This is a genomic window from Chryseosolibacter histidinae, from assembly GCF_018598225.1.
Classification (GTDB): domain Bacteria; phylum Bacteroidota; class Bacteroidia; order Cytophagales; family Cyclobacteriaceae; genus Chryseosolibacter; species Chryseosolibacter histidini.
In genome coordinates this window covers 1-332,450 of sequence record NZ_JAHESF010000003.1, presented here as the reverse complement: position 1 = coordinate 332,450, position 332,450 = coordinate 1, and the positions used below count along the sequence as shown (strand labels likewise).

The window sequence follows — 332,450 nt, the reverse complement described above, 5'->3', positions numbered from 1 at the left end:
TTGCTTTACAGAAACAATCCCTTCACACAGAGGGGTCAGCTTGCTGGATTAGGGGGTCAATCATGCTGGAATAGTAACAGAGCGATCCAAAAGCTGGATCGTGATGATATTCTTGCGATCGTAACCAAGGTCCTTCTTATTCATATACTGGAGCTGGTGATGGATAACCAGGCTGCCGATGACGAGCGTAATGGATACAGTATACTGTGCTACAATAAGTATACGCTGCAAGGGTAAGGCAGAGGTTCCTCCCGTTTTACCCTTGAGCACAATTATCGGCCGTAAAGACGACAGGAAGAGCGATGGATAACTTCCGGAGAACAAACCTACCGCTACGAGCAAAGCAAGAAGCGCAGGTAATAGCCAGGCGTTTTGAGTGAAGTTTAGTGTAATGGGCCGATCCATCCAATGACCGACGGTCGGTAGGAGAAGCGCTGCAAGAATAAGCCCAAGCGCCATGGCAAAGAAAGTAATAAGTACCGATTCGCCGAGAAATTGTGCAATGATCTGGCTGCGTTGCGCACCGACTACTTTGCGTATGCCAATTTCCCGTACACGCCGGGCGGACCTGGCTACCGCAAGACTCATATAATTCACACAGGCAAGTACCAGCACAATGACTGCCACCCAGGAAAACAAATGTATGTATTGCCGGTTGCCTTTTGTGCCCATGTCAAAGTTGATGCCAGCGTGCAGGTGCAGATCTTCGATGCGTTCCAGAAAGTATTGATCTTGAAAAGGATAATTAGCATACGCTTCGGGGTCACGGTATTTCTTGATGATGCCCGCAAACTTTTGTTCGAGCGCAGCAACGGTGGCGTTAGGCTTGAGAAGCAGAAATGTTTGCGCGTTATTGCCACGCCAGGTAGTGCGACCAAGGTCTTTGGCATAAGCATCGATAGAACGTATGTCTACGATATATGTATACTGAAAAGATGAATTAAACGGTGGATCATTTACTACTCCAGTTACGGTATATGTGTTATTGTTCTGATAAGTTATGAGCTTCCCAACAGCATTTTCATCGCCAAAGATCTTTTCTGCCAGCGATGCGGTAAGAACAATGCTCCTGGCATGGCCGAACACATTCTGTGACCCGCCCCTGATAAATTCAGGCTTGAATATCTTAAAGAACTGGTCATCGGCCGCAAGGCCGTATTGCCAGTAATGGTTGTTGTCATGGCCGAGCAGGGCGTGCTGATCTTTTAACGTCGTGGCGACCTCTACTTCGGGACATTCCTCTTCCAGTACACCGCCTAGCCGCGTCGGCGTAACTGCAAAGAACTCCGATCCAAGAAACGTATTGCCTGTTTGCTTTTGATAAACGCGGTAGATGCGTCCGGCGTGGGAATAGAATCTGTCATACGAGAGCTCGTGCTGCACGAATAACATTATAATAGTGAAGCAGCCTATGCCGACAGCAAGCCCTCCAATATTAACAGCGGCATAAAGCTTGTTATGAACCAGGTTCCGAAACCCGATTTTAAAGTAGTTTTTAATCATACAGCCCAGGTTATAAGCTGTCTACCGGCGTTGCCGATAAAGGTTACAGGACCCCTGTTAACGCATTTTCAACGACGTTGTTGCTTACTGTAATGTAGTGCCCCTCAAACTCACGTTAGATCTTCGAAAGAATACGCTCATCTTTAAGCTCAAGGATCAACTTTGCTGAGTGTCCATTTCGCACCTACAAAATCTCTCTCGGCCGCTTCTCCATAGCCAAGGCTGAAAACATCGTTAAGCGTTTTGTCGCGTAAGACCAACTGTTCCAGTGCCACGATTTTTATATCCTCCGGCATTTGATCGCCCGTAAGAAATTGCCAGTCACCATCATGGTCATGGACCACTCTCAGTATCGGTTTCTTTAATTCAAGCCATTGACGAGTTGTAAAGGTTGCGAGGTTCCTGAGCTCCCTGAACTTGAAGTCGGCATTTCTATCGAGCAGGGGTTGTTTGTAAATGAATTCTTCTTCAAAGTCTTTTTCCCAGGGATATCTATCGTTTCGGTCTGGCCACACTAATTGTAAAGCAGGAAACTCCGTGGTGCCATAAAAGTCAATTGCATATCCGAAATAGTCGCCAATGTTGGATGGATCGACTTTAACAAATCGCGCCATTCCCTTTTCAAAGATGCTATCGTAGTCCCTTTCAGTTTCAAGACTTTCTCCGGCCTTGATAATGTCTGCCGCGGCATTGATGATGCCATGAAGTGTCTGGATTGTAAAGCCGAATGAGATTATTTCCGGATGTTTGTATTTTTTCCAAAGTCCAATGCTATAGGCAAAGGAAGGGAGATAGTCAGTTGCCTCAATTGCAATGATCGAAAGGCCATATTTTTCAATGTGGGAATTTGTTTGTTCGTCGTTGCGGCAATTGTGATCTTTTGCTGTCATGATAGTATACTTCAGATTGTGTCTTTTCCTGTGAATAAGTTATTTCCTATTTAACACAGCCAATCCCCTGGTTAAGTATTTGTATTTTGATCGTATCAACTTCTTAAGTTCTTTCTTTTCACGTTCACTAAGGTGATCAATCTCATATTCGATCATAAGATCAGCGGGGTAAGCGTTCAATCCCGCGTCACCGGAGTATTCGAGTATTTGCGTTGAGTCTTTTAAATTGTCAACGATTAAAGGAAATAGGTTCTCAGTCTTACGAAATGAAAGCGCTCCAAATGCATAGGATCGAACGTACGGATGCGGGTCCAACATCAGTTCTCTTAGCTCACTTAACGTGACAGTATCCCGAAGGTACAAATAGGGATGAGGCCGCCGGCTCAAGGCCCAATCAGTAACACAAGTGTCTGGTCTGTGTCCTCTTGTGCTATCGGTAAGTACCCTGTAAAGGCGATATTTATACCTGGCCATGTCATCTCGATAATATGTTTCTGCTGGTTTCCAGTATGGGTAGTCGAGGTCGTTATATTCAATGCTGTCGATCTTAACAACAACCTTATTGTCGTAAAACTCCGACCTTCTTATCTGGTCAAGCCGTAACGAGAGTGTCTCGCTGTATTTCGTCTGTGACAAACATTGTCCGTAGTTGATGAGTAGTATTAATATCGTGAAGTATCTCATTTAGAAATAGGTTACTTGGAGCCTTCTATTATTCATCTATAACGACATAAAGCCATATCACTTATTCCGGTTTTTGCCCAATGCGCTGGCTGTTGTCACGGATTAATCCGGAGATTTTTTCAACAACCAGAAATAGCCCTTGACCATAATTTTTTTCCCGGAACTTCGGTGCTAGCTCCTCTCGAATGATTTCGGCTGCTATTTCGTCTTTGATGATATTTTCTAATCCCGTGCCGACTTCAATTCTTGCCATGCGATCTTTAAACGCTATCGTGATCAGTATGCCATCGTTATAGATAGGGCCGCCAAGTCGTAAGGAATCGGCCATGTCTATAGAGAATGCTTCAATTTTTTCACCGTAAAGGCTATCAATGGTGATGATGGCAATTTGCGATCCGATTTGTAAATCAAGTTTCTTGATAAGACTAAATATGCTGTCTTTTTCATTCCTTGTCAGGATGTTGGCATTGTCTATAATTCTGCTTTCTAAGGTAAGATCACGATCAACGGGTTGTTTTGTCTCACACGAAACGCAAGCCAATAAAAAGATCAATGACAATACTTTATGCATAAAATCCATTCAAAGGGTGATTTTATAACAGCGCCAATAATCAGCAGCAACGTTTATTTTTAGTCATCTATCTAATAAGGATTAAATCTGATGATGCCGGGATATTTTATCTAAATCCATTCTCGCGTTTATGTTAAAATTGTTCAAGAAATTCATCCATCACATCTTCCTCTAGCTCCATAATCGCTTTGCCTAGTTTGATTCGGCCCGAACATGTGGCAAGTGCGGCGCATGCCATTCGAAAGATTGTGTCATCAGTTTCTTTATTAATGTTTGCACTTATATAACCCCTTAATTCAGATAAGCCGTTGGTATAGTATTGCTTGTATTGATCTGGCAATGCTGGGTTGTTTCCTAAATGCCGCTGCTGTTCTATCAGCGCACAAAGGCCCAATATATTCCACTCAAATAATCCTTTCTTTTTCGCAATCCGAATAAGCTGCGGCACTGCCAGATAAGAGGCTAATCCGACATCGCCCTGATGATGCAATTCATCCCAGAGCTCTTCGAAAATTTCCTGTGTTTGTTCGATAGTGATTGAATTTTCAAGCCATTTCAACGGCACAGAGGCGTCATATTCAGTCCTATAACCTCCTTCGAGGTCTTTCCATATTGGATCATCTAAAGTCATATTCTTTTGCTATTAAACCTGGTTAGTTCAAAATCTGAATAATTGCTTGTTCAAGCATTAAACAAGTCTCAAGGATTTATATAGTCATTGTCAAAATTGGATTATGCGCCATGGAATCTGGTGATCTAAGAGTGGAATCTACATCCCGTCCCTAACAGTAACAATTCCCAGTGATTTTAACTTTGCCTCGAACTCATCAATTCGATCATTCGATGCTTCAATTCTATAACTTTCACTTTTCTCAGACGACAATATTGTCAGATGCCGCCCGCCAAACCTACCTTTAACCCTTATGAATTTAACTTCTTTTATGGTTGAAATTTTGAATCTTTCTTCACCTATTGGAAAAGGGAAAAGAGGGTGTTTAATGATCAACTCACCTTCCGTGAGGGTGAATATTTTGATTTTTCGGATTAATTGAATGATTCCAAAGATCACAAATCCCCATCCTATCACAAGGAGTGTCATGCTTACGGAAGGCTTGGAAATTAAAAATAAACCCAAACCAATTTCAAACACGCTATCAAGTATAAATGGGATGTTTCTGGTAAAGTCAACCCTTAATTCAAATTCTCCTGTCATGGTACCAAATTACTTAAATCGGCTTTATGTCCCAGTATGGGCTTGGCCGACAATTTTCTTGCTATGCAATAAATAGGTTTTTATATACTATTGTACTTTAAATATCCTTTAGGATTTCTGTAATTAGTTCTTCGGAGCTGTTTCTGTCAATTTCATGGTCATCGAGGAGACGTTTAACACATAGCAATTGCTTTGAAGTTAAATCATACTTGCTCTTCAGTTTCATAAGCGAGGTGTTCCTTTCCTTAACATCGGCCAACATCTGATATATTTCAGTAAGCTCCACTTCCCGCCTTTTCAAAGCTCCTAAGTCTCCAAGAGAAATAGTTTTGGCTTGCTTGTCGTTCTTGGAAACAATGAAGCCTGGCGCACCCGCAACAGGTGGCTCCTTGTATTCCTGGTCATTTGCATCCAGCAACCGGAAATCAAAATAATAGCACGTCAAAAACTCAGTCATTTCACCAATGCCGAACTTAATTTGCGCATGGGGAGGCGAGCTTCCGTTCAATCCGGCGACGTGCGCTTCAGCGATAGTTCTCAATTCCTCAGCGGTCATTTAAGTGATAATTAATCATAACGTTGTTCCTGTGGATTTACTTTTGCAGTACTCGCGTGTTTTATCCAGATTCATTTTATCCGCTGCCTCAGCAAGACCAAGCCAAAATGTATCGGAAAAAGCATACCCCGGTGTCTCATCGGCTAGTTCAATTAAACTGTCAAGAGCGAGCTCCCACTCACGGTGCTCTAAGAACTCAAGATAATTTTTAAATTGATGGTGAGCGGTATAGGAGGTTGGTATGTGCACCGCAAGATGCCGAAGTATCTGCGCTGGCGTTTTTGATCTTTTTTTAATGAAATTGAAGAGCTTCATTCGACACGTTTTGTCAAGTATATATCGTGGAACTCGCAATTAATTTATCGTAGCTGCCTCAATACATTCTACTACTTTTGCCGGATCACATGAATTTAAGCCCGCACCCCAGCATGAGTTGAATTCGACAATAAACCAGCCATCATTGGTATTATATCCTATATCCAGTACTAACGTTGCCGGTAGCGCTTCCGTATAGTTCGTTAGGAACTCAGCTGCAAATTGCTTTCCATCTTCCAGGTCTCCATTGCCTTCATAATACGCAATGTCACAAACTGTTCTGTGCAATACAAATGACCGAGCTTCTTTAGAAATGCTAATAATATCCGATACGATTACCTGGTCATTTGGCTTTACTCCTTTTATAGCCGTGACAAATTCTTCTTCGGTATGGTATACTTTAGAAGGGATCATTTTCGGCATTACCGATTTAATGAATTTCGGAAACACTATATGCCGGACCTGGTCAATCGACATCAAGGTTATCGCTCTCTTTGTCCATTTGTGCTCTAGCTGTGTAATTAATTCATCTTTTACGGTTACAAGCCTTTTTCCTAATACCTGGGCCAATACCTGACTGAATGTTTCATTTCCATAAATTGCTACGCTGCTGTTTCCGGTTTCCGGTTTAATCCAGAATTGTTCAACACGTTGTACCTGACCTCCCTGTTCTATCCAGGTCGAAGCGATCGCATCTCTTTCAGGGTCGGGCTTGGAAGGAATCAGGAGCAGCCCTTTAATTTTACTCATCTGGCTAATTGGAATTCACACTAATCGATTCTTTTCCTTTAATATGGTTTTAAGGATGCTCCATAGTGTTTCTGTTTCGTATTCATTGTAGCTCACTCTAAAATGAATTCGTGGATCGTCCTTATGATAGATTGCAAAATACCTATAGTATTCTTTAATGCATACATCACTCCATGAAAGGTGCTTTTTGATATTTGGCAATTCGATTCCATTGTGATCTATTTTGATCCCTTGTACAATTAATTCTTCACGGTTGTAATACCTTGTCGAGGTGCTTGTTCACAATATCCTGGTGATAGGATTGCCAGATGAAGTCAACTACTTCGGCGTAGATCTGATTGTAGTGGCTTTTTGCACCGAAGTAGCTTTTAAACACTATCCTTAACTCTTTGTTTTTCCTGTCCTTGAAAGTAATTGAAAATTTCCGGGCAATGGCAACCGAATTTGGAAATCAGTAGGATGTTCACAAAAATCCATTGTTCACGTTTATTGAACGAAGCAAAAAAATGAACAATAGAAATCTGGCTCAAGTTGATAATGAAAACGTAATGGGGTTTAGAGGATATCGGAGCAACCTATGTGTGGATATTCAAGGCTTGGTATAGCGTTCTACACTTTTTGCCTGTATCCGTATGTTTTCCCCATGCCGGCGACCGTGGGCCGGGATTGGTCTTGAAAGAGAATCGTTTCCAGGTTCTTCTACGTATCGCTTCATGAGGTTGGAAATGTGCCCTCAACTGCGACATTTACACCCTCACTTTTCCCGTTTATACCCTTAGTCTCATGGCTTATTCCTTCAACTGACCGGAATAGTCACCCTAGGAGAGCTATTGAGGTAGGATTACAAGCGGTATTTGGTAAAAATTAAAAAAAACAAGCAATCATTCCTTGATGCAATGACAAGGCATTATTTCCTTCTTTTGATGTAAGTCTTTTTACCATTGCTATTTATGTAGTATTGGCCACCTCTTGGCCCAGTACGAATGGTTTTTGAAGAGTTACCGCTATGCGTTTGTTTATGGGTGCTGTTATGTGCAGGTAATGATATTGGTTTTGCTTTGGAATCTAGCAAATCTATTTCGTTGAAGTACGGATAATAAACGTAATAGTCGGAATGATTATAGCTTACCTTATAATACCCATTGTCATAATGCTCAAACACCGAAAACTTTTCACCGGCCTGAATCACAAGACTGTCATTGAATGTTGCTTGGTTCATTTTCTTCAATAAATGCGTTTTCCGTGTAGCAGTAACTTCTATCTGCGAAAAGGCGGTTAATGAACTTGCTGTTAGGTATAGGGTGACGAGCAGTTTCATAAACAAGGTATTCGGTTTCATATGGATACGTTTTTGGTTTATGAACACAACATAACAGCCGCGTACATTAAAGCGAAAGTTCCTTTCCTAACGGACCTAATTTCTTGCCGAAATTTGACTTGCGCATATTGATGGGGAGACGAAGAACAAAAAGTAATAGCTAGACCATTGCGATATTGCGGTGGGATTCGTTAGAAACGAACCTGAGACCACTACTCAATACCCAGGAATTTAAGTACAACTTCGGCTATTTCAGTCTTCGTATCAGCTACAGGCCGAATATCAAATCTCGTTACGCCAGATTTCCTTAACCAGTCAGACCAAAATAGTCTTATTATTTCCGAGTCAGAGGGGTGCACAGTAGCAGTTCCTCCGCTGGTCAGTGATCGATCATAAATTTCCAAAATGAGCACTTCAGTATCCTTTAAAAGGTCATTATTTGCTTTCGCTATACCCCAGCCGCTGGTTTTGAAAAATTCGTCAATGCTAGAGGCGGCAGAATATTTGTGAGCATTCCGGAACTGCTTTATGCGTGACGTACTTAAATAATAACATTGACGAGGGTTAGTAGAAAGGCAGGCATCTTTTCCATACATGTCTGCTTCGATATAACCATCAGTAAGTATAATCAGGATGTTCCTGAAACTATTTTTATACATCTTTCCCAAGAACGTCTCCACCTTCGTTTCCGTCTTTATCATTGTATCATCAACGCCTGAGTTGAGAAAAGACCAGATGTCTGACCCGGATGTTCCATTCCTCGCTAACTTGTCAATCTTGCGGTATTCAGCCATAAATCGCGCGGTGTCTGTCTCAAATTTCTCTTTACTGCGACCTTTTAAATAGTCTATTCGTTTCTTCTGATTTTCAAATCGACTAAAGTCTATTATCAATTGCTCTTCGTTTATTTGAGCTGATTCTGTCCAATTCTTATTAATAAAGGCTATCGATAACTTGTCTTGTTGATTTTCTTGCCTTCGATGATTTAAAATTGCAGGAAATTTCTCCATAAGCGTGCTTATAATATCTCCATCCTTCAATGGCCTTGGATAGAGCTTATAATTCTGTCGATTTGAAAGGTCCGGGGCAATTATGATATTGAAATGTTCGATACCCGTTGTGTCTGGTGTCGATTGGGCTGAATGCTCGTTTGAAGCTTTTGTTATACAGCCGACCAAGGTCAGTATCCAGAAAAGGCGAAGGGGTTTAAGCATACACACTAGTTAGATGTGACAATTCTTTTGTCAATATTGTTTTGTTTCATTTTTTCGTCCAGCCAACTGTTTGCGGCATCTACAGCTTGGGCACATTTCTCTTCTGCAAGAGTTACTGCAAAATGTCCATAAAGCCAATCGGTCCATCCCTCCAGGAATATGTTGATCCTATCCTTCATTGAGTGAATGGAAACCGGCACATCGTCGTTCTCAACGTGGCTCTTGTAAATAACGGATGATGACTCTATGCCATGTACTTTTATTGCTTGTTCGGCCCTTTTATTTTCAACCAGCTTTGCTTTCTTAGTTGGTAACACTTCCAATTCTTTTTCACAAGCAGCAATTTCTGTTTTAAGAGAGATATTTTTGTTATTCATGGTGCTGATTTCAGTATTCAGCTCTAGGATTTTTTGAATGTTGGAACTGATTTCATCCCTCGTCAACTTAATTGCGACTCTTTTCTTCCTTGAGTTCTCATCGGGGCTTCTTTCATCAAGGATCTCAATAAGTCCAGTATATGCAACTTTGAATAAGATAAGACCCATTGCCCCTAAGATGAAAACCAAATAGAAATTTGGATCGTACAAGATCATATTGAGCGACCACGCATCGTCAGTTTTTCCTGTCAAATAGGCAATTTCATGTACAGATTTAGCAACCTTATATGCTAAAAAAGTATCCAATAAAAGAACACCCAGAAAGGCACTTATTATATAGGAGATGACTTTATTTCTGCTGATTCTTATCACCGCGAAGGATACGGGTAACACTACAAAGAGAAATACATACAAAGTCGCCATCGAACCCTTTTCTATCACTTTTGAAATTGCTTCCGGATCAAAAACCTCAGGAGGAGGAATTTGAATTCCGTTCATCCTTGCTTGTTTAGCGTCCGCCTCCCCGAAAAGAAGAATGTAGGCAGCCGACGAATAGAATAATACCAAATACATGAATAAGAAGAAATTTAAGAAGCTGATCGGCACGATTTCATGTAATTTCCATGCAGGTGAAATGTGATTCTGTTCTAACTGACTTATTTCTTGAAGTAGTCTTTCATTCTTATCTTCAATGGCAGGAATCTGAACGGTTTTTATTTTGTTGATTTCATTGTCTTGGACGGAAACGTCTGACTTAAGTCTCAATATCTTGTTTGATAGACCGGATTGCATATTGTCTTGCTCGAGATTAATGGTGCTTATTTCTAAGTCTGTAGTTTCATTAATGGCTTGAAGGCTACGGTTTTTTTGTTCTTCAATTTTAGTTAGCAATCGCTTTTTCTTGTCTTCAACAACGTTAATTTCATTTATAAAAACGGAGTAGACAGTATCATACGCCTTCCCTAATACTTGAGCGTCTCCGTTATTTGATTTGGCACGTTCGTAACCCTGTTTTCTTAATAAATTCCGGTCAAAATTACTTACCTCTGCTGCAATCATCGAATCTAACACTCGCGTGAACTCATTAACTATGTCCAATTCTTTTCGAATAACGTTAGTCGGTTCTTGTTTTTTATTATCATTCTCTGCAATAGTTGAGGGAACTGAAGGCGAACCTCCATTTAATACTTCTATTGATCGTTCCTTTATCTCAAAGAAGGTTTTAACCAGGCTATCTACAGTGGCTTTATGAGTAGTCGCAATAATGCTTTCATGGTTATTTTTTCTTGCGTTTACAGACCAATTGTATGATCCGTGTAAAGCTAAATGGCGATCGATAATGCAGAATTTTTGGTGCATTATACCGTACCCAACATTTCTAATTTTTAGAACGTCCGCTCCTTTATCAGTTAGTTCTTGAAAGAACAGCTTGTCATTTTCTTGATTGTCACCTAAAATTAAATCTACTTTTACTCCGTCGCTACATTTTCGGGAGAGTGCATTAAACAACAAGTCATCAGTGAACCAAGAGGTTGCGACTAGTATTTCTTGTTGGGCATTATTTATGCTTTGCAGAATGCGCTCAAATATTTGTTGGTTGTCCGAAATTAGTTCTTGGTGAAAAACTTCCGTTCCGTTTACAGCTGATTGATTCATTGTTGACTCAGTTTAAGTTGATACTCCTATCACTTTGATGAACTCCGTGAACTTATCCATTCCATTCCTTTTGGACGTTGTTATCACTTCGTTTAAGCCGCTATCAGATTCGAATTCATAGTCTGTATACCGACATATAGGTATTCTTGGATTATAGTTGAAACGCATATCTGGATCCCCGTTCTTGTTCAGGTATTTCCAAGTATGATCTACGATCGTGGCATCCGCAGGAACTATTTCTTGTTCTATGAATCTGACATCTGATTTTGTAATTTTTAGGTTTTTATAAGGTACTGTACCGAATTCATGTTCGCGTTTGAGTATTATCCGTTCTGGAAAAAAATATATTTCGGTGTTTCTGAGGATTATCGCGGGTATTGAGATATTCGTTTTGAAATGTGGTAAAGGGTTTTTGCTTAGATAAACACCGAGCACTGGTGCCCTGGAAACAAGTTGCAATGCGCCCGCATGATATTTAGTGTCATGAACATTTCTTTTGTGAAGCTTTTGCCAAACCTTGTCAGAGTCAGCGAACTCTCGAAAGAATTCCAAGAATTTTTTGTGTAAGGCTTCAATTTCACGATCAACCGAATAGTAGATCTCAAGCGTCTTCCTTCTTAGATCATTTTTATAAAGAGCCACGCACCACATAGTTAATCCTATGAAAAGGATGATATTATCGATCAAAAACTCTTTGCGTATAGTACTTGATATATATCCTCTTTTTTTGAGTTGCTTCCTTAGCTTGCCTAAATTGCCTCTGACATAGCCGAAGTTTACTTTGCTATCAGTCAAGTAGACTTTCTGCCATCCCAATGTATCCTTGCCTGCAACTTCAAGTATATGACCTTGCCGCGCTTTGTAGAGAATGGCACCCTGCTTTGATGGAAGATCTCTAATAAGGACACTTTTCTTTGTTATTTGAAATACCTCCTTGTATTGGTCATCAACTTTTGCTTGCTCCCTAGAGTTGATAAAGGAATAAGCTATGAGTATGATTGATGGCCAAAGACCGAGTATCTTAAATAAAGGCCTCTTTTTCGCCTTTGATTCAAGTTCATTGATGAATGCTTGAGAGTCGACGTCTGTTACGTTGTCAAGGTCTGCTGTGGTTATGGTGTGAGGCTGTAAATCGGATTCAACCAGGTCATCTGGCGGACGAATGTTTTGAACTCTGTTGTAAGTGCCTTTGTTTGAAATTTTTTGCCGGTAATAGATTCCATTGGAACCGAGGCTTACAAACGTACCTCTTCTGCCGGCGCTTATTCGCAGTCCTTTAATACCAAAAGATGCGCTAATGCCCGATTTTGAAAAATTTAACCTGAATGGTCCGAGCTTCGCATATTTTCTAAATGACCACCCCATAAATCTCAATTAGCCAAAAAGGCAACTTGCCTTGAACTCACCTGCACTTTATTTACGGTCCGTGTGCTCCATATTTGGTTTACCTGGATGGCCGTAATGCGCACATGTACATCAATGGCCTGAAGAATATTGTCATTTAACAATCCGAGATAGATTTTACCGGTCAATGGATTTTTCATTTGCGCGGCGTCGTTAACAACATCGCCCTGTTTGTATTGCATAAACTGGTTTCCGGCTTTAAAGGCAAGCACGTTGTTCCAATCTGAAATAAACCAGTACTTGACGTTGTCCGCCCCGCCCTGCAGGCTCACAAACGTATTGATGCCGTGTAGTGCCAGGGCCGCCATAGCTCCATAACCTGAGATAGTGGCCAATTGGGCTGCCGCCGTATTGACGAACTTATTTTTTGCTCGCTCATACTCTGCCTTCCCGGCATTTCCAACGCCTATGTAGTAGCTCCAACTTGTAGTTCCGGGAGGTAATTCATATTCAACAACATTATTGTTCCGATTTCCATTAAGCGCGTTTTGCGACGATACTTTAGCAAGCTGCTCCATAGTTGTTGCGATGGTGTCACTTTTCGCTAAGTATCTTTCCTCAAAGGGGATGTAGGTGGTGTCGTGGATGGTCTTCCAGTAAACACTTGTGTTAAAGTTTTTCGTGCTATCGTGGGTGGGAATTCTCTGAAGTCTGAATCTGCAAATCCGGCCTACTAGCGCTGAGTTTGCAAAACGGAATTTGTATATGCCCGTCCGATTGATATGGAGTATTTTGTTGCTTATTCTTTTGGCTTTGTAATCCATGAATTTCGAAGTACCTGGTAGTTCTATAATCTCCAGTTCCTTCAGTTCTTTCCCTTTCACTTCTTCAAAGTTGAAGATGAGCTCGTCTCCTGCGGCAAAACCATAGTAGAACACTTCTTCACTGAGTGCCCCCACTTTTATTGTCGATTCCGCTACATCTAATGGCGTCTGGCCGACAGCGAGCAGCTGTAGCATGGAAAAAACAGATGTTAAAGTAATCTTGCTCATGGCACTGGTTGAAGTGATTATTGATTCTTTAAAGCGTTCAGAGATCGTTGCAAATCGTCGCGCAAAGCCATCGCCTGCTGCGCTGTTGCCTGCAGTTCGATGATTTCGTTTTCCAGCATAGAGATTCTGATGTTCTGACTTCGGATTTGAGCTTCCCTCTCGGATGGAGTTCGAAGAAATTGAGGTTGTTTGATCATTTCGAGTTTGTCTTTCGCAGCTTCAAGGTCGGCACGAATGACCATGGCCCTGTTCTTCATGCCGTCTAACTGGGCCGTGATTACACTAATGGAATCTTGAAGCAGCAACTTTCGTTCGAAAAGCCTTTGCGTGGTAAGCTGCACGGCTTTGATCAACGAGTCCTGTTTTGCTTTTTCACGTGCGGCTTGTAGGGCTTTCTCTTTTTCGCTAGGTCCGCAAGCGAAGAGTATTATAGTTGATAGGAGTAGAGCTACTTTTTTCATATCAGGTTACAGATTTTGATCAATCCAATCAAAGTCAACGAGGTGCCCCAGGTCATCGGTTAAACTGTTACCCGGATTCGACCTTAAAAATTTTCCATTGGCGCCATTAACGACCTGCACACTTTCGCCAACATCCCAGCCAGCCCGGGAGTAGTTCCATATGAGGGTAACAGCCGAATTTTCACTTGTTTCCAAAAGACTGATTGCATTTTCTTTTGAAATTTTGGAAGCTTTTAATGTGACGTTTTCATTTTCTGCATGAAGGGCATAGTGGGTGATCACATTATTTTCATCCTTCCATACACCCGATATCTTGTGCTTCGCCATAATACCCGATGTTTGTAACGTGGCTTCATTGAAATGCAGACGGTTATGTTCATATGTGTTATTTGCACCGACATCCTGTACCAACAACCCACTTGCAGCAGGCGCCTCCGCATTGATCTTTATTTTTCCCGGAGCAACCGCAGTTTGACGTTGTGGGGCAGTTCGTACCTCCACTACCTCCTGCTGATAATTCCTCGCACGCTATTTTGTCGTTATCATTATCGAGGGCATCCATACACTCCGGATCTGCGTTGTACGCTGCTTGCGCTGCGGCCTGAGTGCTGTAGTTGGCGCACTTCGCATCGGGGCAGGCGCCGGCATCGCTATCTTTGCCGCACTCCTGGAAAGCCGTGGCGATCAGGAATAGACAGAAGAATGTTTTTATTGTGGAGTATCTCATATACGCAGACAATTAAGTGACGTCGGGATTGTTCTTATAATCTATTTTCCGGATGGAGGTGGAATGTTTCCGGGATGCTGGTATGGATTTCCTCTTATGTATCCTTTATTCATGTTGCCAGCATCTTCCGCTTACGCTGGTGGTTATACGTTTGCAGCGGGATCCGGATTTGGTGTATGCTGCACATTGCCTAGAGCCTGTTGTCTTTTGCTGTGTTTGACGGACAGTATTTTGTGAAGGTGCTTGGGTTGGTGCCCTTTCAACGCCTGCGGAACTGGCTGGCTCTTCGTGTTCTTTCGTCGCTCCGGGACGGCATACGCTGCATGCCGTGTAACCACGTTTGGTGGCCTCATTCAAGCTTATCTCAAAACTGCTTAGACGCAGATACCGGCATGAACACCGGTGATATTTTTCGCCCGTGCGGGTAATGCATACAGTATCCTGGCGAACGGTTTGGCTGTATCCGCATGCCTGTAGCATGACGAGAAGGAGTGCGATAAGCCAGAGGCGATGGCCGTGGTTGAAAAGTAATTTCATGGAGGAGAATTTTTCTCCAAGTGAAATCTTTTAGAGAGGCTATTGAAAGTTTATTTTCCCGGTAGTCGTTTTTTCTTTCCGAACAATATATGATCCTTTCCCGGTTGTGCTATTCCACTGACTTCAGCTCCCAGGTGTTGCCAATTTTCAGAAAAGTATACTTCTCTTCTGGGGCAAAACCCGCGAACGTTACTTTGGTTTTCTTGGGTGCACTCCGCTCTACCGGGTAAGAGAGGTTGACTGTGACATGGCGCAGGTTCTCTGCCCAGGAAACATGAACTACAAAGGCCCCATCGTCGAGCAGATCAGTACCGCTGATCCTGTAGGTGGCCGGCAAAGTATTAACAAATAGATAGGTTGTATTTTCAGTTTTGTTATTGCTGCTGCGGTTGGCCAGGAAGATCGAAGGTTTGGCCAAAGTATAGGCGTTGTAGGGGCCGGCAGATTCCAGGTCGAGGTTCAATGCCGGGCCCACGTTTTTTTTGAACCTGATAGTGGCGAACCCATTATTGAACTCGTATTCGTTTCTGAAATAAGATCGGAAATTCGTAAACCGGACGTGGTCATCCCTGATGTCATTAAGAGAAACGGCCTGCGCATTCAGCGATTGGAGCATTAATGCATGATCGTGCAAGATCTTGTCCTCGAGATTCTTTTGTCTTTGCAGGATACTCGTCTCGATGAGCCTTGTTGAGGGTGGAGCAGGTATGAGGCGTAATACGAAATACAAAGCCACCAGCGACACAAGAAGTATCCCCCAGAATCTTAATGCGTATGCGTTTTTGCGAACCCATTCTGTAAAAGACCTTATTTCTATTTCTTCTCTCAGTGCCTGAACAACGTGATCGATTCCTTTTTCATAATAAATAGCCCATTTGTCTGCGATAATGATGTCTTTTTGTTTGAGTGATTCGATAGACGTTTCATGTAGCACTGGCAGGATGACTTTCACCTTTTTGATGCTTTCGCGCGATTGCAGGGTGTTGAACTCCTTCATCGTCCAGTGCTTTTGCAGATATGTTGGCGTAAGAATGGCCACGCCGTAACGTGAACGTGCCATGTTTTTTTGAATGGTCGCCTCAAGGCTGTCTCCTGGTTTGAGCTCTTTCCCTGAATACCAGATGTTGAAGCCGGCATTTTCGAGCCTTGCACACAATTCTGCGCTGATGGGTCTGTCCTCTACTGCATGAGAAATAAAGACATCGTATTTGTATCGGGATGGCCACATAGGTATAAGCTTTGGCCGGCAATAAATGCTACAAGTGATCGTAACACCACCTTATTTTCCGAAGAACCTAAAATACTTTCCTGCGCTAAATGAATTTGAGCTTATCGATAAGCTTATCACGCATACCCTTGCTCATTTCTACGTGATGCTTTCCAAGCCTGATGATATTGCCTTCTATCTCAGTAATCTTGTTGGTGTTGATCACGTAAGAGCGATGAACCCTGATAAAATCCTTGTGACTGATCTGGTCAAGGATCTTGCCCATATTGTTGGATTGTGTATAGGTTTTTGTTTCGGTTACGATCCGGCAATACGCACGCCCCGCCTCCAGGTAAACAATATCATGATACGATACCTTTACGTGTTTGTCTCCATCTTTAATAAAGAAATGGTCTTTTAATACAGCCGCGGGCTTTGTTGTGTGCCGGTCACGCCAATTGTTGAAGGCGATTTGTATAGTTCTGATAAGGTCACCTTCACGGAAAGGCTTGCTCAGGTAAGTTTGTGGCGAGGTCTTGATCGCCCGGTTTACTTTGTCATTATCTTCGTAGTCGGATAGATAGACAATAGGGATATCGTTCTTTTCATGGATCATGTGTGCGGTAGAGATCCCGTCCAACGCACCTGACAGTTGAATGTCCATCAGGATGACGTCAGGCATTCGTTCTTCCAGTGATTGGATTGCATCTTCGCCACTGTTGCAGATGGCGGCAACGTCCATGTTGTGTTTCTTCAGCTTATTGGCGATATCCTCGGCCACTAGGCCGGCGTCTTCGACGATGAGCACATTTATCTTTTCCATTATGCCAGTGGTATGTTTAGGGTATAAGTTGTTCCGGATTCCGCTTCAATCGAATATTTTCCTTTCAGGTCTTTGATCAGAGTATCGACCATCTTTGTGCCGAACTTACTTTCTCGGCCTTGCTCGGAGATCACGATGCCATCACCGTTGTCTTGGATCATGATCCGCATCTCCGCGCTGCTCTCGCAATTGAGGCTTACCAGAAGTTCGGGGTGGTTTTGGTTAGCGTAGGCGTATTTGAAGGCATTGCTCACAAGCTCATTCAGGATGAGCCCAAGCGGAATGGCCTTGTCTACGTCTACCTGGATGTCCTGAATATTCAGGTTCAGTTTCAGATTCTTCTCATGGAAACCATAAGAATCCACAAGGGATTCTACCAGTTCTGTAACATACTCTTTGATGCTGATGTTGCGGTTCTCATTTTCATTGTAGAGGCGGCGGTGGATCAATGCCATCGCTTGTACCCGGCCCTCGTTGCTTTTTACGGCATGGATGGCGTTTTCGTCAGTGAGGTATTGTGATTGAAGGCTCAATACGCTAGAGAGGATCTGGAGATTGTTTTTTACACGATGGTGCAATTCCTTGAGAAGCATTTCAACGCTTCTTTTTCCCTTTTTTGCGGTGAGAAAGTTCTTATAGACCAGCAGCGCAATGATCACTAGCAAGATAAGACCGATCACAAGCGCTGAAATGAGTATTTCTCTGGCTTCGATCTCTGCCTGGTTCACTTTTTCCCGTTGCTCTAATAAAGTGATCTGTTGTTCCTTTTTTTCTGTTTCATAAGCAAGCTGCATTTCCAGCAGGCTTTCCATCTTTTCGACGGAGAGAAGGCTGTCCTTAATGACAAAAAGCTCATCTGCGTAACGAAGAACCTTTGTATTGTCACCCTTAGCCTTATATAGTGTTATCTTCAGCTCCAGAGTCTGGCGTAAGCGATCGAGGGCGCCAGTCTTTCGTACCAACGTCTCGGCCTCATCCAGGTAGCGTTCCGCTTGTTTAAGGTCTTGCGCCGATAATTTTAACCTGGCAAGACTGTTCAGTGTGATGACTTGCCCCGTTCTGTCATCGAACTCTTTTTTTATGGCTAGTGACTCTATAAGATAGGGTTCAGCCGCCTCCGGCCTGTTTAGAGAAAGTAGGGCGTCACCAATATTGCTTAACGTGCTGGCTACATCATCTTTGCCGTCATTGTTTCGTTTTATCTTTAGCGATCTATAGAGATTCGCCAATGCACTGTCATACAATTGCATCTCAAGGAAAGTCTCCCCAATATTATTATATGATTGGGCCACACCTTTCTGATAGTCAATTTGCTTTCTTACGGCCAATGCCATGCGGTGATATTCCAGTGCGTCCTGGTAGTCCTTGTTCTTTAGAAAGACAACGGCAATTGTAGTGTAGCAAGAAGCAAGGGCTCTATTTGGCTTTTGCTTGTCAAGCTTTGATAATTGGCTAAAACCGGCTTCGAGTGCTTTTTCATATAATCCGAGATCCTTGTAAATAATGCAGAGGTTGGCCTCTACGTTTGCCGCATTGATTGTATCATTAATAAGCATGAAGCTTTTTAACGCTTTATCATAGAAGCGAATACTGCTGTCGAGCAAGCTGGTTTTACTGTATACCACTCCCAGCCCGTTAAAGACACGCGCTTTAACATCTTCTTTCAGAGCGTCTTTTGCACTGATGGCCTGATGGTAATAGTATAGCGCGCTGTCGTATTTTTTTTGCTGCGAGAAATGGTATCCTATGAGGTATTGGTAGTAAGCCGTGCTTGCGGGGTCGCCCGCCAATGTTGAACTGTCCAACTTTGTTTTCAACATATCCAATGTCTGTTGGGCATGGCAATAAGCAGGCAAGCCAACAGTTAGCAGAAGCCAGCAGACAAATTTCATCGTATGAGGGGTATAGGGTGGGAGGGTCGATTGAATTTAATAAAAAAAATGAAAACGGTGAAGTCTGGTATAGCTTCACCGTTAAAAACGCTAGATTTTCAAGGAATCCAAGGGCACAGTGTTACCCCCCGGGCCAGGTGGAGGCGGCGGCGGAGGCGGAATGTCTATGGGATCGTCATCCTCGTCGCCGTCGTCTCTGAGAATCGGCTCTTCTGAACAGCTGAAGGCGGCAAGGCCTAAAAGCATAATGAAAGTATATCTCAATATTTTTTTCATTGTTTTTAAAAGTTTAGTTGTGAAACATTGTCCAGGCATGACTGTGAGGGCAGCACTTTTCCATGCGGGTCCTGGACCAGCAAGTGGAGTTTTGCTTGTTCATGCAGAAGCCTGTGACTTCAGATCATGGGTGGGGTGTCTAATGGTACGATCCACAATTGCGCTACCCATGAAAGCGCTTTCATGAATCGCCACCACTCAGACTGTTGATCGATCGATTATCAATTGATGGTTCAAAGATGCAGCACAACCGGTAGGAGATCGATGCCGAAACTTTCCCAAATGGCCTTGCGACTTTCCCAAATGTTCCCGAAATGTTCCCGTTATTTTTAGCTTCGTATATGAAGATCAAGGTCAAATATTTGAACAGAATCATTGATGCGCTCGTCACGAAGCACGATGAGACATATGAGCAAAAAGCAATGGGGCGTATAGCTGAGAAAATAGATGGCCTAGGTGATCAATATCTTTATAAAAAAATTTCTCAGCCTATTTCGAAGATGAAACCGGAGCAGGAAATTGGTTTGAATGAAGCTAAAGTGATGGCTTTGGTCAGACACCTGGGTTATCAAAATATAAAGGCCTTTACGAATGAAATGGACAACCCCTATAGCAGTCAGCTTAAGAGTTGCATCGGCACCTATTACACATACCTGAGGAAAAGCTCCAAAGAGGGCGCCTTGCTCCGTTCACCAGTAAGGGTCTTTGAAAAGAAGAATAAAATATGGATGGAGTTGCAGGGTAAAAGATTGAACTACCTGGGTGAGATGAAACTACAGCATGGCTATCTGTCTGTATTGCTTCAAAATGAAAATGGGAAACAATTCTATCACGGGTATAAGATCGGTGCAATGGAGGAGCCACTGGTGCTCCAAGGAATCTTTTCAGGTGTAACCTCAACTTTCGATCCGATAGGGGGGAGGGTAATATTGGTACGGGTAGAAGGAAAAAAATTTAATGAACTGAAGATTGGTGAGTTGAAAATAAGCGCCATGAAAAGGTCGGACGACACAGGTGAAGTGGCTCTCGCTGAATACCTTGAAGATATCGCTCGAAATAATTTAAGCATTAATAAAACGACGTCGTTCGGTTTTGGGGATTTGACGTGAAGAAAGCGACAAGAGAAGTGAATGTTGAAGACTGGACCGCTATTCTGGGAAATCAATATAAGTCTTTCGGAAATAAGAATTGTTACATACATCCGATCGTGTGAAATTGATCGATCATTAAATTAAAATGGAAATATATGGCACACGAAATTTCATGTATCAATAAGTCGGACCGTCAGAACGCGCACGAAAGAATATTGAATATAGGAGGAAGAAATGCGGATGGTACGTCTTGGAAAATAAGCCAGGCTGAGGCCATCGATGGCATTGAGTCAGGTAAATGGCAGTTTTATGTTTACCGGGCGGGTTCTCGTGTAAATGTGATTGTAGCTACAAGTAGATACGGGAACAAATACATCAAAACTGAAAGCGATGGCGAACAACCTAATAATCTGCTTAGCCTTCCGGAATGTGTCTAGTTTTCGCAGAATGATTTTACCCATTTCAATCGTAATCATAAAAAATCATAACGCTTCAATCCCTACATCACCCGTGTAGGCAAAGAGGTGTTCTACATTGTGAAGTTGCTTGACGATTTCCAGAGATTTTTCTTTGCCGCAGAGCACGCCGGTTGTGTTAGGCGCAAACGCGGCGAGGTTGTCGCCTAAAATAGATTCAATGGTTGGTATCTGGACACTAACAGGTTCACCTGAAAGAAGAAGCCAGCTGCATCTAATTGGTATGGCGCTGGTTTTTGGATATTGTGCAATTCGAAATCCTGTTTACTGCGGAAAGATAAGCGTGAATTGATCGGTTCATCTATCCTGAAAAACTCACTTTTGACGGAACTGCTTTTCGAACCACTCGCGTGAACGAAGCGGTGCAGATAATTAATATGATTGACAGGGAGTTAGATCAAAATAAACAAGACAAGATCTGAAATCTTCAAACTTGTCCTGTCAAGTCGGGATGACTGGATTACCTTCGGTGATCCTGGAAGGGGTGGCCTAAAACCATCAAGCCTTCGTTCGCTGCGCTCACTTACGGGCTTTTTATTTCTTCATTCGCTCAAGCGAGGCGCTTGGCTCTTTACGAAATAAAAAAGCCCGTTCCGCTGTCGCGGAAGGGCTTGATGGTTTTGTCGGGATGACTGGATTCGAACCAGCGACCTCTACGTCCCGAACGTAGCGCACTACCGGGCTGTGCTACATCCCGTTTATCCCGGCTGCAAAAATAATCATTCTGACAAATTCTCATCACAATCCGCATTTTTGAATCAAATTTTAGTGCAGAATTGGGGTTGGGCAGCTCAAAAAATAGGGTTATCTAGCATTCAACTGTATAATTAATGACTGACTTTAAACTATTCTTACCCGGCAGCCATCCTGTGAGGACGTATTATAGTTTTTTGTCCTAAACAACCTCAACCTCATGAAAAAGCACATCCTGTTCTTCGTATTGATCATAGCCGCTGTTATGAATCACGCCCAGGCTCAGACCGCGCCCGTGAAGGTCGGCACCGCTGATGTAAACTACATCCTCAGCCAGCTGCCCGCCATCAAAAAAGTGGAGGCCGAGCTCAAGGACATGGAAGGCAAGCTGACCACCCAGATAGAAGCTAAAAATGAGGAGCTCAAGAAAAGATACCTGGCCTTTATAAATGAGGGCGGCAGCCTGGCTGACCCTGTTAAAGAAAGCACCCAAAATGAGCTTCAGCAGGCCAGCGAAAACCTGGAACAGCTTAAGCGCGACGCCCAAACCAGCCTTCAGAACAAGCACCAGCAGCTGATGCAACCCATTTATAAAAGTGTGGGAGAAGCTATTACGGCTGTTGGCAAGGAAAACGGCTTCACCGTGATACTCAGTCAGCAGGTAGGCGGCCTGGATGTAGTGCTTTTTGCCGATGCCTCCATCGATGTTTCAGACCTGGTGCTGAAGAAAATGGGCGTCACACCCACACCACCCGCGGCCAAAACCGCTGCCGGTAAAAGCCAGCCTAAACAGTAAAACGTTATCCAAAGCCCGTTTTTGGGTAATGGAACGTGTTATTGGCTAACCCATTTTATACGATTTTTTCGGTCATTGAATTAAAAAACAAGTGCAACTCTGCACCAGAAATGCGGATGCGAATATCTTTGTTTTTGCTTCACAAGAGATGATGGATAAAGTTTCTCCCCGCATCAAACAGATTGATCTCCACCTCAAAGACCGTGTGTTCTACGTCGAATATTTTATCAGGCCCGGCAACAAAGACACCATCCTTTTTGTACACGGGCTGGGCGGTGCCAAAGAGAACTTCTGGGAATCGTGTAAAAGCAGTGCCCTGGCAGATTATACCCTGATCTGTTTTGATAACCCGGGCAGCGGCAACTCTACTTATTATGACGACCTCTCGCTGAATGTAGACGACCTCGCCACCATCACCGCACAGTTTGTGGACAAGCTCAACCTGAGGGATTTTATTCTCGTGGGCACCAGCATGGGTGGCCTCATCACCATGTTGTACCTGCGCCTTGGCGGCGAGCAGAAAGTGAAAGCTTACATCAACATCGAAGGTAATTTTATGCCTGAAGATTGTATGTTCTCCAGCAAAGTTGTGGTTCATGATTACGATAACTTCAGCAAGAACATCTTTCCAGCCGTGGTGCGTGAAATGAAAAAACGGAAGAACGCAGGGTATCACATCATTGCCAACAACCTCGAGATCAATACACACATCAGGTCATATTACGATTATAGTTTTCAGACGGTGCAGTATTCCGCCAGTGGCGAGCTCCTGACCCAATACCTGGCCATGCGCATCCCCCGGCTCTTTATCTATGGCGATGAGAACACAAGCCTGTCTTACATCCCTGTGCTCGTTGAAAAAGGAATGAAAACAGAGATGATCTCTGGCAGCAACCACTTTATTTTTTACGACAACCCGAAAGAGCTTTACGAGAAGATCGCCACCTTTGCCGAGGGGTTATAACTGAATTTAGTTACGCTGAACGGCACATCATTCCAAAAGTACAATGCACGACTTTGAGAATAAAGAATTGGATCTGAGAGGTAAGATCCAGGGCCCGGCGCCCGTTCAGGCAGAAGGAACTGTGAACGGTTTCCCATTCTATTTCAGAGCGAGGCACGACCAATGGACATTTGCGATCTCCGAAAATCCGGGGATGGATCCTGTAGACATACAGATGGATGAGCAGGGCAAAAAATACGGTTTTTTCGCAGAGGGACGCGTAGGCGGTGAATGGGACTATGCAGCCAGTTATTTGGATGATAACAGGGCGATAGTCATAATAGAAAGATGTGCCCGTGAATATCTTGACGGCAAATAAGCGAGAAGTTAGCACCCCGGAGTTCCGTCAAAAAAAAGAGGTTGCCATAACAGCAACCTCGTTCAGTGAATCAGCTTATTATTTAGATAGAGCAGCTACTGCCATCCCTTCCATAATAAGTCATGGTGCCAGACATGTATGGATTGCTGGCATTTGCCGCTAATCGATAGGGGAAGGAGTAACTGGTGCTGAGCGTAGTTTGCAGGTCGCCTCCTGTGCCAACATCTACTATGAAAGAACCCCAGTCAGGACCTACATCAACACTTCCATAGATATACAGCTGACTTGTTCTCTTGCCAGACCAGATGCCAAGCCTTTTCTCCTGGTTGGTAGCGTAGATGTTTACGTAGGCCGACCAATACAACTGACCGTCGGTCACCATCTGAGCAAGATGCAGGTCAATATTTCCCTTTACACGTTGCCCGCCTCCGGAGGTGTAGCCTGTGCAGCTTGAGTTACCGGTAAAGGCTATTTTGATGTCTTTGGGATTGATTTTTATTCTGGTAAATGTTATCACCAGAATTTTTTGAGACGGATCGCTCACAGAATATTTTTCCAGTTGTGCGATCTTCGACTCGTCACCATCCTGTATTTCTTTGATCGAGCCACTTCTGTATTCGAAAATTGAGTTGCCGATCTTGACGAAGCCTTTCTCATTCACAAATGAAGATAAATGTCTCTCTGTGTGAGGCGGTAAATTGGGCTGCATAACGTCTTCACGCACAAAAGCGAGTGCTTCGGCATGCTGCTGAACAAATGCGGAATGCTCACCTGGCTTTCCTCCATTGTCAAGGAATATCTCCTCTTCAAGGGTGGCTTTTTCATAAATCGAACGTATGGAAATAAATCCTGGTAAAGACTTTTCCCATTCGTTCAATTGATCTGGTGACATTGCATCGAGTTGCTGACTGACCTTGTTGTAAGCCAGCTTGTCGGCGAATTCGAGCATACCATTCCGGACCTTTACGGGACTGACATCGGTACGTTGAAGATTGGGTTCATCCGCACAGGAGATTGCTACAACAAAAGCGAGGAGCAAAATTGATTTTGTTAATGTTTTTGGGTTCATTTTTTGTGAATTTTAGTTAGTAATAAAATCAATGGAAATAATTTATGAAAAGAAGTTCAAAAATGAATACGCCTGACGACGATTGAACTTCTGCGTCGATCAAACCCCGGAGCTTTGATGACACAACCCCATGGGTACTCCTTTTTGAGTACGTAGTGTAGGACATCAAACCCACTCGCTATTGGCCAGCAATGGTATTATCTGGCAGGTACGTAATTCCAGCGGAGCTCTTGTAATTGCCGAAGTCGTCCCGCCCCGGGCTGTGCTGCGGGGTGTTGGGGTAAATATCCCGCTTGTGAGCATGGCGGAATGGGGCTTTTTTATTAAAAAAATTATCCCCGGAACTGTATCTTTTCGCGACTCCAGTCATTATAGCTTTAAAAAAAGGATATCCCTTGAATTCAGACACCCGAATCGATCGAGAACCACTTTCCGAAGAGGAGGTCATTCAGAAGGCGAAAAGCGACCCTGAGGCCTTCAGGAGTATCTATGAGAAATATTTTAAGCGGATATTTCTCTTTGTGCTCCACCGGGTGGGTGATAAGGACCTTTCGGCTGACATCACCTCGCAGGTATTCCTGAAAGCGCTGCAAAAACTTCATCAGTACCAACCGAGGGGATTGCCGTTTTCATCGTGGCTGTTCCGGATCGCGGCCAATGAATGCCTCGACTTCTTCCGTCGCCATAAAAGAGTGCGCTGGATCGTGCTGGAAGATAAGCACGCAGACCTGCTGTATGAAGAGATGTTTGGCAACGAAATGATCAACGAATTGAAGAGTCGGCTTCCGCTGATCCTGGAAAAGCTTACACCCGATGAGCTGCAACTGATCGAGCTGCGATTTATGGAAAGCAGACCTTTTAAAGAAGTGGCGGAGATCGTAGGCGTATCTGAAACCTACGCCAAGGTGAGAACTTACAGGGTGTTGGACAAGATCAAAAAATTGTTCATCGGGTCGCGAAAGGCCTGACCGATATATGCCATAAAAACAGTCCCTGCCGGGATCTGATTCAAAAAAAATTATTCACCTCATGAACAACAAAATAAGGATCATGAATGCAAAGCCGGAGATCACAGATGGAGAAATTCAGTCCTATATGGATTTCGATAAATTGCTCAGGCAAAAGGCGGAAGCTAAAGATTCTCATAAGCGCCGGCTTATCAAACGTATCGGCCTCGGTGCATCAGGCGCGGCGTTGCTGGCGATCTGGTTTTTTTATCAACCTTTAAAGGAGACCCCCTCCACGGACGAGACAGGCAGTGAAGCACAGCAAAGTGTTCAGGCACCCCTGAACACAGCGCACGACTCTGTCTTCTCTTCCGGTGTTGATCAGCCATCTTCCGGCAATGTCCGTCAGCAGAAGAAGCCCACGGCGAACAACAATAAAACAGGGACAGCAGAAAAAGTGAACACGCCGGCAAAAGTGGAAGCAACGGTGAAAGCAGACTCAGCTACTAAAATAGGCGACATGGTCAGGCCAATGCCAGTCTATGCACAGCCTGAACCCGTGGATGGATACCCCGCCCTGTACACGTATTTCAGTCAGGAACTGACCTACCCCGCAGAAGCTGTTGCCGATTCCATCCAGGGAGTGGTCACGGTTGTGTTCTCGATCAACCCGGAAGGCCGGCCCGAAAAGATCACCATCGAGCAATCTCTGGGCGTGCCTTTCGATCGGGAGGCGATCAGGGTTATCGAAAACATGCCGTTGTGGAAACCCGCCACCTATAACGGTAAACCCGTTGCCAGTAAGATCTCGCTCCCATTGACTTTCAACATTAAAAAAATAAAGACCCCTTGATCATGAAAACATTTATTCTCATTGCAGCCCTGTCGCTCAGCAGCCTGCAGCATTACGCCCAGCAGTTTGAGCTACGATCGCAGGTAGCCTTGCCTCCCTCTGTTGTTGGCAGTGAGCTGGTGTGGGCCGATATCGATAACGATAGTTTATTGGATGTACTGGTGATCGGCACCGCACTCGATGAAAAGCAGTTCATACTGTTGTACAAGGTCGATACCATACCCTCTGACACCATACCGAGGGCGATCCTGAAAGACAGCCTCGACGCGGCCGTGAAGCACCTCTCTTATTATCTGACAGACGCAGACCTGGATAACGATATGGATATCCTTTTATCCGGAGAATGGGATGATGGACCTGCAACGATGCTGGCCGTGAATGAAGGAGATTTCAATTTTGTGCTGGAGCCCTTTCTCGAACGATCGGGCCGTATTTTGAAGATGGCAGACCTGGACCAGGACGGCCGCCACGAGCTGATGCTGGCGGAAGGATGGGGCGACACTACAACGGTATCCATCTGCAAGCAGACACCCACGGGATGGGAGACCGCCCGTGAATGGACCGATACCGATCTCGCTTCGCTGGAAGTATTTGATTTTGACCGCGACGGATTCAATGATCTGTTCATCAGCGGCACGGCGGGCGACAGCATTGTCTGTCAACTGTTCCTTGGCCGGGGTGATCTCACTTTCGCCTCCACTGCTGTGGATTACCGTGTAGCCGGAAGAACATCCCTGGCCGATGTAGATGGCAACGGATATTTTGATCTCCTGCTTGCCGGAAAAGATGCATCGGGCCGTGATACCACACTGGTGGTGTTCAATGATAAGGGTGTGCTTGTAGCAGGTGATTCCTTGCCGGCATTAAATAACACACAAGTCTTTGCTGCTGACCTGAATTCAGATGGCAAATGTGACATCCACCTGTATGGCACGGATGCATTTGGCAACAAAGTGAATGTGATCCGGTACGACAACGCAGCCTACGATACACTCAGCATCGATGGCCTGCAGGCGCAACGTTTTGGTGACCTTGACCGTGATGGCGACCTTGACCTGGCACAAAGCATTACCACCACTACGGGGTTGGCACTGGTGCTCTATGAGAATATGGCATCCACTGTCAACGAGCCTCCGCAGGCACCGCACAACCCCATTGCGTTAACGATCTTCAACCGGCTCTTTCTCTATTGGGATAAACCGCTGGACGATCACACAGACTCTGTATCCCTTACGTATGATCTCATGGTACAAGTGCCCGGGCAGGAACTGATAGCGGGTGAGTTCGACTACGCCTATCTCAAACGCCTTACTGTAAGCCATGGCAACAACGGCAACCGGAACTTTGCACTGCTGCGTGCGCCGGCGTCGCCAACCTATTTGTTCGGTGTAATGGCGGTCGATAATTCCTTTCATAGCGGCGGCGATGGCGGGGGCATGTGCAATGGTGTGTCGATCCATTGTACTGCATTGGAATACGAGCCCGTCGAAGCCTGCCGCAATGAGGTCCTGACTCTCAGCGCTCCCGGCGATGCCCTCTGGTTTTCTTTTTCGAAAGGATACCTGGCCCAGGCAGATCATCTCGACTTCAGCACCGAAACCTCGGATACAGTGTTTTACGTGCTCCCTCAACGCGGCGCGGGGTGCTCTTCCATAAAGGCTTACACTTTTCAGATCATGGAGAAGCTTGCTAAGAAGACAGAGACCACAAAAGTTGTATGCGAGGGGCAACCCGTGACCTTTGATACCGAACCAGGATGGCAGCATGTGGAATGGAGCAGTGTGGCGAAAGGTTTCATCTCGAACAAGCCTTCCATTGTTTTTACACCCACCTTGAATGATACGCTCAGGGTTAACCTGGATAACGGCACAGGATGTTTGCTGCAACGAAACACCATCTTCAAATTCAGCAAACCTTCCATCTCACTGAACGGTGAAACGTTCCAGATCCTGAGAGGGTCACAGGTACAGCTCGGCGCAACAGGCGGGGATGAGTATCTTTGGTCACCGTCAGCGGGACTGAACTTTCAGAATATTCCCGACCCGGTTGCCTCTCCGCGCGCCAATACAACGTATAACCTCACCGTTAAGGATTCTTTGGGCTGCGCTGCCCAGGCAAAGGTGGTGGTGATTGTGGAAGTGGCCGCTTTTGTGCCCAACCTTTTTACGCCCAATGACGACGGCAAGAATGATGAGCTCAGGATCTTCGGACTGGAGCAGGTAAAGGATTTTACGTTCACCATCCGGAACCGCGAAGGGAGTCTTGTATATGAGACACGCAACATCACCGATGCCGCCAATATTGGCTGGAATGGTACACTGCATGGTAATCAGCAGCCCGCGGGTGTCTATCACTGGAAGGTGAACGGCCAGTACCCCAGCGGAAGAAAGCTGCTGCTGAATGGAAAAAGTTCTGGCTTCATTGTGCTCATCCGCTGATGATGGCGCGCAGCATCATATTGGCATGCCTGGTCATGACCGCGGAATGGGCGTGCGGGCAGTATTTCCAGTACAGTCAGTACAACTTTGCCTCGCAGCGGATCAATCCGGCCATCGTAGCTTCGTCCAGCTATGCATCGCTGGGATTACTCTATCGCCAGCAGGCTACCGGTGGCGATGTGGACCTGAAGAGCAGCTTCGTTTCGGCAGTGTACCCGATGCTCAACCGGAGAACGGGCCAACGGTGGGCAGGTATTGGCGTGACCGCGATGGACGACCGGGCCGACGCTATTTTTAAAACACAGGAAGCGTCGCTCTCGTATGCCCTGAATATTCCATTGAGCCGTTTCACCACGCTCTCGCTTGGTATGAAAGGCCTTTACCTGCAAAGAAGGATCAACCTCGATGGATTATATACCGGCGAGCAGTTTATTTCCGACCGCGGGTTCGATCGCTCCATCGCCAATGGAGAAAACCTTCATTACCTCCGTTCTGATTTTTTCACGTTCAGCACTGGCATGTACTGGCAGCAGACCGACCGCGCGGGAGACAGGGTGGCTTATTTTGGACTCTCCTTATTTGACTTTAACAGACCCGACGATTCGTTTGCAGGCGTTCAAAGCCAGCTCAGCTCAACAATGGTGTTCAACGGCGGTGTCAGGATCTATCATGATGGGCAGCTTTCGTTTTCACCCGAGCTACTGTTTACGAGAAGTGCCTCCAACAACGTGATCAACATGGGTGCTGTTACCAGCTACGTCGTCAATCCTACAGCCAAAGTGCAGTACGTACGCATCGATATTCTTACCAAATACGTTGCAGGACGATCCGGTATCCTGGGATTACAATGGCACAGTGAAAATTTTTCCATCGGATGCAGCTATGATTTTCCTGTGGGGCAGAAAAATGCCGGCAATACCAGCGCCTTTGAAGTAGGACTTGAGTTGAGAAAGCTGGTAGACCACAAGTTCAAGCGCAAGGTTATTGCCAGGAAGAAAAATCAACCAGTGCCGAACCGTGCCAGGGCCGGCACCAGCACAACAGCGAAAAAGACAGTTGCAACGAAGATCACGCCACCAGGTTCCCGTGCAACAGCAGCACTGTCGGGTGTGCAGGCTGAGTACAAAGCAGATTCTGCCATCAGCACACCCTCGCAAAAAGTGCAGGCAGATATCAAGACCACCCTGCGGCATAAGCAGGATTCGGTGCTGACCCACGCCGAAGCCGGTGCGGTAGATCATGAACCTTTTGTGGTTGAAAAGGTGACGTTGCATTTCAATTTTGAGTTCAATAGCAGCGATCTGGACGAACCTTCCGGGCAGTATCTGGACGAGCTCGCCGAAGCGTTAGCAGAGAACGAACACCTCAGGATCAGGCTCACAGGCCACACTGACAATATAGGCTCCGCCAAATTCAACCAGCGCCTTTCGTTATTCCGCGCGAATACCATCAAGCAGTACCTCGTAGAAAAAGGTCTCGACCCTGAACGAGTCGAGACCGAAGGCAAGGGGTTAACGGAGCCCCTCAATGAGAACAAAACGGATGAAGAGCGCGCCCGCAACAGGAGGGTTGAGCTGACCATACTGTACGAGGATTAGCGTGCGGCCTCTTTACAATTTGAAAGTGTAGGACCCCTGCCAACGGTAGGGGTCCTGCCATTTAAACAGTTATCTTTTTTAAACCTCTCGCCTGCAGCACCGCCATGGTTGCCACCCAGAGTGCTACACCGCTGATCAGCACATAACCGATCATTGAAAGATTGAAGAGCTGCAGCACCACAATGATGAGGCTGCCGGCAACCCACAACGTATCGAGTGTGGTGATCAGCATCACGCGACCCGGACGTTGTGTAGCCCGAACACCTTCAGCAACCACGAGGGCCGCAAAGGCGATCAGGAAAACGCCAACAGCCCAGAAGGGTGCCGGCGCTGAGCTGCCAAACAGGGTAGCAACAAACCGTCCGAAGACAAGGAGGATCAAACCTGTGGCGCCAGAGCTTACGCCGTTGACCAGAAGCACGTTTTTTAAGGATGTCATATATTTATTTTTTAGTGTTTGAATGATGCTTCAAAGGTAGGGTAGGGGTATCGCGCGGCGTTTATCTTTCCGCGCCAATGCCTTACCAATTCACGACAGGCACTACTTTATCCGGAAGCGGTGATGTTACTTTACAGCATGGAGGAATACAGAAAACAATTTGTGCTGAACATGCTGGCCTACGCCGTTCAGCGCTACCTGGCGCCGGATCAATTGTGCCGCATGTCGGGCCTTGATTTTAAGCTGCTGAAAGGGCGGTCAGGTCCGGCCATAACACCGATGCAGCTCAATGACCTGTGGCGCAACGCCGTTCACCTTTCGCATGACGCTGCTTTTGGGCTGCATTTCGGCGAATCGTTGCAGCTGTCGGCCCTGGGTGCTGTCGGGCAGATCATTCAAAGCAGCAGAACAGTGGGGGAGGCGTTGACTTTGGCAGCCCAGTCCATTCATCTTATCACAGACCTCTTTTCGATGAATGTCACGCGGGCAAACAAGATCATCTCCATCCGTTTCATTCCAAACGAGTCGGCATCAGTGGCAAATCCCGACGCCTTCCGGCAGATGATGGAGCTTTTTATGGTCTTCACCATTCACGAGCTCGATGGATTGATCTTCGAAAAAACGGCGCCGGCGAAAGTGAGATTCCCGCTGAATGATTCCGTGGATGTAAAAGAATATGAGCGCGTGCTGCGTTGCAAGCCGAGACATTCGCAGGATGAGTGGGGTATGGAATTCAAAGACGTGTTCTGGGATGAAGCCATCATCACCGCCAACCACGAGCTGCAACGCCTGCTGCTGGAGATGACCCATAGTAGCTCAGTGGCCTCTCAGAAGGAGCCACCGCTGAGTGAACGTATTGTCAATTACCTCACGGCGAATGCATACCTGGGTATTGCCAGCCTCGAAGAGATCGCGGCCAATTTTAATACAAGTGCCCGTACCCTGCAACGCAAGCTCCAGGAAGAAGGTGTAAGCTTTCAGCAGCTTGCCGACTCGGTGCGCAAGACCATAGCGTTGCAATACCTGAGCGCGGGAAATCATCCGCTGAAAGAGGTCTCTTATATTTTAGGATACAATGAGCTCAGTGCCTTTACACGGGCTTTCAAAAGATGGACGGGAACAACGCCGTTCGATTATCAGAAGAATAAACAATAACCAACACTACTTCAGCGGCTGCACCGTGCACGCCATGCCTATAAATTTGCTGTAACGTTTCACAGCGGTGGCGATGGTGCTGTTTTGTTTTGGGCTGAAGGAGGTAAAAGACTTTGTTTCCAGCACAACCTTGTTTTTGTTAACAGTTCTGCGCCAGATGCCTTCTATTCTTCCATTGATCACAATGGAGGAGGTCATAAAATTTCCGATCTTCTTGTAATGTAGCGGATCGATGATGGTGCTTCTTTCCTTGTAAGCGATACCATACTCATCATAGGTGGGTAGCAGGTAGGCCGTTGAAGCACTGATCCTGGGTGCCGCTGCCGAGGGCGACAGCCAATATGGTTCTCCCTCAACGGTTTCGCAGGCAAGCTGATGTTTTACCGACTCAAGGGCGGCAACAGCATCGGCTTTGGTCAGGCCTGCCCACCACATGAAATCCGCGACAGTAGCCGGGCCGTGGCTGGTAAAGTAACGCAGGGCCAGCTCGGCCAGTGCCTCATCTTTATCGGGTACGCTGGCGGGTGGCACCCATTCTTCCAGCAGCGCAAAGGTCTGCTGTTTACCTTTTCTTGCGCCGAAGCAGATGAGACCTTTCTGTGCCAGGTTTCCCAGGATGTGCAGCCCGCGCGTATCCCCCGTAGAGATCTTGTTCCGTTCCAGCACATCGTACATTTCGTCGCGGGTGAGCTGCTTTCCGCCTTCGAGCGCTTTTTCGAACAGCTTCGCGCTTTTTGTAAAATCTTTATTCTCCAGGCCGCTCTGCCTGTATATTCCGGCGGCACGGGTCATTACCCTTGGTGTGAGGTACTTGAGCATCCACCGGATATCTTTCGGGGCAACGAAGTGTAACGTGCCACGCATGGGCCATGTGCGGATGATCGACTTGTCGGCAATAGCCTGTTCGATGTCTGCCTCAACAGCCTTTTTCATCCGCTGGCCAATAGACCACAACGCGCCAAGATAGTCCTGCCCCTGAACAGCACCCAGCCACGACACGACTTCGCCGGCGGTGGCAAATTCAGGTTTGGCAAGCTGCTGGCGGTACAGGCGATGGCGGATGATGTCTTTCATGGTCATGTTTTAAAATTAAACATCAGGCGGCTTTTTGCAATTGTTCTGTCATGCTTTGTTTGGCCATGATCAGGTAAAAATTGTAATCGGTCATCGGTGCATCCGTGAGACCCAGGTTGCGGCCCATGGTCACCATCTGGCCCCGGTGATACGTGCTGTGGTTCATGCAATGTTGAATGAACTCGAACCGCGGGCTGACCGACTCTGCATAAGGGCTTGTAAACACAACTTCTTCAGCGATGGCATCCTCATCCAGGATGTTCACATACGCCGCAAACAGGTAAGACTCTGCGATGAAACCATTCATCAGCTCTTCCAGGGAGCTATCCGGGTTTACCGGTGCCGGCGGAGGGGTTTGCTGTAAAACGGAAAGCCAGAACCGCTGGCAATCCCAGATGTGCAGCAGGGTGGCTTTGAGCGTCGGGAAGCTTGACGGAACGGTCTCCTCCATGACGGCCGAAGGTTTGGATTGCAGCCATTCCACCAGGGTTTTGTTTGCCCAGGCGTTGTAGACCACATAATCCCTGACAAGGGTTCCCAATGTTACCGTTGTTTTTGCAGTTGTGTGTTTCATAGGTGCTGTGTTTGATGATACGAAGAAACAACCACACAGTGACAGCCCTATGTCAGCACAAAAACGAGCGGTAAAATATTTTTTGACTTTTTTTCGGCGATCAATGGAACCAGGACGACAGCTCAAAAACCTGCTTCTTGCTTTGCTGAACATATTGTTCGATGCGAAGCGTTTCAGGCACCTTGTGGTCTATGAACCACTCGGTTTTGTACAGCATCAGCAGCAGATAGATCACGGGGATCGCCGAAAAGATGAACAGCAGCCGGGGCACCGATTTGGGATTGCGCTTGCTGAGCAGCAGGTAAACGTAAGCGGCTACCAGGAAAATAAAGATGGCGATCAGAATATAGATAGGAGGAATGCTCTCGAGCTCGTTCCTGAAATATTTCACACGGTCAACGCCACCCTCTATGATCAGCGGGGCATCTTTGTTTCCTTCAAAGATCACCTGGCCCACAAAACCATCGTCTTTTTCGAGGGCGCTGAAATCGATGTCCAGTGAATTTTCGAGCGTATCGCGGGTCACCTTGATGCCCGAAATATCGCGGGCTGTTTTCAGCATCTTGAAATACAGGATCTCGCTTTTGTCAACCTTGATCTTCAGGGGCGAGTAGATGTTTTCACGTTTGATGGTCTCTTTGCCCTGGTTGAAGAAATAAAAATAGGCAGATACCACATCGGCGTCTACCGTGTCGTGGTTGGGTTTGAGCAATTGTAAAGGTGCCTCTCCCACGTTGGCCTGATCGATGATGACCGTGCGCACGGGATCGACATAAAAAGTGGGCTCCCGTTCCTTATCGCCCACGTATAAAAAGTAATAACCGAAAACGATCGTGATCAGGATAGACAGCACGTTACTGATAATCAGATCCATGACGCGTTGCGACATGCCTTCAGGGGATTTAGATGCAGGTTTCAATGGGGTTGAAAAGTTAGTAAAAGTCAGGGCTTAAAAAAGTGCAGTGTACAAACAAAACCTTCACCGTCTTAATGCTGCTGAAAACATTCTTAATGCCCTGGCCCCACTCCACGTAAGCACGGTTCAAAGACCCAAACCACACTTCAGCGCCCAATGCAACCACGCAAGGCATTTACGTCCCTCGCGTACCTCGTACTTCACTAGCGCGGAAGTTTCTTCCGTGCGCCTTTTAACCCTTCGTTCGACAGCAAACCCTCCCCTGGGAACTTAGTTCCCACACCCAGAACACCCTTGCGTACCTTTCTAAACCTCGTTCCTCCTCCGGACATCATTGTCTGATATCGAACGGTTGTTATTGGTACACTTCCATAAAAAGCCCTTTTTCAGCCTGATTTCTTCGTTTTTGATATGGCAAACAATTTGATCAGCAAAAATGGAAGTAATATCTCTTATAAACTATGAAACGGGCTTACCTGGGCGAATTTGAAGAGCTGGTGCTGCTGACCGTGGCGGTGCTTTCCGCGAATGCGTATGGCGTGGCCATCACCCACGAGATCATCCAGCAAACCGGGCGGTCGGCAAGGCTCAACCAGGTTCATGCGGCCTTGCAACGCCTGGAAGACAAAGGTATGGTGACCTCGAAGATGGGCGATCCCACAGCCGAGCGCGGCGGCAGACGCAAACGTCTTTTCAGCATTTCGGCTTATGGCCAGCAAACGCTGAACGACATCCAGGCAGTGCGCAACCACATGTGGAGCTTATTACCAAATGCGAATTAACATGAAGTCGATATGGCTGTGAGTTATGATCCCAAAGTACGGCCACCCCGTTGGGCCCGCGCGCTGCTGCGTTACTACTGTGCACCCCACCTGCTGGAAGAAGTGCAGGGCGACCTGGACGAAGAGTTCTACTACCAGGTTCAGAAGGCCGGCGCGCGCAGGGCACGGCTCGATTACATCCGCAATGTAATGGGGTTCATGAAACCATTTGCCATCAAACGAAAACCAACCGCTACACCATCCTCACCTATGAATATGAACATGTACAGGCACTACCTCACCGTAGCCATGCGCAACCTGGCGCGTTACAAAGCTTTTTCTGCCATCAACATCACCGGGCTCGCACTGGGCATGACGTGCTGCCTCTTTATTTTTCTTTGGGTGCAGGATGAGAAACGCGTCGATAATTTCCACACGAATGGTGAAACACTTTACAATGTGTATCAGACCATTTATGCCGATGGACAGGTGAACGCAGATTATAGCACGTCATACCGAAACCGCGAGGGGCGTTCACGTATTCTGATCGACGGCGTCAGGCAGGCTGTTCCTGAGATCGAGCACATGAGTTTCTATGCTACAGGGTATGAGCTGCCGTGGGGCCACGCCGAAACCTTCCAGGTGGGAGACAAGCTTTACAAGCTGGAGGGCTCGCGTGCCAGCGAAGATTTTCTGACCATGTTCAGCTATCCGGTGATCGCAGGCAATGCGAAAACTGCGCTGAAAGACCTGAGCAGCATTGCTATCTCGCGCAAGATGGCCGAAATGTTCTTTGATACACCGGAGAAAGCCATCGGCCAGAGCATGCGGTATGAGAACAGGCTTGACCTTGTGGTGACGGCCGTGTTCGAAAATGTGCCGGCACACAGCACGCTGAAGTTCGATTTTCTGCTCAACTGGGAGTCGCACATGACGCGGCTGGAGTGGGCTACCGGCAGCATGCGCACCATGGTGCAGCTTTCCAAAACAGCGGATATCCAAACCGTTGAGACCAAGATGAACCGGTTTCTGCAGGCGCAGCTTGATAAAAAAGAACCCGTTAAGATCCAGCTGGGACTTCAGCCTTACCGTGACCAGTACCTGGTTTCGAATTTTGTAAATGGCAAACCACATGGTGGCCGCATCGAGTACGTGAACATCTTTACCGGCGTGGCCATCTTCATTCTCATCATTGCCTGCATCAATTTTATGAACCTCGCCACGGCGCGTTCGGTGAAACGTGCCAAGGAGGTGGGTGTGCGTAAAGTGGTGGGCTCATCGCGAAGCAGCCTCATCGGGCAGTTTCTGGGAGAGGCCATCGTGCTTTCGTTCCTGGCGCTCATTGTGTCGCTGGCACTGGTACATCTGCTGTTGCCGGCTTTCAATACTTTCACGGGTAAGCAGATCGTATCTCCTATCACATCACTTTCTTCATGGATCATCCTGGCGGCGCTCATGCTCTTCACAGGATTTGTAGCGGGAAGTTATCCGGCGCTGTACCTCTCTTCGCTGAAACCTGCCCGCATCCTGAAAGGTGTGATGAAATTTTCAAACGGCGCATTGTGGTTCAGAAAAGGCCTTGCTGTTTTTCAGTTCGTGATCTCCATCGTGCTGCTGATCGTTACCGTGGTGATCTCGCGCCAGACCAGCTATGTGCAGCATACACACCTGGGCTACAACCGTGAGAACCTCATCTACATCAGGGTGGAAGGTGAGCTGAGCAAATATGACAAGTATCTTGCGTTTAAGGAGCAGGCTTCGCACATGCCCGGCGTTGCCCTGGTAGACCGCAGCAGCGAAGCACCCCACGCCATGGGATTTGTGGTGGATGTTAATGACGGGCAGCGGGAGACCATTGATGACAGCGATGCTATTAAATGGGAAGGCAAGGAGAGAGGCGCCTCCATGGGCTTTAAACCCGTATCGGTAGGATTCGATTTTCTAAAGATCATGAACCTGCAGATCGCGGAAGGACGGGATTTCTCCAGAGACGTGTCAACGGACTCGGCAGATGCATTCATGGTGAACGAGGAGGCGGTGAAACAGATGGGCATGAAAGACCCTATCGGGAAGTGGGTGTCGGCCTGGAATAAAAAAGGACACATCATCGGGGTGCTGAAAAATTATCACACGCACTCCCTTCATGAGCCTATCAAACCGCTGATCGTTGATGTGAAAGAATACGAATATTTCGGCGTGATCATCGCGCGCACAGAACCGGGCAAAACCCGCGAAGCCCTGGCCAGCCTGGAGCAGGTGTACAAGGCAATTAATCCCAATTACCCGTTCGACTACCAGTTCCTGGACCAGGAATATGAAAAACTGTATCGCAACGAAGCTGTTGTGGCCCGGCTCTCCAATGTGTTTGCCGTGCTGGCGATCCTGATCTCGTGCCTGGGATTGTTAGGTCTTGTGATATTCGCCGCGGAGCAGCGCACCAAAGAGATCGGCATCCGCAAAGTGCTGGGTGCCACTGTTGGCAATATTGTAACGTTGCTGTCGAAAGATTTTGTGAAGCTTGTCGCGATCTCGTTCATCATCGCGGCCCCGGTGGGTGGCTTCCTCATGCAACAATGGCTCGATGGTTTTGCCTATAAGATAGACCTGGCCTGGTGGATCTTCGTTTTCGCCGGAGGTGCCGCGTTGCTGGTGGCGTTATTCACCGTGAGCTTCCAGGCGATTGCCGCAGCGCTGACAAATCCGGTGAAGTCGCTGCGCTCTGAGTAGGCGAAGAGTCTACAGTCCACGGACGACGGTCCACGGCATTTGGTAGTACAGTCGACCAGTTACCGATCAGTTTGACTCGTTCACGACTCACACTGTACCTGCTGTGGACTGTGGTCTGTGGACCGTGGACTCTCCGAAACAAAAAATCCTCTGATACAGAGCCGTACCAGAGGATTCTCCACCAATCAAAGATCAGTGCTTACTTAATTTCAAATTGTGCAGTGATCTGCGACTGAAGTTTGATCTTCCTGAAACCGATCTGGCTTTCTTCTGCAGCATCGCCGGCATAGTTCATCCTCACGTTGGCGGCTTTCATTTCCATCATCGGTTGGATGGGGTCTACTTCCCAGTCGCGCACCATTAACGGTTTGCCGATCTCGGCGCCGATGGACTTCAGCAGGGTTTCAGCTTTTGCTTTTGCGGCCTGCAGCGCTTTGGTCTTCAGGTCGAGCTTGATCTTCTCATAATCAGAGTGATAGAGCCGGGTGATGTCTACTAAATCCACTTTCACGGGTTCGAGCTTTTCGAGGAACTTCTCCAGCTCGGCAGCGCTGGTAAGTTTGATCTGGTAAGTTTTTTCACGGAAGGCATCTTTGTCTTTTCTGCCGAACTTGCCGATGCTCGATCCGGCGTCGGCCAGCTCCAGGCGCTTGCGGTCGATGCCGGCATTTTTCAAAGCGTTCAGAAAATCGGCATCCAGCTTTTCAAGTGTGGTCTTCTGACGGTTCTCTTCAAATTCTTTCAGCCTGATCAGGGTATATATTTCGTTGGGCTCGATCTCCAGGTGTGCGGTTCCCGTTACTTCAATAAAATGTTCGCCTTTAAAAACCTCATTCTGTGCCGAAGCGAACAACGGAAGCGCCAGGAATAAAAATGCAATAAGTTTACTTTTCATACAGTTCAAATGGTTTGGTCATTAGACACCAAACACCGGGCCAATCGTTGGAGCAGGATTTGAGGATTTTCAGGATTTTTTTCAGGATGAGGGGAACAGAACAGCAGGATGACGGGATTGGGTGTATGTGACTCAATCCTGTTGATCCGTTAATCCTGTTATATAATCCTGGTTTAATCCTGGTCAAAAAAAGAAAACGGGTCCGAAGGACCCGTTTTCGTTTAAGCGTACAAAGTAGTTGCCAACTTTCTCAGTACAAAATCTTGGCTACGCTGGTGATAACGGCGGCCAGGCGTACGGCTTCGAAGATCCGCTCTTCTTTGCTGCCGAGCTCGATGAGGGAGTGCTCGTGTGATTTAACACACATCTCACAGCCGTTTACGGCGCTCACAGCCAGGCTCATGAGCTCGAAGAACTCTTTTCCGGTCACGGGCCTGCCCATGATATTCATTTTGATGCGGGCCGGTATTTCGTTGTACTTTTCCTTGTTCACGAAATGCCGGAAACGGTAGAACACATTATTGGCGCTGAGCAATGAAGCACAGCCGGTAGCCTCTGCGATCTCTTCTGCAGTGGCGCCTTCAGCCTGGGCATTGCCTTTGAAGAATTCACGAAGCAGGGCGTTGCCGGCATTCACCGCCAGTGACACGCCCAGCAAAGCGATCTCCTTTTTTGAAAGGTGATCGCTCTCAAATGAGTTCTTGAAGTTCAGCTTCAGGTCTGCCAGGTAACGCGACTTCCCTTCCTCCAAAAGATCGAGCGCATCGCTGCGGTAATCTTTACTTACTTTCAGAAACTCCAGGAACTCCTGCGTGGTCTCCGAATATGTTTGCGTTAACTCCATCTAACTTTAAACTTTAAAAAACTTGAAACTTCTAACTTGAAACTTTAAACTTTAAACTTCGAACTAGATCTTGATCGTTTCTTTTCCTTTTTCCCAGTTGCAGGGACACAACTCGTCTGTCTGAAGCGCATCCAGCACACGCAGCACTTCTTTAACATTCCTGCCCACGTTCAGGTCGTTCACGCTTACCCAGCGCACAATGCCCTGAGGGTCAATGATGAAAGTGGCGCGGTAAGCAACTTTTTCGTTGGCTTCCAGCACACCGAGGTCTTCGGCAAGCGACTTGGAAGTATCGGCCAGCATCGGGAATTTCAGGTCGCGCAGGTCGTCGTGATTTTTTCTCCAGGCCAGGTGAACAAATTCTGAGTCGGTTGAAGCACCGATGAGGTTGGTGTTACGATCGCGGAACTCTCCGAAGTTCTTATTGAACTCAGCGATCTCTGTGGGGCACACAAAAGTAAAATCTTTCGGCCACCAGAACATCACGGTCCAACGCCCCTCGTCGTTGACAAGCTCGTCAGACGAGATGTCAAAAAATTCCTTTCCTTTCTCGAGTGATACTACAGCAGCTTTTTTGAATTTCGGAAAAGCTTGTCCTACAGATAAGATACCTTTTGTCATAAGTGGTTAAAAAATGTTTTTCGTGCCGCGAAAATAGAATATTCATTTTATAAATCATATCGATATTGACTATGTATTTATTAATTTTGTCTATTACAACGATTTAACAATTTTCTGCAATCGAATGAACCTTCAGCAACTGGAATATATTGTGGCCCTCGATATTCACCGTAACCACGTGAAAGCCGCGGAGCACTGCCACGTCACGCAACCGACGCTGAGCATGATGGTGAAGAAGCTGGAAGACGAGCTGGGGGTGAAGATCTTTGACCGCAGCCAGCCGCTGAAGCCCACACAGTCGGGCGAGATCATCATCAGCCGGGCGCGGCAGATCCTGCAGGAGGTGAAGAACCTGAAAGAGTTCATCCGCAATGAAAAAGACTCCATCGAAGGTGAGTTCAGGCTCGGGGTGATCCCCACCCTGGCACCATACCTGCTGCCCAGGTTCCTGAACGAGCTGCTGGATAAGAATCCCGGCACCTCTTTCACGGTGCTCGAGCTGCAGACCGAAGACATCATCAAACAGCTGAAGACCAACCGGCTCGACCTGGCCATTCTCGTTACACCGCTGGAAGACAAAGAGATCAGGGAGATCCCCGTATTTTACGAGCCCATTCTGCTGTACACGTCAGAGAACCTGAAATACTTTCAGCAGGAAAAAGTGAACATCAAATCGCTCACCACCGAAAACCTGCTGCTGCTGGAAGAAGGCCATTGCTTCCGTGGCCAGGTGATGAATCTCTGCACCACCAAAGCAAAAAAATCGCATCATCAGCTCAACTACCAAAGCGGCTCGTTCGAAACCCTGAAGGCCATGGTCGATAATAACTATGGCTATACGCTGATCCCCGAGCTCGCCGTGAATGCCAAAAGCAAACACGTAAAACATTTTACGTCACCCGAGCCTGTGCGCGAAGTGAGCCTCGCCGTGCACCAGGGATTTGTCAAAGAAATGCTGCTCATCAAGCTGCGCGAAGCCATCCTCAAGGCCATCCCGCCACACTTCAAAAAGAACGACAAGTACATGCGCGTAAGGTGGAATTGAGTCGTCTGACCACTGACAGGTGCGTTGGCGTGTGCGCAGTGGTCTGACGACTATCCTAAATCTGTGGTCTGTGGATTCAAACTGTAGACATATTCTACACGTTGACTGCCCGCTCATCCTTCGTTAAAAATTTAATCTCCTGACCTACAGCTGTTTTCACCTTCTGCCTGCTGGCCGGCATCGTCATTGTAACAGGCAGCGCAAAACGTTTTAAACCAAACTTAATAACATGAAAAAAGTTATTCTTTCTCTTGTCGTTGTGTTCTTCGCAGCCGGAACTTTCGTTAACGCCACAACCATTAGCACTACCGTTGTTGCCGTGCAACAGGATGACAAAGTGAAGATCAAAACTGAAGAGCTTCCCGAAGCCGTAAAAACTGCCCTTCAGAGCGCCGACTACCAGGGCTGGACGATCAGCGCAGCGTATCACCTGAAATCAGCTGACCAGTATGAAGTGGAGCTGAAGAAAGACGCCGAGACAAAAACCGTAAAGCTTGACAAAGACGGCAAAGAAGTGAAATAAGAGAACACAGGCCTTTGATAGCCGTGCCCGGGTGGTAGGGTGATAAATGCGGCCCGGCTATCACAACTACAAACCTGTAAACGAAAGGGTGCCTCAAAAGGGCACCTTTTTTTATCCCCCAGCTCACGTGGATTTGCACGAGCGGTTACCGGATGGTGACGCCATTTTGTATTTTGATTAAAAAAACATATGAGGTGCTTATCTCCACTGTTCTTCTTTGCGCTCTTCAGTTATGCACAGGCCCAGAGTTCCGCGAAACAAACCATTCCCGATTTTAAAGAGAAGCCCTCCGTGCACTGGACCTTCCGGGTCGCTACCCCCATCATCGCCTCGCCCCTGGTGAGTGATAACCTCGTTTATTTTGGTGCGCTCGACAGCACGTTCTATGCGCTCGATACCCGGTCAGGAAAGATCAGCTGGAAACTGAAGACCCGTGGACAGATCCGCTCGACACCCCTCGTAACAGGCAACATACTGTACCTGAATGGTGGCGACGGAAACCTGTACTGCCTCGATAAGATGACAGGCAAGATCAAATGGACCTTTGCCTCGAACGGTGAAAAGAAATACGATTTTGCGGACTATCACCAGTCTTCTCCCATCCTCTATAATAATACAGTGTATTTCGGCTCGGGCGATGGCAACGTGTATGCCGTGAAGGCTGATAATGGAACGAAGCGCTGGAGCTATCAGACCGGCAACATTGTGCACACAACCCCGGCGATCGATAACAACAAAGTGTTTGTGGGCTCATTTGATGGATACGTGTATGCGCTGGATGTCGCCAGCGGAGCGTTGGTGTGGAAGTTCAAAACTTTAGGCCATCGCTTTTTTCCTGCAGGTGAAGTGCAGGGCTCACCCGTTGTGGCGAAGGGCCTGGTCTTTATCGGTGCGCGCGATTACAATGTTTACGCCATAGATCAGAACAAGGGCTACTGTCATTGGAACAAAGCTTTTACGCGGGGATGGGGCCTAGCCAACACCATTCACGACTCGGTATTGCATATTGGCGGCGCCGATGAACGGGTGCTCATTGCCGCCGTACCCGAGACCGGCAGGGAGTACTGGAAAAAACCGATGGAGTTCCTCATCTTCGGAAGCAATGCCTACAGTGAAAGTATGTTCTATGCAGGCACAACCATCGGCAAGCTGCACGGCATCGATGCCCGGACCGGTGAAAAAGTATGGACCGTAACAACGGAAGGATACAGCAAGAACCGGCTCAAATATTTTAAACCCGATGACGCTTATCGCGATGATATTTACACCATCATCAAATCGAACGAACATTTCCTGGAAGTTGAATACGAGCTTGGTGGCATTTTTTCAACCCCTGCCATCACGCCTGACCTCCTGATCTTCACCACCACGGAAGGCACCGTGTATTGCCTGAGACGTTAAATTCATGTTAGGCAGCAGCGCGACTCTTAGGTACGAAGTACGAATTACGAGGTACGCATAAGGCTGGCTTCGGGCGACCCCTGGCTCCTTACTCCTGGCTCCTGGCTCCTTTTTGCCGCTTCGCGGCCCGAAAAATCCTTAAATTCAACTGTAACCTTTACTTTACCGTCCGGTAACTAACACGAAAATTGACAAAAAACGAGGTCCTGATGACAGACGAATTGATAATGGAGGCCGTAAAGCGTGGAGAGCTTCAACAGGCGACCTTGCTATTTGAGCGGTACCATAAACGCATATTCAATTTTCTAGCCCGCATGACAATGGACAGGGCGCTGGCTGAAGACCTTACCCAGAACGTTTTTTTACGCATCATCAAATACAGAACAAGCTACCGCGAAGGCAATAAGTTTCAATCGTGGATCTACCAGGTAGCGCGGAATGTGTTTTCGGATCACTACCAGGCGAACAAGAACAAGTTCTCGGATTTTGTTGACGTAGAAAAAATAAGCGACCATATGGCTGACCTCGAGGAACATGAAGCGCAGGACGAAAAGGAGAAGCTCCTTCACCAGTCCATGGCAAGGCTCAGCGAAGAACAGCGCGAGCTGCTGGTGCTTACCCGGTTTCAACAAATGAAATACGAAGAGGTTGCCGCCATTATGGACACAACGGTAGCCAATATAAAAGTGAAAGTGCACCGCGCCATCCTCAAGCTGCGGGAGTACTATTTTGAAATGGAAAAGATCTAACGCCCTGAAAGCATAAAAGATATGGAAAAGCAAAAGCTGGAAAGTATGCTCATCGACTACATCGACAACCGCCTCAACACGGTTGATAAACGGGTGGTGGAGCAGGAGCTGGTGAACAACGCAGAATCGTACAAGCTTTATGAAGAGCTGAAGGAAGTGATGCACCTGATGGACAGGTCCGCACGCATCGAGCCGAGCGCAAAACTGCGGGCGGGCTTCGATGACCTGCTGAAAGAAGAAATGACCTCGGCACGCCAGACCAAAACCGTATTCTTCCAGCCAGCCCTGTACCGTGTGGCAGCAGCTGTGGCGTTGCTGATCCTGGGCGGTGGCATCGGGTTCTGGATCAGCCACCAGCGTGAAGAAAGACAACTGGCAGAGAGAGAAAGACTGGAAGCATTGGAAAAACAGATGCAGATCACGCAGCAGATGATGGCCATGCTTCAGAACGGCCAGTCGGCAAGCCAGCGGATCCAGGGTGTGAATGTAGCCGTCAGCATGGGCAAAGCCGACGACGAGATCGTGAACGCGCTGGTAAAAACCATGAACGAAGACCCCAACTCGAACGTGAGGCTCGCAGCTCTCGATGCGCTCAGCAAGTTTTCGGATGACGCTGCCGTGAGAAAAGCGTTGGTGACTTCGCTGCAAAAACAAAAAGACCCAGTGGTGCAGATCAGCCTGATCCAGCTGCTGGTGAAGATGAAGGAAAAAAGTGTGGTGAACGACCTCAGGAAGATCGTGGATGACGAGAAGACCATGCAGGCCGTAAAGGACGAAGCATACTCAGGAATATTGAGACTTTCATGAAGGAAATAAATATAGGTTAGGTTTTAAGTAACAAATCAAAGAAAGGAAATGAAAAACAAGAAAATAATAACAGGGATCGTGTTGCTGCTGATAGCGGGGTGTGTTCAGGCCCAGGAGTTCAAGGTAGCCAAAAACTCCGGCAGGCTGGAGCTCTATGTAGGCAAGGTAACCGTGGAAGGTTATGACGGCAACGAGATCATCTTCTCAAGCAAGGATGGCGGAAAAGATAGAGACGAACGTGCTGAAGGCCTGCGGTCAGTCAATAGCCTGGGGCTTAGCGATAACACCGGCCTCGGCATCAACGTGACTGATAAAGGCAACGTTGTGGAAGTGCGGCAATTGAAAAAGACAAACGCACCCAACATCAGGGTGCAGGTTCCCAAAGGTGTTATTGTATCGTTCACCCACGAATCGCAATACGGCGGCGAAGCAGTGTTCAAGAACCTGACGAACGAAATAGAAGTGTCGGCACAGTACAACAGCATCGAGCTCGATAATGTTACAGGCCCGCTCACCGTCAAAACCATCTACGGTCATGTGGAAGCCACGTTCAGCTCCACCATCAAAGATCCCATCTCCATCGTTTCGGTTTACGGTTATGTGGATGTTACACTTCCGCAGGCAACCAAAGCCGACCTCAAGCTGAGCACATCATACGGAGAGATCTTTGTGGCGCCTGAGTTCGATATCAAGATAGAAGCCACCGGTGGCATGGTCCACTACAGCGACAAGGTTGTCGGCAAGATCAACGGTGGTGGTATCAATATCGACCTCGCCTGCAACTATGGGAAGGTTTATCTCAGAAAGAAATAGTGCGAAGAGCCAACAAAATTAAATCAGATCACAATCGTAAACGACATAAGTAATGAAAAAGAAATTGTTAATGGTGGTACTCGGCGCAATGATCTCCGGTATCGTCTGTGCGCAGGATTACAAGGTTTCGAAAAGCTCGGGAACATTGGACATCAGGGAAGTGAATGACGTTTCAGTAGAAGGGTATGATGGCAACGAGATCATCTTCAGCGCCAGGGGAAACGATCGCTCGAGCGATGAACGCGCCCAGGGATTGCGTGCTGTCAGCAGCCTGGGACTGGAAGACAATACAGGTCTCGGCCTGTCAGTGGTAGACAAAGGGCAGGTGATAGAGGTCCGCCAGCTGAAGAAAATGGGTGGACCGGATGTTACGATCAAAGTTCCAAAGGGTGTCAAGGTATTTTATTCACACAATTCACCTCATGGCAGTGAAGTGCAGTTCCGGAATGTTGAAGGCGAGATCGAAGTTTCTACTGTCCATAGCGGCGTCAGGCTGACGAATGTGACCGGGCCGATGGAAGTGAAAACAGTGCATGGTGGAATTGAAGCGGTGCTGGGTGCTGCGTTGAAAAACCCGGTGTCGATCCAGTCGGTTCACGGCCATGTGGACGTAGCCCTTCCGGTAACAACGAAGGCAAACCTGAAACTGGCTTCTTCGCACGGCGAGATCCTCGTAGACCCCGATTTCAAGATCGAGATCGAACGTACCGGTGACCTGGTAAGGTACAGTGACAAGGTGAACGGCAAGATCAATGGCGGCGGCATCAACATCACACTGTCAGCTTCGCACGATAACGTATACCTGAGAAAAATGAAATGATCTCTGCTGTAGATCTCCGGCTCCTGGTCTCGGTAATACTCAATGATTAGGATTCGGAGATCACAGATCTGAAATCGAAACGATAAAATATCTGCTATGAAAATAACAATAGCCATATTGATCATTGCGATGACAAGTCCCGTCAAGGATTTTGCGCAGACGCAGCTCAACAAAACGATCCCGGTCCAGCCAGGCCAGAAGATCAACATGCACTTCGATTATCCTGAGCTGGTGCAGGTAAGCACGTGGGACAGGAACGAGATCTCGGTTCAGGGCACGGTGAGCATCAACGGCGGCGAGAACGATGATGCCTTCATCTTTGAAAACGCGGTGAACGGAAATGTGATCGATCTTCGCTCCTTCATTAAAGACCTGAAGAACCTGCCGCAGCGGATCACCATTATGCGCGATGGCCAGAAGATCATGTTCAGGACCAAAGCCGACCTTAAAAAATACCAGGAAGAACATGGTGGAGGCTATAATACCATGTCGTGGGGCGCTGACATTGACATTAAGCTGGAGATCAAGGTTCCGAAGAACATAGAGACCCGTGTTGAATCGGTCTATGGCATGGTGGAGATCAAGAACTTCAATGGCCCGTTAACCGTGGAGGCAACCTACGGCGGTGTTGATGCCGCGCTGGCTGAGCGTGCCGCAGGCGAAGTCATTGCCGAAACCAACTACGGCGAGATCTATACCAACTTCGACACAAAATTCTCGGGCGGTGGTTTTAAGGAAAGGGATTTTCACACCTACGTTACAGCCAAGCCCGGCAGCGGTCCGAAGTATACCTTTGAGTCGAAATACGGCAACGTTTATATCAGAAAAGCCGGTCAGTAATATCAGGGTAGAGCGTTAGTTGACAACGCTTCTTTGAAGCCTGCAGGTAAACCTTGCGGGCTTTTTTTTGTGGGGCAGGCATAAGTGGCTTTGTTTTAGACACTTCAAACCATTGCGATGGACTAACCAAAATTTCTCAAAACTTTTTTTACCAAACAGTTGCACGTTACAAATTTGTAATGTTACATTTGTCTATAGATTTAGTAGACAAATCAATTAGCCACCAAATTGATTTTATAAAGAAGAAGGGAGAGAATAGGCTCGATGATCTTCTAGCAACCTGTTTCCACCAGACAAGGTGCTAAGTCCTACCAAATAAATTTTTGGGACTATAAAATTTTAAACAATGAAAACGAAATTTTTTTCGGGCCTGATGGCTCACATGAAACAATGCAATAACGTCAACCCTCAGCACGCTTGCTGTTGCTGTATGCCTTCTGCTGATGAAGGTTGTTGACGGATGGTGCCGCGTTCCCTCGTGCGGCGAGTAACAACTACATGGCTTTCGGATGCATCGATCTTGTTGATCTTGGTGGAATTTCAATAAGATAAGATGCATTCCGTAGCCGCCTAATTACAATTCCCAAATATTTTACAATTACTGACTTGACCATGAAATCATTCATTTCATTTATACTCATTTATTTTCTGCTGCTCACGGCAACATCGCTTTTTGCGCAGCAGGCCCCCGACAAAAAAGTAGTGATCACCGGCGTACGGTTTGCCTATCCGCTGGTACAGCAATGGATCGCCGAATACAAGGAAGCGAATCCCTCTGTGGAAGTTGTGATCGACTCACGTACTGCTACAGATCCCGCGCACTATGATCTGCTCATCGAAGCTTACGAGCCCGAGAAGGAAGTGAAGGAAGAACGCGAGTACCTCTACCTGGCAAGGTATGCATTGCTGCCGGTAGCCAACGCAGGGTCGGAGTTCGCCAAAACTTTCACAGAGAAGGGATTGACCAAAGACCTGATCAAACAGATCTATTTTCACGACATCTATGCAGACAAGGAAAAACAGCAGGAGATCAAAGCACCTTACACGGTGTACACCAGGCTTCAGAAAGCAGGTGCTCCTGTCACGTTTGCAAAGTATTTCGGATTTGAGCAGCAGCAGATCACCGGCAAAGCCATCGCCGGCGCCGATGAGCACCTGATCAAGGCGCTGCTGAAAGATCCTACAGGAATCTCGTACAGCTACCCGGGACTGATCTACGACCTCACATCGCGCAAGGCGCTTCCGGGACTCGCCGTGCTGCCAGTGGATGCCGACAACAACGGCCGTGTTTCACAGGATGAGCGCTTCTACGCCACCCTCGACGATGCCATCAGCGCCATTGAAGATCAGAAAACGGAGAACATTCCCGTGGAATACATCCACATCTCCCTGCGCAAGCACAACTACAAACCCGAAGCGCTGAAGTTCCTGCTGTGGGTCATTTACAATGCGCAGGATGATCTGCATCACTATGGCTTTCTCAAACCCGAACAGAAACGTTTTGAGAATGAAAAACAAAAATTTGAACAACTCGCCTCGAAGTAAAACCTATGAAAAAACTGTTACTGATCTTAGTATTTAAAGTATCGATCATATTCTCTGTTGCGGCCCAGGAAAATGTAAAGGGTATCGTGAAGGATGACACCGGCGCACCGGTGCCTGGCGCTACCGTTGCTGTAAAAGGCACCGCGAGCTTCGCCGTAACAGATGCCGACGGACAATTTGTGCTGGCATCGGCGAAAGAATTTCCTTTCTCCATCCAGGTGAACCTTGTGGGTTTTAGGCCGCAGGAAGTAGAAATATATGAGCTGCTGGGCGATCCCCTGGAAGTAACGCTGAAGACTGACAACCTGCTCGATGAAGTGGTTGTGGTGGGATACGGAACGCAGGAACGTAAGAACCTCATCGGCTCCGTTACCAAAGTAGATCCCGCCGCAATAAAAACGATCGCCGCAGGAAGCTTCGACGCGCAGCTCCAGGGAAAAGTTTCAGGTGTTCAGATCTCGAGCAACACAGGTGTGCCCGGTGAAGTGGTCAACGTGCGTGTTCGTGGTGCTACGTCTATTAACGCTGACAACGACCCGCTTTATGTCATTGACGGTGTGTTCATCAACGGCAACAGCCTGCAAACCATCAGCACGGGCGGTAAGGCAACGTCTCCCATCGCAGACATCAACCCGGCTGACATTGAAAGTATCGAGGTTTTGAAAGATGCGGAAGCCACCGCGTTGTATGGCTCACGGGGCGCGAACGGCGTGGTGATCATCACTACCAAACGTGGAACGTATGAGCAGAAGCCCACCGTCAATTTCAACGCCTCTTACGGATGGGCAAAGGCCGCGAAGCTCTGGGACCTGGCAACCGGTCCTGAGCATGCTCAGCTGGTGAATGAATGGTGGATCAATACAGGCATCGACAACCCGGCGCTGAACAGGACCTTTGCCAATCGTCCGTTCAGACCAGTGAGCGAGGTGATCAACGGCGAGGCTGGTCGCGGATTACCGGAAGAACAGCAAACCTATGACCGGTTGAGTCAGGTCTTCAGGACTGCTGTGTCGCAGAACTACGACCTCTCCTTATCCGGTGGTACAACCAACACCAAGTATTACATCGGTGGTGGATACAACAAGCAGGAGTCCATTCTGAGGCCCATCGAATTTGAGCGGGGAAGCTTCAAGCTCAACCTGGACCAGAAGATCAACGACAAGATCCAGGTAGGTACCAGCAACACGGTGACGAGAACTTTCAGGAACCAGGCCCGTGCCGGCGATGGCCCGCGGGGAGGATTGTTACAGGCAGCGCTTCACACGCCAACGTACCTCTCGCCTTATAACGAGGAGGGTGTGCTGGTGGGCCGCGCAGGTTTCGACAACGTGGAGCTGCTCCTTGAAAATTATGATGTAAGCTCCGTGAGCCTGCGGTACATCGCCAACCTTTATGGCGAGGCGGAGCTGTTGCCCGGACTTACCTTCCGCACCAGCTTTGGCGTAGACTACAATAACTATGATGAGAAAGAATACTGGAATACATTCCTGCTCGAAGGCGCACAAGGTGGACTGGCCACTTCAAGCGTGAGCCAGTTCTCATCGTTGCTGAACGAGCAAACGCTCGCATACAAAAAGGATCTCGGCAAACACACTTTCGGTATCCTGATCGGCAACACGCTGCAGAGCGACGTGCTCACCCGTACGTATGCTGAAGGCAGGGGCTTTGCGAGCAACGACCTGAAAACCATTTCATCGGCTGCGAGCTCCACCAGCACCCAGAGCTGGTCTAAGAGCAACCTGGCTTCATTCTTCTCGAAGATCAACTACAGCTTCAATGACCGTTACCTGATCGATGCCAGCCTGCGTGCAGACGGATCTTCGCGGTTCGGCGCAGAGAACAAGTGGGGTTATTTTCCTTCTGTAGGCGCTGCGTGGCGTGCCAAGCAGGAAAGCTTTCTGAAAGATGTTGACCTGATCACCGACCTGAAGCTCCGCGCCAGCGTAGGGCTTACCGGAAACCAGAATGGCATTGGCAACTTTGCCGCGCAGGGCCTTTGGTCTGGCAGCGCGCCGTATCAGAACAGCCCCGGCATCTCACCGCAGCAGCTTTCGAATCCCGATCTGAAATGGGAGACCACGAAGCAGTTCAACATCGGTGTGGATGTGGCCGTGCTGAAAGACAGGGTTGCCCTGGAGTTCAATTACTACGACAAGTATACTACCAACGGTTTGCTGCTGGTGGCCATCCCTTCAAAGACGGGCTTCAGCAATTATTGGAAGAATGGTGCCGAGATCAGCAACAAGGGTTTCGAGTTCACGCTGAATACGGTCAACATTTCGAATAATGATCTCTCGTGGACCACGAGCCTGAACATTTCGCGCAACGTCAACAACATCGAAAAGCTGGAGGATCCTCTCCGCTATGGAAGCAGGGACCTGATCCTGCAGCAGCAAGGATCTCCCCTGTATTCCTTCTGGGTTTACAAAGAGCGCGGCGTAGATCCGCAGACGGGAAATGTGATCTACGACGAAGTGGTGGAAGATGGCAAGATCACTACGGATGACCGTCAGATCTATGGCAGCATCTGGCCCGATTTCTTCGGAGGCATTACCAACAACGTCAACTACAAAGGTTTCGACCTCGGTGTATTCTTCGCTTTCTCGTACGGCAACGAGGTGTACAATCACAACCGTTTCTTTGGTGAAGGTGGTGGTGCCCGCGATGCCGCGCGTGTGATCTTCAAATCGAACGTGGCCCGCTGGCAGCAGCCCGGTGACATCACCAATGTGCCCCGCCCCGATGGCGTTAACGTGAACAACTATCGCGATGGCGGCAGCCGCTGGCTCGAAGACGGGTCTTTCCTGCGCCTGCGCTCACTTACCCTGGGCTACACGCTGCCATCACAGCTTACGCAACGCCTCAACGTTTCATCGCTGCGATTGTACCTGGCCGGAACCAACCTGTTGCTGTTCACGAACTACACAGGCCTCGATCCCGAATCAGCTTCCAGCAGCGGCCAGAACGAACAGGGCATAGACCTGGGCACGCCACCACAGCCGCGCAGCCTGCAGGTAGGTGTCAACATCTCATTATAAATTTTAAAAGCACAGAAGACATGCTTATAAATACTGCAACAACAAAATTGAAATATATACTGATCCTCACACTGATCACGCTTGTATCGTGCGACGAGTTCCTCGATGTGAAGCCGAAGGATTCATTGTCTACGAGCGACGATGTGATTGTGGATAAGGCATCGGCGGAAGCGGCTTTGCGCGGCGTTTACAGTGCGCTGGGCGCCGGTGACTACTACGGCACCTCGTTCCAGTCGATCGCGTACCTCTCGGGTGACAACATCGCCTGGACGGGTTCACAATCGCAGGTACAGGAGTTCATCAACAAAAAAGTGAACGCAGACAACGCTACTGTCAGCGCTGCATGGAATGGCATCTACAGGGCGATCAACCGCGCCAACAATGTCATTGCCGCCGTACCGCTCATCCAGGATCCGTTGCTCACCACGGCTTTGCGTGACCAGATCCTGGGGGAAGCTTATTTCGTGAGGGCGCTCGCGTACTTCGACCTGGCCAGAACCTGGGGTGGTGTACCGCTCATTACCAAACCTACGCTGGTGCCGGGAGAGAATGAAGACATTGGCAGGAGCACCGTGGAAGAAACCTATGCACAGGTATTGAGCGACCTGGAATCAGCGGAGCCATTGCTTCCGGAAACCACCGATCGCTACAGGGCTACACGCAAAACGGTGTGGGCGCTGAAATCGCGGTTCTACCTTTATCAACAGAACTGGAGCAAGGCTGAAGAGTTTGCTTCGAAGCTGATCAGCGACACACGCTACAAGCTGCTGAAACCTTACGGTACTTTTTTCCAGAGCAATGCAAGAGGAACGGAGGAGTCGGTGTTTGAGATCTTCTACAACGGTACTACGGAAACGAATGGTCACCGCAACCAGTGGCAGCCTCAGACCAACGGAGGAACCCGTCAATGGGCACCTAACACGGCCTTTCTTGCACTGATCAACGATCCGGCTGTGGGTGGAAACAGGAGTGTGCTGGTGGCACGCGATAACCAGAACCGCTGGTATGGTAACCTCTACTACCGCACGCCTGCGTCAGATCCGTCTTACATCATCCGCATCGCCGAGCTTTACCTGATCCGCGCGGAAGCAAGAGCGCAGCTGGATAAACCTGTGGACGCGCTCAGTGACCTGAACGCCGTTCGTGACAGGGCTGGTATCGCGCTCAGCGTTGCTTCAACCAAAAACGATCTTCTGCTGGCCATTGAAAATGAACGCAGACTTGAGTTCGCCCTGGAAGCGCATCGCTGGTTCGACCTGGTGAGAACAGACCGTGCGGATGATGTGCTGGGCGTGACTGAAAAATTCCGCTACCTGCTGCCCATACCTGCAGACCAGATCCTGGTAGACGAGACGCTGGCGCTGGATCAGAATATCGGCTACCGATAAAACAAGACTTAAACTTTTGCCTATGACACTGATAGAAACTCCTGTTGCCCCCGCTGAACGCAAAACGGTATCGTCCCAGGTGAATGGAACGGTAAAGCGCGAGCAGCAGCCTGATCTCCGGCCCGCCGAGTGGAAGGGTTATGAGAAGGTGCTGTTCCGGTTCTTCTTCGTGTATTTCCTGGTGCAGGCCGTGCCGCTGGACTGGAAGTACTATCGCGATATCTTTTCGCTCGATTGGTCATCGCTGCACTTCAGCAACTTTTTTTACCTGGCCCGCTATACGCCGCGGTTCTTCTCTGAAGTTCCGGAGCTTGCCGACTGGTTCGTGGTGGCAGTGATCGCATTGATCGGCACCATTACCTGGGGCATTGTAGATTCGAAAAGCAAGGAGTACAATAATTTGTATTACTGGCTCCGGGTGGTGCTTCGTTACAGGCTAGCCGTGGCGTTGCTCGCGTACGGGTTCATCAAGTTCTTCCCGCTGCAGATGCCCTATCCATCTATCAGCAACCTGAACACGAACTACGGCGACATCGAGGCGTGGAAACTGTTTTCGATGAGCACCGGTATTGTTCCAGGATATGAATCTTTCCTCGGGTTGGTGGAGCTGCTGGCGGCGTTGCTGTTGCTCTACCGCAAGACGGCATCCATCGGCGCTTTCATTGTGTTGCCCTACACGGGTAACGTGGTGATGTCTAACCTGGCGTATGAAGGTGGTGAATATGTATATGCGCTCGTGCTGGTGACCTTTGCGTTGTTCCTGGTGGCGTTCGATGCGGCGCGACTCATTACCCTCACTTCCCTGGAGAAACCCACAGCGCCCAACCGGTTCAATCCCGTGCTGAAAGAAGGCTGGCAGAAGAATGGAAGACTGATCCTGAAGAGCGCCTTTGTGCTGGTGTTTGTTGTCTTTTATGGATACAAGACTTATGCGGGATCTCGCAATGATGTTTATCATTATCCTCAAACGCCGGGGCTTGCCGACGCGAGCGGGATCTACAATGTAAAAGAGTTCAGGATCAACAACAACGTGCTGCCGTACTCCCCAACGGACGCTGTGCGGTGGAAAGACGTTGTGTTCGAGAAGTGGGCCACGCTGAGCATTCGCGCCAACAGGCCGGTGACACTCACGGCGGCACTCACCGAAGAGATCTTCCTGGACGACGAGAAAAGAACGTACGAGCTGTCGGGCTCCGCCGGAAGGCACTACTACAGCTACGAGATCGACGCAGCTAACAAAACACTTACGCTTCAGAACAGGAATAAGAATTACGTTTCAGACCGCCTTGTGCTGCACTATGACAGACCGGATGCCAATACCATTATCCTGTCAGGCATCGATCAGCATAAAGACACTTTGTATGTGGTGCTGGAGCGGATCGATAAAAAATACCTGCTGGAAGAAGCCGCGAAGGGTGGAAGACGCAGGGGCCTCAAATTATAACCTTGAAAAATAAGCAACATTATGGCCAATGATCAAACTTCCGGCAATGCCAGGCCGGTACAAGATGAGAATACTCCGGTGGCATTGAAACCATGGACGGAATGGCAAAAGATAGCATTCAGGATCGCCTTCATCTTCTTCATCAGCATCTGCATCCCGAACAGTGCCGAATGGTACAAACAGGTTGCCGGCATCGACTGGACAAACCTTCATTACCGCGACCTTTATGACATTGCACGTTTCGGCTCCGGTCTGAATATTTTTGGCAACACCATTTTCGGTAATCCGCTCGCCGGTTACGCTAACTGGATCATTACGTTGCTGGTGGCGATTGCCGGAGGACTTCTCTGGACCGTCATCGACAAACGCAGAAAACCGGAGCCGCAGGATTACAACCTTCTCTACTACTGGCTGCGGGCCATTGTGCGCTACAGGGCTGCGATAGGCATCATCGGTTTTGGTTTCACCAAACTTCTCCCGGTGCAAATGCCGTATCCTTCTATCGGTTTGCTGAATACTGACTTCGGCGATTTTACAGCGCAGAAGATCTACTGGCTCTCCATCGGCATTGTGCCATGGTACCAGGTGTTTGCCGGTGTGGTCGAGATCGGAGCGGGCACGTTGTTGTTCTTTAGAAGAACGACGTTGCTGGGCGCGGTGCTGCTGTTTGGTGCGTTGGGTGATATTGTCTACGTCAATTTTGCTTACGATGGTGGCGTGCATGTGTACAGCTCTTACTTTGTGCTGCTCTCGACGTTCCTCATTGTGCATTATGTGCCGCAGCTGTACCGCCTGCTGATCCTCGAAAAACCGGCGCGGCAGCTCAGCTACTATCCTGTATTTTCAACACCGTGGCAGTTTACGCGCATCGGTGTGAAAACGGCTACCATCGGTGTGTTCCTCGTGCTGTTGTTCTACCTGCAATATGTGAACTTCCTCTATGATCCGTACAAGCAGCCTGCCACAAAAGGTATTTCGAAGCTTCGCGGATATTATAATGTTACAACGTTCAGGCTGAACGGCAAAGAGATTCCGTATTCACCTGTGGATACCGTGCGCTGGCAGGAGGCAACTTTTGAAAAGTGGACCTCGCTCACGTACAAGGTGAACCGCCCCACACCGCTGGACCTCTCGAACGGTGGGGGTGATCCGCAGCGTGATATCAACAGAACTTTCGAGCTCACAGGCACTGCCGGCGGAAGAAGGGTATTCCATTACCTCGCAGACACGGTGGACAACGTGCTGTACCTGCAGGACAAGTATAAAGCCATTCCTGACCGGAGAAACGTTGTGGCTGGAGCGGGAGGTGACGGCAGTGGCAACGGAGCGCCGCCGGAACAACGCATCGATACCGAGCCTAAAAAGAAAGGTGGTATTTATGACGATCAATGGATCAGCAAAACGGCCTGGGAACATATTGGCGATGAAGTGGAGAAGATCGATCCCCGTGCCGCATCAACGCGCAGGGATCGTGAGTTTGCCAGCGCAGGTAAAAAATTCGACAAGCGGAAACGCATGGTGCTGAAGTTTACCACCACCGATGGCTCACGGGTGGTGCTCGAAGGACTGGACGAAAACCAGGATTCGTTGTATGTGGTGCTCGACAGGGCAGAACGCAAGTATGCATTGTCTGAAAGCACGCTCGTTGCCGGAAAGTATGAATGACCAGTTACCTCACTGCGCGTTGGTGTGCAGTGAGGTTTTTTCCACCATAGTGAAATGCGAAACCGATACACCGACCAACCTGATAAAACCCCTTTATACATTATTCTGCTGGTAGTTCTTTGCGCTTGTAAGGGGCAACCTGATTTTAATAATGAAAATATCTCTCTGAAGGACACGGCAAGCTGGCCACAGAGCTTCGGCTTTGGACGCCTGGCTTCGTCGCATGACATTGATACGCTGGATATAGACATTCGTCCCGATGGCAAAGGATTGCCGTACGGATCAGGTACTGTTTCGCAGGGCAAAGCGATCTACGCCGCCAAGTGTGCCTTGTGTCACGGCAAAACAGGTACCGAAGGACCTTTTAATCCGCTCGTAACAAAGACAGACACTGCATCATCCTCGAAGGAACCTGGAAAGGAGAAGACCATCGGCAACTACTGGCCTTATGCCACCACGCTGTACGATTACATCAACCGCGCCATGCCCTTCAACACACCGGGCTCACTCACGCCGGATGAAGTGTACAGTCTCACCGCTTTTTTGCTTCACGCCAACAATATCGTCGACTCATCCGCAGTGATGAACGCACAAACCCTGCCGCAGGTGAACATGCCTGCCCGCGCTCTTTTTGTTCCCGACGACAGATCAGGAGGTACTGAGATCAAATGAATCAAAATCAGAAAATAAAAAGAAGAACATGGCTGGGAGGCGCTGCCACGGCGGCGGTGGTGCTTGTGCAGACCAGCTTCGGCAAAGTGATGCAGCGGGCCGTTACGGAAAAAGAAACCGCCACCTCTGATCCTACAAAAAAGCTGGGACCCCTTCCGGGTGAAGTAGGTACACGTTCACCGTTTGAGAAACTACAAAAGAAACCCAGCGACACATCATCGCGCACACCGTTACAGGACCTTTACGGTACGTTGACGCCTTCCGATCTTCATTACGAAAGGCATCACGGTGGTGTGCCTGCCATCGACCCTGAGAAATATGAGCTGCTGATCCATGGCATGGTGAAGAAGCCGATGGTTTTTAAGCTCCGTGATTTGAAACAATTCCCTTCTGTGTCAAGGATCATGTTCCTCGAGTGTTCGGGTAATTACAGGGGAAACAAGGAAGAGCTCAGTCCCCAGGAGATCTGCGGGTTGACGAGCCAGAGTGAATGGACAGGGGTGATGCTCTCAACGCTCTTTCGCGAAGTTGGCGTTGACCCCAGGGCAACCTGGTTCCTCGCAGAAGGCTCTGATGCTGCCGTGATGACAAGAAGTATTCCTCTGCAAAAAGGTTGGGAAGACACCATGCTCGCCTATGCGCAGAACGGGGAGGCCATCCGTCCGGAGCAGGGTTACCCGGCGCGATTGGTGTTGCCGGGCTGGGAGGGCAACACGTGTGTGAAGTGGATCCGGAGAATTGAAATTTCAGATCAGCCCTTCATGACGCGGGAAGAAACCTCAAAATATACCGAGGCCATTGGCGGTGGAAAGATCAGGCAGTTCAGCTTTGTGATGGATGCGCGCTCCATCATCACGTATCCCGCCTATCCCAACCCTGTTGAGAAGGGCTGGATCGAGCTCAGGGGCATTGCATGGAGCGGTCGCGGCAGGATCGTTCGTGTAGAGATCAGCACCAACGATGGAAGATCGTGGAGTGCTGCCGAGCTTCAGGGGCCGGTGCTGGACAAAGCGCACACAGGCTTCCGGTATTTGTGGCACTGGAACGGAGACGAGACCGCCATCATGAGCAGGGCTGTGGATGAGACGGGTTATGTGCAGCCGACGTTGAAACAACTTTCCGATGCGCGCGGCGGAAATACAGGAGGGTACCATTTTAACCCGGTGACGGCCTGGATAATAAAACGCGATGGCCGGGTATTATTTAGGCCGGAAGCAAAAAAGTAAGTTATTTTTACAGGAACACTTTTGATCAATGGCTCAGCTGGAACGACGAGATTACGATGCTGTGGTGGTGGGGTCGGGACCCAACGGGCTTGCCGCGGCCATTGTGCTGCAGCAGGCTGGTTGCTCCGTTTTGCTGCTGGAGAGCAAGAACACCATTGGCGGTGGACTGCGTTCCAAAGCGCTGACATTGCCGGGATACATCCACGACGTTTGTTCAGCGATCCATCCCATGGCGGCAGGTTCGCCTTTTTTCTCCAGCCTTCCCTTGAAGAAGCATGGTCTTGAGTTCATCTATCCACCAATCGCTGCCGCGCACCCGTTCGACAATGGTACGGCAGCAGTGCTCGGTGAGTCGCTCGAAGCCACCGCAGCATTGTTGGGCGCAGACGAAAAAAAATATCTTGACCTGATCGCCCCCATCATCCAGGATTGGCCATTCATCGTGAACAACCTCCTGGGGCCCCTGCGTTTCCCCGCGCATCCCTTCGCACTGGCGAGCTTTGGATTGAAGGCACTGTTGTCTGCGGAGACCGTCGCGAAACGTTTCACCACTGAAAAAGCAAAAGGTTTGTGGGCGGGTATGGCGGCACATTCCATCATGCCGTTGAGCAATCTCTCCACGGCGGCCATCGGTTTTGTGCTCATGGCGGTGGGTCATCTGCGCGGCTGGCCTCTTCCGAAAGGAGGCTCACAGCAGATCGCCGATGCGCTGGCATCTTACTTTGTTTCCATGGGCGGAAAGATCGAAACAAATTTTCACGTGCATTCGCTCAGTCAGCTCCCGTCGAGCCATGCTGTGCTCTTCGATACAACACCCAAACAATTGCTGCAGATCGCCGGTCATAAATTCTCTTCTGTTTACAAGTGGCAGCTGAACCGCTTCCGCTATGGCATGGGAGTCTTCAAAGTAGACTGGGCGCTGGATGCACCGGTACCTTTCAAAGCTGCAGAATGCCGCACGGCGGGTACCGTTCACCTCGGCAATACCTTTAACGAGATCGCTACGTCGGAGAAAACAACCTGGAGCGGTAAACACGCGGAACGACCTTTTGTACTCATGGCACAGCAAAGTTTGTTCGATCCGTCGCGGGCACCGGAGGGTAAACATACTGCATGGGCCTACTGCCATGTGCCGTCGGGTTCCACAACAGACATGACCGACGTGATAGAGAGGCAGGTAGAGCGGTTTGCACCGGGATTCCGTGAGCGCATCCTGGCGAAGCACGTGATGAACAGTGCGCAGCTGGAAGAATACAATCCCAACTACATTGGCGGAGACATTACCGGAGGCGTCAATGACCTCGGTCAGCTTTTCACGCGGCCTGCCCTGAGATCTTCACCTTACCGCACTTCAGCGAAAGGAATTTATCTCTGCTCTTCATCAACGCCGCCCGGTGGAGGTGTGCACGGCATGTGTGGATACCACGCCGCGGTGAGGGCCCTGAAAGATATTTTTCACAAGTCGCCGTCCGTACCATTATAATTCGATAATTCTTTAAAAAAATTTACATTTAGCACATGAGCACGAACACAGCAGTAGCAACTGAAAAATCAAAACTGATCCTCACAGAAGATTGGGCCGTAGTGGTACTGGGCTTCCTGATCATTTTTCTTTTTATCGCGGGTGTCATTTTTCCGGCGCCTGCGTATTCATGGAGCACAGGTGCTGATCTGGCTGAAAAGATCTTTTCATTGGGCAACCTCGCGCGCATAGCCACGCAATTCGCTGTGGTGTTTGTGTTCTCTATACTGGGAGCGGTCGCAACGGGCAAGCCTGTGAAAGCAACCATCACTGTGTTTCCGCTATTGTATGTGATCAGCGTGGTGGCGCTCATCCTCGCCGGCAACAGCGAGGTGAAGTATCTCAACCTGGAGGCTGTGATCTTCAGTCTTTCCATCGGGCTGCTCATCGGCAACCTGATCATCCTTCCGAAATGGTTTCGCGACGTACTTTCTGCAGAGATGTTTGTGAAGATCGGCTTAGTGCTGTTGGGCACAGGTGTGATCTTTGGCGATATTCTGAAAGCCGGCTCTCTGGGATTGATCCAGGCGCTGGCCGTGGTGCTGTCGGTCTGGTACTTTGCTTTCTGGATCTGCCGCAAGCTGAAGCTCGATGACGAATTGAGCATGATGATCTCCAGCGCTGTTTCCATTTGTGGTGTTTCCGCAGCGATCGCCACGGCAGGCGCTATCAAGGGAGACTCCAAAAAATTGTCGTATGTGATCTCGCTGGTGCTGGTCACCGCCATCCCCATGATGATCTTTATGCCTTACATCGCCCAGTATATCGGACTTTCGCAGGAGGTGACGGGCGCATGGCTCGGAGGCACCATCGATACAACGGGCGCGGTAGTAGCTGCCGGAACTTTGGTGGGCGACACGGCGCTCAAGATCAGCACCATTGTAAAATTCTCACAGAACGTGTTGCTGGGACTCGCTGCCTTTGCCATCAGTGTTTACTGGACCTACACACGCAAGGCTCCGGAAAGTGCTGCTGCTGTTGGCAAGCCCAGCCTCGGGTTGCTCTGGGAGCGCTTCCCCAAATTTGTGCTCGGTTTTATCGCAGCTTCTTTGCTGTTCTCCTTTATATTAAGTCCGGAGATCATAGCGCCTGCCAAAGACGGGCTCAAGAGCATTCAGACCCTCTGGTTTGTGCTGGCCTTTACGAGCATCGGGCTGGAAACCCGCTTTTCCGACCTCTTCAACGCCTCTAACAAAAAGCCGTTGTATGCTTTTCTCGGCGCGCAGCTTTTTAATATCCTGATCACGTTGCTCATTGCCTACCTGCTGTTCAACTAGGCGAATTCTTTAGTTTGTTCAACGATGAAAAGACATTAATGGAGTTAAATAGCAATAGGGGTCGATGAGTGGGTATTTGTGGAAATTATTACATGGTGCAATAATGGCCTGGCCCGCTCGTTAGTAAAGCGGCTTGCAACCATTCTGTTACCCACAATAACTGGCTGAAATCCAATATCAGCCGGTTGTCCGTTTGATTTGGCCTTTTGTGGATCAGCCCATGGCCAACACTGTTACCTAAGAAATGCAGGCCCGGTGCAATTATCTTCTATGAAAATCACTTTTGCCCGCCAAAACATACTTTTTTAATGCTACTCCTTTTTAAGTAATCAGGATTTTCGGTGCTCCGCTATTGCGCATCCGATTTCATTGCAAATCCTGGCGGGAATCCTCAAAACGACAGTATTCATACCGTGGGCGGCTTTTTTGAATTTATGGCTTTCACTTGTACACACCCGCATGATGCCTCCGGATTGCGTGACAATTGAAGTCTGTAATGATTTATTTGCTGCAAAAAAACCTTAACGTGCCAACCTATACCCCCGCCAATAAGCTGCGACCCGGCTTGTTAACGGTGTGCCTCCTGGTAACTTTTGTGCCCGCCCTCATGGCGCAGCAGAAGTTGCGCATCTCTGGCTCACTGAACGGCTCGGCTATTGGTTACACTGCCTCCGGTATCGAATCACGACGCGACCCGCTCTACTGGATGCTCTCCGGCAACCTCACGTTAAGCTACTGGCAGATCTCGGCACCTTTTTCATTCACGCTCAGTCAACAGGACCAGACCTTCCGTTATCCCCAACCGTTCAATCAATTCGGCATCAGCCCTACTTATAAATATGTGACCCTGCATGCCGGTTACAGAAGTATGAACTTTTCGGAGTTCACACTGGCGGGAACCATTTTCATGGGACTCGGTGTGGAGGTAGCACCACCCAACGCGATGGTGAAAGTAAGCGCTATGTACGGACGTTTTGCCAAAGCGCGCCTGGTGGGTGGGTTGAACGATCTGGAATTCGGCATCCCATCGTATGAACGGTGGGGCTATGGTACCAAGGTGACCATCGGCAAAAATGGCCAGGAGGTTGACCTGATCCTTTTCAGGGGCCGCGACGATCCTGCCTCCATTCCCGATACAGTAGCATCAGCGTTGGACATCGCACCCGCCGAGAATTTCGTGTGGGGTGTCAATGTCAGGAGAACACTGGCGAAACGCATCACCATCAACACAGAGTACGCCCTCAGCGCGTACACCAAAGACACCCGCGATCCGGAAGCACGCCTGACTTCTTTCAGGTATGCCAACTACCTCGGAAACCTGTATACACCTACACAATCGTCGCAGTTCAACGGCGCGTTTCAGGCACAGCTCGGCTACCGCGCAGACCGGTACCAGCTCAATGCGAAATACCGGAGACTCGGCCCGGAGTACAAGACCATGGGCTCACCGTTTATGAACAACGACTTCGATGACCTCACAGGAGGAATTGCCACGGCCTTCTTCGAAGGCAAGTTCAACGTGGCCGTGAACGCCGGGCTGCAGCGCAACAACCTGAACCATACGGAAGAGACCCGCGTGGAAAGGTTCATCGGCTCTGTGACCACTTCTTACATGATCAGCGAGAAGTTCAACCTCAACGCGTCATACAGCAACTTTAACAGCACCACCAAGCTTGACCGCTTCTACCAGCAATCGCAGATCGACGAGATCGATTCGCTGCTGTTCCTGCAGGTGACAAACAATGTGACCGCTGGCGTGAATTACAATTTCGGGCAGGGTGATATTGCTCGAACGCTTGCTTTCACGTCCAGCTACCAGGTGGCTTCCGGCAACCAGGGCAACAAGTCGGTTTTTTATAATGCCAACGTCGCCTATCAATCCAACAACACACCCAGGGATCTTACTTTCAATGTGAACCTCAACGCCAACTCCAACCAGGTGGCGGCGATCAATAATTTTTCGGTAGGGCCGACCGTGTCTGCGTCGAAGCTTTTTTTCACACGAAAGCTGCGATCGACATTTTCGTCAAGCTACATCAGGTCTTATCAGACAGCCGTGCTGTTGAGTGATAATACCACGGCCAGGCTGGGGTGCTCGTACAGCACCAGGACCCGGCACACTTTCGGGGTCGATCTTTCTTACCTGAACCGGTTAAACCACCAGGGCGATATGCCGTCATTTTCCGAGTTCAGGGGAGGAGTGACCTATAACTACTCATTTTCAAATTGATTATGAAGGGAAAAGTTTACGTACCGTTCAGTTCATTCCTGTTGCTGCTGGCATTCAGTCTCGTCAGCTTCTGTGCTACGGCGCAACAGCGTTTCCCTGTAACGGCCAATACCACGCTTACACCTCCCTATTCTGTTTACTTCAGCGATTACCTTGCACCCGGCTCGACTCTGCTCCGTTACAATTTCGTTTTCAACGATTTCAGGGAAGCCAGCTGGCGTGTACGCCTCAGGTTGCGCATCGAAAGCATCGACCTCAAGCTGGAGACACGTGCTGATTTTATGCCGGCGGAACCCATTGTGGTGACACCCGGTGTTTCTGTTTCATTGTCGGCCGCAGACATGGCCCAGTATCTCGACCTGAAGAACATGGTAGTGCTGGGGTCCGGTGCTCCGCTGTTCCTACAAAACGGAAGATTCCCCGAAGGGAACTACACTTTCTGCATCGAGGTGCTGGACTATCCTACGGGTGTGCTCTTGTCTAATACTGCCTGTGCCTCTGCGTGGATCAGGCTCAACGATCCTCCGCGGGTGATCAGTCCTATGTGCCGGTCACTCGTCGATCCGTTCATACCACTCAATATTCCTTTTCAGTGGCAGCTGATCAATTCCATGTCGCCCAACGCCACGGCAGGCATCGAATACAAGCTGGTGGTGTATGAGCTCACGGACCCGCGCGCCGATCCTTTTACGGCGATCATGAACAGCAAGGTGCTTCCCATATTCGAGTCGCAGGGGCTGACGCAAACTTCTTTTCTTTATTCGCCATCAGCCCCGGCGTTAGACCGTGGCAAGACCTACGTCTACCAGATCCGTGCCCGCGATATCGGGGGACGTGACCTCTTCAAGAACAACGGATTAAGCGAGGTGTGCTGGTTCCACTACGGTTACCCGGAGAATGCCAACACAACACTCACCTCGCCTCAAAACGATAAAGCATATAAAAAAAATGAGCTTCCATCTTTCCGGTGGTCGGCGCCTGATCTCCGGTTGCTGAACCAGCCCTTTGTTTACGAGCTGCGCGTTGTTCAGCTGAACGATGGCCAGAGCAAGGAGGAAGCCATGAGTACAAATCCCACCTGGCACATGGAAACTACCCAGCAGACTCTTTCTGTGCAGGGTATGCAGGTGGTGATCAGGAAACCGCTCAAGCCCGGTGCGGAATATGCGTGGCAGGTGACCACGTACAGCGGTAGGCAGACCGTGGCGAAGAGTGAAGTACGCAAGTTCAAAGGCCCACCGCTTATCGACAGCTTTTACGCCGGCAAACACCTTGTGAACGTGGTGCAGGCCGACTCGAAAGACTCCCTCAACTTTTCAGGCGTGGCGAAGGTCAGGGTAGGATTATCCGACAGCCTTGAAGTGCCTTTCCGCAGCCTGAAGTTACGACGTGTTGCCAGCTATTGGGTGCTGACAGAGGGCGCGCTCACCCGTGAGCTCCCCAATCCGGCACCCCTTACGCTGCAACCGAAGAACACCGTGAACGGCACAGCGAAATTTTATCCGCGCGCGGTCAGGTTAAGCACAACGCAGCTCGAGCTTGAAGGTGAAGTGCAGTGGGCGTTACCCCATCCGGTGAAGACCGGCGAAGTTGCCTACGTAAAAACGGAACGCTGCTGGCTCAACTATGATAAATTCAAATTGCTCGGTGCCGCCAAGCTGAGCAACGAAAACAGGTTCGATCTGCTGGAACCGTACGATTTTTCGATCCAGCTCAGCCCCGCATCAGATTTTCTCATCAGCAACGATATCTTCGATCTTCGTTTTGAAGGCGACCTGCAGCTGCCGCAAAAAGTGAAAGGCAAACAACGCGGGCAGATCAAGGTGCCCTTCCCGAGGATCAACCAGCTCTTTTATTTCGAGAACCTGCCGGTGATCATGGAGAACGATGTGGCACTGGTGGAGAACACACGGATCTATCTTCACCCTACTACTGTTACCATCGATCTTTCGGAACAGGCCTCCCCCGGAAACCAGCAGGGCAATGCCTTCTGGAAAGGGGTTTACCTGCATGCGTATGAGCTCCACTACAACAGTTTTACAGACCGCTATTCGCAGCTGAAATTCAAGAACGATATCAAACACGTCTTTGAAGGAGATGTTGCCGCCGCCACAAATGCGTGGATCGATGCACAGGGCACCAACCTGAAGCTTGTGAAAGATTTCAGCAGCGATGGGCTCGAGTTCAATTCATTCAACGGCATCGCCGGACGCCTGACGCTCACCATCGAAAAGAACAGTGTTTCCAACAGCACGTTCACGGGCGGCATCCTGGTGCCGGTGTTCAGCTCCACAGACCATTTCGACTTCACAGTGCCGGTCACCGACCAGGGTTTTCGCCCGGGATACCTGAATGAGATCGACGGCAGGGAGTTCAGCTTCAACAAAGGAGCTGGCGAGCAGGAAGTAAACCTGACCGTACGGCGCGGTGTATTTGTGGATCAGCGGCTCATCGACATGGTGATAGACCTCGAGTGGCCCTCGCTGGGCATTACAACGCTTGGCGTAACAGGTTTTAAGGCCTGGGGCGATTACCGCATCGGCTTCGATAAGCCCAATGGTGTGAAAGCCCTCGATCGCCAGCTGCAAGGCTCCCTCAGTGGTTACGAGATCACCGCAGATGCCATCGCCGCAGGAAGCAACTCCGGACTTTACTCGTTTGTGATCTGTGCCAAAGCGCTGATCGGCGACGATGTGACCGGCGATGAAGGACCGCCCTCCATCAACGTGTACACCATCATGCCCAACGCGCTGCTGCCCAAGACGGGTGAAGTGTCGTCAGGGTTTCAGTATCCGTCCAACACAAACCCGCAAACCGTTCTCGAGCAGATCCAGTCGCAATATGCCGGTGTAGGCCAGAACGCTTCTGACAAGCTCAAGGAACAGGAGCAGGCCATCAAAGGTAAAGCGAATGAAACACTTTCGAAGCTGACGTCAAAGGTGCCCACAACCACATCGCTGGAACAGGCAACGAGCAACGTCACCACTACTGCAGGTACACCGGCGGACCCTACGGCATCTCCGGCAAGTGGCGGTCTGCTGGCCAAGCTCAACCCCCGGCAGCGTGAGCTTGTCAGGGAGATCATTGAAACGGTGGTGACTGAGCTGACCAGTCCGCTGACCGACTCGATCAGCGCTGTCGCGGATTCTTTGAATGCCCGCATCGAACGCGAGATCGAAGCCATTATCGTGATCGCCCATGAGCAGGTTGAAGAAAAAGTGGCGTCGCTGGTGAACGCCGTGGCACAGGAGGTGATCAATGTCACGAGGAACGACAGGATCGATGTTTCGCCCCAGATCACAGCGCTGGCCGATGTGGTGACACAATCGGTGACCAACGAGGTGATCGCTTCGCTGGAGGCTTCCATCAACAGGAACATTGGTCTGCCCATCACCACGCTCATCAAGGATCAGATCGCCGGAAGGATCAACACCTTTATCCGCGAGGCGTCGGTGAAGATCGTGATCGACGCCCTCGAAGGAAGGACACAGCTCGACCAGGTGCCTCAAACACTGCTGCAGGGCATCGATACGGTACTGCGCAATGTTTCCAATGCCATCTTCGAGCAGATCAATTTTTCGAACATCTCGTCGATGGTGTACAATACGGCCAACGATGCGGTTCGCGGCATCAGCACGGACAGGATCTTCAACGAGATCAGGGCAGGCGCCACGGCGGTACTTACCAGTGCCGTTAACGAGCAGGTAAACCAGCTGGTGTCACAGGCCACGAACGACCTCATCGGCGATGCAGTGGGCATCCAGATCCCGGTAGATTTTACTACGCTTGTATCCAAGATAGCGGACGGCGACATCAAGGATATTTTTAAGCTCGATCCCGTGGCGGTGAAGCTGCGCACCAAAGTGCTCGACCTCAATGGCCTCACCTACTATACCGCCGACGAGCCTACCTATGGCGATGTTTGGCTCGGCAGCATCGATATCAGGGTGAAGGTGCCCAAGCCTTTCGACCTCAACGCCATCTATATCAACGGTAAAAAAGACGGCTTCACGTACTGGTTTGCGCAGATCACGCCTTCTGACGGAACATCGGTGAAACTTGGCGATGTGATCCCGAAGAGGGCGAAGCCGCTGACCTCGCCCATTAACATGGGTCCTGCGGATATTGTGGGCGTTGCGGGCAGGGTGTATCACCACATGCGTGACGAGAAGGGCAAACCCATTGTGCCCGACGCCAACAACAAATATGGCGCGTACATGAACCTGGTGTTCTTCGACAAGTCTAACGGTGGCAAAACCATGCGCCTCGATGTTGCCGGCGAGATCAATACCGCTGTGAACGGCGACTATGTGATCACCTTCGAAGGTGACCTGCAGCTGATGAGCACGGCACCGAAAGTATCTGAAGTAGATAAGAACGCCGCTGTTCAGGGGATCTTCAGGTTCAGCTACAACTCTGCCGAGAAACACTTTCTCGGCTATGGCCGCGTGGAGGTTAAGAAGCCCGGCCAGCTCTGCGCTTCCGGTTCCATCCTGGTTGATACGAAACCTGGCAAATGGAAAGTGGAGATCGGCTCGCGCGAAGACCGCATCACATTCATCCCCACCTGTTACGGATGGTCGCCTACAGGATGGTTCGGCATCTCTGAAAGCGAGGCGGAGCTTGGACTGGGCATCCAGTATTCGCTCTACGCCAAGTCGCCTACGTTCAATTTTATCATTGTCAAAGCCAACGTGGCTGTGGATGCAGGCGTGGCTTTCGGTATCCAGGCTGCCGTGCGGTATAAGCCTGACTTCGCTTTGTTGCGCGCCGGTGTGTGGGCCGACCTGTGGGCGGATATCGTGATCAACTACAAAAAATTCGGTCCCTTCTCCGACTGGAAAAGCTTCAGCCTGGTGTCAATTTTTGCGCGGGGTAACCTCATGATCATCTTCGAGCCGAGTCCTTCCATGCTGAAGGGCGATGTGAAGGGTTACGTGCGATTGTTAAGTATTGTATCGATCAATTTTGCCGCGGAATTCGAGAAACCACTTTAGGTGAACGTTCATGAATAAAAGAATCATCATTCTGCTCATCGGTATCTCCGCCTTCAGTCAGGGCGTTGCGGAGGCGTTGACCGCGCCCCGGTACGAGACCGTGGCGGCAGACTCCGTGCCCGACAAGAACACGGTGCGCAAGCTGCTGCACTGGGTAAGCATCTTTACCATGTTCTCCGGCGTGGACCTTTCCGACAAGGTTGACCTGAAACAATATGCGGACGCGGCAGACCTGGCTGCGTCGTTCATCACCAACCCGGAGCTGAGCGTGAAGCTCTCCGAGTTCAGGACCGCCACGTTTGTGAATGTTTATCCCAAAGGCCTTGTGTACAGCAACGAGTGGCTGTTCAAAAAGCTGAATGATGTTTCTCACGCGCAGTACAGCGTGATGAATGCGCCGTACGTGATCACGGAGGTGCTGTTCACACCTGTGAACAATAACACAGCCTACATGGTGACGATCGTTTTCAAGGGAAGTCCCGAGATCACGCAAAGCCTGTCGGACGCCAACAAAGCGGCGAGTGACGTGCTGCATGGCCTGCAGTTCAGCAACCCGCGTGAAGGAAAGGCAAAGATCAACACGGCGATCTTCGCAGGCCTCGACAAGCTTCAGCAGACCTTTGGCAGTACCTATGCACCCGACATTGCCGTGAAGTACGACGAGGAGCTGTATCTGAATAATCAAACCCTGGAGGCGTGGCAAAGGGCGAACGAGCCGATCATGTTAAGCGCGGTTGACAGGAATGGTATACTCCTCACAGGCGTTACGTGGACCAATGCTACCGGTAACAGTGACGGAACAGCACAGTTCCCGGTTACGGCTACAGGCATAACCAGGGTAACGGTGAAGCGGGGCAGCACCCAGATCAATGTGAATGTAAAAGTTAAAGAGTTCACGCTCGACTGGAAAGACATCCTGAGGCAGGTGCTGCAGGAAGTGATCAATCAATTACTGACGGAAGGAGAGCGCGCCATCACCGAAGCTATTGAAAAGAGGCAGGCGGCAAGGTTGCAGGCCATCCAGGATTATCAGCGCCTCAAAGCATTGCTGGAGCAACAGTATGCCTCGTCAAGCCTTCCCACAGAGACAAGCTTTACAAGAGAAGCACGGCCACAGGCGCCGGCAGATGCACTGACCATTGCCCCGCCCGACGACGAGCGTTACAGAACATCGATATTGAGCTTCGCCAATTTTAAACAGTTGCTTGTGAATGAAGAGCTCAAGGAGATCCGAAAGCTGGCGTTGATGCTGTTGCTGAACCCCGATAATTTCGACAAGCTGATAAAACTGGTTGAAGCAGACCTTGCGCAGGTTGCAGCACAATTGATCGTAGACCTGGCCAGGGGAGCAGGCCGCGATGAGCTGAAGACCTTTGCCACCCAATATGTCAACCAGAAGCTCGATCAGGTGATTGTGCAGCAGTTGGGCAGTGAGATGGGGCAGTTGTATACACTGATAGACCGGGGTGCCACGCGGGCTGAGATCAGGGAATGGCTTTCGGCAAAAGCAAGTGAAAAAATAGTGAACGCGCTTAATTGATGGTTATGAAAATTAATCTCTTCATGATAAGAAATCTCTTGCTGGTAATGCTGGTAGGATTCTGCATGAATAGTTTCGCAGACCGCCCGAAAGACGATGACCAGTGGAAGCTTGTGCAAAAGCTCCTCGATGAGCGGATCCGGCAAAACACGTTGCTCATAGAACAGGGAAGGCAGGATGAAGCCAACTATGTTATCGATATGCACAAACTGCTGTTGGGCGATTCGAAACGATTTATCCCGGCAACAATGGAGAGCTCCCTTCAGCGCGAGCTGGGCGACGTGTTTTTAGGTGGCAATAAAACAGATCTTACCGGACGCATACAACCCTATCTGATCATCCTGCTGCCGGCGTTCGAGGCAGCGGAGTACCTTGAGCGCGGCGATGAGTTGCAACCGTTAAAGGTGGATTCAGCATCCTACACGCTCGGCCTGAGAAACACCCATCAGCGTTCACTGATAGCCACCCTGGTGATCACCGGTTATATCACATCTACCGCTAACCCCCAGGGTATTTATGTACCCATCGCAGGTTCGACTTATGCCCTGAACCAAAAGCTTGGTTTCGATATGTACAACAGGTTCGCTTCCGTTCCCCCGAGGCCACGACAGCAAACAACAGAAGCGTTCATCGGCGAGGTCACCGAAAGGTTTATCACCATACTCGAAGGGCCAGCGACTCCTCCACCCTCTCCGTTTGAGATCACTTGTGATGTTACGATCGAACAATTGACAAGACAAACACAGACCATACGTGAAAGCGAATACGAATCTGCGCTGACCGGTTTTAAGAACCTGCTGCAGGACGCCTCGAAGAAAGTGAATGGATGTGAATACATGTTCGCCGATCGGGACCTCGCTTTTGTCAAGGACGATGTTTTCTCCGGTCAGGTTATTCCTGATAAGCTTGTAACCCTGGCCAAGTACAGCGGCTTCAAGATGTATGTGGTGTACAAAGAAGTGAATTTTGCCATGTCCAGCGCAGACTGGGCTACGTTTGCGCAAAGCGTATATGAAGGTTCTTCTCTTCTTAACGGGAGTAATAGCATTCTTTTGATCGTGCCTTATCTGATGCTGGATATAGGATGCTCGCACACGAACCGGTGGCTGGGAGAAAGGGAGAATGATAGAACGGCAATAATCCAACCGGTGATCTACAGTGCAGATGCAACCGTTAAAAATGCCATGAACCTTGCGTTTGCAACGGCAGCCGAATGGAATGCCAAATTTTTGAACGCGTTCGCGAAGATACCCAAGGACCATGTCATCTATTCGTATTATTTCCGGGCCGACGGAAAAGTACTGAGTGTTACATCGACAAAGCACAACCAGACGGATAATGAATCGATTGTCGAGCTGAACTTCTGGTACGATAAGGAGGCCATGGAATATTTGGCCCACACGGTCTATAATCCCCATAATGCATCGGATTATGCCACCAATAACCCGCTCCTGGCGTCGAGGTCTGTAAGCACATGGGATAACTTTAAACAGGAGATTGCTTCAAGATTGAAGAATCCCAATCCGCAGATGCATCCGCATAACCTGAAAGAGCAATACATTGAAATGTACCATCAGGCATATGCTTTTAATTATCTTAAAAGAACTTATCCAAGATACTTCTCCGAGGGCATCAGTGCGCAGGAGCCGCTTCCTGACGATGCCCTGATCGAGGTGCCGCAGGATCTTGTACTGGTCGCTATCGATGCAGCCAGCCTCATTCTTTCTCCCTGGGGGCTTGATGCAGCGGCGGAGGTTGTTGGTTTCATGTACTGCACCTTTCAGGGCGACTATGTCAACGCTGCCCTATACGGAACATCATTGGCTCTTGTTGCTGTTACACCTGCCATTGTCAGAGGGTTTATCAGGGGTGCTGACTTTGCGATCACAGCTGAAAAAAAGATCGCGGTTGAGCTTGTTGAGGGGGCAGCACAAACTGCTGCAAGAACCATGCGTGACGGCTACGACGCGGCAGCCAAGCTGTTGATCCTTTCACCCAACGATATCGATAATGTGGTAGACGCCATGCCTCCGCTCGATGTGCCTTCTGTAGACATCAGAACCATACGCATCAACGGCGTTGACTACGACATAGCCACAACAGGAAAGTTCTTCATGGATGGCAATGTGATGAAATGTTATATCGATGGGGGATATTGTTTTGCTGCCGGCACCCCCGTTTTACTTGCCGATGGATCCAGGGCAAACATCGAGCACATCACGAAAGGGCAGAAGATCCTGTCGTACGATCACCACGCCGGAGCGTCATGTGAAAATAAAGTTGTGAGCGTGGTCAAAAGAACTGCCAGGAGGATCTCGCGGTTGTTGCTCGCCGGCGCTGCCTTGTTCGTCACACCGGAGCACCCGCTGTTTGCGAACAACGAATATACCCAGGCTCAACACCTGCATCCGGGCGATAGCATTCTAACGGCTGAAGGCAACTATAAGAAAGTTGAGGCGATTGTTACATACGATAGCGCCGTAACAGTTTACAACCTCGAAGTTGAAAATGCGCACAATTATTTTGCCGGCGAACGTGCGCTGCTCGTGCACAATTCCTGCGGTTGGCTCACCATCAAGAATGCTGTTCAGGAAAGCAGCTTCAGAATATTCCATAATAAAGTTATCAGTGCAGCGCTTACGGCTCCCGAACGTAAGGCCTTTTATGACTTCCTGGCTGCCATGCCAGATCAAACCCTGTTCAACAGGATTGTTGGTAATGAAATTTCTCCTGGCGCATGGGCTGCCCTGCATCGGGCGGGAAGGGATCTCCTGAAGGCCGACCCGGAAATCCTTGCCAAGGTCACAAAGGTCCTGGAGCACGGTAACCTGGCAAGGTACATACCTATTCAAACGGGAACACGCAACATCACTACCAGGATAGAGCTGCTCGAGCAGATCGCCAGGTTGCAGGACGAGGCAGGAACGCTCAGCAAGGCCCGGATGTCGCCCTTGGCAGATCTCATGGACAACCTGGAGCACTTTCTTATCACACATGCAAGTAAGCCAGGGGCTGTGGATTTTATGAGGGAGCTGACAGAAAGCGCCCGGAAGATGGTGGGCGGGTCTTTTATCCTGGATGTATTGAAGAACAATCCTGATAAGATCGGAACCGTCATCCGTTTTGAGGCCACAGTGACTACACAGGTTGACGACATCGGTGATGTTGTAGTAGACATCGTTTCAACCAAAGGTAACATCACGAACATATTCAATGAATTTAAGAATTGGGGCAGTATGTCACCCAATTATCATGAATCATTCGTCAGGCAATTTTCGGCCTACCTCATAAGCAAAGACGTGGGAGGTTTTTACTATTTCTTTAAGAAAGATGCACAGGGTTTTAATTCCCTTGGTGACCTGAGATCGGCTGTGGCTACCGCAATGGAAAGTCATAAAAGTATACTTGATGACCTGCCTCCGGAAAAATTACGGCTGTTTGGTGAGATAGAAAATCAGACATTAAAGAATAGCAACATTGATCATTTTCTCAATAATAATTTTGCGAAAATTTTTGACCTTGTTGAATGATGAAAGTTGATTTGATACATAGGATCGAGGGTGTACGCAATTTTGCGCTCAACGGCGAGGATATCTTTTTTTCAGTTTCCAACAGGCTGGCATACTGGAACAACGGCGTTATAAAGGAGCTTAAGACGTATACCGACAGCCGGCGAATTGATGTTTTTAACGCCGGGCCTTATGTGATCGCAGAGGCGCTTGCTTCTTTAGATGTGTGGAACCGGGATGACCTTACACTAGCCAGCACACTGCCACCCGCTTATCAGAGCTTTTATGCCGGTGGCAACACCGTTCTGCGGTATTATAGAAAACAAAATGACACACCGGCCATGTTTGCAGCTGTTGACCTGCCCTCAGCTCAAAACCGGTGGGTGGTGGAAATAGCTTTCATGCCACAACTGAATGGTTGTGTGAACCCCGATTTCTTTGCCTTTGCCGATGCCAATGACCAGGGTCAGGTTTTTGTATTTGATACTGTATCAGGCCGGACTCTTCAGCAGCTTAATCTCAATCGACTGTTGACAGGCTTGTATGCGCAGGATGAGGGATCGTTTGAGGTATTCGGCAAGCCCGCCTGTTACGGAAATACGCTGATCATGCTGCTGCAAAAATTTGCGAGCAGCTGTCGCTATATCATCGCTGTTGATGTTAGAACCGGTGTGTTGAAGTGGCATCATCGGGGTTGGAATAATTTTGCGATCCATGGTGACAAAATCTTCAACCTTGAATATGACGGATGGTGCAGAAGGGTGGATGGCAATACGGGAGTGGTAGAAGAAGAGATCAATCTTAAAAAAGAATTTAACAGGAGTAAGGCTGAGACAGAGGGAGCGTTTACGGTCACCGATAAACATATCTTTTTCAAATACGCCCCGAAAAATACATTCGGAATAATGGACCTGAACACCAGGAAAATAGTGGCAGCTTCATCCTTGCCAGCACAAAAAACCATCATGGATATTAACGAGCCGCCCTTTGTTTCGGCCGGCAGGTTATACCTGCGCAGTGCGATGGCGGATAATTTATTTGTTTACAAGTTAAATGGCGAGTAGATCATGGTGCGCATTTTAAATACGATAATGTCTTCGGTCAGATTGTGTGTGCAGATCGTGATATTACTGATCTCAGGTTTAGCTTTTGCCCAATCCCCCACCGCGAAAGTTCTCGTTCACAATGCCCGTGGCAATTCCGCTGCACGCGCCATAGTGGAAGTGAAGTGGTACAGCCAGCGCTTTGTCTATCCGAAAGGTGTGAACCTGTATCGCAGAGAGAGCGGTGAGAGCACCTGGACGAAGCTCAACAAAACGCCCATTTTGCCCCAGCGTACCGTGCCCGCACCGTTGCTGCAGCGCGATGGCGACCTCGATACCTTTCTGGATATGGCACGCAACATCAACTCGATGGAGAACAACGGATTCATGTTGCTGAACCTCTTCGCCAAAAGTTTTCAGAGCGGCGATTTTTCTAAGCTTGCCGGTATTCAATTCGATGATGTCACGGCACAATGGAGCAAAACATACGAGTATCGTGTAACACTGGTGAACAATAACGGTGAAAGCGAGCTTGCCTTGTCGAATCCCGTGACCGTGGGCAACTACCGGCCAGTGGCTGCCGTGGCTGACTTTACCGTGAAGCTGGAAAAAGCCACCGCTAAAATGACCTGGCGCGAAGAGCAGGAGCGATTCTATGGCATCAACGTTTACCGGAGCGCCCTGCCCGACAGCGGCACCTGGAAAAAGATCAATAAGACCCCTGTAGTGCTCACCGAGACCGAGGGTGCGCCTGATTCGGATGTGATGTACCAGGATGCGGACCTTCAGCAAGGCATGACCTATTATTATCGCATTGCCGGACTCGACTTCTTCGGCGGCGAGACGCAGTTGTCTCAAAAAGTGGAGATCACCATCGGTGACATCACACCACCACCACCTCCGCTGAACCTCGAGAAAAAAGTGAACGTGCAGGAAGCCACCATCAGCTGGGATACACAACCCGTGGAAGACCTCGCCGGCTTTCACCTCTACAGGAGCGCAAAAAGCGACGGACCTTTCGAAAAGATCACAACGCAGCTGGTGGCCAAATCGGATACATCTTATACAGACCTTGTTCCACAGCCGGGCTTTTATTATTACGAAGTGGCGGCTGCTGACGAAGCGGGCAACGAGCGCCATTCAAATCCCATCATGGTTGAAGTGCAGGACGTGATCCCGCCACAGGCCCCGGCGCAACTTACCATTGAAGCCGATACCGGCAGGTTTGTGTTGCGCTGGGCAAAGAACAAGGAGGCAGATATCAAAGGGTATTACGTATACCGCACCATTGCCGAAAACAAGAACAATAGTTTTCTGCTGGTCAACGCAGAGCCCCTGACCGATACAATGTACGTGCAGGTGCTGGCGAAGAATGCATCCAACAAATTTATGTTCAGGGTTGCAGCCCTGGATACTTCGTACAACAAAAGCGAGCCTTCAGAAATTGTTTCGGCGCGGTTGCCCGATGTTACACCACCCATAAAACCGCTGATCAAAAACATAGTGCTGCGCAATGATACGATAGTGGTGATGTGGCTGGACAATCCTGAACCTGATCTGCGAGGCTTCAATGTATACCGGTCGCGTGAAGGAAGTGATGCCAGGATGAGGGTAAACGGCGATAGCCTTGTGCGGGCTTCTGCATCTCAATATGGTGATACCGTAAAAGCCGCGGGTGTTTATGCTTACCAGATCGAAGCCGTGGATGAAAGTGGTAATGCTTCTGAGCTGTCGGATCCCTTTCCATTCACGAAGAAGGAAACTTTCAACTTCGCGTTTGGAGAGATCGAAGCAAAATACCACAAGCGGAAAAAAGCCGTGATGCTGGAATGGTCTCAGCCACGCAAACCTTCGGGTTATATGGTGCTGCGCCGCTCGCAGGATGAGCCTGCCTGGAAGCCGGTAACGGGAATGATCGCCGATGCAGGCTTCGAAGACAAAACCGTCAGTGAAAAAACAGAATACTATTACCAGGTGCGCGCTTATTCCAACAGCGGTGAAGTGGTGGCATCCACGCCGGTGATGGTGCGCACAGGTAAATAACAAAATTATAGTCGAACATCTGAATTCTGAAATAGAAAAAACGTCCCTGATATGAAAGCACTTGTACTGGTATTACTCACTCATATTTCGGTGGGCATCGCGTATGCGCAGGTAGGATTTGGCAACCCTTTGCCGGACCCGTCTTCCATTCTCGATCTCACCGCCAATGATAAGGGGTTGCTGATACCACGTATGCCGAAAAGCCTGCGGGAGGCAATTCTGAATCCTGCACAAGGCCTGCTGGTATTTGAGACGCCAGGCAACTCGGGTGCGAATGACAATGGCAATCGCGGGGGCTTTTATTATTATATCGGCACGCAATGGTATTCACTCAACGAATGGGACCGGGTGGCGGGAAGCAACAATGTATCGTTGAGCGGCAGCGTTTCGATCACCGGTACAATGACAGCATCAAACTATACCCTGAATACCAATGGCAACGGCCCCATTCCTGCTGGCGGCATCATCATGTGGTCGGGTTCAATTGGTTCGATCCCTACAGGTTGGGCGCTTTGCAATGGATCCAACGGTACCCCTGACCTTCGCGACCGGTTCATTGTTGGCGCGGGTTCATCTTACGGTGTAACCGCCACGGGTGGACAGGTCGATGTTACACTGACCACCAACGAACTACCTTCCCACACCCACACCATGAATTCGGCCGGAGCCCATACGCATACCGTTACGGGTCAGTGGGGCGGTGATAACGGTGACCATAGCAATACCAATACGCTTGGCGCGGGTGATAAAGGACCAACCGAGACAGGCTTCAATTTTTCACATACTTCAAGCTCTTCGGGTACGCACTCGCATACTATTAACAGCACGGGAAGCGGCCAGCCTTTTGACAACCGGCCCCCTTACTATGCCCTGGCTTTTATAATGAAGTTGCCCTGATCGGTTAATGTAAATGAGAAGACGGATATATACTAAAATGTAATTGCGATGAGAACATATTTATTGATCTTGCTGGTAGTTGTTTTCCGGACTGCAACACAAGCGCAGGTCGGCTTCGGCAATCCCGCGCCAGACCCATCTTCCATTCTCGATCTTACCGCCAACGATAAGGGGTTCCTGATCCCGCGTATGACCCAGTCGCAGCGTGAAGCCCTTGCGTTGAACAATCCGGCACGATCACTTCTCGTCTTCGATACCACACTTGGCTCCTTCTATTTCTATGACGGCGGAAGTTGGTACTCGCTCAACGAATGGGTGCGCACCGCTGGCAGCAACACAGTATCGCTGACGGGAAACGCCTCGGTTACGGGTACAGTTACTGCGGCAACCGTTACAGCAAACAATTACACCTTGAACAGCACGGGCAACGGGCCTGTACCTCAGGGAGGCATCATCATGTGGTCAGGCTCGGCAGCTGCTATTCCTACAGGGTGGGCGCTGTGTAATGGTGCTAACAACACCCCTGACCTTCGCGAACGGTTTATCGTTGGCGCCGGAGGTGATAACCCTTCTGTGGCAGTGGTTGGTGGCTTCGGCGGACCTTACAATCCAGGCGATAAGGGTGGAGGCAATGGTGTAGCGTTGCTCGTTTCCCAAATGCCTTCACACAGCCATACGATGAATACTACAGGCAGTCACCAGCACACGGTCAGAGAGGTGAACAGGGGAGACGAAGGTAGTTCTGGTGTTGATCAGTCTGTGGGAAGTTATACCGAAACCGGCGTGGATAAATATACATCCTTCGCCGGAGACCATAGCCATACCATTGACCCGACCGGGGGTGGAAATGCCCATGAGAACCGCCCGCCGTATTATGCGCTGGCGTTTATTATGAAACTGTAATGTGTAATCACGCTTTTTTGACGATATGAAGAGCTTCAGTTATTACCGGTACATTTGGCTTTGCCTGTTGATGCTTGGCACGTCAGCAGGTTTTGGCCAGGTCACCATCACCAACAAGGGCGAACAGATCTATATTCTGAACGGAGCCAATATCTACATCAACGGCAACTATGTCAATGATGCTAAATATGCCGACCTGCCCACGGAGCCTTATCTGGTGCACAATGGCTCGCTGTTCATTTCAGGTGACATGACCAACAACTCACCGGCTAACCTGCTGCTCAACCCCGCCGTAAGCAGTTTGGGCACTATCGAGTTCATGGGAGGCGGTGACAAATCGATCAATGGCGGCACACTCTTCCGCGTATATGACCTTGTGGTGAACAAATCTTCTTCGAACCTGGTGCTGAACAGGGACCTGCACGTTACCAATAAGATCACGTTCACTTCAGGAAAGATCAACCTGAATGGTAAGACCATCGACCTGTCGGGGGGGCTTGACCCGAAGCTGGTGAATGAAAGCAATGCCAGCAGGATTATCGGACCCGGTGGCGGATTTGTTCGCTACGCCGTACAGGCAACACCTTTTCTCGCCGACGTGCAAGGCAATATAGGCCTGAGGTTGGAGGCCGATGAGTCAGACATCGTGATCTACAGAGGTCATGCCGTTCAAACCAATGCCGGCGATGGAAGCGTAGGTCGTTTCTTCGATGTGGTGGTGAACAACGGAACCGTCAGCAAACTGGAGTTCCATTATTTCGACGACGAGGTCGCTGGTTTTACAGAAGGCCAGCTGGTGCCGTACATTTCGCTCGACAATGGTACTACATGGAGAAAATATCCTGGTGCGGTTGATCAGGGAAACAATTATGTCAGCGTCACAGGCCTGACTTTTACCAGCAACTTCCGCATCACGCTGGCCCACGGCACCTGCAGCGCTCCCCCGGTGGTGAGTGTTACAGCACCTACCACTGACCTGTGCCAGGGTAGCAGTGTTGTACTTAATCCCGGCGTTTCGTCAGCTTATTACGAGTGGTCTACCGGAGCGACCACCGAGACCATTACCGTGAATACAGGTGGAACCTATGGTGTGAACGTGCGGCATGCATCGGGTTGTGACGCCAACGGTAATATTGTGATCACATCACGGCCGAACCCGGTAGCCAACTTTAACTTCGGTGGCATCATCTGCCCCGGTACCAACGTTGCCTTCACCAACGCCACCACTATTGGTTCAGGCGGTGGATCAGTATCGTATAGCTGGGATTTTGGCGATCCTTCCACCACAACAGATAATTCAACGGGCAACAGCCCTTCTTACGGTTATGCGGTAGCAGGCGATTACACCGTTACACTGGAAGCGGAATCGCAGTATCAATGCACACACACAACAACCAAAACCGTTACAGTTACGCCGTTCCCGTTGCCGGGTTTTAGCTTCTCCCAGGTTTGTCTTGGTCAGACCACTGATTTTCAGAACAGCTCCATCATCCCTGCTCCTTACGGGATGACTTACGAGTGGGACTTTGACGATGGTTCAACACCCTCTACCGATGAGAACCCGCTCCACGCTTACAGCAGCATGGGAACGTACGATGTGAAGCTCACCGTAACTTCCAATGCAGGTTGTGTTAAGGATATCACAGAAACCGTGAACATCTATTACACACCGGTAGCAGGTTTTACGATAGACGATGCCTGCCAGGGCTCTCCCGCCAAGTTCACCAACAGCTCCACCATCGTAGCCGGTACGCTGACCTATGCGTGGGATTTTGGCGATGGCACAACCGGCAGTGGTTTGGCATTGTCAAAGACCTATAATGCTGCGGGTAACTTCGATGTTACCCTCACGGCCACCTCAGAGCACAACTGCAGCAACACGGTTATTATGCCGGTGCAGATCTATCCGAAGCCCATCGCAGAGTTTTCTGTGAAAGACGATTGCCAGGATCAGACCTTTGTGTTTACGAATACATCGAAGTCGACCATGGGAACGTTGACCTACTCATGGGATTTTGATGATGGCACTACGTCAACGGATGTATCGCCGCAGAACTTCTTTAATAACGCCGGCACCTATGATGTGTTGCTTACCGCCGAGAGCAGCCTTGGTTGCAAGAGTACAGTGACACGCCTTGTGACGGTGCACCCGATGCCAGTCGTAAACTTCTCGTTTGCCAACGATTGCCAGGATCAAAACATAGTGTTCAACAACGGAACCACTGTTTCATCAGGCAATCTTTCATACAACTGGGCTTTTGGCGATGCGAGCACGTCAAACGCTGTAAGCCCTTCGAAAAGTTACAACACCGATGGCACCTACGTTGTTACGCTCACGGCCACTTCAGATAAAGACTGCGCCGTGACAGCCACGCAGCAGGTCGAGATCTATCCGTTGCCGGTAGTGAACTTCGGCGGCACCATTGTTACCTGCGGCACCAGTTATACCCTCGATGCAGGTAATGCGGGAAGCACCTACGTGTGGTCGAACGGGTCAACAAACCAGTCTGCAACTTTTACGGCCGATGGAAATTATTCCGTTACCGTTACTACGGCCCATGGCTGTATCGATGTGGAAGCAGTCAATATCACCCTGAACGGTAACGTTACACCGAACCTCGGAGCCGACAAGGTTGTGTGCGGCGGGGTTGTGTTGGACGCAGGATATCCCGGCGGCACTTACGTGTGGTCTAACGGATCCTCTGCCCGTACATTGAACGCGGCATCAACAGGAATTTATCGTGTCACAGTCACGGACCAGAACAATTGCGTGGGCTCCGATGAAGTTTTTGTCACGGTGAACCCGGTGCCAGTAGTCGATCTTGGTGCCGACATCGTTGTTTGTGCCAACCAGCCTGTAACGCTGGATGCCGCCAACCCGGGCAGCGCCTACAGGTGGTCTGATAACTCCACCGGAAGAACTTTGCTGGTGACCAGCAGTGGCCTTTATAATGTGGAAGTCACGAATACATTTGGCTGCCGCGAAGATGACCAGGTCAGCGTCACCATTCATGCCATGCCGGTGAACAACCTGCCATCGGCCATCACGGTGTGTGACGTTGTTACGCTCGACGCGGGCAACCCCGGTGCAAGTTATACATGGTCCAATGGCACCGGTAACAAAACGCTGGAGGTGCGGTCTTCCGGAACGTATACGGTCAATGTGAGCACGCCCCAGAGCTGTGCACAACAATTTACGAGCAATGTTACGGTAAATGCCAGCCCCCCCGTTGAGCTTGGTCCCGCCAGCAACCTTTGCTTCGGGCAATCCGCATTCCTGGACGCCGGCAACAGCGGTGATACTTACCAGTGGTCCAGCGGCGCTACAAGCCAAACGCTGATGGCAACGACAAGTGGCCTGTATAAAGTGCAGGTGCGGCGCAACAATGGCTGCATCACACGTGACTCGGTGCAGGTTACTATTTATCCACAGATCACTCATAATCTCAGTGCAAGTTATCCGCTGTGTCCCAACGTTTCTAGGACGCTCAATGCTACCTCACCGCAGGCCGTGGCTTATCAATGGTCTGCCGCCAGCGGTCCTGTGAGCACAAGCCCTTCGATCACCGTCAGCGAGCAGGGCAAATACTGGATCACACTCAGCAACGCCGTCGGCTGTACGCGCACAGATACCGTGACCGTGCAGGGCGATCCTGACCCGATCACCGCGCGATACCTTGTCTCCACCTTTGTGGATGTTGGCGACTCGGTGCGCTTCGTGCAGCTGTCATACCCCGATCCGGTTTCTTACAGCTGGAATTTTGCCGATGGCATCACCAGTACAAAAAGTAACCCGGTGCATATCTACAGGCGCCCCGGCGACTTCAATACCTCGCTTGTGGTTGCGGATCCCAACAATTGCAAAGACACCATGACCAAGATGATCACGGTGAGGCTGCTGCGCGACGAAGGCGAAGTTGAGATCGAGCTTCCTTTTGTGGAGATGATCAGCTCATCGCTCTATCCGAACCCGGCAAGGGATAAGATCAACGTGGGCCTGGAGTTCAATAAGGAAGCAGAGGTCGTTATGGTACTGTACACCATGAATGGCAAGGTGATAGAGATGCGGGCTGTGAAGCTCAGCAACGATGTTGTTGAATTCGATCTGCGCAATGTATCGTCAGGCCTGTACATCCTGCGCATCTTTATGAACAACGAAGTGAGGTCCATGCGTTTTGTCAAGCTGTAGTATGCAGTGCCGTAAAGCGCTTGTGACGGTGCTGGTGCTTCTCTCAGCGTGGAGAACATCAAACGGTCAGTTCAACAGGATCTGCCGTGCCGATCGCCACCGTGTTTCACCTCCGGAGCTTCACGTTGGCAGAGTGCAGGCCTTGAAGGAAGACACAGGCCAGGAGATCGCGATCCCGGTTGTTTTTCATATCGTATATAATGGCATCGGGCAAAACATTACCGATCAGCAGCTCCACGCACAGCTGCAGGTGTTGAATGACGACTATAACAGGAAGAACCCTGACTCGATCAATACACTGGCCGCGTTCAGGCCGGTAGCTGCCAACTGCAGGATCAGTTTCTTCATCGCTGAAAAGGATGCGGCGGGCAATCCAGCCACGGGCGTTACACGAACTGCTACCACGCATGGCCCATTCGCCAATGACGACATCCATTTCAACAGCAGGGGAGGCCATGATGCATGGGACACTCGTCAGTTCCTGAACATCTGGGTCTGCAATCTTGCCGACGGTATTTTCGGATATGGCTCGCCTCCGGGAACAGCGGAAGCAACGGATGGTGTGGTGATCGATTACCGGTATTTTGGCGTCACGGACACACCTCCCTATAACAAGGGAAGAACAGCAACACACGAGATCGGCCACTGGCTTGGATTAAATCACCTGTGGGGCGATACCGGCGGATGTACCAGTGACGATGGCATCGAAGACACGCCCACGCAGTTCGGGGCCAGCACCGACTGTGACCTCACCCGCGTCAGCTGTGGCGGACTCAACATGGTGCAGAACTACATGGATCAGTCGCATGACGCATGTATGAACCTTTTTACCCGTGGACAACGCGCCGTGATGAGGAACAACCTGTTTGTTCATCGCAGTGGCGTCATTCACGACAAGTCCCTGATCACAGGAGTAGCGCCAGAACAACACCAACTCTATGTACAGGTTTTAAACACAAACACTCTTGTCGTCGCCAGCACTGATCCGTCAGCAAAAATATGCCTTATCGATGTGCTGGGCAGAACCATTCCTTTTACCGAAACGCAAGCCTCAGAAGGAGCCAGGACCCTAACCCTTCACGGAGACGTGAAAGGTGTTTGCATGGTGGTGCTGGTACAAAAGGGGAGAAGGTTTGTGCAGCGTGTGATGGTTGATTAGCCAACGCCGTCGTCCGACCAATGCAGGTGCGCGGGCCTTGCGCGTATTGGTCCGACGACTTTTTAATCCCATTTCAAACGATTTAAATAGTTATAGCCTAACGATTGGAAGGCAAAGGACTTTATTTTATTTTTCCTGAAATACTATAAGTCTATTGACTTTGTAGATAAAAGCGAGTTCTTTTGTAGAACTCTAGTAAAAATATAGAGTTATAGAACTATGAAGACTTTCCACCGCTTCAATGTCATGATCCTCTTTGCTATTCTTGCTGCAACCAGTGTAGCACAGGCGCAAACCAATATTACCCTCTCGGGCAAGGTGCTTGATAGCGACAACAATGAGCCAATCGCCGGCGCCAACATCACCATTAAGAATACTGTGCTGGGCACCATCAGCGATGGCGATGGAAAATTTACATTGTCATCCAAAGTGCAGCTGCCCCTGACGCTGGTCATCTCCTTCCTGGGATACAAGACTCAGGAGGTAGCAGTATCATCCGCGGAAGCGTTGGACGTGAAACTTGTGCCGGGTGCATTGTTGGGTGAAGAGGTGGTGATCTCGGCTTCGCGGGTGGAAGAGTCTGAGCTGAAGTCGCCGGTAGCCATTGAAAAGCTGGACCTCCGTGCCATCAAGGAAACACCGGCACCGGGTTTTTATGATGCGTTGGAGAATGTAAAAGGTGTGCAGATGACTACTTCGAGTCTCACCTTCAAGGTTCCCAATACACGGGGCTTCAACATTCCGAACAACTTCCGTTTTGTGCAGCTGGCAGATGGTGTGGATATGCAAGCGGCAACCCTGGGTGTTCCGCTGGGCAACGCTATCGGGCCAACCGAGCTCGATATTGAAAGTGTGGAGATCACACCGGGCGCTGCTTCAGCGTTGTATGGCATGAACGCTATCAACGGCATGGCTAACCTCACGTCGAAGAGTCCTTTCCTTTACCAGGGCCTCAGTGTATATCAGAAAACCGGCGTGAACCATGTGGATGGTATTGATTATGACCCCAGCCTTCTATCAGAGACCGCGATCCGCTATGCAAAGGCCTTCAATAACAAGTTCGCGTTCAAGATCAATGCAGGCTATTTACAGGCTACCGATTGGAGAGGTGACACCAAAACAGACCAGAACCCCAACAGTGCGGCCAGCACAGGCAACCCTGCTTATGCAGAGCTCAACGTGGCCGATCACCCTGCTTACGATGCCTGGAATAAATACGGTGATGACAGTGGCAGCAACGCCGTTACTGTAACCGGTATCAACTACAACGGCAATACCAACCGTTCATTTGTTGTGAGAAGAACCGGATACTGGGAGAAAGACCTTGTGCCGGGAAAAGTTGACAACTTTAAATTCGATGCAGCGCTTCACTATCGCCTGGGCCGTAATGCAGAGCTTTCTTATGCTTACCGCTTCGGCATCATGGACGGATTGTTCCAGCGTGGAAACAAGATCCAGCTGGACAACACCACCGTGCAGAACCACAAGGTGGAGCTGAAAGGCGCCAATTATCTTGTGCGCTCATACCTGTCGATCGAGAACACGGGCGATTCATACAACCTGAAACCGCTGTCAGATAACCTTGACCTCACCCACCGCTCCAACAATTCGTGGCGTGACACTTTCAAGGCTGCGCTGCAAAGCGAGATCAATGCCGGTGCTGACCTCGCCGAGGCCATGAGACGTGCGCGGGTTGCCGCCGATGCAGGCCGCGCCGAGCCCGGAACGCCGGAATTTCAACAACTGAAAAATACCATTGTCGGCATCAATAACTGGGATCATATCAGCGCTGTGCCTACTACCGGTACAGCAACGGGTGGCGCATGGCTTCACCAGAAGAGCCGCACCTATCATACAGACCTGCAATATGACCTTACCAACAAGATCAGCTTTGTAGATGTGCTGGTGGGCGCAGACCTGAGGATCTACGAGATCATTCCCGATGGAAATAACTTTGTGGACTTCTCCAGGCCCATTGCAGAACGCACCACGCCGCTCGACGATGGCAGCTTCGGCAACAATGTGCACTACACCAAGTTTGGTGTGTTTGCCCAACTCACCAAGAAGCTATTTGCAGAGAAGCTGAAACTGTTCGGCTCCCTGCGTGTGGACCAGAACCTCGAGTTCGATCCGAAAGTGAATCCCAGGATAGCAGTGGTATACACCGCCGCGCAAAATCATAACTTCCGTGCTTCATTCCAGAACGGCTTCAGGTTCCCTGCGTTGTTCGAAGCCCTGTCGTTTGTGAACAACGGCAACATCCGGCGCGTAGGTGGGCTGCCTTTTATCAATGACGGCCTCAACTACCTCGACAACTCTTACACGCTTGCCTCTGTGAACGCCTTCAATGCTGCCGTAAATGCAGACGTTGCTACAGGCATGACCACGAATAATGCTGCGGTCAAGAACAAAGGTGTGCTGCAAGCCACCGCGTTGGCACCTACACGCCCTGAGCGCATCAACTCGTTTGAAGTGGGTTATAAGAGTGTGTTGCTGAACAGCACGCTGGTGATCGACTTCGATGCCTACACCAATGAGTACGACGGATTTTTAGGACAGGTTGAAGTTTCTGTTCCCTATGCCCTGAACAGCGCCGAGCCGCTGAACCCCAGCACACAGCTCGAGGTTGGCTCTGACGAGGCTGCTGTGGCCATGGTGCAGGCCAATCGCAATCAGCAGCAAAAACGCTACAGGGTTTACACCAACGCCAGGAACAAATACAACAATTACGGATCGTCGCTGGGCATCACGTACAACGTCTATAAGAAATACACCGTCGCAGGCAATGTGAACTACAACGCCATCAGCAAGAACAAACAACCCGATGTTTTTGTGACAGGCTTCAATACACCGAACTGGTTCACCAATATTTCATTCGGCAACCGCGAGGTGGCGAAGAACATAGGCTTCAACGTTGTATACCGGTGGCAGCAATCGTTCCTGTGGGAGAGTCCGCTGGCCAACGGTAAGATCCCCGCGTATCACACTTTCGATGCGCAGGTTACCTACAAGGTGCCACACCTGAAGTCGACCCTGAAGGTGGGTGGCTCCAATATCTTCAACAACCGGTATATTCAGTATGCGGCCGGCCCTACCATCGGCGGTTTGTATTACGCGGCCATCACGGTTGATGGATTGTTCAACTGATCGTACATCGATCCATAAATTCTTATTCCGATGTTAAAGATCGTTTTATGTATCGCCGCCATCACCCTGGCTTCTGCGGAGCTCGCTTTCGCCCAGAAAGAAACGGAAGTGCGTGAGCAGACATGGCTCGGCTATTTCAACCAGACAAGGTTCACAAAGAGGTCAGGACTGTGGGTGGATCTTCACTACCGGCTCACCGGCAACTTTACGGATGAAAGATCGGTCAACATCGCCCGCGTGGCCTACATCTACTACATCTCGGACCAGGTAAGGCTGATGGGTGGATATGCCTACGCCAAACATTTCTCCCATGGCACCGCAACGCCTGATGTGCCCGAGCATCGCCCGTGGCAGCAGATCCAGTGGTTCGATAAAAAGAACGGCTTCAACCTCATGCAGTGGTTCAGGGTAGAGCAACGGTACAGAAGAACAGTGGCTGCCGGCGAGCTTACCGACGATTACAATTTCAACTGGCGCCTGCGTTATAATTTTGCGCTCACCCTTCCGCTGAAAGGCAAACAGGTGGTCGCCAAAACACCTTTTCTCTTTTTTAACGACGAGATCCACATCAATGCGGGCAAAGAGATCGTCAACAATTACTTCGATCAGAACCGGGCATTTTTAGGTCTGGGATATCAGTTCACCTCTCATTTGAATGCACACCTCGGCTACATGAACGTGTTCCAGCAGCTGCCCGCAGGCAACCGCTACGTAAACATCAATGCCATCCGGTTGTTCGTATTCCATAACATAGACCTGAGAAAAGGCGATTGACCTTTGCGACCGGGCGCGGTTTTTACACCTCCATATTTTCTTATATCTTCGCGCACCTTTAAACCGGCAAAGGCATACGATTTTTATTTCATATTGAATGGCACTATTAGAGAAACAACTGTTTGTCAAGAGGTCGACAATCCCCGATTCAGGTAAAGGTTTATTCACCAAGAAGTTCATTCCCAAAGGCACGCGCATCGTGGAGTACAAGGGAAAGATCTCCAAATGGAAAGATGTGAAGGATGAGGACGGAAAGAATGGTTATATTTTCTTCATTAACCGTAACCACGTGATCGACGCCCTGCCCGTAAAATCTGCCCTGGCGCGTTATGCCAACGATGCAAGGGGCCTTTCCAAGGTTAAAGGCATCACCAACAACTGCGACTACATCAGCGATGGCCTGAAGGCTTATATCGAATCGAAAAAAGACATTGCCGCGGGAAGCGAGATCTTTGTCGATTACGGCAAAGATTACTGGAAAGTGATCCGTGAGAACATCAAGCTCAGGGCCAATGAAGAGAAGGAGCGGCTTAAAAAGCTTGCGAAAGCTAAAAAGCTGAATGGTGTAAAATCGATGAAAAAGGGCGCCAAAAAAGTGAACGGCGTCAGGCACAAGCGGGCTTCAGGCGCACGCTAACACTGATCAGTGCCTGCCTTGTTCCAGCTCCGCCAGCCTTTGTGCAGCGCTGGCGGCATATTCGTCCAGCCCTTGTTTGATAGCCTCATCAGCGTAAGCCTTTAGCAGTCGCACAGACATGGCATTGATCTGGATGGCTTCCGCCAGGATGTTGTATGACTTCACGCCCGAGGTATCCTGCTTCCGGAAGAACGCCGCCGCTGCCAGTATACCATCTTCGAAGTAAGGATTCCACGTGCCAAGTATGGTATAATTTTTCTCCGCGTTTTTCACGTCACCGCTGAACTCGCTGATCAGCGCCGTATAGAGCATCTTTTCAAGCAGGCGCGAATTGTCGAACGTGATGCCTTTATTGATCAGGTTGGCAAGTGTTCTTACTTCGTTTCGCGACGCCAGCATGCGTAGCTCGAAATGCCGGATCTCGTCATATAACCTTTTGTCGGTAAGCTCCAGTCCACTGGTCTGCTGAAAGAACCTGATGGCGGGCACGACCCTGCCGGCCTCGAATTGTTTCTTCGACATATCGAGCAGCGCCTGTGCCTTGTAGTTGGGGTTATCGAAAGTGTTGCTCAGCTTCGAGAAATAAACGGTGTCGTTGGCGGAGAGGATGTAGCGCGTGTACTGGTATTTCTGCGCATCGCTGGTGGAGAGCACCTGCTCGGGTGTTACCGTCAGCACCTCCTTCATGTTGGCGGCGATGGCGCGTTCGGCCTGGTCATCACTTCTCAGCACCGTATCCCAGGCGATCAATGCCTCCTGCAGGTGGCCGGCTTCCGTCAGCGCAATGGCATCGTACATTCTCCCCCGCTTATAGTTGGCTTCAACCGCATAAGCGAAACTGGTGTGTGCTATCTCAGGACTTCCCTGCTCGAGCGCCCACAGTCCCATGATGTAGTTATATTTTCCCCTGTAGCTCTGTGTGAGATAACCCAGCTCGCCAAGGATGGCCTGCGCGCGGTAAACGTTTCCCTGGTGATAATAGGCATAGGCCAGTGAAGCTTTCAGTGCTTCGCTGAAGTCAGCGTTGACAGGGTTTGTGGCAAGCGTATCAACCTTGCGGGTAAAAGCTGTATCGAGTGTACGGGCATTCCTGATCAGGTAATTGTTCAGCAGTGTTGCCGTATAGAGGTTGAGCCGCGGTTCGTCGGGAAGTTTATATTCGAAGCTGAAATCCTGACCGAAGAGCGTGGCAGCAGCCATGGCGTTGCCCACCACGGTCGGCGACGTACTGTTAAAACCTTTCAGGATGGAGTCGGTTTTCACAGGCAGGTACTCCGTTGCCACCATCGCAAAGAAGTTAGCTTCGGCTGACGACTTTGTGAACTTATCCTTGCGGGCTTCCCCGAGATAATGGGCGGCGGAGTCGATGTTGTGGACCTGCGAATAGGCAAAACCGAGGTTGTTGATCAGTGGCGCCGAGCTTTGAATCTTTTCCGCCTGCCTGTATGCGTCGATAGCAGGAAAATAATTCTTCACCCATAAGTACATATTGCCGTTGTTCACCAGCGAGAAGTCAGTAGCCCCCACGCTGCTGGCACGTTCAAAATTTTTGTGCGCTTCTTCAAACTCCAGGTTCGCCGCGTTCATCATCGCCAGCGCATAGTTGGCCCGGTGATTACGGAAAGCATGGCTGCGGCTTTTCTCGTAAAAGGCTCTGCCGAGTGTTTCGTCACCTTCCATCATGTAGAGGTCAGCCACATAGTTGTAAAAACCTGCGGTGCTATGGAATACGTAGTCGCGCCAGTAGGAGACGAGCACAAACGCCAGCATCACGATGAGGCCTGCAAAACGGAATGTGAAGTACGGCATGCGGGTGGGCTTATACAGGATCCTGTATACCGGCAGGTTTTGGGCCATCATCACCATGAAGTTGGAAAAGATGTACGTGAGAAAGATGATGCCGAACCCGGCGTGAGCGAAGATGATGAAGTCACGCACCACCTTCAGGGCGGCGTCGTTGTCATTGCCCAGCAGCTGGCTGAGGGTGGCGAAACAGATACTGCCGAGGGCGATGAAAAAAAGAGCACCCAGCGGAGAGAACGGCAGAATGTTGTCATACAACGGCTCGCGCAGCCTGAAGCCCCAGAGTCCGAGTATGGCCGACAATGAGATGAGCAGGTACAGGTTGATGTAAACGAAATTCCATTGAATGGTTCCCATCTCGTGCAAGCAGGTGATCATCACGTTTGCCATGTAGATCACGCTGATGATGGCAAAATGCCGGAGACCTTTGGAGGCGCCCTGGCTTGTGACGTAAACGAACGACACCAGGATCTCATGCGCCACCATGATGATGAACAGCACACTCAATATCAGCGCAGGGATGTAGGCAACCATGGCCAGCTGAAGGATGGGAAAAGGTACTTCGGCAAAATAAAAGATCACCACACCGGCGATGACGGTGATCAGCAGGAACGTAAGCAAACGGGCGATGAACGATGTTTCAGGCCTGAAGCTTTTAAAATAGAAGCTCACCGCCAGGTACACCACCAGTATGGCTGCGGGCACGGCGATGCCACGGAGCCCGAAGAGCTGCAGCGCATCGATCCGGAGGCTTACCCCAAAGAGAATGAAGAGACTGATGCCAGCAAAATACCAGAAGCGCTCCAGTGATGTGATCACGGTGAGCAGCATCATGGCGCTGAACATGAGTATGGCCAGGAAAATATAAGAAGCGGTGGTATTGTGGTGAAGAACGCCACCCTGGAGATATTCAAAGATCACGTAGCTTTCTCCGGGAACCGTCAGTGTGAAGGGGCCTAGCTTGAAGCTGTGAACCGTGGTCTCAACGATCTGTTGCTCCTGGAGCTTCTCCCATTGAATGATGCCATCTGCTCCCTGAAAATAGGAGAACCACATGAACAGCAGCGAAAAGATAAAGATGCCTGAAGCGGCGAACCAGAGCTTTCGGTAGGAGGGTGTCCAGTCTTTCCAGAATGAGATCGGGGGCATGAAGGCTTAACGTTTAAAACTGCCAAAGCTAAGCCTGAATAGGGTAATTTGAAAATGCAAGTACCCGGGTTTTGGGCCGGGTACTTACATGAATTGGTTAAGAGAAATATTTGGTAACGCCCGGGGTGGCTATCGGATAGAAGCCATTGCTGTCAGGCAGTACTGGCGGCTGCGCATCAAAGCTGTATTGCGCAGGCTGGATGCTGATGCCGGAGTTGAGGGTTTTATCCCAATCGATCACTTCTCCTGAATAGGTGGCCATCCTTCCTACGATTGAGGTAAGCGTTGAGTAAGCGCCGTTCTCGGCATCGGTAAACTTGAACTCACCTTTGGCGATGGCGGCGAAAAGCTCGTCGTGCTCCGTCTGGTAAGGGTTGTTCTCGCCCTTCTTGTCGAACTTGTAAAGCGACTTGCCTTTGCTGGTGATCTCCGCGGCACCGCATTTTACAACGCCCTTGGTGCCTACGAACATCTCGTCTACCTTGGCATAAGTACCTTTGATATGGCGGCACTGGCTGTTGAGGATGGAACCGTCGGCGTATTCGAATTCAACATAGTGGTGATCATAGATCTCGCCGAACTCCTTGCCGGTGCGCACCTGGCGGCCACCCATGCCCTGGGCTTTCACCGGATATGCGCCCTTGAACCAGTTCATCACGTCGATGTTGTGGATATGCTGCTCCGTGATATGGTCGCCGCAGAGCCAGTTGAAGTAGTACCAGTTGCGCATCTGGTATTCCATCTCGGTTTGTCCGGGCTGGCGCATCTTCACCCAAACACCGTCGTTGTTCCACCATACCTGGCCTGAAGTGATGTCGCCGATCATGCCGTCTTTTACGCGCTTGTACAGCTCGCGGTATGAGTTCTGGTAGTGACGCTGGAGACCTACCACTACGTTGAGTTTTTTCTTCTTGGCTTCGGCTGCCGATTCAAGCACTTTTTTAACACCGGCCGGATCCGTGGCCACCGGTTTTTCCATGAACACATGTTTGCCCTGCTTGATGGCTTCCGCGAAGTGAATGGGCCTGAAGCCCGGAGGTGTTGCCAGGATCACTACGTCGGCCAGCGGAATGGCTTTCAGGTAAGCATCAAAGCCCGTGAACTTTGCTTCTTCTTTTACGGCCAGCTTGTCTTTTACACCGTTCTCTTCACCTTCTTCCATCAGACTCTTGTAGCAGCTGTCGAGCCGGTCGCGGAAGGCGTCGGCCATCGCTACCAGCTTCACGTTCTGCTTGCTGAGCATGGCCTGCATGGCCGCACCCGTGCCCCGGCCGCCGCAGCCGATGAGCGCAACTTTGATGGTATCCTGCACCGAGCTGTTATAACCCGCATGGGAGAGGAACGGCATCGCTACCAGGCCACCGGCCAGCATGGAAGATTGTTTCACAAACTCCCTGCGCGACTGCACTGATTTTTCATTTTCCATAACTAAAGGTTTAGATCAATTGGATAGATATTATTTCAGGTAACTGTTGAAAAACTTTTCAATCGCTTCTTTCGAAGGCTGCTGGCCGGGGCGTACAATGCGGAAGCCCACGAACATACCATCCGTCAGCCACCACTTGCTTTTGGGGATCTGCGGGTCGCGCACATTCCACGAAGCATCGGAGGCGATCCGGTTGGCACACCTCAACTCAACGGACTCATCCATGTACGATCCACCCCTAACCACCTTCGGATATTTTGATGCCGGTGGCACCACGGGATCTTTAGCGCCGTCGGCAAGCTTCTGGTAAGCTGCGGGATCATACTGATCGAGGGTCCACTCACTCACGTTGCCCAGCATATCGTACAATCCCCAGGCGTTGGGCTTCAGCTCGGCCGTCTTATGAAATTTGTCCTGGCTGTTGCCTTTAAAGTATCCGATCGCCGTAAGGTTCTTCAGGTCAGGGCCGCTTCCCGCGCGACAGGCATATTCCCACTCGGCTTCGGTGGGGAGCCTGTAAAACACGCCGGTCTTTTCATAAAGCCACTTGCAGTACATAATGGCCGCCTGCTGGCTCATACTGTTGGTGGGCTGTTTGGCGTCACGGCCCATACCCCACGTGAGGTCTATGTACTGCGCAGTGGGGCGTGATACGGCATCAACCTCGATGCTTTTGGTCTGTGGCACATCCATGTTCTTGAAAAACGTATCCCACTCGCCGAAGGTCACTTCACGTTCACCCATCCAGAAAGCCGATACCGTTACCTTTTTCTGCGGCCCTTCATCCGCATCCCGTCCTTTTTCCGATGCCGGACTTCCTATGGTAAAGCTTCCTGCGGGAATCGGCACCATCTTGAATTTTACAGCAGTTCCGGTAATGGTCTGTTCATAAGGTTTAGTTTCCTGGGCTGAAAGCGCCGTTGCCAAAGCCAGGAAAAAGATCGTCACAAAAGTTCTCAATGAAATAGAAAATTAATAGCGGCAGGAATTTAAACAATAATCAAGCCCACACCAACCAAATTTTGCCGGAAAGACATGATTTACCGTCCTGTACTATTGGGTGTTAGGCATTCGCCCGATCCCTGTGTTCGGGAACATTTTTTTCAGGTACAAGCGTGATTGGACCCTGCTAACGAACATGAAGATCCTTTTTGTAGTCAATCCCGCTTCCGGTAATACAAGCAACAATAAAGCTGTGCTTCGTGTGCACGAGATGGCCGTGCAAAAGGGCTTTGATTTTAAATTCCTCTACACCCGCGGCAGGAACGACGATGAGGCAATCCGGCATCAGATCTCAGAATATAAGCCTGACAGGGTGATCGCCGGAGGAGGCGATGGCACGGTACAACTGGTGGCCCGAAACCTCATCAGAACAGAAACGCTGATGGGCATCCTGCCATTAGGGTCTGCCAATGGCCTGGCTACAGCACTGGGTTTTCCGCAGAATCCGGTCAGGGCAGTGGACGCTGTGATCGAAGCTACGCATTTTATCAGGATCGATCTGCTGAAGTTCAACGGACAGCACCTTTGCATTCACCTCGGCGACATCGGGGTGAACGCCCTGATGGTGAAAAAGTACGACGCCGAGAACCGGAAAGGTATGATCGGTTATGCCAAGCACCTGCTGAGCTCCATCAAAGAAAGCCCGCTGCGGAGCTACACCATCAAAACGCCTGAAGGCACCTACGAAAAAGAAGGTTACATGCTGGCCTTCGCCAACGCGCACAAATATGGAACAGGCGTTCATATCTCCGAAGGTGAGGTCTGGGATGGCAAGTTCGAGATCTGCAATGTGCCGCGGATCGCGCTGGACGAAGTCATCAAAGCGGGATTGACCATCGTCAACGTGTTCATCGATAAGAATATGTTCTCGGATGTGATCACCTGTACTTCTGCGGAGATCTCCATCAGCGGCGAAATGGATTTCCAGATCGATGGCGAATACATGGGTGCTGTCGATTCGCTGAAAGTGGAGATCATACCTGCTGCCGTCAAGCTGCTCATACCATGACACAACGGCTTCCCATACTGCTCAGCTTCCATGCCCTGGCCGGCAACAGCGCCACGCTGATCTCCGGGCAGCTCACCTATACCACGATCAGCGACTTCAGCTTCCGCGATTACAGTCGCAGAAAAACATTGCGCACACTCGTAAGATTGTACAGAACAAAACCTTATGCCGATCAATACATTGTGCTGATCTTCGATAAGGCCGAGGTTCGTGCCAAAACGGATGCTTATGGCTCGTTCTATATGGCCACACCCGTGATGCTGAAGCAGTCGGTGCTGCGGAAAGTAGTGCTGGCCTCCGGCGCGGAGGTGAAGATGGTGGAAGACCTTTACCCGCTCGAGGTGCAGGAGGTAGCCAAAGATGTGATCGTGGTATCCGATATCGACGACACCCTGATGCACTCGTTCATTTACCGGAAGCTCCGGAAATTCAGAACGTTGATGTTCACGGCCGTGGAGAAACGAAAAGCGGTGCTGCACATGCAGGAGGTGTTGTACGGTTTCACCCGCTCCGGAGCCGCCTCCATTTATCTCTCCAACAGTGAACAAAATCTTTATCCGCTCATCTACCGGTTTTTGATGTACAATAACTTTCCACCAGGACCGCTGTTCCTCAAAAAAATGCGGAGGTTATGGGATGTGCTCTGGAATGTGAAGTTCCCCCTGCGCAACGTTCACAAGCAGCAAACATTAAAAGATGTGATCGTACTTTTTCCCGACAAGAAATTTGTGCTCATGGGCGACAACACCCAGCAGGACCTGATCATTTATCTCGAAGCAGCAGAACAATTTCCACAAAACATCACCGACATCATCATCAGAAAAGTGATCGATAAAAAAGAAGATCGTGTGCTCCTGAAGAAGTACGAACAAATGCTGAAGGCAAACAACATCAACCTGTACTATAGCGACAGCTTTCCCACCTCACCCTAGCCCTCTCCTCCCAGGAGAGGGTTGGGTGAGGTGGTCACCCCACCCACTGCTTAAACGCTACCGCTTTCTCGCGGCTGATATCGATCTCGTTATTGAAGGGCGGCTTCAATTTCACCGTAAGGCCTTTGTGTGTGGTTGTGATGCGCCCGATAGACTGGATGTGCAGAATGTATTGCCGGTTTACCCTGAAGAAAAGCGCTGGATCAAGCAGTCCTTCGATCTCGTCCATGGTCTGGTGATCGCTGATGTACTTTTCGTTGGCCAGCGTATGCAGGTAGATCAGCTCTTCTTTGTGGAAAAAAGCAACCTCCTGCTGTGTTACAGGAATAAGTGTGTTGCGATGGAGCGTGAGGAAGCGCTCTTTGTATTTTTTATGCGGTTGCTGGTTCCAGTTGCTCATGAGCGACTTCAGCTGCTCGGCGATGATGTTCTCGGAGCTCAGTGCCCTGTATTTGGCAAGCGCGGCAGAGAGCTCGTTGCCGTCAATGGGTTTCAGCAGGTAGTCGATGCTGTTGAGCTTGAAAGCGCGGATAGCGTAGTCATCGTATGCCGTGGTGAAGATGATGGGGCAGGCGAGGTACAGGTTTTCGAAGATGTCGAAGCTGATGCCGTCAGAGAGTTGAATGTCAGACAGGATGAGATCGGGGAACGTATGATCCGAAAACCATTTCTTCGCAGCATCCACACTCGAGAGTGTAGCTTCGATCCTGGCAGAAGGTTCAATACGTTTGAGCAGGTTCTCCAGATCCCTTGCTACGAGGGGTTCGTCTTCAATGATGAGTAGTTTCATGGTAAATAGATCAAGAGTCCACAGTCCACGGTCGACGGTCCACGGCATGTTGTGTGTTAGTCGACAGCTGGTTTAGTTGATGGTTCTGCGTAGTGCCTGTATACGCTTTACAATCTTATCAGTAAAATTATAGATTTCCTGAAAGTCTTCATTGGAAATGATCTTTCTTCTTTTGGCAATGTAGATACAACCGATGATCTCTACTGCAGAACGGATCGAATACCCGAGGAATTTCTGAAATTCTGGATTGGATTGACCAGTCGATCCTTCGGCAATATTCAGCGAAACAGAATCCGCAGCACGTTTAATCTGCGAAGTTAAAACGTACAACTCTTTGTTTGGAAACTTTGAAGCAACATCGTCTACTAAACCTGTTAACCCCACTGAGTCTTTCCAGACTTCAAGTTTTTCAAATTTGAATGGCATAGGAGGTTCTTTGTTTAATGGTCCATAGTCCACCATCGACGGTTCACGGCATGATACCGTGATGCTCCATGATGGACTGTTAACTAATTTACTGAATTAATTTTGACTCATCAACTCCTTTACTCCACCTGCCGTGGTCCGTGGACTGTGGACCGTCGACTCTTCAATCGAATTCGAAGTTGGGATTCTGCCACCCCATGGGAATATCGGCTTCGTAGAGACCATCTGCCGTTTTAAGGCGCATTTCCAAGCGGCCTTCGATGCGGAAGCCCATGGACTGATAGAGCGCGATGGCCTTGGTATTGCTTTCCCTGGCGATGAGCTCTACTTTGCCGATGTCGGGGCGATGTAAGCCCACTTCTTCGAGAAAAATGGTGAAGATGGTGCGGCCCAGCTTCTTTCCCTGGAAATCGGGGTGCACGGCGATGGTGAGCTCGGAAAGAACATGATCGAACACCTTGATGCCAGGTTTGTAAGCATGTATCTCTGCCACGATCTCATTTTTGTTTTCCGGATGTTCCGCCACAATGATCAGGCCTGAGGAGAGACTGCGGGTGATGAAGTTGTGAATGTATTCGTCGGTGACCTCGTGTTCCAGCCTGGCAATGCCGGTGCCGGCGAGGGCAACAGCCTGATACAGTTTTTTGATAGCGGCAAGGTCGGTCAGTTCGGCGGTACGGATATACATAAGTGGAAATCAGATCAAAGGTATCTTGACGTAGAAACGATCGGCGGTAGGTTCGATGATCACGGGTTTGTCAGTGAGGAACCTGTAAAGCGAACGCAGGTTCTCGAGGCCTTGCTTGTTCGATGTTTCAACCGTTTTACGCACCTGCAGGTTGTTGCTTACAATGAGGTAATCGCCTACAGTGAGCACATCGATGGTCAGCTTCTTGTCTTTGTCAACGATGTTGTGCTTGATGGCATTTTCGATGAGCACCTGCAGCGTTACTGGAACAATAGCTTTCTCCCGGGCTTCGTCATTCACCTTGAAGTTGATCTTCAGGGCGCCCTGGAAACGCGTCTCGAGCAGCATCACATAGTGAGAAATAAAATCGAGCTCCGTAGACAGCAGCACAAAGTTCTTGTCTTTGTTCTGCAGCACATAGCGGTATACTTTCGAGAGTTGTTGCAGGAATGCGGAAGCCAGCTGCTGGTTTTCGAAGATGAGGCTGTTGAGCGACGTGAGCGCGTTGAAAAGGAAGTGTGGGTTGAGCTGGTTTTTGAGGTTGTCGAACTGCACCTGCGATTTTTCCTTTTCGAGGCGTTCGGCTTTTATGATCGATTCTTTCCATCGTCCGATGAAATACACGGTGAAGAATCCGAGGTTCACGCCCATGGTAAAGATCGCGTACAGCGGCCAGGTTACGGCGGCGAACATTTTGTCGAGCTTGAACGGCAACAGCGGCTCCGCCCATTTGTAGATGATAAGCCTTATGCCGAGGCCGATGGCTGCACCGATGATCAGCTGCAATGCGATGCGGCCTGTGAGGTTGCGCTCGAACGGATATTTAACATTCAGCCAGTTGTTCACCAGCCGAAGCGATTCCCAGAAAACAATGGTCAGCGGGATGGACGTGAAGAACAGGAATGTGTGAAACCGCGTTCCGAATTCCGGAAAGTTAAGCCATCGCACAAAGCCGCCCCAAAAAAGGAGCACCGTAATGATGCCATACGTCCTGAAGAATTGCCAGCGGTCTTTGTATCCCAGCATATTGCGTAAACAGGATGCAATATCACAATTTTTGTGATGCGATCTTCTCTTTTTAGGCACGCTGATCTAAGTAAACGAAACATCCGTAAGGAACTTCACCTGCTTTTCGGCGACAGCCGGTGGTGTGAGCTTCACCAGCGTGTTGCGCAGCCGGGTGAGCAGCGGATTTTTCCAATGCGCGATCTTTCCGATGGCGCGCGAAGTGTTCACGATCTTGGTGGTGCGGGCGATCCTTTTTGTTTCAAAGGCTACAAAAGCTTCTTCTACCGCATTATACTGCTCCAGGCAATTCGAGAGCACGGCAGCGTCTTCAATGGCCATGCAGGCGCCCTGACCCAGGTTGGGTGTGGTGGCGTGTGCGGCGTCACCGATCAGCACGATGTTACCGAATGCAAATTTCTTGAGAGGCTTCAGGTCCAGGATATCGCCCCAGATGAGCTGTTCTTTTTTTGTTTTCTTCAGGATGTCGGCCACGGGAGAATGAAATCCGCCGAAATGAGCGAGCAGTTCAGGAATACCGAACGAGCGCATGGCCGGGTCATTGGCGTGGGCATTGAGGCATGCGTACCAGTAAACGCGGTTGCCTTCCAGCGGTGCGATGCCGAACCTGCTTCCCTGGCCCCAGCTCTCGGAGGTCTCGTCCATGTTCACATTTCCGGGAATGTCGTCGATCACGGCACGCCAGCAAGTGTAGCCCGCATACCGTGGCTGACTTCCGGGTAATAATTTTTTACGCACAACGGAGTGGATACCGTCAGCGGCGATGAGATAGTCAGCGTTTGCCTGCGAGCCGTCGTTGAAGGTGAGGGTAATGCCGGATGCGTGTTGTTTGAGATCGGTGCATCCTTTGTTGAGCTGGAGGGTGCCCGGCTTCAGTTGCTCGATCAGCGTACGGTGCAGGTCAGCACGGTGGATGGTGAAGTTGTTGATGATACCGAACCGCAGGCTGAGCTTTTCGGCATCGGTGGCGGTGAGAAGGCTTCCCTGCTCGTCTTTGATGCAGACGGCTTTCATCACTTTTCCGGCCCGCAGCACTTCATCACCGATACCAATTTCTATCAGCGCTTTTACGGCATTGGCTGCCAGCGCGAGTCCCGCACCCAATGGTTTAATGGTGGGAGCGTTTTCATAAACAGTAACATCAAATCCTTTTTTTTGAAGCGCGATGGCCGTGGTCAGGCCTCCGATGCCTCCGCCAACAATGGCAAATTTTTGCGTTGTCATGCAACTTTCAGATGGTTTTTGTTCTTCCTTCTTCGTTTTAAGATCCGCTCCTCCCTGATAAACAGGTTGAAATTGATCTGGGCCACCTGAAAATGGTTTAAATAGGAAACGGTAACAGGATTCGGTCGCAGAGAAATATTGTTTACCATAACTTTTTCATTTGTATACGAGACAATTGAAGAGTCGTTTACCCCTATGTATTATTTTCAGGTTTTCTGCAAATTTTTATCGTACAATATGGCCGTCGCTCATTTCCACGATCCGGTCCGATTTCCGGGCAAACTCTTCATCGTGCGTTACAGCAATGATGGTTTGTTTGTAGGTGTGGGTGAGCTCCTGGAAAATATCGAACACCACGTGTGTATTGTATGAGTCCAGGTTACCCGTAGGCTCATCACCCATGATGATGTCCGGGTCGTTGATCAGTGCCCTGGCAATAGCCACCCGCTGCTGCTGCCCTCCCGAAAGTTTCGACGTTGGCTTCAGCGCATGCTCTTTCATGCCCAGCATCTCGAGCTTGGCGTAAGCGCGATCCTCCACTTCTTTGCGCGAATATTTTCCCAGCTTCAGCGCGGGAATCATTACGTTCTGAAGTGTAGTGAATTCCGGCAGCAGATAATGGAACTGAAATACAAACCCGATATGCTTGTTGCGAAAAGCCGCCAGCTCATTCTGTGTTTTGTCTGTGAGCCTCACACCGGCGATCTCAAGCTCGCCCTCATAATCAGTATCCATCGTTGATAACACATACATCAGCGTAGATTTGCCACAACCCGATTTTCCTACCAGCGACAGGAACTCACCCTTGTGAACCGTAAGGTCGATCTCCTTCAGCACCTGGAACTTGTCAGGTTCGTAGAAATACTTCGTGATCTTGTGGGTGTGGAGCACGTGTGGCTCGAAGGCTGTTGTGTTCATTTGACTGCTTGTGTAAGTAATTCAGTTGTTGTTTGGTTCAGTCCATGGTCCATAGTCTATGGTCCATGGTAGTGGCAGCTAATTGTCGGGATTCTGCGCTCCGCATCCACACCTGACAATTGCTCCGCGTACAGATTCCGGGGACTACGGCCATGGACTATGGACCATCGACCATCGACCCATCGACTCGTTCACCCCCGCAAGATCTCGATCGGATCTATCTTCGAAGCCTTTCGCGAAGGCATGTATCCCGCGAAAGCGGTAGTGGTTACACCGAACACGATGCCGATGATGTAGTACTTCGGGTCGAAGTTCACAGGGAAGTGGTCCAGGCTGATGAAGTCGCCCCCGTTGAACGGCGCCTGCGCGATCAGCAGCGACAACCCATACCCTATGGCCAGGCCTAACAGGCTTCCTATGAAACCGATCACCAGCGACTGGATCATGAAGATCTGCTTCACATCCCTGCCGGCGAAGCCCATCGCTTTCAGGATGGCGATGTCTTTCATCTTGTTGTAGATGGTCATGTTCAGAATGTTGTAGATCCCGAACCCTGCTACGATCAGCAACGTGATGGACACCGAATAAGTAAGGATATTCCGGATGATGTTTCCCGTCAGGAAAGTAGCATTGGCGGTTTCCCAGTCTTCGGCCTTGTAGCCGTACATGCGCTGGTAGCCAGGCGCAATGGATTTTGCCAGCAGAAGATCTTTAAGCTTGATATTGATGTCGGTCACGTAGAGGTGATCCTGTTGTAAAATGGTTTGCACGGTCGAGAGGTTAGCGTAGCTTCTCACATTGTCTATGGAGCCGAGTCCCATCTGGAATACGCCTACGATCTTTAGCGTCATCGTGTAGCCCTGGGGTGTGGTGATCACCACGCGGTCTCCCGTACGGGCGTTGAGCTTGCGGGCGAGACCCCTGCCCATGATGATGCCGTCGTGATTGGCTTTCAGGTCTTCGATCCTGCCTTCCTTCATCTTTTCGCGCAGCTCGAACAGCTTGTCTTCTTCAATGATATCCACACCCAGGATGTTGCCACTGAGCTGCACTGGACCGTAGTTGTAAAATACCTGCGACGAGATGGAAGGTGCAACGCCGGTCACACGCGGATCCCTGCGGATGAGCGCGGCGATCTGGTGCGCATTGCGGAGTCTCGGCGTCTCGTTCTTCGGCTTCTGATGATGCACTTTGTTGATGCCACCCACATTCACCTGCTCGATGACGGAAGGACGGCTCTCGGTAACATCGTGATAAATATGGATGTCAGGCGAAGAGGTCATGGTGAGCTCTTCCGTGAAGTTGTTCAATCCCGTCATCAGACTCACCATGGCAATGAACATGCCGATGCCGAACGTTACACCCAGCATGGCAATGATCGTCTGCCGGGGTTTGCTGATCAGGTGAGTCCTTGCAATGTCAATTACTAATCTCATAGCAGGATTTAAGGATTATTGGATATAATTCACTTTTGATTAACCGGAGAGACAGGATTAGGAAAAGCCACGGGTTAATTCTTTAATTCTGTAACCCCTTCAATTCTGGCCCCGGTATCAAGCCCTTCGACGATCTCGACTTCGTCCAGTGTTTCGATGCCTTTGGTCACTTTTACTTTTTTGGATCCTTCGTCAGACTGAATGATCACCGAGTCCCCGGGCAGCAGTTTATTTTTCGGGATCACGATGGCCTGGTCTTTTTTGCGGATAATGATGTTGGCTTCGAGCGCCAGCCCGGAGAACCATCCCGGAAGGGTTTCATTAAGTGTTGCATCGGCGCGCACCGCCTGCTGGCGGCGATCCACCATAGGGTAAACTTTGGTGAGCTTTGCGTTGAAAATTTTACCGGGGTAGGCATCGATCTTGACCAGCACCTCCTGGCCTTCGCGCACCCGCTGCACATCGAGCTCATCGATGTTCAGCTGGAGATAAAAAGCATCTTTCTTGCCCACCACGGCAATCGCTTCATTGCGCCGCACCATTTCTCCTTTTTCTTTGGCGGTCATGAACACGAGCCCGTCAACATCGCTGCGCACAATGTAGCGGCCCGATTCGTCGCCGGCGATCACAAGCTGGTTTTTAGCATTCTGCCAGTCGAGGTATGTCTGATTCTTCGTTCTTTCAAAGCGGCTTTTCTGCAGCACATATTCGTTGCGTGAGTTCTCATACAACAGCTTGATGCGGTCATACTCGCTCTGGGATGTGGCGTTGCCTTTCAGCAGGTTCGCGTACCGTACAAAATTCAGGGAGTCGAACTGCATCTTTGAGCGGGCCGTCTCTGTTGCGGCTTTCAGCTCGGCGAGCACAGGAGAGCCGTCCCGGTAATTTTTTGCTGCCAGGTCAAAGGTCTCTTTCGCCATCCGGTAACGGGCCGACTGCTGGCCAGCCTCGATCACAAAAAGCGGCTCGCCTTTTTTAACAGCGTCGCCGTCATTTACAAGCTTGTCCGCGAGGTATCCTTCCACCTGCGCAAAGATCTCGTATTCATCTTTGGACACCACAAACCCTGAAGCGTACACAGCTTCCATCAGGGGTTTCACTTCGGGTTTCACACCATTCTCCTGCTGGCACGCGGTGAGTGTTGCACTGAACAATGCGGTCGAAAAGATGATCGTTGCGGCCCTGGGCCTGTTGATTGGTTTCATATTCGTTTTACTTCAATGCGTTCCTGGATTGTACAATGGATTCATACACGAGGTAGCTGGCAAGCTGACCCAGATATTGGTTCTGCGAGCGCACCATCTCCTGGTAGATGGTCACGTACTGGTCTATGGTATAGATCCCTTGGGTATATTTTTCACCCGCGATCCTGTAATTGATGGCGTTGAGCTGATAATGTTCCTGGTAACGGCCCACGCCATGCGCTGCAACTTGTTGGTTGATATTCAATTCCTCGAGCTCTTTTTCGGCTTGCACCGTATAGTTGTCAAGCTCATAACGGGCGATCTCTGATTGCATGGCCGCCTGGCGTACGGTAGACTGGCGGTTGAAGCCGGTGAACAATGTCCACTCTGCCCGCAAGCCCGCCACGGCTACATCGAACCAGGGTTGCCCGGAAGAAAAGAGGTTGAACTCATCGCTGAAGGTTTGCCGCGACACCCGTGTAAAGAGCGAAAGCTCCGGCAGTGCTTTGGTACGCTGACGTTGTAAGTCTTCGCGTGCCTGCCGTTGCCGGGCTGATAACATGCTGTAGCGTGGCAGTTGCTGTGCCGTGATCTCCAATGAAGCTGGCGTGTGGTTTTGCTGCATGAACTGGGCGATGTTCTCCTGAAGTACCAGTGTGTCGTTTTCGTGAAGGCCGCAGAGTGACTTCAGCGTGTTGAGGTTCCTGGCGTAAGCTCCCTGGCTTTCGCGAAGTTGTTGCAGGCTCTCAATGTACAGAGACTTCACACGATTAAATTCCAACGGCTCGATCAGTCCATTGCCAAGTCTTATTTCGGCGGCGGTGACGAGGCTGTCGCCAGCGTTCACCAGGTCCTGGTTCAGGGCAATGGCTTCGCGGCTCAGCAGGGCAAAATAATACGCGGTGATGATCTGCTCACGAATGGTGAGCGCATGGTCTTTGGCCTGGTATGCTGCGGCCTGCTGCCCATGAACGGATGACCGGATGTTCTTCCAACTGGAAACATTCACCAGCGACAGGGAAGCCTCTGCGCCATAGCTCGCGTTGTATTGCGTGCCGAACTTTAGCCGCGCATACTCACCTTCAGGTCCACCCAGGAATTGAGCGGGCACAAGCTGTACAGGCAGGTTCAGGTTGTTGTCGAGGTTGCCGAAAACTTTCACCTGCGGCAGCAGCGCAGCCCAGGCCGCCTTTACCTTTTCGTGGCTGATCTCTTCGTTCAGGTGATCGATCTTCAGCGAAGCATTGTTGTGGCTGCTGTATTCCAGGCACTCGTTCAGGGAGTTGAACTGCGTCTGGGCGTACAAACAGGTGCCGCCAAGGATCAAAAGCAGATAAAGAACAGGTTTCATGCCGTAAGCTTTTGATCTAAGGTACGGGCATAACCTGCTGCGGGATGAGATTAAAAAAGCGAGGTGTGGTTAAGGGTTGGTGAGGTGTGGGAAAAGAAGATTGAACTGGTTGCCGGTTACCGGTTGCCGGTTGGGTTGGTTTCAAGTTAAAAGTTAAAAGTTTAAAGTTGGGATGGGCACACCCTCAACTTTAAACTTTAAATCTGAAACTTTAAACTTCGTTATTAGAGATTCGGTTGAGGTGTTGTCCTCAAATACGGTTTAATCCGCTTATGCCCTTTCGGGAATTTGGCCGGGATATCTTCGTCTTTTACGGCCGCGGTGATGATCACGTCTTCACCTTGTTTCCAATCGGAAGGTGTGGCCACGCTATAGTTGGCGGTGAGCTGCAGGCTGTCGATCACCCGTAAGATCTCGTTGAAATTCCTTCCGGTAGAGGCGGGGTAGGTGATCATGAGCTTTACCTTTTTGTCGGGGCCGATGATGAAGACCGATCTTACCGTGAACTTGTCGATGTTGGGGTGAACCATGCCGTAGAGGTTGGCCACCTTGAACTCGGGGTCTGCTATCAGGGGGTAGTTTACCGTTGTGTTCTGTGTTTCGTTGATGTCGCCGATCCATTTCTTGTGTGAATCGAGCGGGTCGGCGCTGATGGCAATAACCTTCACGTTGCGCTTTTCAAATTCAGGCTTAAGTCTGGCTACTGAGCCCAGCTCTGTGGTGCATACGGGCGTAAAATCGGCGGGATGAGAGAACAATACACCCCAGCTGTTGCCCAGCCATTGGTGAAAATTGATCTTGCCTTCGGTGGTTTCAGCGGTGAAGTCGGGTGCGAGATCGCCTAGTCTGATTGACATAATGGTATGATTTAAAGGTTTAACAAAGTTGTTATAGATAAACTGATCCGATCCGAAATTAGTTTTGGGCAAATGTAGGCCTGGAGGCCTCAAAAAGCCATGAGATCGCGCATCGGAGCCCAATTATACTAAATGACTACTAAACTAGTAGATATTAATTGAGAAATATTAAGTTCTAACGGAAAAAGATCATTTCCGTTTCCTGGCTTTTAGCTTATTCTCTTTTTTAACGAGGTCTTCGAGGGTGCTGGCTTTCAGCATTTCAACGGTGGCGTTCCTGACCTGCAGGAAGGCGTCTCTTACGGCGCAGGTATCTTCGTCCACGCATTCGGTGCAGCGTTCGTAGAATTTGAAGGTAGCGCAGGGCACGGCTGCTATGGCCCCATCAAAAAGGCGCACAACTTCGGCCAGGTTTACCTGAGATGGCTCCCGCCGGAGGAAATAACCGCCTCCCTTGCCCTGTTTGCTGCCCAGCACACCGGCCCTTTTCAGGTCGAGCAGGATGGCTTCCAGGAATTTTTTGGGAATGCAGCAGGCATCTGAAATGTCTTTGATCAGGAATTTCTCTTTCGGGGTTTTGGCCATGTGCACCAGGGCATGCACGGCGTATTTACATTTCTTTGAAAGCATAGATCGGGATGTAAGTTATAGCTTTGTCTTTACATTCCAGCAATATAACTTTAGGAGCGGCCGCAAAGCCCGCCCGTTGCCGAGATAGCTCAGCGGTAGAGCAGCTGATTCGTAATCAGCAGGTCGTGGGTTCAAATCCCATTCTCGGCTCAATGACTTTTTATAAACTTCTGCTGGTGGCCATCGGAGGCATGTTCGGAAGCGTCGCCCGTTATGTAACGGCCAGGGCAGTGGACGAAAAAATTGGCGCCCCGTTCCCTTATGGAACACTTACGGTAAACATCGTGGGCTCATTCATCCTGGGGGTGCTTTATGCCTGGTTGATCCGTAAAACCGCTGACAGTGAAAGCATGCGGCTGCTCATTGGAACGGGGTTTTGCGGGGGATTCACCACTTTTTCGGCGTTTGCCCTTGAAAACGTGAACTTCCTGCAGCAAAAGGTCATTACTTCATCGTTGGTTTATACGGCCGTAACACTGGTTGCCGGATTCCTGGCAGTAGTTGCCGGCCTGGCGCTCGGAAAGAACCTTTCATAGATCCCATGTAGGGCAGGAAAAATTTAAAAACAACGAAGTTTGAAGCGGGTTTGTGAAAATTGGCAAACCTTTATACATTTGTCGCCCGTTGAAAAACGGTCACCCCAATAGCCCAGGTGGTGAAATTGGTAGACACGCTACTTTGAGGGGGTAGTGCCTTAACCGGTGTGCTGGTTCGAGTCCAGTCCTGGGCACAGGAAGTTGAAAGTTTGAGGTTACAAGTTTAAAGTTGGGGAGCCACTCAACTTGAAACTTTAAACTTTAAATTTGAAACTCAGGAACGCCGAAGTGGTGGAATTGGTAGACACGCACGTTTCAGGGGCGTGTGTCGCAAGACGTGAGGGTTCGAGTCCCTCCTTCGGTACAAGAAGAGCCATCCCGATATCATCGGGGTGGCTCTGTTGTTTTTAGGGATTTTCGTCTATCTCCCCACTTGATTCTCTAATGATTCACCGCAAAACGTTTGGAGATCCTTTCCTTGCCGCGGATTATTTCGGCGATGTAGATGCCATTTTGTATCTGCTGCGTGTTGATGGTCACTTTTCGGTCTCTGCTTTTTGTGGTGAACACTGGTATCTGCTGGCTATTGTAAACGGTGAGCTGGTACCACTCGCCCGCGTCTTCAGATGACGTGAGGCTTACGCTGGCTTCCTTCATCGAGGCATCTTTGCTTTTTTCACTGCCGGTTTCAATATCAATGTAATCCTTCGCCGGGTTGGGCGATGCGGACATGGACCACCCGCAATATGGATTCGAAGTGTCTACATAAGCAAAGGCAATGGCTACGTTCGTGCCTGGCGCAGGTTCGCAGCAGGTGCTCGGGTAGCTGGAGCACCAGACGTTGGCACTTACCTCGATCGTTCCGCTTCCCCCGGATCCGGTGCTGAATGACATCGAGCCTCCTGATGTCCAGTTGACGGTGAATCCCGGTGGCAGCGTATAAGTGAACCCTGAGGCCACGCATGGGGCACTCACATACATGGTGTAGCTGGTATACGGACAGAGCGTTGAGTTATCCTGCGAGCCCATGATATAATACGAGCCTGGAACGTATCCACTGTTTTCGCCGAAGCATATTCTCCTGAAACTTTTGATCGTGGTGCCGGAGAGCGGGCACTGGATCTCCACGCTCAGGTGTTTAATGGTATTGGGTGTAAAGAAATGTTGTACCGATACCGAGCTTGAATTGCCGCCGACGGGTGTGCCTGACAACTTCCAGGCATAGCTGGCGCCAGGTATGGATGACGTTGTGGAATACGTTGGCGTTGAGCCGAAACCACACACCTTCTTGCTGCCGTTCATGGCCACGCGATACCAGCCCTGCTCATAACTTGCCCAGGGGTGCTCCTCCAGCTTATGTTTGTATACTGCGCCGTACCACCATTTTGATCTCACAAAGCCGTATTCACTGGTCGTGACCGCAGAATGTACCGGCACGCTCATGTTTTTACCAAACACGATGATCACGCCTTCTTCCCAGTTGTCTTCTGTCATGGGCGCGATCTCCTCCACAGCGTCGTTGGTGAAATACTTTCGTACATCGCCGTTGATCTCAACCGCGGGACCGCCGGCGTAAATAGACCATGCCCAGCCGTGACACTGCGAAGTGGTTGTAGGGGCGCTCTCGAGCTGCACCTGCCAGTTGTGCTGTGTGATCTGTTGTATATTACCGTTATGGGCATAATCTCTGATATCGGCGTTCTCAGGATTGGTCAGTGCATCGACTGCCTGTCCCATCGGTGTATAAATGGTTCTATTGGTGGCGCCTGGAACCTGCGCATGAACCTGGACTGAAAGGATCAGTAATAAGACAGCGAAAAGAACTTTTGCAGAATGGTAAACACGAGGAGTAGCGCTGATTTTCATAAACACGGCTTAAGATTCATTTAACGATTCAATACCATCGCACCGGTAAGGCTACCTGCATAACCATGGCTACAGAAAATGCCCGGACAGCCTCCGAATCGCATGAAAATGAAGATACAATAATTTTTGATGTTGCAAGAATCAATGTCGGGTTTTGGCGCCACTATTCGCCGAAGCAACGGAATGGGTATGCACAGAACCTTTTTTGGCACTCCAGCCGAGTCTTTAAAATGCGCATCGGTTCTTTAAAAGAACAGCGCCCTATTCGTTTCGCAGAGAATCCACAGGATTGGCAATGGCAGCTTTTAATGTTTCTGCACTCACGGTGACCAATGCAACAAATGCAGAAACTGCCCCGGCAGCGGCAAACACGTCCCAGTTTGCGTCTACCCGGTATGCAAAATTCTGCAGCCACTGGTTTGCTATGTAAAACGCCAGCGGAAGCGCGATGGCAAGCGCAATGAGGATGATGAAGATGAAGTCTCTGGAGAGTAGTATAACAATGGTATTGGCGCCGGCACCCAGCACTCTCCGGATGCCGATCTCTTTTGATCTTCGTTCAATGACAAAAGAAACAAGACCGAACAACCCGATGCAACAAATGAAGATCGCAATGGCTGCGAAAGTAAGGGATAGCGTTCCCATCACATTCTCGCTTTCATATTCGCGATTGAAAGTCTCACCGAGAAACTGGTATTGAAAGGGAGAATCAGGGTCGTGCTTTTTGTGTAATTGCTGAAGTTGTGCTATGGATGACTCTGCTGCCTTGCCGGTGATCCTTACAAAAACAAATCGGTTGTTGTCTCTGTGACTGATCAATAATGGGCCGATCTTCCGGTGTAGACTGGTGTGATTGAAATCCTTTACTAGTCCAATGACCTTTCCTTCATCGGACCCTGTGAAAATGGAGGCGCCGATGGGATCTTTCAATCCCATGATAGCTGCCGCCGTTTCATTGATAATGAAGTTCCTTGAATCCTCCCGGTCTTCAGGTGTAAAATTCCGCCCTTCTATAAGTTGTATTTTCAACGCTGGTATAAAGCCTTCGTCGCAGGTTAATACATCAAATGAAATCGTTTGGTCTTTGGATTTTCCCGGCCATGAAATATCGTTCCAGAACCGGAGCACCCGGAAGGGCTGCTGGTTAGCAAGGCCAATAGCTTCAACACCGGGTATCTGTTTCACTTGTGTTTTAAAACCGTCGAGACTGCTGGCCACGTTTTCACTCAATGTAAATGTCAGGATGTTCTCTTTTTCAAACCCCAGGTTTTTGGAGCGGACGAAAGCTATTTGTTTGTGAACGGTGAAGCTGCTCGCTATCAGTATCACCGAAAGAGAAAATTGAAAAATGACGAGGCTCTTCCGCAACCCACCCAGCTGGCTGCTGTAAGACATACCCTTCAGCGCATGAACCGGTTTTACAGATGACAGATAGAATGCGGGATAAGTGCCGGCAAGGAGGCCGGTAAAAAGTGTAACGCCGGCGAAGCTCATTAGGGTAGTGGTGTCTTCAAAAAGCGAGATATTCTTATTGGTGAGTCCATTGAAAAAAGGCATTAGCAGCTCAACGACGACAATGGCGAAAACGAAGCTGACCGTTGAAAGGAATACGGATTCTCCTAAGAATTGCTGGATGAGCATTCTTTTATGTGCTCCGGCAACTTTTCTCACACCCACTTCACGCCAGCGGGTAGTTGCCTGTGCTGTGGCGAGATTGGTAAAGTTGGCGCACGCCATGAACAGAATAAAAAGAACTGTAAAAATGAAGATCCTTACATATTCAATACGGCCACCCGACGCTTTCCCATCCTTGAACTGTCCATAAAGATGCAGGTCTTCGAATGGAAACAGGAATGATTCATTCCTGCATGAAGAACAATTCTTTTTAAAGATGGCGTTTAACTTTTGGTTGACTGTTTTTAACGACGTGCCTGGTTTCAATTTTATGTAAGTGAACAGCGAATTGTTTTCCCACCCCTTCAATCCGGGCTGGTCATCGAGCAACACTTCAAAAGGAATGACGAATGAAAATTTCAACGACGAATGTGCCGGTGGGTCTGCAAAAATGGCCGTGACCCTGAGGTCGTGGAGCTTATCGACTTTCAGAATTTTGCCGATCGGATTTTGACCTTTGAAAAGCTTATTGGACAACGATTGTGAGATGGCTACTGAATTTTTATCGGGAAGCGGATCAGTAAGATTGCCATTAACCGGAGGAAAGGTAAACATTTCAAAGAACGGGCGATCAGCATAGTATCCTGACTCGCTGAAGCCAACATTTTCAAATTGAAACAAAGACTGAAAAAGAGGTGAGACGCGGATCGCCTGTTGCGCTTCGGGTATCTCATTCAACACAGCTTCGGCCAGTGGGCTCTGGCTTAGATACCCGGTTGTGATGGCTCCGTCTGAGTACGTATAATTGTTGAACACGCGGTATATCCGTTCACCTTCATGGTGAAATTTGTCAATCCGTGACTCATCCGTGATCCATAATAAAATGAACATGCTCAAGGCCAGCCCCATGCTTAACCCGGCGGTATTGATCAATGTATATTTTTTGTACCGGCTGAAGTGCCTGAAGGCAATTGTCAAATACTGTTTGAGCATATTTCTTATGGTTAAAAGATGCCGTCGCTTAACCATTGAACGCATGCCAAGATTGGTCCAGAATAAAAATGCTATTCTGGCATAATACGCGGGTTTGAGATCACATCGCTGTGCGCTGGAGGTCGAAATTGTTCGGAGCCGGGCGGTAGACTCCAACCTACTTACATATGCTTCCTCAAAAACGATCTTGCAGTTTCCAGCTCAGCCCTGCCTTCCGAAAGCTTTGCGGTTTCTATCAGCTCCTGATAATATGTGATTGCTTTTTTTGTGTCGCCCGATTTTGAAGCTGCAAGGCCGGCACCATATAACCCATTGAATCTCCGGCGGTGTGTTTTAAGATCTGCCTCGTATGCTTCCAGCGCTTTGGTTGGCTCGCCTATTTCCAGGTACAGATCTCCCAGCAATTCCCTGGCAGGTACAACCTCTCCCGGTGTTACAGAATCTTTTTCAGTAGCGTCTTCACGCTCCGCGGCTTCTGTCATCAGCCTGACGGCTTCTTTTTTATTGCCTTGTAAAAACTGGATCCAGGCTTCTGATGCCAGCATCTGCACCTGCACCTGTCTTGCCTGATACGTCTTACCTTTTTCCAACAGCGTGGCATGGTTGGCTTTTAATTCTGCCAGTGCCGCCCTGGCTGAATTGAGATCGCGTGTGTGCACGGCCCCCAATGCTCTGCCAAAGGAAATGATCGATCTTTCCCACGGGTAGTTATCCCAGGGGAAATTAGCAGGCCTCAACTGAAGGGCTGCAGCTTCTTTCCAGCTTCTGCGTTCCAGGGCATACCTTGCGGGAACCGCGGCAAAAGAATAGGCCTCCTTATTGTTGATGGGAAAGACTTCGCTGATCGTGCTCATATAGGCAACCTGGTCTCCGGCGATGCTGTCTCTTCCCTGCTGCAAATAAGCGTATACGATGTAATCGATGCCGTGAAGCTCCTCGTCCCAATGGCCTTTTATACCAGAGCTTTCTGCATAACATTGTGCCGCTGAGATCATTTTTGAATTCGATTGAATGGATTCATCCCACAAGCCAAGCCGTGTGAAAATATGAGACGGCATGTGCTGGGCGTGGGCCGATGCTGCAGCGATGGAGGCATACTTCCTGGCGGCAGGCAAAGCCAGCTCTGCCAGCTCGGGATAATCGAATGTGTGGATCAGGTAATGGGCAATGCCTGGATGATCGGGCTCGGCGGAAAAAAGGGCATTCAATATTTCACCGGCCTTGCGTTGTTTGGCGAACGACTTGTCTTCAGGACTCGAGGCTGCGCGCAATGCAAGCGCGTAGAAGATGGCAGCTTCCTTGTCGTCAGGATATTTTTGATAGATCTTCTCGGTTGCATTTTCAAATTTCTGGAGGCGTGTGGTGTGGTCGATCTTATCCCAGTCGGTAAACATCACTGCCACGGCTTCCAGGTAATCCGATTCTTTTTGGGATTTGCTCTCGAGCGAACGGGCGAGTCCGATGATCCGGGTGCCTTTTTCAAGCTCTTCTTTTGATGGCGGTGCCCACAGGGGATGAAAGTTACTCATCGCCACGCCCCAGTAAGCCATGAGACAGTTGGGATCTTCATCGATCACTTTTACGAAAACCTTTTCTGCTTCCGGATACTCGAACGAGTGAAGCAGCGCCGTGGCCAGGTTGAAATCAGCCCTGACTTTCTCCAGGCACGACTGGGCGAATTCTACCTTGCCGAATTCGTCAGCGCCGGAACCGCAAAGGGTGACCTCACCTCGCATCAGGTCTATGGACTGCAATTCGCGCTGCAGTGTCTCCCGGTTTTTGCTCCCGCTGCAGTCACACATCATGGCGATCAGGACTAAGAAACAGAAATATTTTAGAAGGGTTCTCATAGTGATTGGGTTATGGATTGAATGATGTCTCCCAATGATAGTAGTCCAATGAGCGTGATGGACTTCTTGCAAATACTACCGACTATGATCTAAAATTACCTTAAATTTCATCAGGTTCAAATGCCCTGACGGATTCTGAAATGGATGAAGGGCAGGAAGCAAGCCGCTGCAGGTCTTGTGCAACGGCTTGCAATAATTATTTACCGGTGAGCTTTTTGATCACGGCAACTTCTTCTTTTTTATAAGGTGTGCCGTCTTTGCGGAAAATGTCGTGGAACCATACGGGTGGTTCTTTGCCATCGGGACGCGGATCGCTCCATGCGAAGATCGTATTGGTCTTGCCTGACACGAGGCCCCAGTTGTAGGCGCCGATGTTCTCCTGTTTCAGCATCGGCATGATATTGTCGAAACGGCTGCCACGGGTGCGGGCCATGTACTCGGTACAGATCAACGGACGTCCATAGGTGCGCAGGCTGTCGATCCATTGCTTGTGATCGGCGGGATCACTGTAATTGTGATAGGTGATCACGTCTGAGTTTGCAAGCTGATAGTTGTTCAGGTCTACCAGCTCTTTGTTCCACACGCCGGCCGACAATGGCTGTGAAGGATCTATTTCGCGGCCCCATTTGAATACGGCCTGCAGTAAGGGCATAGATTTGTTGCCATACTTCGAGTTGCCGGGCTCGTTGTAAACATCCCACAACACAATGCGCTTATCGTTTTCAAATCGCGTAAGCACATCTTTCACATACTGCTCCAGCGTAGCCATCAATGTTGTGTCGCTGTGAAGTTTATCACCGGGGTCACGCACCCAACCTGAGTTATGAATTCCTGGTTTCGGATCGGGTTGCTTGCCGGGCTGGTAGGTGGGGTTCCAGCAATCGTCGAAGAACACGAATAAGGTAGAGATGTGATGACGGTCAGCAATGGAAAGATATTGGTCCATGCGGTTCTTGAAACCTTCGGGGTCTACTTTCCATGCCAGGTGATGGAGGTATACGCGCATGGAGTTCATGCCTATGCCTTCGGCCCAGCCCAGCTCGCGGTTGATGGTGGCGGTATCAAATGTTTCGGCCTGCCACATTTCAAGCTGGTTGATGGCAGTGCTGGGAATAAAGTCAGCGCCCCGCAGCCATCCCCACTGTTTGTACCAATCTGCCGCTTGTTCTTTCGTCCATATCTCGCGGGCTACCGGTTGTGGCGCTACCTGGGTTTCTTTCTGTGCTTCCTGCCTGCAGCCGGAGAACAGCGCGACCGACACGAGCAATATCAGCCACAGTTGTTTTACTTGTTTCATATAGTATTACGGTTTTTGGTTTTGTTATTTGATCACAGGCGCGGGCTGCGGCGTTGTAGCCGGGCTCTGCGTCTTTATATACGGCCAGTCATCCCGGTATTGCAACCGGTCGATGAGCATAACGCGGCCCTTGTTTTTCAGTGCAGCACTTGCACCGATAGCGTGATACACGATCCAGTCGTTGCCGCCATCATCGGTAATCACTGAATTGTGCCCGGGTGCGAGCCAGGTTGTATTCTTTGCCAGGATAGGAGTGCCTCCTTTTCCAGGTACATTGCCGAATGCTTCGAACGGACCGTCAGCTTTCCGCGCACGCGATACCATCACGGCGTAGTTGGCTTTGTCGCCGCAGCAATTATCGCCTGAGTAAAAGAGATAATAGTATCCATTGTGGTAGTGTAACCAGGCACCTTCGATCAGCTTACTGTATTCAGAGTTTCTGTAAGCCGACACAACGTCAACGGGCCGGGTACCTGTTTTGAAGGATACACGGTCATCCGCCAATTCTTGTAAATGAATGGGCAGGTGGGCCGAACCCCAATACAGCCACTTCTGCCCTGTAACGGGATCATCGAAAGCCATGGGATCGATGTTGATAAAACTCTCCCCACAAACGAGTGGTTTGCCGGTGTCCCTGAAAGGCCCTTCGGGTTTGTCGGAGACGGCTACTCCGATGCACTTTCCGGTTTTTTCATCGGGTGATTCGCCGGAGTAATAAAGAAAGTATTGCTTTCTGACGGCGTCATACAAAACATGCGGTGCCCAGAAATCACGGTCGGCCCATACCGGTTTTAGCGGAAGTGCATCGCCCACCAGCCTCCACGTGACAAGGTCGTCTGACTTCGCCACCTGGATGTTGCGGAATGCCGAGCCGCTTCCCGAGTTGGTGGCATACGCGTAGAATACACCATCGTGGCCGCGGATCACGGTAGGATCGGCAAAGTCCGAAGCGTATACCGGGTTAGTATACGTGTTCTGAGCACTGGCTGTCGCAGCGGTGATGATGAGCCAGGTGAAGAAACAATATCTTACTCGCATGCAATTATCTTCCTGAGGGTATGGGTAATGCTTCTCCCTCCCTCACAGGTGTACCGAAATCGGGAGTGCCATCAGCTTTCCAGGTAAACTTCTGTGCGCGGGGTGATCGATGCCCGCCACATCCCTGGCCGGCTTCAGGATTGGCATGGTACAGTATCCAGTCTTCTTTGCCGTCGGGCGATTTGAAAAACGAATTGTGGCCCGGTGCATACACCTGATTTTCGGGAACAGGTTTGAACACAGGCTCGGCTGATTTTGTCCACGAGGCTGCCTCTAGCAAATTACTTTTCGCCGAAGCCGTGAGCATGCCGAGTGTATAATAATCTGTCCAGCAGCCGCTGGCCGAGTAGATGAGGAAGAGTTTGTCGCCGTGCACCAACACCTGCGGGCCTTCGTTCACGTCTACGTGTGGGGGATTGTTAGGATCGTTCAGGTCGCCATGACGCTCCCATGCGTATTCCGGCTGTGATATTTTTACCCGCTGCCCGTCTATGGTCCAGGGATTCTTCAGCCGTGCGATGTAAATATCCTGGCGACCGTTGGTGTTGCCTTCCCATCCTGACCACACCATGTATAGTTGTTGCTGATGTTCGAACACGGAGCCATCGATGGCCCATTTATCCGAAGCATCGGAAATTTTTCCTTTGAATTCCCACGTTCCGGTCATCGGATCAGCGGATGAGTTCTCCAGTACATACAACCGGTGGTTGTCATTTTTGCCATCGTCGGCTGCCACGTATACATACCACTTGCCCCGTAGAAAATGGATCTCAGGTGCCCACAGCTCTTTTGAATACGATGTACCGAAAGGTGGTGTAAAGATGGTTTTGCGTTCGGCTGCTTTCAGGTCGGCAAGACTTTTTGTTTTCCAGAGATCGACGCGGTTACCCAGGGTATGCGTGTAATAATAATATCCGTCTTTGTGAATGCTCCACGGATCGGCGCCGGAAGGCAGCAAAGGATTGGTAAAGACCGCCCGCTGGCCGGACGCAGGTAAAACCAACGTGCCGGCTACAAGCAGTATCAAAAGGAATCGTCTCATCATGTGGTGATCGTTTTTGTGATTGTCTGTCAATTTTTCTTCTGGTAATTTCGTGATAATACTAGTCATTCCGAGTGGGTGCCGTTAATACGGAATCGATTTTTACAGGCACACCGAAGTCGGGCCGGCCATCTTCTTTCCATAAGAATTGTTGCAGGCGGGGCGATCTTCGGTGGTCGCATCCCTGACCGGCACCTGTATTCGCATGATACAGGATCCAATGCTCTTTTCCATCCGCTGACACGACGAAAGCATTGTGCCCGGTAGCAAATACGTTATGCTCCGGTGACTGACGGAATACAGGCGAAGCTAATTTTGTCCATTGGTGTGGATCCAGCAGGTCGGCGGAGCTTTTGGCGACTAGCATGCCCAGGGCATATTCATCGGCCCAGCAGGCGCTCGCTGAATAGGCGATGAACACCTCGTCCTTCTTGCCTGCCAGGAATTCCGGACCTTCCAGTATTTCGCGGCCGCCGAATTTTTCCCACGGCAGGGTAGGAGAGGCGATGATGGCCTGTGTTCCTTCCAATGTCCATGGGTTTTTCATTTTAGCGATCACCAGCACACTCTGAGGACCGACATAGGCCGAGTACATAAAGTAACGGATGCCGCGATGTTCGAAAACAGAACCGTCAAGTCCGGAGTATCCGGTGTTCACTTTCCCTTTGTCTACCCAGGTGCCTTCCAGCGGATCGGCTGATGTATTTTCAAGCACGAACACATAACGGTTGGCGTCACCCTTGTTTGCCTTATCAGTAGCGGTGTAGTAGATATACCATTTGTTGTCGAGCAAATGAAGCTCTGGTGCCCATATAGCCGCTGAATTAGGACCCGCGGCCGGTGGCGTCCATATCGTTTTGGGTGCGACATCTTTCAAGGCAGAAAGATCTTTTGTTTTCCAGAGCGCGATGCGGGTGCCCAGCGTGTGGGTATAGTAGTAATATCCGTTGTGATAAATGGCCCAGGGATCGGCACCCGAGGGAAGGAGCGGATTGGTAAAAGTCTGCTTCGTTTGTGCTTTCAGGCCGGTCACGCAGATCAGCAACGCCAGGATTAGCAATATTTTTCTAGTCATTCAAAAACACGGGTTTAGGTTGCGCTGTCTCACTGGGTTCGCTAAGTTCGATCTTAGGCCAGTCGTTCACCCATTCGATCCTGTCGATCATCAGAGGCCGCCGTGTGGCACCATTGGGAAGAAGCGGCCGGCCCTTATCAACGGCATGATAGAGAAACCAGTCAGTGCCATTGTCATCAGTGACGATCTCGGCGTTGTGCCCTGGTCCTGCAAAACCGGTAGTGACTCCGGGGGAGGGATCGCCCTCGAGAAAAAGATTTCCCTGGTTTGTGATCAAACTTTGCCCCTGTTGATTGACGTACGGTCCTTCAATAGACGATGACCTTCCGATCAATACTTTATAAGGTGTCTCCCGGCCCAGGCAGCAATGGCCGTTGGAGCCGAAGAGATAATAGTAGTTGTTGTGTTTAAAAATGTAGGTGCCCTCCATCCAGTCGCCGGCCACCTGGAACTTGGTGCCTGTGATCGCGGTGCCGTCATCTGTTAACGCAATGCCATAGATGCCGCGGAAGCTTCCCCAGAAAAGATACTTTTTGCCGCCTTCCTCGTAGTAAAATGGATCGATGGAATTGCCCACACCCACCTCGTTGCTCAGCAGTATTTTTCCCTTGTCCACAAATGGACCGACAGGCGAGTCGCTGACGGCGAGGCCAATGCCGGGGTTCGGATCTTCCCACAACGAAAGAGAGTAGTAGAGATAATATTTGCCATTGACCAGGTTGATATCGGGCGCCCAGACAAAGGCGGGACTTTTCCACGACGGTTTGGTGACAAAAGCATCGTTCATGAACTCCCAGGTCACGAGGTCTTGCGACCGGATCACGGGAACGATATGTGCCGGTGCGCCATAATCCCATCCGTCTTCCGTGGCGTAGGCATAGAAGAATCCGTCGCTGGCTTTGATCACCGTAGGATCGGCAAACGTGGGTATGAACACCGGATTTTTGTAATATCCTTCCGGGATCGGTTCCTCTTTTTTGTCGGTAGCAGGGTCGTCATTTTTGCAGTGAACGAAAACCGTCATCACCGTCAGTGCAATACAAATATTTTTTATGATCCAGGTGCGTTTCATTTTTTTAAATCGATAGGTTTATCGTCGAGCATGGGCAGGACGTTGTACATAACCCTTGATCATCCAAACGCCCGTCTTATCAGAGAAGGCGTTGGTGGAGCTGAGGGCGATCACGGTGGTGTCGTTTAAAACTGTTATGGAATTCCACAGGCAGGTTTTTGTTGAATCGGAAAAATTGAATGGCCTGGACTTGTAGTTGAAGTTCCTTCCTTCTGAATCACCGATTGCCACTACCATGTCGCTGCGATCCCACGGGGCATTGTTACGCCACTCAGTGCTTTGATACGATAGCAGGGTCTCCCCTGAGGGCAGCTGGCGGATGTAGGGTGCTCCGGCATACGCGTCGGTGGGTACACGGTTTCGTGTATCCAATGCATGCGAGCGGTCTTTGCTGTTTGCCAGCACCGGTGCATTCTTCCAGGCCCCCGTGGCCGGCGTGCGGATGATCACGGGTTTGAAGGTGCCATCTATACCATTGTCTTCGATGGCGATGATGATCTCCTTTCCATTCTTCAGTTGCAACGGCACGGGCATGCCATCGCGAAACCCGCTGCGAAAGCTCACCTTCTCACCGGCGGTCCAGCTTGCTCCATTGTCCTTCGAGCGGAACAGGGTGATCTCCTGCTCATCGCTTTGCGTGTAGGGCGCTTCGTTGGCGATGAACAGCTGGATCTCACCTGAAGGAAGCTGGATCTGTGCGGGCTCCCAGCAGCCGTTGATAAATTCATGGCCTGCCGTATACACACGCACCGGTTCAGACCAGCGCACACCGTCAACGCTACGCCGGACTTCAATGGCGAACCGTTTTGAAGGATCGGTGTTGTTTCCCCCCGGGCGAAGGTTGTAGGATACCAGTAGGCTACGATCTTGCAACTGCAACACTTCGGGCACAACGCGGTTGATCTCATTCTCCGGCGCTGCGATGATCACCGACTTGGTCCAGGAAACAGCGTTGTCATAGCTGCGGATCGCGTGTGTTGCACCCTGACACTCGTAAACACAAAACAGGCTGCCATCGTGCAGCACGATCATGCGGGCATAGCCGGCGTAACGCGCGTCTTCAGGCGAGAGATGTTGCAACGTGGTCCGGTCCCACGCGATGCGGATGGTATCAACAGGCTTTTCTCTTTTTACCGGATCACCGGGGTCAGGTGTCAGACACGCCATCAGCCAAAAAAAACAATACAGTGAAATACCCGCCACGTTATACGAAGTTTGTTTGGTAATATAATGTTTGATGGGAAGTCAGAAAAGAGCAGGAAGTGGCCAGTTTCCCGGCGCACTCCCTGTATAACTGATCAGTACGGTTGGTTCTGGTCAAGCTTGGTGTTGTTGTCTACCTCGATCTGCGGAATGGGCAGGCGATGATGTTTGCCCAGCGTAAAGTTGTCGAAGTCCACATCGCGTGAACGCAGCTCGTCAAGCCCGGCCTGCGTGGTAAGCAGTCCCCACCGTTTCAGGTCCATCCACCGCACGGCTTCGAAACAAAGCTCGAGGCTGCGCTCCATCTGAAGACGCTTTTTGAAGAGCACCGGATCATTGCCGATGGCCGGATACGCCACCTCCAGTTTTTGCAGGTTGGTGCTGGGCCGCTCGCGCACCATGTTCACATACTGGTAAGCAGCAGCAGTCTGACCGGTTTCGTTCAGCGCTTCGGCATACAACAGCAGCACGTCAGCATACCGGATAAACCGGAAGTTGTTGGGTGCGTGATAATCTTCACGATCGCGATAGTAGTATGTAGAATACTTTTTAATAAAGGTCTCGTTAGCCCAGGCTCCTACATCCCATTTGCGGTTATAGACCAACGTATCATTGTTGGCGGCATCCGGGAAATCTTTGTAAGCCTGCCGGTAGAAAATGTTGGTCAGCAGGCGCCGGTCGTACTTGCCATCTTTCGTCAGCTCTTTTTTGTACTCGGTGATCAGCCATGCGCGTGCCTTTCCATCCTGCCAGCCGATACCGCCGGGTGCAAAGAACTGTGTGCGCTGGAAGCCCATCGATGCGCTGAGGTTGTCTCCATCGTTCCCTTTGTTACGATCGCTGAACTGGATCTCGAACACCGACTCGATGTTGTTCTCGTTGGTGTGCGTGAAATTGTCGCGGTAGTCGGCCACCAATCCATAATACTGTTTGCCATCACCGGTCACAAGCCAGTCGAGCTCTGCTTTTGCCTGGGGATATTTCTTTTGTTGTGCATAGGCGCGGGCCAGCAACGCTTTTGCGGCACCTTTTGTGGCACGCCCAACGTTGGCGTCGTCCCATTGATCGGGCAACTTGTCTTTGGCCCAGTTCAGGTCTTCTTCCACCAGGGCCCAGATCTCAGCTTCTGTGCGCTGCTCAGGTTCATCGTCGGGCTCCGAAGGTTCCGTCACGATCACGGCATCCTCCCACAGCAGGGCAATCTGGAAATAATACAAGGCGCGGATGAAACGGGCTTGTGCCAGTATCCGGTCTTTCTTCGCAGCATCGGCAAAGGTGATCGACGGTACATACGCCAGCACCTGGTTGGCCCGGAAGATAGCTTTGTAGAAATCACGCCAGTGCCAGTTGTTGCCATCCCAGAAATTGTAATTAAAATAACGGAAACGTGTCCAGTCGGCCAGCTCTCCCCAGGGACTGGTGCTGTGGCCTTCGTCTGACGAAAGGTCGTAGCGGAAGTAGATCCAGCGCGTCCAGGTGGAGGGCTTGTAGAACATGTTGTAGGCGGCGTTGAGCCCCATTTCGGCATCCAGCTCGGTCTTCCATGCCTGGTCAACGGTTGGGGTATTGGGATTGTCGACGTCCAGCAGGTCTTCGCTGCAACTGAAGCCGATCATCATGAAGACGGTGATGAAGAAATATATTTTCAAGTTTTTCATATCGCGTTAGCTTTAAGATCAGAAGTTAAACTGCAGGCCAACCAGGAATGTGCGGGCATTCGGGTATCGTACTTCATCGTGCCCGCGACGCCACAGGTCGGGTGCTGTAAAATCAGGATCGAGTCCTGTGTAGCCGGTGAACGTTACCAGATTTTGTCCTGTCACAAATACACGTGCGGTGTTCAGGTGCACACGTTCAGCGAATGCGCGCGGTAAGTTATAGCCGAGTGTAACATTGCGCATGCGGAAATAGGATCCGTCTTCCAGCCAGCGGTCCGTATCGCCACGGGCATTGCGGTCATCGCCATACAACAGGCGGGGGAAGTTGCTGTTGGGATCTTCCTGGTAAGGCTTTTGATCTTTGAAGGCGAAGTAGTTGGAGTTATCATCGAAGCGCTCCACTGCTGCGCGCGAGCCGTTGTAGACATCCTGGCCAAAGGCGCCATACCAGATCAGCGACAGATCGAAGTTCTTGTACTCGAAGTTGGTGATCAGGCCCAGGTCGAAGGTAGGCCAGGGGTTGCCCACGATGTGGCGGTCTGCATCGTTGATCTCGCCGTTGTCATCAAAATCCACATAACGGATATCGCCGGGTTTTGCGTTGGGCTGGATCACCTTGCCTTGTGAGTTCACATGGTTCAGCACGTCTTCTGCGCTCCGGAACAGTCCGTTGGTCTCACGCAGGTAGAACATGCCGATGGGCTCGCCGATCTGTGTGCGCGTCATCCAGGTGATCACGTCGTTGCGTCCATAACCGAGCTTGAGCACTTCGTTCCGCAGCGTTGATACGTTGGCGGTGATGCTGTACTTCAATCCCTGCACCTGATCTTTCCAGGTGGTGGTGATCTCCACACCTTTGTTACGGATGCTGGCTGCGTTTACCCACGGGTTGCCGCCGTCGTTACCGGTTGACATCAGGATGGGCATTTCCGTGAGCACGTCTTTGGTGGTCGAGATAAAATACTCGAAGGTCAACGCCAGGCGTGAATTGAGGAATGCGAGGTCAGCGCCGAAGTTGATCTGCTCTTTGGTTTCCCAGCGCAGGTTGGAGTTTGCCAGCTTCACTTGTGTGGCGCCATTCACCAGGTGCTGATCCCTGCCAAGCACCGATACGATGGTGGCGTTTAGCAGCGATTGATAATCCCAGTTGCCAAGGTTGTAGATGCTGGAGCCGTAGAAGCTGCCACCATAGCCGATCCAACGACCGATGCTCGAGTTGCCGAGTGAGCCGTAGTTGGCGCGGATCTTCAGGTCATCGATCCAGGGAACATTGAAGAAGTTTTCGCCACTGATCCGCCAGCCTGCGCTCACTGAAGGGAAATTGCCCCAGCGATTCTCTTTGGCAAAACGCGATGAGCCATCGCGGCGGATGGTGCCGGTGAGATAATACTTGTCGTCATACGAATAGTTCACCCGGCCGAGGTAAGAGATCAGCACATCTTCGTTCATGAAGCCACCGGATTCGGGGTCAGTGGTTCCGCCGTCGAGCACATCGTAATATTTGCCACCGATGTTGATGAGGTTGCGCTTGGTGCCCCACACCTGCTTGTACTCCTGGCGCTGGAATGTTGTGCCGGCAACAACATCGATCTTGTGTTTGTCGAATTCTTTATTGAAGTGAAGGGTGTTTTCCACGAGTGAAGACAGGTACTGTCCGCGATTTTCATTCACAGCAGAGGGATCGAAGGGTTGGTTCAGTGTCCAGTTGCCGACCCTGCGCACGTACTTGTAATTTTCGTTGCTGGCTTCGATGCCAACGTTGAGGCGATAGGTAAGCACATGCTGCTTCACGAGCTCTGCTTCTGCATACAGGTTTCCGCGGAAGCGAAGGTTCTGGTTAGTGGTTTCTTCCAGTGTTTCGCGGGCAATGGGGTTTACACCGAATGTACGGGCTTTGGCTTCATTGCCGTAGCCGAAACCTCCGGGATTGGCGGGATCGCGTACCGGGATGGTTGGCAGCATGCGCAGCATATCCCAGAAAGGATTGGTGATCAGGTCTTCTGAAAATCCGCGCGCGATGGAAAGGTTCTCGCCGATCTTGAAGCGGCCGCGTTTGCCTTCGGTGTTCACGCGGAAGCTGTAACGATCGAACGATGATCCGAAGCTGGTGCCGGTGTTGCCAAAGTAGTTGCCGGAAACAAGGTAAGTACCGAATTCATTTCCGCCCGAGAAGGTAAGGTTGTAATCGTGGGTTTGCGCGGTGCGGAAAGTCTCTTCCTGCCAGTCGGTGTCGATGCCGTCGGCGTATTGCTGATATCCCTGCGCGATGATCCACGGGAATTTCTCCACCTCAATGGCTTCCTGATAAGCCATCGTGTTATACTTTTTGAAATCGGAGGCGCTCATGAACTCATAACGCGGCAATGCCTGCACGCCGAAGCGCCCGCTCACATCTACTTTCATGGGCCCCGACTTTCCTTTTTTGGTGGTGATGATGATCACACCATTCGCAGCACGTGATCCGTAAATGGCGGCAGCCGAAGCGTCTTTCAGGATCTGGATCGACTCCACATCACTGGCGTTGAAGTCGCGCGTGGCGATGGTGGGAATACCGTCGATCACGTACAGGGGCTGGTTGTTGGAGAAGTTGCCGAGGCCGCGGATCTCGATGGTGGATTCGCTTCCGGCGCGCCCGCTGTTACGTACATTCACACCCGGTGCCAGGCCCTGGATAGCTTCCGCTACTGTAGTGGCCTGCATCTTCGACATGTCTTTGTTATCGATCACGGAGATCGCTCCGGTAAGGTCTTTCTTTTCCTGCTCACCGTAACCGATCACCACTACTTCCTGGATGGTGGTTACGTCAGCTTCAAGCTGCACGTTGATGGAGGTCTGCGAGCCCACGGTGATCTCCTGGCTGCTGTAGCCGATGAACGAGAACACCAGCACACTGCTTTCGCTGGCAACATCAAGTGAATAGTTGCCTTCTGCATCGGTGCTCGTGCCATTGGTGGTTCCTTTTTCCAGCACATTCACACCGGGAAGGGGTACACCTTCATTGTCTTTTACCTGCCCGCGAACATTGATGGCGAGAGGCGGAGGCTTTACAGCTTTTACTTCCCGCGCGGTAACAGAGATGGTCTTGTTCACACACCGGAACTCGATGGAAGCTTCTTTTGCCAGGTCTTCCAGTACGCGGCGCAACGTGGCGTTCTTGTAATGAAGGTCGAATGTGCCCGAGATATCGAGCTGCCCGGAATAGGCGAAGACGAAGTCTGTCTTCTTTTCGAGCGTCCTGAACACCGTAGCCAGGTCGGCATCCTTCAGTGAGAGGGAGACCTTTACTTTTTCAAAGCTCTGGCTGCTGATGTCAGCGGCAAAGCCCAGGTTCATACAGATGACCTGTATGATGAAAAGACGCCAGGTGTATTTTGAGATAAGCATGAACAGCTTACGTAAAAATTTCATAGGTTTGTTATGGTTTGAATTATGCAAATAAGTCTCAGACTATAGTCCGGGATTGCATCGGCCAAAATGTCTTTTCCCGGACTATTCTATTTCTCGTATTCAGGAGAAAACCGTAGGCAGATCAGGGTGGTATGGCTTCGAATGTATTCCAGTGTTTCATATGCTTGTTTTTAGTTTGGGCTTCGTTCAATTCGCCTGGCATCCGCTTCCCAACAGCACGATCTTGCGACCATCCTGCCGGTACTTCACTTTAAGGGTATAGCTCAAGCTGGCGAGCACGTTCTTCAGCGTTTCCTTGCGGTAGGTGGCATTGAGCGTGCAGTTTGCCAGCGCAGCATCTTCAAGCGTGATGTCTACATCGTACCAGTCTTCCAGCACGGCGGCTACCTGATCCATGCGCATGTTTTCGAACCGCAGAATGTTGTCTTTCCATTCCACAAAAAGTGAGATGTCAACTTCGCGTACTTCAATGGTATCGTTGCCATTTCTTACGAGCGCCTGCTGGTTCGGCAGCAGGGTGATGTGTTGTGCAGGTGTGCTCTTATCGGGGAGTGTGGCAACATCTACCTTTCCTTCTACCAGGGTCACCTGGGTGCCTTGGCCCGCCGTGAGCTTGATGTTGAAGGTTGTGCCGAGCACTGTAGTGTTGGACTCGCGTGTATGAACAATGAAAGGATGCGTGGGGTCATGCGCTACTTCGAAGTAGGCTTCTCCTTCCAGGTAGACCTCGCGCCGGTTGCCGGTGAATTGTTCAGGGAACTCAAGTGAGCTGTTGGAATTCAGGGTCACCCGTGAACCGTCCAGCAACTCCACCTTCATCTTCTGACCACGATGGGTCGTTACCTGCCGCATCTGTGCTACGACAGGCTCTGGTTTTTGTCCACCATCCGCGCTATTGAAGAAGAGCAAGTAAGACACTGTCACGAACAACGCCAGCGCAGCTGCTATGGAATACCACGTGGCAGGGGAGAGCATTCTGCGACTATTTTGTGTGGCGGGTTCAGGAAGCTTCGCTGCCAGCTTTTGCCAGATAGCGATGCGGGCCGCCTCGTCGGCGCTGAACGATTGCCGCGCTTGCGGATATGTATCGAAAAAATCGTCCAGGAGTTTCTTCTCTGCCGGCGACGCCTTCCCCTCCAGGTAGGCATCGAGGAGCCGTTTGAAATGTTGTTCGTCTATGTTCATCTTATCCGTAGTTGCACACGATTGCATGATCCCCTACGGCCAGCGAAAAAAAAATCTGAAAATTTTTAGAAGAAGGTCAGCAAACGGTGATGAACAGGACCACGGAGATCATCTTGTTAACGGAAAGCCGGAGGATGCGGAGGGCTTTAGTGATCTGGTTCTCAACGGTTTTGGGAGAGATCTGCAACTGTTCGGCGATCTGTTTGTTGGGCAGGAATTCGAAGCGGCTCATATAAAAGATCTCCCGGCATTTTTCAGGCAGCGTGGCCATGGAGCTGTTGAGCGCTTCCTGGAGCTCCTGTACGTAAAAGTCTTCTTCGGTGCTGTTATCGAACGCCAGCCGGTTGATGTGGTCGAGGTGTTTTCGCGAGATGGCTCCGGACCTCAGGTGCATGAAGCAGGCATACTTCACCGATTTGAAAAGATAACCACCCACGTTGTCGATGTGCTTGTGCGCGCTTTTCTCCCACAGCGAGATAAAACAATCCTGAACGATGTCTTCGGCGGCATCGCGGTCTTCCACCACATTCAACGCTGCATGATACAGTTTCTTCCAGTGGCGATCGAAAAGAACGGCAAAAGCCCGCTGATCTCCCGCTGCGATAGCATGGAGCAAGTCGTGGTCGCCTGGCACTTTGTCGTCTGGCAAATGCATGGTTTTCGGTAATTCCCGATCCCAATCCCGATAGCTATCGGGATGGGATCGGGAGGGCTCTCTGTACCGAAAATAAAGATTTAATCTAAAACGATTGCAACGGGTCAAGAAGATTATTTCAGTTTTAAGCTGTTTCGGGTTGATGAAGGGTGTTTGTACTGAAAAAGCGAGTGAAGAAATACTTCCACGGCATCGCTATGATCGGAAGCCAGATCCACAAGAAAGTTTTGGTCATTTGCTCCACGTCAGAGCCAATGAGGGTGCCGTTGCGCCACAGTGGATAGGCGACGATGCACAACCAAATTGCTTTGTAAAAGATCTGGAAGGCAATGAGCGGCAACATCCTCAGGGGCTTGAAGATGCCCAGCACTGATAAAGTGGAGTACGCTGCCCACACGCTGAAGGCCACCGCATTGAGCGGCTTCCACTCACCGGTGTGACCGGCAATAGTGGACCAGGAACTTGTGCCGACGAACACAAAAGTTAATGTGAACACCAGGCGGAGAAGATAGATCTGAATGGGACGCACGCCATCATAACGCACAAAGTCCCTGGCCAGTAGCCTTGAAAGAAAAGTAGCTGTTCTCATAAATTTTTTTGTTCAAATCTGGCAGTGAAAGCTGAAAGGGAGAAGTTTTTATGACGGAAGCAATGGAAGTCGTGACCGAACGTGTTTGCGCACGGATGAACAAATTCGTCAGGCGAAAGGGCAGGTTCGACATTGGTTGGTCTATTTCCGCCATGAAAGCTTGGCGTGAGGCCTGTAAATAATCACCTTTAAGGAGAATAAAGGGGACTATGGGCAAGCAGCTAAAAACCATTTTTTGGATCGTACTTACCTTGTCACTGTTTGGATTCTTCCGGTGGCTTTTTCTATTGGCGATTCCCGAGATCGCGCTTGAATTTTCCCTGGGCACAACGTTCATCCTCGTGAGCGGCCTGGCCGTGGGAAGGGCAGTTGTTAAGATGCTGTTTCGTTCTCATGCGATCTCCCATCCGGCGTCTGTGAATGTATTTCTTGGCGTCTTTATTTTTTCCAGCCTTCTACTGATCGCGTTCCTGCTGAATGCCATGGTAGAAAAGACCACGCTTTTTTCATTTGCAGTCACTATATTGTTTTTATTTCTCGTTGCGGCTGCATCGGCAGGTCTTTTTACGAACATGCGCGAACAGTACAAGGCGAAGGTCACATCAGCCCAGGCAGCCATGGCACAAAGCAGGAGCGAGCTTCAATTATTGCAGTCGCAGCTGAGCCCTCACTTTCTTTTCAACACACTGAACAATCTTTATGGACTATCGCTGTCAGAAGCAGAACGTATACCACCCCTGTTGTTGAAGCTTTCGGCGTTGCTCCGGTATTCTGTCTATGATGCGAAGGAGGCGTTTGTGCCGATCCAATATGAGGTGGATTATTTGAAAAACTACGTGGAGTTTGAACAGCTTCGTTTAGGCGACAGGCTTCAGCTGAAGATGGAAATAGATGCCCAATTTGGTCCGGACTGTAAGATCCCGCCCCTGCTGCTGGTTGTGTTTGTTGAGAACGCCTTCAAACATTCGAGAAATACGAAGGGTGATCAGGTTGTTATTGATATTCAGCTGAGAAAGCGGGATCATTATATCGTATTTTTGATCAGCAACTCCACTTCGGCGGAAGAGGCGCATGAAAGGCATCCCGACAAACATTCGGGGTTCGGCCTGGAGAGTGTCAGAAAAAGACTTGGCCTGCTGTATGCGGGGAAACATACACTTGACATCCGCAGAACAGCCAACAGCTACGAAGTGGAATTAACATTGAACTGTCAATGACACTGGAATGCCTCATTGTTGATGATGAACCGATCGCCCGGCAGATCGTGGAGCGGTATTGCTCTTACCTGCCGGAGCTTCACGTTATTGGGTTGTGCGGAGATGCGCTGACCGCCAAACAGATATTATCGGAAAAAGATGTGGATGTCTTGTTCCTGGATATCAACATGCCGATCCTCGATGGCCTCGCGTTTGTGAAGACACTCAAAAAACAACCACAAATTATTTTTACCACCGCCTATAAAGAATACGCCCACGAGGCATTTAATGTCAGCGCGTGCGATTATTTGTTAAAACCATTTTCGCTGGAGAGATTCATCCAGGCTGTCGACAAGGCAAAGGCGCAGCTCGCGCAATCGAACCCGTCACAAATGGTCTCGCAGTCTTCAGACCTCAACTCTTTTTTTATCAAATCAGAAGGAAAGATCCTGAAATTCGATGCGGATGATGTGCTGTATGCGGAAGCGCAGGGCAATCATGTGAAAATTGTCGCCGGACAGGGCACAGTCACAACTACCATTACATTCGCTGCCTTTGAAGAGCAACTTCCGAAACCTGATTTTATCCGGGTTCATCGCTCATTCATCATCAATAAGTCTAAGATCCGCATGATCGAGGGAAACCGTGTTATGATCGGCAAAATTGAGATCCCCATTGGCGCCAATTACAAAGAGCAGTTCTTCAAAGCTATCGGAATAAAGTAGCGTTGCATCTTCCTGGTCACAAAAGATCTTATTCAACAACAATGGTTTTCACAGACCGGGAATAAGCGCTGAAATAACCCAGCGCACCATTGTTGATGTTGCTGGTAGGATTGGCCGACAATGCGGTTTGCCCGAGAACGCCTTCCTGCTCGAGCTCGAACAGCATTCTCATATACTCGTAAACATTTTTATCGATCGACTGGAGCATAACGGTAACCTGATCGCCCGGTCGTGGCATGATGCTGCCGCTGCGTGTGACTACCGGCGCAGAGATGGTGATGATGCCCCCATCCTGTAACCGGTCATCATCTACAATGCCATTGGGTGTGATGTTCCCGTCGGCGATCTGCGTTAGCCGGTAATAATTGTCTATGCCTGCGGGATCGCGGAATGTCACACTGGCTTCGATGGGTATGTCTTGTCCTCTTCCAACGGTTACTGAATCGATCTCCACGGGTAAAGGCATTGTTGAGATGGCTTTGTGTGTTCTTCCCTCCACGGTGACCTCGAGTGTATAGGTTCTGCCGGGCACACCTTGCAGCGATGTGGTGCTGTAGATGCCAGGTGATGTTTCAGTCAGTGTTTCAGCATTGCCGGCGTCATCGCTGATCGTCACCAACGCACCGGATACTGTTGGAAACTCGTTGGCTTCATCGAAGTTCACGGTCTTCGTGATTTTAACGGTATGGCCACCCGAAACATCTGCGATCGATCCAACGATCACAATTTTAGGATCTGACGAATTGAGATCTATGGTAATCGGTATCTCGCACGCAAACAAAAGGCAAGAAGAAATAATGGCGAACAATGCGCTGCTTTTCATACTTAGAATTTAAAATTGTAGGAAATGGATGGAACCCAGCGGAACAAGGTGGTCTGAATGGCTTGCATTCTGTCGGCATCCAAGGGCTTGAAGTTGATGGCGTAAGCGTTTTGCCTGCCGTAGGCGTTGTACAATGAAAAATTCCAGCTCGACTCGAATTTTTCTGTTTTCTTTCTCAGCCACGTTACCGCGATGTCGAGCCGGTGATAGTCAGGCATGCGGTAGCCATTGCGTTCTGTATAATAATTGTAGACCCGCCCGTCTATCTCGTATTTTCCACTGGGGAACGTTACCGCATTGCCAGTATAGTATACCCAGGTTGCCGAGAGGGTCAGTTTTTTTGAAAGCTCGTAAATGCCCACCACGGAGATGTCGTGGGTGCGGTCTTGCTTGGCGGGATAATATTGCCCGTTGTTTATTCCTGCGATCTTCTTTTCTGTACGGGCTAATGTATAACCGATCCAGCCGTTTAAACGGCCGACCCGTTTCTTCAGAAAAAATTCTATTCCATACGCCCTGCCCTCGCCGAACAGGAGCTCGGCCTCTACGTTCTCATTGAAGTTGAGCTCTGCGCCATCCTTGTAGTCGATCTGATTTTGAAGATGCCTGTAGTAGACCTCTGTAGAAAATTCATACGTGTTGTTACGGAAATTCCGGAAATAACCGAGGGACACCTGGTCGCCGATCTGAGGTTTTACATTCAGGCTGCTGGGGATCCAAAGGTCTGTAGGGTTATCGGATGTTGCGTTGGAGATCAGGTGAAGGTTTTGGGTATTCCTTTCATAAGCAGTTTTGATCGAGCTTCTGTCGTTGATCATAAAACTGGCCGACACACGGGGCTCGACATTGAAGTATGTTTTTGCAAACTCACCCTTGCTGTAAGAAGTGGAATCGACAGCTTCTCCGGAGGCGTTGTAAGTATAAAAGGTTCCAGGACCTAAAATGCTGAATGACGAAAGCCGCACGCCGTATTCCAGGCCGAAGATGTTTGATGGTTTCCATTGGTGCGAAATATAGGCAGCGTTGTTCCAGGCAAGCTTGAGCGGGATGTCAAACCCCTTGGCTTCCTCGGTGCTTGTGGAAGTGATGGTGCCGGGGGTGATCCGGTGGTAAACGGAGTTGAAACCGAACTTTAATTCACTTTGGGTGTTGGGGAAATATTGAAAGTCTTGTTTGAAGTTATAGTCCTGGATCCGCGAGATCACTTTTCCTTTCACGCCGCCCAGGTCTGTATCGATGTCGTAATGATAGTTGCTGAAGATCAGTGAGGTGTTGGAGAACATCTTTTCGCTGAACAGGTGATTCCACCGAACCGTGCCCGTGGCGTTTCCCCACTTGATGTATCCGCGGTCATCCGGATCGCCCAATACATCTTTTCCGAAGTAGCCTGACAGGTAGATCCGGTTGTTGTCATCGATGCGGTAATTGGCTTTTGCATTGAGGTCGTAGAAATAGATGGTGGACTGACTGACGGAAGTATCCGGCGAAAGCCCGAGAAACAGGTCTGCGTAGGTTCTTCTGCCGGAGATCATAAAAGAACCTTTTCCTTTTGCGATGGGTCCCTCCAGTTTCAGGCGTGAAGCGATAACGTCGATGCCGCCTTCAACGCCAAACTTCTTATCGTTGCCGTCTTTCATACGAATGTCAAGCACCGAAGAGAGCCTTCCGCCAAATTCAGCGGGCTGGCCACTTTTATAAAGGGTTACATCTTTTAGCGCATCGCCGTTAAAAACAGAAAAAAATCCCAGCAGGTGAGAAGCATTGTAGACGGTGGCTTCGTCCAGCAGAATGAGGTTTTGATCCGCAGCACCTCCGCGCACATGAAACCCGCTGTTGCCTTCTCCTGCAGATTTGACGCCTGGCCGAAGCTGGATGATCTTCAGGATATCCTTTTCGCCAAAAATGACGGGAATTTTGTCCACTTCTTTCATATCTATTTTGGTAACACCCATGGTCAGGTCGGTGACGTTAGCGTCTTCCTTTTCTGCGGTTACTTCAACAACATCCAGTTGTGTGACATTTTCCTGGATCTCGAAATCCACTTTTACATTTTGTGTCAGCTCAACAGCGACAGACTTTGTCTCATACCCGATGAATTGTGCAGCAGCGGTGTAGTTGCCGGCGGCCACCGTGATGGAATAGAACCCGTATGCGTTGGTGGTTGCACCTACCGAAGCCAGCTCCTGGATGATCACGTTCACACCAATGAGCGCTTCGCCGGTCTTGGCATCTTTGACGTAGCCGCTGATGGTATGAAGGTTGCCCGTACTTTTTGCTTTATCGCGGGGGCGTAAAATGATCTTGTTCTGGCTCACCACATAATCAATTTTGCCTGCTCCGAAGATCCTGTCGAGCCAGGTGCGCACCGTCGCGTTTCCTGCTTCTATCGTCACCTTTCGGCCAATATCAATGTGGTTGCTGTGGGCAAAAGTAAATCCACCCTGCTTACTGATCAGGTCGAGGATGTTACCGGTGGTTCCTGTAAAATGATCGAGCCGGACCTCTTTGTCGAGCAAGGTCTGGCCATAAAGAAGTGTGTGTGAGACAGACATCAAAACTAAAAAGGCAATCCTTATATACATACACTATGTGAATTTTCAACGGGCACGACATAAGATCACCTCATGCTTTGTCAACAACCGTTACCCTTCAGGATGATCGTGTCGTCACTTCTGTCAATTTCAATCGAGAACAATACCTGAAGCTCCCGGAGGATCTCTTCGAGTGTTTGATGCTGGAATGTGGAGGTCAACGTGCAATGCTCGAGCGTATCCGATGCGATCCGGAGCTGCCGACCATAATGACGGTTGAGGTCATCAACCACTTTTGTTAAGGGTGTATTCTGGAAAGTGAGAATGTTGGTTTTCCACGACAGGAAATTGAGATCCGTATTGATCCTCTTTTCCAGGATTTTGTCGTTGTAGACCCCTTGCTCACCTGCGATCATGGCAATGGCTGAATGCCTGTCTTCATAGAGCATCACTTTGCCTGTTACCACGGTGACCACGACACGGCTTGTGTTGCTGTTCACGCTAAAGGAAGTGCCAACAACTTCAGTGGTAACGTTGTCCGTTCTTATCAGGAAAGGTTTTTTAACGTCGGGCGTGATCTCGAAAAACGCTTCGCCTTGCAGTGTCACTTCCCGGTTTTCGGTGTCGAATGTTTCGGGATAGGTAAGTTTTGCGTTGGTATTCAGACTCACTTTCGAGCCGTCGGGCAGGATTAGCGTTGTCATCCCGGCAGAAGCGATAGTTTTTTGTAAGGGCGTTTCGCTGGATAGTTGCCGGGCAAAGAAGTAAATGCCGATACCCAAAACAATAACTGCGGCCAATCGCGCCAAAGTGTAGACGAGACTTCTTTGTTTCGCGACCTTGTTCGGCAATTTGATCCGTATCTCATCGATGCGTGACTGAACTTTGCGCCAGTCCTCCTTCAACCATTCTTTTTGAAAAGATCCCGGTGGCTCGCTGGTATTCCACAACGTTGAGAGCTCTTTGAAATAAGTTCTGTTCGCAGGATCGGCCTCTAGCCAACGGTCTACCGTTTGCCGCTCCTGTTCCGTGCATTCTCCTGCAAGAAGACGAACCAGCAGCTCGGGATCGATATGGCCAAAGGAATTATTCATTTCTGTATTCATAAGCAAGACAAGTGAGTGAAGCGTTACACGTACGCAGATAAAAAATATTTTTCAGACGATCAGTGATATTAAAATCAGTGATAAGTAGTCGACCAGGTTGGCGCGCAGCATGTTCAGGGCTTTGCTGATCTGCGTTTCAACGGTGCGGATAGAAATGCCAAGCTCGGTGGCGATCTCGCTGTTCTTTTTGCCCTCGTAGCGGTTCATTTTGAATATCCGCTGGCATTGACCGGGCAGCGATTCCACGGCTATGCGGATCCGTTCTTCGAGCTCGGCTTTTAGCAGAGCGTCATGGTCATCGATGAAGGCCGTTGTTTTCTTCAGGTACTCGTGGTGATGCGCGTATACGGTCTGTTGTTTGAGGTTATTCAGGCAGGCGTTATACACGCATTTGAACAGGTATGATTTAAGCGAGGTGTTGATCTGCAGTGTTTCTTTGCTGGCGTACAGGGTGACAAAAACATCCTGCGCTACGTCTCTTGCCTTGTCCATATCGCCCAGCATTTTTTTGGCGAAAAGGCACAATGCTTCGTAGTACGCATGGAAGATACTTTCGTACGCTTTGAGATCACCGCTCCTGATCTGTGCGATGATGGTCATGTCGTCAGGTAACAAGCTCTTGTGGTTTTAGACGTAAAAATAGGAAACGCAGGAAGATTTCAATTCTTTCATTGAGCGCAAAGAGAATGGATACTTCTTTCAGGAACAATTGTGTCTCGTTACTTACAATAATCGTTGGACCAGTTAAAAAGATGCATTTCAGTGCTGATGATCCTAAACTCAGCGCTTAACTTAGGTATAAAGCCTTGCCAGCATGCACCTGGAACGATATAGTTTTTTTGCGATAGAGATCCACAGGTTGAGGTACGATTTACACGTGACTGCTGTAGCTTTAGCGGAGGCGGGAGGTACGAAGTACGATGGCTGATGATCCTAAGTTATGCAACAAACTTCAAATGTTTATATGCAACAATTGGAAGTGTTGCATAAACTTGCTCAACTTTCGTGTCATTCAGACACTTTTTACGAAAGTATATTTATATTGTCATCGGTGATCCGGAGAGATCGATCCGCACAATCGGTATCCCACCGGACGTCTAGTCATACCGTGCTGCAACTGATCTTGGCGGGAGCGCCTGTGACGATATTATTTAAAGCGATAATTTACACCTAAATACCTATGACACCGACCCAGCAAACCAGCGCACTAGTTTTAGCGGGCCTTCTGCTTCTGAATGCCTGTGGTACAAAAACAGAAAGTACTACCGAGGCAAAAAGTGATACGGTAAAAGTAGCCGCAAAACCGCAGCCTATCTCGCAACCACTGATAAGCGACATTTATACGGCCGATCCTTCTGCGCATGTGTTTAACGGTAAAATTTACATTTATCCTTCGCACGATATCGAGGCAGGTGTGCCTGAGAACGACAACGGTGATCATTTTGATATGCGCGATTATCATATCCTTTCCATGGATTCTGTGGGAGGCGCTATCACCGACAACGGCGTTGCCCTGGGTATCAAAGATATTCCCTGGGCAGGAAGGCAGCTTTGGGCTCCGGATGCTGCGTTCGCAAATGGCACGTATTACCTGTACTTTCCTGTAAAAGATAAGCAGGATGTATTCCGGATCGGCGTGGCTACAAGCAAAAAACCTGAAGGTCCTTTTGTGGCTGAAAAAAATCCTATCAAGGGAAGCTATAGTATCGATCCCGCGGTTTTTAAAGACGATGACGGAACGTTTTACATGTACTTTGGCGGAATCTGGGGCGGACAGCTGCAGCGCTGGAACAACAACACCTACGACGCGAACGGCGCCTTGCGGAAAGGGGAGGAGCAGGCTATCCTTCCCCGGGTGGCAAAGCTCTCCAAAGACATGAAGTCATTTGCGGACGATGTGAAGGAGATCAAGCTGGTGGACGAGAATGGCAAAACTTTCACGGAAGCACAAAACGACAAACGTTTCTTCGAAGCAGCATGGATGCACAAGTATAACGGCAAGTATTATTTCTCCTACTCCACCGGAGACACCCATTTTATCAATTACGCTATCGGCGATTCACCCTACGGGCCTTTCACGTACAAGGGGGTGGTGCTGCATCCCGTAGAGGGGTGGACCAATCACCATTCCATTGTGGAGATCAAGGGTAAGTGGTACCTGTTCTATCACGATGTTCAGCTTTCTGGCAAAACACACCTTCGCAATGTGAAAGTGACCGAGCTTCATTACAACCCCGATGGAACGATCCAGCCTGTGACGGCCTATGTAACACAATAACGGAGGTCACCTGTTCGTTCGAAGGTTTCCCGGAAACGGGTCAGAAAACGCCGGAGCAAGGCATAAAATGATGTTTTTAATCCCCGGAAGGGTAGAAGGACTGAATAATAGTCCTTTAAAGGCACCATTATTGTATAGATCGCAGTGTCTGCGGGTAAATAAGTTCAGAAAGCCCGGAAATACTGACATTGTTAGTTGCCGGGGCCCTTTGATCAAAAAGTATCCGGGAATTACTTGTTATCTTTACTTTGCTTAAAGTATATAAGACCGGGCAATCCCTAAATCAAAACCAACGAATGAAGCTTTCCAGGCACAGTGTATCGGATTACCGGTTTGTACTCGCCCTTTCGCTGGTGGCTTTAAATCACGTTTGTTTCTGCCAGCTTGCCAAGCCGGGACTCCCTGGGATGGCTCCCTCGAAATTCCTTACCATCAGGCATACACAGGCGCCAGGGCGATCGCTGCAGACGAGCAATGGTTCGCTGGCGCGGTATAACCAGGAAGACCTCTATTTCAAGGCGTGGGTGCCCCTGATGCTGAAATCCGGGTTTTATATTTTAGCGGCTCCCCAATACAGAACGGAACAACTGGAGTTCAACCAGAGCCCTTCATCGGAGGTCAATGCTGTATCGCATTGGAACCTGCGGTCTATGGCGCTGGATCTTCGCACCTGTTACCATTTCGACAGCGCTTCATGGTTCGTTGGCAATATCAATATTAACCGCAGCGGAAACCTGGCCGATGTGCCGGACAGTCGCATTCCTGTGAGCGTTACTGCCACGGCACTGTTCCTGAACAAAAGATCGGCGCGGAAAGAGGTGGGCTACGGGTTAATGGTGAGCAAAGGATACAACCGTTTCAATGCGCTGCCGGTGCTGGTGTTCAACTACAACTTTTCGGCTACTTCGGGTGTGGAGATCAGCCTGCCGCACAAAATTGCCTGGCGCCGGAACATTACCCCCAACGATATCTTTTACGTGAAGGCCGACGCATCGTCAAGAACGTATACCCTGCGGGATGCCGAAAACCGGTTGAATGATTTCAGGAGAACGGATGTGGATCTCGGCGTTGCCTACAACAGGTCTCTCGGCAAATATGCAGGCCTGGAAATATCTTCCGGATACCGCCGCAACCTGAAGCTCGAGCTCCCCTGTAACTCCCTCCCGGTGAATAAATCAGGGCTGACTTTCATGGCCGAGTTTTATGTGAAACCCCCTTTGAAAAGTAGTAAGAAGTAAGAATTAAGGAGTAAGGAGGGTCTTCGATCGGAGATCGGCTACGTACTTCGTATCTCGTACTTCGTACCTAGTTCGCCCTATTGCCTATTGCGATTTCGCCTACTGCCTACTGGTTTTTTGTGCTGCTGCCATTCTATTAAATCGGTCGGCATTCCAGAAGAGGAGGGCATAGAACATGACGATGCTGGTAAAAACAACGATCATAGGCAGATAATTATAGTGGCATTGTAAATATGCCCCGCCTTACGTTATCGTATGAGCAAGAGAGCGGCCGGTAAGCACAGAAGTAATATTTCTTGCCTTTTTTAAGGTATTTTCGTGCAAAACCCCCCGTGTAAATTATTCAGGAATAATTTTCGCTACGCTTATATTAGCAACAAATTAAATCAATCGAAAATATGATGAAAAGAGGCGCCGGTATTGTCCTTATTCTACTGACAATCTTACTCAACTTCCAGATACATTCTGTTCAGGCCCAGGAAGAAGATACAACAGCAGCGGCCGTTCCCCAGGACTGGTTCCTCAAAGACCCGGAAACAGACCACGTGCAGGGTGTAAGCGCTGAAAAGACCTACACCACACTGCTCAGCGGAAAACCTTCCCGCACGGTGCTGGTGGCGGTGATCGATTCTGGCATCGACATCGATCACGAAGACCTGAAAGATGTGTTGTGGGTGAATGAAGACGAAATTCCCGGCAACGGCATCGACGATGACAAGAACGGTTATGTAGACGATATCCACGGCTGGAATTTCATCGGCGGCAACACTGGCAACGTGAACGAAGATACGTATGAAGTTACCCGCGAGTATGCCCGCCTCAAGTCCAAGTATGAGTCCATGGACGAAAAGAACGTTCCCAAGAAGAGCAAAGCGGAATATGAATACTGGAAGAAGGTGCAGGCCAAGTATGACCGCGACTACAAGTTCAACAAAGAGCAGTATGACCAATATAACGAGCAGTACCAGTTGTACGCCAACGCCTACATGACCCTGAACTACTGCGACAGCATTCTCGAAAAAGCTTCCGGAAAACCTATCTCAAAATCGTCGCTGGCCAGCATCACCACCGACAACGACACGCTCACGTTCGCGAAGCAAACGCTGACCAAGATCCTCGAAAGCATCGAGGGCGATGTGGAGGTCGGCGCTTTCCTGAATGAGCTTTCGTTCTACCTCACCCAGCTGCAGGAAGGCCTCAACCATTACCGTGTAGCCGTAGAGTTCGGTTACAACACCAGCTTTAACTCAAGATTGGTTGTTGGTGACGATCCGGCCAACCTCTACGAGAAAGGATACGGTAACAACGACGTTGAAGGACCGGACCCGAAACACGGAACACACGTGGCCGGTATTATCGGCGCCAACCGCAAGAACAACCTTGGTATCAAAGGTATTGCCGACAACGTGCGCATCATGTCGGTGCGTGCCGTGCCCAATGGCGACGAACGTGATAAGGATGTTGCCAACGCCATCATCTATGCTGCGGATAACGGCGCACAGATCATCAACATGAGCTTTGGAAAAGCATTCTCTCCTGGCAAGGAAGCTGTGGACAAGGCCGTGAAGTATGCCGAGTCGAAAGGTGTGCTGCTCATTCATGCGGCCGGCAACGACGGTGACAACCTCGATGTGGAATCCAATTTCCCGAACAGGAATTTCGCCAACGGAAACCAGGCCAAGACCTGGCTCGAGATCGGCGCTTCTTCATGGGGAGCTGATGAGAATTTCGTAGGCTCTTTCTCCAACTATGGCAAGAAGTCTGTAGACCTTTTTGCACCCGGTGTAAAGATCTACTCCACAACACCTGACAATCATTACGAAGACCTCCAGGGTACCAGCATGGCCTGCCCCGCCACCAGCGGCGTTGCTGCGATGCTCATGTCTTATTTCCCTGAACTGAGCGCCGCGCAGGTGAAAGACATCCTGAAGCAGTCTACCCGCAAATTCGACGGACTTAAAGTGACCAAACCCGGCACCAAAGACGTCGTTCCCTTCGATCAGCTCAGCGCCACAGGCGGTTTGGTGAATGCACAGGAAGCGGTGAAGCTGGCGATGCTCATTAAGGGGAAGAGTGCGGTGAAATAGGGTGGTGTTAGTTTCAGGTTTGAGGTTTCAAGTTTCAAGTTGGTTGCCGGTTGCCAGTTTCCGGTTGCCGGTTCGACCCGGTGTAGTTATCACGTTCATTCTCGATTCGAGGACTCCTCGAACTTTAAACCTTAAACTTTTAACCTGAAACCCACCCAACCGGTAACTGGCAACCGGCAACCAAACTCAGACCTTCACCAACGCCGCGATATTCTCCACATGCATGGTATGCGGGAACATATCCACCGGTTGTACGGCGGTGATCCGGTATTTTTCGGAGAGGATCTTCAGGTCGCGTGCTTGTGTGGCAGGGCCGCAGCTCACGTAGACGATCCGCTTGGGTTCAGCTTTCAGGATCATACGGGTAACGTCTTCGTGCATGCCGGCGCGGGGTGGATCGGTGATGATCACATCGGGCCTGCCATGCTGCTGTAAAAAACTGTCGTTGAGCAGATTTTTGATATCGCCTGCATAAAAATCTGTATTGCCGATGTTGTTGATCTGTGAGTTTATCTTGGCATCGGCGATAGCCTCCTGCACATATTCAAGTCCGACCACTTTTTTAGCATGGCCTGCCACGAAATTGGCAATGGTGCCGGTACCGGTGTAAAGGTCATAGACCAGCTCGTGCGGCTGCAGCTGCGCCAGCTCCCAGGCGAGGCGGTATAGCTCGTAGGCCTGGTCTGAGTTGGTTTGGTAAAACGACTTCGGGCCAACCCTGAACTGAAGGTCACCGGAACCGTCGGGCCTCGGCATCTTTTCAGTGATGTAGGGGTTTCCTTTCCAGCATTCGATGTTCAGGTCTGCGAAGGTGTCGTTCTTCTTTCCATTGATCACGTACTGGAAAGAGGTGATCTGCGGAAAATCTCTTTCGAGTCGTGTGAGGATCTTTTCGATCCATTCCATTTTGTCGTACGTCACCTGCAGGATCACCATCACCTCACCGGTATTGGCCGTGCGGATGGTGAGCGTTCGCAGAAACCCGATCTGTTTGCGCAGGTCGAAAAATGGAATGTTGTGCTTCAGTGCTTCATCTTTGGCAGCCAGCCTGATGGCATTGGAAGGATCGGGCTGAAGGTGGCATTCCTTCACATCAAAAACACGGTCGTATTTACGCGGTATGTGGTAGCCCAGCACCGGCTCGGGTGGGATGGGATTGCCATTCGCCGCAGCCAGCTCTTCTTTGGTAAACCATCGCTGCGCCGAGAATGTGTAATCGAGCTTGTTCCGGTAGAACCTTGTTTTTGCCGAAGGAAAAATAGGCGTGACCGGAGGCAGGGTGAGGCCGCCGATGCGCTCAAGATTATCGGTCACCTGCTTCTGCTTGTACTGAAGCTGTTCCTGATATTGAATGTGCTGCCATGAACAGCCACCACACAGGCCGAAATGCACGCAAAAGGGCTCGAACCTGTTGGGGGAAGGTTTCACAATGCGCGTAACGGTTGCTTCCAGGAAGCTGCTTTTGATCTTGGTAAGCTGAGCGTCTACGATGTCGCCGGGCGCACATCCCTCCAAAAAGATCACCTGGCCATTGATCCTGCCCACGCATTTACCCTCCGAGGCCATGGTTTCAACCTCAATATTCTCAAGTATCTCACCTTTTTTCATCCAATCGTATCCGGTTTTGCCAGTTATATCTACAGAGATCACTGGAAATGTTACATAAACCTGCAAAACTACATATAATTGAGTGTTTTAAGCGTTTGCGGCATTTCTTATATTTAAGGTTCGTGGGAGCGTATGAAAAAGATAATTCTGATTGTTTTTTGCCTGCTTGCTTTTCCCGTCGTAGCGTCACACATCGTTGGAGGAGAGTTTGAGCTGGTGCACCTCGGCAACTACCGTTTCAGGCTGAGCCTCATCTATTATTTTGACCTCAACAATAATACTTTTACCCGGCCTCCGGAGGTAGAGGAACCGACCATAACCGTGGCCATTTTCCGGAAATCCGACAATGTGTTCATGCGTTTTGTCACACTGGCGAACCCCATAAAAACAAGGGTAAGCTACACGCAGCCTGAATGTTCCAGCGGCGAGATCCGCACCGATAAGCTGGTGTACTCCGCTGAGCTCACACTTCCGGCCAGCCAGTATAACAGCCCTGATGGTTATTATGTGATCTGGGAGCGCTGCTGCCGGAACTATGTGATCCACAACATTGTGAGCGAGCAACCACCGAATGTCAATAACCCTAACTTCCAGAACGCTGCCGGCCAGACTTTTTACCTGCACTTTCCGCCCGTAGTAAAAAACAACACGGCTTTTATTAACTCTTCGCCCAGGCTTTTTCCTCCGCTGAACGATTACGCCTGTCCTTACAAACCGTACTACGCAGATTTCGGGGGTACGGACGATGACGGTGATTCTCTGGTATACAGTCTGGTGGTGCCCCTCAGCACCCATAGTTCGGAGAGCTTTCCGCCTTTGCGTCCCGCGCCCTATCCGGAGGTAAGATGGAAACCCGGATATGGCATGCAAAACATCATGAATGGCAACCCTGACCTCAGGATCAGCCGCGATGGTATGCTCACGGTTACGCCAACCTCGCAGGGGCTTTATGTTTTTGCCGTGAAGTGTGACGAATACCGCGATGGTGTGAAGATCGGCGAGATCAGAAGAGATTTTCAGATGCTGGTGGTGGATGGATGCCCGCAGGCAGATCCCCCGCAGATATTGGGAAAAAGATCGGCCGACGCTGGTTTTATATGGGATGAGAACATGAACGTCACATTCGCCAACGATGTGCCTGATGGCGACCGGTGCATCCAGGTACGGGTATCAGATCTCGACTCTTCGAAACCATCGACAAATCCGAAAGATAATTATCGTGAGCGTGTGACCATCAAAGCGATTGCGCTGGGATTCAAGAAAGACCTCACCAGCATTCTGCCTTCAGTTAAAAATGCAGTGCTCCTCAACGGCAGCACGGTAGATTTTAATATCTGTTTCGATAAGTGTCCGCTCACTGCAGGAGGAGGCCCCTACCAGGTAGGTATCGTTGCATACGATGATGCGTGCAGCCTTCCGCTTACCGATACTTTGAAGATCACGGTGACCGTAGAACCTCCCGACAACGCCAAGCCGAGGTTTGTGATCACGAATGATGTATCAGCCACCTACCCTGAAGGGTCGCCAAAGCAGACGTGGGCTGTTGACGCAGTTGATGCCGATGGTGACGCCATGGACATGTTTATGGTGATGCAGCCGCCCGTATTTAATTTTGCACAGGCGGGCATGACTTTCAAAACCACGCCCCAGGTAGGCAACAGGTTGCCCGCTGAATTTACCTGGGACCCTAACTGTACCGTGTTTGATTTTACCAATCAGACAGAATTCAATCTCCGCTTCCTGGTAGAAGACCACGACCTCTGCGACCTGAAAGATCCTGACACGCTGAATTTCAAGCTCAACATCACGCTGCCGCCCAACGCCGACCCTGTCATCAGCACAGACTTGCCACCCGGTCAACTTCCTCCCAATACCATTTCGCGTAAAGTTTTTGAATCGTTACACTTCAATGTTTCAGGAACTGATGCCGACAACGATAAGCTTGTGCTCAAGGCTGAAGGTGATGGATTTACGCTCGCGCAGTATAGCATGATCTTCCCGGGAGATACAAAGCCTGGCAATGTTACCTCTCCCTACGACTGGAGCATTCTCTGCAACAACGTGAATCCGTTGCAGAAGCAGGACTTTCCCCTTCGTTTTATTCTGGTTGACGACAACAACAAATGCCGGGTCTACAAAGCCGATACCCTCACCGTGAATGTGCATGTGGCGCCACCCGATAACCTGAAGCCGCTGCTGACGGTGACCAACACCAACCCCGACCTTACTTTCATCAACCGGGAGCAGAGTATTATTCTCGGTCAGCAGATCTCCCTGGCGCTCACAGCAACAGACGATAATAACCAGCCCGTTGACGGCGTGCGCATCGAGCTCGTGGAAGCTACCGGAAACGTTGAGCCCCGTGGATATCTGTTTGCCCCGGCAGAAGGCATCGGATCGGCCCAGACCACTTTCTCGTGGCTGCCCGACTGTTCCATCTTTGAAAATGCCTTATATCGCAACAGCTATACGTTTGCGTTCAGGGCCGTAGACGACCGCTGCTTCAATATAAAGGCCGATACCCTGGAGGTTAATCTCAACATCGCCGACATAGAAAGCCGCAGCGAAGATTTCATACCACCCAACATCATCACCCCGAATGGCGATGCCTATAATGAATTTTTTGCCATGGTGCGCGAAGAAACTGACTCAGGAGCGCTGGTAAGCATTCTCCCGCCCGACAACTGCATCGGAAAATTCGTGAGCGTGCACATCTACAACCGCTGGGGTAAGGAAGTTTACGAGAGCAAGAGCCGCGATTTCAGGTGGTACCCGCAGAGCGAGGCCGCGGGTGTGTACTTCTATACCCTGAAGTACAGTCACAAGGAGTACAAGGGAAGCATTACCCTGCGCAACTAGGTTTACAATTTCACGGGCAGCAGTGAATTCTCTTTGATGTAGCCGATGTTGCCATCCCAGCTCACTTTCAGCCATACGTCTTTCTGGCCCAGGATGCTGACGCGGTGTCCGTCGCCGATAACCTCCAGCACAGAGGAGGCGGCAGAGGGTCCGCTCATAACGTAGGTGGAGGGGTTGGTGACGATAGCCGTTTCAAGGCTCTGGCCGAAATAGAGATGGCCTGCCAGCACAATCACAAGAATGGAGAGGATAGAAAATGAGGCGATGGGTCTTCGTTTCAGCCTGAGCCTGGTATAAGCGGAGAGGCTGAGCATCAGGATCATGATGGCGGCCAGGGCCATGCTGATGTGCACATGGTAGTCGTGGTAGAACGACAGGAAATTATCGGTATCGGAAGTTTCGTAACCTTCGAGGTTGTACTTGGTGGCCAGCTCTGTCATCTTCTCCAGCGCCGAATTATCGTGCGAGGCTGTATAATAGAGGTTGAGGTAGTAGAGCGACTGGCCGGTATGCCCGAGGCCTTCCTGGATATAGGCCATTTTGAGCAGCATGGCGGGGGTATATTGTTTTTGTTTGAGGATTTCCTCGTAATGTTCAAAAGATTGGGTGTATTGTTTGGCCTGGAAGAGCGAATCGGCTGTTTTGAGGCGGAAGGAGGAGGTTTGAGCGAAAGAGTGGGGCAGCGAAGCAGAAAGAATGATAAAACCGGCAAGAAATTTTAAATACCCCCTTTGCATTTTTTTCATATCCTGTTACCTTTGTGGCCTCAATTACGGAAAAGCCCATAAATAAGGCAAGGATTGAGGTCTCTAAAGCACACCAGGGCGTTAGAGAAAGTTAAAACAAGGTTAAGATCTCGTAGCTCAGCTGGTAGAGCATTACACTTTTAATGTAAGGGTCCTGGGTTCGAATCCCAGCGGGATCACAGGTTGACAAACCAAAACACTCGAAAGCTCACAAAACAATGTTTTTGTGGGCTTTTTTGCTTTTTACGCATACCGTTTTATTCATCTGTTCTCAATTGAATCGAGAGCAAATCGAGAGCAGCATGCATTCGGAAAAATCTGCTCTCGATTGAGGTATCAATTTGTTCAGTGTCAACTAGTTCACTCAGTGAACATCTTGAAAGTGCAGGAACGTCAGGCGAAATTTATTATTAACCTTAAAAGTTTCTGTTATGAACAAGACACTGAAAATTCATTTCTACCTGAAGAAGCGTGGAACGTATGTGAGTGGCGATCTTCCAATTTATCTCCGCCTCACGGTTGATGGAAAAAGAACTGAGTTCAGTACACAACGCGAGTGGGACCCTTCGAAGTGGAATCAAAAAGCCGGTCGTGCAACAGGCCTCAAGAAAGAAGAAACGCGACAGCTCAACAGCTTTCTTGAAACGCTGCAATCAAAGATCTATGAAGCACAGCGCGAACTGCTCAACAAAGGAATTGATGTAACGGCCAACCTGATCAGGAACAAGCTGCTTGGAAAAGAAGAGATCGGTAAAACACTTCTGGAAGTTTACAGTCATCATGTGCAGCAGGTGGCTGCGCTTGTCGGGAGAGGCTATGCACAAGGAACGCTTAAAAGATACAAGGCGGCGCTCTCTTCGCTCGAAGCATTTCTAAAGCATCAGCAGAAAGGTGATGTGCCACTCCGCGATCTGAAGTATCAGTTCATCACCGACTATGAGTTCTTTTTGAAGACAGTGAGGAACGTTGATCACAATACCGCGATGGGGATCATCAAGAAGCTGAAGACGATTGTGCGCCAATGTGTAGCCAATAACTGGATCGAGAAAGACCCGTTCATCAGCTTCAAGATCAGGATACATGACACCAACAGGGCGTTTCTCTTGCAGGATGAACTGGACCGCATCATAGAAAAAACTTTTCTATCGGATCGCCTCACCAGTGTGCGAGATATTTTCGTGTTCAGCTGTTATACCGGCCTGGCTTATGCCGATGTAAAAAAGCTGACAAGAGCTGATATTGTTACTGGTATTGACGGTGAGCAGTGGATCTACACCGAGCGCGTGAAAACGGAAGCCACAACGCGGCTCCCGATCTTACCTGCAGCGCTCAGGATATTGGAGAAATACAGGACTCATCCGCAGTGTGTGAACGAGGGAAAGCTGTTGCCCGTGATCAGCAACGCCAAGATGAACGAGTATCTGAAAGAGATTGCTGAGCGATGTGAGATCAACAAGGAGCTAACCTTCCATTGTGCCAGGCATACTTTTGCCACAACTGTAACGCTGACCAACGGCGTGCCCATTGAAACGGTGAGCAAGATGCTGGGCCACCGGAGCCTGCGCACAACGCAGCAGTATGCGAAGATTTTGGATAGAAAGATCAGCGATGATATGAAGGCGTTGAGGAATAAGCTTGATTCGAGGTCGGGCGACGCTGCCACGGCATGAATACAGTCACAAGCAATCACCTAGCCAATACATAACAGAATTAACACTTATCTTGAAAGCAAGGATGTGGTTTTCCACGGGGCCTTGTGCTTTATCATACTTTATGTGCCCCACGCGGGGCACCTCTTCAAGCACTGGAGAATCTTGGAAGAAATGCTGTCTCAGACTGGCATACCTCTGCTCGTCCGATTGAAACGGTGAATAGATACTTAGACATAAGACGCTACGGACAACGCAGCAGTATACGACGATTTTGGACTATGGATATGAAAAACTCAAAATTGGTTTGGACAATCAATCGTAGATATTCAGATATTCATAAAGAAGAACTCGATAATGATTTTTCTTTCTGCTTAATCTTAAGAATTTGCTTTTCTATGTAATAATTGTAAAGTAATAAAGTGTCGTTCTTTACTTCTCTGTTTACTTTTTGCACAATTTCGGTAATATGGTCAATAAATAACTTTAATTTCTTAGTCCCGATTGCAAATAAGAATTCAATAAGTGCTTCACTAGTATATATATCCTTATGTCCTTCTATCATCTTAAAGATAATATTTTTCATTCTGTCACTTGATTGAACATCTAATTGGTAGTTGATTTCCTCAGGTTTCGAAGTCCGCAGGAAAGAAGCTTGGATTACTCCATCATCAAATCTTGTGAAATTGTCAGGGTCCAAGAGCACCCGTTTGTATTCCTCTTGAATTATACGTCTCTCTTTATCATCACTGGATCGCAAATTATTCAGGATACAAGAGATGGTAAAATAAATGTCCGCCTGGCTTGCTTTCCCATGGTATCCATCAAAATTAAAGAAAGCAAAGTTTTTTGCAATCTCCATCCTCTGATTCGTGATCGGGTTTTTCAAGAAGACATCATTGACTAGCCCCCTAGTATTTAAGTCAGTCGCACTTTGTAGAAGGCGAAGCCTTTCGTTTACATACGTTAAACACCCTTGAAATTCCTGATTTTCATCGATTATGCCTTTAAGTACTTTTAGCATTTCCATTTCTTTTAGCCAGCTGATTTCAGCACTATCATTTGTGTTTTCGGAATAGTCGGAACAAAATATCTTTTCAACAAACTTTATCTGGGTAACACCCATGTCCCCTTGTGAGATATTTTTGATTACAAAATCGAGTTTAGAACTACTGGCGGGTCTGGCAAAGCCAATGAGAAATGTTTTAGTTAGCTTTTCATGTCGTCTTAGAAATTTGTTGACATATAGTAAGTTGGAGCCACTGACTAAGCAAGAACATGCGATTATGAGTGCGCCAACGGCATCGTTTTTTATTGGATAATCATCTTTCAATAAATCGGTGCTCGCGATTAATGTTGGTATATTGTTACTATTTTTTTGGTGTAAGGACTTGATTCGTTCAGCAATCAGTTTTGATGCCCTGTCAGGCAGATGAATAATATAACTCATCTGCGATGGAATATTCTGATGAAGTATTCTGGCATATTTTTGTCGGTAGTTTGAGAATAAGCCATCAGTCTCGAACCCTTCTTCATCGATGAGTTTTTCAATGATTGAAGTGTCTATAAAATGTTCAAAGATTCGACTAGGCTCTTCCCCGAAGAAACAGCGGATCGCGCTTTTATTGGCCCTTGAATGAAATTCTTGCATGAAAGCGCTAAGCTTCACTGGTGCATCTCTCACTCCAATTAAAATTTTTATTATCTGCGGTTTCTCTAACAAGAAAACGTCGCCAGAAATTTTTACTTTGTAAGACCCATCTTTGCAAAGATCGCAATCAAGCTCGTTGGGATAAATGTCTTTAAGTGAGATGCCATCTGGATTGGATGGTGATAGAGTTAAATCGCAGATTACTCTTGAAATGAACTCGCGGTCGTCTGATAAGTAGAATAGTATCAAGATATTGTCCAACAACAAGTTTGGATGATATTCCATTAATCGCCGCAATATATTTCCTGATGTTGATGCGGAAATTAGTATTAGCGCATTTCTTGAATCACTGAAATCAAATTTTTCAAACTTGTCATATGATCCAAAGCTGAGAATTGAAGGGGAGTGATTAATTCTTTTGAATCTTTTTAACAATTCGATCAATGCAAAAGCCAGCGAGTTTATCGATGAAGTATCACAATAGATTTGTGTGTAGTTATCCTTAAAGTATCGCAATAATGTAGTCGCTATAAAGAAAATTTCTGATCCGTCAACCAGGACATTCCCCGCGCGAATGAACTTCGAGCTATGTTTTCCGGACGGGAATATGTAGTGGTATGAATCAGAAGGTGAATTTATTAGGCCGCCACGGGTGTTAAAGATTTCTACAATTCCCTGCTTGAATATTGTATCTCTTTCTGTAGAATCTATGAGATTGTTTTTCAAATCGAGCATATTTCCCTCTGAACTGAAGCATAGAATTTTAGTTTGCTTTCCCGTTGTTTCGAAAGATCGGATAACGTCAAAGATCTCACTTCGTTTAGAGATAAATTCAGCAGTTAACTCATCTTTCAAATAGTCTCCACCAATTATATAGATCTCGTTCGGTGGTAAGTTTTTAGAGAAGAATTCTCTCAGTTGCTTTTTAAGCTGTTTAATATATAGTTGGGTGCCGGCACAGAAAATCACCAATCTATGTTGATTCGACATCGCACGAACAGGGTACTGGAAGAGGAAATATTGTTCCATGTTTAGAACATTAGGTAAGGAAGAATAATGCTTATTGAGGTTCCTTCGATCATTGGTCTGTTTTCCGGTATCGTCGAGTTGGTGTCCCAGTCTTGAAGGGAGTAATTTGGGTTCGACGATTCTTTGTTAAGGAAGGGAAATTTCAAAAAGTTTCTATACAAATGCATCCGGCCGGACCTAATTCGAAGAAAGCCTTTTTTACTGTCTAGGAGTTCCATTGTTCGATGTAAGCCAATTCCTCGTCCTTGTGCGTCACTAAATTCCTTGTGGGAGGTTTTATTCTTCATTAGGCATTCTTTGAGAAATTGGTATTCCTCGGAAACTGTCATCGAGTCAGCGTCACGCTCAGCATATCTTTGCGCCAATCCAGATCCGCTGTCGATTACTGAGATCTCTAGGAATGTTAGGTATTTATAGGACTGGTCAACCTTAGATGCAAGGCTTTCGAAATAGGATAACAGACCAGGGGAATTGAGATAATCTTTAATGTTTTTCTTTTCCAGCTTATAAAATGTCGTGTAAATTCCGCGGTAACTTGGGTCCAAGAACTGTTCGGTGTAGGATTTCCTTGCCCATTTGTGTGTGTTCTCAAATAATTCGAAGACAATCGAATTGATATCATCCTTGATTTCACGGAACTTTTCAATCAAAATGGAGTTATTTTTTAAAGCAGTGTTGAGAAGCACTTCGGTCAGGTTCAAGAAGTCTTGCTCGGTGCAGAGCTTTTGATTTTTGTAAACGATAGGTAGCAAACCACGTTTGCTTTCAAGATGATCAAAGAATGGGAAATTAATACTATCACCCCGAGAAGCACTTACATAGTCCTTGGAATGGAGAAAATGCATCAACTTTGCGTTCTCATTGCGTAACAGATGTTTGAGATCTTCACCGTTTGAATTGATAATGCCACTTTCCCAAGATAATGTAGACGCAACTAATCCGTATTGCCGCTTAACAAATGACTCAATATCTTCAATGCTTATGCTTTCATTCGAGCCTATTATTAGACGCCCACTATTGTCTTGCCGTTTCCAAGTAATAAGAAACTGTATTAGCGATGTGAATGCGGAGAATCCTATAAACCTGCATTTCACTGGAAGTCTAACATCGATGTGATTGTTAGCCTTTTTAGATTGAAGTGCTAGAAGGGCTTCCTCCATTTTCTTTACATCGATCTCTGGTTGTATATTGATCACAATATTTCTAGTTAAAGTTCGATGTGACTTTTGATTTCAATTATCATTATATTTGATAGTTGGAGAGAATGAATGTCGTTCTTACGGAGCCATTGGATACAGTCTTCTTTATCAAGATTATCGTCTGCTATAAATTCAGACAATGTTATTGATGTCTGACGACTTAACCCTAATGCGATAAGAGAAACTTGAGTTTGTTGCGATACGCCCAATTCAAGCCAAATTGATAAGTTCGGAATTTCATTAGCTTTGTTTTCTTGTCCTGACTGTTGGAGGAAAAATCGAAGGATGTCAATATAACAAGATGAGTATTTTGCAAATTTGAATCTTGCGAATTCTTCGACATCTCGCATAGTTTCCCTTATCACGCTATCAAGTGATTTCTTAGGGTTTTTTTTGTATTCGTATTCATAGTTTTTGTCAATCAATGCTGGGAGAGGATAGCCGCGCATCCAGTTCACGACTAACAGTGCTTGATAAAAGTTTCGCTTTTCGGAATCTCCAGATAAGAATCTGTTGATTATGCCCATTATCGTCACATAAGAATTTGAAACGGCATTTTCACTTTCAGGATAGTCTGGAATGTATTTGTCGATTGCGTCTGCCTTAGATCTAAAGTGTTCGAGTAGATTTTGCTGTGCAGCTGGGCTTATTCCTGGATTTCTAAATAGAATTTCATCTGGTAGGTCAATTCGTGAAGACAATCCATCAAAAAATGGTTTCAACTGCGCTAGAACCTGGGAATTATCGAGCTCATTTTTCCGGTATTTGCTATAATAGTAAGCAAACGCCCACTCTAGGGTGGAATTGGTCTTCCCTTTTTCAATTTCATCAGAATTTAAATAGGCCAGCAGGGTTTGCATTTTACTACTAATTTGATCAAGAGCTTTTACGACATCTTGCTTTTTGTGATCGATGTCAGGAATTGAATCCCATGAATCGGGATCAATACAGATGATGTTACCTTGAAATTCTTTGCCTAAACGGCCAGCCCGACCAGCCAGGTTCCAAAATTCGGTGTCATTCAACGGATGACCAGCGCCTTTAGTAGGCTTTCGCAGAAAAATATTCTTCGCAGGAAGATTTACTCCTTCCAGAAGAGTTGACGTGCAAATTAGATACTTGATAATTCCTCTTTCGAATAAGTTTTCAATCTGCTCGCGAACCAACAGAGGCATATTTCCATAGTGAAATGCAATTCCTTTAGTTAAAACTTTATTTAGTAAAAAATTTCGATGGATGGATTTGCGTGACAATTCGATTAGAGATTTAATTTCTTGGTTCTCTGAGTAGTCTTCGTTAGTCAAGGCAAAAAGTATATTTGATACCTTCTCAGCGTAGGCAGGCTTATTCATGTAGATGATGTTTCCACTGTCCTTCGAAGCGAGTCTACTGGCAATCAAGGCCACCTTTTTGAGGTCGGACAGTGGCCGACTTTCAAGCTCTACACTTCCTAGGTCAATACGTTCATTCTGCAGGCACAGTTCGAGATTCCAAATGCGCGTCGCCTTCGGTCGTTGTGATACGTATATCAAATTTTGGTTTACTGCGACATATTCGGTGTTGACAGGTGCCTTTTTTTTGCCAACTTCTAAATCCTGAAGGAGAATTTCTGGATTGCGTGTTAAAGGGCTTGAGAAAATTACTTTAATATCAGGCATTAGACGCATTACTTCTTCAATTTTTTGCTGTAAGAAAATGCCCCTACTGCCTTCTGCGATTTTTTGCGCTTCGTCGACTATCATATAATTGAAGCTCACGTTTGGATGATTGACCATAAGCCAATGGAGACGTTCTTGCGTAAATACACAGATAAGATTCTTTTCAAAATCTACAGCATCAAGCTTGGGAACAGAAGTAACTAGAACATCTGAAATCTTCTGGCTACTTAAAATGGTTTGAAAGTCTTTCTCGACTTGACTTATCAACGCTCGTGTTGGAACTATATAGACTATACGTGTAGGTCTAGAACGGCTCGAAATAAAACTCATTAAGGCGTGATATAAGATGAAAGACTTGCCCGCCGACGTTGGGGCGGAAACGCTAACAACATCCGCCGACGAGAATTTGTCAAATGCATCCTTCTGAAATGCGTTCAAATAGATTTCTGACTCCTTTAAGAAGATCGTGTGTTCTACTCTCCGTTTTGTTACATCAAAGAGGAGCGGCAATGGAATGTCTTCAGTGAAATCGCTTTTTAAAAGATGCCTTTTGATTGCCAGTTTTATAGCCGGCTGATTTGTTAATGAATCTAATATGACGCCCGCAGCGGTCTTATGAGCGGTTGAAAGGTCCTTATTTTCGAGGCAAGTGTGCGCAATTCTGAGCGCCGCCTCTAGATGATCATGTTTGCTTGAGTTGCCTAACATTGATGCGCATGTCAGAAGATTGCTCCAGTCAATGGGCTCACGATTGGAATTTGTTGTACTTAAATTATGAAATGAGCTACTGCATGAGTCAATGGTAATTTGTCTAAGCTGACGCTTAAAACTCGGTAGACTAAAAACTTTGTCTGGTAGGCTCATTTCTTAATGCCAAGTTCAATTAAAAATGCGTCTCGAAAACTTTGTACCGATGGGAATGGGATAAGGAATAAATGGAGTTCAAATGTATCAAGAGTTTCAATTGCCTTTATTTTTTTCTTTGCATCAACTTTCCAATCTATGATGACTTTCTCAATCTTTTCTTTTAGCGTTGCATCATTGACGCCTGAGTTTGCTGCCTTCGGATAGTCCTCGTAATCAAACCCAATTAGACACGCGCCTTTATATTTGACTTTGTTGAATTTTTCATTGTCCTTATCCAGATACTTGACGATTGCATCTTCAATTTTTTCGTCCTTTAAGTCAATGTAGCTTCTCACCAACTGGATATCACGTTCTTGTGAACCTGAACTGCCGCCGTTGTCCAATAAGAAGCCTTTTAAACTATTGAAACAATTTGTTAACGCGCTACCTATGTCTTTATAGAGCTTAGATTCTCCCCAATAGAGGGACAAAATGTCATCTGTTTCGTCGTAGTTAGCATGTATACCATCACACCCATGTACATGCATTTCACTTGATGTCTTTAGCGACATTTTGCACAAAATCTGCGGTACCTTTAGGATGTCTTCAATTAACAGATAAAGCAGTATTTCTCCGCCTTCTCCTGACTTTTTAAGGGAAGAGAACAGCTGTGTGGCTTTATTATTTAATTCAACGATTTTGGAGGTGGAGCCAGTTGTATTGTAGAACTCGAATGCTTTCTGAATCTCAGACCGTGGTATTGCAAAGTCTACAATTTTAGATGCTAGATAGCGTGCAAAATCATTGAATCTTACCTGGCCATTTGCGTTGATTCGAAGGGAATGACAATTTGTAACGGCCAGTGTCTCATCTAATTTGAACGACAACTCAATATCTTGCAAATAAGTCTTTAATTCGCCTGCATTGCCACGAAGCAGTGATTGGAAATCATTTTCGGAAATCATAGTGGGTAGTTAAGGGATTCCTAGCGGGCTGGCGATCGAGTGGATCAGGTGGGTCAAGGAATCGTTACTAAAATATAAAAAAACGATTTAAGCACCAAGGGGCAGACCCCACAATAGCGGACTTCAAGGCATCTTAAGCTCTACGTTCAGCAGATAATAATTTCCTCAATGGTGTTTAAAATAGTAAGATTTTCAGAAGTGCCTTTCCGAAGACGCTGGATTACTTTCCCTGCTATAAAAGCTGCACCCAGGCTACTCACTCAAATTTTCAATAATCGGGGTATTATAAGACCGTTATAAGGCGCATCCAAATATTCATACGGATCCCAAAGAACGGATTTGTTACTGATCTGATACTTTACCGGGCACACACATACCCATGGATTCGGTGCTGGGCCCGGTATTTTCAAAACTAACGCTTCAGGTTAGAGAACGGAAGTCAATGAAACAACATTCCTCTTTAAGCCATTGGATATCGACTTGATACTTGTAGCTTGAAGTGTAACCACAATATTCACATTGGTTGTGGTAGATTCAAGGCTCGCTTGCAGCCACGTTAAAGAACCTTGATGGATAACGTAGGCATCAATAGAACGAAGCTTTGAATAGGAAGGACGACACGCCTGATCATCCTTGTAATTTGATGGCCTGATGAGTTACTCATGCTAGCGTCGCTTTTATTAGATAAATGTCGCGAATTTTCTTGGTGTGGACATTACATCATCTTAAACAACCCGCCGCTTTTAGGTAATTCTAAAATAAACTCGTTAATGTCGTATGGTATTCCAAATTTTTCCCTAGTGCTGGATTTAACTTTTGGATTTATTATAAGTTTTGAATTGTTCAGTTCAAAAAAGGTTGCAATGACAAACATTCCAATTCCTTTGCCATTTAGATTGAGTTTCTTTGCAAAGAAACCTGACTGGCCCTCTTCAAGAATTTTGTCCTTTTCATCCTGATTGATTCGTAAACTAATCATCTCTATGTGAACACATATTTTTGATCCTGCGTCAGCGAATGAGATGTCAACTGAACTCTCTGGAAACACATACTTGGTAGCATTGTCAAAAAAATGAATCAACGCGCAGATGAACGTAGGGTAATCAACCGCTATTTCGAGCGAACTGTCTTGTAGATTTATCCTTATGTTCTTCTCTTGGAAGTCCTCAAAGAAGATCATCAATACCCCTTTTAGTAGCCGGTGGATTTGGTGATTACCGATACGGAAGTTGCTGGTATCTGATTTAAATAGAGAATCATAAATAGATATCTCTGATTGAATAAGCTTTGAATTTTTAAGTAGGTTAATTAATGATTTAGCGGCTCTTCGTGGATTTTCTAGTATGTGTGCTTCTATTGATGATATTTGTTCATTAATATGCTTTCTTGCTATAGACGGATCTAGCATTAATTCGACGAGCTGAATGCAATGTGCATTGTATGTTTTTAAATTGTGAATTAATCGTTCAACCTGTTTGAACGATTGCTGTTGAATAATTTTTTTACTCCCGTCAATTTCGATTGCAAAATTTGTAATGATTTCAATCGAATCTGAAAACAATCTTTTAGATTTAATATTCTCCCTCGAACAGAGATAAATTTCGAGGCCGCCTTTATGATAGACTCCGCATCGCCTTTTCTCGTTAAATGTTGGGCAATCCACTACCTTTGATTGGTTGATGGAGGAACACGATTCGATGCAAGATTCCTTAAACGGTATATTTGAAAAGATCTGTTCTGTGAGCTTTTTTATAATGTACTTCATTACAACAATAAATAGGCTCTGAGAACATGGTAAATCATAGCGGCCGAGTTTTTCGAAATTGAAAACACCTTTGCAATTTTGTCGATATCAATTTCTGTGGGTTTTCTCCCAAGCTTTGAGATAATCTCCTCGATCTTAGTTGGATTAATTGAAATGCCTAACTCGTTTTTTAAGTGCAGTTGTATTCTGGAGACGCATCCGTCAAGTGAGAATGTTTGTGTTGCGTACTTCTCAACTAGCTTAATGAATTCATATGAATCAGCGTTTTTTCGAATAGTATCGTCAACAATAGACAAAGTTTTGTCAAATCGATCTCCGGTTGGTTGTGCCGAGTATAAGATAACAAATTTTTCAGGATACTTTTCTTTTAATGCTCTTGCTAAGCCAAGTCCTTCATCTGTAAAACCCATCTTTTTCCCGACACCTTGGATGTCAATAAAAAATATGTGATTTTCCGAAATTGAAGGGTGAGTTATATCATCAATATCTTTGATGCGTTTAGTTTGAATCCATCCACAAGTATTTAAATATTCTACTATTTCAAACTTAAAATCATCAACGAAAAGAATCTTTGTTAATGGCCTTGTTTCTGAGGTATCTCTTATTGGTAATTTTTCCGCTTTCTTTGCGAAAGCATTAAATAATGAACTTATCATAGCATATGCAGTAAATTTAGTGACGATTCCAAGTGGGCTAGCGATCAGATTGGATCAGGTGGGGCGAGGAATCGTTACTAAAGTAGAGAATTATCACCTATGCAGCAAACATACCGCGCCGCGTAGAGTAGCACGCGTCAATGCCTATCACTACTATGTTGCTAGACATTACCTCTTCCATGAATTAAGACAATAGCGCTTGCAGATATTTCTCAATATCGACATTGATATATGAACTACCGTGCCCGCAGATAAAGGAAGACTAAAGACCAAAATAAGCATCTTTCCCCCTGGCTTATTCGCCGAAGAGAATTGAGAATATCGTTTTGATAATGACATTGGATTAGACTAGGCCCCGACAAGTAGAGTTTGGTAGACTTGGGAATGCATCCACCTTAATAAAAATAAACGCTATGTGTGTCAATTGGGTCCCTTGGTAATGGGGATGGCTTCGGAAAAAGCAGCTCCCTTCAAGAAGCTTGCTTACCAAACTTACATCACACCTTCGCCGTCGACTTCTCTGCAATCCCCTCCGGCACCAGCTGGTACCAACAAAACGTCAGCGAAGCAGATGCCCGTCCTGTTGGCAACGTCCGCAACATGATCCCATAACCGAAAAGCTCCGCCGGGCGGAACGTCAGCATCGATCCATTGCGCGTTGCCTTCCATGGCGTTCTCGCGCACGATGCCACGACGCATGTCCAGGTCTGCAATGGCTGCTCCGGTATATTCCTCAGGCGTGAGGGTGCGGGGGTGCACCAGGGGATCAGAAGCAGGGCCAATCTTTCTCCGTAGCCTGCTTGGCTGTTTCTTTGTTCCGAAGGATTGTAACTTTTGAAAGCGGACTGGGGCTACTTGATGGCTAGATAGCGTGGATGAGACGAGGCGACATTGCGGGAAGTCAATCAAAGAAGTAACGGTGCCTTCTAGAGAAAGCGTAGATTGATAATGTGAATGGATTTTCTTAACTATACCGTTAAGGACAACGTCGGAGATACTTCGTGCATAGACGGTATTTCGAAGTTCGTGTCTTATCAGCTTGAAGCGTCGTGAATTTCACAGAAAAAGAACACCTGTTTCATCAAGAGCTTGAACGGCTTCTGCCAGGAATTGTGATCCGATCAGTCAGGGCAGGCAATGAAAAAGAAGTTAATCATTGCCATTATTGCATTCTTCCAGAAATTGCTAACATTTCAAAAAGTCAATATTATTACAAAAAGATACCTCTCGAATTTATCCACTTCAGCAGCCTTCATGCGGTTCGATCAATCATCTCTTCTAAAAAGCTGCGCTTGTATAATCTGTATAATTTGAATGATCCGCGAGAATACTCTTTTGCCGGCGACCTTTTAACTTTTAATGCCGACAATAGAGAGGACGCCAAGAAGAACATGTTTCTCCTGTCTATGTGCATGACTGAAATTCTCACCATGCATACACAGTATGAGTTCAATATGTGGAGGTTGTATGGTGGGAATGGGACTGGAGTTGCAATTCAACTGGATTTCTCCAAAAATCCATTAACTGCTTGGAAGCACTATTATCTAAGTCAAGTATTTTATGGTGGAAATTCCCGGACAAATTTGATGGAATTAAATGCGCTGCTTGTTAAGTATCAAAATGAGAAACCAAGCATGACCATCGATCTCGGTCAAATTGTGGCTTTTCATAAATCAAATCTCTATAAACTGGAAAAGGAAGTTCGCTTGCTTTTTGATAATAGGCAAAAGCGGGTACATGGGCCAACCGTTTATTCCGACTATCGGGGACAATTGTCACCCTTGCTTTCTAAGGATATTCCTAAATCTCATGATCTGGGGAAAGATATTTTTTATTTGGAATTGCCGATTTTCTCCAGAGAATTCGAGGTAATCTCCGAACAAATACCAGTCCCAAGGATCAAAAAGCTCATTCTTGGTTACGCTTATGGTCGAGACTATAAGGATACTGCCTTAACATTGCAAGAGTTGTGTTCTAATCAGTTAGGTTATGACGTCCCGGTCGAGCAAACACGTCTAGCCAAGTACTATAATGAAAGGTGATAGTGGTCCATATTCTTCAAACTGTCTAGTAAATCATCAATAATCAATTAATATTCATAACGTTTTTCCGGTTTCGCGTGTGCATCAAAAACAACCATTGCCATGGAGTTCAGCAGTGTCTTAGAAGCAGAATTTTACAGACGTATCACAGTGTACTTAGAAGCGAACCAATTGGATGAAAAGTACACAATAGAGTATCAGCCCCGTCTTCAGGAGCTCTCATTAGAGGGTACCAAAAGAAGAAGAATTCCTGACTTTTTGATTTTAAAAGGAGGTTTCCCTTTCGTAATTGTTGAGATCAAGGGCGAACGTTTGCAACTTGAAAATGCCTTATCCATGTATGTAGAGTTGGCAGAAATTGGTGTTGATTGGATAATAGCTACGGATTTAGAAGGCCTGCTTCTTTACGAAACCTCTACTAAGATTTCTGAATATCGGTCGTTTGATTTCGTTTATAATCTTTTCCGTGATGAGAGGGATCAAGGAAGGAAAATTGACGATACAATTTTGTCCATTGAAAATGAGATAAATGAAATTTTGTTCGGCGATAAAGACATTGATCTTAAGCCTTTACTTCAAAGCGGTGCGTGGAGTGATTTTATTGAGTATAATAAAGATGGTCGTTTTTTTAGCTTTAAGGACAATAGAGAATTGGGATTGCAGAACTTTGAGAATCGTTTGTTTAGCCACCTCTTAAAACCTGTAACAAGCCAAGTTGTGTGCAGGTACACGACACTCGAAGCGACGTTTCAGATGATTAATAAAAAGACCTTCAGAATGGGATCGAACATGGCCATGAACGATAGAGGTGAAATTGACTATGCTGATAAGTATCTGGGCATTTATTATAAGCCGCTGGATAAAATGTCATTAAAGGAGATGCAGCGTCTGAATTTAAGCTTCATTTCTTCTTGTACAACACAGCAGAAAGAGGACGATCTTACAATGTATCGCCTTTATGGGGAAGATAGCCGCGGAACGTGTCTTTGCTTTAATGTCGTTAACGGAGTGCAAGATCAGCATATGTTGATTCGTGAGGTTTCGTATGGACGTTCCCGAAATGATCATCCGGAGCTAACCATACTGAGAAAGATCATTGATAATTTGCATGCAAAATTTAAAGTAAGGTTTAGGTTTCTTTTTTTAGACACATGGAAACATTTCTTTAAGAGCCACGATTATGAAAGTGAGAAGGAAATTAGGTTGCTATACTTGGATAATAACAAATATCCTCCGAAAGAAATGGGGTGGGTTCTTACGCACCCTGACAAAGTATTAAGTAGGTATGTGTTTTTTGAGCTAAACTCAAGACACTTCCCTCTTCAATTGTATAAAATAATACTTGGACCAAATTGCCCAGATCCCGTACTGAACCGAAAGCAATTTGGTGTTCTACTTGAGGAGCGTAACCTAAAAAGAATTGAAGTAGCTAATTCTGATATTGAAAGCTACCGGAAATCATAATCCCCTATTAACAAATACCCAGGCCAATTTCTTAGAATGTTCTTGGCCTTAAGAAAGTTGGTTGTCTTATTAGACATTTCGTTTTAAAGGCTGGATATCAACAATCTCGATCTGTGTTCTTTTCGACTTGCTGCCATCCTTATTGATTCCTTTTGATCTTTTAATCTTCACCTTGACCAGATCATCATCAAAGGGCTCTTTGGGCAGCAGATCCCAGAGCGTGCAATCCAGCGACTTGGCCAGGAGATTTAAATGACGAATATTGTATTTCGCTCCAAGCGTTGGGTTTTCAACACTGCCAACAAATTTTTCCGAGAAGCCCATTCGAACAGATAAGTTATCCTGTGAGATATTTTTCTTCTCCCGCAGCTCCTTTACTCTATTAATGATATAGAGGTCCAGCCTGGATATTATGACTTCCTTTATCTGCTCTTTTGCTCCCATTGTTGGGAGAAAGAAATGCGAATAATGTAAATTATTTACCTAACTATAATTAGGTGTTCTGTTTTATGCTTATATTTGTTTTATTATAAAGACAATAGGTACTGCCTGACCGGCAGTATTTAAATATTATTTTGCGAATCCTTAAGCATTCGCACTTAGCGTCTCGCCTGGAAAACTGGTAATTTTCAACGGAAGCGAGGCAATAAGTGAAATGCTCACGCTATTGGCGTGGGCTCACTTATTCGTTTCCGGGTATACCAGTACCTCCAGGCGGTAAGTTGGGCACCACGCCATCTTTTTGGTTCCCATCTTACCCCCAGCGACGCTCATATTTCATGTACTATTAAAACGTACAAAAATGAGCTGCGAAAAACACATCTCTTTATTCTGCAACAGCCCACCAGGCTAACAACGTCATTCCTGGAGCCCACCTGGTTTTCATGCCCGGCACTGCTCGTTTTGCATGCCGGTGCATGATTAACTCTTCTTTATTGGATTGTCACAACGAAGCAAAACGGCCTCGCAGGAAAGCTATTTCCTTTTTTGAACGAATTACTCAATAACTCTAAACACAATACTATGAACATTGGCATTGCACCTGACCAAGGTTTTGAAAAATTCATGCAAAACGTAGGCAGCGGCCTGCGTCACGTACGGGAAGCTCAGAAGCGAGATATACACACCGTTGCAGAAGCTGTCGCGATCCCGCACGAGCAGCTAGACCTGATCGAGCAAGGGAAATTCAACTGGGAAGTGCAGCTGATAGCACGCCTGTGTAATTATTATGAGGTAACGGTGAAGGAGGTGATGTCGCATGGCAAAACCACTTTATGAAACTCGGTTCAATAGCGTTGTTAATGATCGCTATGCTGTCGCCAGCGTCTTTTAGGGATGACATCCTTCAAAAGGATGTCATCCCTGGGATGGAAGTGAAGACAAAATGGATTCGGGCATTAGAAGACAGTGATGTAGTGCTTGATGGCCGAGTCAAAGCCACTCTTAAGAAAGGCAGCAAGCTGATCCATCCGGAGAACTTCAATGGAAGGGATATGGATGTCACATTGATAGGGCAGGGGAGCTTTGAAGTTCCGGATGGCTATCAGCTTGGTGTGATCTACGATGAAGTCATTGTAGTGACTTCAGGAGCAAGTTTCTCCTTGACGAAGACGCCGGAGACAATTGAAGTAACCGTGCACGATAACCAGGTGGTTGTATCTGCGGGTGATCGGCAGGTTGTTGTTTCGCGCTGGCAGAAAGTGATATATGATACATCAAAGAAACGGCTTAGCGTGATCGATGTACGGATTCAGATGACTTAAATGAAATGTTATGGAAGAAAAAGTAATCTATACCGAAGAACTGAAAAAGCAGCTTTACCTGATAAAACGAACTACCACTGAACTGGTGAAAGAGGTGCCTGAAAAATCTCTTGAGCAATTTCTGGCGGAGATAAAGTTTGTTGAGGGGCAGTTGGAGGAATTGAGGCAGGCTGCTAACCACTAATTCCCCTGAAACCTGTAAGATTCTAAAAAGAATAGTCGGTGTGCATCCGATTATCCTTTGATTTTTTCGCATACTGGTTTATTTGCAGGTCTACATTTTCAGCGAAAGCTTCATGATGCGGACTGTGGGATGGTTTTACAAAGGTTTTAGGATTGTGGGGGAAATTGAAGCGGACTGAAAATTGATGATTATTGATGATTATTTGTGATTCCCTAATCCCGTGTCTGATCCGGAAAAAACTATACAGTTTTTTCCTAATCCGGATAGGGCTATACAGATGATTTTAATCGGCCTGGGCTATACAGATGTTTGATCCGCCAGTGAGCTCAGAATGCAACAAGAATTCGGTCCATTATAAAGCAATAACCTCGTTTTCGGGCCTCAAAATCCACAAATTTTGATTTCAGAGGCTCATTTCGCAAATTTGCATATCGCGATTCGCGAATCGCGAATTGAGAATTATAGCCGGTTATTTATGAAAAAACACACAGGAATGAGGCCTCAGGATATTCCGATCCTCCTGAAAATCATTGCTTATAATAGAAGAAACGAGGAATGGCAAATGAAAAACCTGGCTTTTCACCTCGGTATCAGTCAATCGGAGGTTAGTGAATCTTTAAACAGGTCAATGGAAGCCGGCCTGATCGATGAATCCAAAAAAACCGTCAACCGGCTTGCTCTTGTCGAATTCCTGATCCATGGACTCAAATATGTTTTCCCACAGAAACCGGGTGCAATCACAAGGGGAGTGAAAACTGCTCACAGTGCACCGCCCCTGGATAAGATGATCTCTTCCGACACCATCTATGTATGGCCTGATGCTTATGGGCAGGATAAAGGTCAGGCTGTAGAGCCATTGTATCCGACACTCGTGCAGCCTTGTCGTGTAGATGATGATTTGTATCAATTGCTGGCGTTAGTAGATGCAATGCGCGTTGGTAAAGCCCGGGAACAAGCGCTCGCCAAACAGGAAATTGAACGATTGATATTGGGCGATGGAAAATAAAACGGTCAACATAGGCATAGTCAAAAAGATTGCAATGGCCTTGAAACACCTTAGACCCAAAATGGCTTTTGTAGGCGGGGCAATGATCAGCATTTATGCAGATGATCCTGCAGCCGATGACGTGCGCCCAACCAAGGATATCGATCTGAGTTTAACGCTGGAGAGCTACGGAGCCTGGGCAAAGCTTCAGGAAGACCTTGCCGCATTGGGATTTTCACCAGATCAGCATTCAAAAGTGATATGTCGTTTTACTTATGAGGATGTAACTGTAGATATCATGCCTGACGATGAGAAGGTGATTGGCTTTTCAAACCCATGGTATAGGCCAGGATTACAAAAGGTCAAAGCTTATTCATTGCCAGATGGCCCGGATATCAATATACTACCGCTTCCTTATTTTATTGCTACGAAATTTTCTGCTTTCCATGGCCGAGGGAAAGGAAACTATGTTACAAGTCACGACTTCGAAGACATCATCTACTTAACTGATAATGCCAGAGCCATAGTTGAGCAGATTAGTGAAGCGGATGCAGATGTAAAGAATTATTTAAGAGGGGAATATCAGGCCATCTGGGACAACGGCAATCGTACTGAGATTATTTCTTGTCATTTGCCGCCACTCATACGGAAGGTTCGGCTGAAAGTAATTCAGGATAAGATCAAGCGGATCATTGAAAAATAGGTATGCTAATCCAGTATTGCTCCGACCTGCATTTGGAATTTCCCACAAACAAACGCTACCTGAAGGCAAACCCAATTAAGCCCAAAGGTGAGATCCTTTTGCTGGCAGGCGACATTGTGCCGTTTACTGAGATCGAAAAAGAAAAAGACTTCCTTGATTTTCTCTCGGGCAGCTTCGAGCACACCTACTGGATTCCTGGTAATCATGAATATTATCGTTCTGATCTCACCGAAAGAACCGGTGCCTTTGATGAAAAGATCAGAAGCAATGTGTCGTTGATCAATAACAGCATAGTACAACACAAAGACGTTCGGCTTATCTTTTCAACATTGTGGTCAAAGCTTGATCTGACGAAGGAATGGGTTATTAAAAAGACGATGGCTGATTTTCACCTGATCAGGAAGAACGGTAACAAGATCAATGTGGATGACTACAATGCGCTTTATGATGAGGCATTAGCCTTTATCAAAAGTCAACTGCCTATAGCGGACGGAAAGAAAACAATTGTGGTTACGCATCATATTCCAACATTCTATAATTATGCTGAGAAATACCGGTATAGTGAATTGAACAGTGCGTTTGCTACGGAGCTGTTTGATCTGATCGAGGCATCAAATGTCGACTACTGGATATATGGGCATAGTCATGAAGTGGTGCCGGATTTTAGGATTGGAAAGACTACCCTGACGACCAATCAGCTTGGATATGTTGAGTATGGAGAAAATGGAAAATTCCAGCGAAATTTAATCCTAGAACTTTAAGAGTAAAAATGCTTATGATAGCGACACTGAGCGTTATTGGCCTTTAACCTCTAAATCATTTTATGATAATACCTTTCCTTTTCAAAAATTCCAATCGGAATGAGGTGAATGATGTGCCTCATCCTAAGATATTTCAAATAGAGGGGTATGCTTATACCATCCTGATTAGACCTAAGTGTGAATTTTGGCGAATTGGGTTGAGATTTTCAAATGATATTAGAGGGAGTGGCTGGTCCACAACACATCGCTATAACAATTCGGAAATTAAACACATAGAGGTATGTGTTGGAGTTCGACCCGATGGCTCGTGGCAAAATCCAAACTCAATACAACTTCAACAATACAATATTCAGGGTGTTGATGACACATTATATACTTGTAATGAATACCTGGAACAGGCAGAGGTCCAACTAAAGATAGAATCGAAGCCATTCGGTAAAATTCAAGTTCAGATTTTCTCTGGTAATTGTTTTTCTGCGACTGAAGTTGATCTAGGATGGTCAAAAACTTTTCAAATTTTTGGATGGTCAGATTTTACAGATTTTGAAATAGATATGGACGTTACTCCAGGGTTAGTGCCATTAACGCTTGATTTGAAGGACATAAAGGCCCTTTCAAATCGAAGGACTTCAATTACTATTGAGAAATTGGCTGTCTTTTTTGGTGGCAATAATTGTGGTAAAACTTCAGTATTGGTAGCAGCATGCAACGCATACCATGATAAACATTATTCTTCTATGGATTATCTTGGTCTGAATAGAATTCATTCTGCTTCGGAGTTCGACTTCGAAATAGATGCACTCTCCGAAAACGACAAACAATCAAAGCAGGCCGAGAACAGAAGACGTAGAATTGAGAATTCATTAGGTCAGAATGAGATATTTGACTGGATGGAGGAACTCGCGCTGCAGGACGAAGAAACGCGGTCTAAAGTCTTTACATGGATTAACACACATTTCGAACGCTGGGAATTTGAAGAGCAAAAAACTGGCAAATACGTCACTGGTGTTCGAGCGAGGGTGAATCAAAGGCATCCACTCGATCAAGGAACTGGCGTGCGTGCCGTTCTTCCTATAATAACTCAGCTATTCAATCCACAAGTTGAGCTATTAGCAGTCGACGAGCCAGAGTTTGGACTTGAGCCCCGGATGCAAAAAATGGTATTCCGGGCAATAAAGAATGCGACTGAGGGTGTTAATGGTTTTCCACTTAAGCGCGTTATATTAGCCACTCATTCTCATCTCTTTCTTGATCGCGCCGATGTAACCAATAATTTTTCGATTACGAAGAATGAAGGTGTTGTCCATGTCACGCAGCTAGCCAATATAGAGGAACTGCAAAACTCAACATACAAGTTGCTTGGTAGCAATCCGAACGATCTCTTTTTTCCAAGTAATGTCGTAATCGTTGAGGGGCGGAGTGATCAAATATTCTTGAACGGCATTTATCAACTCGGTAAACATAGCAACCTATTTGAATCGGAGGGGTTAGTTTTTCATTACTTGGAAGGATTTGATAAGCTTGCAATAGGCTCCGAAGCAATCGCGCAAATGCTTAAGACACAAAGCTACATCCCAGTTTATAAAGACAAATTTTGTGGATTGTTTGATCGGCCGCATCGTAATGGTAAACTAATTGAGGACGTGCGGGAGTATTTTAATGATAGTGACAAACGTAGATTTGTGTTACTTGAAATGCCTGCAATAGAATTCTACTATCCTGTTGCCATTATTAACAAAATTTTCAGCGTAAAACTTACTAAGAGTGAATATGAGTCCATAGTCCAAGGTTATTTGGACACAATTCGAGGATCTCGATCTCCTTTAGCTGAATTTTTAGGTACTCCTATTTCAAAGGTGGACTTAGCGGAGGCTGTAGTAAAGAAAATGGCGCCAGAGGACTTGCAAAGTATAGATCCAAATATTTTATCTCTCCTTAAGACAGCCGATGAGTTAGCGTACAAATAACGTTTGTCGATATGATGTATGGATACTTTTAACGAATCAAGAAATATCATCAAATAATTGCACAAGGTGGGCCTCACAAAGCTACTCTATATCATAGCAACCACTTTCATTTGCCTTGTTTGGTTTATTAACGGGCTTCTCTGTAAAGTCCTGACCCTGGTGCCAAGGCATCAGGAAATAGTATCGAGGATACTGGGAGCAGAATATGCCTGGCTTTTTACGAAAGCGATCGGTGTTGCTGAAATCTTAATGGTGGTCTGGATTGTCAGCCGAATTCAAAGGCGCTTCTGTTCCTTATTTCAAATAGCTGTAGTCGCCACAATGAATATCATGGAGTTTATTCTCGTTCCCGATCTGTTGCTTTTCGGAAGAATGAACATTGTATTTGCATCCTTGTTCATTGGACTCATTTATGTGAATGAGTTTATTCTTTCAGGTAGTAAGCAGCTAAAGATAAAGCAGGAATTGAATGCTTAATTTTCTGAAAGACCACCCATTTGCTGTCGCGAGCCATTTTGAAACCTCTTTGGTGCTAACTTATGCGGTGCCGAAAGAAGAGCTGCAGAAGTTTATTCCTGAGTGTCTGTTGTTGGATACCTTTGAGGATACCTGGGCCTTTATTGCGGTCGCCATGGTGAAAACCAGGCACCTTCGCCCCAAGGGCTTTCCAAAATTTATCGGAAACGACTTCGTTCTCACCGGCTATCGAATTTTTGTTCAGTACCATACCAGTTATGGCAAGCGGTTACGGGGCCTTTACATCATCAGATCCGAAACCGATAAACCGAAGATGACTTTCCTGGGAAACATTTTTACGCACTACAAGTATCAGAAAACAGATATTGCCTTTGAACGACAAAACGGAATCATCACAGTGCAGTCTGCTAAGTCAAATCTTTTTGTAAAAGTGAAAGAAAGCAGTCACGAGATTGGCCTGCCAGAACACTCTCCGTTCAGGGACTGGAAAGAAGCGAGACGATTTGCAGGGCCATTGCCTTTTACGTTCACCTACAATCCGAATAAGAAAGAAGTGCTGGTCATTGAAGGTGTGAGGGAAGAATGGATACCACAACCCGTGGAAGTCATCGAAGGCCGCACAGGTTTTATCGATGACTTGGGGCTTAAAAGTGCAGTACTTGCAAATGCGTTTGTAATCAGTAATATTCCTTATTACTGGAAGAAAGGAAGAAAAGACCCATGGAAGCCGTAGTCAGAAAACCCTATCAGGGTGTGCTTAACATTGTGCGATTTAACTGGCACTTCTATGTGATTGCAGGTGCGATCATACTGGCTTTACTGGCAACCGGTGTTTTTGCCGATAAGATTTCGTTCTGGATTATCATTTCGTTGGCCGCAGGGATACTGATGTCGGTAGCCGTTTCCCTTTCCGTCTCATATTATATCTATGATCTTTCTCACCTTTATGATTTAAGCTGGTTGAAAGGCGTCACTTTAAAGAAACCTCAAACGGTTATCAATATTCACGCGGGTTTTGATGAGACAAGTGCCACATTGCAGAAGATTTTCAATGAGGCCACACTTCATGTTTATGATTTTTATGATCCTGATAAACATACGGAAATTTCGATCGAGCGTGCCCGCAAGGCTTATCCATCTTTTCCCAGAACGCGAAAGGTGATGACAGACAGGTTGCCCACTGCGGATGAATCGGCAGATCTTATTTTCAATATTTTTGCCCTGCATGAAATCCGTTCACGGGCCGAGCGAATCGGATTTCTGAAAGCACAGGCAGCAACCCTCAAAGACGGAGGGACGTGTATTGTTGTCGAACATTTGCGTGATGTGCCCAACTTCCTGGCCTACAATATCGGGTTTTTGCATTTCTTCTCTCAAAAAGAATGGAAGGCCAATTTTTTACAAGCAGGATTTACTATTGAAAGTAAATTTCATGTCACTCCCTTTGTGTCGATATTCATTTTGATAAAATTTGATGGAACTACACCTTAAAATAGTTGGCGCGCTTCTTATCGGGCTTGCCCTGATGCACATTATCATTCCTAAATATTTTAAATGGGAGCAGGAACTGACTTCTTTGACTCTCATTACACGCCAGATCCTTTACGTGCATACGTTCTTCATTGCATTCATCGTATTGCTGATGGGGTTACTTTGTTTGAGCTATTCGCATGAGCTCATTTATGATCCATTCGGAAGGGTGATCTCTTTAGGGCTGTTTGCATTCTGGCTTACAAGGTTGATCTTCAATTCCTGGTCTACTCACCTAAGACATGGCAGGGAAAGCGGTTTGAGACAGTCATGCATATCGTGTTTTCTGCCGCGTGGTTATATTTTACAGGTGTTTTCTTAATGTGCTATCTTGAAACAAGGTGATTACTGTTCAGAATTGATGATTACTGATAAGAACTGTTAACTCAAGGTGAATACACAGGGGTGTCTGGTCCTGTGTCTGATCCGGAAAAAACTAGACACTGGACGATCCATTAACCATCTCTCGAAAAAAAAATAATCTGTTTGGTAGCGCGTACCCTTATAACACGAGGATTTCAGCGGCTGTAGTATTGGAAAATGGATCTGCGGGCATTTTAATTTTATGCCTTCCTATCAAAAGACATTATTATGCATAAACTGGAGCCGCTTCAAACAAATCATGAAAAAGAAAGAGAATCAGGTGTTTCAGTAAAAGATACCGGAAGCGATAAACACAAAGCAACCGGAAGTGCTGCTCGCGCCGTTTACAGCATCGATGAAACGTCTGCCGAGGCCGCGTATGCTACCATCGTGCTCGCTTTTACCAGCGATCCCGCTGCCCGTTGGTCCTGGCCCCGTGCAGATGACTATCTTCGCAACATGCCTCTGCTTGCGCGGGCGTTTAGCTGGAAGTCTTTTGGCCTGGGTACTGCGTTTGGGATGGATGGACTTGCCGGTGCGGCGTTGTGGCTACCACCGGGCGCTTCCTCCGACGAGGAATCACTTGCCAGTTTATTCGAGTGCACGACACCTGCTTCTATCCACCAGGACTTCGCCGGTGTTTTCGAGAAGATGGCGAATTTCCATCCCCACGAGCCGCATTGGTATCTGCCGCTCATCGGGGTCGACCCCGCGTGCCAGGGGCAGCGCCTCGGCGACAAGCTTATGGCTCACGCACTCGCCCGCTGCGATGCCGACCGATTGCCCGCCTATCTTGAATCCAGCAATCCGCGCAACATTCCTTTCTACCAACGGCACGGATTCGAGGAGATGGGAAAAATCCAGGTTGGATCGTCGCCCACGATCGTGCCTATGCTCCGCCGTCCACGCGCGCCGCGGTGAAGCGCGAGGGACCGGCTGGACAGCTAGACAATCGCGCAATTCAATTTAGGAATAGGGTCTCGGCGATTGAACAGAATCTGATTAATTGTTACTCCTTGAATAGCCTGTGTATCGTGATCAGGCCTGGCGCTGATTTTATTCTTACAAAATAGAGGCCGTTATTAAACCCTGATAAATCGAAGGAAAAATTGTGATCACCTTCTTTCAAGGACTGGAGTGCCACCGGAATCAATACTACCTCACCAGAGGAGCTCAGCACAGAGATTTCGAGCTTTTGTGCCTTCGAAACTACCGTTTTCACTTCTACCCGACCCGTAGTAATGGTTGGATACAGCTCGATGTTTATGGTGGCTTTTTTTTGCTCCAATCCTTCCTTATACGGCCTGGGCGAGTTCCCGGCATCAACATTGGCAGCGGATTCGAGCAGGCTTAGCAACTTCGGCGTTGACGAAAACCAGAAAATTACTTTTTTGAAACCATCGCGCTGTATCTGAATAGGGATCAGGTCATCGATGGCACTGTAAAAAAAGGCATTCGTCATTTTCAAAGCAGGTTCATTATCGAAACGATACCGTACAGTTTGGTGGCCGACTTCATCTGATAGAAACCAAGGGTAGAAGTCATATTCTCGTATGCCTGCCTTTTGGTTGTCGTCAATTATTACTGATTTTCCGTTGCCAGTTATGGCAGGGCCTACGTTAAAAGCAACATAACCTGACCCTTTTACATTCCCTTCATAAGTGATCCGATCAACATCAAAAGTGATTCCTAGAAGCTTGAGCTTCTCTTCCGATAATTCAAAAGCGGACCCTAAATGCGTTGGTATATGCTTATTTGCTTTTGCCTGACTACCTCCGATTGGCTTTAGTTGTATTGAAGGATGTGTTGAATTTTCTGACAGGTTATTGACTAAGCGGGTAATCCGTTTTTGAGATTCTGGTATAAAAACCTCCTGCTCGGCTTGTTGTTTAAATGTGTCTTGCAAAAAGACTAAAGAAATGATGAAGAATGTTAACATGGTAAAAGCGATTAGGGATGGATACAATTTTTTTTCCTTTCTAAAGAGGTTAAGAAAGGCTTCAGCCCTGGTAACAAATGGTGCATGAGACTTTGAAAGCAGGTTTTCTACCTCTCCGATATTCATTAGGGGTTCCTGGTCTTTTGCTTTTTGAAAGTAGTCCTCAAGTTTTTTCATCGAATAGTGCGATTTGGTTGGCGGACCTAACTCATTATCATTTTAAGCGCATGATCGTGGTTGGCAACGAGCATCTTAGCTAAACGTAGTTTTCCACGCATCACCCTCACCTTTGTAGCGGCGAGGCTTGAACGCTGAATATCCGCGACTTCCTGTAACGAGAACCCGGAAATAAAATGAAGCACAACGGACTCCTGGTAAACCGGAGGAAGCTTCTGGATAGCCTCATACAGGAAGGTGACATCCATGTCTCTTTCAGGATTTACATTTGGGTCCTTGATTGATTCAGCCTTAAGCCAGTCAAACGCACCCTTGAACTTTGCTCTTCTGTACTGCCTTTTTAGAATATTCGATGCAATCCCGAACAAAAAAGATAGAAATGCCTTTTCATCTCTTAGGTTTCCTAATTTTTCATAGGCTTTCAAAACCGTTTCCGAGATGAGGTCCTTAGCCTCCTCTGCCGATCGGGTCCTGGCCCGGCAAAATCGCTGGAATGGAAGGTGAACTGGCTCGTATAAAACCATAAATCTCTCCCGTCTTTTTTGTTCGGTCATGGCAAAATCCGGATTGCAAAAGGTAGGTTCCACCAAAGGCTAAAAGGTTACAAATGTTTCGTGGATAGTTTTTTTACGATGCTCGTCGAAGGTACCTGTTGAAATTCACTTTCAAATGGCGATATGTGCGCGGCAAAGTGCACTAAAATGCGCTTATTACGCAAAATAAGGACGATAGGCTTAACTATTGGAAAAAAGTGCATTTTAATGCACTTATTAGTTGAAATAGCTAGTTGAGACGGCAAGTACGGGTGTTTTTGCGGATAGCTGACAAGTTGTGGAATGAAGTTTCAATAGTCCAGTATATACTTCTGTACAGGGATGTTGTACACTGATCAATTTCCTGGAGCAAACCGACTCAGCCGAAGCTTGATACCGGATACTTTTTAATTGAAGCAAGGTAATTACTGTTCATAACTGATGGTTACTGATAACAACTGTTGGCTCAAGGTGAATACACAAGCCAAAAATTTATTGAACATAGGGATGAGGCCTTTGATAGTATGCATACTGCTCTCGCTTTGGTCTTGTTCAACGGACGAGACGATTAAAGTAGGAATCCAGCCATTCGAAAATTTTGACAGATCATTGACTGACACTGTTCTGAATGCACTGGCCAATGCTTACGAGGCAAAGGTGTATGTTCTGGATCATAAGCCGCTTCCCGAAGAAGCTTTCATCAATGTTAAGTCACCCAGGTACCGCGCTGACAAACTCATAGCCATAATGAAGATGCAGAAGCCGGATTCATTAGACTACATCATTTCATTGACCGATAAAGACATCTCTACAACGAAGTGGGACTACCTCGGCAGAATAAAGGAGCCCGAAAGCAAATACAGCGATTGGGGTGTATTTGGGCTGGGCTATCGGCCAGGGCCAAGTTGTATTGTATCCACGTACCGACTGAAAAATACCGATCAGCGCAAGTTCATTGAAAGACTAAAGAAGGTTGCCATACACGAGCTTGGGCACAACCTGGGATTGGACCATTGTGAATCGGAACTGTGTGTTATGAGGGACGCGGTGGAGACGATTAAGACTATTGATAGGGTGGATCCAAAGCTGTGTGGGCAATGCAAGAAACGGATTGGATTTGGCCGGTGAATGGATGAAACATATAGTTCATGCCCGCAGCGTTTGACGACTTATTATTAATTTGGTCTGCGGGTACGTCTTATATGCAAACTTTAGATACAATGCTCTTATGACAGGTCGAGATTTTTTTGTTACAACAATGCCGGCTTCCCGACCGGCTGACTATTATTTAGGTTATTTGGACGGTTGCGTATTTTTGGATTTTGACAACGTTGGAAAAGATCAGATTTGCTTAAAGAGAATTTCCTTTGACGGATACGGTTGTTGTACGTTGGCGAAAGGGGCCATTCCGCTGGACGAAGAGGACTCCATGGTTTTCAAAAAAATCTTTAATGATGAAATCATAGACCAAAGTGTACTCCGGGCAATCGTGACAAAAACTATTGGGCTAAATAAAAAATTAATCTGGATGGACGCGTTGGAACGCTATAAACTGATTTGAAGATTGCTTGGTGGCTTCGGCTTCACAAATAAAGGTGCCTTAGCTATGGCGATTTAATCGCCGTCAATGCTCCTCAAAATATGGTCTATGAGTTGGATGAAAACATGTTTGTGAAAAAGGTTATTCAATCTGCTTGATGATACCACTGTTCGGTTTGATTGTAGGATTTCTGCTTTGGTGTATTTGAGAGTGCTGGTTAGTTGGGGCTTGTCACACCCTTTGATTGCATTTCTTATGTCTTCTTCCCAAAATGAGTAGGCGTCAATTCCACAGCAAGCGGCCATACATTGAGTTTCGAGTTTGTCCCAGAAATCGAATGATGGTTTGAGCAGATCGTCAATCTCAAAGATATCGCTGTCGTTACATGCATCAAACCCGATCCATTTGATGACCTTGTCTTTTCCGGTACTAATATCTTTCGCCGTAGTCATAAAAGAATCTGAATATTTCCAGGATGTTAAAATTTTTAAATGCCAGTCGAATAACAGAAGGAGGGCGTGTCTTTGCCAAAAACGTAAGTCAGATGGTAACCAAACGTTTTAATGTTTTCGCCGACTTTCTCGAAGTAGGCTTTAATTTCCTCATCCGTCATTATTTTCAATTTACAATTTCCCCTTCGCCAATGGTGCTGATTTTATTCCGAATTGACAGCTTTAGATTTTATAAATTTTGTGCAATCTTCTTTAAAGTCGTCATAACTATCGATCAGGATGGCAGCACCGTTACTCCCGATGTGACTTTTAACTAAGTTATATACTTTCTGTCCACCTACCGGATCAACTCCGGTAAGCTCAAAGATAATGTTGTTTGTCCAGGAAAAGGTTGCGGCCACCGTCAATAGCTTTCTTGGGGTTCCGGCAAGCGTGTTTATTTTGCGGCTTGGTTCGGCTCCCATCAATTCGTAAATCTTTTGTGGGAGCTCGCCAGCCGGGTTTACTGCTATTTTGATGTATCGCTGAACGGTTAGTGGCTTAAGAATTCTAGTTAGACGCCATCTATCATCTATTATGGGCCTGGCGAACCTAAAGCTTTCTTCAATCTGAACATTGCTATTTTGCTCTTTTCCGGTCAATATGTCAACCAGTCTGAAAAAAAGTTCTGTGAAATATGTGCCGTTAGGTAATTGTATTATTACAATGTCCCCTTTGACCACGGTAAATGGTGGGATGTAAAAGTCGTTGATTCTAATTCCAGTGGAGTGGATCACTTGCTATGCTGTTTGACTATGTCACGGACGTTCAGGTTCGAGGGAAGGATCTTTAACCATCGCCCAAAATTTTTCTACGGCTGCGTATCCCTCCAATTGCCAAGGCATACCAAACGCTCGTTCTAGTTCCTGCAGTATTTCAACCATATGTTTTGCTTGCCAGAACTCCTTTTGAAATTTTTCCGGAAGGTGATACCGGTACGAATAGCAGGAATTTTTATGCTGTAGCTCTACGTGATAACTCGATCCATCTGTCCAGCCATCTTCAAGGCCAGGTATGGCATCCATATCTGGAAGGGTGTATATTTTAAGGCTATCCAGTTTATTATGCAGCTTTTTCCAATTTGTTTTCGACGTAAGCTTTTTTCGTTTGACTTCTTCTACGAGCATACTATCATTGCGAAGGCCGACAGTAACTACCAGTAATTCAGCACTCCATTCTTGCTTCGATGAGCGCCTCATGGAGATCATCGGAATAATGTTTAAAAAAGAATGCCGATACCAGATGCGAATGTGCGTCGATTCACCTTTCCCGGAAAGAGGCTCAAGTCCAAATCTTTTTGCATCAAAGCAAGGTTTTTGATCGCGGTGGTTTATTGACTCGGCTTTTTTAGTCTGACAACCGCAACTTATGACTATCAAGAGAATTAATAACGGGTTTTTCATTCTTAATTTATTCTGTCAATGATTAGGCTCAACACAATCGGTAATGCCATCCATCTGGTAAAGGCAAATTCCACGCCGTTTTGCCGTCACTAACATAATAGAGGTTTTTCCGGTATTGAAAAAGTTGTCAGTTGCCAATTGTATACGCATGAAAGCCATTTGTTCATCAGCGTGGATCAAAATAATAGGCGCCGTTACAGCCCCATCGTGCACATTTGAGACAGTTATTGCCTGCCTATCGCGATTAAGCCAGGCGTTGTTTAGCACACCGAAGGATAAAGTGTGGCTTTTTTTTCTGCGTTGTATTGTTAAAGCTTTTTATATCAGCTAGTTTTGTTGCTTTAGCCATAACGTTGCCCTCGCAAGATTATCATGAGTGGAAACTTTCTATTCAATCCAAAATTGACACAAGTTGTCTTTCATCCCTAATATTTTTGCCAAGCTCTGGCATCCTGGCCTTGCGTTGGATGAGCACCGAAGAGGTCGATAAACAAATAAAAACTATCATGCGATAAAATAAAGTCCCACTAGTCTTCAATATTTTATGGAACAGAAACAAATTGCGCGTTCGCGGTGCTTCTTCATAAGCACAGTAAATGCCTCAGTCATTCGAAAAAGAACCGTTATCTTTGGGTTATCTTTTCTTCTAGGTCAGTTTTGTTGGATGGCCGGCCCTGCGTGTGCACAAAATGGCAACGCCAATCCCAACCCATCTCTTAATAATTTTACACCGCCTTCACCGAATGCCGCCTCTCTTGGCAAATTTGGTGATGTACCAGTTGGATACACTACTGGTATTCCGCAAATAAGTGTCCCTATTTATTCCTATAGCAACCCCGATAATACGCTGGGTATGTCGATCAGCCTTGATTATCATGCTGGAGGCATTAAAGTGGACGAAGTTGCCTCTAACGTGGGGATCGGGTTTGCGCTGAATGCCGGAGGGGTTATAACCCGTACGCAACGGGGTATTGCCGACGAAATACCAGTTTATGGTTTTGTAAACAGGCCCTCTATACCAGATGAGACGGAGGGGAACCGGTATAATGGAGCCACCACTTATCTGCGAATGAACGTCAATGAGATCGATTCCCAGAACGATGTTTTCAATTTTAACTTCAATGGGCAGAGCGGAAAATTCATGTTTGGCAAAAACGGAGATTTTCTGATGCTCACCCCGAGCAAGATCAGGGTAGAAAGTGAAATGGGAGCCACGCCTATGTCAGCTTCTGTTAATTTTAAAAAGTTTACTATCACTGATGAGCAGGGCGTAAAATATATTTTCGATGAAATGGAGATCACCCGGAACCCAATGGGGTATGGTGTCTTTAATTCATTCGTCTCTTCCTGGTATCTGACCAAGGTGATCGCTCCTTTTTCTACAGACAGTATTGAGATCCAATACGACCAGGAAAAATATCGATATATCCCGTCCCTGTCGGCTTCAGAGACGATTGGAATAGTTCCTTTCCCCGGAACGAGGTCAGGAGGCGGATCTGAGGTAGACATCGAGGGAAAACGGGTAAAGAAGATCATTTATCCGAATAAGGTGACCGTGAATTTTATATATGATGAAACACAACGAACCGATCTGCCTCAGACTGGTTTGGGAATGGGATTATATCGTTTAAAACAAATCACCATTACCGACGGCGTTACAACCCGGGGCTATAATCTGCACCACAACTATTCCTTAAACCGGTTGACGTTGTCAAAAGTAGTGCCATTCAGCGGGGCAGAAGAATCCAGGGGTTATACCTTTGATTATTTCACGGAGTCTGGTATATCGCCCGCGGCATTACCCAACCGGTTAAGTTTCCAGCAGGACCACTGGGGATTTTATAACAACAATCCCGGCGGATTAATACCACATGAATACTTTAAGATCTCGAGCTATAGAGAGCTGCCTGGTGGGAACCGTGAGGTGCATACAGAACGTGTCAAATACGGTTCGCTGTCCAGAATGACCTACCCTACAGGCGGGTACACTGAATTTGAAATGGAAGCCAACGTGGCGGATGATTTCCGGCTCAGGCGTGATATCACATTGAAGCATACGCATGTCAATGGGTCGCTCAGTATTGCTTGCAGCAATACAACCCCGGGAAGTGAAAGTTTTACTTTTAACGGCGACCCCGGGTCGTACACGAAATTTTCTATCAGCTTTTATCCAGGAAGCTACGCCTGTGCCGATGTGAATAATTGCAAGCTCATTGCAGAGATCAGAAACAATTCGAATACCCCTGTCACTACACAGCAGATCCCGTTCACCCAGGATCTCAGCGTTTATCACGAATTTTCGCTGCTGAACCTTGCGCCGGGTACGTATACCTGCCACCTTCAGACCCAGGGCGTAACAAATTTCCAGGATTATGTTTCTTTGGAATGGACCGAGATCAGGGAACAGAACCCGGATTCGACGGTGATCAATGATTACCGTCCCTATGTGGGAGGCTTGCGTGTTAAGGCTATCCGGGACTATGACGGAATAAAATCAACTCCCGTTACGTCCAGGTTGTATGATTATGTGAAGGAAGATGGGACATCGACCGCGGGTGGGTTAGGTACTTACCCTGTTTACACCCATGGCGTATATTACGATGACCGATTAACGTGTGATTCATGGTCAGCTGATGGAATACAACTTTATTTTGATAATGGCGGTATACCGAATGCCATTGTAAGGTCCAGCTCAGCTGTTCAGTCCCTCGCCATGATCAACGGAAGCCCGGTGAATTATTCAAGAGTGGTGGAGAAATTCACGAATAACGGCGTATCTAATGGAATGATCATCCGCTACTTTGATTCTTATGTAGAGAGCCCGCTTCCCGAACAGATCAATTTCCCTTATACGCCCCCCGATTATCTCGACTATGGTTATGGGCAGTTGAGAAAGGAGATCATCCTTGATAAAAACTTAGACACGCTGAAGGTTACCCGCAATGACTATGTGATCACTCAGGATAACTATTATACTTCACCGCAGCGTTATGATAATTTCCGGTCTATCAGTCTTGTGCCTGTTAAATATGAGCTAAATTTTGCTCCCTGTCCTGGCGGGCCGCCCCTGGACATGCGGTTGTTCTGGCAACAGGTGGTAAGACCCATTTATTTCCTGGGAAACAGTTTTGTGCCTAACACCGGAAGGAAGGATCTTTCCCGAACCCTGATTACAGAATACAGTGGCACCGAAAAACTCACAACGGAAATACTGTACACGCGTGACGATCATTATAACTTAAAAACTACCACTACCAGCAACAGTAAAGGTGAATTAACAACGCAGCGCCTGCATTATCCTTACGAGTATACAGTTCCCGTGGCCGTAAGTATGGTCCAGGAAAATATGCTTGCGTTGCCGGTTTCCGAAGAAATCTGGAAGACAAAAGGAACTGCAGAGTATCTGGTCGGAGGGCGCATCAATAACTATCAGGAGGTTAGCAGTGGTATCAGGAAATCGTCTATTGATGATTTTGAAAGCGCAACGCCGGTGCCAGCGTCCAGCGTGCCGGCATTCAACGCTGCATCTTTTAACCGCTCTCCATCGCTGTTCAAAGAGTCAGTGATTTTCAGGCACTATAGCGAGAAGGGATTTATCGCCGAGCAGGCAAAGAAAGATGATGTGATCCAGTCGGTGATCTGGGATTACAACATGCAGTTTCCCGTTGCTGTGGTCAATGCCCTGAACCGGGATGTGGCCTTCACCTCTTTCGAGGGTGATGGAACCGGAAACTGGACCATTAACAACACTGTCCGCAATAGCACGGACGCATTAACCGGCAGGAGCTGTTACCAGCTTTCGAATGGCGCTATCAGCAAGACCAATCTTCCAACTTCGGCCCGCTATGTTGTCTCTTATTGGAGCAAAAATGGCAGTTATTCGATCGGTGGCGGCACAGTAACTACCAGGACAGGGAGATCATTGAATGGATGGACACATTATGAACACCAGGTTCAATTGACCGGGACCATGCTTTCTGTATCGGGAAGTGGCCTCATCGACGAGCTCCGGTTATATCCCGTCGGTGCGCAGATGACCACTTATACTTATGATCCTGCAACAGCAGTCACCAGCATGACAGATGCAAACAACCTCACAACTTTTTATGAATATGACGGTTTGGGCAGACTCGTATTGGTCAAAGATGCCGCCCGGAATATCGTGAAGAAAATAGAATACAATTACAAAGTTCAATAAAGACCCAGCCATGAACCGTATACCCCACTTTTCCCTGCGGAAATATTTTTGTGCGCCCTCACCAAGTCCTAGGATACCTCTGACGTCGAATTCCTGGTTTCGTTTAGCGCTGCTCTTCTTTATTGTTATGCAGGCTTTATCGACAGCCAGGGCTCAATGTGATTTCCTGGAGCCCCAGTTATACACAGGCTCCTGTGCAGGCTCCGAGGTTGCACTTTATTCATATGAAGACAATGTGACTTATTATCTCTATAAGAATGGCCAGTCGATTGCTTCCGTCCAGGGAAACGGCCAGCTTAGTTTTGGTGTACAAAATGAGGGTAGCTATGCTGTGTGGGTCGGAAAGGGGTCTTGCTCATTGGTACAGACCGGTGAGAGCTTTACCATTTCGTCTCTGCCTTCCAACGTTTCTGTTTCTTCAGAAAACGGTTTCGCGCGGTGTGGGTATGTCGATTTGTCAACCCGTTATCAAAGTGGCGAAACGTATCAATGGTATAAAAATGGCAGCCCTGTAAGCGGAGCGAATCAGTCTTACTTCCAGGCCACGCTCAGTGGCAACTACAGTGTATGGGTATCCAATGGTAGCTGTTACCGGTTTTCTGATCCGGTGACTGTCACGGTATTTTCTTATCCCTCCGCTGTAATCGCGGCTAATGGAAGCACCTCCATTTGCACCGGCGAAAGTGTTACCTTGCAGGTTCAGTCGCCTGTTGGGGGAAATACATATCGCTGGTACAGGGCAGGAGTTGAGCTCGGGCAGGGTACGAGCTTTTCCGCTACTGAAAGTGGTACTTATATCCTGGAGGCATCCAACGGAAACTGCAATGCTGCTTCCAATACCATTTCAGTGACCGTCAATCCGCGCCCTGATGCAACCATCACTCCATCAGGAGCACAAACAATATGTTCTACTTGCTCGGTAACGCTGACTGTTGGAACCGGCTCGGGTTATACGTACCAATGGAAAAGGAACGGTGTCAATATCTCCACCGCGACCGGCTCATCGTATACTGCGGCACAATCCGGAACGTATACCGTTGAGGTAACATCGGGAAATTGTAAAAGTACCACCAATACACCATTTGTATTAACGGTCAATGCTGCCCCCGTCGTCAGTGCCGGCGCCAATGCAACGCTTATGCTTCCGCAGAATTCAACAACCCTTCATGGTTCTGCTACGGATGCAGATGGCACTATCGTTTTCCGGTCGTGGACAAAAGTGTCAGGACCGACGGTTACAATGGCTGGAAGCTCTACGCCAGACCTTGCCTTGACCAACATGAAGGAAGGCGCGTATGTATTCCGGTTCGAAGCCCGTGATAACTTTGGAGAATCACGTACCAGCGATGCTACGGTTACTGTCAGCGCTCCGCCGAATAATCAAAATTACGTGCGTGAGATTGTCATGCAGCAGCCTTTTCAGACAATGCCTTCCGGTTTAACGGCGTGGCAGAAAGTTGAGACCACCACTTATTTTGACGGCTTGGGCCGAGGTATTCAAACGGTGACTACGCAAGGGGCGCCATCTCTGAAGGATGTTGTCACGCCTGTAGCCTATGATATGTTTGGCAGGGAAGAGCTAAAATATCTTCCGTATACGTCAGCGGAAACCAATGGATGGTACAAGATCAACGCACTGGCTGACCCTGCCACGCAAGCCGCAACGGAACAGGAAAAGTACAGGTCAGGCAAGCAATACCAGTTTTATCAAACCGGTGGTGAGCTGCCTTCCGATCAGTATCCTTATTCTAAAATTATTTTTGAGCCCAGTCCTTTGAACAGACCTGTCAAACAAGGCGCGCCGGGATCATCATGGCAGCCCGATAACGCACATAGTTACTCATCTAATGATCATTCCATAAAAAGTGCGTATGATTTCAATGGTTCGGGAGAAGTCTTATGCTGGTCGTATATCCCGCCAACGGCTGTTCACCCGCTGGGATTAATAGACGCAGGAACATCAGCTGCAAGGAACTATTATGGAAAGAATCAGCTCAGAAAAAATAAGCTCAAGGATGAGCAACAGCATGAAGTCATTGAATACGTTGATAAGGAAGGCCGCACGGTGCTGAAGAGGGTACAGGTAAATGGAGGGATCCTTAGTGACAGCAGCTATGCGAGCACATACTACATCTATGACGACTTTGGAAGCCTTGTTTGTGTGCTTCCCCCTGAGGCCGCACGCCGCATCGCTAAAGTATCGTCGGAATACTTTGACAGGTCTGCAGGAGAAAAGGAGACTTTTCTTGGCAAGTGGGCGTTCCGCTACCGGTATGATCCACGGAAAAGACTATGTCTTAAGCAGGTTCCCGGGGCAGATTCAGTGAGAATGGTATATGATAACCGCGACAGACTGGTCTTCTCACAAGACGGCAACCAAAGAATCGCGAATCAATGGTTGTTTACCAAATACGACTCCTTAAACCGGCAGATCATGACAGGCGTTTATACGCACAATGCTGCGGTGACGCAAAAAGGTATGAGCAGTCTTGTCAGCACTACGAAGTTCTTCGAGACATTCGATGCAAACGCCGCTCACGGATATACCAATACCGTTTTTGCAAGCCCCAACTTTATTCCAGGTAACCTTGACGTACACACGGTGACTTACTACGATCACTATGGTTTTAAAGTATTGACCAATGACGCGACCTATAACTATAAAAACAATGAGATCACCGGCCAGCGTTCTTCGGCCTTTGATTTCGTATCAGGGCAGGTAACAGGAACCAAAACGAAAGTGCTGGGCGAAGCGACCTACCTTTGGGCTGTCAGTTATTATGACGACAAATACAGAATTGTTCAGAGCGTGACCAGCAACGCGGTAGGTGGCTACGATCGGGCTACTAGCATACTCGATTTTACCGGCAAAGTGGTTCTTTCAAAAACGACACATCAGAAAGCCGGAAGTGTTGCACGGACTGTTGGACGCCGGTTTAAATACGATCATGCAGGAAGATTGCTGAAGGTCTGGCATCATGTGAACAATGCTGTAGATTCGGTGTTGCTCCTGGAGAACACGTACAACGATCTTGGTCAATTGGTCACCAAAAAGCTTCATAAAATTGATTCAGACGCTCAGTACGTAACGGCTGACCCGGCCGTAGGGCAACCAGGCGTTGTATACGGAACCGAAATCAATTCAGCAAGCTACAACAGCTCGCAGCACACCTATATTGCAACCAAGAAAGTTCGCCTTCAACCAGGATTCCTAGTTCAACCCGGCAACATTTTTAAAGGGCGGATCGGCTACTCACAACAGGATGCTGACGCCCATAACAATGCGATAAACGGCGGGATGCAGCACAGGCAGGTACTGAACTATCGGTATAACATCCGCGGCTGGCTAACCCGTATCAATAATAGCGACCTGTCTGTTACCGAAGGTGGCCCGCGCGACTATTTTGGTATGGATCTCTATTACCATGAAACTGCCACCGGACTTTCCGGCTATCAGCCGCAGTACAATGGTAACATTTCCGCTATGAAGTGGAGCAGCAACCTGGGGCTTGGCATCACGGCACCGGAGCTCGGTCTCGCTGAGCCAAAAGAGAACGCATACACCTTTAATTATGATACGCTTAACAGGTTAAAGTCGGCATCGTTCCACACAAAGGCTTCTGCGTGGAGCGCATCAACGGCATATCATGAGAAAGGATTGAAGTATGACCTTAACGGGAATATCAGGACGTTGAACCGGACCACAACCGGAGGTGTGTCCATGGATCAACTCTCGTATACCTACACCGGCAATCAGCTGCAAAAAGTGAGTGATGCTTCCGGCAACGCCAAAGGATTTACCGATGGCACAAACCCTGGGAGCGACTACGTTTACGACGCTAACGGCAACCTGATCGTTGACAGGAATAAGGACATTGAGACCATCACCTACAATCATCTTAATCTGCCTGATACAGTCAGGAAAAATTCCGGTGACTACATCAGATATATCTATGATGCTGCTGGCATTAAGCTACGTCAGGAAGTCTATGATGTTGCAGATGTACTAAAAAAGAAGACGGATTATTCCGGGGAGTTCTTTTACGAGAATGATACACTGAAGTTCATTAACCATGAGGAAGGAAGGGTTGTTATGACGGGCATAGTTCCGGAGTACCAGTATCATTTGAAGGATCATTTGGGTAATGTGAGAATGACGTTCACTACAGTGCGCGAAGTGGATGAGTACAATGCTACTTTAGAAAGTTCTCATATCACAGAAGAGCGTGCAAATTTTTCCAATTATGATAATGTGTTCCTTTCTACAGCCAGCATGTATAACCATACCGTTGAAGCCAATGCTACCAGGTCGGTTGCTTTGAATGGTGCCAATGGCAAACAGGTAGGGCTCGCAAAAAGCCTGCAAATTGTGCCTGGTGACACGATTAACATGAAGGTGTTTGCCAAGTATTTTGTGCCGAATCCTAATGGCCAGCCTGCTGTAGGTACCTCGATCATATCTGCCATCACCGGTGCATTTGGGTTAAGCGCAAATTCAACGGGGCCTGAATATTCAGCATTTGAGTCACTGAGCGAGATATTTGAAACTGGCTGGTTTATCGGTCCGGGTGAATGGGAGGATGACAATGCTCCCAAGGCTTACCTGAACTATATTTTATTCGATGAGGATTTTGTACCTTATGATATGGGCTGGGACCAGATCGATGCTCATGCGAATAGCACTTCTCCTCACGACACGTTGAGGCTACAGGCCGTGGCGCGTAAGCCCGGATATGCGTATATTTATTTTTCAAACGAGGATGACGAGATCATAGAAGTGTATTTTGATGATTTGAATATCGGGCATGTACATAGTCCTGTGGTGCAGGGGGATGATTATTATCCCTTTGGCCTCACATTTAACTCCTACCGACAAGGAAACTCGATTGGACAAGAATACCTATACAATGGAAAGGAAAGACAGGATGAACTTAGCCTGGAATGGTTGGACTACGGTGCAAGGGTGTATGATCCTACAGTAGCCAGGTGGATAACTGTTGATCCCCTGGCTGAAATATCAAGGCGATGGTCTCCATATAACTATGTATATGGTAATCCCATCATCTTTATAGACCCAGATGGAATGCAAAGTCAAAGGATCCAAGATTTTGATGGCAATTGGCATTCTGTACAGAGTGACGACGTGACAAATGCTTATACAAGCGAGAGTGACGAAGGCGGCGAAGAATGCCCTGGTGGAGACTGTGGCGGAAAAAAGGAACGCGCAAGAGAGGCAACATCACATGGTCTCTTAAGTAAAAAATATTGGAATTGGTTTATGGTTTATGGCTTTGAATATGTCGTAGACGAGCTGTACCCGTATGCGGGCTCTGGTGAATTGGACTACGAAGCGCCGACGTACCAAAAGATGGAGGACATGGCTCTCGTTTATGCCTCTGGAAAAATTCTCTCCATGATAAGGCTTCCAAATATGAAGTCAAAAATCAAGGCAGTAAAAAAAGGAAACGATGTCGTAGTTAGAAGTTATAAGGAAGCACAGGAAGTTCTCTTCGGAGCTTTCCCGAACGCTGTTAAAACGGTCGGTTCCGGGCCAAGAAGCGAACAAGCAACTTCCGTTCTGAAAAAGTCGTTTAAAATGAATGCAAACGGCAGCTACCATATGGATTACAAGCTGGACGAAACTGGAGTGCTATTCGGTCATGGATCTTTGCCTGATGGACATCCACATAAAACAACTCCCCATATTAATTATATGACCCCGGAAGGAAATAAAGGAACAATTTATATCTTAAGAGAATAGAACTGATATGAAAGCAAGGAATGAAGACACTGTAATAAACTATCTGTCGAATGGGAAATACCTTTATTTTAACATAGAAGATAGTTCAGAGTATAATGAGCCTGCAACTACTAAGCTTACTATTTGGAAGACAAAAAGCAATAAATTCAATTTGTCCGTTCAAAAATTTTTAGACAAACATTTTTTTGCGGAGGACCTTTATATCCGCGATGAAGTACTCAACTTCAATAGTCTGGATGAATTACGAGTAGCCTTGATTGATCAATTTGGAGTGCAGCTCCAAAGTTTTCACGGCTAACTTCATCCAATCATGGTAAGAAATTTTTTTGCTATCTTTCCCCATACAATTTGACGTTCTTTGCACCAATTTAACGGTGAGCAAACCGAGAGCAGTAAAAATGCAAGCAGAGCAACAGCCTCTGCGTTAATTGTTTAGATAGTCATATCAGGACCCCAGCGGGATCACGTAGAAAGCCCTCAGATTGAAAAATCTGGGGCTTTTATTTTTTGGTTTAACACGGAGACGAGAAATCCGAAGATGAGCATCATTTGGCTTAATGTCGCTCACTCCTTAATTATTCATCTCATACATTAATATTAAGAGCAGCTAAAAACTTTGTCATTAACCCTATGATGGCATTTCATTTCAACCACATTGGCTTGGCCTTTAAAATCCTTTTATGAATTTCACAGTCAGCAGAATGCGCACCAGGTAAAAACCCGATGCTCATCAAAAATTCATTCACGATTTCACCCCCTGTGAAATGGAAAGTTTTCTTAAAAACTTTTATCCATTCCTCTTTTGTTTTTGGATGGTTCGCTTCCAACCACTTTTCAAATGAACCAAACTGTTTTTGTAGCGTGAGTATTGTTTTGGCGTTCTCTATGGCAGCGTTTACCTTTAACCGATTGCGGATAATTCCCGGATCTGCTAACAGTCGCTTGCGGTCTGCTTCTGTATAGGCGGCCACTTTCTTAATGTTGAAATTGTGATACGCTTTTCGAAAAGTATCCTCTTTCTTTAAAATCGTCTCCCAACTCAACCCTGCCTGGTTAATCTCCAGAATCAATCTTCGAAACAGTTCATTGTCATCGTGAGTTGGGAAACCATAATGATTATCGTGATATTTTTTATGGAGCGATTTTCTATCACCCGGTTCCATTTGGTCTATGGCTGAGCAGTAGCTCATGACATTATTTGGTTAGGAGGTGGCGTGAAACGAGTTATTCTGTCACTTTCAATGATTGAATAATTCCCTCATTTATTTCAAAATGAAATTTCAGCACTAAGGGGCTGCCTGGGAATGTTCCTGAAACGTTCGCTGTTAAAACGCCCTTGTTACCCTTTTGGGTATACTCAATAGGTTCCATGATTGATTTGTATTTTTCGTTAGCCTCAGCAATCCACTGTTCAACTTCTTTCCTGCCGTTATGCGTTTTACCCTCATCGTGAACTACACTGGTTTCTGAAAAAAGATTTGCATACGCTCCACTGTCAAAGTTGTTTTGTGCTTTGATCAATTCTTGTACTACGTTGGGTAATTTCATGTTGTTTGAATTTTAATTTACTTATTACTTATTGATGAAGATTAAATGGTTGAAATTGTCCCCCCGTCAACCACATACTCCGTTCCGGTGAGGTAATTGGCTTTTGGAGAAACCAGGAAACCGACAAGCTCTGCGATCTCTGCTGGCATCGCAGGTCTGCCAAATGGAATACCACCAAGAGCATCCATAACACTCTTTGTTGCTTCTTCAATTGTAATGTTTGCATTTTCTGCAATACGTTCAAGAAATCCGGTGTTTGTAGTGGTGGCTATCCAACCTGGTGAAACTGTCAACACCCGCACACCTTTCGGAGTAACTTCCTTCGATAAACCTTTGCTATAATTGATTAACCCTGCTTTTGCGGCTGCATAAGGCAAGGTGGACTCGTGCAGCGGGAGCCTTCCTTGAATTGAGGCAATGTGAATAATAACGCCAGTTTTACGTGTTAACATTTGAGGTAAGAAACCTCTGTCTAACCGTACTGACGCGATCAAATTGGTTTGAATAGTTTTCTCCCAGTTTTCATCTGTTAAAGCTGCAAAACCCCCTGCTGGTGTATCGGAGCCACCCATATTGTTTATCAAAATGTCTAAGTGACCGAATTTTGAGAGAACCTCTTTAATCACTTTTTCTGTACCAGCCGCAGTACTTAGGTCTGCGGAAATGAAGTGCCTGTTTCCACTGTCTTCAGGCTTTCCCCTGGCTACGATTGTAACTTTTGCACCTGCATTCTCTAAGCGATCTGCAATTGCCTTTCCCAATCCCTTTGTCCCACCAGTTACCAAAGCGATCTTGCCCGATAACTCATTGTTGAAATGATTTTCCATTTTTCTTTGTTCGTTTTTTATTGAAATTTATATGGGCAAAAGTGGCTTGTATGATCACTTACCACAAGTAGGGATATTTTTATTGCATAGGGATAATTTTATCCCCTATGCCACATTGCAAAGCATTAGGTTAATTTTGATCTATGAAAAACAGAAAAATTCCATTGAATCTGAACTGTGGGCTGGACCTGGTAGGCGAAGTGCTGTATGGCAAATGGAAAATGCGCCTGTTATGGTTTATTAAACAGGGTCACAAGCGGCCGAGCGAATTGCAACGCAAAATCCCGGATGCTTCACGAAGAGTATTAAATGTTCAATTGAAGGAACTGGAGGATCATGAATTGATTTCAAAAGTTGTTTACGCAGTTGTTCCACCAAAAGTGGAATATAATCTCACCGAATTTGGTGAAAGTTTAATACCTGTAATTGGTGCCATTGGCCAATGGGGTGATAGTAATGAGGAGCGGTTGCGCTCACTGATTTTGGCGAAGCCAGTATTGAATGTTGAAGGATTGGATGAAGGATAAGATTTGGATCATCAATGAAAATGCATCAAAAAGTATTTTATTTAAGCCTCAGGCGCGTGTCCCATTTAGTAAACACATCAAGAGCTACTATGATTGAGCATGGATTGGTTGTAATCGTTGACATTAGCGGATTGACCAAATTCGTGTTTGAGACAGCATTAACTGCCAGGCGGAATATTGTTTCTGACTTACTCCTTTTTGGTTATCAACGCTAACGTTAATCAGTGCGAGAGTATGCTAAAACAGTATTATCTTTAGAAAACGGACAATACTATATAAGCCTTTTACCTAGGCTTTATTAGTGTAATAATGAGCTAGATATGCGACAAAAACGAGTCAGACTTGAAATACTTGATGGCATTATTCATTATAGTTTGGCGATCTACGTTGCGCTGCCAGTGTTAATTCTCGGCTTGTACTTTACATTCGCAAAACTTGGGCTTTTTGGAGTTAATTCTTCCATAAACGAAATGATCTTCATCATTCCGGCACTGACTCTGGCACCAATTTCGATTATAATATATCTGATTCAGCGTGATAAATTGAAATTTCAATTCATTCGAACTTCCGTTGATAAGGAGGCTTTCAGAGATTGGGTAACCGACGTTGTTAGAGAATATAAGTGGTCAATTCGTTCGTTTAAAGACAACACTTTTATTATAAAAACGAATCCCGGTTTTGTGAATCAATCGTGGGGGCAGCACATTACGATCATGTTTGTGGAAGGAGGAGTGCTGGTAAACAGCATTTTTGACCCGAACAAAGGAAGCTGGATAATAACATTTGGGAGTAATAGAAGAAACATAGATGAAATAAAAAAACTGCTTGTAGCAAAGACGCGTGAAATAGAAATTTACAAGAGTGGGGTGTAGTCTGCAAAATTCCCCGGATCTTTAATACATCTGACGTTCTTTGCACCAATTTCACGGGAGAGCAGTAAAAACGCAAACAGAGCAACAGGCTCTGCGTTAGTTGTTCAGATTGCCATATCAGGACCCCAGTGAGATCGCTGAAAATGCCCCCTGGATATTCCGGGAGGCATTTTTATTTGTCGGTGTATCAAATTCTGTTTCGTTGCTAGAAACAAGACCTTATGCCTTCAAAGGCTGTCGCATAATTCTGTTAGTAGAATCTTCCCGGAATTAACATTTAAGCGTGCGGCTCATTTAAATTGATATTTATGGGCAACCCTTCTGATGAACTTTTCGACAGGCTACTTCCGGTTGCGTACGAGCCCTTCTTTTTCAAATGGAATTCATGTTATACTCGCATTGATCACCACGCAGATATGGATTCATCTTTTCTGGGCCAACTGAGAAAACATTAAGCAGCTGATGACTAAGCATATCAATTTGCAGCAGCCGGCTTCATTTCTTCCACGAGTTCTGATACCTGTATATTCGCTACGAGTTTAATATCTTCTCCTAAGCCTAAGTTACCAGCATCGGTCACCACATTCCATGCCATTCCGAATTCTTTGCGATTGATAATGCCCGTTACTTCGAAGCCATGCTTCACCACGCCCTGAAGACTTCTTTGAGAACCACCATACTCAACATTCAACTCCACAGGTTTCGTTACGCCCTTCATGGTCAGGTTGCCTGCCATTTTAAATTCGTTACCGCCTTTATTCACAAATGATGTAGACTCAAACGTGATTTTCGGATAGAGATCAGCTGAAAAGAAATCACCCTCGCGCAAATGCTGATCGCGCTGGGCCTGATTCGTGTCGATACTCGCAACATCAATCGAGAAGTATACTTTAGCATCATCAAACCCTTCTCCTTGTGAAACCGCGCGGCCTTCAAATTTATTGAAAGAACCCGTGACGGTGGAAATTACCAGGTGCTTTATCTTGAACAGCACTTCCGAATGCAGCGGGTCTATTGCCCATGTTGTTGTTTTATTCTTCATATTTTTTAATTGATTTGAAGACGTAAAATTATATACCTTTACTATTCAAAATATAGTAGTTACCCAATGGTAAGTAGTTACCTTCGGGTAACTCGATGAATTGCAATGAATCAGAAAACACATTCATGCCAGCAAAAACTCCGAATATCGAGAGATGCACTGGAAGTAATACAAGGAAAATGGCGACTGCCTATTGTGCTGGCGCTTACGTTCGGTAATAAACGGTTTGGTGAACTTCAGCGTGACATTTCAGATATCTCACCAAAAATGCTTTCGCAGGAATTAAAGGCACTTGAAGAAAATAAGATTATCACGCGCACGCTCTATGATAGCATGCCGGTGGTTGTTGAATATTCATTGACGCCTTTGGGACATTCCATGAAGAAATTGCTGGACGAGATACTAATCTGGGGCGCTCATTTCCGGAAGGAAGTACTGAAGTCATGAACGCCGTACCAGGAATAAGCCCGGATCATCAAGATGATACCATTGTTGCGATTAAAAAACTACGGGCAGGTCTGGAGTAAAACAAATACGCCCCTGATTACGTGGTAATACCCGAAATACATCAAGAAAATGGTACCCAACAATACATTAAAAGCAAATCACCTTTTTCTCGTCCTCTTTACCATGGTAATCTGGGGAATGAACTTCATTGCCATATACTTTGGTTTAAAAGGCTTTTCGCCATTTTTGTTGTCTGCGATTCGTTTTGCGCTTGCAGCATTGCCCTGGGTTTTCTTTCTTCCCAGACCTAAAGCTCCTGTGAAGTATATCCTGGGCTATGGAATTTTTACATTCGCTTGTCAATTTGGATTTCTGTTCAGTGGAATTTACCTTGGCTTATCCCCTGGCCTTTCATCGCTCGTCGTCCAGGTTCAGGTGTTTTTTTCGATGGCACTTGCAGCACTGTTCTTTAATGACAGACCAAGTCTCTGGAAGATCATTGGATCATTGATTTCATTCATAGGAATCGGGATTGTAGCGGCTAACGTTGACACAGGCACTTCATTGGCAGGGCTTATATTTACTTTATTAGCTGCTTTGTCCTGGGCTGCCGGAAATATGTTTTCAAAAAAGGTTGATGCGCAATCACCCCTCGCGCTGGTGGTCTGGGGTAACCTTGTGGCGCTGCCATTCATGGTTGTGATGACATTGGTGATCGATGGGCCAAGTGTGATCTGGAGCTCGCTGCAGCACGTTTCCATCCCCACTATTGCGGCAATTATTTACATCGTTTATCTGTCCACGCACCTCGGATATGGTGCGTGGGGTGGGCTATTAAACTCATATCCTACTGCGATGATCGTTCCTTTTACACTACTGGTACCAGTTGTTGGTTTCTTAAGCTCGGCAATATTTTTGGGAGAGGATCTGACCTCATGGAAACTTGCAGCATCCTTCTTTGTCATGGCCGGCCTTGCATTCAATCTCCTTGAGAGGCAAATTTCAACATTAACAAAAAAACTCACACGTAAAGCTAATCAATAGGTATATGGCCGAACAGGGCTTGTCCAAATTGCATAGAACAGACATTTAACTGGATCTATGACCATCAATCAATACCTTCTACCTATTGAATTGTAATCGTTAATGTAGCCTTATTCGGCCAACCACTTCAATGCTTCTTGTGTCACTCCGGTGAACCATTCCTTCTCATCACGGGCAGTTTTTGCCAATTCAATGGAACGTTCAAAAAAACGTTGAATATGTCGTGGCTCAGGAGCATAGTTTGCGTTGTATGAGTCCTCAACCATCTTAATGAATATAGTCAGCGGTAACGGGACAATGGTGGACGTGCCTCCGTAGTAACTGATATTCACTTTGTGCATGGCATAAAAGTGTGCAATGCACGCCTCGTTAATCGTCGGTGCAATGAAAAGACAGTAGGCTGGTTTATTGGTTTCTCGTTTTACCTTGGCAAGGTGTCGCGTAACAGGTTCGCCTTCTGTTTCATATTGTCGTTGCCCGTTTTGCATTGTAACTTCCACCGCTAATCCAAAATCACCATAGTCACAGATAATATCGGCCATATTTCCTTGCGCGGTTGACATCGGTTTGCCAAAATCATCAAACTTTAGGTTGGCTTTGATGTTTCCGCCGTCCAACATGGTCATTGCGCGCCAGGTATTCCATTCTAACATTAAAGGCGTGTCATACAGCGAATTGTCAAGTATCTGGTTAAAAGTTGTGTTGATTTCTTCAAACAATCGATAATCTTTGATTGCCGTCACCTGCTCTTTAAGTATCGCTTCTTTTCTCTTTTCTAATTCGTCAGAGAAAATGTCTTTGAGTTGCTGCAAAGACGATATTTCGCTTATGTCGATCTGCGGAAATTCGGTTCGGATCTTGGTTTCAAGGAGCTCTCTGTTGTCGGTTAAAAGCATTGGACTTCCCGCACTACCAAGCCAGGAAACGTATTGCCTTTCGTCGTCTACAAAGCAAGGATCCCTGTCAGTGTGCTCCAGGAAGTAATCGACTTCCTGAATTTTTTCCTGGGTAATTGAGACTGATTTTCCGATGTGTGAAATGTTTACCAGGCCTGTAGCCCGTAAATAGCGAATACAGGCATCCGCATAGTCACGAATGTTACTGGCTTTGGTTCTTAGGAAATTTTCAACGGACCTATCGTTCGTTTCTCTTGTTTTAGTATTGCCTGAACTAATGTCATCAATATAAATTTGCGTCAATTCAGTTTTTAAGTAGCCAGCGCGGAATTCTTTGTAATTACCTTCATGCCGGGCCTTTGCAACTCTGAAATTGTCAATTTTTGAGACCACGTCGTCGAATCTGTGATAGTCGACCAACTGAAGTCCAAAAATCATTAGCTCATCAAATTTTAGGGAGCCGAAATGACGAATGAGCCGAAATAATTCAAGGTATGGCTTTACCCAAAATTTGGCAGAATTGTCAGTGGGCTGGTGATACGGTGATGGAAGTTGAAATTTAATTAACTGCCTCAAAAATATTTCTTCTTTTCGCCTGGATGTAACTAATTCTAAACCCGCAGGAGTTAAGCGAATAGTAGGGGATAGTACAACAAAACCAAGGGATTTAGGTGCTCGATTTATCCTGTCTCTGGCACTAAAAGCAGGGTCATTTGCTCCTTCACCATTAAAAAAGTTCTCCTGTCTCAAGCGTTCCATGAACTCCCTTTGTGTATGGGTATTCCATTCCTGGCCTGAAAAATGAGTGTTCAGTAACTCAATTTCCGGTATCATTTTGGCCGGCGTTCGTGGTGAAGTTGTGACGAAAATTACTTTGCTGTCAATTCTTGCCATGAAGAATCATGATGTTAATTCTTGCTGAAGCTCCAATTCTGACAAATTGGCCTGCGTGTTGTTTCCATAGTTTGAAACTAAAATATGGGTGGCTGCGGACTTAAATCTGTTTCTGATGTTTACTGCATATGATTTTCCGTATTCATCTACGATCATATCCCCATATAGTTTTTCGGTCAGCGGTGTCCTTCCAATTACCATTAACGCTTTGCACCTAAGGTTCTTATAACTTTCGGCTAATTCAGTATGATTCTTTTCATCAAATCCATCTTTATATTCGACATTGCCATAGTCGGAAAAAACACAATCATAGGGTGGATCTAAAAACATGAAATCGTCCTCTTCCGCCATATTGAAAATCTGCTTGTAATCAAGATTGTATATTTCTGCATTGGCAAGTAATTCACTGTGTGCTCTGGTGATCAAAGACGTATTCAGGTTGGGATATCTGCCATAGGGAACATTGAATTCTCCTTTGGCGTTATAGCGAATCATTCCTGAGTAAGCCGTTTTATTGATGAAAAAATAAAGCAGGGCATCTGAATATTTCTTGTCAGTCAGGTCATTGAACATATCCCTGATTTGATAATATAATGTTTCGTTATTATCATTTACGCGCTTCTCGGGCGTTCTACTTTTTAGTTTCTCGAATTTCTTGCGATTGGACGTGTATGTTTTTTCAATTTCGTCGAGCTCTTTTCGCAACAAGTCAAAGTTTGATTTTACGCCGGAATAAAAGGCTATCAATTTTGAATTGATGTCATTTATAATTGCTTTTTTAGGCTCCAGATAAAAATACAAAGCGCCGCCACCAAAAAACGGCTCAATGTATCTGCCGCCAAATGGGGGGATATGTTTTTCAATGTGTGGAATTTCTTTCGACTTCCCACCTCTATATTTAACTAATGGCTTCATGTCTTAGTTTATTTTATGTTGATACTTGCTGATATTTTCTGCTACTACGTTTAAGATTTTAGCAGCTTCATCTTCGCCAGCAATAATATCATACACTTTGGCTGCATACCACAGTCTAAGAAGTTCTTTGGAGTTGGCTTTTAAGAATTTGGAAAGGACGACTACTTGCTCCCTCTTGGCATGCCTGTCACCTTTTTCTATTTTGCAATAGGTGGCGGTGTCAATTTCTAACACTGCGGCTAATTGCCTTTGAGGGATCTGTTTACGCTCGCGTAATTGTTTCAATTTATTGCCAAAAATCATTGACATAGTTTTGTCTTGACATTATTTGGCAAATGTAGCGATTGGTTTTCGCCCCACCAACCCATTCGTATCCCCAAAATAGCTTATTGCAAATGACAACTCCTGTCAATTATATACTAAAAGGCAAGCTTCCCGAAAACAGGGGCGGCCCTGCTATTTTTACCTGGTTTTATACAAATGAAGTTAGGCAACCATGCCCATATGCCATGGGACATTTGCCCCTATGATATTTGTATTGAGATCCCGGGATCAAAATGAAATTCTTTATCTTGCCCATACCAACTGACATTCTTTGCACCAATTTGGCGGTAGGCAAACGGAGCGCAGTAAAAAACGCAGGCAGCGCAACGGGCTCTGCGTTAATTGTTTAGATTATCATACCAGGACCAGCGGGATCAATCGAGCTTCATTACGGCATGTTTGTACATGACAACGGGCAGGGTAATCCCGACAGGCACTATTATTGAACGTTGTGAATGCGTAAATGGTATTTACAATGCAGCAAGACTTAACGAGATAGCATGACATCAGCAGACCGGAAACGCAACTCAGAAAAAATACTTTTATCACTGGGTATATCTCTTGCAGATGACCTTCCGCCCATAGAAGAAGAAAATGCTGTTACGTTGCGGTCGGCGCAGGAAATTGCCGAGCGTATCGTGATCCTGACTTACTTAAACTGTGTTGCCAGCGACCCGAGCCTGCGGCAGCAGATAATGATGTTCCTCATTCAGGAACGCCTTTGGGATAAAGTCACAACGCAGGAAAAAGCACTCTTTCATAAATCACCCCTTACTGAAGATGATCTCGCGGTGATATTTTGGCGCGGCGAATCCATATGGTTATTGCTTTGGGTGATCAATAAGATCGATCACCTTAACCTGCCGCAACAGGAAGTAAACCTCCACGACATATTTCCCCACCTGCCCGGTTTTTTCGAACCCACGAGTGATTTTATAGACAGTGCCACACTGAGGGGCGTTTCAGAGATCCTCGATCAATGCGATTTCATCTTCAGGCTCAACTGGGCGTTACGCGAACCTCATCTTCATGGTTCTGCAGCTATGACATTAAATCCAGCTATAGCCTACGAGCGATATTTTGCCATCACCTGGGTTGCACGAATGCGGCCGGGGTGGGAAGATGCTTCGTGATGTCGGCAGAAATCATAGAAGTCGACCAGATCAAAATCACCATGGAATGGCGAGATATCTAAAAGGGATAAATTTTTCAGGAATGTGGTGGGTAATCTTTTTTCCAAACGTGTGATAAATGTAATTAACTTACAGACTTAGATATGCCTTCTTCCAGTCAGTAAAACACCTATCCTGTCGAATTTGATTACCTTGTCCATAGTTGAATTCCAAACTTGAAAGCTTTGCTGTCCTAAAAGATCATGGATTGCCTTGACTATTTCCGTTCGTTTAATCGTCTTGGAATTTATTCGGTCATGAACAAGTTGGAGTGTATCATCCTTCAGAAATTCATCAATTAACTCCTGAACAAGCGAAAGTTTTATATCACTACCAGTGCCGAAATGAAGCCATTCCTTATCCCAAGTCACAATTTGGCTGATGTGGCTGGCAGCGTGATGTAGTTGTCTCGAGTCCATTGATCATTTTAATTCTAATCGATTAAATTCTGCCAAATCCAACAGTAGAAACATCTGTGCTCGGTGTCTATTACTCGTGAATTTACGGCCGTTGGAAATGCTCTGCAACATTGTGTAATACACCCAGTATGCCCTCTTCAATATATATTATTTTCCGATTCCCTTAATCAGGATCTTCCTTTAAGGCGATAGTATCTAGCGCCTCTGAGCTTACTGAACTCACATCGTTCAATGGAAGATCATGGCTAAAACCATATGAAGGTTAAGCATCATGAAGATCACGCCGAAGGCCACACCCAATGCTCTGTTTTTTGACAAGATCAAGATTGTTGTGGCCAGGAGCAGGGCGATGGCGGGAATGTTGAACAGAGTGCCCGTCAACGATTTTCAGTTATTTGTCAATATTTCACTCAACGGTGTGTAAATAAAAACAGGCTCCCTTTCGAGAGCCTGTTTCACAAAATCCACATCACGCTCTTGCCAGCACTTTCTCTGCAATACCTTCCGGCACTAACTGATACCGGCAAAAGGTGAGTGAAGCAGATGCCCGTCCTGACGACAGCGTTCTCAGCGTGGTCACATAATTGAACAGCTCTGCCAGCGGAACTTCGGCATCGATCCATTGCGTGTTGCCTTTCAGCGTGATCTCGCGAATGATACCGCGGCGCCGGTTCAGGTCGCCGGTGACTGCTCCGGTGTACGCTTCAGGCGTGAGGATGCCGACACGCATCAGGGGCTCAAGAAGCTTGGGCGAAGCCTTCTTCGCGGCCTGCTTGAATCCTAATGATGCCACCAGCTCAAAGTCCTGCGCGCTGGAGTCTTCGTCGTGGATGCTGCCATCGAACAGGCGCACACGCATCGCCTCGAGCGGATATCCCGCCAGCACGCCATTCTTCATCGCTTCCTCAAAACCTTTCTTCACTGAAGAAATGAACTCTTTGGGGATCGCTCCACCTTTGATGTCGTTGACGAACTCCAGTCCCGCCACGCCATTGGCTGGGGGCGACAGCTCGAAATGGATGTCAGCATAGCTTCCGTTGCCACCCGTCTGCTTTTTGAGCAGTTCGCGGTGCAGCACCGGTTGGGTGAGCACTTCGCGATAGGCAACCTGGGGCTGTCCCTTGCTGATCTCAACACCGTAACCCGACGCCAGTTTTTCCAACACCACTTCCAGGTGCAATTCGCCCATGCCGCGAAGGATGGTCTGACCTGACTGGGCATCGACCTCCAGCTTCAGTGTTGGGTCTTCATCCAGTAACCGTGACAATGCTACGCTCAGCTTGCCCGATTCTTTGGCCGACTTCGCTTCAATGGCATACCCGATCACCGGAGCCGGGAAGTCCATACTTTCCAGGTGTATCGGGTGGCCTGGAGCAAACAATGAGTCGCCTGTTTTCGCGTCTTTCAGCCCCACGAGCGCACCGATGTCTCCCGCGTGGAGTGTTTCGAGTGGCTCAAGCCTGTCAGATAGCACGCGCAACAGCCGGCTCACGCGCATGGTTTTACCGGTGCGACTGTTCACCAGGGGGTCGCCACCTTTCAGCGTACCTGCGTAGATCCGTGCCATTACAAGCTTGCCAACATAGTCGTCGCTGATCACTTTGAACACCAGTCCCGTGAAAGGAGCTTCGTTGCTCACTTTGCGTGTGATGTTTTCACCACTGTCGGGATCCGTGCCCCTGATCTCATTAATATCAGCCGGTGAAGGCAGGTAAGAAACGATCGCGTCAAGCAGCGGCTGCAGGCCTTTGTTCCTGAAGGCAGCGCCGCACAGAACAGGCGTAAGCTGCAAGCTCAGGGTAGCCTGTCGCAAAGCTCGGTTGATCTCAGCTTCGCTTAAGGGTTCAGAAGCCGTATACTTTGTAAAGATGGCATCGTCAACCAGCGCGAGCTGCTCCAGCAGGTGCCGCCTCCAATGCGTTGCTTCGTTCAGGAGCGTGGCAGGGATCTCTCTGCTTTCGTAAGTCCTGCCATCGGCATCATTCCATAACAGCGCTTTCCACCCGATGAGGTCGATCACACCTGTAAAGGTGTTTTCTGCTCCGATCGGTAGTTGCACCGGCACGACTAACGTATTCAGTTTTTCCTGGATCTCCTTCACCACGCCGATGAAGTCAGCACCCTGTCTGTCCATCTTGTTTACCATGATGATGCGTGGCACGTTATATTTGTTGGCCTGGTGCCACACCGTTTCTGATTGTGGCTGCACACCAGATTTTGCGCAAAATACAGCGACCGCACCATCGAGCACACGCAATGACCGCTCTACTTCAGCCGTAAAATCCACGTGGCCGGGCGTATCGATCAGGTTGATCTGGTAGCGCGTTTGGTCTACCTGCCAGAACGTTGTAATGGCGGCAGAAGAGATGGTGATACCTCGTTTCGCTTCCTGCGGATCGGTGTCCATCACAGTGTTGCCATCGTCTACATTACCCATTTTATGGATCAGTCCGGTGTAGTAAAGGATGCGTTCGGTGACAGTTGTTTTGCCGGCGTCGACGTGCGCCATGATCCCTATATTTCTTATTTGTCTTAACGTTGTCATATCTGAATGTTTAAAAGCGTGAGGTGATACAATAAAAAAAGCCCCTCATCACGGAGATGAGAGGCTTTTAGTAAGCACGTAGCTTGCCCGTTGCCTTATGTCTCCGGCATTTTTATAATATCACTTATTATTAATTTCAATTGTTGCATGATGAATTTGTTTTCAATGCTTTTAATGGTTCTCACCGGGAGGCAACAAAAAAGCCTTTCCGGAGTGGAAAGGCTTTGATATGATTAGCTCATGATCAGTTAAACCTCTTTCATCCGGAACGTATTGTGCCTCCCGCCTTCTATAAAGACGATGTGGCTGCTGGCAATGATGGCTTTGATGCATCCTTTGCCTGCAGTGCTGTTCAGATTGTTGAAGTTCGTTGTCATGGCTTCAAGTTTAAAATTTGAAGTTTAAGGTTTAAAGTTGGAGTCCGAACTTTAACCGGGGCAAAGGTAATAAGAAGGTTGGGTTGGGAAATGATTTTGTGTAGATTTTTTATGGAATGGTCAATTGTTATCAGTTAGCATCACTGGTGAGCAGTTATGATTTTTTTGTCCTGGACAGGAGAGATAATTCGCGAAATCATTTGATCTTTAAGATCTGCGATCACTACTGTGCAATCTTTACAGAGCTTAAAAATTTCTCCTCATCGCTGGCGGCCCCGGCATATTCTTCGTCCGCTAACCAGAAGTCGAAAATGTAGACATTTCCGGCCACACATATAGCAAGTTTGGTGGACTTTGCCTCAACCTCGGTGCCAGGGAAATAACCTCTGAAGGAAGCACTTCTGCCCTTTACATTTCCGACGGAGAAGTCTTTCTTCACAACCTCTTTGGGTTTATTGTCTTTCATTGCCCCGTCTAAAATACCATCGAGAAATTTTGATGCCTTCTCCTCTTCAGCCGGAATCTGCATTTTGCCAGGCAATGGACTTACCGTTGCAATGAAAGCACAAGCATCGTTGTCGCCTACGAAAATCACTGCACCGCCTGATTTTTCCTTGTCGGCTTTTCTGGGCATATCGACGGATACCTTTTTGTCAATAGTATTAGTAACCCATTCCTGGGCGTAAGCAAAAGAAGTGCATAAGATCAAAAGTGCGAAAATGAGTTGTTGTTTCATGATTCTTGTTTATTCTGAAGGTAAGCCTAAATGTAAGGGAATAGCCGTGTACGGAACGTGGGATTGTATAAGAAAGCTTACAGTACTACTGCTACTGCTTTTTAACTATCGGTCTGGCCTGCCTGGGTGTCGGACTCCGGCTTTCACAAAGCTATGATTGGAAATTCAACGACTAAATCCGATTGACGAAAAGCAGAGAATAATTGAGGAAATGTCTCATCAGGCGGATTTAAGCACCTGTCGGCCGTTATCGCATCTCTAGGTGCGATTTTGATCAGTTGATCAATCGAATCGTATTGTTAGTCAAGTATTGTTTTAGCGTATGCCATGAACTGTGATTTTTGGGAATGTTCCACATCAAATCACGAACCATGAAACAACAATTTTTATTACCAGCGATCTCCATGAGCCTGGCACTTTTGTGGGCAGGTAACAACGTAAACGCTCAAACTAAAACATCAACCATGAAAAACCTAACAGCATTCAAAGTATCTGTTCCTGAACAAGTGCTGGTGGATCTGAAAAATCGTTTAAAGAACACCCGTTGGCCTGGCGAAGCCGAAGGTTCGGCCTGGAATTTTGGTACCAGTGAAACTTACCTGAAAGATCTGGTTGGTTATTGGCTTAACACATACGACTGGCGCAAACATGAGGCGACCCTTAACCAATACCCGCAATACATTGCCGATGTAAAAGGTGTGAAGATCCATTTTCAGTACATCAAAGGGAAAGGTAAAAATGCAAAGCCCCTCATCCTCACGCATGGATGGCCCGATAGTTATTATCGCTTTCACAAGATCATCCCATTATTGACCGAGGGTGAACAGAGCTTTGATCTGGTAATTCCATCCATACCTGGATTTGCATTCTCGGAAAAAATTGCCCTGTCTAATGAAGCTGTTGCGGACCTGTGGAAGGTGCTGATGACAGAAAATCTTGGCTATGAAAAGTTCTATGCCGCGGGTGGCGACGTGGGCATGGGCGTCACTAAAGCGCTGGCGTCGAAATATCCCGAAGCAGTTGCAGGTGTGCATTTTACCGACCTTGGTTATCCCATGGGCCAGGAAGATCCCAATACCATGACCGAAGCAGAGAAACAATTTGCACAGTTCGTACAGCAGTGGTGGTACAGTGAAGGCGCCTATGCCATGGTACAGTCCACCAAGCCCCAATCAGTGGCCTATGGGTTGAACGATTCGCCTGTTGGGCTGGCAGGTTGGATCCTTAGCTTTGTTAACGCAGGTGCTTCGCCCGAACTTATCGAGCGGGCATTTGGTGGTAAAGAAGAGCTCCTTACCAATGTAATGATCTATTGGATAACACAAACCATTTCAACCTCCGTCAGAACGTATAAAGTAGATGCCATTGCCCAGTGGGGCTCACAACCTTTACCGAAAAGTAATGTTCCTGCCGGGGTCGCGGTCTTTCCGAGGGAAGCACAGTTTCCAAAAGAATGGGCGAATCGTTTTGTAAACGTGGTCAGCTTCACGAAGATGAAAGAAGGCGGACACTTCGCGGCCCTGGAGGTGCCAAATGTTTTCGCGGAAGAGCTTAAAGGTTTCTTCTATAGTCTTAAGTAGTGCAGCCACCTGGGTGTTGCCTTCAAATTGCAGAACGACTTTAATTGACTTTTAAAACAATCCCCCTCCGGACTGCGCTGCGGTGCGGAGGGATTGGCCGGTTAGACACGGGGAACCCGGGCATTTCGTTTTGGCTACAACAAACATCGGATTGGATACGTCCGGTTTTTTAAGGTTGCCCAACTTTGCATCAACAACAAAATAAAAAAATGAAAATATTTGTAACAGGTGCATCGGGCTTTATTGGCTCAGCCGTGGTCAGGGAATTAATTGATGCAGGACATCAGGTCATTGGTTTAGCGCGTACTGCAGAGTCAGCAAAACAGATCAGCAATGCGGGCGGAGAGGTATTAATGGGAAGTCTGGAAGATTTGAATATTTTAAAACAAGGTGCTTCAATGGCTGATGGTGTTATTCACACCGCTTTTATCCATGACTTCACCCAATATGCCAAAGCAAATGAAGTCGAAAAAGCTGTGATCAACTCCATGGGCGAAGCGATGATGGGAACCAATAAACCTATCGTAGTAACCGCCGGAATTTTAGGATTGCCTGTCGTCAATGGAATTATTACGGAAGAAAGCAGGGCGCAAAATTCGCCACGCAGTTCGGAAGCCACGGCTATGACATGGGCAGCGAAAGGCGTCAATATTTCCGTGGTGCGTTTACCACCGTCGGTTCACGACAAAGGCGACAAGGGCTTTGTTTCGTTTATCATTCAACAAGCCCGCAAGAATGGAGTGTCTGCTTATCCAGCGGACGGCCACAATCGTTGGCCTGCAGTACATCGTCTGGATGCCGCGAAGATCTTTCGGTTGGTAGTGGAAAAGGGCGTAAAGGGGGCGTTGTATAATGCAATAGGTGATAGCGGTATTGAGATAAAGAAAATAGCAACATTGATCGGTGAAAAATTGAATTTGCCGGTTGCCTCGGTGACAGGAGAAGAAGCTATCAAACATTTCGAATGGATGACCGGTTTCATCGGGTTTGACAGTCCTGCCACGGGTTTAAAAACACAAGCGCAATTGGATTGGAAACCGGTACAAATCGGACTATTGGAAGATTTGGAAAAGCACTATTTTTAGATGCAGGCATGTTGATGTTTTAAAGGGTATGATGACAGAACCGGTACGAATAAAAACGATCAGCGAGTTTCATAAGCTGCGTGGTTTGCCGCCGCCAGAGCACCCGCTTATCAGTGTGGTCGACTATTCGCAGTTTAATAAGTCGCATGTAGACGATGCGCCGGGTTTGCTGTTTGATTTTTATCTTATCTCCATCAAAAGAGGAATGGAGGGGAAAATGCGTTACGGTCAACAGTCATACGATTTTGATGAAGGCGTGATGTTCTTTATGGCGCCCAATCAGGTGTTAAAACTTGAAAAGGACCAAAGCGCGAGGGCAAAACGCCAGGGCTGGTTATTGCTCATCCATCCCGATTTTTTATGGAGAACGCCGCTAGCCAAAACGATCAGGCAGTATGAATATTTCGAGTACTCGGTAAACGAAGCACTTTTTCTTTCTGAAAGAGAAGAGGAAACGCTGAATGAGATCGCTGCGAAAATTCAGCAGGAGTATCGTTCAAATATTGACAAATTCAGTGAACACATCATCATTTCTCAAATTGAAGTATTGTTGCGCTACGCGGATCGTTTTTATCACCGTCAGTTCATCACACGAAAAAAATCCAACCATAAGATCCTTGAACGTTTGGAACAACTTCTGACCGATTATTTCAATGGTGAAGACCTGGTAAGCAAAGGTTTGCCGACAGTCCAGTTTATTTCAGACAGCCTGAACGTTTCACCGGTTTATCTACGGAGTCTGCTCAAAGTATTGACGGGACAAAATACACAACAACACATACATGAAAAGCTAATTGAAAAAGCAAAGGAGAAGTTGTCAACAACAGATCTTTCGGTAGCTGAAATTGCGTATCAGTTGGGTTTTGAGCATCCGCAGTCATTCAGTAAATTCTTTAAAGCAAAGACCAAACAATCACCTTTGGAATTCAGGCAATCATTTAACTGACAGGATCTTGCTTCGCACCCACTACCGCCCCGCTTCCCAGATCACTCACTACGCCGAAATAATGTCGCAAGTAACCCCGTAGATCGCCGCATTCACCACCGCTATCAAGTATGGCGCTTCTTTAACTTTGTATCATCATACAAACAAAAAAGGAACGTAAAACTTAAACAATAGCGTTATGACAACAGCAACTATCGGATCAACAGTGGCCGTCCCAACATCCAAAGGAAAATTGTGGACTGCCCGCATCATGGGTGGACTGGTTATCGCCTTCATGCTCATGGACAGCATTTTTAAACTTATTCCGAACGACATGGTTACGGCAGGAACTGTAGAACTTGGTTACCAGGCGCACCACATTCCGGTAATGGGTGTGTTGGGATTCATCTCAGTCCTTCTCTTTGCCATCCCCCGTACGCAGATCCTGGGGGCCATCTTACTGACCGGCTATTTTGGCGGCGCGATTGCAACACATCTCCGTCTTGACAATCCGTTGTTTTCTCACCTTCTGTTTCCCGTATACCTGGCAGTGTTAGCCTGGGGTTCTCTCTGGTTAAAAAATGAAACCCTTCGCAAATTGATCGCAGGAAAGAAATAGATCTTTTAGTTCGTAGTTTGTAGTTGGAAATGTTCACTACAAACTACGAACTCTTTTAGGGACACTGTATCAAGCGAGCTCTCCTGAGCTGACCAAAAAAGTAAACCTCCATGAAAGACGGAAAATCAAAAACGGTAGACGCACAAATCAAGAAATACATTGCCAGTCAACCCGAGCCAAAACGCAGCGAAATGCAGGCGTTACATGAGCTCACACTTCAGGTATCACCCACGTGTAAATTATGGTTCAGCGACGGTAAAAACAGCGATGGTAAAACTGTTGCCAACCCTAACATAGGATACGGATTTTATACCATAAAATATGCCGATGGGTCAACCAGGGAGTTTTATCGAATTGGTGTGAGTGCAAACACAACCGGCATCTCTGTCTATGTCCTCGGTCTCGATGATAAGACGTACCTGGCTAAAACGTATGGTAAAAAACTCGGAAAAGCAAGTGTGACCGGGTATTGCATTAAGTTCAAGACTCTAAAAGATATAAATGTTGACGTGCTTGAGGAGGCCATCAAATATGGGCTTGAGGCAAAGCATTGATAACATGAACTGAGTGAGATACAGCGTTCGGTTGATCGCGAATTCTTTAGTAATATTGGTAATATGAAACACCTCTCCGTTCTGTTATCAGCCCTTCTTTTTTGTACCTGCAGCAAATCGCCGAAAAAGGAAACACCTGAAATTGCTCAGCCTGTACCTGATACCGCGCGCGGGATTATTGCCCGATCTGTGCCAGCGCCGGAAGAAGAAGAAAAGTTCGCTTCAGATTTTTCCGGCTTCCTCAAGGTTAAATGGTCTACGGCCAGACGGGAGAAGAATTATTCGCACAAACTTTGCATCATCAACAACTTGGTGTTGCCAGACAATCTCGCTGACGGGTGGGACTTGGTCGATCTTGATTCAGCAAGAATTATTTACCTGAACAATCCCAACCACCTTGCCCAGGTCAGAAGCAGGCTGGCAGATTCCGTTTACTGGCTGAAATACAAATGGGCGGGCAGTATGGTGGATATTTTTAACCAGCGATCTTTGCAGGCGGGCAAAAATCCCGAGGCAGTCACACCGCAGCCAATGACACATGTTATTGAGGTAATTGAGTACAACCGGAATACGCTGGCCGCGCTACAAACCGACGACCCGGCGAAGGTGCGCTGGACCTATGTCTTCGATACCGACGCTGTTTGGGAGATCTTCAACATGAATACACTTGCCCTTGTGGAAACAAAAAACGGTATTCATCTTTTTGATAAACAAAGTGGCGATAAAAAGTGGAGCATGTCACGGCCTGAAAATGTTTTTATACGTGAAAAATTTATAACCGAATCAGCAATTGGTATCGTCAGCGGCAACACTTTGGTGAAGCTTGAGCCGGCATCAGGCGATACATTGCTTATAGAAACCTTTAAGGGTAAAATAAAGGACGGCGAGATCGTCAGGCAGGGTGATGACGTTTTCTTTGCCGTTGAGAATGAAGGCGTCTTCCGCTATAATTTCGAAAATGGAGAAAAGAAATGGCGTTATAGCGAGGGAGACCTCGATTTTTTACATGGTGTAGCCATGCATGGCGAGCACCTTTATGTATTTCAAGGCGGAAAGATAGTCAAGTTGCGAGCCGATAACGGTGATAAAATTTGGGAAACGAGAAAGGCAGACTACGGATCTCCCTATGTCATCACCGATCTTTACATACTTACCAGCGCCGGAGGTTACCAGGAGGGAGGTATTCCGGCGCTTATCGATGGGAAAACCGGCAAGCTGTTAGCTGTCCATTTCAACAACATGTTTTACAAAAGTGAAAGCGATCACACGTTTATCAGTGATATCAATGTTGGTATGTCGCGACTACACTATGCCGGCAATCATCGTATTCTCGATGTGTGGCAGTCGGGTGATAGCGCCATCTATCAGGTGCTGGAGGAAATCCACTAGCAACCATCATCCAGTAAGTTCAAAATTCTTTTCGCAGGACCATCCTCTTTCCTGACCGGCTCAATCACGAGTTGATCATAGGGTTGTGCATATTGTAAGATCTCCGATATCTCAACTTTGATCTGGTTTACATCAGGTCTTTCCCTGCCAGGGATCAGAACTTTGCTTCCAAGTCTTCTCAAGTACACATAAAAGGGAACTTGCGTTGTTTGACCAGTTATAGCCGCTCCTTTGAGCACCGTCAGCTCACCTTTTGTTTTAAGGCTGAACACCGTATAGTCTAACGACATTCCGTCTAACATGAGTGGATTGTCGTAAAAAGTTCCCCGTTCACAGCCCGTGTAAATGTATTCGTTGTCTTCCTGTAGCACCTTCTTTTCCCATGCCGGCCTGGACATTGCATTTAAACTAAGCCTTGTGTTCGATCTCAAATAATACTGGGCAAATGTCCGTGACCCCATCAATACCATTAGAAGCATCAATAGGGTGAACGATTTTTTTAAATGTTTCATAAAGCAGTACTTTGGTTTTGTTTAACCAACGTACGCACCGAAGGTGTGAAAAAGTGTAAACGCCTTGTAAAAACAGTGTAAATGATTGTAAATCCTCTCAACAGGGCCTTCAAAAGCCCAGGACCTGAACTTTTATTCTACGTTTTCGATAAGCCCTTGATCCGTCAGCCTGTATTTTTTGTGTGTTACCGAAAGGGAATCGGTGCCAGGGATCTCATCAGTGCCTTCGGCGTTGATTTTTCGGGTTGTAGTACTGTCAGTAAACAAGATCTGCCGGTCGGGCGTTATGGTTACAATATTGGTAGTATAGTGCCCCATGTCTCCCATCGCGTTTTCGTAAATGGCGTGTGAACTCAATTCATTCCCGCTATTGTCATAAGTGATCAAGATCGGTGTTCCGATATCATCTGGCACGTAGCCTAAAATTGTAATGTTGTTGTCCGTTTCAAATACTTTTCCAACCAATGTGAAGTAGCTCTTCTCCTTTAGTTTTTTGATCAGCTCATTATCCGGCAGCTCAATGGATCTTAATTTCATCTTTCTGTCAGAATTGAAATTCAGTGGTGGCTCGAGCTTGGGAAGTTTTTCTTTTAGCTCAGCGATGTCCTTGTTTATTTTTTCCTGCTGTCCACAGCAACTCAATAGCAATATCAGTCCAATGATCCTAAGCTTCATCTTCAGGCTTGTTGTTAAATACGAATAATAAAATTGACTTATGTATCCTGACTGGATCTATGATTTCAATCTTTTCAGGAGCTGCTCAACGCCTTGTTTCCAGGCTGGGTAATCTTCATCATTTTCTGACCAGAGCTCGTTCAGCTCGGAGGTGTCAGAAAGAACTTTTTGCAGTGCTTCAATGGCTGGCTTGCGCAGGTCGGACAGGTCAACGTCCGGATTCCTGTCCGGAAAAGTATCTACATCTAATGGTTCGTCATGACCTGCTTCCGTGAACTTTGTGCCATTGACCTTCCGGTCCACATAGGTTGCCCCAACGATCACGGCACTTCCTTCATCGGACTCCAGGTATTCGGCTTTGATGGCAGTTTCGAAAGCCTGCCGGATAACCTTCTTTGGATTGTCAGAATCTTCGATGTCGGCCATAAAATCCAAGGCTGCATCGTCTTCAAAATATCCATGTCCCCAGGCACCCATATTGTATTTTTGTTTGATGGTTGTTGAATGCAATAAAATACATTTCTACGGATATGACAATGCAGTTTTTGACGATACCCTACATGAGCTTCCGCCTCTTACTCGGTATCTACCTTCACATCTTTGAACATGAACGGGTTGTCACTAAGCCTTAAAGATTGGCCACTCGCAATTGTTACGTTCCTGAGAATAACTTCCCTGGTTCTGACGTAAGGATATTTCTCCACGTAAGAGTCGTCTTTCATGTCTGCATTGAAATTTCCAAAGATCGCGGGGCCATTGTACGCCTCAGGGTGCTTGGAGTCATCAATGCGGAGTCCTTCGATGGTGATGCGTTCAGGCATGTAACAAGTGTAGCCGAAGTCATGCTGCCCGGAGTAGCTTCCTCCGATCAGGCTGGCGCTGATGGGTTTGCCACCTGCCGGTATGAAAGTGCAGTTGCGGATCAGGAGCTCTCCCTGCCACGTGCTGCCATAGTCGGAGCGCAGATTGACCAGGCTCCTTCCACGTATGGTTGTGTTCTCCACCGTGAAGATGCCGCTGCCGATAGCGTTGATTCCCTGATGCCCCAGCGTTGAGTTGCGGATGGTGGCATTGGCTACGCCCATATGGGCATCGAACCGCGAAAAGACGCAACCATCGTAGAGAAGATTCTTGGAGTAGTTGGATCCCATGATTCCCCAGTAGCGGCTATCGTTGATATCATTCGTCTGGCGGCAGTTCACGAACGACACATTGAGGGCCCGGTTGACGGAGAGGTCGTACGTACCCATAGAAACTGTAACGCCTGCTCTGCCAATGGTCTCGTACACTTTGTGGCCCGTCAGGATCGCGTCCCGAACAGTAACATAGGAACAATCGCTGACTAAGAGGAAGCCGCCGTAAGGTGCGCCGTGATCTCCTTCGCCGGTGACGCGATGTTCAAGTCCTTTTACAACAACATTAGAGCGCTTGATAGCGATGCCCCGGTTGTAGTAAGTGTATTTCGATTCGGCGTTGTTGGCAATGGTGGTGAAACGTCCTCCGGTAATGGTCAACGTATCCTTGTCAATGGGAAGGGCCGTGATGTCTGTGATCTGATCGAAGTCCCAAATGATCGGCGCATTCATATCGACATTGCCGTCTTTGTCAACAATGAAGATGTCTGTCTGCGAGGCTCCGTTGTTCTGATTTGCGCCAAAGCGGATGTAACGTTTTACATTTGAATCAGTGACGGTGATGATGCAGGTGCCGGGCAGGGAAACATCAATTTTCTTTTGGTTTCTCTTGAGAGAAGAGATGCCCTCGAGCTTGTAGGCCTGGAGGCTGGAGCTAACAAGGAAAACCTGTGCTGTGCGATCTTCGACGCCTGTGTCGTCAATGATAAACTGAGCCTTGCCAAAATCGGTGTCTGTTTGGATGACTGCCGTGCGGTTTTTTCCGCTGATGTAATACGAGGCGTTGTCGTCTGCTTTGACCTGAAGCTTATGTTGATTGGCGAACGCATGGGTTGCTGCAATGGCGTCTATGTCATCGGTTTTACCGTTACCCCTGGCACCGAAGTCGCGATAGCGCACCACACCCCTGGCTTTAAATTTCTGTACGTCTTTTTTGGATACATTGATGATCAGCTCACCTTTCTCATTGGTGCGAACTTCCGTTTTCTTCCCGTCAGATGTGATCACCACATTTTCAAGCGGGGCTGTCGGCTGCCCCTGAGCCATCGTAAATAATGGAGAAAATGATAAGAGGAATAAGCGTAAGTATTTCATCAGCAATTTTTTTATGCTAGTACCGGCATGAAGCTAAGGACATTTTCAATCACGTAAGCTGATATTGTGATATTTTCAATGAACGGCGATAGTAGGGGAGTTTTGCCGTTGCTAGTTGTGTGGACAATGCAGGAAAGATTGGCGATCAATACTACTTTGTCTCATTCCTTCTCTTCAAAAAAGCTTTTACGCAAAGTATCAAATGCCAGGCTGAACATAATCAAAATCGGTAACGCCATCCATCCTGTAAAGACAATTTCAAGACCATTTTGCCCATCAGTAACATAACAGAGGGTGTGCCCGTTGGTAAAAAAAGCTGCCAGTGCGCACTGTAAAAAGATATACTCAAGGAAGTTGAATAGTAAAAGTTTGCCCGTTATCAGGCTATATTCTCCTGAAAGCCATTTGTTGATTTTCCTTACGAAAACAATGGGTGCTACCACCGCCCCGACTGCCGTCAGCGTCCATAATATTGTCCAGCTGTTCGAGCATTCGATATTCAAAAGCGTAAGGCCTTTTTGGAGTGCAAATATGAAAATTGCTGTAAAGCCGGGAATAAACACGCCGGCGATGCAAAACTTCAGTGTTGGGGTTATGAAATTATTTTTTCCTGTTGTTGTCACTTGATTGAAAGAATATTTATTCGTCGCTAAGGACGTTAAGTTTTTTCAGGGCTTTACATTGTTCTATATGGTACTCATAATTCGCGGACGCATTTTCACCCTGGAACCGACCAGATTTCCGTGGTGCCCGATCCGTCGTTAGAACACTCCAGTCTGTTATAAATTCGGTGCTTGTTTGAATGTTTGACTCGTATGGTTTGAATTCAACAATTTCCAAAAGATCTGTAAACAACGATTGATTTTCATTTTGCTGATGGTCAACCTCATAGGTTACAACCATTCTGAGGGAATCGCCTGTCTTTAAGAAAACGGTGTTTCCGAAGCCATGCTCGCCACAACTATGCTTGTCAATTGTTAAAGTATCTCCGGCAAGCACAAACCTTCGAACTTTACCCCAGCAATCGCCACCTCCATAAGGTTGTTGGGCCATTTCTGTGCCCTGCATTCTAATGACCTTTATCCGCTTCTTAGTGGCAACAGGCAACAGCAAACTATCAGATTCGGAGTCGCCATAAATTTTTAAAACTGAATAGAAGTCGTCTGGGTTAGGGGAGATCATGGCGGTGTCTCGTTTAGGATGCGCGGGCTGACTTGTTTGTTCGCGTGCGGTACAGCACGCTAATGCCAGGAGTAATATTAACGCAGCAACTTTTGGCATATCAATTCCGTTTGTTCGATTTCATACTTTCCTCATTCCGCCAACTGATATCCGTGTAAACATAGTACGACACAAAACCAAGCAGTGGGAGTGCCATTAGTAACGCGCCTTCAATAATCAGTAATACGCTTACGGCTAATAGACCGGCAGAACAAAAGTATGCGATGTAGCGCATGTACTTCTTTGCATACCATTTTCGCGCTTCTTCCTCTTCATATCGTGTGTTTCGCGGAATGTTACGGAGAACTTCTGTCAGGTGTAATAAAAACACATTGATGTTTTTCTTATCCCAGCTAAATGAGAAGAAAGCAGGCTTCTTGTTGGGATCGCTGATGCTGTTCAATAAAAGCGTATTGCCGTCGCGAACGATGGTGATCATGTCACCCCAGTCGCTGATGAAAAATTGCTGAGACCTGAAAGCCCGCAGAAAATCTGGCCGGACTGTCTCCACGGTCCATTGGAGCGTTTCACAAGTACGCATCACAGCTTCGTGAAATTCGTCGTCACTATTAAGAATATGGATGACACGGAATTTCAATCTGCGTCTTTGAATGAGAAACGCAATGATCGCCAATGCAACAAATGGCAGGCTTTCAGTGATCAATTCGGTGGCAGACTGATCGCTGTCATATACGCCAAAACACATTTTAACGAAATCCCATAAGGTTACCAGTGGCACAAGGCATAAAAAGAGCACAACAAAATAGTGCGTGAAAGTTTGTGAGACGGTGAGCTTTAACCTTCTGGTTTGCTTCATTAATCCGATGTCAGCTTTTCTCAACGATTTGTGCTATTGATGGTAACTACTTCCGCGGTCTCCCGGTTGACAATGCGCTGTCTTTCCCGCTTCAGAAATTTGTCAAAACGCTTTCGGAATTTTGCCTGGAATGCCCTGTCAAATGAAAATTTTCCCAAAGCTTGTGACCAAACCGGCAATTAAACGCCGGTTTGCAGAACTTCAACCTGTCAAACTGGTATTTTACGTTAAAATAGGAAGTATGATTCCGAATGGGAACTAAAATGCCTATTTTAGCGTATAGTGTCATGATTTAGTACATTATTAACGGGAAAGCAGCAATTAATTGCCTGATTTAATGAATATGAATGACGGGAAGGAGGCTATTGGAGGTATAATACACTCCAGACGGAAGGCTCGAAAAATATCACAAGAACAGTTGGCGGATATTGCCAGCATTTCTCCACGGACGCTGCGAGATATAGAAAAAGGCATCGCTAATCCTGAATTGGAGACACTCATGAAAATCTGTAATGTGCTGGGAATGGAAATTAAAATTGAGGTGATTCAATAAAATGGGACGGAAGGCAGCGGTGTATAATAACGGAGTGCTTGCCGGCATTCTTGAAAAGTCGGATCGTCAGCAATACATTTTTCGATACGTTGATGATTATTTTAATAATCCCGCTGGTAGTGCCATTAGCCTATCGATGCCCAAAACACAACAAGAATATCGCTCGCATTTTTTATTCCCGTTTTTTTATGGTCTGCTGTCGGAAGGTGTAAACAGGCAAACCCAATGCAGATTGTTGCGAATTGATGAGAATGATCATTTCAGTCTGTTACTTGCAACGGCTCAATCGGATACGATCGGATCAATTACCGTGGAGGAGATAATGTCATGAACTGCTCAGGATGCTTAAAACAAATTGACAACGCAGGCTTTTGTAGAAAGTGTTTGCAACAGTTATTCGAAGGCAAGAAGGTCGAACATGTTCTGCCTTTCAATTCACCTGTGACAGAACATTCGGATCTTTATGCAAATGCGGTAAAGCGATTATCCATTTCCGGTGTACAGTTAAAATACAGTCTGAGACTTGAGAATAATGAGCTTATACTAACCAACACCAATGCGCAGTATATTTTAAAACCCATACCAGTGGGACAGTTTAAAAATCTCGATCAGGCACCCGCCAACGAACATTTAACGATGCAAGTTGCCGGGCAAATTTTCAAGATCACCATTCCACCGAATGCCATCATTCATTTTAAGGACAATGCACCGGCATATCTGGTAAAACGATTTGATGTCAAAGCGGACGGATCAAAAAACGCTCAGGAAGATTTCGCTCAGATTGCGCAGGTCACAGCAGAAACACACGGAAAAAATTATAAGTATGACCTTTCCTACGAGGAGATCGGCCTATTGATCAAACGTCATATCGCCATGTATGCTGTTGAGTTGGAAAAATTCTTCAGGCTGGTGATATTCAATTATATTTTTTCAAATGGAGATGCGCACGCCAGAAACTTCTCTGCTGTAAAAACCGATGATGGTGACTATATCCTTACGCCGGCTTATGATCTTCTTTGCACACGGATACATTCATCTGGAGAAGCGGATATGGCACTCACGCTTTTCAAGGACCGGTTTACCGAAGCGTATGATGCGCACGGATTTTACACTTATGACGACTTCTTAGAATTTGGCAGCGTGCTGGGAATAAAAGAAAGTCGGGTTGGTAAGATCATTGACGAATTTAATGGCAAAGAAGAGCGTATCGATCAACTGGTTGATGCGTCTTTTTTAAGAGATGACCTAAGGGCTTTTTATAAGCAAACTTATAAGGATAAATTGACGCGGTTGAAAGTCGCGTATTCAAAAGCTAAGTGAAGACTGGCTCCATATCTGTGACAAATCAGCATATTTCCCCCGACGTTTACTATCTATCTCTGAGTAACAAAAGAAAAACCCCTGAAACACCAGGGGTTTTTATATTCATCTCCGACTCACTACTGAACCACTATTTCCTGTGAATTCTTGTGCGCGTCTGGCGTTTTCTGAAGCGTGATCTTCAAGATGCCCTCTTCGTGGCGTGCGCTGATATTGGCGGTGTCGACCTTGCCATGGAGCAGGATCATCCTTTCGAAGGACCTGATCGGGTACTCCTGCTGAATGAAGTTCGGCAGATCACCTTCATCAATCGTGCGGGTTCCGCTGATGTAAAGCACATCATGGGCTACACTCACTTTTATTTGTGCCTTGTCAAATCCCAAAGCGTACACGTGCACTTCGTAGTGTGTTTCTTTCTCAAGTATGTTCACCGGTACATTGTATTTTGGCCTCCGGTGATAGGCCATGCGTGAAAATCTTTCATGCAGTGGATGGGCGTGCCGCTTCATACCAGGAGGGCAGGCGCCATAATTGAAATATTGATGCATAGTTTGTTTTTTTTTGTTGGATTGAGTCGATCACTTGGAGGAGGGATCCTGATCCGGCGATTTTGCGTTTGGATCATTGTCTTTTGGCTCCTTGCTGTTGTTATCGCAGGGATGATGGTCGTTATACGAACCGTACGCATGGCGGTAATGGTTGCGCCATCCAAATTGCTTAGGGCCTATCGCCAGGTGGAGTGTGCCGAAAGTAATTATTGCTGCCGCAAACGCGACTAGAAAATTTGTGCTTCGTTTCATTGTATTTAGTGATTAAATCAACGTTTTGAGTCCTGGTTCCTGCCTTCGTCATCCGCCGACATCCGGTAACCGTCGAATTTTTTCTTGAATGTTTCGTACTCTTCATCGCTCATTTTGCGGATGGTGTCGGCGAAAGCGGGATGGATGCTGTTATGCCCGTAGTATCCTCTCCAGCCCCTGAACGGACCACCCCACCGTCCCCAAAAGAGGAAACGGATCAGGAAGAAAACGACAATGAAGAAAAAGAATCCCCTGAAGAAAAAGAACGGAAGCACATAAAAGGCCACACCTATCAGGATGCCGGCCAGTATCGGTTTTACAAGTTGCTTTGTCATGTTTTTATTTTTTGTTTGACTTCAATCAGGAAGACGGATGACCTGAAGAAATACGCTAAACCACAGGAGTTATTTTGAGAAGACGCCAATACCGCTTTGCTGTACGCTCACCGACGACCACAACGCGCGCGCCACTCCTGCCGGAATTTCATTCGCTCTTCTTCGCTCATGTTCATCCATTTTTCACGAATGTGTGGGGGAGGACCAAAGCCCGGCCGGCCTCTTCCTGCAAAGCGAAAGCCGCCGAACAGGATCCGTGATAAAATGAATAGTCCCATGGCCTGCAGATAGCTGATCCTTTCCACATGCACTACTTCGGGGAGAATACTGTTCCATAAGAGCATTATCACCGCGGACAAAACGAGCACCAGCAGCGGAAAAAAGAAGAAAAAGGGAAACCTTCTTTTCATACCATATCGATTGGAATAACGAAACATTTTATGCACTAATAATTTAACAGATCATTGTACAACGATTCAAGTTTTTCGCGCAGGTGTTTTACCGCATAACGCTTTCGCGAGATGATGGTTTTCAGTTTCTCGCCGGTCTTGTCGGCTATCTCCTGCATCGTCATGTCTTCCAGCTCATTCCACACGAATACGTTCCGCTGATTTACCGGAAGCTCGTCGAGGGCGGAAAATAATTCGATCCAGAACACTTCCCGCAGATATTCCTCTTCGGGGTCGGTGTCGTTCATCAATAAAATATCTTTGTAGAAATATTCACCCTCTTCAGTGTCAGCGCTGAAGTCATCCAGGGAAACGGTGCTTTTTTTTCTGTGCTTGTCGATGATCTTGTTACGGGCAACTTTAAAAAGCCACCCGCTCATCTGGCCGATATCCTCTGCGTTGACGGCATGGCTTAGCTGGTACCACACATCCTGTAAAATGTCTTCGGCATCCTCATCGGTTTTTACACGGCCACGGATAAAGCCAAAGAGGCGATTGCCGTAATCTTTTACAGTTTGAATGACTTTTTTACTGGGGCTGTCGGTTTTCAATGTGGTCAGAGCCTCATCCATCTATAACCTGAAGACGCAGTGAAGAAGATTTTACTTTAAAGATCAGGATGTTTTTTGCGAAGCTTTTTGGAATGTAGTGACCTTGGGGAATCTTTTAAGGTCAGAATGGGTATCCAGGCAGATCACCTGCACGCCCGGTCATGAAGGAAAAGACAGCTCACTAAAGAAGGAAAAAGCTCAGTAATTTTTTACTGAGCTTTTGTGTTCGAATCATGCCTTAGGCATCCGGTATCGTAGGCTCTACCAGCTTCGCCAGCTTTTCGAGCGATTCCTGCCAGCCTAAATAACACATCTCGGCCGGGATGGCAGCGGGAATTCCCTCCTGTGAAATTTTTATTTCGGTACCGGCAATGGTATTCCGGAGCGACACCGAAGTGATCATTTCCCCGGGCAGATTGGGGTCGTCGAACTTAGCGGTATACTTCAGGAATTCATTGGGCTTTACTTCCAGGTATGTGCCGCCGAATGAATGACTGCTACCGGTTGAAAAGTTTTCGAACGACATCCTGAAAGTACCACCTTTCTCTGCACTCAATTGATGCACGGTGCATATAAATCCGTAAGGAGGTAACCATGATGCAATGGCTGAGGCTTGCGTAAAGGCACGGAATACTTTCTCAGGAGATGCTTTAAGTATTCTATGGAGTGAAACACTGTTAGACATAAGAATTTTCTTTTTTTTTGCTTCCTACTCGTCAGGCTTTTCGGATTCGCCCGTTTTTTGAGTGGTTGCTGCTCCACTTAACTTTGTGTGTTGGTTAACGTCAACAGTACAAAGGTGGTAAGAACATTGAATCCACGCACAGGCTGAATGCGACAGTTTAAAGGTGATTTTGCGACATCAAAACGGATGATGACGCATGCCGCCATCAACAACCGCCACGGTGCCGGTAATGTACCGCGCGCGGGGTGATACCAGGAAAGTGGCCATGTCGGCAACATCCTGTGGTTCACCAAAATCTCCCAGCGGGATCTCGCGTCCGGCAAATTTCTTCCGTTCATCACCAGGGAAGAAAGGGCGGATATTCTCCGTATCGATGAGGCCCGGCTGCAGACAGTTGACCCTGATACCGTAGGGGCCCAGTTGTGCGGCAAGCTGCTTGGACCACACTACCACCGCCGCTTTGGCAACTGCTGAAACATTGATCGATCTTAGCTCATACGTACTGGCGAGGTTCAGGATGGCGCCCTGCCTGCGTTCCATCAAGTGTGGCAAAAATAACTGCGTGAGCTGCCGGGGACGGTCGAAGTCCAGCGTCACAGATTCCATCCACGGCGCTTCGGGTGCAACAACGTCTACCGGGCGACTGCGGCCCGCATTGTTTATCAGTATATCGACATGTTCCAGGCTGGCCAGCGCTTGCGTGGCGATCTTTTCCGGGCCATCGGGTGCAACGAGATCCTGGGCGAACGTGACCGGCTCAACGCCACCGGCAGCGCGAACCTCTGCTTGAAGATCATTCAGCAGATCTTCGTTTCTGGCGGTTGCAAAAACCTTGACACCCTCCATGGCCAGCTGTTTTACGATGGCGCGGCCAATTCCCTGGCTGGCACCGGTAACCACCGCCGTTTTTCCTTTTAAATACAAATCCATACTATTGATGCTTAAACTTTGGTCGTGAAAATTTCGTTGGCAATGTATCCTGTGACTTTTGATTTTACAGGACGTTCGATCAATTGTAGGGAACTATCAAATATGTAAGTAATGGCAGCCAGAAAGGAAAATTCGACTTATAGCCGCAACGAAAAAAACCTCGTTGAATGTGATCTTACCTATGCTATTAACAAGATCGGCGGCAGATGGAAACTGCAGATACTAAGCGAATTGGAAAGCGGGAAACAAAGGTTTGGCGACCTCAGCAAGAAGTTCCCCTTTGTTACCGAACGTATGCTTACCCTGCAGCTGCGCGCGTTGGAGCAGGATGGCCTGGTGAAGCGAACGGTTTATGCTGAAATTCCTCCCAGGGTGGAGTACGCGCTCACTGAAATGGCCATTGAGCTGGGGCCGCTCTTAAAACAACTCAGTGACTGGGGGAGCAGGCATCGCCATCACATACTAAAAGTTGCAGCGATGTAATAAAATCCACCAATCGCCGGGCCGCCAATAAATGAATAGTAATATTTATTCGTGAGGTTGGTGGAACCCAGTTTTAATAACAATGTATTCTCCAGCAGGTCAGCCGTAAGTTGCAGATCCAGCGTAGCATAACCATCCACATTCCCTGTAGCGAGGGCTGATTGCCATAAGTACGGCGGCTGTTGCCTGAAATTTATATTGAAGCCAATGGTTTTATAAAAATTCGGGCTGGCAACCGATAGATTATAAGTCCATTCGGGTGTATTGAATCCGTCTTCAAGTCCGTCGCTCTGATCTTTCCGTGAGAGTTTTGCATAGGTGAAGTTTCCACCGATCCTTAATTTTTTAGATACATCATAGCTTGCGCCGAATGACGCGCCATAGTTGTAACTTATTGTTTTGGAGTTGGTCCATAACCGGTAGAGGTTCTGCCTGCTGTTGCTCTGCAGATAATAGCCTATGCTATCAGGATGCTGTCGTTTGGGAATGTTGGCATCGATTTGCGCCATCAGGTTCCTGTAAGTGTTGTAATAGAAATCCATGTCCAGCTTTAAGCGCTCATTGAAAAGGGCTGCACGGTAACCTGCTTCAAAGCTTGTAACGTGCTCGGGCTGCAGATAGGTGTATGGATTTTGTTTCAACAGTCCTTCTTCTTTTTGAATGGCATCGTTCAACGTCATGCCCGAAGTATTCACATCGGTTTGCACGGCACGTTGGAATGCGGTAATGGACGCCTGGGTATAACTGTTCTCGAAAATCCCATTCGACATGATCGGCAAACCTCCCACACGTTTTCTGCCGCCACTATTGATGTTTGAAAAGGCTTCGAAGATACTGGGGAACCGATAACCGTTCTGGGCCGAAACCCGGATGTTATGCAGGGGCGTGGGAGAATAGACGATGGCCAGGCGTGGATTTATCTTCGGATCGAAATATTGATTTTTGTCAATCCTCACAACGCCATTCACTTTCACTTTGTCATTCAACAAACTGACCGATGACTGCACAAATCCGCCGACCTTCCAATAGTTGAGGTTGTCTCCCGTCTCTTCGGGATTGATGAAGTAATTGCCATCTGGCACGATGATATATTCTCTGAAATCCAGCCCATACATGAACGTTACCCGGGAGTTCTTGTCAAAAAGTAAATGGGTGATGTCATGTTGAAATTCTGAATGTGCCAGGTTCGCTTTTACCCGGAGGGCTGCGCCATAATCCCAGTTGTTGATGTCCCGCAAGGAATCGATCAGATGATGCATCTGCGCTGTGTGAGGCACGTACCGTCCGTTGTCTGCAAAGGCCCGCGCAGCATGCATAGCATCAGCAACACTCATGCCGCCCGAAGTGCCCGAATTGAATCGATTGGTAAAATCAGAAAACCAGGCATTGTCGCTTTTAAATGTCCTGTCGATATTCTCCGCCATGGAACGGATGTTATAAGAATCGCCTGTATTCTCCTGCGTGAGATAAGCCCTGAACTGGATTGACGCGGACTTAAACTGCAGTGCGTGCTGTTGTGTGCGGTAGTTGCCGAACCTGAACCGGTTGGTGCGTTGATAAATATTATTTTGATGCGCTGCCCGGTAAGTGTAGCTCACTTCCAGTTTTTCATTCGGCCGGAAAAACAGTGAGACGTCGCCTTTCAGGTTTTGAATACCATAGCTGGCAACATCCATTTCAGCATAACCCGTTCTGCTCACCACATATTGTTTTCCGCCCAGGGTCAAGGTTCGCCTGTTGGCCGATTCGTCTGCATAGACATTTACATGGTCGCTTCCGGGGTTCAGGTCTCCGGTTAGCCCGGTAGAAACATTTGCGGCTGGGTTCAGATCGGTTCGGTTATTGGCAAACCAATCTGTTCCTTTCATGAATGTGCCGTTGATCTTGAATGCCCATCTGTCATTGATAGCTTTTGCAAAACGAAGATTTGTTTCTGAGATAATAGTCGCATTTGTTTCCGGAGACTTAACGTTATTGAATCCCGTCTTTTGGTTGATGCTGAGGCCCTGATATTGAAAAGGATCTTTTGTAACGAAGTTAGCCAGTCCGTTGATGGCATTCATTCCGTAAACCGCAGACGCTGAACCGGGCACAACTTCCACGCTGAGAATGTCGAGGTCGTTCGGGCCAAGGGTGTTGGCGACCGGAGCTCCAATGTGGGGCGCTTGATTATCGAGCCCATCTACCATTTGCACGAACCGCACGTTGGTTGTATTGGCAAACCCCCGTGCATTAATCACCTTGAAGCCCATGCTCGGCGTAAGCACCTGGATCCCTTTCAGGTTTTGGATCGCATCGAAAAAACTAAAATGAGCTGATTGCCGGATAGCCTGGAGGGACATGGTCTCGATGCTGACGGGTGCGCGTAACAGGCTCTCCTGCGACCTGGAGGCCGTGACCACGATCTCCTGCAATACCCTGGCGGATAAACTGTCATTGTTTTGTGATCCTTGTTGTGCGAATGAATGAAAGGAAACGAATACAAAGAACACGGCGTATGATTTGCGTGCCGCGAATTGATATTTCCGGGTGAAGCTCAAAGAATGCAGCGGGTGTAAAAGTCTTTTCATAACCGTATCGATATGTACAGACGGAAATATCGCTCAATATAAAAACCCGGGCGCTGAATTGTAAGGATTACCTGCATAAAACGGGCTTCTACCGATAAAAAGCGATTGTTCCATGAAATGACCGTTACGGTAGCTTGGATATAATGGAGATCAAGGCACCCTCTGGGGTGATTGGATGGCTGGGATCAGAAAATGGGGCTTAGAAGGTGTTTTTTGCGGCCTTTTAGGTGAAACGCGGGGCTGGGTTCACCGCCTGTTTTCCGTCATTTACCTACCCGGTGCCGGAGACAGCCTTTTTGCCGTGGCCGGGGCGACAGCCAACTGCGTTATTTACATCATAAACGCAGAACACATGAAAACTTCATATATCAATACCACCAATACCGCTTCATACACCGGCGTAGGTTTTCACGCGCTGATGGTTGTTGCAGGGATCATCACCGCCGTTGTCTGCTCCCTGGTGCTGCTGAAAGATGCCAACGCTTTACAACACGTGCCCTTCTGATAAAAGTTTATAACGCAATGTTTGATCAGCATTCAACAGAACGAAACATGGCACTAACCGCAAACGATAGAGAGATAGTAGTGGTACGTTACAACGCGGAGCAAAATTGGGATAAGGACATTCCCAATAAAAACTGGTTATGTGTTTTGGTGGACAACGACAGTCCTGTGACCAACGTAAAGGAGGTGATCTCTAAAATTCTGGATAAAAATGTTTGCTATGTATGTACAACCGGTGAAAGCTGTGTAAAAAACCACGACATCCTGGATGACGAGATCAGCAGCCGGGAAGTTGACCTGGAAGGCCCTTCTTTACCTGAGCATTTTATTATAACAGCCTGGCGTAAGGACTTCGATCAGGGAGTGCTGTTCGCGATATTCGAAGCCGGCAATGATGACGTACCTTCCATCGAAAAAGTTGTTATCCTTGATATGTCCGGAGGAAGACTGAGAGGATGATTCAATGACCCATAATCTTACTGTGCCCACGCTCCGATGCTGAAATGATCTTCAGTAGTGATCTCTTTTTCTGAAAAATTAGAACCCAAAGGCCTGTTTCACGTATATTTACTTTGAATTACAAAGTACTTTTCTGTTATTGGGGCATGTCCCTTTGAATGTAGAGACTTACATTACCTTATGAAAGACGCGAAGAATCTGCGGCGTGAAGTGCGCATCCTGTTATATGTATTCGTCGCAGGACTGATCGTGAGTGGCATAACCGCCTTTCCGATCCATACAGGGCTCACCTATGCGCATGACCAAATTGTTTACTTTAAGCTTGATAATGGATTGTCGCGCTGGATCGAAACGGTATACCAGGGTATCACTGAGGTTGATTCGAAGTATCCATTCATAGCGTATGGCACCGACTGGCTGGCATTTGCGCATCTTATACTGGCGGTGTTATTCGCCGGCATCATTAAAGACCCTGTCAGGAACATCTGGGTATTGAAGTTCGGACTAATATCATGCGCCGCGGTTTTCCCTTTGGCGTTCATTGCAGGAGCTGTCCGCGGGATACCCTTTTTCTGGCAGCTGATCGATTGCTCTTTCGGATTATTGGGTGGAATAATACTTTGGATGTGCTATAGCAGGGTGAAGAAGCTTGAGTCCACATTCTGAGATCCTGTAAATCCTGTTATTATTTCTTCAAGTAGGCACACGGTACATTTTTGGGTTTATAATCAATGCCATACGCTTGCTTTAAGAGCGTGGTCACGATGCCTGAAATGGTCTCTTCACGTCTGTGCATCTGCGGAAGCAAACCCATCATGGCATAGCTGATCGGGTTTACGGAAGGGATCAAAGTTTCCCATGGATAACCCTTTCCCCAAATGAGCCCAGGCACCGTGATCTGCAGGTCAGCTTTCATCGACAGCAATAAATTCAACATGTCGATGCTTTGGTTCTGGTTTTGATTGACGGTGTGGAAAACAGGTGTCTGGCCGCCGAAACCATTCTCGTCTGTTCCAGCCCTGGTATTGACGTCGGCCCCATGACTGATCAGCACCTGTGCGGTAGCCACGTGGTTGAACTCCGCACAAATATGCAGTAAGGTAACTTCATCCATCGGTGTGTAGGCACATTTAAGGCTGTATCGTTTGGTGACAGTTTCCGGATATTGAGTGATATGCTTGTTCAGGGAATCACCATCGTCGAGCAGCACAGCCAGCAAAGCTTTATCCTCAAATACCAGCCCGTGATCTACAAAAGCTCTCACACACTCTTTGAACAAGGGAGAGCGTGCGTATTCGCTTGTCAGTTCATAGATGAGCGGTATACCGTTAAAGAGATCATTGGGATCCACACCCTCTGAAAAGTATTTGCGTAGATCTTGTACCGCGTGAAGCTCTATTGCTTCGATGACATCGCCTAAGCTGCTCATATTTTTTACAGGTTGTACCCGAATTTATGAAAATATTGGCGTATGCTGAAGATACCTGGAATTGCAATGGTTGAAAAACACCTGTCAATCATTAACTCCAAGCTTGAACCGCACCACGCTTATCTTCCACAGCAATCCGTTGCCAACTTCATGGTTATACGGATGCTGAGGTGCAGCCATTATTTTTCTGAACAGGATCTCTGCTTTATCGGGCTCGTTGTTTTGCAGATACGCCAGGGCTAAAAAATATTCGGAGTCTTCATAGTATCGCTGGTCTTCGGCAGCACGTTTTTCATTTTCGATCATTACCTGCCGGAAGCATTGGATCGCCCGGGCGGCATCTGCTTTGATGAGGTATACGTTTCCAGCGAGAAAAATTTCCTGTAGAGATTTTACCTCCCGTGCCTGGTATGCTGAAAGATAATGGTTGTAGTCATGATCCCTGTATAGTGAGACAATATCCGCCGGAGCGGAAGAACCCCGCGTGGTACGGATTGCATAGGGTTTGAACTCATCGTTGAAAATGCGCTCTGGAGAGAGGTAGGCATAGTACCCCAGGCCAATCGCCGTTAAGGCTATCACAACACAGGCCGCCATCAGCAGCGCCCGTTTCCTGGTCGCTGGCCTCGAACGATTTTTAAATGACCTGCCTCTGACTGTCGCTTCGCCTGAAATGTCCTGAGAAGACGTCGCCTCTGTTTCATGAATGATCTGCTGATGGTATTGCTTGAGTTGGGACCTGAGCGCATGACGGCCTGCCCTGGTGATGTTTTTAATAATGGTGCGCTGCAGCTCCACTTCACGTTTGAACGCATCATCCGTGGCAAGCCTGGCATTGAACTGTTCCAGGTCCTTCGCGTCAAGCTCACCCTGAAGGTAACGCGCGATCATCTCTGTTTGACTCAATTCACTCATTGGTGTACCGGTATCGTCTGTGCAGAAATAGTTTCTTTAACCGCTCCACGCACCTGAATTTTTGTTGCCGTGCCACACTGGCGGAGGCATATTTTAATTTGTCAGCGAGTGTATCCAGTGACAGTTGCTGGTAATAAAAACCAATGAGCAGTGTGTGGCAAGGATCTCCCATGGAGCCAATGGCTTCCACGATCTCCTTGTCTTCAGGAAGCTCGTGTGTGTCGTCATGAGGTTCTATGCTGATGGCATCGTATTCTTCGATATCGATTATTGTTTTCCTTCCCTTGAGCTGATAAAGCCACTTGTTGCGGCAAATGGCATAAATATATGTTTTGATGGAGCAGGTTAAATGGAAATCTTCGGTCCGCAATTTCTCATACAACGCGATGATGCTCTCCTGGTATAACTCTTCGGCATCTTCCATGCTGCCGCTGTTGCACCTCACAAACCGTGATACCATTGGCCAATACGTTTTATAGACGTACTTCAGCGCTTCGTTATCTCCGTTCTTGAGTGCGCCGATCAACCCTTCGTCCGTTGCAGAGACTGTCATACCAGGATTAAAGGATTTAAGGATTAACTGGATAATAGATTGACAAGTTACTTAATTTAACTCTTCTTCGGAGAAGGCCGGGACGGGTCGATGCTTTTTTTTGACTTTGAGGAAAACCATCACGAGTAAAAGTATCAGCGCAACGATGGCACTGATGGTGTAGATCGTGCTGTCGTTATACAAGGCGCTGGCATCTCCAATGCATATGAAGTTTGCCCAGAATACGGGTGATCTCAATCGATGATCCTGGCCTGCGTGGAGAAATTCCAGTTTGGCATTTCGCAGGGCTTCATCTTTGGTATAACCTTTTTTCAAATTCCGGTAGAAGCTGATCATCAGCGTGGCGGTGAGTTCATCATCCGCTTTCCATAAGCTGGTGACAATGCTAGGGCAGCCGGCGAAGGCAAATGCACGTGACAGGCTGATGAGTCCTTCGCCATTCATGAGCTTGCCGCTTCCTGCCTCACAGGCGCTGATCACGATCATTTTGGTTTTATCAAGATCAAGGGCATAGATCTCCGGCATGTATAATTTGGAATCGTATGCTTGTTGCAACCCGGGATAAAAAGAGATAAATGAGCGCAACGGATCTTCGCTGAATGTTTCGGCATGGGTGGCTAAATGAATGACGTCAAAAGCATTGGCCTGTTGCAGGAATGCAGTCTTTGTTGCCGCTTCATTATAATAAAGTGTGCCCTGCAGCGCACCGATCTCTTTGCCTGACCCTTTCAGTGGATGAATATCCGGCATTTTTTTAACATGATCGAACGGCGCGAAGGCAAGTATGCTGCCGTCCGATGAAGTCTCATCCGCCGCGGGCAAAAAAAGGCTGGAATAGGTATACCGCACCGCGTGCTCCTCGATCACAAACCGGCTCGCGGCAGTATCAGAAACCAGCGCTTCTATGGGGATATAACTGAGCATACCATCGGGCACAACAATCCAATTTTTTTTATCATTGATAAGACCTGATACAGGCTCAACCAGGTGTTTGTACACGGTATAGGAAGGACTGGCGCCTCGATAGGCAACACCCTCTCCGGCAGCATACAGTGAAGCTTTGAGCTTTTCAAACGAATCGAAGAACGAAGATGAGAGGGGCACACGATGAAGGGTAAAATCATCGGCGGTCAATGTGAAAATGAAAGCATCATGCTGCGCGAGGTAATATTCTATAAGGGCTTCATTCTTTTGAAGGCGCAACCGGATCTCTGAAATGCCCAATGGCTTGCGATCGTATTTAAGGTTTCGGTATCTTTTATTCTTTTCCAGCTGATCTTCTATTTTAGACAGGGCGATCTCGCTGGCAGCAAGGTCGCTCCTGATTTTCAGGCTTACGGCGCTGTCTCTGGTATCGCCTAACCTCACGAGCAACCTGCCGATGTTCCGTTTGTATTGCGCTTGCTCGCTGATCAGGTCCGTGGGCAGGCCGGGTAATTTTTTAAGCTTCAGCGCCCCCAGTGCTTCGGACAATACCGTCATTTTGGCTTTCTCTGAAAAAGCAAATGCAGTCTCTTTGTACCGCTCTTCCTTTGTGTGTTCATACAATTCGAAGGCGGTGGCAATGGCTTCTTCATAAACCATATGCGTATGGTTGCTGAAAAGCAATTTTGCCTCTTCCGAAGAATAACTTTTCCGGATAAGATCCATCATCTTAGCCGCCTTCTCATAGTGGATAAATGAAGCCTGCAGGTGTTGGTGTTGTGGCGATGTCTCGTAAAGCTTACGCAGGGCAATAGCCTTGTTGTGTAAACATTCAAAAAAGTAGGGGCGTGACACCACATTGTTGAGATCATCCGGGGCAGTGTAGAAGCTGCTATCGTTAAAATCAAAATGAAGCACCCTGATGGCAGCCTGGTATTCCTTCAGGGCTTCAATGATCTTATGCTGCTGCTCGCAGATCCTGGCCTTGTTCATATAAGAGTAGGCCAGTGCTGCATTCTTTGTTTTGTAAAATCTCCGGTTCAGCAGAATTGCGTTGTCCAGGCAACGGAGGGCCTGGTCGTAATCTTTCAAACCGATATAGGTTATTGCCAGGTTATTGAAGAGTTTTATTTTGAGTACGTCGTCCGATGCCAATGACTCTGCTTTTTTTAGATACAGCAGCGCGCTGTCATATTTTTCAACACGCTGGTAGGTCTTGCCAAGGTTATGGAACAGGATGGGGAGGGTGTTGCCATAGGAGATCAGCGTATGGTATTTCCGGATCGCTTCGTGCGGCCGATCGAGCCTGAGCAAAACAGCAATGATGTTGTTCTGCACCATTACGATTTGTTCTGCTTGCGGCGGAAATACGGAAAGGCCATTTTGCAGCGCCTGCTGATAATAATTGAGCGCCAGCTTGTGATCGCCATAGTTATAATGCAGCACACCCAGCTCATTCCATAATCGGTGCAGCTCGTTTTTACGCAGCCCGCGAAATTGTGCCAGGCGATCTTCGATGTAAGTGAAGTGGTATTCTGCCGAATCATAAGCATATGACTTCATGAACAGATTACCGAGCGTTAAGTAGATGTTGAACAGACTGCGGTCGGGCTTTTTATTTTTCCGCAGCGCTTTTGCTTTCCGGAGGCTTGCCACAGCATCTTCATCCTTTCCCAGGTCCTGGTAGCAAATGGCCATTTTGCCGTAAAGATCAGATAGCAATGTATCGGCGCCCGGGTATCGCATGGTAATGTCCATGATCTCCGTCAGCATCTGCATCATGGGGCCGGAGGTAAAATTGAAATTATCGTCAAACAGCGCATTCACTTTGGCATACAGGACCCTGCATCGCAGCATGTCTTTATGCATGGCGCTGTCGTTAGGGTGGCTGGAAGATATTGTGTATTCCGGTGGTGTGTGTGCCTCGCCCGTTGCGGAAGGTGGGCAAAATGCAACGATCGTGAAGATCAAACAGCTGACCTTCAGGCCGACTGTCTTCAGGCAAATTGCATTTACCGCCCTTGTCATCAGTTACATGATTTCACGATCACTACGGTTCCGCCTCCCGGACCATCATCAGTAATCCTGGCATTTCCCGCTGAGGAATCGTATACAAAAGTTATGTCTGTGTAATTGAGGGTATAGTGACTCTCGTCATTGAGCTTGTAATAAATGCGGATATTACGTTCACTTCCATGCTTCGGTACAACCCCAAAAATGCCATTCGCTACGGATTGATCGATGTTGATCTTACCCGTCTTACTGTCAATGGCCAGTCCCTGAGCGCTCGCGGTGGGCCAGCCTTGTGGTGGTGTATCGAACTGGCTGCCCTGCGGTACTGCTTTGCTATCGCCATAGTAAATGGGCTCGATTGTTTCATTTTTACCCGCGCAATGAGTTTTGTCTGGATACTCCACACCGCTGATCAAAACGATCACGGTTAGCGTATCGCCTTCGTTGATGCACCGCCATGGATAAGGCGTGGCGGAGCAGCTTGTTGCGAACAGTTTTCCAACATTGCAGTCGATGTCGATGCAATTAACGGTATCACAACCGTAAGTCCCGGCACAGTAGGGTAGCTCAAAAAAATCTACGTCTGGCTGCCGGTAATAGACGAGTGTGTCACCTGAGGCCTGTGAGCTTGTACTTTGTTGTGTGGGTTCTTCCTGGCAGGCAATCAGAAAAAGCGCTACCACAGCGGTGAGAAAGATCTTCATGGGGGGTGATTAATGGATGTCTAATATAATGTATTGACGAAGGTTGTCAGGCAGCTCCTCCTGTAAAATTCATGCTTTGCCCGTTAAAGACGTCTGGTGATCGGCAGAATGCTAAAACGAAACAGGAATATCCCCGCCAAGGGGGGACATTCCTGAGATAGTACCCGGGTCTTTTAGCGGTGGTGATTATTTTTTGATGAACTTCTTTTGATATTGTTTGCCATCGCTGCCAATGAACCGCACCACGTACAGATCGTTGGGGAACGTTTCAACCGGTATGCGCACGTCACCGGAATCAATAAATGTCTTGTAAACAATTTTCCCACTCCGGTTGGATACGATCAGCGTCCCACCCTTTCTGGGTATGGCGATATCGTTGAATAAAACCTGCACCGTGGTGGATGTCGGGTTGGGGATCACGGTCAGGGCATCGGTTGATCCTTCGCGGGGCTCGGCCAGGGATCGAAGTGACTCACCGCCGGAGCAAACGCGCGCCTGGTAGTCCACTTTTTCGTATTGCGTGCACGCGAATTTGATGTCGTAAACATCCACGTCCTGGAAGTTTGCAAAAGTACAGGGGGTGTGCGATTTCCATTCACGTGTAAATTCTCTTTCACAGCCACCGCTAATTCCATCAGACGTCAGGTTGACGAGGTAGTAATCGCGGTTGATCGTATAGGATGATTCGGCAAAACCGGTGAAAATGTATCCGCTGCCTCCGTCGTTCGTGATCTCAGCACCCTGCTCCCCATTGCCTGACGACGCTCCATAGAGGTTACTCCAGATGGGATTGCCAGCCATATCGGTTTTGAAAATAAAGGCATCTTTATTGCCACCGCCATCAATGGCATAACCTGAGACCACGTACTCGCTGCCGCCACCGCTCAGGTCTATGCTGATGCCCTGCTCGATCTCTTTTGTTCCATAGGTTCTCATCCAGTTCACGGCGCCGTTGGGTTTCAGGTTTAATAAAAATGCATCCTGGCTGTATTCCAGTCCGAAGCTATTGGTGAAGCCTGTGACCGTGAGCGATCCGTCGATGGGATTTTCGACAATGCCGTAGCCCACCTCTGTATAAGGCACGTCGCAATGCCGGTAAATGGACTGCCAGACCATGTTCAGGTCCTTATCGAGGCGTACCACAAAAATATCGCTGTTCGCGCCTAAGCGGGTCGATCCGGTTATCACAAATCCTCCGTCTTTTGTTTGCTCCACCCAACGAGCGATATCATTTGCCGCGTTGCCCATCACCTTGGCCCTGATCAGCGCGCCGTCTTCATCGGTTTTTACGATCAGTATATCGGTTGAGTCTCCATAGTAGTGGTACGAATCGGTCTGCCCCACCATGATGTAGCCGTATTTCCCGGTGGAGAAGTCTTTAATATACTGCAGGCAATGTCCGCGGTCATCACCTTCTCTTGTGCCGAAGGTGAAGGAGTATAAAGGTGTTCCTGAAAGGTCGGTCCTTACAAAGTAAAGATCTTCGCTGCCATTAAAGGTGGTGGTTGTTCCCAGCGCGGCGTAGCCATTCACCGGAAGCGAGGAGAAAGCGTAAACCTCACGAAGGGAGCTGAACGATTCATTGCCAACGCCGCCATAAACCATAGCCCATACGGGAGCGCCGCTGGGTTTTGTTTTAACGATAGAGGCTTCTGTACCCCCGAAAACGGTAAGCCCATCTTCACCTGCTGCAATAAATCCGGGATCAACCTTAGCACGTTGCACAGAACGCCCCACCTGATCTTTGTAGGTGCCAATGGCCTCATTGAACTGACCGAAAGCAATCAGGGGCAGCGAAGCCATAAAAAATGAAAGAACTCTCTTGCTCATAAAAATGATTTTTAAGTGAAACTGTAAAAAGAACACGTCACTTCGGGGATTCCCGGAGTTTTACAGTTTATGGCAGCATTGGCCAAACGTTAACATGCTGCGGGAAGAAATATTTTAAGAAAAATGATGCTCTTTACTATCGCACCATTTTTGAGATAAAACAGAAATGAAGGGTGAAAAGCGTAAATTATGGTCTGCGTAGGCTTTTAATTAAATCTGCTAACCCATGGCAATTCATACACCCAAAACTGTCGCCGGTATTAAAATACCCGACAGCACAATAGCAAGTCAGGCTACAGAATTGTTGTTGCAGCATGGAACTGAGTTCCTTTATAATCATTCATTGCGGTCGTTTGTATTCGCTTCGCTGAATGGCGTGCAAAAAAAGGTTAAATACGATCCGGAGATCCTGTATGTAAGCGCAACCTTCCACGACCTCGGACTGATGCCGCATTATAGCAGTGCTGATAAAAGATTTGAGGTTGACGGAGCCAACGCAGCGCGTGATTTTCTGAGGAGCCATGGACTTTCACAACAGGTGCTTCAATTGGTATGGGACGCGATAGCCCTGCACACATCGCCGGGAATAGCAGAGCATAAAGAAGCCGAAGTGGCCTTGTTAAATTACGGCGTGGCGCTTGACGTGGTGGGAAGAGGTTTTGATCAGTTGTCTGAGAAGGACCGTGATGATATTGTTAAACAATTTCCGCGTACCGGTTTTAAGAATAAGGTCATACCAATTTTTTTCGAAGGATTTAAACATAAAGTGGGTACGACGTACGGAAGTATTAACGCGGATATATGCGCTTTTATGATCCCTAATTTTCAAAGGAAAGACTTTTGTGAATCTATTCTCAATTCTCCGTGGAGTGAGTAAGCGATTGTTTATGCGACTGGACAAATCAACTCGAAAGAAGATTGGCGCAGTTACCTCCAAAAGCCACCATGTATTTAAAGAGAAAAAATGCCACAACGTCTAAAATACTCCACGCCTTATGACAGCACGCAAGGCCTGCCGGATTGGCTTTTCATAGGTGTCTGGATCGTGATCCTGCTGTTCGGTCTGAGGTTAGCCTGGGAGTACAGGGACAAGATCTTTAAGAAGAAGTAGCAGTGCGCCTGATCAGACCGGAATCATTCGAAAATGATCGTCCGGTTTCCGTAAACAAAAACCCGTTCGTTCAGCACCAGTTTGAGGGACCTGGCCAGCACAATTTTCTCCACGTCTTTGCCTGCGAGGGCCATTTCTTTGGCGCTGTGGGTGTGGGCTACCGGTATCACACTCTGGGCAATGATGGGGCCTTCATCGAGACTATCGGTAACAAAATGGGCTGTGGCACCGATGATCTTTACACCCCTTGCATAGGCCTGATTGTAGGGACTGGCGCCGGCAAATGCGGGAAGAAATGAATGATGGATGTTGATGATCCGGTTGGTGAACTGACCTACAAAAGCAGGAGAGAGCACACGCATGTATTTGGCCAACACAATGAATTCAGGATTGTATTGTTGAACCACGCTGAGGATGGCAGCCTCATGGTCTTCTCTGCTGACCCCTTCATGTGAAATATGATGAAAGGGAATGTTGAATTTAGATACAAGATCCTGCAGGTTCTGGTAGTTGCTGATCACACACCTGACGTTATAGTCGAGCTCCTGGAAATGATGGCGGATCAGCAGGTCGCTTACACAGTGATGCTCTTTGGTGACAAGAATACAAATGTCCCTTTTTTGATGCTCGCTTAATTTGATATTCGCATCGGGCGGCAGAATATCCGTGAGCTCCTTCATCATGGTAGTTTTTTCAAAGGCACCTGAAAATTCGGTGCGCATGAAAAAGTGTCCCAATGTACGCTCCACAAATTCATCGTTGCTGATGATGTTCAGGTTATGTTTAAAAATGACCTGCGTTACTTTGTAAACCAGTCCGGCCTGGTCTTTACAGTGTATGAGGAGAATGCTCGAGCTCATGTATCAAATACCCATGTTCTTTATTCTATGATATTTCGCGCGAAAGCGGGCCGTTTGCAACCGTTTCGTCCGGGTAATCAATTTAACCGAATTGCTTGCGACAAGGAACGCCCATCCATAAAAATAATTTCCTGAATCAGAATATGGCCAGAGAAACTCCGCCATTCATAACTTTTTATCCGCCAAACGTAAGTACATGGCTGTGTTTTAACGCCGGGGAGTTGCCCTGCTTTTTTTTGACAGTGTGGATATGGAATTTCTTGTCTGCCATCATCTTCCTTTAAAATCTCAATCTATGAAAGTGCTTCTACTCCTGCCTTTGTTGGTCATGTGCGGCCATGCTGCATCGGCTCAGTCAACAGAATTCACCATCCATAGCAACGGCCTCATCTACAATGAACAAACGATGAACCGGTTAAGTCACATCGTTGACTCTATGCACATCAGATTCAGAAACTGCGAGCCGCATGAATACAAAGCACTGGCACAAGGGCCTGCCACCTATTTTCATCTGAATACGAACTTGAGCCAGGCCCGCGAAGCAATAGACAATAACATTACCCCGGAAGCATTTTTAACAAGGTTCCCGGAGGCCACAATGGAAAAGCTCCCATGGATAGCCAAAGACGGATATAGAGATTATGAGGACGTCAGGTTCGTGCAATATTTTTCCATGCCGTTGCAAAATGACGAAGAATTCGAGCTTGACATTCCATACCATTCCTCGCAGGACAAAATAAAAGGTTGGGTATACCAGCAGGACGATGACGGTCTCAGCGCGCTGTACCTCGACCTGGAAGAGCAGCCCCTTCCTTTCAGTTACGCACATCTTGTTCAGTATGTCGACTGCATGATAGATTCCACGGCCACACTTTACCTCACCAGGGCATCGGATATGGATCATGAACAACAGGATCAGGGAACGAAAGCTTCGGAATTTCTTTCCTTTGCCAACAACTTCGAAGGAATGCCGAAAGAGCCTGACTACGATTGGGACAAAGAAAGGGAATCGAGAGTGAAGTACAGGAAATATCAAAAACAATACGAAGAATGGGACCAAAAAAGGCTCCAGGCCCTGGATCTAAAAATGAAGGCTGACCCCGTACACCTTGGATTGTTGAGATCGGCAGTTCAGGAAGCCATTTCAGGAAGGCGTGCCAATCCTGCGCTTGAGTTTTACGTTGAACGTTACCTCTCACCCGTACAGGCGCTGCAGATGAAACGTCTTCGCCGGGTAATGGGGCTTTGCAGTATGGACCGTGCCCCGCGGTTGCATGCGGTCAGTATTTGCAGGCTGGCAGCGGAGACGGCGCAATGGGATATTTTTCTCCGCGCTCACCTCGATATCATGAATGACAATTTCTCACGCGCTACCGATGGGAGTTATGCCTGGGCGGGAAGGGGTACGTATCTGAAAGAGCTTGAAGCGCTGAACATCCAGGCAACTGACTTACTTCTTGGTACGTGTTTGCTTGCTTCCAATACCGGTGACAATCATTACTACGGCGACATTGGCCGTATAGGCAGGGCGCTAGCAGAAACCGGGAACAAAACCGCCCTCGAAAACCGCTTGCTGAGCATGATACAAGACCCAACGCTGGATCGTTACAACAGGCTCAGGATGGCTTACCTTTTTGATAATTATAATTACCACCTCAAGGATGAGGGCCGGAAGAAAAATAACATAGAGAATTTCTTAAAAGCGGTTGATTCGTTACCGGATAAGATAGGGGCAAGCTTCAGGAAGTGATCCCGCCCTTATTCATGCCGCAAGGTGTCTACCGGGTTGGCCGCTGCCGCCTTCCAGGTTTGAGAGGCAATGGTGGCGATGCCGATGGAAAAGAAAACACCAAAGCTGCTGATGAGATCCCAGGCATTAAGGCTTACGCGGTAATACTGAACGGCCGAGAGAAAATTGTCGAATAACAGCAGGCTCGCGGGAACAGCAAAACCTGTGGCCCATAGCATGAGCTTTAAAAAATCCCTTGAAAGCAGGTACACAATACCGGTTTCGCTGGCGCCGAGCACCTTGCGGATGCCCACTTCCTTTATTCTCGTTTCAGTGGTGTACACCACCATTCCCAGTAACCCCAGAAGGGAGATCGCCACTGCTAACAATCCCATGTACCCGATGATCTTGAGAAGTGCCCAGTAAAAATCATACGCTCGTTGCATATCGTAATCGTGGAAACGGGCTTCGAACTTTCGGTTGCTGCTGAGCTTGTTCCAGGTTTTTTCCATCAGGGCTAGCGTTGCCTGAATATCGGCGGAAGCCACTTTAACATTACCATATGTGAATTGCGATGGGTCGGTGCGGAGTATGAAACTTTTGATCGGTACCTGCAACGGCCCGAAATTAAAGTTCTTGAGCACGCCGATCACTTCAAGCTCTTTGCCATCTACCACAAACGTCTTTCCAAGCGCTTCTGCCGGTGTGGCGATTTTCCAGGTACGAAGAAATTCCTCGTTCACGACCATGCAGCGTTCCCGTTGCAAGGAAGCCTCTGGAAAATTCCGGCCCGCCAGCAATGACAATCCCAAGTTGCCAATGTAATCCGTGTCAACGAAATGTTGGAATACGCTCAGCGAATCACCCCCGCGCTGCTCGCGGATCATTGTGCTTGAATAAGATAACCCCAAAATGCCGGACGACATCGACAGTTCCTGCACCGATGCGAGCCGTGAAAATTCAGATTTGAAAGTGACCGGGTCTACTCCCTGAAGCTCGACGTTCAGGATGTTTTCGGTGTGGAAGCCAAAATTGAAGTTCAGGTTGTAACGGTACTGCCGGCTGAACACGAACAGGGAAACGATGAAACAAAAAGAAAGTGCAAATTGAAAAATGATCAGCGCCCTTCGTATCCGCACGCCGTAAAGAGATTTTGACCCCGATTGACCCTTGAGTGACTGGATGGGGTTAAGGCCCGCGAAATGCAATGCAGGAAAAACACCTGCCACCAGCCCAGTAGCGATTGCAAACAGCAGGAATATGCCCGCCGCCTCCCAGGTCAGGCTCAGGTCCAGCCACGATGCCGCCATCATCATACTTTTGAATTCAGGAGCGATCACCATGAATATCAGGATGCCTCCCGCCAGCGCGATCACCGTGATGGCAATGGTCTCGATGGTGAACTGGATGAAGATCTGGATCCTGGCACCGCCCATCGTTTTCCGCAGGCCGATCTCCTTTGAACGTTTCAACGCACGCGCGATGGAGATATTCGCGTAATTGAAACATGCCGGGAGAAGAATGAGCAGGCAGATGGTGCCAAAAACCACAAGAAGTGTAGTGTCCGTGTCCGGCGCGGTGGCATCCTCCAGGTCGGGCCCTGGTGTGATGTCGCCGAGCGCCTGAAGCTTGAACGATACCTTTGCCTGCTGTGAGGGATCTGATACGTCGTGCGAAATACGATCCAGCGATTGTTGCAGCTGGCCTGCAGTCACTGCATCGTTGAGCAGCACGTAGAGGTATTGACCGCGGAAAGATACCCATTGGTTCGGATCACTCTCCTCACCGCGTACGGCGGCAGAAAGTGTACTGAAAGAAACGAGCGTCTCGAACTGGAGATGGGTTCGGTTTTGGTCCCTGATAACACCGGTCACTTCAAAATTTCCGACACCTTCAATTTCAACGGTATGGCCCAGCAGATTGCCTGTGGCGTCGATCTTTTTGGCCATCGATTCGGTCAGCACCATGCTGTTGGGCTCAGACAACGCTGTGGCTGGGTTTCCTTGCATCATCTCGAAATCGAAAACCTTGAAAAAATTAGCGTCGGCATAGTACCCCCGTACCGGCAGGTTCAACTTGTTTGAGACGATGTCTCCCCCGAACGAGGTATTGATGCGCACGATCTCCCTGATTCCGGCAGACCGGTCCTGCAGGCTTTTTGCAAGGGCTGCAGGGGCAGAAGCAAAATCTTTCGGGTCGGCGGTCTTTTTCTGCAGCGTGGAGATCACCCTGTAGATGTTTTCTTTCTTCGTATGGAAGTCGTCAAATGAGCTGATAAAAATGTAAAAAGTAATCAGCAGCAGGCTGAACGACATACCCAGTGACAGGCCCAAAACATTGACGATGGAAAAGTACTTATACTTAATAATGTTCCGGATAGCAACTTTCAGGTAGCTTTTGAACATGGTGGCGAGTTTATACCAAGACTGAATACCACCCGCATATGTTACACTTCCTTCTTTTGCTTATTTTTATTTTTTTTGACAGGCAACGCCTATAGCAAACAAACCTCACCTATGCTACTGAACCGATTTAAAACAGGTCGTATTCCCAAACTACTTTTAACGTACCTGGTAGAAGTGATCATTATTTTTCTTGGGATCACGATCTCCTTCCTGTTTGAGCAATGGCGCGAGGAACAGGCACAAAAGAAAGAGATGATCGAGCTATCAGAGTCCCTTCTCACAGACATCGATGCCTTAAAAGCAAGACTTACGGAAGATCGGAGTGGCTCCTCGGCGTGGATCAGTCAGTTAGACTCCCTTCGCATACAACGGACCTCAGGAAAAATGTCGGAACGCCAGCTCACCTGGTTTTATAAAATGATAACAGGTCAGTTTGTTTTTCTTTTCGACCCTTACTCGCCCACCTACATGTCCGCAGCCGGTAGCGGTTTGGTTCATGAGCTGCCGGACTCTATCAGGAATCAACTTTATGACTTGTACCGGGTACAACTACCTTTCTTTCAACTGCTGTATAACCAGCAGCAGGAGAACATCACCAATTTCAGGAATCATACTTTGATGCCGGCCAATGCCTATCTGTACCGTACGGAGGCATCTCCGATCAGCCCGGATCTGACCATGCTTGCCAAAGAAATTCAACGCCCCGTTTATGGCAATTTCATCAACCAGATCATTATTACAGAAAAAAAGGTTTATGCAATGAATGAGGATGCCTTCGATACGTTAAGTGATCTGCAAGGCAGCTTGCGGAATTATATCGATGAGGTTGGGAGATAAGAGTCCTTCAGTTCCCCTTTTGTGGAGCTCTTTCATTGGTGAGGCTAAGGCCGTTCTTGGGGATGCAGATCACCGCCACTTGAATTCTCATCTGACGCAGGTTTCATGGTTTGGTGGATAATCAAAGCAACAACTGCTCCTGTTACCAGTCCGCCAATGTGTGCAGCATTGTCTATACCTCCTGCGAGTCCCATCAGCAGATTGATCACAACGTAAGGACCAAAAAATAGGAGAATCAGCCTTTTTCCGTCTTTTCCCATAGCTCCCGAGAGAACTGCGGCAAGCACAGCACCGAAGAGTCCGAAGATCGCTCCGGATGCGCCTACGCTGACCGTGTTTTCATACCACATGATACTGGCAATGCTTCCGGCAATCCCTGAAACGAAGTAAAGGATGGCGTACCGCACAGTGCCTATCACCGGTTCGATAAATATAGATGCCAGTACAAGCGCGTATATATTGAAAATAAGATGCATAATGCCTCCGTGTAAGAACATACTTGTGATCAACCGCCACCAGTCACCTCCGGTTGTTTCTGTTCTCCGGTTGGCACCCCATTCCAAAAGCTCTAAGCCGTTCGGGGAAAATAATGTGAACACCGGCCAGTATCATGACGATAAAAACGAGAATGTTCAGATCAAGAATAACAGACGTTACGAAATGAGGATGTTTGGGTATGAGGAATTTTAGCATATCGACTACTTCGTCTTTTTGTGGCTTTTTTCCGCGCCACTGTCTTTCCAGTTCAACTTTGCTTAGCCTGGGCCAGAGCAGTAGCAGAAGAATAACGGTTGTGCCTATGAGATAAGATCCAAAGATCCAGGTCAGCTTATTGCCGTTCCTGTTTTCAAAAGATCCCTGCTTGGGTTCCAGGATGACCACGTTGTTATCTTCACGCTTCGTGATGTTGGCGACTGCGCCTAAATACCCATCTCTGTCTTCATTGTTTGGAAGTCGTTCGAAATAGCTGACATCGTGAAATTGAAATGCGTTCATCTTTTGAATACACTCTTTCGTAAAGGAATTATATTCGAGTTCTTTTTCATCGGCGCTGAGCCGATTGCTGATCTGCTTCTTGAATGATACGCCATACCAATATTTAAATTCCTCAGGTGGTCTGACTGTGTCGCGCACGATCGGGCATACGAAATACAAGTGGAAATTGAGATATTCGTTGTGTTTTCCGCTGGCGTGTATGTCGGCGTCGTATGAGCCATAAGACGTTAAAGTTTCAAATGACCTGATCCGGTAGTACCTGCTCCGGTCCATGCTGTCCAACTCTTCGATGTATGACGCATCCTGTAACGTGCCGCTCGCCGTGGTTAGATACATTTGTGATATAACCATGGATGCTGCCATTGTGATCCAGGTTAGCATCTGGAACAGGAACTGCTTCCGGTCACTTTCTTTTCTAAATATTAGAATCCGAAACCGGGGACGGAGCCAGATCGTGATCGGGATCCATGGAAAGACTATGGGTATCCAAATCTCCCAGACTTCCTGCTTGAAGTCCAGGACCTCGGTCTGGATCGCAAAGATATACCTGATCATGCACAGACCGATCAATGATCCAATGGTGACATATAAGAACACAGGCATGATGTGCCTCATCTTAACAGCGTAAGCGTTCATTGTCCGTTGATGAAGGTTTCTAAAAATTCTGGTAAAATACGAAATCTTCGAAAGATGCTTTGATGAAAGAATTTTTTGATAGGAAATGATCGCAATTTAAGTTTCTTTGCCAGCTATGCGGATCGTGTTACTTACAATCGTTCTTATTCTGCCATTTCATTTTTTGTTTTCCCAGCAGGAAAGCGGTGGAATTGTCAACGCGAATGAATTTGCTGATGTGTTTTCTGGGCCTGTTCCTAAATGGCGTCCACGGGGTGATGGCTATGCTTTTATTGCGCGTTCAGGCCTTGTTATAAAAGTGAATGATTCGACGCGGGTCATTCAAGAAGCACAGAACACATTTACTTGGTCACATGACGGTGAAAGTATAGTATACACTGCCAAAGACAGTTCAGGTATTCTTAAAATATTCAGGTATTTTTTAAATGATGGAACAAGCAAATTGTTGTCACTTGAGTCAGGCTGGGCAGACTTTTATCCAGATATCTCGCCTGATGACAGTATTGTTGCCTACTATAGTGCCAAGGGTGAACCCTATAAGCTTTACTATTTAAAAAATGGTGTTACACGTAAACTTCTAGCGCGAGATCCGTTGGAGGAATATCTTCATCCCAAATGGTCTCCCGGCAGCAATTACCTGGTATACTTTAAACATTTACCCACGGATGAGGTGATTCTTGAGATAATGGAGTTTTTCTCCAAAAGAGTAGTTTTTTCGTTGGATGGAAATAGATTCGACTTTTATGCCTGGTCACCGGATGGAAAGGAGATCCTAGCAAGAGAGGTGGTTGAAACAACGGTTTATCCAGACTACAACAATGTTGTACTGGTAAGGTTCAACATAGAAACGGGTAACAAGACTGTATTGACCAGGAAGCTAAAAGATCTATCAAGCGCAGAGTGGTCGAAGGCAAGCAACAGGATCGTTTTTGTGGCGAACGAGGAATTGTACGTAATGGAGGAAAATGGAGCGAATCTAAAAAAAATATTTTCAGGAGGTCATGCACCTAATATTCACCCGAATGGCAAGAAAGTAATTTTCTTCAGGAATCGAAAGAATTTGCCTGTTTGCGAAATTGATCTCACTGGTGATAATTTAAAAACACTAGAGCGAAAGACTTTTAAAATCAGTGATCTTGAAGAGTAATTTGAATTCTCAAATCTAACTTCAGGACTGAGTTGCGTTACCGCCTGAGCGGGTAAAGAAGAAAAAGTAACTTACTTTATAATCCCATCCAACCAGTGAATTGTATTCAGCAGGAATTGTGCGTTCTGCGATGCGCTGGGGGCGTTCATTCCCATTTTATTTTTACCACGTTGTAGCTGGGCGGTGAACATCGCAGCTTCACCAAACACCACCACTCTTCCGGCACCGTATTTCATGTAAGCTCCCTGAACAAGATTCTCTGCTGATACAACCTGTGTATTCTTCTCAAACTCCCAGGCTGTTTGGGGCAACTTGATCTCATAGTCAGACGACAGCACCACAACGGGTGTGGCGTTTTGAGGGATCTCAAAAGCCTGGCCCGTGAACGTCTGCAGGGATGCGATTTTTTCGGTCTTGTCTCTGCCATTCGTGAGGGCGTTTGTCATCAGGCCTTTTCCGGGCGTGAAGAGATCTTTGCCTGCTTTCTTTTTCATGGCAAATCCATTCAGGAACCTGAATCCAAACGAAGCCGCCAGTTTTTCGGCAGCACCGGGAAACGGCATGTGATCGGCTATGAGAAACAGGGCGCCACCTTTTTTCACCCAGGCATTCAATGCTTCTATTTCGGCATCTGTAAACGCTGACGGTGTCGGCAAGCTCCAGTTTTCACCGTTATCGGGGTGTAGTGCATTGGCGATGACAAGGATCTTTGCCGCTGTAAGGCCTTCATTTGTGAACGGCTGAGAAAAGCCGCCCACCACGTAGCCATCTTTCTCCAGCACACGTGCAAACGGTTTAAACCTTCCTTTCACCGTATGAAAATTGCTATGCGCCTCGTCTATGAGCACCGCGGGGCCTTGTGCTTTTGCGTATGCAGGTCGTACAATTTCAGGGTTGAACAACGTGTCGGCAACCTGTTGTGCGCTGGCGAGCGTTGTGTACGCGACCGCGACCAGGAGAAGGAGGGTAACTTTTGGGTTTTGCATGGTTTCCGAAGCTAATGAGAAGCATGAGAAAAAACAATAGTGAGGCTACATCCGCCAGGAGGAAAATAGGGCGTAACACATTCATTTTAAAGGCCATACCCCGGTGTATGCATCCATTAGGCGGCAAGGAGCCTCTACGTTGATCATGGCGTACCCTTTTTCGAGCAGGTTTCAATAGCACCTGCGTGGTTTCAAAACTCAACCGGGGTTTACATTGAGCACTAACGGAACGTCACACCTTGCTGATGTAAGGTTTCGCCCTGTTGGTAACGGAACCATCCTGCAGAACTTCATAAAATTGCCAGATGATTGCCGTGCTATCATTCGTGTAGCCGGCCAGATACTATTTTACCTTGGCAGACGCGAGATACTTTACGTTCATTTTTTTCTTCTTATTCGGCCTTATGATCCCGGCCAGGAGTCAGCAGTCATCACAGGTGGCCGAGCTGGTGAAGCTTTATGAGCAGGCGATAAAAAATAAGGATCACAAAAGATCGGCGCAGTATGCATACGAGCTGGCGGGTCTTTATAAGGAGGCGAAAGACCTGGATAACGCCCTCGATTACCTGGATCAGTCACTGACCTATACAAAGAAAGCCGGCGATGCTTCGATGCAATATACGGTCTTCGATCAGCTCGGAGCCTGTAACCTGGAGCTTAAGAAATACTCAAAAGCTGTGGAGCACTACCAGGAGGCCCTGCTTATTGCACGACAACGAAAAGAGAGCGCACACATCAAGGAGCAACTCATCAATGTTGCTGCAGGTTATGGATTACTTGAGCGTTACAAGCGATCGATCGAATATGGGGAAGAAGCCTTGTCTATAGCGATCGTTGAACATGATCCCACGCTCCAGCAAAAGTGTTATCAGTTGCTGGCAGGGTATTATGAAAAGCTGGGCAATCATAAAAAAGCCGCCGAGTATTACACACAGTACAACGTTCTGATCACGGCGAAGTATAATGAAGAGCTCAAGAAACGTGAGGTAAAGGAGCTGAAGCAACGCATCGAAAAAGAGGGCTTGGAAAAACGTTCCACGCAGTCGAAGCTGTCAGAGCAGACAAAGAAGCTGGCGATCTTCAACGATTCGCTGCGCAAGATCGAAGGTTCGCTTCGCGCTACGACTGATTCCCTGAAGATCACTGAAGAGATCTCCCGAAGCCGCCAGATGGAGATCGACCTGCTACAAAAAGATAAAGAGCTGGCTGACACGCGGATCAGGGAGCAGGAAGTGAAGCTCGAGAACGAAGCACTGGTCCGGAATTTTGTCGCCACGGGAATTTTGTTGTCGTTGGCGTTGATTGCCGTATTGATCATCAGCTATCGCAAAAAGAGCAACGATAATAAAAAGATAGCGCAGCAGAATAAGAACATCCGGAGCAGTATCAACTATGCCAAACGGATCCAGGAGGCTATGCTGCCGAAGACGGAACAGCATCCCGGGATCTTCGAAAACGCTTTTGTGCTTTTCAAACCACGCGATACCGTGAGTGGTGATTTCTACTGGTTTTCGGATATCAGGACCACACAGTCACGCCAGGCTGACATTGCCTTTGCTGCCGTGGATTGCACCGGGCATGGTGTGCCCGGCGCCTTTATGTCGATGATCGGCATCAATGCGTTGAACGGTATCATTAACCGCGGCATCACAGAAACCAATTTGATCCTGGATGCGCTCGATCTCGAGATCCGCACAGCGCTCAAGCAGGAAGTTTCCGGGAACAACGATGGAATGGATGTGGCACTATGCATCTATCGGCCCGGCAGAAGAACACTCGAGTTCTCGGGCGCCAAAAATCCCCTGGTGTATATTCAGAACCAGGCGCTGCACCAGGTCAAAGGAGATATCCATTCCATAGGAGGCAGGAGGCACAAGAAACAATTCCTGTTCAGGAAAAACGAGATCGTGATCGACAAGCCTACGGTGATCTATCTTTTCTCGGATGGTTATAAAGATCAGTTTGGCGGTAAAGACGACACAAAGTTCATGTCGAAACGTTTGAACCAGCTGCTGCTGGAAATCCACCACAAACCGATGTACGAGCAGATGCGCATTCTTCAGGACACGATCGAGGGATGGAAGGGCAATCGCGAGCAGACCGATGATATCCTGGTGATGGGATTGAGATTGGAACCGATGTGATGTGTTGTGTCCCGCAGATTCCGCAGATTTACGCAGAAATGATCTTCAAAGGGATCTGCGAATCCCGATAGCTATCGGGACAGCGTGATCTGCGGGAAATGCATTTAGGACTCACAGAAGATTTTCGAGGCAAACAAGCAGCTCGTTGCCGTCGGGGTCGTCAATTTGAAGCACCTCGTAGCCCCACCATGATCTTTTGGTTGGGATGGAACGCTCGGCCACTTCCTTCAGCAGCTGATCCACCGCCGCGCGTGATAGCTCGAGGAACACACGGCTCCGGTCATCGCGTGTAGCATCCTGGCATAAAATGATCTCGCAGCTCCCTCGGTCTACCTGGCATACGGTGCCCTTGCCGTCTGCTTCGTGCCATTTCTTTTTGAAACCCAGCTGATCGACATAGAACTCAATGGCGCGTTGAATGTCCGCGACAAAGAACACGGGACGCATATACCAGAAGTGGTCGATCGTTTGTTCGTCAGGTTGTTCCATATGTCGAACGTGGCAAAACGTCTTTTGAAACCAGACTATAATTTACTCAAGCGTACTGTGACAGCGATCCCTTCACTGTTTCATTGTTGTCGAATCTTTCGATATTTTTCTAAATATCATCATCAATGTGTCTGCGAGTCTATAAGCCGGGTTATGCTTTACAAGGCTGTCCCACTCTGCAGCGGTCAGTTTTCTAAATTCCGTCGAGTCGGGCGGTTGAACATAACCTGTTTGAATTTCGTCAGTGTCCATAAGCTCCTGACTGTCTGAAAGGCCGATTTCAATGTGTTTTTCCAAGATCTCTGAGTGTATTGTGAAGGTCGAACCTTTTGTCAGTTTAATACCTCGCCCGACCCAAATTGTTGCTAACACTTTCTTTTCATTGTCAATTACCAGGTCCTTTACCTGGCCAACTTCAAGTCCTTTCAGAATCACTTTATCGCCCTCTGTTAACTGGTCGACATTGTCAAATTGAACTTTGTAATATTCAGAATCCGAGCAGCTGATCAGCGTTAAAAGTAAAAAGTATGTCAACATCTTTTTCATTATCCGTAAGGCGATAGGTGTATATCAAATATAGGCAAAACCAGGCTGTCGTCTGATGAACATTCCTGAATGAGGAGAGAATTCTGCATTTTTGTCCCAAATAATGATGACAGAAGCCAGGCCTGCAGAAAAAAGATGTTTCAGGTCAGGTGTTTATACCAGTGGAGACGGGGATGGTGTTGCCCGTGAAATTCGGTGCGCGTTAGTGGGTTTATAAAGTAAAAAGGTGCGTCAGTTACCTTTTTGGATCTGCTCAGCAACAATCCTGCTTCCTAAAATACAGGCAACCGTTCCGAGGCCAGGCCATGTTGTGTCACCCACAAGCCGGAAGTTCGGGATGCCGATATCATGAGGAATGGCCCTCAGGTTTGAATTCGTTATGGTTTGTTTGATGCCGCCCACAGCTCCATCTCTTCTTCCGGTGTATTTGTAATAAGTGCGTGGCGTTCCTACTTCATAAACAACAGGTCGCATTCCGAGGTCCGGATAAATTTTTCTGGCCAGGTTAACCAACTGTTCACCTGCCTCCTGCTTTTTGATGGAATAAGAAACATCATCGAGGTTCTGCCATTCATCCAGGTTGCAATGGGTTGATATCATAACGGCCCGGTATCCGTCGGGAGCGCTTTTAAGATCACCAGGCGATGACACGGAGACGAACATATTATTGCCGTCTCCCAACGGCGTGTTGTAATTGTACATTAGCTGATGGTGCGTAAGCTCCTGGTTTGTTACTTCTTCTTCCGGTACACCGAGAAAAACAACAATGGCACCGCCGCGTTTTTCCGCTGCTGCCGAGAGATATTTTTTAAAACGTTTCTTCAGCTGTCCCTTGACAATATCATGTGTAACGTCTAAAGGCAACGCGCTCACTACTTGCGCTGCCCTGTATCTACCTTTATTACTCTGAAGATCATACACACCTTTGCTGAGGCCGATCTGCATTACACGATTTCCGAGCAGGAGCCTGCCACCCATGCTGTGATACGCTTGCACGAGGTGATCCCATAAACCTTTCATTCCACCTTGTGCCCTTCTTAAGCCAGCACCTCTGATGGTGATGCCGAGCGCCGCATTGATCAACGGCGCCTGTTCCACCGAGCTGTGAACGGTATCTTCAATCAGCATACCCATGGCGGAACGCAGGGGGACATCATGTTCGAGATTGAATTTCTTCAGCGCATCAAGAAAGGTCCAGTTGAGATACCGGGTGAGCGGTAAGTTCCTAGCACCAACGCAGCGAACGCTATTCACGATATCGGCCAGGTTTTGAACAGGTAACTTGATTCCTGTACGGCTTGCATTCCAGAACACGTCAGCCAGGTGGTCGATGAACTTCCAGAAAGCTATGTGGTCGGTACTGGTTCCGAATTTGGCTAACCGCTCGCGATTCCATTTTTCGCGATCGTGATACATGTGAACCTCCCTGTCTGGAAGCCACAGCTTATAGTCGAGCTTTTCGGATTCAGGAATCGATATTCCCACAGATTGGAACAGCTCTCCACCCACGCCGTTAAGCTCAAAATCAACCAGCGTGGTGGCACCCACATCGAAGGAAAAACCCTTTTTTGTATAGAAGCCTGCACAACCGCCTGGCTGGCCATGTGCTTCGAGAATGATGGTTGCATATCCCTTTGCTTGTAATCGCAGCGCAGTAGCCATGCCTGCAATTCCACATCCCACAATGGCTACATCACAAGTGGCATCACTCATGACCAGTATTATGGATTTTTAGGATGAACAGGCTGGGCATTGAGAGGCCTGCCACTGATGCTTTTGTATGTGATCCTGACTCCTTCAACCTGATCTTGCCGCTCAAAGGTATTCGCAAGAATATCGATGTAAACCGTGAGCTCTGTGCTGCTCCGCCACTCGATCTCGATCTGCCCATCATTTACTATAAAGGTGTTGCCATTTTCGTTTTCCAGGCTTTTATCTGCTTTCAGAATTGACAACTGCGTTGATGCTGACGTGGTGGCGCCACAGTCTCTTGAGAAAATTACGGCCTTCAACGCCTTGTTTGGAGAATATGTTTCTTCGATCACCTCATTGCTACAAACATCTTTTAGTCCGCAAGAACCGGCTGTTAAAATGATGATGATAATTGACAGTCTGCACATTTGGTTCATTGTTACAATTACGTAAATATTCAACGTAAAGCCGTCTGATTTTTCCGGTAAGTTTGCTTTTTACTGTGCTTCCTTGCTCTGGTTCCTCCATCGGTATCAATTCCCTTGCATCATTGCCTGCGAATCGCCATTTTGAAAGACCCATTGAAAAGGTCTTCGTTTGTAATAACACGCTGTAATGGAAAAAGAAATTGCTTCTGTGAACGTCAATGCTGGTGGCGTGCAAAAAAATATGTACGACGCCATTGTGATCGGCTCCGGGATCAGCGGGGGATGGGCTGCCAAGGAGCTGTGTGAAAAGGGACTGAAGACACTGGTGCTGGAACGTGGCCGCAATGTAGTGCACAACAAGGATTACCCGACGGCCACGAAAAATCCGTGGGACTTCACCTACCGCGGACGACTCACGCGCGAGTTCCGGGAAGAGAATCCGCTCATCACCAAGGCAGCAGGGCTCGGAGAAGATACAGCGCACTTCTTCATCAAAGATAAAGACCATCCCTATGTACAGGAGAAACCGTTCGACTGGATCAGGGGTTATCAGGTTGGCGGAAAATCGCTGACATGGGGCAGGGCCACGCAACGTTGGAGTCCGTATGAATTTATCGCTCCCGCCAGGTTCGGGTATGGCATCGACTGGCCTATCCGCTACAGCGACATCGCTCCCTGGTATTCATATGTGGAGGAGTTCATCGGTGTCTGCGGCAGCCGCGATGGAATTGAAGCGATGCCTGACGGCGAATTTCTTCCGCCGTTCGAGTTCAACTGTGTGGAATCTGCCATGCAGCAGCGCATCCGCAAAAATTATAAAGACCGCCACCTGGTGCATGCACGCTGGGCGCACCTTACACAACCGAAAGACATCCACCTGCAGCAGGGGAGGGGAAAATGCCAGGCGCGGAATCTTTGCATGCGCGGATGCCCGTTCGGAGGATATTTCAGCTCCGTTTCGTCCACACTGCCCTGGGCCGACCGCACCGGCAACCTCACCATCAGGCCACACGCCGTGGTCCATTCCATCCTCTACGACGAGAAGAAAGGAAAGGCTACCGGCGTGCGGATCATCGATGCAAACTCGCATGAAGTGACGGAGTATTTTGCCCGCATTATTTTTGTGAACGCTTCCGCGCTCAACAGCAACCTGATCCTGCTGAACTCCACCTCGCAGCGGTTCCCGGCAGGTTTTGGCAACGACAACGGACTGCTGGGTAAGTACATTGCCTTTCATAACTATCGCGCCTATGTGGGTGCAGCCATGGATGGTTTTGAAGACCGTTATTATTCGGGACGCAACCCGACAGAACCGATCATTGCCAACTACCGGAACCTTGGCCGCCAGGAGATGGATTACCTGGGCGGGTTCACAACGTTCACGGGCGCATATCGCCTGCGCGGTGACCAGAAAGCCGTAGAAAATGCCTGCGGTGCCGAATTGAAATCTGCCATGGCTAAACCCGGTGAATGGAGAACCTATATGTACATGCAGGGCGAGACCATCCCCAAAGAAAAGAACCACGTGCGCCTGAGCGAAGACAAAAAAGATCCCTGGGGAATTCCCCAGCTGGTGATGTCAGTAGAATATGACGACAACGATGATAAGATGACACGCGACTTCATGGAACAAAGCGCTGAAATGTTTGAGAAAGCCGGCTGCAGCAACATCGAATCATTCGATTCAAAACAACCTCCAGGCCTGGACATTCATGAGATGGGAGGCTGCCGCATGGGGCGCGATCCGAAGACCTCGTTGCTCAACGAATGGAACCAGCTTCACGCCTGCAAAAATGTTTTTGTTACCGATGGCGCGTGTATGACCAGCACGGGCAATCAAAGTCCTTCTATTTTATACATGGCGCTGACGGCACGCGCGGCTAACCATGCGGTGGAGGAGTTGAAGAGACAAAATCTATAGCTATTTTGATTTGTTCCAATTCTCCAAAATCAAACATGCGCTGTTCGGCGCCGGACATGCTTTGAGTGATGCAACGGTCTCATGCATCTGTAGACGCGGTTTTTCTTTGGCATGATTTCGGACATAGCAGATTCTAAACGTGTTATGAGAATCCTTGTTGTTTTGCCCGTTGCGTTGATCCTGCTATTTGTGGTGTACAATGTTTTCTTTGCACCCAGACGGCCGGTGTGTGGGCTGGGAAGAGCGCCAATATTAAGCATCGCTACCGTTCATTATGGCAATTTCCAGGAACTTATACCAGCCACTGGTACAGTGATATTAGACTCTGTTTCAAACACAGCATCCGTTAAGGTCCCGATCGATGAATTGTATTTTTCACGGATAGTGCCGGGATTAAAAGCTTCAACCACTATCAACAACCAGGACTATGTGCTCACGTTGATCTCTCTCGATAGTGTGGTGACGGAAGGCAGATTCAATACCATACTTCGGTTCGATGGGGAAGTTCTTCCGTCTTTGAAACCGGATCAAAGCTTACGGATCCGGCTCAGCTTGTCACCTGCCCGTGATGCCATTCAACTACCAGTCGGCGGATTTTATAAAGACACAGGAGGCAGCTATGTATACGTTGTAAAAAACGATCTCGCCATCAAAAGAAATGTTGTTCTCGGAAGGAAGAACATGGATTGCTTTGAAGTGCTTTCAGGGCTATCGCCCGGGGAAGAGGTGATCACATCATCTTATGAAAAATTTGACAAGGAAGATATTTTAGAACTTAGCGAGATAAAAGCATTGTATGAATGAGGATCAGTGCCTGATGCTCAACTTTAAACTTTAAACTTGAAATTTTTACCCCTCCCGGCTGCCAATCCTGAGTTTTTTCTTGATCTCGCTCAGGTACTCCGGCGTGATCCCCAAATATGAAGCAAGCAGGTATTGGGGAATGCGGTTTGCAAAGCCGGGAAAGGCGTTGATAAAATGAAGATAGAGGTCTTCACCTGATAAATTATACCGGACCTTCATACCCTGCTGTGACACACGATACGCAATCTCGTACATCCTGCGGAAATATCGCTCCATGCATGGATGAGCCTGGAACATGGGCTCCTGGGCGTTGAACTCGATGGCCAGGATCTCGCTGCGCTCTACCGCCTGAATGAAGAAATCCGTTTTCTGTTGTGTTGAAAAGCTGAGGTGATCGGTGAGCCACCAGTTCTCGATGGCAAATTGCACCGTTTGCTCATTGCCTTTTTCATTGACGAAGAACATGCGCAGACATCCTTTGCCAACGAAGTAGTGATGCCGGCAAACCTGCCCTGCTTCGAGCAGGTTCGCTTTTTTAGCAACAGTGATTGGGCGGAAGTAAGCCAAAACAGACGGGAGCTCTTGTTCCGGTACTTCGGTATACTGCCTGAGGTGTAACGCCAGCTGTTTTCTGATCTCCATTCCCGGTTAGTTTAAAGTTACAAGTTTCAAGTTTAAAGTTAAACCCGATTCGGCTCCGGCTCAACTTTAAACCTGAAACCTCAAACTTTAAATTTTTAACCTGAAACTCCCAACTTCAATACGGAGGGACACCGAATTAAAAGCGAGAAGAATTTTGTTTTTTACCGGGTTGTGCCGTTTGAAAGATCATGCGCAATGCCTGGTCGGAGGTGATGTAAGCTACGCCCCAGTTGTAAAGTGTCTTGATCTTGTTGTTGTAGTTGACCAGCGAGATCACGTGAATGAAAAGCCAGCTGACCAACCCCAGAAGACCACCCAGGTGAAGTTTATGTTTGAAGAGATCGGCTACGGCAAATTTGCGCCCGATGATGGCCATGTCGCCCCTGTCGAAATATTTGAAGGGCTTCGGCTGTTGGCCTTTCGCCATCCGCAACAGATTTAAGGCTAACGTTTTTCCCTGTTGAATGGCAGGCTGCGCGAGTTGCGGGTGGCCATTGGGATAGTCCTGATCTGTGAACTGAATGCTGATATCTCCGATGGCAAAAACATTGTCATAACCCTGTACACGGTTATAAGCATCGGTGATCATCCTCCTGCCCTTGCCTAAACTTGTTGCTGCTATTCCGTCAAAAGTTCTGGCCACAACGCCGGCGGTCCAGAGCAGGGTTTTGGCGTGGATCACGGCGCCGTCTGACAAATGCACCTGCTCATCTTTAAAACTTGTTACCAGTGTGTTCAATTTTACCTGCACGCCTAACTGTTTCAAAGCTTCGGCAGCCCGCTGATGTGTTTTATTGCTCATGGCAGTCAGCACGGTCGATGCGCCTTCGATCACGTGAATGTTGATGGGAGAATTTTTGAGCTCCGGATATTCTTTGCCGATCAGGTATTTTTTCATCTCACCTAACATGCCCGCCACCTCCACACCGGTGGGGCCACCTCCGGCAATAACGATGGTGAGCAGCTTTTCACGTTCAAGGGGATCTTTTTCAATGGCGGCCTTTTCGAATAACCGGATCAGCTCGTTGCGCATGAACAGCGCATCATCTATACTTTTGAGAAAGACAGCATTTTGTTTGATGCTTTCGTTCCCGAAGAAATTTGTTTCTGTGCCCGCGGCAAATACCAGAAGATCATACTGAAGCTGCTCGCCATCGCTTAAAAACAACTTGTTTTGTTGGGTGTCTACTTTTGATACCGACGCTAAACGGAATTGCACACCTTTTCCGGTAAACAGTTTTCTGAATGGGTAGCTGATGCTGGAAGGCTCAAGAAAGCTGGTAGCCACCTGGTAAAGGAGCGGCGTAAAGTAATTGTAATTGTTCATATCGACCAGCGTGATCCGGTAACGTTTGCTCTTAGCCAGATGACGGATAAAATTCAAACCGGCAAATCCACCACCAATTACCACAACATGTTTCCTGTTTTCTTCCGGGGTATTCATAGTCATTACGTTTTAAAAAGATGGCTCTAAAAACTTGCGAGTAGTGCGAAGTTTCTCAGGTAGGTGTAAGCTCACTTCTTATATCGATAAAAGCACCTGAAAGGTTATGCAAACGCTTAAACTGGTTTAAGAAATTAGAAAATAGAAGTCAGAAGCCAGGAGTAAGGAGCCAGGAGGGCTGTCGCTCAGGAATTGCATGTGTTTAACATAAACCATCCTTCGCTTTAGAGGCCGCGAGGACACTGAACGCAGCTGATAAATTCACTTAATTTTGACGTAAGGGTTCTTATGGAAAGACGGGTCTTGTGCATCTTTATTATATTGAACCTTTTACCTATGCCGCGCCTGTACCTTTCCGCCCTACTCTTCATTTCGATATTTCAATTGAATCATGTTCGCGCCCAGAACCTCGCCGATAGCCGTACAAGCAGTTACTATACTTTTATATACAAGATCAGCAATGAGCAGGCGCAACGGCTTTACAAAGACATGTGGAACCTTGAGAATTCCTATCTCAATACCTTATATGATTTTTACCCCACGGATTCTGTTTACAGGAAAAAACTTCCCACCGGCCATTATCTTTTTGTAAGCGCCAAAGACGGAAATTTTAGCGGAACGCTTCGGTCGGAGAATAATCTTGACTTAAAGCTGTTGAATAATCATCGCGACCTGATGATGATCTTTTATGACTCAACGGGGAAGGAGATCTCCGATGCTACTGTGGCCGTCAAACGCAGAAACGTGCCCTTCCATTCGCGGACGCAAGGTTATCGTTTAAAAAAGTCGAATAAACGCGGACTTGTTACCGCTCATTATCAGGGACACACTTCCTATTTCGAGATCGAAAGGCAGCACAACAACGGCTTCTTCGGGAGAACGGGCCGCAAGATCATTCACTCCTTTCCGGTGAAGGATATTATATCACCTGTGTTCTACATCAAAAACAATGTTCAGAACATCGTTAACGGAGGGAGGCCCTACCTGCCACCGATCATTTATAAAGCAACACGTTCCCTGAGACCGAAACCCTACAAGGGATTTGTTGTGTTCAACAAGCCTGCGTATAAACCCGGCGACACGGTGAAACTGAAGGCGTTCATCACCAGCCTCAAAGGGAAACCATTTCGGAAAACGGTTACCATCAGCTTACAGCAATATCGTTCGCAGCGTGACAGAAAGCTCGGAACCATCGAGCCCTTTCACGATGGCGCTTACAAGTTTGAGTTTAAACTTGTGGATACCCTGAAGCTTCAGCTCGATAACAACTATACTGTTGCGCTCAGTAACAGGAAAGGTCACAAGCTCCTCTCAAATAGTTTTCGCTTCGAAGATTATGAATTAAAGAACAACGTTTACGCGGTAAGGAGCGAGAACAATAAAGACGGGCGCCCCGCTGCCTTGTATTTAAAAGGTACGGACTCGAACGAGATGCCTTTATTTGATGTGCGTGCCGAGATCCTGTTAAAGCCATCGGTTGTTGAAAAGTACTATCCGAAAAATGTGTTCGTCAAAGACACGCTCTGGTTTTATCAAACCAGGCTGGAGACCATTGGGGAGACCACAGTAGCCATTCCCGATTCGGTCATGCCCAACGTGGAGATGGAGTATACTGCCGTGGTTTCGTTTCTCAACAGTGAAAATGAACGGGTTGTTAAAGAAGAGAAGCTTTCATTCGATCAGGAACAGCTGCCGATCGCCATGGCTTTAAAAAATGATACGCTGTTGGTCAGTTCTACGATCGCTGGTAAAAATTTCCCGGGTATCAAGTTAGACGCGCATCAGGGCGACAGGCTGCTCACAAAAATTATAACCTTGCCCTACAAGGAGAGGATCGACAATTTTGTTGACTCTTATTGGGTGGACTACAAGAAGAAGCGCAGATCGATTGTTGTGAGCGATGAGCCGGATCAATTGCAGGTGCTGGCAACCAGAACGAAAGACTCACTTTTTATTGCGACGGAGAACCCGAGAAAAATAACGTTTCGTTACTTTTTGTTCCGTAACCGGAAATTAATGGCTGAGGGGCAAGGCAATCAGCTTGCGATCAGAAGAAGATCTAACGTCAATGACTCTTACAACTTAAGCATTCAATACGTCTGGGCCGGTCAGGGGCAAACCAGGGAATTCCAGATCCCATTCGACAAAAGAAACCTGGACATCAGGATCGATCACGCACCGATCGTTTACCCGGGCGAGAACACAGCATTTACAGTGTCCGTGAACGATGCGTTTGGCCAGCCCGTTGAAGAGGTTGACCTGACGGCCTATGCGGTCACAAAAAAGTTTGCTTCACCGCAGGTTGCTGCTGTGCCTGATCTGTCCAAACACCCCAGGAGCCGGATGATCTTTAATGAGTTCAATACAAAGCGGAGCGAGACGGATATTCTTAAAGGGCTCGAGTATTCTTATTGGAGAAAAACGTTGGGACTGGATAGCATCACCTTCTACAAATTTATGTTTCCGGATTCCGGATATTTTGAAGACCGCTCGAAATCACCGATCACGCAGTTTGCACCGTTCGTCATTGGCTATGGAATTGAACCGGTGGCCCTGATCTATGTGGATGGGCAGCCCGTGTATTATAAAGAAGTGGGCACGACGGAGCCGTATTCATTTGCCGTTAAGCCAGGTGTTCATAAGATCCAGTTAAGACTGAGAAATGCCCTGCTGACGTGTAATAAAGTGAAGATCGATTCTGCCGAAAAACTGATCTTCTCTGTTAACCGTTATAAGCTTCCGAAACACTGGACTTCCGTTGAAATGCCGTACCAGTTTACAGATGACGAGCTCAATAAGCTGGGCCGGCATTTTGTTCTTATGCGGCGCCATCCTCAGGCCTATATTGTACAGGGAGACCGATACCATGTGTTTGGAGAATCGGAAAATTATTATGGCAATGACCGGTTGGTGGGTCCGTTCTATCCTGGTAAGGCCACCTATTTCCAAAAAGATGGATTCCATTTAACGTTCGATTACGAGCCATTCAACAAATACGAGTTCAAAGAAAATATACTCAAGCTGCGTGAGCACAATGTTCGTAACCTGTTGAAGAACGAACGCTTTGGATGGTATGGATCAGCACCACGTCCTTTTACGGACGAAGTGTTCACGAAACAAACAATAGAAAAATATTGGAAAGATCATCAGCGTGTGCGTCTCAATACATTCAGCAGGTTCCCGGATTTTAACCCAGGCTCATCACGGGTTGGAAAATTAACGCTGGATCCCTTTGGTGAAGGGATGGATGAGGTTCTTACCAGGGCTACATTCATTGTCAATATCGATCGCCCTGACGAATACTATGTTTTACCTCAAGTTGCAAAGTTTGAACAATTCAACGAAGGAAGGTATCAGGCGGTGGTGCTGCTTTATGATGATACCTATGTGAAGGCCGATTCAATTGTTGTAAAACCTTTTGGAACCAACTATTACGATCTTTCGAAGTATAAGGTACACGAGCCTGATTCATTCAGTACGCATGTTCTTCAATTGATAGAGAAGTGGTCAAAGCCTGAAAATTACCTGATACGTGAGAGGGCGATGGAATTACACCGGCTGCGCAGTTTGTATTCCCGTGAATTTTCAGTGAGCGATGCATTCACCCATACTGTGTCCGGAAGAATTACAGACGACACAGGAGAGGGGATACCGGGTGTGAATGTGGTTGTGAAAGGAACAGCGGTTGGAACGGCCACCGATATGGCGGGTTACTACTCGCTCAGGTGCCCGCCTGATGCAGAGCTGGTATTTTCATTCATCGGATATAACACAGAGGAGCAATCTGTCAATAATAGCGCTGTTGTCAACGTGAAGTTAAACGAAGACGTAAAACACCTGAGTGAAGTAGTGGTTGTTGGATATGGAATAGAGCGCTCACGAAAGCAGCTTAGTGTATCTTATGCGCTGGCAGGACAGGTGGCCGGCATGTTTATTAGTGGTAACAGACCGGGGGCTGCAGACTCAGTTTCTATTCAGATCCGTGGATTGACGAGTGTCAATGGCAACCAGGAACCATTGGTGATCCTCGACGGAAGGATTGTGCGACTGAGCGACGTCAATAGAAACCTGGTAACCGCCATAGACGTTATCAAAGGTTCAGATGCTGTGGCATTGTACGGTGCTCAGGCAGCAAGTGGTGTGATCCTGATGTCAACCAAAGCAGGCGCCACAAAAGCGTATCTGAAAGAAGTGAGCAGAAATGTTACGCCGGTGCCGGTTCTTGAAGAAGTACCTGGCAACGCGTTGCGCAAGAACTTCAGGGACTATGCGTTCTGGCAACCGGATCTCAGAACCGATGAAAACGGCAAGGCAGTGTTCCGTGCAACGTTCCCCGATGATATCACTGGGTGGAACGCCTACGTGCTGGGCATGGCAACAAAACGCAGAACAGGCCAAACGTCATCCAGCATACAATCGTACAAACCCCTTGTGGCGCAGATCGTGCAACCGCATTTTCTTATCGAGGGCGACCACGCAACTGCTTTGGGTAAGATCACCAATTACGGCCAGGAGAAAGTGCAACTCAACCGCAGTATCAAAATAAATGACCGGTTGGTTAATGAAGACGCGATCGAAGTGCAGAATTCCAGGATCGATAGCATTGCCCTTCATGCTTCGGGCCGTGACTCGATGTCGGTAGAATACGCGGTAGCCTTCAAAAATTATAAAGATGGCGAGCTCCGGAAGATCCCCGTATTGCGAAAAGGAACCCTCGAAGCCAATGGCCAGTTCTTTGCGCTGGAAGCTGACACGACTTTTACATTGAACTTTCCAAATATCAGGGAGTCGGTAAAACTATACGCGCAGGCTGACTTGCTGGAGGTTCTTGCAGATGAGATAACCTACCTGAAGCAATATGCTTATGAGTGTAATGAACAGCTGGCATCCAGGCTGAAGGGACTCTTGCTGGAGAAAAGCATCAGTGAATTCAGAAAGGCTAAATTTTCCGGAGACCGTGAGATAATGAAAGTGATCAAAAAGTTGATCGCACGTCAAAATGCCGATGGAAGCTGGGCGTGGTGGAAAGATGGGCCGGGTGAAATATGGATCACGTTGCATGCTGCCAAAACTTTGCTTCAGGCTGAAAAGGCAGGATACAACAAGACTGTTGACAAAGATCTGCTGATCGACTTTCTCGAAAAACAACTTCCGTCGCTACCGGTCAGCACAAAGCTTGCGGTAATGAACTTTCTGGCGGAGCAGGGACAGCTATTGACAGTGGCGGACCTGATCGATAGCATAAAAGCGTCGGCGAAGTCGACATTGCATGAGAAGTTGCTGGCAGAGCGGTTGTCACAAACCACGGGCAATAAGGTTGACTGGAAGTGGCTGAATGCAATGCGCTCGCAGACGATCAAGGGAAATTATTACTGGGGCGAAGATAAATTGCGTGTATACGATAATTCCGTACTGAACACGCTCCTGGTGTATCAGATGGCAACGAAGGATAATTTAAAGGGAAAGGATGTTGGCAAGATCAAAAACTATTTTCTGGAGCAACGCAGGGAACACTGGCGTAATACCTATGAGTCGGCATTGATCCTTGAGAACCTGCTGCCGGAAGTGATGAAGAATGGGCAACAGAATGAAAAGCCCCGTTTGCAGTTAGGGGGCAGCGTGACACAAAACATCACTGCTTTTCCGTTCGAAGCGTCAGCCGGATCGGGTGCCCTGACGGTGACCAAAACCGGAAGCGCCCCGGTATATTTCACGGCCTATACCGAAACCTGGAATGCAACCCCCAAACAAGCAGATAAAGACTTTACCATTCGCACTTCTTTTGATAAACAAGACAGCACCTTAACGGGTGGTAAGCCGGTGAACCTGAATATTGACGTTGAAGTGAAGAACGATGCGGAATACGTGATGATCGAAGTGCCCATTCCCGCCGGGTGCTCTTATCAATCGAAGCCACAGAACAGAATGAACGGCGAAGTGCACCGGGAGTACTACAACCACAAGACAAACATCTATTGCCAGTATCTTAAAAAGGGCAAATACAATTATTCCATCGAGCTGCTGCCCAGGTATTCCGGAAAATATTCCCTGAACCCTGCCGTAGTTGAATGTATGTATTTCCCCACGTTGTATGGACGGGAAGGCATGAAGGTGGTGAACGTAAAGAAACCGGAGTAGTTTGAAGTTTCAAGTTTCAGGTTTAAAGTTTGAAGTTTGAAGTTTAAGGGGTAAAGTTTAAGGTTCAAAGTTTAAATCCTGAATATCCTGTGAATCCTAAAATCCTGGTCTAAATCCTGAACATCCTGTGAATCCTAAAATCCTGGTCGTTGGATGAGATCCCAAAGGTTTCCATAAAGGTCCTGGAACACGGCTACGGTGCCGTAGACTTCATTGCTGGGCGGACGGACAAACGTGATGCTTTTGCTTTGCAGGTCATTGTAGTCGCGCCAGAAATCGTCTGTGTGTAAGAACAGAAAAACCCTTCCGCCGGTCTGATTACCGACGCGGCTCCTTTGTTCATCAGTGGCGGCCTTTGCAAGAAGCAGTGTCGTGCCCGATGATCCCGGTGGCGCCACCTCAACCCAACGTTTTGTTTCCGAAAGAACGGTGTCTTCGATCAGGGTAAAATTCAGTTTTTCCGTGTAGAACCGAATGGCCTCGTCATAATCTTCCACCACTAAGGCAATATGGGCAATGGTTTGTTTCATCGATATCAGCTTAAATTTGTAGCTTGGATTTGAGAATCGAAAGGTACTCATACATCAATGAAAGCAACATCGATCACTTTATTAATATTTTGCTGCATGCCATTCAAACTATTTTCTCAGGATTCTGCGCTTGAAAAGACCTTAAAAGCCTGGATCAAAAATCCCACTTCCGAGATCTCTGAAAAATTGAGAAAGATCTCCAACCCGGAAGTGAAGGCCGAAGCAGAGAGTAAGCTTATTTGCCAGGCGCTCGGGATCATTAAGTCACAACTGCAGGCATCGTTTGATGAAAAGACCGAGAATAATATTTACGAGCTTACAGTGCTGTTTCAAAGCGCATCGACCAAAGAGGCGGCAAACTATCTGAACGATATAGGGATTCCACTGTTGATCGATATATTATCTGCAATAGAGCTTAAACAATACAAATCGGAATCTTTTTTCAGCTGCGCGCCAATGATGCTGAAGATGTTTGCTGTGTATAAAAATCAGAAAGGATGGAACAAGCTTGCCGAATGTGTAAAAAGCGATTTCAAGAATGAAGAATATATGTGGAGCGTGATCCTGAACGCCGCGTCAGATAACGAATCAAAGTATGACCTGATCATTCAGGCGCTCAATGGAAAGATACCTTCAGGATTTTTAGGGATATCCTATCTCGATATGTGCAATGCCATCGCTATCAGGACAAATACCTTTAAACATCCATTCAACTCGCCGCAAGGATTTGCCTTTCTTGATGCCATCGTGAAAAACAATGACCCAGCCGGCGAGAGTTACATCGTCAGCGCTACAGCCTCCATTCCGTTTTTAGCCAAAGAATACCAAGATAGCTTATTGGAGACGGTGAGTAAACATAAAAGTATCGATATTCAAATGGAAGCCGCCTGGGCTGGCGCAAAGATGGGCGGTAATGAATCCGTTGATAAATTGGCGGGCTTTGCAAAAGACTACCGGTACAGCACAAAAGCCATCAGCTATTTGAATGAGCTGCATCTGGAGAACAGAATCCCGAATGAGATCCAAGCTCCGGACTTTCAGGCATTGAGCGAGATGTGCAACTGGTTGGCGCACCCCAATGAGTACGGAGCGTATCCTGACCACGCAGAGATCTTTTATAAAACCAGCTTATACTGGCCACCAACGAAAGATGTCAGGCCTATTTACCTCATCAAGTACACCTACAAAAACCATAAAGAAGATGGCTCTGACGATGTCGGCATCGGTTTGGTAGGCTCTGTTACTTTTTCTTTGTTTGGACTGCAGAATATGCTCACCTTAAAGCCGGTCGAGCTGTTGGCCATTCATTGCAACTGGGAACTGGAAAAAGAAAATTACCAGGATATCAAAAGTGGTATCGCGTTGTTGAAAAAGCACAATAAGGATATTGAGTGAAGAGGTCGAGGCCAAGAGCAGTGCGCGAGACTAGATTGACTCACTTACTATCGATCCCCACCAGGTATCTTTACTGGCCAGGGCTTGCTTGTCAACATCCTTCATTTTCTCCACCATCAATTTGATCAGATCGGCTTCGCTGCTTTTGCCTGTAAGTGAACGACGTTGAAATTCTATGAACAATTGAATGGTTTCAATGAACTTGTCGATAGTGGAATTGACAAAGCATACAGGATCGTGACCCGTTACCTTGTCAAGGTCGATTGCATATAGTTGATGGTTGGATAATGAAATGGCGAAATAAGTTCCTGAGTCATCTCCGAGAACGCAGTAATTGTCGCCCATAAATTCTGTGCTGCCGGGTTCAAAATAAAAATTGATTTCAAGTGCCTTGTTCAGGTCACTCAGGTCGGCCGGAAGCCCAACAGTTGTTAAGAAGCTGGAGGTGTTATCGTCAAAATTAAAGCGGGCAACAAGATCACTTGGGAGTGTACGAAGTTTTTCTTTCCAGAATAGCTCGATTTTTGAAAACTTTCGGGTCATAACCAACGGTTGCCGATCAAAACATCAGTTGATGCCTTGCAGTTAGTTCTCTTTGTAAACACGCACTATAAAAACGAACTCTTTCCATTTTTTGATCTGCTGAACCCTGTTCAGGTCCCTGATCGTATTTTGTTTCGGAAAGGTCAAGGGTGCTGAAAGCGAGTCAATAGCATCGTGCGTTACAATGTCGAGAAGCCGTGATGATTTGATGGCAAAGGCAGCACCTGCAGTTTCGGTTTCTACACCACTTACAATCCCGATCAAGTCTCCACGACTGTTCAGCAACGGCCCACCACTGTTACCGGGATTGACCGGAACCGAGACCTGGTATGCATTAGCAGCCTGCCGGAATCCGGAGGAGGCACTTACAGAACCTTCACCAAAAACAATATCTTCTCTCGGAAAACCCAACGTATAAACGTACTCACCTAATTCCGCTTCTTTGTTGCTGATGGTAAACGGCAATTTTTTTGCACGGAAACCAGGCGTGACGATTTTCAGGATAGAGATGTCATTAACGGCGTCGGTGTAAATTACCTGCGCTCTCAACCTTCCATAGGTTTCGTTTTCAATGGCAACGGAATCAGATTCCTTCACCACGTGATGACTGGTTGCGATATAACCGTTGGATGAGACCAGGAATCCGGTGCCGGAGTACTTGCCGGGGATCACCGGCTCAGGCTTCGACTCGGCGAGGTCTTGCATGAGTTGCTTCTGTGAGCGCTGGATCTGCTGCACATTTCTGCGCAACTCCTTATAATAGGCTGTCTGCCTGCTATCGAGCGAGCGGGTGATCAGCAAGGTTCCCACAATGGAAACCACTGCTATCGAGGCGGCAGCTGCGGTCATCCAGATATATTTCCTGGACGGCCTGGGAGTCAATGATACAACTTTTGGCGCCGTGCCTTCTGCCCACATTTCATCATGGGCTTCATCGAGAATATTTTTTATCTCCTGGCGATTGCCATGTTGTTTGATACTATCCATCAGCAGCAGGTACGCTTCTGCTTCTTTTCTGAATTCCGTATCCTGTTCCATTTTTTTCCGGAACTGGCGGATCTCTTCATCGCTTAGCTGCCCCTTGTGGTAGCGGTCCAGTAGTTGAAAGAATTCCGGTGTCATGGCGTAGTGTTATAATGAGAGAAGAATATTTTTTTTAATCGTTGCAGGCACTTATACTTTTGGTTCTTGGCGTTTTCAGCGCTGGTATACCCGTGTTTATCACGGATATCGTCCATCGAGAGATCGCGTACATAGAAATCTTCAATGATGCTGCGGCATGGCTCCCCCAGGTTATCGAGCGACTTCCCTATGAACATAAACTTCTTTTCAGCTTCCTCTATTTCGGCCATTTCTTCTTCGATCTGGGGGAAAACTTCACCCGGCGCTATATCCGGAAACCGCTTTTTCTCCGATAACCGCTTTAACCACAACCTTCTGCAGACCGCGTACAGGTAAGTTTTGATCTTACAGGTAAGTGTAAAACCGGGTTGCCGTACCCTTTCGTAAAAAGCGATCAGGCACTCCTGGTAAACATCTTTTGCCTCCTGTTCGGTGCCACTGTTCGAGCAGACCAGGTTCACCACCATGGGGTAGTGCGTTTTATACAATTCCCTCAACACGACTGAATTATCCTCATTTCTGAGCGCAGAAACGATCAATTCATCAAAGTAATGGGTCATAAAGAATGATCCGGTTTAATACACAACGGTAGCGAAGGTCACCCAATTCTAATAATATTTTTCTTTTTGGGTGACCTTTTTGGGATTCCTGTATGAAAGAAAATTTTTAAAATAAACTGATCTATGAAAAACAAAATCATGCAATTGGCTGCAGCAGCCTTTATCGGGATGTTCCTGATCGTAGTTTCCTGTACGTCATCTACTTCAGAAAAAGCTGCTGAACAGGATACGACTGCTACTACCCCGGTTGACACCACAACACTGCCTGCTGACACTACAGCGCAGGATACCGCTTCTGTAAAATAATTTTTTAAAGCCTTCATGGCAGAGACCTCATAGCCATGAGCCATGAGCTGAGAGCCGCGAGAAAGTACGAGTCCTGGGACCTCGCGGCTCAAAGCTTGTAGCCAGTTTCCTCTGTTTCCTTCCGGTTCCTTTCCGTTTCCATTTCCATTCAAATAAACCACAACAACAATGAAAAGGTATATATTGTTATCCCTTATGGCCATGCTATGCGCTGGCAGCTGTGCACCCAATCAGAAGCGTGAAGCGCAGGAAAACGCCGATGTATTATCTGAGCTTGACCCGAAAAAGTCAGAGACCCAGGCGCAGCTTACCGCGATACCCCAAAATGACCTCTATTCTGATGGCGCGACAAAGCTCATCAAAACCGCCAACTATCGTTTCCAGGTTGAAAGTGTAAAGAAGAGCACGGATGCCATCATCCAATCGATCCGGAAGTATCCGGCTTATATTTCATCTTCCAGCCTGCATCTTGAGAACCCCATCCTGGAAAACAAAATGACCATCCGGGTGCAGAACGAATACTTCCAGGACCTGCTGAAGGATATTGACGCGCAGGCGAAATTCACCAATCGCAGGGATGTTACCACGGAGGATGTTTCCAAGGATTTCGTCGATCTCGAGTCGAGGCTGAAATCAAAACGTGAGGTAGAAGCCCGCTACATGGAGATCCTCCGTAAAAAAGCGGGAACGATAGAAGAGCTGCTGGAAGCAGAGCGGCAGATCGGCATGGTTCATGAAGAGATCGAAGCCACCATCAGCAGGATCAATCATTTACGCAGTCAGGTAAGCCACAGCACCATCAACCTTGAGTTTTACCAGACCGTAGCACAGCAACTGCATGCGGGTGATGAAGTAACCATAAGAGATAAATTCGTGGAGGCGCTCTCTTCAGGGTGGAATGCAATTGTCTCCATCTCCATTGCCCTTACATACATCTGGCCTTTGCTGATCATTGCAGGATGTGTCTTGTTATACATCAGACTGAAAAGACCGTTCGGGATCAATAGGCAGTAGGCGAAAGCAGTAGGCAATTGGCAGCAGGCAACGAGTTAGGGCTCCTGATCTATCGGGAGCCTTTTTTCATTTCGGAAAAATAGAGCCCGTATTCTCACGGAGATTGAATCAGCGGCTGGCCACTAAGTTTTCGGTGCTGCCTACCCGCGTAAGGCTTTGAAGTTGTCTCTTGTCATGCCCATAAATGTCTTCTCCGAAATGAAGGTTGCCCTGGTCATCTACCCACACCGTGCGGTATTCGAGGTGTACCTCGTATTGTTTTCTCAACTGTATTTTGGTGGGCTTGCCACTGGTCATTGCTTTTTTGATACTGGCCAGATCCCATCCGGCTTCCCCTTGTAATATGTGGGCTGCGAAGGTTGCGGGGTCGTCAAGCCTGATGCATCCGTGACTGAGCGCCCTGTAACGGTGTGAGAATGGTTTGTGATCAGGTGTGTCGTGAAGGTATATGTTCATGTCGTTAGGCATAATGAATTTTGCCAATCCCAGGGCATTGTCACGACCGGGTTTTTGTACGATCCTGTATTCGCGGATGTTCACGGCGCTATCCCAGCGTTCTGCCGCGGGATCGATCTCAACTCCTTTTTTATAAAAGGTAAAGTCCCGGTTTGTGTAATACGTGTTGTTCTTTTTCAGCCGGGGGAGGATCTCTTCTTTGGCAACGCTGGGGGGCACAATCCACGTAGGACTGAACACCACATATTCCAGGGTGTCGCTGAACACCGGCGTGGCGTTGGCAACGGCGCCGACAATAACATTCATTTCGAGGGTGCGCTTCCCTTCGTTGTAGATGCGTAATTTGTATTCGGGGATATTGACACGGATGTATTGCGCAGCATCGTGCAGGGGTAGCCAACGCATTCTTTCCATGTTCAGGGCGATGAGGTCTGCTTTTTCTTTGAACGACTGATTCAGAAAACCCAACGTTTTGCCACCGATAATCCCATCTTCTTCCAATCCATGTCTCTGTTGAAACGTTTTCACGGCCGCCACCAATGCGCTATCGTACGACAGGGAATCGGCGGAAGCCACATGGCCTGTATCCGTTTTTATCTGGAGATCCATTAACCATAACTTTTTCCGGATGGCCGGTATCGCCACATGGCGCTCTGCAGGTTTGATGCGCTGGCGCGTAGACACAGGCAGTGTTCCGATGTCGGACTTTTCTAGTGACCTGTATGCAATCAGTTGTTTTTGCAGCTTCGCGTATTGTTCATGGGCGGGTTGTAATTTTTTCACAACATCATCAAGCTGTGGTGCGGTGTTGGCAAGGGCCAGCATGGAAACGTCGGCATTGTCTGCCTGGCGGTAGGGCATGATCCAGATCTTGCCCCGGGATCCTGTGTCAGTGATCCTTCCTTCCCTGAGGTGGATGGCGAAAAGGAAAAAGGTTTCTGTGATCTGGATGTCAAGCGCGGCAATATTCTTTGCAGCAGCGGGCCTTTCTTTGTAAAGGATGTTTACCTGTTGTTCGATGCGGTCTACCCGGTACATTTCAGGGCTTAATCCACAGTGTGTTGCATTTTTAAGAAGGTCGAGAGAGGCGTAGTACAGCGGGGTGGGACCGTTCTCGCCCAGCCATTTTGTTTTGAAAGCGTTGGCCTGGTAAAACTGGTTCACTTTGTCGTGGATCCTTTGCTGCAGTGACACATCGGAAAGTGAAAGTGACGAAATGTGGCCGGAGATCGCCGCGCTGTCTATGATAACGAATTGTTCTTTCGGCGCCTCGGTATGGCTGGTGATGCTGGCTGATTCATTGGTTCGAGTCAGGTTTTTCTGACAAGAGAAGAAAATGAACACGGACAAGAGCCAGTACGAATATTTGGTGATGATCACGGAAGCCTGCAGGATGCGGTTTGCAATGGCGGCGCTGCTGTTTTTTACCAGGTGCCTGATCCTGGCTGGAGTTTGACTTGTTGTTTTCATGTTCCCTTGGTTTTGGTTTGCTGAGGTAAAAGTATCCCCGGCAGCAGCGGCAATTCCCGCTAAAATGACAAGTGCAGGCAGGCGTTTGACAAGTGTATGGCGTGGTTTACAAGTGTAAAACAAGGTTGGCTTGGAAGTTAGTGGGGTTTGTTTCCCGCGGATTACGCAGGTAAGCGCAGATGAGATTTGAAATTTTTAGTGTTCCCGATAAAGCTATCGGGACCGTGTGATCTGCGGGAAATGCATTGAATTTCCCTCAGGTAGCCCCTTCTCCTTGCGGAGAAAGGACTGAGAGGGAACCCGAAATGCTATGGCAATTTCTTTTTGATAAAAATAGCCTGTACGCCCAGCGGGTTTTCTCAGAAAATGATAAGTGTAGGGGAAGAGTTGATAACTGTGAGCCAGGGCAAATAACTGTTATAAACCTTTATCGATCATGTCCAGCAGGCTGTTTTTCTTCCGGAATGAAACCGGTACCTCTGATTTATCGGCCATGATGGCGTAGCCGCCGTCTTTTTTTACATATTCTTTCAGGTAGGCAAAATTAATGAGGTGGGAGTGATGCACGCGGATAAAATTGTGGGGAGCGAGCAATTCTTCAAACTCTTTCAGGTTTTTGGTGGCGAGGATCTGTTCCTTTTGTTTCAGGTGAAAGATGGTATAAGCGCCTTGTGATTCGCATCTGATAATATCGTCGATGTGGATCATGTGCACTTTTTCCAGGCTATGGATGGCGATCCTTTTATTGCCGGGCTGTGCCGCGCCTTTCATGTTCTCGATGAGCAGGTTGATGCTGTCCTGGATGGTTTTGCTCTTTTCGTTTTGCGTGAGCTTGCCCACCGCTTTGATGAGCTCATCAGGGTCGATGGGTTTGAGCAGGTAATCCAGTGCGCTGTACTTGATTGCTTTGATGCCGTACGAATCGAGGGCGGTTGTAAAGATGATCTGAAAGGGGATCTCTTTGAGCTGGGTAAGCAGGTCGAAGCCGGTGCCATCGCCCATCTGGATGTCGAGGAACACGACCTCGGGTTTAAGTGTGCCGATCTTCTCCAGTGCGCTTTTTACACTGTCGGCCTCACCCACAATATTGATCTCCGGGCAATATTCCTTCAGATCGTGTGCCAGCGTAATTCTCGAGTTCTCAATATCATCAACGATCAGGGCGCGGAAGGTCTTCACGGCATTATTCAGGTTTGGGGAATGACAGGCAAGATAAATCTTTTTATACAAACGCTTTTCAGAAAGATTCGTAGGGCGTGGAAACGATCACTTCGGTGCCCAACGGCCTGCCATTTTCCTCCAGGTCGGTGATCTGAATGCCCGCATTTACTTTTCTGTGTGTTCCGTACTGCTCCAGGCGCTTTTGTGTGATCGGGATTGCCGTTGACTTGTGCTGCCCCCTCGTCTCTCCGTTGATGTGCGCGGATTGTTTGCGGCCGATGCCATTGTCGCGAATGGTGCACATCAATACTTCGCCGTTCAGTCTGAAATGAACGGTGATGGAACCAGGATCGGTTTTTTTCTTCAACCCGTGAACGATGGCGTTTTCAACAAACGGCTGGATCATCATGGGCGGGATCTGGATGTGCTCCGGGTCGACTGACTCGTCACAGGTGATTGAAAAATCGAACGGTTGTGGTGTGCTCAACTTCTCCAGCTCCAGGTAATTTTCCAGGATGCTGATCTCGTTCTGAAGCGGAATAAATTCTTCGCGCGCGTTCTCCAGGATCAGCCGCATCAGCTTGGCGAACTTGGCGAGGTATTTTTTCGCCTTGAAAGGATCGTTGGTGGAAATAAAACCCTGAATGGAATTGAGGCAATTGAAAATAAAGTGCGGGTTCATTTGCAGGCGCGCTGCCTCCTGCTCCAGCTCAAGGATACTTTTTTCCATTTCTAGTCTTTCCTGGATAACCCTGTTCTTTGCCTGGATGCGTTTCAATCTTGTGTAAAAGATCAGCCAGATCAGTAGCACTACGCCGGCGAATGCTGCTGCGCGAAACCACCACCGTTGCCACAAGGGAGGCGTAATGTTAAAAGTAAAAGATGCAGGCTCTGGATTCCAGACATTGTTCTCGTTACAGGCTATTACCTTGAACGTGTAGTCACCGGGTGGAAGATTTGAAAATACAGCCTGCGGATCGGCCAATGCGGGAGACCAGTCTTCGCTGAATCCTTCGAGCATCCATTTGTAACGCACGGCGCCTGGATTGCGATAATAAACGCCGGCAAAGGAGAAGGTGAGATTATTCTGATCGTACGGAAGTGTTAAGGTCACCGGAATCGGGAACCATGCAGACACGCTGTCGCCATACGGTGTGTCTTCGATCCTGTCAAAGAATAACCTGATGCCGGTGATGTTGACCCTGGGTGTTGATGCATGCTGATCGTCGCCCGGGCTGTATCTCACCAGGCCGTTGATCGTTCCAAACCAGATATTTCCTTTCCTGTCGATACAGGTGGAATTGCGATATACTTCCACTCCTTTGAAGCCTTCATCGGGACCAAAGTGACGGATGCTTTCCGGTGTGATATTCCCCGTCAGCGGGATCATGTCAACTCCTTGCTTCGTGCCGGCCCACAGATTTTGCTGGCGGTCTATCACCAGGGAGTAGATGGTGTTGGAGCTCAGGCCCTGCGCGCGCGTGAGGTGGTGAACTTCATTTCTGTCAAAGATCCTGATGCCCTGTGACGTGGCAACGTACACCCGGCGCAGTGAATCGGTGATCATGCTGTGGATCATGGTACGCCCCAGGCCTGCGGCGGCATTGGCGAACGTATCTGTTTCTCCTCGGCTGCTGATCCTGATTACCCCCGCATCGGCGGTTCCGAGCCAGATCGTCTCACCGTCGTACGTGATGGCGTTTACCCGGTTGCTTGAAAGTCCGTTCGCGGTAGTATATTTTTTTGTGATGCGAAGCGAATCGTTAACGGTGGAGGTCACCACCACCCCGCTGTCAGCCGAAGCGATCCACATGTTCTGGTCCTGGTCAACAACAAATCCTGTGATATTGTTGATGGGGAATCCTTCTTCGCGGGTGTAATGATAGGTGCCCGACTTGCTGAATTTATATACGCCGTCATCCTGCGTACCTATCCACAGGGCACTGTCAGCGGAGTAGTAAAAGCATTGCACGATGGAGGACGTGAAGCCGTCGCGCTGGTTCACCAGAGAATAATGTTTTCCATCGAACACGGTTGTTCCACCCAGCGATGTGCCGCACATAATGTTACCACTGATCGCTTCCACAATGCTGTACACCCGTTGGCCCATCTGGTCGTTTTGCGGGAACAGCGTAAAACGTTCGCTGTCGAGCTTGCTCAAACCTTCAGACGTGCCAAACCACAGGTTGCCCTCAGCATCTTTGTAACTGCAGACCACGGCGGCGTCAGCCTGTCCGCGGGCGAGGTTGTATCGCTGAAACGTTTTTCCATCGTACTTAATGACTCCGGCTGACGAGCCACACCAGACATTGTTCTTGTTGTCGGTCATCACTGCGTGGATCGCTTTCTCCGTTGTGCCGCTGATCTCCGGATAGTTTGTAAACGCTTTTCCATCAAGCCGACTGATGCCTGCCTTAGTTGCGAACCATAAGTTTCCGGCCTGATCTTCCGCGACAGCGTTGATCGCATCCGATGGCAGGCCATGTTCCTTTGTGAAAAACTCGAACTTCTTTACGTTGTATTTGGCAACGCCTGTGGGTGTTCCGATCCAGAGATCGGCTTGAGAATCCAGGTACAGGCAGTTGATGGCCTTGTCCAAAACACCTCTGAATGTTGTTCTGAACGGCGTAATGGTTTTGCCATCATATTTATAGAGGCCTTTGCTGCTGGTGCCTATCCAGGTATTATTGGCTCCATCGCTCAGAATCGTTGTAATGGTTTGATCGGAGAGATGATTGAAGAGTCGAAAGCTTCGTCCGTTATAAATGTAAACACCGCGTTCTGTGCCGATCCAGAGATCTCCGGTTGCATTTTCATGAATGGCATTAATAGTGTCAGCGGGCAGCTGCTCTTCTCCGAACTGGTAGAAGTGGTGACTGTCGAACCTGATGAGCCCCCGACCCGAAGTTGCTATCCACAGATCTCCGCGACGGTCCTGGCAAAGGGCGTTTACCTGCGACTCAGGGAAGCCATGGTCCGGCAAATAGTTTTTGAAATTGTAGATCTGTGCGTTTGCTGTGGAAATGCAGACCAGAAAAAGAGCTAGAAGCGTGGCATGTTTGCCCATCGACACAGGGTATTTTTTCAAAAGTAATCAAACGACTTGGAAATCGTAGCCCATGCCTCGTACTTCGTACCTCGTATTTCGTACCTTAAAAAGTGCATACCGGCAGATCATACAAGCTTTCGGAATTTCTCGTCTGGACCAGAAGGGATATCTATCGCCTTATTGTTTTAGGTGCAGTGCCCGTAGTGCTTTACCAGGTGGCCGGGTTAACGTGGCTGGCCATTCCATGGACGGTGGTGGCGCTGCTGGGAACAGCCACGGCATTTATCGTGGGCTTTAAAAATACCCAGACGTATAACCGCACCTGGGAAGCGCGGCAGATCTGGGCCGAGATCGTGAGCAACAGCAGGGCATGGGGAATTCTCTGCAGGGATTTTTTTAACAACCCGGTAAAATCAAAACTGCTTGTTTACCGGCACCTCGCCTGGCTCACGGCCTTGCGTTATCAACTGAGGGAGCCAAGGGCCTGGGAGAACGTGCACAACCGATACAACGTGGAGTATCAAAAATATTACCGCATTCCTGAAAAGGAGGTTTCACTGGAGACGGAGCTGGCCAAATACCTTTCTGCTGAAGAGCTGGCGTATGTCTTATCCACTAACAATAAAGCCACCGGCATCATCGGCCTGCAAAGCAAAACATTAAAGGAGCTGTATGGCAACCAGGAGGTGGTGGTGCTTCAGCTTGTTGAAATGCAAAGAACCATCAAGGAGCTCAGTGTTCAGCAGGGCAGGAGCGAACGCATCAAGAACTTTCCGTATCCCAGGCAATTTGCCACCGTTAATTCCATGTTCGTGAAGCTGTTTACGTTTCTGCTTCCGTTCGGTATGCTCGGAGAGTTCCAAGAGCTTAATGCAGGTGTGGAAGGCATCATGAAGGGAAACATGGTTTGGTTCGTGATCCCTTTCAGTGTGCTGATCTCCTGGATCTATACTTCGCTTGACCAGGTTGGAGAAAGCACAGAAAACCCATTTGAAGGAAGCCCCAACGATGTGCCAGTAACACAATTGTGCAGAGCGGTTGAGATCGACCTGCGCGAAATGCTGGGCGAAACGGATCTGCCTCCGTCATTGGAGCCGAAGAATGATATTGTGATGTAGCAGGCTCAGGCCCGCGCAACCTGCATATTGAGATTTTTGGGCGCCATTTTTCTCCTTGGAGATACCGGTGTCTCAAACCGGATAGCATGGTTAATCTTGTTTCGTTTGAGCAAGTCCAGCACTTCGTTAAGCTTTCCCGGTGGGGGGCTGTATGTATAAAAATATTCACACGGGGTGACCTCATCTGGGAGGATACCCAGTTAGTCATAAAGCTCAAAAAGCCCCAAGGATTCGGTTTTGAATACGGTAATGACAGGTTCCATGGTAAGGTTGGTGATGTTACCTTATAGCTGCTTAAAAAAATGTGCCATGGGTATCATGACACGTTCCCACATCCGCTCAAAGCTGTGCGTTGCCGAACGTTAACCTGGCGATGATCTTCAGAAAACGCGTCGTTTTGCGGGCTATTTTATGGCACCATCATTGGAAAGTGTGGCAGCGTAAAAACAACCTTCGACATGAGAAACATCGTTACAAAACATCGCTTGCTCCTGGTCGCGTCGCTGATGGCACTCTCCGTCACAACCATGGATGCGCAACCTTTCAAGGCGCCGAAGAAGATCCTGGTTGACATTGCCCATGGCCAGAAATTCTGGAACGACCCGGCTGACGTGGCCGGAAAGGATCCGGCATTTATCGAAAGGATCAGGTACATGACGGGTGAGCTCAAAAAGAATGCAATGGCCCTGAGCGCCTCCGTCGGTTACATAAAGTCAACCATCACACCTCAAAGCCTGGCAGGCTGCGATCTTCTGTTTATTCACATACCCTCCGCCAAATTCAGCGCAGATGAAGTGAGCGCCATTCAGCAATATGTAAAGAAAGGTGGCTCCTTGTTCCTGGTAGCGGAGGTTGATTATTGGGCAACCCTGGAGCAGACCAACGTCAACGATATTGTAAATACGTTTGGCATTGAATTTAAAAATGATAATCCAGATCAGTCGTCAGGAGGACATTCGCAGGCGGGTGCTGTTACGGATAAAAGCTTTTCGATCCCGTATCATGGTGCCAGGATCGTTCAGGGAGGCACGCCCTTCTGCTTCAGCAACAAGACCGACGAAAATCCTTTTGGCGTTTACAAAGAAGTAGATCGCGGCAAGGTCATTGCCATGGGAGACGGAATGGTCTCACTGTACATGACAAGCTGGGAGGGCGTGAACAATTACCAATGCTCCGAGTTTATGGAGGATGTGCTGGCGTGGCTGTTGAAGTGACGTTGTTAAAGTGATATCAAATGCCGGACTTGTGCTTTCGAAGAAAATTCCGGAGCAGTGCCGCCGTTTCCGATGGCTTTTCTTCCGGGAAGAAGTGACCTGCCGGAATGTTTGCGCCCTGTACGTTGCGTGCCCAGCGGTTCCACATAGAAAGGATATTCTCGGCACCATGCGTAAGGTCCAGGTACTTGCTCCAAAGCGCCAGTAACGGGCATTCGATCTGTCTGTGTTTTTCGAGGTCTGCCAGGTCGTGCGCAGGGTCTACCGTTGCTGCGGCGCGGTACTCTTCGCAGATGGCGTGTATGCGTTGCGGATCGTTGAATGATCCATAATAAGCTTCCCTGATCTCCGGTGTGAAAATTTCACCCGGTGTGCCCCACTCATCCAGGGCGTTATCGACAATTTCTCTCGAACATCGCTCAAGGATCTTTTCAGGCAGCGGTGGTGCCTGTGCCAGCAACGACCAGGGCCAGAAGTCCAATGCAAATTTTTTATCAGCCCGGTTCCAGGCTTCGGCTGTGGGAAGAATGTCGAGCACTGCTACTGACCGGATCACCTCCGGATGGTCTAATGCCATCCTGTAGGCTACACGCCCGCCACGGTCATGACCGATCACAGAAAATTGCTGAAAGCCGAGTTGTCTCATGACATCCACCAACGCGCGGGCCATGGTACGTTTCGCGTGTGGCATATGGTCGGGCGCAGACGGAGGACAACCACTGCGACCGTAACCAGGAAGATCAGCACAAACAACGGTGAAATTGTCGGAGAGTAATGGCATAATGTTCCGCCACATGAGATGCGTTTGCGGGAAGCCATGGAGCAGCAGCAGCGGTGGCCCTTCACCTGCTTTGCTGATAAAGATCGAGCTTTGATGGGTACTTATTTCACGGTATTCCGGCGTTTTCATCCTGGTGCAGCTTGCCAGGAGCTTTACTCAATTTTGTGCCAACCTCGATCATTCCGGTATAAAACAATAGTGTCACCGTGGCTGTTGTATGCCCGGTGACACTAGCAATATATGGGTTGTTAGGAAGAAGCTTTGTCCGTTATTTCCTGAAGATCTTTCCGGAAATAGTTTTTGAGCCAGTGGTGAGCTTGAAATAGTACAAGCCGCCCGGCAGCGCTGAAGCATTCCAGGTATGACGGTAGGTTGTGCCCTTCACCGCCACGCCTGAGAAAACAACGTCTGCAGGGTTGCCGGAACGGCCCAGTATTTCGAGCCGGCTATCACCATTGTCAGCTGCTGTCCATTCAAAGTTTATCTCGTCAGCAAATGGATTCGGATACGCCGAGACAGCAACCCCTGCATGACTTCCGGCTATTGATAATGTATCGTAAGCAACGCATAGCCCGGCCTTATAGGCAACAACGGGATCCCATTCACATCCGGTGTCGCGGCAAACGGTAAAGCGTACCCTGAACGAAGCGTTTTCTTTTCCGAAACCATCGATGTCGTCTACTTTTAAACCGGTCAGTCCGGTAGTCGGATCTTTGCCGATCTCCATTTTCCATCCTTCCGAATTCCACAACGCTGTGATGTCACCACACGGGATGGCTATCGTCCAGTGAGAAAGCTCGTGCCTGCAATTGCCATCCGTGCCGATGGTAGCCTCGTAAGTGACACAGGCGCCTTCCGTTTTAATGATCGACAAGCCTGAATCAAAGCACTCTCCGCACGGCTCGTCTTCATCGGGATCTTCACCTCCGGGGTCTTCGCCACCGGGATCGCTTCCACCATTGTCGACACAAGCGCTTACCGTATAGGAGCAGGTCTGCGTGCAGCCATCCTTGCTGATGGTAAGCCAGAAGACCGCGGAACCAGGTTTACTTCCGGCGGCGTAAGTAATGGAGGCACTGCTGGTGCTGCCAATGATCGACCATGCAGCATCGGTGCTTTCCACACGCCATGAATAAGAACCGGCGTCTGCGACTGGCGTCTGCAGCGTGTTGTTCTGCGAGCCGCACAGGGGCATTGTTTCAACGGGTTCGATCAAACAGGTCAGTGACGACGATGATCCTTCAATCACAACTTCACGCGTCAGAATACATCCATTGGCATCGGTGATCTCTACCTGGTATACCCCAGGCAGGAGGTTCTGAAGATCTTCTGAGACGGCCCCCGTAGACCAATGGAAGGAATAAGGCGCCGCGCCTCCTGAAACCTGGAGATCGACCTGAGATCCATTACCACTGCATTGCTCATTGGTGATCTTCACACTGGCAACGAGTGGTTGTGGCGCGGTGATCACAAAATACAACTCACGCGAACATCCCGTAGCATCCGTAACAATTACAGAATAGGTGCCGGGCGCAAGGCCTGACAACGTAGTGCCTGTATCGCCTGTTGACCACTCGTATTGATAGGGCGATGTTCCTCCCGAAGGCTGCTGAAGTGTGATGGTGCCGGTGCTGCCATCGCCAGCGCACTTCGGTTGTATGATCTGGCTGGGAACGAGGAAGGTCTGCTTGGGAACGATCACCCGGATGGTTCTTGTACAACCTTTGCTGTCAGTTACGGTTACGGTATAACTTCCGGAGGGAAGTCCTGAAAGATCTTCGGTAGTCTGTCCGTTGGTCCATTCGTATGAATAAGGCGCCGTGCCACCGCTAACGATCAGGTCAATGGCTCCGGTAGCATCACCCTGGCAGCTTGCCGGGGTAACGGTTGCCGACAGCCTCAGCGTATTGATCTCTGTCAGGTTAATAATGGTTTGAGTAGAGCAACCGGCGTTGTCTGTAACCGTCACCTGGTAGAATCCGCCGGTAAGGTTGGTCCTGTCTTCACCGGTAAAACCGTCGGACCATTCATAGTGATACGGCGCGGTTCCTCCTGAGGTGGTCAGGTCGATCGATCCGTTGGCGCTGTTACAATCCGGCTGATTTTTTGCCACGCTCACGATGATCTGCACCTGGTTGGAAACTGTAAATGTTCTGGATTGCTGACACCCTGCACCATCGGTCACGGTCACGGTATAATTTCCGGCACTCAGGCCTTGAAGCGCTGCGGTGATATTTCCGTTATTCCACAGATAGGTATAAGGTGCTGTGCCACCGGAAACAGCAAACGTAATTGATCCGTTCGCGGCGCCGGAACAGCTTGCCGGAGTTACCGTGCCGTTGATAAAGATCGGTGAAGGTTGGCTCACGGTGTCTTTCAACACAAGCGCTGATCCGGACGCGTCGGTTATAGTGACGGTGTAGATACCTGCCGGAACGTTCGTGATCGAGGAGGCAGTGGCGCCTGTGGACCAAAGGAATGAGTATGGTTCTTTGCCGGATTCTACGTTCACCGATAGTGTTCCATCAGCTTTTCCATAACATGAAACGTTTTCTTTTTGTAAAGAAGCTTTCAGCGGTTGGCAACTGGCATCGAGTGTATCATAATGAACACAGGTAGCTGCCTTAAAGGCAACCACCGGCTCCCAGCAGCTCAGTGTGTCGTGGCATGCGCCAGTGCTGCATAAAGTGAAGCGTACCCTGAACTCACGAAGCGCACCGTCGCCAAATCCGGGTATGTCATCGATCTTAAGGCCACTTAAACCGGTAGTTGGATCGAGGCCGATGTGCTGTTTCCAGTTTTGCGAATTCCATGCGTTGGACAATTCTCCGCAGGGAATGGCGATGGTGAAATGCGAAAGCGCATACCGGCAATCGCCATTGTGAGAGATGCTCAGCTCATAAGTGGTGCAAGAACCTGAGATGCTTTCAGCGGAAACCACGCGGGCCTGGAAGCACTCCGAAACACAATCCTGATTCTGTTTTTTCTGGGCCATCGCAGAGAAAGACCAAAGCAAAACAGCGGGGAAGAAAATCATCAATGAATATTTCACGGGCGTTTGGTTGTTAAGGCCCATGGATACCACACTTTATACAGATTTTTTAAAAAGTTGTGTCAATGGAAGCAACCGGCGATAAAACCGGTTTTTGTTGTGATAAACTGCCGGTTACATAAAAATGAAAATGAGTGATTGGTGATGACGGGATGGTGACGTTGTTGGTGAACGGTACACTACAACAGTAATAACGGCGAGTTGGTTGGGTTGTTGGTGAAGAACACCAACAACGGCACACCAACAACGGCGCACCAACAACGGTACACCAACAACGGTACACCGGCAACGGCAAGCGACCGGCAGTAATTCGGCTGAAAATATTAAATTGCATTTTTTGAAACCCACATCAATGGAAACCCTGCAAGCTGAACCCTCCGTGCTATCAAAAGCAGTGAAGCGTTTTATCTTCTGCTATCTCGTGCTCTACATTTTTCCCTATGGATTCGAGTACATTTATGCGCTGGATACCGATGACCTTTCGTTCTGGACGAAACCTACGCAGTGGTTTGGCGAAACCTTTCTTGGGCTCACTTACGATCCTGAACGTCTGATGAAAGGCTTTGATTCGAAGTATGACTATACCCGTTTTTTACTTTGCGCAGTCCTTTCGCTGATCATTGCTACCGGATGGTTGGTGATCGATCGCAAATATCAACTTCGATATGAGTCGAAGCTGAATTCACTGCTCCGTGCCGTTGTACGGTATCACACCGGACTCACCATGATCGTGTATGGAATGGCGAAAGTGCTTCCGCTTCAGTTCGGCGACATGGGCATCGATCGCCTCGAATCCACCATCGGACAATATTCGCCCATGGGTTTTCTCTGGGCGTTCATGAGCCACTCGAAGTTCTATACGGCCAGCGCCGGACTGATCGAGGTGATAGGTGGCGTGCTGCTGCTTTTCCGTCGTACCACGCTGCTGGGTGCCGTGATCTGCTTTACGGCCATGGCGAATGTGGTGCTGATGGATATCGGCTATGATGTGTCCGTAAAAATGTTTGCCATTCACCTCCTGCTGATGACCATACTGTTGATGGCGGATGATGCTGCGAGGCTGATGAAATTCTTTGTGCTGAATCAGCCTACACAACCTGTGCATTATGCGCCGCTGTTTACGGAGAAACGTACACGCATGATCGGTTACGTGCTGAAAACACTGATCATCGGTTATTTTACCGTGACCACCGTGAACATGCTCACGGACAGAATGAAGAACGAGCACGATCACCGGAATGATCATGTCAGTGGAATATATAAGATCAGAAAATTTGTTGTTAATGGCGATACCCTTCCGCCCCTGGGCACGGATGCCGTACGCTGGAAAAATTTTATACTGAGCGGTACATCTTACATGCCCGATAAAATGATGGTCCGGTACATGACCGATTCGCGGGCCATGTTCACGTTCTCGGCCGATACGCTTCAGCGCACGTTGGTTTTTCATTCCGACCAGGATTCAACAGACCGGTACGTGATGAAGTACGAGCGGCTTCCGGAGAATATCTACGTTCTCAGCGGACTGCATAAACAAGACTCGATCTGGATTGAAGCCGAAGGGAAAGCATCTCATGAATACCAGCTTACGCGATCGGGAGTCCGGTGGATCAGGGATTTGTGAGGCGGGTCGTCGGTGAAGAACACCGACAAGGGCACAGTGTTGGGTTGTTGGTGAGGTTGTTGGTGAAGAACACCAACAACGGCGTACAGGGAACATCAACAACGGCACACCAACAACGGCGTACAGGGAACATCAACAACGGCACACCAACAACGGCGTATTGGGTGATACGCGCCACTAAAATCAGATTCAGTTTATAGTCATTTGTTTGCCAGTGTATACGTGCGCGAGCACAACAGCGCAGCAAAAATAAATATCGAGGTCCATTAGCTATACTGCCTTCAAACAGGCTCTTCACTATGTACATACGTCAGGTGTGTAACATACAATAGGGTTATAATATGGAGGTCGGGCAGCTGTGTTCACTGTTGCTTGACGTCCGACCTTCCATATTCACCTTGCCCTGGTGCCATGCCTGCGTTTCGGATTTTGATATAGTGTGAAAAGATCACGTAAAGTGCGGCATCAGAAATGGACGTTAAATCAAAAGTTACCGAGATCCTGAAATTTCCACTTGCAGAGCGGCAGCGGCTGGCAGAAGCATTTCTGCTGGAGAACGAAGAGGACATTCTGAACAAACCCGTTTCAGAAGTCCGCTCGTGTGATTATGTCGCCCTCATCTCTTTGTATCAGGACCTGGCACAGACCTGCGTTTCCGTCATGGATTTTCACAGCGCCATCTACTGGCTGGAGAAATGTGTACTGATCATGAACCGCGACAGGGAATACCGCGTACGTTTTGCCCTCATCTATTGGAAGCTCTCACAATATCATTGTAAGATTCTCAATCATCACAAAGCCGCTCAGTTCCTGTACCGTTTCCAGGCGCACGCCGATAATAAAAGGTACAGTGCCTATACCAAAAGAGTCAAACATTTCGATTTCCCCTTTAAAAAGATGTGCGAAGAGATCCTTGGGAGCCCGATGTAACGTGGCTGACAGGGTCGATGTGTGAAAATTCCCGTGTAGATCCAATGATCTGCCATTCCTACGGGATTCTGATGATCCCTGTCTTGAATTGCTACCAGTATTTCGTCTCTAACGAGACTGAAGTTCGCCTGTCATAAATGGACACTCCTCATGTGATCATTCACGCTGAAATGTAAAAGAATATATTAAAGTCCCGTCAGGGGACAACATACCGGTAGTCGAATCTCCGTGTTGCTGATTTGCATTTAAGCCCCAACGGGGCGCAATGTGCATAGCCCGCGGTGAAGCCGCGGGTTATGCGTGTGATCGGGGAAATGCGCCACGCGTGGTAGTGATCAGGCGGTGCATGTTCATGGCGCATCGACAGCCAGCCGCGATCTGGCGAGTCCGTTACGTGCCAGAGAAAGCGTACCCCGATCCTTTCGGGACCGGGAACCCCACTTTTCTCTTTCCAATTCAGCCTTACACACCCATCAATTATTTAGAAATGTTCTAAATAATTTGCAAAGTCATTGTTGTCATGTTAGAATTGCGGACTATTTAGAAAGATTCTAAACATGAACTAACCTCTATTATGAGACCTATCTACTTGATCCTCTTGTTACTATCATTCTCTTTACCATCCTTCAGTCAACAAACGGGATCGGTCAGGGGCAGTGTAAAAACTTCTGACGGAACCCCGGCCGAATATGTGAACGTGAGCATTGAGGGACTGACCAAGGGGGCGGTTGCCGACCGCGACGGGAATTTCCAGATCAATAACCTGCAGCCTGGCCAGTATACGATCGTAGCTTCCTTCATCAGCCTCGAAACCCGGAAGCAGACTGTTGAAGTAAAGGCAGGTGAAGTGACAAAGGTCGATTTTGTGCTCTCCGAAAATGCGCAGGAGCTGGAAGAGGTGGTGATCTCCGGGAGGATAAATCTGAACAGGGAAGAGGCTTACATATCGAAGATCCCGTTGAAGAAGCTTGAGAATCCACAATCATACAGCAGCGTATCGTCAGAGATCCTGAAACAACAGGCTGTTACCAATTACGATGATGCTTTTCGCAACGTGCCGGGTGTGTTCAGAACATGGGAGTCGACCGGAAGAAATGGTGATGGTGCTTCGTATTTCGCGCTCAGGGGTTTGGAAGGACAACCCGCCCTGGTAAATGGATTGCCAGGCATCACCAACGGCAACCTCGATCCAGCCAACATTGAAGAGATCCAGGTAATGAAAGGTCCCTCGGCCACACTGTTCGGCGCCAACGCCACGGCTTATGCGAGCTATGGTGGTATCATCAACGCCGTAACCAAGAAACCTTATTTCAGCACGGGTGGTGAGATCGGCTACAATGTCGGCAGTTTTGGATTGAGTCGCTTCACAGCTGACGTCAACACGCCACTCAGCCAGCACGACAAGGTTGCGCTGCGCATTAACGCGGCACATCATTCAGAGGGAAGCTTCCAGGATGCCGGATTTAAAAAATCATTTTTCATTGCACCAACACTTGCCTATGAAGTGAACGACAGGCTGAAGTTCCTCATCGTGACCGAGATCCTCGAGGAGGAGCGCGCCGTAGCCCCCGTCTTTTTCCATACCGACAGGGCAGGAGAGCTTACTTTCAAAACTGTTGACGAGCTCAACCTGGACAACGAGCTTTCCTTCACCAGCAACGACCTCTCCATCAAAACCCCGAGAACAAATTTACAGGCGCAGATGCACTACAAGCTGTCGGACCAATGGACTTCACAGACCGTGATCTCAAGGGCCACGGCAAATTCAGACGGATACTATACTTACATCTGGGAAGACGTTGTAGGTGATAACAACTTCGGACAGTACTTTACTTATGTGAAGGAGTCGAGGGTGGCTACAGACTTCCAGCAAAACTTCAACGGCGACTTCAACATTGGCGGCCTTCGCAACCGCCTGCTCATCGGCCTTGATTATTTCAGCCAGGAAGCGGTGAACAACGGGCTCGGCTATGTGTTTATCAGGAACGTAACGCCACAGGGAGATGTCAACTTCATTGATCCTTATTCGGAGACGGGAGAAGAGCCTCCACCGGTTTACCTGTCGAGGGCTTCCATTGACAATCTGCTGGCGTCAACGGAGCCTGCCAACAGCCGCGTTATGAACAGTACTTATGGTGCTTATATTTCTGACGTTGTCAATCTCACACCTGCTTTAACCGTGTTGGCGGGTGTAAGGTTAGATTACTTCGATTCCAAAGGCGAGAAAAGCAATTCAGAAGATGACTTCGATCAATTTGCACTGTCGCCCAAATTCGGTGTGGTGTACCAGCCTGTTCTCGACAAGGTTTCCCTTTTCGCCAACTATCAGAACGCATTTAAAAATTCAGCGCCGAGGGAAGTGACTGATTTGAACGGCATCAAAGCGGTGAAGTCATTCGAGCCGGAGCAGGCCAACCAGTGGGAAGTGGGTGTAAAAACCAATTTACTCAGAGAGCGGTTGTTTGCCACGGCATCGTATTATGATATCAAAGTCAGCAACCGGATTGTTGGCGTTGCCGGTAATCCGTTAGACTACACACAAGGCGGAGAAGTTGAAAGCAAGGGCTACGAGCTTGAAGTTACAGCCAACCTCTTCAGCGGACTGAGCCTGATCGGTGGATACAGCCATAATGAGACTTCGAACGTTGCAGGTGTGGCCGATGATTTTTACACCGGACCAGGACAGGTTCCCGGTGGCCAGGGACCGCAGGACCAGGTTAACTTCTGGGCTACCTACACCCTCACCAGTGGCAGCCTGAGAAACGCGGGCATTGGCTTCGGTGGAAATTATGCGAGCGCATACCGCGTAGTTGACAATCGCGCCACCGGTACGTTCGACCTGCCCAGCTACACCGTGTTGAATGCAAGTGTGTTTTACAATCCTGGAAAATTCAGGTTCGCGGTAAATGTCAACAACCTGCTGAACACCGAGTACTATATCGGCTACTGGTCTGTGAATCCGCAGAAACCGAGAAATGCGGTGGTTAGTTTGGCGTATAAGTTTTGAGTGAAAGGACCCTCTCTGACTTCGAACGCAGGTTCAGGCATTTGGGAAAATCATTTGCTATGAACTTGCTTTCGGTGTTGGAACTAAGTTCCAAGGCAAGGTCTGCGCTACGATCGAAATAAAATGCGCCGCGGAAGTAACTTCCGCGCCAGGAGGGGTGTTTTACAATCCTGGAAAATTCAGGTTCGCGGTAAATGTCAACAACCTGCTGAACACCGGGTACTATATCGGTTACTGGTCAGTGAATCCGCAGAAACCGAGAAATGCGGTGGTGAGTCTTGCGTACAAGTTTTAAGTCATGAAAGACCCTCTCTATCTTCGAAGGCAGGTTCAGGCATTTGAGAAATCATTTGTCATTGAACTTGCTTTCGGTGTTGGAACTAAGTTCCAAGGCAAGGTCTGAGCTACGATCGAAAATAAAAAATGCGCACGGAAGTAACTTCCGCGCCAGGAGGATACAAGTCTCCTGCAGCCACTCGCGCATGCGGAAGTATCTTTGCACCATTTAGTTAGTTAGTTGAAAAAAGACCCTTTCTAAATATCAGGCATCAGGCACTGAGGCATTAGGATATAGGTACCGCTTTTACAGGAGGTTCCCCAATTGCCAAATGCCTAATTTTCCAATGTCATTTTTTATGATGGTTTGCTTAAATTGAAGTGCGCAAGCCATCTATAAAATGAAGTACTGGTACCAGAGGCCACATCCATCGCTGTCGAAATACCTGAGAACGGTTTTGATACTGGAGGGCTTTTCTGAACCTGAAGCAGACGCGCTGCCGCTGTTTGCCAACGGGATGCCGGCGCTCTTTTGCAAAACCGAAAAAGATGTGGCGGGTAACGAGATCGTAAAGCAGGTCACGTTGTTCGGAAAAACGGTGCCGCAAGAATGCTGGGCCATGACCGCACACACCACCATCATCGCCTATTTCTTCAAACCTTTTGCGCTGCCCGCCTTATTCAGTGTGCCTGCTGCTGTGCTGGCCAAAGAACCTGCAAACCTCGAAAGCTGGGATCCGCTTAAGAACAATGCGCTGAGGACGCAGCTCACATATGCCGCCACTACTTCGCGCAAGAGCGAAGTGCTCGACCACCTGCTGGTTCATCAGCTTGAGCAGAATAATAAAGAGTGCGAGATCATTCAATATGCCACAGACCAGATCATGTACAATTCTGGTACAGAGGTGCTGGCAGAGATCCTGAAAACACTAAATATCAACAAAAGAACGTTTCAGCGGGTGTTTAAAAAATATGTGGGTGTGAGTCCCAACCACTACAGACGCATCTGCCAGTTCCAGTTTGTATTTGCCCAACTGAGGGCCGGGAAGTTCGATACCCTGACCGATATTGCGTATGATAACGGTTTTGCCGATCAAAGCCATTTTATCCGGTCGTTCCGGGAGTTTGCAAACACCACTCCCAACAGTTACCTCCGGTCGGGCCTCAATGAAAAAAAATAGCAGTTGTCGTTTTTATTCTATTTCATGCGCACCGGCCTTCCTAGGTTTACCGTAAATAATAAAGAACATGAAAGAAAAAATAACTCCCTGCCTCTGGTACAATAACCAGGCTCAGGAAGCGGCTGCGTTGTACTGCTCCGCTTTTGCCGACACAAAAATTGTGGCCAAGTCTCCCATTGTTACTGCCATCAGTGTTGCAGGCCAAAGCATCACGCTGCTGGATGGCGGGCCCAGGTATCAGCCCAACCCTTCGGTCTCATTCTTTTACATCTGTGAAAAACAAGACGAGATGGACCGCATCTGGAAACTGTTCAGCAAAGGAGGCTCCGTGCTCATGCCGTTGGACAAATATCCCTGGAGCGAAAGGTATGGATGGATCACCGACAAATACGGTGTATCATGGCAGCTTGCGCTGGGCAAGATCAGCGACGTGGGCCAGAAGCTAACGCCCTGCCTGCTGTTCACCGGCAAGCAATACGGAAAAGCAGACGAAGCCATCGCGCATTATTCTTCCATCTTTAAAGATCCGAAGGTAGATGGCATCCTCCGCTACACCGCCGGTGAATCGCCCGACGAGGCAGGCAAAGTGAAGCACGCACAAATGGCATTGAATGGTCAGAAGTTCATGCTCATGGACAGCGCAGGCCCTCATGGTTTTACTTTCAGCGAAGGTGTATCACTCACCATCCACTGCGACACACAGGCGGAGATCGATCACTACTGGGGAAAACTTACTGAAAGCGGAGAAGAAAGTATGTGCGGATGGCTGAAAGATAAATTCGGTGTGTCGTGGCAGATCATCCCAACCATCCTGAACAAGATCATGAGCGATCCCGCCAAGGCAGGCAAAGCAGCACAGGCGTTTATGTCGATGCGGAAGCTGGATATAGAACAGATTGTGCAGGCTTCGATTGCTTGACCTCCTCACCCTCCCCTCTCCTGGGAGGAGAGGGAGAGGGGTGGTTTATTGAATGATACACAGGTCGGTGCAGCAGTCGAATGATGCTTCATCTTCTTTGCTGAAAGCGTGATGCGTACGTTCTCCAAGCCCATGTTCCTTCCTGATCAGGTTCTCGTGGTCGATGGTAGATCTTTCTTCCGCGTTGGTATATTGCTTTCTTAATTCGAGATCTTTGTATTGTGCATAGTCTACCAGGCCGGTCCAGAGGTGAAGCAAATGGACCAGCTCATGTGCCAGGGTAAGGAATGCAGGAAAGGGAAGCCTGCCTTCTTTTCCCCGGGCAGTGTTGTTATAATCTGCTTTTAAATTTCTTAAGGTCATTGTGATGGAACCTCCGGTGCTGATGCCGCGACTGTCGGCCGTTGTGTGTGACGTGCTCGCCGTCTTGCCCAGTTCTATGTAGATCTTTCTTCCGCTATCGATCAGTTGCTCTACAACCTTTAGCCCTGCCGGCCTGGTAAGCAGTTTGGCAAACATTGCGTAAACATCTTTCTTAAAACTGCTAAAATCACCATCCTTCAGCTTCAGATCGGAATCCTGGCTTATTCCGATGTATTCATTAAAGTTCTTGCTGAGGATGTGCCATAGATGCTCTGCTTTTCGCTTGTGACCCGCATCGCTATCTGGCGCAACATAGAGCGTGCCGGTGCCCGCTTTGGGATTGTTGGTGGCTACTATTTCTCCGTATTGTTCCTTGATGCTACGACCCTTGAATTTGAGGGGTTCATTTTGGGGAATCTCATTTGCAAGCTTCAATAGTTTTTCAACAATATGCGAGTGATCCTGCTGAAGCGCATTCAGGAATGTTTGCATGACACGCCTGTTGTTTGACGCCGCCTCACTTTCTCCAATTGCAGGTGCCTGGGCCTTGCTTTCAGAAGCTGTCCCTTCTTTCGGTGTATTGAGCGGTTCTTTATCAATGTATAGTGCCGCGGCATTGGAGACCATGTACCCATAAGCATCATGCTCGAGCTCATCATTCAATTGCATCAACGTCACAAGATCTTGCTGAAGATTGTCTTCCTTATGCTCTTTTTTATCTGTCTGTTGCGTTTCCTTTTTGTCATTGCTCAATTTTATTTTCCCTCGCACATCATGGTATCGGGGAAGCCTCTGACAAATGCTGCTGAGAAATTGTTCGGGGCTGGCAGGCGGCGCTGCTTCGCTTTCAACGTTTTTCGCGGTTGTGACGGTGACGCCCGAAGAGGCTGTTGTCTCCAATGGCTTGACCACTTTAACAGCGGAAGGATCTTCTGGTTTAAGTTCCGGCTGGTCTTTAACGTCGCTGCTTTCCTGTTTGTACTCCTGTTTAGTGGCGCTGGGTTTTGGTGCCCCTTTTGTTACTAACGATCCTTTTGGGCGTTCCAACACCTCCGGGTTCATTCGCATCCACTGTCTGAATGTGTCGGCATCAGGCAACTTATCTGAGAAACAACACTGCAGAACAGTGACACCGCTGTTGCCAGACATCTCGCCTTTTTTCTGTACAATGTTCTCCGACGGGTTCCCTTTCCATTGCGCAGCCCGGGCACCCATTACATCTGCTTCTTCTTCTAACATGCTGTCGTCATTAATGAATGCACCACTTTTCGTTTGCAGTGTGGGTTTCACCCTGCGCTGCTGCTGTTGCACCACATGCCATGCTTCATGGGGCAGGTGCTTCTCCTGGCCCCGACCAACGTGGATCTCCGTGCCTTGCGTGTAGGCATGCGCCTGCAGCTGCGCGGGTTTTGTGGAGTTGTAATGTACCTGCACTGCGCTCATGGAAATGCCGGAGAGATTTTCGATGCCCGCCATCAGCTTGGCCGGAAGGCCGGTGCGATCAGTTTTTAGTGGAGGCTCATGTTGGTTTGCCGCTGGATCACCGGACGCCTTCACCTCGGGCGGGGTGTATCTTGTGGCGAGCACATCTTTTAATGCCTGCGTGCCGGGGCGGTTGTCGCTGAACGCGAAGGCAGATCCTTCGTCAGCAGATTTGCCTGCGTGTGCCGGTTCGTTTTTGTTTTCCGATGACTTGTGGACCCGGGTATGCATGGTGCAGGAGGGATGAGGTCAAGTTGTGACTTTGGATTTAAAGCAGCCAAAAAAATGAGTGAACGTCCTTCCCCTATGCGCAGGCGGCGTTTCTGTTGATCTGGTCTTCAAAATCAAACATACACTGTCCGGGATCGAACAATTGTTGCCGGAAAAAAGGCGGTTTAGGCCTCAATGAAGCAGTTTTTTCGCAGTGGCATGTTTTCAGCTGCGATCGTTTCCTTTGTTGACGATACCTTTGTTCCTTTATGCAACATCAGGGCAAGCTAAATCGTCTTAAGCCTGACAAAACCGTTTTATGATCAGAAACTACATTAAAGTCGCTATCCGGAATCTTCTTCGCCAGAAAGGTTTTTCTTTCATCAACATCTTTGGTCTTGCGCTCGGCATCAGCTGTACGGCGCTCATCGGCATGTGGGTCAACGACGAGTTGAGCTACGACAAATTCCACAACGGCTATGGGCAGATCTACCGGATCACGGCGACGCTGCCCGAGCTGAAAGTGCATGCGGCCGTATCATCGGCGCCCCTCGCGCTGGCATTCAAGAGCGAGATCCCCGAAGTGGAAGAAGCGGTGCGCATCACCGGCTACAACAGAGACCTGATGCAGGTTGGCGACGCCAAGTTCGAGGAGAAGGCTATCATCTTTGCCGACTCGAACTTTTTCAGGGTGTTCACCTTTCCCTTCATCAAAGGCGACCCCGAACGCGCTCTTCAGAACCCCGAAGGCATCGTGATCACGGAAGAAATGGCCATGAAGTACTTCGGCACTACCGATGCCGTTGACAAGACGATCCGTAAGAACAGCAAGGACGATTTTACCGTGACAGGAGTGATCGCCAACATTCCCGACAACTCGCACCTGCAGTTCGATTTTGTCCAGCCCATGCGTTACCTGGCGCGCACCAACAACGACCTCAAGAACAACGTCTGGGATAACTTCAACTATTACACGTATCTCAAACTTAACGACAAGGTGCAGCCATCAGCGCTCGCCGATCTTGAAAAAAAGATGGTGGCCATCTATAAAAAGAATGAGACGGTGCTGAAAGTAGGGTTCGTGCTGCAACCCCTCGCGAAAGTTCACCTCTACTCTAATTTCCTCGCCGATATTCCGGGCCACGGAAATGCACAGAACGTGTACATTTTCATGATCGTTGCCGTGTTTATCCTGGTGGTGGCCTGTCTCAATTTTATGAATCTTGCCACGGCACGTGCGGCGCGAAGGGCAAAGGAGGTTGGCTTGCGCAAAGTGGTGGGCGCGGTAAGACCTCACCTGATGGGTCAGTTCCTTGCCGAGTCGCTGGTGGTGGCGTTGCTGTCACTTGTACTCGCGTTGCTGATCATCTACATCGTGCTTCCGTATTTCAATACCCTGGGAGGAAAGAATCTTGCGTTCGACATTACGAATATTCAGCTCGTGGCAGGGCTCCTCGGCATTACCACCATTACCGGTTTACTGGCGGGCAGTTATCCCGCATTCTATCTTTCAGGATTTGTTCCCGCCACCGTATTGAAAGGAAACTTTAAGGCAGGCGGATCCGGCAGCCTGTTCCGGAATACGATGGTGGTGATTCAGTTCGCGGTGTCCATTTCGCTGATCGTGGGCACAACCATCGTCTATCGGCAGCTGAACTACATCCAGAAGCTGAACCTCGGTTTTGATAAGGAGAACCTTCTTTATGTGCGCATGACGGGCGAGCTGTGGTCGAAGTACGATGCCCTGCGCGCAAGCCTTGGCAACAACCGGTATACCAGCCAGTACTCATTTATCTCCGATCTTCCCACAACATCCTCCGGCGCAACCATCAGCGTGGAGTGGAAAGGAAAAGACCCGAATACACAACCGCTGTTCTTCAACACGGCCATCGACGAAAATTTTGAAGAGGTTTTTAAAGTAACTTTTCTCGAAGGCCATGGCTATGGCGAAGATGGCAAAGCCGATTCCGTCAATATCATCGTGAACGAAGCGGCGCTGAAGACGATGGACATGCCGCTGGAGTCAGCCGTTGGCACCAGGATCAAGGTGTGGGGCCGCGAGCGCACCATCATTGGTGTTGTCAAAGACTTCAATTTCAAACCGGTACAAGAGGCTATCGGACCGATGTTCCTGAACCGGAATACCTGGGGAGGTTTTGCCATCATTCGCACGCTGCCCGGTGAAACCGAGAACACCATCAAGGCGCTCGGGCAGATCTGCAAGGAAATGAATCCGAACTATCCCTTCGAATACAGCTTCGTAGACCAGGACATCGCCAATCTCTATAAGGCAGAACAACGGCTGGGCAACCTGTTCAACATCTTCGCTGTACTGGCCATTGTGATCTCGTGCCTTGGGCTCTACGGTCTGTCGGCATACCTCGCCGAGCGCCGTACACGGGAGCTCGGCATCCGCAAGGTGCTCGGTGCATCAGGATTCCAGCTTGTTTACCTGTTGTCTGCAACCTTTACCCGTCCCATTCTCATCGCCACCGTGATAGCAGTACCCGTTGCGTGGTATGGCATGAGCCGGTGGCTCGATGGCTTTGCTTATCACATCACCATCGACTGGATGATCTTCGTGATCGCGTTCCTGTCGGCGCTGGTCATCGCATGGTTGACAGTGAGCTTTGAGTCGATCAAGGCGGCGACAACGAACCCGGTGAATTCGTTGAGGTCGGAGTGACCTCACCCATTTGCGTTTGTGCGTTCGGGCGATTGTAAGGCCCTCTCCTGGGTGAGATTGTACGTGATTACTTTGATAGCAGGAGGAGAGGACGCATAATTTTCAGGCTCTTTTTTTCTTCGTTGGAGTACTCGTTAGACTCTCGCGTAATTTCTTAGGCAAGCCCTGGATGACCAGGTTGTAGGAGTCTTGGATCCATTCTTTGATGAGCTTGTTGGGGATGGTGCCGGACATGACGATGCTGTTCCAGTGTTTTTTATTCATGTGGTAGCCGGGGATTACGTCAGGATATTTTTCGCGGAGGGTAACGGCTTTGTCAGGATCGCATTTTACGTTGATCACGTCGAAGGAGGAGATGTCGGTGAGGCAAAACATCTTGCCACCTACATAGAACACCAAAACGTTTTCACCGAACGGAAATTTTTCTTCTGCACCTTTTAAGGAGAGGCAATAATCCCTGAATTCTTCAATGTTCATGGCTGACGGGTATGCCTGCAAATTAGCAAAAATGCCGCTTCGAGACGTTATCCTTTCTCGCAGCTCATAGCTAAAGGCTTGCAGCCTTTTGCTATACTTCGTCCAGGTTGAACGGCAATTTTCGGATACGTTTGCCGGTGAGATCGAAAATGGCATTGCATAATGCCGGGGCGAAGGCTGGCAGTGCGGGCTCGCCGACACCGCCGGGTTTTTCGTCGTTTTCCATGATGTGCACTTCGATGGCCGGGATCTCGCTGATGCGCGGCATGGCGTAGGTGTTGAAGTTTTTCTCGACCGCTTTGCCGTCTTCGAAATGGGTTGCGTGTTTTACGGCTGCACCCAGCGCCATCACAATGCTTCCTTCTACCTGCGCACGGATGATGTCGGGATTGACATACAGGCCACAATCTATCAGGGCGTACACCTTATCGATCTTCACCTTCTGATCAGGCTTGCGCGATACTTTCACTACGTGGGCCACTATACCACCGAAACATTCTGTGATGGCTACGCCCCATCCGTCGTTTTTGCGCCGTGATGTCCAGTGGCTGATGGCTTCAAGCTTATCGATCAAAGCCTGGTAGCGGGGCGAAGGGAGATGGATTTTTCTGAAAGCCAGCGGATCCTGTGAAGCAAGATGTGCCAGCTCGTCTATAAAACTCTCGCAGGCAAACGCATCGACATTGGCTGTGGGCGCGCGCCACCACATTACGGGTATAGGAGCTTTGATAGGCACGCTTGCAATGCTATAGTGCGGTATCGACTGATAATAATCGCTAGCAAGCCCACTGATCCCGCCGGTGTTCACCGTTACGGGCTGTGGCTCCGCTTCTTTGTCTGCCCCGGCACCCATGTACTGCGTGGCGCAGATCACCTGAAACGCTGCTATTTTATTGTCGACATTCACACTGCCCCGGCATCTATACATGGCGCCAGAGCGAAACGGTCCCAGGGTCATGTCGTCTTCTCTTGTCCACATCACCTGCACCGGCGCTTTTATTTCTTTCGAGATCAGCGCAGCTTCATAAGGATAATCCGGAAATGCTTTCCTTCCGAAGCCGCCGCCAAGGAAGGTCATGTTCACTGCGACATTTTTAAGGGGTACATTCAATCGTTCGCTCAGGTCTGCCTGGATCCAGTTGGCTTCCTGCACCGGTCCCCATATTTCAATACTGTCGTCTTTTACATCGGCAATACAGTTGAGCGGCTCCATACAGCTGTGCGACTGATACGGCGCTTCATATACACTTTCTATGATTGCTGAAGCGTTCTCTAAAGCTGTTTCAAAAACCTCCGAAGGGATCGGCTTCAGTAGCTCCTGCTGCATCCTGGTAAAGAGCTGTTCAGAGCTCAGGTGCTCAAAGCCGTCGTCATCCCATTCAACTTTCAGCAGCTTGCGTCCCTGCATGGCTGCCCACAACGAGTCTGCCACCACGGCCACACCTTCATACATCAGACCAAAAACCACCCGTTGTACCTTGAAGACGTGTTTTACACCAGCGACTGACCTTGTCTCTGAGTCATTAATGCTCTTTACTTTGCCTCTGAACTTCGGATTGCGCTCCACCACGGCATAGCGCATGCCTGGCAGTTTTTTATCCAGCCCGAATACGGCACTGCCATTGACTTTGGCAACGGTATCCTTACGTGTTATGGACTTGCCGATGATCTTGTGATCTTTTCGCGCCTTGAGTTTTACCTGCTGAGGAGGTGTTATCGTTGCGGCATCTTTTACAAGGGCGCCGTAGCTGAGCTTTTTCGCGGTGGCGCGATGTATTATGTGACCATTTTCTGCGAAGCATTCTGATGCAGGCACGTGCCATTGTTTGGCGGCAGCTTCAAGGAGCATTTCCCTGGCCGATGCTCCGACGCGCAGCAGTTGCTCATACCAGCCACGGATCGAAAAACTTCCATCCTGTGGTTGCGGGCCATACTTTTGCGGATTGGCGGGAGCAAAGCGTACGCTCACCTGGTCCATGCTCACCTCCAGCTCTTCGGCAACGATCTGAGGGATTGCCGAAGAAGTGCCTTGTCCCATTTCAGACCGGTGATTAAAAATGGTAACCTTACCGCTACTGTCGATGGAGATCCAGGCCATCAGCTCCGTAGCTGCGTTGGGATCAATAGCGTAAATAATTTCGCCGGCACTTTCACCGGATGCAGGCCAGCAGCAACCGATGGTTAACGCAACACCAGACAACCCCGCCTGGCGCAGAAACGCCCTCCTGGAAAGATCGTGCTTGTGTGTCATGCTTCCGAGTTTTTACGATAAGATAGGGCTGTCAAGCAACAAATGTTTTGTTTATTGATGAAGCGCATCGGATATTCGATGACACGAGATGAATTAATGACGATGGTGCCTCGCCCAACCCTTTGAGGGTTTTAAACCCTCAAAGGGTTGTTTTCAGATAAAATATTAGATTCGAGAAAAATCCGAAAGACAATGGTAGTCACGAAAGCACACGTATTGTTCCTGTTGGTACTGGCCTTGTTTATAAGCTGTTCAGGGCAAACATCTAAACAAAAAGAGATCTACAACGAGGAATTCAAATGGTCGATCAGCATCCCGGCTGACTTTGAGAATGTAAGTGATGCCGAAGGAAAAAAAATGCAGGACAAAGGCATTTCTGCGCTTGAAAAACCTACGGACAGCCCGTTGAGAATCAGGCGAAGCCAATTTTTGTATTCAAGAGTGGTCAGCTGAACTATTTCGAGTCAAACTATCAGCCATTTGATGAAGCTGTTGACGGAGACTATCGCGAATCGTTCAATGCCGTGAATCAGATGATCTATGAAACCTTTATGGCCCAAATGCCCGGGGTCAGGATCGACACGGTAAGCGCAACCGAAATGATCGATGGCCTGGATTTTAATACTTACAAAATGAAGGTCGTATATCCCAATGAGATGGTGCTGAATTTCACGATGTACAGCAGGCTTTTCGATAAAAAGGAATTCACAGTCAACATCGTTTACGTCGACGAGGCCAAGGGCAACCAGATGAAAGAATCCTGGTTAACGTCAAAGTTCAAAAAGTGATAAGATACCGATCCTTCCGCCCGAGCACTCCCTAAACTTCAAACCTTAAACCTTAAACCTTAAACCTTAAACTTTTAACTTTCAACTTTCAACTTTTACCTCACCGAAGGCGCAACACCAAAATGTTTCTTAAAAGCCGTTGAAAAATGGTTGGGATACTGATAACCGAGAGCGCTTGAAACCTCTTCGATGCTCCGGTTGTGATCGCGAAGCAGGTTCTGCGCGTACTGCATGCGGAGCTCTTTCGCGTATTGAATAACGCTTGTTCCGAACAGCGCCTTGAAACCTTTTTTCAGCTTGAACTCATTCAGCATACCTACGCGGCAGAGGCCCGAGAGCGTGAGGTCTTGCATGAAGTTCTGCTCTATATATTGTTTAACGAGGTGCAGCTTTTCCATATCGGTGACGCTCACATTGTCAGATCCGGAGGCGTTGGTGTGCAGGCTCCGGAGCTGGTCTACCTGGCAGGCCAGCAGCTGGAAGATCATCGACTGCGTTAGCAGCCGGCTCATGGGACTTGGCTGCATGTTGCGGATGGCGTGGATCAGGCCATGCATCTGCGGCGTTGTGGTGAGGAAATTTTTTGAAGCGATAAAACTTTCTTCGCGCTCCATTTTATTCTGGATGGATTCTGCCCAGTGGTTGTCGTGCCCGATCAGCTCGCGGAAATAATTCTTGTCGAGGGAGATCACGAACATTTTGGCGTCCTGCTTGATGGCGTGGTGGCTGCTTTTTTCGGAGGGTGTATACTTGAGGTTGTTAAACCCGCCCTGCAGACTGAAATCGGCGCCCAGCCCTTTAAAATTTCCCCTGAGATTCCCTTCCAGCATAAAATTGACGTCCACCGTAGTGCTGGGGTTGGTTTCATGCACCACGATCTCTTCCGGTATGCTCCAACCCATATCCAGCAGGAACATTTGTGGCAATGCCAGGTTCGACACGTTGAATTCGCCGAATTGGGGGTGCCCGGTGCTGAACAGGGGAGAAAGGCCGCTGCCCGAGCCTGTGGGGAATTTCCCGTAACAGTACTCCAATTCAGGGATATCGTGCTCGTAAATGTGTTTGGCGGCCATAGATCCGTTTTGCGTAGGTAAATAATCCCTTCTACGTACGCACCCCTCATGAGGTTATGTGAATTTTGCGATCATAAAAACATTAACAAAATGAAAATCCTGAAGGTTATTGGTTGGGTATTGGCCGCGCTCGTGGTGATGAGCACCCTTGTCTACCTGTATGCATCGTGGCAGGTGGATCAGCGCCTCGCAAAACAATACAACGTTGCTGCCGAAGAATTCCCCATTCCCACAGACAGCGCGTCGATCGCGAAAGGTAGCCACCTGGTTGACATCAAGGGATGCCGCGATTGCCACGGCGACAACCTCGGCGGAAAGATCTTCGCTGATGAGCTCCTGATCGGCAAGCTGGCCGGCCCCAACCTCACACGCGGAAAAGGTGGCATACCGGATGATTACGCAACGCTCAACTGGATCAAGGCGATCCGCCACGGGCTCGACAGCAGCAACCATCCACTGATGGTGATGCCATCGCTGGAAACGTCAAAGATGTCGCAGGAAGATCTTGGCGCCATGATCGCTTACCTGAACGATCTGCCTCCTGTGGATAACAGCGTGCCCGAAAGTAAACTCGGTGTTATGATCAAGACCATGATATACATCGGTGAGCTTGATGTGATCCCGGCCGAACAGATAGACCACACGGCAACCCTTGTTAAAAGTATGGATACATCATCGCCCGTGAAATATGGAAAGTACCTGGCCACCATGTGCTCCGGTTGTCACCACGAGAACATGAAAGGTGGGCCTCCGATGGTGCCGGGATCCCCGTCTGTTCCTGACCTCACTGCTACCGGTGCCACAGGCCGCTGGACACAAGAGCAGTTCAACACAGCGTTGCGCACAGGCAAAAGACCCGATGGCACCGAGCTCGATCCCAACATGCCCGTGCAGATGACCAAACACTACAGTGATGAAGAGCTGCAAGCCCTCTACACTTATCTCAAAAGCCTTTAACCCTTACCAGGATGAAAACGAAACCCGTTACATTAAAAAGTCCTTTGGAAAAATATGAAGTGACCATTCTCGAGTCTTCCGCTGATACGAGGGGAGCCTATAGCCTGCTGGAGGTGAACCTGTTTGCCGGCGGCGGAAACGAGATGCACTACCACACTACTTTCAGCGAACACTTTGAAGTGCGCTCAGGTGTGTTGTCTGTGCAGGTCGGAAAAAAGATCCTCCAGCTTCAGGCAGGCGATTGTTATACGGTAACGCCCCATGTGCATCATCGCTTCTTTAACGAGTTTGAGCAGTCAGTAATATTCCGTTGCACCATCAGTCCCGCGCGCGACTTTGAAAAGGTGCTGCGGATCGGATACGGCCTTGCCAACGACGGACTGATCAACAAAAAAGGGATGCCTAAAAATTTCTGGCACGCCGTGATCCTGTTCCAGCTCGCAGAAAGTTATCTGTGCGGATTGCCGCACGGATTCCAGGTGCGGGTATTCGGAGCGTTGGCGAAAGTTGCCAGGTGGCTGAAAGCGGATCGGGCGTTGAGGAAATATTATGTTTAGTCCATAGTCTATGGTCCATGGTGGGTAAAGCCAACCTCTTTTGGACCACGAATCAGATATGGTGTTAATAACGTGGAGGCATCGCCAGCGCTGCTTGGTCTCATTTTGTTAGTGACCCCAAAAAGTGAGGTGACACCAATCGGCCATGGACCATAGACTATGGACCATGGACTCTTGCTGAGGCTAGCCCGGACAGGAGTACGCGGAGCTATGATGCATTATCGCTATCTTCGCCTCCATGAAAATTCAATATTATCTTCTTTCGATCCTTGCCGGCGTGGCGGTGGCGTTTCAGACCGGCGTAAACTCTCAGCTTAGAACCGATACCAACAACCCTGTGCTCACGGCGCTGATCTCTTTTGGCGTGGGAACGGTGGCGCTCGTGATCCTCTATTTTAGTTTTTTCAGGCAATCACCTGCATTTCCTCCGGGACATAATTTTCAGTGGTGGACCTTCACCGGCGGACTTCTCGGCGTGCTCTACGTTACCGGTGTGGTGATCGCCGCACCCAGGATCGGCGCAGCCAATGCCCTTGCTTTCATCGTTGGAGGGCAATTCATCGCAGCCATCATCATCGACCATTTCGGCTGGATGCGCCTGCCCGTAAACCCGATCTCATTTTACAGGCTGGCAGGAATAGCCTGTTTGTTGCTGGGTGTGTACTTGATACAGAAGAGGTGAATCGGTAATCAGTAATCAGTGATCGGTAATCGGTAGTCAGTAATCAGTGATCGATGGTTAGTAATCAGTGACATCGGTGAAGTACGTGCCCCCAAAATCGATTACTAATACCGATTACCGCTTACCGGACTTAGGCTATTTTGAGTGTGACCGAAGTCCCCAGCGGTTTTCCTTCATCGTTGTAGAGATCTTCGATGATAAAGGCGGTGTCGTCTACTTTGTTGTTGTGAACGGTGAGTCGTTGCCGGCTCAGCTCCACACCTTTTGATTGCCGGTGACCTTTGAGCGGTTTGTTCTGCTTTGCTGCCTGTCGGCCGATGCCATTGTCCCTGATCTCGCAGATGATGGCGTCGGCATCTTTCCGGAAGGCGATGTCCAGCTTCCGTTCACCTTCTTTGTGAAGCAGGCCGTGTACAATGGCATTTTCCACCAGGGGCTGGATCATCAGCGGCGGAATGAGCTCATCACCGGCCGCGTTGTGATCCACAAAATAATTGAAGTTATGATCGAAGCGTAGCGATTCCAGCTGCAGGTAGAGCTCCAGGAATTCCAGCTCTTCATTGAGCTTGATCTTGTCCCGGTCAGAATGCTCGAGGATGCTTCTTAGTAACACAGAAAATTTTGTCAGATAGCTAAATGCCTCATCATTTTCACCTTTTGCGATCAGGTATTGGATCGAGTTGAGGCAATTGAAAATGAAATGCGGGTTCATCTGGGCACGGAATGCTTTTTCCTGTAACTCCAGGTTGATGGATTCGATCACCGCCTTCTGCCGGCTGATCTCTTCGTAGCGATCTTTCAGCTTATTGTTCAATTTTGTTTTGATCCTGTATCCGTAAAATGCCAGCGCCGCCACGATGATGAGGAGGAACACTACCACCATCAGGAACAACCTGAAGTTACGCTCACGGTCCAGCTCAAGTGTTTTGAATTTTGTTTCGTTTGCCAGCCTGTCTACCTCCGCCTGCTTCTGGGCCACTTCGTAGGTCTTCTTTGTCTTGGTCACCATGTCGATCACTTCGTTGCTGCGAAGACTGTCATTGATCTCGTACGCCAGCTCCCAGTACTTGCTGGCCGTTTTGTAATCACCTTTCTTCTTGTAGGCGTGCGCCAGCTGCCAGTACGAGTCATCGATGCGTTTGGTGATCTTTGCCTGCTGCGCCATGACCAGGCCCTGTTCCAGCAGTGGAATGGCTTCATCGACCCTGCCTTGCTGCACCCGCAGCCATCCCAGGCTAAGGATTGCCGCCGATTCAACGTATGCCGCACCCAATGCTTTGGCCAACTTGTTATGTCTTAGTATCCAAACCTCTGCTTCGTCCAGTTGTTTAAGGTCGTTGTAGCAGTCGCCGATATTGCCAACGGAGATGGCGATATTGTAAGCGTTGCCGGTGCGTTCATGCAGCGCGAGTGACTGCTTATAATAGTGGAGGGCATCCTTGTACTTTTTCTGTTCAGAATAGATTATGCCGATGTTGTTCAGCAGCGATGCCCGGGCTGAAAATTCTTCGCCCATGGCTTCCAGGATCTTAAGCGCCCTGAAAGCAAAATCCAACCCTTTCTCATGGTCGCCCAGATCGTAGTACAGCATGGATAGGTTGGTCATGACCTTGGCGATGCCCTTGTTGTTTTGCCGCGCTTCTTCGATGGCCAGCGCCTGAAGGTACAGGTCGGTGGCCTGTGGATAATTATCCATGTATTCATGATCGAGCGCCGCACTGTTCAGTGCATTCGCCAATTGGGCTTTAAGCTGATACTTTTTACAGAATGCCATTGCCTGCTCCTGCCAGGCCAGGCCTGTTTCATACTCACCTTTCTGAAAGTAGACCTTGCCGATACCGTTCAGGGCATTGGCCTCTCCGATCAGGTAGCCATTTTTCCGGGCGATCCGCAAGGCCTCGTTTCCATAAAGCAAGGCTGAGTCGGGAAAATTGAAGCGTTGAATGCGGCACAATTCATTCAGAACACTAACACGTGAGCTGTCTTCAGCGCTAAATCGGCGGAGGGCCTGGTGCAGGCTGTCGAGGTCCTGGCTGAATACACTGATTGCCAGCAGGAAAAACGCGAGACTGAGGGCATAACGCATGGGGGAGGGGGTTGAGATAGTCTTGCCAATATAAAAACAAATACCCTGAGTCCACAGTCCACGGTCGACAGTCCACGGCCGTGTAACAGAAAGTACGAGGTACGATTTACGAGGTACGATTGGAGTCGCCGGCCATGCCGTTTCATCCACTTTCCTGTGTGTGCTTACAAACCATAAAAACATCGCATTGTCTCGTGACCAGTCTACTGTGGTCTGCCTTGCCCGCCGAAGCGCCGCGAAGGCGGGTAGACCGTGGATTATTTAAAGGTAACCCTGAGAAAAAAACAAACGAGACACAACTTGTCAACATTCTATCGACATCGGGCGCTGCACGCCAAATACTGATCTGTAAACAGTTTTGGAAAACAATTTTGGTTGTATTTTGGCAGCCCTGTTTTTGCAGATGGTTTGCTGACAGGAAGTTTTAACACTAAAAACACAATTATTTTATGGCGAAGGAAATTGCAAAGGAGAACGCGGTAAACGCGGTGGTTGATGCACTGCAAAGATTAAAAGAAGAAGAAGCCGAGCTGCAGGCAAAGCTGAAACCGGTACAAGAGGCTGTTGCTGCGCTGGAAAAGATCGTTGAGAAATTTTCAGGCGTGAAAAAAGCGAAGCCGGCAAAGGATAAAACTTCAGAAAACGGAAGCGCAGAAGAAGCACCGGAGCTGGCACTTGAAGCACAGTAACTTTTTAGTCCACGGTCCACCGCCCGCCCCTTGAACCGTCATTCAGAGCGAGGCATTTGTGCAGAGGGGTTTGTGGGAGCGAGGAATCCCCCGATCGTTGCTGCGTATTTAAGTCATCACGCAGCGCTTATGCGTTCGCATGCGATAACAACGGGATCCTTCACACCCACATGCCATTGCGCTTGCCATCGTTCAGGGTGACGGATTAATTGGGGGGCATGCCTCAGTCTCCGCCCCTCCGTGGACTGTCGACAGTGGACCGTGGACTCTTTATCGTATCTTTGTCTTTCAACATCACCCCATGACCGAACGAGAACTGATCAAGCTGGAAGCCATGATCCGGAAAAAAATGGAAGACATCACCGCACAACGTGTGAGCCTCAAAGATTCCGGTATCGGCGGATTGATGAACACCTTAAAAAAAGCGGACGAAGCCCTCTACGAGAAGATCCTGCCGGCGTATAAGAAGATGGTGGCCGAGAGGAAGATTTGAGATATGAGACTGATTGCCGGTTACCGGTTGCCAGTTGAGATCGTTTAAAGTTTTAAGTTTAAGGTTGGTGGATGTAGGCTCCGGGCTTGCCTATCTTAACCTGAATGTCATATTTGAAATAATATAGTTTATGAAAAGAACGCTCGTTTTGTCAGTTGTACATTAGTTGAGCATAACACCACCTGGTATCTGGGACCTCTCCAATCTCAATTCTCTCCCTATCTATTTCCGATGTAATGTTTACCATTTGGTGTACACGCCCTCCCGTTATTAAGGATATTACATTTCGAGAACCGACGATTTGTTGCCCTAAACTTATGCGATCGGGATTTTCTTCAATCATTTATCAGATTTTTTTCGGAGCTCGCCGGGAGGGTATCCGAAGTTGCGCTTGAAGGTGGAATAGAACACGTCAGCGTTCTTGTATCCAACCAAAGCCGCGATCTCGTTGATGGGAAGATTTGAATCGCGCAGGTAATAGACAGACCTGTTCAGTCTTTCGTTGGTGAGTGCTTTGTATACTGTTACACCGTAGACCCTTTTAAATGCTTTCTCGAGTTTTTTTGCAGTCATGCCTACGCGGTCCGCTAACGCGCTCACATTACAGGGGAACTGTATGTTCTTAGAAAGATAATCGTAGGCGTTGCGGATCTTCTCGATCTCGTGTGGGTCGCCTTCAGCGGCCTGCATGATGCGGAGACTGTCCATGGAGATGAGCATGTACTTGGTGCCGATGAGCAATTCCCTGGCAGTGTCGGTGAAATCGTTGTGAAGGGTAAATTCAATTTCGGTGTGTACACGGGCCGTGATACGAATCGGTTCGCTGGAGATGGCATAGTCTTCCGTTTGGATCTTTCGCATGAACTCAGTTAGCACCGGGAACAGTGACCTCAGTCTGTCGAGCCAGGGAATGGTGAACTCGATGCAGAAAAGCGCGTGCCTGCCGGTTTCAAGCATCAGGTGGTAAGTGCCCTGTGGTATGTATGTGAGTATATAATGACGTTTGGCGAGCGGTAGCATACGTTGGCCGGTGTTGAAGTGGATGTTGCTTCCCAGGTTGAATACAAAACCGAAGAAGAAACGCTCCGGTATAACAGACAGGTCTTGTGCGCCGTCAGCGATGCCGTGACAGTAGTGGATAAGACCTTCGCCGAGGTCACCGGGCATGCCGATGCCAAACTCATAGGTTTCCATCCTGAATTCCATAGTTTTAGCCAGTGGGTTGACAAGATGAATTTCCACATTCTTCCTGGTATGTTGTTTACGTTTTCCGGAGATAGATTTACGTGTTCGGGATTATTTTATCGCGCAATGACCGCCTGAACCGAGGTTAAATGCGCAAATCATCGGTTTTTTCCAGGCGCACTCCGTAGACCTTATACCGTCATTCAAAGCGAGGAATGCGGGTAGTATATGCGGAGCGAGGAATCCCCATTTAGGTAAAGTGCGCTTGGAAAGAAATGCCTTTGAACCAAGAATGCAGTAAGTCTCCAGGGGATCGGATCCTTCGCTCGCGCCATCCTCCGTGCCACCACCGCTCTGGATGACGCCTATGAAAGGGTTTCTGCTACAGTTTTGATCATTTGGTTTCTTTTGATCAGCAGGTTGCGCAGGTATCTGATCAGGATCAATTTGTTGAACAGCACACCGACGATGCCGCCGGGTGATTCGAACTCAAACTTATCGTACATAATGGTTGAACCGGCAGTGGCTTCGAAGTGGTGATCATGCCTGATCATCCTGAACGCACCGTTAAGCATCTCATCTCTGAAATGATGTGGGTATTGAAATGCCGTGATCTTAGAAGTGAGCGTCTGGGTGATGCCGAAGTGTTTCGCCCTCCAGGTTACCTGCTCACCGAAACCGATCAACCCGGACGTTACACCTGCAATGGCTTCTTCGTGTGTTCCTTCCGTTGACTGCTTGTGCAGATCGATGCTCCTCGCCAGGTCAAAGCACCGTTCAACAGGAGCGTGGATGGTGGTGCGGAGTTCTATTATAGGCATGGTGTGATGTTTGAGGTACGTAGCGATAGCTTATCGGGATGCGAGGTACGAAGTACGATTTACGAGGTATGCGTGCCCACCGTAGCTGCAGCGCAGGAGGGCGGTACGATTGCTGCTAACGCTTTTGGTGGGAACCAGTCATAATAAATGGTTTCAAAAACGCGGAAGGCTCCTTCAAACCTGGCGGATCTGAAGAATGTGTTCTCAAATCCTGTGCAGTGTACAGATTGGATGGGCCATTTCTCCCTTTGTATGTTGATCACACGAACGGTGTTGCCCAACACAGAATATGCTCTGTCGAGCGCACCAATGGTTTGTTTCAGATCGTCGTTGACGGCAGGTGTGGGTTCGCCGATGCAATATCGCACGTGCTTGTTTCCCTGGGCGATCAGCACCGTGTTGCCATGCGCTTCAATATGAGCAGACTCAAGGTTGTAGTCGGTGAGCATTCTGCCGCCGGCCACCATCAATGGCTTATCGGTAAAGGCTCTCAGGAAGAAAATGCCTTTGCTCGTTCCATTGTTATAGCCACTGTCGTCTACCAGGAGACGGAAGGCAATGTGACGATAGTTGAACCGTACGAAGGGCAGCAGAACGGGACGCATTTTTTTGAGCTGCACGTCCACCATGGAGATCATGGCCCTTCCGTTGAAGTCGCGTATTTTGATATGGGCGGGCACCCGGTGTTTCACTTCCTCCAGATCCACGGAAAAGTTGACGAGCCGTACATCGTGTAGCTCGCCACGATAGTGAATGGGAATTCTTTTGAGCAGATCCATACATGTTTAATTTAGATAAAAGAACCAGATCCAGAATATCGCGCCTGACTGCAGTAACAGAAACCAGCTGACGGTCCAGGCCTGTGACAATTCAAGATGCCTCACCCTGTGAATATGAAGGCAGAGCATTACGGCGCTGCTGATCACAACACTCATCAAGGGCAGGTAGATGTTTTCAATGGCAGTGATGGCATGAAACAATATCCACGGAAGTAAGATCAGCAACCCTGCCACCATGATGCTGCCCAGGTGGCCGATGTAATCGAGGGCTTTGTTTCTCAAAACAACCAGGGCCAGTGCCATCTGCACAACCCACCCGGTGCCGGCCATCAGGATCATCTGCCATGCAGCTGCGGAGGGAGAAATGCCTCCTGCGAAATTCCTGAGAGCGATCCCAAAAATGGCGGTGAGCAATACAGCGATCAACAGCGTGAGCACAATGTAGTTGATTCTGTACTTTACTATCCTGTCGGGAAAGCAGTCGCACTGAAATTTACTTTTCGGCGTAGCGATGATGTACCGGTTATACGCCTGGGTCTTGTAAAAGAAAGTGAAGAGCTTCAGCATGAACGGGAAACGAAACAGGTAATCAACGAGCCTGTACTGGCTTGAGAAGATATACGCCAGGCCTTCAGCACCATAAACTGTCTGCCCGCCGGAGGTGTCGATGAGCGCCATCACATTCCTAAAGGTAGCAGCATCCACGTGCTGGCTGAGCCGCGGATCCAGGTCCTTGTGCGCTTTTATTTTTGCCTCCGGAATGGATGTGAACCTGACCACAACATCCCGCAAGGAAGAACAAACCTTACAGTTGCTGTCATAAATAATGAGCTTGTTATCGAGCGATTTCATACCGTAGTAAATCAGCTTTCTCTTGATTATACGGTAAAGATATATCTAATGTTACTAAACTTTCAATACTTTTTGAAAGTTTAGTTTATTTATTAATTTAAGATAGAATTGCATGGAAATGAGTATTATAACCCTTCAAAAAATGGTTTTCTCACGGATATGGGTCATAACGCTCCTGATTCTTCCTCTGCCGCTATTATTTCACCGCGAATTCGTGATACAAGTACTGACGCCGTTACGGGATATGCTGCTGATGGTGTTGTATTTTTTTCTGAGCGTGTTGCGGAAGTAACTTCCGTGTCGGGGGTCTATCCTTTGAATGAAGTTTTTTGAAGCGCACGGAAATAACTTCCGCGCCTAGGGGAGTATCCCCGGCTTTGAGTGACCTTCCTCAGGGTAGATACCTCCTTACTCCTTACTCCTTACTCCTTACTCCTTCTTCTCCTGCCATTGAAAACACAAATTATACCCATCCGGGTCGTGAACGTAAAGCTGCTTCATGCCATAAGGTGCTATGGTAGGAGGTGACAACGTTATCCCTTTTGAAAGCAGCTCGCGGTAAGCCGCATCAACATCAGGGCATCCTAAGTACAGCGCCGTGTCATCGTGAGAGGCTACCCGTACTGGATCTGGGTGTTCCGGACGGAACGGTGCTTCGTAGGCGGTGTTCAGCATCAGGTCTACGTCATCCAGCTTCAGCCACACCCAATCGAGGGCATCCTTTGGTCCCGCACTTTCGTGGATCCGGAATCCCAGCACATCGCAATAGAATTTTAAAGAGGTATTCATATCAAACACTGGAGCAGGGGACAGAGGTACCGGATCGGCGTTTTCATAGGAGCAGGTTTTATCGTGGAGAGATAGTATCCAAAATTTAGGAAAAATGGATGTTCTTTCCGAGGTGGGGTTGCGGAAGTAACTTCCGCATTGGAGGGTATGCTCGAATGAAGTTTTTTGGAGCGCACGGAAATAACTTCCGCGCGAGTGGCGGTTCTTTCCGAGGTGGGTTACGGAAGTAACTTCCGCATTGAAGGTATGCTTCGAACGAAGTTTTTTTGAAGCGCACGGAAGAAACTTCCGCGCTGGGTCGGTATCAAGTGGAGAATATGCTACAGGGGCCTCGGGATCAGAAGGGCAATGGCGTTGTCTCGTGGGGTTTCTCCTACTGATAAAGCAGGATTTCGTGGCCCTGATTAATAGGTATTTTTCAGGAATCCGTATGGGGAAGGCCAGCCATTACGTTGTGTCGGAACACAAATTTTACGGCCGTTAAAAAATATTTCCCAACTAAATTTCTATGTATGATAAAACAGTACGGCGTGTCGAAACGGTTATCAATGGCGAGGTTCACACAGGTGGTCTTATGTGTTCTGGCGCTACATGCAAATGTTTGTGCACAGCAGCTTCAATGGTTCAATTATCAGGACAATTATCCCCGCAATATGGCGACCGATGCGCAGGGAAATGTTTATGTCACGGGTACCGATGAATATGACAACAACAATCAAAACATGAATGTATTCGTCAGGAAGTACACGGCTTCCGGTACACTGGTGTGGGAAAGAAAAAGTACCACCCCGTTTTGTTGCAGCTTCAGTGACAGTCGTGGCATTGCCGTGGATGCTCAGGGCAACGTATACATCGCGGGTAATTTCCAGAGCCGGATTCAATTTGACACAACCCTGCTGGAATCGAGCTATAGCGATATTTTCCTGGCCAAATATAGCAGCGCGGGTACTTTGCTCTGGGCTACCAGCCTGTACAGCTCAACGGAATTTGAGGGTGATGAATTTGTTTCAGACCTTAATATCGATCTGCAAAACAATCCCGTTCTCATCGGAACCTTTCAAAAGGAGATGCGGATGGACTCTACAGCCATCTTTCCGGCAGCGGATGCTCCGGTTTCCGGCATGTCGTCTTACATCTTAAAGGCGAGCGCCAGGGGCTCATGGCTGTCACTGGAACGGCTGGATATCCATTTAGCCTACTCCCTTGAGATCGACGCCAGCGGTGATTATGTTGTTGGTGGCACGCACAAATCGCATGTTATGCCCCACTATTATACCGATCCTGAAACAGGGGAGTCTGACACCAGCTACATCGAGATGTATGATATTGCGCTCGCTAAATATGCTTCGGGTGGCTCTTTGCTCTGGAACCATCGATACGGAAGCGCTGATCTGCAGGACCATCTTTATGAAATGAAGATCGATAGCGCGGGCAATGCTTATGTGACCGGTTACGACGTGCCACCCCTGGGACCCGCGGCCACCGAAAGGGTGGTCTTCACCAAGATCAATAGCAGCGGAACACTGCAATGGACCAAAGCCTACCAGATCTCAGGTTACACACCCGGCGATAGTTTTATATGCACGGAGGTGGCGGTTGATAAGGATCCGCATCCCGTTTTTGGCGGACAGTTCAAAGGCACCATCTTACTGGAAGGCCAGGCATTCACCTCCGTATCTTCCAGGGATATGATCATAGCGAGGTATGACCAAAATGGCAATATGATCTCCGCTTTTACGGCCAGCGGCACCGGCGATGATGTTCTTTCAGATATGGTCGTTGGCAGTGACAACAGCCTCTATCTGACAGGTTTCACCTATCCGTACAGCTCCGCCCGTATGGGATCCGTTGCTGCGGCGACAACGCCACTGCATTTCATTTCAAAATATGCGCTTATGACCACACCTGTACAGACGGTGCTGGGTTACACACTGATCGATGCTGCCAATGGCCAGCCGATAAGCGAGCTTGAAGAAGGCGATACGATCAGCCTGGCAACACTTCATGGCAAAAAGATCAATATCCGGGTAAATACAGATCCGCCCGTTGTTGGAAGCGTGATGATGATGCTGAACGGTAAAGCACGGACGGACAATACCGCCCCTTATTCTGTCAAGGGAGATCTCGATGGCGCTTATTTGCCCTGGACCCCGGCGCCGCGCAAATATACGCTCGCGTCCACAGCGTATTCAGCAGCCAATGCCGGTGGTGAAGAAGGTGGAAGCCGTACCATAACGTTCTATGTGGCGGCCCGGCCCAAACCCATGCCAGCGACCATACCGCTATCTGAAAAATTTACGATGTACCCCAACCCGGTTCTCTCTGATCTGACGATCTCCGTTACGAGGCCTTTGGAAAAAAACATCGGAATTCAGATCGTCGACTTTTCCGGGCAGGTCAGGCATCAGGCTGAATTGCGTGCAGGCGAATCATCTAAAAATATCGACCTCAGCAAATTACCCAAAGGTGTGTATCTTCTGAAGATGGCGTCCGGAGCTGAAAGATGCACAAGGAGAATTATCAAGGAATAAGATCTTAAAGCCACATGAAACAGGCTGTCTCACAAGGGGCAGCCTTATTTTGTTTCAGTCGGCGAACCCTAAATGAGCTCATTTTGCAACGCTATTTTTATGAGCACAGCAACGTTCTTTGCTTTCAGCTTGCTCATGAGATTGCGTCTATGGCTGTCAATAGTCAGTTTGCTGACAAAGAGCTTACCGGCTATCTGGGAAGCGGTGAGACCGTCGGCAAGATGCGTCAGTATTTCCTTTTCTCTTCGCGTGAGCGTTGGAAGGTCCCTGTCAGGCATTGTGGTCTGACGATAGAGATTATCGCCTGCCTCTTTGCTTATAAAGATATGACCCTTATGCACATGGTTGATGGCCATGTATATCTCCTCTATACCCGAGTTTTTGGTGACGTAGCCACGGGCACCCTGTTCCAGCATTTTGCTTACATGGTTTTTTTCGTTGAACATACTAAGCGCCAGGATCTTCAACGCCGGTTTCCGTTTCAGCAGCGTCCTGCAAAGCTCAATACCGCTGATATCAGGTAAAACGATGTCAAGCAGGACAACGTCAGCTGTATGGTCATTGAAAAAACTCATGCACTCATTCCCGGTCACCGCATATCCGGCAACCTCCATTTCAGCTCTCCGCCCCAGCACCGAGAGCAGTCCTTCTATGATCAGCGGATGATCGTCGACGATGAACACTTTTATTTTTTCTTCTGGCATAAGACCTTACGATGGTTGCAACGCAGCCATGCAGGTCTAATGTTGGAATTTTAACGCCCGTGTTCAACAGGTGCGGTGCCCGGATATAATAATAGGAGCGCGAAATGGAGCTATCAGGTTCTGAAATGCGGAAATGGCGTCTTTCTCAGCTTACCGCTCTTCATAAAAATACCGTGTCGTGTAGCTCCTCGAGCTGCCGTCCCTGAAAGTAACGGTGGCGGTACGTTCTGTGGGGTATCCCATTTCATTGTAGCTGTAGGTGTATTGTTCGGTGATGCTTACAAGACCGTCGGCGTTCCTTACCTCCAATTTTGCAGGGTTGTGCTGATGGCGGAGCCTGGTAACACCGGCGGTATGACCCCCGATGATGTTGAGATTAAAAAGACGGTCCACGCTGATCTTGTCGTCATAACCTGAATATTCGTTGAGATACTGCAGCAGAAAATTGACGTTGTCGAATTCGTAATACCGTTCGCTTATCAGGTTCCCGCGGGCATCCCAGGTGTTCAGGGTCTTGCTATAAGGCATGCCATCCGCTTTCCATGTGGCGGTCTCGAGGATGCGGCCCTGGTCGTTGTAGGTGAAGCGGTAATCGAGGTGACGTGCTCCCTTGTAAAATTCGTCCATGCGCACAAGCACATCGCCTTCATAATAATATTCGGTGCGCCATTCGTCATTCTTGGTCGACTTCACCAGCTTGCCCGATGCATCATAGAACATCTCCTGTACTGTGATGATGTTATCGTTGTCGGGCATCTTTCCAGTTGCTTTTGAATGTGTGAGCTGCCGCTGGTCGTTATACATCAGCTCCAGTGTGTACCCTGGCTCTTCCAGGCGCACAGGGATTAGCGTAAGATCGCTTACCGGTGTTACTTCCTTATCGTCACAACCAATGAGCAATATTGTGACGAACATGAATGAAAGGCTGGCGATGCGTTTTGTGATCATGCGTATGGTTTTTTTTGTATATCCCCGGACTAACGAAAAAAGCAGACAAGGTGATATACTACGCAAAGATAATGACGAGTGCGGTTATGCTTTTACGGTGTTTACCGTATTCGCGAGGGGGATGGTCCATCCCCCTTCACTTCTTCAATTCAAAATGCCCTCCGTTGGGATGCGGCGCCGGGCAGTCGCAGCCTGAAAAATCGTTGCTGTTGATCCAGGCCAGGTTTGTTTTGTTTTTATCATACCAGTCACGCACTTTCGCCTGGAATTTTTTTCTGTTCCTGATGTCCTTGCGCACGTGGTTCCAGTAGGCGCAGTAGCCGCAGCCGTTGCTGTCGAACTTTATGCCTAACAATTTGAAAGTAGGAATGCCGTGAATGATCTCTTGTAAGGCTTCGTAGGCCACATCGCCGGCAGCGTATTGTCCGCCGAAGTTGGGCACGTTGGCAGCAGTTTGTGTGGTGTCCGTGAGCATGTTGATGAGGTCAGGTATGACCGCTTGTTTTTGCTGCACCACCCGCCAGAAGACCGCAGCGCCACAGCCGACCCCAGACTTCGTGTGGTCTTCGCAGATATAAGGCATGTCATCAACAAATTTCAGACTGTCAACCAGTGCCCTGTTGGTTTGTGCTGCTGATAAAAAGGCCACTGAAAGCAATAAAACGGAAAGGCAGTATCTCATACGTTTCGGCTTCTGAGGGATGATACACAAAGTTAAGAACTTGCGGCTATGTTTGGTTCTTCACCAATTGCATTTGATTGTTGGTCCGGCTTGGATTTTATCGGACTTTGGATCTATTATCTTTGGGAATTATGACTGATTAGCCCGTATTACGAATGATCAAAATACACAAGTCAGACCTTCAAGACCTGATCATCACCGGGACATCGGATCCTGATGCTTCATTTTATGCCGGCGAACTGAGAATGATCCAGATCCCGAGCCGTAGCTTTACACTGAGTACTTTAGGCGATGACGATCGGTTCATGGATTTTGCCATCAAAACATTGAGGCTTGCCATTGAAAACCTGGTGATGAAAAAGGTGCTGGCCTGCGCCAGTGAGGAGACGGAGACAATATTCCTCTTTTTGTTTCGTAAGCAAGAAACTGCAGACTACTTTACCTGTGGGATGCAGGTGCCCGCGCAGAAAAGCTTTGGTTACGTTGAAAAAAAGATAATCGAGATAGTCACAAAACGGCCTGGTTGCTCCCGCGAAGATCTGATTCATGGTTTAATTGATGCGATGCTGGGGTATGAACAATACTCTAATCCCGGTAAAGAAGTTGTTAAAAGAATTATAGACGCCAATGTGCTTGATAAATGGACCAGCTACAATGACGTGGTGCTCTTCAGGGAAAAGATGAAAGTGATCGTAGATGTGGTTTATATAGATGAGATGGTCACAGCGCTTAATAAGATCTCACTGCCGGTCATTCAGGAACGCAATCATAATAAAGCCTTCAGGTCTATGTCTGAAAGGTTGTACTCGGAATTGGAAGAGCAGCTCTATGATAGGGTGTACCGTGAGGACCGTGGTGGGTGAAGTTGCCGGAAGATGTTCCTCTTACTCAAAAACAATAACCGTATTTGGCGCGGGACGTTCCTGCAGAACGACTTTGTTTTTGACAGGTGACCACATCTTGCTGCCGAAGTTCTCCAGGTTGGTATAGGCTCCCAGCATCTTAAAACTTTCGAATACGAAGGGAACTCCCTCTGCACGTAAAGGTGAATTTCTATCAGCAACATGGAAATGAAGATGAGGTCCTGTACTCTGGCCGGTGAAGCCGAGCGACGCGATCACGTCACCTTTTTTAACCCGTTGCCCGGGCTGTACCCTGATGCTGCCGGGCTTCAGGTGTTCATAGAATGCAACCCGGTCGCTGCTGACCTGTAAGGCGATATAGTTTCCCGTAGCATCTTCCGGTCCGGGCTGATGGTGCGCCGATAACGTAGCGCTTTCCGGAAAATTGGTGCGCACGGAAAGTACCGTTCCATCACTCACAGCAAGCACGTCCGCACTGTAGCCGTACCAGTTGCCGATAGCGTCTTCGTTGTCGCGGGCATACCGGCCCTGGTCATCAACCCGGATGAAGTCAATAGCGTACCGGCCCGGCAAATGCATCGCTGAATCTCCCTTATAAAGAACCCGGCGGTGACCACGTTCCCATGCGGGATCATATACGGCAACCCATGTTCCTTCGCGCAACGGTGTACCCAGTACAAGCGGTGCTTTCTTTTTAAGCACAAGGCTGCCACGGAATGTATGGTTTTCTTTTCTCCCGCCATGGTTCACAGTATACCTGAGCAATACCGCCTGTTGCGCCTGGTCCTTACCGGTTTTGAGAACGGGTTCCAGGTAAAGTACGTTGGTTGTTCCCGGAGGCATCACGGTGGCATCAACTTTTGTTTTGAATTCAGGCCGGTGAAGACGGGTGCGCAACTGGCTGCGGTCAAGCGATAGGATGGTTGCTGTACTTTCGTTTGTTACCAATTCCAGTTTCTCCAGTACAAGCGTATCAGTCGAATTATTTGTTATAAAGTATTCAAGATAAGCAGTGGCGCTTCCGTTGATCAGAACTGTTTCCGGTGTTGAGGAGAGACGCAGGGTGAGCTGCTGGCTGAAAGATGAGAGCGTTGTAACGCTGAAGAGTATATATGTAAAGATGTATTTCATAACACGGTTTGGTCCACGATCCACAGTCGACGGTCCACAGCAACAGGTCAATGGTTAACGCCATTCCTGCATGCTTACCACTTACTTCTTGCACTAGCGTCCGCACGCTGCTATAAGGGAATCCTTCGCTCGCACATGCCATCTCGCGATCGCCGCTCAGGATACCGGATTCAATGGGAGTCCGGCCGTGGACTGTGGACCGTCGACTGCGGACTCCCTCACGCTTCTACGCTGTCCTTCTCACCGATCTGCTGACGCCACATAGCGTAGTAGAGACCTTTTTCCAGCAGGAGCTCTTCGTGCCTGCCGGATTCGATGATGTTGCCTTTCTCGAGCACAAAGATCCTGTCTGCATGCATAATGGTTGACAGGCGGTGTGCAATAAGAATGGTGATGTGGTCCTTGATCACGGAAACTTCACGAATGGTTTCGGTGATCTCTTCTTCGGTGATAGAGTCCAGCGACGACGTTGCTTCATCGAATACGAGGATGTCGGGCTGCCGGAGCAGGGCACGCGCAATGGAGAGCCGTTGCTTCTCACCGCCGGATACCTTCACACCACCTTCGCCGATCACCGTGTCGAGACCTTTATCGGCCCGGGCCAGCAAACTTTGACAAGCGGCCTTTTTCAACACCTCCATACATTCGGCATCGGTGGCATTGGGCCTTACGAATAACAGGTTCTCACGGATCGTTCCTGAAAACAGTTGTGTATCCTGAGTTACAAAACCGATCTTCTCGCGCAGCTCGTCCAGGTTGATGCTGCTGCCGGGTACGTTGTTATAAAAAATGTTTCCTTCCTTGGGTGGATATAATCCCACCAGCAGCTTCACCAGCGTGGTCTTGCCGGAGCCTGACGGGCCTACAAAGGCAATGGTCTCTCCGTTGCGCACCGAGAACGAGATGTGGTTCAGGGCGTTGGTGCTGGCAGACTGGTGTTTAAAGCCTACGTTATCAAAGCTGAGTGTTGTGATGCGGTCTACGTGAATGGGATTTTTCGGTTTGGCCTCTTTCGGGAGGTTGAGGATGCGGTGGAAATTCAGCAGCGATACTTCGGCTTCCCGATAGGCGATGATAACGTTACCTAATTCCTGTAAAGGGCCGAACAAAAAGAAGGAGTAAAAAAGGAACGTAAAATATTTGCCGGCAGAGATATCGTTGTCGAAGATGAGCAGCAAAAGGATCACCACCATTACACTCCTCACAAAGTTCACCGTGGTGCCCTGCAGGAAGCTCATGCCCCTGACGTATTTCACCTTCTTGAGCTCCAGGCCCAGGATCTTGAAGGTGGTGTTGTTGAGGCGCTCGATCTCCTGGTTGGCGAGCCCCAGGCTTTTGACCAGCTCGATGTTGCGCAGCGATTCCGTGGTGGAACCCGCCAGCGCCGTGGTCTCTTTCACAATACTTTTCTGCACTACCTTGATCTTGCGGCTCAGCAACCAGCTGGTGAGCGCGATCACGGGAATGGACGCGAAGTACACCAGCGTCACTTTATAACTTACGGCCAGCGAGTAGATCACGATAAAGACCATGGATACAAGGCTGGTGAATAAAATGCTGATGAAGGAGGTGATGAATTTTTCTGAATCGGTCCTTACCTTCTGAAGGATGCCCAGTGTTTCGCCGCTTCGCTGGTCTTCAAAGGTCTGGTAAGGCAGCTCCAGGGAATGTTTCAGTCCGTCGGCGTACATTTTGGCGCCCACTTTCTGCACGATGATACTGGTAAAATAATCCTGGAGGTTCTTGGCAATGCGCGACACCATGGCAGCACCCATCGCCAGGCCCACGAGGTAGAGGATCCCCCTGATAAAATCGGCCCGCGAGAGGCCTTCTTTCCTTTCGATAAAATTGTCGACGATCTTTCCGGTGATGTGGGGGTCGAGCAGGGAAAAAACCTGGTTGACAGCGGCCAGTAATAAGGCAATGACGATCAGGCCCTTGTAATTCTTTAAATAGCTTAACAGTATCTTCATGCAGTTGCAAATAAGGGAACGGGAACGATGCGTGCGCATCATCACCGTAGGCTAACAATTTAAAGCGTCAGTAGGTTCTACGCAACCAAAGAATTGGAATATTGGATTGTTGGTGAAGGAGATTGTTGGTGAAGAACACCAACAATGGCGTCCCAATGGCGCCCCGATGTGCCGTTGACGGTATGCCTGGGGCCGTTGTCGGTGTTCGTGTGCCGTTGCCGGTGTTCTTCACCGACAACACACCCTTCGGGTAACCCTCGTGCCGGTGTGTGTTCTTCACCAACACCCCCACCAGCAATCCTTCCGGGCTTACTTAATCATCGCCACCTCATTGATCACCGTCTCAAACCCGGCCCGGGCTTGTTCAGACGCGCCTTTTACTGCCCGCTGCACATCGCGCGAAGCAAGGTCTTTTCCACTTTTCCATAAGAGCGCCGCTGCCTGCATGGCCACGGCCTCATCAAAGGAAGAGAGGCTCCTGATCACCTTACCGGCATCACCCTTCGATGACTCCACGATCTCTTTCGCATAGTCGTAGGCGCTGTTGCGTCTTCCGTTCTTGTCGCCGTCTATCCACACGGCCCCGGTTGAGCCGATCAGCTTCGGCGTCCAGTGAGGTGATGAAGGCTGGTAAGGTTTTGCAATGGGCCACCACGGCATCCCCTGGCCGGGACCTTCAGCAATGGCCACCAGGAAGATATCGTGCTCCGGCACTTTGACGGTCCATGAGCCTTTCCACTTTACGACGTGCTTTTTCACGGGATGGATCTTGTGCTCGTGGATCTTTTTTCCATTGGCATAGAGGCTCACATGGTCGGCGCTTGTCCAGGCGGGGCCTGTTACTTCAACCGTCACATTTACCTCACGTGCGTCGGGCACAAGGTCTCCCGGTCCATAGGTATGGTTCACGGTGATGTGGGTGAGCAATCCTGCGCTGACCATCACCTTGCCATCGCGGAAGTTTTTCAGGGCCAGGTCCACATCGATCTTTGCCGGATTATTATCATCGCCTTGAATGTAAGTTCGTGCCTGGCCAACCGTGTAACGGCTTACGTCGTGCGAGTCGCTGGCGCCTGCCGGGGTGAGAAAATATCCACGGTTCAGCGTTCCGAACCAGTCGTGGTACAATGTCATGAAATCTGTTTGTTGCGAGCCGGAGTTGATCACCTCCATGGCGTTGGCGGGAAATTTCCAGTTGTCTTTCGCAGTGCCGGCGCTGGAGAGGTGGCGTGATGGATCGAAGGGCCGGAAGCCGTTGTGGATATCCCGCGCATGGTTGAGGACCACTACTTTCTCGGCGTCGTTGATGCTGGTGGCGATGCGGGTCCAGTCTTCGGCGCGGTGGTCGATCGCATTGGTTCCTGCCTTTGTTTTGAACACGTTGAAATGCCCCACGTTGGTGGTGAGCTCGTCACCTGTCACCGGTGTAAAATAAGAGCGGACGCCGGCAGCCTTTGCAGCGGGGTCGAGGTCTACGTTGGTATTATGGTCTGTGATCACGGGCAGCTCGATGCCTTCACCGGCGATGGTGAGCACACGTTCTTCTTCGGTGGCATCGCCATGGCGTGAGTGGGTGAAGGTGTGAACGTGGGTGTCGCAGCTGATCCATCCTTTGGTGTCTACCTCACGTTTGATGCTCAGTGTCTTTTTAATGCGGTCGCCGGGCCTCAGGTCTACCTGTGCCGAGTCGACTCCATACTCAAAGCCGCGGCTTGCATAGATCGTGTACTTTCCCGCAGGCAACCGCAGGGAAGCTTTTCCGCTGCCGGTGTAGGCATAACCGGTGCGTACGGCGACGATCTCAGGCGGCGTGCCCACCACTTTTCCGAGGCTTTTTTTATCGTTGACTACCGTGATGCGTGCAGGGATCAGGTTATTGAGGCCTGTTTCGAACACGGAGATGTCGAGGTTGGCTTCCGTGAAAACATTGAAGTATGCGCGCCGGTCAAGGGCAATTTCTCCGACCTTGACATCGTCGGGTTCTGTGGCAGCGCACTTGATAATGAGCGTATTTTCTCCATCGCGCAGCACGCCATCGGGCACCGGGATGTAGGCCATGAGGTCTTTCTCGTCGGCTACCAGGTTGCCGATGTCGCGGTCGTTGATCAGGATATCCCAGCGTTGTTTCACATCGTACTGGCGGAGTGAAAGGGTCTGTGCGGTAGCGTTTCGCTGGGCGGTGAATTTGAGAAGCAACTGGCGCTCAGGTTGTGTGGTGAACTCCGACCACTCGGTGGAGTCGGCATTACGGAGATGATGCATCGCCAGGTCAATCGACCGTTTTTGGGCAACGCCGGAATGGATGAACGAAATGACAACAATCGTGATCAGGACGAGGTGCCTGATGCGTTGGGGGATTTTCATGGCTGGGGGTTATGAAAAGCATTTTTCCAAAATTAGGATTCCCGCCGAATAAACGCTTATCCGGTCGATCAGCGGAGCCCTGGACGCCATGAACGGCTAGAAAATAAAGGTACGAGGTACGATCCCTTTGCCCATTTCACACGGCATTCAGCACATCAACCAGCGCGCAGAGCGTGCATAACCGAGGTCATAATTCTGTTGGCCTGATCCACATTGTCTGGATCTCCCAGCGCAGCGACCTCACTTGTGAATTTGCGCCCCATCGTGGACATACTGTTCGTATTTCATAAATGTGGTGTCTACCCTTGAAAAGGTGCAGCGATAAAAAACGTGCCCCTTTTCTCTTGATCGGTATAATTTTATTGCGATCAGTGCGTGGTAATCAGTAATCAGGTGATCGGTAACCGGTAACAGGTAATCAGTAGCCGGTAATCAGTACACTCGCTACAAACCGATCACTGATCACCGAATACCGATTACCAATTGAGAATCTGTCTTGTCGGGTGTAACACCCGGCAGGTTGCAAATGAACCACTTCCCGATTCACAAACTTTAAATCTGAAGCAATGGAAAAATCAAAGAGCAAGCAGTCGAAAAGCAGTGCTGTAAAACCGGTTCCGGAAGGATTTCACACCGTTACACCTTTTCTGATGGCCGAAGGAGCAGACAAGCTCATCGAGTTCATACAAAAGGCCTTCAATGGCAAAGTTACGTACATGATGAAATCAGATGAAGGTATTGTGCGACATGCCACGCTGAAGATCGGCGACTCAACCGTGATGGTGTCGGAAGGTACGGATGTTTATAAGCCGATGCCGTGTATGCTTCACCTGTACGTTGAGAATTCTGATGCCGTCTATCAGGCAGCGCTCAAGGCAGGTGCTGAATCTATGAGGGAACCCATGGACGAATTTTATGGTGACCGCTCAGCCGGTGTCAGGGATGCCTGGGGCAACCAGTGGTGGATCGCCACGCACATTGAAGATGTGAGTGATGAAGAGATGGCGAAACGCGAAGCGGAGTTCAGGAAACACGAGCTTGAACATCATTAGTCCATGGTCCATAGTCCATGGTAGCACGGTGTGACGTCAGCTAATCGTACTCCCTATCTCCTGCGATAGACAAACCGTTGACGGACACTTTCTTGCCATGGACTATGGACCATCGACTATGGACTCATCAAGCCAGCTCCAGCTCTTCGGGAACCGTTTTATTCACTTTGACAGTGATCTCTTTATCAGGATTCAGCAGCGCTGCCTCGATGCCGTCTTTGCTCCGGCGTATTTGAAGAATGATCAGCTTATCGCCCATGCGCAGGTTAGTGATGGTGATGTCGTTCAGGAAAGGCGGTAGCACCGGATGGCAGAATGTGACCGTCTTGTTCGCGGCGTTGATGCGCATACCCAGGCACGCCTGGATCATCATGAAGATCGCGCCCACGGACCAGGCTTGCGGAGAGCATGCCACGGGATAAGAAGTAGGAGCTTTCCCTTTTTCACGATCGAAGCCACAGAAGAGCTCGGGCAGGCGCCGCCCCTCCATGTGTTCTGTAGTATCGAATGTGGCCGCCATCACCTGCGCGGTTTCATTCATGAGATTGTATCGCGAGAAGCCCAGCGCGATCATGGCGTTGTCGTGAGGCCACACGGAACCGTTGTGATACGACATGGGATTGTACCGTGCCTCGGCAGTGGAGATGGTACGGATGCCCCAGCCTGAGAACATCGTTTCATCCAGCAGGTTCTTCGCCATAATGGCTGCCCGTTCAGGTGTGGCGATGCCGGAGAACAGGCAGTGGCCGGCATTGGAAGAGCGCACATTGCACTGATTCTTGTTTCCGTCGAGCGCGATCACATAAGTTTGTTTGCTCTCAGACCAGAACTTGCGATTGAAGTTTTCTTTCAGGCGCACGGCCTCCAGCTCCAGCCTCGCGGCGATCTCATCGTGACCGAGGATCCTGGCGATCTGCGCGGCTTTGATCTTGGCATCGTACACGTAGCCCTGCACTTCGCACAGCGCGATCGGATCTTCGGCGAGCCTTCCATCTTCATAGAAGACAGCGTCCTCAGAATCTTTCCATCCCTGGTTAGTGAGTCCTTTTGACGATTTTGTTTTATACTCCACAAATCCGTCTCCATCCACATCGCCATACGCATCGATCCAGTGCAACGCTTTTTTGATGTTGGGCCAGATCTTGGCAATGGTGGTCAGATCGTTTGTGCGTTCCAGGTAGGCGCCAGCCAGGCTGATGAACAGCGGTGTGGCATCGATGGTGCCGTAGTATAACCTGAAAGGAATTTCGTCGAGGGCCGCCATTTCACCACCACGGGTTTCGTGAAGGATCTTGCCGGGCTCGGCATCCTGAAAATCGTTGAAGTCCTGCGCCTGCGTATGGGCCAGGTAGTTGAGCACACCCCTGGCCAGCTCCGGCTCTGCCCAGAGACACTCCATCGCCGTGATGATGCCATCTCTTCCAAACGGTGTGCTGTACCAGGGCACACCCGCATAAGGATAGAGGCCGTACGGTGTTTGTGATGACATGGTGATCAGGTCTGACTTCGAACGGTTGACCCATTCATTGAATTGCTCGTTCGAGGTGAGGATGTCGGCACAATACCGGCTGGTGCGTTCCATGTAATTGTTCATAGAGTCTCTGGCGTGTGCGAAGTCCGGTATGGACACCTCACTGTTCTGACTGTACGATATACCGATCTCCACCTCGAGCTCCTGTTTGGGCAGCAGGTAGATCTCGTACACCGCGGTGTTGTGATTGATCACTTCCGGCGCCGGTGTGAAATGAACGCTGGTTCTTCTCAGCACATGATCGAGTCCTTCGTAGGAGAAGGTCATGCTGTCGTTGCTGATGACGGGATCGAGTTTTTTCCCCTTGTGCGGGCGCACCGAACCCCTGATCTCAAAAATATCCGCGAAGTCGGCATCGCAGATGATCTCGAGGTTAAAGGCCACGGAGATCAGCCCATAATTCACGAGCTGGATCTTTTCATAACAGGCAGATTGCCACAGGAATTTCGAGCGGTGAATGTATACCGTACCACGCAGCACCATGTCTTCACTTTCAGAAGGCATGTCGTGGTTGGTGAGGTCTATCATCAGCATCTGGTTGTCTTCGCGCGGGTTGGCGGTGAGCAGCAGCGGACTCTGGCCGTTCACGTTCAGCTCCATTCTTGAAAGATGCCGGGTTCCATGATGAAAGATGCCCTGCTTGCTGGCACCCACCTGGTGAATATCACCGTGGAGATCGAAGATGGCAAAAGTATCTCCCTGCTTCAATACCATGGTGCGCTGGTCGGCAAAAGAGGAGGTTGCCAGTATATAATGACGGTTTTCAACTTCTATAAAATTCATAACTGCGCTAGTTTGATATTTTTCATTTTTCCATTCGTATCGATCTGCTGCCAATAGACCGAGAGGTAGTCGGCAGCCATGCGGTCTGCGGTGAATCGTTCTTCAAATACCTTCCTGCATTCGTGCCGGCTGAGCGATCGGATGTTTTGTACGGCTTTCACAGCGTCTTCCCGATTGTCGACAATAAAACCGCTTCTGTTGTGTTCGATGATCTCTTCCACACTTCCGTTCCTGTAGGCCACAACGGGTGTTCCGCAGGCCATGGCTTCGATCATCACCAGGCCGAAAGGTTCGGGCCAGACGATGGGAAAGAGCAGCGCCATCGCGTCGCCCATGAATTTTTCTTTTTCATGCTCGTTGATCTCTCCCACGAATTCGATCAGCGGGTGTTGCATCATTTTACTGATCTGGTTTTCGTAATAGTCATGGTCGTCTTCCGCGATCTTGGCAGCGATCTTCAGCGGCAGATCACACGCTATCGCGATCTCAATGGCGGTGTCGATGCCTTTTTCGGGCGAGATCCTGCCGAGGAACGCCAGGTATTTTCCCTTTTCGAACGATGGTTTAAGAAGCGAATGCGGCAGTCCATGATATACATTGCCGGCCCAGTTCAGCCAGGGAAGCGGATGACGCTGCGCCTTTGAGATGGAGACCACGGGCACATCGCTGAATTTTTTATACAAGGGCTGCAGGTCGGGAATATTCAACCGGCCATGCAGGGTTGTAATGTGCGGAACCGTGTTGTAGCGGGAGAGCGGGTAGTGCAGGTAGTCGATATGATAGTGAACTATGTCGAATTGCTCGATCTCGTCCTGCACCATTTGCAGCATGGTGATATGGCTGGCCATCTGGTCGATGCATGATTTGCTGAGGCGCAAGGCATGCTCGCATGGCGAAACCAGCCGCGCTGTGGTGACGGAATCGCCGCTTGCAAACAACGTTACGTCGTGCCCACCGGCCACCAGCGCCTCCGTGAGAAAAGAAACAACCCGCTCGGTCCCTCCATAAAACTTCGGAGGAACACTCTCATACAACGGGGCAACCTGCGCTATTCTCAGTCCTTTCATTGCTTTCACATTTTTAGGGAACAGCGGCTTATCAATATAGGATGTTCCCGGTGGGCTCAGGATAAATTTTTATTCCGTACTTCGAAGCAGCCAAATGCAGGTTTCACGTAAAGACTACAAAGAAGGCGTATCTTCCTCTGAAGCCGTCCTCCTTAGCGATGCAGGTGTGATGGCATGGGAGAGCGAAGGATCCCCAGTTCGCGTACTGCGTACTTAATTCGAGAGCATAACACTTTCTTGGGCACGCTGTCAAATGGGGATCCTTCATTCGCACATTCCTACGCACGAGCCAACATTCAGGATGACGGCGAAAAACGAAGCGCTCCTTTGCGTGAACGGTATTTAACTACGTACTGGCTTTGGATTGTCTGTATTGCGAAGGTGTCATCTGTGTGATGCCCTTGAAGGCGAGGTTGAAAGAGGTAACATTTCCAAAACCACAGTCGTAGGCGATGGTCTCGATCTTTTCTTGTGCGCGGTTGGGGTCGGTCAGTAAAGCTTTTGCTTTTTCGATGCGGTAGTGATTGACAAACTCGGAGAAGTTCTTTTGCTCGTTCTCGTTGATGACCTGCGAGAGATCACGCGGGCTTACGGAAAGTTTTTCGGCTACGGTCTTCAACGTGATGTTGCTGTCGAGAAAGAGCTCCTGTTCCCCGAACAGCGCTTTTACCTGCTGGAGAATTTTTTTGGAGGCAATGTTGTCCATACCGGAGCTACTGTATTTTTCAAGCGCGAAAACATGGCGCTTCATCAGCAGGAAAGTAAAGATGTAGATGAGGAATGAAAAGAAAACGGCACCGAGAATATACAGGGGAATAAGGGTGGCAAAGATGCCCATGTACAGCAGCCAGATGAAGGTGACACCCGCTATGATGTTCCGGTACCACGATTGCAATCTTGCGCCACTCAGCTCCTGAATAATATATCTCCAGCAGATGACCAGATATGCGGCCAGGTGCACGAATACCATCGCATAGATCAAACCTGATACAAGGTCGCCCCGGTTGGGAATGAATCCAGCCAATGAGAAGAAAAGTATAAAAGGAACCAGGTGAAAGTAATCCCTGGTAAGGAAGGTTCTTTTTTCAAAAAGCGCTTTGCCATAGAACCAGAGGCACGGTCCTGATAACAGGAGTCCGGAGATCGCGAGGTTACGCAACCACGGCGCTACGGGCATGTAACTGAGAAATACGGACTTGCCGATGCGAAGGGTGATGCCGAGCAACGCGAGGGCCAGGAACAGGTTGGTCTTTTTTTCTTTCAGTGTAAAAAGATAAATGCACAGGAGCAGGGCCTGAGCCACACCCAGAGAGCTCAGAACAAGCGCGACGTTTTTGGCTGACATTCTATATTCCGATTACAGGAGAACATTCTGAAGATGACGCTATCCTGTGACTTAGGCGTTAAAAATATATGTTGGATCTGTGAAATGACAGCAAAATCACAAGATAATATTATAGTGAGCACCCTCAAAGGGTTGTTCTGCGAGCGGTACGGCCGTGGACTGTCGACTGTGGACCGTGGACTATTAACATGTAAGATTTCCTTTTTAATCGCCTGATTTATGAGGCCAGGCAGCGGTTACAAAAGCAGGTGAAAGCCATATCCATTCACTGTATGAAAATATCTGCCATTTTCTCGCTGGCCCTGATTGCCGCTACTGCATTTCTCCTGATCGGCTGTGGCGATCCGAAAGAATTTCCCCCGAAAGCACTGCCACCATTCAACAAGATCAGCTCGAACGGACTTGTCACCTTCAACCTGGTTGCCGGTGCCGAGAACATGGTGATCTCTACGTCCATACCTGAATCGATGTACAGCGCCGGAGGTGGCCAGCTGAATATAAATGGTATCGGCAGGATGACCATCGCCGTCAGAGACATTAAAATACTCTCCTGCAACGGATGTTCTGTGGAAAACGATGGGCCGCTGGTGGCCGACACGCTCAACATGTATGTGCACGGTGGCTCTGTGGATCTGAAAGATATCCAGATCAACGGCTACCTCGGCCTCAATGCCGCGAACAGTGGAACGTATAAGTTTTCAGGTACCTCAAATTTTTTCTATGTCTCCAATAGCAATGCTGCAATCGTCAAAGCATATGGCCTGGTAACAGACAGCACCTACGTTAATTCATCCGCTGTTTTTGATACCGAAGTTCATGCTACCAAAGTGGTGAACGTGTTCATCAACTCCATGGGCAGTGTGTTGTACAAAGGTAATCCACCCATCGTCAGGCTTACGGCTACCGGGACGGGGAAGCTGATCAGGAAATAGTCCACAGTCGACGGTCCACGGTCCACGGCTGTGCGGTGTAAACGTGAGCAACGTACCTCGTACCTCGTAAATCGTACTTCGAAAATCGTACCTTTGCCTCATGGAAAACATGTCGCAGCCGCCATCGCGGATCAAGTTTACAACGCACCTGGTTGGCTGGATGATCTTCTTTTTTGCGCCCGTTATACTTTCACCCGTACGCGACATCGGCACCTACTTCTCCGAGCCCGGCGTCATCAGCTCACTGGTGGTGCGCAACATTCTACTGATATCGCTCTTCTATGTCAACCTCTTTTATCTCACACCGAAATTCTTTACGGCAAAAAAACCGCTGACCTTTTTCGTGAGCATCGGCATCCTGATCTTTATTGTAGGTGCTGCCAATTTTTATATTCACGAAATGCTGGCGGGTCCGCTGGAAGGTCCGCCTGATCGTCCGCCGGGTCCACCTGACATGCCTCCCGATGGATTTGGTCCAGGCCCGCGCGACGGTGCTGGCTCCGGTCCGCATCACAGGCGCCTGATGCTGGCAAGCCCTTTCTTCTCAAGTCTTTTATTAAGTGCGCTGGTTGCAACAGCAAGCACGCTTTCGGTGATGTGGAACAACTGGGTGCAGGCAAGGGCCGAAGAGCAGGAACGTACGTTGCAAAAAGTAGCGGCTGAGCTATCGGTGCTCAAGCTCCAGATCAGCCCACATTTTCTTTTCAATACGCTGAACAACATCCGTTGGCTGGTGCGCTCTAACTCTGAATATGCCGAGCCTGCATTGGTGAAACTTTCGCAGTTGCTCCGGTACGTGCTCTACCAGTCGGGGCAGGATCAGGTGCCCCTCGAAAAGGAAGTGGCGCACCTGCAGGATTATATCAGCTTGCAGAAAATGCGACTGCCTGAGAACAGATCGCTCGACTTTGCCATTAAAGGTGAGCTGCAGCATAAAAGGATTGTACCGCTGTTGCTGATTCCTATCGTGGAAAACTTTTTCAAACACGGTGACTTCAGCAACGGTGCTGCAAGCATCATCGAGCTGACGGTTGATAATAATCAGCTCGCCTTCAGAACGGTGAACAGGATCTCGCGGAAGTCGCCCGAAGGTGAGTTCGGCGGAGAGTCGGGTATCGGCATGGAGAATGTCAAAAGACGACTGGAGCTACACTACCCCAAGAACCATGTACTGAAGCGTTACGCGGAAGACAATAGCTATTTTGTGAACCTCGAGATCAACCTTTTCTGAGAACTATGGCTGAGCAGGAGAAATACAAAATGCGGTGTATGGCGGTTGATGATGAGCCTTTCGCGCTCAGGCTGATCGCTGACGACATCCGCAAAGTTCCCTTTCTCGAATTGGTGAGAACGTGCCCCACGCCCATGGAGGCACTCGATCATCTGAGGAAAGATCCGGTTGACCTGCTGTTCCTGGATATCCAGATGCCTGTGATGAAAGGCACCGAGTTTCTCAGGATCCTTGACAAGCCGCCGCTGGTCATCATCACCACAGCCTTTGAACAGTACGCGCTGGAGGGTTTTGAGCTGCATGCCATCGATTACCTGGTGAAGCCCATTCCATTCGAACGTTTTCTCAAAGCCGTGACCCGCGCCCGTGATCAGTACCTGCTGCTGCATGCAAAGACAACGGAAAAGCAGGATGGCTCTTTCTTTTTTGTGCACTCAGAATACAAGAAGCTCAAAATATTCCATCACGAGATCCTGTACATCGAAGGGCTCAAAGATTACGTGAAGATCTTCCTCACCGCGCAGAGCCGTCCTGTGCTCACGCGCCTGAACCTAAAAGCCATGGAATCAAAACTTCCCGCAGAACAGTTCTGCCGGATTCACAATTCCTACATCGTCTCATTACCAAAGATTACGTCCACCCAAAAATCACAAGTATTCATCCAGGATACCGCCATTCCCATAGGTGATAAATTTGCCGACGCGTTCCTTAAAAAATACAGAGCAGGGATTTAACCAGGATTAATAGGATTAAAGGATTAGCTGGACTAACGCGATAACAGGATTTAACCAGGATAATGATGAGAGAATAGGGATTGTTGCATCTTGTCAATGCTGTTAATCCCAAAATCCTGTCCATCCTATAATCCTGTTAATCCTGGTCGGTTGGTCGACACATTTCGGCTATCGAACTACACACCCAGATACCAGGGTAATTTTTAAGCTTTCCCGGCGTATTAAGCCTAAACAATATTTTCTATGAGATACCTATCATTAAAATTATTTCTGTTTGCGCTTGGTGTAGCGCTGGTGGCGGGATGCGATAGTGAAGACTCACTTTCGGCGAATGAGACGGGCGACGAAGGGACGACTGAGCTGATCGATGTGGCGCAGACTTCGGGGCAGCTTGCCAGTGGAACGAGCTTCAGGATCAGTGGAAGCAGCACTGACAGCACCGGTGCACCGCCGCCCAAGGGAAGGCACGGTCATCACAAACCTTACCGTGGAATACTTGATGGCGTGAGTCTGCTGGCACCTACCAATGAGCTGCTGGCCATTGTTGATGCGGAGAGTGCAGGCGATTTCAGGGGGCTTCGCATTTCGGGCAATGGTGGTGCCACCATCACGCACTACAATGCCGATGGTGAGGTGGTGCAACTTTCTGTTCCCAAGGCAGGCGGCCCGAATGGATGCAGCTTCAGCGGGAAACAGTTTCCAGGTTATGATTCACTCTTGTCTACGATCGCGAAAACGGTGATCGATTTTGGCGACGGAGTCACCTTCAACCGCGATACCATCTCCATTACCCGCGCGGGTAAGATCATCATTACCAGGAGTGGAGATGCTTCCAGCAACACGGAGATCACCACGTTTGAAGATTACTCTGTCAACGGTGCGAAGATCGAAGGAACAAGGACGCGGGTCAGCAATTACGATGCAAGCACCGGTTCGGGAACATCTGTGACAACTGTGAGCGATGGCAGGATCACGTTTGCGGATGGCACCGTTACAACCTGGACCAGCGACAAAGCGCGCACCACCAGCTTCACCCTCGATGCAACCACCGGCAAACCAGTCAGTGGTACTATCATCACGGAAGTGAGTACAACCATAGCTGTTGCCGATGGTTCGGTATTGTATTCACATAAGACAACTGCTCCCCTTGTTGAGAATATCGCCTGCAGCCGGCGCAAGTTTGGCCCCGTGAGCGGCACACTCGAAACACTATATGGTGACGATACCGTGATCGTCGATTTCGGCGATGGATCATGCGAGAACCGGACGATCACAATCACGATCAACGGCGTCACCACTACGAAGACGATAGGAGGGTAAAATAAGTAGGCAGTAGGCAAATCCCGATATATCGGGACAGTAGGCAAAATTTGATTCCAGGGTAGCCGGTGTTGTTCCAGTTCGAAGTGAGAGATGATTGCTTGCTCGGTCTATTGCCTACTGCCTTTTTGCCTACTGCCTACTAATTAATGTGCGTGCCCCTCTTCTTCACTATTCTTCATTTTAGAAAGCAACGCATACGCTCCTTTCACAACAATGTTCGTTTCCTTGGTAATATTCTCTGGTAACATCACTTCTGTATATCCCAACTCGCTGTTGCCAGTCTGGACTTCTATGATCTGGAAATGCTGACCGTCTTCAGCGGCTCCGTCACTGTGTCCTTCTTTTTCCGCTGCTTCAATAAAAATGTATTTCTTTCCCTGAAAATCAACGATGGCTTCATTCGGTAAGGCCGCAACTTTGGTGCTGCCGGCTTCCACGATGGCCTTCAGGTACATACCCGGCAGCAGCTGAGAGTCTTCCTTGTCGAGGTGGCAGTGGATACGGATGGTGCGGTCTGTGCTGATCTCTCGGCCGATCAGGTACACGGTTGCCATGCGCTCAGCCGTTTCGTTGGCCAGCGTGAAACGAACCTTTTGCCCGATCCTGATCTTGGGAACATCCTTTTCAAAGATGATCAGCTCCGCGTGCAGGTGGCGGGTATCTACGATCTCGAAGATCACATCCGTGGGATTGACGTACTTGCCGATGTTCACGTTCACCTCCGTTACATAACCGTCTATCGGCGCATACAGGTTGATACGGCCCGTGATGTTGCCTTCCTCCAGCGACTTGAGGTTGATGTTCAGCAACTGAAGCCGTGCTTTGAACGCGTTGGTCTTAGCAAGCCACGTCTCAAAAGTTGTGCGGGCGTGCTGCAATGTCTTTTGTGAATTGACATTTTCCTGGGCAAGCTCCTTTTGCCGTTCGTAGTCGGCGCTGGCAAAGCTGAGCTGGCTTTTGGCTTCGAGATAGTCTTGCTGGATCTGGATATAGTCAGGGTTCTCGATCACGGCGATCACCTGTCCTTTTCTCACCCGCGAGCCCTGCAGCAGCTCTGTGTCTTTCAAAAAACCTCCGAGTGGAACGGATATGCTGATAAGCTCCTGGGGCGGCACGTCGAGATGGCCATTCACTTTGATGGTGCCGCTGATCTGTTTGTCTTCAACATGGCCGGTCGCCACGCCCGTGGTTTTCATCTGCGCATCGGTGAACTCAACAATATCGCTCTCTTCGTCATGATGTGTTTCCGCAGCAGCGGCTTCTTCGCGTTTATCGTTTCCGCAGGAAAAAATTACGGTGGCGCTAATAATAATATACAATAGGAATCTGATCTTATTCATGGTTTTCATTTCGAGTGGAGTTGATTGCCTGAAAGAAATTCTATGGTGAAAATCGACTGGTTGTAGCTGTTCAGGGTGCGCAGGTAACTTTCCCTGATGGCGATGGCATTTTTAACGCTTAATAAATATTCAGTGAAGCCGATCTCGCCGTTCTGAAAGGAGAGGCCCGCATGTTTGAGGATGAGCGCTGAATTCGGTAGTGCCGATGCCTTGTAATACAGCAGGCTGTTCCTGTTCTTCCTGAACTCCTCAACCGCTTGTTTCATTTCGCCTTGTATGAGTAGCTGCTGATACGCAAAGGCAGACTGTGCGGACTGTCGGTTGTATTCGGCAGCTTTAATGCGTGCGGCGTGGGGCGTGAACCAGAGGGGTAACGAAATGCCTACCTGAAATCCATGAAACCGCTTGTCGCTTCCGAAGTACTGCTCCTGGTTGTTGATGGTCTGGTAGCCGATCAGTGTCTGTGTGAAGAAGCCCACGGTGAGATCGGGCACAAGCCGGGCACGCTCCAGGCGTTTTTGGTTCAGCGAGATCTCAACCTGCTGCCTTGAGAAAGACAATTCCGGATTCGCGGTTATGGACGTATCGACTGACGCCTGCATTTCCTGGAAGGCATCCGGTATTACATCCCACTGTTGTGTGCTGTTCAGCAGCATTTGCAGCCTGTCTCTGTAAACTGCGATGTCGGCCAGGTTCTCCCGTAGCAGGTTTTTCACCTGGTGGGTTTCTGCTTCCGCGGTGACTTTTTCAAGCAGGTTGGTTTCCCCTGATTGGAAACGCGCCGACGCCGCCTTCAGCAAGCCTGCATAGAGACTGTCTTGCTGTTGAAGCAGGTCGTGTCTTGCCTTTAGGAACGCCAGGTGATAGTACGTTTGCTTTACCTGGAAGATCAGCTCATTCTCAGTGCTGGCTCTTTTGAGCTGCGCTGCAATAGCCTGTGACCTGTTCAGCGCAGCCTGGCTTCCGAATGCAGTGAACGGAATGGTTTGGGCTATCGTGATATTGTTGTCGTTCCTGGCGATGCTGTTATACTGGCCGTATAACAAACTGACTTCTGTTTTGGGCAGGTCGATTGAAGCCTTCCGCAATTGTTGCTGCTGGTCTGCCGTCAGGGAGGCAGCGCGGAGCATACCGTTGTTCTTCACGGCTTCCTGTACGGCTTCCGTGATCGAAATGACCTGCGCTGAAACCGGAAGGCAGGCAAAGGATAAAATAAAGATGATGAATGTTTTCATGACTGATATGTTGAGGGCCTTGAGCCGATACGTTCGAAGTAGGTATATAAAACGGGGAGCACCACCAATGTAAGAATGGTGCTGGATACAAGTCCTCCGATCACAACGGTAGCGAGCGGCTTCTGTACCTCGGCTCCGGCGCTGGTGGCGAGTGCCATGGGCAAAAAACCGAGTGAGGCTACCGCCGCCGTCATCAGCACAGGGCGAAGACGTACACGTGTTCCGTTGAGCACTATGCGGTGTAAATCAGTGACCCCTTCACTTTTAAGCCTGTTGAATTCTGCGATGAGCACGATGCCATTCAATACCGCCACGCCGAACAGGGCAATGAAACCAACGCCTGCCGAAATGCTGTAGGGCATACCTCTTAGCAGCAGGGCCAGCACACCACCGATGGCCGCCATAGGGATGGAGAGGAAGATCAGTACTGACTGTTTCACCGAGCGGAAGGTGAGGAACAATAAAATGAAGATCAGCAGCAAGGCCGCCGGTACTGCGATGGCGAGCCGGGCCTGTGCTTCGCGCAGGTTCTCGAACTGGCCTCCGTACACAGGGTAGTAGCCGGGTGGAAAGGAGACACCTTCTTCGATCTTTTGCCGGATCTCTTTCACCACACCGTCAACGTCGCGGCCCCGCACATTGAAACCTACAATGATCCTGCGTTTGGCGTCCTCGCGTTGGATCTGGTTTGGCCCCATCCTGAATTGAATATCGGCAAGCTGACTGAGCGGGATCTGCTCGCCACGCTGATTAGTGATAAATAGATTTCTGACATCTTCGATCTGCTGCCGGCTTTGCTCATGAAGCCTCACCACCAGGTCGAACCTTCTTTCACCTTCAAAGACCAGGCCGGCAGATTGTCCTGCGAAAGCAGTGTTGATGGTCTGGTTCACGGAAGCGATGCTGGCCCCGTATTTGGCGAGCTCATCGCGGTTGATGTTGATCACGATCTGCGGAAGCCCGCTCACTTCTTCCACGTAAAGGTCACGGGCGCCGTCCACTTTTGAAACGATACCCGCCACAGCTTTCGAAAGCCCTGTGAGCACCTCGAGGTCTTCACCGAAGATCTTCACGGCAACATCCTGGCGCACACCGGTCATCAGCTCGTTGAAACGCATCTGGATCGGTTGCTGAAATCCGAACGTCACTCCCGGAACTACTTCCAGCGCTTCCGCCATTTTTTCCGTCAGCTCTTCACGGCCCGATGCTTTCGTCCACTCCTTTTTGTCTTTCAGAATGATCATCAGGTCGCACGCTTCAATGGGCATGGGGTCGGTGGGGATCTCCGAGGAGCCGATCTTGGATACTACTTCTACAACTTCGTCAGGGAACTCACGCAGGATCACTTCAGCGGCTTTTTGTGATGTCTCTACGGTATACGACAGGCTGCTACCTGTAAGCACCCGTGTTTCCACCGCCAGGTCACCTTCCTCGAGCGTCGGCAGGAATTCTCCTCCGATGTTCAGGAACAACATGAAGCTGACCACGAACAATGCAACGGAGATCAGCACCGTGATCAGCCTGTGCTTCAGCGCGCCGTTGATCACAGGCTCGTATAACCTGTGAAAGAAGTCCATCATACGATCGGAGAAGTTGCGCTTATGGTGTGGCTCCTTGCTGAGAAATGCTGCCGACATCATGGGCACATAAGTAAGCGAAAGAATGAAGGCGCCGAGAATAGCGAAGCCTACCGTCTGGGCCATGGGGCGGAACATTTTTCCTTCAACCCCGGTGAGCGCAAGGATAGGTAAGTACACGATCAGGATGATGATCTCCCCGAAAGCAGCGGAGGTCCTGATCCGGGAAGCCGACGTGTACACCTCGCTGTCCATCTCTGTTTGCGTAAGTCTTTGTGTAATGGTACGAAGGCCCAGGTGATGCATGGTGGCTTCTACAATAATGACAGCGCCGTCAACGATGAGCCCGAAGTCGATGGCCCCCAGACTCATGAGGTTGCCTGAAACGCCGAACGCATGCATGAGCGATACGGCAAAGAGCATGGCCAGCGGGATCACCGAAGCCACGATCAGCCCAGCCCTGAGGTTGCCGAGGAAAAGCACCAGCACGGCGATCACGATCAGCGCACCTTCGATCAGGTTTTTCTCTACGGTACCAATGGCGCGACTCACCAGCTTGCTGCGGTCAAGGAACGCGTCGATCTCGAGACCTTCGGGCAATGTTTTTTCGATCTGGGTGATCCGTGCTTTCACGCGGTTCACAATCGCGCTGGAATTTTCACCTTTCAGCATCAGCACAATGGCGCCCACTACTTCTCCTTCATTATTATAAGTCATGGCACCATAGCGGGTGGCGCTTCCATAACGCACCTCTGCCACATCGCGGATCAGCACCGGCACACCGGAGGCGGTATTGGCCACCACGATCTTACCGATGTCGTCAAGCGAGCCGATGAGTCCCTCGCTTCTGATGAAATACGCTTCAGGTTTTTTATCGATATAAGCGCCTCCGGTATTCTGGTTGTTCTGCTCCAGTGCCGTGAAAATGGCGGAGATGCTGAGGTTGTAACTGCGCACCTTGTCGGGATCAAGCGCGATCTCATATTGTTTCAGGTGGCCGCCGAAGCTGGCCACATCGGCTACACCCGGTATTCCCAGCAACTGCCTTCGTACGATCCAGTCCTGGATAGTGCGTAGCTCCATGGCGGTATACTTGTCTTCAAAACCTTTTTTCGGTTTGATGACATACTGGTAGATCTCGCCCAGCCCTGTGGTGATGGGCCCCATCTCAGGTGTGCCTACACCAGGAGGGATCTGTCGCGCCGCTTCTGTGAGTCGTTCGCTTACCTGTTGCCTGGCCCAGTAAACGTCGACCTCGTCACGGAAAACAATGGTAACCACTGAAAGACCAAAACGTGAGAAGCTCCTGATCTCTTCAATGTCAGGAATGGTGGCCATGGTCTGCTCCACCGGGTAGGTAACGAGCCGCTCGATGTCCAGCGCCGACTGCGAAGGAGCCGTGGTGATCACCTGCACCTGGTTGTTGGTAATATCCGGCACCGCGTCAATGGGCAGCTGTGTCACGGAGTAGCCACCCCACACGATGAGAAAAAAGGTGAACAAGCCGATGGCCAGCTTATTATGAATGGAATAATGAATGATCTTGTCTAACATAAAACTATGAATGATGAAATACACATCGGCAAAAGCGATGATCGGTTCAAACCGCATTGGCGGAATGTATGGTTAGGCCATACCTTGAACGGAATGCTTGCCTTGGATCTTAAAATTGCGGATCAGCTCCTTGTACTTCAGGAGTAAATCAGAAGAATGTCAGGCGATCTTGGGCGGCTGCCAGATAGAGACCGCACGTGTTTGAATACCAGGAGTTCTTAGATCGCAACGCTGTTCTGCGAGGCGTACGGCCTGGAAGTCAAAAAAGTAATAGGAGGGTTGCTGGATCTGTGCCCTGCAGCAGCTGCAGATACAAAAGGGTGAGCAAAGATCCTGTTCGGCATCCGAGTGCGCATGGCCATCTGTATCGATCACCGCGATGGACGACTTCACCTCATCCACACACGTCTGACCGTCTGTGCACGGATAACATGCGAGACCCGCAATATAAAAGGCGTATAGAATGATGATCACCCTCACGAAGCAAAGATAGGGACGAAAGGGGTGCAATTGGGTTGCATTTACTGGAAAAGAGTCCACAGTCCACGTAGCAACCCTTTGAGGGCTTTTCAGGAGGCAGTGGCTCATTTAAGTTGATGCCACATGTATAACCCTCAAAGGGTTGTTTCTCGGTTGTGTTGTCGACTGTGGACCGTGGACTATATTTGTAATATTGACAAATACGAAACAAATAATTATCTTTAGGTATACCAAGCATTTTAGCAATGAAAGGAACCAATCTCGGCGAACTGGAGGAAATCGTTTTACTGGTGGTAGGCGTGTTGTTCGATGATGCGTATGGAGTGGCCATCCAGGAGGAGCTGCGCAAACGCTGCGATCGAAAAGCAACGCTCAGCACCATTCACGTAGCGTTGCATCGCCTCGAAGAAAAAGGCTACCTGGAGTCGCGGCTCGACGGCGCTACGAATGAACGCGGTGGTCGCAGGAAGCTGCTTTTCCGCGTTACAAGATCGGGTCAGAAAGCGCTGGCCAATGCGAGAGATATGCGCAATGACCTCTGGCGCGCCATTCCCAAAGCAGCCTTTGCCAATAGTCTGGTGATGAAATAAAACACTTTATATGAGCACGTCATCGCGTCACGAACCTCCACAGTGGGTGAAACGGTTCCTGGGCATGTTCCTGGAGCCGCGGTTGCTGGAAGCCAGCCTGGGTGATCTTGAAGAAAAGTTCCGGAGCAAGCTGCAGCGCAACACGCCGCATTGGAAAACGAAGCTGCTCTACACTCTGGAAGGACTGGGTTTTATGCGCATGGCGCGCCGCCCCAGGAATGCGGGAGTCCAGACCACCATCAACATGATCAGCCATACGCTACTCTTCTTTACGCGCCTGGTGAGAAAAGATAAAAGCTACTACCTCGTGTCGCTGCTGGGCCTCATGCTGAGCCTCGCTTCTTTTCTCTTCATCATGATGTTCATCAACGATGAGCTTGCCTACGACAAGTTCCACGAGCGGCACCCCCGGATCTTCAGGGTGGCGGCACACCTGAAGTCGGGTGATGTGGAATTCAACATGGCGGCCACACAATTTCCCGCGGCACAGGCGCTGCAATCGGAGCTGCCGGAGATAGAACAGGCAGTGAGAATTTTCAAAACGGATCCCATGCTGCATTATGGTGATAAAAAATTCCAGGAGCGTGTGGTAATGGCCGACAGCAATTTTTTCGATGTCTTCACCTTCCCGCTCATTGTTGGCGATGCTGAAACGGCAATGAACGAACCCGCCAGCATCATCCTCACGGAGCGCGCAGCAAAAAAATACTTCGGCGATGCCAACCCCATTGGGAAAACCTTGCTGGTCGACGGACAACAACCGCTTGCCGTCACGGGAGTGATGCGCAACGTGCCGGAGCAATCGCACATCAGGTTCGATGCAGTTGTTCCCCTCACGCTGCAGCTCAACCAGTGGCGAAGGGAGACAGGCCTTGAAGGAAGAGAGAACAAGTGGTACTGGTATGGCGCCTATACTTATATTATGCTGAAAACGGGCGTAGCACCTGACCGCGTGCGCGCCAAACTTCCGTTGGTGGTCAACAAATATTTCCCGGAGCGCTTCAGGCCCGATGCGTGGCTCGAGCTTCAGCCCGTGGCAGACATTCACCTGAACTCAAATCTCGCGCAGGAGCTCGAACCCGGTGGCAACATCCTGTATGTGCGGTTGTTCTCGATCGTTGCCTTTGTGATCATGATTGTGTCTTCCATCAACCTCATCAACCTCTCTTATTTCAAGATCACCAGCCGCACCCGCGAAGTAGGCATCCGTAAGTTCCTCGGACAAAACGCCATGAGGATCATCATTCAGCTTTCCATAGAGAGTATCCTGATCGGTGTTACAGCCTTCGTGCTGGCCGTGATCCTCTGCCAGATCTTTATTTCGGATTTCAACCTGCTGGTGCAGAAGAACCTTTACCTGTGGACAGCGCCCAACGGTATGATCATGGGCGGGTTGCTGGCACTGATCATTCTCATTTGTATCGTGGCAGTGGTTCGTCCCGCCATCCGGTATGCCATGCAGGCTTCGAGCTACCTGTTGCTGCAGCAGTACCGCAGTCCCGATAAGGCAAGGCTCCGGAATATCCTCATGGGCCTCCAGGTCTGCTTTTCATTTGTGCTGCTGGTGTTCTCGTTCATCATCAGTCGGCAGATCGATTTCTTCAGGAACAAAGACCTCGGTTTTGACAGGCACAATATCGTGCTCGTGAATATGAACGAGGACCTGTGGCCCAAGCTGGAAGCATTCAAGACCGAGCTTCAGAAAAGTAAGGATATCGTGGAGGTTTCCGGCGGACCTGTTCCCGGCACAGGATGCAACACGTGGCGGTTTGTGCCCGAAGGCGGATCGTATGAAAAACCGGTGATGATGCCGTTCGCGTGGGTGGATTACAAATTCCTGTCGGCCCTGAAAATAAAACTGCTCATGGGCCGCGACTTCGATCCTGAGGCAAAGTACGATTCGGCATGGCCTTTCATTATCAACCGGCGCGCTGCCATCGAGCTGGGCTGGCTTGACGATCCGTTGAACAGAACGCTGGAGGTATTTGCCGCCGGCACCACGAAGATCATGGCAAAGGGCATCGTGATCGGCGTGATCGAGGATTACCACTTCGAGTCGTTGCACGGACCTGTGAAACCCATTGTGCTTACACCCGATACTGGTTTTGGAACCGCCATCATCAGGGTATCAGGCACCTCGCCCGAAAGTGGTATTGCTTCGATCGGCGCCTTGTGGAAAAAATTCTCTGACAAACCTTTTGAATATGAAGCCCTCGACCGGCAGCTGGAAAGACTGTACGACAAGGAGAGCCGGCTTAGTAACGTGATCCTGTTCTTTACGGTCATCGCCCTTTACCTTACATGCTACGGCCTCTTCGCCATGAGCTCGCTGCTCTTTAGCAGCAGGCTGAAAGAAGTCGCCATCCGCAAAGTATTCGGTGCCGATCAGATGACCATTGTGCGGCAGCTTTATACGCGGTACGCCGTGTTCAACCTGATCGCTATTGTTGTGGGCGTGCCGATCGCCATGTACCTGGGCAACCTGTGGCTGCAAACATTCCAGTACAGGATAGACCTCGACTCGGCGCTGTTCATCAAGGCTGGCGTTTGCATCCTGCTCGCGGGGCTGCTCTCGGTGAGCTATTACCTGGCCAGGGTGGCGTTCAGCGATCCGGTGAGATTCCTGCGCCGGGACTAGTCGTCTGACCACTGCTGGCGCGGGTAGTCGCCTGACCACTGCCTGGCGCGTGGCCATGTGCGCAGTGGTCCGAAGACTCAAGGAAACAAACCTGTTCTATCGATATGGAAACATCAGTACTTCCCACAGCGCTAAAACATCCCGACAGCTATCGGGAAACAAGAACGCGGATCCATTCCATCGACTTTTTACGCGGCGTGGTGATGGTGCTGATGGCCATCGATCACGCCCGTACTTTTCTCCATGAGAGCTTCTATCAGTTCAATGCTGAAGACCTTACCCAGACCACACCGGTGCTTTTCTTCACGCGGTGGGTTACCCATTTCTGTGCGCCCGTATTCATTTTTCTTGTCGGCACTTCTGCCTACCTCATGCAGCAGAAGGTGCAGTCTAAAAAGCAGGTGTTCCGGTTCCTCGTCACGCGGGGGCTGTTGCTGGTGGCGCTCGAGCTAACGCTTTTCCGTCTGTGCTGGCAGTCACCCGCTGCTTTCTTTCAGCCTTTCATCTCGCTGCTGGTGATCTGGGCTATTGGCGTGAGCATGATCTTTCTGGCATTCCTGATCTACCTGCCCTATCGTGCTGTGCTCGTCTTTGGACTACTTGTGTTGTTCCTGCACAACACCCTGGGAAATATCTCTTTTCCTGAGGGCAGCGGCATGGCAACGTTCTGGGCATTTTTCTATCGCGGCGGAGTGGGATCGCTCCCGGGTGGTATCGGCGTTTTCTTTTTATACCCCGTGTTCACGTACTTCGGGCTGGTGGCGCTGGGATATTGCCTGGGGTACCTCTACTCAGGAGAATTTACGATAGAACGCAGAAAGGTGCTGCTGACGGGCCTTGGCGCTGGTGCCATTGTGCTGTTCATCGTGTTGCGATATTTCAATCTCTACGGAGACCCGCGCCCCTGGGAGGCGGGTAAGAATGCCTTGTACTCCTTCATGGCATTTCTGCGCACCACCAAATATCCGGTGTCGTTATTGTTCGCCCTGATGACTCTGGGGCCTGCGCTGCTGGCCCTCGCCCTGGTAGAAGGGGTGAAGAATGCTGTGGTCAGGTTCTTCGTTACCATAGGGGAAGTGCCCATGTTTTACTATATCCTTCACCTGGTGTTCACGGCGGCCACCGCGCATATCATAGGGTTCAACCGCTACAACCTGGTGGCCGTATACGGTTTTTTTGTCTCGCTGGTGTTTGTTCTTTACCTGCTGTGCCGGTGGTATTCGGGTTATAAACGCCGCCATCCGGAGAAAAAATGGCTCCGGTATCTCTGAAGAAAAAACTTTTTTTCCCTCGGAAAACTGCCGCGCACAGAGACGTTTCATGTCATTTCTCCTATGAAAAGCCGATCCTCCAATCGCCTCAGGATCTCGTCATGACCTCATTTTCCCTATGAAAAACGCTGAAAAGTCCCGTGCTGCAGGCTTTTAGCAGAAGGC

The 332,450-nt window shown here is 48.4% G+C and carries 276 protein-coding genes, 5 tRNA genes and 1 riboswitch; of the genes, 131 read left to right on the top strand and 150 right to left on the bottom strand.

What is annotated here, in order from left to right:
* Positions 1–60: 60 nt before the first annotated feature.
* From KK083_RS04865 to KK083_RS04775, 20 genes are all read right to left on the bottom strand, one after another.
* Entirely contained in the window at positions 61–1,503 is a 1,443-nt protein-coding gene (locus KK083_RS04865; RefSeq protein WP_254161257.1) for an ABC transporter permease, read from the bottom strand.
* 149 nt (positions 1,504–1,652) lie between these two features.
* Entirely contained in the window at positions 1,653–2,393 is a 741-nt protein-coding gene (locus KK083_RS04860; protein ID WP_254161256.1) for a DUF4262 domain-containing protein, read from the bottom strand.
* 745 nt (positions 2,394–3,138) lie between these two features.
* Complete coding sequence (locus tag KK083_RS04855; RefSeq protein WP_254161255.1) at positions 3,139–3,657, bottom strand: TPM domain-containing protein; 519 nt, start codon at positions 3,655–3,657, stop codon at positions 3,139–3,141.
* Positions 3,658–3,781: 124 nt separating this feature from the next.
* On the bottom strand, positions 3,782–4,279 hold the full coding sequence (locus KK083_RS04850) for a hypothetical protein (protein WP_254161254.1): 498 nt from the start codon (positions 4,277–4,279) through the stop codon (positions 3,782–3,784).
* A gap of 138 nt (positions 4,280–4,417) precedes the next feature.
* Positions 4,418–4,861, bottom strand: coding sequence for a hypothetical protein (locus KK083_RS04845; protein ID WP_254161252.1), 444 nt, complete (start codon positions 4,859–4,861; stop codon positions 4,418–4,420).
* A gap of 97 nt (positions 4,862–4,958) precedes the next feature.
* A complete protein-coding gene (locus tag KK083_RS04840) occupies positions 4,959–5,417 on the bottom strand; it encodes a hypothetical protein (protein ID WP_254161250.1) in 459 nt (152 codons plus the stop codon).
* 15 nt (positions 5,418–5,432) lie between these two features.
* Positions 5,433–5,732, bottom strand: coding sequence for a hypothetical protein (locus KK083_RS04835; protein ID WP_254161248.1), 300 nt, complete (start codon positions 5,730–5,732; stop codon positions 5,433–5,435).
* A gap of 39 nt (positions 5,733–5,771) precedes the next feature.
* Positions 5,772–6,482, bottom strand: a complete 711-nt coding sequence (locus KK083_RS04830) for an ATP-grasp domain-containing protein (RefSeq protein WP_254161246.1) — start codon at positions 6,480–6,482, stop codon at positions 5,772–5,774.
* Between the two features lie 247 nt (positions 6,483–6,729).
* Positions 6,730–6,858: a hypothetical protein gene (locus KK083_RS32455; protein WP_262899449.1), complete on the bottom strand. Its 129-nt coding sequence runs from the start codon at positions 6,856–6,858 to the stop codon at positions 6,730–6,732.
* A gap of 531 nt (positions 6,859–7,389) precedes the next feature.
* Positions 7,390–7,821, bottom strand: coding sequence for a hypothetical protein (locus KK083_RS04825; RefSeq protein ID WP_254161244.1), 432 nt, complete (start codon positions 7,819–7,821; stop codon positions 7,390–7,392).
* 191 nt (positions 7,822–8,012) lie between these two features.
* Positions 8,013–9,014 carry a hypothetical protein gene (locus KK083_RS04820; RefSeq protein ID WP_254161242.1) on the bottom strand — a complete coding sequence of 334 codons (1,002 nt, stop codon included), beginning with the start codon at positions 9,012–9,014 and terminating at the stop codon, positions 8,013–8,015.
* A 5-nt stretch (positions 9,015–9,019) separates the two neighbouring features.
* Complete coding sequence (locus KK083_RS04815) at positions 9,020–11,047, bottom strand: phospholipase D-like domain-containing protein (protein ID WP_254161240.1); 2,028 nt, start codon at positions 11,045–11,047, stop codon at positions 9,020–9,022.
* A gap of 12 nt (positions 11,048–11,059) precedes the next feature.
* Positions 11,060–12,412: a DUF4236 domain-containing protein gene (locus KK083_RS04810; RefSeq protein WP_254161238.1), complete on the bottom strand. Its 1,353-nt coding sequence runs from the start codon at positions 12,410–12,412 to the stop codon at positions 11,060–11,062.
* 5 nt (positions 12,413–12,417) lie between these two features.
* Positions 12,418–13,443 (bottom strand): hypothetical protein, encoded by a 1,026-nt coding sequence (locus KK083_RS04805; RefSeq protein WP_254161236.1) that lies wholly within the window; start codon positions 13,441–13,443, stop codon positions 12,418–12,420.
* A 17-nt stretch (positions 13,444–13,460) separates the two neighbouring features.
* Positions 13,461–13,904 carry a hypothetical protein gene (locus KK083_RS04800; protein WP_254161234.1) on the bottom strand — a complete coding sequence of 148 codons (444 nt, stop codon included), beginning with the start codon at positions 13,902–13,904 and terminating at the stop codon, positions 13,461–13,463.
* A 6-nt stretch (positions 13,905–13,910) separates the two neighbouring features.
* A complete protein-coding gene (locus KK083_RS04795; RefSeq protein WP_254161232.1) occupies positions 13,911–14,231 on the bottom strand; it encodes a DUF3892 domain-containing protein in 321 nt (106 codons plus the stop codon).
* 58 nt (positions 14,232–14,289) lie between these two features.
* Positions 14,290–14,631 carry a hypothetical protein gene (locus KK083_RS04790; RefSeq protein ID WP_254161230.1) on the bottom strand — a complete coding sequence of 114 codons (342 nt, stop codon included), beginning with the start codon at positions 14,629–14,631 and terminating at the stop codon, positions 14,290–14,292.
* Positions 14,632–15,277: 646 nt separating this feature from the next.
* Entirely contained in the window at positions 15,278–16,396 is a 1,119-nt protein-coding gene (locus KK083_RS04785) for a toll/interleukin-1 receptor domain-containing protein (RefSeq protein ID WP_254161228.1), read from the bottom strand.
* An 85-nt stretch (positions 16,397–16,481) separates the two neighbouring features.
* Positions 16,482–17,198, bottom strand: coding sequence for a LytR/AlgR family response regulator transcription factor (locus KK083_RS04780; RefSeq protein ID WP_254161226.1), 717 nt, complete (start codon positions 17,196–17,198; stop codon positions 16,482–16,484).
* Positions 17,198–19,090 (bottom strand): tetratricopeptide repeat protein, encoded by a 1,893-nt coding sequence (locus KK083_RS04775; protein ID WP_254161224.1) that lies wholly within the window; start codon positions 19,088–19,090, stop codon positions 17,198–17,200. The genes KK083_RS04780 and KK083_RS04775 overlap by 1 nt, the downstream gene beginning before the upstream one ends.
* A 617-nt stretch (positions 19,091–19,707) precedes the next feature.
* Between KK083_RS04775 and KK083_RS04770 the strand changes: the two genes are divergently transcribed.
* A complete protein-coding gene (locus KK083_RS04770) occupies positions 19,708–20,475 on the top strand; it encodes a hypothetical protein (protein ID WP_254161222.1) in 768 nt (255 codons plus the stop codon).
* 137 nt (positions 20,476–20,612) lie between these two features.
* On the top strand, positions 20,613–20,894 hold the full coding sequence (locus KK083_RS04765; protein WP_254161221.1) for a DUF3892 domain-containing protein: 282 nt from the start codon (positions 20,613–20,615) through the stop codon (positions 20,892–20,894).
* 662 nt (positions 20,895–21,556) lie between these two features.
* On the opposite strand, the gene KK083_RS04760 is transcribed toward KK083_RS04765, so the two are convergent.
* Positions 21,557–21,630 (bottom strand) — tRNA-Pro (locus tag KK083_RS04760).
* Positions 21,631–21,846: 216 nt separating this feature from the next.
* On the opposite strand from KK083_RS04760, the gene KK083_RS04755 reads away from it, so the two are divergent.
* The 3 genes from KK083_RS04755 to KK083_RS04745 all read left to right on the top strand — a co-directional run bounded on the left by KK083_RS04755 (position 21,847) and on the right by KK083_RS04745 (position 23,744).
* The gene (locus KK083_RS04755) at positions 21,847–22,422 is read left to right on the top strand and encodes an OmpH/Skp family outer membrane protein (protein ID WP_254161219.1); all 576 of its coding nucleotides are present in this window, start codon (positions 21,847–21,849) and stop codon (positions 22,420–22,422) included.
* A gap of 91 nt (positions 22,423–22,513) precedes the next feature.
* The gene (locus KK083_RS04750) at positions 22,514–23,386 is read left to right on the top strand and encodes an alpha/beta fold hydrolase (RefSeq protein WP_254161216.1); all 873 of its coding nucleotides are present in this window, start codon (positions 22,514–22,516) and stop codon (positions 23,384–23,386) included.
* Positions 23,387–23,429: 43 nt separating this feature from the next.
* Complete coding sequence (locus KK083_RS04745; RefSeq protein ID WP_254161214.1) at positions 23,430–23,744, top strand: hypothetical protein; 315 nt, start codon at positions 23,430–23,432, stop codon at positions 23,742–23,744.
* Between the two features lie 82 nt (positions 23,745–23,826).
* Here the strand turns inward: KK083_RS04745 and KK083_RS04740 are convergent, their stop codons facing one another.
* Positions 23,827–24,813, bottom strand: coding sequence for a DUF4848 domain-containing protein (locus tag KK083_RS04740; protein ID WP_254161212.1), 987 nt, complete (start codon positions 24,811–24,813; stop codon positions 23,827–23,829).
* Positions 24,814–25,208: 395 nt separating this feature from the next.
* Between KK083_RS04740 and KK083_RS04735 the strand changes: the two genes are divergently transcribed.
* The 4 genes from KK083_RS04735 to KK083_RS04720 all read left to right on the top strand — a co-directional run bounded on the left by KK083_RS04735 (position 25,209) and on the right by KK083_RS04720 (position 30,649).
* Positions 25,209–25,781 (top strand): RNA polymerase sigma factor, encoded by a 573-nt coding sequence (locus KK083_RS04735; protein ID WP_254161211.1) that lies wholly within the window; start codon positions 25,209–25,211, stop codon positions 25,779–25,781.
* A gap of 61 nt (positions 25,782–25,842) precedes the next feature.
* On the top strand, positions 25,843–26,613 hold the full coding sequence (locus KK083_RS04730; protein WP_254161209.1) for an energy transducer TonB: 771 nt from the start codon (positions 25,843–25,845) through the stop codon (positions 26,611–26,613).
* A gap of 2 nt (positions 26,614–26,615) precedes the next feature.
* Positions 26,616–29,051 (top strand): T9SS type B sorting domain-containing protein, encoded by a 2,436-nt coding sequence (locus tag KK083_RS04725; RefSeq protein ID WP_254161207.1) that lies wholly within the window; start codon positions 26,616–26,618, stop codon positions 29,049–29,051.
* On the top strand, positions 29,051–30,649 hold the full coding sequence (locus KK083_RS04720; RefSeq protein ID WP_254161205.1) for a PorP/SprF family type IX secretion system membrane protein: 1,599 nt from the start codon (positions 29,051–29,053) through the stop codon (positions 30,647–30,649). The genes KK083_RS04725 and KK083_RS04720 overlap by 1 nt, the downstream gene beginning before the upstream one ends.
* 61 nt (positions 30,650–30,710) lie before the next feature.
* Here KK083_RS04720 and KK083_RS04715 read toward each other — a convergent pair whose 3' ends face one another.
* Complete coding sequence (locus tag KK083_RS04715) at positions 30,711–31,088, bottom strand: hypothetical protein (protein ID WP_254161203.1); 378 nt, start codon at positions 31,086–31,088, stop codon at positions 30,711–30,713.
* Positions 31,089–31,226: 138 nt separating this feature from the next.
* Here KK083_RS04715 and KK083_RS04710 point away from each other — a divergent pair, with 138 nt between their 5' ends.
* Positions 31,227–32,243, top strand: coding sequence for an AraC family transcriptional regulator (locus KK083_RS04710; protein WP_254161202.1), 1,017 nt, complete (start codon positions 31,227–31,229; stop codon positions 32,241–32,243).
* Positions 32,244–32,249: 6 nt separating this feature from the next.
* Here KK083_RS04710 and KK083_RS04705 read toward each other — a convergent pair whose 3' ends face one another.
* The 3 genes from KK083_RS04705 to KK083_RS04695 all read right to left on the bottom strand — a co-directional run bounded on the left by KK083_RS04705 (position 32,250) and on the right by KK083_RS04695 (position 34,780).
* Positions 32,250–33,317, bottom strand: a complete 1,068-nt coding sequence (locus KK083_RS04705) for a winged helix DNA-binding domain-containing protein (protein ID WP_254161200.1) — start codon at positions 33,315–33,317, stop codon at positions 32,250–32,252.
* Between the two features lie 22 nt (positions 33,318–33,339).
* Positions 33,340–33,891, bottom strand: coding sequence for a DinB family protein (locus KK083_RS04700; RefSeq protein ID WP_254161198.1), 552 nt, complete (start codon positions 33,889–33,891; stop codon positions 33,340–33,342).
* Positions 33,892–33,991: 100 nt separating this feature from the next.
* On the bottom strand, positions 33,992–34,780 hold the full coding sequence (locus tag KK083_RS04695) for a hypothetical protein (protein ID WP_254161196.1): 789 nt from the start codon (positions 34,778–34,780) through the stop codon (positions 33,992–33,994).
* 488 nt (positions 34,781–35,268) lie between these two features.
* On the opposite strand from KK083_RS04695, the gene KK083_RS04690 reads away from it, so the two are divergent.
* Complete coding sequence (locus KK083_RS04690; RefSeq protein ID WP_254161194.1) at positions 35,269–35,589, top strand: PadR family transcriptional regulator; 321 nt, start codon at positions 35,269–35,271, stop codon at positions 35,587–35,589.
* Positions 35,590–35,601: 12 nt separating this feature from the next.
* The gene (locus KK083_RS04685) at positions 35,602–38,295 is read left to right on the top strand and encodes an ABC transporter permease (RefSeq protein WP_254161192.1); all 2,694 of its coding nucleotides are present in this window, start codon (positions 35,602–35,604) and stop codon (positions 38,293–38,295) included.
* 199 nt (positions 38,296–38,494) lie between these two features.
* Here KK083_RS04685 and KK083_RS04680 read toward each other — a convergent pair whose 3' ends face one another.
* The 3 genes from KK083_RS04680 to KK083_RS04670 form a co-directional block, all read right to left on the bottom strand.
* A complete protein-coding gene (locus KK083_RS04680; RefSeq protein ID WP_254161190.1) occupies positions 38,495–39,190 on the bottom strand; it encodes an SIMPL domain-containing protein in 696 nt (231 codons plus the stop codon).
* A 250-nt stretch (positions 39,191–39,440) separates the two neighbouring features.
* Positions 39,441–40,034 (bottom strand): carboxymuconolactone decarboxylase family protein, encoded by a 594-nt coding sequence (locus KK083_RS04675; protein ID WP_254161188.1) that lies wholly within the window; start codon positions 40,032–40,034, stop codon positions 39,441–39,443.
* A 63-nt stretch (positions 40,035–40,097) separates the two neighbouring features.
* Complete coding sequence (locus KK083_RS04670; RefSeq protein ID WP_254161186.1) at positions 40,098–40,655, bottom strand: peroxiredoxin; 558 nt, start codon at positions 40,653–40,655, stop codon at positions 40,098–40,100.
* Positions 40,656–40,779: 124 nt separating this feature from the next.
* Here KK083_RS04670 and KK083_RS04665 point away from each other — a divergent pair, with 124 nt between their 5' ends.
* The 30 genes from KK083_RS04665 to KK083_RS04520 all read left to right on the top strand — a co-directional run bounded on the left by KK083_RS04665 (position 40,780) and on the right by KK083_RS04520 (position 88,498).
* Complete coding sequence (locus tag KK083_RS04665) at positions 40,780–41,700, top strand: LysR substrate-binding domain-containing protein (RefSeq protein WP_254161184.1); 921 nt, start codon at positions 40,780–40,782, stop codon at positions 41,698–41,700.
* A gap of 229 nt (positions 41,701–41,929) precedes the next feature.
* Positions 41,930–42,223, top strand: coding sequence for a hypothetical protein (locus KK083_RS04660; RefSeq protein ID WP_254161182.1), 294 nt, complete (start codon positions 41,930–41,932; stop codon positions 42,221–42,223).
* A 189-nt stretch (positions 42,224–42,412) separates the two neighbouring features.
* Positions 42,413–43,624, top strand: coding sequence for an outer membrane protein assembly factor BamB family protein (locus KK083_RS04655; RefSeq protein ID WP_254161180.1), 1,212 nt, complete (start codon positions 42,413–42,415; stop codon positions 43,622–43,624).
* Positions 43,625–43,833: 209 nt separating this feature from the next.
* Positions 43,834–44,373, top strand: coding sequence for an RNA polymerase sigma factor (locus KK083_RS04650; RefSeq protein WP_254161178.1), 540 nt, complete (start codon positions 43,834–43,836; stop codon positions 44,371–44,373).
* A gap of 21 nt (positions 44,374–44,394) precedes the next feature.
* Positions 44,395–45,180, top strand: a complete 786-nt coding sequence (locus KK083_RS04645; RefSeq protein WP_254161176.1) for a HEAT repeat domain-containing protein — start codon at positions 44,395–44,397, stop codon at positions 45,178–45,180.
* Between the two features lie 48 nt (positions 45,181–45,228).
* Complete coding sequence (locus tag KK083_RS04640) at positions 45,229–45,993, top strand: DUF4097 family beta strand repeat-containing protein (RefSeq protein WP_254161174.1); 765 nt, start codon at positions 45,229–45,231, stop codon at positions 45,991–45,993.
* A 52-nt stretch (positions 45,994–46,045) separates the two neighbouring features.
* A complete protein-coding gene (locus KK083_RS04635; protein ID WP_254161172.1) occupies positions 46,046–46,813 on the top strand; it encodes a DUF4097 family beta strand repeat-containing protein in 768 nt (255 codons plus the stop codon).
* A gap of 96 nt (positions 46,814–46,909) precedes the next feature.
* Positions 46,910–47,653 carry a DUF4097 family beta strand repeat-containing protein gene (locus KK083_RS04630; protein ID WP_254161170.1) on the top strand — a complete coding sequence of 248 codons (744 nt, stop codon included), beginning with the start codon at positions 46,910–46,912 and terminating at the stop codon, positions 47,651–47,653.
* 231 nt (positions 47,654–47,884) lie between these two features.
* A riboswitch (SAM riboswitch) is annotated at positions 47,885–47,991 on the top strand.
* 274 nt (positions 47,992–48,265) lie between these two features.
* Positions 48,266–49,198: a hypothetical protein gene (locus KK083_RS04625; RefSeq protein ID WP_254161168.1), complete on the top strand. Its 933-nt coding sequence runs from the start codon at positions 48,266–48,268 to the stop codon at positions 49,196–49,198.
* Between the two features lie 5 nt (positions 49,199–49,203).
* Entirely contained in the window at positions 49,204–52,236 is a 3,033-nt protein-coding gene (locus tag KK083_RS04620) for a SusC/RagA family TonB-linked outer membrane protein (protein WP_254161166.1), read from the top strand.
* A 20-nt stretch (positions 52,237–52,256) separates the two neighbouring features.
* Positions 52,257–53,624 (top strand): RagB/SusD family nutrient uptake outer membrane protein, encoded by a 1,368-nt coding sequence (locus KK083_RS04615; protein WP_254161163.1) that lies wholly within the window; start codon positions 52,257–52,259, stop codon positions 53,622–53,624.
* 22 nt (positions 53,625–53,646) lie between these two features.
* Complete coding sequence (locus KK083_RS04610; protein ID WP_254161161.1) at positions 53,647–55,068, top strand: DoxX family protein; 1,422 nt, start codon at positions 53,647–53,649, stop codon at positions 55,066–55,068.
* A 21-nt stretch (positions 55,069–55,089) separates the two neighbouring features.
* Positions 55,090–56,733, top strand: a complete 1,644-nt coding sequence (locus tag KK083_RS04605; RefSeq protein WP_254161159.1) for an MFS transporter — start codon at positions 55,090–55,092, stop codon at positions 56,731–56,733.
* Between the two features lie 54 nt (positions 56,734–56,787).
* Positions 56,788–57,405: a c-type cytochrome gene (locus KK083_RS04600; RefSeq protein ID WP_254161157.1), complete on the top strand. Its 618-nt coding sequence runs from the start codon at positions 56,788–56,790 to the stop codon at positions 57,403–57,405.
* Positions 57,402–58,631 (top strand): sulfite dehydrogenase, encoded by a 1,230-nt coding sequence (gene soxC, locus KK083_RS04595; RefSeq protein WP_254161155.1) that lies wholly within the window; start codon positions 57,402–57,404, stop codon positions 58,629–58,631. Before KK083_RS04600 ends, soxC begins: the two co-directional genes overlap by 4 nt.
* A 28-nt stretch (positions 58,632–58,659) precedes the next feature.
* Positions 58,660–60,114 (top strand): phytoene desaturase family protein, encoded by a 1,455-nt coding sequence (locus KK083_RS04590; RefSeq protein WP_254161153.1) that lies wholly within the window; start codon positions 58,660–58,662, stop codon positions 60,112–60,114.
* 35 nt (positions 60,115–60,149) lie between these two features.
* The gene (locus KK083_RS04585; RefSeq protein WP_254161151.1) at positions 60,150–61,430 is read left to right on the top strand and encodes a YeiH family protein; all 1,281 of its coding nucleotides are present in this window, start codon (positions 60,150–60,152) and stop codon (positions 61,428–61,430) included.
* Between the two features lie 526 nt (positions 61,431–61,956).
* Positions 61,957–63,660 (top strand): hypothetical protein, encoded by a 1,704-nt coding sequence (locus KK083_RS04580; protein ID WP_254161149.1) that lies wholly within the window; start codon positions 61,957–61,959, stop codon positions 63,658–63,660.
* A gap of 2 nt (positions 63,661–63,662) precedes the next feature.
* On the top strand, positions 63,663–68,657 hold the full coding sequence (locus tag KK083_RS04575) for a cell envelope integrity protein TolA (protein ID WP_254161147.1): 4,995 nt from the start codon (positions 63,663–63,665) through the stop codon (positions 68,655–68,657).
* A 10-nt stretch (positions 68,658–68,667) separates the two neighbouring features.
* A complete protein-coding gene (locus KK083_RS04570; protein WP_254161145.1) occupies positions 68,668–70,197 on the top strand; it encodes a hypothetical protein in 1,530 nt (509 codons plus the stop codon).
* 23 nt (positions 70,198–70,220) lie between these two features.
* Positions 70,221–73,727, top strand: coding sequence for a Hint domain-containing protein (locus KK083_RS04565; RefSeq protein ID WP_254161143.1), 3,507 nt, complete (start codon positions 70,221–70,223; stop codon positions 73,725–73,727).
* Entirely contained in the window at positions 73,724–74,770 is a 1,047-nt protein-coding gene (locus KK083_RS04560) for a hypothetical protein (RefSeq protein ID WP_254161141.1), read from the top strand. Before KK083_RS04565 ends, KK083_RS04560 begins: the two co-directional genes overlap by 4 nt.
* Positions 74,771–74,797: 27 nt before the next feature.
* The gene (locus KK083_RS04555; protein WP_254161139.1) at positions 74,798–76,792 is read left to right on the top strand and encodes a fibronectin type III domain-containing protein; all 1,995 of its coding nucleotides are present in this window, start codon (positions 74,798–74,800) and stop codon (positions 76,790–76,792) included.
* A gap of 51 nt (positions 76,793–76,843) precedes the next feature.
* The gene (locus KK083_RS04550; RefSeq protein WP_254161137.1) at positions 76,844–77,689 is read left to right on the top strand and encodes a phage tail-like protein; all 846 of its coding nucleotides are present in this window, start codon (positions 76,844–76,846) and stop codon (positions 77,687–77,689) included.
* 48 nt (positions 77,690–77,737) lie between these two features.
* Positions 77,738–78,592 carry a phage tail-like protein gene (locus KK083_RS04545; RefSeq protein ID WP_254161135.1) on the top strand — a complete coding sequence of 285 codons (855 nt, stop codon included), beginning with the start codon at positions 77,738–77,740 and terminating at the stop codon, positions 78,590–78,592.
* Between the two features lie 25 nt (positions 78,593–78,617).
* Positions 78,618–82,781, top strand: a complete 4,164-nt coding sequence (locus tag KK083_RS04540; protein ID WP_254161133.1) for a T9SS type A sorting domain-containing protein — start codon at positions 78,618–78,620, stop codon at positions 82,779–82,781.
* 1 nt (position 82,782) lies between these two features.
* Positions 82,783–83,940 carry a zinc metalloprotease gene (locus KK083_RS04535; RefSeq protein ID WP_254161131.1) on the top strand — a complete coding sequence of 386 codons (1,158 nt, stop codon included), beginning with the start codon at positions 82,783–82,785 and terminating at the stop codon, positions 83,938–83,940.
* 219 nt (positions 83,941–84,159) lie between these two features.
* Positions 84,160–87,087: a TonB-dependent receptor domain-containing protein gene (locus tag KK083_RS04530; protein ID WP_254161129.1), complete on the top strand. Its 2,928-nt coding sequence runs from the start codon at positions 84,160–84,162 to the stop codon at positions 87,085–87,087.
* Positions 87,088–87,117: 30 nt separating this feature from the next.
* Complete coding sequence (locus KK083_RS04525; protein WP_254161127.1) at positions 87,118–87,861, top strand: DUF2490 domain-containing protein; 744 nt, start codon at positions 87,118–87,120, stop codon at positions 87,859–87,861.
* Between the two features lie 97 nt (positions 87,862–87,958).
* Positions 87,959–88,498 carry an SET domain-containing protein gene (locus KK083_RS04520; protein WP_254161125.1) on the top strand — a complete coding sequence of 180 codons (540 nt, stop codon included), beginning with the start codon at positions 87,959–87,961 and terminating at the stop codon, positions 88,496–88,498.
* 6 nt (positions 88,499–88,504) lie between these two features.
* On the opposite strand, the gene KK083_RS04515 is transcribed toward KK083_RS04520, so the two are convergent.
* The 3 genes from KK083_RS04515 to KK083_RS04505 form a co-directional block, all read right to left on the bottom strand.
* Positions 88,505–91,450 (bottom strand): tetratricopeptide repeat protein, encoded by a 2,946-nt coding sequence (locus KK083_RS04515; protein WP_254161123.1) that lies wholly within the window; start codon positions 91,448–91,450, stop codon positions 88,505–88,507.
* 97 nt (positions 91,451–91,547) lie between these two features.
* Positions 91,548–92,876: a Gfo/Idh/MocA family protein gene (locus KK083_RS04510; RefSeq protein ID WP_254161121.1), complete on the bottom strand. Its 1,329-nt coding sequence runs from the start codon at positions 92,874–92,876 to the stop codon at positions 91,548–91,550.
* A gap of 30 nt (positions 92,877–92,906) precedes the next feature.
* Positions 92,907–93,836 (bottom strand): formylglycine-generating enzyme family protein, encoded by a 930-nt coding sequence (locus tag KK083_RS04505; RefSeq protein WP_254161119.1) that lies wholly within the window; start codon positions 93,834–93,836, stop codon positions 92,907–92,909.
* Positions 93,837–94,014: 178 nt separating this feature from the next.
* Here KK083_RS04505 and KK083_RS04500 point away from each other — a divergent pair, with 178 nt between their 5' ends.
* Both KK083_RS04500 and KK083_RS04495 read left to right on the top strand, forming a co-directional pair.
* Positions 94,015–94,887: a diacylglycerol/lipid kinase family protein gene (locus tag KK083_RS04500; protein ID WP_254161117.1), complete on the top strand. Its 873-nt coding sequence runs from the start codon at positions 94,015–94,017 to the stop codon at positions 94,885–94,887.
* On the top strand, positions 94,884–95,819 hold the full coding sequence (locus tag KK083_RS04495; protein ID WP_254161115.1) for a phosphatidate phosphatase App1 family protein: 936 nt from the start codon (positions 94,884–94,886) through the stop codon (positions 95,817–95,819). The genes KK083_RS04500 and KK083_RS04495 overlap by 4 nt, the downstream gene beginning before the upstream one ends.
* A 34-nt stretch (positions 95,820–95,853) precedes the next feature.
* Here KK083_RS04495 and KK083_RS04490 read toward each other — a convergent pair whose 3' ends face one another.
* The 11 genes from KK083_RS04490 to KK083_RS04440 all read right to left on the bottom strand — a co-directional run bounded on the left by KK083_RS04490 (position 95,854) and on the right by KK083_RS04440 (position 106,349).
* The gene (locus tag KK083_RS04490; protein ID WP_254161113.1) at positions 95,854–96,609 is read right to left on the bottom strand and encodes a LytR/AlgR family response regulator transcription factor; all 756 of its coding nucleotides are present in this window, start codon (positions 96,607–96,609) and stop codon (positions 95,854–95,856) included.
* A gap of 72 nt (positions 96,610–96,681) precedes the next feature.
* Positions 96,682–97,035 (bottom strand): four helix bundle protein, encoded by a 354-nt coding sequence (locus KK083_RS04485; RefSeq protein ID WP_254161111.1) that lies wholly within the window; start codon positions 97,033–97,035, stop codon positions 96,682–96,684.
* A gap of 163 nt (positions 97,036–97,198) precedes the next feature.
* Positions 97,199–97,723: a GNAT family N-acetyltransferase gene (locus KK083_RS04480; RefSeq protein ID WP_254161110.1), complete on the bottom strand. Its 525-nt coding sequence runs from the start codon at positions 97,721–97,723 to the stop codon at positions 97,199–97,201.
* Between the two features lie 9 nt (positions 97,724–97,732).
* A complete protein-coding gene (locus tag KK083_RS04475; protein WP_254161109.1) occupies positions 97,733–98,749 on the bottom strand; it encodes a sensor histidine kinase in 1,017 nt (338 codons plus the stop codon).
* Between the two features lie 66 nt (positions 98,750–98,815).
* Positions 98,816–99,973, bottom strand: a complete 1,158-nt coding sequence (locus KK083_RS04470) for an FAD-dependent monooxygenase (RefSeq protein WP_254161108.1) — start codon at positions 99,971–99,973, stop codon at positions 98,816–98,818.
* 225 nt (positions 99,974–100,198) lie between these two features.
* The gene (locus tag KK083_RS04465; protein ID WP_254161107.1) at positions 100,199–100,891 is read right to left on the bottom strand and encodes an ABC transporter ATP-binding protein; all 693 of its coding nucleotides are present in this window, start codon (positions 100,889–100,891) and stop codon (positions 100,199–100,201) included.
* 191 nt (positions 100,892–101,082) lie between these two features.
* On the bottom strand, positions 101,083–102,327 hold the full coding sequence (locus tag KK083_RS04460; RefSeq protein ID WP_254161105.1) for an ABC transporter permease: 1,245 nt from the start codon (positions 102,325–102,327) through the stop codon (positions 101,083–101,085).
* 74 nt (positions 102,328–102,401) lie between these two features.
* Positions 102,402–103,532 carry an efflux RND transporter periplasmic adaptor subunit gene (locus KK083_RS04455; protein WP_254161103.1) on the bottom strand — a complete coding sequence of 377 codons (1,131 nt, stop codon included), beginning with the start codon at positions 103,530–103,532 and terminating at the stop codon, positions 102,402–102,404.
* A 7-nt stretch (positions 103,533–103,539) separates the two neighbouring features.
* Positions 103,540–104,862 (bottom strand): TolC family protein, encoded by a 1,323-nt coding sequence (locus KK083_RS04450; protein WP_254161100.1) that lies wholly within the window; start codon positions 104,860–104,862, stop codon positions 103,540–103,542.
* Between the two features lie 224 nt (positions 104,863–105,086).
* The gene (locus KK083_RS04445; RefSeq protein ID WP_254161098.1) at positions 105,087–105,719 is read right to left on the bottom strand and encodes a peroxiredoxin; all 633 of its coding nucleotides are present in this window, start codon (positions 105,717–105,719) and stop codon (positions 105,087–105,089) included.
* Between the two features lie 189 nt (positions 105,720–105,908).
* Positions 105,909–106,349, bottom strand: coding sequence for an RrF2 family transcriptional regulator (locus KK083_RS04440; protein WP_254161096.1), 441 nt, complete (start codon positions 106,347–106,349; stop codon positions 105,909–105,911).
* A gap of 78 nt (positions 106,350–106,427) precedes the next feature.
* Between KK083_RS04440 and KK083_RS04435 the strand changes: the two genes are divergently transcribed.
* From KK083_RS04435 to KK083_RS04420, 4 genes are all read left to right on the top strand, one after another.
* Positions 106,428–106,499 (top strand) — tRNA-Thr (locus KK083_RS04435).
* A gap of 2 nt (positions 106,500–106,501) precedes the next feature.
* Entirely contained in the window at positions 106,502–106,885 is a 384-nt protein-coding gene (crcB, locus tag KK083_RS04430) for a fluoride efflux transporter CrcB (protein WP_254161094.1), read from the top strand.
* A gap of 110 nt (positions 106,886–106,995) precedes the next feature.
* A tRNA-Leu gene (locus KK083_RS04425) sits at positions 106,996–107,079 on the top strand.
* A gap of 88 nt (positions 107,080–107,167) precedes the next feature.
* Positions 107,168–107,249, top strand: a tRNA-Leu gene (locus KK083_RS04420).
* Positions 107,250–107,326: 77 nt separating this feature from the next.
* Here KK083_RS04420 and KK083_RS04415 read toward each other — a convergent pair.
* The 14 genes from KK083_RS04415 to KK083_RS04350 form a co-directional block, all read right to left on the bottom strand.
* Complete coding sequence (locus tag KK083_RS04415; protein WP_254161092.1) at positions 107,327–108,751, bottom strand: T9SS type A sorting domain-containing protein; 1,425 nt, start codon at positions 108,749–108,751, stop codon at positions 107,327–107,329.
* A gap of 261 nt (positions 108,752–109,012) precedes the next feature.
* The gene (locus tag KK083_RS04410; RefSeq protein ID WP_254161090.1) at positions 109,013–111,358 is read right to left on the bottom strand and encodes an ABC transporter permease; all 2,346 of its coding nucleotides are present in this window, start codon (positions 111,356–111,358) and stop codon (positions 109,013–109,015) included.
* A 161-nt stretch (positions 111,359–111,519) separates the two neighbouring features.
* Positions 111,520–113,208: a tetratricopeptide repeat protein gene (locus KK083_RS04405; RefSeq protein WP_254161088.1), complete on the bottom strand. Its 1,689-nt coding sequence runs from the start codon at positions 113,206–113,208 to the stop codon at positions 111,520–111,522.
* A gap of 196 nt (positions 113,209–113,404) precedes the next feature.
* A complete protein-coding gene (locus KK083_RS04400; RefSeq protein ID WP_254161086.1) occupies positions 113,405–114,505 on the bottom strand; it encodes a glycoside hydrolase family 2 TIM barrel-domain containing protein in 1,101 nt (366 codons plus the stop codon).
* 24 nt (positions 114,506–114,529) lie between these two features.
* Positions 114,530–115,543 (bottom strand): glycoside hydrolase family 43 protein, encoded by a 1,014-nt coding sequence (locus KK083_RS04395; RefSeq protein WP_254161084.1) that lies wholly within the window; start codon positions 115,541–115,543, stop codon positions 114,530–114,532.
* A gap of 4 nt (positions 115,544–115,547) precedes the next feature.
* Positions 115,548–116,588, bottom strand: coding sequence for a glycoside hydrolase family 43 protein (locus KK083_RS04390; protein ID WP_317195211.1), 1,041 nt, complete (start codon positions 116,586–116,588; stop codon positions 115,548–115,550).
* Between the two features lie 58 nt (positions 116,589–116,646).
* Positions 116,647–117,660: a glycoside hydrolase family 43 protein gene (locus KK083_RS04385; protein ID WP_254161082.1), complete on the bottom strand. Its 1,014-nt coding sequence runs from the start codon at positions 117,658–117,660 to the stop codon at positions 116,647–116,649.
* Complete coding sequence (locus tag KK083_RS04380) at positions 117,653–118,732, bottom strand: family 43 glycosylhydrolase (protein ID WP_254161080.1); 1,080 nt, start codon at positions 118,730–118,732, stop codon at positions 117,653–117,655. Before KK083_RS04380 ends, KK083_RS04385 begins: the two co-directional genes overlap by 8 nt.
* Positions 118,733–118,750: 18 nt before the next feature.
* Complete coding sequence (locus tag KK083_RS04375; RefSeq protein WP_254161079.1) at positions 118,751–119,935, bottom strand: sialidase family protein; 1,185 nt, start codon at positions 119,933–119,935, stop codon at positions 118,751–118,753.
* A 95-nt stretch (positions 119,936–120,030) separates the two neighbouring features.
* On the bottom strand, positions 120,031–121,593 hold the full coding sequence (locus KK083_RS04370) for a RagB/SusD family nutrient uptake outer membrane protein (RefSeq protein WP_254161076.1): 1,563 nt from the start codon (positions 121,591–121,593) through the stop codon (positions 120,031–120,033).
* An 18-nt stretch (positions 121,594–121,611) separates the two neighbouring features.
* Entirely contained in the window at positions 121,612–125,001 is a 3,390-nt protein-coding gene (locus KK083_RS04365) for a SusC/RagA family TonB-linked outer membrane protein (protein ID WP_254161073.1), read from the bottom strand.
* Between the two features lie 186 nt (positions 125,002–125,187).
* Positions 125,188–126,186: a FecR family protein gene (locus tag KK083_RS04360; protein WP_254161071.1), complete on the bottom strand. Its 999-nt coding sequence runs from the start codon at positions 126,184–126,186 to the stop codon at positions 125,188–125,190.
* Positions 126,187–126,262: 76 nt separating this feature from the next.
* Positions 126,263–126,841, bottom strand: coding sequence for an RNA polymerase sigma-70 factor (locus tag KK083_RS04355; RefSeq protein WP_254161069.1), 579 nt, complete (start codon positions 126,839–126,841; stop codon positions 126,263–126,265).
* Between the two features lie 124 nt (positions 126,842–126,965).
* The gene (locus KK083_RS04350) at positions 126,966–127,430 is read right to left on the bottom strand and encodes a hypothetical protein (protein ID WP_254161067.1); all 465 of its coding nucleotides are present in this window, start codon (positions 127,428–127,430) and stop codon (positions 126,966–126,968) included.
* A gap of 209 nt (positions 127,431–127,639) precedes the next feature.
* On the opposite strand from KK083_RS04350, the gene KK083_RS04345 reads away from it, so the two are divergent.
* A complete protein-coding gene (locus KK083_RS04345; RefSeq protein ID WP_254161065.1) occupies positions 127,640–128,647 on the top strand; it encodes a sensor histidine kinase in 1,008 nt (335 codons plus the stop codon).
* Positions 128,644–129,351 (top strand): LytR/AlgR family response regulator transcription factor, encoded by a 708-nt coding sequence (locus KK083_RS04340; RefSeq protein ID WP_254161063.1) that lies wholly within the window; start codon positions 128,644–128,646, stop codon positions 129,349–129,351. The genes KK083_RS04345 and KK083_RS04340 overlap by 4 nt, the downstream gene beginning before the upstream one ends.
* A gap of 28 nt (positions 129,352–129,379) precedes the next feature.
* Here KK083_RS04340 and KK083_RS04335 read toward each other — a convergent pair whose 3' ends face one another.
* Genes KK083_RS04335 through KK083_RS04320 form a run of 4 tightly spaced genes read right to left on the bottom strand, consistent with a single transcriptional unit; the run spans position 129,380 to position 134,426 of the window.
* Positions 129,380–130,174: a DUF4249 domain-containing protein gene (locus KK083_RS04335; protein WP_254161061.1), complete on the bottom strand. Its 795-nt coding sequence runs from the start codon at positions 130,172–130,174 to the stop codon at positions 129,380–129,382.
* Positions 130,175–130,176: 2 nt separating this feature from the next.
* Positions 130,177–132,756: a TonB-dependent receptor gene (locus KK083_RS04330; protein ID WP_254161059.1), complete on the bottom strand. Its 2,580-nt coding sequence runs from the start codon at positions 132,754–132,756 to the stop codon at positions 130,177–130,179.
* 50 nt (positions 132,757–132,806) lie between these two features.
* On the bottom strand, positions 132,807–133,811 hold the full coding sequence (locus tag KK083_RS04325) for a FecR family protein (protein ID WP_254161057.1): 1,005 nt from the start codon (positions 133,809–133,811) through the stop codon (positions 132,807–132,809).
* A gap of 51 nt (positions 133,812–133,862) precedes the next feature.
* Complete coding sequence (locus KK083_RS04320; RefSeq protein ID WP_254161055.1) at positions 133,863–134,426, bottom strand: RNA polymerase sigma-70 factor; 564 nt, start codon at positions 134,424–134,426, stop codon at positions 133,863–133,865.
* 565 nt (positions 134,427–134,991) lie between these two features.
* Here KK083_RS04320 and KK083_RS04315 point away from each other — a divergent pair.
* The 3 genes from KK083_RS04315 (at position 134,992) to KK083_RS04305 (ending at position 139,414) form a co-directional block, all read left to right on the top strand.
* Positions 134,992–136,089, top strand: coding sequence for a glycoside hydrolase family 43 protein (locus KK083_RS04315; RefSeq protein WP_254161053.1), 1,098 nt, complete (start codon positions 134,992–134,994; stop codon positions 136,087–136,089).
* Positions 136,090–136,385: 296 nt separating this feature from the next.
* Positions 136,386–137,327 (top strand): DUF6268 family outer membrane beta-barrel protein, encoded by a 942-nt coding sequence (locus KK083_RS04310; RefSeq protein WP_254161051.1) that lies wholly within the window; start codon positions 136,386–136,388, stop codon positions 137,325–137,327.
* Between the two features lie 398 nt (positions 137,328–137,725).
* Positions 137,726–139,414, top strand: coding sequence for a S8 family peptidase (locus KK083_RS04305; protein WP_254161049.1), 1,689 nt, complete (start codon positions 137,726–137,728; stop codon positions 139,412–139,414).
* Positions 139,415–139,600: 186 nt separating this feature from the next.
* Here the strand turns inward: KK083_RS04305 and rlmD are convergent, their stop codons facing one another.
* Positions 139,601–141,022 carry a 23S rRNA (uracil(1939)-C(5))-methyltransferase RlmD gene (gene rlmD, locus KK083_RS04300; protein WP_254161047.1) on the bottom strand — a complete coding sequence of 474 codons (1,422 nt, stop codon included), beginning with the start codon at positions 141,020–141,022 and terminating at the stop codon, positions 139,601–139,603.
* A gap of 132 nt (positions 141,023–141,154) precedes the next feature.
* Here rlmD and KK083_RS04295 point away from each other — a divergent pair, with 132 nt between their 5' ends.
* Positions 141,155–143,881 (top strand): T9SS type B sorting domain-containing protein, encoded by a 2,727-nt coding sequence (locus KK083_RS04295; protein ID WP_254161045.1) that lies wholly within the window; start codon positions 141,155–141,157, stop codon positions 143,879–143,881.
* 2 nt (positions 143,882–143,883) lie between these two features.
* Here the strand turns inward: KK083_RS04295 and KK083_RS04290 are convergent, their stop codons facing one another.
* Positions 143,884–144,627 carry an SH3 domain-containing protein gene (locus KK083_RS04290; RefSeq protein WP_254161043.1) on the bottom strand — a complete coding sequence of 248 codons (744 nt, stop codon included), beginning with the start codon at positions 144,625–144,627 and terminating at the stop codon, positions 143,884–143,886.
* Between the two features lie 106 nt (positions 144,628–144,733).
* Between KK083_RS04290 and KK083_RS04285 the strand changes: the two genes are divergently transcribed.
* Positions 144,734–144,806: transfer RNA gene (locus tag KK083_RS04285), tRNA-Lys, on the top strand.
* A gap of 252 nt (positions 144,807–145,058) precedes the next feature.
* Complete coding sequence (locus KK083_RS04280; protein ID WP_254161040.1) at positions 145,059–146,297, top strand: site-specific integrase; 1,239 nt, start codon at positions 145,059–145,061, stop codon at positions 146,295–146,297.
* Between the two features lie 316 nt (positions 146,298–146,613).
* Here the strand turns inward: KK083_RS04280 and KK083_RS04275 are convergent, their stop codons facing one another.
* The 7 genes from KK083_RS04275 to KK083_RS04245 all read right to left on the bottom strand — a co-directional run bounded on the left by KK083_RS04275 (position 146,614) and on the right by KK083_RS04245 (position 156,804).
* Positions 146,614–148,956 carry a hypothetical protein gene (locus tag KK083_RS04275; RefSeq protein WP_254161038.1) on the bottom strand — a complete coding sequence of 781 codons (2,343 nt, stop codon included), beginning with the start codon at positions 148,954–148,956 and terminating at the stop codon, positions 146,614–146,616.
* Between the two features lie 2 nt (positions 148,957–148,958).
* Complete coding sequence (locus KK083_RS04270; protein ID WP_254161036.1) at positions 148,959–150,152, bottom strand: hypothetical protein; 1,194 nt, start codon at positions 150,150–150,152, stop codon at positions 148,959–148,961.
* 11 nt (positions 150,153–150,163) lie between these two features.
* Entirely contained in the window at positions 150,164–152,677 is a 2,514-nt protein-coding gene (locus KK083_RS04265) for a DEAD/DEAH box helicase (RefSeq protein ID WP_254161034.1), read from the bottom strand.
* Positions 152,674–153,624, bottom strand: coding sequence for a HamA C-terminal domain-containing protein (locus KK083_RS04260; protein ID WP_254161032.1), 951 nt, complete (start codon positions 153,622–153,624; stop codon positions 152,674–152,676). The genes KK083_RS04265 and KK083_RS04260 overlap by 4 nt, the downstream gene beginning before the upstream one ends.
* Positions 153,625–154,339: 715 nt before the next feature.
* Positions 154,340–155,389, bottom strand: a complete 1,050-nt coding sequence (locus tag KK083_RS04255; protein ID WP_254161030.1) for a histidine kinase — start codon at positions 155,387–155,389, stop codon at positions 154,340–154,342.
* Entirely contained in the window at positions 155,389–156,045 is a 657-nt protein-coding gene (locus KK083_RS04250; protein WP_254161028.1) for a hypothetical protein, read from the bottom strand. The genes KK083_RS04255 and KK083_RS04250 overlap by 1 nt, the downstream gene beginning before the upstream one ends.
* 492 nt (positions 156,046–156,537) lie before the next feature.
* The gene (locus tag KK083_RS04245) at positions 156,538–156,804 is read right to left on the bottom strand and encodes a hypothetical protein (RefSeq protein ID WP_254161026.1); all 267 of its coding nucleotides are present in this window, start codon (positions 156,802–156,804) and stop codon (positions 156,538–156,540) included.
* Between the two features lie 290 nt (positions 156,805–157,094).
* Between KK083_RS04245 and KK083_RS32625 the strand changes: the two genes are divergently transcribed.
* Positions 157,095–158,087 carry a DUF2971 domain-containing protein gene (locus KK083_RS32625; protein WP_254161024.1) on the top strand — a complete coding sequence of 331 codons (993 nt, stop codon included), beginning with the start codon at positions 157,095–157,097 and terminating at the stop codon, positions 158,085–158,087.
* A gap of 102 nt (positions 158,088–158,189) precedes the next feature.
* On the top strand, positions 158,190–159,551 hold the full coding sequence (locus KK083_RS04235; protein ID WP_254161022.1) for a DUF2971 domain-containing protein: 1,362 nt from the start codon (positions 158,190–158,192) through the stop codon (positions 159,549–159,551).
* A gap of 69 nt (positions 159,552–159,620) precedes the next feature.
* Here KK083_RS04235 and KK083_RS04230 read toward each other — a convergent pair whose 3' ends face one another.
* Complete coding sequence (locus KK083_RS04230; RefSeq protein ID WP_254161020.1) at positions 159,621–159,995, bottom strand: helix-turn-helix domain-containing protein; 375 nt, start codon at positions 159,993–159,995, stop codon at positions 159,621–159,623.
* A 579-nt stretch (positions 159,996–160,574) separates the two neighbouring features.
* Here KK083_RS04230 and KK083_RS04225 point away from each other — a divergent pair.
* The 12 genes from KK083_RS04225 to KK083_RS04170 all read left to right on the top strand — a co-directional run bounded on the left by KK083_RS04225 (position 160,575) and on the right by KK083_RS04170 (position 169,205).
* Positions 160,575–160,829 carry a helix-turn-helix domain-containing protein gene (locus KK083_RS04225; protein ID WP_254161018.1) on the top strand — a complete coding sequence of 85 codons (255 nt, stop codon included), beginning with the start codon at positions 160,575–160,577 and terminating at the stop codon, positions 160,827–160,829.
* Positions 160,826–161,314, top strand: a complete 489-nt coding sequence (locus KK083_RS04220) for a hypothetical protein (protein WP_254161016.1) — start codon at positions 160,826–160,828, stop codon at positions 161,312–161,314. The genes KK083_RS04225 and KK083_RS04220 overlap by 4 nt, the downstream gene beginning before the upstream one ends.
* 10 nt (positions 161,315–161,324) lie before the next feature.
* Positions 161,325–161,498: a hypothetical protein gene (locus KK083_RS04215; protein ID WP_254161014.1), complete on the top strand. Its 174-nt coding sequence runs from the start codon at positions 161,325–161,327 to the stop codon at positions 161,496–161,498.
* A 475-nt stretch (positions 161,499–161,973) separates the two neighbouring features.
* Positions 161,974–162,504: a helix-turn-helix domain-containing protein gene (locus tag KK083_RS04210; RefSeq protein WP_254161012.1), complete on the top strand. Its 531-nt coding sequence runs from the start codon at positions 161,974–161,976 to the stop codon at positions 162,502–162,504.
* The gene (locus tag KK083_RS04205; protein ID WP_254161010.1) at positions 162,494–163,186 is read left to right on the top strand and encodes a nucleotidyl transferase AbiEii/AbiGii toxin family protein; all 693 of its coding nucleotides are present in this window, start codon (positions 162,494–162,496) and stop codon (positions 163,184–163,186) included. Before KK083_RS04210 ends, KK083_RS04205 begins: the two co-directional genes overlap by 11 nt.
* Before the next feature lie 2 nt (positions 163,187–163,188).
* Positions 163,189–163,947 (top strand): metallophosphoesterase, encoded by a 759-nt coding sequence (locus KK083_RS04200; protein WP_254161008.1) that lies wholly within the window; start codon positions 163,189–163,191, stop codon positions 163,945–163,947.
* A gap of 62 nt (positions 163,948–164,009) precedes the next feature.
* Positions 164,010–165,914, top strand: coding sequence for an AAA family ATPase (locus tag KK083_RS04195; protein ID WP_254161006.1), 1,905 nt, complete (start codon positions 164,010–164,012; stop codon positions 165,912–165,914).
* 66 nt (positions 165,915–165,980) lie between these two features.
* Complete coding sequence (locus tag KK083_RS04190) at positions 165,981–166,391, top strand: DoxX-like family protein (protein ID WP_254161004.1); 411 nt, start codon at positions 165,981–165,983, stop codon at positions 166,389–166,391.
* Positions 166,384–167,124, top strand: a complete 741-nt coding sequence (locus KK083_RS04185) for a DUF2071 domain-containing protein (RefSeq protein WP_254161002.1) — start codon at positions 166,384–166,386, stop codon at positions 167,122–167,124. The genes KK083_RS04190 and KK083_RS04185 overlap by 8 nt, the downstream gene beginning before the upstream one ends.
* Positions 167,112–167,882: a class I SAM-dependent methyltransferase gene (locus tag KK083_RS04180; protein ID WP_254161000.1), complete on the top strand. Its 771-nt coding sequence runs from the start codon at positions 167,112–167,114 to the stop codon at positions 167,880–167,882. Before KK083_RS04185 ends, KK083_RS04180 begins: the two co-directional genes overlap by 13 nt.
* On the top strand, positions 167,866–168,243 hold the full coding sequence (locus KK083_RS04175; protein WP_254160998.1) for a hypothetical protein: 378 nt from the start codon (positions 167,866–167,868) through the stop codon (positions 168,241–168,243). The genes KK083_RS04180 and KK083_RS04175 overlap by 17 nt, the downstream gene beginning before the upstream one ends.
* Before the next feature lie 269 nt (positions 168,244–168,512).
* Positions 168,513–169,205 carry a GNAT family N-acetyltransferase gene (locus KK083_RS04170; protein ID WP_254160996.1) on the top strand — a complete coding sequence of 231 codons (693 nt, stop codon included), beginning with the start codon at positions 168,513–168,515 and terminating at the stop codon, positions 169,203–169,205.
* A gap of 88 nt (positions 169,206–169,293) precedes the next feature.
* Here KK083_RS04170 and KK083_RS04165 read toward each other — a convergent pair whose 3' ends face one another.
* Positions 169,294–170,400 (bottom strand): T9SS type A sorting domain-containing protein, encoded by a 1,107-nt coding sequence (locus KK083_RS04165; protein WP_254160994.1) that lies wholly within the window; start codon positions 170,398–170,400, stop codon positions 169,294–169,296.
* A gap of 26 nt (positions 170,401–170,426) precedes the next feature.
* Complete coding sequence (locus KK083_RS04160; RefSeq protein WP_254160992.1) at positions 170,427–170,954, bottom strand: RNA polymerase sigma factor; 528 nt, start codon at positions 170,952–170,954, stop codon at positions 170,427–170,429.
* A gap of 486 nt (positions 170,955–171,440) precedes the next feature.
* Between KK083_RS04160 and KK083_RS04155 the strand changes: the two genes are divergently transcribed.
* Together KK083_RS04155 and KK083_RS04150 are read left to right on the top strand one after the other, a co-directional pair.
* Positions 171,441–172,061: a matrixin family metalloprotease gene (locus tag KK083_RS04155; RefSeq protein WP_254160990.1), complete on the top strand. Its 621-nt coding sequence runs from the start codon at positions 171,441–171,443 to the stop codon at positions 172,059–172,061.
* A 100-nt stretch (positions 172,062–172,161) separates the two neighbouring features.
* Positions 172,162–172,494 (top strand): hypothetical protein, encoded by a 333-nt coding sequence (locus KK083_RS04150; protein WP_254160988.1) that lies wholly within the window; start codon positions 172,162–172,164, stop codon positions 172,492–172,494.
* A 53-nt stretch (positions 172,495–172,547) separates the two neighbouring features.
* Here the strand turns inward: KK083_RS04150 and KK083_RS04145 are convergent, their stop codons facing one another.
* The 3 genes from KK083_RS04145 to KK083_RS04135 all read right to left on the bottom strand — a co-directional run bounded on the left by KK083_RS04145 (position 172,548) and on the right by KK083_RS04135 (position 174,367).
* The gene (locus KK083_RS04145) at positions 172,548–172,925 is read right to left on the bottom strand and encodes a DUF6331 family protein (RefSeq protein WP_254160986.1); all 378 of its coding nucleotides are present in this window, start codon (positions 172,923–172,925) and stop codon (positions 172,548–172,550) included.
* Positions 172,926–173,128: 203 nt separating this feature from the next.
* A complete protein-coding gene (locus KK083_RS04140) occupies positions 173,129–173,701 on the bottom strand; it encodes a hypothetical protein (RefSeq protein ID WP_254160984.1) in 573 nt (190 codons plus the stop codon).
* Between the two features lie 21 nt (positions 173,702–173,722).
* The gene (locus KK083_RS04135; protein ID WP_254160982.1) at positions 173,723–174,367 is read right to left on the bottom strand and encodes a hypothetical protein; all 645 of its coding nucleotides are present in this window, start codon (positions 174,365–174,367) and stop codon (positions 173,723–173,725) included.
* Positions 174,368–175,220: 853 nt separating this feature from the next.
* On the opposite strand from KK083_RS04135, the gene KK083_RS04130 reads away from it, so the two are divergent.
* From KK083_RS04130 to KK083_RS04120, 3 genes are read left to right on the top strand one after another with little or no spacing between them, the layout of a single operon-like run.
* Entirely contained in the window at positions 175,221–178,565 is a 3,345-nt protein-coding gene (locus KK083_RS04130; protein WP_254160979.1) for an RHS repeat domain-containing protein, read from the top strand.
* A 10-nt stretch (positions 178,566–178,575) separates the two neighbouring features.
* Positions 178,576–184,326 carry a DUF6443 domain-containing protein gene (locus KK083_RS04125; protein ID WP_254160977.1) on the top strand — a complete coding sequence of 1,917 codons (5,751 nt, stop codon included), beginning with the start codon at positions 178,576–178,578 and terminating at the stop codon, positions 184,324–184,326.
* 7 nt (positions 184,327–184,333) lie between these two features.
* Positions 184,334–184,624, top strand: coding sequence for a hypothetical protein (locus tag KK083_RS04120; RefSeq protein WP_254160975.1), 291 nt, complete (start codon positions 184,334–184,336; stop codon positions 184,622–184,624).
* Between the two features lie 343 nt (positions 184,625–184,967).
* On the opposite strand, the gene KK083_RS04115 is transcribed toward KK083_RS04120, so the two are convergent.
* Genes KK083_RS04115 through KK083_RS04105 form a run of 3 tightly spaced genes read right to left on the bottom strand, consistent with a single transcriptional unit; the run spans position 184,968 to position 186,701 of the window.
* Positions 184,968–185,516 carry a DNA-3-methyladenine glycosylase I gene (locus tag KK083_RS04115; RefSeq protein WP_254160973.1) on the bottom strand — a complete coding sequence of 183 codons (549 nt, stop codon included), beginning with the start codon at positions 185,514–185,516 and terminating at the stop codon, positions 184,968–184,970.
* A 34-nt stretch (positions 185,517–185,550) separates the two neighbouring features.
* Entirely contained in the window at positions 185,551–185,874 is a 324-nt protein-coding gene (locus tag KK083_RS04110) for a nuclear transport factor 2 family protein (RefSeq protein ID WP_254160971.1), read from the bottom strand.
* A gap of 41 nt (positions 185,875–185,915) precedes the next feature.
* Positions 185,916–186,701 (bottom strand): SDR family oxidoreductase, encoded by a 786-nt coding sequence (locus tag KK083_RS04105; RefSeq protein ID WP_254160969.1) that lies wholly within the window; start codon positions 186,699–186,701, stop codon positions 185,916–185,918.
* 143 nt (positions 186,702–186,844) lie between these two features.
* Here KK083_RS04105 and KK083_RS04100 point away from each other — a divergent pair, with 143 nt between their 5' ends.
* Positions 186,845–187,228 (top strand): winged helix-turn-helix transcriptional regulator, encoded by a 384-nt coding sequence (locus KK083_RS04100; protein ID WP_254160966.1) that lies wholly within the window; start codon positions 186,845–186,847, stop codon positions 187,226–187,228.
* Positions 187,229–187,548: 320 nt separating this feature from the next.
* Positions 187,549–188,100, top strand: a complete 552-nt coding sequence (locus KK083_RS04095) for a hypothetical protein (RefSeq protein WP_254160964.1) — start codon at positions 187,549–187,551, stop codon at positions 188,098–188,100.
* 475 nt (positions 188,101–188,575) lie between these two features.
* On the opposite strand, the gene KK083_RS04090 is transcribed toward KK083_RS04095, so the two are convergent.
* On the bottom strand, positions 188,576–189,142 hold the full coding sequence (locus KK083_RS04090) for a YceI family protein (RefSeq protein WP_254160962.1): 567 nt from the start codon (positions 189,140–189,142) through the stop codon (positions 188,576–188,578).
* A 105-nt stretch (positions 189,143–189,247) separates the two neighbouring features.
* On the opposite strand from KK083_RS04090, the gene KK083_RS04085 reads away from it, so the two are divergent.
* A complete protein-coding gene (locus KK083_RS04085; protein ID WP_254160960.1) occupies positions 189,248–189,589 on the top strand; it encodes a winged helix-turn-helix transcriptional regulator in 342 nt (113 codons plus the stop codon).
* A gap of 129 nt (positions 189,590–189,718) precedes the next feature.
* Positions 189,719–190,633, top strand: coding sequence for an EamA family transporter (locus KK083_RS04080; protein WP_254160958.1), 915 nt, complete (start codon positions 189,719–189,721; stop codon positions 190,631–190,633).
* A gap of 110 nt (positions 190,634–190,743) precedes the next feature.
* Here the strand turns inward: KK083_RS04080 and KK083_RS04075 are convergent, their stop codons facing one another.
* From KK083_RS04075 to KK083_RS04065, 3 genes are read right to left on the bottom strand one after another with little or no spacing between them, the layout of a single operon-like run.
* A complete protein-coding gene (locus tag KK083_RS04075; protein WP_254160956.1) occupies positions 190,744–192,423 on the bottom strand; it encodes an AlwI family type II restriction endonuclease in 1,680 nt (559 codons plus the stop codon).
* A 6-nt stretch (positions 192,424–192,429) separates the two neighbouring features.
* Positions 192,430–193,338, bottom strand: a complete 909-nt coding sequence (locus tag KK083_RS04070; protein ID WP_254160954.1) for a DNA adenine methylase — start codon at positions 193,336–193,338, stop codon at positions 192,430–192,432.
* Between the two features lie 3 nt (positions 193,339–193,341).
* On the bottom strand, positions 193,342–193,647 hold the full coding sequence (locus KK083_RS04065; protein ID WP_254160952.1) for a helix-turn-helix domain-containing protein: 306 nt from the start codon (positions 193,645–193,647) through the stop codon (positions 193,342–193,344).
* Between the two features lie 515 nt (positions 193,648–194,162).
* Here KK083_RS04065 and KK083_RS04060 point away from each other — a divergent pair.
* A complete protein-coding gene (locus KK083_RS04060; protein ID WP_254160950.1) occupies positions 194,163–194,795 on the top strand; it encodes a DUF4272 domain-containing protein in 633 nt (210 codons plus the stop codon).
* Between the two features lie 137 nt (positions 194,796–194,932).
* Here KK083_RS04060 and KK083_RS04055 read toward each other — a convergent pair whose 3' ends face one another.
* On the bottom strand, positions 194,933–195,253 hold the full coding sequence (locus tag KK083_RS04055; RefSeq protein ID WP_254160948.1) for a hypothetical protein: 321 nt from the start codon (positions 195,251–195,253) through the stop codon (positions 194,933–194,935).
* Positions 195,254–195,524: 271 nt separating this feature from the next.
* Here KK083_RS04055 and KK083_RS04050 point away from each other — a divergent pair, with 271 nt between their 5' ends.
* Positions 195,525–195,677 carry a hypothetical protein gene (locus KK083_RS04050; RefSeq protein WP_254160946.1) on the top strand — a complete coding sequence of 51 codons (153 nt, stop codon included), beginning with the start codon at positions 195,525–195,527 and terminating at the stop codon, positions 195,675–195,677.
* A 45-nt stretch (positions 195,678–195,722) separates the two neighbouring features.
* Here the strand turns inward: KK083_RS04050 and fusA are convergent, their stop codons facing one another.
* The 3 genes from fusA to KK083_RS04040 all read right to left on the bottom strand — a co-directional run bounded on the left by fusA (position 195,723) and on the right by KK083_RS04040 (position 198,911).
* Positions 195,723–197,798, bottom strand: a complete 2,076-nt coding sequence (gene fusA, locus KK083_RS04045) for an elongation factor G (RefSeq protein ID WP_254160944.1) — start codon at positions 197,796–197,798, stop codon at positions 195,723–195,725.
* 248 nt (positions 197,799–198,046) lie between these two features.
* A complete protein-coding gene (locus KK083_RS32445; protein WP_262899447.1) occupies positions 198,047–198,175 on the bottom strand; it encodes a hypothetical protein in 129 nt (42 codons plus the stop codon).
* 223 nt (positions 198,176–198,398) lie between these two features.
* A complete protein-coding gene (locus tag KK083_RS04040) occupies positions 198,399–198,911 on the bottom strand; it encodes a hypothetical protein (RefSeq protein ID WP_254160942.1) in 513 nt (170 codons plus the stop codon).
* A gap of 464 nt (positions 198,912–199,375) precedes the next feature.
* On the opposite strand from KK083_RS04040, the gene KK083_RS04035 reads away from it, so the two are divergent.
* The 6 genes from KK083_RS04035 to KK083_RS04010 all read left to right on the top strand — a co-directional run bounded on the left by KK083_RS04035 (position 199,376) and on the right by KK083_RS04010 (position 205,063).
* Positions 199,376–200,491, top strand: coding sequence for an epoxide hydrolase family protein (locus KK083_RS04035; RefSeq protein ID WP_254160940.1), 1,116 nt, complete (start codon positions 199,376–199,378; stop codon positions 200,489–200,491).
* 209 nt (positions 200,492–200,700) lie between these two features.
* Positions 200,701–201,576: an SDR family oxidoreductase gene (locus KK083_RS04030; protein WP_254160938.1), complete on the top strand. Its 876-nt coding sequence runs from the start codon at positions 200,701–200,703 to the stop codon at positions 201,574–201,576.
* A gap of 28 nt (positions 201,577–201,604) precedes the next feature.
* Positions 201,605–202,522, top strand: a complete 918-nt coding sequence (locus KK083_RS04025; protein WP_438834718.1) for a helix-turn-helix domain-containing protein — start codon at positions 201,605–201,607, stop codon at positions 202,520–202,522.
* 178 nt (positions 202,523–202,700) lie between these two features.
* Entirely contained in the window at positions 202,701–203,120 is a 420-nt protein-coding gene (locus KK083_RS04020) for a DoxX family protein (protein ID WP_254160936.1), read from the top strand.
* A 110-nt stretch (positions 203,121–203,230) separates the two neighbouring features.
* Positions 203,231–203,674, top strand: coding sequence for a DUF1801 domain-containing protein (locus tag KK083_RS04015; protein WP_254160934.1), 444 nt, complete (start codon positions 203,231–203,233; stop codon positions 203,672–203,674).
* 63 nt (positions 203,675–203,737) lie between these two features.
* A complete protein-coding gene (locus tag KK083_RS04010) occupies positions 203,738–205,063 on the top strand; it encodes an outer membrane protein assembly factor BamB family protein (protein ID WP_254160932.1) in 1,326 nt (441 codons plus the stop codon).
* Here the strand turns inward: KK083_RS04010 and KK083_RS04005 are convergent.
* The 7 genes from KK083_RS04005 to KK083_RS03975 form a co-directional block, all read right to left on the bottom strand.
* A complete protein-coding gene (locus KK083_RS04005; protein WP_254160930.1) occupies positions 205,060–205,575 on the bottom strand; it encodes a hypothetical protein in 516 nt (171 codons plus the stop codon). The genes KK083_RS04010 and KK083_RS04005 overlap by 4 nt on opposite strands.
* 132 nt (positions 205,576–205,707) lie before the next feature.
* Positions 205,708–206,250, bottom strand: coding sequence for a hypothetical protein (locus tag KK083_RS04000; RefSeq protein WP_254160928.1), 543 nt, complete (start codon positions 206,248–206,250; stop codon positions 205,708–205,710).
* 57 nt (positions 206,251–206,307) lie between these two features.
* The gene (locus tag KK083_RS03995) at positions 206,308–206,760 is read right to left on the bottom strand and encodes a DUF4259 domain-containing protein (protein ID WP_254160925.1); all 453 of its coding nucleotides are present in this window, start codon (positions 206,758–206,760) and stop codon (positions 206,308–206,310) included.
* A gap of 65 nt (positions 206,761–206,825) precedes the next feature.
* Entirely contained in the window at positions 206,826–208,478 is a 1,653-nt protein-coding gene (locus KK083_RS03990; RefSeq protein ID WP_254160923.1) for a hypothetical protein, read from the bottom strand.
* A 161-nt stretch (positions 208,479–208,639) separates the two neighbouring features.
* Positions 208,640–209,101, bottom strand: a complete 462-nt coding sequence (locus KK083_RS03985; RefSeq protein ID WP_254160921.1) for a hypothetical protein — start codon at positions 209,099–209,101, stop codon at positions 208,640–208,642.
* A 16-nt stretch (positions 209,102–209,117) separates the two neighbouring features.
* Positions 209,118–209,759 (bottom strand): hypothetical protein, encoded by a 642-nt coding sequence (locus KK083_RS03980; RefSeq protein WP_254160919.1) that lies wholly within the window; start codon positions 209,757–209,759, stop codon positions 209,118–209,120.
* Position 209,760: 1 nt separating this feature from the next.
* Entirely contained in the window at positions 209,761–210,540 is a 780-nt protein-coding gene (locus tag KK083_RS03975) for a hypothetical protein (RefSeq protein ID WP_254160917.1), read from the bottom strand.
* Between the two features lie 313 nt (positions 210,541–210,853).
* Here KK083_RS03975 and KK083_RS03970 point away from each other — a divergent pair, with 313 nt between their 5' ends.
* The 3 genes from KK083_RS03970 to KK083_RS03960 are packed head-to-tail and all read left to right on the top strand — an operon-like array spanning position 210,854 to position 212,389.
* Positions 210,854–211,069 (top strand): helix-turn-helix domain-containing protein, encoded by a 216-nt coding sequence (locus tag KK083_RS03970; RefSeq protein WP_254160915.1) that lies wholly within the window; start codon positions 210,854–210,856, stop codon positions 211,067–211,069.
* Position 211,070: 1 nt separating this feature from the next.
* Positions 211,071–211,400: a HipA N-terminal domain-containing protein gene (locus KK083_RS03965; protein ID WP_254160913.1), complete on the top strand. Its 330-nt coding sequence runs from the start codon at positions 211,071–211,073 to the stop codon at positions 211,398–211,400.
* Between the two features lie 53 nt (positions 211,401–211,453).
* Positions 211,454–212,389, top strand: a complete 936-nt coding sequence (locus tag KK083_RS03960) for a type II toxin-antitoxin system HipA family toxin (protein ID WP_254160911.1) — start codon at positions 211,454–211,456, stop codon at positions 212,387–212,389.
* 119 nt (positions 212,390–212,508) lie between these two features.
* Here the strand turns inward: KK083_RS03960 and KK083_RS03955 are convergent, their stop codons facing one another.
* The 6 genes from KK083_RS03955 to KK083_RS03930 form a co-directional block, all read right to left on the bottom strand.
* Complete coding sequence (locus KK083_RS03955) at positions 212,509–212,937, bottom strand: Hsp20/alpha crystallin family protein (RefSeq protein ID WP_254160909.1); 429 nt, start codon at positions 212,935–212,937, stop codon at positions 212,509–212,511.
* 269 nt (positions 212,938–213,206) lie between these two features.
* Entirely contained in the window at positions 213,207–213,524 is a 318-nt protein-coding gene (locus KK083_RS03950; RefSeq protein WP_254160907.1) for a hypothetical protein, read from the bottom strand.
* A gap of 107 nt (positions 213,525–213,631) precedes the next feature.
* Entirely contained in the window at positions 213,632–213,934 is a 303-nt protein-coding gene (locus tag KK083_RS03945) for a hypothetical protein (RefSeq protein ID WP_254160905.1), read from the bottom strand.
* Positions 213,935–213,969: 35 nt separating this feature from the next.
* Positions 213,970–214,545: an RNA polymerase sigma factor gene (locus tag KK083_RS03940; RefSeq protein WP_254160903.1), complete on the bottom strand. Its 576-nt coding sequence runs from the start codon at positions 214,543–214,545 to the stop codon at positions 213,970–213,972.
* A gap of 217 nt (positions 214,546–214,762) precedes the next feature.
* Entirely contained in the window at positions 214,763–215,209 is a 447-nt protein-coding gene (locus tag KK083_RS03935) for an SRPBCC family protein (RefSeq protein ID WP_254160901.1), read from the bottom strand.
* A gap of 177 nt (positions 215,210–215,386) precedes the next feature.
* Positions 215,387–216,139, bottom strand: coding sequence for an SDR family NAD(P)-dependent oxidoreductase (locus tag KK083_RS03930; protein WP_254160899.1), 753 nt, complete (start codon positions 216,137–216,139; stop codon positions 215,387–215,389).
* A 111-nt stretch (positions 216,140–216,250) separates the two neighbouring features.
* On the opposite strand from KK083_RS03930, the gene KK083_RS03925 reads away from it, so the two are divergent.
* Positions 216,251–216,622: a winged helix-turn-helix transcriptional regulator gene (locus KK083_RS03925; RefSeq protein ID WP_254160897.1), complete on the top strand. Its 372-nt coding sequence runs from the start codon at positions 216,251–216,253 to the stop codon at positions 216,620–216,622.
* On the opposite strand, the gene KK083_RS03920 is transcribed toward KK083_RS03925, so the two are convergent.
* Positions 216,595–219,192, bottom strand: a complete 2,598-nt coding sequence (locus KK083_RS03920; RefSeq protein WP_254160895.1) for a TonB-dependent receptor plug domain-containing protein — start codon at positions 219,190–219,192, stop codon at positions 216,595–216,597. The genes KK083_RS03925 and KK083_RS03920 overlap by 28 nt on opposite strands.
* 352 nt (positions 219,193–219,544) lie before the next feature.
* Between KK083_RS03920 and KK083_RS03915 the strand changes: the two genes are divergently transcribed.
* From KK083_RS03915 to KK083_RS03905, 3 genes are all read left to right on the top strand, one after another.
* The gene (locus tag KK083_RS03915; RefSeq protein WP_254160893.1) at positions 219,545–219,697 is read left to right on the top strand and encodes a hypothetical protein; all 153 of its coding nucleotides are present in this window, start codon (positions 219,545–219,547) and stop codon (positions 219,695–219,697) included.
* Positions 219,698–219,744: 47 nt separating this feature from the next.
* Positions 219,745–220,155, top strand: coding sequence for a DUF7684 family protein (locus KK083_RS03910; protein WP_254160891.1), 411 nt, complete (start codon positions 219,745–219,747; stop codon positions 220,153–220,155).
* Positions 220,156–220,335: 180 nt separating this feature from the next.
* Positions 220,336–220,821 carry a hypothetical protein gene (locus KK083_RS03905; protein ID WP_254160889.1) on the top strand — a complete coding sequence of 162 codons (486 nt, stop codon included), beginning with the start codon at positions 220,336–220,338 and terminating at the stop codon, positions 220,819–220,821.
* Positions 220,822–220,840: 19 nt separating this feature from the next.
* Here the strand turns inward: KK083_RS03905 and KK083_RS03900 are convergent, their stop codons facing one another.
* The 6 genes from KK083_RS03900 to KK083_RS03875 form a co-directional block, all read right to left on the bottom strand.
* Positions 220,841–221,584, bottom strand: a complete 744-nt coding sequence (locus KK083_RS03900) for an ankyrin repeat domain-containing protein (RefSeq protein ID WP_254160887.1) — start codon at positions 221,582–221,584, stop codon at positions 220,841–220,843.
* Between the two features lie 84 nt (positions 221,585–221,668).
* Complete coding sequence (locus KK083_RS03895; protein WP_254160885.1) at positions 221,669–222,499, bottom strand: anti-sigma factor; 831 nt, start codon at positions 222,497–222,499, stop codon at positions 221,669–221,671.
* Positions 222,492–223,052 (bottom strand): RNA polymerase sigma factor, encoded by a 561-nt coding sequence (locus KK083_RS03890; protein ID WP_254160883.1) that lies wholly within the window; start codon positions 223,050–223,052, stop codon positions 222,492–222,494. The genes KK083_RS03895 and KK083_RS03890 overlap by 8 nt, the downstream gene beginning before the upstream one ends.
* Positions 223,053–223,103: 51 nt before the next feature.
* The gene (locus KK083_RS03885; protein ID WP_254160881.1) at positions 223,104–225,845 is read right to left on the bottom strand and encodes a CHAT domain-containing protein; all 2,742 of its coding nucleotides are present in this window, start codon (positions 225,843–225,845) and stop codon (positions 223,104–223,106) included.
* A 158-nt stretch (positions 225,846–226,003) separates the two neighbouring features.
* Complete coding sequence (locus tag KK083_RS03880) at positions 226,004–226,693, bottom strand: hypothetical protein (RefSeq protein ID WP_254160879.1); 690 nt, start codon at positions 226,691–226,693, stop codon at positions 226,004–226,006.
* Positions 226,694–226,879: 186 nt separating this feature from the next.
* Positions 226,880–228,523 carry a T9SS type A sorting domain-containing protein gene (locus KK083_RS03875; RefSeq protein WP_254160877.1) on the bottom strand — a complete coding sequence of 548 codons (1,644 nt, stop codon included), beginning with the start codon at positions 228,521–228,523 and terminating at the stop codon, positions 226,880–226,882.
* A 226-nt stretch (positions 228,524–228,749) separates the two neighbouring features.
* Here KK083_RS03875 and KK083_RS03870 point away from each other — a divergent pair, with 226 nt between their 5' ends.
* Positions 228,750–229,400 carry an HD domain-containing protein gene (locus KK083_RS03870; RefSeq protein ID WP_254160875.1) on the top strand — a complete coding sequence of 217 codons (651 nt, stop codon included), beginning with the start codon at positions 228,750–228,752 and terminating at the stop codon, positions 229,398–229,400.
* Positions 229,401–229,487: 87 nt separating this feature from the next.
* Complete coding sequence (locus tag KK083_RS03865) at positions 229,488–229,634, top strand: hypothetical protein (RefSeq protein ID WP_254160873.1); 147 nt, start codon at positions 229,488–229,490, stop codon at positions 229,632–229,634.
* 23 nt (positions 229,635–229,657) lie between these two features.
* On the opposite strand, the gene purU is transcribed toward KK083_RS03865, so the two are convergent.
* A complete protein-coding gene (gene purU, locus KK083_RS03860; RefSeq protein WP_254160871.1) occupies positions 229,658–230,494 on the bottom strand; it encodes a formyltetrahydrofolate deformylase in 837 nt (278 codons plus the stop codon).
* Between the two features lie 295 nt (positions 230,495–230,789).
* On the opposite strand from purU, the gene KK083_RS03855 reads away from it, so the two are divergent.
* Positions 230,790–232,244: a hypothetical protein gene (locus KK083_RS03855; protein ID WP_254160869.1), complete on the top strand. Its 1,455-nt coding sequence runs from the start codon at positions 230,790–230,792 to the stop codon at positions 232,242–232,244.
* An 8-nt stretch (positions 232,245–232,252) separates the two neighbouring features.
* On the opposite strand, the gene KK083_RS03850 is transcribed toward KK083_RS03855, so the two are convergent.
* The gene (locus tag KK083_RS03850) at positions 232,253–234,628 is read right to left on the bottom strand and encodes an ABC transporter permease (protein ID WP_254160867.1); all 2,376 of its coding nucleotides are present in this window, start codon (positions 234,626–234,628) and stop codon (positions 232,253–232,255) included.
* A 111-nt stretch (positions 234,629–234,739) separates the two neighbouring features.
* On the opposite strand from KK083_RS03850, the gene KK083_RS03845 reads away from it, so the two are divergent.
* Positions 234,740–235,465, top strand: a complete 726-nt coding sequence (locus KK083_RS03845) for a hypothetical protein (RefSeq protein WP_254160865.1) — start codon at positions 234,740–234,742, stop codon at positions 235,463–235,465.
* Positions 235,466–235,509: 44 nt separating this feature from the next.
* Here KK083_RS03845 and KK083_RS03840 read toward each other — a convergent pair whose 3' ends face one another.
* Complete coding sequence (locus tag KK083_RS03840; protein ID WP_254160863.1) at positions 235,510–235,941, bottom strand: rhomboid family intramembrane serine protease; 432 nt, start codon at positions 235,939–235,941, stop codon at positions 235,510–235,512.
* 43 nt (positions 235,942–235,984) lie between these two features.
* Positions 235,985–237,097 carry a hypothetical protein gene (locus tag KK083_RS03835; RefSeq protein WP_254160861.1) on the bottom strand — a complete coding sequence of 371 codons (1,113 nt, stop codon included), beginning with the start codon at positions 237,095–237,097 and terminating at the stop codon, positions 235,985–235,987.
* Positions 237,098–237,212: 115 nt separating this feature from the next.
* Between KK083_RS03835 and KK083_RS03830 the strand changes: the two genes are divergently transcribed.
* Positions 237,213–238,244, top strand: coding sequence for a TolB family protein (locus tag KK083_RS03830; protein ID WP_254160859.1), 1,032 nt, complete (start codon positions 237,213–237,215; stop codon positions 238,242–238,244).
* A gap of 71 nt (positions 238,245–238,315) precedes the next feature.
* Here the strand turns inward: KK083_RS03830 and KK083_RS03825 are convergent, their stop codons facing one another.
* Entirely contained in the window at positions 238,316–239,230 is a 915-nt protein-coding gene (locus tag KK083_RS03825) for a DUF4350 domain-containing protein (RefSeq protein ID WP_254160857.1), read from the bottom strand.
* Between the two features lie 404 nt (positions 239,231–239,634).
* Between KK083_RS03825 and KK083_RS03820 the strand changes: the two genes are divergently transcribed.
* Positions 239,635–241,374 carry a tetratricopeptide repeat protein gene (locus KK083_RS03820; protein ID WP_254160855.1) on the top strand — a complete coding sequence of 580 codons (1,740 nt, stop codon included), beginning with the start codon at positions 239,635–239,637 and terminating at the stop codon, positions 241,372–241,374.
* 111 nt (positions 241,375–241,485) lie between these two features.
* On the opposite strand, the gene KK083_RS03815 is transcribed toward KK083_RS03820, so the two are convergent.
* The 4 genes from KK083_RS03815 to KK083_RS03800 form a co-directional block, all read right to left on the bottom strand.
* Positions 241,486–241,863: a glyoxalase superfamily protein gene (locus KK083_RS03815; protein WP_254160853.1), complete on the bottom strand. Its 378-nt coding sequence runs from the start codon at positions 241,861–241,863 to the stop codon at positions 241,486–241,488.
* A gap of 72 nt (positions 241,864–241,935) precedes the next feature.
* Positions 241,936–242,409, bottom strand: coding sequence for an MlaD family protein (locus KK083_RS03810; RefSeq protein WP_254160851.1), 474 nt, complete (start codon positions 242,407–242,409; stop codon positions 241,936–241,938).
* A gap of 231 nt (positions 242,410–242,640) precedes the next feature.
* Positions 242,641–244,122 carry a phytoene desaturase family protein gene (locus KK083_RS03805; RefSeq protein ID WP_254160849.1) on the bottom strand — a complete coding sequence of 494 codons (1,482 nt, stop codon included), beginning with the start codon at positions 244,120–244,122 and terminating at the stop codon, positions 242,641–242,643.
* 8 nt (positions 244,123–244,130) lie between these two features.
* Positions 244,131–244,529 (bottom strand): hypothetical protein, encoded by a 399-nt coding sequence (locus tag KK083_RS03800; protein ID WP_254160847.1) that lies wholly within the window; start codon positions 244,527–244,529, stop codon positions 244,131–244,133.
* 187 nt (positions 244,530–244,716) lie between these two features.
* On the opposite strand from KK083_RS03800, the gene KK083_RS03795 reads away from it, so the two are divergent.
* Positions 244,717–246,450: a GMC oxidoreductase gene (locus KK083_RS03795; protein ID WP_254160845.1), complete on the top strand. Its 1,734-nt coding sequence runs from the start codon at positions 244,717–244,719 to the stop codon at positions 246,448–246,450.
* Between the two features lie 144 nt (positions 246,451–246,594).
* Positions 246,595–247,254, top strand: a complete 660-nt coding sequence (locus KK083_RS03790) for an efflux RND transporter periplasmic adaptor subunit (protein ID WP_254160843.1) — start codon at positions 246,595–246,597, stop codon at positions 247,252–247,254.
* 45 nt (positions 247,255–247,299) lie between these two features.
* Here the strand turns inward: KK083_RS03790 and KK083_RS03785 are convergent, their stop codons facing one another.
* Both KK083_RS03785 and KK083_RS03780 read right to left on the bottom strand, forming a co-directional pair.
* A complete protein-coding gene (locus KK083_RS03785) occupies positions 247,300–247,896 on the bottom strand; it encodes a Crp/Fnr family transcriptional regulator (protein ID WP_254160841.1) in 597 nt (198 codons plus the stop codon).
* A gap of 136 nt (positions 247,897–248,032) precedes the next feature.
* A complete protein-coding gene (locus KK083_RS03780) occupies positions 248,033–249,340 on the bottom strand; it encodes an NAD(P)/FAD-dependent oxidoreductase (protein WP_254160839.1) in 1,308 nt (435 codons plus the stop codon).
* Positions 249,341–249,676: 336 nt separating this feature from the next.
* On the opposite strand from KK083_RS03780, the gene KK083_RS03775 reads away from it, so the two are divergent.
* Positions 249,677–255,478, top strand: coding sequence for a carboxypeptidase-like regulatory domain-containing protein (locus tag KK083_RS03775; RefSeq protein WP_254160837.1), 5,802 nt, complete (start codon positions 249,677–249,679; stop codon positions 255,476–255,478).
* Between the two features lie 134 nt (positions 255,479–255,612).
* On the opposite strand, the gene KK083_RS03770 is transcribed toward KK083_RS03775, so the two are convergent.
* Complete coding sequence (locus tag KK083_RS03770; RefSeq protein ID WP_254160836.1) at positions 255,613–256,008, bottom strand: VOC family protein; 396 nt, start codon at positions 256,006–256,008, stop codon at positions 255,613–255,615.
* 96 nt (positions 256,009–256,104) lie between these two features.
* Here KK083_RS03770 and KK083_RS03765 point away from each other — a divergent pair, with 96 nt between their 5' ends.
* On the top strand, positions 256,105–257,403 hold the full coding sequence (locus tag KK083_RS03765; RefSeq protein WP_254160835.1) for a hypothetical protein: 1,299 nt from the start codon (positions 256,105–256,107) through the stop codon (positions 257,401–257,403).
* Between the two features lie 30 nt (positions 257,404–257,433).
* On the opposite strand, the gene KK083_RS03760 is transcribed toward KK083_RS03765, so the two are convergent.
* From KK083_RS03760 to KK083_RS03750, 3 genes are read right to left on the bottom strand one after another with little or no spacing between them, the layout of a single operon-like run.
* Positions 257,434–257,946, bottom strand: a complete 513-nt coding sequence (locus tag KK083_RS03760; RefSeq protein WP_254160834.1) for an SUKH-4 family immunity protein — start codon at positions 257,944–257,946, stop codon at positions 257,434–257,436.
* Positions 257,947–257,988: 42 nt separating this feature from the next.
* A complete protein-coding gene (locus KK083_RS03755; RefSeq protein ID WP_254160833.1) occupies positions 257,989–259,068 on the bottom strand; it encodes a S1C family serine protease in 1,080 nt (359 codons plus the stop codon).
* A complete protein-coding gene (locus KK083_RS03750; protein ID WP_254160832.1) occupies positions 259,065–259,628 on the bottom strand; it encodes an RNA polymerase sigma factor in 564 nt (187 codons plus the stop codon). The genes KK083_RS03755 and KK083_RS03750 overlap by 4 nt, the downstream gene beginning before the upstream one ends.
* A 123-nt stretch (positions 259,629–259,751) precedes the next feature.
* On the opposite strand from KK083_RS03750, the gene KK083_RS03745 reads away from it, so the two are divergent.
* Positions 259,752–259,934 (top strand): hypothetical protein, encoded by a 183-nt coding sequence (locus KK083_RS03745; protein WP_254160831.1) that lies wholly within the window; start codon positions 259,752–259,754, stop codon positions 259,932–259,934.
* A 168-nt stretch (positions 259,935–260,102) separates the two neighbouring features.
* Entirely contained in the window at positions 260,103–260,948 is an 846-nt protein-coding gene (locus tag KK083_RS03740) for a DUF4349 domain-containing protein (RefSeq protein WP_254160829.1), read from the top strand.
* Positions 260,949–261,056: 108 nt separating this feature from the next.
* Here KK083_RS03740 and KK083_RS03735 read toward each other — a convergent pair whose 3' ends face one another.
* The 3 genes from KK083_RS03735 to KK083_RS03725 form a co-directional block, all read right to left on the bottom strand.
* Positions 261,057–262,874 (bottom strand): L,D-transpeptidase family protein, encoded by a 1,818-nt coding sequence (locus tag KK083_RS03735; RefSeq protein WP_254160827.1) that lies wholly within the window; start codon positions 262,872–262,874, stop codon positions 261,057–261,059.
* Between the two features lie 417 nt (positions 262,875–263,291).
* Positions 263,292–264,053 (bottom strand): LytR/AlgR family response regulator transcription factor, encoded by a 762-nt coding sequence (locus KK083_RS03730; RefSeq protein WP_254160825.1) that lies wholly within the window; start codon positions 264,051–264,053, stop codon positions 263,292–263,294.
* A 58-nt stretch (positions 264,054–264,111) separates the two neighbouring features.
* A complete protein-coding gene (locus tag KK083_RS03725; RefSeq protein WP_254160823.1) occupies positions 264,112–267,123 on the bottom strand; it encodes a two-component regulator propeller domain-containing protein in 3,012 nt (1,003 codons plus the stop codon).
* Positions 267,124–267,194: 71 nt separating this feature from the next.
* Between KK083_RS03725 and KK083_RS03720 the strand changes: the two genes are divergently transcribed.
* Both KK083_RS03720 and KK083_RS03715 read left to right on the top strand, forming a co-directional pair.
* Positions 267,195–268,202 (top strand): bestrophin family protein, encoded by a 1,008-nt coding sequence (locus tag KK083_RS03720; protein WP_254160821.1) that lies wholly within the window; start codon positions 267,195–267,197, stop codon positions 268,200–268,202.
* A 458-nt stretch (positions 268,203–268,660) separates the two neighbouring features.
* Positions 268,661–269,416 (top strand): motility-associated ABC transporter substrate-binding family protein, encoded by a 756-nt coding sequence (locus tag KK083_RS03715; RefSeq protein ID WP_254160819.1) that lies wholly within the window; start codon positions 268,661–268,663, stop codon positions 269,414–269,416.
* Positions 269,417–269,432: 16 nt separating this feature from the next.
* Here the strand turns inward: KK083_RS03715 and KK083_RS03710 are convergent, their stop codons facing one another.
* Positions 269,433–270,326, bottom strand: a complete 894-nt coding sequence (locus KK083_RS03710) for an alpha/beta fold hydrolase (RefSeq protein WP_254160817.1) — start codon at positions 270,324–270,326, stop codon at positions 269,433–269,435.
* 139 nt (positions 270,327–270,465) lie between these two features.
* A complete protein-coding gene (locus KK083_RS03705) occupies positions 270,466–273,273 on the bottom strand; it encodes a T9SS type A sorting domain-containing protein (RefSeq protein ID WP_254160816.1) in 2,808 nt (935 codons plus the stop codon).
* A gap of 328 nt (positions 273,274–273,601) precedes the next feature.
* Between KK083_RS03705 and KK083_RS03700 the strand changes: the two genes are divergently transcribed.
* From KK083_RS03700 to KK083_RS03680, 5 genes are all read left to right on the top strand, one after another.
* Positions 273,602–274,873 (top strand): hypothetical protein, encoded by a 1,272-nt coding sequence (locus KK083_RS03700; RefSeq protein ID WP_254160814.1) that lies wholly within the window; start codon positions 273,602–273,604, stop codon positions 274,871–274,873.
* 471 nt (positions 274,874–275,344) lie between these two features.
* Positions 275,345–275,803 carry a hypothetical protein gene (locus KK083_RS03695; RefSeq protein WP_254160812.1) on the top strand — a complete coding sequence of 153 codons (459 nt, stop codon included), beginning with the start codon at positions 275,345–275,347 and terminating at the stop codon, positions 275,801–275,803.
* A 574-nt stretch (positions 275,804–276,377) separates the two neighbouring features.
* Complete coding sequence (locus KK083_RS03690; protein ID WP_254160810.1) at positions 276,378–278,810, top strand: TonB-dependent receptor; 2,433 nt, start codon at positions 276,378–276,380, stop codon at positions 278,808–278,810.
* A 677-nt stretch (positions 278,811–279,487) separates the two neighbouring features.
* Positions 279,488–280,267: a helix-turn-helix domain-containing protein gene (locus tag KK083_RS03685; protein WP_254160808.1), complete on the top strand. Its 780-nt coding sequence runs from the start codon at positions 279,488–279,490 to the stop codon at positions 280,265–280,267.
* Between the two features lie 67 nt (positions 280,268–280,334).
* Positions 280,335–281,186: a VOC family protein gene (locus KK083_RS03680; protein ID WP_254160806.1), complete on the top strand. Its 852-nt coding sequence runs from the start codon at positions 280,335–280,337 to the stop codon at positions 281,184–281,186.
* 45 nt (positions 281,187–281,231) lie between these two features.
* Here KK083_RS03680 and KK083_RS03675 read toward each other — a convergent pair whose 3' ends face one another.
* Positions 281,232–283,262 (bottom strand): eCIS core domain-containing protein, encoded by a 2,031-nt coding sequence (locus tag KK083_RS03675; RefSeq protein WP_254160804.1) that lies wholly within the window; start codon positions 283,260–283,262, stop codon positions 281,232–281,234.
* Positions 283,263–283,560: 298 nt separating this feature from the next.
* Here KK083_RS03675 and KK083_RS03670 point away from each other — a divergent pair, with 298 nt between their 5' ends.
* Entirely contained in the window at positions 283,561–285,927 is a 2,367-nt protein-coding gene (locus tag KK083_RS03670) for an ABC transporter permease (protein ID WP_254160802.1), read from the top strand.
* 102 nt (positions 285,928–286,029) lie between these two features.
* Here KK083_RS03670 and KK083_RS03665 read toward each other — a convergent pair whose 3' ends face one another.
* Together KK083_RS03665 and KK083_RS03660 are read right to left on the bottom strand one after the other, a co-directional pair.
* Entirely contained in the window at positions 286,030–286,404 is a 375-nt protein-coding gene (locus KK083_RS03665; RefSeq protein WP_254160800.1) for an MmcQ/YjbR family DNA-binding protein, read from the bottom strand.
* Between the two features lie 91 nt (positions 286,405–286,495).
* Entirely contained in the window at positions 286,496–288,655 is a 2,160-nt protein-coding gene (locus KK083_RS03660) for a xanthine dehydrogenase family protein molybdopterin-binding subunit (protein ID WP_254160798.1), read from the bottom strand.
* Between the two features lie 192 nt (positions 288,656–288,847).
* On the opposite strand from KK083_RS03660, the gene KK083_RS03655 reads away from it, so the two are divergent.
* On the top strand, positions 288,848–289,108 hold the full coding sequence (locus KK083_RS03655) for a hypothetical protein (RefSeq protein WP_254160796.1): 261 nt from the start codon (positions 288,848–288,850) through the stop codon (positions 289,106–289,108).
* A gap of 71 nt (positions 289,109–289,179) precedes the next feature.
* Positions 289,180–289,443, top strand: coding sequence for a hypothetical protein (locus KK083_RS03650; protein ID WP_254160794.1), 264 nt, complete (start codon positions 289,180–289,182; stop codon positions 289,441–289,443).
* Between the two features lie 95 nt (positions 289,444–289,538).
* Here the strand turns inward: KK083_RS03650 and KK083_RS03645 are convergent, their stop codons facing one another.
* Positions 289,539–290,516, bottom strand: coding sequence for a helix-turn-helix domain-containing protein (locus tag KK083_RS03645; protein ID WP_254160792.1), 978 nt, complete (start codon positions 290,514–290,516; stop codon positions 289,539–289,541).
* A gap of 90 nt (positions 290,517–290,606) precedes the next feature.
* On the opposite strand from KK083_RS03645, the gene KK083_RS03640 reads away from it, so the two are divergent.
* The 3 genes from KK083_RS03640 to KK083_RS03630 all read left to right on the top strand — a co-directional run bounded on the left by KK083_RS03640 (position 290,607) and on the right by KK083_RS03630 (position 292,712).
* Complete coding sequence (locus KK083_RS03640) at positions 290,607–291,473, top strand: c-type cytochrome (protein WP_254160790.1); 867 nt, start codon at positions 290,607–290,609, stop codon at positions 291,471–291,473.
* 11 nt (positions 291,474–291,484) lie between these two features.
* Positions 291,485–292,030: a cupin domain-containing protein gene (locus tag KK083_RS03635; protein ID WP_254160788.1), complete on the top strand. Its 546-nt coding sequence runs from the start codon at positions 291,485–291,487 to the stop codon at positions 292,028–292,030.
* Positions 292,031–292,268: 238 nt separating this feature from the next.
* Positions 292,269–292,712: a DMT family transporter gene (locus tag KK083_RS03630; RefSeq protein WP_254160786.1), complete on the top strand. Its 444-nt coding sequence runs from the start codon at positions 292,269–292,271 to the stop codon at positions 292,710–292,712.
* 130 nt (positions 292,713–292,842) lie between these two features.
* Here the strand turns inward: KK083_RS03630 and KK083_RS03625 are convergent, their stop codons facing one another.
* Positions 292,843–294,798: a tetratricopeptide repeat-containing sensor histidine kinase gene (locus KK083_RS03625; RefSeq protein ID WP_254160784.1), complete on the bottom strand. Its 1,956-nt coding sequence runs from the start codon at positions 294,796–294,798 to the stop codon at positions 292,843–292,845.
* Between the two features lie 449 nt (positions 294,799–295,247).
* On the opposite strand from KK083_RS03625, the gene KK083_RS03620 reads away from it, so the two are divergent.
* Positions 295,248–295,487 (top strand): hypothetical protein, encoded by a 240-nt coding sequence (locus tag KK083_RS03620; RefSeq protein WP_254160782.1) that lies wholly within the window; start codon positions 295,248–295,250, stop codon positions 295,485–295,487.
* Positions 295,488–295,788: 301 nt separating this feature from the next.
* Positions 295,789–295,980: a hypothetical protein gene (locus tag KK083_RS03615; RefSeq protein WP_254160780.1), complete on the top strand. Its 192-nt coding sequence runs from the start codon at positions 295,789–295,791 to the stop codon at positions 295,978–295,980.
* Positions 295,981–296,319: 339 nt separating this feature from the next.
* Here KK083_RS03615 and KK083_RS03610 read toward each other — a convergent pair whose 3' ends face one another.
* The 5 genes from KK083_RS03610 to KK083_RS03590 form a co-directional block, all read right to left on the bottom strand.
* Positions 296,320–297,186, bottom strand: coding sequence for a helix-turn-helix transcriptional regulator (locus tag KK083_RS03610; RefSeq protein WP_254160778.1), 867 nt, complete (start codon positions 297,184–297,186; stop codon positions 296,320–296,322).
* A 344-nt stretch (positions 297,187–297,530) separates the two neighbouring features.
* The gene (locus tag KK083_RS03605; RefSeq protein WP_254160776.1) at positions 297,531–297,986 is read right to left on the bottom strand and encodes an SRPBCC family protein; all 456 of its coding nucleotides are present in this window, start codon (positions 297,984–297,986) and stop codon (positions 297,531–297,533) included.
* A gap of 59 nt (positions 297,987–298,045) precedes the next feature.
* A complete protein-coding gene (locus KK083_RS03600) occupies positions 298,046–298,765 on the bottom strand; it encodes a DUF2071 domain-containing protein (RefSeq protein ID WP_254160774.1) in 720 nt (239 codons plus the stop codon).
* 6 nt (positions 298,766–298,771) lie between these two features.
* On the bottom strand, positions 298,772–299,617 hold the full coding sequence (locus KK083_RS03595; RefSeq protein ID WP_254160772.1) for a hypothetical protein: 846 nt from the start codon (positions 299,615–299,617) through the stop codon (positions 298,772–298,774).
* Positions 299,618–300,046: 429 nt separating this feature from the next.
* Positions 300,047–300,406, bottom strand: coding sequence for a VOC family protein (locus tag KK083_RS03590; RefSeq protein WP_254160770.1), 360 nt, complete (start codon positions 300,404–300,406; stop codon positions 300,047–300,049).
* 512 nt (positions 300,407–300,918) lie between these two features.
* Between KK083_RS03590 and KK083_RS03585 the strand changes: the two genes are divergently transcribed.
* On the top strand, positions 300,919–302,937 hold the full coding sequence (locus KK083_RS03585; protein WP_254160768.1) for a T9SS type A sorting domain-containing protein: 2,019 nt from the start codon (positions 300,919–300,921) through the stop codon (positions 302,935–302,937).
* Between the two features lie 68 nt (positions 302,938–303,005).
* On the opposite strand, the gene KK083_RS03580 is transcribed toward KK083_RS03585, so the two are convergent.
* The 3 genes from KK083_RS03580 to KK083_RS03570 form a co-directional block, all read right to left on the bottom strand.
* Complete coding sequence (locus KK083_RS03580) at positions 303,006–303,641, bottom strand: response regulator (RefSeq protein ID WP_254160766.1); 636 nt, start codon at positions 303,639–303,641, stop codon at positions 303,006–303,008.
* Positions 303,642–303,791: 150 nt separating this feature from the next.
* Positions 303,792–304,589: a hypothetical protein gene (locus KK083_RS03575; protein WP_254160757.1), complete on the bottom strand. Its 798-nt coding sequence runs from the start codon at positions 304,587–304,589 to the stop codon at positions 303,792–303,794.
* Positions 304,590–304,725: 136 nt separating this feature from the next.
* Entirely contained in the window at positions 304,726–305,271 is a 546-nt protein-coding gene (locus tag KK083_RS03570; protein WP_254160755.1) for a hypothetical protein, read from the bottom strand.
* Between the two features lie 155 nt (positions 305,272–305,426).
* Here KK083_RS03570 and KK083_RS03565 point away from each other — a divergent pair, with 155 nt between their 5' ends.
* On the top strand, positions 305,427–306,134 hold the full coding sequence (locus tag KK083_RS03565; RefSeq protein ID WP_254160753.1) for a hypothetical protein: 708 nt from the start codon (positions 305,427–305,429) through the stop codon (positions 306,132–306,134).
* Between the two features lie 21 nt (positions 306,135–306,155).
* On the opposite strand, the gene KK083_RS03560 is transcribed toward KK083_RS03565, so the two are convergent.
* From KK083_RS03560 to KK083_RS03550, 3 genes are all read right to left on the bottom strand, one after another.
* A complete protein-coding gene (locus KK083_RS03560) occupies positions 306,156–307,265 on the bottom strand; it encodes a M23 family metallopeptidase (protein WP_254160751.1) in 1,110 nt (369 codons plus the stop codon).
* Between the two features lie 218 nt (positions 307,266–307,483).
* On the bottom strand, positions 307,484–309,238 hold the full coding sequence (locus KK083_RS03555; protein WP_254160749.1) for an ABC transporter ATP-binding protein: 1,755 nt from the start codon (positions 309,236–309,238) through the stop codon (positions 307,484–307,486).
* 309 nt (positions 309,239–309,547) lie between these two features.
* Complete coding sequence (locus KK083_RS03550) at positions 309,548–311,602, bottom strand: CehA/McbA family metallohydrolase (RefSeq protein ID WP_254160748.1); 2,055 nt, start codon at positions 311,600–311,602, stop codon at positions 309,548–309,550.
* A 566-nt stretch (positions 311,603–312,168) separates the two neighbouring features.
* Here KK083_RS03550 and KK083_RS03545 point away from each other — a divergent pair.
* The gene (locus tag KK083_RS03545; RefSeq protein ID WP_254160747.1) at positions 312,169–312,654 is read left to right on the top strand and encodes a VOC family protein; all 486 of its coding nucleotides are present in this window, start codon (positions 312,169–312,171) and stop codon (positions 312,652–312,654) included.
* A 127-nt stretch (positions 312,655–312,781) separates the two neighbouring features.
* On the opposite strand, the gene KK083_RS03540 is transcribed toward KK083_RS03545, so the two are convergent.
* From KK083_RS03540 to KK083_RS03530, 3 genes are all read right to left on the bottom strand, one after another.
* Entirely contained in the window at positions 312,782–314,968 is a 2,187-nt protein-coding gene (locus tag KK083_RS03540) for an amylo-alpha-1,6-glucosidase (RefSeq protein WP_254160745.1), read from the bottom strand.
* Positions 314,965–316,035 (bottom strand): glycosyltransferase family 4 protein, encoded by a 1,071-nt coding sequence (locus tag KK083_RS03535; protein ID WP_254160743.1) that lies wholly within the window; start codon positions 316,033–316,035, stop codon positions 314,965–314,967. The genes KK083_RS03540 and KK083_RS03535 overlap by 4 nt, the downstream gene beginning before the upstream one ends.
* Positions 316,036–316,381: 346 nt before the next feature.
* The gene (locus KK083_RS03530; RefSeq protein ID WP_254160741.1) at positions 316,382–317,380 is read right to left on the bottom strand and encodes a helix-turn-helix domain-containing protein; all 999 of its coding nucleotides are present in this window, start codon (positions 317,378–317,380) and stop codon (positions 316,382–316,384) included.
* A gap of 272 nt (positions 317,381–317,652) precedes the next feature.
* On the opposite strand from KK083_RS03530, the gene KK083_RS03525 reads away from it, so the two are divergent.
* From KK083_RS03525 to KK083_RS03510, 4 genes are all read left to right on the top strand, one after another.
* Positions 317,653–318,312 (top strand): GIN domain-containing protein, encoded by a 660-nt coding sequence (locus KK083_RS03525; protein WP_254160739.1) that lies wholly within the window; start codon positions 317,653–317,655, stop codon positions 318,310–318,312.
* A gap of 100 nt (positions 318,313–318,412) precedes the next feature.
* Positions 318,413–319,543 carry a sensor histidine kinase gene (locus KK083_RS03520; RefSeq protein ID WP_254160737.1) on the top strand — a complete coding sequence of 377 codons (1,131 nt, stop codon included), beginning with the start codon at positions 318,413–318,415 and terminating at the stop codon, positions 319,541–319,543.
* Between the two features lie 5 nt (positions 319,544–319,548).
* Positions 319,549–320,277 carry a LytR/AlgR family response regulator transcription factor gene (locus KK083_RS03515; RefSeq protein ID WP_254160735.1) on the top strand — a complete coding sequence of 243 codons (729 nt, stop codon included), beginning with the start codon at positions 319,549–319,551 and terminating at the stop codon, positions 320,275–320,277.
* Positions 320,278–320,520: 243 nt separating this feature from the next.
* Positions 320,521–321,597: a hypothetical protein gene (locus KK083_RS03510; RefSeq protein WP_254160734.1), complete on the top strand. Its 1,077-nt coding sequence runs from the start codon at positions 320,521–320,523 to the stop codon at positions 321,595–321,597.
* Between the two features lie 146 nt (positions 321,598–321,743).
* On the opposite strand, the gene KK083_RS03505 is transcribed toward KK083_RS03510, so the two are convergent.
* The 4 genes from KK083_RS03505 to KK083_RS03495 form a co-directional block, all read right to left on the bottom strand.
* Positions 321,744–322,940, bottom strand: a complete 1,197-nt coding sequence (locus KK083_RS03505) for an efflux RND transporter periplasmic adaptor subunit (protein WP_254160733.1) — start codon at positions 322,938–322,940, stop codon at positions 321,744–321,746.
* 5 nt (positions 322,941–322,945) lie between these two features.
* Positions 322,946–324,175, bottom strand: coding sequence for a TolC family protein (locus KK083_RS32620; RefSeq protein ID WP_317195209.1), 1,230 nt, complete (start codon positions 324,173–324,175; stop codon positions 322,946–322,948).
* Positions 324,172–327,363, bottom strand: coding sequence for an efflux RND transporter permease subunit (locus tag KK083_RS03500; protein ID WP_317195208.1), 3,192 nt, complete (start codon positions 327,361–327,363; stop codon positions 324,172–324,174). The genes KK083_RS32620 and KK083_RS03500 overlap by 4 nt, the downstream gene beginning before the upstream one ends.
* Positions 327,364–327,465: 102 nt before the next feature.
* Entirely contained in the window at positions 327,466–327,780 is a 315-nt protein-coding gene (locus tag KK083_RS03495) for a DUF6660 family protein (protein WP_254160732.1), read from the bottom strand.
* A gap of 251 nt (positions 327,781–328,031) precedes the next feature.
* On the opposite strand from KK083_RS03495, the gene KK083_RS03490 reads away from it, so the two are divergent.
* The 3 genes from KK083_RS03490 (at position 328,032) to KK083_RS03480 (ending at position 332,285) form a co-directional block, all read left to right on the top strand.
* The gene (locus KK083_RS03490; RefSeq protein WP_254160731.1) at positions 328,032–328,376 is read left to right on the top strand and encodes a PadR family transcriptional regulator; all 345 of its coding nucleotides are present in this window, start codon (positions 328,032–328,034) and stop codon (positions 328,374–328,376) included.
* 10 nt (positions 328,377–328,386) lie between these two features.
* Complete coding sequence (locus tag KK083_RS03485) at positions 328,387–331,014, top strand: ABC transporter permease (RefSeq protein WP_254160730.1); 2,628 nt, start codon at positions 328,387–328,389, stop codon at positions 331,012–331,014.
* 104 nt (positions 331,015–331,118) lie between these two features.
* On the top strand, positions 331,119–332,285 hold the full coding sequence (locus KK083_RS03480; protein WP_254160729.1) for an acetyltransferase domain-containing protein: 1,167 nt from the start codon (positions 331,119–331,121) through the stop codon (positions 332,283–332,285).
* The last annotated feature ends 165 nt before the right edge of the window (positions 332,286–332,450 follow it).

Coding starts and splice junctions, on each gene's coding strand:
- KK083_RS04865 (WP_254161257.1), bottom strand. CDS start 1,503: ATGATTAAAAACTACTTTAAAATCGGGTTTCGGAACCTGGTTCATAAC.
- KK083_RS04860 (WP_254161256.1), bottom strand. CDS start 2,393: ATGACAGCAAAAGATCACAATTGCCGCAACGACGAACAAACAAATTCC.
- KK083_RS04855 (WP_254161255.1), bottom strand. CDS start 3,657: ATGGATTTTATGCATAAAGTATTGTCATTGATCTTTTTATTGGCTTGC.
- KK083_RS04850 (WP_254161254.1), bottom strand. CDS start 4,279: ATGACTTTAGATGATCCAATATGGAAAGACCTCGAAGGAGGTTATAGG.
- KK083_RS04845 (WP_254161252.1), bottom strand. CDS start 4,861: ATGACAGGAGAATTTGAATTAAGGGTTGACTTTACCAGAAACATCCCA.
- KK083_RS04840 (WP_254161250.1), bottom strand. CDS start 5,417: ATGACCGCTGAGGAATTGAGAACTATCGCTGAAGCGCACGTCGCCGGA.
- KK083_RS04835 (WP_254161248.1), bottom strand. CDS start 5,732: ATGAAGCTCTTCAATTTCATTAAAAAAAGATCAAAAACGCCAGCGCAG.
- KK083_RS04830 (WP_254161246.1), bottom strand. CDS start 6,482: ATGAGTAAAATTAAAGGGCTGCTCCTGATTCCTTCCAAGCCCGACCCT.
- KK083_RS04825 (WP_254161244.1), bottom strand. CDS start 7,821: ATGAAACCGAATACCTTGTTTATGAAACTGCTCGTCACCCTATACCTA.
- KK083_RS04820 (WP_254161242.1), bottom strand. CDS start 9,014: ATGCTTAAACCCCTTCGCCTTTTCTGGATACTGACCTTGGTCGGCTGT.
- KK083_RS04815 (WP_254161240.1), bottom strand. CDS start 11,047: ATGAATCAATCAGCTGTAAACGGAACGGAAGTTTTTCACCAAGAACTA.
- KK083_RS04810 (WP_254161238.1), bottom strand. CDS start 12,412: ATGGGGTGGTCATTTAGAAAATATGCGAAGCTCGGACCATTCAGGTTA.
- KK083_RS04805 (WP_254161236.1), bottom strand. CDS start 13,443: ATGAGCAAGATTACTTTAACATCTGTTTTTTCCATGCTACAGCTGCTC.
- KK083_RS04800 (WP_254161234.1), bottom strand. CDS start 13,904: ATGAAAAAAGTAGCTCTACTCCTATCAACTATAATACTCTTCGCTTGC.
- KK083_RS04795 (WP_254161232.1), bottom strand. CDS start 14,231: ATGGCGAAGCACAAGATATCGGGTGTATGGAAGGATGAAAATAATGTG.
- KK083_RS04790 (WP_254161230.1), bottom strand. CDS start 14,631: ATGAGATACTCCACAATAAAAACATTCTTCTGTCTATTCCTGATCGCC.
- KK083_RS04785 (WP_254161228.1), bottom strand. CDS start 16,396: ATGTGGCCATCCCGATACAAATACGATGTCTTTATTTCTCATGCAGTA.
- KK083_RS04780 (WP_254161226.1), bottom strand. CDS start 17,198: ATGGAAAAGATAAATGTGCTCATCGTCGAAGACGCCGGCCTAGTGGCC.
- KK083_RS04775 (WP_254161224.1), bottom strand. CDS start 19,090: ATGAAATTTGTCTGCTGGCTTCTGCTAACTGTTGGCTTGCCTGCTTAT.
- KK083_RS04770 (WP_254161222.1), top strand. CDS start 19,708: ATGAAGATCAAGGTCAAATATTTGAACAGAATCATTGATGCGCTCGTC.
- KK083_RS04765 (WP_254161221.1), top strand. CDS start 20,613: ATGGCACACGAAATTTCATGTATCAATAAGTCGGACCGTCAGAACGCG.
- KK083_RS04755 (WP_254161219.1), top strand. CDS start 21,847: ATGAAAAAGCACATCCTGTTCTTCGTATTGATCATAGCCGCTGTTATG.
- KK083_RS04745 (WP_254161214.1), top strand. CDS start 23,430: ATGCACGACTTTGAGAATAAAGAATTGGATCTGAGAGGTAAGATCCAG.
- KK083_RS04740 (WP_254161212.1), bottom strand. CDS start 24,813: ATGAACCCAAAAACATTAACAAAATCAATTTTGCTCCTCGCTTTTGTT.
- KK083_RS04730 (WP_254161209.1), top strand. CDS start 25,843: ATGAACAACAAAATAAGGATCATGAATGCAAAGCCGGAGATCACAGAT.
- KK083_RS04725 (WP_254161207.1), top strand. CDS start 26,616: ATGAAAACATTTATTCTCATTGCAGCCCTGTCGCTCAGCAGCCTGCAG.
- KK083_RS04720 (WP_254161205.1), top strand. CDS start 29,051: ATGATGGCGCGCAGCATCATATTGGCATGCCTGGTCATGACCGCGGAA.
- KK083_RS04715 (WP_254161203.1), bottom strand. CDS start 31,088: ATGACATCCTTAAAAAACGTGCTTCTGGTCAACGGCGTAAGCTCTGGC.
- KK083_RS04710 (WP_254161202.1), top strand. CDS start 31,227: ATGGAGGAATACAGAAAACAATTTGTGCTGAACATGCTGGCCTACGCC.
- KK083_RS04705 (WP_254161200.1), bottom strand. CDS start 33,317: ATGAAAGACATCATCCGCCATCGCCTGTACCGCCAGCAGCTTGCCAAA.
- KK083_RS04700 (WP_254161198.1), bottom strand. CDS start 33,891: ATGAAACACACAACTGCAAAAACAACGGTAACATTGGGAACCCTTGTC.
- KK083_RS04695 (WP_254161196.1), bottom strand. CDS start 34,780: ATGTCGCAACGCGTCATGGATCTGATTATCAGTAACGTGCTGTCTATC.
- KK083_RS04690 (WP_254161194.1), top strand. CDS start 35,269: ATGAAACGGGCTTACCTGGGCGAATTTGAAGAGCTGGTGCTGCTGACC.
- KK083_RS04685 (WP_254161192.1), top strand. CDS start 35,602: ATGGCTGTGAGTTATGATCCCAAAGTACGGCCACCCCGTTGGGCCCGC.
- KK083_RS04680 (WP_254161190.1), bottom strand. CDS start 39,190: ATGAAAAGTAAACTTATTGCATTTTTATTCCTGGCGCTTCCGTTGTTC.
- KK083_RS04675 (WP_254161188.1), bottom strand. CDS start 40,034: ATGGAGTTAACGCAAACATATTCGGAGACCACGCAGGAGTTCCTGGAG.
- KK083_RS04670 (WP_254161186.1), bottom strand. CDS start 40,655: ATGACAAAAGGTATCTTATCTGTAGGACAAGCTTTTCCGAAATTCAAA.
- KK083_RS04665 (WP_254161184.1), top strand. CDS start 40,780: ATGAACCTTCAGCAACTGGAATATATTGTGGCCCTCGATATTCACCGT.
- KK083_RS04660 (WP_254161182.1), top strand. CDS start 41,930: ATGAAAAAAGTTATTCTTTCTCTTGTCGTTGTGTTCTTCGCAGCCGGA.
- KK083_RS04655 (WP_254161180.1), top strand. CDS start 42,413: ATGAGGTGCTTATCTCCACTGTTCTTCTTTGCGCTCTTCAGTTATGCA.
- KK083_RS04650 (WP_254161178.1), top strand. CDS start 43,834: ATGACAGACGAATTGATAATGGAGGCCGTAAAGCGTGGAGAGCTTCAA.
- KK083_RS04645 (WP_254161176.1), top strand. CDS start 44,395: ATGGAAAAGCAAAAGCTGGAAAGTATGCTCATCGACTACATCGACAAC.
- KK083_RS04640 (WP_254161174.1), top strand. CDS start 45,229: ATGAAAAACAAGAAAATAATAACAGGGATCGTGTTGCTGCTGATAGCG.
- KK083_RS04635 (WP_254161172.1), top strand. CDS start 46,046: ATGAAAAAGAAATTGTTAATGGTGGTACTCGGCGCAATGATCTCCGGT.
- KK083_RS04630 (WP_254161170.1), top strand. CDS start 46,910: ATGAAAATAACAATAGCCATATTGATCATTGCGATGACAAGTCCCGTC.
- KK083_RS04625 (WP_254161168.1), top strand. CDS start 48,266: ATGAAATCATTCATTTCATTTATACTCATTTATTTTCTGCTGCTCACG.
- KK083_RS04620 (WP_254161166.1), top strand. CDS start 49,204: ATGAAAAAACTGTTACTGATCTTAGTATTTAAAGTATCGATCATATTC.
- KK083_RS04615 (WP_254161163.1), top strand. CDS start 52,257: ATGCTTATAAATACTGCAACAACAAAATTGAAATATATACTGATCCTC.
- KK083_RS04610 (WP_254161161.1), top strand. CDS start 53,647: ATGACACTGATAGAAACTCCTGTTGCCCCCGCTGAACGCAAAACGGTA.
- KK083_RS04605 (WP_254161159.1), top strand. CDS start 55,090: ATGGCCAATGATCAAACTTCCGGCAATGCCAGGCCGGTACAAGATGAG.
- KK083_RS04600 (WP_254161157.1), top strand. CDS start 56,788: ATGCGAAACCGATACACCGACCAACCTGATAAAACCCCTTTATACATT.
- soxC (WP_254161155.1), top strand. CDS start 57,402: ATGAATCAAAATCAGAAAATAAAAAGAAGAACATGGCTGGGAGGCGCT.
- KK083_RS04590 (WP_254161153.1), top strand. CDS start 58,660: ATGGCTCAGCTGGAACGACGAGATTACGATGCTGTGGTGGTGGGGTCG.
- KK083_RS04585 (WP_254161151.1), top strand. CDS start 60,150: ATGAGCACGAACACAGCAGTAGCAACTGAAAAATCAAAACTGATCCTC.
- KK083_RS04575 (WP_254161147.1), top strand. CDS start 63,663: ATGAAGGGAAAAGTTTACGTACCGTTCAGTTCATTCCTGTTGCTGCTG.
- KK083_RS04570 (WP_254161145.1), top strand. CDS start 68,668: ATGAATAAAAGAATCATCATTCTGCTCATCGGTATCTCCGCCTTCAGT.
- KK083_RS04565 (WP_254161143.1), top strand. CDS start 70,221: ATGATAAGAAATCTCTTGCTGGTAATGCTGGTAGGATTCTGCATGAAT.
- KK083_RS04560 (WP_254161141.1), top strand. CDS start 73,724: ATGATGAAAGTTGATTTGATACATAGGATCGAGGGTGTACGCAATTTT.
- KK083_RS04555 (WP_254161139.1), top strand. CDS start 74,798: ATGTCTTCGGTCAGATTGTGTGTGCAGATCGTGATATTACTGATCTCA.
- KK083_RS04550 (WP_254161137.1), top strand. CDS start 76,844: ATGAAAGCACTTGTACTGGTATTACTCACTCATATTTCGGTGGGCATC.
- KK083_RS04545 (WP_254161135.1), top strand. CDS start 77,738: ATGAGAACATATTTATTGATCTTGCTGGTAGTTGTTTTCCGGACTGCA.
- KK083_RS04540 (WP_254161133.1), top strand. CDS start 78,618: ATGAAGAGCTTCAGTTATTACCGGTACATTTGGCTTTGCCTGTTGATG.
- KK083_RS04535 (WP_254161131.1), top strand. CDS start 82,783: ATGCAGTGCCGTAAAGCGCTTGTGACGGTGCTGGTGCTTCTCTCAGCG.
- KK083_RS04530 (WP_254161129.1), top strand. CDS start 84,160: ATGAAGACTTTCCACCGCTTCAATGTCATGATCCTCTTTGCTATTCTT.
- KK083_RS04525 (WP_254161127.1), top strand. CDS start 87,118: ATGTTAAAGATCGTTTTATGTATCGCCGCCATCACCCTGGCTTCTGCG.
- KK083_RS04520 (WP_254161125.1), top strand. CDS start 87,959: ATGGCACTATTAGAGAAACAACTGTTTGTCAAGAGGTCGACAATCCCC.
- KK083_RS04515 (WP_254161123.1), bottom strand. CDS start 91,450: ATGCCCCCGATCTCATTCTGGAAAGACTGGACACCCTCCTACCGAAAG.
- KK083_RS04510 (WP_254161121.1), bottom strand. CDS start 92,876: ATGGAAAATGAAAAATCAGTGCAGTCGCGCAGGGAGTTTGTGAAACAA.
- KK083_RS04500 (WP_254161117.1), top strand. CDS start 94,015: ATGAAGATCCTTTTTGTAGTCAATCCCGCTTCCGGTAATACAAGCAAC.
- KK083_RS04495 (WP_254161115.1), top strand. CDS start 94,884: ATGACACAACGGCTTCCCATACTGCTCAGCTTCCATGCCCTGGCCGGC.
- KK083_RS04490 (WP_254161113.1), bottom strand. CDS start 96,609: ATGAAACTACTCATCATTGAAGACGAACCCCTCGTAGCAAGGGATCTG.
- KK083_RS04485 (WP_254161111.1), bottom strand. CDS start 97,035: ATGCCATTCAAATTTGAAAAACTTGAAGTCTGGAAAGACTCAGTGGGG.
- KK083_RS04480 (WP_254161110.1), bottom strand. CDS start 97,723: ATGTATATCCGTACCGCCGAACTGACCGACCTTGCCGCTATCAAAAAA.
- KK083_RS04475 (WP_254161109.1), bottom strand. CDS start 98,749: ATGCTGGGATACAAAGACCGCTGGCAATTCTTCAGGACGTATGGCATC.
- KK083_RS04470 (WP_254161108.1), bottom strand. CDS start 99,973: ATGACAACGCAAAAATTTGCCATTGTTGGCGGAGGCATCGGAGGCCTG.
- KK083_RS04465 (WP_254161107.1), bottom strand. CDS start 100,891: ATGAACACAACAGCCTTCGAGCCACACGTGCTCCACACCCACAAGATC.
- KK083_RS04460 (WP_254161105.1), bottom strand. CDS start 102,327: ATGAGATTAGTAATTGACATTGCAAGGACTCACCTGATCAGCAAACCC.
- KK083_RS04455 (WP_254161103.1), bottom strand. CDS start 103,532: ATGAAACCAATCAACAGGCCCAGGGCCGCAACGATCATCTTTTCGACC.
- KK083_RS04450 (WP_254161100.1), bottom strand. CDS start 104,862: ATGAAACCTGTTCTTTATCTGCTTTTGATCCTTGGCGGCACCTGTTTG.
- KK083_RS04445 (WP_254161098.1), bottom strand. CDS start 105,719: ATGTCAATCAGACTAGGCGATCTCGCACCCGACTTCACCGCTGAAACC.
- KK083_RS04440 (WP_254161096.1), bottom strand. CDS start 106,349: ATGCTTTCAAAGAAATGTAAATACGCCGTGCATGCCCTGGTGCACATG.
- crcB (WP_254161094.1), top strand. CDS start 106,502: ATGACTTTTTATAAACTTCTGCTGGTGGCCATCGGAGGCATGTTCGGA.
- KK083_RS04415 (WP_254161092.1), bottom strand. CDS start 108,751: ATGAAAATCAGCGCTACTCCTCGTGTTTACCATTCTGCAAAAGTTCTT.
- KK083_RS04410 (WP_254161090.1), bottom strand. CDS start 111,358: ATGCTCAAACAGTATTTGACAATTGCCTTCAGGCACTTCAGCCGGTAC.
- KK083_RS04405 (WP_254161088.1), bottom strand. CDS start 113,208: ATGAGAACCCTTCTAAAATATTTCTGTTTCTTAGTCCTGATCGCCATG.
- KK083_RS04400 (WP_254161086.1), bottom strand. CDS start 114,505: ATGAAACAAGTAAAACAACTGTGGCTGATATTGCTCGTGTCGGTCGCG.
- KK083_RS04395 (WP_254161084.1), bottom strand. CDS start 115,543: ATGCGAGTAAGATATTGTTTCTTCACCTGGCTCATCATCACCGCTGCG.
- KK083_RS04390 (WP_317195211.1), bottom strand. CDS start 116,588: ATGATGAGACGATTCCTTTTGATACTGCTTGTAGCCGGCACGTTGGTT.
- KK083_RS04385 (WP_254161082.1), bottom strand. CDS start 117,660: ATGACTAGAAAAATATTGCTAATCCTGGCGTTGCTGATCTGCGTGACC.
- KK083_RS04380 (WP_254161080.1), bottom strand. CDS start 118,732: ATGAAACGCACCTGGATCATAAAAAATATTTGTATTGCACTGACGGTG.
- KK083_RS04370 (WP_254161076.1), bottom strand. CDS start 121,593: ATGAAAAACTTGAAAATATATTTCTTCATCACCGTCTTCATGATGATC.
- KK083_RS04365 (WP_254161073.1), bottom strand. CDS start 125,001: ATGAAATTTTTACGTAAGCTGTTCATGCTTATCTCAAAATACACCTGG.
- KK083_RS04360 (WP_254161071.1), bottom strand. CDS start 126,186: ATGAACATAGACGAACAACATTTCAAACGGCTCCTCGATGCCTACCTG.
- KK083_RS04355 (WP_254161069.1), bottom strand. CDS start 126,841: ATGCATTTGCCAGACGACAAAGTGCCAGGCGACCACGACTTGCTCCAT.
- KK083_RS04350 (WP_254161067.1), bottom strand. CDS start 127,430: ATGAGAACAGCTACTTTTCTTTCAAGGCTACTGGCCAGGGACTTTGTG.
- KK083_RS04345 (WP_254161065.1), top strand. CDS start 127,640: ATGGGCAAGCAGCTAAAAACCATTTTTTGGATCGTACTTACCTTGTCA.
- KK083_RS04340 (WP_254161063.1), top strand. CDS start 128,644: ATGACACTGGAATGCCTCATTGTTGATGATGAACCGATCGCCCGGCAG.
- KK083_RS04335 (WP_254161061.1), bottom strand. CDS start 130,174: ATGAAAAGCAGCGCATTGTTCGCCATTATTTCTTCTTGCCTTTTGTTT.
- KK083_RS04330 (WP_254161059.1), bottom strand. CDS start 132,756: ATGTATATAAGGATTGCCTTTTTAGTTTTGATGTCTGTCTCACACACA.
- KK083_RS04325 (WP_254161057.1), bottom strand. CDS start 133,811: ATGAATACAGAAATGAATAATTCCTTTGGCCATATCGATCCCGAGCTG.
- KK083_RS04315 (WP_254161053.1), top strand. CDS start 134,992: ATGACACCGACCCAGCAAACCAGCGCACTAGTTTTAGCGGGCCTTCTG.
- KK083_RS04310 (WP_254161051.1), top strand. CDS start 136,386: ATGAAGCTTTCCAGGCACAGTGTATCGGATTACCGGTTTGTACTCGCC.
- KK083_RS04305 (WP_254161049.1), top strand. CDS start 137,726: ATGATGAAAAGAGGCGCCGGTATTGTCCTTATTCTACTGACAATCTTA.
- rlmD (WP_254161047.1), bottom strand. CDS start 141,022: ATGAAAAAAGGTGAGATACTTGAGAATATTGAGGTTGAAACCATGGCC.
- KK083_RS04295 (WP_254161045.1), top strand. CDS start 141,155: ATGAAAAAGATAATTCTGATTGTTTTTTGCCTGCTTGCTTTTCCCGTC.
- KK083_RS04290 (WP_254161043.1), bottom strand. CDS start 144,627: ATGAAAAAAATGCAAAGGGGGTATTTAAAATTTCTTGCCGGTTTTATC.
- KK083_RS04280 (WP_254161040.1), top strand. CDS start 145,059: ATGAACAAGACACTGAAAATTCATTTCTACCTGAAGAAGCGTGGAACG.
- KK083_RS04275 (WP_254161038.1), bottom strand. CDS start 148,956: ATGGAACAATATTTCCTCTTCCAGTACCCTGTTCGTGCGATGTCGAAT.
- KK083_RS04265 (WP_254161034.1), bottom strand. CDS start 152,677: ATGAGCCTACCAGACAAAGTTTTTAGTCTACCGAGTTTTAAGCGTCAG.
- KK083_RS04260 (WP_254161032.1), bottom strand. CDS start 153,624: ATGATTTCCGAAAATGATTTCCAATCACTGCTTCGTGGCAATGCAGGC.
- KK083_RS04255 (WP_254161030.1), bottom strand. CDS start 155,389: ATGAAGTACATTATAAAAAAGCTCACAGAACAGATCTTTTCAAATATA.
- KK083_RS04250 (WP_254161028.1), bottom strand. CDS start 156,045: ATGATAAGTTCATTATTTAATGCTTTCGCAAAGAAAGCGGAAAAATTA.
- KK083_RS04235 (WP_254161022.1), top strand. CDS start 158,190: ATGGAGTTCAGCAGTGTCTTAGAAGCAGAATTTTACAGACGTATCACA.
- KK083_RS04230 (WP_254161020.1), bottom strand. CDS start 159,995: ATGGGAGCAAAAGAGCAGATAAAGGAAGTCATAATATCCAGGCTGGAC.
- KK083_RS04225 (WP_254161018.1), top strand. CDS start 160,575: ATGAACATTGGCATTGCACCTGACCAAGGTTTTGAAAAATTCATGCAA.
- KK083_RS04220 (WP_254161016.1), top strand. CDS start 160,826: ATGAAACTCGGTTCAATAGCGTTGTTAATGATCGCTATGCTGTCGCCA.
- KK083_RS04215 (WP_254161014.1), top strand. CDS start 161,325: ATGGAAGAAAAAGTAATCTATACCGAAGAACTGAAAAAGCAGCTTTAC.
- KK083_RS04210 (WP_254161012.1), top strand. CDS start 161,974: ATGAAAAAACACACAGGAATGAGGCCTCAGGATATTCCGATCCTCCTG.
- KK083_RS04205 (WP_254161010.1), top strand. CDS start 162,494: ATGGAAAATAAAACGGTCAACATAGGCATAGTCAAAAAGATTGCAATG.
- KK083_RS04200 (WP_254161008.1), top strand. CDS start 163,189: ATGCTAATCCAGTATTGCTCCGACCTGCATTTGGAATTTCCCACAAAC.
- KK083_RS04195 (WP_254161006.1), top strand. CDS start 164,010: ATGATAATACCTTTCCTTTTCAAAAATTCCAATCGGAATGAGGTGAAT.
- KK083_RS04185 (WP_254161002.1), top strand. CDS start 166,384: ATGCTTAATTTTCTGAAAGACCACCCATTTGCTGTCGCGAGCCATTTT.
- KK083_RS04180 (WP_254161000.1), top strand. CDS start 167,112: ATGGAAGCCGTAGTCAGAAAACCCTATCAGGGTGTGCTTAACATTGTG.
- KK083_RS04175 (WP_254160998.1), top strand. CDS start 167,866: ATGGAACTACACCTTAAAATAGTTGGCGCGCTTCTTATCGGGCTTGCC.
- KK083_RS04170 (WP_254160996.1), top strand. CDS start 168,513: ATGCATAAACTGGAGCCGCTTCAAACAAATCATGAAAAAGAAAGAGAA.
- KK083_RS04165 (WP_254160994.1), bottom strand. CDS start 170,400: ATGAAAAAACTTGAGGACTACTTTCAAAAAGCAAAAGACCAGGAACCC.
- KK083_RS04160 (WP_254160992.1), bottom strand. CDS start 170,954: ATGACCGAACAAAAAAGACGGGAGAGATTTATGGTTTTATACGAGCCA.
- KK083_RS04155 (WP_254160990.1), top strand. CDS start 171,441: ATGAGGCCTTTGATAGTATGCATACTGCTCTCGCTTTGGTCTTGTTCA.
- KK083_RS04150 (WP_254160988.1), top strand. CDS start 172,162: ATGACAGGTCGAGATTTTTTTGTTACAACAATGCCGGCTTCCCGACCG.
- KK083_RS04145 (WP_254160986.1), bottom strand. CDS start 172,925: ATGACTACGGCGAAAGATATTAGTACCGGAAAAGACAAGGTCATCAAA.
- KK083_RS04135 (WP_254160982.1), bottom strand. CDS start 174,367: ATGAAAAACCCGTTATTAATTCTCTTGATAGTCATAAGTTGCGGTTGT.
- KK083_RS04130 (WP_254160979.1), top strand. CDS start 175,221: ATGTCGATCAGCCTTGATTATCATGCTGGAGGCATTAAAGTGGACGAA.
- KK083_RS04125 (WP_254160977.1), top strand. CDS start 178,576: ATGAACCGTATACCCCACTTTTCCCTGCGGAAATATTTTTGTGCGCCC.
- KK083_RS04120 (WP_254160975.1), top strand. CDS start 184,334: ATGAAAGCAAGGAATGAAGACACTGTAATAAACTATCTGTCGAATGGG.
- KK083_RS04115 (WP_254160973.1), bottom strand. CDS start 185,516: ATGAGCTACTGCTCAGCCATAGACCAAATGGAACCGGGTGATAGAAAA.
- KK083_RS04110 (WP_254160971.1), bottom strand. CDS start 185,874: ATGAAATTACCCAACGTAGTACAAGAATTGATCAAAGCACAAAACAAC.
- KK083_RS04105 (WP_254160969.1), bottom strand. CDS start 186,701: ATGGAAAATCATTTCAACAATGAGTTATCGGGCAAGATCGCTTTGGTA.
- KK083_RS04100 (WP_254160966.1), top strand. CDS start 186,845: ATGAAAAACAGAAAAATTCCATTGAATCTGAACTGTGGGCTGGACCTG.
- KK083_RS04095 (WP_254160964.1), top strand. CDS start 187,549: ATGCGACAAAAACGAGTCAGACTTGAAATACTTGATGGCATTATTCAT.
- KK083_RS04090 (WP_254160962.1), bottom strand. CDS start 189,142: ATGAAGAATAAAACAACAACATGGGCAATAGACCCGCTGCATTCGGAA.
- KK083_RS04085 (WP_254160960.1), top strand. CDS start 189,248: ATGAATCAGAAAACACATTCATGCCAGCAAAAACTCCGAATATCGAGA.
- KK083_RS04080 (WP_254160958.1), top strand. CDS start 189,719: ATGGTACCCAACAATACATTAAAAGCAAATCACCTTTTTCTCGTCCTC.
- KK083_RS04075 (WP_254160956.1), bottom strand. CDS start 192,423: ATGGCAAGAATTGACAGCAAAGTAATTTTCGTCACAACTTCACCACGA.
- KK083_RS04070 (WP_254160954.1), bottom strand. CDS start 193,338: ATGAAGCCATTAGTTAAATATAGAGGTGGGAAGTCGAAAGAAATTCCA.
- KK083_RS04065 (WP_254160952.1), bottom strand. CDS start 193,647: ATGTCAATGATTTTTGGCAATAAATTGAAACAATTACGCGAGCGTAAA.
- KK083_RS04060 (WP_254160950.1), top strand. CDS start 194,163: ATGACATCAGCAGACCGGAAACGCAACTCAGAAAAAATACTTTTATCA.
- KK083_RS04055 (WP_254160948.1), bottom strand. CDS start 195,253: ATGGACTCGAGACAACTACATCACGCTGCCAGCCACATCAGCCAAATT.
- KK083_RS04050 (WP_254160946.1), top strand. CDS start 195,525: ATGAAGATCACGCCGAAGGCCACACCCAATGCTCTGTTTTTTGACAAG.
- fusA (WP_254160944.1), bottom strand. CDS start 197,798: ATGACAACGTTAAGACAAATAAGAAATATAGGGATCATGGCGCACGTC.
- KK083_RS32445 (WP_262899447.1), bottom strand. CDS start 198,175: ATGACAACGAACTTCAACAATCTGAACAGCACTGCAGGCAAAGGATGC.
- KK083_RS04040 (WP_254160942.1), bottom strand. CDS start 198,911: ATGAAACAACAACTCATTTTCGCACTTTTGATCTTATGCACTTCTTTT.
- KK083_RS04035 (WP_254160940.1), top strand. CDS start 199,376: ATGAAAAACCTAACAGCATTCAAAGTATCTGTTCCTGAACAAGTGCTG.
- KK083_RS04030 (WP_254160938.1), top strand. CDS start 200,701: ATGAAAATATTTGTAACAGGTGCATCGGGCTTTATTGGCTCAGCCGTG.
- KK083_RS04025 (WP_438834718.1), top strand. CDS start 201,605: ATGATGACAGAACCGGTACGAATAAAAACGATCAGCGAGTTTCATAAG.
- KK083_RS04020 (WP_254160936.1), top strand. CDS start 202,701: ATGACAACAGCAACTATCGGATCAACAGTGGCCGTCCCAACATCCAAA.
- KK083_RS04015 (WP_254160934.1), top strand. CDS start 203,231: ATGAAAGACGGAAAATCAAAAACGGTAGACGCACAAATCAAGAAATAC.
- KK083_RS04010 (WP_254160932.1), top strand. CDS start 203,738: ATGAAACACCTCTCCGTTCTGTTATCAGCCCTTCTTTTTTGTACCTGC.
- KK083_RS04005 (WP_254160930.1), bottom strand. CDS start 205,575: ATGAAACATTTAAAAAAATCGTTCACCCTATTGATGCTTCTAATGGTA.
- KK083_RS04000 (WP_254160928.1), bottom strand. CDS start 206,250: ATGAAGCTTAGGATCATTGGACTGATATTGCTATTGAGTTGCTGTGGA.
- KK083_RS03990 (WP_254160923.1), bottom strand. CDS start 208,478: ATGAAATACTTACGCTTATTCCTCTTATCATTTTCTCCATTATTTACG.
- KK083_RS03980 (WP_254160919.1), bottom strand. CDS start 209,759: ATGCCAAAAGTTGCTGCGTTAATATTACTCCTGGCATTAGCGTGCTGT.
- KK083_RS03970 (WP_254160915.1), top strand. CDS start 210,854: ATGAATATGAATGACGGGAAGGAGGCTATTGGAGGTATAATACACTCC.
- KK083_RS03965 (WP_254160913.1), top strand. CDS start 211,071: ATGGGACGGAAGGCAGCGGTGTATAATAACGGAGTGCTTGCCGGCATT.
- KK083_RS03955 (WP_254160909.1), bottom strand. CDS start 212,937: ATGCATCAATATTTCAATTATGGCGCCTGCCCTCCTGGTATGAAGCGG.
- KK083_RS03950 (WP_254160907.1), bottom strand. CDS start 213,524: ATGACAAAGCAACTTGTAAAACCGATACTGGCCGGCATCCTGATAGGT.
- KK083_RS03945 (WP_254160905.1), bottom strand. CDS start 213,934: ATGAAAAGAAGGTTTCCCTTTTTCTTCTTTTTTCCGCTGCTGGTGCTC.
- KK083_RS03940 (WP_254160903.1), bottom strand. CDS start 214,545: ATGGATGAGGCTCTGACCACATTGAAAACCGACAGCCCCAGTAAAAAA.
- KK083_RS03935 (WP_254160901.1), bottom strand. CDS start 215,209: ATGTCTAACAGTGTTTCACTCCATAGAATACTTAAAGCATCTCCTGAG.
- KK083_RS03930 (WP_254160899.1), bottom strand. CDS start 216,139: ATGGATTTGTATTTAAAAGGAAAAACGGCGGTGGTTACCGGTGCCAGC.
- KK083_RS03925 (WP_254160897.1), top strand. CDS start 216,251: ATGGCAGCCAGAAAGGAAAATTCGACTTATAGCCGCAACGAAAAAAAC.
- KK083_RS03920 (WP_254160895.1), bottom strand. CDS start 219,192: ATGAAAAGACTTTTACACCCGCTGCATTCTTTGAGCTTCACCCGGAAA.
- KK083_RS03915 (WP_254160893.1), top strand. CDS start 219,545: ATGAAAACTTCATATATCAATACCACCAATACCGCTTCATACACCGGC.
- KK083_RS03910 (WP_254160891.1), top strand. CDS start 219,745: ATGGCACTAACCGCAAACGATAGAGAGATAGTAGTGGTACGTTACAAC.
- KK083_RS03905 (WP_254160889.1), top strand. CDS start 220,336: ATGAAAGACGCGAAGAATCTGCGGCGTGAAGTGCGCATCCTGTTATAT.
- KK083_RS03900 (WP_254160887.1), bottom strand. CDS start 221,584: ATGAGCAGCTTAGGCGATGTCATCGAAGCAATAGAGCTTCACGCGGTA.
- KK083_RS03895 (WP_254160885.1), bottom strand. CDS start 222,499: ATGAGTGAATTGAGTCAAACAGAGATGATCGCGCGTTACCTTCAGGGT.
- KK083_RS03890 (WP_254160883.1), bottom strand. CDS start 223,052: ATGACAGTCTCTGCAACGGACGAAGGGTTGATCGGCGCACTCAAGAAC.
- KK083_RS03885 (WP_254160881.1), bottom strand. CDS start 225,845: ATGCATAAAGACATGCTGCGATGCAGGGTCCTGTATGCCAAAGTGAAT.
- KK083_RS03880 (WP_254160879.1), bottom strand. CDS start 226,693: ATGAAGATCTTTCTCACCGCTGTGGTAGCGCTTTTTCTGATTGCCTGC.
- KK083_RS03875 (WP_254160877.1), bottom strand. CDS start 228,523: ATGAGCAAGAGAGTTCTTTCATTTTTTATGGCTTCGCTGCCCCTGATT.
- KK083_RS03870 (WP_254160875.1), top strand. CDS start 228,750: ATGGCAATTCATACACCCAAAACTGTCGCCGGTATTAAAATACCCGAC.
- KK083_RS03865 (WP_254160873.1), top strand. CDS start 229,488: ATGCCACAACGTCTAAAATACTCCACGCCTTATGACAGCACGCAAGGC.
- purU (WP_254160871.1), bottom strand. CDS start 230,494: ATGAGCTCGAGCATTCTCCTCATACACTGTAAAGACCAGGCCGGACTG.
- KK083_RS03855 (WP_254160869.1), top strand. CDS start 230,790: ATGAAAGTGCTTCTACTCCTGCCTTTGTTGGTCATGTGCGGCCATGCT.
- KK083_RS03850 (WP_254160867.1), bottom strand. CDS start 234,628: ATGTTCAAAAGCTACCTGAAAGTTGCTATCCGGAACATTATTAAGTAT.
- KK083_RS03845 (WP_254160865.1), top strand. CDS start 234,740: ATGCTACTGAACCGATTTAAAACAGGTCGTATTCCCAAACTACTTTTA.
- KK083_RS03840 (WP_254160863.1), bottom strand. CDS start 235,941: ATGCATCTTATTTTCAATATATACGCGCTTGTACTGGCATCTATATTT.
- KK083_RS03835 (WP_254160861.1), bottom strand. CDS start 237,097: ATGAACGCTTACGCTGTTAAGATGAGGCACATCATGCCTGTGTTCTTA.
- KK083_RS03830 (WP_254160859.1), top strand. CDS start 237,213: ATGCGGATCGTGTTACTTACAATCGTTCTTATTCTGCCATTTCATTTT.
- KK083_RS03825 (WP_254160857.1), bottom strand. CDS start 239,230: ATGCAAAACCCAAAAGTTACCCTCCTTCTCCTGGTCGCGGTCGCGTAC.
- KK083_RS03820 (WP_254160855.1), top strand. CDS start 239,635: ATGATCCCGGCCAGGAGTCAGCAGTCATCACAGGTGGCCGAGCTGGTG.
- KK083_RS03815 (WP_254160853.1), bottom strand. CDS start 241,863: ATGGAACAACCTGACGAACAAACGATCGACCACTTCTGGTATATGCGT.
- KK083_RS03810 (WP_254160851.1), bottom strand. CDS start 242,409: ATGAAAAAGATGTTGACATACTTTTTACTTTTAACGCTGATCAGCTGC.
- KK083_RS03805 (WP_254160849.1), bottom strand. CDS start 244,122: ATGAGTGATGCCACTTGTGATGTAGCCATTGTGGGATGTGGAATTGCA.
- KK083_RS03800 (WP_254160847.1), bottom strand. CDS start 244,529: ATGTGCAGACTGTCAATTATCATCATCATTTTAACAGCCGGTTCTTGC.
- KK083_RS03795 (WP_254160845.1), top strand. CDS start 244,717: ATGGAAAAAGAAATTGCTTCTGTGAACGTCAATGCTGGTGGCGTGCAA.
- KK083_RS03790 (WP_254160843.1), top strand. CDS start 246,595: ATGAGAATCCTTGTTGTTTTGCCCGTTGCGTTGATCCTGCTATTTGTG.
- KK083_RS03785 (WP_254160841.1), bottom strand. CDS start 247,896: ATGGAGATCAGAAAACAGCTGGCGTTACACCTCAGGCAGTATACCGAA.
- KK083_RS03780 (WP_254160839.1), bottom strand. CDS start 249,340: ATGAATACCCCGGAAGAAAACAGGAAACATGTTGTGGTAATTGGTGGT.
- KK083_RS03775 (WP_254160837.1), top strand. CDS start 249,677: ATGCCGCGCCTGTACCTTTCCGCCCTACTCTTCATTTCGATATTTCAA.
- KK083_RS03770 (WP_254160836.1), bottom strand. CDS start 256,008: ATGAAACAAACCATTGCCCATATTGCCTTAGTGGTGGAAGATTATGAC.
- KK083_RS03765 (WP_254160835.1), top strand. CDS start 256,105: ATGCCATTCAAACTATTTTCTCAGGATTCTGCGCTTGAAAAGACCTTA.
- KK083_RS03760 (WP_254160834.1), bottom strand. CDS start 257,946: ATGACCCGAAAGTTTTCAAAAATCGAGCTATTCTGGAAAGAAAAACTT.
- KK083_RS03755 (WP_254160833.1), bottom strand. CDS start 259,068: ATGACACCGGAATTCTTTCAACTACTGGACCGCTACCACAAGGGGCAG.
- KK083_RS03750 (WP_254160832.1), bottom strand. CDS start 259,628: ATGACCCATTACTTTGATGAATTGATCGTTTCTGCGCTCAGAAATGAG.
- KK083_RS03745 (WP_254160831.1), top strand. CDS start 259,752: ATGAAAAACAAAATCATGCAATTGGCTGCAGCAGCCTTTATCGGGATG.
- KK083_RS03740 (WP_254160829.1), top strand. CDS start 260,103: ATGAAAAGGTATATATTGTTATCCCTTATGGCCATGCTATGCGCTGGC.
- KK083_RS03735 (WP_254160827.1), bottom strand. CDS start 262,874: ATGAAAACAACAAGTCAAACTCCAGCCAGGATCAGGCACCTGGTAAAA.
- KK083_RS03715 (WP_254160819.1), top strand. CDS start 268,661: ATGAGAAACATCGTTACAAAACATCGCTTGCTCCTGGTCGCGTCGCTG.
- KK083_RS03710 (WP_254160817.1), bottom strand. CDS start 270,326: ATGAAAACGCCGGAATACCGTGAAATAAGTACCCATCAAAGCTCGATC.
- KK083_RS03705 (WP_254160816.1), bottom strand. CDS start 273,273: ATGGGCCTTAACAACCAAACGCCCGTGAAATATTCATTGATGATTTTC.
- KK083_RS03700 (WP_254160814.1), top strand. CDS start 273,602: ATGGAAACCCTGCAAGCTGAACCCTCCGTGCTATCAAAAGCAGTGAAG.
- KK083_RS03695 (WP_254160812.1), top strand. CDS start 275,345: ATGGACGTTAAATCAAAAGTTACCGAGATCCTGAAATTTCCACTTGCA.
- KK083_RS03690 (WP_254160810.1), top strand. CDS start 276,378: ATGAGACCTATCTACTTGATCCTCTTGTTACTATCATTCTCTTTACCA.
- KK083_RS03685 (WP_254160808.1), top strand. CDS start 279,488: ATGAAGTACTGGTACCAGAGGCCACATCCATCGCTGTCGAAATACCTG.
- KK083_RS03680 (WP_254160806.1), top strand. CDS start 280,335: ATGAAAGAAAAAATAACTCCCTGCCTCTGGTACAATAACCAGGCTCAG.
- KK083_RS03675 (WP_254160804.1), bottom strand. CDS start 283,262: ATGCATACCCGGGTCCACAAGTCATCGGAAAACAAAAACGAACCGGCA.
- KK083_RS03670 (WP_254160802.1), top strand. CDS start 283,561: ATGATCAGAAACTACATTAAAGTCGCTATCCGGAATCTTCTTCGCCAG.
- KK083_RS03665 (WP_254160800.1), bottom strand. CDS start 286,404: ATGAACATTGAAGAATTCAGGGATTATTGCCTCTCCTTAAAAGGTGCA.
- KK083_RS03660 (WP_254160798.1), bottom strand. CDS start 288,655: ATGACACACAAGCACGATCTTTCCAGGAGGGCGTTTCTGCGCCAGGCG.
- KK083_RS03655 (WP_254160796.1), top strand. CDS start 288,848: ATGGTAGTCACGAAAGCACACGTATTGTTCCTGTTGGTACTGGCCTTG.
- KK083_RS03645 (WP_254160792.1), bottom strand. CDS start 290,516: ATGGCCGCCAAACACATTTACGAGCACGATATCCCTGAATTGGAGTAC.
- KK083_RS03640 (WP_254160790.1), top strand. CDS start 290,607: ATGAAAATCCTGAAGGTTATTGGTTGGGTATTGGCCGCGCTCGTGGTG.
- KK083_RS03635 (WP_254160788.1), top strand. CDS start 291,485: ATGAAAACGAAACCCGTTACATTAAAAAGTCCTTTGGAAAAATATGAA.
- KK083_RS03630 (WP_254160786.1), top strand. CDS start 292,269: ATGAAAATTCAATATTATCTTCTTTCGATCCTTGCCGGCGTGGCGGTG.
- KK083_RS03625 (WP_254160784.1), bottom strand. CDS start 294,798: ATGCGTTATGCCCTCAGTCTCGCGTTTTTCCTGCTGGCAATCAGTGTA.
- KK083_RS03620 (WP_254160782.1), top strand. CDS start 295,248: ATGGCGAAGGAAATTGCAAAGGAGAACGCGGTAAACGCGGTGGTTGAT.
- KK083_RS03615 (WP_254160780.1), top strand. CDS start 295,789: ATGACCGAACGAGAACTGATCAAGCTGGAAGCCATGATCCGGAAAAAA.
- KK083_RS03610 (WP_254160778.1), bottom strand. CDS start 297,186: ATGGAATTCAGGATGGAAACCTATGAGTTTGGCATCGGCATGCCCGGT.
- KK083_RS03605 (WP_254160776.1), bottom strand. CDS start 297,986: ATGCCTATAATAGAACTCCGCACCACCATCCACGCTCCTGTTGAACGG.
- KK083_RS03600 (WP_254160774.1), bottom strand. CDS start 298,765: ATGGATCTGCTCAAAAGAATTCCCATTCACTATCGTGGCGAGCTACAC.
- KK083_RS03595 (WP_254160772.1), bottom strand. CDS start 299,617: ATGAAATCGCTCGATAACAAGCTCATTATTTATGACAGCAACTGTAAG.
- KK083_RS03590 (WP_254160770.1), bottom strand. CDS start 300,406: ATGAATACCTCTTTAAAATTCTATTGCGATGTGCTGGGATTCCGGATC.
- KK083_RS03585 (WP_254160768.1), top strand. CDS start 300,919: ATGATAAAACAGTACGGCGTGTCGAAACGGTTATCAATGGCGAGGTTC.
- KK083_RS03580 (WP_254160766.1), bottom strand. CDS start 303,641: ATGCCAGAAGAAAAAATAAAAGTGTTCATCGTCGACGATCATCCGCTG.
- KK083_RS03575 (WP_254160757.1), bottom strand. CDS start 304,589: ATGATCACAAAACGCATCGCCAGCCTTTCATTCATGTTCGTCACAATA.
- KK083_RS03570 (WP_254160755.1), bottom strand. CDS start 305,271: ATGAGATACTGCCTTTCCGTTTTATTGCTTTCAGTGGCCTTTTTATCA.
- KK083_RS03565 (WP_254160753.1), top strand. CDS start 305,427: ATGATCAAAATACACAAGTCAGACCTTCAAGACCTGATCATCACCGGG.
- KK083_RS03560 (WP_254160751.1), bottom strand. CDS start 307,265: ATGAAATACATCTTTACATATATACTCTTCAGCGTTACAACGCTCTCA.
- KK083_RS03555 (WP_254160749.1), bottom strand. CDS start 309,238: ATGAAGATACTGTTAAGCTATTTAAAGAATTACAAGGGCCTGATCGTC.
- KK083_RS03550 (WP_254160748.1), bottom strand. CDS start 311,602: ATGAAAATCCCCCAACGCATCAGGCACCTCGTCCTGATCACGATTGTT.
- KK083_RS03545 (WP_254160747.1), top strand. CDS start 312,169: ATGGAAAAATCAAAGAGCAAGCAGTCGAAAAGCAGTGCTGTAAAACCG.
- KK083_RS03540 (WP_254160745.1), bottom strand. CDS start 314,968: ATGAATTTTATAGAAGTTGAAAACCGTCATTATATACTGGCAACCTCC.
- KK083_RS03535 (WP_254160743.1), bottom strand. CDS start 316,035: ATGAAAGGACTGAGAATAGCGCAGGTTGCCCCGTTGTATGAGAGTGTT.
- KK083_RS03530 (WP_254160741.1), bottom strand. CDS start 317,380: ATGTCAGCCAAAAACGTCGCGCTTGTTCTGAGCTCTCTGGGTGTGGCT.
- KK083_RS03525 (WP_254160739.1), top strand. CDS start 317,653: ATGAAAATATCTGCCATTTTCTCGCTGGCCCTGATTGCCGCTACTGCA.
- KK083_RS03520 (WP_254160737.1), top strand. CDS start 318,413: ATGGAAAACATGTCGCAGCCGCCATCGCGGATCAAGTTTACAACGCAC.
- KK083_RS03515 (WP_254160735.1), top strand. CDS start 319,549: ATGGCTGAGCAGGAGAAATACAAAATGCGGTGTATGGCGGTTGATGAT.
- KK083_RS03510 (WP_254160734.1), top strand. CDS start 320,521: ATGAGATACCTATCATTAAAATTATTTCTGTTTGCGCTTGGTGTAGCG.
- KK083_RS03505 (WP_254160733.1), bottom strand. CDS start 322,940: ATGAATAAGATCAGATTCCTATTGTATATTATTATTAGCGCCACCGTA.
- KK083_RS32620 (WP_317195209.1), bottom strand. CDS start 324,175: ATGAAAACATTCATCATCTTTATTTTATCCTTTGCCTGCCTTCCGGTT.
- KK083_RS03500 (WP_317195208.1), bottom strand. CDS start 327,363: ATGCGGTTTGAACCGATCATCGCTTTTGCCGATGTGTATTTCATCATT.
- KK083_RS03490 (WP_254160731.1), top strand. CDS start 328,032: ATGAAAGGAACCAATCTCGGCGAACTGGAGGAAATCGTTTTACTGGTG.
- KK083_RS03485 (WP_254160730.1), top strand. CDS start 328,387: ATGAGCACGTCATCGCGTCACGAACCTCCACAGTGGGTGAAACGGTTC.
- KK083_RS03480 (WP_254160729.1), top strand. CDS start 331,119: ATGGAAACATCAGTACTTCCCACAGCGCTAAAACATCCCGACAGCTAT.